The sequence below is a fragment of the Maribacter litopenaei genome (assembly GCF_025244665.1).
GTDB classification, from domain to species: Bacteria; Bacteroidota; Bacteroidia; order Flavobacteriales; family Flavobacteriaceae; genus Maribacter; species Maribacter litopenaei.
The window spans coordinates 345,535-806,907 of record NZ_CP104205.1; the positions used below are offsets into that span (position 1 = coordinate 345,535).

Consider the following 461,373-nt stretch of genomic DNA (forward strand, 5'->3'; position numbering starts at 1 on the left):
AGGATACCCCGCCTTACCCATGGATGTCTCCTTGGCTAGGGCCTTTATTAGTTCCCTAAGTTGGGTGCAGGATACGTTTTTAGGCAATCTTTATGAGTGGGAAACAAAAATATACGCCAATTCAATTTCCCATGTTATGGATGACAGCCAACGACCAAATGTTCCCATCCGTATGGATATGCCTGGATGGAGCGACACCTATGGTTTTTATTCGCAGGCAAGATTACAGAGCCGTGGGCACAAATGGCTTTTTAAGTGGGACGGATTTTACAACAAGTCCTTGGCCGAAATGACGATGTATCCCAATAATCCCAACGAGGCCTCCATGTTCATGCTTACATGGCCCGATGTTCGAACGCTCAACACCGGACTATTTGCAGAAAACACCATGGCCTTTGAAAATAGTGTATTAACGATTGCCGGTAGAATTTCCGCACAGGGTACCAATGTCGCCAATGAGTTTGGTCGAAACAGCTTACGCATTTTTTATCCCTCTATGGAACAAATACAGGCCCGTTTTCTAAAAAGTCTGTCCACTGAATATCGGTATAATTTTAAGAATGTTGAACTTGTGAATGGCGTTTCCTATGGCGATAGGGCACCTTCGGTCTCGGAGGCATTTGGTTTCTATCTGTTCAACAGTTTTGACAACCACGATTATATTGGCGACCCTAACCTTAAAAACGAAGGCGCTTTGGAGTTGACTTCCAAAATCTCACTTCCTTTCAAAAGTGGAAAAATTGGCGCAGAGGGCAACTTTTTTCATACACTAAACTATATTCTTGGGGAAATAGACCCCACCCTCAGCACTATGACTATAGGGGCTGACGGGGTAAAAATCTATAGGAACCTGGAGTACGCTAACTTGTACAACGTAAGCCTAAATGGAGTCCGGGATATGAGCAAAAACCTTAAATATAATGGCTTGGTAAGTTACCACCGGGGTGTTGACCAAGACAGTAGGAACCTACCTTTTATAAGTCCGCTAACCTACTCCACCAGCTTTCGATATTCCTTGCCCAAGTTCTCTGCTTCACTAAGTTTACGAGGTGCGGCGGATCAAGTGAATTTTAATTCAGAATTTGGCGAAGATCGTACTTCCGCCTACAACGTGGTATCCCTTTCCGTGGCCAAAACCTTTTTTATCAGTGATGACCGATTAGATGCACAGGTAGGCGTAGAAAATTTATTTGACACCTATTATTCCACCTATACGGACTGGAACAATATTCCAAGAATGGGCCGCAATATCTATCTGACCCTTTCATATGCCATTAATTAAATAATTGTATACTTTTTTTAAATCACATTTTAAATATCAAATACTATGAAAACCATAAAATTTCTTTTTGTAACCTTGGCTGTGGCCATCTTATTCAATTCCTGTTCAGATGATAATGACGACCCCGTTATCGTGCAAGAAAACCCACTATCTGAAATGAACCGACTTACGACCCTCTCCGCCAATAACCATACAATCGAGTTGTATTCGGAGAATACTGATTTTACTGTGGGTTATAACATGTTCTATTATAGGATAAAGGACGAAAGTACCGATACCTATCTCTCCAATGCCCAAATTACTGTTAATCCTTTGATGCACATGACCTCTATGACCCATTCCTGTCCAAAATCCGCCATTTCCAAAATGGAAGACGATACGGTATATATGGGATATGCCGTGTTTCAAATGCCAGGTAATGCTGATGAGTATTGGGAACTGAATATGGAATACACCTTGGATGGGGAAACCTATGCTATTTCAGAACGGATAGATGTAGGAATGCCTGAAGATGGTTTTAAACGTGTTCATAGCTTCATTGGGGCCGATGATAAAAGATATATTGTAGCCATGATGCCCTTTGAACCTGAAGTGAAGGTTAACGCGTTTTCCGCCATGGTCTTTCAAATGGAGAATATGATGAATTTTCCAATAGTGGAAGGTTATACCTTGGGCATAGATCCCGAATGCCAAGTATGGGCAACCATAGTTCCCCAAACAATGAAAATCTGACTTTTGATTCTTCCACAGGAAAATATAAAGGAAAACTTTCACTTACCATGACCGGTTACTGGAAGATAAACCTACAACTATTCAATAAGCAAGGCGATGTACTAAAGGGTGAACCGGTAACCGACGAAAACGAAGCCAGTTCCCTATATTTTGAGCTAGAGTTTTAATTAATATTGAATCATTTGTAGGTAGGGCGGATTTCTATTTTAGCATAGGAATCCGCCCTATTTTATACCTTATAAGAGAGATGTATTTCTAGGATCGTTGCAGTGTCCATTCAAAAAAAGATATTAATCAAATGCCTAAAAAACTTTTCCCCATTTTTATATCCGCCACCAAATCCTGTACGGTAGTTTTTTTAAGATTTTCAACAAATTTTGTCTTGGTATCCCCAACCAAATGATGAACCGGGCAGGGATGATCGCTATCACAGGAGTGTAAACCTAGCATGCAGGAGGTTAACCTATTATCGCCATCAATAATATTCACTATTTCCGAAGGGAGACCCCCCTGTTTTCTTCGTTTAAATAAAATCCGCCGTTAGATCCCCGTACCGAGGAAATTAAATTGTGTCTCGTAAGTTCCTGCATCAACTTTGAAAGATACGCTTGTGGTATTTGGGTTTCCTTACTGATATCCTTGGCCAGGATTTTATGTTCAAAAGAAGAATTTACAGCCGAGATAAAGTACTGCGGTCAAAGCGTATTTGGCAGAGTTGGAAAGCATATTTATTCGTTTTTTACAAATATAAAGATTAAAAGACTTTTTTATCCTCTTTATGATAAATATCATGTTTAATGGCTTGTCTTACCACTAATTTTGAGTCATAAAACAATAATAAAGTACCTGAAACGGAAATTAAATGGGTAAACAAATACAATCTTTTTCGCCATTAAAGACACCTAACGGGAACTTTCAAGACAACAACCTAAATTTTGAAATATGAACACAAAGACTTTTTCAATCGGATTGGTATTTTCCCTTCTTCTTTTTGCCTGTGGAGGCAAGGAAGAAAAGAAAGAAGGTTTTAGCGTAGATCGTAAAAAAACCACTGAGAAAACCGTGGAATCTACGGAGCCCGCAAGCGAGGTTCCTGCCTCGCAACGAATTACCCTTGACAATAAAGGAGTTGGTCCTATCAAGGACCTTCCTTTAGACCCAAATATAGACCAGGCCATGGTAGATCGAGGAGCGGCTCTTTTCAAGACCAATTGCAATGCCTGCCATAAGGTGGACAAACGCTTCATTGGACCTTCGCCAAAAGGAATCATGGAACGTAGAAGCCCGAATGGATTATGAACATGATTTTAGATCCACAGTTGATGGTCGAAGAAGATCGATGTGCAAAAGATCTTCCGGTAGAATTCAATGGTGCTGCCATGGCAAACCAAAATATGACAGAGGACCAGGCCAGGGATATTTTGGAATTTTTCAGAACATTGAATTAATGAACCAGGATCATGTTACAATTACTTTCACTTTATATACTATGAGACAACTTTAAATACTATAACCAATGAAAACATCCAATTTAAAATCAATGTTGGGTCCCTTTTTAATCGGCCTCCTTTTGTTAGGCTGCAATGAGGCACCTAAGGAAACGAACTCAGGGGATCCCAGTGGTTCAATAGCAACCAGTAAAGAGCAAGGACAGGCATTTATTGAAAACGATGAATCCACCCCAACAGTTCTGAGTATCGCCATCAATTCTCCGGACCATACTACCTTGGTCGCAGCGGTACAGGCGGCGGATTTGGAGAATGCTTTGGTCAATGCGGGTCCCTTAATGGTGTTCGCGCCTACGAATGAAGCTTTCGATGCCCTTCCGGCAGGTACCGTTGAAAACCTATTGAAACCAGAAAACAAGGATGCGCTTGCCAATATTCTGAAACACCATGTTACCCCTGGGAAATATGATAAAGCATTTTTGAAAAATTTCAAGAAACTTGGTCAAGCGAACGACCAAAATACTACGGTAGAGGTCAAAGGTGACGATGTGTATGTTGGTGGAGCCAAAATATTGGCCAGCGTACCCGCAGGGAATGGTATTGTACACGTAGTGGATAAGGTAATACTACCCCCCAATCAATAATATTTATAAATAACCCTTTATAATAACTACAAATGAAAAAGTATAATTTTATTTTAACCATTCCGGCCGCTACCGCATTGATTAGTAGCTGTGGCAACCAAGGGAACAATAACTCGAACGGTGCCTTGGCCTCAAGTGCCGCTGAAAAAGCCTACGTGGCTCCTGGCGAACATGACGAGTTTTATGCCTTCATGTCGGGCGGATATAGTGGAAATATTACTGTATATGGCCTTCCATCTCGGCCGCCTATTTAAAGAGATACCTGTATTCTCTCAGTTCCCCACCTCAGGTTATGGGTATTCTGAAGAGACCAAGCCAATGCTCAATACTTCCTTTGGCTTTGTACCTTGGGACGATGCCCACCACCCTGACATTTCCCGGACCAACGGTGAGTTGGACGGAAGATGGATTTTCATCAACGGTAACAACACACCAAGAATAGCCAGGGTAAGCCTTTCGACCTTTGAGACCGAGGAAATTATAGAATTGCCCAATAGTGCAGGGAACCATAGTTCTTCTTTCATTACGGAGAATACGGAGTATGTGGTTGCTGGAACACGTTTTTCGGTTCCCGTTCCCCAGCGCGATATGCCCATTAACGAGTACAAGGGCAACTTCAAGGGTGCACTTTCCTTTATAAGTATAGCACCTGATACAGGTAGGCTGAATTTAGATTTTCAAATGATGATGCCAGGGTTCAACTATGACCTTTCCCACCCAGGACGGGGCAAATCGCACGGTTGGTTCTTTTTTACTACCTATAATACAGAGGAGGCCAATTCACTTATGGAGGTAAACTCATCCCAAAACGATAAGGATTTCATCGCTGCGGTCAATTGGAAGATGATAGCGGAATACGTTAAGAATGGTGGAGGAACCAAAATGGCCACCGAATATGCCCACAACGTATACGATGAACATACACACAGTGCCACTTCCACAATGAAGAAGGAAGTAATTACCGTAGACCCTACAAAAGTACCCGGGGCCGTCTTCTTCCTGCCCACCCCCAAGTCTCCCCATGGTTGTGACGTAGATCCATCCGGACAGTACATTATTGGAAACGGAAAATTGTCCGCAGACCTTACAATTCATTCCTTTGACAAGATGATTGCTGCCATTGAGGGTAAAAAATTCGATGGTGAAGCTTATGGGATACCGATTTTAAGATTTGAGGATGTGCTGGCTGGAACTGTAAAAAGTGGTGGTCTTGGACCCCTTCATACTGAATTTGACGACAAGGGAAATGCCTATACCACTTTCTTTATTTCATCCGAAGTAGTTAAATGGAAATTAGGCACATGGGAAGTATTGGATAGGCAGCCTACATTCTATTCAGTTGGTCATTTAATGATTCCTGGCGGAAACTCAAGAAAGCCTTTTGGCAAATACGTAGTGGCTATGAACAAAATTACAAAGGACAGATACTTGCCTACAGGTCCGGAAATGGAGCATTCCGCACAAATTTATGATATATCCGGTGATAAGATGGAGCTCATATATGATTTTCCAACCCATGGGGAGCCGCACTATGCCGCAGGCTGTCCTGCAGATTTATTGGCACCTAAGTCCAAGAAAATCTATAGGTTGGATGACAACAAGCATCCATATGCGGTGACCAGTCCGGATCAGGCAAAAGTGGTTCGCGAGGGAAATGAGGTACATGTGTATATGTCTACCATAAGAAGCCATTTTACCCCGGACAATATAGAGGGAATAAAAGTGGGTGACAAGGTATACTTCCATATTACCAACCACGAACAGGACTTCGATGTACCCCATGGCTTTGCAATGATAGGGCAAAATACATCGGAACTATTAATCATGCCAGGACAGACAAAAACATCTGTTTGGGAACCAAAAAAGGTGGGGGTCTCGGCCGTTCTATTGTACGGATTTTTGTTCAGCGCTACACCAAGAAATGCAAGGTTATGTGAGGGTCTCCCCGGCAGATTCAAATGTTCCCTTAACTTATTCCTTAGGAGAATAGTCTATAAAATTTAGTTGGTTGATTGATATAGCGGACGTGAGTATTAACGTACCCGTCCGCTATTCTTTATGCCAATTTTAAGGCACTGTTTTAACTAAAAAATAAAGTACGATGAAAAAAGCAAGCATACTGATGATTATAGGACCATTGTTCCTATTGGGCCTTTATTTTTTTCCCTTATGGAACATAATGTTGGGCGCCCCCCAATATCCAGAGCCTTTAGGTATGGACATCTATATTGACGGAATTAAAGGAACAAATGAATTTGACATTCAGAACATAGACGGTCTCAATCATTACATAGGCATGCGCAAACTTCCAAAACCGAGAGGAAATGTGGGAGTTTAGTACGTTCCCCATTGTAATCGGGGTCATGGTAGCCTTAGGGGTACTTATTGGAGTTTTTGGTTTTTTCAATATACTTACCCACAAATGGTTTATAGGCTGGTTCCTGTTCATGAGCATTTTAGGTGTTCTAGGAATGTACGACTTTAACGCCTGGATGATAGATTATGGTACGAACCTAGACCCAAATGCCATCATGAAATTGGCCAATCCTGATGGTACACCCATGAGCTATAAACCGCCTCTTTTTGGCCACGCCAAAATGCTCAACTTCGATGTCACCTCTCTGCCCGCAACAGGGGCTTGGATGATGTTTATTGGTATGACACTCACTCTGGTGGCGTTTTACCTAGGCTGGAAGAAGGAATCAAAAAACAAAGAAAGCGAAATTAAAAACTATGCTACAACATGAAAATTAACATTATACTCCTACTTACTTTGACATATCTAATCTGGGATGCTCTGGTACTCCCAAAGTATTGGAATATGGAACCGAAGGTTGTCATTATTGTAAAATGACCATAGTGGACAAACAACATGCCGCCCAGTATGTGACCAAAAAAGGTAGAACCTATAGCTTTGATGCTACCGAATGTATGCTGAACCAATTGAAGGAAATAAATGAGGAAACAGTGAACCTTTTCCTGGTGAACGATTATAATGACCCAGGTAGTATGCTAGATGCTTGCAAAGCCACCTATTTAATAAGTAAGAATATACCTAGTCCTATGGGGGAATATCTAAGTGCCTTTGGCACGATCGAGGCTGCACGGGAGATACAGACCGAACAGGGGGGAGAACTATTTACTTGGACAGAAATTAAAAACCGTTTTGATCTTTGATTATGGGCAGCCTTGTAAATTTAAAAGTAATTGATTGTAAGGGGGTTTTAGAAGACAATTATATTGGACGTATTGCCTACATTGCTGACAATGTACCACATGTAGTTCCTTCAACCTATTTTTTTGACAGATATAAGGAACGTATCCTTTGTTTCGCAACTAACGGGCATAGAATCAATGCACTTAGAATGTACAACAAGGTATCCTTTCAAGTGAATCACATTGAATCTTTTAAAAATTGGAAATCAGTACAGGTACACGGTATTTTTGAGGAACTTACAGGTAACGAGGCAAAAGATAGCTTAAAACGTTTTGTTGACGGCGTGCAGGGAACCATAGAAAAGAAAAACGCCGAACGGCCGTCTTTTCTAAGCCATTTTTCAACCAAGTTGCAGGAAGCGGAAATGCCCGTAGTATATTCAATCGTCTTGAACGAGATAACTGGAAAATCCATAACGGACAATTCTTAAATAAAATCAGAAAAATGGAAGAATATTTTCTCATTGATAGAACCATTAAAAACCAACCTTTTTCGAAACTTCAAATACATCGGTTAGTAGCTACGGAAGCTATCGAAATTTTGAGTATTTCTTTAGAAAAGGGCGTTGTTTTCCCGTAACATGTTTCCCCTACCGATGCTCAATTGATTGTACTTGAAGGATGTATAGCCTTTCATATCAAAGGCAAGGAATTTATTATAGGTGAACAGGAGACTATAAGGTTCAAAAAAGAAGAAAAGCACTGGGTAAAGGCCACGAAAAATTCCAAATTTCTGATTATTAGACCTCATTGATTGGGTCTTAACACCAAAGATTGCAGCAAATATTCAACTGTTTATATCCTGAATCATTAAATAACCATAAAACGTCCTACAGCAGTAATAATACAAATTATGAGTGCATATACTAATATCCTATTCATAGTGTTCTGCCTCGTGCTTACCGTACAACGCTCCTTCGCAAATACGATTCCCATTTGCGCCGACTGCGAAATAACTACCATTACAGAAGGTGTCTCGGTAGCAATGGAGTATGATACGTTATTAATAAATAAGGGAGTTTACAAGGAATTCAATATTCTTATAGACAAACCATTGACATTATTGGGCCAAGACTATCCAATTATTGATGGAGAGGACAAGGGAGAGATAATCCGTATAATTTCCGATCATGTTACATTGGATGGTCTTTTCATTATCAATGTTGGCACAAGCTACACGTCAGATTATGCTGCCATACGAGTTGTAAAGAGTGAACATTTCTTGATTCAAAATGTTGTCTTGGAAAAATTGTTCTTCGGTATTTATTTGGAAAAGAGCAGTCAAGGCAGAATCTTCCATAACAAAATCATTGGTGATGCCATAGACGAGTATAATTCGGAAATGGCATTCAACTTTGGCATTCACACAATGTGGAAGTGGACAGAAATATTGTACGGGGCGTTCGAGATGGTATTTATCCGGAATTCTCGGATAACATAACAATCAACAATAATACCAGTACGGACAATTTGAGATATGGTCTTCATTTTATGTTCTCAAACGATGATGTATATACCAACAATACTTTTGAAAACAACGGTGCGGGCGTGGCCGTGATGTTCTCCAAGCGCATAAAAATGTACAAAAACACCTTCCGAAAGAACTGGGGCACGGCATCCTATGGGATGCTATTGAAAGAGATAAACGATGCCGAAATCAAGGATAATATTTTTGAGGAAAATACCATTGGGATTAATATTGAAGGATCTAACCGTATTACTTATACAAAGAATGATTTCGTTTCCAACGGATGGGCCGTAAAAGTATTGGGTGCCTGTTATGCCAACACGTTTTCCCAAAACAATTTTCTGTACAACTCGTTCGACATCTCATACAACAGCAAATTGAACGACAACACCTTTGACCAAAATTATTGGAGCGATTATACGGGCTATGATCTGAATAAAGATGGTATTGGTGATGTGCCCTACCGCCCAGTAAAATTATTCTCCTATATCGTGAATAGAACGCCGGAGACCATTGTACTGCTCCGTAGCCTTTTCATGGACATTATCGATTTTTCTGAAAAGGTATCGCCTATATTCACCCCGGACAATCTTATGGATGCCAACCCATTAATGAAAAGACAATATGATAGAAATTAAGGATTTACATAAGAAATTTGGCAAAAACCAAGTACTTTCAGGTATTGACCTTGAAATCAAGGATGGTGGCATCTTTGCAATACTGGGCCCAAACGGTTCTCGTAAGACGACCTTGATCAAAAGTATATTGGGTATGGTCATTCCAAATAAAGGAAACATTATAGTTGCTGGAAATTCGATTAAAAAGACCTGGAAATATCGAGAAGGCATCGACTACCTTCCCCAAATTGCAAATTTTCCGGGAAACCTTAGGGTTCGAGAGCTTATTCGAATGATAAAGGATTTAAGACGCTCGATCCGCAAACGAGGATGGACTGGTAAAAATGTTCAAACTTGAACCCTTTTTGGATAAAAAACTCTCAACGCTTTCAGGGGGTACCAAACAAAAAGTGAACATTGTTTTGACCTTTATGTTCGATAGTCCGCTCATTATTTTGGACGAACCCACCACGGGGCTCGACCCGGCATCCTTGATACATCTCAAGAGACTGATACAAGAAGAAAAGATAAAGGGAAAGACCATTTTAATCACTTCACACATCATGCAGTTCGTTGCCGAAATAGCCGACACCATTGTGTATATTTTGGAAGGCAAAATTTACTTCAAAGGAAGTGTTGAAGAATTAAAGGCCAAGACCAAACAAACCGATTTAGAACACGCCATTGCGGCCATAACAACTACAACGGACCATGCTTAAAATATTGAAATATAGCTTTTTTGACCTAATTCGTAGTCGATGGAGCTACGTCTATTTTTTATTTTATCTTTTATTGGGATTTGTACTCTTGTTCCTTAACAACGATGTGTCAAAGGCGGTGATCACATTGATGAATATCATCATCGTTTTAGTACCCTTGATAGGCACTATTTTTGGGGTCATGTACTATTATAATTCCAAAGAGTTTACAGAGCTTTTACTGGCCCAACCTATAAAACGATCCTCTATTTTTTTAGGGCAATATCTTGGTGTAGCGGGTTCTTTGGCCCTCAGCCTGATTATGGGTCTTGGAATACCCTTTATCCTATATGGACTCTTTCAAAGTGATGCCATCTTTGATTTTACATTGCTACTGGTTACAGGAGCATTTTTGACCCTTATATTTACAGCACTTTCCTTTAACATAGCCCTTTCAAATGAAAATAAAATCAAGGGCTTCGGCTATGCAGTACTCCTATGGTTGTTCTTGGCAGTGATATACGATGGGCTGTTTTTAATGTCCCTCATTATCTTTAAAGAATATCCCTTGGATACATTTTCTCTCGGCCGCCACCATGATCAACCCGATCGACCTTTCAAGAATTTTAATTTTATTGGAACTTGATATTTCTGCGTTATTAGGATATACGGGAGCAGTGTTCAAAAAATTCTTTGGTACACAAACGGGTTTGATAATTTCTATTGTAATGTTGGTGATTTGGACGGCTATCCCTTTATGGTGGTTAACTTACAAAGCAAAGAGAAAGGATTTTTAATACGATAGACTGGTCTGTACCCTACATTTGAAACATCTCCAAAAACATATCCGGATAGCTTTGACCTATTTTTTGGCGGCAGCGATGCTTGGTGTACTTTTACGATTCTTTTCTTTGGCAAGTTTTGAATTCGATTATAGGTATGTTGTACATGCCCACTCGCATATTGCCTTATTGGGATGGGTTTATATTGCCTTGACCACAATTATTTATAAACTATTTTTGGAAAAGGGGCAAATAACTAAGAAATATAGGCGGCTTTTCGGGTTTACCCAAGTGACAATTATGGGGATGTTACTTACTTTTCCTTTTCAGGGATATGCCCTTTTCTCCATATTGTTTTCCACCCTTTTTCTATTCGCCTCTTATCGATTTCTATTTCTTTTTGAAAAATACGCCAAAATTGATAATGAACACGGACTATCCTTTAAATGTTTAAGGTGGGCACTTTGGTACATGGCCCTTTCAAGCTTGGGACCTTGGGCCTTGGGCGGAATTATGACCAATCTTGGCGTCCAATCCATATGGTATCGCCTAGCCATTTATTTCTATTTGCATTTTCAGTATAATGGATGGATGGTTTTATCCTTGATTGGACTTTTTGTATACGTGCTAGAGCAAAATAAACTGATAATTCCTAAAAGGAAAATCGGATTCTTTTTCCGGGGCCTCAATGCAGGAATTGTACTTACTTATTTTCTTTCCGTTTTGTGGATAATGCCCCCCACTTTTTTTTACATACTGGGAGGTTTAGGAGCATTACTTCAGATAGGTGGCATTTTGGTATTGGTCGATATCAATATGAGCCATTTCATCCAAAAATTTCTATCCCCGTTTCAATGGCTACTACTTAGGATAGTCCTTTTGCTTTTTTCAATAAAAATGTTGCTTCAACTCGTGACGGCGTTTCCTTACTTTGCAAATTTAGCGGCAACGTATCTCGACTTTACGATTGGTTATCTACATTGGACTTTTTTAGGCGTAATTACCGTAGCTATATTTTTTCTTTTGGATTATTTCCGATTGTTGAAAATTGATAAAAGTACTTTCATTGCCTTCTTTACAGGATTTTTTACAATGGAGGTATTGATTTTCTATAAGGGTATTTCAGGATGGTTAGGTCTTCCCGGCTTTGATCTTCATATCTTGTTCTTAGCGGTGGCAAGTTTGGTCATCGCGTTAAGTATTATGATAATGCTCGGAAATTTAGAAGCGCAAAGGTCGATAAGAATCCATAATGTCAATTATTAATCAAAAGATAGGGCCGATTGCGCATAGACTCTTTCTTTTAGCTAAAATATATTTAATTATTAAAAAACTTATTTCTCTTTGAAACATTTTGTTTAAATCTATATGAATAGCCTTACACATTGAACCTTGTATTTTGACCAATTCGTAAATTCATCCTTGAACCCGTTGTAGACTTCTTCGGTTTTCTTGCCCCTACCGCCCAATAGCGAATTAATGGCGTAAACACCCTGCTTAAGCAAACGGTTTTGTTGCATACTGGTTTTTCGTTCGATTACCTGGTTCATATACTTTCGAAGGCCGTTGTCCATATGATGTTGAACCACTTCACGGTGCAAGTTGGGATGGACATTCTCAATTGTCAGCATATATGCGAACTTATCGTATAGCCCCCTTTCCATTAAATTACCTGCCCATAGGTTTTCGAGCTTGTTTCTGCCTTCTTCTACAAGCTTTTTGATTAATGGCCGTTGCCCTTGTAATGTTGTCGCCAAATCGGGAATCGAACCCGGATACTGGCTCGTCCGTTTCGGCAGGATACAACTTGTTTTGTTGTCGGTATAAATCGATTTTACCTCGAACCCTTTTTCTCCCCTTACGAAATAGAACCCTTTGGCATTGAACAGGGCGATATAATCTTTCGCCGATTTCTCGAAAGGTGCGTGCATACGCTCGGCATTTTTTATATACGAACCCAGGGCGACACTCTCGTATTGCTTTTTATAATCGGGATTCATTCTATCATACAGTTTAGGAAAAATCATCGGCAGGAAAATGGCCGATGCCGTCAACTTGGAACTGTTCTCGGAAGACTGTTCCGATAGCATTTCGAGCATCAGATGGTTTTGGCGGACAAAACCTGAAGACACATATTTTTCCATTTCCTTGGGAAAAGTTAGATTGCCCAAATTAACGGGTACGATATACTTGTCCGATTGGGTAAAGGACAATTGGTTGTCATGGTACTTTACGCCCAAAGCTTGGAACAATAGACGGATACTTCCCTTTTCCGTGCCGACATTGAAAATACCTTTCTCCAATACCTTGCCTATAAGTTTGAACTTTTTCTCCAAGGTTTCCTTTTCCTTTTTGGTCTCCTGTTCGTACATCTTTTTTCTGACCATTGGGAATTCATTTTCCATGGCTTTTCTGAACTCCACCCTTTGGTTCCGTGGAATAAAACGCTCCAAGAATTGATACCTTTCCGAGGCCAACAAGTTCGGAACGATATCCTTGAACTGCATATTCCCGATATGTTCCGATAGCAACCCGCTCTGCTTCGGGGATTTCAGATAAGATGTCGTCAATGCCTCTTTTATTGTTTTTTGGACTTCCAATCCGAACTGTTTGCTTTCGATATTGATTTGAGTCGGTTCATTGCCCTGCCCGAAAATTTCCATGCGGTTCTGCATCCGAATATTTTTGCCAAGTTCCCTTGCCTTGAACACATATCGTGATTTGTCATAGATGGTATATCCCTCCATAACATCTTCCTTTATGTCCAGTTTGATGTCGATGTCCTGATATTCCTTTAGCACGGCTTCCAGATCATGCGGACGGATGATTTGGAAAAGGTCGTAAGTGGTCTCTATTTGTTTCAATAGTCGTTTTCGGTACATCGGCAAAAGCTTCGATTTTGAATGTACATCGAATACTTTTTGAAGTTTTGGGCCGCTCAATCCTCTATGCACCTCGGAGCCATTGATGAATCGTGTTTTATACCCATTTTGGTTATTCAGCCCATATGCGACCCCAATCCTTCCCGTTTCACTTTTGGTCTGTCTTACTTCAATATGATACCGTTTTACCAATCGTGCAAGTTCATCAAAACTGCGCACCTTGTACTTTTGGTTAATGCTGTTCAGGACATCCTGTAGATAGTACTTAGTTCCCTTTTCCGCTTCCGTTCCGAACTGTTCTTCCGGTAGTCGGTATATCGGTAACTGGCTTGTCTGTTTTTTGGTCGGTGCAGGTGTAAGTCCGTACTTTTTTTCGAGATGTTGCCGTATCGCCATACTCCTTTTATGGCTATTGAAGATTTCCAACACCTTTCCATCTTCTTTTACAGTAGTGGTTACAATATGTACATGCTCGTGCTTGGTATCGTTGTGACGTACCACTACATAGGGTTGATTCCCAAAGCCCATATTTTTCATATACTCCTCGGAGATTTTATAGAAGGTCCTATCGTCCACATGTTCGCCACGGGGAAGGTTCAAACTGATATGGGCATACCGGTTCTTCGTAGAGTTTCGCTGTCCTTGAAAATACAGCACGCTCGCGAAGAATTTTGGGGATATGCTTTGGGAAAACGTATTTCCATAGCCAAGAATTTGCATACCTTCCTTTCCGAAGACATAGTTCAATGTTCCGGTACAGGTTTGGCCGTAAATAATCTTTGCTATCATGCTGGTTTTTCTACCATCGTAATTTTCAATAGTGTGCAAAGCAATTCGTTCGTTTTTTGTATCTCGTTCTGCAAACTACTGTTCGGACTTCTCAGGTTCTTGTGGTGTGCTATCTTGACCAATTGGTTGATGTTGTTTCCGATTTTGTTGATTTGATAGGCAAGGTTAGAGGTGTCCGGAAGCCTGTCCTTTTCTTCGGATATGCTTTGCAAAACCAATCTTCTCAAAAGTGGACTTACAACGCCCCTTTTAGAAATATCCAGATGATATGATTCGCAAATCAACCTCAATTTATCATATTCCGTATCGTTGAACCGCAGCATTACATTATGGAATCGCTTCTTGTTTCCCAGTCGTTTCCTGCCTCTTTTATTTTGTTCCATTTTAGTTGCGTTTTAAGCAAAACACTTCGCAAGAAGTAGACAATTCTAAGTTACTTAGAATGTACCTCGCTATCCGTTTCACGGATAAATATATATAATCATATTCGATTTCAACTAGTTTATAATCAGTTATTTAACTCCTAAAAACATATGAAACCATATCAATATAAATGGGTACAGGCATGAAATTAAAATGGTCTAATATGGTGTTTAAAAAATGGGAAGAAATACGGAAGTGTTCAAGTTTTTGTGGGTAGGGAGAAAAAAGGTAAAGCGGCTTTTTCGCCGCTTTTGCTTTTACGCATTCCGAGGATGTCGTGCAAAACTGGAACGGAAAGAATTCACGGGCGGACCGGCGAAGCGTGTCCGAACGGAAGGATGGGAGTGGAAGGTTTGTGCGACTTCCGTAGGGCGGAAGTATAAGAAGACTAACTTGATAACATAGAAACTTTGATTATTCTACTATAGCTTTATAGCTATATTCCTATAATCATATGCTCATTTCATCATTTGTCCATATGAAGATTTAAAATTGGGAAAGTTGGCTTCTTTTTTAGTAACTAATTGTTACAGAAGCAAGGTCTATTAAATTGGTTTGTAGATTCAAAGTCCTAAACCTTTGCCCTTTCTACCTTTTTCATTTTTTTCTACCGATTTTTCCTGCCTTTTGTTCTTTGAATGTTTGGCCTCTTCAATAAACTGTTGCATACCCAAATGCATAGGGTTTTCGGGTATTATTTTTTCTTGGTTGTGAAGCAAGGGAACTTTGAGATTTAGTTCCGCTGCAACTCGGTAGCCCAAGTTAAAGGATTTTTTAAACGCTTCATCTACTTTAATATCTTCTTCCATAGTCAAAAAGTTTCTCGGGCGTGTTTTTCGATATATTCCATAATTGATTCCCTATCGTAAAGTATGATTTTCTTTTGGGGCTGGGAGAACCTAATCTTCCCCTCGTCCCTCAGCTTTTGGAGTGTCGTAGTCGACTTGATACGTAAAATGGACATGGCCTCTTCACCATCGATCCATCTGTCGAGCGTATCCTGTCTTTTCGATTCTACATGTTCGATAACCTTAGTGAACAGGGCATAAAAGGCTTCTTCTTGTAGACAGACGACTTGCATAGGTTCTTGAAAAGAAAATTGAATATTTAAGTTACCGTATTTCTTGTTTTAGGAACTTGCAATTCGACCAGTCGTTCAATAATTCGTTGTGAAGCTCGTTTATCAATTGTTTGATGTATTCCAAGGTCTGAAATGGTTTGTTTAACCACCTCTTTTTCAAAACTATGAATGGCCAAATAATTATTGTCTTGATTCTTTAGGTGGAGATTTTTATCAGAAATAGGGAACCTAAAATTTATCTTGCAATTTATACCGCAATTTAATCCGCAGGTTATCCCGCAACTTTATTCAGTATTCGTACTGTCCAAGATTTGTTTAATAGTATCCTTTAGAAAATACCCTCCTGTCTTTTTACTGCCCCTGTATTCAATAAAATCTCCGAGCCTATTAATATCAGATGTTATCGTTCTTTCGGATACATTAAGTACTTCTTGTAGCTCAGTCGATTTAATGCCGGGGTTACTATAGGTTTTGGCAACAAGCGTAATCAAACGGTTTTTTACTCCCCCAGTTAATCCCTCAATTGCTCCCTCAATTGCTCCCTCAATTGCTCCTTCATTAGCTCCACTAGTTCCTCCATTATCTACTCTTCGAACAGGAATAGGAATTATAGTTTTAAAAGTAGCTCCCTCAATAAATTGAGGGTTATCCTTTCCCGAATAGGCTTTAATATACTTGTTCACATTGAGGATTCCCGAACCTAGTTCATCAAAGCGGCCCAATTGCATAAAAAACTTGGCGATGGACGGGTTTTTGGGAAAAGGTGAAAAATCAATCGGTGAGATAACCCCTTCTCCATGCGGATTGTTCGCATTCTCGGTTTCGACCCTATCCCTATAAATAATGAAAGTGGCCGGCTGAGCATTGGTATATTCGCGATGCACAATCATATTCACGATAATTTCCCTGAAAATAATTCCTCGTAAACTTCTTCGTTGTGTGCCTTCTAAAAAGAAAGGATCCGAAAGATGTTTTTCAACGAAATCCATCAATTCGTCGTACGCATCAATTAGATTGGTAGTACAGTACAAACGGTCGTCATAACGCTCAACATTATCTTTGCGTACCAAAGCATCGATTTTATAGTGTGGTAAAATTTGCTGTATGGTTTCGTCTTTACCAAATAGCAAAATGGCTGCCAATGTGTATCCTTCTTTACCAGTGGCATAGTCCTTTTTCCAAAGCCCGGCTTTTTGCAACAAATGTTCGTCCGAGAGTGATAACCACGGATGGTTTTGATTATTCCCCCGAATCAATTTCCTTGCTCGCATGAACAATTCCGAATTAAAATCAGAAAGCTGTACAAATGGATAAATCGTACCCTCAGAATAATGGTTGCGTTTTCTATTATAAATATCCGCTATTAATTGTGGCTCGGGAATCTTAAAATCCCCATCACTACTTCTGTCAAAAATATAGCCTGCGCTTTTGTGCATTTGGGAACTTGCTGGCACCTGGATATGAATTACCGTTTCATCCCCAATTTCATATTCTTGGGGGAATAGTATAAAAGGAGGTTCCAATTTATTGGCATTGTTAGAGAGCGTGATCAAATTACTTTTGAGTTCTTCGACCTTCATTTTATCTACTCCAGTAACAACACCGCTATCATTTACGCCCAAAACAATATCCCCGCCGTCTCTATTGAGCATGGCGCAAATGGACTCAAATAGGTTTTTGGGCAGCTTTGACCGAGATTCCTTGAATTCGGTTCTAGTACCCTCGCCCTGCTCGATAATATGTTTTAGCCGTTCTAGAAGCACTTTGTATTTCAGTTTTGATAGTACAAAACTAGCTATAATTTATTGTTGTGTCTATAGCCGCAGAAGTTAGTGTAGCTGAAATGTAAGGCTGTTTGTGATAAAAATATGCACCTCAGGTGAATTTTTTGATAATTAAAGAATTTCAGTAACCACTAATAGATTACTTAAGCTTAGTTGAGATGCAATTGTCTCTCCATCAATTGATTATTACTAATTTACCAAATTAGATAGATGGAAAAAATATACCCTCTACATGCGTGCAATCTACGTGCAATAGGGTGAAACAAAAAAGCCTCCACATCTGTGAAGGCCTTATTTTACTGGCGGTCCGGACGGGACTCGAACCCGCGACCCCCTGCGTGACAGACACGTCATTTATGGTTTTAATTGATTTTAAAAATAATTAAATGGCTGTTTTTCAGTAAATTAAAAATTATATAAAACCATATAGAACCAAATAACACCTATATTTGTTTATAAATAGTTTATAAATTTACAAACGTATGCTAACCACAAAAGTCCTTCTAAACAAAGTACGCCAAAAACAGGACGGAACCTTTCCGCTGGTGATACGCATCACCTATAATCGTAAATCTATATATCTGCCCTTGGGCTACAACTTGGCTGAAAAAGACTTCGATGCCAAGAATCAACGTATAAGGCCTTCAAGTAAAATAGCTTCGAATATTACGCGGCTGAACAACGGAATACAAGAAAAGCTGAAGAAGATTTACGACACTGTTTCCCGCTTGAAGGAAGATGGTAAAATTGAAAGTTTGTCGATGTCCTCAATCAAAAAAGAAATAGAGGGTAAGTCCGTTGGCAACATGGACTTTTTTCAATTCATCGATTCTCTAATACTAGATTTCAAAAAGGCCGGAAAATATGGTAATGCAGAAATCTATAGGACCCTGAGAAATAGAATAGAAAAATTCCATGGAAAGCGTTCCCTTCCTTTCCGTCAAATCAACTACGCTTTTGTAAAGAAGTTGGAGACGAATCATTACGCTTCCGGAAATACGGCCGGTGGTTTAAGTGTGTATCTCAGAACTCTGAGATCGGTTTACAAAAAAGCTATTAAGCACGGGATAGCCAAGGAAAATCACAATCCCTTTAACGATTATTCGATAAAGAACGGAACTCCTAAAAGACAATTTTTAAACAGGGAGCAATTACAAACTTTAAAGGAAGTATCAATTGAAGAGCCTCACTTGGCCAAGGCGCGAGACCTGTACATGGCTTCTTTCTACTTGCGAGGTATGAATTGGATGGATATGGCCTTGTTGAGAGGGGATAATGTACAAGGCGATTTTGAGCGGATAACATACATAAGGGCCAAAACAAAGAACAAATTGTTCTCCATCAAAATAACCCCTGCCTTAAAGCAAATGCTCCTTGACTATAATAAGGGCAAAATTCAAAAGGATGATTACATTTTTCCTATACTTACCAAGGATGTATCCCAAAATCAAACCCATGAAACCATAAAAAACAAACGAAAAAGGCAGAATATTTATCTAAAGCGTTTGGCGGAAAGACTTGAACTTCCAAAATTCACAATTTATACTGCCCGACACACCTATGCCAACATACTAAAGAGAAGCGGCGCGCCTAGCAATGTGATTCAAGATAGTTTGGGCCATACAACCGAGGCCATGACCCAAAGCTATCTAAGTTCATTTGAAACCAATGTTATTGATGATTATGATGCTAAAATCATGTCTTAAGTTTCATTTTGAATGAAGCTTTTTTTCTCGGTTTGATTAAAATCCCGCTTTTTCTTCTTCTCCCTAACCACAAAAAGTGCCCGATAGGGCACTAAATCCCAAGTCGGAAATTCCATTTTTTTTTAAGATTTCAGTCTCATAATAAGGTGCATTAACTTTGCCAATACAAAGGACCGAGAATAGGACATCTTGACGAAAAAAGGTTTGCTTTCCCGGTATTGTCTTATATAACTGACGTTTTATAGAAGAACCAAGCTAAAAATATTATGAAACGTTATTCTACCCCCACTTCATCTTCTGCAACCGCACCGCATTAAAAATTGCCAATAATGCTACCCCAACATCGGCAAAGACCGCTTCCCACATTGTGGCAAGTCCACCTGCGCCCGGAATAAGCACGATAATTTTTACCCCGAATGCCAAACCGATATTCTGCCAAACAATTTTTCGGGTAGAACGACCGATTTTAACCGCCGTGGCAATCTTGCTTGGTTGGTCGGTCTGTATGATGACATCTGCGGTTTCGATGGCCACATCGCTTCCCAAACCGCCCATTGCGATACCCACATTGCTTGCAGCGAGTACGGGCGCATCATTGATGCCATCACCCATAAAGGCAACTGTGGTGTCAGGTTTTTTTTTCAGTTCTTCAACCTCGGTCAGTTTATCTTCCGGTAGTAGACCTCCTTTTGCCCAATCGATATTCAATTCTTTGGAAACCTTTTGGGTAATGGAATCCTTGTCGCCCGAGAGCATTATGATTTTAGAGATACCCGCCTCTCGTATCTGTTTGATGGCTTGGTGGGCATCTTCCTTCAGTTCATCGGCAATCGTCACGTATCCGGCAAATTTTTTATCGATGGCTACCATTACTATGGATTCGACTATGGTATCGGTTTCAGAGGGAACTTCGATGCCGTTGGAAACCATCAAAGCCTTATTGCCGACCAATACTTGCTTTCCGTTGACCGTACCTTTCAGTCCTTTTCCTGCCACTTCGGAAACTTCGGTCGCTTCAAAATCGGCACCATCGGCCTTATATTCCGTAATTGCCTTTGCAATGGGATGGGTGGATTGTTCTTCCATCGCCATCAGATATTGCATAAATTCCGCTTCTGCAAAAGCGGATTTGTTGACCACTTCCTTAATCTTGAAGACCCCTTTGGTAACTGTACCCGTTTTGTCCATTACCACGGTATTTACCTTGGTAATCGCATCGAGAAAGGACGCACCTTTGAACAAAATCCCGTTGCGGGATGCCGCACCTAATCCGCCAAAATAGCCCAAGGGAATGGATATGACCAAGGCACAGGGACAGGAAATTACCAAGAAAATCAGAGCGCGGTAGAGCCAATCCCTAAACACATAATCGTCCACGAAGAAATAGGGCAAAAACGTCAGTCCGATGGCAAGGAAAACCACGATGGGTGTATAAATTCCGGCGAATTTTCTAATGAACAGCTCCGTTTTAGATTTTCGGGCGGTAGCGTTCTGAACCATATCCAAGATTCGGGCGATGGAACTGTCCTTAAATTCTTTGGTAGTCTTTACTTCAATGACCCCATCCAAGTTGATGCTTCCTGCATAGATTTTTTCGCTCTTGGCAATGGTATCGGGTTTGCTTTCACCGGTAATGGCAGCCGTGTTCAGCGATGCTTTTTCTGAAAGTAAAATGCCGTCCAAAGGAATTTTTTCGCCTACGCGAACCTGAATTCTTTCACCAATCTCGACCGTTTCGGGATTGACCGAAACAAAATCCCCATTTCTATAAACCAATGCTTCATCGGGTCGCGCATCCAAAAGTGCCTTTATATTTCCCTTCGCCCTATTTACCGCAGCGTTCTGGAAGAGTTCGCCCACGGCATAAAATAGCATTACGGCCACACCCTCGGGATATTCGCCTATGGCAAATGCCCCCAAGGTGGCAATGGACATCAAGAAAAATTCCGTAAAGAAATCACCGTTCCTGATACTGTTCCAGCCTTCTTTAATTACAGGAAACCCAACGGGAATGTAAGCTACAGTGTACCAAATAATCCGCACCCAGCCCCTGAAGAATGGGAACGTATCGAAATAATCTATGGCAATGCCCGTAATCAGCATTAAAAAGCTGAAAATGGCGGGCAAGTAGGTCTTAAAATTGGATACCTCTGCGGCACTGCTATGGTTATGTCCGTCATCGTGACTGTGCTCACCTTGATGTTCTTTCGGGTCTAAATCCCGTAAGTTTACTTTTTTCTTTTTCATTGCGTTTTTCGGTATTTATTTAAAATTTTGGCTATGTCTTCGGGCATTTCCATTCTTTTCAATGGTGGCACATCGCTTCCACCGGTATTTCCAATGGGTACGTGGTCGATAAATGATTTCCAACCACCAACCAAAAGTCGCAACACCTGACCCGAACTTCTTTTGTGTTTCGCTGGCGTAACCCGAATTTTAACATTGACCAATGGGTATAGGTATGTTCCAACGGGTAGGATTGACCGAGAATATGGGAACGTTCAAGGTGATGCCAAGCTTGGGATGAATTTCCACTATGTAATGAAGAACGATATAGGTTCAGTTCATCTAAATAAAATGCTCTAAGGCCTATTGGTATGGTGGTATTAAATTTCATTATTTATTATTCATTTTTAAAGTGCAAGGTATGTATCTGACCTATGCAACGGAAGTGCATTATTGTCCGCTGCATTTGTCACAAATACCCTTCAGTACCAAATTGGCATCCTCTGCCACAAAGCCTTCTGGCAGATTGATATGTGGAATCTTATGTTCGGTCAGGCAAACGGTCTCATCGCAATTGTTACAATGGAAATGCAGGTGCAAATCTTGTTCAAGGTTACAATCGCAACCAGGCTCACAAAGTGCATATTTTTGTATGCCTGTACCATCATCTATTTGGTGCACAATTTTCTTTTCTTCAAAGGTGCGCAACGTTCTATATAAAGTCGTACGCTCTGCTTTCGCGAAAGCGGCTTCAATATCTGTCAATGATATGGCTACTTCCTTTTCTGCCAAATATTTATAAATCAATAACCGCATCGCCGTCGGGCGAACGCCATTTTCAGTGAGTCTTTGTTCTATTTTTTTCATTTTATAATTGTCTGTATTAATGTCCGTGTTCTTCCGCTTCGCCCTTTTTTAGTTCCGCCATTAGGTAGTAGGCGTTGTTATAGGCGTATTGTGTGTTCGGTTCTTGTTCGCTCAAAAAATCAATGGCAATCCAATCGCCATCGTGGGTGCCTTTGGTGATTTCAATGGGTTTGAATGACCAATCGTCACCTTCCTTTTCTGCCGAGAATACAAAGAATCTCTCGCCATCGGCTGCTATGGCAGCTTCGGGCATCGCCTTAGTTTGTGTATTTTCCGTTTGGATGCGCCCCTGAATGTACATCCCGGGAATCAGGTTGCCTTCCTTGTTCTCGATTTCAGCGTGTACGTGAATAGCCTTCGGATTTTGTTCAAAGGTCTTTCCTACGGAATAGATTTCGGCAGTCAGTTCCTTTCCGGGAATGGACTGTACATTGAAAACCACTTTTTGCCCTTCTTTCACCTTATGGACATCCTTTTCGAAAACCATCAAATCTGCGTGTACGTGATGGGTGTCCACAATTTCCATAAGGTCGGTCTGTGGTTCTACGTACTGCCCAGTCTTAATTTCTACTTTTTGGACGAATCCTTCAATGGGGCTTCTAAGAGATACACGCTGATAAATTGTACCGTTTCTTACGCCTGGTGCGCTGATACTCAACTGTTGCAGTTGCGCCTCAAGACCTTTTACCATACTTCGGGATGCCTGGTATTCGGCTTCTGCCTTTTGAAAATTGGCACCGCTGCCGACACCTGCATCGTACAGGGTTTTTTGCCGCTCATATTCCTTTTTAAGAAATTGACTATTACTGAAAGCATTGAGGTAATCCGTTTGTTTCTCGATGATATTGGGGTGGGACAGATAGGCGACCGTTTGCCCCTTATTAACCTTATCACCCTCGATAACTTCGATGGATACCACGTTGGCACCTACTACCGTTGTGATGGTGGCCTCGTTCTGAGGTGGGACTTCCAACTGCCCGTTGGCTTGCACATAACCGCTCATATTCCGCATTTGCAGGGTGTCGATTTCCATTTGTAGTGCATCGAACTGTTTAGCTGTGAGCATTACTTCCTCGGCTTCACCCTCGGAATGTTCTTTTTCCATTTCCGGATTGGCATTTTTATTCCCTGCGGTTTCTTTGTTGGAATCGCCACAAGCGGTCAACGCCAAAAGCATCGCCAACAAACCAATAGCTGTGTATTTTGATAGATTCTTCATTTTATTATTTGAAATATTGTAGTGCAAAAACTGATTTTAGATAATTGTCGAGCGCGTCCAGCGCATCCATTTCCGTCTGTATGGCATCCCTAATAATTTGGGTGAATGCGGCATAATCCACGGCACCTTCCTTATAGGCTAATAACGCACCCTGTCGCTGTTCCTCGGCAAGCGGTAAGGCCTTGTCCTTATAGAATCGCCAGGATGCTTCCCATTTTTGATACGCTTGTACAGCTTGTCGATATTCCGATTGCAGTTGGCGTTTGGTAAAGTCCGCATTGGCTTTTGCAATTTCACTTTGGATTTTGGCTGCCTTGGCCTGACTGCGTTCTGTACCGAGAAAACAATGGAAGGGATATTCCTGCCTGATAAGTGTAGAATCCGTTACTGCCATTCACCCGTTGCAATCCGCCCTGAAGGTTGAGATTGGGCAACAAATCGGAACGTTCAGCTTGGTAGCTGGATTGGGCTTCCTCAATCCGCTTTCGCGAAAGTTCCAGTTCTGGATGGGTTTCTATGGTTGATGGAATTCCCAGTACTGCCATTTCATTTTCATCAAGGGTGTCGGGAACAGTATAGAACGTGTCGGAAACCAACCAAAGATTAAGCTTCTGTAGGGCAATGGCATAGTCACTTTCGGCCTGTTGAAGTTTATTGTTGATTTGTAATGCCTGATTGGTTGCCGATGAATATTCCAAACGTGAAATGGCCTCTACCTCGTAATTCAGTTCAATCGCCTTTTCAAATTGCGAGTAGATGGAATCCAGTTCACGATACAGTTCAAATTTCTGCCGTTGCTGATAGGCCTGTGACCAAGCTTTTTTGACTTCCTGTTCCACTTGCAATGCGGTAAAGTCAAGTGCGGTTTCCGCCAAGGCGATACGCTGTTTTTGCAACCGCTTCTTCGCACCGATACCGAACAGGTTGATATTCTGTTGAACCACGCCAACAAGGGTATAAATGCCCTGACCATCAGAAACTTCCTCACCACCGGTAAACACTTGGGTATTCCCTAAATCATAGGCCGTACCTTTTAGGGCGTTCTGCTTTTGAATTTCCAGTTGTTTTGTTTTCAATAGCGGATAGTTTTCTTTGGATATTTCTACCGCTTGTTCCAATGAAACAACAGGTAATGTATCGTTCTGCCGAACTTGTTGCGCTTCCGCTTTCGCGAAAGCAAAAAAGAAACAGACCACCGCAGAAGCGGTTACGATTTTCGGATTGACCTTTATCTTGCGTTCCGAACGTCTTTCTACCCATTGATAGAAAATGGGAAGAATGAATAGAGTCAACAAGGTGGATGTAATCAATCCACCGATAACGACCGTTGCCAACGGTCGCTGAACTTCTGCCCCTGCCGATGCGGAAATTGCCATTGGCAGAAACCCAAGGATATCGGTAAAGGCCGTGAGCATAATGGGGCGTACCCTTCTTTTTGTTCCTTCAACGATTCGCTCTTTTAGGTTTATAACGCCTTCCTCTTTCAGTTCGTTGAATCCGCTAATCATTACCAATCCGTTCAGTACGGCAACCCCAAAAAGCACGATAAAGCCAACCCCTGCGGAAATACTAAAGGGCATATCCCTAAGCCGGAGAGCGAACACGCCACCAATAGTCGCCATCGGTATGGCCGGATAAATCATCAACGTCTGCGGAAAGGATTTTAATGCAAAATATATCAGGATGAATATGAGTAATAGCGCAATAGGAACCACGGTCTGCAATCGGTCGCTGGCCCTTTCCAGATTTTCAAAGGCACCACCATAGCGGATAAAATAACCTGGGGGTAAATCGAGGTTTGCATCCAGCTTGTCCCTTATCTCATTGACCAGCGATTCCACATCGCGACCACGTACATTAACGCCTACATAGGTTCTGCGATTGGTATTGTCCCTGCTTATCTGCATCGGTCCCGGTGTGTATTCGATGGCCGCCAGTTCGTGAAGTGGAATTTGTGAACCGTTCGGTAGATTGATATAGAGATTACGGATATCGTTGATATCGCTTCGGTTCTGCTCATCGAGCCTTACCACCAAATCAAAACGCTTTTCACCTTCAAAAATGACCCCTGCGTACCCACCTGCAAAAGCGGATTGCACCATCATATTGAGTTGGTCGATGCTTACGCCGTATTGGGCCAGTTTGTTTCGATTGTACTTTATCGTCATCTGCGGTAAGCCCGATGTGGCTTCTGCCCGCATATCGCCTATACCTTCAGTACCTGCGATGATTTTGGTAATCTCGTCCGCTTTGGACGCAAGTACATCGATATCCTCACCGTATATCTTAATGGCAATATCCTCACGGATGCCTTCCAATAGTTCATTGAACCGCATTTCGATGGGTTGCGTAAATTCATAATTGACACCAGGGATAATGCTCACCGCATCCTTCATCTTGTCAATAAGTTCATCCTTGGATTCGGCAGAAACCCATTCGTCCTGCGGTTTCAGGATTACGAATACATCGGCAAAGTCCATAGGCATTGGGTCGGTAGGCACTTCCGCAACACCGATACGGCTAACTATTTTTTCCACTTCGGGAAATTCGGCCTTTACGATGCGTTCTATTTTTGTGGTGGTCTCGATGGTCTCGCTCAATGAGCTTCCGGGTTTCAAAATAGCGTGGAAAGCAATATCGCCCTCGTCCAATTGCGGTATGAACTCACCGCCCATTTTAGTGAACGTGAAGATAGCCACGGCAAAGATGGCCACCGCAATACTAACGACCCATTTTCCTTTTTCCAAGGCATTTAACAATAGGGGCTCATACTTGCGTTGTACCCAATGTACAAAACGGTCGCCCCACGATTTCTTTTCCTTTTTTGGCGGTTTCAGGAATAATGCGGACATCATCGGCACATAGGTCAGACATAAAACCATTGCACCAATCATCGCAAAGATGAACGTAAGTGCCATAGGCTGGAACATCTTGCCCTCGACACCTTCCAATGCCAAGATGGGTAGGAAAACGATAAGGATTATCAGCTGTCCGAAGAAGGCTGCGTTCATCATTTTTTTGGATGCATCGGCTGCAATTTCGTCACGGTCTTTCTTATCCAAAGATTTCTTTTTAAGCACATAACTGGCCATAAGAAATACACTCGCTTCCACGATAATGACCGCCCCATCTACGATAATACCAAAGTCGATTGCACCCAAGCTCATCAGGTTCGCCCATACGTCAAAAACATTCATTAGGATAAAGGCAAACAATAGGGATAGGGGAATGGTCGATGCCACAATCAGTCCGCCACGCCAGTTCCCCAAAAGAAAGACGAGTACAAAAATCACGATGAGCGCGCCTTCCGGAAGATTGTTGCGTACCGTGCCCGTTGTCTCACTTATGAGTTTACTTCTATCCAACAAGGGTTCGATGACCACGCCTTCGGGAAGTGATTTCCGGATTTCCGCCATCCTATCCTTAACGCGGACAATGACCTCGTTTGAGTTTACGCCTTTGAGCATCATCACCAGTCCACCGACGACCTCGCCTTCGCCATCCTGCGTTAATGCCCCATAGCGAACGGCGGAACTGAAGCGTACATCGGCCACATCGTTTACGGTGATGGGCACACCATTTTCATTTTTAATAACGATTTTCTTGATGTCATTGAGGTTGCGTACCAAACCTTCACCCCGAATGAAGTTGGCCTGGTGGTTCTTTTCGATGTAGGCACCACCCGTATTCCTATTGTTTGCTTCCAAAGCTTTAAATACATCGGTAATGGTAAGCCCGATAGCCTTCAATTCGTTGGGGTCAACGGCCACTTCATATTGTTTAATCTTTCCACCTATCGCATTGATTTCAACGACGCCAGGCACCATCGCCATTTGTCGTTGTACAATCCAATCCTGCATCGTGCGCAAGTCGGCAAGGGAATACTCGTCCTGAAACTCAGGCTTGACCTTTAAGGTGTATTGGTACACTTCGCCCAAACCAGTTGTAATAGGTCCCATCGATGGCTGGCCCAATTCCTCCGGAATTTGCTCGCGTACCTCAGTCAGTTTTTCGGAAACGAGCTGGCGTGGCAAAAAGGTTCCCATATCATCGTCAAAAACTACCGTTACCACCGATAGCCCGAATCGGGAAATCGAACGGATTTCCTTGACATCGGGAAGGTTGCTCATCGCCACTTCCACGGGATAGGTTACGAACTGTTCGATATCCTCTGTACCCGGATTGGGCGATTGCGTGATGACCTGTACCTGGTTGTTGGTTATATCCGGCACAGCATCTATGGGAACTTGGGTCATACTGTAGATACCGGCACCGATGAGTGCCAGTGTAAGCAGACCGATAATAAATTTGTTATTGATTGAAAAATCAATGATTCTGTTAATCATAGATTTAGGTGTTAATTCAGTTAAAAATGAAATTGTGCTTTCCCTTCGACTGCGCTTTGGACAGGCGCGCAAGGCAAATACACCATTTGAAGTTTCCTAAAGCTGAAAACTTCAAAACTGGATATAGTAATCCTGTAAAACTGAATTAAACCTGCGGGGGCTGAAAGAGAGAGAAAGTAATATCCTTACCGATACTGTCGAAGTGGGAAAAGTTATCCTGTGGAATGGTCGCTTGAAGCGGTTCGAAGTTAGCAATACCAAAGTGTATCGTGTGAACGTGACAGCAGTGGCACTGGCAGAACGGTGAGCAAAGTTCGCAATCGTCACCGTGGTCACCATCAAAATCAACTACTGAAACGGTTTGGGAATCGTCGGCGACATCACCAACATCGCTACAAGGCACCACATTGAGCGCCAAGAAGTAAATCGATAATATGATTGCCAAAACTTTCACGATGCAAAGATAACAGAATTTCGGTGCAACAGGGTTGCAAAGTCCTATTTCAACGAATCAATCACACTACCGCACGTTAACATTGCATCACCATAATAAGGATTACGGATTTCTTCTTCGGTGCTCAACCAAACCGCACCTTTATTGTTGTTTGCCATTGGGCATTTTTGAACGTATAGGGGGTTGTCAATGCTTTCGAGATTCATTGCTATTGCAACCAAATTTTCATTGAGAATGACGAAATGACTACGTTGGTTTTCTAAATTAGAATTACTTGCAATGGCATCCAGCATTTCAATACTTTTGGATAGATGGGTTTTGAGCATTTTGTCCAAATCTTTTTGTGATATCACCTTCATTTTTTCGGAAGATACTTTCGCAAAATCGGAAACTTTTTCTGCATTACTCGCTACCAAAGCATCTTTGAGTTCAAGGTATGACGGCAAAGCCTTCACAAACTGTTCTTGAAAAGAAGTTGAAAGTGACATTTCCATCGCCATCATTTCTTTCTCTTCTTCAGTACTTTGATTCATCATCGATTTCTTCCCCTGCAATTGCGCAGCTGCATCTACGGTAAAAGTGCCATTGGTCACAATCTCATCGCCATTTTTTAAACCGGATGTAACCGTAAACATATCGCCATTGCGATTGCCAAGAGTAACTTCCCGCATTTCAAAAACAGGTTCGTTGGCGTTGGTTTTGATGTACACCAAAGACCGTTCACCCGTCCACATCACAGCACTTGCAGGTATGGTCAGGTTTGATTCCGTATTTACCGTTGTTCCTTCTACTTTGCCAGTTACGAACATTCCGGGTTTTAGCATTCCATCGCTATTTTTGAGATTGGCCCGAACGGTTACGGTGCGGGTTTGGGTATTCAGAACAGGGTCTATAAATGAGACCGTTGCATCAAATTCCTTATTTGGATAAGCATTTGTCGTTACTGAAATTTTCTGCCCTTTTTTAAACTCTGAAATCTGGTTTTCGTAGGCATCAAATTCCGCCCATACAGAGTTTAGGTTACTCACCTTTACAATGGGCTGTCCCTGTTTTACATAGTCGCCTTCGGCAGCCATTTTTTCTGAAACCGTTCCGGATACGGTCGCATAAATCGGAAAGTTCTCTTTGACCTTGCCGGATTCCTCTATGCTATTGATTTGGGCTTCCGAGAGTTTCCAAAGTTTCAGTTTGTTGCGTACCGCCTTGTATAGTGAGGGTTGCGATTCTTTTAGCGAAGCCGCAGTAATCAATTCTTGCTGAGCAGCTATCAGATTAGGTGCATAAATGGTTGCCAACAATTGCCCTTTTTGTACTTCCTGACCTTCAAAATTGACGTTGAGCCGTTCAATTCTACCATCGAAATAACTGGCCTGCACCGCATTTTCTTCCTCGTTCATCTTGATTTTTCCCGAAAGGGAAATCATATTCTCATCATCTACAGAAGCATTTCCCACGATGGATGTTTGGATGTCCGCCAATGCCATCGCATTTTTGGTCATCTTTATTTCGTTCATTGCAAGTCCATCAGCACCTGATTCCGCAGGAATTAAATCCATTCCGCAAATGGGACAATCACCTGGTTCGGGTTGCATAATCTGGGGTGCATCGAGCAGGTCCACATTTGACCTTCCGCTTCTGTGGAATGGTCGTGCTTATCTGTCATAGATTCTTCCGATGAGCCACCGAAAATGAGCCAACCACCAAGCAGTCCGACAACGACTGCAATAGCGATATATATGAAATTCTTGTTCATAGCTATTTATTTTTCGTTCTGTAATCGTTCAATCATTTCTTTCATTTCGGCAATTTCCCTGCGCTGTGCCTTGATGATTTCTTCTGCCAGTTTCTTCACCTCCGGGTCTTTGATGTCCGCTCGTTCACTGGTCAATATAGCGATGGAATGATGCGGTATCATTGCTTTCATCCATAGTACGTCACCTACTGTGGATTTTTGGTCGCGAACCAAAAACAATGCCCCAAAAAACAAGACCAAACTACCTAAAAGAATGGCAATATTCTTTTTCTTGTCGGTGTACATCTTCCGCATAAAAAACCACATAATGACTGCCATTGCTGCTATGCCCGGACAGACCATATAGAAGCGCGTTAGGCTGAACCATACGTGGTCGAGTTCATAGGTGTTGAGATACATTGTGATGTACATTGCTACAAATGAGCAAGCCAGCATCATAAAAAATGTTCTGTATTTTCCTTTGTTTGCGTGTTTTGAATGTTCCATAGTTTTTGAATTTTTGGTGTTATTTGTTTCTCTTTTTTATTTTTCTGATTGTTGGTGAACTGATATACCATAACAAAAACCCGCTCAATACGGTAATCAATCCAAGTAGGGAAAAGGCACGTAGTACGGTTGTATTGAAATCGTCGCGACCTTCATAATCCATCGTATGGGTCATCCATAGAAAGTCGAACCAACGCCAATCCCGATGACGTAGCGTTTGGAATGCGCCATCTTTTTCGGAAACGTAGGCCTTGATGTTTTTAGGTGTTTCATAGCTGATGACATAGGCCGGAAGCGGTCTGCCACGATACTCGCTATGGCTGCCTACTTGCTCGATGCGCTCGATTCCTTTTACTTGAAGTTCCGGCAACATATTCCGTTCAGCGATTTTCAGAGCTTCACTTTCTGAGATTACTTTCTTTACTTTGCCTGTCTTGGCATCAAAGAGCTGTTTGTCATTAATCCAGTAAAAGGGTTTACCACCGATTTCCCGAAGTTCTACCGAGACTATTGCTTCTTCAAGATTCACTTCGGATGGACTTATCAAACTTGTAAAAGCAGATGCCTTTACTGGGTCTTGCCGAAATTGGTCACCGTGTATTTCGTCAATGTCTGTCCAACTAAAATACATCCCACTTATCGTCCACATCAAGAACTGGATGCCCAAGAAGATGCCCAAATAGCGGTGTACCTTTCTAATTTTTATCGCTGTTTTTCTTTTTACCATATAACTTAATCAATGTTTGAACCTTTAAGCCTAAGCGAATTGGCTATGACCGAAACCGAACTGAAACTCATCGCCAAAGCAGCTATCATTGGTGATAGTAAAATCCCAAAAAATGGATAGAGCAATCCCGCAGCAATGGGTATTCCCAAGGTGTTGTATATCATCGCAAAAAACAGATTCTGCTTAATGTTTCGCATTACCACATCGCTTAAATTTCTTGCCTTGACAATACCGTGTAGGTCGCCTTTGACCAAAGTAATGGCAGCACTTTCTATGGCCACATCAGTACCCGTTCCCATTGCGATGCCTACATCGCTTTTTGCCAAAGCAGGTGCATCATTGATACCGTCACCTGCCATCGCCACGACTTTTCCATTTTCTTGTAGTTTTTCAACTTCCTGCAATTTGTTTTCGGGAAGCATTCCCGCTTGAAAATCTGCAAGATTGAGTTCGTTGGCCACTGCCTGAGCTGTATCGTGGTTGTCGCCCGTGAGCATAATCACATCGATTCCCTTGTCCTGTAATTCCTTGATGGCCTTGGCACTCGTTTTCTTAATTTTATCACCAATTACTACATAACCGACAAGGTTTCCATCAATCGCGAGATAGGAAACGGTTTTGCCCTGCTTTTGGAAGAATTGGGCTTTTTCTTCCATTTCTTTGGAAAGCGTCGCCTTTGCATATTCCATCATTTTGGCATTTCCTAAAGCCACCTTTTTACCGTTTACATTACCTTCAACACCTTTACCGGTTACGGCATTGAACCCGTCGGCTTTTAAGAAATCAGCTTTTTGTTCTTTGCCGTATTTGATGGTGGCTTCCGCAAGGGGATGCTCACTTTGATTATTCAGGGAAACAATGTATTGCAGTACTTCGCTATCGCTGAAACCGTTATCAAAAGACCCCATTTTTTCCACCGTGGGTTTTCCTTCGGTAATCGTTCCCGTTTTATCCACGATAAGGGTATCTACCTTATCCATTTTTTCAAGTGCCTCTGCATTCTTGATGAGCACCCCATTTTGTGCACCCTTACCCACACCGACCATCACGGACATCGGTGTTGCCAATCCCAATGCACAGGGACAGGCGATAATCAAAACGGCAATGGCATTGACCAAGGCATACACATAAGCTGGTTCAGTCCCCAAATTGCCCAAATCCCAAAAGTGATTACGGCGATGATGACCACGATGGGCACAAAGTAACCTGAAACGGTATCGGCCAGTTTTTGGATAGGCGCACGGCTACGACTGGCATCATTGACCATTTGGATGATTTGTGAAAGCAAAGTGTCGGAACCTACCTTTTCCGCTTTCATAAGGAAAGACTGGTTGCCGTTGATAGTTCCGCTACTGACTTTATCATCGGTTGACTTGTTGACTGGAATGGGTTCGCCCGTTATCATCGATTCATCGATGGATGTTTCGCCTTCGGTGATAACACCATCAACGGGAATTTTATCGCCCGGTTTTACCCGAAGAATATCGCCCAATTCAATTTGGTCGATGGCCACTTCCTGTTCCTCACCATCCACGACTTTAACTGCCTTATTTGGCGCCAGTTTTAAAAGTTCCTTGACCGCGGAATTTGTCTTGCTATGGGCTCGGGCTTCCAATAGTTGGCCAAGTAAAACTAACGTGAGAATGACCGTGGCCGCTTCAAAATACACGTGTACGGTGCCCGCTTCGGTCTTGAACTGGTCCGGGAAAAAGTCCGGCATCAGCATCCCGAATACACTAAACAACCAAGCTACACCAGCACCGATGCCAATGAGCGTGAACATATTGAGGTTCCACGTTTTTATGCTTCGATAAGCACGCTCGAAGAACATCCAAGTGGCATAGAACACCACGGGTAGGGAAAGTGCAAACTGAATCCAGTTCCAGTATTTCAGTTCCAAAATATCGTATAGCGGATTGTTGCTGACCATTTCGGACATCGCAATGATGAAAATAGGCAGTGTAAAGGCCGTGGCTATCCAGAACTTTTTGAGCAGTTTTTTATAGGTTTTTTCCTCTGCGGACAAATCGGCTTCATCGGTACCAAGTCCATCCCACAAATGGGGCAGCTTCCCGGTTCATCCTTTACAATTTCAGGATGCATTGGGCACGTCCATTGTTCGCTGCGGGAACTGGCGGAAAAGCTTTGCTCTTCCACCAAATCCATTCCACAGACAGGGCAATCGCCTGGCTTGTCATAAGTATTATCGCCTTCACAGTGCATCGGGCAGTAGAACGTTCCGGTTCCCTTGCCTTTTGGTTTTTGCTTTTTCGCTTTCGTACTTCGACTATGCTCAGTATTAACTTTAGCCGAATCATCCTTGTGATGATGTTTGCCGATTTGTGAATGCTATACGAACCACCATCTTGCTTTAGAGCTTCCTGAAATGATTCGATAGGAATATGCGATTCCATTTCAATGACCGCTTCAGATTTTTCCAAATCGACCAATACATCAATTACACCGTCCACTTTAGAGAGCGTTTTCTCGACGTGGGTTCTGCAACCGTTACAGGTCATTCCGTGTATGTGATAGGTGTGTTTCATTACTTTACTAATTTGTGTCTGTTACGGAAAGGGTTACTACGAACCATCATACTACCCTTCCCGCAGCAGGACTTTATTCCAAGCTATCTTTTAGTTTATTCATATAGTCAATTACTGCTGTTTTGTTCGCCTCAGAAAAAATTGCATCCCGATGAATTAGCGTGTAACTATCCAAAGGCATTTCCCCATCCTCGATCTGGTTTATGATAGACCGTAATTTGCTATTTTTCCTTCGGTCGGAAAGGTTGCCCCATTCGTTGAAATTCAGCTCTGCCTTTCCTTCTTTGATATGATGTTCCAAGTACCAAGAAGAGGGTTGTACCTTGCTGTACCAAGGATAATCGGTATTATTGCTATGGCAATCATAGCAGGAAACCTGCAACGATTGTTCTACCGTTGCAGGTACATTGTTCACGAGCATAAAATCGGTTTGTGGTACGGTTTCACTCTGGTTATAGTCCACAGGAAAAAACTGGATGACCACAAAGGCAACCAATGCTATCCACGCTATGATTTTTACTATTTTCACTTAGTTGATTTCACGTTGCACCTTACCACATTTTAGCATTTGGGCACCGAAATAGGGGTTTCTGATTTCTTCATTCATACTTAGCCAAGCACCGCCTTTATTGTTATCGTACATTGGGCAGTACTGCTCATAAATGGTCATTGAAGTTCCCGTTATCGCCACCATATCGGTCATATCCTTGCTAAGCGTTTTAAAATGCTCGCGTTGGTGGGCTATATCGCTCTCGCCAATATGCTCGGCGTGTTCGGTGGCATCCTCAATGATATCGTTTAGTTCGTTCTGCTCGCTGTCCGAGTAGCTCGATGCATCAAAGGATTTGAGCGATTGTGCCAAGGTGTTGCCCAGTTCCTTTGCTTTGGAATTGTCATCGTTGACCAAAGCGTCCTTCAAGTTGAAATAGTCCTTCAATATCGCTTCTGCCTTGGCATCTTGGCTGTTATCCATAGCCATATCTTCCTTTATCATCCATCTTTTCTTGATGTATTTCATTGCTCATTGGCTTGGCGGGTTCGTTCTTATTTCCGTCCTTGCAGGAAACTGTTACCATCACTACGGTAGCAAGTGCCATTGTACCTATCGTTCTCTTTACTGTTTTCATTTTGTGTTTGTTTTAAATTGTTACTTTGTTAAAATCGGGCTAAAAGACCGCCACCCCAGCCATATCGGTTATTGTAATTTGCTTGTATTGAAAAATTTCGGGATAGGATATAAGAGGTTCCCACCAACCATTGCGTTTCGCCCTGATAGGATGTATCGCCTATATCGTTCACCCAACCAAAGTCTGCCCGGTATTCGTATTCCCCTTCAAGGAAAAAGCGTGGAAAAAGCAACAGTTCCCTATCGAGACGTATCCTTGGGCGCAGTTGATGGTCTACACTCACATCTACATTAAATCGGTAAGGCGTAAAGTATTTTACACCAATTAGACCTACTGTATTAAAGGTGTCATACGAGTCGGGTGTAGAAGTTTCGGTATTTACTCCTACATAGAGGCGCACCCAATCATTGAGATACCTATTATAGTTTACTTCGGCTTCAAGGTTTTTGTTATAATCGAACTCTGCTCTTAAACCAAATTCATTCCGAATATTGCTTGACATCAGAAATAGTTCATTAAAGTTTGAGCCTGCACGCAACAATCCCCAAGAATAGTAATGGTCTGTTTCGTCAATCAGTTTTTGAACGGGAAAGTTTTTCATCCTTTCATCCCTTGGGGTATCATAGCTGAATACGCGAGCCATACCGCCCATCATATGGTACAGGATGTGGCAGTGAAAGAACCAATCGCCATACTCCTCGTTATAGAACTCGATAACCACTTTCTGCATCGGTGGCACATTGACGGTGTGTTTCAACGGCGAGCGCTCACCATTTTCATTGATTACCCTAAAATAATGCCCGTGAAGGTGCATCGGGTGGTGCATCATCGTTAGGTTGTTAAGGGTAATGCGGGTTACTTCACCACCCCTGATTTTAATCTTATCCGTTTCTGAAAGTGGCACACCGTTAATACTCCACACATAGCGTTGCATATTTCCGGTCAGGTTTAATAGAATGTCGTTTACGGGCAAATCAGCCTTGTAGGTGGTATTTTCCTTCGCTTTTAAGAAATCATAGTTGAAATAGGTTTTACGGGTATCGTAATCAAAAGAGGAAGTGTCTTTTTGCATCATAGGCATATCGTGCCCCATATGGCCTCCCATCATATGCGAAGGTTCGGTAGATTTCATTGGCATTGAATCTTTTTTCATTCCTGCCATACCGTCCATCTTTTTATCCATCTTCATTTGCTTATGGTCGTCCATCTTCATATTGTCGCCCATTTCGCCTTTATTCATTGACATTTTGTCTTGCATTCCCATATTCATCTGGCCATCTTTCATATCCATTTTCATCCCGTAATTTTCCTTCAAAAACTCGGGTGTTTTTTTCTTTTTGTTACCCACCATTGCAGGGGCGCCCATCTTCATATCCATTTTGGCCATTTGTTTCATCATTGCAACCTTGTCCGGTCTCTCAATTCTTTTTGCTGGATACAGGCTTCCCTGTCCCAAGCGCAACGAGGTGCTACCGAGAACCGTCTTGAGCGGTGGCGGTAACTTCCAAAGTACCTTCAGGGATGGTTACGATAACATCATAGGTTTCGGCAATACCAAAAAGGAAACGGCTTTTAGGTACAGGTTCCACATCAATACCATCGCCCGCAACGACCATAGGGTTGCCACCGCCAAAATCCATCCAGTAATAGGTAGAGGCGGATGCATTGATAAAGCGAAGCCGTACTTTTTCGCCTGTTTTGAATTCGGGATACTCGGCCAATGATTTTCCATTGGTCAGAAATGCCGGATAATAGATGTCGGCTATATCTGCTCCTTCCATACGGTCTCTCCAAAATTTCAGTTGTGCACCAAATGCGCCTTCCTTGATAACCCTGCCCAAAGGAACCGCCGTACCTTTTTTGACCTGATACCACTCGTTACCTCTTTTAAGGTTTCTCAAAACATTCATAGGATTTTCGTTGGTCCAATCAGAGAGTACCACAACCAAATCCTTGTCATATTCCGTAGTTTTTTCTTTTGGGTGAATAATAATAGACCCATAAACACCGCTTTGCTCCTGTAGCATCGTGTGGGAATGGTACCAGTAGGTGCCTGATTGGTTGATTGGGATTCTGTATTGAAAAGTTGTTCCTGGTTTAATAGGTGGCGTGGTCAAATAGGGAACGCCATCGTAAAAATTGGGTAATATCAACCCGTGCCAATGTACAGAGGTTTCCACATCCATTTTATTGGTAACATTGATAATGGCGAGGTCGCCCTCGGTGAATTCCAAGACTGATCCAGGAATACTACCATTGATGGTCATTCCTTTTGCTGTTACACCAGCGAGCGTCATTTCATTTTCTTCAATGGTTAAGTTATACTCCTTGACAGGTCTACCTTCTTCATTTCTGTCCGCACCGTTTGTGCCTACTTGGGCAAATACAGTAGAAGAAAACAGCAATAGGGTGGTGATTTGTAATATTTTCATTTTTAATTTATTAAATAGTTTAAAAGTGCTGATTGCACGTAATACATCTTTATGGATTCGATTTGGTTCATCTGAAATTTCAGTTGCAATTCCTGAATGTCCAGCACATCGTTAAAATCGATGGTTCCCGTTTCATAATTCTTTATTAATATTTCCTCGGCATCGTTAGCCTGCATTAAACTCTTTTCTTGGGTATTGAACTGAATACGGGCTTGATTGCGCTGTGATTTTGCTTTCGCGAAAGCGGTTTCAAGTACATTCAAACGCTCTGTTTTTTGTGATTCGATTTCCAGTTGTCTCAGTTCGTTCTGTTTGGAAACCGATGAATAGCGGTTGTTGAAAATAGGTATGGACAGCGATACCATTGGCATCACGATATCCTTGCCGTTGTCGCTAAAGGTCATATCGGGACGTTCGGAAACGGGTACATAGTCCAATCCAAAACCGATGTTCGGGGCACTTTCCTTTTGGTTCAGCAATTCGGATTGTTCAATGGACTCGTAAAGTCTATCATATTTGAGCAGTTCGGGATTAAGCGCCAATCCTTCATCGCTGTATATCGGGTCTTCCGTTGGGATGGTCATTTCGGGACGATTTCAACGGCAATGCTTTCCTTTCGGTTCAAAAGATTGTTGAAGCTGACCTGTTCCGCCAAATACTCCTCCTGCAAGACCTCTTTTTGTTGTTGCAGTTCGTTCGGCGAATCTGCAACCGTAGAACATCAACTGCGGAAGCCTTGCCCACTTCCACAGAGGTCAATGCCAACCGTTCGTAAGTTTGTAGTAGTTGGATGTTTTCGTCCAGTACATCCTGTTTCGCATTGATGGCATATAGTTGATAGTAGGATTGGGCGACCGAAAGTGCCAGTTTTCGTTTGGCAATGGCAATTTCAACAAACTCGGTTTCCGCCATTGAGCTGGCATAGTTTTCCCGTGCCGTTATCGTACCGAACCACGGCAACATCTGCGAAATCGAAAATCGTGCCCGTTGCGCACCCGTTCGGGTTTCGGGTTCGCTTACAAAGTATCCTGCGCTTACCACAGTATTAGGTAGCGTATTGACTTCGTTCACTTTTTCTTCGGCGATATTGTACCGCAGCTCGTAAGCCTGAATATCCGGATTGTTCGCTTCTGCTTCCTGTATATAAGATTGAAGCTCTTGCGCTTCCGCGTAAAAAGAAACAAGCAATAATCCGATGATGATTTTTACATTTTTCATTTGCTCGCTCGTTTAAGTTGATTTTCTTCCCGCCAGCTATATAGTACGGGCAACAGGAAATATGAGGTTACATCAATGAGCATCCCACCCACAATGGGAATGGCCATTGGAATCATTATATCGCTTCCCTTTCCGGTGGATGTTAGCACTGGCAACAAGGCAAGAACGGTCGTTACGGTCGTCATCAAACAGGGACGGATACGCTTGCCTGCCGCTTCACGGGTAGCTTGACGAATGCCCGGTTTGTCATTCGGTTTTTCCTTATCGAAAGATTGGTCGAGATAGGTTGCCATCACCACACCGTCATCGGTAGCAATACCAAAGAGTGCGATGAATCCGACCCGGACCGCAACGCTCAGGTTGATAGTTTTGATATTGAACAACTCGCGAAGGTTCTCACCGAACAAATTGAAATTGAGAAACCAGTCTTGTCCATAGAGCCAAATCATCACAAAGCCACCTGCAAATGCTACGGCAATGGCGGTAAATACCATCAATGAGGTGGTGACCGATTTAAACTGAAAGTATAGAATGAGAAATATGATAATCAAGCATAGCGGAACCACGATGGACAGGGTTTTCTCTGCACGCAACTGGTTTTCATAGGTGCCCGTAAACTTGTAGCTGATGCCTTTGGGTACGGTCAGTTCGCCGCTGTCTATCTTTTCTTGAATCAAGGCCTGGGCATTTTCCACCACATCCACTTCGGCAAAGCCGTCCAGCTTGTCAAATAAAACATAGCCGACCAAGAAGGTGTCCTCACTTTTGATGACCTGCGGACCTTGCTCATACCGGATGTCCACGAGTTCGCCAAGGGGAACGGGGCTTCCTTTTTCCACGGGAACGTAGATATTCTTTAGGTCGGTCGGATTATCACGCAGCTCTCGTGGGTAGCGTACCCTAACGGCGTAGCGTTCCCTACCTTCGACTGTTTGGGTCAGGGGCATCCCACCTACGGCCACTTGCAGGATTTCCTGTACGTCCATAATCGAAACCCCGTAACGCGCCAACTGTTCCCGTTTGATATCCACCAACAGATAGGGTTTGCCCACGATACGGTCGGCAAATACGGCCTGTTCTTTTACACCTTCGGCCTGTTTCAATATTTCTTCGAGTTCCAAGCCGAAAGCTTCGATTTCCCGTAAGTCCTGCCCCTTGACCTTAATGCCCATTGGCGCGCGCATACCCGTTTGCAGCATCACCAATCGGGTTTCGATAGGCTGTAACTTAGGGGCGGAAGTAATACCGGGCAGTTTAGTGACCCTGACGATTTCGTTCCGGATATCATCCGGGCTCGGATTTCAGGTCGCCAGTTTCGGTAGTACTCGCCATCATCATCGGGAATCAATTCGTTTCTTGTGATGGTAGTTTGCAATTGGGATGCTTCATAACTGGCATCGTTTTCTACTTCGTTGTTCGGATTAATATGGAACCTATCATTTTTCAATACAAAAAGTCCGTCGTCGTTTACCCGATAGCGTTGCCGTTCCCCTGAAGCGTTGCGCATATATTCCGACTTGTACTGAATCACGTTCTCGTACATCGAAAGCGGTGCCGGGTCAAGCGCGGATTCGGTGCGGCCTGCCTTTCCGACCACGGTCTCGATTTCAGGGATGGTGGCCACCGCCATATCCAATTGTTGCAAGACCCGTTTATTTTCGGCTACACCTGAGTGCGGTAGCGAGGTAGGCATCAACAGGAACGAACCCTCGTTGAGCGCTGGCATAAATTCCTTACCCGTGTTGCGCATTATGAAGAAACCGAGAACCAGCAATGTGGTGGGAATTATCAAGAACAGCAATCTGTTTTGCAATGCCCATCTTAAGATGCTATCGTAGTATTTTCTGAGTAGCGAAAAGATGCCCGAACACCAAAACAGCTTACCGCTACAAAAATGAGGTTCATAATCAGGCTGCGGTCGAAGCCGAGCGGTCGCCAGTATTCAGCCAATAGGAATACAACTGCGATTGTGGCAATAGCCGTATTGATGAGATTTTTTTGCTTTACCGCTACGCTCTCCCTTTGGTCGTGAATCTCGCCAGCTCGATTTCGCGAAAGCGTAACACGCATCGATAAAATGGCTACCAAGCCAAAAGCGACAAGTACCAATCCTATCCAATACCCAAAAATCACTGCGGTGATTCCCAAAAGGATTAAAAGCCCATTGATGGCATATTTGAGCCGTTCCCGCATTTCGGTCTTTCTAAAGAAAGTGGCTGCGAATGGCGGTATAAGGAATAGGGCAATAACGAGTGCAGCGGCCAATGCCATTGTTTTGGTAAATGCCAATGGTCGAAAGAGTTTCCCTTCAGCACCAATCATCGTAAACACCGGAAGGAAACTAATTATTGTAGTCATTACAGCAGTAACAATAGCGCCGGAAACTTCGGATGTGGCGTTGTAAACGATTTCGTTTGTTGTATAGGGTTGACCGTTTTTGTTTACCCGCAAGTCTTCATCTTCCGGATGTCGAATCATATTTTCGGCAAGGATGACCCCGACATCTACCATCGTACCAATAGCAATGGCGATACCCGAAAGTGCCACAATGTTCGCATCCACATTAAAGAGCTTCATCGTGATAAAGACCATCAACACCGCCACGGGCAATAATCCGGAAATCAATATGGATGCTCTGAGATTGAAAACCATTATGATAATGACCAAAATGGTAATCAGGATTTCCAAGGTCAGGGCCTCGTTGAGCGTACCCAAGGTTTCTTGAATGAGTTCGGTACGGTCGTAAAAGGGGACAATAGTGACTTGGGAGGTTCTACCGTCGGCCAGTTCTTTTGAAGGAAGCCCCGAGCTTACCTCGTCGATTTGGTCTTTGACATTATTGATGACTTCCAGCGGATTGGCACCGTAACGGGCAACTACCACACCGCCCACGACTTCGGCACCTTCCTTGTCCAAAATGCCGCGACGTGTAGCTGATCCCAAGTGTACCTTGCCTACATCCTTTATCCTGATGGAAGTGAAATTCTCGGAATCGACTACCGCATTTTCTATATCGGCTATGGATTTTACGTACCCCGGACCGCGCACCAGGTATTCGGCCTTGTTCATTTCCAAGGTTTGCGCACCGATGTCCTGATTGCTTTCCCTAACGGCCTTTACAATATCCGCCGGACCGATGTTGTACTGCCGCATCTTTTCGGGGTCAACATCCACTTGGTATTCCTGAACGTATCCGCCAATGGATGCCACTTCACTTACACCGCTTGCAGAAGAGAGCGCATATTTTACGTAGTAATCCTGTATGCTTCGTAGTTCCTGTAAATCCCATCCACCTGTAACGTTTCCCTCTTTGTCACGACCTTCCGGAGTGTACCAAAAAATCTGTCCCAATCCCGTGGCATCCGGGCCCAAGGCGGGATTGACACCATCGGGCAACAGACCGCTGGGTAGCGAATTGAGCTTTTCGAGGATGCGGCTACGCGACCAGTAGAATTCGATGTCCTCTTCAAAAATGATGTAGATACTGGAAAACCCGAACATCGAAGAACTACGAATGGTCTTGACGCCAGGTATTCCGAGAAGGGAAGTGGTGAGCGGGTAGGTAATCTCGGTCCTCGATATCCTGAGGAGAGCGCCCTTGCCACTTGGTGAAAACAATCTGTTGGTTTTCGCCAATATCGGGTATGGCATCTACAGCCACAGGGTCATTGGGCAATATTCCGGTGTCCCAATTAAAGGGTCCGTTCACGATACCCCAACCCACGAAAAGGGCTAGCATCAGTACCGCAACGAGCTTATTTTCTATAAGGAATTTTATGCCTTTGTTCAGCATATAAAATGATAATTAGACAGTTATACAATTGTGGCTTGTTGCAATTCTAAAAGTTGAATACAACAAAACGTGCCCGGAACGGGATAACCGTTGGGCTTAGTGCCGTTCCGATGGGTATCGGAATCGGGCTACTGTCTAAAAATCAAATTAAATAAGTCTCGTAGAGTATCTGAACGTCCCGTTCAATAAAGGGGGGCGAGTAATCCTTGAAGGGAACGATATTTTCATCAAGTCCCTCGAAAAGATTGATATAGGTGTAGAAAAATGTGGCAACGAAGGTTTGTTGCTCAAAAGTAAGTTTGTTGAATGATGTTTTAAGGTCGTCGCTACCTTCCTTCACGATTTTTTGGTCTGAGCAACACGATTTATTGCTCATTGAAGGATTTTCACAACCCGTGGTTGGTTGTGCCTTTTCCATTCCGCAGGTTTCTGCCTTTGTGAAGAAACTAAAATCGACCAAAGAGTCCCCGCAGTAGTGTATATCAACCGTGAATGACATCGTAGTGAACATCACTACAAATGCCATTAAAACAGATAATATTTTATGGAAAACCTTTTTCATCGATGCAAAATTACAAAATTTTAAGATTCTTTTTTTGGTTTAAGGAATTTTTGGGCAATGCAATCGATGAAAAATAGTCAAAAAATGTGAGATGTTTTATAAGATAATAGTTTGTGGGACAAAGAATGAAAACGAAATTTAGAATGAAAGTCCTCTACCTTTGCCTTTGTATTTCGACCAATCCGTAAACTCATCCTTGAACCCGTTATAGACTTCTTCGGTTTTCTTGCCCCTACTGCCCAATAAGGAGCTAACGGCATAAACGCCTTTTCTGAGCAGTCTGTTTTGTTGGATATTCGAATGCCTCGCTGATGCCATTTTCACACTTTCGCGAAGTCCGTTATCCATATGGTGTTGCACTATTTCCCGGTGCAGGTTCGGGTACCCTTTTTCAGCGGTTAGCATAAAGGCGACCTTGTCGTACAGTCCCCTTTCCATCAAATGTCCCGCCCATAGGTTTTCGAGATTGTTCCTTCCATCTGCTATTAGTTCATTAATGATAGGTTGTTGTCCTTTTAATGTTTCGCTTAAATCAGGAATTGAACTCAAATACTGGTTCGTTCTTTTCGGCAAGGGGCAACTTGTTGTATTGTCCGTATAAATGGATTTGATCTCGAACCCTTTCTCTCCATTTACAAAATAGAACCCCTTGGCATTGAACAGGGAGATATAATCCTTCGCCGATTTTTCGAAAGGCGCATGCATACGTTCGGCATTCTTTATATACGAACCCAAAGCGATACTTTCATATTGCTTTTTGTAAACGGTATTCATTTTTCCATATAGTTTCGGAAAAATCATAGGCAAGAATATAGCCGTTGCAGTCAGCTTAGGACTGTTATCGGAAGACTGCTCCGAAAGCATATCCAACATCAAATGGTTTTGACGCACGAATCCCGTGGATACATGTTTTTCCATATGCTCGGGGAAGGACAAGTCTCCCGGAGTAACGGGAACCGTATGCTTGTTCGATTTGGTAAAGGACAATTTGTTGTCATAGTACTTTACGCCCAAAGCTTGGAACAAAAGACGAACACTCCCCTGTTTCGTGCCAACATTGAAAATGTCCTTTTTCAATACCTTGCCGATAAGTTTGAATATGTTCTCTAAGATTTCTTTTTCCTTTTTGGTCTCAATTTCATACAATCTGTCCCTGACCATGGGAAAGATATTTTCTACCGCTTTCCTGAAATCCGTCCTTTGATTTCTTGGGATGTAGCGTTCCAAGAAATTATGAGCTTTGGAGGCCGTCAAGATTGGAACGATATCCCCGAAGTTGGTTTTCAGAATATGTTCCGAAAGCAGTCCTTGCTGTTTCGGGGATTTAAGATAGGATGTTGTAAAAGCGTCTTTTATAAGTTTTTGGATTTCCAATTTGACCTGTTTGCTTTCCATATCGACTTGGGTGGGTTCGTGCCCTTTACCAAAAATGTCTAAACGATTCTGCATCCGAACGTTCTTGCCAAGCTCCCTTGCCCTGAAAACATAGCGCGATCTGTCAAAGATAGTGTACCCCTCGATAACATCTCCTTTTTTGTCCAGTTTGATATCAATGTGCTGATATTCCTTTAGCATGGCTTCCAGGTCATGCGGACGGATGGTCCGGAAAAGGTCGTAAGTGGTCTCTATTTGTTTCAAGAGCCGTTTACGGTACATCGGCAACAGCTTCGATTTGGAATGGATATCGAATACCTTTTGAAGTTTTGGGCCGCTCAAATTTCGGTGTACGGCGGAACCATTGATTAATCGTGTTTTATACCCATTTTGGTTATTCAGCCCATATGCGACCCCTATTCTTCCCGTTTCACTTTTGGTCTGTCTTACTTCAATATGATACCGTTTTACCAATCGTGCAAGTTCATCAAAACTGCGCACCCTGTATTTTTGGTTGATGCTGTTCAGGACATCCTGTAGATAGTACTTCGTTCCTTTTTCGGCTTCCATTCCAAACTGTTTTTCCGGTAATCGGTATATCGGTAGTTGGCTTGTCTGTTTTTTGGTCGGTGCAGGTGTAAGTCCGTACTTTTTTTCGAGGTGTTTCCGTATCGCCATACTTCTTTTGTGGCTATTGTAGATTCCGAGTACTTTTCCGTCTTCCTTTACTGTGGTGGTTACAATATGGACATGCTCGTGCTTGGTATCGTTGTGGCGCACCACTACAAAGGGCTGATTTCCAAAGCCCATATTTTCCATATACTCCTCGGAGATTTTATAGAAGATCCTATCGTCCAAATGTTCGCCATGGGGAAGGTTCAAACTTATATGGGCATACCGGTTCTTGGTGGCGTTGCGCTGTCCCTGAAAATAAAGCACGCTCCCGAAAAATTTTGGCGATATGTTTCGTGAAAATGTGTTTCCGTAGCCGAGTATTCGCATACCTTCCTTTCCGAAAACATAGTTCAATGTTCCGGTACAGGTTTGGCCGTAAATGATCTTTGCTATCATACCGTTTGTTCTGTCATGACAATCTCTAAAAGTGCATGTAGCAATCTGTTCGTCTTTTGTATTTCATTTTGCAGATTACTGTTCGGGTTTCTCAGGTTTTTGTGGTGTGCGATTTTGACTAATTGGTTAATGTTGTTGCCTATTCTGTTGATGTGGTAAGCAAGGTTCGAGGTATCGGGGAGCCTATCTTTTTCTTCGGCCTCCTGCTGCAAAACTAATCTCCTCAGGAGTGGACTTATAACGCCCCTTTGCGAAATATCGAGATTATAGGATTCACAGATTTTTCGCAATCTTTCAAATTCGGAATCGTTGAAACGCAGCATTATGTTATGGAATCTCTTCTTGTTTCCCAATCGTTTCCGACCTCTTTTTTGTTTTTCCATTTTCGTTGCTTTTTAAGCAAAACACTTCGCCGAAGTAGACAATTCTAAGTTACTTAGAATGCACCTCGCTATCCGTTTCACGGATAAATATAAGTAATCAATTATGAATTTAACTATCTATTAATCAATTGTTTAAGTCGTTAATTCATATCGAACCATATCAATATAAATGGGTACAGGCATGAAATTAAAATGGTCTAATATGGTGTTTAAAAAATGGGAAGAATTACGGCAGTGTTCAAGTTTTTTGTGGGTAGGGAGAAAAAAGGGCAAGCGGCATTTTGCCGCTTGTGCTTTTGCGCGGCCGCGAGGGGGTCTTGCAAAACCGGAACGGAAAGACGAGCGAAAGCGGGCGGACGAAGGTCGCCCGCTCGGGAGGATCGGAGTGGAATTTTTGCAAGACTTCCGCAGTGGCTTGGGAATATATGGCTGAATAAAAAAGTTAAAAAGAGTACTACCTCCTTAGTTAAAATCTTTACTCGGTATCTTTGGTCAATCTTAAAATCTAGACCTACGACAAACAAAAAAACTTATAGCCATTGATAAGTATTAGCGACAAAATGTTCATTACAAAAGATATCAATGCAGCTACTATAGCCTATTTTAAAAAGATAGTGCTACGTAAATTATTGATGAGTTTTTCCTTTGAACCACAATCAAATAATGAAGCTATTACCGGCCTCTTCAAAAGCATCAATCATTATGGATTTGACTTGCCCAACGAGTATGAATTAGACCCTTCTCGGAATGTTATGGCAGTTCAAAAATAACCTTGAAAAGGCCGAGCTAACCGCTCTATACTTTTGGGGCTTGAACCAAAAATACATGTACTATTTCAAGAATTTTACAGATGAAAGTGACACCTATTCGGAAAAGAAATTCGACGAGGAATTTGGCAGGTTTCTTGCCTATAAAATCTATGACCCAAATGCTAGTGGATTGGAGGAGGATACTATGGAAGAACTCAAAGTACTCTTATGTTGTAATTTCGCTAGTGAATTTGATTTATCGGTTATAGATGAATTTACATCAGAAGAGATAGTAGAGGTTATTGATATCTACTGTTCATCATCGAATAATTTTGTACCAGTTCTCTAGTTAAGAATTGTACTTACGTGTTAACGGAGTGTTTTTATGTGGAATGTTCATAACTAGGATTAAGCTGTAAGCCCACTTTCTAAAAGTTCTAATTGCTCCCTATGCTTTTCAGGATTAGCTTCTTTTAGCTTTTGTAGATTTTGTAATTTCCATTGTACCGCAGGATAGTCTTCAAAATTGTACGCGTTCCAATTTGGGGTGTTGTTTTCAAAACTCAATAGAAATTCTTTATCAGAATCAGTAAGGTTTTCATGAATGGTTTTAAGAAGTAAATTTCGTGTTGTTTCAAAATCTTCATAGGCAAACACTTCTTCACTCATACCTTCAAATTGATTCGCCATAACTGAACGTTGGTCAAGCAAATTTGGAGCAAGCATTTCATGTAGTGGTCTATTGCTACTTAACAGACCAAAGAGGAATCCTGTTCTGACTTCCTCAGTAAATCCCTCGTTTTCTAAAAGATATTTGACATCGAAAAAATCTCTTGGATGCTGACGATCCAAAGCAGCACAAATTTTGCCTCCATAAAGTTGACCAATAGGGACGATAGCAATTTCACAAAAAGCATCGAATGCTTCCTGCGCCTTTTCACATAAGGTCATTTTAATCGATGGCGTAATAGTCCCGCGCATTGCCTGATTGACTTCGAGTTTTATTTGAGCTTGTATATTGGAAATTTGCAATTTAAGTTCAGCTTGTTTGTGTACAACCTTGGCGTTTGGGACGACCGTTTCAATAGTTGCTTTAATTCTTTCCAAGGCCCCCGTTATATCTTTAAAAGATGTTTCCCTATCCTCAAGCGGAACGTAGGTTAAATCAATATCTACGGACAACCTAGGCATTTCACGAACGAACAGGTTAATGGCCGTTCCTCCATGGAGGGCAAAGCATGTTTCCTGTGCAACTTCCGGAAGTACACTCAATAATAATGAAACTTGTGATTTATAATTCGCCATTTGCAAATTCGGTAGGAACGGTTATTTTATATTTTGAATTGTAAACACCATTTTTTACGACACTTCGTTTACCACTTCCCAAATCTATTTTTTCGAGGTTTATATGTTGAACCCAACTATGACCAGCCTTTTCTGCCGAGATATAGAAAGAGGCGTTTTACCTTTATGGAGGAACAGTTTTCCAATAGATTTTGAACAAGATTGGGTCTTAGATTATTTAACCCTTCCATTAATTGGTAACACTCTAAAAGTTCTTGATTTTTGGGTGTTAAAAATAGGCACTCTAGCATTGCCCTCGCAGCACTGGAAACTTTTATGGTGAATGTTTTTAGCTCCACTTCCGTAAGTCCTATTTCTGCTGGTAGAAAAGAAGAACTATAATAGTCTAGGGTTACGCCCCAATCATGCTTTAAGCACCAAGTGGGCAGCTTTTCGTTTTTTCCACCGAACAGTGTAACCTTTTTTTGGGAAAGTTCTAAATAATGTGATTTTCCGAGTAATGAGAAAGCGGTCTTCCCTGCTGGATGTACAAATAGCCCTGCTTGATTTTGAAGGGCATAGATAGCCCCTTCGTAACCGACATCATCGCCCGAGCGTATCATGGCTCCTGTACCTATTGAAGTAAACCAGTCACTGCTACGATATCTTTTTTGCAGATCAAGGCTATATCCTTGCCCTACTAACCAAGAAGATAGGTAAACGATTCCCGAAGGATTCGCGCCCAATAATTGGTTTATTTTTAATTTACTATCGGTACTCACGGTACCAATTTACGTAATTTTTTAAACTTTATATGGATTTGGTTTATAATTTATTTCCTTTCGGTACTATAAGTACCGAAAAACACAAAATATCAAACTATCCTTAGGTGTCTAAAACCTCTGACTTCGAGTAATGGAAAGCAAAGCATTATGTACGATTTTGGGCGGTTAGTACCTACGTATCAGAGAAAAATTATTGATTAGGAATAAAATATTATGGAAAGCTGGTCTAACTAAAAGCCTAAACCCTTGCCCCTTTTCTTTTTGACACTTTTTTCAACGGTTTTATCCTGTCTTTTATTTTTGGAAAGTTTGGCTTCATCAATAAACTGCTGCATACCCAAGTGCATGGGATTTGAGGGCATAATTTTCTCCTGATTTTCAAGCATAGGGGATTTGAGATTCAACTCCTCTGCCAATCGATAACCCAAGTTAAAGGCATGCTTAAATTTTTCGTCAACTTTGATTTCTTCTTCCATTTTTAAAAAGTTTCTCGGGCGTGTTTCTCGATGTATGCTATAATAGAATCCCTATCGTAAAGGATAATCTTCTTTTGGGGTTGGGAAAACCTAATTTTTCCTTCATCCCTTAGTCTCTGAAGGGTAGTCGTAGATTTTATTCTAAGGATAGACATTGCTTCTTCCCCATCAATCCATTTTTCGGGCTTATCCTGCCTTTTGGATTCAACATGTTCAATGACCTTTTTAAACAAGGCATAAAAAGCTTCCTCTTGTAGACAGACGACTTGCATGGTAATTAACTGGTATGATTATTTATTGTTTCAAGATATGACTTTTTTAGTCTTGATTAAAATCTTGATTATAAAACCCTCGAATGTTTATAAATAGTTTATAAATGGAGAAATAAAAAAGCCCCCACATCCGTGAGGGCTTTATTTTACTGGCGGTCCGGACGGGACTCGAACCCGCGACCCCCTGCGTGACAGGCAGGTATTCTAACCAACTGAACTACCGGACCGTGGCGTTTAGCGTGTGCAAATATACATTGCTTATTCAATTGCACAAACATTTTCTTTTAAAATATTCTCTTCTAGAGAAATTTACTCCGTTCTACCAAAAACGTGTTGAGTATTGTGGTAAAGTCCCTATTAATATCGACTTCCACATATTTAATTCTGTACTGTGCGCACTTCAGTTTAATGTTGGTGTAATATTTACTTATACTTTCCTCATATGCCTCTTTGACGTTGTCTGCATAAAGATCAAGATATTCACCTGTTTCCACATCTAAGAATCTTTTGGGTGTATTGTCAAAATTTAAGTGAAATTCAAGTTCCTTGTCCATTAAATGGAAAAGAACCACTTCGTGTTTGTTGTATTTTAAATGACGAAGTGCCTCAAATAGTTCCTCATCTTCTTTTTCAGTTTGAAGCATGTCCGTGAAAAGAAAAATTAGGCTTCTTCTCTTTATTTTTTCCGCTATCTCGGTGAAGGTAGGTGTAGGTTCTTGTTTCTTTCACTAGATTTTTATCGGCCCCAATTTCATTCAATTTTGCCAATAGCATCCGGAAGTGTCGTTCACTTCCCTTTTCAGGGGCATAATAGTGATAGTCATCTGAAAAAACACTTAGACCTACGGCGTCCCTTTGCTTTTTTAGCACGTTCATGAGGGCCGCAATGGCCAAAATGCCAAAACCTATCTTGTTGAGGTTTCCAATTCCTTGGTTTTTGACATCAGGGTAGAACATGGAGGCCGAATTGTCCAAAATCATATGGCACCTTAAATTGGTCTCTTCCTCGTATCGCTTTGTATACAGTTTATCGGTCTTGGCGTATAATTTCCAATCAATATGCTTGGTACTTTCGCCATTGTTATAAATTTTGTGTTCTGCAAATTCCGCAGAGAAACCATGGAAGGGGCTTTTATGGATGCCACTTATAAAACCTTCCACTACCTGACTGGCCAGTAGCTCAAGATTTGGAAATAATGATGCGTTATTTAATTCTTGTCGAATATCCACAAACTAAAGATAGCATAAAAAAGGTCCAGTTCTAACTGGATCTTTTACCTTAATAAGTAAAGAAAATTGTTTTATAAAAGGGCATCGATAGCATCGGTGTATACCTTTTTTGGGGATACCCCAACTTGTCTACTGGCTATTTCACCATCTTTGAAAACCAATACGGTCGGAATGTTTCTAACACCATATTTTGCCGCAAATTCTTGGTTGGCATCAACGTCCACCTTTCCTACAATGGCTTTACCTTCATATTCGTTGCTTACTTCATCGATGATTGGCCCTACCATTCTACATGGTCGCACCAAGCGGCCCAAAAGTCTACTACTACAGGTTTATCACTTTTTAAAACTACTTCGTCAAAAGTAGCATCTGTTATTTCTAATGCCATGATTAATACTTTTAATTGATTATGCAAAGTTAGTCAAATATTCGGCGCTTTCCTTACGCTTGTGGTATTCGTTTTGGTTATTTCAAAATTGATGTAATCTATTCTTTTGCAACTTCCTCCGGGTAAATAGCAATGTTATGGGTTCTAACGCCTACTGGAGTCGTATTATCCAATTTGGTCAGTTGCACCTGCATATTCTTGGACGGGACCACGGGCATATGGCATTGGATGCAATCATTGCCCATTTGTGCCATTTCAGTTGTTGATATGGAACAGGTTGTGGTATTTTGTTGATGGCATCCGATGCATTTGCTATTAAAATATGCCTTTTGCCCCCTTTGATTCCTGTGCGGGTCATGACAGGTCATACAGTCCATCTGATCGGATTCGGTAAAACACTTGCTGCTGGTCAACAATCCAAATTGGTTACCATGGACATCCAAAGTGGTACTCGGCCGTAACGAATTGTAGTTCTTTGAAAACTTGGACAAGGTATCGCCGGGTAAAAATTTAAAGGGATTTTGAATTTGATTGCTTCTAAGTCCGGAATGGCAAGAAGCACATAGGTCGAGCCGCTGTTGCCTCGATAGTGAACTTAGGCCTATAAGTGTGGTGTCATTATGAATTCCCTTGTTCTTTCTTTGAAAGACCACATGCTTTTCCGCTGGGCCATGGCATTTTTCACAATCTACGCCCAAGACAATTTTGGAAATATCGTATTTATTTGAATTTGGCGATGTCGATGAGCTTTTAGCAAAGGTCACATGGCACTTTAAGCATTGATCGTTTACGGGCCGTAATGGATTTATTCTGTCTGTGTAGTTCGGGCTATTGATCCATTTGTCCGAAGGTACAAAATAGGAGGCCTGCAACTGATATAAACCATCGGGTTGGTTACTCAAATAGGACTGTCCCTTTAACCCCGATCCTATGGTTATGTCCATGCTCCAATCATATGCCTGGCGATCACCGTATTTTATTTGTGCATGCTGAAAAGGTTTTCCATCAATTTCAACCATTTTGATATCTGCATCCATCAGGGATACTGTATTTTCTCCTTCTTTAAAACTACCATGAATATTATCTAGGTTGGTAAAGGACGAAGTGTTGAAATGTGCCGTTTTCAAATGGGTTTCATAAATGTCCCTATGACATTCCATGCAAGTTTCTGAACCCACATAGCCTTCGCCATTGTAGTGGTAGGCGATAACTTGTAAATCTGAGTATTGCTCGGTTGATCTAGAAATGTATTTATATAGTTTTATGGAGACAAAACCAATCACTAGCAAACTTAGAATGACAAATATCTTTTTCTTCAATGGGACAGGTTCTTATAGCTAATTCAGTTTAAAATGCACCTGTTGCTCCTCCAACGTTTGTAAAAGCTCACTTGAAATCTGTACCTTTTGTTTCCTGCTGCTCAAACGTACTTTTATTTGCTCCTGCATTTCATAGACGATAAAGCTTAAAAGGTGATCCCCTTTGTGTGAAACCAGGGTGTCCTTCAGTTGATGGACTTGGGTTTCTTCCAATTCATCTATGTTCAGCTTTATTGTCAATTTTTTTGCAAAGGATTCCATAACATCCTGTAGCAACATAAAACTGTTGAACTGCATTACGGGTTCGCCCTTAATTCCCGTATCCCTATTGACCCAACCTTCCCTCACAAACAATTTAATATACGCGAAGGAATTAAGCATTAAGAAGTGTCTAAATTTTAGATATTCTTCACCAAAAATCCTGAATTCAAAGGAGTCAGTATAATCCTCCATGGTAAAGGAGGCCCATCCCTTGCCGTTTTTAGATATCCTATGTTGTACATCGGTAATGACGCCTGCAAAAGTAAGTTCCCTATTTACATAGTTGGATAGGTCATTGCAATGGGAGAGACTGGCGTTGCAAAAAGCCTTAATTTCTGTTTTAAAGTCGTCAAGAGGGTGACCGAGAGATATAGATACCTACCACGTCTTTCTCCCTTCTTAGTTTTTCCATGGTGCCCCATTCCTCACAAGGGGGCACAATCGGTTCCGGAATGGAAACTTCGCTCGCGTCGCCAAATAAGCTCACTTGGGCCGAGTTTTGATTCTCCTGAAACTTGGAACCGTATTTAATTACTTTTTCCAAGAAGGTGATTCCATCCCCATCATTATGAAAATATTGTGCCCTATGGGAGCTTCCCAAGGAATCGAACCCGCCGGCAAGTGCCAAATTTTCAAAGGCCTTTTTGTTGGCAGCTCTAAGATCGATACGTTTGGCCATATCAAAAACGGAATTGTAAGGTCCGTTTTCCTTTCTTTCTTCAACAATGGCGTCTACAGCTCCCTTTCCTACACCTTTGATGGCACCCATACCAAAACGAACGGCCCCGTCCTTGTTCACTGCAAACTTATAATAGGATTCGTTGACGTCAGGTCCTAGAACATCCAAGCCCATGCGCTTACATTCCTCCATGAAAAAGGTCACCTGCTTAATATCGTTCATGTTGTTGCTGAGTACGGCCGCCATATATTCGGCAGGGTAGTGGGCCTTGCAGTAGGCCGTTTGATAAGCTATCCATGCGTAGCAGGTGGAGTGACTTTTATTGAAGGCATAGGCGGCAAACGCTTCCCAGTCTTTCCATATTTTTTCCAGTTTTTCCTCCGGGTGACCTTTGGCCGAAGCTTGTTGGATAAACTTGGGTTTCATTTTGTCCAACACATATTTTTGCTTTTTCCCCATGGCCTTGCGCAGCACGTCCGCCTCACCTTTTGTGAAATCTGCCAATTTTTGGGATAAAAGCATCACTTGCTCTTGATAAACCGTAATTCCATAGGTCTCAGAAAGATACTCCTCACAAGCCTCCAAGTCGTACACGATTTCCTCGGTTCCATGTTTTCACGGCAATGAAGCTTGGAATGTATTCCATCGGACCTGGGCGGTACAAAGCATTCATGGCGATAAGATCCGCAAAAACTGTGGGTTTTAATGCCCTCATGTGTTTTTGCATCCCGGGGGATTCGTATTGGAACACCCCTATGGTTTCTCCGCGTTGAAAAAGTTCATACGTTTTTTCATCGTCCAAGGGAAAATTCTCCGGGTCCAGTTCAATGCCATGTTTGGCCTTTACAATCTTAACGGTGTCCTTGATTAGGGTCAACGTTTTAAGGCCTAGAAAATCCATTTTTAGTAGTCCGGCACTTTCCACCACGGAATTATCGAACTGGGTACAGTACATATCCGAATCCTTCGCTAAGGCCACCGGTACGAATTTGGTAATATCGTCCGGGGTTATAATAACCCCGCAGGCATGTATTCCTGTATTCCTTACGGAACCTTCCAAAACATACGCCTGGTTCAACGTCTCAGATTCAAGGCCATCACCTTCGGAAATGGCCAATAGTTCGTTTATTTTGACCAGGTCGTCACTGTTAAACTTGCTTCTCAAGATTTTCTCATCGACCCCCATTATCTTTTTGAGCTTGGACATATTGGGAATCAATTTGGCCATACGGTCGCATCACCTAATGGAAGGTCCAAGGCCCTGGCGGTGTCTCGTATAGAGGACTTGGCGGCCATGGTGCCATAGGTGATAATTTGGGCTACTTGATTTGATCCGTATTTATTTATAACGTAATCCATTACACGGCTACGTCCCTCATCATCGAAGTCGATATCGATATCAGGCATGGAAATACGATCCGGATTTAGAAAGCGCTCAAACAGCAAATCATACTGGATCGGATCCAAATTGGTTATCCGGAGACAATAAGCTACTGCGGAACCTGCAGCAGAACCCCGGCCGGGTCCAACCGAAACCCCCATTTCCCTTGCGGCCCTTATGAAATCTTCTACAATCAAAAAGTAACCGGGATACCCTGTTTTTTCAATGACTTTCAACTCAAAATCGAGACGCTCATCAATTTCTGGGTGATTTCACCATACCTCTTTTTGGCACCTTCATAGGTGATGTGCCGTAGGTACTTATTTTCACCACGTTTTCCTCCATCTAATTTATCCTCTTCGAACTGAAACTCTTCGGGGATATTAAAAGCGGGTAACAAGACATCCCTAGCCAAAGTGAATGTTTCTACTTTGTCAACGATTTCCTGAATGTTGATAATGGCCTCGGGAATATCCTTGAAAAGCTCTTTCATTTCATCCGAGGACTTGAAATAGTACTCTTGGTTTGGAAGTCCATATCGATAGCCGCGGCCCCTACCAATAGGGGTCGACTGCTTTTCCCCGTCCTTTACGCATAACAAAATATCATGTGCGTGAGCATTTTCCTTTTTTTCGTAATAGGTGTTGTTGGTGGCCACCAACTTTACCTTATGTTTTTGGGCAAACTGAATCAATACTTGGTTGACGCGATCTTCATCTTCCTGACCATGACGCATAATTTCCATGTATAGGTCATCACCGAAGGTTTTTTTCCACCATAATAAGGCTTCCTCCGCCTGGTTTTCACCTACATTTAAAACTTTACTTGGTACCTCGCCATAAAGGTTCCCCGTTAGGACTATGATGTCTTCCTTGTATTGTTCAATAATTTTTTTGTCGATTCTTGGTACATAATATTTACCGTCCACAAAGGCAATGGAAGACATTTTGGCCAAGTTTAGATATCCATTTTTGTTTTTTGCAAGCATGACAATCTGGTACCCATTATCCTTTTGCGTTTTATTAGTGTGATCTTCACATACCTGAAACTCACAGCCCACAATGGGTGTTATTTCAAGTTCGGGTTCGGGTAGGATATCAAGTGGTTCTTGACCTTCTTCCAAGGTGCCATTTTGGGTGGCCTCATAGCGTTTCTTATGTTCTTCGTTCCTGGCCGTTACCCCGCTATTATGGTTTATGATGCCGTTTACGAAGTGAAAGGCGCCCATCATGTTAGCATGGTCCGTTATGGCCACTGCGGGCATTTTTGCCTTTGCGGTAGCGGCAATGAGATCAGGTACACTGATGGTGGATTGCAAAATGGAGAATTGGGTATGGTTGTGGAGGTGGGCAAAACTAGCAGTCTCCAGGGTAGCCAAGTTCTCTTTGATCTCTTCTTTGGAAATGCCACCGGTATCTTTCTCCCAAAGGGCATCCGCGATTTTTTTGGACGCTTTTTTTAGATTGATGTGCTTGAGACCGATGAGTTGAATTTCCTGGGGGTTGGCCTCGGAGAAATTCTTGAAATAATCGGGTTGAACGTCCAATTGCTCGGCCGTGTATTGTTTTAGCCGAACAAGCTCTAAAAAACATCTTGTGGTAGCCTCAACGTCTGCTGTAGCATTATGGGCTTCCGCAAAAGGCTCCTTGAAGAGAAACTCATGAAGTTCCGTTAGGGTAGGGAGCTTAAATTTTCCCCCACGTCCGCCCGGGATTTGACAGAGTTCCGCTGTATGTTCTGTACAGGTATCCAAAACGGGAAGTTCCTGCAATGGATTTTCAACGCCCTTTCTATGGAACTCTGTCCCCATGATATTGACATCGAAACCAACATTTTGTCCCACGATGAACTTGGTCTTGGACATGGCGATATTGAATTTTTCCAATACCTCGGCCAAAGGAACCCCCTCCTGTTCCGCCAATGCGGTCGAGATACCATGTATTTTCTCGGCATCATAAGGAATATTGAAACCTTCGGGTTTTACCAAATAATCTTGTTGGTCCAACAAGTTGCCCATGGCATCGTGCAATTGCCATGCAATTTGGATACATCGGGGCCAGTTGTCCGTATCGGTAATGGGGGCGTCCCAGCGTTTTGGTAATCCTGTGGTTTCGGTATCGAAGATTAAGTACATACGTATATCCTATAAATTAGCGTCTATACGCTCCGGAACGGAACGTTAAAAAGGAACTTTAAAATTACAGAAAAGAGTTGGTCGAGGAAAAGGGAGTTTTTATAAGTTATGAACGAAAAAAAGCGGACGTTTTAACGTCCGCTTTTTCAGCAAATTTAATATAATGCTTAGGAGACTGCCTCTTCATATATCTTGGCATTGTTCAATGCTTCCTTTATTTCGTTTCTATGCTTTTTCAGCATATTCTCAGTCGAAGGAGCAAGCACCATGTCATCGTCATTTAAGATTTCATTGTACTCTTCCGGACTTGCTTTTTCCCCTCTTTCAACTTCCTCCAATATCCTTTCGGTATCATCGCTGGTGAAAGTAGTAGTGAAATTCATCCAAGTCCTGTGTAGGTCTCCTTTGATGCTTCCGCCTTTATCTCGGCAATTCGCCAAAGGTCTGTATTTCCTTTTTGAGCTCATGGCCAAAATTATAGCGCTGTTGAACTTTATCGGCCAAGAATTTCTTTACGGTTGGATTATTTACCTTATCTTGTGCTAGTTTATAGCCTTTCTCGGCATCATATGTTCTCGGTTAGTAAGTCGTTTAATCTATTTGAAATTTTTTCTGAATACTTCATAATGTCTCTTATCATTTAAATTTACTATCGTTATTGTCTCTCAATAACTACACTAACTAAGATATAAGAATTTCTCGGGAACACAAGTATTTACGGGGGGGTTTGCATAGGTTTAACGTTATTTGCGAGAGTGTCTTAATGTATTTAACATCCTGGAATTGATTTTTTAGCTTTATTCGTTGCCAAATCAAACTAATTAAATTACATTTGCAGCCCTTTTTCAAGGATAAATAGAATTAATAACCAAGGGTCGGGCACCCTACAAATTAATATGATATGCCAGTTAGGATTAGATTACAGAGACACGGTAAAAAAGGTAAACCATTTTATTGGGTGGTTGCCGCTGATTCAAGAGCCAAACGTGATGGAAAATTCTTGGAAAAATTAGGAATCTACAATCCTAATACGAACCCTGCTACGATAGAGCTGGATGTTGATAGTTCTGTTAAATGGTTACAAAACGGTGCGCAACCAACAGATACTGCAAAAGCGATTCTTTCTTACAAAGGAGTTCTTTTAAAGAGACACTTATTAGGAGGTGTTGCCAAAGGTGCTTTGACGGAAGATCAAGTAGAGGAAAAATTCAATGCATGGATTTCTGAAAAGGAGGCTGCCATAGATGCTAAAAAAGGTGGATTGGACAAAGCAAAAGAAGAAGCCAAGGCAAAAGCATTGGCTGCTGAAAAAGAAATAAATGAGAAGAGAGCTGCTGAAGCTGCGGCTGCTGCACTTCCGGAAACTCGGAAGGAGAAAGTGCAGAGGAAGAAGTTGAAGCTGTAGAGGAAGCACCTGAAGTACCGGAAGAGGCTCCTGCCGCTCCTGAGATGAAAGAGGAAGAAGCTCCAAAAGAAGGCGAGTAGTTTTAACGATGCGAAAGGAAGATTGTTTCTACCTAGGCAAAATCGTTTCAAAATATAGTTTTAAGGGTGAAGTCCTAGTTAAGTTGGACACAGACGACCCCGAGATTTACGAAAATATGGAATCAGTATTTGTTTCATTGGGAAACAATCTGGTTCCATTTTTTATTAAACGTTCCCGCCTTCACAAATCCAACTTACTTCGTATCGATTTTGAAGAAGTGAAGGACGAGTCCGATGCGGACAGAATCATGCGCTGTGAACTTTACCTTCCCTTAACTATGTTGCCCAAACTATCGGGAAATAGGTTTTATTATCACGAAGTTATCGGATTTGCTGTATTGGACGATATCCATGGAGATATTGGTGTTATTGAAGGAGTGAACGATGCCACTTCCCAAGCACTTTTTGAAATAAGAAAAGGGGACAAACAATTGTTGGTCCCCATCAATGATGAAATTATTAAAAAAGTAGACCGTCAAGGCAAAAGCATTTACGTTTCTACTCGGAAGGTCCGGTAGACCTTTATCTTTCTTAACTTTCCAGTGCTTCTTTGGCGAATGCCAAGCATTTCTTTACCTCGGCAATGGCATCCGAACCTTCGGGAATATCATATTCCAATTCTATTGTAGCGGGAAAGGAATAGTTGTTGTCCCTCATCATTTGCAAGGCATCCACTAAAGGAGTGTCTCCTTGGCCCCAAACCACATTGCCTTGGCCATGTTCAGGAGTTTGCCTATCCTTTACGTGCATGCTTTTGATGTGATCGTGTTTTTCCTTGATAATATTCAAGGGGGCTTCATTTCCAGCAGCAACAAAATGTCCTAAATCCAAGTTAAGCGCATTGTATTTGGATTGTTCCAAGGCTGTGTCCCAAAAGGTGGGTGTTTGTTGGGTATGGCCGTGGTACGCTACATAGATTCCATGTTTGGCGGCCATTTCCCCTAGTTTTTTGGTATGTTCGTCATCACTGGGATGTTCCAGGGTAACATGGGAGGCCCCTAAAGCTTTGGCCGCCTTGAATCCATAGTTGATTTCGTCGTCTGTATTGTCTTTGCCAAAGGCACTGGGTTTAAAGGCATAAATACTCACCCCGGCATCGTTGTACATCTTTTTCAATTCTTCGAATTTGTCCATGGAAACTTTGGATCTCCATTCTGCAACCTGCGAATTGTATGCGGCCATCTCTTTTTTAAGATTGTCAAACTCCTTTTCTTCTTCGGCTGTTAGTTCCCCATTTCTACTCTTTCGCATGAACCCAAAAAAAGTATACCTATCTACTGGACTTTCCGGTTTTCCAGCAAAGGATTCCGCAGGGTCGCCCATAAGCTCAATTGCACTGATGCCACAATCCAATATATATTTCAGTGTAGCTTCCGCACTTTGGTCTCGGCATACTTCTAAAGGAATAGGTGATCACCCCAATTTGTACACCCTTTATCTTAGAATTTGGCTTGATGGATGTTAAGCTGTTATTGGCAAAAAGGTTTGGACCTAACAAGGTTGTGCCCAAGGCCAAGGCAGAAGAGCTTGCAATAAAATTTCTTCTTGAAACCGTATGTTTTTTCTTGTTCATAATACTAGTGCTTTATATTAAATATTTATTTGACATATCCATAAATTTTCATTTGTCGCATAGACCATGGTATTTCATGGTCTTCCTGAGATCCAAAATTCTCAGTAAGTTTCATACGTACAAATTTTGTCTCAATAGGTTCAAATACCAATGACACATCGGCCTGCTCGCCCTTGCCATTTTTAATTTCCTTCCAAGAATTTCCATCTGTGGATGTTTCCGGAATATAACCACGGGGATAGGTATGCAAAGGAGGGGGAGCATCGGGTCGCCAACCTCTTGATATAGGGGTTGCATTGTAGTGAAGTTCGGAAATATTCATAATCTCCGGAAATTCAATTTGATACCACATGTCCTTTTCCTGGTTACCGCCTGTACTCCATCCTTCAAAGTTGAAAGCACTATTGGGCGATGCCCTACCACCTATGCGAGTAGGGACGGAATGGCTGGCCGTAATTTTCCAACCTTCGTTAGGAATCAGTATCTGAGGCACGGAATGTACTAATTCTTCATAGGTGTATGGTGCATCTTTTCCCGTGGTTTTGTCCCTTACTTTTTTTACATCATCTGCCGTAACTAAGGTTCCTTCGTTGGATAAGTTGGTACGGATATAAGATACAATAGCTGCAATCCATTCGTCAGACTGTTCTTCATTGCCCACCATAATGCCTGCTGGGTAGGTTTTCCCTTCAAGAGGGCCTTCAAGTCCGTGCATGACCGTTTTTATGGCGTATTACGGGTGCGCTTGTACTCGAGCCGAACCACTCAAAGGTGGCGCCATGACCAAGCCGTCGCCCACATGTGTACCCATGCCATCGTTTCCATGACATTGAACACACAATTCGTTGAAAATTACCCGCCCTTTTTCCAATGAATTTTTCTGTGCATCCGTAAGTTGGTTGTTTCCCACCTCCCACCAATTCCTAACTTCTTTAGGTTCCAGTATTTGTGTTCCTATGGTCTGTATTCCTTTTGCTCTATTAGTTTTGAGGAGTGCTGTTAAGGACTGGTCCAAAGAAGGAACCTCTAAAATATGCGCCGTTAAAATAGCCTGCAGGGCCACGTCCACATTATCATCCTTTAGCATTTTTAAATAAGTGTCCCCAAAGGATTTATTGCCCGACTTATAAAGGGTTTCACTCACCCGTAGCGCCTGTACCCGAATACGTGGATTTGGATCGTTCAGGAGTTCTTTAACCATTTCAGGTCTAAGAGAAGAAAGTCCTTCCAAACTCCGGAGGGCATGGGCACGGGCCAACAGATTATCACTTTCGCGTACCATCCTTTCCAGTGCCGGAACTATACTTTTGTCTTGGGACAGTACAATCAATTGCTGCGCCTGGTCACGCCACCAACCATTGGGGTGTTCCGGATGCTTGACAAGTTGTGCGGGCGTTTCATTGAGCATGTTCGGTTGCGTCTTGTCCCGTTCCATGCTATCATGGATAATCCGCCATATACGTCCTAAACCAATGACCTTGTCCAATTGATATTGTTCAATTTTTGCTCGTAGGTAGGTACCTTTTTGTGCCCATTGTCCCTCTTGGATGATGCCATGATACATATCCGTTATATAAAGTGTGCCGTCCGGCGCAGTCGTCATATCTACTGGACGAAACAAGGGATCCAGTGGAACGCAGGAACTCTGATTTTTCATTTTGGAATGCGTTGTGCAAGGTGGTGATGCCTTCGTGGACCACCGGATCAACCTGTCGAACAATCCGGGCTACAGGTTCTCCATAGAACAATTGCCCATATAATTCTTTTGGTAATCTATCGCCCCGATAAATATCGTTTCCAGCTGCTCCGGTAACCCGTTTGGGGCCACCATTGTTTTCACGTACCCGGTCCATTCCTTCTTGGAGGTCACCTATCAAGACAGGGGCGCCCCAAGGTTCCTCAAAGCCTTCGGCATAATTGTCTTCATAATTGAAATTACCGTAATGAACAGGTTGTTGAAATTGTGAAGGAAGTCCACTGGCACCTCCCAGGAACCAAACCTTGCCATCATCGTCATGTGTTACACCCCATTGTGCTCTATTGTACCCCGTATTTTCACGAATAACCCCTGTAGGTGTTTCCCTGACCCGAAAGGCATTATAAGTGCTATATAGCCAATTATCCATGTTGTAGTACATAAAGGCTTGTTGGTGTTCAACGTTGCCTGATCTACCGTAATTTGTAGTGAACAACTCCTTTTTGTCGGCTTTGCCATCACCATTGGTGTCCGAAAACTTGTAAACATTATCCTCATCTGAATTCATGGTCAGTACGGCATCCTTTCCATAGGGCAGTACAAAACGGGGAAAAATAAGACTGTCCACGAAGACCGTTCCTGATTCATAAACCCCGTCATTATCCGTATCCTCCCATCTCGGAGATTCTACTCGTTGGTTCCAAAGTACCGTCAGAATCAGCCGTAAGCATATACGTGCGTAATTCAAGCACAAACATTCTACCATTACCATCAAAAGCGATGGCTCCGGGTTGTTCAATTTGAGGTTCGGTAAGGATGGGTTCTATGTGATATCCTTCCGGCAACAAAAACTTTTTGGCTTCTTCTTCCGGATATAGGGGAAGAACCGGTGATTTGGGTTCCAAATCTGCCCCTTTCCAATCTTCATGCTCCGGGTCAACACCTTCGGGAAGGGAAACAACCGGAAGGGAATCGGACATGGAAGAAATAACATCAGCAATGGCATCCCTTTCTTTCTTCTCGGAAGTACAACTTACACTAAGTAAGGCAAATAGAAGGGGTAAAAAAAAGACAAAACTACAAACGCTTTGTCGATGGCTATTTTTCTTGGTCATTAACATTTTGGCCTGGGTCATTCTTAAACTAAGTTCGGAAATTAACTATATTCATAGCATCTTACAAGCATTTTAACTATGACTTTATTGAAAAAGTGTCAATGAAACAATTAAATTTTATAGGAATAACCTTTTTTATCTTTGTTTTTGTATCATCTTGTCAAGAATCGGGCAAAAATATAGATAAGAACCAAACTAGTGTTTCGCCCAACATTGTTTTAATTTTTACGGATGACCAAGGATATCATGATGTGGGAGTTTTTGGTGCCGACGATATCGATACCCCCAATTTGGATCAAATAGCCAAGGAAGGGCTTAAACTTACTAATTTTTACTCAGCACAAGCGGTATGTTCTGCTTCCGAGCCGGAATTTTAACCGGTTGCTATCCCAATAGAATCGGTATTCATAATGCATTGATGCCCAACAGTGAAATTGGCTTGAATCCTGAGGAGACTACCATAGCTGAAATCCTAAAAGATCAAGGCTATGCCACCGGAATTTTTGGGAAATGGCATTTAGGCGATGCTCCGGAACTGATGCCCAATAACCATGGGTTTGATGAGTATTTTGGTATACCCTATTCCAATGATATGTGGCCTTTACATCCCCAACAAGGGCCTGTATTTAATTTTGGACCACTGTATCTGTATGAAAACACAAAAATTTTGGACACGTTAACAGACCAATTCGACCTGACCAAAAGGATTACAAAGAGGAGCGTGGATTTCATCAACAAGAATAAGGACACTCCCTTTTTTTTGTATGTACCACATCCACAACCACACGTTCCTTTATTCGTTTCCGATACCTTTAAAGGAAAATCGGGGAGGGGTTTGTACGGGGATGTAATCATGGAGTTGGACTGGTCGGTTGGGGAAATTCTAAAAGCCTTGGAGGAAAACGGATTGACCGAAAATACCATGGTGATTTTTACTTCTGATAACGGATCGTGGCTTTCCTATGGTAACCATGCCGGTAGTGCCTATCCACTTAGGGAAGGTAAAGGTACGGCCTGGGAAGGGGGACAGCGGGAACCATTTTTGATCAAGTACCCTAAGAAAATACCTGTAGGAAGAGTGGTCGACGCCCCGGTCATGGCTATCGATATTTTGCCTACCATTGTGGAGGCGACCAAAGCGAAGTTGCCTAAAAAGAAAATCGATGGTAAAAGTGCTTGGGGTTTATTCACTGGAAAGACCGATGATAGCCCTCAAGAAGCTTATTTCTATTACTATCGGGTAAATGAATTGTTCGGTGTACGATATGGAAAATGGAAACTGTATTTTCCACACACGTACAGAACTATGGAGGGTCAGGAACTTGGAAAGGATGGTCTGCCAGGTAATTATAAAATGGTTGATTTGGAAGAAATTGAGCTGTATGATTTGGAGAAAGATGAAAGTGAAACAAGAAATATAGCAAATGAGCATCCGTGAAGTTGTTGAAAAAATAAAAACAATGGCAGACGAAATGCGTGCCGAGCTTGGCGACAGCCTTAAAGGTATTGAGGGTACCGAAAGAAGGGAGCCTGGTAAGGTCAAATAGGTGATTTTCAAGACCATTATAAGCTAAAAAAGGCGACCGAATTTCGGTCGCCTTTTTATTTAGGTTTCATGAATTTTAATTACTCATTGATTCCAATATCTGCTTGTGCAACCAAGGTAGCCAAGTCATCTCGGACTTAAATGTACATTAATGTATCCATCAACATCCAGCACACCTTGATAACTGAAAGGTGTTTCATCATCCAAAATATCCACATGGGTTTTACTTATACCCGTTGTTCCATCTACAGGATTAAAGGTAAAGATGATAGGGCCGGTTTCAGCGGCACTGTTGGCATGAATATGTGCGGGATGCACTCCATCAGCAGGAGTTCCGGTCAGTTCGATAACTGCTAGGGCATCTCCGCTTACCCTTTCAAAAAAGGTGGCGTTTCCACTTATTCCGGGAACATCCACTGTATTCAAAGCATACGTCTTTGAAGTGCCGGTAAGTTCATTTTCACCAATATCCCCTTGCGCTACTAGGGTACCCAAATCATCGGCACTTAAGTGAATATTGATATATCCGTCAATGATAAGTATGTCATCATATCCAAAAGCGGAGTCATCATCCAAAGTAGCTACATTGGTTTTGCTCATCCCCGTAGTTCCGTCAACAGGATTGAAGGTAAACAAAATGTCACCAGATTCTGCTGCACTATTCCCGTGAATATGTCCGGGATGCATTCCACCATCCGGGGTTCCATCCAGCATGATGATTGCCAAAGCCTCTCCATTGAGGCGTTCAGCGAAGGTAGCCGTACCGGAAATAGTTGGTACCGCAACGGAACCTAGTTCATAGGTTTTGGATTCCCCGGTCAATTCATTCTGACCGATATCTCCTTGCGCTACTAAAGTGGCCAAATCGTCGGCACTTAAGTGAATATTTATATAACCATCAACTTCAAGAACTTGGGCATAACCAAAGGCGGTATCATCGTCCAAAGCAGCCACATTGGTCTTACTCATTCCGGTGGCACCGTCCACTGGGTTAAAGGTAAAGGCAATATCCCCACCTTCCGCTGCAGTGTTCATATGTATATGTCCAGGGTGAGTTCCATCTTCCGGAGTATTATTCAACATGATGGTTGCCAAAGCCTCACCATTAACTCTCTCCTCAAATGTGGCCGTACCATCAATACCTTCAACATCTACAGAACCTAATTCATAGGTTTTGGCTTCACCGGTCAATTCGTTCTGTCCTATATCACCTTGTGCTACTAAAGTTGCCAGGTTATCGGCACTTAAATGAATATTGATGTATCCATCATACGTAAGGACATCGTTATAACCAAAATCACTGTCATCGTCCAAGTTGGAAACGTTTGTTTTACTCATCCCTGTAGCACCATCCACTGGATTGAAGGTAAATGCGATATCACCGCCTTCTGCGGCCGTATTCATATGAATATGTCCTGGGTGCATACCATCTGCCGGCGTATTGTTCAATACTATAGTCGCCAAGGCCTCCCCATTAACACGTTCTGAAAATGTTGCCGTACCGCTAATTTCTTCAACAGCCACGCTTCCTAGTTCATAAACCTTGGTGTCGCCGGTCAACTCATTTTGCCCAATATCACCTTGCGCCACTAACGTTCCTAGGTCATCTGCACTAGTGTGTACATTAATATATCCATCAAAATCCAACAATTCTTCATAGGAAATGGCTGTACCATCATCCAGTGTTGAAAAGGTAACGGAACTCATGCCGGTGGAACCGTCTACGGTTCCTAAAGTAATGGCAATATCCCCACCTTCTGCGGCCGTATTAAAATGAATGTGTGCTGGATGCATTCCACCACTCGGCGTATTCTGTAGTTCTAATTCAACGGTAATGGAATTGTCCCCGTTGTCTACGAATTTTGCGGTACCTGTAATATCAGGATTGGAAACGGAGCTTAGTTGATAGGTTTCGGAATCTCCACCATCGATTATTGGAGGTATAAAATCACCATCGTCATCACTACAGGAGGTGAAGAGCATTGCGCCCATGACTATGGGCAGGATAAATCTGATTGTTTTTCTTAGTTTCATAATAATTGTTTTTATGTATGTTTATGTACGGAAGAATTTCCAAGGGGTTTGGTTTTTTTATTTTTTTTGAACCTATGGCCCTTTCCATTTTCAATACATTCCAAAAAACAATTCGTTGAAGGATACTTTTTGCTTTAAAAAATTTAAAATTGACCAAGAACGTTGTGCCATGAAAATTGGAACCGATGGTGTCCTGCTAGGCGCTTGGACAACTGTCGAACACAAACCACAATCTATATTGGATATTGGCGCTGGGACCGGCATTATTTCCTTAATGTTGGCCCAAAGATGCGATGCGCCTACAATCGATGCCATAGAAATCGATGAAAATGCCTACGAACAGTGTGTCGACAATTTTGAGGCTTCACCTTGGGGCGACCGACTCTATTGCTACCATGCGGGATTGGACGAGTTCATGGATGAAATAGAGGATGAATACGACCTGATAGTAAGCAATCCACCATTTTATAGTGAAAAAGTAACAAGTGGAGATACAGCTAGAGACTGGGCACGCCAAAATGAGGCTCTTCCTTTTACAGAATTGATTGATGGCGCTTCTAAATTATTATCCGATGAAGGTCGTTTTTCAGTTATTATTCCATACAAGGAATCCGAAGAGTTCATCAAACTTGCCTACGGAAAAGGATTGTATGCAATGAGAACCTGTAATGTTAAAGGGCATAAGGATGCTCCTTATAAGCGAAGCTTAATCGAGTTTTCAAGAACAAAGGTTGTAGTAAAAAAGGAAGAATTGACAATAGAAAAGGAAAGACATCTGTATACGAATGAATATGTAGCCCTGACCAAAGACTTTTACTTAAAAATGTAACTTTTTGTTTGTCTAATGTTATATTTTTACAAGACCTTTAAATTGTATCTATGAGAAGCGACTTATTTGAAGCACCTGATTATTATCATTTGGACGATTTGTTGTCCGATGAACACAAATTGGTACGTGATGCGGCCAGGCAATGGGTGAAAAGGGATATTTCTCCTATAATTGAAGAGTATGCCCAAAAGGCCGAATTTCCCAAACAAATTATCGGAGGATTAGCAGAAATAGGCGCTTTTGGCCCGTACATTCCTGAAGAATACGGCGGAGCTGGCCTTGACCAAATCAGTTACGGACTAATCATGCAGGAAATTGAACGGGGTGATAGTGGTGTACGCTCTACTGCATCCGTTCAGTCCTCTTTAGTAATGTATCCTATCTATACGTATGGTACCGAAGAACAACGTAAAAAGTACCTTCCAAAATTGGCGAGTGGTGAGATGATGGGCTGTTTCGGTTTAACGGAGCCCAACCACGGCTCCAATCCCGGAGGTATGGAGACCAAGTTCAAGGATATGGGGGATCATTATTTGTTGAATGGGGCGAAACTGTGGATTTCCAATTCACCTTTTGCGGATATCGCCGTTGTTTGGGCTAAAAACGAGGAGGGAAGAATTCACGGATTAATAGTGGAACGTGACATGGAAGGATTTTCTACGCCGGAAACGCATAATAAATGGTCACTAAGGGCTTCGGCTACCGGCGAACTTATTTTTGATAACGTCAAAGTTCCCAAGGAAAATTTATTACCCAATAAATCGGGTTTAGGGGCTCCGTTAGGGTGTCCGGATTCTGCTAGATATGGAATTTCTTGGGGAGCTATCGGTGCTGCCATGGACTGTTATGATACAGCTTTACGATACGCCAAGGAACGTGTTCAATTTGGCAAGCCCATAGCCGCCACTCAGCTCCAACAAAAAAAATTGGCCGAAATGATTACCGAGATTACCAAGGCCCAATTACTGGCTTTCCGATTGGGGCAACTAAAAAATGAGGGTAGGGCCACGACGGCCCGATTTCCATGGCGAAGCGAAACAATGTGGAAATGGCCATCAATATTGCCAGGGAAGCTAGACAAGTATTGGGAGGTATGGGAATCACCGGAGACTACAGCATTATGAGGCATATGATGAATCCGGAGAGCGTGATTACCTATGAGGGTACCCATGATATTCACCTATTGATTACTGGAGCGGATATTACCGGACACCAGGCATTTAAATAAACATAACCAATTGCTTAGGTTAGCTTAACATTGCACCGAATATTGGTTTTACTTTTGTCCTGCATTTGATAAGATTCATGTAATTTTTTGAGTTAGTTAGCTAAAGCCGATGGGAGCATCGGCTTTTCTATTTTATATGTCCCATAATAAGGATTGCTAGGAAACTTTTAAAAAGCTTTTATACCACTTTCCCGATTTTTTCACGGTGCGTTTTTGCGTCTTAAAATCAACATGGATCAATCCAAAACCGGGGCGATAGCCTTCGGCCCATTCAAAATTATCGGTGAGGATTCATACAAAGTACCCATGGACGTTTAAGCCTTCATTTTTAGCTTTTAGTACTTGCTCCAAGTAGTCCTTGAGGAACTTCTTTCTTTTTTTATCCTTGATTTTTCCTTTTGAGAAAGTATCCCGAAAGGCGGCACCGTTCTCCGTGATGATAAGATTCGGCATAGTACAATACTCGTTGTATTTGCGTATCATTTCATAGATACTAGGTGGATATACTTCCCAATCCATCAACGTGGTATTTACCTTTCTTTTAGGTGCTTCAATGATTTTAGCTCTGATATAAGGTATAAAATAACTGTGTTGTACTACCTCCCTCGTATAATTTTGTATGCCGATGAAGTCAAATTCAAAACGACATTTTTCCATATCGCCTGGGAGGATATAAGGCTTTAGTTTTTTTAAGATTGGCAAATCTTTTTTTGGATAGCCAAGACCTATGACAGGCTCTATGAAAAGTCGATTTAAAAGTGCATCAACCCTTTTTGCCGCTTTGATGTTCTTTGGATATTTATTTTTTGGTACGATATAGGAGCACGAATACGTAGTTCCAATTTTAGCATCTCGGAATCCATTTTCGAATCATGCGTCCCCCAACCGCTTGGGACAATTGCGCGTGATGAACGGAAGGAAGAAAATTGCGCATTCCTTTTTTTCCCGGGGCATGGACTCCCAAAAAATAGCCGCCGCCGGTAAACACCATAGGTTCGTTCAGTACCATCCAATGCTTTACTCTGTCGCCAAAAGTTTTGGCACAAACCTCGGCGTATTCCCCAAACCAATCTATGATTTGCCTATTGGTCCAACCTCCTTTCAGCTCAAGGACGTGGGGCAAGTCCCAATGGTACAAGGTAACCCAAGGAGTTATGTCCTGTTCCGGACAATAGTCGATGACCTTGTTATAGAAAGCAATTCCCTCCGGATTTATTTTACCCGTTCCAGTAGGCAAAATCCTACTCCAGGAAATGGAGAACCTAAAATTTGGGATATTTAAGGATTTCATCAGGTCGATATCTTCTTTGTACCTGTGGTAAAAATCACAACTGGTTTTGGCAGTATCATTTCCCCGAATTTTTCCCTTCCTTGAGGTAAAAACATCCCAAATGGAAGGCCCTTTACCATGTTTGTCATGGGCCCCCTCAATCCGGAAAGCGGCCGTGGAGACCCCCCAAATAAAATCCTTGCCAAAATCTGAGGAGTGAATCTTTTTCGTCATTTGGAGACTTATCCCTGCAAGCTTTTTTGAAGTAGTTTTTGAACTATTTCACCGGTAATATTTGGGTAATCTACTTCAATTTTCTTACTGGATGCCACCCAATCCATGACTTTGGGCAGGTGCTTTTCCTTTAGGGATTTAATGACGGGAATGTTCATTTCCTGTAAAGCGGCCGCATTGCACTGTTGTTCGTATTGCCCTTTCATAGGCACCACCAATAGCTTCTTTTGCATGTATATGGCTTCAGCGGGGGTCTCAAAACCGGCACCGCAAAGAACGCCCTTACTTGATGCCATACTTTCCACAAAGGCCTCGTTGGTAATGGGACGTATGCTTAAATTCTTGGTAACCGTTTCTTGGTTGTTGTGCTTGGAAAAAACGTCCCACTTTACATTGGGTATTTGTGAAAGAAAATGAATGATTTTTCCATCGCTGTAAGATGGAAGATAGACTGTATAATGTTCCCCCTCGTAAACCTTTGCATTTCGAATATCGGTCCTGATAATTGGCGTGAAAATATCTTCGTCGTACGATTTAAAATGTAGTCCGAAATGATGGCTGCCGGGCGCATAGTTCTTTAGTATCATTTTACCCAGGCTGTCCTTTTTCTTTGGTTTAGGGGCGTTGTTGGATAGCACGGCCGATTGATGGCTGAAACTAAAGCAAGGTTTTTCGGTCAGTTTGCAGGCCCATGCCGAAACGGGCTCAAAGTCATTGATGATCAAATGGTAGTCCTGGATCGGAATGCTTCGGATTTCCTTTTGCAATCGCAAGGTGTTCGATTTCACGTAGGTCTTCCACATATCCACACCTCCTTTTTTTCCAAAAATGAAGCTCAAACCTTTGCATCGGTATTTAATCGAATAAGGTAGATCAATATCGGCTTGGGTGCCACTGATCAATATATCCAAATCTACTTTTTCTTCAAGCAAGGCTGGGATAACGTCCCTTGCCCTACTTAAATGGCCGTTTCCGGTACCTTGGATGGCATATAATACCCGCATAGTCCCTCTCTTATTTTACTATTATTTGGCCTTGACCAATCCGCTGATCCTGAATTCGTCCAAAAGGCTTTGGAACAGTTCGGCTTTTTCGAGAACGGGGTGTTCCTCATCAGAATCCTCCGTTAGGTTTTTTATACCTAGATCAGCAAAAAAAGAATAAAGATCCCATCGGCCGTTAACATATTCCAAGGCAGTTAGGTTTTCAATCCAATCCCCTGAATTCAAATAGGTTACTTCACCTTTTTCCGTTGTAATTTTTCGTATTTCTCGGTTGATGTATATGGCCACAAACAACAAATTCATAACCATTTTCAATGGCGATTTCAGAGGCTGTGGTTTCAAAGTTATTGATGAACTTAACAGCCGATTTGACACCGTTCTTTATTTTTTTGGACATGGAAATGGGTCACTACCCAATTGTTTGCTCAAAAAATTTATGGCCCTGTTCAATAAGATTAAAAAGTCATACCCTTTGGCTCCAAGTTTGGCCACCCATTTTGAGTGTTGCATGGTCACATCAAATACATCACCGTGAAAGAACCACGCCTTTTTTCCATGAATGGGCAAAACCACTTTATTGACGATACTTAACGAACCCATTTGAAATCCTGTAAATTTCCGAAGCATTTCATCATGGTTGCCCGTGATGTAATGTACTTTGATACCCTTTGCAATCCAACCCATAAGGTACTTGACGACCTTCATGTGCGATTTGGGCCAGTAGCGTTTACTAAACTGCCGAGATATCTATAATATCGCCGTTTAGGATTACTTCCTTAGGAGCAATAGACTTTAGGTATTGTAATAGTTCGTTCGCGTGGCATCCGTAGGTGCCTAAATGCACATCAGATATGACCACGATGTCAACAGGTCTTTTTTTCATCTATGATATAAAATAGGTTGGTATTTTTTTGGATTATAGGAGTGGTAGAGGGACTTTCTTTAAAAGTTGCGGTAAAGAAGGAAGAATCCTGCAGTCTAATTTTCATCCAAAGAATATCTCTGCATACAAAGTTTGATATTAAAACTACATTTTAGGTTACCTACGACTTATCTTTTAGTTAGCTGATTGTTAAGATTTTTAGAGCCGGAAGGGTCAAAAAGGTTATTTGTAAAATAGTACTGAGGTGAGATAAATTGCTAAACCACAGATAAAAGGAAGTTGACAACAAATAGAACCTATCTTACAACAATTAGTTCTAATATGAATAGAAAGCTTTTACATTTACAACGTAATAAAAAAGTAAATAATTTTTCATTTTCATATAGTGTTCTCGTAAAAGAGTCTCGGTTCCAAAAAGCCGGACTCTTTTTAGTTTGCGCCATTCGTAAATGTGGTGCATTAAAAAAGGCCGATAGTTATTCCTACCGGCCTTTTTAATAATTAGATTATTTTCTACCACAGAGGCGTTTTGTAAAGTCCCTGATCGGTTTTGGACTGTAGGTTCTCTACGGCCTTTTCACGGTCGCTGGCGTACGTAACACCAAACCATTCCGCCCCGGATGGAATACACTTAACTTCTGCTTCATTTGCTTGAAGCATTTCTTGAATCATAAAAGGTAAATACAGCTCGCTGGATGCTATTTTGTTCTCATCCTGCAGGAATACCTTTAATTCAGTATTTATCTTATCGAAAATGGAAGGTCTGCAAACCCAAAAGTTCATACTGGCCTGTTCATCACCAGTAAACTCCGGACCTGTGTCCTCATCTACAATTTTGTCGCCCTGTTGAACCAATTTTAATCGCTCATTCACGGAAACCAAGTTGTCTCCTTCAACCTTACAAACACCTCGGGATACGGAGCCATGTTCGGATAGTGTATCTTTAAGGGTATACCCTAGAAGGGCATAGGCTTCGTTATTTGATTTTATAAAATCGGCAGCCTTTTTATAAACGGCCTGTCCGTAATAATCATCTGCATTCAAGACCACAAAAGATCCATTGATGACATTTACGGCTGTCCATACGGCGTGTGCGGTTCCCCAAGGTTTTTGACGGTCACCCTTATAATCTACACCGTCGGGCAAATCCGTAAGCTCTTGGGCTAACACATTTAGTTTTATATGTTTGGGTAATCTTTCCTTTAAATAGTCTTCCAAAAAAGATACATTTTCTTTTTTGGTGATGACCACGATTTGTTCAAAATCGTTTTGTAGTGCATCGTAGATGGCGAACTCCATGAGAAATTCCCCTTCGGGCCCTAAATCATCAAATTGTTTTAGTTTTCCATATCTACTTCCGCTACCTGCGGCCATTAAAAGTAATGTCATGATTTCAAATTTAGGACGCAAAAATAAGGATTGTTTCAAAATAGATGGGAAGAATTGGCTAAACCATTCAGGAAACTCTATAAAGGTAACATTAATGTAACCATAATGAAATAACCATCGACCCACTGATAGCGGGGAAACTGACAATTATCATATTTTTTGGGCGGTGTCAAGAGTAGATTTGTACCATATTCAAACCAACTATGTGCAGTCTTATTCAAAAATATAATATTCCAGGTCCTAGGTATACCAGTTATCCAACGGTACCTTTTTGGGATATCCAATCGTTTTCACGGGAAAAAATGGGAAGCCACGGTAAGGCAAAGTTTTTCCGAGTCGAATTCTAAGGAGGGCATCAGTCTATACATTCATCTTCCCTTTTGTGAGAGCATGTGTACGTTTTGTGGGTGCCATAAACGTATCACCAAAAGGCATGATGTTGAGGTTCCTTACATACGGACCTTGTTGAAGGAATGGTCCCTTTATTTGGAGTTGTTTGATCAAAGACCTATAATCAAGGAGTTGCATTTGGGAGGGGGACTCCAACGTTTTTTAGTCCGAGAGAATCTACAATTGCTTATCAACGGACTTTTTAGAAGGGCCGATAGGGCAGAGGACTACGAATTTAGTTTCGAGGGACACCCAAATAATACGACAAAGGAACACCTTCAGGCCCTGTACGATGTGGGATTTAGACGGGTAAGTTATGGCGTACAGGATTATAATGAGACCGTTCAAAAGGCCATCCATCGGGTACAATCCTTTGAAAATGTGAAGAACGTTACGGAGTGGGCCAGGGAAATTGGGTATACATCCATTGGTCACGATATCATTTTTGGGTTACCGCACCAAACCTTGGAGCACGTACTCGAAACCATTGAAAAAACGAAATCCTTAAAGCCGAGATAGATTGGCGTTTTATAGTTACGCTCATGTGCCTTGGCTCAAGGGAAATGGTCAGCGTGGTTATAAGGATTCCGATTTGCCATCAGCCGAAGAGAAGCGTGAACAATATGAAGCTGGCAAGTTGGAGCTGGCAAAGGCCGGGTATACTGAAATAGGTATGGATCATTTTGCCTTGGACACGGATAGTCTGTATCAATCCATGCAAAGTGGAAAACTGCACCGAAACTTTATGGGTTACACGGCTTCCAAAACAAAATTAATGGTGGGTCTTGGAGCCTCCAGTATTAGCGATAGTTGGTATGGTTTTGCGCAAAACGTCAAGAGTTTGGAGGAATATCAGCACTTGGTGGAAAACAATATTATTCCCATTTTTAGAGGCCATATTTTAACCGATGAGGATAGGATCATAAGGAAGCACATTCTTAACTTAATGTGTCAACTTGAAACTATTTGGTTCAAGGAATCTATGCAGTTCAAGACACTACCTATGGTAATGGACAGGTTGAAGGAGATGCGGGAGGACGGACTTCGGAAATGACCCAATACCAATTACGAATTACCGAAAAAGGTCGGCCGTTTGTACGAAATATATGTATGGCGTTCGATTTGAAATTGCATGAAAAAACACCGGAGACAAGACTGTTCTCCATGACCATTTGATTGTTTAACCTAAATCTTGTAAAAATGAAAAGTATTATTGTTCCCATAGATTTTTCGGAAATATCCGAGTATGCTTTTGAGGTTGCGGCTTCTATTGCAAAAAAGCACGATGCCACTCTGTATGTGTTGCACATGCTAGAATTGAATCAGGCGATGCTGACCTCCACCGAAGGTTTTCACCCGGAACAGACTGTTTTCTTGATAAAGTTGGCAGAAAAGCGATTGAATGAATTCTTGGACAAACCTTACTTGGAAGGTGTAAAGGTAGAGCCGATAATAAAACACTATAAGGTATTTGGTGAGATTAGCGAAGTTGCCGAGGAAAACGATGTGGATTTGATTGTAATGGGCAGTCAGGGTGCGGACGGACTCAAGGAAATGTTTGTAGGATTCAACACGGAAAAGGTGGTTAGAAATTCAGACATACCCGTTTTGGTAATAAAGTCTAAAATATCGGATTTTAATCCGAAGCAGATTGTTTTTGCCTGTGACTTAAAAAGCGAAAACATTCATGCCTTACAAAGGGCCAAGGCAATAGCCGATGCTTTTTCCGCCGAATTAAAATTAGTGTATATAAATACCCCAGGTGACGATTTTTTAAGCACCGCCGAAATACAAAAACGGATAAAATCCTTTTGTGACCTGGTCGGATTTGAACTTCTCATTGCCATCTACAACGACTACAATGTGGAACGAGGCGTACTGAATTTTGGAATGGAGAGCAATGCCGATATGATCGGAGTTCCCACCCATGGTAGAAAGGGACTGTCCCATTTCTTCATGGGCAGCATAGGGGAAGACATTGCTAACCATGCAACATTACCTGTGGTCACCTTTAAGATTTAGTTAGGAGCAAGGAATCACAGTTTTTAGTTGGTTGAAAAGGGTGCGTAGGCACCCTTTTTTTATATCAGCTTCATATTTACGGGATCCCAGTTTACGGGTTGCTGGGTATAGTAGCTGTCATTCGCCAATAGTGCTGCGCCGGCCGCTCTAAGCCCAAAAGTTGGGTCTTGGATTACGGAACCGTTGTTTCTAATAGCGGTAAAGAAATTGTTGAAATGATCATAGTGGCCTCCTTTATAATCACGTTCCGCCTCCCAAGTAGTAGTGCCTGTGCTTAAGGAAGACGTTCTTGGTTCTAAGGTATCCAAGTCATAACCAGCTCTTATCTTTTCCTGCATTTCCTCGGTAAATGAAACCATGGAGTATCCATGGGGTATCATACTTAATTTGGAACGTCTAACGGTGACCGAATTTTGTCCGACTTCCATTTCCCCTTCGGTACCGATTAGTTTAAAGCCTCCCCCGCCTCCGCTGCCGGCAATGAAATTGATTCTAAAGGCCGCATTAAAGGCCGCATGTGTATCGGTTTTAGGATAATCATATAAGGTTATGGAAACATCCGGCACATCCCGTCCATCTTTCCAATAACGGAGTCCGCCGGTTGCAAGGGCACGGTTAGGACCCATGGAACTGATTACGTGGTTTAAGGTAGAAAATGCATGAACGAATAAATCCCCTGCAACTCCGGTCCCATAGTCCCTATAGTTTCGCCATCTAAAAAAGCGTTTGGGCTCAAAAGGAACTTTGGGCGCTTTTCCTAGAAAGGTATCGAAATCAACGGTTTTTGTATCGGCATCGGGAGGGATGGGATATTGCCAGGCACCTTCTGCCGAGTAACGGTCGTTGTACATGTCCAACATGACCAAGTCGCCAATGGCCCCTTCTTCATATAATTGTTTTGCCTTTTCATTCCCAAGGGAGGACATGCCTTGGCTCCCGACCTGACAAATCTTTCCGCTTACTTTTTGTGCGTTGATGATGGCCTGACCTTCCTCAGGTTTTTGTACCATGGGTTTCTCACAGTACACATGTTTTCCTGCATTCAAAGCATCGATAGTGATCTTTTGATGCCAATGGTCCGGGGTGGCAATAATGACGGCATCGATTTCCTTTCGATTCAATATATCCCGATAATCCCTTGTTGTGTAAATGGATGCTCCCCAAAGATCCTTTGCCCTTTCTAATCGGCCTGTGTACAAATCGCACGCAGCAACTAATTGCACGCCATCCACTCTCAAAGCGGTCTGCGTATCATAAATTCCTTGGATTCCCGTGCCGATAAGTGCAAGGTTGATGTGGTCATTGGCCGAAAAGGAATTGGGTGTATGATTTCTGCTCAGTATCAATTTTTCCTCAAAGCCGGAGGCTAATAGAAATGGACTTGATGTTACGGCGGCTGAGGTCAAGGTAGCCTTTTTTAAAAAGGATCTTCGGGCGTTTTTCTTGCTCATAAACTAAACGGGCTTGGTTACTATTTGAATTCGTCGGTTTTAAAAATAGGAATTTTTAAACGATAAATCCGAAGTGAAAACCTTAGGAACTGTTATTTGGCCGCCCGATGTTCAAATATCTTTAGAAAAAGCATTGTATTCATTTTGCGGGCCCTATTCTTCGCTATCCAGGCCGTATCCCCTGAAAATAGCTCGTCTATTGTGGCAAACCACAGGTTTAACCAAATACCAAAGTGTTCCATGGACATGGTGTTTCCCATAAAATTATCGGTCTTTATGTGGGCCTTAATAGGGTCGCCGGTATACTTTCTTTTAAGGAACAATTGGGATTCCCAAAAATCGGTCAAGATTTCCAAATGGGCATCCCAATCAGAAATGATTCCATTGAAAATGGGCCCTAGGGTATCCTCTTTCCGCACTTTTTCATAAAAAGTGTTTACAAGGAGTGTTATATCTTTTCGGGTGTTGATATCCGGATTGCCGCTCATTTTCTTTTATTAAGGCTTTCTAGGAAAAAGGGTTAAATCTGCCCCAAGGTTTCCATCATAAAGGCATAAAGTTCCTGTATTTGTGGTTTGCCTTTTCTTTTGCCCATTCGCCCAAAGGTATAAAGTGCGAACCAAACGGCGACCAATAATACCATAAATCCAATCTGAAGTCCGTAGGGTTTGTTGAGCGATGCACTCACATAGGCCCAAATACCCACAATAATAAACAGGGTGGCGACTACAAAATGCAGAAACATGAAAAAGATTCACAGCGTTGGGTTTGGACCAAAAAAACCATAGATTTTGGATGTTCTATCGTCCAAGGCATCTATTTCAAGATGTAGCTGTGGAGAGCCAAAATGGTTGTTCTCCTCATTGAATTTTATGAAGATGTGATTGTCTAGGCATTTGACAAGAAAAGGGGCTTTTTTGATTTCGAGAAACTTTCGCAATAATACTTCCCTATTCCCTAAAATTTCGAGCTGAAACCGTGGCCTAAGGACAATATCATTGGATAGTTTCTTCATCAGTATTATATCATGGATGACATTCCATTTGTGCCGACGCCATTTCCGTTACCGGTTTTGGGGAAACATAGGGGATTCCCAATCCAAGTCCGCGCAGAATGAAAAGTGTTCCCATAAGAACCACGAAAACGGGTATCAGTCTTTGGATCCGTTTCTTAGCATTTCCTTTCAAAAATGCACTAAAATAAACGGCAGTGGTCATTAGGGGAACAGTACCCAGTCCAAAAAGCATCATGTAAAGGCTGCCCTGTGCCACCTCGCCCATGGCGATGGCCCCGAATAGAGCCATATAGACCAAGCCACAGGGAAGAAAACCGTTTAGGAATCCAATGGTCAAAAAGGTATCTGCCGATTTCTTTTTGAACTCTTGACCCAATCTACTTTTTATTTTTGATATGGCCCTATATACAGGGCGTCCCAATTGAAATCTGTTTAAGGTTTTGCTTGGAATCAGCACCAATAGGATCATAATAATACCAACGGCGATGGAAAGTCTTTGCTGCATTCCAAATACATACAGCCCTTTCCCCAAAAGCCCAAAAATCAACCCAATAATTCCATAGGCCAGTAGCCTACCTATGTGATAAAGGCTGATCTGTCCAAATTTTTTAAGATTGTTTTTACGATGCACAGGTAACATAAAGGCTATGGGGCCACACATGCCTATGCAGTGAAGACTTCCCATAAAACCTAATATGAGTGCAGAAAGGAGCATGAGTTCTAATAAGTAATGTTTTCTTTATGCAAATAATCCGTACCGTTGTAGTTCCAACTAACTTTAATGTCCCAGCGACCATCCAACAAGCGGTTGTCAGGTATGAGCAAATGGTTATTGGACAAACTTATGGGTAAGTTAAAATCCAATTGCTTATTAGATGGTCTGTATAGGGACACTGTGCCTTCAATTTCTTTTGGGTTCACTTTTTCTGGAAACGAATTTCAAGTCCGTCCGGACTTTTTCTCACTTGTAATTTATTGATGTCCTTGGTGGCATTGTTTTGGGCATCGATTTCTTTCTGATAGGCCAATTCCTGCCTGTAATAATCTTCCGTTACAAGGTCATGATTAGCACGATTATCCGTACTCATTCGTACCACAAAGAAGAGGATAAAGCCAATAAAACCTATAAATGCCAATACGATTCCTGTTCCCCAATTAAATTTCATCTGTTTATTTTTATTATTTATAGCTTCTTGGAGCCATAAAGGAGCAGAGGGTAGTTTCTACCAACTCATCTCCACTATATACCCCAACTTTTACTTTTTCCTTATCGCTTTTTACGGCGGCGTTGTTAATTTCTATAAAGAGCGTACCTTCTGCCAAATCCTGTGCGGGTACTTCAAAGTTCTCATTACGGACCAGTTTTACAGTTCCCTTGTGGGACATCAACTTGAAGCTAACGTCCTCCACAGGTTTGGTGGTTTTGTTCACCAACTTGTACGTGTACACATTGCTTATGATGTTTCCTTCCTTGTGCTCGTAGAGTTGGCCTGGCAACCGAAGAATATTCGCTTCCAGATCGTTTCTTAAAAACAGCATCCCTACCAAAACACCAATCAAAATGGTCAATACGGCAGAATACCCTTTTAATCGCGGCGTAAATTTGAACTTCTCCTTCTTGGTGATTTCGTCCTCGCTTGCATACCTAATAAGTCCTTTTGGGAGGTTTACCTTTTCCATGATGGTATCACACTCATCGATACAGGCGGTACAGTTAACACATTCCAGTTGGGTTCCGTTTCTGATATCGATGCCCGTAGGGCACACGTTCACACATTGAAAACAATCAATACAATCCCCATAGCCAAGGGCTTCCCTATCCTCATTTTTACGCCATTTTTTGCGGCCGTTTTCCGCCTCTCCACGTTTGTGGTCGTAGGCGACAACAATCGATTTATTGTCCAACAACACACCTTGCATTCTACCATAAGGGCATGCAATGATACAGACCTGCTCCCTGAACCAAGCAAATACAAAGTAGAATACACCAGTAAAGATCAATAGGGAGACAATAGTACTTAAGTGCTCAAAAGGCCCATCTGTAATATACCTGATCAATCGGTCGCTACCGATCAAATAGGCCAAGAATACATTGGCGATTAAAAATGAAATAACGAAAAAGATGAACCATTTTAGAACTCTTTTTCTAATTTTCTCAGCATCCCACGCTTGTCTGTCCAATTTTAGCTGCGCCCCACGATCCCCATCGATCCAATACTCGATCCTTCTGAAGACCATTTCCATAAATATGGTCTGAGGGCACATCCATCCGCAGAAAATACGTCCGAAGGCAACGGTAAACAGCGCGATAAAAATCACACCAATAATCATGGAAATAACAAACAGATGAAAATCTTGGGGCCAAAAGGGAAACCCAAAAATATTGAAACGACGTTCCAATACATTGAACATTAAAAATTGGTTGCCATTTATTTTTATAAATGGTGCGGCAAACAAAAAGGCCAGCAGAAAATAACTTACATATTTCCGATACTCGTAGAACTTGCCACTTGGTTTTTTTGGAAATACCCAAGCTCTTTTCCCTTCTTCGTTTATCGTTCCAATGGAATCCCTAAAGTTTTCTTGATCTTGTGCCATTACGGTTTAATTTGTCTTGCTTTTTTTAGGGATGGGAATTCTCTTGTTATTTGCTTTTGGTTGTTTAGTTTATTTTGAACCACCACATGCCAAATGTATATGGCATGTGATAATTCAATAGGATGGCGTTACTCTATCACGGTACCCTCCTCGTCAATCGTTTCAATAAATTCTAACGTATCTACTTCAACTTCTATCATGACCGAATCTACGGCGGGTGCTCCTTCTACATCCATGTGTGGGCTTACGATAATATCACCTTCCGGGGCTTTGGGATTGGCCGGAGTGGTTCCCTGAAAGTTAAGCACATAACTGGCTACTTGTGCCATCTCGACAGGCTTTAAACTCTGTTTCCAGGCAATCATACCTTTACCATCCCTTCCACCTTCCGAAATGGTGTTGAAAACTGATTTAATATCGCCTCCCAATATCCAGTTTTGATCGGTTAGGTTAGGATCGATTCCCCCACCACCGTCAGCCATATGACAGGCCACACAATTGGTTTCGAAAACGGTTTTACCAGCGGCAATATCAGATGCATCGGTCAATAGTTCTACGGTATTAACATCCACCAGATCCTTGGCATTTTTCTTGTATTCCGCTATTTCGGCTTCGGCTAAGGTGATCTCCGTAAGGTATTCGGTATCTTGATCGTAATCATGGAAAATATGGAAACGTACTAGGTACACTACGCCAAAAATGATGGTGGCGTAGAACATGTATACCCACCATGGTGGAAGCTTGTTATCCAGCTCGCGAATGCCATCATAGTTGTGGTCCAAGATGATTTCGCCTTCGGCCTCAATAGGTTTGGAACCCAATAGTTTCTTGTACATCTTCTTGCCCCAGGCCCATTCAAAGCCTTGTTCCTTGGAAGCCAAGTAGCGTTCCTTAGCCTCTTCCGATAGCGTCTGAAACATGACGTTCTCAATGGATGCCAGGATAAGCTCTATGCCCACAAGCAAAAGGATTATAAAGCCTAGAAAAAGTGCGACTATGGGTTGGTCTGGAAAGGCTGGTTTATCCCCTGAGTCTATAAAAAACTCCGTCAATCCAAATATGATAAAAAATAGTAGTGGAAGTCTGATCCACCAAGATCCTAGGTTCTTCATAATTCTATATTTTGTTGGTTGTTATTGTCTAGTGGAATCTCGCTCACCTCCTTAACATACTCCTTGGATGCGGTAAAGACCCACCAAAAGAGAACTACGAAGAAGACGAAGAAGATCATCAACGAAATCATTGGGTAGGTGGCCACCCCCTCAATGTTTTCCATATATCCTTTTACAAACTTTAGCATGGCTATTTATTTTCTGATATTAATTCGTTTGTTTCCTTAATTTTTATATCCGTACCCAATCGTTGTAGGTAGGCGATCATGGCAACAATTTCCCTGTCGCGCATTTCTATGAATTCCTCCCCGTTTTCAGCGGCGTATTTTTTATCCGCCTCGTAGGTCGATGCAAAATCGGGATCGCTGTAAAGATTCTTCTCTATTTGTAGGGCCTGTTCGCTCATACTGGCTTCGGCATTGGCAATATCCTCATCGGTATAAGGTACTCCCAAGGTAACCATGGCCTCCATTTTGTCCTGAACCCCACTTCTGTCATGTTTGTTGCGTACCAACCACGAGTAGGAGGGCATTATGGAACCGGAAGAGGTCGTTTGCGGATCGTACATATGGTTCAAGTGCCAGTTATCCGAATACTTTCCACCAACACGTAGCAAGTCCTGACCTGTTCTTTTACTTCCCCATAGGAATGGATGGTCGTATACGAACTCACCTGCCTTGGCATATTCTCCATAGCGTTCTACCTCACTTCTAAAAGGCCTGATCATTTGGGAATGACATCCTACACAACCTTCTCTTATATATAGGTCCCTTCCTTCTAACTCTAAAGGTGTATAGGGTTTTACACTGGTGATGGTAGGAATATTGGACTTCACCATAATGGTAGGTACAATTTGTACAATACCCCCAATGAGAATGGCTACGGTAGCCAAGATGGTCAATTGGATAGGTTTACGCTCCAACCAAGTGTGAAAGGTTTCCCCAACAGTCCGACCTTTTGATACTCGTGTAAGGGCAGCGGCTTCGGCCAACTCGTCCTCCACTTTTTGTCCTGATTTTATGGTTACAACGATATTGTATACCATTACGATGGCACCTACGATGTAAAGGCTACCGCCAATGGCTCGCATCCAATACATGGGGATGATCTCGTTTACGGTTTCCAAGAAGTTACCGTAGACCAAGGTTCCATCCGGATTGAAATCTTTCCACATCAATGCCTGTGTGAAACCGGCGACGTACATAGGTAGGGCATATAATATGATACCCAAGGTTCCGATCCAGAAATGGAAGTTTGCCATTCCTACGGAAGCCAAACGGGTCTTGAACATTTTAGGAACCAACCAATAGATCATACCAAAGGTCAAGAAACCGTTCCAAGCCAAGGCACCTACGTGTACGTGGGCAATAATCCAATCGCTAAAGTGGGCTATGGCGTTTACGTTCTTTAAGGAAAGCATTGAACCTCAAAAGTGGCCATACCATACCCGGTAATCGCAACCACCATAAATTTAAGCGTAGGATCCGTACGCACCTTGTCCCAAGCACCCCTCAAGGTCAAAAGACCATTGATCATACCACCCCAAGAAGGAGCTATCAACATAACTGAAAAGGCTACCCCAAGGTTTTGAGCCCAATCCGGCAATGCGGAGTATAATAAGTGGTGAGGTCCTGCCCGAGATATATATGAATATCAAAGACCAAAAGTGTACGATCGAAAGTCTATAGGAATATACAGGTCTGTTAGCCGCTTTGGGCACAAAATAGTACATCAATCCCAAGAAAGGGGTTGTCAAGAAGAAGGCAACCGCGTTATGGCCATACCACCATTGTACCAAGGCATCCTGAACCCCCGCGTATACGGAGTAGCTCTTTAAGGCGCTTACCGGTAACTCCAAACTATTGAAAATATGCAGTACCGCTACGGTTACAAAAGTGGCCAAATAGAACCAAATGGCAACGTATAAATGGCGTTGTCTTCTTTTGATCATAGTGCCAATCAGGTTGGCCCCAAAGGCTACCCATACAAGGGCAATGGCAATATCTATGGGCCACTCCAATTCTGCATATTCCTTAGAAGTTGAAAAGCCCAACGGCAACGTAATGGCTGCGGCCACAATGATCAATTGCCAGCCCCAAAAGTTGATGTTGCTCAGCACATCGCTGAACATCCGTGCCTTTAGTAACCGTTGGGTCGAGTAATACACACCGGCAAAAATGGCATTACCTACAAAGGCAAAAATGACCGCGTTGGTGTGCAAGGGTCTTAAACGGCCAAAACTTAGCCAAGAAATTCCGTCCGTGACATTCGGAAAAAGGAACATAAAGGCCAATAATAGGCCGACGGACATACCAACAATACCCCAAAGCATCGTGGCATAGATGAACTTTTTTACGATTTTGTTATCGTAATAAAACTGCTGTACTTCCATAGTTGATTAGTTATTTGATTCTATTGATGTATCCATATTGGATTTTTGTAAACTCTTTTTTTGTTTTACCAGTTCGTCCTCGAAGAGCATTCGGACTGATGGCGTATAGGAATCGTCATATTGCCCGTTCTTCACCGAGAAAATAAAAGCTGCAAAAAAGACCATGGCGACGATGATACTAATGGCCAATAACACATATATAACACTCATACCTACCTGAATTTCGGGGTAAAATTACCGTTGTTGGTTCCCTTTAAATATGACATTTATCAGTTTTAAATATTTTCTTCAATTCCATGTTTTCCAGGGGTTTTTATTTCAATTTTCTGCCCTGTAGGTTGGTCATTATCGTTGTAAACCCAACCACGCTGATGGAGCTCAAGGGCATTAAAATTGCCGCGATGACCGGTTCCAATTGCCCGGTAACCGCAAAATAGAGTCCTACCACATTGTAAAGGAGCGACAGTAAAAAGCTGAGTTTTATTATTTTCATGGCCTTTTTTGAGGCGATGATGTATTGATATAATTGCTGGAATTTTGAGGCATCCAAAATACCATCACATGCAGGGGAAAAAACATTGATGTTCTCCGATATAGCAATACCCACTTCCGCTTGGGCGAGGGCACCTGCATCGTTCAATCCGTCACCCACCATAAGGACTTTTTTGCACTGTTCTTGTAAAGAAGTGATAAAGGCTAGTTTGTCCTCCGGTTTTTGGTTGAAATACAACGGAGTCAATTTGGGTAACAGTTTTTCCAAGTTTCGTTTTTCGCCCTCGTTATCCCCCGAAAGAATAGCCAATTGCAGTTGTCCCGCCATTTGTTCAAAGACTTCGGTAACACCTTCCCTATATTGATTGTGGAATACATATTTACCTTTATAGGTATTGTTGCTCGCCACATGCACGGCGGTGTTCAAACTGTCCGAAACCTCTTCCTTGCCTACAAATTCAGAAGAACCAATCTTTATATGTTTGTTCCCCTTACTACCCTCCAGTCCTTTGCCAAGGTGTTCCTCATAATCGTCCAGGGTGTAAATATTATGATCAGACAAAATATCATATAAGGTCCTGCTCAATGGGTGGTTAGAAGCCCTAAGGGTATTTTTTAGAAGGGATTCCTCTTCGGGTGTCAACGGCATGCCTTGGTAGGTGGCCGTACTTTGTTTGGAAGTGGTAATTGTCCCGGTTTTATCAAAAATAGCTGTGTCTACCTGTGCCAATTGTTCAATGGCACTGGTATCCCTTAAGTAGAATTTTTTTTGACCAAAGATGCGAAGCATATTACCCAAGGTAAAGGGCGAGGCCAAGGCTATGGCGCAAGGACACGCTATGATAAGCACCGCTGTAAAAACATTCATCGCCAAGGATGGGTCAAAATATATCCAATACGAAGTGGCCAAAAAAGCAATGGTCAATACCCCAATGGTAAATCGTTTTCCAATGCTATCGGTAATGTTTTGGAATCGGGTGGACTTGTCCGTTTTAAAGACCGAATTGCTCCAAAGCTGGGTAAGGTAACTTTGGGAGACCGATTTTAAGGCCTCGACTTCTATGGGGCCGTTCATTTGTCTTCCCCCTGCGAATACCTTATCTCCAAATTCCCGTTCTACAGGGACCGATTCCCCCGTTACAAAACTGTAATCAATTTGTGCCTTTCCCTTATAGTGAATACCATCAACTGGAATCAGTTCTTCATTTCTGATCAATAGCAGGTCACCTTGTTTAATTTCGTGGACTTGAACGCTTTCCTCGGTGCCATCATCATTTATTTTGGTGACTGCGATGGGAAAGTAGGATTTATAATCCCGTTCAAAAGACAGGAAGGAATAGGTCTTTTGTTGAAAAAATTTCCCAAGCAGTAGGAAGAAGACCAATCCTGTAAGGGAATCAAAAAAACCGCTTCCCCAATCGAACATGATTTCAAGGGTACTTCGTACAAAAAGGACCAAAATCCCCAATGAAATTGGAACGTCAATGTTCAGGATTTTGGAGCGTAGCCCTTTATAGGCCGAAACAAAGTAGTCCGCTCCCGCATAAAAAACGACGGGTAGCGAAAAAGCGAACATCAACCATCTGAAAACTACTTCGTACTGATTCAACCAAAACTCACCACCGGAGGTTTTGCTGGAGCTTAGATCAAAATAATCGGGAAAAGATAGGAACATCACATTGCCAAAAGCAAATCCGGCTACGCCCAACTTATATATAAGGCTTCGGTCAACCTTCTTCTCCTTTCCGTCAATATCTTCTAAGGATATATAAGGTTCATATCCTATCCTTGCCAATAGTAACACTACATCCTTTAAAGAGGTTTTTTGGCTATCATAGGCGATTCTAACTGTTTTCTTTGAGAAGTTTACCTGCGATGAGGATATGAACGGGTTCAGCTTGTTCAGGTTCTCCAAAACCCAAATACAGGAGCTGCAATGAATCAATGGAACATATAGATTTACGATCTGGAGGTTGCCGTCATTGAATTCCGTTAATTTTTCAATGATGCTTTCGGTTTCCGAGAAAGTCATATTTACCTTCAATCGTGGTGGGCGTAGAACCTGCTGAAGCCTGTATGTCGTAATAATAAGAGAGATTGTTTTCCGAAAAAATCTCGTAGACCGTTTTGCATCCGTTGCAACAGAAGCATTTTTCGTCGTATTCGATACTGTCGGAACCGCAATCATCACCACAGTGATAACAGGGTTGTTTTTCCATAATTCATTTGCTAATACCTGATGGCAAAGATGTAAATCCATGCCCTCAAAAGATATGATATTTATCAGGTTTTATGTACCTTCAAGATGTTAAATTTGTAGAGTCAGGTAAATTTTAGTCAAATGGAAAGCAGATGTGAAAATTGTATCATCCGGCAATTTAACTCCTTACGGGCCATGTCCAAAGAGGAACTAAAACGGGTGTCCGATTCAAAAACTACCAAGGTCATTAAAAAAGGCGAACCTATTTTCCAAGAAGGGGAAAAATTGGATGGCGTATTTTGTGTACGTGACGGAGTTTCCAAGCTATCCAAGTTGAGTGCCAATGGTAAAGATCAAATTGTTAAGCTTGCGAGTAAGGGGGAGGTCATTGGGCAACGCTCCGTGGTGGCCGAAGAAAGTGTAAACTTAAGTGCAGTAGCCGTTAGTGACATGGAGGTATGTTTCATACCGAAGGAAGGCATCGTTTCTACTTTACACACCAATCCCAATTTCACACTGGAGGTTTTAAGGCATATGGCACATGATCTTAAAGAGGCCGATGATGTTATTGTAAATATGAGCCAAAAAAATGTAAAACAGCGAATGGCCGAAGCCTTTTTATATTTGAAGAACAATTTTGGAGAGGACGAGGAAGGCTTTCTAAAATTGATACTTTCTAGGGAAGATATTTCTAACGTAGTAGGCACCGCCATCGAATCCTGCATACGTATCATTTCAGAATTCAAGAAAAAGGGATACCTAAAGACTTCGGGAAAAAAGATTGGAATTACAGATGAAAAGGCCCTTACAAACCTAGTCGAGGGATTTTAACACACCTTTTTTAAAAGCTGATAATTGTCATAGTTTCCACCGACAGCGCCCATTACTTTTATCATCGATATTAAGTTGATAAATGGATGAAGAATATTTTAATTCCCACGGACTTTTCGGATAATTCCTGTAATGCCATTAAGTATGCGGTTTCCATGTTTTGGGACCAGGAATGTACCTTTTATTTATTGAATACCTATACACCTGCCATTGCGGGTAGTAGGTTCATGGCAGCTTCTTTTGAAGAAAGTATGCTCACCAATAGTGCGGCCAAGTATTCCCAAAGAGGTCCGGATAGTCTACTTGTGAGAATCACGAATGATTATGATAACAAAAAGCATCAATTTAAGACCATTTCATCCTTTAGTTTATTGGTAGATGAGGTCATCGAAAGTATATCCGCCTATGATATCGATCTCGTTGTTATGGGTACTAAAGGGGCAACTGGAATGGAAGAGGTTTTTATGGGTAGCAATGCAGTAAGGGTCATCAAATCAGTGAAGGATTGCCCGGTATTGGCCATTCCACAAAATTTTGAGTTTCAAAAACCAACTGAAATTGCTTTTGCGACGGACTTTACAAGGTTTTATACCAAGTCTGAACTAAAACCTTTGGTTGAGTTGGCCAATATTTTTGATGCTACGGTACGTATCGTACATGTACAATATGAAATAAGGACACTTTCAGAGCTACAATTGTTCAATTTAGGGATGCTACGAAAGTATCTTGGAGAGGTAGAACATTATGTGCACACGGTGTCCGAACTTAATTCCGTTTCCAAGACACTGGAAGTATTTTCTAAGGAAATGGATATTCATTTGTTGGCCATGCTGAACTATCAGCATAGCTACATGGAGCAATTAATACGGGAGCCTGTGGTAAAAAGGGTGGCTTTCCACACTCAGATACCTCTATTGGTAATTCCGAGTTGGGCATGACATCAAACTTAAAGGAATCCAGTAACAAGGACAACGTATTACTTTCTAATTGATTCGGTTCCCTATCGGATTGTCTTCGTAGAAGTCCTTAAAAGTCTTATCTGTAGTGTAGTTATCCGTTAAAACCTTATACACCATATAAACAACAAGTGCCTGCCCCAACACGGTACAGTAAAATACCCAATTAAAGGGAAGGTTCATCACGGACATTATAGTTACCGTGACTAAGGCCAAGGTTGTAATTACTATCCAAACGTACACTGAATCTTTCATTTTTATCTGTAAGATAATGGTTAAGGGTTGCAGAATGCGTTAAAGGATTTCTAAAAAATGAGTTACTAATTGTGGACCAAAATCTATCGGTTTCCGGAATCGTGTTTTTAAAATCTATTTCCAAAGGATTTTGGTTTGTCTTTGCAAAGTAATACCAAAGTGTTGCCGATAGGGCCGGAGTAATATCCGAGTGGTCCCATAAATTGTTTTCGCCATAGGTAGTACCGAAATTTGCCGTATAGGGTATGCCTTTGGCATTTTCTGAAATGGAACTTTGAATAGATGTCTTTTCAATATTTTCCGGAATCCCTTCCGAAAGATCGAATCGCTGAATGCTATTAAATGCCACAGCCATTTGGGCGGTGCCTTCCAACCAAATCACATCCTTATCTTCGTCAAAGCAATATCCGTAAATCAGTTCTCCACTTAAGGTGGCGGTTTGTTCATTAATGAACTTGTTGGCTTGAAACAGCACATCGTCAGATAGCTCATTGAATATCATTTTACTTAAGGAAAATACATCTAGCGCATAGGCATAATCCGGGTTTTACGGCCAGGCCATTAAAACGCCCAATTCTTGGTCCCATCGATTATTTTGTAGAAAGCTTAAGAGGTTCTTATGGAATTCGTCATACCCTTGTACAGCATGAAAAGCCGTAATCATACCTTCCGTAACATTTGGGATTTCTGTTCCGTCAGGATTATATCCACCTTTTAAAGCTCCGTTCTCCATTTGAAGGGAACGCAACCAGGTTTCCAATTTGAGGGAAAGTGAGTTGTATTTTCCAGATTGATATGTGTTCTCATATTGATTTAAGGCAATCAATAACCAGGCATTATCCCCCATCCATATTCTTTCAGGTTCGGAACCATCAGAATTTCTAAATTGGTAAAAGCCACCAGTTTGTGATAATTCTGTGTCTGAAATGGATTCATAATAATCTAAAATCATTTCGGCATTACCTTTCATGCCCTCTTGCATAAAGAAAATAGCGGCAAGGGCATTATCATACAAGGAAGTAAAGCCGAGATATCTCGGTACTTTCCAATAGGCCGGAAGGCTGTTGCCTGTTCAAAATCCAATTGGTGAACGCTACATCAAAAACTTGGGATTTTTGGATTGTTTTTTCAGATTCCGTTGCTATTTCCTGATCTAAGGAAACCTTTAAGTCTTCATGCAGGGTAGTAACGTCCTCTTTGCTACAAGAGGATAAAATAATAATGAAGAATGAGAACGCGATTAATCGTAGGTTCATGTAGTAGGTCTAAATAGATTTGGACTTACAAATTACGATGCTGAATGGTACAAGCGGAAAACTATCGACCAAGTCAGCCAATTATCGATATTACTCTATTTGGATTTATACTGAACTGATTATCCAGTATTTAATCGATATTTCAGGAATGAATAGCATTTCATTTCAAGGAGAAAAATGGACTTTTTGACCCTTCATAATTTATAAAAGATCCCTTAATATTAATTTTCCTTTATTATCTTTGCCATGTTGTGTTGTGTCCCTAAAGTAATTTTGGGACAATGGTAAGAATAGGATTATACCTGTTTTACACCAATGAAAGGCTTTCCATTTGGGAGGCTTTTTTTGTTTTGGCCTCTTTTAAGGTAGGTCGTGGAGAATGTAATGCACCAAGGATGAAGCTAGTTTTGCCGTTTGGTTATCCAAGTCGAAATCTGGATTTAACTCTGCAATATCCAAGACCCTAAGTTTACCAGAGCCCATGATTGTCTTTAAAGACTCCAATACTACATCCGGGGTGAAACCCATAGGGGAAGGAGCACTTACTCCAGGGGCATAGGCAGAAGAAAATCCATCAAGGTCAATGGTCACATAAATATGGTCTACACTGCTGGTAAAGGCATTGATCCAAGCATTTAATTCATTATGAAATTGGATTCTAAAGGTTTCTCTCATGATATATTGGGCATCCAATTCCCTTGCCGTTTCAAATAAAGTTGGGTCATTGGCATCTTTTCTAACCCCCAGGCATAGGTATTTGAAAGGAGTCCCCTCTTTTTTGCAATCTTGGGCAATTTGATAAAATGGCGTACCCGAATTATTTACTATTTCATTATCACCATCTAAATTGCTTCTTAGGTCAAAATGGGCGTCAAAATTAATAATCCCAATAGTTTCGGACTTTGATACATGTTTTTTTAGCCCATTGTAGGTGCCATATGCCATATCATGTCCACCCCCAAGAATAATGGGAAAGTGATTTTTTTGGAGCAGTTGAAATATAGATTCCGAGAGGTGTTGCTGTGCTGTTTCCATATCTCTATCCGCACAGTTTACGGTACCTGCATCTAGTACGTTTACCTCATTGGGCAGATGGTTGGGGAGCTTGCCCAATTGCTTTCTAATAGCATCTGGGCCATTGACGGCACCTATTCGTCCCTGGTTTCTTTTTACGCCCTCTTCACATGCATATCCTAATATGGAAAAGGATTTTTCCGTAGTATTGATTGAAATATCGCCAATGGGTAGACATAAAATCTTTTCATGCAAATACAGCTGATGGCTAGAAGGTCTGCCGGAGTATATATTCGATAAAGTTTCTGAATAACTTTTCATCTGCTACTTTAAATTCTTCAACCGGATTATAAATACCCTTCTAAAATTCCCTAGTGCTTAATTTTTTGAGTTTTGGTCTTGAATAAGGGTTCAACAATATGGTCTTCTACTAAGTTAGGTAAATTAATATGTAACGAGGGTGTCCGCTCCATTTCCCTTTTTATGGCAAACATAGCTTCTTTGTTCCGAGCCCAGCTTCTACGGGCTATTCCATTGTTAACGTCAAAGAACAACATGCTTTTTAAACGGTTCGATGCTTCCGCTGTCCCATCCAGGACCATTCCAAAGCCTCCATTGATGACTTCGCCCCAACCTACACCGCCACCGTTGTGAATAGATACCCAAGTGGCACCCCTAAAACTGTCACCAATAACATTATGAATGGCCATGTCCGCAGTAAATTTACTTCCATCGTAAATGTTACTGGTTTCCCTATAGGGACTGTCAGTGCCACTCACGTCGTGGTGATCTCTTCCTAGGACAACCGGAGCAGAAATTTCACCGGATTTTATAGCTTGGTTGAATGCCTCGGCAATCGTGGCTCTTCCTTCTGCATCGGCATATAAAATACGGGCCTGTGATCCTACAACCGAGACTATTTTCTTCAGCCTCCTGTATCCATTTGATGTTGTCCTCCATTTGTTGCTGAACTTCTATGGGTGCGGTTGATTTTATCCGTTGCATTACCGCAAGCGCAATTTGATCTGTTTTTCTCAAATCCTCCGGATTTCCTGAAGTACAAACCCATCGAAACGGACCAAAACCATAGTCAAAACACATGGGTCCCAATATATCTTGAACATAAGACGGATATTTAAAATCAATCTGGTTTTCTGCCATTACCTCTGCACCGGCCCTGGAAGCTTCCAACAAAAAGGCGTTTCCATAATCAAAGAAATAGCAACCTCTATCGGTGTGCTTGTTGATGGCATTGGCATGTCTTCTTAGCGACTCCTGGACCTTGTCTTTGAATTGTTGAGGATTGGAACTCATAAGGTCATTGGATTCCTCATAACTAAGTCCTACGGGGTAGTACCCACCTGCCCATGGGTTATGTAAGGATGTTTGATCCGATCCCAAATGCACAAAAATGTTTTCGCTATAAAAGCGCTCCCAAACATCCACTACATTTCCTATATAGGCCAAGGAAACAATTTCTCTTTGCTCGATGGCGGTTTTGGTTCGCTCAACAAGGCTGTCTACATTTTCCAAAAGTTCATCGACCCATCCCTGCTCATATCGTTTTTTGGCCGCTAAAGGGTTAACTTCGGCGCATACGGTTATACATCCTGCAATATTTCCTGCTTTCGGTTGTGCCCCGCTCATACCTCCAAGTCCGGCCGTAAGAAATATTTTTCCTTCGGGTGTTTCTCCGGATTTTAATACTTTCCTAAAGGCGTTCATGACCGTAATCGTGGTACCATGAACAATTCCTTGCGGACCAATATACATATAGGAGCCAGCCGTCATCTGACCGTATTGCGTAACTCCAAGGGCATTAAAACGTTCCCAGTCGTCCGGTTTGGAATAATTTGGAATCATCATACCGTTGGTCACCACCACTCTTGGAGCTTCCTTGGAGGAAGGAAACAAGCCCATGGGATGCCCGAATAGATATTAAGCGTTTGTTCTTCGGTCATGATGGACAGATATTGCATCGTAATGAGATACTGGGCCCAATTCTGAAAAACAGCACCATTCCCTCCGTAAGTGATTAATTCTTCCGGATGTTGTGCCACAGCTGGATCCAAGTTGTTCTGGATCATTAACATAATTGCGGCCGCTGGAGATGTCTTTGCGGGATACTCCGAAATGGGTCGGGCATATATAGCGTAGTCTCGGTTTGAATCGGTACATATAGATACGGCCAAATTCCAAAAGCTCCTGTGCAAATTCTTCAGCAAGTTCTTTATGCCATTCCTGGGGAAAATAACGGAGTGCATTCTTAATGGACAATTTTTTTTCCTCGTTGGATAAAATGTCCTTTCTTCTTGGGGCGTGAGATACATCTAAAGAGCGTCCTTTTTTCTTTGGTAATTCATACGGGATACCCGCCAAAATCTGTGCTTTAAAATCCTTGCTCATTCTTTTAGGCTTTATGCTTGTTGTAAACCAATTCTCCGTTTTTCCATACCATGCAGGGCTTTAAATTCCCTTGGTTGTATAGAATTTCCTGGTAATTATCGGTATGGAAAAGGCTAAAATCCGCCGAAATCCCTTTGCCAGTTTTCCTCAGTCCTCAAGGCCCAAAGCGGCGGCTGCCCTTACGGTAATTCCAGCCAAAACTTCGGCATTGGATAATTTTTCAAAAGCGCCCAATATGGCAGCTTGGGTCAATAAATCTCCCATAGGGGCAGAACCCGGATTGTGGTCGCTTGCAATGGCCAATGTTGCACCTGCGTCCAACAGTTTTCCGGCAGGCGTAAAATTACAACCAAGTCCCAAAGAGGCTCCGGGTAGGGCCGTGGCAATTGTGTTACTATTGGCTAATAGTTGAATTTCGGCATCCGTACTCGCCTCTAAATGATCGGCACTTATGGCCCCGAAATCAACGGCCACTTTGCTGCCTCCAGTGGAAAATTGATCCGCATGTACCGTGATGTCAAAACCCATCTGTTTGGCCGCTTTAAAATAAGGGGCAATTTCCTCCGGCGAAAAGGCACTTTCCTCTATAAAGGCATCGATTCTGTTGGTAAGTCCTTTTTCTTTTAATAATGGAAGAATGATTTCGGATAATTCTTTTAAATAGTCCGCTTTGGAACCCTTGTAGTCCTTGGGATACATATGGGCGGCCGAGACACGTAGAAATAAGGTCCGAGGGTGTTTCTTTGTTCGCTTCCCTTATGGCCTCCAACATTTTAACCTCCTCTTGAATGGACAGGCCATAACCACTTTTTACCTCTAAGGTGGTGATACCGGTCTTAAGATGCCGATTGGCCAATTTTGCCGTCTTTTTTATCAAGGTTTCCTTGTCCGCCTTTCTCGTTTGTGTAACCGTGTCCCAAATACCCCCTCCCGCTTTGGCAATTTCCAAATAGGTTTTTCCGGAATTTCTAAGGGCGTAATCGTTCGCCCTGCTTCCTCCAAAACAAATATGGGTATGCGCATCGATAAATCCAGGGAGACAAACATGGGCCCCGGTCAGTTCATGACACTCGGCGGAAGCATGTTCTTTTTTAAGGGAATCAAAATTTCCCGTGGCTATCACTTTTCCTTCGGAAACTAAGATTCCCGCTTCTTCAATAATCCATAATTGACTATCAGATAAAGGTCCTTTTAGGGGCAACGCCTCCATGGTCAGTAATTGTTTAAAAGGTCCGATTAATTGCAATGCTTCCATGTACTAATAGCTTTCAAATTCAGTTGAATATTTCGTTTTGAGCGAAATGTTTCTATTTTTTTCAACTTTTTCAATGACCGATATGATTGTTTTGTTTTGTATCATTTCAATGCCCTTTTCGATATCATCCGAAAAAACACGATCCTTCTCGGCAAAAGATACTTGTTTTCGCACGGTTTTGTGTATTTCATCCGAGAAAGATTCCTGATTTCAAAGGCTTTCTATATTCAAAGGCCTGAGCGGCCGTCAATAATTCTATAGCCAATATTTTCTCTACATTTTCTATGACCCTAAGCGCTTTTCTCCCGCCGATGGATCCCATACTCACATGATCCTCTTGACCTAAAGAAGTGGGAATACTATCGGCACTGGATGGAAAACACATGCCCTTGTTTTCGCTGGCCAGGGCGGCACTCGTATACTGTAATATCATATAACCGGAGTTGATGCCGGTGTCCTTCATCAATAATTTAGGAATTCCGGGGCTATTCCCCTCCAAGGCCAAATAAATACGTCAGTCCGAGATGTTACCTACCTCTGAGGCGGCCAAGCAGGCATAATCCAAGGCTAAGGCCAAGGGCTGTCCGTGAAAGTTACCACCACTTATTGTGAGTTCCTCATCGATTATTACGGGGTTGTCCGTAACAGAATTCAATTCGGTTTCCAGTAATTCCTTCAAGTGTAACCAAGCATTACGTGATGCCCCATGCACTTGGGGAATACACCTCAGGGAGTAGGGATCCTGTACACGATCACAGTCTATATGATCTTCCATAATTTCCGACCCTTTTAGCAATCGCTTCACCCTTCGGGCAACGTGTATATTCCCTTTAAAGGGTCGTAATTCATGTAATTCTTTATAAAAAGGTTTCACGGAACCTTGTAGGCCTTCAATCATCATGGCACCAATGATATCGGCTTGTGATAAAAGAGAATGGAGTTTTTCCACGACCTTAACGGCATGGGCCGCAATGAATTGGGTGCCGTTAATAAGTGCAAGCCCCTCCTTTGGTCTCTAAGTCTATGGGGTCAAGCCCCGTTTTATCAAACATGTTTTGGGTCTCCATAACCACGCCATCATAAACAACCTTGCCTAAGCCTATGAGTGGTAGGAACAAATGTGACAAGGGAGCCAAATCACCCGACGCCCCTACGGAACCCTGTGAGGGTACCACTGGAATGACATCATTTTCAATATGCCGAGATAATGCGTTTAAGTGTACTAAGGGAAATTCCGAATATCCCTTGGCCAAGGAATGGGCCTTTAAAATCAGCATGATTTTAGCAAGTTCTTTGGAAATGGGTTCGCCCACACCCACGCTATGGCTTTTAAGGATGTTGCTCTGTAAAATTAGAGTCTCCTCTTTGGAAATTTTAGTGGTGCAAAGAGGCCCAAATCCAGTATTGATTCCATAGACTGGCTGTCCTTTTTCCACAATTGCTGAAACAACCTTGGCACTGTTTTCAATTCGCTGTTGGATAGCTTCGGAAAGTACTGTTGTAGTAGCTCCTTTTTCTATATCTAAGACCTTTCCTACAGTAAGCCAGTCTTCTCCAATTTTAAATGATTTTGAGGCCACAATTTACATTTTGAATATTAGTTTTATAAAGATATTGCTTAGGTTTGATAATTGCCAATACCATTTTAGTGAACAGTTAATTACTATGAGTTCTCAGATAGAATTACGCCACCTTACCTACTTTTTGGCGGTAGCCGATGAACTACATTTTAGGAAGGCAGCCGATAAGCTTTTTATTTCACAACCAGGACTGTCCCGTCAAATAAAGCAAATGGAAGAAATTCTTCAAGCCGATTTGTTCGTTAGGGACAAAAAGAAGGTGTCCCTAACCCCAGCAGGACATTATTTAAAAAGTCAGGCCGAAGAAATTTTTGGGCAATTGAAAGAAACCAAACGTCAATTGCAGTTGATAGGAGAGGGAGATACAGGAGAAATCCGAATCGGATTTTTGGGTTCCGCCATGCAGGATGTCATACCAAATCTACTATTAAAATTAAGGGATAAATTCCCAAAGATAAAGACGTCATTGGAGGAATTGTCCAACTTGAAACAAGTGGATGCTGTTTTAAAGGATACATTGGATATAGGTTTTGTAAGATTGGCCAGGATTCCGGCAGAATTGTATATGAGGACTGTTTATGAAGATACATTTTCATTGTATCTCTACCAGAAAGTTACCCCATGTTAACTAGGGAATATAAGGGGATGGGTCGATTCTCAGAAGACAATTTCATTCTGTTTAGTCAGGAGTATAGTCCCTATTACTATGAAACGATTATGAGTATCTGTTCCGATGCGGGTTTTGTACCTAAAGTCTCTCATAAATCGGTACATGCGCAGACCATATTTAAATTGGTGGAAAATAATTTAGGAATTGCCATTGTACCTACAGCATTACAGTACGGGTTTCAAATGCGGGTAAAGTTTATAGAGTTAAAGAATATTGAACAAAGGGCTTTATTGTCTGTGATTTGGAAAAAGGAGCGTAAAAACCCAGTATTGCAAAACTGCATTGATCTTTTATTTCAGAAGTAAAAGAAACAAAAATCAATTTGTGCCTTTTTAAATGCAGTTATTGGTTATTTATTCATGTACTATGAAGCGTATTTTTAAAAGACTAAAATTTAAACTATGATATTTGATTTAATCAAAAAAAGAAGGTCGGTTTTTCCGCCTCAATATATAGACAAGGAGATATCCAAAACCGATTTGGAAAGGATATTAGAAGCCGCTAATTGGGCGCCTACGCATAAAAAAACAGAACCTTGGCGATTTAAGGTACTGCGGGGTGAATCTAAGAAAGCCCTAGGACAATTCTTGTCTAAGAAATATGCGGAAACGGATCCAAGACCCAAACAGATGAAAATTAAAAAATTACAGTTCAATGCCGATCGATCTGCGGCGGTCCTAGCTATTTGTATGCAGCGAGATCTTAAAGAAAGTCTGCCGGAATGGGAGGAAGTGGCAGCGGTTGCCATGGCGGTACAGAATATGTGGCTATGCTGCACGGAATTGGGAATTGGGTGTTACTGGAGCTCCCCTGGAATTATAAAATACATGCACGAATTTTTTGATTTGGCCGAAGGGGAGAAGTGCCTCGGATTCTTGTATATGGGCTATTTTGAGGGTGATATGCCGGAATCTACCCGGGAACCCATTCAGGATAAAACCGTTTGGCTGGATTAGTCAAAATAAGGAAACAGCACTGACCTATATTCCCATGCTGTCACAATAAACAATCCCAAATACACGACGGCAACCACAAATTTCATAAAAGTTCCCGTCAGGAAACCCAAAAAGGAACCAAAAGCAGCTTTTAGTGCAGTTTTGTTATCTGCTTTCGCCGACAGTTCCCCAATAAAGGCCCCAACAAATGGACCTATGATTATGCCACCCGGGATAGGTGCTATCAAGCCTATGATGAGTCCGATCGTAGTGCCGATTACCCCAGCCCTTGTACCACCAAATTTTTTGGTTCCCATAGCGGGTATAATGTAATCCAACCCAAAAACAATCAGCGCAATGGTAAGGGTGGTACCCAAAACCCACCAATTGTTGGGTATGGCTTGGGTGAGGTATAACAATAAAAGTCCGATCCAACTTATAGGTGGCCCGGGAAGTACGGGCAGAAAACTTCCCAAGATTCCTACCAGCATAAAAACAAATCCTATTAATAAAAGTACAATATCCATAATTTATGAATAAGACTGTCTTTTGTCCACTTCGTTACAAAATAATGTAAAATAAAACCTTTACAATCCATCTTTCGTAAGTAGATTTGAAAACCAACTGAATTCCATGAAATCAAATAAAACAAAGCGCAAAAGATATATCCAATTGGTGTGTACACTTATGTGCTCTTTTTATTTGTTGGGTGTCTTTAATGGTTCGGTTTTGGAGATGCTGCACGAGATATCGCACATTGTAGCTCCAAAGACCCACTCCCATACGTTTGTTTTTGGACATGAAATAGTGGATTATTCTTCTTTAAAGGGCATGGCAGGACATTCCCATGAGGCACTTCAGGAACTTAAGGATTTGTTGGAAGCAAACAACCCCAAAAAGGACGACACCAAGAATACCTTTTCGGAGAAATTGGATAAGCATTTATCAGAAAAAGTTACTTTGAAAGTGCCCGCTGAAACTTCGTTTGAATCGCGGACCTCCTGGCATTATCAAGCGAACTATCACTTCAGATATCCAAAGCAGGAGTCCCCACCTCCCCAGTACATTTAGTTTAAAAAGGGTGATGCAGAAATTCGGAATTCATTTTTCGAAAAATTTCTAGTTGCCCAACATTCAAGTTTTTAGGCTAATCAATAAAATGTACTACAATATGAAATATAGTATTGCGGTAGTACTCGTGCTATCTATGGGTATGGCAACCGCACAAAATATAAAAGGGAAACTGGTAAATACATCGGATTCTCCCTTAGAGGACGCAGGAATTTTTAACAAAACCAGTGGACAACATAGTCATACGGATGCCACCGGACATTTCTTGCTGGATAGAACGTCAGTAGGTGATACCTTGTATTTTTCCATGCTTGGGTATGCCACGCAGACCAAAGTAATTCGACAGATAGATTTGGATACGCCGATAACGATAATTCTCGAAGAAAGCAGTATCTCATTAGATCAGATGGTGTTGGTGTCCAAGGTGGATGCACTAAGTAGATTGGTAGACGTAGATGTCAAAACCAATCCTGTAAAATCCTCCCAAGAAATCCTTCGTAAAGTTCCGGGTCTGATTATAGGGCAGCATGCGGGTGGCGGAAAGGCAGAACAGATATTTTTAAGGGGTTTTGATGTAGATCACGGAACCGACGTGGCGCTTAGTGTAGACGGAATGCCCGTAAATATGGTATCCCATGCGCATGGACAAGGGTATGCGGATTTACACTTTGTAATTCCGGAAACTATTGAAAATATCAATTTTGGAAAGGGACCCTACTATGCCGATCAGGGAAACTTCAATACGGCTGGATATGTCAATTTAAGATTGAAAAAAGTCTCGATCAAAGCATGGTTTCTACCGAGGTGGGTCAGTTTGGTACTCGAAGGTTTATGGGCATGTTCAACGTAATGGAAAACCAAAACAGTAGCGCCTATTTGGCTTCTGAACTTTACCTCACGGATGGTCCTTTTGATTCCCCTCAGGACTTTAATCGGATAAATATTTTAGGGAGATATAGATATGCGTTGCCAGGAGAACAGGAATTGGTACTTACCGCTTCACACTTTTCCAGTAAATGGGATGCTTCGGGTCAAATTCCACAGAGGGCCATAGATCAAGGACTTATTGGACGATTTGGAGCCATTGACGATACGGAGGGTGGACAGACCAGTAGAACCAATATCGTATTGAATCACAACAAGAACTTGGGGGTAGGTGAGTCGCTGGAAACCACGGCGTTCATTTCCCATTATGATTTTGAACTTTTCTCTAATTTCACTTTTTTCTTGGAGGACCCTGTGAATGGTGACCAAATACGGCAGTTTGAAGACCGAATGCTGGCGGGAGCCAAAACGGTGTATCAGAATAAAATGGCCAAATTAGGTACTATGGATTTTGAATATAATGCAGGTATCGGTTTTAGATATGATAATGTAAATGATAACCAATTATCTAGCACATTGAATAGGCAAGAACTTTTGGAGCGTCTTGCTTTTGGCGATGTGGATGAGATGAACGGATATGCCTTTGCCGGTGCTACCTTCCGGTCGGGAAAGTTTGCCTTTGAACCTGCATTGCGAATGGATTACTTTAGGTTCGATTATTATAATAAATTATCCACGCTTTATGATAATCGAAGCGAAGAAAAAGTGGCATTTAGTCCAAAGTTCAATACCATATTCAGTCCATCCCAAAACACTCAGATTTTTCTGAAAACAGGAATCGGATTCCACTCAAACGATACCCGTGTAGTGGTGGCGAATGGTGGTGAAGAAATACTGCCGGCGGCATATGGCGTAGATTTAGGTACCATTCTAAAACCAGTGGATAAATTGGTATTTAATGCAACGCTTTGGAGTTTGTTCCTGGATCAGGAGTTCGTCTATGTGGGGGATGCCGCAATCGTGGAACCTAGTGGTAAGACCGGAAGAATGGGTATTGAGGTAGGGGCTAGATACCAACCTTTGGAATGGTTATATGTCTATTCCGATGCCAATTTTACCCATGCCGGAAGTACAGAGGAGCCGGAGGGCGAGGACTATATTCCCCTTGCGCCGGATTTTACCATGTCCGGTGGGTTAACCTTGGGTGGAGGGCAAGGTCTTTCCGGTGGAATCAACTATAGGTATATTGATGATAGACCGGCCAACGAGGATAATTCAATTATAGCTGAGGGCTATTTTGTAACGGATGCTACTGTAAATTATAGCCTAAAGAACTGGACTTTTGGTTTAATTGTAGAAAATCTTTTTGATACGGAGTGGAACGAGACCCAATTTGCTACTGAAAGTAGATTGCGAAATGAAAGTATGCCGTTTGAGGAAATACACTTTACCCCTGGCACACCTTTTTATGTAAGGGGCAAAGTGACCGTAAACTTCTAAATGGAAATCCGTCAGAAAAAACACTGACGGATTTTTTCAATCATTTTTAACTAAAAAATTAGTTTAAACTAAATGTTTAGTTATATTTGTTTTATGTTAAACTAAAAAGATAGTTGAAAAATGAAGCAGTTAACAAAGGCCGAAGAGGAGGTAATGCAAGTATTATGGCAATTAGAGAAGTCAAATGTAGCCGGTGTCATAGCCGAGTTGCCGTGAACCCAAGCCGGCCTACAATACCATCTCCACCATCATACGGATTTTGGAAAGCAAGGGCTTCGTGGATCATGAGAAGGAAGGAAAGGGTTACCTGTACTTTCCAATCGTAAAAAGGTCAGATTACAGCAATCAAAGTATCAACAAATTAGTAGACGGGTATTTTCAGGGTTCCTTTAAAAGTATGGTCTCTTTCTTTGTAAAGAAGAATGATATGAATCTTAAGGAACTGGAAGCCATCCTTAAGGAGATGAAGAAGGAAGAGGGTTCCACCAAATAAAATTAGTCCATTTAATACAATAGAGATGATTCAATATATCTTAGAAATTATCGCCTTTCAATTGACCTTTTTGGTTATCTATGACTTCTTCCTAAAGAAGGAGACGTTCTTTCAATGGAACCGAGTTTATTTATTGACCACCTTCATTGGCTCCATGGCTTTGCCTTGGGTAAAAATCGAGGCCCTAAGAAGCGAGTCCCCTATCTTTAAAGGCTATTCTGAATATTTATGGAGCGTTCAGGAATCGCCCGTTACTATAGTAGAAGCTTCACAAGATTGGTTTTCAATTTCATAGTCCGAAGCAATTTTTGCACTTGGGTGTATGCTTGCCACCATCGTTTTTGCAATAAAATTATGGCGATTATATCGATTAAGGACTATTGGCAGCATGCGCTATTTTCCGGACCATACCCGGATTCTTATTCCAAAAAGTCATATAGCCTTTTCATTCTTTACATCCATTTTCTTAGGCGAGAGTATCAATTCAAAGGAAATAGAATCCATTGTAAAACATGAGTTGGTTCATATTAGGCAGCGCCACACCTTAGACCTCTTGTTTTTTGAGGGTATGCGCATTCTGAGTTGGTTTAACCCCTTGGTTTATATGTATCAAAACCGGTTGACGGAACTGCACGAATACATTGCCGACGCCCAAGTTCCAAAACAAGACCGACAGTCGCATTGTGAGATGCTATTATCTCAATCATTCGAAGTTCAAAATATTTCTTTTATCAATCCATTTTATAAATCATCATTAATCAAAAAACGAATAGTCATGTTACAAAAATCAAAATCTAAAAAAATCTGGCAGTTAAAATATTTGCTACTTGTTCCAATAGTCTTAGGCATGCTGGTTTATTCCTCTTGTGAAAGCGAATCTAATTCCAAGGAAGATACAAATAGCACTTCCTTAAAATCCATGAAGGTTCCCTTCAATGAAATTGATGTGGTGCCTATCTTTCCAGGGTGCGAGAACGTAGATGACCAACGTGCTTGTTTTAACGAAAAAATACAGATGCACATTGGCAAAAACTTTAGCTATCCGAGAGGAAGCTATAAAACAGGGTCTTGAAGGTAGGGTCAATGTTATGTTTACTATCAATGCCGAAGGAAATATTGTAGACATAAAAAAGCGAGGCCCACATCCTCTTTTGGAAGATGAAGTGGAGCGTATCATTTCCCGACTCCCGCAAATGAAACCAGGTTTAAAGGATAGTATCGCAGTGAACATACCTTACTCCATTCCCATAGTCTTTAAGTTAGATGGTACATCGGCTAAATCAATGTCGCAAAAAGGGCTTGATTCGGATTATGTTCCCTTTGGTCAGGTAGATGAGGTGCCCATTTTCCCGGGCTGTGAAGATGTATCTGACACACGAGCCTGTTTCAATGAAAAAATAATGGAACACATCAGCAAGAATTTTAGATATCCTGAAGAGGCTCAAAAAAATGGTATTCAGGGTAGGGTTAGTGCCATGTTCACCATTTCGGATAAGGGTATGGTCCAAAACCTAAAATTAAGGGGGCCTGATAAATTATTAGAGGATGAGGTACAACGCATCTTGGAACGTTTGCCCAAAATGGAGCCAGGTAAAAATGATGGAGAGCAAGTAGCAGTAGCTTATTCAATACCTGTAAATTTTAAGTTACAGGTTGAGGATGGTCAGACATCCAATGAGAAAAAGGTAAAAGACTATTTACAGGTAGCGGGGGCTTTGGCAGTTGAAAGAGGAGCAAGTGTTTTTAAGGGCCAAGTAATGGATCGTGAATCTATGGGAATCCCTGGTGTGGATATTTTGGTCGTTGGAAGTAATGAAGCGGCTATTTCAGATTTTGAAGGTCAGTTTAGTATTCCCGTATTGGAAGGGCAAATTTTAGAATTTCAGTATGAAGGACTACCGCCAAAAAGGGTACTGGTTTTCGGATAAAAAAATGAAGAGAAAGTTCATTTTCATTTTGGCTCTTGTATTTTACCAGGCTGATGCTCAATCCATAAAAATACAATTTGCAGACAGCCTATTTGTAAATGGCAACTATATAAATGCGATTAACGAATATTCCAAACTAGGTTTGGAGAAGGCATCTTTACAGATTGCAAGGGCGTATAATGCCATTGGGAATTTTGAAAAGGCCATCGCTCAATATAAAGCATTGGTCTCGGAAAATTCTACTCTTGGAATTGCCAAATTCGAGCTGGCCAAACTGTATCTAAAGACGAAGAAATATTTCCGAGCAAAAGAATTGTTAGGTATTCTAACGGCCGAATTTCCGAGAGAATCCTGAATATCACTTTTATTTTGGGGAAACTATCCGCGAAAAAGAGGATTTGGATTTGGCAATTCCTTCGTACAAGAAAGCCATCGCTGTGGATAGTACCCATCTAAGAAGTCTATTCCAGTTGTCCAAATTTTATTTGGTAAAGCGCGCAAAGGATTCTGTACTTTATTATACGAATATGGGGCTTAGCTTTTATCCCGAAGACGTTTCATTACTTAATTTCAAGGGGCTAGCTTATTTTAACAATGATAATTTTAGGGATGCCATTCCCTATTTTGAAAAGCTTATTGAGTTGGGAGAACATAAACCCTTTATCTATCAAAAACTTGGTTATGCATATTATAAGACCTGGGAGTTTGAAAAGGCCAAAATGATTTATAAAATGGCAATTGGTATGGAGGTTGACAACCCCGAACTTTATTATGAATTGGGGCATGTGTATTTGAAGGATAGGGTTTTGGACAGTGCCCAAATATTTATCAAGAGAGCCATTGAGGTTAAAAAACCAAATTTAGCGAAGGAGTATGAGACGCTAGCGAGTATTGCCCGTGAACAGAATGATTTAGGGGGTGCAATGAGATTTTACACATTGGCGCATCAAGAAGCCCTTGATGAACCTAGTTTTTTTTATCAAATATGTGCAATGAAGGAAGGATTGAATAAAAATGCCAAGGAAAGTCTCGGATTGTTACCAAAACTTCCTAGGTGAATATAGGGATAAGCATCCTTATTTCTATGAAATCGTATCCAAACGTATTTCTGAACTCAAGACAGAAATACACTTTTCCCAAAACTAAACTGCTCAAAAAATTGTAATTTCCACCGTAGATTAGGTGTCATGCAACGCGTTTGGGTCTTTTTGTTTTTTCTAGGTCCGGTTTCTTGCAATTTCCTTGACTCCAAGGAAAAAAGAACCCAGGATTTGATCAATACGGAACTTAGGGAAATGGATTGGAACTCCGTGGATTCCTACCCCCTGTTTTTGGAGTGTGATGAAACCGCGACCAAGGAGGCCCAAAAGCAATGCTTCGCCCAACAATTGACCACTCATTTTGAAAACACCCTACGAGAATTCGAATTTACCATAGATTCTGACCATAGCGCCATTGTAGATGTTATCTTTGTCATTGATGCGAAGGGAAAAATTAGTGTTGAGGATATTATTAAAGATGCGGCCATACTAAAGCAAATGCCCGAGTTTGATGGTATCATCACACAAAGTCTAAAAAATATTCCTCCTATCGCTCCCGCTCTTAAAAGGGGCATTCCGGTAAAAACAAAATTTAAAATACCGGTACAATTAAATACCAAATAGGGTGTGGCTACAGAAAAAATCATTTTAGGAATAGATCCTGGGACCACCATAATGGGCTTTGGCCTGATTAAAGTGGTTGGCAAAAAAATGCAGTTTATCCAAATGAACGAATTGCAGCTAAAAAAGTATGATGACCCTTACACCAAGCTCAAGCTCATTTTTGAAAGGATCATTGAGTTAATCGATACCTATCACCCTGATGAGATTGCCATTGAAGCACCTTTTTTCGGAAAAAATGTCCAGTCCATGCTTAAATTGGGCAGGGCACAAGGCGTGGCCATGGCGGCAGGTCTTTCCGGACAAATTCCCATAACTGAATATCTCCCCAAAAAAATAAAAATGGCCATCACGGGCAATGGCAATGCCAGTAAGGAACAGGTCGCAAAAATGCTCCAAAGTGTACTCTCCCTAAAAACCTTGCCCAAAAATTTGGACAGTACAGACGGGTTGGCGGCTGCCGTATGTCATTTCTATAATGAAGGTCGGGTTGAAGTGGGCAAATCCTATTCGGGCTGGGAGGCCTTTGTGAAACAAAATGAAGGAAGGGTTAAGAATTGACCTTAGAAACCTAGCATATGTCCGGCATATACATCCATATTCCCTTTTGCAAACAGGCATGCCATTATTGCGATTTCCACTTTTCAACTTCCATGGGGAAAAAGGAAGCCATGATAGCCGCTTTAAAGAAGGAGTTGCAATTTAGGAAAACGGAATTTAAGGATGAAGAAGTGGAAACTATCTATTTTGGTGGGGGCACTCCCTCCGTTTTGGAATTGCAGGAAATCAATGGTATAGTTGAAACCGTATATGAAAACTATAGGGTTATCGATAATCCCGAAATTACTTTGGAAGCAAATCCGGATGATTTATCACTCACAAAAATCGAATCATTGTCCAAAAGTCCTGTAAACCGATTAAGCATAGGAATACAGTCCTTTTTTGATACCGATTTAAAACTGATGAACAGGGCACATTCATCCAAACAAGCATCGGAATCCTTAAAGAACGCTGTCCGTTATTTTGATAATATTTCTATCGACCTTATTTACGGTATGCCTGACATGACCTTGCAGCGTTGGGAAGAAAACATAGATACAGCTCTCTCTTTTGGGGTTTCCCATATCTCCAGCTATGCACTTACGATTGAACCAAAGACCGCATTGGCCAATTTTGTGGAGAAAGGTTTGGTCATACCTGCAAAAGATGAAATGGCTCAGGCACATTTCAACCTATTATATGACAAACTTCTTGATGAAGGTTTCGTTTGCTATGAAATCTCCAATTTTGGTAAACCTGGTTATTTTTCCCAAAATAATTCGGCCTATTGGCAGCAAAAGAAATATTTGGGGATTGGACCATCGGCACATTCCTTTGATGGTCACCGTAGGGGATGGAATATCAGTAACAATCCGAAATACATTAAGGCCCTTGAAAATGGGGAGCTTCCTATGGAAACGGAAATCCTGTCCACAAAGGATCAATACAATGAGTATGTCATGACCGGGCTACGGACGATTTGGGGGGTAAATTTGAGACGAATTCAAAAGGAGTATGGAGTGAAATATAGTGATTACCTCCTGTGGCAATCTCAAAAATATAGGGAACAAGGTCTATTATGGTTGGAAGGGGATGTGCTCTCTACGACCAAAAAAGGTAAGTTTTTAGCGGATGGAATTGCTGCTGATTTGTTTATGATTAACTTGTCCTGATAAAAGGTTTTCAATAGTTATTGATCTTATTGAGTGAAGACAACCATAATCCATAAAAAAAGGACGTATCAAGTAGATTTATCCAAGCCGTTGGATATATCCATCCCCATGACCGGGGATATTTCCAATGTGAATGCCTGGTATGTGGACCATCCGAGAATTGAGCCACACACGGAACATGGTTTTACGGGAAGTGTAAAGTCAGGTGCAAGTACCAATTTTAATGATATTTGGTTCAATCCACATGCGCATGGCACTCATACGGAATGTTATGGACATATTACTCGAGAAGTATACTCTGTGAATGAAAAGTTGAAAAAATACTTCTTTTTGGCAGAGGTTATTACTATTGCACCGGGTAAGCTTGGGGATGACTTTGTGATTTCTAAGCATCAGTTAAGCAATACCATAAAAGGAACGAATCTAGATGCTTTGGTGGTAAGGACCTTGCCCAATACCAAGGAAAAATTGTCAAAACAGTATTCAAATAGTAACCCCCCTTACTTTATGGAGGATGCCATGGCTTTTTTGGTGTCAAAAGGCATAGATCATTTATTGGTGGATCTTCCTTCTGTGGATAAGGAAAAGGATGGTGGAGCGTTAGTCTGCCATAAGAAATTTTGGAATCTGAAAGGAGAAATACGGAAGGAGGCAACCATTACTGAGTTTATTTTTGTGCCCAATGATTTGGAAGATGGTACGTATCTGTTGAACCTACAGATGGCGCCATTCATAAACGATGCTAGCCCTAGCAGACCGGTTTTATTTAAAACTACAGAAGTATGAAGAACCTATTAAAGTTGGAAGAATTTGCCATGTTCGTCCTCGGCATTTTTATGTATGGACTTTTGGGCTATCCCTGGTGGCTCTTTTTTGTATTGATCTTGACTCCGGATCTTGGTATGCTTGGGTATTTAATAAATGAGAAGGCAGGAGCTATTGGGTATAATATTTTTCATCATAAGGGAGTTGCCATATTATTGTATTTCTTTGGGATGTACCTATCTTTTCCGGTTATTGAAATGATAGGGGTCATACTATTTACACATAGTTCAATGGATCGTATTTTTGGATATGGTTTAAAGTATGATAAGGGATTTAAGTATACCCATTTAGGGGAAATAGGAAAAAAGAATGGATAATATACTCGATGTCTTTTTAGGCCTTATATTGGGTGGGATAAGCATGTATTGGTTGTTCTCATTGTTTAGAAAGAAGCAAAGCAAGGAGATAACCACCCATCAATCCACCGTATTGATGGAGAAGATACGAAGTGTATGTAAGCTCATATCAGTGGAAGGAGATTTTGCCGAGGTATACAAGTACGAGAATACAAGAGAGCGATTCATGAGTTTATTGATAAGTAAGAAGAAGGCCCTCATTGTTATTAAGGCAAAAGCCCGGATAGGTTATGACCTAAGTAAAATATTGATGCATGCTGACAACGGCAAAAAGAAAATCATATTATCCAATTTTCCGGAGCCGGAGGTACTTTCCATTGAACCTGACCTGGAATTTTATGATATTAAAAATGGACTATTTAATACGTTTACTCCGGATGATCTGACAAGTCTAAACATCGAAGCAAAAAAACACATTCGAGAAAAAATTCCTGAAAGCGGACTTATGGATACCGCTAAAAAAGAGGCCCTTCAATCCGTTTTGTTAATTGAAAAGATAGTGGAGACCATTGGATGGAAATTGGATTATACCGCGCTTCATATTTCAGAGAAGGATAAAAAATTATTGGACACATAACTCAAGGGAATGAAAACAGCTATTACTTTAGTATTTTTGGTATTTACAACAATTGCCTTTGGCCAAATAAATGAAAACATGAAAGAATTCGATCCTCATTTTAACCATACCGTATTTTTTTGGTTGAAAAACCCGGATAGTCAAGCGGACAAAGATGCTTTTGTAAAGTCCCTATCCAAATTTTTGGACAACTCCGGTTATGCAAAGACCAAGTTTATTGGTACCCCACCAAAGGCGAGCAGGGACGTAGTGGATGGTTCGTTTACCTTTTCCTTAATGGTGTCATTTGAATCTGCCGAAGCGCAACAGGCTTATCAGGATGAGGCTCCACATAAACTTTTCATAGAAGAATCAGAACATCTTTGGGAAAAGGTCATTGTTTACGATTCTACCGGTATATAAACCTTTGCCATGAACATTGAGGTCTTTCGTGAATACTGTCTTTGCAAAAAAGGCGTAACGGAAGAATTTCCGTTTGATGAGAAAACCCTCGTGTTTAAGGTGATGGGTAAAATGTTCGCTTTATGCGGCTTGGAAAGGGTACCCTCTCAAGTAAACCTAAAATGCGAACCTGAACGTGGTGAGGCATTAAGGGAACGATATGACGGTTTGATCATTCCGGGCTACCATATGAGCAAAATCCATTGGAATACCCTTTTTATAGAAAGCTTGCCGCCCAAACTGGTTTTGGAACTTATTGACCACTCCTATGATTTGATTGTTGCCAAGTTTCCCAAGAAGTTACGTTCAGCATATGATTAACTCTAGAAAGTGACTACCGAATTCGAACATATCATCCAAAATATTAAAACCTGTTTTGATGGAAAGCCTTGGTACGGTGTTTCTATCATGAATAAGCTTAAAGAGATACCTTGGAATTTGGTCAACGAACAAAAGTACGGTGCTAAATCCATTGCGGTCTTGGTAAAACATATTATCAATTGGCGCATTTTCGTTTTAAAGAAATTGGAGGGGGATGAAGCCTATGACCTTATCATTGACAGCATAGAGGATTGGACACCGTTATTTATAAAAAATAGAGAGGAATGGGAAGTACTGTTGGAAGAGTTACGACGGACACAATCTGAACTTTTAGAAAAACTGGCATTGGAAGACGAGCAGCTTTTAGAGAAAAGAGTACCAGGTAAGAAGTACACATTCGGATCTATTTTGACCAGTATTTCACAACACGATATTTACCATTTAGGCCAAATTTCAATGTTGGTTTCCATGCATACGAATTGAAACCCTACTTTTGTTGAATTACAAGATGTTTACGGCAGCATGGAGGAACCTCTATCTTTTTATCAAGAAGAAATAGTATTATACCAAGAGCAACTTACAAAAGTGAAATCACAGTTGCTTACTTCCAGTATGATCAGATTGACTGTTTTTTTACTTGCGGCTTGTGGTGTTTACGTTTTTTACGAAAATACTAGAATAGTCTTAGGCCTGGTGGTCGTTGTTTTTGCCATTTTTCTTTTCCTGGTTTCAAGACATACCGATTTACAGTACAAAAGGGACAAGCTTAAAAAGCTAATATCTATAAACGAAACGGAAATCCAGGTTTTAAAAAGAGACTTTAAAGACCTTCCTGACGGATCTGCATTTAAGGATGATACCCATTTTTATAGTCAGGATATCGACCTATTTGGTTTAGGGTCTTTTTATCAGTATTTGAACAGGACCAGTCTATGGGAAGGGAGTCAGATGCTGGCCTCCTTTTTAAAAGGTAATGAAACTCAAAATATTGGAGATAAGCAGGCTGCCTTAAAGGAACTTTCCAGGATACCTAAATGGCGACAAGATTTTTCCGCCACGGCCTCCTTGGCAAAGACGGAAATTACTTCCAAAAAAGTGCTTCAATGGATCAAGAACTATACCCCTTTCATCCCCAGGTTTATGAGGGTTCTTCCATTTCTATTTACTGGATTAAGCATATTGACTTTTACCTTCTTTCTGCTGGATTACCTTGCTGCAACAGTTTTGTTCTATTGGTTGCTTTTGGGTCTAATCATAACGGGCACGTACACTAAAAAATTGACCAAGCTGGTCTCCGGTACGGGTAAAATCCAATCCCTTTTTGAACAATATGATCAATTATTAGAGGGAATAGAAACTCGGAACTTTAAGTCGGAACTACTGAAGGACAAACAATTGGAGATTATTAGTCAGGGAAGAAAAACCTCGGTAGTTTTAAAGGAGTTTTCCAAGTTGTTGGCAGATTTGGACCAAAATAACAATTTGTTGTATTTAATTTTTGGCAATGGGTTATTTCTTAGAGGGTTACATACAGCCTTTAAAATAGAGAAGTGGATAAGTCTTCATGGTGAATTCGTCGAGAAATGGTTCAATTGTATCGCATTCTTCGATTCCTATAATAGTTTGGGGAATTTCGTTTTCAATCATCCCGATTATACCTTTCCAGTCCTGAATGAAAATGAAGTGTGCATCAGATCTAAACAGGCCGGACACCCCTTATTGACCCTCAAAAGAGTGTGCTGAACGATTATGAGATAAAGAAAGAGGATTTTTTCATTATCACTGGGGCCAATATGGCAGGGAAAAGTACCTTTCTTAGAACGGTTTCCTTACAGATAGTGATGGCCAATATCGGTTTGCCCGTATGCGCCAAAGTCATGGAGTACAGCCCTATTAAATTGATAACCAGTATGCGCACCTCGGATTCGCTGACCGATGATGAGTCCTATTTTTTCTCAGAATTGAAAAGACTAAAATTCATTGTGGACGAAATCCAAAAGGATAACTACTTTATTGTTTTGGATGAGATTCTCAAGGGAACCAACAGTACGGATAAGGCTAGGGGGTCGCGTAAATTTGTGGAACGCTTGGTGGCATCAAGCTCTACGGGAATCATTGCCACGCACGATTTAAGTCTCTGTGAAGTGGCAAACGAATTGCCCCAGGTCAAAAACTACTACTTTGACGCAGAGATAGTAGATGATGAGCTTCATTTTGACTATACTTTTAAGGAGGGGATTTGCCAAAATATGAACGCCTCGTTCTTACTACGAAAAATGGAAATAATTCAATAATAGCTCAATTTTCATATATACTGCAATAAGTGAGAATTCGTGATTTTATTAAAGAGGATACATTAATGATGTTGCTTAAAAGTATTTATCTTGCATGGATGCTTTAATTGTGAATAAACCGATCCAAGAGGTCGTTTCTATATTTGGACTAAATAATGCAGATTAATAAAACGAACATCGAGGGATGTTATGAGATGAAACCTGAGATTTTTAAGGATCAAAGGGGATTTTTTTTTGAAAGCTTTAATAAAAAAAGGTTTGAACAGCTAACCGGACTGAAGGTGGCCTTTGTTCAGGATAATCAGGCTTTTTCAACGCATGGTGTTTTGCGGGGCCTTCATTTTCAGAAAGGAGAGAGTGCTCAGGCAAAATTGGTTCGGGTGATTCAGGGCGAAGTATTGGACGTAGTCGTAGATATAAGAAGAGATTCTCCAACTTATGGGAATTTCTTTAAAACCATTTTATCTTCGGAAAACCACAAACAACTTTTTATTCCCGGAGGATGCGCCCATGGATATGTTACTTTGAGCAACTCTGCAACATTCTTTTATAAGTGTGACAATCATTATAATCCGGGTGCGGAATCCGGAATTGCGTACAATGACCCAACGTTGAATATTGATTGGGAAATACCGGATAAAGAACTCATTCTTTCTGAGAAGGATCGTATCTTACCCAAATTCGACGATTTGTTAGATTAATGGATAGCTATGAAACAATCTAAAAGAGTATTGGTTACCGGTGGGTCAGGACAATTGGGAAGTACTTTAAAAAAGGCGATTCAATCAACAACAGAAACTATTGATTTTGTTTTTACCGATTCTAAAGATTTGGACATAAGCAACTTGGAATCAGTGATGGAATACCTAAATAAAGCTGACTTTGATTATTGTATAAATTGTGCAGGTTATACGCAAGTGGATAAAGCAGAGGAAGACGAAGAGAAGGCACTTTTTATCAATGAGCATGGAGTTAAAAACTTAGCCAAAGCCTGTCATAGCTATAATACTATTTTAATCCATATTTCAACGGATTTCGTGTTTGATGGCCGTAAGAGCTCTCCCTATTTAGAAACGGATAGGCCAAGCCCCTTGGGTATTTATGGTCTTTCCAAATATAAGGGAGAACAAGAAGTAGTACGAAATATGGACCGTTATTTTATTATCAGGACTTCTTGGCTTTATTCGGAGTATGGACATAATTTTTTCAAGTCCATGTTAAAGTACGGTAGGGAAAGGGACCAATTGTCAGTAGTATTCGACCAAATTGGTACGCCTACTTCGGCACATGACCTTGTAACAGCAATCTTGAAAATTATTGTTGAGGAAATAGACAACTATGGTATTTATCACTTTAGCAATGAGGGGGTGGCGAGCTGGTATGACTTTGCCCAGGCTATTTTTGATATCAATGGTATCCAGGTCGATTTAAAGCCAATCCGGTCAAAAGAATATCCTACTCCGGCGGAACGACCATCTTATAGTCTGTTGGACAAAAGTAAAATTAAAAAGGTGTTGAAAACGCAAATACCCCATTGGAGAAAGAGTCTTGAAGAGGTTTCCAAGAATATGGGGAGTGTTAAGTAGATTGCCATTATATCATGGAAATTGGATTTAAAATGGATATCCAATGGCAAAATTCAAGGTCATTTTATTCCCTTTGTCCCCAAAGAAGGGGATGTTCCATCGGTCATTTTCTCGGGCGGTAGGGTACTCGGAACGGGGATGCCAAATCTAGCCGAATTACAAAATTTTGAATATCGACCCGAGCGCCAAATCCAAATCCGGCGGCCACTTCACGTAGCCAATCCGATTCGAATTTTCCATCGGTAAATAATGAGTTGGATGCGTTGCTTAGTTGTTGGTCTGCTTCAAGATTTTCATAATTACCAGTCAACCAAACGTTACCCGCATCCACAAAGAATGCTCCCTTTAGATAGGAGACTATAGGAAACCGATATTCCAGGTTTGCTTCCAATTTCAAATTTCCGGACCGGTCGAAATAATCGGTAGTGGCATCTTCTTGTGAGGCATTAAAGTTACCGGGCCCCAGGGAACGGATGTCAAAGGCCCTTACACTATAGGGTCCGCCTGAAAAAAACTGTTTCACAAAGGGTAAGGTTTCGCTATTGCCAAAGGGTACTCCCCATCCTGCATATACACGGGAAACCAAGGTTTGGTCATTCCCCATTCGTAGATAAAACCTAAAATCGGCATCCAATTTGGCATATTGGGCATACTCTGAACCAACTATAGTCCCGGAACCTCCATCTACCAAACTGAATAGATTACCAGCTATATCCAAGTTGGTTGAAAAGAAAATGGGGTAGTCCTTTTCCAAATCAGACACTTCGTCATAGGTGAATCCATACAGCAAACCTGCTATGAACCGTTGGTCAAAACTGCGTCGCAAGAAAGGGTTGTCATCCAATATTTGTTGAAAATCGTCTGTAACGTTTGATAGCCTTGCATAATTTAGGCTAATGGGATCCAATTGATGATATACATACCTGTTCTCTTTCCAAGTATATCCAAAGGATCCATTAATAGAGCTTAACGTGAACAATTGACTACGTCTTAAGTAATCAATACCAGCAGAGATTTTCGTTTTTGGAACGGAATACCTAAAGTTTTTGGGAGAGAATGGAATAGACCTAGGAAAGATCAAGTCGCCTTTCAATCCCCAGGCAATGCTGCTTAAGCTTGAATTATTCCCTGATGAAAGTTGTGATTCATAGGAGAAGTTTGTGGATAGGCTCAAGGTTTCCCCGCCGTGGAACAAGTTTCTATTGCTATAGATGAGTTGTATGCCCGGTCCCGTAAATCCGTTGGATTTTGTAACGGCCTGTACTTCTGCCCTTAGAGATCTTTTGGTCAAAGGGGCAAGAAATATATCTGCTGCCAAGGAACCTCCATCACCGTCGGTCATGGTAGTATCCAACTCTGTATATTGAATGTTGACATACTTGTAACTTCCCAATGAGGAAAGTCGGTCACTTGTTATCTTGGAGGTGTTGGCATCATAAAGGTCCCCTTCCTTAAAAAGGAGATACGTCTCCAATAATTTCGGCCTAAAGTAATATTCGTTCTGTATAAAATCCGTTCCGTTTACCGTAACTGGTTTTTGCCTAGATTTTGGTATGGTATCCCCTTCCACGGAATAATTAGGATACACGGTGATGGAATCAATAGAGTAAGGGATAGCGGCCTTTTTGGGTACGTCTCTCTTAAGTCTTAGAAAAAGATCGAACTTTTTGTTTTTATACTGGTTGGTATCCGCCTCAAAAATCAAAAGGTTGGCCTGACTGTTATAATACCCTCTTTGTTTTAAGCTATTATCCAGTCGTTCCCGTTCAGCTTTTAACAGGTCAAGGTCGAATCGATTGTCCTTTTTTAAGGGGGTTTCTACAATAAGCTTTTCCAACTCTTTATAAATTGGAAGCGAATCCGTATCCAATTGATAGTTTCCGAGCGTGTAGGGTTCTTGAATGGAAATACTATAGTTGACCGAAGCTTTTTTATCCCCTATAATGGCTTCGGAGTTTGATCTACTGTAAAAGAAACCGTTATTGTCCAAACGGTTTAATAAGAGCTCCTCAACTTGTTCCGGATTTATTTCAGAGAAGTATACTGGTTCTTCCCCGAAAGAATTGTTTAGGAATTTATATATAAAACCTGGACGCTCCCTTTGCGCCTTATAATGAAAAAAAAGCGCCGGTTTCATACCTAAAAACTGGGTATTGGGGTTCGGGGTTATTAAAGTTGTTAATTCCCTCTCGATATTTTTAAGGTCCCTAATTTCTCCAATGGTATCCACTTTTAAGTTGGCACCCGTATATAGTTTTTCTCCTTCAGGTATGAATCTCTCTACGCTGCATGCAAGGAATAGATTTACTGCCAAAAGGGTAAGAAATGTGTTTTTTAGGTGCAACGTTTTCAAAGTCTAGTTCTCCTGTTTTTGGTTGTCATTTTCCTTTATATCATCTTCTGTTTTTACCTTGACCGGACTAAAAAGTTGACTAAATTTATTAAACTCCCTATCGAAGATAAATGCGAGTCCGGTCACGATCAATTGCCCATCAATGATATTTTGATATTCTTGTCTTCTAAATCCTTTTAAACGATAGGTTCCCTTTTCGGATAAAAGATATTCAAGCATTACATTGCCGATCACCGGGGTGGAAGTGTCGGAATTGGCGGCACTGCCTTCCACATCCAAGGCGCTTCCTGCCGTAACGATTAGGCGGTCATTGAATAATTTTTTACTTGCATTGACATTAAGTTGGGTTCTGTTCTCGGTAGCCGTTTCCTTGATAATCCTGAAAACTGTCTAAGTCAAAATCGAGTTCAAAACCACTGTTTCCCAATATTTTGTTCGAAATCGTATTCAGTTCGCTGGACAATACCTTATTGACATTGTTTCTTGCCAAGGCAATGGCGCCCCCATTACTTCCATCACTACCGGAGGTAGGATAGAATCGATTCAGGGCCAAGAGTGAGAACACCTGTTTGTTCAATTCAGATTCTTGTTCGTTCAATTGTTGTATGCGCCCGTAGACCGCTCCCCCATAGGAACCCTGTGCATTTTCTCGGCATATCGAGGGCAAAGGAGAGCTCTGGAGTGGTTATTTCCCCACCGACCATCAGATATACTAGAAAAGTGGATGATCTTTGATATTGCCCCGAAATTCCAGTATCCTGACCAAAACTAATGGATGACATTAGGGGTGCAGCCGACGTTTCCAGCTCATAGATGGCGGTAACATCCAATTTTGCATTGTATGGGTCGCCGGACCAGGTGACACTACTCCCCTTATTGATGGTAAACTCCCTGCTAACCAAATTGTACAAACTGGTCCTGTAAAAACCTGAATTGAGTTCCAACCTTCCTGATAATCGAATATCTTGATTGGGGTCAATATTTAGGATTAAACTGGCATTGCCGGAGGCTTGTAATTTATCTTGGGTTTTTTCATCCAGCACAATGGTGAAAACCGCATCGTCTGAAATCTCCAAGGTGGTATTGATATCCATTCCGGCAAATACGGAATTTGCTGTTTCTCCTGAAGTTCTAGTGAGTATAGCATCAGGGTTTTCCCGGTTTACAAATAAGACTACCCCTTCCCTTTCTTGAATTTCGTATTGTGTTTGAGGTACCAAATAGGTAAGGTCTGTAGAATTTCCTATGTTCAGGGAGCCATCAATAATTGGTAGTTCCAAATCTCCTGTAATTTCTAGGTCGGTATCGATTACGGCAGTCCCATATACCAATTCGTTATCTCCTTTTTCCGAATTCAAGGCCGTAAAGTTTTTGGCCTTTACGGTAAGTTCAAAACCTGGATTTAAGAGGTTGTCCGTGGTAATAGCTCCATCCAGTAGTATGCTACCTTGGTTGGAGTCATTTATGCGAAAGGCGTTCAGGGTAAATTCTTTCTCGTTCAAATCCAATTGTTGGCCATTTATTTTTAAATCGGTTTTAAATGCCGATAGTGTAAGACCCACATCGTTAAATTTGATCCTACCTGAGTACTCCGGCTCTGTAAGGGAGCCGTTGACCAATAAACTCCCGGATATATTTCCTGAAGGGTTCGAGAGTTCATCGGTAAAAAAACCTTGTACAATAGCAGTCTCCAATTTTTGTATGTCCAGCTCCAAGTTTAAGTCGGCGCCGTTCTGTGTTGCCGCATAATCCCCCATAAGGCGTACATTGGCACCACCATCTTTTAACACTAAGTCGATGTCATAATCCGATAACGATTTTGAGGAGGCATTTAAGCTGAGGGTACCTAACGGGTTTTGTAGCAATCGGAATTGGTCTATATTGAGTTGCGACACCAAACCTGATGCCCCGTACGGATTTAAAATGACAAAGTTGCCTTCCACGATGCCCTTGGCCAAGGGTTCTTCAGGATTGAAAAGGCTTAAAAAGGTCTGTAGCTGGAAGTTTTCAAATTGGATACCTATATGGTCCGATGACATTTCAGGAATCTGTGTTGATACCTCCAATTTTTGATTGTTTCTCGGAGAGTTTTACGTTTTTAAATTGGGAGTAAGAGTTCGCTAAACGTATGGCATTGTCCTCTCGGAATGTCCCATGGTTTTTTGTTCAAGATGAGATTTTTTGGAGACACATGAAGCCGAACCGTATCACTTTGGAACACAAGTTCTGATGCAACGTGCATCACTGTAGTAGTATCATTGGCCGAACTAAAATCCAAAACCAGTTTCTTGTTTTTAAGACTGCCCTCCAAATACGTCTTTTTTAATAGAACCGGTTGGTAATGAAGTTCAGTAACCCCTGCCATAAATTTAAAATCCTGGGAGTCGCCCTCCAAATCCACACGGAGGCTATCTATCCTGCTCCCTGCATAGGAGACTGCGGGAACGATTACCTGACCCGATATTTCCTTTGTAAAAGAATCGAACTTGGCATCAATGGTAAGGGAATCCAACTCTTGTATACCATCAAAAAACACCTTTGAAATTATGGGGGTAGGTGCAAGGGCCAAGTCCAGGGTGGCTTTTACACTGTCCAACTCCATAGTCGTTAGGGAATCCGAACTGAAGTAGGTTTCAAATTGTTTTTTTAATGCGGTAGTGATTACTGGTAGGGGAGGCGTTTGAAAATAATCCTCCGTTGATAAATCCACTCTTTATTTTCACATCCGTAATAGAATCCTCTACATGGGCATTTATGTTGAGCGGCGTAATTTGATATTGTTGGTTTTCAGTTACCGCAATTCCATTGTCGATGGTGGTTTCAAGGGTGAAATTATTCGAAAGCCCCGTATAGGAACCCTCCATATTGGCGGCTAGTTTAATGTCCTTTCCGGTAAGGCCCAATGCCCTTAGGTCCGCCCCTATTAGATTGGCATTGAAGTTTACGGAATTGGTTGCTGCTTTTAAATCTATATTGGCAGTGGTTTTGAAATTAAGATTTCGATCCTGCATTTCAAGGGTCGCACCTCCTGTTCCATCGCTGATTTCCCCATTTATATGAATATCTTTATACCCATATTCACGAAATTCCACTATCGGGATTTGACCATCAATTTTAGAATTTAGGTTGGAAAGGTTTGTTCCGGAACCGCTGGCGTTTAGATGTAGTGATAGCAATCCCAATCGCGGATTTTTCAAGATTTCGCCAATATGGAGACTATCGGTTTTTATGGTGCCATCAAAACTTTGAGTCGTATCAAAACTTGCATTACCATCTAAATGAACAGATCCTTCAGGGATTGAAAGTTGTAATTGTGTTTCTAAGGATTTTAAAGTGCCTTTCACATTCCCTGTAAGAGCTATGGATTCCGGAATTTCAATTCCCAATTCTTTGTCTGATAGAAACTTGGAAACATCAGTATTTATCGTATTTAGGTTAATATCGTTCAAATTATAACTAAAATCTTTTTCATCTGTGATAGCACTGGCCTCCCCTTGAACGTATACATTTGTATTGGGACTCCAATGTATTTCCGACCGTAATAGGTCAATCTTTTTCAGATTCCCGAGATACTTCTAAGTTTCCTGTGATACTGTACTGCGACAGGGAATCAAGATATTGGTTGTGTTGGAGTTGGGGTAGGAATTTTTGAACGTCCTTGGTAGCAATGGATACATCCGAAATAGTAGCATTTAGTTTGGAATTGGCTGTGTTGACCATCGCCTTCTCTATGTTTTCATATTCCATTTCAAAATTTGCACGGGCGATGCTCTGATTAAGAACAATAGTAAAATCATTTAGAGAGGCCCCATTGTCTGATACCTGCGCATTGAAAGCCAATTGTTTAAGGATCAAACCACTGGCTTCCTTAAAAACTGTTTCATCCACGATCAGTTCAAAATTTTTAGGCTTATAATTGAAATCCCGCGCTAGGAACGTCATCTCCTGAAAGTTGAGATTGTTCGGTTTGAAAGTAGTTTCGTTTGTACGAGCGTATGGTCCGGAAAAATGGGCTTCATTATTCTTTAGGTGAATGTTGTTCGCGGAAAGTTCCATTTCGGGCCACTTAAAGGGAGTATTCTGTGTTTGGGTAGTATCCAAGGACTGAATAAGGGTTAGTGACATGGATGTGTCCTCAAGAATGAAGTCCTCCACTGTGTAGATTGATTCGGAAAGGTTCACATTCGCTTCCGTAATGTTAAAATGGTTTAGTTTTCCGAGAGGTTGCTATACTATCGGGAGAGGAATCAAATTCATACGTTATGTTGTTAAGGAGAAATTGGTCTACATTTATTTTGGGTAAAGGACTCGTGCTAGGTTCGTTGGTTTGGGGAAAGGGATGCGTTTGGTTATAGATTATTTGGGTATTTCCAAGTTCAAAATCCCCTATATCAAAAATCATCGCTTCCAAGTCGAATTGATCAATATCGGTTTCGAGGGTTCCCAATAAAAGATGGACATAGATCCCCAAATAGTCGTCCTCGTAGCCGACTTTCCAGTCGGAAAGAAAAAAATCACCCAAGCTGATTTCCATAGGTTCCGAGGACTGTGTGGTATCGGTCGGCGTCGAAAAAGCATCGATTAAAAAGGAAAAATTGAATTGGTCTATGTCCGAACCTCTTTTTATGTTCACTACCAAACCGTCTGCCTCCCCATCGTCAATGGAAAGTTGGTTTTTGAAAAGTAAAGGGTATAAGGGGAGGTCTAATTTAAGTTCCCTTGCATATACCAAAGTATCACCATGTTCATCTTCTAAATAAATGCCTTCGGTTTTTATGTCCCCTGAAAATGTAATGTAGACTTGATCGACCTCTACCTTGGTGTGGGTCTTGGATGAAACATAGTTGGTTAACTGCGTAACGATTAAATTTTGAGCCCAAGGTGTTCTAATGACCAATACCAAAACAGCGAACAATACCAAAAGGGCGAGAATAGTTTTCCCCACCACCTTCATAATTCGTTTTCGGTTCCATTTTTTGTTTTCCATAGGTCGTAAAGAAAGGAGATAAATAGGCAATTGGATTATGGCCCAATTATAAAGTGTTCACCAAAATCGCCGTAATGATTACTAGCATTAGGGAAACTATAATTACCAAGTTGTATATCCTCCTCTTTCTTTGCTTTCTGTCCTTCAAGGTACCCATACGATGTAAATATAGGTCGGTCTTTTCATACTTTGATGCTGTTATGAAATTAAGAATATCTCTTTTCCCTGAAGAATCAATGTTTTGGATTAAATTTAGTGGTATCAAATTTTAACAGTATGCTTGGGTTAAGAACAGCTATTTATCACGTTGGGGATCTGGCGTTGGCCAAAGAATGGTATGCTAAGGCCTTTACTACCAATCCTTATTTTGATGAGCCTTTTTACGTAGGTTTTAATATTCAAGGATATGAATTGGGTCTATTGCCCGAGGAAATCCCTACAACAGATAAAACCGAAAGTGTAACGGCACTTTGGGGCGTTGAAGATATCCAATCTGAATATGACCGGCTCCTTGCACTTGGTGCGACCACGAATGAAGCTCCAAACAACGTCGGTGGAGAAATAATGGTTGCTACTGTCAAAGACCCTTGGGGAAATATCTTGGGCCTTATCTACAATCCTGAATTTAAGCTGCCCTAGACATCTATAGGTTTTTTACCTGAATCTCATGAAATTTATCTGCCTGTAGACGTAAGAGTTCCTCTGCTTTTTGTTTTTTATAACCGTATAGTTCTTCCTCTCCTTTTAAGTCTTCATAGATTTTTTGGTTGATATCCCCATCGGTGGATACAATGAGTTGACGCTGTGCCACCTTTTGGGCAACCCAGGAAGAGAGGATACTTTCCTGTTCTTCCAATTTTACGTCGTACTCACCTTTGGGAGCCAGCAACTTGGCAATTATGGGAGAGGTTTCAATGGCCGGAAACAAAAGGAAGATGAAAAAGGAAGGAAACCAAGGTAGTTCACCTAAAGCGTTGATTCGAGCCATAAGACCGTCAAAACCATCGATAATAGGTTGGGTATTTTGTACCACTTCTGAATATTCCGTATTCAAATCGGCTATTTGGTTTTCCAAACCGGCAATTTTTTCACCGTTGGTTGTTTTTAACTGTTGTAATTCTGCCAAGGAGGCATCGTGTTTCTCACGTTTTTCCTTGTAGACTTGATCCTTTTCCAAGAAGCCCCGTACCGGCTGTTCCCTCAGCTTCGTTGATATAGATATCATAGAGGGCGTTTGTTTCGGCTTCCTTTGCCGCTATTTCCGATTTTAAACTAGCGATATCCTGGTTCAATTGCTCCACCTTGGGCTTAAACTGTAAGGCAAGCTGTTCCTTGTTGGCCAAGGTCAGTTCATTTTTCTGTTCCAAAAGGACCTGATTGATTTCCTTCTCGAAAATTTTCATTTCAAGTGGTTCAGAGATGACAACCGCGATGATGATAGCCAATACGATCCTCGGTGTAGCCTGTAGCAATTCCTGCGAAAAATTATTCCGCTTTTTTATGGTAGAAACGATAAAACGGTCGAGATTGAAAATTAAAAGCCCCCAAATAAGACCGAAAATTATGGCTGCATAGATACTGTCGAATACAGTAAAGAGTGCGTAACTGCTGGCAATAAAGGCCATAACGGCCGTAAAAAAAACGGTGGCGCCAATACCGGCGTATTTATTCTGCTCCCCTTTGGAACACGTTTTTAAAATTTCGGAATCTGCTCCGGAGCAAAGGATAAAAAATTTTTGTAGCATGTTGATTTGTTTTTTGATTGACCCTCCAATTTCACTTCGACTCTGCTCAGTGTCACCGTTCAAGGCAAACATTGATTAAAGCCTTACCTGTTAGAACGCATTTTACCGAAGTTTGTTACATAAAAAGCCCCTTAGAAGGGGCTTTTAACAGTAATTAGTAAAAATTCTAGTTTTTTAGGTGAATGGGATTTACTGATAACTTCACTAAGGGCTTTTCTCCACTGGATTCCCTGAGGTCGATGTTTATTTTGTGATTGTTTTTAACGACTTCCAATGCTTTTTCTGGGAAATGGGTGTTCCGTTTAGAAAAAAGTCAGCACCGTCCTTTACCCATTTCTCCATACTTTCTATTGGGGATATAGGTTCGGGTGGCGGTGGTGGTGTGTTTGCATCTTCAGCCTTTATATAGGTTGTTGGTGCAGGAGGTTCCGGAAATCTTGTTTGATTTAGATTGATAGGGCCACTGACCACATCATAAGGATCCTGGGTGTCAATAATGCTTTCTATTTCGTTGGAGGCATACTCCGTATCCGAGACGTTTTTGGGTGCTTTTGGTGCATGCGGGGCAGGAGGCGGTGGTGGAAAATTAGGGAAAGGTTCCGCATCCGCCTGTTGTTTTTTAGACATTTTGCCATACAGTTCCTTTAGGCGTTTTATTTCCTTGTTTTTAATGACCATATGGTTTCGGTCCATTTCATTGTACTTTTTGGCCAATGCGTTGTATTCCTTCATTTCCTCACGAGTGGCACTCTGCTGAACTCTTGAGAATTGTTTATCCTTCGGGCCTACAATATTGATGGTGGCAGAACCATAGTCCGTTAGGATTTTATCCACTTTTTGAATTACATTTTTTGGGGTTCTGGTGTCCACTCTAATTATTGAACGCACTATATTCTTGCGTTCATCATATGATAGGTGTTTGTTTATTTTTAAAAGAAATGGTTTTAGATTTTCCAAGGCTACTAACTCATCTCCAATCATTAATTGCCCATTTTTATTAATTAGAATGGTAATATGTGTGGTTGTTTGTTGGTTTGAAGTCGACTTCTTCGGCAAACATTCAGGGAAGGGTTGCGCCTCCTTTTTTTGGGCGTCGCTCATTTTATCGTAAATGGTCTCTAGAACCTTTAAATCAGTGAATGGAATTTTTCGTTCTTCAACGGGAATGGCATTATATTTCATTGCCAGGGTGTTGTATTTTTCAATTTCCTGCCTACCGGCATACTCATTTTCAATAGCAAATGGGGTATTTGCCTTTTCTCGTATAATTTCCTGGTTTGGAGTGACTATTCGGTAAAATCCATATTCAAAAAGGGATTTATATATAAACAAAACTTCACTATTGGAAATATCCCTTGAGGAGGTTAAGTGAATATTCAGAATATTGTTTCTTATTTCCGTATTGATATCAGAGTTGAATTGATTTACGATTTCAACCAAATTATCCTTGTCCACCTTTATTTCTTCTACAAGGTAATTACCATTCCCTAAAATTTCTATGTTCAAGCTTCTTGCGGAATGATTTAGAATTTCTATGGAAGCGTTGTTAGGTATGTAAACTTCTTTGCTGGTGCTAAAGGCAAATAGAAGGAATACGGTTAATGGGAGCAATAGAAAACTCCTTAATACAATTGATTTTTTTGATGTTTTTGTTTTCATGACTGTAAAACGTTTTTTGATGCTTCGACTTCGCTCGGCACGGGTTGATGAATAAACTATAGCGTTCGCTATTTTGATGGATGAATGGTAGTTTTCACATCCCTTTGATAAAAAGGAAAGTAAAAGATGTTGGTATTTAGGTATGCTAGTATCGTTCTTGACGACGGCACTATCCGCCAAAAATTCATGATTTAGCTTTATGGCTGATTTTAGCAGGTATATAAGAGGGTTGAACCAAAAGATTATTTGGGCCAGTTCGACCAAAATAATGTCCAGGCTATGCCATTGCTTTGCATGGGTTTCTTCATGCAATAGCACTTCTTTCGGGATGTTTTGAGTTTCATAGGCCTCTCTGTTCAAAAAGATATAGTTGAAGAATGTGTGTGGAGGTATTTGCTGTAATAGGAGAACCCGCGTAGTAAAATATTCTTTAAGACGTGGGTTTCTACGAATACGCCACCATAGTTGGCCTATATGGAGTATAAATCGAATGCCAAATAACAAAACACCCAAACCATAGATACACCAAAGAATAGTTTCCCAATCCGCTTGCTGTTCAGTAGCCAATATTTGGTTATTGGATATCGCTTCAAATTCTGAAATGTTGGGTGTTTCCAAAGTGGAAGTATTGGAAGAAACTGCAACATATTCGGTAAAAACGATGCTTGGAATAAGAAAAGAAAACGCCAAAGCTGAAAGCAGATAAATTCTCTTAAAATGGTGCATATTCTCCTTTTCTAACAATAGTTTGTAGAAAATCAGGAAAATGACCAAACAGGCAGTCGATTTTGCTAGAAACACGAGCATATTATTTCTTTTTTATTTCGTTGTCTATCAATTTTCTCAATTCTTCCAATTCGGTTTTGCTCAAGTTCGTTTCTTGGGTAAAGAACGAGGCAAACTGACTGGCACTGTCATTAAAGAAGTTCTTGATCAATCCGTTTACGTGTTTGGAAAAATAATCCTTCTTCTTCACCAAGGGATAATATTCACGACTCCTTCCATAACTGTTGTACCCCACAAAACCTTTATCGGTCATACGCTTTAAAAGTGTAGCAACCGTGGTGGTAGCAGGTTTGGGTTCAGGGTAAGCATCGCGTAAGATCTTTCATAAAGGCTTTTTTGAGTTTCCATACGATATTCATAAGTTCTTCCTCGGATTTTGACAACTGCATTTTTCTACAGGTTTAGAATTTGTTCTACAAACATAGAATAAATATTTTAATTCTACAAGTGTAGAAATTAATTTTTATTCCGTCCGACTATTTTACCACATGAAAATGGTATGTTTGCCGATACATTTTTTGGACATGGGTTTATTAGAGGATTTACAAGACCGAAGTGGTAATGTGTGTGAGTTATGCGGTAGTACCGATAATTTAACGATTTACGAAGTACCGCCGGTTTCCACGGGTGGATTTGATGGTAGCGCCTTAGTTTGCAGTACCTGTAAGGGTCAAATTGAACATCCTGAAACCACTGATGTCAATCATTGGCGTTGTCTCAATGATAGTATGTGGAGCGAATACGATGCTGTAAAGGTATTGGCATGGCGAATGCTTTCCCGATTAAAATCCGAGGGGTGGCCTAAAGATTTGTTGGATATGATGTACCTAGAACAGGAAACCCTCGAATGGGCAAAGGCCACGGGAGAGGGCGTTGCCGAAGCGGACAAGATAATCCATAGGGATGCCAACGGAGCTATTTTAGAGAATGGGGATTCCGTTGTGCTGATAAAGGATTTAAAGGTTAAAGGGTCAAGTATGGTAGCCAAACAGGGTACAGCAGTTCGTAGAATTTCCTTGGATCATGAAAACGCCGAATATATAGAGGGCAAAGTAGACGGGCAGCAAATTGTTATCATTACTAAATATGTTAAGAAAGTGTAGCTTATATGCTTATCGATTATAAAGATTTATCATGATTGGCATTTCCATAAAATCTTTATTATAAATTTATTTAGTAAGGTTAAGTAGACCCTACGAACCACATATTTATTTGTCCTTTTCCTTTTGCTTCAATTTTCCCGCGGTATTCAAAAGATAGGTTGGGTTTGTATTTTATCAATTTATATGTATCCTCAGAAATATTTACTTTTCCAACTTCACCATTGCTTTCCATTCTAGAAGCGGTATTAACGGTATCTCCCCAAATATCATACTGAAATTTTTTGACTCCAACTATACCGGCTACCACAGATCCGGTGTGAATGCCTACCCGCATTTCAAATGTCATTTCATTTGAAGCTTTCTTTTCTTTTATTCTTGAGCTCATAAAGGATTGCATCTCAAGTGCGGCCATTATGGTTTTTTCTACGGCATCATCTGATGGAACGGGTAGGCCACCGGCGGCCATATAGGCATCTCCTATGGTCTTAATTTTTTCAATACCATATTTTTCACAAATCAGATCAAAATTTTTAAAACAATAGTTGATCTCACCAACTAGTTCTGATGCTGAAATTTTAGCTGATTGTTCTGTAAATCCTTTAAAATCAGTAAACAAAATTGATACCATCTCAAAATCACGAGCTTTTGCCTCTCCTTTTTCTTTTAACTCTTCAGCAATTTCAGCCGGCAGGATATTCAGCAGTAGATTTTCGGATCGATTCCTTTCTTTTTCTATAATCGCTCTAGACTTTTTTACATAACGCCAACGCGTATAAAAGGCTACTGCAAGTAAAAGAAAAAATAAACCGATGACTATGGCAAAATTTCTGTTTCTGTCCTTTTTACGTACTTCTTGCTGGTGCAGCATTTGTACCTCTAAATCCTTTTCAACTTGAAGTAGACTGTCCGCAAGCATCTGTTTTTTGAACTCCATTTGTTCAAGTTTAACAGCGGTTTGACCCAATTGTAAGCTATCCGAAATAGTTAACATTTTTTCGTGATAGTTCAATGCCAAACTAGGGTTTCCCAAAGTTCTATATAGTTCATACAGGTTAGCATAAGCATATTCCTGATTGCCCAGATCTCCAATTTGAACTGCTTCTAATAGACATTTTTTATTTGCTTCTATGGCTTTTGAGTATTCTTTCTGTTTTAAATAAATATCCGCGATGGCGAATCGAGTCGCAATACCACCTTGAATATCATTTATTTCTTCACTTATATGTAAGCTTTTTTTGAGTGTATCCAGTGCTTTTTTATATTTTTCCTTTAAAAGTAATGCTTCCCCTATTCCCCCTAAAGCCGAGGCGATGCCCAATCGATTGCCAGTTTGTTTTTCTAGTACCAAAGCTTTATCATAATATTCAATAGCCTTGTCAAATTCGTTTTCATTTAAATAAAGGCTTCCAATGTTATTGTAGATTGGAGCATTGGCGCTTTTATTTTTGAGACTGTCATTTATCGAAAGGCTTTGTTGATAGTATCTTAAAGATTTCTCATAGTCACCATTTGCCCTATATATACTTCCAAACTCATTATAAACATCACTTTTTCCTTCCCAGTCGTTGGTTTCTTCATAAATCTTTAAACTTCTTTCGTAGTAGTTAATCGCTTTTACATAATCATCGTTGTCATGATATACATAACCTGTTCTTATCAGAATATCTGCAATCCCTTTTTCATATTGTATCCTTAGAGCAATTTTTAGTCCATTGTTATAGTCATCTAATGCTTTTAGATATTCCCCTACGCGGAAATATGAATACCCTCTTAGATTCAAAGCATTTACGACCCCTCTTTCAAAACCTATTTTTTGGGTAAATTCGAAGAGTTGTCCGGCCCGAATATTGCGCTATCCGGATGTGTTGCGAATGGACCTTGATAAATATAGTCTTCTAGGGCATTGACCCTTACTGTATCAGTCAATTTTTCATTCTGCCAAATATTGAGAAGAGAGTCTATGTCGTTTTGGGGAAAAGCGCAGATGGGCAAGAAAAATAAAACTAAATGCCCATAGACTTTCCCCAAATTTTTCATTAGGCTGAGATTAAGAGGATATAGTAGGTCGCCGCAATAAACAGTAGTGTCAAACTAATAGCCAAGAAAACTATAGCATATTTTACATTTTTGAATTTCCATGCGGCAATTTTTGAAATGATGAAGATTTGTTCTCCCAATTGTTGAAAAAGCTGTTCTTCGTCAAGGCTTATTTCATAAAATGTTTTAGAGAACTGCTTTATATCACCAAATTTGGTAATTACATCACCAAAGAAGAAAAGATTTTTATCATATTTACCTTCAATTTTTGGAGTGAAGCATCGTATACAAAAGTAAATTGATATTGTGGTGGCCAAAAACCGGAGTCCAATTATTAAATAAAAAAGAGTGGCTTTCGAAACATTTATTATCAAGGATTGACTGATTTGAAAGATAAAATTTAGAAGAATGCCATAAAATGAAAGAATTAGGCCTGCTTTAATTTCACTGGATTTTATCATACTGTTCATATGATTCATGCTTCCCCAGTAATGATCTACCAATTCTTCTTTATGTGTTCCTTTTTTATTTTGTTGTAAAGGTGTTTTAGACTTGGCAGGTTTTTGTGCATCATCACTTTCTTCCATCTTCCAATTTTAGGTTTATTTGGTTCGAAGTCTACCCAAAGGTGTTCATCCTAAACAATGGGCTAATCATGAAGATAATGAAAAATTTTCAGCGAAAATATCTTGAGCCAAAATGGGTTATTTCAATTTAGGCATTTCCACCCCTTTCATCCAAAATATTCCAGATTCATAAAACTTTAATCGTGTTTTTATTTCCCTGTCCGATGTATCTCTAGGTGACTTGGAGATATATCGAGCCTTAATCCTGAAAAATCTAAGGTATATTTTTCGCTCTTACTTTTCTCATCTAAGTAAAAGGAAAGAATCTCTTTCTTGGAAATCCATTTTCCTCTTCCATAAGTATGGACAACCGCTGGAATTCCGTCTTCGTTGTTGGAATAGGAATGAAAAATAAATGTTCCATCCTTGTTCAAGTTTAAAGTGTATTCTATGGTATGTTTCTCATTCCCTAGTTTCGGAAATAATCACCCACATACCTATCGTTTTGGCAATAAATAGTAACACCCAAGAGGAATAAAAAGATGGTCAACGTGCTTTTCATATAACAGGGCTATTTTTTCATCTCTGTAAAATAGGTATAGAAATAAGGTATGGTCTCAATTCCTTTTAAGTAGTTCCGGACTCCAAAATGCTCGTTAGGTGAATGTATAGCATCGCTATCCAATCCGAATCCCATCAGGATAGTTTTACTATTCAATTCTTTTTCGAAAAGCGAAACAATGGGGATACTTCCGCCACTGCGTTGAGGTATAGGCTTTTTGCCAAAGGTAGTTTCATAGGCTCGGAAGCTGCTTGGTAGCCATCGGTGTCAATGGGCGTAACATAGCCTTGGCCTCCATGATGCGGTTTCACTTTCACTTTTACCCCTTGAGGGGCAATGGATTCAAAATGGTGTTGGAACAATTCCGTGATTTCCATCCAATCTTGATTAGGCACTAATCGCATGGATATTTTAGCATAGGCCTTACTGGCTATGACGGTTTTGGCACCTTCGCCTGTATATCCGCCCCAAATTCCATTGACGTCCAAGGTGGGTCTAATGGAGTTTCGTTCATTGGTAGTATATCCTTTTTCACCATAGACAGAATCAATATCCAGTGCTTTTTGATACATCTCCAACGAAAAAGGTGCCTTGGCCATTTCGGCTCGTTCTTCATCTGAAAGCTCCTGAACCTTGTCGTAAAAACCCGGAATGGTAATATGATTGTTCTGATCATGTAAACTGGCAATCATCTTGGCCAATATGTTGATGGGATTAGCCACAGCACCCCCGTACAAACCGGAATGCAAATCGCGATTGGGCCCTATGACCTCCACCTCCACGTAGCTTAACCCACGTAGTCCCGTGGTAATGGAAGGCACGTCATTGGCAATCATTCCGGTATCGGAAATAAGGATTATGTCGTTTTTAAGTTTTTCCTTCTTTTGCGCAACGTAGGTGGCGGATTGCTACTCCCTACTTCTTCTTCGCCCTCGATCATGAATTTTACATTGCAAGGCAATTGATCGGTATTCACCATAAATTCCAAGGCCTTTACATGCATAAACATTTGACCTTTGTCATCACAGGCACCTCGGGCGAAAATGGCGCCTTGAGGGTGGAGTTCCGTTTCCTTTATTACTGGTTCAAAAGGTGGGGAGTTCCATAAATCCATGGGGTCCGGAGGTTGTACATCGTAGTGTCCATAAACCAATACGGTGGGTAAATTTGGGTTAATTATCTTCTCTCCGTATACAATAGGGTAGCCGTCGGTTTCATGGATTTCCACCACATCACACCCGGCCTTTTCCAGCGCTTCCTTTACCGCTTCGGCCGTATCCAATACATCCTGTGAGAAGGCGGAGTCGGCACTAATGGAAGGAATTTTTAAAAGTTCAACGAGCTCGTGTAGGAATCTGTTTTTGTGTTCGTCAATGTACTCTTTTACGTTGTGCATGTATGATTTTCTATATTCTTTTTAAAAATACAAAAACCTCGAATTTAAAGATTGTTTATTTAGAGAATTGAAAATTTACTTTATATTTGCATCCCGAATATTTCGACAGCAGTCGGAAGGGAATTGCAGGCGTGGTGGTCAGGATAGTTATCGGGAGGTAGACACGCAACAGAAAAGGTCTTGATTTAAGGACCACAATATATTGAAATGCAGGCGTGGTGGAATTGGTAGACACGCTAGACTTAGGATCTAGTGCCGCAAGGTGTGAGAGTTCGAGTCTCTCCGCCTGTACAGAGAAAACCTCTTGAGAAATCAGGAGGTTTTTTTTGCTGTAAAGCGAAATTGAGGTGGTCAGTAAGGAGAGACGAGAAGCTTGCCCTGAGTGGAGCGAAAGTAGTCTCGGAGTTTATACCGAGCGTAGCCGAGGTGCCTCTAAAAAGGGAAAAGCCGACTTTTAAAAGTTGGCTTCTTAATTAATCAGAAATACTTCAAACTTCGTTCGGTTAATGGTAGATCAATCCTTCTTCGAGTTTTCCCATTTTTCCACGATGGGCTCTAAAATATCATCTTCCACACCCCAAACTTTTCCTTCTTTGGCAAGAGGCATAAATTCGTCAATATACTGTTGGCTAAGGGCCTCGGAATCCCCGTATTGCTTCCGCAGGGCATCCAGTTTTTGGTGAAGGTCTTTCTGTATATCCGCATAGGCAGGGTCATCATAATAATTATGCTGCTCCAACGTATCTTTTTTTCGGTCTATCAATTCCCAATAATCCAAATCAAAATAGTAATGGATCAATTTGTAATCCTTGGTAATTACCGCATAATGTCTGTTCACGTTGTGTTCGGAGGGGTGCTCGTAGTAATGGTAATACACGGCATCCCTGTCCCAATTTTCCATGTCATCGGTCAACACAGGTACCAAACTTTTTCCTTGCATGTCTGCGGGTTGCTCCACTCCGGCAACATCTAGGAAAGTTTGGGCAAAATCCAAGTTTTGTACAAGTTCATCGGAAACACTTCCAGGTTTTACATGGTTTTGCCATGAGACTAGCAAGGGTGTTTTTAGGCTTTCATCGTACACGAATCTTTTATCGAACCAACCATGTTCGCCCAAGTAAAACCCTTGATCCGAGGTATACACGATAATGGTATTTTCCATCATATTGTTGGCTTCCGAGATAATCCAACACCCTGCCTACGTTCTCATCCACAGATTTAATGGTGCCCAAATAATCCTGCATATAGCGCTGATAACGCCATTTAGCAATATCGGTTTCGGTCATGTTGGGATAGTTCTCTATAAATTCATCCGCAATGGCCCTATAATAGGTGTCAAAAGTAGCTTTCGGGTGGAGTCCAACCTGCCTACCGTCATTTCATACCTACGTTTATCAAAACCAATTTGCTCCTCCAATCCCAATTGATCCATAACCTCGGATACAACTTGCTGTCCGCTGCCCAGCCCATATCACCGTCAACCTTCATTTCGGCCACTTTTGCGGCAGGCATACCTTCATGGGAATCGAACAAGGTGGCTGGTTCCGGAAAAGTCTTTGTTGTGAATTCTTCCATATGGCGTTCCGCCATTAACCAGGAACGGTGCGGGGCTTTGTGCAGGTACATGAGCATAAAGGGTTTGTCCGCTTGGCGCTCATTATCCAGCCAATCAAGGGTCATATCGGTTACAATGTCCGTTACGTATCCCTTTACGTTGATCTCCCCTTCGTTTTTGGTGATGAAATCCGGGTTGTAATACGAACCCTGTCCAGGTAAAATCTTGAACTGGTCAAAACCTTTGGGATTGTTTCCAAAATGCAATTTCCCGAACATGGCCGTTTGGTACCCCGCTTTTTGTAGGAGTTGTGGAAAGGTCACATTTGTGGTGTCAAAAGGGGATACATTATCTATTTTGCCGTTTAGGTGGGAGTGTTTTCCAGTAAGGATGGTAGCCCTTGATGGGGCACAGATACTATTGGTAACGCTTGCATTGGTGAAAAGCATACCCATTTTTGCAATCCTGTCTATGTTAGGTGTTTCAATCAAACGATTGTCGTATGCCGAAATGGCCTGATAGGCATGGTCATCCGACATGATAAAGACAATATTTGGTTTTTTGGGTATTTCTTTTTCCGCTTCATTGCATCCAGTAAAAAAGGTTACGCTTAGTAAAAGAACTGTAAACTTGAGGAACTCTTTGGAGGCTTGGTATCTTGGGTTGGTTTTGGCGCTCATGTGAAATACATGTTTTTGATTCGTTTTGGAAGATACTACTTTCTGTATAATTTTAGGGTAACCCGGAAGTTTTTTGCACCTGTCTTGTAAGTATTTTAGAAACCTTACGCCCAATTACTTGTTTGATAATCAAATATCTCCAAGAACAGTACGTTATGTGTTCAAGCGAAGTACAGAGAAGTAGGTTTTGCACGATACAAGTAGTACCGATTCGAATATTTTGTACTTTTACATACAGATGAAGATTGTATTTCACAAAATAGTATCCATTTCAATGGCACTTTTGGTGCTGTTCACCACTACCTCTTTTTCAGTGGGCATGCATTTTTGTGGAGATCATCTCATGGATTTTAGTCTTACCGGGAATGTGGAAGGTTGCATGATGCAACCCAAAGTCTCTCACGAAATGGACGATTGTCCTATGATGGAAATGAAAATGGATTGTTGTGCCGATGTGGAGTTGTCCGTTGCCGGTCAAGATGACTTGCAGCCTACCTTTAATCAATTGACATTTGACCAACAGGTTTTCCTCTCTACTTTCGTTTACGCCTATTTGCAGGTATACGAAAGTATCCATCAGGAAAAAATAACTTTTAAAGACTATTCTCCGCCGTCCTTGATTCGGGATGTTCAAATTCTGGATCAGACCTTCTTAATTTGATTTTAGACGTTTTGATGTAACCTGGTTGCTAATGCTCCCGGGCAGTTTTGTTGTATGGAATACCCAGTACCTCAAAACGAACCTTGTAAAACTGTCTAATTTTCAAATGTTATGCTGAACAAAGGCATCAAGTATCTTATAGAAAACAAACTTATTGCAGTGCTCCTTCCGGTTCTTTTTGTAGGATGGGGTTTGGTGAATGCACCTTTTAATAGAGGAAATTCCGGTTGGTTGTCCGGTTTGCCGGCTTCCCCGGTTGCGGTGGATGCCATCCCGGATATAGGGGAGAACCAACAGATTGTTTTTACCAAATGGGAGGGACGATCCCCACAGGATATCGAGGACCAAATTACCTATCCACTTACGAGCTCTTTGTTGGGAATTCCTGGAGTGAGGACTATCCGTAGTTCTTCTATGTTCGGATTTTCCAGCATCTATATCATTTTTGAGGAAGATGTAGAATTCTACTGGTCTCGCAGTCGCATCTTGGAAAAACTTAACTCGTTGCCCATAGGTCTACTACCGGATGGGGTAAGCCCCACTTTGGGGCCCGATGCCACGGGCTTGGGACAAATATTCCGGTATACCTTGGAAGGAAGGACCAGGAAGGAAACGTCACCGGAGGATGGGATTTACAGGAATTACGTAGCATACAGGATTACTATGTAAAATATGGGTTGGCAGCTGCCGGTGGAGTTTCCGAAGTGGCTTCTATAGGTGGTTTTGTGCAGGAATATCAGGTAGATGTGGATCCTGAGCTTATGCGGCAGTACAACATAGGATTGGCCGAGGTGGTAAAGGCCGTAAAGCAAAGCAATCAAGACCTAGGAGCGCAAACCCTGGAAATGAATCAGGCCGAATATTTAATTCGTGGTTTGGGCTATGTAAAATCCATTGAAGACATTGAAAATGCGGTAGTGACCTCGGAAGATTTTACATCCATAAGGATCAAGGATATTGCGAGGGTAAATTTAGGTCCTGCCAGTCGGCGAGGTATTCTTGATAAGGAGGGCGCCGAAGTCGTTGGAGGTGTTGTTGTGGCCAGGTACGGTGCAAATCCTTTGGAAGTCATTAATCAGGTAAAGGATAAAATTAAAGAAATAAGTGGAGGTTTGCCATCCAAGGTATTGGCCGATGGCCGTACTTCACAATTGACCATCGTACCCTTCTATGATCGAACGGAATTGATTCAGGAAACCTTGGGTACCCTCAACGAGGCGTTAACACTAGAAGTCTTGATCACCATTTTGGTCATCATCGTTATGGTATTCAACCTTCGTGCCTCTATACTTATTTCCGGGCTCTTGCCCGTTGCTATCCTTATGGTGTTCATCACCATGAAACTATTTGATGTGGACGCGAATATTGTGGCACTTTCCGGTATTGCCATTGCTATAGGTACTATGGTGGATGTAGGGGTAATCCTGGCGGAAAATATGATACGACATCTAGAGGATAAGACATTGTGTCTTGACAGAGAAGGCAACCCGTTAACGACCAATGAAATTGTCTACAATGCGACCTCCGAGGTATCCGGGGCTATTCTAACAGCCGTATTGACCACGATTATAAGTTTTATTCCTGTTTTTACCATGATTGGAGCGGAAGGAAAACTGTTTCGCCCTTTGGCCTTTACCAAGACGATGGCCCTGGCCGCATCCTTGGTCATTGCCCTATTCTTGATTCCTCCTTTTGCAGCGCTATTTTTTAGAAAAGGAAAACAGCCTATTGCTCTGAGGAATCTTTGGGATTATGCACTGATTGTGATAGGGGTACTGGCACTCATTTTCGGATTTTGGACAGGTCTCGGCATTGATCGCTTTTGGAGGAGTGGGGCTTTGGTTTCGATTAAACAAAAAGGAAAGTATAGAGATTTCCAGTGGTAATTTCAATGTTTCATTTTCAAAAAAACTGGCCAATATTGGGATATCCGTGTTACTTATCGTAATACTATTGGCCGAATACTGGAGACCTTTAGGCTTTGATAGAAGCATCCTCATAAATTTTGTTTTTGTGGCCCTTATTTGTTTCGGTCTTTTGGGTACTTTCTCGGTATTTAAAAGGTATTACTCCCGTATTCTAAGGTGGGCCTTGGACCATAAGGGGCTTTTTATTGTAATACCTTCCACGATCCTCTTTCTTGGTATTATGATCATGAAAAATACGGGTGAGGAGTTCATGCCTTCCTTAAATGAAGGTACTTTTCTGTTGATGCCAACCTCCCTGCCCCATGCCGGGGTCGCGGAAAATAAGCGTGTGCTACAGCAATTGGATATGGCGGTGGCTGGCATTTCTGAGATTGAAACCGTGGTTGGAAAATCAGGACGAACGGAATCGGCTTTGGACCCAGCTCCTTTGTCCATGTATGAGAATGTGATTCAGTACAAGTCCGAATTCATGAGGAATACGGAGGGTAAAAGACAACGTTACAAAGTGAACAAGGACGGATTGTTTGTACTTAATGATGGAAAATTTCATGTAAATCCCAACAATCCTATAGAAGGTCATGAGCAATATGATACTTCCCAATTGGTCCAATTTGTAGAAAGGGGAGATTTAATTCCTGACGAGAACGGAGCGTACTTTAGGAATTGGCGCCCGAAATAGAGAGTCCGGATGATATTTGGAACGAAATCGTATCCGCCACTCGTTTGCCGGGAGTTACATCGGCACCTAAACTGCAACCTATAGAAACCCGTTTGGTAATGTTGCAGACAGGAATGCGGGCACCAATGGGTATCAAGGTAAAAGGTCAGGATTTACGGGAGATTGAAAAATTTGGACTTCAGCTGGAGGAGCTTCTGAAGGAGGCCGAGGGCGTTAAGGCGCAGTCCGTTTTTGCGACCGTATCATTGGAAAACCCTATTTGCTCATTGACATTAAAAGAGAACAATTGGTACGTTACGGAGTATCGATCGCCGATGTACAAAACATCCTAGAGGTGGCCGTTGGAGGCATGCCCCTTACACAAACAGTGGAAGGCAGGGAACGGTATTCGGTAAGGGTTCGCTATCCAAGGGAATTAAGGGATAATCCGAGAGGATTTGAAGAATATCTATGTGCCCGTTGAAAAGGGAAGTCCCGTACCTCTAGGGGAGCTGGTGGAAATCAAATATGAAAAGGGACCACAGGTAATTAAAAGTGAGGATACCTTTTTAGTGGGGTATGTACTGTTCGACAAGTTGGACGGCTTTGCCGAAGTGGATGTGGTTGAAAATGCCCAGGCTTTGATAGGTAAGAAAATCAAAACCGGGGAATTGACAGTTCCCAAAGGGATTAGCTATCAATTTACGGGGACCTATGAGAACCAGCTAAGGGCAGAAAAAACCTTGTCTATAGTAGTGCCCCTGGCCCTACTCATTATTTTTGTGATCTTGTACTTCCAGTTTAAATCGGTTACCACTTCTTTAATGGTATATACCGGTATCGCCGTAGCCTTTGCCGGAGGGTTTATCATGATATGGCTCTATGGCCAAGAATGGTTCCTCAATTTTAGCCTATTTGGTGAAAACCTTAGGGATTTATTTCATATGAAAACCATCAACTTAAGTGTGGCGGTATGGGTAGGGTTCATCGCCTTGTTTGGAATAGCCACGGATGACGGTGTGGTCATGGCCACCTACTTGACCCAAACGTTTGAAAGGGAAAAAACGGACAGTGTAAAGGGTATCCGTTTGGCAGCATTGCAAGCCGCGAATAAGCGAATTCGGCCCTGTTTGATGACCACGGTCACCACCATTTTGGCCTTATTACCGGTTATGACTTCCTCTCGGAAAGGGAAGCGATATCATGATTCCTATGGCCATACCTATTTTTGGTGGAATGGTGATTGACATAACCTCCTATTTTTTAGTGCCAGTATTGTATAGTTGGCATAAAGAATATCGATTAAAAAAGACAAACAAATGAGAAACCTGAGCCTACTATTATTCTTTTTGTTAGTTGTAGATGGTTCTGCCCAAAGTCTAAGAGATTATTTGGTGGAGGCTATGTCTAACAACCCGTAAATACAAGCATTTGAAATGCGATATAATATATCAAAAGAGAAAATTTCGGCAGCTTATAGTTTGCCAAATACCTCTTTAAGTGCCGGATATTTTTTAAGTGAACCTGAAACACGAACGGGTCCACAGCGGATCCGACTTTCCGTATCCCAAATGTTGCCCTGGTTCGGTACCATAACTGCACGCGAAAATTACGCAAGTTCACTAGCAGATGCGGATTATTTGGATTTGGTTATCGCCAAAAGAAAATTGGCCTTGTCCGTAACACAATCCTACTATACCCTATATCTTTTGGAAGCAAAACAAAAGGTCTTAGAGGAAAATATCCAATTGTTGGATACCTATGAGCAATTGGCCTTGACGTCCGTTGAGGTGGGCAAGGCCTCGGCAGTGGATGTGTTGAGATTGCAAATTCGAAAAAATGAATTACAGCAACAGGTAGAGGTTTTGAAACAAATGTTTTTTGCTGAAAGGGCGAACTTCAATGCATTGAGAAACCAAAAACAAAGCCTTGCCGTGCCAATTGTTTCGCAATTGGATTTACCCGTTGAAGATTCATTATTGAATAATTCACAGATAGATTTGAATCCTGAGCTTTTAAAATATGATAGACTTTATGAATCAGTAATTAAGTCCGAAATGTTGAATCAAAAGCAAAGTGCCCCAAACTTTGGAATAGGATTGGACTATGTAACGGTTTCGGAGCGGCCAGATATGGATTTTGTAGATAATGGAAAGGACATATTGATGCCTATGGTGTCTTTGTCCATACCGCTGTTCAACAATTCTTATAAATCCGTGACAAAACAGAATGAATTTCGTCAATTGGAGTTGGAATCGCAAAAGCAACAACGGCTGAAGGTACTCGAAACGGCTTTGGCAAAAGCGGTTTCACAAAGAAACCAAGCCCGTATCTCCTATAATACTATTAATAGGAATTTGAAACAGGCAAAGGATGCTGAGGACATCCTAATAAAAAACTACGAGACGGGTACTATAGATTTCAATGATGTTTTGGACATTCAGGAATTACAATTAAGGTTCCGAGATACATCGATTGGAAACCATAAAATCATATTATGAACAGAGTGCAATTATTAACTATTTAATACAATAACTATGAAACGAGTAACTATGCCATTTATGGCAACCATTTTAATCTTTTCCCTTTCGTGTAAGGAAGAAAAGAAATCCGTAGAAACATCAAATCCGGAACCGGTGATGGAGGAGCAGGCAAAGGAGATGGCCGTGGCCTCTTTTAATCAGGAAAAGACCAACATGTTGTTTACTGATTACCAAAATTTAAGAAAGGCTTTGGTGGCCACTGCACCGGACGATGCAAAGACAGCTGCAGAGCAAATGAAAATGAACTTGGATACGGAGGAGAAGGAAATCAGTGCTTTGGCAGATGAAATATCAAATGCCTTGGATGTGGAAGCACAACGGGAAGTGTTTTCCCGATTGACGGAAAAAGTAGAACCAAAGTTCAAGGAAACTATTGAAAGCGGGGAAATTTACAAGCAATTTTGTCCCATGGCATTTGAGGGCAAGGGCGCCTATTGGATTTCGGATGCATCGGAGATTAGAAACCCATATTTTGGGGACAAGATGCTCACTTGTGGAAAGGTGACCGAAACTATAAATTAAAAAACCCATGAAGCACACCTATAGCATAACTGGGATGAGCTGTAACGGTTGTAAAAACCATGTTGAAAAGGCTTTGTCCAATGTAGAAGGTGTTTCCAAGGTATCTGTGAATCCGGAAGGTGCGGAAGCTACCATTGAAATGAAGGAACATATTCCGTTGGAACGCTTTAAGAAAGCTCTTAAAGAAGATGGTGGCGGGTATGCCATCCATCCTCAAGGTTATGTTGCAAATAAAACGGAAGAAAAGAAAGCTACAGGTAGCGGAACAGGTACTTTTTATTGCCCTATGCGTTGCGAAGGGGATAAAACCTACGATACCCCTGGAGACTGTCCTGTGTGTGGAATGGATCTGGTAGAGGAACAAAGGGTTCAATCTTCGTCCGAAACGGAGTGGACCTGTCCTATGCACCCTGAAGTGGTGAAAGACGAGCCTGGGTCTTGTCCTATTTGCGGTATGGACCTTATACCCAAAGAGCCCGATATCTCTGCCGAGGAAAAAAACTATCAAAAACTACTGAAAAAGTTTTGGATTGCCCTTGGTTTTACCTTGCCTATATTTTTGATTGCCATGAGCGATATGCTGCCAAGTCAACCCTTGTTCCGTATTATGAATCAAAAATGGTGGAATTGGGATTCAACTGGTGCTATCTGTCCCAGTGGTATTCTATGCTACCTGGATGTTCTTTGAACGCGCCTATAGAAGTATTAAGACTTGGAACCTAAACATGTTCACGCTCATTGGTATTGGCGCTGGAATTGCATGGGTTTTCAGTGTTTTTGGATTGCTGTTCCCCGACTTTTTTCCCGCCCAGTTTAAAACGGAATCAGGAGCCGTTCATGTGTATTTTGAATCCGCTACTGTTATACTGACTCTAGTGCTTATGGGACAAGTATTGGAGGCCCGGGCCCATAGTAAAACAAATTCCGCCGTAAAGGAACTATTAAAGTTGGCCCCAAACAAAGCCGTGCAAATTGTGGAAGGCCAAGAGAAAATGGTGGCCATTGATAGTATTGAAATCGATGATATCTTAAAAGTAAAACCAGGTGAAAAAATTCCTGTGGACGGTATCATTACGGAGGGTGGGACTTCCGTGGATGAATCTATGATAACAGGGGAACCCATACCAGTGGACAAGACCGTAAATGATACCGTAAGCAGTGGAACCATTAATGGCAACCGGACCTTTTTAATGAAGGCCCAAAAAGTTGGATCCGATACCTTGCTATCCCAAATAATTAGCATGGTCAATGATGCTAGTAGAAGCCGTGCCCCCATCCAAAATCTAGCGGATAAAATTTCAAGCTATTTTGTACCTATCGTAGTCCTTGTTTCCGTACTGACGTTTATCGTATGGGCAGTTTGGGATCCCAATCCGGTCTATGTATATGCATTGGTCAATGCCATAGCTGTGCTCATTATCGCATGTCCCTGTGCCCTGGGGCTGGCGACCCCCATGTCCGTTATGGTTGGAGTTGGGAAAGGGGCCCAAAACGGAATACTTATTAAAAATGCAGAGGCCTTGGAAAAAATGGATAAGGTGAACGTTCTTGTCGTTGATAAAACAGGTACGATTACGGAAGGTAAACCGACGGTAGAAAAAGTAGCTTCCTTTGATAAAACTATTTCGGACGGTGAGGTATTGGAATCAATTGCATCACTGAATAGCTCCAGTGAGCATCCTTTGGGGGCAGCAACGGTAAAGTATGCCAAGGAAAAGAATATAGGGTTGAAAAAAGTCGAAAGTTTTAATTCCGTTACCGGAAAAGGAGTAGAAGGATTCGTAGACGGCAGAAAATTAAGTTTGGGCAATGCAAAAATGATGGAGTACGCAGGTCTTGGACTTGAAAGGGAAGCCGCGTTGGAGGCGGAGAAATATCAGGATCAAGGTAAGACAGTTTCATTTTTGGCTATTGAGAATACGTTGGTCGGTTACGTAGTAATCGGTGATAAAATAAAGAGTACTAGTAAAGAGGCAGTTAAAAAGCTTCAGGAAAAGGGTATTGATGTCATCATGATGACAGGCGATAACGAAAATACGGCAAAAGCAGTAGCAAGCGAATTGAATTTGACCGATTTTAAGGCGGGTATGCTTCCGAGAGAACAAATTGGAGGAAGTGAAAGCGCTACAGGCAAAGGGCAAAATTGTTGCGATGGCCGGTGATGGTATAAACGATGCTCCGGCACTCGCTAAGAGTGATGTGGGTATCGCCATGGGAACGGGTACTGACGTGGCTATTGAAAGTGCCATGATGACTTTAGTGAAAGGTGACTTGCATGGAATAGTAAAGGCCTATACTTTAAGTGATGAGGTCATGAGGAACATAAAACAAAATCTTTTCTTTGCGCTAGTTTACAATACTCTAGGAATACCGATAGCGGCGGGTGTACTGTACCCGTTTTTTGGAATTCTTTTGTCTCCAATGATTGCGGCATTGGCAATGAGTTTTAGTTCCGTTTCCGTTATAGCAAATGCACTTAGATTAAGAAGTAAAAAATCGGATTGAATTTATGGTTAAAAGAAAAACTGCCATCAAGATTAGGAAAGCCCATCGGTATTTGGGAATTTTTCTTGGGATACAATTCTTGTTCTCGGATCGTTAGTGGTCTCTATTTCAGTTGGACTGATATAGATGAGATACACGGAGATCATTTTAGAAGGACCCCTTCTGAAATTGTAGCCTTTGAGAACCTCTTTGGCTTGGATGAAATTACCAAGGATATTTCCGTTTCATCCATAGCGCTAAGAAATATTGCAGGCGAACCTTATTACTGGATCAACCATGAATTTTTGTACAATGCCAAAACGGGTGCTTTAAAAAAGGAAATCGACGAAAAGGAGGCTTTGGGAATTGCCGCTGCCAATATGATGCCGGAATTAAAGGTTTCCCATGTAGAGCGATTGAACGAGGTGGGCACGCATAGCGAGTATAGAGGAAGACCCTTACCTGCTTTCGCCATACATTATGATCATGACGAAAATGTGATAGCGTATGTATCCATAAAAGATGGGGCCTTCCAAACACTTCGGCATAGGGATTGGCGTTGGTTCGATTTTCTTTGGATGACACATACCATGGATTATGAGGGAAGGGATGATTTTAATACCCTAGTGCTAAGAGCCTTCTCCCTATTGGGGTTGATAACAGTCCTTAGTGGTTTTTTACTTTGGTTTACAAGTTCTCCAACCGTAAGAAAAATTAGAAAATAGTGCATATTTAGATAACTTAATCAAAATAATCATGAATAAAAATGTGATTTATATTGTAATCGCTCTCATTATAGGAGTTGTAGTGGGAGGGTTCATATTTGGAAGTTTCATGGTGGAAACTGATAGTGGTGATTTAGTACATGAACATTCAGAAGAATCTGGGCAAATGTGGACCTGCTCCATGCACCCTCAGATAATGCAACCGGAACCGGGTGATTGTCCTATATGTGGTATGGATTTGATTCCTGCGAAATCTGATGGAGAGGGTTTTGCCCTAAATGAAATCAAGATGACCGAAAATGCCATGGCCTTGGCCAACATAGGTACCACTGTCATTGGAGAAGGGAATTCCGGCGAAGGACAAAAAATCACATTATCAGGTCAGATTAAGGTCAATGAGGAAGCAGAGGCGGTTCAATCCAGTTATTTTGATGGCCGTTTGGAACAATTGAACATTTCTTATGAAGGGCAAGAAGTAAACAAGGGGGCTCTTTTGGCAACCATTTATGCGCCTAACCTGGTGGCGGCACAACAGGAATTGATAAGCTCCTTATCCTTAAAGGAATCGCAACCGGCGCTTTATGAAGCGGTAAGAAAGAAATTGAAATTATGGAAACTAACCGATAATCAAATAATTGCCATTGAAAAGAGTCAAAAGGTTCAGGAATATTTTCCAATATATGCTACGGTTTCGGAACCGTTGCCGAAAAAATGGTTTCAGAGGGGGACTATGTAAAACAAGGGCAACCCCTTTTGAAATTGGCGAATTTGAATTCGGTTTGGGCAGAATTTGATGTTTATGAAAATCAGATAGCCTCCTTAAAGAAAGGCCAAAAAATTACCATGTTCAGCAATGCATATCCAAATAAGGAATTTGAGGCTGCCATTAGTTTTATTGACCCTATCCTTAACGAGCAATCTCGAACAGTGGCCATGAGGGCCACTATTAAAAATAGCGATGGAATATTAAAACCCGGGATGTTTATGAGGGGTGAGATTCAAAACAATTCCGAGAGTTCATCCATTTTAAACGTTCCATCCGCTGCAGTACTATGGACGGGTGAACGCTCCATAGTATACATAAAAGTGAATCCCAATGCCCCCGTTTTTGAAATGAGGGAGGTTGTGCTTGGTAATAGGATTGGTGATTATTATGAAGTGCTTTCAGGTCTTCAAATTGGCGACGAAGTGGTTACAAATGGTACTTTCACTATCGATGCGGCCGCTCAGTTACAGGGTAAAAGATTCATGATGAATGAAGATACGAAACTTGAAGCCAGCTCAGAAAATATGGTGGATATGAAACTCAAATTCCCAACCTCTTTTCAAAAGGATTTTAAGGATATATTGCCGCTATATTTAGATATTAAGAACGCTTTAGTGGAAAGTAATAAGGATGAAGTCAGCCTAGAGTCGCGGAAATTATTAGTACAATTAAACGCAATTGATATCGATGGTTTGGGCAACATGGAAAAGGAGCATATTAGTAATATAGTTGAAAGGGTCAAAAATATCGCCAGTGCCAAGGACATTGAAAACCAACGTGATAATTTTGTAATCCTTAACGAGAATATTGTTCCTGTGGCCATGAACATGAATGACCTGAGTACCCCTGTTTTTGTTCAAAAATGCCCTATGGCCAATGATAATAAAGGAGCTTTTTGGTTGAGTATGGAAAAGGAAATCCGCAATCCGTATTATGGTGCTGAAATGCTTACCTGCGGAAGCATCGTTGATTCGATTCGATAAATATTTCCAAATTATATCATTTCAATATTAAGAGCAAGTGCCTCCTAAAGGGGTAAAACTCTTCAATTTCATCTATTTTATATTTACTTAGGATGCTCTAGTCCTATCAAATTTTGTAAGGAATAATTAATAATTAATTGAAACTACTACATAATCCTAATGTTTGCTCTTTTGATTTTGAGATATAAAATTGTCTTGATTCCTTGAATGTTTTCTTGTGGTATCAATCAGTTAATTTTTTAGAAATCTGCGGATAATAGTTAAATATTTATTAAATTTTGCGAAATATTTAATAAATAACAGTGTGAATTACACACTTGTCAATAGTTGATTCGATAGGTAATGAATTGCCGGATTCAGTTAAAAAAACTTAAAATTCATGAATTTGATAGTTCTTAAGGGTGTTAATTTGCAAGAGTTTAATTCTGTTAAGGTAGTTTTAAGAAATGAAAAAAAATTAACATAAAATTTGGTTGCCCGGTATATCGGAAATATGCTTGGTTACACTTTGAAAATAATTCATTTTAACTAACAACAATCAATATTAACTTAAACCTAATTTTTTTATGAAGAGTACATTCTTAAAGGGTCTTTTGCTTTTTGGAGCGTTTTTATGCTTTGGACTGGTAAAAGCTCAAACCGTAACGGGTACAGTTTCAGACCGAGACCGATCCATTGCCCGGTGCCAGTGTTTTAATTAAGGGTACTACTACAGGTACCCAAACGGATTTTGACGGTAATTATACATTGGACAACGTAGATGACAACGCTACCTTGGTATTTAGTTACATCGGTTTTAAGACACTTGAAGTTGCCGTGAATGGCCAATCAACTATTGATGTAACCATGGAAGAGGATGCCAGTAAATTGGATGAAGTAGTTGTCACTGGGTATGGATCACAGGCCAAAAAGGATTTGACCGGTTCAGTATCCGTAGTGGATACGGAAGAACTTTTGGCTGTTCCTGCAACTACATTTGCCCAACAACTTCAAGGTAGGGCCGCTGGTGTTAGTATTATCAACGATGCCAGGCCTGGAGGTGAAGCAACGGTGAGAATTCGTGGTTTCGGTACAGTTGGTAACAATGCACCATTATACATCATTGATGGTGTTCCTACACAGGCGCAGGCGAACTTAAACCCAAATGACATAGAATCCCTTCAAATTCTAAAGGATGCCTCTGCTGCATCCATTTATGGTTCAAGGGCGGCAAACGGGGTTATCATTATTACGACCAAAAAAGGGAAAATGGGAAAACCAACAATCTCCTATAACTCATTTTATGGGATAGGTTCTCCTGAAAAGGATCCGAGAGGCTTTAAACGCTCGGGAACTAGGTGAGTATCTTTATTTAGCAGACCTTTACGCCGGAAAAACACCAAGCCATGGACAGTATACATTTGGGCCCAATGGCGAAGTTACCATTCCAGATTATGTGTTTCCTAGTGGTGCCAACGAAGGTGATGCAGGTACCGATCCAAGTTTGTACGCCTTAGAAGAAGGCAATATATATGCCATTACACGTTCCGCTGATACGGATTGGTGGGACGCGGTTACACGTTCTGCACCTGTACAACAACATAATATATCAGCCTCCGGTGCTACGGAAAATGCAAGATATGCATTTACCTTAGGATATTTTGAGCAGGACTATTTGGTGAAATTTGCGAGTTATAATAGGGTTTCTTTGAGGGCAAATACGGAATTCAAGGCTATAGATGGAAAGTTGACGATTGGTGAGAATTTCACTGCCTCATTTGATAATCAGAAGGGTAACTTCCAAAATGACCAAGAACAAAATGCAGTTTCCGCAGCTTACAAGCACCATCCACTGCTTCCAATTTACGATATTGCTGGAAATTTTGCAGGTAGTAGGGGAGCCAATTTAGGAAACAATTTTAACCCTTATGCCGTTTTGGCAAGAGATCAGGATGATAGAACATACAGGTTGCGTCTTTTGGGGAATGTATTTGCCAATTACGCCATTACTCCAAATCTAAGTATTCGTTCCAGTTTTGGTGCAGACGTAAGAGCACAAAGAAATAGGGATTTGGGCAGGCCCCAACCTGAATATGTAGAAGGAAACTTTATCAATAGTTCAACCGCAAGGGAGGAATATGAGTATCAATGGACATGGACCAATAGTTTGGAATACACAAAAACCTTCAATGAGGTTCATAATTTCAAAGCCTTTGTGGGTGTTGAGAGTATACAGCAATTTGAGGAAAGATTTGGTGCTTCAAGGCAGCGTTTTGCTTTTGAAACGACAAATATCCTGAGTTATTTGGACTTAGGAAACGCCACTACATCCACTAATTATGGGTTTGTTGAACAAGATTATTCCTTATGATCCCAATTTGGAAGATTGGATTACGATTATGATGGTAAATATCTAGCGCAGGTAACTTTGAGAAATGACTCATCTTCTAGATTTCAATCGGCTTCTCGAAGTGCTGTATTCCCGGCATTTAGTTTAGGATGGAGGGTTTCTGATGAAAAGTTTATGGACAATGTGGGATGGATTGATGACTTTAAGATTAGGTATGGCTGGGGTCAAACAGGTAATCAACAGATCGGTGATTACAATGCCTTTACTACTTATCAATCCAATATAGGAACTGGCGGTTATCCAATAGACGGTAACCCCTCTTCGCCGGCTATTGGTTTTCAAACACAAGCATTTGGTAACCCAAACGCAAAATGGGAAACAACTACAACTAACAACATTGGTTTTGACCTTAATATGTTGCAAAACAGGTTGACTTTCTCTTTAGATGCATACAGTAGGGTTACAACCGATATGTTGTTCCAAATTCCTCCAACATATACTGCAGGACAGGCGGAAGCCCCAAGATTCAATGTAGGTGGTATTACCAATAAGGGGGTGGAATTTAATTTAGGGTTTAGTGATCGAAAAGGCGATTTCGGATATAGTGTGAATACAAACTTCACACATTACACAAACAATGTGGACAAACTTGATGATAACCCATCCACTCGTTTCCTAGGCGGATCCGGAAGGGTTCCGTCATTGACAGTTACCCAAGCAGGTTCACCCCTTTCCTCTTTCTTCGGTTTTAAGACCGTTGGAATTTTTCAATCCCAAGCGGAAGCAGATGCTTGGCCGGAGTATGGGTCTTATAATGCTCCTGGTAAGTTAAAGGTGGCTGATATAAATGGTGATGGTGTAATCAATGATGATGACAGGACGGTCATTGGTAACCCTCATCCAGATTTTGTATATGGTATAAACATAGACCTTACCTATAAAAATTTGGCTTTGAACATTTTTGGTAATGGCTCCCAAGGAAATGACATTTACAACTATGTAAGGTATTTTGCAGATTTTAACACTTTTCAGGGTAATCGCTCAAGAAGAGCCTTGTACGGTGCTTGGCAACCTACAAACCCTCAAGCAGACCCAAGTACATGGGTAGCTGCAAATCCAGGTGCTACCGTGCCTATTATGGACGCCAACGACCAGGTAAGTAGCCGTCCATCATCCTACTTTGTTGAAGATGGTAGTTATTTTAGAATTAAGAATGTTCAGCTTACGTATAATTTTGGTGAAAACTTATTGGATGCTATTCCTGGAATTTCAAGAGCTTCGGTTTATATCCAGGGTCAGAACTTGGCTACATGGACAAAATATTCAGGGTTGAATCCTGAAATCCAAACACCAAATAGTATAGATATAGGTTACGATGGAGGGTTCATGCCCGTTGCAAGAACTTTTCTTTTGGGACTTAATGTAACTTTAAATTAAAAAAATTATGTTAGATACAAGTATTATGAAAAAGAGGAATTTTATACTAGGGATCTTGCTCGCCATGTTGATTTTGGTGATTGGCTGTAGTGATGATTATTTGAATAGGGAGCCAGAAGGCCGTTTTAGCGAAAGTGATGTAGCCACTGCGGACGGTGTTGAAGGCCTTCTTATAGCGGCTTATACAATGGTCCTGGAGGCGGACTTACTGGTCAAACTTGGCATAATGACATTCATAGCTGGGTATTCAATATAGCGTCTGATGATGCTCTAAAGGGAACGGATGCAGGTGATCAACCTGAACAGTCGTTTATAGAAGCTTACGATTTTCAGGCATTTAATGTACACATACGCGATAAATGGAGGGGATTATACAAAGGTGTTGCGGCTGCCAATAATGTAATTAATACGTTGGCTCTCGTTGAGGAAGGTATACCTGACGCCGGAAGGGAACAAATCATTGCGGAAGCACGATTTTTGAGAGGTCTTTTTCATTTTGAAGCTAGAAAAATGTGGCGCTCACCTGTCTATATTAGTGATGAGAATTTTGTTCTCAATGATTTGGAGAGTACCAAAATTCCAAATGACCGTGAAATATGGCCATTTATTGAGGCAGACTTTGAAGCTGCAGCGTCTGTGTTACCTGCTGAGCAAGGTCAAGTTGGTAGACCAACAAGTTGGGCTGCGAAGGCATTTTTGGGAAAAGCAAAAATGTATCAAGGATGGGATGCAAATGGTTCTGCTAATACTTCAAAATTGCAAGAAGCGAAAACTATCTTTGATGACATAATTAACAATGGACCTTTTCAGTTAATGGAGAAATTCGAAGACAATTTTTTGGTTGCCACTCGTAACAATGCGGAATCAATTTTTGAAGTTCAATATGCCATCAACAGTGCTACAGGTGATGCAGCTAATAGGGGTATTGGTTTGGCTCATCCCTATACAGACCCTTGGGGTTGTTGTGGATTTTACCAAGCATCGCAAAACTTGGTGAATGCTTATCAAACTGAAAATGGACTACCTTTATTGGATACATTCGATGACACGGATGTTTCCGCGGATACCAATCCTGACGGTTCTTCAGTCGTTACGACTACGTTAGATCCAAGATTGGACCATACGGTAGGTAGACCTGGAATACTTTACAAGGGATTCAAAATTTATCAGACTGATTTTGTAAGAGACCTATCTTATGCAGGATCGTTTTTCTCTATGAAACACGTAGCAGAGCCTGAGTTCTTTGGTCAAGGAGGTTGGGGTAACTTATCCGCCAATAACTACAGGATTATGAGGTTGGATATGATTTACCTATGGCTTGCAGAGGCAGAAGTAGAATTAGGTAATTTAGAAAGGGCTAGAGAGCTTGTTAACATAATTAGGACTAGGGCGGCCAATCCGGATGGTTTTGTTCCAAGTGCGATACAAGGAGCCGAGCGGAATGACTTTACTATTGAAGAAGGAGTTCCTGCGGCGAATTATGATATAGCTACCTATGATACCCCTTGGACAGATCAGGATGTAGCAAGAAAAGCTGTGCGCTTTGAGTCTCGTTTGGAGTTTGCGTTAGAAGGACATAGGTTTTTTGACCTTCAACGCTGGGGAATATCAGCGGAAGTGTTGAATGCTTACATCGCAAGCGAGTCGGAACATCGTTCATATCTACAAGGCCGTTCCTTTACAGAAGGTAAGCACGAGTTCTTTCCAATACCTTTGGAGGCCATAGATCGTTCTGCTTTGGATGGACAGCCAACATTGACCCAAGACCCGGCCTATTAATAACCATTTATTATAATTAAATAAAGCCTGGAAGATTATTCTTCCGGGCTTTTCTTTTTGTAGTTTAATCTAGATATCTGTTTTGATGATAGAATTAACAACGAATAGCCTGCTTGCTTTAAGAAAAATCCTTTTTCTTTTGGATAATTTGAAGACTCAGGTCAAATTGTTTTCAAATTCTTGTAAAGTTTGATATGGGTGTATTGATTGCATTTCTAGTTAGAATGGCACTATCAATTAAGAATTTAAGATATTCTTGTAAAATTCATGAATTTTACAAGATTTGATCTTTATTACTAAGTAAACGACTGATTTTTAACGTAACTTGTTTGAGTAGTAAGGGCTACAAAATTGTTAGAGTTAGTTTATTTAATTTCAAAAAAAAGGTAGTATAGGTTCCCATACTACCTTTTTCTATTATTATAATCATAGAAATATCTTTACGATTCTTCATTCAATTGCTTAATGAAATAGGAAGGAAGTATTCCTTGTCTTTTTTTAAAGGCGGCATTAAAAGTGTTTAAATTGTTATAACCTATGGAGGATGCTATATAACTTAGTTTTCTATTCCGGAAATCTTCATCCTGTACTAATCTTGTCAATAGATAATTTATTCTGAGCTCGTTTATATAATTATTGAAATTAGAGCCCTTTTCAATATTTATGACTTGGGAGAGGTATTTTGGGTTGGTCTTTAGCTTTTCTGCCAATTGATGTAGATTACAATTGGAGTCAATAAAAAAATGTTCCTTTTCAAGTTTTTTCAACCGCTCAAGAATAATGTCCTTTACGTTTTCGTCAAGCACAGTGTTCGTTTTGTCATCAATTTTTGCGTCGGATTTTTTAATGATGGTAGTATGGCTATTTGTATTTAATTGTGCTTCTAAATTTTCAATAGTCCTTCTATAAATGACCCTATTTTTTTCTTTGATTTTTACATAAGTAATCCCTATAAACAATCCGATGACCAAAAAGGATACAAGAGCAGTAATGATGGCAGTGAGCTTAGCTTTTTGTGACTCGTTTTCCAATTCCAGCGCTTGTTGTTTTTGACCAGCCTCCTTAATCTTTCTTCTGGTCTCAAGAATAATGATGCGTTGCTCCTTTTCATTATTAAAAAGTGAATCTTTAATAACATCATATAGGATCTTATTTTCGCTTACTTTATCAGGTCTATCCATCCTTTTGTAAAGATCCATTAGGATAAGGCTATTAGATTTTATAACATCAAAAGCATTGATGTTTTCTGCTGCGTCTATACTCTTTTCGTACGTAAAAATGGCGCTTGCGGTATCTTGGGATTTTAGATATAGTTCCGCCTGAATCATGAGTGCCCTGGGTAACCTAAACCGGTAGTTGTTGGCGTTTACCATCGTAATAGCTTGGTCCAAATAGTTTTGAGCAAGTTTGTAATCCCCATTGGACATATAAATGTCCGCCATGTTCATGTATACTATGCTTTGTATATAACTTCCTGGGGAATATAGTTCTTTCTCAATTTTCAAATAGAAATCATAAGCTTTTAGAGCGGCCTCCCTATCTCCAAGCTTTGCGGACATTCGTGCTATTTCATCCACTTTCTGAAAAATGTAGTGGGTGTCTTTCTGTTTTATAATGTAATCCAAACCTTTTAAGCAATGCTCCAAGGCTTTCTGATAGTTCTCCAAGCGAAGATAATAATGGGACAAGGCGGCATGGGCCTTTGATAAAATAAATTCATTCCCCGTGTTTTCCGCAATATCCAAAAGTTTAAGACCCGTTTCCAAAGCCCTGTCGTATTCTCCTTTTTCCGTATGGATGTCCGACTTTAAAGTTTCGAATTCTGCATAGGTTTCTGGATACTTTCTATAACTTATAGCTTGTTCCAAACCTTTAATTACTTCCATGGAACGATTAAAATCACCTTGAATAAAGAATAAGTAGGCCATGTTGTATTTGGCCTTGTATATTCCATTTTGATAATTTAATTCCTGGGATACCGTCAATGCCTCTTTGTTGAAGCTTTTGGCTATTTCAATGTTGCGATATTTATAGAGATGGCAGAGTTGAAGTAGGATGTCTGCCTTTTCTTTTCCAACGGCGTTATCCTTCATTGCGGTTAGCGTATTGATTTCCTCGTATTTATTTTGGTTTTTTGTTTCAGAAACCAACTTTTCAATACGATTAAAATAATCGCTTATACTATCATTTTTTTGTTTTTGGGAAAAAACGAATGAGTGAATCGTTATAAAAACAGTAACGAGTATTTTGGAGCTTTTGTTCAAACCGTCATTATCAACCTTAAGAGCATCCTAAATTATAAAATATACTGGTCAAATGCTATATATTGATTCGTATTGAATGAGGTATTTAAGTGTCCACTTATGCATCTATTTAATTATCAGAAAATTGATTTAGCTTAAATTGGTTGAGGAAGCCAAGATTTTAATTTGGGACATTCTATGTTTTAAATAAAAAAACCCTCCAACAAGGAGGGTTTTTTTGTAAATCGTACATTTTAATCTATAATCGAAATTTTAGATAGTTTATATTAAGCCAAACAAGGCCAATAAAGATCCCACGGCAACTACGGCCAAAAAGGCGTTCATTGCGATAATTAGAATTGACAAGTAAGCGTCAACCCCGGTTTTAAATGATAAATTGTTCATGACATTACCTACTTTAAAGTTATTTATAATAAGTTACGGACAAATGACTTTTTAATTGTACGCAATGTTGTCTAGCAGGCTTTTGGAGTGGTGTAGGGCCCAAATTTTGTAGTTGGTTTATCCCTAAATTCTGCATTACATCGGCAAAACAATACTTTTGGCCGATGTTTTTTAAGTTAAAAAGGGTATGTCCGATCAGGACACACCCTTAGTCTATTAAATTCTATAAATTTCGATTTTAAATAAGACCTATCCAGTCTAAAATCAAGGCAATGGGTATGGCGACCAATATACCTATAAGACAGGCAATCATAAATTTTAAAAAACCATTGAGGAGTTTTACTCCAAAAGATAGTTCCTGTTCCATAATCCTAAATAGTGTTGTTTATTACAATATACCGATTTTAGATCAAAGATTCCGGAAAACAGTAGTTTAATTCGATTAAGGGAGTAAAATATCCCGTTAAAAACGAAAATTCTAAAGGCTATTTTTTTTACTAAATGGATTTGCCATGGCAATTCTAGGTTTCAATGTGTCCAAGGCTTTGTTGTTGCTTTTGGGTCTGTTCCTTTTATCAATAGGGGGTTCCAATAAACTTGAATCGATTTTGATAGAGTCAATATTTTCCTGGGGTGTTCCATTTTTATTTCCTCTGCCATTTACTAAGGAATCCCAACAGGAAGAAAGGGAAATAGCAAGTAATAAAATATAAAGGAATTTGGCGAATTTCATCCTCAATGAGACATTGATTACTTTAATAATGTACGTACCCCTTCCATGATTTGGATGCTTGCCCCTGTGTTATTTAAGATATATTGGGAATTAATGGCCCCTATTCTTTTGCACTCGTTAACGTTTGCAAACAAACGATTGGTTACCTCTTTAAACTCTTCTTGGTTTTTAATTGGAAGTATTCCTCCTAGCCGAACCAAATCCTCGGCCTCCAAAAATCCCTGATAATTATGGTCCTATAATTACTGGTATCCCAAAAACTGCCGGTTCCAAGGTGTTATGAAGACCTGTGGCAAATCCACCACCAACGTAAGCAAGGGTCGCATAGCTATATATTTTAGTCAGTATGCCAATAGTGTCCAAGATCAAAACCTGGGTATCCTCTAACGGTTTAGTGGCGAGTTTGGTAAACAATTGGGTCTTTTTACCAATAGAATGGAAAAGACTATTAATATGGTTCTCTTTTATATTATGGGGTGCAATAATGAACTTTCGGTCATCAGGTGCATTATTGATGTACTCTATAAGTATACTTTCGTCCTCCGGCCAAGTACTGCCGGCAACCAAACAATCATCTCCTTTGCAGAAACTTTCGAGAATGTCCACAGAGTTGTCTCTTTGAAGTATTTCTGATACCCGATCCAATCGGGTATCGCCAGCAACATTCACATTATTGATTCCAATATTGTTAAGCAATTGCATTGATGTCTTGTCTTGAACATATATGTGTGAAAACCTACCCAAGACCTTGCGCATAAAACCGCCGTAATTTTTAAAGTAAATTTTGTCCGGCTTGAATCGCGCTGAAATCAGAAGCGTTGGGATTCTTCTTTTCTTCAATGCGTATAAATAATTTGGCCAGATCTCGTATTTTATAAAAATGGCCAGTGCAGGTCTTGCAGCATCCAAGAAAGAGGTTACTTTGGTTGGAATATCCACTGGAAGGTATGATGTTATATCTGCGGGTGAAGAGTTCTTTTTAACCTCATATCCTGAGGGTGAAAAAAAGGTCAATAGAATTTTATAATTTGGATATTCCAATTTCAATTTTTCCGAATAGGCAATCCCTGTTCATATTCTCCCAAGGATGCTGCATGTATCCAAATGACCTTATCATTATTAGAAATATTGTTTTTTAGGGTCTCTAGAATATTCCTTCGGCCTCGAACGAATTTAGAAATCTTAGGGTTGGCAAGACCAACCAATTTTAGGATTTGCCAGGATAATGAAACTACAAAGGAATAGAGATGGCGCAAATTGATTTGTTTTGGACTAAATTACGGTTCTTTCAAGAAAATCATTGTGGCACGTTTCGTATTTTTGCACTACTTCATTTAATTCAATGAAATGAAAAAAATACAAATGGTAGATCTTGGTGGTCAGTACCAGGAAATAAAGGAACAGGTCAATAAGTCTATTTCCCAAATATTGGAATCCGCTTCCTTTATTAATGATCGGAAGTGCATGCCTTTCAAAATGAACTAGAGGATTATCTCGGTTGTGAAAAACGTAATTCCTTGTGCCAATGGAACTGATGCGTTGCAAATTGCCATGATGGGACTTGGTTTAAAACCTGGGGACGAAGTTATTACGGCCGATTTTACCTTTGCGGCAACAGTAGAGGTTATTGCTTTATTGCAACTTACTCCGGTTTTGGTGGATGTAGATTTAGATACTTTTAATATCGATGTAAAGGCTGTTGAAAATGCCATAACCCCAAAAACAAAAGCAATTGTCCCCGTTCACCTATTTGGTCAATGCGCCAATATGGATGCAATCATGGCATTGGCTGAAAAGCATAATTTGTTTGTAATCGAAGACAATGCCCAAGCCATTGGAGCTAAATATTTGTCGGCTGATGGAACAAAGAAAATGGCGGGCACCATTGGACATGTGGGAGCCACTTCCTTTTTCCCATCAAAAAATTTGGGATGCTATGGAGATGGGGGAGCTATTTTCACTAATGATGATGATTTGGCCCATATCATTAGGGGTATGGTAAACCATGGTATGTACGAGCGGTATCACCATGATGTTGTTGGGGTAAATTCCAGGTTAGACTCCATACAGGCAGCCGTACTTCGAGCAAAGCTTCCAAAATTGGATGGGTATTGTAATGCACGTAGAACAGCCGCTAAGAAGTACAATTCAGCATTAAAAAATCAAGAAAATATTGTGCTTCCAAAAACGGTGAATTCATGTGAAGGTATTTGCGATACCTGTGATTGCCATGTGTTTCATCAATACACCTTGCGGATTACGAACGGAAAGCGGGATGGTTTGGTCAAGTTTTTAGGTGAAAACAATATTCCATGTGGAATCTATTATCCTATTCCATTGCACAGGCAGAAGGCATACTTGGATGAGCGCTATAACGAAGCCGATTTTAAAGTGACCAATCAATTGGTAGAAGAAGTAATTTCTTTGCCTATGCACACAGAACTTGATGATGAACAAATAACCTTCATTACTGATAAGGTTATCGAGTTTATGAAAGAATAAGCAATAGATAAAGTACTTTTCGTCCTGATAAAATAAGATGATGCAAATACTTGTAACTGGCGGACTTGGTTTTATAGGTTCCCATACGGTTGTAGAACTTCAAGCAAAAGGATTTGAGGTCGTAGTAATAGATGATTGCTCCAATGCAGATGAAAAAGTGCTGGATGGTATTGAAAAAATATCCGGCAAAAAACCAATTTTCGAAAAATTGGATTTAAAGGATAGGGGCAAAGTGGAGGACTTTTTTCATAGATATCCCGATGTGGAGGGCGTTATCCATTTTGCGGCTTCCAAAGCTGTTGGTGAAAGTGTGGAAAAGCCTTTGCTGTACTATGAGAATAACATCGGGACCTTAGTCTACATTCTTAAGGAGTTAAGCAAAAAAAATAAGGCAAGTTTCATTTTCAGTTCTTCTTGTACTGTATATGGGCAGGCGGATAAAATGCCAATTACCGAAGATGCTCCGGTAAAAGAGGCGGAGTCCCCATATGGTAACACAAAGCAAATTGGTGAGGAAATTATAAGTGATACTTGTAAAGTGACCCCCAATTTAAATGCAATAGCTTTAAGGTATTTTAATCCTATGGGGGCACATCCCAGTGCCGAGATTGGTGAATTGCCCATTGGTGTGCCACAGAACTTGGTTCCTTTTATTACCCGGACCGGTGTTGGTCTGAGAAAGGAATTGTCCGTATTTGGAGATGACTACCCAACTGAGGATGGTACCTGTATTCGGGATTATATTTATGTTGTGGACTTGGCAAAGGCCCATGTGGTGGCCTTGGAACGATTATTGGCTTCCAAGAATCCAAAAAATTATGAGGTTTTTAATGTAGGTACGGGAAAAGGTAGTTCCGTTTTGGAAGTCATTGGCAGTTTTGAGAAGGTTTACGGAAAAAAATTGAATTACAGAATAGTTGGCAGAAGACAAGGAGATATTACAACCGCCTATGCGGATACCACGAAGGCGAATAATGAGTTAGGTTGGAAATCAATATACTCTTTGGACGACGCCATGGAATCTGCATGGAAATGGGAACAAAAAATTAGAAATTGATTTCCTAGATTTGGGAAGCACTATAAGGGGAAATATAGCTATATTTCCCCTTATTTAATACATATAAGTATCGTATGAAAAATCCGCTGTTATCTTTAATGTTATTGGTCATGGGCATCATAAGTGCACAGGACACCTATCTGCAATGTGGCAAAATTCCGGATGTGGAATCGGGCAAGATTCTTAATGAACAGACCATCGTGGTATCCGACGGAAAAATTAAAAGCATCCAAAACGGGTTTGTCTCAGGGTCGGACTCCGACAAAATAGTGGATTTAAAGTCAAAGACCATCTTACCTGGATTTATAGATATGCATGTTCATATTGAGGGTGAATCGAGTCCATCCAGATATTTGGAGCGGTTTACAAAAAATGAAGCGGATGTTGCCTTCCAATCCACCATTTATGCAAAGAAAACCTTGATGGCCGGATTTACTACCGTTCGTGATTTAGGCGGGTCCGGCGTTAATATCGCTCTAAGAAACGCAATCAACAAAGGTACTATTGTAGGGCCGAGAATTTTCACCGCGGGCAAATCCATTGCTACTACAGGCGGACATGCGGATCCAACAAACGGTACCAGGGATGACCTTATGGGGGATCCTGGGCCAAAGGAAGGAGTGGTCAATTCTCCTGAAGACGGCAAAAAGGCGGTGCGCCAACGTTATAAAAATGGAGCTGATGTAATTAAGATAACCGCTACGGGAGGTGTATTGAGCGTTGCTAAAAATGGGCAAAACCCTCAATTTACGATTGAGGAAATCAAGGCGATCACAGAAACGGCCAAAGATTATGGGATGTTAACTGCTGCCCATGCACATGGTGATGAGGGTATGCAACGGGCCATAAAGGGAGGTATAAAGACCATTGAGCATGGTACACTAATGTCCGAAGAGACCATGGATTTGATGATACAATATAATACTTACCTTGTCCCCACGATTTCAGCTGGTCAGGAAGCAGCCAGATTGGCGAAGATACCAGGATATTTTCCACCTGTGGTCGCCAAAAAGGCTTTGGAAATTGGTCCTATTCAGAGAAAACCTTTGCTAAGGCCTACAAAAAAGGGGTTCCAATTGCTTTTGGTACCGACTCCGGTGTTTCGCCACATGGGGAAAACGGCAAGGAATTCGGGTATATGCATCGAGCGGGAATGCCAATCCTACAAACTTTACAAGCAGCCACTATTACTAACGCCAACCTCTTGGGTATAGATAATTTAGGTCAAATTAAGGAAGGCTTTATCGCCGATATTGTGGCGGTCGATGAAAATCCATTACAGAATGTTGATACCTTGGAAAAGGTAGTTTTTGTAATGAAAGAAGGCCAAATCTTTAAATCTGAATAATAGTTTGCTAATTTAAGTGAAGGGTACTGATATATTGAGCTTGTTGCTCAAGTCAAAAGAGGAAAATCTTTTTGTCAACTTGCTAAAGCAGTTGGAAAAAGACTTCCATTTGGCCAACATTTCCTTTAAACTGCCCGATGATATTTCGCCTGAAAATTTGGCTGTTTTCGTCAAGGAGAAATTGTATGTATTGCTTATGGAGCGATTTGATGAATATTTAAATCTTCTCTATGTTATTGATGTTTCGGAAAATGTACTCAAGAAAATAGAAGTCGTGGATGCCGTAGATGTGGCGGAGAAAGTATCTTTTTTGGTATTAAAGAGGGAATATGATAAAGTACATCTTAAAAGGAAGTACGGACGTAATTCTTAAAAATAAACCCTTATAAATGGGAGCAGGGCATTCGCGTAAATGCTCTCATTTTCCCGGTACAATAAATTGTATCTAAGTCCGACGGTAACATTGTATGAGCTGTAACCAGCTCCAATAAAAAGTGCTGGAGACCAATAGTTGTCCTCGATATAATTTGGTATGGCCTCATATGTTCTATTAATCCGAAGTTGCTCAAATTCTGCGGATAGCTGTAGTTCAGGTATGGGGTTGTAAAGGGATATGATACTTCCTCCATAGGCCAAAAGTTTATCATCATTGAATTTGGCATAATTGAAATTAAGACTGGCCCCTGCAGAAAATTCATTGGTAAAGGGGTAAATGGCACTTGGGGAAACCGAGGCATTGAAACCTCCATTGAAAAATCCCAATCCCAAACTTCCACCAAATCGAACACGATTCAAAAAATTGGAATTATTGTCAAAGTATTGGGCAAAGGTCATATGGGTCAAAAGGGAAATAAAACAGGTAAAAATGATTTTTTTTATCATCCTTTTTTAAAATTTGTTTTAAACATTAAATTTTTTCAATATTACTAAGCAACATTCCGTTAGATATAGTAAATGTTGTATTTTTGTACAAATTTCTTCTAAAGATACAGAAAGTAATTCATGGATAAATATTCCTTTTTGAATGCTGTTCATACCTCCTATTTTTCCGAGTTATATGATAAGTATTTAATAAATCCGGATAGTATTGAGCCAAGCTGGCGAGCCTTTTTTCAGGGATTTGATTTTGGTATAGAGAGTTCGCTGGACGAACTGGATATCGACCCTGAAAACCGAAGTACTGTAACCATTAATGGCAACCAAGTTGAAATGCCGAGAATCCTTGCAGAAGGAGTTCCAAGTAATCAGGTTGATAGATGGATATAGAAGCAGGGGTCATCTTTTTACGAAAACAAACCCGGTTAGGGAAAGAAGGCAATATGAGCCTACGCTGTCCATTGAGAATTTTGGTCTCATGGAAGCCGATTTAGATACGGTCTTTAATGCCGGCGATATTATCGGAATAGGTCCCAGCACTTTGCGAGAAATTATCAACCATTTGACCAGCATCTATTGCGATTCGATAGGTGTTGAGTATATGTATATTAGAAAACCCGAAAGAATCAAATGGATACAGAACTGGATCAATGTCAATGACAATCACCCTAATTTCAATCCGGAAAGGAAAAAGCATATTCTAAAGAAATTGAATCAGGCTGTTTCCTTTGAGGGATTTTTACATACCAAATATGTAGGGCAGAAACGGTTTTCGCTAGAAGGTAACGAATCTTTGATTCCAGCTTTGGATGTCATTGTGGAACGTGCTGCGGAAATGGGGGTTAAACAGTTTGTGATGGGCATGGCCCACAGGGGTCGATTGAATGTGTTGACCAACATTTTTGGAAAATCCGCTAAGGATATTTTTAGTGAGTTCGACGGAAAGGATTACGAGCAAGAGATTTTTGATGGTGACGTTAAATACCATTTGGGCTGGATCTCGGATAGAATGTCCGATAACGGCAATCAGATTCGGATGAACATTGCCCCAAACCCATCCCATTTGGAAACAGTGGGTGCGGTGGTAGAAGGTATTGCCAGGGCAAAACAAGATGCCCATTATCAGGACGATTTTTCTAAAGTACTTCCCATCGTGGTGCATGGAGATGCCGCCATTGCCGGGCAAGGTTTGGTATATGAAGTGGTTCAAATGGCCAGTTTGGATGGTTATAGGACTGGGGGTACAATCCATATCGTTGTAAATAACCGGATAGGATTTACGACGAATTATTTGGACGCCGAAGTTCTACCTACTGTACGGATGTTGGTAAAGTTACCTTGAGTCCAGTGTTACACGTAAACGCGGATGATGCGGAAGCAGTGGTTCATGCGGCCTTATTCGCACTGGAATATAGGATGCAGTTTGATCAAGATGTATTTATAGACCTGTTAGGCTATAGAAAGTATGGTCACAATGAGGGTGATGAGCCACGATTTACACAACCGAAATTGTACAAGGCCATCGCTAAGCATATGAATCCGCGGGATATTTATGCTGAACGTTTAATAAAGGAAGGTGTCATAAACGACGGTTACGTGGCCGAGCTAGAAAAACAGTACAAAGATAGCTTGGAGGTAAAACTTGAGGACTCAAGAAAAGAGGACAAGACGGTCATTACTCCTTTTATGGCAGATGAGTGGAAAGGCTTTGAAAATGTACGGGAATGGGAAATGATGGATCCCATCGATACTACATTCGATAAGGATAAACTAACCGAAATAGCCAAAGTTATTACTGAACTGCCGAAAGGTAAGAAGTTCTTGCGCAAGGTAGAAAAGCTGGTAAAGGATCGTCATAAAATGTTCTTTGAAGACGATTCATTGGATTGGGCAATGGGTGAACTTTTGGCTTATGGAACTTTACTTCAGGAAGGTTTTGGTGTTCGTATGTCCGGTCAGGATGTCGAAAGGGGAACTTTCTCGCATAGGCATGCCGTTATGAAAGTCGAGGAAAGCGAGGAAGAGGTTCTATTGCTCAATAATATTTCCAAGGAACAGGGAAGGTTTCAAATTTATAATTCATTGCTTTCGGAATATGGTGTAGTGGGATTTGATTATGGATATGCGATGGCCAGCCCCAATACATTGACAATTTGGGAAGCTCAATTTGGGGACTTTAGCAATGGTGCCCAAATTATGATCGACCAATATATTTCTGCTGCAGAGGATAAATGGAAGCTTCAGAATGGTCTCGGTAATGTTGTTGCCGCATGGTTATGAGGGGCAAGGGGCCGAGCATTCCTCGGCGAGGATGGAAAGGTATCTTCAATTATGTGCAAGAGACAATATGTACATCGCCGATGTGACTACCCCGGCCCGGATATTTCACATCTTAAGAAGGCAGATGAAGGCGAATTTTAGAAAACCGCTTATTATCTTTACCCCAAAGAGTTTATTGAGGCACCCAAAAGCAGTTTCAACTGTTGAAGAATTGGCCAATGGAAGTTTTAAGGAAGTTATTGACGATGTCACCGCAGATGTCAAAAAAGTAAAAACCCTGGTTTTCTGTACTGGTAAGTTTTATTATGACCTGCTTGCCGTAAAAGAGGAGTTAAATAGAGAAGATGTTGCACTGGTTAGATTGGAACAATTGTTTCCTTTGCCGGACAAAAAAATGAAAGATATCATTGCCAAATATAAAAATGCGGACGATATTGTTTGGGCGCAGGAAGAGCCAAGAAACATGGGGGCATGGAGCCACTTAATGATGCACTTTAGTGATGTAAATAAATTCAGGGTTGCATCTCGAAGATTTTACGCGGCCCCTGCGGCGGGTAGTGCGGTAAGGTCAAAAGCCGAGACACCAGCAAGTAATCGATTATGTCTTTGATAAGACCAAGGATAACATGTCCAAACCAAAATAATAGGATTTAAGAATAGCAAATTATAGAAAGAATGATTTTAGAAATGAAAGTTCCCTCACCAGGGGAGTCCATAACTGAAGTTGAGATAGCCGAGTGGTTGGTCGAGGATGGCGATTACGTGGAGAAGGACCAGGCTATTGCTGAGGTAGATTCAGATAAGGCTACGTTGGAGTTACCAGCAGAGGCCAGCGGAACCATTACGTTGAAGGCAGAGGTAGGCGATGCCGTGGCCGTTGGAGCTGTGGTTTGTCTTATAGACACGGGAGCTGAAAAACCCGATGGGGCCAGTAAGGCCGCAAGTACCGCCACTGGAGGGGATGAGGGTTCCTCAAGTAATGCAGAAAAAGATTTAGACAAACAAAAGGCAAACAAGGATAAAAAGGAGGACAGTGAAAAGGCTCCACAACCTGCACAAGCAAAAGAAACATATGCTTCGGTGTTGCTTCTCCCGCTGCTAAGAAAATTCTAAACGAAAAAGGAATTGATGCTTCAGGAGTTTCGGGCACAGGTAGAGACGGTAGAATTACCAAGTCAGATGCCATGAACGCCAAACCTTCCATGGGCTCGCCTGTGACTGGAGGGAATCGCGGGGAAACCAGGTCTAAACTGTCAATGCTAAGAAGAAAGGTGGCAGAAAGATTGGTATCCGCTAAAAATGAAACGGCTATGTTGACCACCTTTAACGAGGTTGATATGACCCCTATTTTTGAGTTGCGAAATAAATATAAGGATGACTTTAAAGAGAGACACGGTGTTAGTCTTGGCTTTATGTCCTTCTTTACAAGGGCCGTCGTGAGAGCTTTGCAGATGTATCCTGCCGTGAATTCCATGATTGATGGTAAGGAAATGATATCCTATGATTTTTGTGATATCAGTATAGCTGTTTCGGGCCCAAAGGGATTGATGGTTCCTGTTATTAGAAATGCGGAAAATCTTACGTTTAGAGGAATTGAAGCTGAGGTGAAACGATTGGCAATAAGGGCACGGGAAGGTGAAATTACTGTGGATGAGATGACTGGTGGAACCTTTACCATTACCAACGGTGGCGTGTTCGGTTCTATGTTGTCCACTCCTATTATTAACCCGCCACAAAGTGCTATTTTGGGAATGCATAATATTGTAGAACGTCCTATTGCAAGGGATGGAGCCATTGCCATTGCGCCTATCATGTATGTTGCTCTTTCATATGATCATCGTATCATAGATGGCAAGGAATCGGTTGGATTTTTGGTTGCAGTAAAGGAAGCTTTGGAAAGTCCGGAGGAATTGTTAATGGACAATGATGTGAAAAAGGCATTGGAAATGTAAAATCACATATTCCTTAAGTATTTGAAAAAGCATCGAAATTCGGTGCTTTTTTCATTATATCATTTTTTGACTTTTAGATAAAGGGCTTTCTTTTTGTAATCAATAATGGCCTTGCCCTTGTCGAGCACATCTGCTCCGATAATTCCATCAACAGGTTCGGCGTCGTGGGTTATTAGTGCCGTATTTACATGGACAAGGTCGAAGAGTACAATTTTCAATTTTTTATGGTGCCATTTACCAATTTCTATTGAATTCTTCTTGGAAGTCGATGTTTCCATGTCTGTGGCACCGGCTCCGGCAGCTTTTATTTTTGATTCTTTTGATTTTAATTTGAAATAGGCGATTCTATCAGAGCCAATGCAGGTATTGGAAGCCCCGGTATCAAGAATAAACCTACCGGCATTACCGTTTATTTTGGCCGAAAGTTCCGGATGATGGGTCTTGGTCATGGTTAAGGGTATTTTGTGGTATCCCTTTTTCTTTAAATACTTCTTGAGTGAGCTCATTGAAAGATTTTTATTCCTAAACATGAAATAGTATGCCTGTGTTAGACATTAAAGAATCAAAGATAAGCCTATTTTTGCGCTATGATTATAACTGATACACATACTCATTTGTATAGCGAAGCATTTGATGCGGATCGGGATAGCATAATTCAAAGGGCCATAGATCAAGGGGTTACCCGATTTTTTGTTCCTGCAATCGACTCTACCTATACTGGCAGGATGCTCAAATTGAAGGATAGCTACCCGGAGAATGTATTTTTAATGGCCGGGCTTCATCCTACTCATGTGAAGAAAGATTTTGAGGGGGAAATAAAGCACGTGGAACAATTGGTAAAAGAACATCAATATTGTGCGATTGGGGAAATAGGAATCGATTTATATTGGGACAAAAGCCTTTTAGAAGAACAAAAGGAAGCTTTTGGAAAACAGATAAAATTGGCAAAAAAACTTCATCTTCCAATAGTAATACATTGCAGGGATGCTTTTGATGAAGTTTTTGAGGTGTTGGAGAGCGAAAATGGTAGTGGTTTAAGAGGGATTTTTCATTGCTTTACTGGAAATTTGGAGCAAGCCCATAGGGCATTGTCTTACAATATGAAATTAGGTATAGGAGGCGTGGTAACTTTCAAAAACGGGAAAATCGACACTTTTTTAAGTCAAATTGACCTAAGTAATATTGTTTTGGAAACTGATGCTCCTTACTTGGCCCCAATGCCCTATAGGGGAAAGCGAAATGAAAGCGCATATGTTATGAATGTATTAAAAAAGGTAGCTTTATTGTACGACATGGATGAGGAAGAAGTGGCAAAAGTGACCACAGAAAACTCAATGGAAGTATTCGGAATCTAATTTCTAAAGGGTAGGTTTGGACAAGAGAAAAATTTTATTGTTGTATACAGGGGGCACCATCGGTATGGTCAAAGACTACAAAACTGGAGCATTAAAATCCTTTGATTTCAATAAGCTTTTGAAGCACGTTCCGGAACTTAATCAGCTGGATTGTTCCATAGATTCGATTTCTTTTGATAATCCCTTGGATTCTTCCAACATGAATCCAAAGGAGTGGGTCAGGATAGTATCTATTATCGAGGAGCATTACACCAACTACGATGGATTTGTAGTCCTTCACGGCAGCGATACGATGAGCTATACCGCTTCCGCTCTTAGCTTTTTGTTGGAAAATCTGGATAAACCCGTTATTCTTACAGGTTCCCAACTGCCAATCGGAGATTTAAGGACAGACGCAAAGGAGAACCTTATTACCTCCATCCAGATTGCTGCTTTGCAAAATAAAGGCACTTCGGTCATTAAGGAAGTAGGATTATATTTTGAGTACAAACTGTATAGGGGGAATAGAACAACAAAAATAAATGCCGAGAATTTCAGGGCTTTTGCATCTCTCAATTATCCTCATTTAGCGGAATCGGGTGTTCATTTAAATGTTTTTCCCGAATACCTCCTCATAAAGAAGAACAATAAAAAATTGGTCGTCCATAAAAAAATGGATGAGAATGTTGCTTTGGTAAAATTATTTCCAGGTATGAACCCTTCAGTTCTAGAAAATGTTTTAAAAACAGACGGTTTAAAAGCCCTTATTTTGGAAACCTATGGATCTGGTAATGGGCCAACGGCTGATTGGTTTATAACTTCATTAAAAAAATCGATTGAAAATGGGTTGCATGTAATTAACGTCACGCAATGCTCCGGTGGTAGTGTGCTTATGGGTAAATATGAAACTAGCTCGGCCTTAAAGGATATGCAAGTTGTTAATGGTAAGGATATTACCACAGAGGCTGCTATTTCTAAGGCAATGTATATGTTGGGGAGCGGTGTGTCCAGTAAACACTTTAAGACTGTTTTTGAGACTTCCTTGCGCGGAGAAATGCGCTAAAATTAACGGGTATTATTTTATTGTCTAATATTTTTTTTGTTATTTGCCCCACCTTAAAAAAGGCTAAATTTAGAGAGGTGGCCGAGTGGTCGAAGGCGCACGCCTGGAAAGTGTGTATACACCAAAAGTGTATCGAGGGTTCGAATCCCTTCCTCTCTGCAAGTAAGTTTTACTTTTTTTATATTGATTTTTTTTTATCTTTAACCCTATTAACTAACTAATTTAAGTTTGAAAAAATGAAAAAATTATTTCCAAGCCTAGCTGTTGCTGGGGCGTTTGTAGCAGGTACAAATATGGTAAGTGCAAAAGTGGCGGCTGTAGCTTTGCTAGTTCAAGATGCGGCTCCTGAAGACGATAGAGGATTTACTCAAGTATTGAAAGAGCAGTTCATCCAAGGAGGGGCGGGCTTTATGGGAATTGTACTTTTGTGTTTGATTCTTGGTTTGGCCGTAGCAATTGAAAGAATTATTTACTTGAATATGGCTAGCACAAATACCGCTAAACTAAAACAACAAGTTGAAGATGCTTTGGCCTCAGGAGGTGTTGAAGCCGCTAAAGAGGTTTGTAGAAACACAAAAGGTCCTGTTGCCTCTATATATTACCAAGGTTTGGATAGGGCTGGAGAAAGTGTTGAGTCTGCTGAAAAAGCTGTTGTTGCCTATGGTGGTGTTCAAATGGGTCAATTGGAGAAAAACGTTTCTTGGTTGTCATTGTTTATCGCTATTGCACCGATGCTTGGTTTCATGGGTACGGTAATTGGTATGATTCAGGCCTTCCAAAAGATTGCTGCAGTGGGTAACTTAAGTGCTTCACTTATCGCAGGTGATATTCAGGTGGCGTTATTGACTACGGTATTTGGTCTTATTACGGCTATCATACTTCAAATCTTTTACAACTACATTATTGCAAAAATCGACAGTATTGTAAATGATATGGAGGATTCATCGATCACGTTGATCGACATGTTGGTAGACCACAAAAAATAAGTTCCACTTTAAATACCTAAAAATATTATGCAAAAAATAATAAAAATAGCATTGATTGTCATAGGCTTGCTAAGCGCGGTGCTTTGGTATATGTTGCCAAGTAGCGATATGCCTGCAGCCGAGGCAGCTCAAAGCGGTGCAATGAATGGAATGTTCATTATCACGTATATCCTTTTAGGAATTGCCGTGGTGGCCGCGTTATTATTCACGTTAAAGAATTTGTTTTCTAACCCTCAAGGTCTTAAAAAAACCCTGTTTGTTGTTGTTGGATTGGCTATAGTCGTTGGGATATCATACGTACTTTCAAGTGGTACGGACGTTGCACCGGAATATATGGCTATGTCCAGTGAATCAACAGTCAAGAAGATAGGAATGGGATTGAACGTATTTTTCATTTTAACGGTAGTTGCCGTTGTCTTGATGATAGTTCCTGGGGTTAAGAAACTATTCGGTAAATAAAAAAACTAATTATGGCTAGAAGAGCAGGAGCACCGAAGTAAATGCAGGTTCCATGGCGGACATAGCGTTTCTACTGCTCATCTTTTTCTTGGTAACGACTACTATAGAAACGGATGCAGGTTTGGATCGTATGTTGCCTCCAATTGAACCGCCAGATCAAGATGTTGTAATTAAGCAAAAGAATATCTTTCAGGTCAATATTAATAAAAATGGTCAATTGTTGGCTGACGATGAGTTGATCGAGATATCAAATTTAAGAGAGAAGGCAATGGCATTCTTGGATAACGGAGGTGCGCCACAAGGAAGTCCAGATTACTGTAGCTATTGCAAGGGAGCGAGGGATGCATCCTCTTCAGATAGTCCTGCAAAGGCGATTATCTCCTTAAAGAATGATAGGGAAACAAAGTATGCTACTTACATAACAGTTCAAAATGAATTGGTGGGAGCATATAATGACTTGAGGGATAGAGAGGCCCAAAGACTTTACGGGAAGAAATTTGTGGATATGGAAGCGGAATACCTTAACCCTGAAACTTCTGATGAAGTAAAGGATGAGCTTAAAGAAAAAGTTCAAAGGATTCAGGAATTATTTCCACAGAAATTATCTGAAGCTGAGACTACTACCAATTAATAAAGAAGAAAAATAAAACACTATGTCTAAATTTGCAAAGAAAAAGGATGGAGAAGTGCCAGCAGTATCAACTGCATCACTCCCTGACATTGTATTTATGCTTTTGTTCTTCTTTATGACGGTAACTGTTATGAAGGATAGTACACTTAAGGTGGAAAATGTATTGCCTAACGCCAATGAAGTTAAAAAACTTGAAAAAAAGGACAGGGTAATATATATCTATGTTGGTAAGCCAACACGGGAATATGAAAAGGTGTATGGAACTGAGCCGCAAATACAATTAAATGATAAGTTTGCCAAGCCATCTGAGGTTGGTGACTATATTTTAATGGAAAGGGCTAAAAAGCCACAGGAATTACAGAACGTATTAACTACTGCTTTAAAAGTCGATAAGAACGCCAGTATGGGACTTATTTCGGATATTAAGCAAGAGTTGCGTAAGGTAAACGCATTGAAAGTAAACTATACTACATATGAAGGTGACGCATTTAGAAACCTTCAATAAATTGTAATTTTTCAAACTTTTTAAAGCGCTTCAAAATTATTTGAAGCGCTTTTTATTTGATTAATTTAGAGTTATGAGGTCAATTGTATTTGTGCTTTCTTTTGTATGTTTTTTTGACTGTATTGCTCAAGAAATTATATCCGAGGATAGGTCGGTTAAATCGCGTTATTTTGAAGATCAGTTTTATCTTGGAATTACCTATAATTTTATAAGGAACAAACCGGATGACTTAAAGCAAAGAAACTTGTCCTACGGATTAATGGGGGGAATAATAAAGGATATTCCCATAAATAGGAGTGGTACAAAGGCCTTGGGTATTGGATTGGGTTTTGCATTAAATACCTATTATTCCAATTTGGTGGTTAGGGAACTTCCTAGTGGATTTTCTTACGACATTGGGAGTATCGGTCCAAGTTTCAAAAGAAGCAAGGTAGAGACCCACGGGATTGAAATTCCTTTAGAGTTTAGATGGAGAAATTCAACACCTTCCGATTATAGATTTTGGAGAATATATGCGGGAATGAAATTTTCCTATGTTGTTGGTGCTAGGTCTAAACTGGTTACATCTGATTATAAGGACGGATTTTTTAATACAGACATTGATAATTTCCAATATGGTCTCTACATTTAATATCGGCTATAATACCTTTAATGTCCATATATACTATTCCCTTACCGATATATTTAGCGATAAGGCCATTTTGAATAATGAAACTATAGGTTTTAAGCCGTTGAGGGTTGGATTAATATTCTATATCCTATAGCCAAAATTTAACGGTGAGGAGCTGGGATAGTAGTCCGATAAAAAGACCTATAATAATCTCAAGTTTTGAGTGAGCCTTTAGATACAACCTTGCCGAAACAATTATGCCGGTAATAAGGGTCAACAGCCCAATGGCTATCACAATATTTATCTCAAAATGTATGCTAAGATTTATGAGGTACATTAAGACTCCAGCAATACCAACGGCATGCAAACTTGTTTTAAAATTAAAATAGAGAAGGAACAGGCATGCAAAAGCAGCCCCTATAAGCCCCACAAAGTAAAAATAAAGTTCAGGGATATAGTTGTTTGGGATTACCTTGATGAGTATTAATCCGAGTAGGATAATGTGAATAAGCAAAGGATATTTTCTTTCAGAGACCGAGTTTAAAAAAACCGTGTTCGCAACGCCCAAGTTTTTTAGTATTAAGAAGGCAATTATGGGGATAATGACAGTAAGAATAAAAATAGGAAGGATATTTCCACTTTGTAATTCTAGAGGACTGTACTTTGGTGTCGTTAAGAAATATGCAACCGTCCCAGCAATAGGTATTAAAATGGGATGGAAAATATAGGATATTGTCTGAAAGAATAACCTCATTAGATTTCCTTTCTCAATCTCGCCACTGGAATATCCATTTGTTCACGATATTTTGCCACGGTTCTTCGGGCAATAGGATATCCCTTTTCCTTTAAAATGGCAGCAAGCTTATCATCCGTTAGCGGTTTTCTTTTTTCTTCATTCTTGATGACCGTTTCCAAAATCTTTTTGATTTCCTTAGTGGATACATCTTCCCCTTGATCGTTTTTCATGGATTCGGAAAAGTATTCCTTTATTAATTTTGTGCCATAAGGAGTATCCACATATTTGCTATTGGCCACCCTTGAAACGGTACTTACGTCCATGTCGATTTCATCTGCAATATCCTTTAAAATCATGGGTCGCAAGTTGCGCTCGTCCCCTGTTAAAAAATATTCCTTTTGATATTGCATGATGGCGTTCATAGTAATAAACAACGTCTGTTGGCGCTGTCTTATAGCATCTATAAACCACTTTGCGGCATCCAGCTTCTGCTTAATAAAGAGAACTGTGTCCTTTTGGGATTTGGTTTTGTCCTTGGACTCCTTGTAACCTTTTAACATATTGCTGTACTCCTTGGATACATGCAACTCAGGGGCATTGCGACCGTTGAGGCTCAGTTCCAACTCCCCCTCCACAATCCTAATGGAAAAATCCGGCACTACATGTTCAATAATTCTATTGTTGCCGGAGTAAGAACCACCTGGTTTGGGGTTCAATTTTTCTATTTCGGAAATGGCGTCCTTCAATTCTTCTTCAGTTACATTATGCTTCTGAATGAGCTTTTTATAATGTTTTTTTGTGAACTGTTCGAACGACTTTTTTAGAATGGATATAGCCAATTCTATGCTTGGGGTAATTTCCTTTCGCTCTAATTGAATGATAAGACACTCCTCCAAAGATCTTGCGGCAACCCCGGGTGGATCTAATTCTTGAACGATGGACAAAACCTTTTTTATAGTTTCCTCATCAGTGTAAACATTCTGCGTAAAGGCCAAATCATCCAAAATATCGGAAATGGGTCTTCTTATATAGCCACTTTCATCCACACTGCCGACCAAAAATTCCGCAATTGCCCATTCCTCGTCATTAAGATATACCGTGTTTAGCTGATTTATTAGATATTGATTAAAAGTGGTTCCGGCAGCATAAGGGACACTTTTCTCATCATCGTCCGCACTATAGTTATTGGCTTGTGTTCTATAATCCGGTACTTCATCGTCGCTTAAATAATCATCAATATTGATATCGTCAGCGGCAATGGTCTCGCTATCGGATTCATTGTCATATATATCCTCGTAGTCTTCCGAAGTGTTATCTAAGTCTTCCTTACCACTTTCCAATGCAGGGTTTTCCTCAAGCTCCTGTTTTAAACGTTGTTCAAACGCTTGCGTAGGAAGCTGAATCAACTTCATCAACTGAATCTGTTGAGGAGACAACTTACGGGAAAGTTTAAATTGTAAGTGCTGTTTTAACATCCTTTCGTACTACTTCTATAAAAATAACGAAATACCCTTAAAATTCGGCATTTTGAGGGGTTCTAGGAAAAGGGATTACATCCCTAATGTTACCCATTCCAGTGGCGAACAAAACAAGACGTTCAAAACCCAAACCAAATCCACTGTGAACTGCTGTGCCGAATTTACGTAAATCCAAGTACCACCAAAGTTCTTCTTCAGGAATATCCAAGGCTGCCATTTTCTCCTTGAGAACATCCAAGCGCTCCTCTCTTTGAGAACCTCCAACAATTTCACCTATTCCAGGGAAAAGAATATCCATGGCCCTAACGGTCTTTCCATCTTCATTTAAACGCATATAAAAGGCCTTTATTTTTGCCGGATAATCAAATAGGATTACCGGACAATTAAAATGCTTTTCCACCAAATATCGTTCATGTTCGCTTTGTAGGTCGGCACCCCATTCATCAATCAGATATTGGAATTTTTTCTTTTTGTTCGGTTTGCTATTTCTCAGAATATCTATGGCCTCAGTGTAAGACACACGTTTGAAGTTGTTGTCCGTAATGAATTTCAATTTTTCAATTAAAGCCATTTCACTTCTTTCTGCTTGTGGTTTGGTTTTCTCCTCATCAAGAAGACGATTTTCAAGAAATAGTAGGTCTTCCTCGCAGTTCTCAAGAATGTACTTAAGTACATTTTTAATGAAGTCTTCGGCCAGATCCATGTTTGCATCCAAATCATAGAAAGCCATTTCAGGTTCGATCATCCAAAACTCGGCCAAATGTCTTGAGGTGTTCGAATTTTCGGCTCTAAATGTAGGGCCAAAAGTATACACCTTGCCCAGGGCCATGGCGTATGCCTCAGCCTCCAATTGCCCTGAAACCGTTAAATTGGTTTCCTTTCCAAAAAAATCCTCCTTAAAATTAACTTCACCGTCCTCTTTTAAGGGCGGGTTCTTTTCGTCCAAGGTGGTAACCCGAAACATTTCACCTGCACCTTCGGCATCAGAACCGGTAATAATAGGGGCGTGAAAATAATAAAATCCATTATCCCTTAAATACTGGTGAATGGCAAATGCCAGTGCAGAACGAACTCGCATCACCGCTGAAAAAGTATTTGTCCTCACCCTTAAATGTGCCTTTTCCCGTAGAAACTCCAAAGAGTGCTTTTTGGGCTGAATGGGATATACCTCAGGGTCTGCCCCCCCGTGAACAAAAATATCACTTACCTGTATTTCTACGCTCTGCCCTTTTCCTTGGCTTTCTACCAAAGTTCCCGTTATTCTTAGGGCGGCTCCTGTATTTATCTGTCTTAAAATGGCATCATCGAACTTCTCAAAATCTACCACACATTGGATGTTATTAAGGGAGGAACCATCATTTAGGGCAATAAATCTATTGCTTCTAAAAGTTCGTACCCATCCGTTTACAGTTACTTCCTGTAATAATTTTTTTCCTGTAAATAGTTCTTTGATGCTTACTGAGCGCATTATAAATCGATTGAAAATTAAAAAGTCAAAGATAGGTTTTTGGCCTAAAAGAATAAATGAATCTCTAGTGGTTTTAAGCGATACTTAATCGTTTTCCTCGTCTTGGGGAAGGATGTCTATTTGAGGTTCCTTCAATGTTTTCTTATTGGCGATACTTTTCTCCAGCGATAGCAATAAAGAAGGTAATAAAATCAAATTGGCCAACATGGCAAATAACAATGTTGCCGAAACAAGGGCACCTAAAGCCACAGTACCACCAAAATTTGAGATAATAAACACCGAAAATCCAAAAAATAGAACGATGGACGTGTAGAACATACTAACCCCGGTTTCCCTCAATGCTGCATACACCGATTTCTTAATTTGCCATTTTTTGGATTCCAATTCTTGTCGATACTTCGCAAGGAAATGGATGGTGTCGTCCACAGAAATACCGAAGGCTATGCTGAAAACCAATATTGTGGAAGGTTTTATTGGTACTCCAATGAATCCCATAATACCGGCAGTTATAATTAAGGGCAATAAATTGGGTATTAGGGAAATTACGATCATTCTAAAAGACCTGAATAAATATGCCATAAACAGGGCAATCAATCCAATGGCCAAAGCTAGAGACATAACCAAATTTTTGACAAGGTATTTTGTCCCTTTTAGAAATAATAAGGCACTCCCTGTCATGTATACTGAGTATCGCTCCTCGGGAAAGATTTTATTTATATTTTCCAATAAACGTTCCTCAATGCGTTCCATGCGACTTGTTTCAACATCGCGCATATACGTGGTCATTCTTGCGACTTGACCGGTACTGTCTACGAAACTTTCTAGCAGGTTACTTTCATCCGATGACTTTCGCGCAACATCCATGATGAAAGTGTTTTCTTGGCTTGTGGGTAACTGGTAGTATTTTGGGATACCGTTATAAAAAGCCTGTTTTGAATATTTAACCAAATTCACTACCGATAGGGAAGGGGATAATTCGGGTATTTCCTCAATTACATCTCCCAATTGGTCCATTCTTTTCAAAGTGGCCGGTTTCATGACGCCTTTAGGGTTTTTTGTGTCCACTACTATTTCCACTGGCATTATTCCGTCAAACTCGTTCTCAAAAAAACGAATATCCTTAAAAAATTCTGCCTTCTTCGGCATATCTTCTATGGGACTTCCGGATATATCAATTTGATAAATACCGATAATACTGACTACCAAGAGGCCTATGGAAACGATATAAACAGTAATTCTTTTGTTTCGTACAATATTCTCCATCCAACTCACAAAGGCATCTATCCATTTTTTGTTCAGGTGTTTTAAGTGTCTTGTTTTTGGGAGTGACAGAAAACTGTAAATGATTGGTATGATCATTAGTGATAGGATAAAAATCCCTATAATATTGATAGAGGCCACGATACCGAACTCTTTAAGCAGCTTGCTATCCGTAATTATAAAAGTGGCAAAACCAGATGCGGTTGTAATATTGGTCATCAATGTGGCATTTCCAATCTTGGAAATTACACGTTGAAGGGATAAAGCTTGGTTCCCATGTTTTTTGACCTCTTGCTGATATTTGTTGATGAGAAATATACAGTTTGGAATACCTATTACGATAATCAAGGGTGGTATTAATGCGGTAAGCACCGTAATTTCATATTGCAGCAGTCCAAGAACTCCAAAAGCCCACATTACCCCAATAATAACTACGCACATAGATATAAAAGTGGCTCTGAAACTTCTAAAGAAAAAGAAGAATATTAAGGAAGTTACACCTAAGGCCGCAAGAATGAATTTTCCAATTTCATCGATGATGTTTTGCGAGTTCATGGTTCGTACGTAGGGCATCCCGAAATGTGCACGTCTAGATGGGTGTCTTCCTCAAACCTCTCTATTAAATGACCAAGGTCCTTCAATATGAAATCTTTTCGTACACTGGTATTTACGATATCCTTGTCCAAATACATTACCGTTCTAATGGTGCCAGATTCTTTGTTGTAAATCAGATTTTCGTAGAAAGGAAGCTCGTTGAATAGGTGTCTCGGTGATACTATCTACCTGCGACTTAGATTCCGGAGTTTCTTTGATTAGTGGTCGCATCACAAATTTTTGCTCCGGGGTATCCTTAACAAGTTCTTGCAAATTATCAGTAGAAAGTACAAAGTCAACCTCCGGGAAAGCGCCAAGTTGTTTGCTCAATTTGTTCCAACGGTTAAAATTTTCCGGAGTAAACAGTGCAGAATCTCTAATGGCAAATACTACTGCGTTACCTTCCTCCCCAAACTGGCTTAAAAATTCTTGGTACTCTAGATTAACAGGATGGTCGTCCGGTAAAAGATTGGCCTGTGAATTGGAAAAGCGCATATTTTCCCATTGCATGGCAAGGAATATGGTAATTCCCGCAACCACACATAAAATAAGTATTCTGTTCCTTAGTATTATTCCGGCCGTTTTGGGCCAAAATCCTTTGGTAAGTTTAGCAACCATACTTGTTTTTAGGAGATTGCAAAGGTAACTAATGTGGTTAATTGTACCTAAAAAGTAGTTGAAGAATATATAGGACAAAAAAAGAGCAGTCTTATTGGACTGCTCAATATATTTTTGAAAAAAATTAATTTAGACCTTCATTATCTCAGCTTCCTTGGCGCTAAGGAAATCATCTATTTTCTTTACATATTTGTCCGTAAGATCTTGTACGTCTGCGGTGGCATTGCTCTCTAAATCTTCTGATACCTCTAAATCCTTGATTTCTTTATTGGCATCCTGTCCGGCACTTCTAACACCTACCTTGGCGTGTTCAGCCTCCGCTTTGGCCTGTTTGGTCAATTGGACTCTACGTTCCTCCGTCAATGGTGGTACGTTGATAATGATCAAATCGCCATTATTCATTGGATTAAAACCTAGGTTGGCATTCATGATGGCCTTTTCAATTTCGGGGAGCATTCCTTTTTCCCAAGGCTGAACGGAAATAGTTCTACCATCGGGAGTATTGATATTCGCTACTTGGGAAAGTGGTGTTTGGGATCCATAATACTCCACGAGTACGGATGAGAGCATGGCAGGACTGGCCTTGCCGGCCCTAATTTTAATAAATACCCTTTCTAAATGTGAAACAGCAGCGTCCATACTTTCTTTGGCGGAGTCTAAAACAAATTGTATTTCTTCGTTCATATCAAAATTTTGTATTCAAAAGCATTTATTATACCAAAATCACATGTTTACGGTAGTTCCTACCGCTTCGCCATCCACAATCTTTAAAAGATTCCCTTTTTTGTTCATATCAAAAACAACGATAGGAAGTTCGTTTTCCTGGCTTAAGGTGAATGCCGTGGTATCCATAACCTTAAGACCTTTTTGAAGAACATCCTTAAAGGAAATGGTTTCAAATTTGGTGGCATTTTTATCTTTTTCCGGATCGGAGGTGTAAATTCCATCTACCCTAGTTCCCTTAAGGATTACATCGGCCTCTATTTCAATGGCCCTTAAAACTGCAGCTGAGTCCGTTGTAAAGTATGGGTTTCCCGTTCCTCCGCCAAAAATCACGACCCTTCCTTTTTCCAAATGGCGCATGGCTCTTCTTCGGATAAAAGGTTCCGCCACTTCATTGATTTTAATGGCAGATTGTAATCGGGTTTGAACATCCTTCATTTCAAGGGCACTTTGTAGTGCCAATCCATTAATTACAGTGGCCAACATACCCATATGGTCGCCTTGAACCCTGTCCATGCCTGTGGCAGCACCGGATAAACCTCTAAAAATGTTGCCCCCACCAATTACAATAGCAACTTCGATACCTTTATCTACGACCTTTTTAATCTCTTCGGCATATTCATCCAACCTTTTAGGGTCTATCCCGTACTGTTTTTCGCCCATTAGGGCTTCACCGCTAAGTTTTAAAAGTATCCTTTTGTATCGCATCGTTTGATTTATTTCAAGGCAAAAATAATGAAAAATTTCAATGGTGAACAAAGCCAAATCCGTAGGGCCAAAACATAATTATTTACTAATTCATACTACTTTCATCTGTATTTTTGATATCCTTGCAGGATGCATATTTTAAAACTGGATTTGTAATTTTCCTTAATGAGACTTAACATGAAAAAGACATTTTTATATTTAATGACCGCTGTGCTTCTATATGGTTGCGGGGCTGGGAAAGGTTTGATTTCTATAGATAATGCGCCGATTCAAGTTGCCATGGATTTGGTCAATGTTACTAACGATCAGGTTAAAGTGAATATGAATCCAGGGGCCTTCACCGTAGACCAAATATCGTTTAGAATTCCTAAGACTGTTCCCGGTACGTATAGTAGTGATGATTATGGAAAATATATAGACGGGTTTGTGGCTTACGACTACTCCGGCAATCCCATGGAAGTTTCTAAGTTGGATGTTAATTCGTGGAGTATTTCCAATGCAACCAAATTGGACAGAATCTCTTATCTAGTTAACGACACTTATGATACGGAGAATGAGGTAGGTGATGCTGTATTTTCACCTGCCGGAACGAATATCAAGGAGGGGTCTAACTACATGCTCAATCTTCATGGGTTTGTCGGATATTTTGATGGATATAAGGAAATACCGTATCGTTTGACGATTGAAAAACCAGCGGGGTTTGAAGGGGCTACCTCATTATCCCGAATAAATTTGGAGGAGGTAGACAACGTTGATGTATTTATGGCAAATAGATATTTTGAGATTATAGACAACCCTATATTTTATACCAAGCCGGATAAGGAAACTTTTAAGGTGGGTGGCATTGAGGTCACTTTAAGTGTGTTTTCTCCCAATGGCGCATATCATGCAAGTGATTTAAGAGAGCGAATGGAAAAAATGATGGGGGCTCAAAAGGCATTTTTAGGGGATGTAGATGCCACACAGAAATATAATATTTTATTGTATTTATCCACCATGGAGGATACCGATGCTAGGGGATTTGGGGCTTTGGAACACCATACATCTACAGTGGTTGTTTTACCGGAGGCGATGCCCAAGGAAAGACTGGAACAGGCCATGGTAGATGTGGTCTCCCATGAGTTTTTTCATATTGTAACACCTTTGACCGTTCATTCCAATGAGATACATTACTTTGACTATAATGATCCGAAAATGTCCGAACACTTGTGGATGTATGAGGGTACCACAGAATATTTTGCCAATTTGTTTCAGGTGCATGAAGGCTTGATTGACGAAGCGGAGTTTTACGAGCGCATAAGAAAGAAGATAAATAACGCTAAAGCATATGATGACAATATGTCCTTTACTGCAATGAGTAAAAACATATTGGAGGCGCCTTATGAGAGCAATTATGCCAATGTATATGAAAAGGGAGCCTTGATTAACATGGTGCTGGATATTTTGATTAGGGAAAAAAGCGATGGAGAAAAGGGGGTTCTTTGGTTAATGAAGGAACTTTCGAAAAAGTATGGAGTGGATTCTCCTTTTGAGGACGACCAATTGATTGATGAAATTGTTGCTCTTACTTATCCTGAGGTGCGGGATTTTTTTAATGAACATGTTATTGGCGATAATCCAATAGATTACAACATATATCTTGAGAAAATGGGTTTGACCATGAATAAGGTTGAAGAGCAAACTGGGTATTTTTTACAAGGTGAGGTTCCTTTTATTGATGTAGATCAATCCAATGACAATGCGATATTTGTAAGAAGGGGTATTAACTTGAATTCCTTTTTAACCGGGTTGGGTGTACAAGGTGGTGATATTATCAAAAGCATCAATGGTACGGCCATTACTTTGGATACAATGCGGCCCATTATTGGTCAAAGTTTTGGTTGGAGTCTAGAAACAAACATTAAAATGGAGTTGGAAAGGGATGGCGAGGTCATTGCTGTTGAAGGCCCGGTAGGAACTCCTACTGTCATTGTTAATAAAATTGTACCAATGGAAGAAGCCTCTTTTGAAGTAAAGGAACTTAGAAATGATTGGCTGAAAAATTAATAAGATGGTTAATGGGAATAAAAAATGCCGGGTGTTGTCCCCGGCATTTTTTATTTACTTATAGTTCAACCTTGGATTTAACCTAAAGCAACCCTTTTAAATCCTGTTACTTCAAGGTTTGCGTCCACAGATTTAACATACTGTGCAACACTTTGTTTGTTGTCCTTGATGAAATCTTGGTTTACCAAAGTATTGTCCTTAAAGAACCTGTTCAACTTACCTTTAGCAATATTATCCAACATAGCTTCCGGCTTACCTTCTTGACGAAGCTGATCTTTGGCTATTTCAATTTCTTTGTCTATGATAGACTGGTCAACACCTTCTTGGTTCAATGCTACTGGATTCATTGCAGCAGCCTGCATGGCCACATCTTTTGCAGCAACATCAGCACCTTCAACCGCAGCGGAAAGACCTGTTAAAACGGCAATTTTGTTGCCGGCATGGATATAGGAACCTACGAAAGGGGCGCTTAATTTTTCAAACCCTCCTATTTCGATTTTTTCACCAATAACACCAGTTTGCTCAGTCAATTTATCCTGTACTGTCATTCCTTTAAAGTCCGCAGCTAACAAAGCATCTTTGGTGTCATAGTTCAATGCCAATTCTGCCAATTCATTGGCCAATGTCACAAAAGAGTCGTTTTTCGCCACGAAGTCGGTTTCACAATTTAAGGAAATGATAACGCCATTTGTATTGTCATCATTTACTTTGGCTATTGCGGCACCTTCGGAGGAATCCCTATCGGCTCTTTTCGCTGCAACTTTTTGCCCCTTCTTGCGAAGAATTTCGATTGCTTTTTCGAAATCACCATCGGCTTCAACCAAGGCATTTTTGCAATCCATCATCCCGGCTCCGGTAGTCTGTCTTAATTTATTTACTTCTGCGGCTGTAATCTTTGCCATTTTGTATGTTTTTTGTTCCCTGGGTAGGGAGGTTTAAATATCAATTAATCTAAAAGGTATTCTTATTCAACACCGCCTTTAACGCTGTCCTGCCATTCTTTAAGCTCGTCCCATTTGCCATCAGCGGCCATTTGGGCTTGCTTAGGCCAAGAGGTTGGGTCTAGGTGGGCCATTCTTGAACTTGCCTCAGTTAAAATCTCTTTCATTTCATCGGCATCTGCTTTAGCAACTTTTGCAAAAGTGTCCAATCCAGCATTGGAAAGTGCTTCAGCTGCTTTTGATCCTACGCCCTCAATTTTGGTAAGATCATCAGCTTCGGCCTTTTTGTCCTCTTTCACTGCTTCCTTGGTAGCTTCAACGTCAACGGTAACATTAGGAACTTTATCAACTACTGGAGTTGGTTTTGTATCAACTTTGTCCGGAGTAGGCTCCAAATTTTCCTTTGGTGCCTTATCTTTCTTCTTAGGACTTTTTTCTTTCTTACCTTCTGAACCTTCCGCTTTTTCTGATTTACGCTCTGCAAGACCTTCAGCAACGGCTTCAGTTACCTGTGCCATTATGATTTCAATGGATTTTGAGGCGTCATCGTTTGATGGAATTACAAAATCAACGTCTCTTGGGTCGGAGTTGGTATCGACCATAGCAAAAATTGGAATATTCAATTTTTGAGCTTCCTTAACGGCAATGTGCTCCCTCATTGTATCAACGATAAATAGGGCACCTGGTAAACGAGTCATTTCAGAAATAGAACCTAAGTTCTTCTCCAATTTTGCTCTTAAACGATCAACTTGTAAGCGCTCTTTTTTGGATAGGGTGTTGAATGTACCATCTTTCTTCATCCTGTCAATGGAAGCCATTTTTTTAACGGCTTTACGGATGGTTACAAAGTTTGTCAACATGCCACCTGGCCATCTTTCAGTAATGTAAGGCATATTTACATTGGCTGCCTTCTCGGCTACGATATCCTTTGCTTGCTTTTTGGTAGCAACAAAAAGAATTTTTCTTCCCGATGCAGCAATTTTAGCCAAAGCTTCATTAGCCTCGTCTAATTTTGCAACTGTTTTGTAAAGATTGATTACGTGAATACCATTGCGCTCCATGTAGATGTAGGGAGCCATGTTTGGATTCCACTTTCCGGTTAGGTGGCCAAAATGCACACCTGCTTCTAATAATTGTTTTACTTCGACTTTCGCCATTTTAAATTTAGTTTACGTTCTTTTGAAATAGCAATGATAAAGTGGTATCCTAATCAAGGAAGCCTTCATCATTTAGATGCTAAACTAATCTACCTTTATCTTAAAAGTGAATAAAGGATTTTTAAGTGTCCGGAATGTCGGACTTTCAATGAACTTGTTAATAAATATACCGGACTTGTACCGGCATGCAATAAATATAAGTAAGCATCCGTCGAAGGACGGATGCTTTGAAAATTCGTTTGATTAACGCTTGGAGAACTGGAACTTCTTACGGGCCTTCTTCTGACCGAATTTCTTACGTTCAACCATTCTAGGATCCCTTGTCAACAAGCCTTCGGTTTAAGGGTAGCCCTATTTTCGCTATCTACTTCGCACATGGCCCTAGATATAGCAAGTCTTATGGCTTCTGCCTGTCCTGTGATACCACCACCGTAAACATTTACCCTAACATCATAATTATCAGTAGTATCGGTAAGTGTAAAAGGTTGTTTTACTTTATACTGCAAGGTGGCAGTAGGGAAATAATCGTTTAATTCTTTGTTGTTAACAGTAATAGCTCCATTTCCTTGGGAAAGGTAAACTCCGGCAACAGCAGTTTTTCTTCTTCCTATTTTGTGAATTACTTCCATTATTTAATGTCTTTTAAATTTACTGCAGTAGGCTTTTGAGCTTCTTGGCCATGTTCGGATCCAGCATACACCTTAAGATTTCTAAAAAGGTCGGCACCCAATTTATTTTTTGGAAGCATTCCCTTAACCGCTTTCTCAATGATCGAAGCAGGGTTTTTATCCAATAATTCTTTGGCACTGGTAAAACGTTGTCCACCTGGATAGCCAGTGTACCTCTGATACGTTTTGTCTGCCCATTTGTTGCCGCTTAAGCTAATTTTTTCAGCATTGATGACTACAACATTGTCACCGCAATCAACATGTGGAGTAAAACTTGGTTTATGCTTTCCTCTCAATAAATTAGCCACTTTAGAAGATAAACGGCCTAACGTTTCTCCTTCGGCATCTACCAACAACCATGCTTTGTTCACCGTCGCTTTGTTGGCGGATATGGTTTTATAACTTAATGTATCCACTGCTACTGTTTTTAACTATTATTCTATTCAATCCCGTGAAATGGGCTGCAAATGTACAACTATAAAGTTGAATTGCAAACAGTTGTTTCTGATTATTTTTAGATTTTTTTTTCATTTCAATTCTTGGGCAAAAATATGGGAATAAGTGTAAAGTTGAAAGAATGTTAAAAAAAGGATAAAAGAGGGACTATCATGTAACACCCTCTATATTTTTAGGTCATTCAATCAAATCAACGACCAATCATGATAATCCGTTTAATATGGATGTCAATACTCCTTTTGACATCAATCACCCTTTATTCCCGAATGATTCCACACAAATTGAAAAGCGAACCTATACCACGAAAATGTTGCCTCAGGGTGATGGTTTGGAAATAGACGGGCTATTGAATGAAAAGGCGTGGGATGTAGTGCCATGGGATGGTAATTTTACGGTTTTCGACCCAAATAATGGTGAAACCCCCAGTCAGCCTACAAAATTTAAGATTACATACGATTCAAAATTCCTCTATGTAGGTGTTCGGTGTTATGATAGTATACCCTCTAAAATTGAACGGCGATTGGCCGAAGGGACAATTTTGCTGGTGATTGGATAGAAATAAACATTGATAGTTATAATGATAAACGTACTGGCTTTTCCTTTAATGTTTCCGCTGCGGGCGTAAAAGGGGATGAGTTCATCTCCCAAAACGGAAATAATTGGGATTCCAGTTGGAACCCTATTTGGTACACCGCTACCAATATTGACGATGAAGGTTGAACCGCTGAAATGAAGATTCCGTTCAGTCAGCTGAAATTTGGAAAACAAGAAGAGCAGGTTTGGGGACTTCAACTAAATAGAAGGTTTTTTAGGGCTGAGGAAAGGTCGCTTTGGCAACCTATGTTAAGGGGCGCCCCAGGGTGGGTCAGTGAATTTGGAACATTAAGGGGGTTATTGAATATTCAGCCCCAAAAACAATTGGAAATTCAGCCTTTTGTGGTGAACCAACTGGATACCTATCCATCTGAGGCCGGTAATCCTTTTAGGGATGGAAGTGATTTTAGGTTCAATGGTGGATTGGATGCCAAGATTGGTATTACCAATGACTTGACTTTGGACCTTACCGTAAACCCTGATTTTGGACAGGTGGATGCCGATCCTGGTGCCATTGCATTGGACGGATTCCAAATTTTCTTTGAGGAAAGGCGGCCCTTCTTTATAGAGAACAAGAATATTTTCGATTATGAATTTGCTGACGGTAATGACAATTTATTCTATAGCAGAAGAATAGGTAGGAGCCCTCAGGGTTTTGTAGTGGATGCCGATGCGGAATTTATTGACCAGCCCAAGAACTCAACCATTCGGGAGCTGCCAAATTTTTCGGAAAAACCAAGGACGGATGGTCTCTTGGTCTTTTAGAAAGTGTTACGGGAAATATGTACGCAGAGGTCTTGGACACTTTGGGTAATAATAGCAGAGAGCTTGTGGAACCATTGACCAACTATTTGGTGGGTAGGGTACAAAAGGATTTTAACGAAAGGAACTCCTATGTGGGAGGGATCTTTACGGCAACCAATAGAAATTTGCCGAGATAATTTATCCTTTTTAAGAAAGGACGCATATTCCGGTGGTCTTGACTTCAGACATAATTGGAAGGACAGGAGATACTACATTGAGGGAAATTTTGTGGGTAGTCATATTAATGGAAGTGAGGAAGCCATAGAAAATACCCAAAGAAGCATTACGCATCTCTTTCAGCGAGTGGATGCCGATCATGTTGCAGTAGATACTAGCAGAACTTCCCTTACGGGAACAGGTGGAAAGTTGGAAGCGGGGAAAGCCGGAGGAGGCAATTGGAGGTATAATGGTGGAGTCATTTGGCGTTCCCCTGAATTGGAATTGAACGATGTGGGTTTTCTGCGTCAGGCCGATGAGATAAAACAGTATGCCAGACTAAGAAGGTTGTTCTTGAAACCAACGGGTCTTTACAGAACGGCACAATTGGGATTGGAACAGTTTTCTACCTACGACTTCCAAGGCAATTACAATAGGATACAATACGAATTTCAAGGCTTCATTAATTACAAGAATAATTGGTGGACCGAAGCAGGGGCGGCTCATAAACCTAGGATATTCTCTAATACCGTCTTGAGGGGAGGTCCTAGATGGCAGTGATTCGAAGAAAATTTTTGGTATTTGTTCTTTGGTTCGGACAGGAGAAAGAAATTCAATTTTACCTTGGGCTATGTCAACAGTCAGGCAGCTGAGGATAATTTTTCGCTCATAAGGTATGTCTTCCGCTGTAATTACCAACCTTTTGATGCGTTTAGTCTCTCGGTAGTGTCTGAATACGAGGAGAGTCCCAATAAGACGCAATATGTGACCGAAACCTCGTTTAATGGTACTCCAAGATACATTACCGCTAATATCGATCAGCGAACATTCAATACGGCCATTCGTTTTAATTATAGCTTAAACCCCAACCTTTCCATACAATATTACGGGGAGCCATTTATTTCAAGGGGCACCTACACCGACTTCAATTATGTAAACAATTCGATTGCCGAAAAACTTGAGGATAGGGTTACCTTATTTTCGGAAAATCAAATTTCAAGATCGAATGCGTCGGGTTCCTACTTAATAGATGAAAATCTCAATGGTAATACCGATTATGAAATTGCCGATCCCGATTTTTCATTTGTCCAGTTTCGATCCAATTTGGTAATGCGATGGGAGTACATTCCCGGATCCGAAATCTTTTTGGTTTGGTCTCAGGGCGTTGTCGGTTTTGGAGACCCTACGGAAACCTTGGGAAGAAATCCGGATAACCAGATTCGGGACAGAAGAAGGATAATACCTTTCTCATAAAAGCCACATATCGCTTTATCCTATAAATACTGTTTAGGCGAAAAAGCATTTATGGTATAGGGAAATATAATTCCAAAAGAGGCGTTTTATATCTGAAAGATAAATGTGCTTAAAAATGAAAAAGAATATTTTCCCAATCTTACTTATGGCTTCCTTGATGTTTTCCTGTAGTTCTGATAAAGGAAGTGGTTCAGAAATTGACGCTACCGTAAATATAGTAGGGACTTGGGATGCCACCGAGCTGCGTATTGATGAAGCTACCGCCAGTGACAATGCCATTTTTGCCGAGAGAAGCCCTTGCATACTTAACAGACCAAAACTGTATTATTATAACCCTACAATTTAATGCCGACTTAACAGCGACGGCCACAAATTCAACGGAATACCTAGAAATTGATACAACATCAGGTTTCAATATTCCCTGTCCTACAACTTTTGAAACAGAGTCAAGTACATACACATATGAAAATAATATAGTAAGTTTTGTAAACGTGAATGATGAGGTTGTAGAAGTAGATGTGACCATTGATGGGGATATAATGTTGGTCGATGCGGCAGACCTCCAAATACCGGAGTTCAATGAGAGTGGACAGTTGGTCTTTCAGCGTAGATAAAAAAATCTCATTAATAGTAAAACCTTCAATGCATAATTGAAGGTTTTTTTGTTCATGGATGTAATACTTTTAATTAAATGATTTTTTAACATTATAAATATTCATACTATAGTTTTTTACGGCTATTTTTAAAAATGGCTCTAAAAGAAAGGGTGAATTATTTAAGTCAAACTTATAAACCTAATTTTTTGCTCGCTTTAGTCGTGCAGATACTTTTTATTGGTTGCTCCGATCCCATTGAGCCGAATTTGAATTTAGGGAGGGGCTAATTTATATTGATGCCTTGGCCTCTACGGAAGAGGGCACTTCATATGCTATTATTAGCCGGACAAAAAATCTTTTTGGAATAAATCAGGCTGTTGAGGTTACTGGAGCCATGGTTTATTTTTTAAATCAGAATACAAATACAAGAATAGTATTAAGTGAGTTGGAAGGTGCGTATTTTCCACCTTCAGACTTTAAGGTACGCGAAAATGAATTATGGTCGTTGGAAGTCATTCTTGATGATGGTAGAATATATCTATCGGAACCGGAAAAAGTACCGGTGCCAATTCCTAATACCTCCTATAAAGTTCTCTACAAAAAACAACTTCTGTACTCGGAAGCTTACAAAGGATTTGTTCCTGGGCATGAAATTGCAGCAACTTTCAATGACCCATCAGGTGAAAACAATTTCTATTATTGGAGGTTTAAATCTTTTGAAAAACTCATTAACTGTAGAGTATGTAATGATTATCAGGTTTTAAGGGATGGTAATTGTATTGTTGTAAACCAAGGAGCGGATGATTCTCCCTTAAAATACTACTACACTTATGAATGTGAAGAAGATTGCTGGAGAATACGATATAGTCAAAATATTAAATTGTTTTCAGATGAATTTGTTAATGGTCAAAAAGTGATGCAATTGCCAGTAGGGGATATTCTATTATATACGAATGATAACATTTTGGTACAGATGCAACAATTCTCTATTTCCCAAAAAGCGTATGGGTATTTTAAAACCCTTAAAGATTTGGTGGATAATAATGGTGGATTTAATGCACCCCTTCCAGCAGCATTGGTTGGAAACCTTTTCAATGAGGAGAACTCTGAGGAATTTGTTCGGGAAGGTTTACTGTCGCATCGAGTAGGGTAACCCCTATTTTAATTGAAAGAATATTTATTGAGGAATCTCAACTAGAACAACGAATAATTACCAATCCGGAAGGAAATGAAGTGCCACCATTAATGGTGACTATGGCACCATGTATTTCGGGAAGGTACAGAACCTCTAATTTGCCAGTAGGTTGGCCGGAATAAATAATTTATGATTCGAAATATTTACAAACAATTTATTTTTTATCGTTTTAAGTCGCTTTTATGGGCCTTTGTCCTATTTGTTTTTCAGGGATGCATTGACCCAGTATCACCTGAATATGACTATGAAGATGGTTTGATTTTTATCGAAGGTTTTGCAAGTTCCACTTCAGGTGCCTCCTATGTAGCCATTAACGAATCTGTTACCGAGTTTGGCATTAGAGGATTAAAGTTTGTTACAGGGGCATCTGTCAATTTGGAAAACCTTAATAACGGCACATCTGTAAATTTCACGGAATCGGAAGATGCTTATTTAGCCCCACAGGATTTTAGGGTGGCCCCTGGTGAACGTTGGAAACTTACAGTGATAATGCCAAATGGGACTGTATATGAATCCGAGCCCGAAATTGTTTTAACCCCGGTTCCAATAAACGATGTCGAAATAAAATTTGATAGTGAATTAGAATTTAGGTCATCACTTAACAAATTTGTGTCCGGTCATAGAATATCGGTCAGTTTTGATGATCCCTCCGAAGCGGAGAATAATTATTATTGGAGCTATCGCTCTTTTGAAAACCTTGATTACTGTATTAGATGTCAAGAGGGTATTTACAGGGATGGTGAATGTATTCCTTATGATTTATCTCGGTCAGCAATTAAGGTATTTCGATTATATATGCGAGACGGATTGCTGGAAAATTAGATATCCCGAGAAAGTAAACATTTTTGATGACAAGTTTTCTAATGGCAAGACAGTCTCTGGTTTGGAAGTTGGAACCTTACCCTTGTATACGAAAGAAGATATGGTAGTAGAGGTACAACAATTCTCGTTAACTCCGGCAGCTTACCAATATTATAAAGTCTTAAAGGATATTGTGGATAATGCATCAGGATTCAATGCTCCACCACCGGCTGCCTTAATCGGAAATTTGTACAACGTGAATGATCCAGATGAATTTGTTTTAGGAAGATTTACCGCCGCTGCCTCGTCTACGATCAATGTTTTTGTAGAAAGGCGATTTATTGATGGGGCTCCTACGGAGACAAGGCAACCACCAAACATAAACACAGAACCAACAATTGGGTCTCCTTTTCCCCCACCACCCACACAATTGGCTCCCTGTGAAGAATCAAGATATAGAACTTCCATTGAACCAATGGGATGGCAATAAAAGCATACAAATGAGAAACCGGACCCAACATTTTTTAGTAGTTATACTACTTCTTATAGGTATTACATCAAAAGCACAGGATGCTACTTTATCCTTTATCGTTTTAAATGAAGAAACGAATCTCCCATTGGAAAATGCCCAAATCTCAATTAACCCATGTGCCTGTGGTGGTGTTACCAATGAGGCTGGCAGATTTTCAATAGACCTCCCAAGAGGGGATTATAATGTGTCTATAAACTACATTGGATTTACAAAGGAGGTTTTAACCGTTCAATTGAACCAGAGTAAGGTTGTTACAGTAAAATTATGGCCACAGGAGGAACAACTGTCTGAAGTTGTTGTAAGGGCAAAGCGAATTTTGGATAATTTGGAGACTCCACAAATGGGTGCACTGGAATTAAATGCCCAAGAACTAAAAAAAATTCCGGCTGCTGTTGGTGAGTTTGACGTATTGCGAGGAATGACATTGTTGGCAGGTGTAAACAATGCCGGGGAGCTTAGTAACGGGCTTTCAGTTAGAGGCGGTTCATTGGACCAAAACCTGTTACTTTTTGACTATGCCCCTGTCTTTAATCCTACCCATCTTTTTGGATTGTTCTCTGTATTCACACCTGAGGCGGTTTCCTCGGTTGACCTATACCGTGCGAATATTCCTTCTAGATATGGCGGAAGAACCACTTCGGTATTGGATGTTAAGGTAAAGAACCCGTACACAAATAAGTTTAAATTAAGTGGCGGGGTAGGTATTATATCCAGCAGGCTGGCTATAGAAACCCCTATAATTCAAGACAAACTCATGGTGAGCATAGGTGGTAGGGCGGGCTTTACAGATTTCCTGTTGCCTTTATTCTCTGAACGCTTAAAAAATACAAAGGCAAATTTTCAAGATGCAACTTTAAAATTACTGTATTTGCCTACGGAAAATGATCAAGTGTCATTTACAGGTTTTTATACAAAGGATTTTTACCAATTAGATCTGATAACTAAAATTCAAAACATAAATGCAGAAAGTAATCAATATGATTTTAGGACGTTGAACGGAACCTTAAACTGGACACATAGCTTTAGTAACGATATGATTATTAGGAGTTTACTTATTTCGAGTGATTATAACCCTAAAACTATTTTTCCGAGCAGGAAAGCGATAATGAAATAGAGTTTGATTCTGGAATCAATTATTTAAGTTTTGTTTCGGAACTATCCAATACTATAAACGATAAAGTCGACTATTACGGGGGAGTTCAAGTCAATAAATATACCATTCAACCGGGTAACTTAGATCCCGGCAACGGTAATAGTATTTTACCAGTGGATTTAGCACAAGAAAACAGTTATGTTTTTTCCGGATACGGAAATTTGAATTGGTTATTGGGTGAGAGGTTTAAGTTTTCCGCAGGATTGCGTTTTAATCATTTTGTATTTGTCGGGCCTTATACACAGGCTTTTTTCGATGATATCACCGGGGAAATTGTAGGATCCACTTTTTTTGAAAAGGGAGCTGGTGTTAAGACCTATAATAATTTGGAACCGCGATTAGGGCTCAATTTTAAAATTGGTGAGGTAACCTCCCTTAAGGCCAGCTATGCTAGGTTGAATCAATATTTACAGAATGTCTACAATTCAACAACCCCACTGCCCACTTCGCGGTGGAAAACCTCCGACCCCAATATAGTCCCCCAAAGTAGTGATGCTTATGGTTTTGGTATTTATACCGGGGTGGCGGACAATACAATTGAACTTGGACTCGAAGGTTACTACAGGACTTCGGACAATAATCTTACTTATAAACCTGGAGCCAATTTCTTTCTACAGGAGTATTTGGAAAGGGACATTGTACAGGCGGAAGGAAAGGCTTACGGGGTTGAATTAAGTTTTAGAAAGCCAAAAGGTAAATTTAATGGATGGTTCAATTATACTTGGTCTAGAAGCCTATTAAAGTCTGAGAATGAAAAATTGGCCGATCGAATCAACAACAATGATTGGTTTGCTTCCGATTTTGATCGTCCACATGTGTTTAATGGGACCGTGAATTTTGAGGGAGATCCTTACAACACATGGAGTTTCAATTTTACAGCGCAAACGGGAAGACCCTATACGGTTGCTAATAGCGTATTCAAAATAGAGGATCTTGATGTTCCCATATTTTTAGAAAGGAATAATGCCGGATTACGCCCCTATCATAGATTGGATTTTTCATGGAAAGTGTCTTATGGTAAAAACCCTAATAGAAAATGGAAAGGGGATTGGATTTTTACAATTTACAATGTTTATGGTAGGAAAAATCCATATAACGTTTATTATACCCAAAGGCAGGGAGCAGAAGATGGAAATATCTTTTTAAATAGTCCTCCGGGTTCTTATGAACTTTCAGTGTTAAATAGTCCCTTACTTGCGCTAACCTACAATTTCGTTTTTGACTAGTTACTGCTTCACAAATTTCTTTTGAATTTTTTGTTCAGGTGAGTGAATGTAGAGAAGGTAGATGCCAGGTTCTAAATTCGCTATGGGAATATTCAGGGCATTATTTCTTATTTCCCACTGATAGTTCATTAGTGGGTTTCCGTAACTGTCCGATATCACAATGGTAGCTTTTTTTGAATTATGGAGTCCTAGCACGTTTATGACGTTGGTTGCGGGGTTGGGAAAGACTTTTATTTGCTCAGACGATGATTTTACGTCTGTCGCTGTTCCTTGTTGGGAAAACAGGAAGGCGCTAAATAAAAAACTTAAAAGCACAACGATTCGCTTCATTGATCCAATCTTTACCACGAGATAATAAATCAACGTTTTCAAAATTCGCTTTAGTGTCCTTTTAAGATAGTTTAACTATTTAATGTGCAGGGAATCCAAAAAGGCGGTTCTAGATATAAAGGGGTGTTATTTTGACCAAATCCCCAATTATTAGGTAACAGTTAGGGTAATATCGCATAGAAATTGGCGAAAATTCTTGTTTTGGTGACCACAAATGATATGCAATTTTGTACCGTATAATTTTTAATATACGGTGTTATGAAGCATAGAAAAATATACCCAACAATTTGGCAATCCATTCCATTCTCACTGGATACCATGGAACAGTGGGACGATAAAGGAAATAGAATAGAAGATTTAGTCTTGGTAAATGATATGGCTATACAAAGAAGTGTGTCCGAAATGATATTGAACGTTGCTCAAATATCGATTGTGGACGATAGCGGTATGGAACATTTCATGACCAAGTTTAAAGGAAACGAGGCCCTAAACCTAAAGGGTTTACATACTGGATTGTTCTTAAAGACCAAAGATGCAATTGATTTAAAGCCTGGTAATTACAAATCATTCAGGTTCCATCTAATGGGCCAAGGCAATTATTTTTTCAATAAGGAAAGAAATATGGAGGCTGTTTATGGTTTTTCGTTTTTGGAATTTAATATCCAAAATGGATTGATTGTAACCGGTAAGGAATCCAAACAGGTCATTCTCCGTTTCGATTTTGTCCCTTGTTCTTTTAGGAGTTATTTTAAACCCATTTTGAGCCTATTCAAAAAGTCTAAAACCGTTACCTATAAGTGGGCCAATAGCTTAGGTCAGTAAACCAAAACGATGTAAAAAGGCACCCGATCAGGGTGCCTTTCTTTTTTGAAATATTTCTTGAACTTAATGCGCGACCAGCCAGTTTTCCCCCATGCCCAGTTCCACATCCAAGGGAACAGCCAGTTTGTAGGCATTTTCCATTTCAGACTTTATTATTCCCTTAAGTTCTTCCAGTTCGGGTTTGTAAATGTCAAAAACCAATTCATCATGTACCTGTAACAGCATTTTGGATGTATATCCTCCTTCGGTCAATTTCTTGTGGATATTGATCATGGCAATTTTAATGATATCGGCTGCGCTACCTTGAATGGGCGCGTTCACTGCGTTCCGTTCGGCGGCACCTCTAACCACGGCATTGCTTCCATTGATATCCTTTAAATAGCGCCTACGGCCCAATACAGTCTGCACATATCCATTTTCACGGGCAAAATCTACCTGTTCGCTTATATAGTTTCTGAGCTTTGGATACGTTTTGTAATAGGTGTCTATAAGTTCTTTTGCTTCCGAACGCGATAAATCGGTCTGATTACTGAGTCCAAAGGCCGAAACCCCATATATAATACCAAAGTTAACGGTCTTGGCATTGCTTCGTTGCTCCCTTGTGACTTCTTCTATGGGAACATTGAAAACCTTGGAGGCCGTTGACGCATGGATATCCTCACCATTTTTAAAGGCTTCTATCATAGTATTCTCTTCACTCAAGGCCGCAATGATCCGTAATTCTATTTGAGAATAATCAGCTGCCAACAATGTGTAGTCATCGTTTCTTGGGACAAATGCTTTCCGTACCTGTCTTCCTCTTTCCGTTCTAATTGGAATGTTTTGCAGGTTGGGGTTGTTACTACTTAGGCGGCCAGTGGCAGCTACGGTCTGCATAAAGTCCGTATGCACCCTTCCTGTAGAAGGTTCTACCTGTTACGGAAGAGCGTCCACGTAGGTGCTTTTTAGCTTGGTGAGACCTCTGTAATCAAGAACGTTCGGATTATTTCATGGTCTTGGCCAAGTAGGAAAGCACATCCTCTGCCGTGGAATATTGTCCGGTTTTAGTTTTCTTAGGTTTGTCTACGAGCTTCATTTTGTCAAAAAGGATTTCTCCCAATTGTTTCGGCGATCCAATATTGAATTCTTCCCCGGCAGCCTGATAGATTTTTTGTTCCAAGTTGGCGATATCGTTCTCCAAATCCTTGGAGAGGGACTTTAAAAATTCAATATCCAAATTGATGCCTTCCAGTTCCATATCCGCTAAAACCTTCAATAAGGGTATTTCGATATCCGCGAAAAGATCGTCCGTTTTTGCTTCCGCCAACTCAGGCCTAAAATGTTGTGCAAGTTGAAAGGTGATATCAGCATCCTCCACCGCATATTCCGTTTGTTTATCCGGAGGTACTTCCCGCATGGAGAGTTGGTTTTTTCCTTTTTTGCCGATGAGCTCTGTAATGGAAATGGGGGTGTAGTTCAAATAGGTTTCGGAGAGTACGTCCATATTATGCCTCATATCCGGGTTGATGAGGTAATGGGCCAACATGGTATCGAAGAATTTTCCCTGAACCTTTATGTTGTATTTGTCCAACACCTTGATATCATACTTTAAATTTTGGCCTATTTTTTCAATGTCCTTGGACTCAAAAAATGGTCGTAATTCCTCTATCAGCTCTTTCGCCTTTTCCCGCTCCTCAGGAAATGGAATATAAAATCCTTTGGTCGATTCCCAAGAAAAGGCAATGCCCACCAATTCTGCCTCTAAGGGGTTGATGGAGGTGGTTTCGGTATCAAAACAAACCGAGGATTGCTTCATTAAGTTCTGAAGGAACAATTTCATTGCCATACCCGGGGCCACACTCTGATACGCGTGGGGTACATCTGCTATAGTATTCCTACTGGAGGTATTTTTTATGGTGGCTGGGGATGCTCCGTCCCCACCAAAGAGTGAGAATTGCCCACTCCCTGCGGAAGCGGCTATTTTTTGGGCAGTTTCCGTACTTGTAACCTGCGTTTCCGTAGTCTCCTCCTCACCAGAAAATATTTTTATGAACTGCTCCTTAAGCCGCCTAAACTCTAATTCCTCAAATATTTTTTGAACCGCTTCACTGTCCGGAACGGAAAGTTCATAGTCTTCTGCATTGAAGGTAACGTCACAATCAGTGCAGATGGTCGCCAGTTTTTTAGAAAGCCGTCCAAGCTCCGCATTTTCAATAATCTTCTCCTTCATCTTTCCTTTCAATTGGTCCGTATTTTCCAAAAGACCTTCCAAGGAACCGAATTGTTCAATGAATTTTTTGGCCGTTTTGTCACCTACACCGGGAAATCCAGGAATATTGTCACTGGCATCGCCCATCATGCCCAAGTAATCGATTACCTGGTCCGGGCGTTCCACCCCAAATCTTTTTTGAACTTCAGGAATACCCCGGATCTCAATACCATTGCCCATTCTGGCGGGGCGGTACATAAAAATGTTCTCCGATACCAATTGACCGAAATCCTTATCCGGGGTTACCATAAATACTTTGTAGCCTTCTTTTTCCGCCTGTTTGGAGAGTGTTCCAATAATGTCGTCCGCTTCCCATCCTTCCGGAATTACGGAAGGTATGTGCATGGCTTTCAAAATATCTTGGATATATGGAATCGCAATACGAATAGCATCGGGGGTTTCATCCCTATTGGCTTTGTATTCGGGAAGAGCTCCGTTCTTTCCACACTTCCGCCTTTATCAAAACATACGGCCAAATGATCTGGTTTTTCTCGCTTAATCACGTCGAACAAAGAATTCATAAAACCCATGATGGCGGAGGTGTCCATCCCTTTGGAATTGATTCGTGGGTTTTTAATGAGGGCATAGTATCCTCTAAAAATCAATGCATAGGCGTCCAGTAAAAACAGTTTTTTTTGTTCTGACATTTTTAAGAATTAAAGGTGAGAGGTTAAAAGTACAAAGTTTGTTTTGAAAGAATGCGACCACCATTCATTGGATCCTAGGATTTTAAATAACTACCTGAAGGATTGTTAACATGCCCCTCAGTCGTATAGGTCCTGAAAGTAAAACCTGGGTGTATGCAATAGGCACCCGTTTCACCTTGTTTGTTGATGGCGATAAACCCAATTTGGAAATCCTGCTTATCCTTGTTTTTGGCGATGATGCGCTTAACACCTTCCTCACAGGCTTCTTGGGGAGATTTGCCCTGGCGCATTAGTTCCACAATCAAAAAACTACCCACGGTGCGAACCACTTCTTCCCCAACTCCCGTAGCCGTGGCACCACCAACCTCATTGTCCACAAAGAGACCCGCGCCAATTATAGGGGAGTCCCCAACACGACCGGCCATTTTATAGGCCATTCCACTTGTGGTACAGGCACCGGCGATGTCCCCATTTTTGTCTATGGCCAACATGCCAATAGTATCATGGTTTTCTATATTGATAATGGGTTTATATTGGGATGTTTTTTTCCACTCCTCCCATTCCTTTTTTGATTGCTTCGTCAATAAATTTTGTTTTTCAAAACCTTGTTCATAGGCAAATTGTTCCGCTCCTTTGCCAACCAACATAACGTGGGGTGTTTCTTCCATTACTTTTCTAGCTACTGAAATGGGATTGGCTATATTTTGAATGGCAAGTACCGCTCCGCAATTGGCATCTTTGTCCATGATGCAGGCGTCCAGCGTCACATTTCCATCTCGATCCGGTCTACCTCCATTCCCAACGGTCCGGTTGTCCAGATTGTTTTCTTCAACCATGACCCCTTGATGAACGGCGTCCAAAGAATTTCCGCCTTTATTCATGACTTCCCAGGCCTTCGCCGTCGCATTTCCAAAATCCCAAGTGCAGATAGCTATTGGAATACTTCCTTTTGAAGGCTCTATAGGTTTTTTTCGGGTTTCCGATGATGCTATTATGGGAACAGTTAATATACCGGCAGTGAGAGCACTGGAATTTTTTAGAAACTTTCTTCTTTGCATTGCTTTGGTTCTTTACTTTTAAGAAATTAAATATAAGAAGATGCTAGTAGAAGTCTGTGCTAATTCTGTGGAATCTGCCATCAACGCGGAACGGGCGGGAGCCGATAGAATTGAGTTGTGTGCCGAGTTGGCCGTAGGAGGAATTACACCTTCCTATGGACTGATGAAAAAGATTAAGGAACAGGTTTCTATTCCGGTTCATGTGTTAATACGGCCTAGGAGTGGAGATTTCACTTATTCCAATGTTGAGTTCGAGGTTATGTTAAAGGATATTGAAATGTGCAAGAAATTGGGAATGGAAGGAGTGGTCTCAGGAATATTACATACCGATTTTGCATTGGATGAGAATAGGACGGCCGCATTGATAGATGCATCCAAGGGGATGAAGTTTACCTTTCACAGGGCCTTTGATTGGGTAAGAGATCCTAAAAAGACCATGAAGGTTTTGGATACCTTAAAGGTCGATTATGTTTTGACTTCAGGGCAAAAAAAATCGGCTCATGAGGGACTACCACTTTTAAAGGAGTTAAAGAAGCTTTTTCCGAGTGTTTCGATCATGCCGGGTTCGGGTATTAATGAGGGGAATGTCTCGTCATTCTTGGAAGTAGGATTCGAGGCAGTACATCTATCCGGAACAAAATTTCATCAAACGTTGGCCTCCCCACCACCTATATCCATGAATTCAATATCCTTTCTGAACGATGACAAACTGGGTGTTTCAAATTTTGAAACAATTAAATCCGTGGTGGATAAGGTTAAATAAAATCAAAATAAACCCCTTTCCTGTCCATCATAAAATATATTTGTAAAAAAAAGCATGCTACGCTGGATAATATTTGTTCTCATATATTTAGGTCTGAGTTTTTACATCGTTCAGGCGTTACGATCGCTTTTTAGGCAACCATGGGTGTATCTCATATACATTCCGGTTTCCATGGCTGTTTTGATCAACTTTATATATCAATTTACGGCAGGGGAGGAGGCAGGCCGCGTTTTAAGCAGGCCAAAAAGTTATGCCTTTGGTTTTTTGTTGACCATGTTATCGTTTAAGCTTGTCATTATTCTTTTCTTGTTTTCTGAGGATATTTTTAGACTACTTTCAGGTACTTACCAAAAGCTCTTTGGGGCTTCCAAGGAGTTTAGCCTTCCCGAAAGAAGAAGGTTTTTGGCAATGATTGCAATGGGTATAGCGGCCTTGCCATTCGGTGCCTTGTTATATGGGATGTACAAGGGCAAGTACAATTTTAAGGTACTTAAATATACCCTAGAATATGAGGATTTGCCCGATAGTTTTGACGGCTACCAAATCACCCAAATATCGGATATCCATAGTGGTAGTTTTGATGACCGTAAAAAAATTGAATACGGTGTAGACCTTATCAATAGGCAAAAAAGCGATGTATTACTTTTTACTGGGGATATGGTGAACAACAAGACCGAGGAAATGCTGCCATGGGCAGAGTTGTTCAGTACGTTGGAGGCCAAGGACGGTAAGTTCTCTGTGTTGGGCAATCATGACTATGGGGATTACATTCCTTGGGAGACCGAAGAGTTGAAACAACAAAATTTACAGGATTTAAAGGATCTACAGAGAAATATTGGATTTGACCTACTGTTGAACGAACATAGATATCTTCAAAAGGGGAAGGACCGCATAGCCTTGGTTGGGGTAGAGAATTGGGGAAAGGGAGGTTTTAAAAAAGCTGGCGACCTTAAAAAAGCGTCCTCTGAGATACATCCGGATGACTTCACCATTTTGATGAGCCATGATCCGTCCCATTGGTCAGAGGAAGTGCTTCATGATGACAAACATTACCACTTGACCTTAAGTGGACATACGCACGGGATGCAATTTGGTATTGAAATACCAGGATGGATAAAATGGAGCCCCGTAAAGTGGCGATATCCACATTGGGCAGGTATTTACAAAGAGTTAGGCCAATTTATTAATGTAAACAGGGGTTTCGGTTTTTTGGGCTATCCAGGTAGGGTAGGCATATGGCCGGAAATAACGGTCATCACTTTAAAAAAGAAGTCATTAACATGATTTTAACTCAGAGCATTGTGTACAATACATTTGGCTAGCGTTGTATTTTAACATTTTTTATTACATTTGGCTACTAACGTAAAGCCGATTCTATGTCTAAATTTGGTGAACTTATAGACTTGAATGTACCAGTTCTCTTGGATTTCTATGCCGAATGGAACGAACAATCTACCTCCATGCATCCGGTTATGCGCGATGTAGCCGCTGCCCTAGGTGATAAGGGTAAGGTTATTAAAATTGACGTGGACAAGAATAAGGAACTTTCCCAGGCCTTACGTGTAAAGGGCCTTCCCACACTTATGATTTATAAAAAGGGCGAAATGGTTTGGCGCCAAAGCGGTGAGCAGGATGCCAAAACCCTAATTGGTATACTGAACGAATACGTTTAGTACTATTTTTATTCTCTCAAAAATTTTCTCAATCTTCTACTCTATTGGATTGCCAATAGTATCCTGAAGCAAATCCGTAGTAGTATTATCTGTGCTGATCGTATCGCTCATCGGTAGGGTGTCAATTATCATATCAGGGTTACTTCTAAATTCCCCTTCCGGCATTTCAAGACTATCCTCATCCTTATAGAAATGTTGAAATTTATCAATATACTCATTGAAAATCAACGTTTCCTTTTCGGCAAAATCCTTTTCGTCATTGGCAATCACCGTATCAATGTTTCTTCGATATGCTTCCATATCGGCGATGATATCGTCAATATTGCTATACTGTTCGTCCAGGCTGGTAGAAGCATAATACTCCAATCGCTCTTGATATTTTTTCTTTAAAACACCGAATAGATCTCCGGCCTTCATAGTTTCTCCCACTTTATAATAACCATCTATAAACGGTTCTACCAAGGAGTAATAACCGAATATCTCAACGGGCATATTGGTCAAGGATATCTCGATAATTTCCTTCGCCCTATCCATTTTGTTCTCTTTAATAAGGGCCTCCATCAACCGGGCCAGATTTCCCCTATAACTTACACTCTGTATCCTTGTCTGTGTGTCATGATAGATGCTCTCGTCACCTGCGTTGCCCCAATTCCACTTTTTAACGATATCGTACATGAGGTCTGTGTCAATTCTTCCCATTTCAAAAGAATTGGGTCTTTCTGTTCTTATGGGGATCAATTTATAGGCAAGACCATCCAATTGCAGGTAGTCCTTCATCCAAAGATATTCCGCATCATCAAAACTACCTCCGAGAAAAATAAAGGGGACGCTTCCAATCATTATTGGCAAGGATGTCCAACATCATCATGCTTTTTTTGGTAATCGCATTAGGTAAATTAATATCAATGTAGTCCACAATCAAAGCGGAATCCTTTGGCTTGACCAATCCACTTTCCGAACATTCTTTTTGTTCACCGGTACCCTAATTTTGTTGGTAGGATAATAGACCATATTCAATATATTTTCTGAATAATTGCTAATATCGGCGCCATTTTGCTCTAGAAGATATTTGTACTTTGTTCTAGGTTTATCACTATCGATCCAATTGATAAAGTCCTGAATGGGCCATCTGTTTTCGGTAATCCCTTGATGGTACAATACATCCCTTGTACCAAATCTATATTTGTCATGTTCTATTTGTGAAGGGATAGGGTCGCTATCATAGGCCTTTCGTTTCATTTGGTCTATGTACCAATCCGTTTCGAACAGGCTGGTGCATACAATACGGACATCTGTACGGTACTTTTCTATTTCTTGGGCGTACCACAACGGAAAGGTGTCATTGTCCCCTATGGTGAACAGAATAGCACCGGCATCTTCTTGGCAAGAGTCCAAATAGGACGTGGCAGAGGAGTTGGCCGTAAATCTATTGGAACGATCATGGTCGTCCCAGTTTTGAAACGCCATCACTGTTGGTACTGCAAATAAACAAACAACCACCACTGCAGGAGCCAAGACCTTTGGGGTAATTAAATCTTTAAACCCATCATACAGTCCATACACACCTAGTCCTATCCAAATGGCAAAAACATAAAAGGAACCTACTAAAGAATAGTCGCGCTCCCTAGGTTGAAAAATATATGGGTTGGTATAAAATTGAATGGCAATCCCAGTAAAAAGGAAAAATACCATTAATACCCAAAATTGTTTGGGGTCTTTAGAAACTTGAAATACCAGTCCTATAATTCCCAATAAAAGTGGCAAAAAGAAATACGTATTCCTACCTGGGTTGTTCAAGATATCACTGGGTAGGTTATCTTGACTTCCAAGCCTTGCGCTGTCAATAAAATTGATGCCACTTAACCAATTTCCGTTTTCGTTATATCTGCCTTGAACATCGTTCTGTTTCCCCACAAAATTCCACATGAAATAGCGCATATACATGTAATTGAACTGGAATTCAAACATGTATTTAATATTGTCCCAAACAGATGGTGGTTCTACTTCAATAAATTCGCTAAACCTTTTAATGAAACCTATATATTGATCCGCGTCTATTTCACCGTTCGCAAATCCTGTTTTTACCTGATTAATGGCTTCTGCAAGGTCCGCGTTATATTCGGTCATTTTAAAATCCAAGGGGCCAAAATATCTCATGTAATTTTCGGCATGCTGTGAACTCCACATCCTGGGCAAAATGCCTTCATGCTTTGGATTGGGACCTTGTTCGGAGTTTTTATACTTGTTTACAATGATATATTTGCCCAAAGTATAGTCCTTTTCATATTTGGGTTTACCATCCCTGTCTTCTCCGGCAGGAGCAAACATATCTGAATAATAGGAGCCATATACAGGGCTGTCCACACCTGGGTATTGTTCCCGGTTATAATATGCCAATAGCGCACGCGCATCTTCCGGATTGTTTTCGTTGATTATCACCTGGGCGTTGGCTCGTATGGGCAGCATCAACCAAGATGAGAAGCCCGGAAAAAGGAACATTAAGCAAAGCACAATCGTGTTTGCAACCTTGTAATTGTTTTTTCGAGTGTAGTTGAGTCCAAAATAAAAGGCAGCAATAAAAAGTAGGCCTATAATAATAGAACCGGAATTAAAGGGTAGGCCGATGGTATTAATAAAGAAGACCTCTCCCCAGCCAAACAACATAAGTACATAGGTGAGGGAAAATTTATAGACCAACATTAAAATGGCAATCACTATGATATTTGCCAAAAGGAAATTTTTTACTGTCGTCTTTTTATAGGTCTTAAAATAGTATAACAGCCCTATCGATGGAATGGCCAAAAACCCCATAAACTGAATTCCGAAAGTGAGGCCAACCACAAAGGATATTAAAACAATCCAACGGTCTCCCCGGGGGTCGTCCAAGTTGTCTGTCCATTTTAGACCTAGCCAAAGCAGTAAGGCCATTATAAGGCTAGCCATGGAATATACTTCTGTCTCTACAGCATTGAACCAAAAGCTGTCCGAATAGGTAAAGGCCAAAGAACCAATTAAACCACTACCTAGAATGGCAATGGCTTTACTATTTGTAAGTGAACCATCCTTATCCAATAATTTTTGGGTGATGTTCGTAATGGTCCAAAACATAAAAAGAATGGTAAAGGCACTGGATACCCCGAAAACCAAATTCACCATCATAGCCACTTGGCTAGGTTCTAAGGCAAACATGGCAAAAAAGGCCCCGATCATTTGCAATAAGGGTGCTCCAGGAGGGTGACCAACCTGTAATTTCGCTGAAGTCGCAATGTATTCCCCGGCATCCCAAAAACTGTTGGTAGGTTCAACAGTGATAAAGTAGGTGATAAATGCAATGAAAAAGACGGCCCACCCAAGAAGGGTGTCCCATTTTTTGAAGTTCTTTGAAAACATGGAACCTTGGTTAAAGCTATCCGGCGAATTTACTAATTAATATAGATACCTACCCATTATTTTTATAAACCTTTAACAGGCAAGTAAATAGGTGTTTTTACTTTTTTGGTCTAAAAAATGTTTGCTCAAATCAAACTTTGTTTTAAATTTGCACGCTCTTATAGGTATTGGCCCATGGTGTAATGGTAACACTCCGGTTTTTGGTACCGTCATTCTAGGTTCGAGTCCTAGTGGGCCAACTAATAAGATTATTAAATCCTAACATCATTCGATGTTGGGATTTTTTGTTTGTATTTTATTTTGTCGGGAAATTTGCGATACACATGGTAAAACTAATGATGCTCAAGTTCAAGTTTTATAAGGCGTATGTATACTTGTTTGGTAAATCTCAACAAGGGAGTTTCTGTTAAAATCCGTGGGAAATCTTGATAGCGGATTTAGGTAGATTATGAGGGATTTTAAGTTAGGAATATTCGATTTCTAATTCTTGATAACTTACTTTCTCAACAATACTTGCTCTTTGTCCAGCTTCCCCTTTATACAGATCCTTGCTAACTGGCCACGTTTCCAGTTCCTCATCAACCAAATCATCGGAAATGACTTCGTTTATTTGGTCTTCAGAAAGTGTGGAGTCCAACCAAACCTCAATATCCATTTCTTGGAGAATTACCGGTCTACGATTTTTTTTATTGTGTATTTTGGCAAATAAAGGAGTAGCTACCTTTGTTAGAATGGAATACGTGATAATACCATCGTCAGTAACCGTATAAATACCGGCCAAACTTAAAGGATTATCATCTTTTCTTTTGAAGTAGAATGGGATTTTAAAATTGTTTTTAGCAGTATGGGGTTCAAAAAACCCTTGTACAGGAACTATGCATTTTTTAAAGCCTCTATAGTTGGCAGATGAAAATAATTTTTCTGACCTAGCATTTAAACCTGAACCATATTTTACCGTTTCCTTGTAGTATTCGTTCAAATCGGTTTTGGATTTATAGAGTGGAACCAAGCCCCATGTTGCCCATATAAGCTTGCGAGGGTTTTCTTCTGTGATAATTAATGAATTGTGATGGGCGAAACCATTGTTAAAGTATCTCTTGTACTCTTCTTCAGGTTCCGTGTAAACATATTTATGATCAACCCTGTAATATCTTTCAACAATTATTGGGTCTCCAAACTCTTGGGTAGAAAAACACATAGTCCAGTATATTATATAATTTTCTAAATGATTTCAATCGGTGCTCCTTAAATCTACAATATGTCCATTGAATAAACTTTCAATCAATGTAAATGGGCCTACTATTTTGTAAATCGCATACGAGCAAATGGATTTTACATTGAAAGCAGAAAATCCGCACTTTCCTTTAGTGCCGTTTTAGGATCCTTTACTAAATCCTGTTCCACAAAAAAATGTTCTACCCCATTTTCCATTGCTACGGGTAAAATACTTTCAAAGTCAATGATTCCCTTTCCTGCGGATGTCATATTCGGAAAAAGTTCCGTCCACTGTTGAGGATTGCCACCATCTCCTGCAAAGGTCTTTAATTGGGCCATATCCTTAACGTGCATGCATCGGTAGCGTCCGGAATATTTATTTAAGTAATGCTTCGGGTCTGCTTTTCCGGCTATCGTCCAAAATATATCCATTTCCAAAAATACCAGTTCCGGGTCAGTCCCATCCAGTATGATTTCCAAAGGTATTTTTCCATCAACAGGAGACAGGCCGTATCCATGATTATGGTATGTAAATTTTACGCCGACTTTTTTGGCGTTTTCACCTATTTCATTGAAAATATCCGCCAGTCTCTTGTAATCGTCCATGTTTGTGCGTCTTTCTTCCGGGATGGCAGGAAGCACCACAAATTCAGCGCCCAATTTGTTGGCAGCTTCTCCCAATTGTGGCATCCTATTTTCCAAGGTGCCCAAATCCGTATGCATAGAAGGAGCTAAGATGCCATATGATTCCAATATCGTTTTTATTTCTTCAGGTTTTCGGCCAAAATAGCCACTGGCACTAAATCCCAATAAGGGTTCCAATGATTTCCATCTTTCTTGGGCTGCTGGCTCACTGAAGGGGTATGGGCCATACAGTTCCACTTCCTTGTATCCCATGTTTGAAAGAAGTGCAATGGTGCCCTCAAAATCATCTTCAAGTAGTTTGGGCAATGACCATAGTTGGGCTCCAATATTATTCAGGGTAGGGGTGGTTCCAAAGGAATTTGCAAAAATATTCCTGGGAATAAATGCACTGGTCATGGATAAAAGGCCAAGCTGGCCCAAAAATGTTTTTCTTTTCATTTTTAGTCTGATAAGGTATAGTATTAAAAGTATAAAATTTCGGGTTAACGTACTTCATATAAATGTTTGGTGCCTTATGGGAACTAAGACCTTTTTCAAAAGCAATGCTCCTTCCCTTTTGCCGATGTAATCATATTTTGGGCGGATAAGTAGATTCGCACAAACTATATTTTGTACTTTGCCCATTGATTGGGTCAAGAATTAAATGGAAGTAGATAGTATTTTTTCGTGACGCTATTTAGTTTTGTCCCACTCTTAAAACTGAATGTTATGAAGTTGACCGCAAAAAGTTTAAAGATTATCTTGGTTGTAGTGCTACTTGGTTTTGGTGTGGGCATATATCTTCAGGATCAACAACATCAAAAGAGCACCCAACATGCATGGAAGGCCAATAGATACAATCTTTCAAGATTTGATAAGATTACCGAATACAATAAAAAAATGAACGCTGCCAACTGGAAGATAATGAGGGACAGTATCCAAAGTCAGCTAGATACCTTAATGATTTTAAGGTTTAGAAGAGAGGTGGATAGTATAAACGATTTGAACATTCCGGAAGAAAAGGCACAGACCGCAGGTTTTTTCGGGGTATCTCATTAAGTGCCTTTTTTAGGGTGCATCATCTTCCAATTCGTTGTCCACATCCATTTTTTTAGGAGTTCCTTGCTCCTCGATGTTATTCGCAATGCCATGGGAAGCGTTTCTTAATAAGTCTTCGGCCCTGTTTCTTTCTGCGTATTCCTCGTCTATTTCATCTAAAAGGGTTCCCATTTTACGTTTATCTTTAATCATGGCCCAGGTCATAATTAAGCTAGTGGCTATGATTACGAATAACAAAATACCTGATTCAAAATCGGGAACTTTGGCTTGGTTGGGTATCGCATAAAATAATAAAACGGTAATGAGTCCGCGTGGTGCAATATAAAGTTGAGGTTGAATATCAGCACCCATAAAAATTCTGAGGATGGCAAACCTGATAAGGTAGATAGAGGCGATTATGGCAAGACTTGTAAGCATAACGGTAATGCTTAGCAAAGAACTTAGGACTATGGTAATACCAAATATGACAAAGAAAAAGGTTCTTACTACAAAGGCTGTTTCCAGGGTAATGATATGTAATTCGTGGTAGATTTGTTTCATTTTTGCCTCTTCTAGGAACACCTTTATTTTGCCAGGGAAAAAGAGGTGAATGTTCTTTACCATCAAGCCAAATATTAGGATGATAAGTAAAGACGATAAATGGAGTTTTTTACCAATGGCATACAAAAGCAAAAGCACGGAGATTAGTAGGAATAACTTTGCCTGACTTTTTATACGTTGAAAAATTAGAATGATGGCATAACTGGCGATGAGGGCGATAAGAATCGTTACCGCTAAATTGATGGTAAAACCTGTAAAGCGCGTAATCTTCAGAAGGATTAATTCCTGCAATGAGAAAATAGAACATCATAATTCCCATAATATCGGAAAAGGTGCTTTCATAGACATGGAATTCCTTCTTCTCCTCTGAAAGCCCTCCCACACTTGGGATGATGATGGCACTGGACAAAATGGATAATGGGGTAGCGTAAATAAGTGCTTTTTGCATATCCATGCCGGGAATAAATTGATGTAAAATAAGTGCGGCGGCATACGCGGAACCAACCAAACCTATTAGCGCTATGGCCATAGACTTTAAAATAGGAACGAGTTTTTCTCTTTTTAGTTCTAATTCTAAAGAGGCTTCTAGTACGATCATTATTAGACCCACGGTACCTAGGATCTCAAGTGATGACGTAAAGTCTCGGAATTGTAGGAATTAGGAATCCAAGACCAATTTTTATAAGGATTCCTAATGTAATAAGCATTAGTACCGCCGGAATATTGGTTTTTTTGGCAATGCTGTTAAACCAAAAGGACAGTATTACAACTATAGCTGCTTCAATAATGACATTGTAGGACGAGAAAATTTCCATGCAATTGGTATGGTTGGTTAAGGGTAAATTTAGTTTATTTTTTAAGTTGAGAGGTTTCGCATAAAATTTTGTCAGCATAAACTTTTTATAATTTTTCAAATTATTCAATTGTAAAAGAAGATGTTATTGCGGGGAACAAAGATTGTTGTATATTTGCATCACTGAAAGAATAAGGAGTATTCATGAGGGGACATTAGTCCCCTCTTTTATTACTTGGTTTTTTATGCTAAAGGAAAAGGTAAGGGTATTGCTGGAAAAAGGATTGGAAGAAGACCCTTCGCTATTTTTGATTGATTTTACAGTATCTGCGGACAATAAAATAAAGGTTATCATTGACGGTGACCAAGGGGTTTCGGTCAATGATTGTATCAAAATAAGCAGGGCCATTGAGCATAATCTGGATAGGGAAGAGGAGGACTTCGCCCTTGAGGTGGCTTCGGCCGGGGCAACTGCCCCTTTGGTGATGCCCGAGACAATATAAAAAGAATATTGGAAGAAAATTGGAAGTCGAGACATCCAATTCTTCATATGAAGGCAAGCTGACCCAGGCTAACGAAGAGTATATCGTGTTGGAATGGAAGGCTAGGGAACCCAAACCTGTTGGTAAGGGAAAAGTTACGGTTCAGAAGAGAGAGGAGATACCCTTTTCTGATATTAAAAAAGCAAAAGTTGTATTAAAATTTTAATTGTAATTACCAATGGAAAATATTGCGTTAATTGAATCTTTCTCGGAGTTTAAGGATGACAAGTTCATAGACAGGGTAACGCTCATGGCTATTTTGGAGGATGTTTTTAGAAACGCCCTAAAAAAGAAGTTTGGGTCAGATGATAATTTTGATATTATCATAAATCCGGACAAGGGAGATTTGGAGATTTGGCGTAACCGTGTGGTGGTGGAAGATGGAGAGGTTGAAGACCCCAATGAGGAAATATCCCTTACGGAGGCTCGTAAGATAGAGCCCGATTTTGAGGTGGGTGAGGATGTATCGGAAGAGGTGAAGTTGATCAATCTTGGTAGGCGTGCTATTTTGGCACTTCGTCAAAATTTGATTGCCAAGATCCATGAGCATGATAACACTACAATTTATAAGCAATTTAAAGATCTTGAGGGAGAAATTTATACTGCCGAAGTACACCATATACGTCATAAGGCGGTTATTTTGTTGGACGATGAAGGCAATGAAATTATCCTTCCCAAGGACAGGCAAATTCCATCTGACTTTTTTAGAAAGGGAGATAATGTTAGGGGTATTATAGAAAGTGTGGAGCTTAAAGGCGCCAAACCAACGATTATCATGTCCGAAGCTCCCCTTTGTTTTTGGAGCAATTATTTTTTCAAGAAATCCCGAAGTTTTTGACGGTTTGATTACTATTAAAAAGGCGATCCGAATTCCAGGTGAAAAAGGCGAAGGTGGCAGTAGATTCATACGACGATAGAATTGATCCTGTCGGGGCATGTGTGGGTATGAAAGGGTCTAGGATCCATGGAATAGTTAGGGAATTGGGTAATGAGAACATTGATGTAATCAATTGGACGTCCAACCCTCAATTGTTGGTGACCAGGGCGTTAAGTCCGGCAAGGGTCTCTTCCGTTAAATTGGACGATGAGAAAATGACTGCGCAGGTCTATCTTAAGCCGGAGGAGGTATCCAAGGCAATTGGTAGGGGAGGTCACAATATTCGCTTGGCGGGTCAATTGACAGGTTATGAAATCGATGTGTTTCGGGAAGGTGTTGAGGAAGATGTTGAATTAACGGAATTCTCAGATGAAATCGATGCATGGATCATTGAAGAGTTTAAAAAAATAGGATTGGATACCGCAAGAAGTGTATTGGATCAGGATGTGGACGATCTAGTAAAGCGTACAGATTTAGAGGAAGAAACAATTATCGAAGTTGTGCGTATCCTAAAAGAAGAATTAGAAGATTAGCTATATATTAGCGGTTAAATAAAAAGAACGGGAATCAGTATTTATGGCAGATAATCCAAAAATAAGACTTAATAAAGTTCTTCGAGAGCTTAATATCTCCTTGGACAGGGCAGTAGATTACTTGAACAGCAAAGGACATGATGTGGACGCAAGGCCGACCACAAAAATATCCGATGAGGTGTATCAGGTGCTGCTGGACGAGTTCCGGACCGATAAGAGCAAAAAAGTTGCTTCTAAAGAGGTGGGAGAGGAAAAGCGAAAGGAAAAGGAGGCCATACGAGTTCAATTAGAGCAGGAACAGGAAGAGCGAAGATTGGCTCGTGAAAAAAGGAACGCTGCCCAAGAAGAGAAAAAACTTGTGGGGAAAGTCGAACTTGCAGGGCCAAAAACAGTCGGTAAAATTGACCTGAATCCCAAGAAAAAAGAGGAAACACCGCAAGTTAAGGAAGAGGAAAAGCCTAAGGAAAAAGAGCCGGTTGCAGAAGAGCCTAAAGTAGAGGAGAAAACGCAAACTGATACTCCAGTCGTTCAAAAAAGTAAGGAGGAAGCTCCTGAGGCCAAATCAGATGCTCCGGAGACTTTGGAGACCCAATACAAGAAATTATCGGGACCAAAAATTACCGGTGATAAAATTGACCTTTCCAAGTTTCAAAAACCTAAAAAGAAGAAAGAGGAAAAAAGCAATTCCGACAGTTCCGACCGTAAGAAACGAAGAAAGCGTATTGTAAGTAAAAATACTTCCGGCCCAGGACAGTCCTCAAAGGGCGGTAATTCCAACGACCGTAAGGGCAATAGACGATTTTCAGCCCCTAAGGTAGAGCCCACCGAGGAAGACGTTCAGAAGCAGGTACGTGAGACCCTGGAAAAATTACAGGGTAAATCCAAGAAAGGGAAAGGGGCCAAATATAGAAGGGACAAAAGAGATCAGCACCGTCAGCAGACCGAGAAAGACCTTGAACAACAGGAGCTGGAAAGCAAGATCCTTAAGGTTACCGAGTTTGTAACCGCAAGTGAGGTCGCTACGATGATGGATGTATCCACTACAGAGATTATTTCAGCCTGTATGTCCCTTGGTATAATGGTAACCATGAACCAACGTTTGGATGCGGAAACCTTATCCATTGTTGCTGAAGAATTTGGTTATGAAGTGGAATTCGTAACGGCGGATATTGAGGAGAGTATCGTAGAAGAGGAGGATGCACCTGAAGATTTGAAACCAAGGGCACCCATTGTCACCGTAATGGGACATGTGCACCATGGTAAAACATCTTTACTGGACTACATTAGGGAAGAAAATGTAATTGCGGGTGAAAGTGGTGGTATTACCCAACATATCGGTGCATACGCGGTAACCTTGGATAATGGTCAAAAAATTTCTTTTCTGGATACTCCAGGTCACGAGGCATTTACGGCGATGCGTGCGAGAGGTGCCCAAGTAACGGATATTGCCATTATTGTAATTGCGGCGGATGATGATATAATGCCACAAACCAAGGAGGCGATTAGTCATGCCCAGGCGGCCGGTGTACCTATAGTATTTGCAATAAATAAAGTGGATAAGCCAACGGCAAATCCTGATAAAATTAAGGAAGGGCTTGCACAGATGAACTTGTTGGTGGAAGATTGGGGTGGTAAAATCCAATCTCATGATATTTCTGCCAAGACTGGACAAGGTGTGCAGGAACTTTTGGAAAAAGTGTTGTTGGAGGCCGAATTACTGGAGTTGAAGGCCAATCCTAACAAATTGGCTTCCGGTACTGTTGTAGAGGCATTTTTGGACAAAGGAAAGGGGTACGTGTCCACGATTTTGGTGCAGGCAGGGTCCTGAATATTGGAGATTATGTCTTGGCAGGTACCACGAGTGGAAAGGTGAAGGCCATGCAAGATGAGCGAGGCAAAAACGTGACCAAAGTAGGCCCATCCCAACCGATATCCATATTAGGTCTTGATGGAGCTCCACAAGCAGGTGACAAATTCCATGTACTGGAAGATGAAAGGGAGGCCAAACAAATTGCTGCCCGAAGATCTCAATTGCAGCGCGAACAATCTGTTAGAACCCAGCGTCATATTACCTTGGATGAAATTGGTAGACGTATTGCCTTGGGTGAATTCAAGGAATTGAACATCATTCTTAAAGGTGATGTGGACGGTTCCGTAGAGGCATTAACGGATTCGTTCCGGAAATTATCCACCGACGAAATTCAGGTGAATATTATTTACAAAGCAGTAGATCCAATAACGGAGTCAGACGTATTGTTGGCATCGGCATCTGATGCCATCATTATTGGATTTAACGTACGCCCAATGGGTAACGCCAAGACCATGGCTGAAAATGAGGAAATTGATATTCGTATGTATTCCATCATCTATGATGCCATAAATGATCTTAAGGATGCCATGGAGGGAATGCTTTCTCCTGAAATGAAGGAAGAGATTACCGGTACTGCTGAAATTAGGGAGACCTTTAAAATATCCAAAATTGGTACTATCGCGGGTTGTATGGTGACCAGTGGTAAAATTTACAGGAATTCCAATATACGTCTCATCCGAGATGGAGTTGTTATCTATACTGGAGAATTGGCATCATTAAAGCGATTTAAGGATGATGTTAAGGAAGTTTCAAAAGGGTATGATTGCGGACTTCAGATTAAGAACTACAATGATATCAATGTAGATGACATAGTGGAAGCTTTCCAAGAGGTAGCGGTTAAGAAGAAGTTGAAATAGTAAATTATTTAAGAAATTTAAGAAATAAAAAAATCGGCCTTTTAGGTCGATTTTTTTGGTTTTAGAAGCATCGCATTCGGATACTTTTTCCTTACCTCGTTAAACTTTCGTTCCGCCTCCAATTTCGATTTAAACCTACCCACTCGTATGCGATAGGTAGGGGAGTCAAAATCTATTTGGGAAGGTAATTCCGGGAAGTCAATTTCCACGTTGCTTTTTATTTCTTGGGCCTTTTCATTATTACTAACAAAACCTACCTGTATCCGGTAATAATCATTTTTATCCAAAGACTTCTTGTATAAATCCAAAAGTTGGGTTATTTGAGCGTCTTGGTCTATGGATATGGTACCCTCTTGGGCGCTTAAATAATTTGTTATAAAAATAAGGGTCGCTATAAAAAAAAGTTTTTTCATGGATATAAAAACAGGTGATTTAATTCCTTCTGCAAAGGTAATTTTTTAAGGTATAATCGGTTAGCGTTTTCAATTATTTAGAACAACTATAAATTAGAAATTATAAATACATTAACATTTTTTCAAATAAAGTCTATGTCGTATTTTTGCCATCGATTAAGGCATTTTTTACCGTTCATCGTAGAAAAACGGGCTAAAATCGTGCCAAGATTCCGATTGAAATATTCTATTTATGAAAAAGGTACCATACCGCAATCAGTTTTCCAAAGTCTTTGTTTTCAGTTTAGTAGCTACCCTGCTTTTTTCAGTTTCATTGGCGGCACAAGACGCTGTTGCGGAGTCCGGTGATGCTGCTGCTTCGGTGGTGATGCCACTGCAGGTAAGGCTTTGTTTAATCAGAATTGTGCAGCTTGTCATGCATTGAACCGAAAAATGACCGGTCCTGCTTTGGCGAATGTTGAAAGCCGTTTGGAGGAAGAGGAAGGATTGGATAGGGAGTGGTTATATGCATGGATAAAGAACAGTCCTGGTGTTATTAAGTCCGGTGACGCTTATGCAAACCGTATTTACAATGAATATAATCAGGCGGCCATGACTGCCTTTCCTACCTTGTCTAACCAAGACATTGATAATATTTTAGCCTATACGGCGGCTCCTCCGCCGGCTCCGGCTACCGCAGCTACCGGTGAATCTGCCGCTGTTGCAGAGGGTGGTGCATCCGGAGGAATTTCCAATGAATTGATATTGGGGGCGTTGGCCCTTGTTTTTGCCTTATTGGTGGTAATGTTGTTTTTGGTGAACAACACCTTACGAAGGATAGCGGAGGCGAATGGTATTTCTATTGAAAAGGAAAGGGCGCAAAAGAGGGTTCCCATTTGGAAGGCATTTGCCCGGAACCAGTTTTTGGTATTGGTAACAGTAATATTCCTTTTGTTGGGTAGTTCCTATTTTGCATATGGCTGGATGATGCAGGTGGGTGTGGATCAAGGGTATGCTCCTATACAACCAATTCATTATTCCCACAAAATACATGCTGGCGATAATAAGATTGAGTGTAAGTACTGCCACTCTTCTGCTAGGGTTTCGAAACATTCCGGTATTCCTGCTATGAATGTGTGTATGAATTGTCATAAATCAATCTACGAGTACAAAGGGAATCCCGAGGACCTTCTCAAGAAGATTTGGCCAATGGGTATACCAACGAATTCTATACCAATGAGATTAAGAAGCTTTATAAGGCCGTAGGTTGGGATGAGCAAAATCAGAAATATACTGGTGAAACACAGCCTATAGAATGGGTTAGGATTCATAACCTGCCTGACTTTGCCTATTTTAATCACTCGCAACACGTTTCAGTAGCAGGGGTGCAGTGTCAAACCTGTCATGGTCCGGTTGAGGAAATGGAGGTTATGTATCAGTATTCTCCTTTGACTATGGGATGGTGTATTAACTGTCACCGAGAAACGAATGTCAAAGTTGAGGGCAACGAATATTACGAAAAAATTCACGCAGAGCTTTCCAAGAAATATGGCGTTGAGAATTTAACGGCGGCCCAAATGGGTGGTTTGGAATGTGGAAAGTGTCACTATTAATTTATATAAGAAGCTAATTACAGATATTACGTATGGCATCAAACAAAAAATATTGGAAAAGCGAAGCGGAGTTAAATCCTAACGATTCCATTGTTGAGGCGCTAAGACAAAATGAATTTGTAGAGCAGATTCCTGTGGATGACTTTTTGGGAGATAAGCAGAATTTATCCTCGACTAGTACCAATAGAAGGGATTTTCTAAAATACATTGGTTTTAGTACGGCTGCGGCTTCTTTGGCAGCTTGTGAAGGATCTGTTATAAAGTCCATTCCTTATGTGGTTCAGCCTGAAAATATTGTGCCAGGTGTGGCCAATTATTATGCTACCACCATTGCGAACGGTTTTGATTTTGCCAGTGTGCTAATCAAGACTCGTGAAGGCCGTCCTATCAAAGTAGAAAACAATACTTTGGCAAAAGTGGGCGGGGCTGCTAATGCCAGGGTTCAGGCATCTGTTCTTTCGTTATATGATAGTACTAGGCTTCAAGGGCCAATGTCCCCTGAAGGGCCAATTGAATGGGATGTCTTGAATGCATCCGTAAAGGCTAAGATGGGAAGCCTTAAGGGCTCCTCAAAAAAAATTGTGTTGCTTACTCAGACTTATGCAAGTCCATCTACGGATAGATTGATTTCCGAATTGATGGCTTCCAATGAGAATGTTGAGCATGTAACCTATGATGCCATTTCCGAAGATGCGGCTTTATCCGCTTTCGAACAGGCATACGGTGAACGTGCCTTGGCCGATTACGATTTTGAAAAGGCCGATTTGATTGTTTCCATAGGTGCAGATTTTCCGGCGGATTGGCAAGGTGGTGGATATAGCGCTGGTTATTCCAAAGGAAGGGTTCCTAAGAACGGAAAGATGTCCGAGACATGTACAATTGGAAGCAAATATGTCTCTGACAGGGGCGAATGCAGATAAAAGATTTCCGCTGACACCTACTGCTCAGAAGGTGGTACTTGCCAAAATATATGGTAAGCTAAATGGGACTTCTGTTGGTGGAAATACTTCAGAACATGATGCCCTTGTGGATCAGATAGTGGCCGAAATTAAAAAGGCAGGTTCCAATGCTGTTGTTGTAACTGGTTTGGATGATGTGAATGCCCAGTCCGTGGTTTTGGCCATCAATAAAATGTTGGGTAGTAAGGCTTTTGACCCTGCAGCACCGAGATATACCGGAAAGGGAAGTGTTAAGATGTTGGAAACTCTGATTTCCGATATGAAGGCAGGTAGAATTGGAGCTTTGATTATGGATGGGGTGAACCCACTGTATTCCTTGCCAAATGCGTCCGATTTTAAGGAAGGTCTTGAGAAAACGGATCTTTCCGTTTTGTTTTCTACAAATTGGAACGAGACCGCTGAAGTCGTACAATATACCGCTGCTTCAAATCATTATTTGGAGTCTTGGGGTGATGCCGAGATTAAAAAGGGACACTATAGTTTAATGCAGCCTACCATCAAAGAATTGTTCGATACAAAGCAGTTCCGAGACGGCTTTGTTAAGTTGGATGGGTAGTGAAAGTTCCTATTACGACTATATTAAAGAGACTTGGAATGCTGGTATCCTAAACGGTGAAAGTTGGAATCAGGCGTTACAGGATGGTGTTTTCCAAGCACAGGCTATGACCGTAGATGTCGAAGGAGAGGTCGTTCCTGATGCAGACGAATCCGAAATGGAGCAAGCGAGTGTGCCGATAGCTTCCGCAGTTAGAAGTTTGGCTAATGCCACTAGCGGAGGTATGGAATTGACGTTATACTCTAAAGTTGGAATGGGGGACGGTCAACAGGCCAGTAACCCTTGGTTGCAAGAGTTTCCAGATCCTATAACAAGGGTTTCTTGGGATAACTATGTGACCATTTCCAAAGCGGATGCCGAATCCCTAGGCGTTAAAAACGTGAACGTAGCTAATGGAGGAATGGATGGTAACTACGTTAACTTAACGGTTAATGGGGTAACTATACAAAATGTACCCGTGGTTGTGCAGCCAGGACAGGCTAAAGGTTCTTTGGGGCTTTCTTTTGGTTATGGTAAAACCGTGGGAATGAAAGAGGAGATGCAAACAGGTGTCAATGCTTTCCTATTGTACGAAGGTTTTAACGCCAATCAGATTGTGACCGTAGAAAAGGCTGGAGGGAACCATGAGTTTGCCTGTGTACAGCTTCATAAAACCTTAATGGGTAGAGGCGATATTATAAAAGAAACTTCTTTGGAGATATTCAATACCAAAGACCATGCGGAATGGAACCATGTTCCTCAAGTTTCCTTGAACCACCAAGAGGTTCCAGCAACTTCTGTGGATTTATGGGAGAGCTTTGATCGCTCGGTGGGGCATCATTTTAATCTTTCCATTGACTTGAACGCCTGTACGGGTTGTGGCGCGTGTGTTATAGCATGTCATGCAGAAAATAACGTTCCGGTTGTAGGTAAGAGAGAGGTAAGGGTTTCAAGGGATATGCACTGGTTGCGTATTGACAGGTATTATTCCTCCGAAGAAAGCTTTGAGGCGGACAATACTAAAAAAGAAGAGTTGGACGGTCTTTGGGGAGATAACGGTTCTCTTGGAGGTTTTGGAGAAATGGAACATCCATCCGATAATCCTCAGGTAGTCTTTCAACCTGTGATGTGTCAGCACTGTAACCATGCTCCATGTGAAACGGTATGTCCAGTAGCTGCTACCTCACATGGTAGACAGGGTCAGAACCAAATGGCATACAACAGATGTGTAGGGACAAGATATTGTGCAAACAACTGTCCTTACAAGGTTAGAAGATTTAACTGGTTCTTATACAACAATAACGAGGAATTCGATTTCCACATGAACAATGATTTGGGTAAAATGGTATTGAACCCGGATGTAAATGTCCGTTCAAGAGGTGTGATCGAAAAATGTTCCATGTGTATACAAAAGACACAAAAAACAATTTTGGATGCCAAGCGCGATGGTAGGATTGTGGAGGATGGAGAGTTCCAAACAGCTTGTTCCGCTGCCTGTGGTAATGGTGCAATGGTCTTTGGAGATGTAAATGATGAAGGCAGCAAGGTATCGGAATTAAAGGAAAGCAACCGTATGTACCATTTATTGGAGCATGTGGGTACAAAACCAAACGTATTCTATCACGTAAAAGTTAGAAATACCAACGAAGCATAACAATACTAGAAAGTAATTATAATAGAAGTCTATGGCGTCGCATTACGAAGCACCTATACGAAAACCCCTAGTACTTGGAGACAAGGGCTACCACGATGTAACTGTGGATATTGCCGGTCCAATCGAGGGAAGGGCCAATAAGCATTGGTGGATTGTTTTTTCCATTGCCTTGGTGGCATTTCTTTGGGGAGTAGGTTGTATTATTTATACTATTTCAACAGGTATAGGAACCTGGGGATTGAACAAGACAGTAAACTGGGCTTGGGATATTACCAACTTTGTTTGGTGGGTAGGTATCGGTCATGCCGGAACCTTGATTTCTGCGGTGTTATTACTGTTCCGTCAAAAATGGAGAATGGCTATCAACCGTTCGGCAGAGGCCATGACTATTTTCTCAGTTATTCAGGCAGGTCTTTTTCCTATTATCCATATGGGTAGGCCATGGTTGGCGTACTGGGTACTTCCTATTCCTAACCAATTTGGTTCATTGTGGGTAAACTTTAACTCGCCCTTGCTTTGGGACGTATTTGCGATTTCTACCTATCTATCGGTTTCCTTGGTGTTCTGGTGGACTGGTTTGTTGCCTGATTTTGCCATGTTGCGTGATAGGGCCATTTTACCTTTTCAGAAAAAGATATACAGTTTATTGAGTTTTGGTTGGAGCGGACGCGCCAAGGATTGGCAACGCTTTGAGGAAGTTTCCTTAGTGTTGGCAGGTTTGGCAACTCCTTTGGTACTTTCCGTACACACCATCGTATCCTTTGACTTTGCCACATCCGTTATTCCAGGTTGGCATACGACTATATTTCCACCTTACTTTGTTGCCGGAGCTATTTTTTCCCGGTTTCGCCATGGTAAACACTTTGTTGATTATCATGAGAAAGGTGTGTAGTTTGGAGGCTTATATCACCGTTCAGCACATAGAATTGATGAACATTGTAATTATGATTACTGGTTCTATCGTTGGCTGTGCCTATATTACGGAGTTGTTCATGGCTTGGTATTCCGGTGTGGAATACGAACAATATGCATTCTTAAACAGGGCTACCGATCCTTACTGGTGGGCTTATTGGGCGATGATGACCTGTAACGTGTTCTCGCCACAGTTTATGTGGTTCAAGAAATTGAGAACAAGTATTATGTTCTCTTTCTTTATCTCAATCGTGGTAAATATTGGAATGTGGTTTGAGCGTTTCGTAATTATCGTTACATCCTTGCATAGGGACTATTTACCATCATCCTGGACCATGTTCTCACCTACTTTTGTGGATATAGGTATTTTCATTGGAACCATCGGATTCTTCTTTGTATTGTTCCTATTGTATTCGAGAACATTCCCGGTAATTGCGCAGGCTGAGGTTAAGTCTATCCTTAAATCCTCCGGGGAGAGATATAAGAAACTTAGAGACGCTGGTAAACCATTGTATCAAATTTCAAATGACAGAGTGGTTGTTAAAGAAGAACCTGTTATTACTGATGATGTTTTAATGGGTGAGGTAGAACCAAAGGAAGGTGACAAGGTTGGTGTAACGGAGCTGTTGAGTTCTATTGGTACATTTGACGCTACCAAGGAATCTCCGAGACGATCTTAAAAAGGTGAAAGGTATTGATCCTCAAATGGAGGCCACCTTGAATGAAATAGGTATTTATACGTTTGCACAGGTTGCAAGGATGACGGAAAAGGAATATGACTTGTTAGATTCAATTACGGGTTCCTTCCCAGGAAGGGCACAACGTGATGATTGGGCCGGGCAAGCAAAAATTTTAAATAACAAAAAGTAGGCTATGGCATCTAAAGTTTTACAAGCATTTTACAATGATGATGACGTGCTAATGCATGCTGTCAAAAAGGTTAAGGCTGCCAAACATCATATAGAGGAAGTTTACTGTCCTTTTCCAGTTCATGGCCTTGATAAGGCTATGGGATTGGCACCAACTAGAATCGCCATAACTTCCTTCTTATATGGATGTGTAGGTCTAACGGTGGCTATTGTTATGATGAACTTCATCATGATCAAGGATTGGCCGCAGGATATCGGTGGAAAGCCGAGTTTTAGCTATATCGAGAACATGCCTGCATTCGTGCCTATTATGTTCGAGCTAACCGTGTTCTTTGCAGCGCATTTAATGGTAATAACTTTTTATTTGCGTAGTAGGTTATGGCCTTTTAAAAAAGCTGAAAATCCTGATGTAAGAAGTACAGATGACCATTTTATAATGGAAATTGAAGTTCATGGTAATGAACAGGAATTGAAGGATTTACTTGCAGGAACTGGCGCGGTGGAAATTAATATATCAGAAAAAAACAGTCATTGAATATGAACAGTTTTCTAAAAATATCGGTCATAATATGTTTATTGGTTGTGGTTGCGGCCTGTCAAGATAAGAGAGAACCTAATTACCAATATATGCCCAATATGTATGAACCAGTAGGGTATGAAGCGTATAGTGAGGTGGACATACTGCCTTCTAATCAGGAAGCAATGGTTCCTCCAGCCAATACCATTAATAGAGGTTGGTTGCCTTACGATTTTGAGAATACCCCGGAGGGAAAGGAATTGGCTAGGTTAAATACAAGTCCATTGGATTCCTTATCCAAAGAAGCAAATTTGGCGGCTGGTGCGGAGTTGTATACTATTTACTGTGCCATTTGTCATGGTGACAAGGGAGACGGGCAAGGAACTTTGGTAAAAAGGGAAAAAATTCTTGGGGTGCCAAGTTATAATGACGCCGCAAGAAATATTACTGTAGGTACGGCTTATCATGCACAGATTTATGGCCTTAATTCTATGGGGTCTTATGCATCCCAAATGAACACTACCGAAATGTGGCAAGTGGCCGAATACGTAATGAAGCTGAAACAAGATTTAACCAAATAATAGGTGAACAATACTATGTATACGTTTTCAAATAGACTTAAAATAGGTTCCATCATATTAATGGCCGTCGGGTTATTAGGTATAATAGGTGGTTTTGTTATGGCTCCTGGTACTGTCGAGGAAGCAAAAGCGATAGTGGCCAGTCATGATGATGGTCACGGAGGTGGACATGAAGCTACTGCTTCTCACGACACTGAAATGGCTCATGCTGCGTCAACTGATCATGAAAGTGGTCATGATGCTTCTCATGACGAACATTTGTTAAGTCAACTAAAAAATAGGCCTTGGGCAGCGTTGTACGTGGCAGCGTTCTTCTTTATGATGATTGCTTTGGGAGTTTTGGCTTTTTACGCAATACAAAGAGCGGCGCAAGCTGGCTGGTCTCCATTATTGTTCAGGGTCATGGAAGGGATTACGGCCTATTTGGTTCCTGGAGGTATTATTGTTTTTGTAATCTTGGTGCTTTCTGTACTTCATATGAACCACTTGTTTGTATGGATGGATGCTGAAGTGGTGGCGCACGATGAATTACTTCAGGGAAAATCGGGTTACTTAAATCCTACATTCTTTTTGATTAGAGCTGCCATCTTTTTAGGGGGTTGGATTGCTTATAGGGAATACTCCGGAAGATTGTCCCTTAAACAGGATGAATCTACGGATGATTCAAGTTTTAAATTGAATTTTAGGATTTCAGCCGCTTTTTTGGTATTCTATCTTATATCTGAATCCATCATGTCATGGGACTGGATTATGAGTGTGGAGCCACATTGGTTTAGTACGTTGTTCGGTTGGTATATTTTCGCCAGTATGTTTGTGTCGGGAATTACTGTTATAGCTATGGTGACTATCTATTTGAAATCTAAAGGATATTTACCAGATGTAAATGATAGCCATATCCATGATTTGGCAAAATTTATGTTCGGTATCAGTATTTTTTGAATCTACCTTTGGTTTTCCCAGTTCATGCTAATCTGGTATTCAAACATTCCGGAGGAAGTTACTTATTACGTAACTAGGATCGAGGATTATAAATTACCTTTCTTTGGTATGGTGGCCATGAATTTCTTGTTCCCACTATTGCTTTTAATGAATAGTGATTATAAGCGTATCAATTGGTTCGTTGTTATGTCGGGTATCGTTATTTTGGCCGGACACTATATGGACATCTTTAATGCCATCATGCCATCTACTGTTGGAGATCAATGGTTCATTGGTATTCCAGAAATTGGGGCTATATTGTTTTTTGCAGGGTTGTTTATATTACGGGTGTTTAGAGCGCTTACCACAGTACCTCTGCAGCCTAAAAGGAATCCGTTTATTGAAGAAAGTAGACACTTTCATTATTAGTGAGTTTTAAAGTATAATATCAATACATACAATGACTACATTATTGACTTTAGCTGTTTTAGTTCTCGTGGCAATTGCTATTTGGCAAATGACCAAGATATTTGAGTTATCACAGCTTAGAACAGATAATTCTGAGGTTGCAAATGATAAGGATAACAAATACAACGGTTATCTAATGTTTGCCTTTCTTGTCTTTATTTACGGGATTACTATTTTCAGTTTTGCAAAATATGGTAAAGTGCTTTTGCCTGAAGCGGCGTCGGAGCATGGATCTGATTATGACATGTTGATGTTGATATCCATGGTAATCATATTTATTGTTCAGATAATTACTCAGGCTCTTTTGCATTATTTCGCATTTAAATACAGAGGTGAAAAAGGAAAAAGGGCATTGTTTTATGCGGATAATAACCGATTGGAATTCATATGGACTATCATTCCAGTTATCGTTTTGGCCGGATTGATTCTTTACGGTCTGTATACCTGGACAAACATTACAGATGTAAATGATGAGGACGATCCGCTGGTAATTGAACTTTATGCACAACAGTTTAACTGGACAGCAAGGTACGCTGGTGATGATAACACACTAGGTAGTGCGAACGTTCGTATGATTGATATTGACAGGGCCAACGTATTAGGTTTGGATGAATCTGATACGTATGCGGAGGACGATGTCATCGTTAAGGAATTGCACTTGCCAGTAGGTAGAAAGGTGAACTTTAAAATGAGGTCACAAGATGTTCTGCATTCAGCCTATATGCCGCACTTTAGGGCACAAATGAACTGTGTTCCTGGTATGATAACAGAGTTTTCCTTTACTCCCATATATACGACAGAAGAGATGCGTCAGAACCCGGATATCGTGGAGAAGGTACAAAGGACCAATAAGGTTAGGGCAGAGAAGTCCGCCGCAACGGGCGAGATTATAGACCCATGGGAATTTGATTATGTACTTTTATGCAATAAAATTTGTGGTAAATCACACTACAATATGCAGATGAAGATCATCGTAGAGACCGAAGAGGAGTACAATGCCTGGATGGCAAGTCAGCAGACCTTTAAGTCGACCATGATGGCCAGCGCCCAATAAAATTAGGATATAATAATATTATAAAGAAAGAATTCGATTATGTCAGCAACAGCACATGCACACGTAGATGATCACGCACATGATGATCATGGACATCATCATAAGGAAACCTTCGTAACCAAATATATCTTTAGCCAAGATCATAAAATGATTGCTAAACAGTATTTCATTACTGGAATACTTATTATGGGCTTTATAGGGATAGCAATGTCCCTTTTGTTCAGGATGCAATTGGCTTGGCCAGGGGAATCCAATGTCTTCTTTGAGGCACTTTTAGGTAAGTGGGCTCCGGAGGGTGTAATGGATGCAGACGTATATTTGGCATTGGTTACCATGCACGGTACAATTATGGTGTTTTTCGTTTTGACTGCTGGTCTAAGTGGAACATTTAGTAATTTATTGATTCCTTTACAGATTGGTGCAAGGGATATGGCTTCCGGTTTCTTGAACATGATTTCCTATTGGTTGTTTTTTGTCTCTTCGGTTATCATGGTTATTTCCCTTTTTGTGGAGGCAGGACCGGCAGCAGCGGGTTGGACTATTTATCCTCCGTTGAGTGCATTACCAATGGCACAACCTGGTTCGGGCATGGGTATGACACTCGGTTGGTATCTATGGCTATATTCATCGCCTCATCCTTATTGGGTTCTCTGAACTATATCGTAACGGTGTTGAACTTACGAACTAAAGGTATGACCATGACAAGATTGCCTTTGACCATTTGGGCATTCTTGGTTACCGCAGTTATCGGTGTAATATCCTTCCCTGTATTACTTTCTGCCGCACTTTTATTGATAATGGACAGAAGTTTTGGTACCTCTTTCTTTTTATCGGATATTTTTATCCAAGGAGAAGTGTTGCATTATCAAGGAGGTTCACCTGTTCTTTTTGAGCATTTGTTCTGGTTTTTAGGTCACCCTGAAGTATATATTGTAATTCTACCTGCGATGGGAATCGTTTCTGAGGTAATGGCTGTGAATGCCGAGAAAACCGATTTTTGGTTACAGGGCGATGATCGCTTCTATTTTGGCGATTGCTTTCCTTTCTACGATTGTTTGGGGTCACCATATGTTTATTTCAGGTATGAACCCATTCCTGGGGTCTGTGTTTACATTTACAACATTGTTGATTGCAATTCCATCTGCGGTTAAGGCGTTCAACTGGATTACTACGCTTTGGAAAGGTAATTTACAGATGAATCCAGGAATGCTGTTCTCCATTGGTATGGTTTCCACCTTCATTACAGGAGGTCTAACAGGAATTATTCTTGGTGATAGCACATTGGATATCAATGTACACGATACCTACTTTGTAGTGGCGCACTTCCATTTGGTTATGGGTATTTCTGCACTGTATGGAATGTTCGCTGGTGTTTATCATTGGTTCCCAAAAATGTTTCAGGGTAGAATGTTGAATAAGAATTTAGGTTTTGCCCATTTCTCGGATTACCGCTATTGGTTCGTATGGAATCTTTTTCCCAATGCATTTTGTTGGAATGGCAGGTGTTCCAAGGAGATACTATGAGAACACGGCTTTCCCGATGTTCGATGAACTAACCGACGTTCAAGTCTTAATGACGGTATTTGCAATTATCACTGCAGCGGCCCAATTGTTTTTCGTGTTCAACTTTGTAAGAAGTATTTTCTACGGAAAGCGTGGCTCACAAAACCCATGGAACGCCACAACTTTGGAATGGACAACCCCTACCGAGCATATTCACGGAAACTGGCCTGGAGCTATACCGAAGTCCATAGATGGGCCTATGATTATAGCAAGGTTGATGAAAATGATGAATACATCATTCCAGGACAGGATTATGTACAGCAGCACGTGCCACTATTTGACGGTGAGGAAGAGTTGCAACATTAAACCATATAATACTATTAAATGCCTAACCAATGAGTTAGGCATTTTTTTTGCTACAAGTTTTAGGGTTTACCTATTTTTAATTTGTAATATCTTTATAAAGAAAAGAGTATAACGGTACTTAAATGAATTTCATGAGAAAGCTACTTATTATGGGTGTGGCCTTAGTATTTGGGATACATGCCAATGGGCAAAGAAAACCAAAGATTAAAGGAAACAAAGAAGTCGTAGAGGTTCGGGAAAGCCTCCCGGCATTCAACGCTATTCAGTTGGATGATGATTTGGAAGTAGTACTTCAAAAATCGAATAGTGAAGGATACTCTCCGGAAATAGATAACAATTTAATAGACGTATTAAAATTTAAGGTGGAGGATAGCACTCTGTTCATTTCTTCATTTTATAATATCACTTCAAAAAGAAAACTTGATATCACAGTATACTATACAGAATTGAGCCGTATTACCATGAATAACGGGGAGATTAGTATGAAGGATGTGATATCCGGGGATCGATTGGATATTTTAACCAGGGAGACTTCTCGATTGGAGCTGAACGCAACCGCCGATATTATTAATATAAACATGGAAGGTATCAGTTCCGGTGACTTTAATGTGGCCAGTGATTCCCTTGTAATGAATTTAAAGGATCGTATCGATGTCAAAGTATATTCCACTGGTGCTTCCAATAATCTATTTATGTACGAGAATGCATCGGCCAGTTTGGAGGGTGCTGCTGAAAACCTTATGGTAAAATTATATGGTAAAAGCAGTCTTAAAGGGGAACGATTGGAAGCAAAACAGGCCATTGTTGTTTTAGAAGATTCCCGAGATGCCCGAGTGAATGTACTTGAGGATTTTCAGCTCTCCTCAAGAGGGTCCTCTAAAACCAGTTTATATGGTAATCCTAAAATTACCATTTTGGATTTTTTGGATACCTCCCAGCTGGACAAGGAAAATAATTAATTGGCTATAGGTGCTGTAACAAGATGTTCCGGTATGCCAAAACCGTCCACAAGTACATTTATGTGGGGTCTAAGCTCCGTACACAATCGCTCCACACGTTGTCTAATCGCTTTGGATTTTGTACTTCCAATATAGCCTTGCTCCAGGTACCAAGAAGCATCCTTCCTAATTTCGTAGAGGGCATATAGAGTTCCCAATTTTTGAAAAAGGTCCTATTCCTGTCATCCTTAATGCTCTCAGTAAATTTAAAGTATGTCCGGTAGGCCAATTCTACACTGTAGGCTTTTCCCAACGCTAATAAATGGGTCTGTACTTTCAAAAAAGCTTGATAAGAAGGTACTCCTTTCTTAATATAATCCCGAATGCGCATAGCCAAGGTATAGGTCAGTCTACGCGTTCTGTAATCAAAGGCATGTTTATGGAATTTAGGGTTGTACAAATGTTCCTTGTCAACCTTATTGGAATAGATTGGATTTACCGTAGCTAGTTTATCTGACAATTGCTGACTCAACAACTTAAGAACCGAGGAGAATCCTGCACTATTAAATTCTGATTTAAAATCGGATAGGACGCCCTTGGCGGCTAATTGCAATAACACGTTGTTGTCACCTTCAAAAGTTGTGAAAATATCCACATCACCCTTTAGATCGGCGATACGGTTTTCCAAAAGATAGCCCTTTCCGCCGCAGGCCTCACGACACTCCTGAATGGTACTATTGGCATACCAAGTAATGATGGATTTGAGTCCTGCTACCTGTGTCTCCACCTTTCGCTTGTCGGTCTGACTGTCATCACAATATACCTCCATCATTTTATCAAGAGTAGCATGGTAGACAAAGGCACTTGCAACTAATGGGGTCAAACGCAATTGATGAGAAGGATAGTCCATCAATAAGTCTTCCTGTATTTTGACATTGTCATTAAACTGCCTTCTTTTTAAAGCGTGCTTTATGGCTATGGTCAGCGCCATTTTTGCTCCGCCCGGACCCGCTCTCGCAACACAAATTCGACCACCTACCAGTGTTCCCAACATGGTAAAAAACCGTTTGTTGGGGTTTTTGATATCGGAATAATACGAACCATCGTCCTTTATACTCCCATATTTATTCAACAAGTTTTCACGAGGTACTTTTACTTGATTAAACCATATCTTTCCATTGTCCACACCATTAAGTCCTAGCTTGTATCCGTTGTCCTCGACCTGGATTCCGGGAAGAAGTTCATGGTATTCATTTCTCAGCGGGACAAGAATGGCATGTACCCCTTCATTTTTGCCATCAACGATGAGCTGGGCAAAAACAGAAGCTATAGTAGAGTGCAAGGCGTTTCCTATATATTCTTTGTTATCGTTTTCACCGGGTGTATGAATGATAAGGCTATCATCTTCCTTTCTATATGTGGCCGTGGTTTTGATACCTCTCACATTGGAGCCATGCCCCGTTTCCGTCATGGCAAAACAGCCTAAAAGTTTTGCCTTTCCAGCATCGGTTAGATAGGTATCGTGATGGGTTTTTGTACCTAATTTTTGAATACTTCCACCAAAAAGTCCGAACTGAACCCCAAATTTTATGGTTAGACTGCCGTCTACATACATTAAATTCTCAAAAATGGTGGCGTATCCTTCCATATCCCCACTGCCACCATAGTTACTGGGATAGGCCATGGCGCCATATCCATTATCAGCCAAAAATTTGACTTGCTCTAAAACTACCTTCCTGAAATCTTCCTTGTTGCGATGAACCTCCCAGTTAAAAATGGGGTGCTTCAAAAGCCTTTGGAACGAATCAATAACGGAAATATGTCTTCCTTTAAGGATAGTTGATAGCTCCTTAGAGTTATAAGTATTGGCACTGGCCATATGTTCAACTTCAACCTCGAACAAGTGATTATAGTGATTGGGTTGTATTCCTAAATTAACCTCTATATTTTTTAACTGCTCATTAAAGGGACAGGTGTTATGATAATGGCAGACCACTTTTTGACTGAAGGCAGTTAGCGGATAGGTTTCTCCTTCAAGCAATTTAGAACCTGAATTTGAAATGGTTTGTTTCCAATTTTTAAACTCTTCGTTCTTAGGAGGATTTTCTACTTGTAGCCACGAGTGTAGCAAGACTTTTTCGGTATCCGATAAGGTGGAATCCTTTTCAATTGCTTTTTCAACAACATTGACCTCTGATGCAGAAACAAGATCGTCTGACCGAGATAACATAAAAAAATGGAATGTACTGTAGGATTCCGGGTGTGTATATTTTCTTTTCCATAATTTGAAAATACAAATTAATACATGAAATTCTAAGGAATAAAGCCGGCAGAGGTTGAAAATAAATTACGGTCGTTTGCCTATCTTTGTTAGCGTATGAATGAATACCTAGACCCATCCAAAAACAGTTTTTCCGATGCGGAGCTTGATATTGAAAGGGCTTTGCGCCCCGTCAGCTTTGAAGACTTTACCGGTCAGGAGCAAGTTTTGGAAAATTTAAAGGTTTTTGTGGAGGCAGCTAATCGTAGGGGAGAAGCTTTGGATCATACGTTGTTTCACGATCACTCCAGGATTGGGAAAAACCACACTGGCGAATATTTTGGCCAATGAATTGGGTGTTGGGATAAAAATAACCTCCGGATACAGTGTTGGACAAACCTGGTGATTTGGCAGGTCTATTGACAAACTTGGATGAAAGGGATGTGCTTTTTATTGATGAAATACATCGATTGAGTCCTATTGTGGAGGAATATTTATATTCTGCAATGGAGGATTATAAAATAGACATCATGATAGAAACGGGCCCTAATGCCCGTTCGGTTCAGATAAACTTAAATCCGTTTACCTTAATTGGCGCCACGACCCGATCAGGTCTCTTGACCGCTCCCATGCGGGCCGGATTCGGTATACAAAGCCGGCTACAATATTATGATACGGAATTGCTTTCTACGATTGTTCAAAGAAGTGCGGATATACTAAAAGTTCCGATTTCCAATGAGGCGGCCATAGAAATTGCTGGCAGAAGTAGGGGAACACCTAGAATCTGCAATGCTTTATTGAGGAGGGTAAGGGATTTTGCCCGAGATAAAGGGGAACGGAAAGATAGATATCGAAATTTCAAAATTTGGATTAAAGGCTCTGAACGTTGATGCTCATGGGCTAGATGAAATGGACAATAAAATATTGATCACTATCATTGATAAATTTAAAGGAGGGCCGGTAGGAATTACCACGTTGGCCACAGCGGTATCGGAAAGTGCAGAAACCATTGAAGAGGTTTACGAACCTTTTCTGATACAACAAGGTTTTATTATGCGTACACCCAGGGGCCGTGAGGTAACCGAGTTGGCCTATAAGCACTTGGGAAGGATAAAAGGGGGCATACAACCTGGTTTGTTCTAAATTTTCGTTTTTATTTTTATCTTGTTGCAAACCTAATTAATCGGTTTGCCATAGATGCGCTTCTTTCAGTATATCCTTTTTCTTTGCTTTCTTAATTCAGGATTAATCTTTTCACAAGATAACGTCTACGTCTTGGATACGTTATATCCAGTGCATGATTTGGATCCAATCTTAAAAGTATATCCTGATACCAACAATGATTTTTCCCCTGAAAGAATACTTTCCGATACTACACTCACTTTCCTAAAAGGGGACGAATTACCACGTCTTTTAAATGTAGGTACAACTTACTGGGGAAAACTTAACCTAAAAGCAGAAGAAAAGTTAATTGGGTGGACCCTACATTTTGAGGATAAAATGATCGATTCACCAGCATGGACTAAAAGTAATGGAACCGTTGATGTCTATGGGTATGTAGATAAGGAATTAATATTCCATCAAAAAACGGGTGCCGAATATTCAAAAGAAGAAAAGGCATATAAGGGCAATTGGATTATGAATGCAATTACTTTAGATTCATTACCCGTCAAAAAGGTCGTAGAAATTATAATTAAGGTCAAAGGAAATGCCATGGGATATCCTGCCTATTTTAATTTGACTGCCGAAGCCCGGATCAACCCTATTACCACCAGTTTAATCAATACCATAGTAGTTTCAATATTTTTTTACTTGGTGTTACGTTCATCATATTGTTATATCATTTATTGCAGTATATCTACTTACGGGAACCTATTTTTCTTTGGTTCTGTATTTGGTTGGTCTTCTGTACGTTAACCCAGGCAATGACCGTAGGGTTTATTATTGGTGGTTTGGCGAAGTTCCGCTATATAACGTGGTTGCTAATAGCAAATGGGATTTTTTATTCCTTTTGGTTTTTCGGAAGGGCGTTTATTGATTCCAAAAGCAAATTTCCAAAATTGGATAAAGTGATGCTAGGCCTTGCATTGTTCATCTTGGCGGAGATACTTTTAATGACTATTTACGTTCTATTATTGAACCCTCAAACATCCTTCACAGGGGTAGGTTTTCATTATGTAGTTTTAAACATTTACGCTATTGCTAGCTTGATAGTATCAATTATTATAGCACTTAAAAATGATGCGTTTGCTAGGTATTTTGGAATTGGTTCCATAGTTGCCAGTATTGCTCTGGTCATCGGAACACTTTGGTCAATGGGTTTGATGAATCCACCGTTTAGACTTGATCCTTATGCCACTGGTATTTTTCTACAAATTGTCATATACTCATTTGGTATTGCGTATAGGCGTCAAACTATAGCCAAGAGAAGCGAATTTGAAAAAGTGGAAGCTGAAAAATCTCGCTCTGAAGTACTTCGTATGAAGGATTTGGATGAGTTAAAAACGCGATTTTTCACTAATATCAGTCATGAGTTTAGAACGCCCCTCACTTTGATTCAGGATCCTATTGAGAATGCAAGAAGAGTACAAAAGAAAAATGGGCAAGAAGGCGTGACATTAAGCGAAAAGGAATTTAATATCGTATTTAGAAATTCCTCCCGCTTACAATCCTTGGTCAATGAACTTTTGGAACTTTCCAAATTGGAAAGTGGAAAGACAATGCTTTCCCTAACTAAAAATGACATGGTGCCATTTATAAAATTGATGGTTTTTTCATTCGAAAGCATGGCCGAACGTTCCGGTATTGACTTTGAGGTGAAGTTGAACTCAGATTCGGAAATTGCCTATTTTGATTCGGACAAGTTGGAGAAAATAATCAACAATCTGTTGTCCAATGCATTTAAGTATACTAGTAAAGGGGGAAAGGTTGCCGTCAATGTTGATTTTAATAACGGTAATCTTCACCTGTCTGTTTCAGATACTGGTAATGGAATCTCAAAAGAGGACCTTGCCAATGTTTTTGATCGGTTTTATAGAGTGGAAGGCTCTGAGGCTAATGGTTCCGGAATAGGGCTTGCATTGACAAAGGAGTTGGTCGAATTGCATAAGGGTGAAATAAAGGTAGAAAGCTCTTTAGGTAAAGGGACCACATTTTACTTAAAAATACCCATTACTTTGGAAGGTCTCCCCAATTCGTCCATGATAGTCGAGGCTCAAGAATTAATGGATTCTGATGAAGGGCATTTTGAAACTTTTACCACGGTTAGTGAAAATGGTAGTAATCGTTCTAAAAGGGATTTGCCGATTGCATTGATCGTAGAAGATAATGAAGATTTAAGAAGTTACGTGGGCGGCATTTTGGAGGATCAATATGAAATTTTACTTGCTAATGATGGGGAGGAAGGAGAGAAGATTGCCATGTCTGAAATACCGGATATTATCATAAGTGATGTGATGATGCCCAAAAAGGATGGATTTGCAATGTGCGATGCCTTGAAGACGAATAGCAAGACCAGCCATATCCCCATTATATTATTAACGGCCAAGGCTGGTCAGGACAATAAAATGCAGGGACTTTATCAGGGGGCTGATGCCTATTTGACCAAGCCTTTTGCCTCCGAGGAACTTTTAGTCCGAATAAAAAATCTTATAGGTTTAAGAGAAAAGCTTTGGATTAGGGTGAAGGAGACAGATGGTCTGCTGGTGGACGACCTTTCCTTAAATTCAATGGAGGATGAATTTCTTAGAAGGGTTTTTAAGGTTATCAACGAGCATCCGGAAGATTCTTCTTTTTCAGTGGAACTTCTTGCCAGTTCCGTGGGATTTAGTCGTGCCCAATTACATCGCAAATTAAAAGCTTTGACAAATAAATCTGCCAATCAACTTATATCCGGAATTCGTTTGAATACCGCTTATAAACTTCTACAGAACTCTACTGGTAATGTTTCTGAAATAGCCTATAGTGTTGGTTTTTCCAATCTCTCTTATTTTGCGAAAAGCTTCAAGGAAAAGTTTGGAATCTCTCCAAGCGAAGTGGCAGTCATTAAAAATCAGTAATTTTTAAGTTATTGATATTCAGTGCTTTTATTTGAGTGAAACAAATCTGTTAAGATATGCGACATCATTGTCAAACACTTCTGTAGCTTCTTTTGACCTTAGCGATACTGTTCCCCAAAGGACAAATAATATTTCATTTAAATCGTATCGTTATGAAGACATTAAAAAGCACAATTAAAAGTTTCGGAAGTCTGTTATTACTCTTGGTAGTCACTTCCTGTTCAAAAGAAGAGGCTACTGCGGAAACCGAGCTTGAAATGGTATCGGTAAAAGCAAAGAAGGAAACATTGGAATCCCAATTGAAAAAAGTTGAAAAGGCAACCATGCGCTTTCACAGCTTTGAACAGGCGAAAAAGGCAGGCTATGCCGATCCTTATGCATTTAATCCATCTATCTATGTTCCCAACATGGGCTTCCATTATATCAATGTAGGACTGATCGATGGAGAATTTGATATGGAAAAACCAGAAATTCTCCTGTACGTGCCCAATGAACAAGGTCAGCTAAAATTGGTAGGTGTCGAGTACGCGGTTCCAAAGGCTATTTCTCCTACACCACGAGAAGGTTTTATGGGAGACACGGATCACTGGGATGACAATCCCAATGTGGCGGGAGGTTCATGGACACTTCACGCCTGGGTTATTGAAGAGAACCCTAATGGAGTATTTGCAGAATTTAACCCTAATGTGCCTGTAAGTGACCCTTCCGATAAGTAGGAATAAACGGATTCAACAACCAAAAAAGAAAGAAGATGAAAAATAAAGCAATTGCGATTATGACCTTTTCGGTATTGATATTGGCCTCGTGCAACCAGCCTAAGGAAAAGAAGGTCGAAGTGGTAGAGGAAGCAAACTCTATAACGTTGAATTTAGCAGAGCGAGGCGAATATCTGGTGAACATTATTGGCTGCGCCGATTGCCATACTCCCAAGAAAATGTCCGAAATGGGTCCTGTACCGGATATGGACCGCTACATGATGGGGTTTGACAGTTCAGGCGCCTTACCGCCAATTCCTGAAAATGTGCCACTAGGCCCTTGGGCCCTGTTCGCAGGGGATTTAACGGCTGCTGTTGGATCATGGGGAACAACTTATGCCGGTAATCTTACCCCTCATGAAACAGGTATTGGAAGCTGGACATTAAAACAATTCAAAAAGGCCATCAAAGGGGGAAAGTATAAGGGGTTGGACGATTCCCGACCTATTATGCCGCCAATGCCCGTTGAGGCCTACAGAAGTATGAAAGATGAGGATGTTGAGGCGATTTTCGCCTATCTTAAATCTTTAAAACCTATTGAAAATGTTGTGCCGGCCTATACACCGCCTACTTCCTGATTAGGTATTTTAAATTAAAATTAATGTACCTTCGGAATATGAACCGAGGTATATTATCACAGCAAATAAAAACCGAAGCCAAGCGCCTCGGTTTTTTGTCTTGTGGTATTTCCAAGGCAGATTTTCTTGAACAGGAAGCACCACGATTGGAGAAGTGGTTGGGCAACAACATGCATGGGGAAATGGGCTATATGGAAAACCATTTTGACAAACGTCCGGATCCTAGGTTGCTGGTAGACGGGGCAAAATCAGTGATATCCTTGTTATTAAACTATTTCCCAAAGGAAATCCAAACGGAAAACTCCTATAAAATTTCCAAATATGCCTATGGACAGGATTATCATCATGTGATCAAAAGGAAACTTGGGCAATTGTATGATTATATATCCGAAGAAATAGGTGAGGTAGGTGGTCGTGCTTTCGTTGATTCCGCTCCGGTTTTGGACAAAGCGTGGGCGGCAAAGAGTGGACTTGGGTGGATTGGGAAGAACAGCAATCTATTGACCAAAGAAGTAGGCTCCTTCTATTTTGTAGCGGAACTAATCATTGATCTGGAACTGGAATATGATATACCTGTTACCGATCATTGTGGTACCTGTACTGCGTGTATAGATGCCTGTCCCACCCAAGCTATTATAGAACCCTATGTCGTGGACGGTAGTAAATGTATTTCCTACCTAACGATAGAACTCAAAAATGAAATTCCAACCGAGTTTCAAGGTAAAATGGACAATTGGATGTTCGGGTGTGATGTCTGTCAGGATGTATGTCCATGGAATCGGTTTTCGAAACCTCATAAGGAACCTTTGTTCGATCCAAATCCGGAGTTGTTATGTATGACCAAAAGGGAATGGGAAGAAATTACCGATGACGTTTTTAAAAAAATATTTCAAAAATCGGCGGTGAAGCGTACCAAATTTTCCGGGTTGAAAAGAAATATAGAATTTTTAAAGAACAATTCAGAACAACTATAACGTTATAGTTTTCCAATGATCCTATTTCTTTTCTCTTTTATATCTACTTTTCGTTAATTATACTATATTGCTAGGTAACTTTTTATAGGAATTCTTAAAAAAGAAGTATTGTTTTTTGACTATACTGTAATTGAAGTTTCTAAAACCAAATAACCAAGTAGTATGCAACTAACGAAACCAAGTCTCAGTTTACGGCAGATATTTAACATGAACGTTGGATTTTTGGGCATTCAGTACAGCTTTGGACTTCAACAAACAGCTATCAATCCCATATTTCTATATTTAGGGGCACCTGAGGAAATGTTACCAATTTTAAATATTGCAGGGCCCATCACCGGATTGGTGGTTCAGCCTATAATCGGTGCTATGTCCGATAAGACTTGGTCTCCAAGGTGGGGTAGAAGGAAGCCTTATTTTTTAATAGGGGCTCTTATAGGTAGTATCTGTCTGTTTATGTTTCCATCAAGTCCGGTACTATGGTTTGCCGTAGGGCTTTTATGGATTTTGGATGTGGGCAATAATATGGCCATGGAACCTTACAGGGCCTTTGTGGGGGACAAACTTCCGGAAAAGCAGTTCAGTCTTGGATATCAAATGCAAAGTTTGTTCGTTGGGGCCGGTATTTTGTTGGCTAATGGTTCTATTGTACTTTTTCAATATTTATTTGGTAATGAATCTGTAGAAGTTGCTGGGTCCATTCCTACTTGGTTGTATTATTCATTCTATATTGGCGGTATCCTCTCTATTACTACAATACTATGGTCCGTATTGAAAACCCCGTAAATTCCTCCATCGGAAGAAGAACTTGAAGAAATAAATGAGGCAAGGAAAAAGCCCTTAGGTACCCGAATAGCCAAACCTTTTGGTGAGATAAAGGAGGCGGTCAAGAATATGCCCACCTTTTTATGGAAGCTTGGAGCCGTATATTTATTTCAATGGTACGCACTGTTTGTCTATTGGCAGTATATAACACCTTTGTTTAAAAGCACCTTGGGATATTCTACATCGGAAGCGGCTTCACAGTCGGCCCGGATGAGTCTTACCTACAACATAGTTACTATGGTAGTTGCCCTGGGATTGGTGCCTCTAACACTTCGGTTTGGTGGTAAAAGAATCTATTCCTATAGTTTGGTTGGGACTGCTATCGCCTTGTTTTCCATACCCTTTATACAGGATCCCCTACTCGTTTTGGTGCCAATGGTACTTTTCGGAATAGGATGGGCAGCTATGATGGGAATACCGTATACCATGGTTTCTAAAGTGGTTCCTCAGGAAAGAAGAGGTGTATACATGGGTATTTTGAACATGATGATCGTAATACCTATGGGGATAGAGACCCTGACTTTCGGCCCTATTTACAAATATCTTCCGGGAGGGAATGCGGTAAATGCCATGTTGTTTGCAGGTGGATTTTTTGTTATTGCGGCTATTCTTGCCATGCGATTGAATGTGGGAAAGGCAAAAACTGTTATTGATTTATAGTAAATCATTCAATTTCGTACCCTTTTATTTTGTGGCTTTTATTTCTTGATTTAAAACCTACGACTTTTTATAGGGTTTTCAGGAATACCGTTACATTTGTGGTTTAAAATCCCAATACATGAGCAAGGAAAAACAACGAAGGGAAGCACTGGTATATCATGCCAAACCGCAACCTGGTAAGATTAAAATTGTTCCCACAAAACCATATAGTACACAACGAGATCTTGCCCTTGCCTATTCCCCAGGAGTGGCGGAACCTTGTCTCGAAATAGCCAAGAACAAGGAAAATGTATACAAATACACCTCAAAGGGAAATCTTGTGGCCATTATTTCCAACGGAACCGCTGTTTTGGGTTTGGGAAACATAGGGCCTGAAGCATCCAAACCAGTGATGGAGGGTAAGGGACTCCTTTTTAAAATTTTTGCCGATATAGACGGAATTGATATAGAAGTGGATACAGAGGATGTGGACAAATTTATCGAGACCGTAAAGATGATCGCCCCAACGTTTGGAGGTATCAATCTAGAGGATATTAAGGCACCGGAAGCTTTTGAGATTGAACGAAGGCTAAAGGAGGAATTAGATATCCCGGTGATGCACGATGACCAGCATGGAACGGCTATAATTTCTGCAGCGGCATTTTTGAACGCTTTGGAACTGGCTAAGAAGAAAATCGAAGATGTCACCATTGTGGTAAGTGGAGCAGGGGCCGCAGCTGTTTCTTGTACTAAACTTTATAAGGCTTTTGGAGCAAAGGCTGAGAATATCGTCATGCTGGATAGCAAAGGAGTCATTAGAAATGATGCCGAAAACCTTTCCGAGGCAAAAAAGGAATTTGCTACTGATAGAAAGATAGATACTTTAGAGGAGGCCATGGAGGGTGCCGATGTTTTTATCGGACTTTCTATTGCCGATATCGTAACTCCGGAAATGTTGGATTCCATGGCGGACAATCCCATTGTATTTGCCATGGCCAATCCGAATCCCGAAATTAACTATGACCTAGCGATAAAAACCGGAAAGGACATCATTATGGCAACGGGCCGTTCCGATCATCCGAATCAGGTAAATAATGTTCTAGGTTTCCCCTTTATTTTTAGAGGGGCTTTGGATGTTAGGGCCACTGGTATAAATGAGGCCATGAAAATGGCAGCCGTTAAGGCATTGGCAGATTTGACCAAACAACCCGTTCCGGAACAGGTAAACATTGCCTACGGGGAAACCAGGCTTACCTTTGGAAGGGATTACATTATCCCGAAACCTTTTGATCAACGATTGATATATGAAATACCACCAGCAGTAGCGAAAGCAGCAATGGATAGTGGTGTTGCCAAAGCTCCAATCGAGGACTGGGAAAAGTATAAGGAGGAGTTGATGCTTCGCTCCGGAAATGACAATAAAGTTGTTAGACTCCTTCATGGTAGGGCAAGATCCAATCCTAAAAGAATTGTTTTCGCAGAGGCGGATCATTTGGATGTGCTTAAAGCTGCTCAAATTGTATATGAGGAAGGTATTGCCGAGCCTATTTTGTTGGGTAGCAAAGAAATCATATTGGAATTGAAAAAAGAGCTAGAATTTGATGCCGATATTCCAATAATTGATCCACTTTCAGATGAGTTCGATGAGCGTCATATTAGATATGCTACTAAATACTGGGAGAGTAGAAAAAGAAAAGGTACAACTCTGTACAGTGCTAAAATAAAGATGAAGGAGCGTAACTATTTTGGTGCTATGATGGTATTGGAAGGTGATGCGGATGGAATGATTTCCGGCTACTCTAGGGCATATCCAACGGTGGTAAAACCAATTACGGAGGTCATTGGACGAGCTACTGGGGTAAAAAAGGTAGCCACTGTTAACATTATGATTACTGAGAGAGGTCCATTGTTCTTAGCAGATACCTCAATCAATATCGATCCTAACGCAGAGGAAATTGCAGATATAACGCAAATGACCGCCAATGTAGCCAATACTTTTGGATTTGACCCAGTCATAGCCCTGCTGAGCTATGCCAATTTTGGATCTTCTACCCATCAAAATGCCGTAAAAGTTAGGGAAGCGGTTCGTCTTTTGCATGAGAACAGTCCGAGAACTAATGGTAGATGGGGAAATACAAATGGACTTTGCTTTAAATAAGGAACTTCATGAAAGTAAATTTCCGTTCTCCAAGTTGGCAGGCAGAAAAGTGAACACCTTGGTTTTTCCAAATTTGGAATCGGCGAACATTACCTATAAGCTCCTTAAGGAATTAAATAAAGCTGATTCAATTGGGCCTATCATGGTGGGATTAAGAAAATCGGTTCATATAATGCAATTAGGAGCCAGTGTGGAAGAAATCGTAAATATGACGGCCGTGGCGGTCATCGATGCCCAGGAGCGCGAGAAAAGAAGAAATATCAAAAAAGGAAATTGAAAATAGGATAGTTTTAAGTTTTCTCGTTTAGAAACAAACAACCATCAACCAAATTACATGATCCACCATTTAAAGGGCAAATTGATAGAAAAAAACCCAACACATCTCATCATTGAATGTAATGGAGTAGGGTACTTTGTGAATATATCCCTACACACCTTTTCCAAACTTCCTGATAATGAATTGGTGAACATCTATACCCACTTGCAGGTCAAGGAGGATTCACATACCCTGTTTGGTTTTTCGGAAAGATCGGAGCGGGAAATTTTCAGGTTGCTTATATCTGTTTACGGGATTGGTTCAAGTACAGCCAGGACGATGTTATCATCCATGTCCCCGGCCGAGATTAGGGACGCGATAGCCAATGGAAACGTACCAGCCATTCAAGCAATAAAAGGGATTGGTGCCAAGACCGCGCAACGGGTCATTTTAGACCTACGTGACAAGATTTTAAAAGTCTACGATATAGACGAAGTTTCCTTAACTCAAAACAATACAAATAAAGATGAAGCGTTATCTGCTTTAGAGGTATTGGGTTTTGCTAGAAGACAGGCTGAAAAGGTAGTAGACAAGGTGATTTCCCAAGACCCCTCTTTAAGCGTGGAGAACATTATAAAACTGGCGCTGAAAAATTTGTAGCAAGTTTGAAACAAGGGGCATTAAAAAAACTTAAAATTTCTTTTAAGTATACTTTCCTATTCATTGTTTTTTTTGGCTGCTTGGAATACTCCAGCGCCCAGGAAACGGATGAACAGGAGATAGATTCGGTAAAGACAGGTTATGATCTAGGAAGGATCGTTCGGAAAATCCGGATAGTATTGTTTCCAAATATATTTATGACCCCAATCCTGACTGATATATCTATAATGAGAGTATCGGAGATTTTAATATAGGCTACCCCATCATTCTTACTCCTGACGAGTACTATGAACTCGTTCGCAAAGAAGGAATCAAAAGTTATTTCAAGGAAAAATCAGATGCCTATTCCGGTAAAAAGACCGGGAGTGAAGAAGCCCGAAAAAACCTACTGCCCAACTTTTATATCAACAATGATTTTTTTCAATCGGTTTTTGGCGGAAACACCATAGAAGTAATTCCTCAAGGTTCCGTGGCGATGGATTTGGGGGTTATTTGGCAAAAGAACGATAATCCTTCCCTATCACCCCGTAACAGGACCAACTTGTCCTTTGACTTTGATCAGCGTATTAGTCTAAGTATGTTGGGGAAAATTGGTGAGCGCTTACAGGTAAACGCCAATTATGATACTGAAGCTACTTTTGATTTTCAGAATATTGTAAAGTTGGACTATACCCCAACGGAAGACGATATTTTGAGAAAAATAGAGGTAGGTAACGTAAACATGCCCTTAAACAGCTCTTTGATTCAAGGTGCACAGAGCCTCTTTGGAGTCAAGACACAATTGCAGTTTGGCAAAACTACGGTGACCGCTGTTTTTTCTGAGCAACGATCCCGGAACAATACGGTTGTAGCACAGGGTGGAGGAACCATCAATGAATTTTCGCTTACTGCCCTTGACTACGACGAGGATAGGCACTTCTTTTTGGCCCAGTATTTTAGGGACAACTATGACAGGGCCTTGGAAAAGTATCCTTACATCCAAAGTCAGGTTCAGATTACCCGTTTGGAGGTATGGGTCACCAACAGGAGTCAACAGACTTTAAATGTTCGTAATGTGGTGGCATTACAGGATTTGGGAGAGCCAAATCCGGATAAGACCGAGAATAGGTAGAAATAATGGCTTTGCTGGAACTTTCTTTTCGAACCCAAGTGATGCAAGACCTCGAAACAATGCCAATAGTTATGACCCTAACTTAATAATCACTGGAACAGGCGCCCTAAATGATAATATAAGGGAAATAGCTACTGTTGAGGGTGGGTTTAATCAAGCAAGTTTTTACGGCTATAATCCAGATCAAGGGTTTGATTACGCAATTTTGGAAAATGCCCGAAAATTGGAGCAGGGTCGTGATTATGATTTCAACTCCCAGTTGGGATATATATCCCTCAACCAGCGGTTGAGCAATGATGAGGTTTTGGCGGTGGCCTATCAATATACTTTCGACGGTAACGTATATCAAGTGGGTGAATTTGCCAATGGAGGAGTGGATGCTACGACGATTTCAGGTGGAGCCGCTCCAGTTATAGAGAATAATACCTTGGTATTAAAGCTCTTAAAAAGTAACATTACAAACGTCAACGATCCTATTTGGGATTTGATGATGAAGAACATCTATGCTACAGGGGCATTTAGATTAAGCGAGGACGACTTCAAGATGAATATTCTATATTCCGACCCTACGCCTAGAAACTATATTACCCCGGTAAATGAGGGGCCTGGAAGTGGTTGGCCGGAAGGACTGCAGGATCGTATCCTATTGGACGTTTTTAATTTAGACCGATTGAATGTCTATAATGACGTGCAACCTGGTGGGGATGGTTTCTTTGATTTTTATCCCGGGATTACGGTGGATATGCAAGGAGGACGTATCATTTTTACCAAAGTAGAACCTTTTGGGGAATTTCTTTTTGAAACTTTGGACAACGGCACCGGTGATTATGACATAACCTCTTCCTACAATCAAAATCAGGCAAAATATGTCTTCAAGGATATGTACGAATCCACCAAAGCGGCCGCATTACAAGATCCTGAGAAAAACAAATTCCTTTTAAAAGGACGTTATAAATCAGAAGGAAACAACGGTATACCCATTGGAGCCTTTAATGTGCCTAGGGGTTCTGTAACCGTAACCGCGGGAGGCAGGCAATTACAGGAAGGAATTGATTATACCGTGAACTATCAAGCCGGAACCGTACAGATTTTAGATCCAAGTTTGGAAGCTTCCAACACTCCTATTAACATATCAGTAGAGAATAACGCCGTTTTTGGACAACAAACAAGAAGGTTCACCGGGGTAAACCTTGAACATCAGTTCAATAAAAATTTTGTGTTAGGGGGAACTTTACTGAATTTGAATGAACGTCCATTGACCCAAAAATCCAATTATGGAATAGAGCCGGTAAACAATACCATATTTGGTCTGAACGGAAACTTTTCTACAGAGGTGCCCTGGTTGACGAGAATGGTCAATAAGCTTCCCAATATAGATACTGACGTACCCTCCAATCTTTCGGTTCGTGCAGAGGTTGCTTGGTTAAAACCGAATTCGCCAAAAAATGCCGATTTTCAAGGAGAGACCACAACCTATTTGGATGATTTTGAAGGGGCCCAGGCCCTTATTGACATTCGAGGGTCCTTAGGATGGACCTTGGCAAGTACCCCTTTGGAGTTTGCTCCTGGCGGACAGTTGGTAGGAACATCGCCGGAAGACCCTGCCAACCTTGAAAACGGATTTGGACGTGCTAAAATGGCATGGTATACTATAGATCCTATCTTTTATACCAACCAAAGGCCAACGGCCATTAGTGACAACGATATTTCTACAAATCCCACTAGGAGGGTTTTTATAGACGAGGTTTTTCCACAAGTGGATATCGCCCAAGGTCAGACTACGGTTCAGGGAACTTTGGATATTGCCTATTATCCTAACCTAAAAGGACCTTACAATAACAATCCTGATTTTCAGAATACGCAGCCAAATCAAAAGTGGGGCGGTATCATGCGTTCGTTGAGCAGTACCAATTTTGAACAGGCCAATGTGGAATTTGTGCAGTTACGGGTATTGGATCCTTATGTTGATGGTGAGGCAATTAGCCCGGGTGAGTTGGTCTTGAACTTGGGAAATATATCGGAAGATATATTACGTGATGGCAAAAAACAATATGAAAATGGGTTGCCAGGAGTGGATAGTAATGAATTTGTGGCACCTACTAGTTGGGGTGAAGTACCCGCAACACAATCCCTAGTATATGCCTTTGATGCCAGTGAAACCAATAGGGCTTTACAGGATATTGGTTTTGATGGTTTGAATGATGAAGCTGAAGCCGCCATTTACGATGCTAACCCAGGACTCGACCCCGCTCGGATAACTACCAATATTATTTAAATCGTGAAGGGGGCATTTTAGAACGATATTTGGATTTCAATAATCCCGATGGGAACTCGCCCGTGCAGGTCACCAATACAAATAGGGGTTCCACCACGTTGCCCGATGTAGAGGATGTGGATAGGGACTTGACAATGAATACGGTAAATAGCTACTACGAATATCGTATTCAAATTAAACCTGGAACTACCATCAATGATAAATATGTAACCGATATTAAGGAGGGTATTACTCCCGAATTGCCAAACGGAACGCAACTGAGTAGAAGGTGGATACAGTATAAGATACCTCTTAGCGATTTTACCGATGCCGTTGGTGGAATCACCGATTTTAGGTCTATAAGTTTCATGCGTATGTATATGACTGGTTTTTCAGGATCAACCGTGCTACGTTTCGCTACATTGGATTTGGTAAGAGGGGATTGGAGAACGTACGTAAAAACCTTACAAGATCCTGATATTGATGATAATCCAGCAGATGATGGAACTACGTTGGATGTAAACACCGTAAATATTGAAGAGAACAGTGGAAGGATTCCTATTCCTTATGTGTTGCCTCCAGGTGTGGCCAGGGAGCAGTTGAACAATAACAATACCATAATTAGACAGAACGAGCAATCCTTGTCCTTGGTAGTAGAGGGGCTTGAGTCTCGGGATTCCCGTGGGGTTTTCAAAAATTTGAATGTGGATATTCGTCAGTACAAAAAACTGAAAATGTTCATGCATGCGGAGAAGATTGTGGATAGTGATTATGCGGACAGTTCCACGCCTTTGGTCGGTTTCTTGCGTATCGGTACGGACTTTACGCAGAACTACTACCAAATTGAATTGCCGTTACAGTTTACACCTTTTAATGCAGCATCGGAAAGTGAGATTTGGCCGGACATAAACGAAATGGATATTTCCCTAAGCGATTTGAACAAGGTGAAATCGGCATGGATTCAGGGCGGCGATTTAAGCGAGGTGCGATTTTTTGAAGTAGAAAACGGTGAAGTGATATCGGTCAATGAGTTTGATGATAGAACCGCGGGAAGGCTCCGAATTGGTATCAAAGGAAATCCGTCCTTGGGTAGCATCAGGAGTATGATGGTCGGTATAAAAAACCAGGATATCCTGCCCGCAAGAGGCGAGGTTTGGTTCAATGAACTACGTTTGGCCGGGTTGGATAATAACGGTGGCTGGGCCGCTATCGCAGCGGTAGATGCCAATATCGCGGATTTTGCAAACGTGACCGCTACAGGTAGTAAAAGTACCTCCGGTTTTGGTTCCATTGACCAAATGCCAAATGAAAGGGCTCGGGAGGACGCTACAAGTTATGATGTGGTTACCAATGTCAACGTGGGTCAGTTATTGCCCAAGAAATGGGGCATACAATTACCTTTTAATTATGGAATATCGGAGCAGTTGATTACTCCGGAGTTTGACCCGGTATATGATGATTTAAAGTTGAACGATTTGATAGATGCCGCACCTGATCAGCAAGCAGCGGATGAAATTCGGGAGCAAGCAGAGGATTATACCAAAAGGACCAGTATAAACTTTATAGGGGTGAGAAAAGATCGTGGTGAAGAGGCTGATGCAAATTTCTACGACGTGGAAAATTTCACCTTTAATTATTCCTATAATGAAACCCAGCATCGGGATTTTGAAATAGCGGAACTTCGAGATCAATCGGTCAATACGGGTTTTGTATATAATCATAGTTTTGATCCGGTGGAAGTTGCTCCCTTTGCTAAAAAGGATTCTCTATTTACGGGTAAATACTGGAAATGGTTAAAGGACTTGAACTTGAATCTATTACCGGCAAGTGTATCGGTCAATTCCAATATCAACAGGCAATTCAATGCGCAGCGATTTAGGGATGTGCGGGAAGAAGGTGTAGACCGATTGCCACTTCCGAATTACAACAAAGAAATTATTTGTTCAATTGGCAATATGCCGTGAATTATAACTTGACCAAGTCCTTGCGATTTAACATGACGGCATCCAACAATAATATCGTCCGTAATTATTTTGAGGAGGACGGGAACCCAAGATCTGATATCGATAAGACCTTGGAACTTTGGGACGGATTTTTTGATTTGGGCGAGCCCAATAGACATTCCCAACAGATACAATTGAACTACGAACTGCCTTTTGCGAAAATTCCGGCCTTGGATTTTATAAACGCACAATACAGTTATACCAGTAACTTCGATTGGCAACGAGGGGGGGATGCCCTTGCCGAGGTCGCACAAGAAGCTTTAGGGGACCCCAATGCCCGGATTAACACGGTTCAGAATGCCAATACCCACGCCTTGACCGCCTCATTGACCATGCAAAAGTTTTATGATCTCATAGGTTTAAAAAAGAGGGAGGCACCAACAGCCCAAAGAGGTGGAGGTTCTCGTGCCAATATTTTGAATCAAGGACAGGGAGACGAGGAAAAGGTAAAACCCAAGACAAGTGGACTTTTTAATACGGTTGTGGATGTGGTGACCATGGTTAAACGATTGAATATAAATTACAATGAAAACAGTGGAACCGTTCTTCCTGGGTATACCCAGTCCATTGGATTTATAGGTACCACCGGACCTACGCTGGGCTTTGTATTGGGAAGTCAGTCCGATGTTCGCTTCGAGGCTGCAAGAAATGGTTGGTTAACAGCTTTCCCTGATTTCAACGAGCAATTTATAAGAAGAACGAACAAGCAATTGAACATTACGGCTACGGCACAGCCTACCAAAGATATTACTATCGATTTGGTGGCCGATAGACAATACTCTAGCAGTATACAGGAAAACTATGATTTGGAGGCCCTCTTGGACAATAAAACCGGACTTCAGAACCAATTGGGAAGTTTTAGTATTTCCACTATGATGATCGGTACGGCCTTTGGAAAAAGTGACGAGTTTGATTCGGCAACTTTTGAACAGTTCAAAGAAAACAGGATTACCATTGCCAACAGATTGGTTTCCGATCGTGGGGAAACACCGGGTACTTTGGATGAGGATGGCTTTCCGCAACGGTATGGAAAGACTCAACAAGAAGTGTTGTTGCCGGCCTTCTTTGCGGCCTATACCGGTCAGGATGTCAATAGGGTAAACCTGGATGTGTTTAGACAGATTCCCATCCCTAATTGGAATATTAAGTATACTGGCCTAATGCAGAACAAATGGTTCAAGAAAAAATTCAAGCGTTTTTCGTTGAGCCATGGATATAGGGCTTCATACAGTATCAATTCTTTTCAGACCAATTTAGAAAAAGAGCAATTGAGAAATGATGGTTTGCCCTTGGTTGATTCCGAAAATCAGGATGTACTGCCAGATCTAATCTTGAACAACGTGGTACTTACAGATCAGTTCAATCCTTTGGTACGGCTGGATTTTGAAATGCAGAATTCCGTTAGCGTCTTAGCGGAGGTACGAACTGATAGAGCCCTATCTTTAAGTTTTGATAATAATTTAATGACGGAAATAAACGGCAAGGAATATACAGTCGGCTTGGGATACAGGATAAAAGATGTACAGTTTGTGACCAATATAGGGGGTAACAAGACCCGATTGAAAGGGGATTTGAATTTGAAAGCAGACGTAAGTCTTAGGGATAACATTACCATTATAAGAAATTTGGACATCAACAACAACCAGATTACTTCGGGGCAGAATCTATTGTCCATAAAGTTTGGGGCGGACTATGCACTTAGCAAACAATTGAACGTGCTGTTCTTTTACGATCATAACTTCTCCCAATTTGCCGTATCCACGGCCTTCCCTCAGACCACTGTAAATGCTGGGTTTACGCTGAGATACAATTTTGGCAACTAAGCAAAACTAACTTTTTAAAGAAGTAAAATTATTTTTTGAATTCCTTTAGGGAATAATTTACATTTGTCCCCTATCAAAAATTAGGACTATGAACATACCAGCTGAATTAAAGTATACCAAAGACCATGAATGGGTGAAGATTGAAGGCGACGTTGCCACTGTAGGCATCACGGATTTTGCCCAAGGAGAATTGGGAGATATTGTTTATGTAGAAGTGGATACACTGGATGAGACTTTGGATAAGGAGGCCATTTTTGGAACCGTTGAGGCGGTAAAAACCGTTTCCGACCTTTTTTCCCCATTATCCGGAGAAATAATTGAATTCAATACAGCCTTGGAAGATGAGCCCGAAATGGTAAACAAAGATCCTTATGGTACCGGGTGGATGGTAAAAATTAAATTATCCGATAGTTCTGAAATTGATTCACTTTTGAGTGATGTGGACTACAAGGATTTGATTGGTGCTTAAAAAGCTCTTTTTTAAAATACTATATATAAGCTGGATGGTGTTCGTCACTTTTTCCAGCTTATTTTCTTTTGAAGGAATGCAAATGGGCTCCTTCGCCCATAGGATTCCTCATCTAGATAAAATGGTCCATTTTATTTTTTACCTGGTAATGGTGGTCACTGGTTTTTTTGCCCTAAAAGATTATTTTGCACATCGGTATAGATTGAGTAAGATACTTTTGGCCATTGTTATATTTTCAATAATATACGGCATGATTATTGAGGTTTTACAGAATACTGTTACCTTGAACAGACAAGGGGATTTCCTAGATGCTTTGGCCAATTCTCTTGGGGCTTTTGTAGGGATGTTCTTAACGAGAAGCCTTATTTATAAGGACAGGTCGTTAAAATGAAAATTTTAATTGCATGTTTACGGATTAATTAATTAAATTAGCAAACACTAAAATGATGATTTATGGAACCTAAAAAGAATCCAAAAGCGGATTTGACCAAAAATAGCAGCTTATACTTTGTTGTAGGTCTCTTCGCTGTTATGCTGCTCACTTATTTGGCATTTGAATGGAAAACGTATGATGAAGTGAATAACTATGACATCTCCATGAATGTGGATGATTTATTAGACGAAGAAGTTCCTATGACGGAGCAAATTAAAACTCCACCGCCACCACCGCCACCGGCTGCACCGGAAATCATCGAAGTGGTAGAGGATGAGGAAGAAGTGGAAGAGACCGTTATCGAGTCTACCGAGACTAGTCAGGAAGAGGAAATTATAGAAGTAGAGGATGTAGTTGTAGAGGAGGAAGTTGAAGATGTGGACGTCCCTTTTGCTGTTATCGAAGATGTACCTGTATTCCCTGGATGTGAAAAGGAAAGCGATAAAAGGGCATGTTTCAATTCCATGATACAGAAACATATTAGTAAAGAATTCCGTTATCCGAGAGATTGCCCAGGAAATGGGTGTTCAAGGTAGGGTAAGTGTTATGTTTGTTATCCAAAAGGATGGTAGCATTGGAAATATTAGAATGCGTGGTCAGGATAAAAACCTTGAAAAGGAAGCTGAAAGAATCATTAGTAAATTACCTAAAATGACTCCTGGTAAACAAAGAGGTAGAGCGGTTCGTGTACCTTTTAGTATTCCGATTAACTTTAGGTTGCAATAATCTTACTTTTATAAATATTTGAAAGGTCTGAACAAATTGTTTGAATCTTTTTTGTTTTTCAGGATTTTTGAATACAATGTTCTCTATTTAGTACGAATCTAAGTTATGTTTAAATCCTTTCAATGGGTTGCAGAAATATGATTGTCAGATTATCTTTGCGTTCCAATTTTTCGAGAAAGGATGAAGACCGCTGTCGGTATGGCAAAAGACAACACATTTCCATTGATTTTTGCTGATTTTAAGGAGATTACCAAAGTAAGGCTGGCAGTCAGTGTAGTCTTTTCCTCTATCGCAGGCTATTTTTTAGGTGCTTACGAAATAAGTGCAACGGCCATTTTGCTATTGGCTTTTGGAGGATATTGTATGGTAGGGGCGAGTAATGCCTTTAACCAAGTAATCGAAAGGGATTTGGACGCTTTGATGAAACGCACCGAGAAACCGACCTATACCTGCAGGTAGAATGACCGTTTCCATGGCAATGTCCATTGCCATAGTCCTCACCTTATTGGGTGTTATTAGTCTATATCTTCTTAACCCGAAAACAGCCATGTTCGGGGCTATTTCCATATTCTTGTATACAAGCGTATACACTCCTTTAAAGACAAAAACGCCATTATCGGTTTTTGTAGGAGCTTTTCCAGGGGCCATTCCATTCATGTTGGGATGGGTGGCAGCGACCAATGATTTTGGTATTGAGTCAGGGACCTTGTTTATGATTCAGTTTTTTTGGCAATTCCCACATTTTTGGGCATTGGGTTGGATGCTGCATGAAGATTACCAAAAAGGTGGTTTTAAGATGCTCCCAACTGGCAAAAAAGACTCAGGTACCGCCCTTCAGATTATTATGTATACCATTTGGATGATAATTATTTCCATAATTCCAGCGTTTGGGATTACAGGAAGGCTGGTACTTTCAACTCCCGCAGCAATACTAATTTTTATGTTGGGAGGGGTAATGTTATTTTTTGCTTTTAAGCTCTATGTAAAAAGGGATACGGTCACGGCGAGAAAGTTAATGCTGGCCAGTGTAAGTTATATTACACTCATGCAAATTATATATGTAATAGATAAATTTATTTAGCCTAGTATGGATTTAACCAAGGGGACGGAAAAGGAGAAAAGCGATAGATCAAAGAAGATGATTCTTTGGTTTGGAATGGTAAGCTTGTTAATGGGTTTTGCCGGATGAACCAGTGCATATATTGTGAGTAGTTCCCGTGAGGACTGGGTAAGTAGCTTGGAATTACCTACTTCCTTTTACATAAGTACGGTCATAATTATTGCTAGTAGTTTTACCTACATTTTGGCAAAAAAGTCGGTCAAGGAAGGTAATGGTAAGATGGGCACTACCTGGTTATTGGTAACATTGGCCCTTGGTATTGCTTTTGTACTAATGCAGTTTAATGGGTTTTCCCAAATGGTAGCTAGGGGATACTATTTTACAGGGCCTACAAGTAATATAAAGTTGTCCTATGTGTTTTTAATTGCCATGGTACATATAGTGCACGTAGTGGCTGGATTGATTTCCCTGTTAGTGGTTTTATACAATCAATACAAGGAGAAATATACTAAGAAAGAATACCTTGGGATAACATTGGGTGCGACCTTTTGGCACTTTTTGGACTTGCTTTGGATATACCTTTTGTTATTTATGACATTTGTTAAATAATAATTTGAAACAAAAATAGTTTTGACCCAAATTCAGCTTTTATATAGTTGAAAAAAATGTAAATTTGCTAAAGTTTTATTAAAACGATACATAAATCTATGGATACGACGGTTACAACGGAGATTAAAGAAAGTACATGGGGGGGAGGTAATAGGCCTTTAGGTGCTAGCTACGGTAAGTTAATGATGTGGTTTTTCTTGGTTTCGGATGCACTTACTTTTTCAGGTTTTTTGGCGGCTTATGGTTTTTCTCGCTTCAAGTTCATGGAAACTTGGCCCATAGCAGATGAGGTGTTTACCCACGTTCCTTTCTTTCATGGTAACTATCCTATGATTTATGTTGCCTTTATGACCTTTATCCTGATTATGTCTTCCGTAACAATGGTTTTGGCGGTGGATGCTGGTCATAAAATGAAAAAGAATGCGGTAATCCGGTATATGTTCGCTACGATAATTGGTGGAGCCATATTTGTAGGTTCGCAGGCTTGGGAATGGGCAACTTTCATTAGCGGGGATTATGGTGCTGTAGAAACTAATGGAGGTAGAATTCTTCAATTTGTGGATGCTGAGACTGGAGATAGAGTGGCTTTGGCGGATTTTGCCAAATCAATTCCAAGTGAACGTGTTGAACATGTAGAGAGTAACGGTATTTGGTATTATGGTGAGGGTACCCGAACTAGTTTTACAGTAGACGAAGTAATTGAAGGATTCAAAGCAAACCCTGGATTGGCTATTAAGACGGAGACTATTAATGAAGAGGGGGAGAAAGTAGTATTAAGTAGACAAGAATCCCTTGCTAAATTGGCAGATGCTTCCCAAGTAGTAGAGGGTGCCAATCTTATACATAATGAATACGGTAGTCGTCTTTTTGCAGATTTCTTTTTCTTTATTACCGGGTTTCACGGATTCCACGTTTTTTCCGGGGTAATTATTAACCTAATTATATTTTTCAACGTTATTCTTGGAACCTATGAAAGAAGAGGACACTACGAAATGGTTGAAAAGGTAGGTCTATACTGGCACTTTGTAGATTTGGTATGGGTATTCGTATTTACGTTCTTCTATTTGGTATAAATAATTTTAGGAAAAAGTTTAGATAAGAATTATGGCACACGAACATAAATTGGAAATTTTTAGAGGATTATGGAAGTTTAAATCCAATACCCAAAAGATTTGGGGTGTATTGGCCTTTCTAACCTTTGTTACGGCAATCGAAGTAGTTTTGGGTATTTACAAACCTGCGGCACTCACAGATACCTATGTGTTGGGTATGAAATTATTAAATTGGATTTTTATCATACTTACCTTGGTTAAGGCTTACTATATTTCATGGGACTTTATGCACTTAAGAGATGAGAAAAGTGCAATGAGAAGGGCGATAGTTTGGACACCTATATTCTTGGTCTTGTATTTAGTCTTTATTCTTTTGGTTGAAGCCAATTATATTTTTGAAATATATAAGGATGGCTTTATAAAATGGAATTTCTAGGCGTTGTAAAATACCATAATTAACAAAATTCAAAGACGGTTAACGAACCGTCTTTTTTATTTTTGTATCGTTTTTATTAGGGATACCCGTAACGATATATTCTAGGAATTTGAAAAATTAGGACTTCTGTCATATGAAAAAAAACTTCGTACTGGTTGTTTTGTTCGTTTTGCCAATTGTGGCTTACTTGTTCTTTGCTTCAGGAGTTACAAATTTTGGAAGGTTGCCAACACTTAAGGAGGGTGTAATGGAAATCCCCCTAAATGAAGATAATACCATGTTTTCAAACAAGATTACGGTATTGGGATTTCTTGGCTGGGATGTGAATGGAAGAAAAGGCAATGCATTTAACTTGAATCAAAAGATTTATAAAAGATTTCATGAGTTTGATGACTTCCAATTTTTGATGGTAGTTCCAAAAGGAACGGAAGCTGCAGTATCGGATTTAAAAAAAGAACTTTCCAGCCTTGATGAAACGGACGAATGGAATTTTACTTTTTTGAATGAGGAAACTATCTTAAAGTTATTTGAAAGCCTGGGAACAAATTTAAGCTTGGAAAAGGATTTAAGTACTCCATACGTATTTATCGTGGATAAAAACTTAAAGCTAAGGGGTAGGCCCGATGACGAAGAAGAAGGTATCAAATACGGCTACAACACAGCTTCGGTAGCGGACTTAAACAATAAAATGGTGGATGACGTAAAAATAATCCTTGCCGAATATAGAATGGCTAGAAAAGAAAACAATCTGAATAAAAACAGACAATGAACAAAAAGTATACGTACGTTTGGGTTTCTTTGATTATACTCATATTCGGTATAATTTTTATACCTAGAATTGTGGAGCGCTTAAAAATGGGCGATGTAATTGAAAACGACCGAATGAATACTACTTCGGCCGAGGGGAGTTTAAGTTATGTGCTACTTAATGGTGAAAAGCGTCGAGTTCCTTCCTTTCAATTTATAGATCAGGATAGCTTAATAATCACCGATAAGGATTATTTGGGGAAAGTATTTGTTGTTGAATTTTTCTTTACGAGATGTCCAAGTATTTGTCCCATTATGACCAAAAATTTGGTCTCTTTACAGAATGAATTCGAGAACAAAAATTTTGGAATAGCTTCATTTAGTATTACCCCTGATTTTGATACCCCACAGATCCTAAAGGAATATGCTGAAAAATATGGTATTACGAGTATAGACTGGCATTTAATGACAGGAAACAAAGAGGAAGTTTATGATTTAGCGAATAGTGGATTCAATATTTTTGCGGCGGAAATGCCGAAGCCCCTGGAGGCTTTGAACATTCGGGTTTGTTTGCATTGGTAGATAAAGAAGGATATATAAGGTCAAGAAAGGACTCCTTTGGCAATCCTATTGTTTATTACAGGGGCGCTATAACGAGGGAAATGGGGGAGAATAGTGAAGGGGAAAAGGAACAAATAAGTATTTTAAAAGAAGACATCAAAAAATTATTGGGAGAGTAATATGGAAAATACTGTAGTTAAGGAAAAGAAGTTTAACAGGGTTATTACTATGATATCAATTGTAATACCCGTTGTCGTAGCATTGTTGTTCGGTATTAAGATTCCTAATGTTGCGCCGCTTTCCTTTTTGCCACCTATATATGCGGCCATAAATGGTTTAACGGCCGTTTTGTTGATTATCGCAGTTTGGGCCATAAAAAATGGTAAGCGACCCCTTCATCAAAAATTAATGATGACCAATATTGGGCTTTCCCTTCTTTTTTTGGTAATGTATATTCTTTACCATATGACCTCTGATTCCACACCTTATGGGGGAGACGGTGTTATATCGTACATTTATTATTTTATTTTAATAACCCATATAGTGTTATCCATCGCTTTAATTCCATTGGTATTGCGAACTTATGCAAAGGCATATTTGGGAAATTTTGAGGAGCATAGAAATTTGGCCAAATATACTTTTCCTATCTGGCTGTATGTTGCAATAACCGGAGTGGTGGTCTATCTAATGATATCTCCTTATTATGCGTAAAATATTAAAAGATAGCCTAGTGGTTAAACTAATGGGATTACCGTCTTTTTTCAAGTCCAGCAATAAAACATTATTTTTTGTTTTAATTATAGGTTTTATAATGGTTCCATCATTGGGCGAGGCACAATGCGCTATGTGCAGGGCGGTATTGGAAAGTGAGGCATCGGGGAATACCGCTGAAGGTGTCAATAACGGTATTGTTTATCTTATGGCCATACCTTATGTTTTGGTGGCGGGAATTTTCTACTTTATCTATCGCAAAATGCGTTCTTAACTGAATTTTAAGGATTTAACATTTTTTTTAGTTTGATTGTGTAACATTGTGTGCATTCGCTAGTCTAATGTATAGTAATACTAGTATTACGTTCATCAATCAAAACCAATCAACATGTTCGATTTAGAACGATGGCAAGAGATTTTCGAGACCATCAGAAAGAACAAATTGCGAACTTTCCTTACCGGACTTTCCGTTGCTTCGGGTATTTTTATTCTTGTAATTTTATTGGGTTTCGGGCAAGGTATGCAAAATGGCATTGCCAACGAATTTGAGCAGGATGCCGCTACCAGTGTATGGGTTTGGCCTGGGGTTACAACTAAAGAGTATAAAGGTTTAAATACGGGTAGAAGAATTCAGCTTAGGAATGAGAACTATGCCTTCGCATCTGCCCTATTGGAAGATGATATAGAAAACAAATCCCCAGAATGTTCGTAAGGAACGCCCAGGTGAATTATGGTAAGGAATCCTTGGCTTACGGAATTCAGGGAGTGTCTGCACAATTTCAGTTTATTGAAAATGAATTTATTTCTCAGGGTAGATTTATTAATCATTTGGATGAAGCCAATAAGGCAAAGGTGGCCATCATTGGAAATATGATCAAGAGGGAGGTTTTTAAGGATACCCTCAACCCAGTAGGACAATTTTTGGATATTTCCGGTATTCCTTTTAAAATCATTGGAGTTTACGGGGACGTTGGGGGGGAACGTGAGGAACAACGAATTTTTATTCCAATCTCTACGGCCCAACAAGTATTCAATGGTGCGACCATATCAATAATATGGCATTCACATTGCCACCAGTTGAAAATTTTGAGGAAGCGGTGGCGCAATCCATTCAATTTAAGAATGAACTACAAACCTATCTACAACAGGCACATACGGTGGCCCCTGAAGATACAAGTGCTATTCAGATTTGGAATCCCATGGAAGAGGCCAAAAGGTTTTACAGCCTAATGGGCGGTATAAAATTTTTCTTCTCGGTTCGTAGGTATTTGCACCATCATCGCGGGGGTTGTGGGGGTAAGCAACATAATGTTGATTGTGGTTAAGGAGCGACCCGGGAGATAGGTATAAGGAAGGCATTAGGCGCAAAACCCTGGGCTGTGGTAGGTATGATTTTGCACGAATCAATTTTTGTAACGGCCATAGCGGGGTTTACTGGATTGATATTTAGTATGGGGCTACTGGAGCTGGTAGGCCCTCATGTAGAGGTAGATTATGTAATGAACCCTTCGGTAGATTTTAACGTGGCGCTTATCACTGTTTTTGTTCTAATCGCTGCTGGTGCCATCGCAGGTTTTTTTCCGGCTTGGAGGGCCGCAAATATTCATGTAATAGATGCATTGCGAGATGAATAATGAAAAAAACATAAGGCCTAAAACTAAAAACTATGTTTAGTAGCGATCGTTGGAAGGAAATCATTGAGGTATTGTCCAAAAATGTTTTTAGGACATTGGCTACTGCCTTTGGCGTCGGTTGGGGAATCTTCATTCTAATTATATTATTGGCAGCTGGCAAAGGTCTCGGAAAATGGTATTAGGGCAGACTTTGGCGATATCGCGACCAATACGATGTTTATGTGATCCGTAAATACGACCAAACCCTACAAGGGACTTCCTAAAGGAAGGACTTACAGTTTTAAATTGGAGGATGTTGAGGCGATTAACGATAGGGTTCCCAATCTTAGATTTATCTCACCTAGAAATCAATTAGGTGGATTTGGTGGAGGTAATAATGTGGTAAGAGGATTAAATACTGGGGCTTTTAATGTATATGGAGACTATCCGGAAATTATTAAGCAAGAGCCGATGACTATCACCAAAGGGAGGTTCATTAATCAGAATGATATAGAAGCGAAGAGAAAGGTGGCCATAATTGGTGATGGAGTCCAAAATGAACTTTATGATAAAGGGGAGGAAATTTTAGGGACTTACATCAAAATCCAAGGGGTGAATTTCATGGTCGTAGGGAGTTACAAAAAGAAAAATAATAATGGTGAGGAGGGCCGAAGGAAATTTTCATACCCTTTACCGCCTTTTCACAAGCTTTTAATATGGGGAATGATGTGGGTTGGATGGCGATTACTGCACAGGATGGCAATTCTATTTCCAATTTAAAGGAAACTATTATTAGTGTAGTAAAAGAAAATAGAAAGATTCATCCAGGAGGATGATCGTGCCGTGGGTTATTTTGATTTGTACGAACAATTCAATCGTGTAGAAAGTCTTTTTGGGGCCTTGAAATGGGTAGCCTACTTTGTAGGGATTTTGGTGTTATTGTCCGGTATCATTGGCGTGAGCAATATAATGCTCATTGTAATTAAGGAACGCACCAAGGAAATAGGAATACGCAGGGCGTTGGGAGAAAATCCATGATCCATTAAAAAGCAAATATTAATGGAATCCATATTCTTGACCATCATGTCAGGGATGACGGGTATAATTTTTGGAGCGGCCTTCATTTATGGTATTAATGCCTTGCTGGATTCCGTAGGCCCAGTGGATATGTTCGTAAATCCAAGCGTGAGTGTGGGTGTAGTGGTTACGGCTTTACTAATCCTGATTATATCAGGACTGTTGGCCGGTTTTATTCCTGCCCAAAGTGCAATTAAAGTTCGCCCAATTGAGGCTTTAAGAACTGAATAATTAAAATGAATGAAAAATTAAAACTGGTATTGGGAAATTTGGCGGTTATATTATTTGTAATCATAAAACTTTCCTCTAATCATCAATCATAAATTTTTAAACCAATCAGAAAAATGAAAAAGTCGGTAACAATCATTATCCTACTAGTAATAGCTGTAGCCTTTGGAGGTTCCATGTACTATTTATATCAAAAAAATGCCGAAGACCCGGTAGTATATCAAACCGAGAAACCCACAAAGGAGACCATCATCAGAAAGACAATGGCCACTGGGAGTATTTTGCCACTTGAGGAGGTCCTTATTAAACCAAATATTTCGGAGTTATTGAAGAAATTTATGTGGAGGGTGGCGACTATGTAAAATCAGGAGATTTAATCTGCAAGATAAAGGTGGTACCCAACCTGAACGCTTTGAACGATGCGCGTAACAGTATCGATGAAGCCAAAATAGGGTTGGATGATCAAATGCGTAATTTACAAAGACAGAAAAGTCTATTTGAAAGAGGAGTTATTTCTCAAGTAGATTTAGAGAGGGCACAAGTGTCATACGATCAGGCCAAACAATCATATGCAGCCGCAAATAAGCGATATGATATTGTAAAAACTGGTACTACCAAGGGATATGGAAATGCCGCCAATACCCAAATAAGGGCAACTGTCAGTGGAATGGTTTTGGAAGTACCCGTCGAAGTGGGCAATCAGGTTATCGAAAGTAATAATTTCAATGAAGGAACTACGATTGCCGCCATTGCCGATGTTGAAAAAATGATTTTTGAAGGCAAGGTAGACGAGTCAGAAGTAGGAAAAATAAAAGAGAATCTACCTTTGGAAATAACCGTTGGCGCCATTGAGGATCAAGTGTTTGATGCAATATTGGATTATATTGCTCCCAAAGGAAAAGAGGAGAATGGAGCTATTCAATTTGAGATAAAGGGTACCTTAAAAAGGCAGGATAGTGTATTTATAAGGGCAGGACTAAGTGCCAATGCGTCTATTATATTGGCTAGAGCAGACAGCGTATTGGCCATTAAGGAAGCCTTGGTACAGTTTGACGACAAGACCAAACAGCCATTTGTTGAAATTGCCACTGGTGAGCAACAGTTTGAAAGACGTGATATTGAATTGGGCATCAGTGATGGGATTCATGTGGAAATAAAATCGGGAATAGCCCAAGATGAAAGTATCAAGGTCCGGAACGAGGTAAAACCGGATGAACTTGCCCAAAATTAAAATGGAAATAAATTTTCTGTTTTTTCTTGTAACAAAATCAAAGAACATAAGTCTAACCAGTAGACGTTAAAATGCTAACGATCTAAAACCATAACCAGCATGATTGAAATAAAAAATCTTCATAAGTCCTATAAAATGGGCAAAAACTCCTTACATGTTCTTAAGGGAATAAATTTTTCCGTAGAAGAAGGGGAATTGGTTGCCATTATGGGATCCTCGGGGTCAGGAAAATCTACCTTATTGAATATTCGGGTATGTTGGATGAATTGGACGAAGGAACATATACACTGGACGGTGTGCCAATCAAAAATCTAAATGAAACAAAGGCTGCCCAATACAGAAATAAATTTCTAGGGTTCATCTTTCAGTCCTTCAACTTAATAAATTATAAGAGTGCTGCAGAGAATGTGGCGTTGCCTCTATACTATCAGCGTGTAGGACGAAAGGAACGCCAGGAAAAGGCCTTAAAATATTTAGAGCAAGTCGGTCTTAAGCAATGGGCAACACACTTACCAAGTGAGCTTTACGGTGGTCAAAAACAAAGAGTTGCCATAGCAAGGGCCATGGCAGCGGAACCAAAGGTATTATTGGCCGATGAGCCAACGGGAGCCCTTGATAGTAAGACTTCTTATGAAGTAATGGATTTGATTCAAAAAATCAATGATCAGGGAAATACCATATTAGTGGTAACACATGAAGAGGATATAGCCCATATGTGCAAACGTATTGTGCATCTAAAGGATGGGGTCATCGTTGAGGACAAAAAGGTAGAACAAGTTAGAGCCGAACAATATGTTTAATAGGGACAACTGGAAGGAAATATTCGAGACCATTCAGAAAAACAAGTTAAGGACTTTCCTTTCCTGGTTTTACTGTGGCCTTGGGGATTCTCATATTTGTTGTTCTTTATGGTTTTGGTAACGGGCTTATAAATACCTTCAACGAATTTTTTGAGGATGATGCCACGAACACCTTTTTTGTGTTTCCAGGAAGGACCTCAAAACCTTACAAGGGATATAAATCCAATAGACAGATTGAATTCGATAATTCTGACATAGCCGATATAGAAGAATCATTTCCTCTGTTTGTGGAATACATATCACCTAGGGTAGACCGAAGCGGTATGGTCAAGTACAAAAATGAATCTAACAACTACACGACCAGGGGAGTGAGTGAGTCTTATCAATTTGCGGAGAAGACTTTGATCATGAAAGGTAGGTATTTGAACCAAGAGGATATAAAGGATAAGGCCAAATATGCCGTTATAGGGAGGTTGGTGGAGCAAGATTTGTTCAATAACGAAAATGCACTGGGCAAGTATATCGATATCACAGGTAGTGCTTTCAAGGTAATTGGGGTTTTTCAGGATGAAGCAGGGGATGATGAGGAACGAAGAATTTACATCCCTTACACCACAAGGCAGTTGATAGAGAAGAATACGGATAAAATAAATCAGATTGTAATTGGATTCAAACCGGAAATAGGATATGCGGGCGCCATGACCTTCGAAAGAAAACTAGGAGAATTTTTAAGGGAGAAAAAATTCATTGATCCAAACGATCAACGAGGTTTCTTTATTAGGAATGTGGCAGATCAACTGAAGCAGAACCAACAATTTGCAGGGGTATTGCAAATAATTGTAGCATTTGTAGCATTCGGAACCATCATTGCCGGGATTATTGGAATCAGTAACATTATGGTATTTGTGGTAAAGGAACGCACTAAGGAAATAGGCATTCGTAAGGCCTTGGGAGCAACGCCAAAATCAGTAATTAGTACCATTTTATTGGAGTCTGTTTTCATTACAACTATATCGGGCATTGTAGGGATGATTCGGGAGTTGCCATGTTAAGTTCTTTAGGAGATACCTTGAAGGATTATTTCATTACAAATCCATTTATCAATATGGGAACCGCCATTTTTGCGACTATCGTACTAATTTTCTTTGGAGGTTTGGCTGGATATATACCCGCTAGAAGAGCGGCAAGAATTAAACCAATTGTGGCATTAAGGGACGAATAATATGAAGTTTATTTTCGACAGGAATACGTGGCAAGAAATATTCGGTTCTATAAGTAAGAACAAGACCAGGACCATCATTACCATTATTGGGGTCTTATGGGGAATATTTATTTATATAGCCTTGTCCGGAGCTGCCAAAGGAATGGACAATGGTTTTGAGAAAGTATTTGAAAGTGTTTCCATGAACAGTATGTTCGTATGGGGGCAGAGTACAAGTATGCCTTATGAAGGATTTAAAACTGGTCGTCCAATGCAGCTGAAATTGGGGGATGCTTCTAAATTGGAGAATAGGATACCTGAAATCAATTATATAGCACCTAGGATTAATCTGGGAATTTTGGATCAGACCCCGTATTTACGATCCGTGGTCAAAAATCGGGAACCTATCCGGTAAACGGGGACTATCCTATTTATACAAAGATAGCTACAAAACAAATTTTTGATGGTGGCAGGTTTATAAATGATGAGGACATTGCACAGGCGTGAAAAGTGTGCGTAATAGGGGAACGAAATGTTCAGGAACTTTTTGATAAGGATGAGGAGCCCATCGGTCAGTACATTAGAATCGGAGACGTGTATTTTCAGGTTGTGGGAATACATAAACTATCGCAAGGGGTAAGCTTTGATAACGATACGGCTATCTTTATTCCTTTCACGACCTTTAGAAAACTTTATAATACAGGGGAAAACGTGGATTATTTCTGTATTGCCGCCTACGATGATGTGGATGTTGTTCAGGTAGAAAAGGATGTTAAGGCTTTACTTAGAAATATTCATCGTGTAAACCCTGAAGATGAAAGAGCATTTGGATCCTTTAATTTAGGGGAGGCGTTTGCACGGGTTTCCGGGTTTGCCAAGGGTATGACTTTTTTGAGTCTCGGTCGTTGGACTTGCAACGATTCTTGCAGGGGTCATAGGTATTGGAAATATATTATTGATATCTGTAAAGGAACGTACCAAGGAATTAGGCGTGAGACGTGCCTTGGGTGCCACACCGGCCGAGGTTAGAAATCAAATCATTTTGGAATCCGTTTTCCTTACGATGATTGCAGGCGTTATGGGCATCATACTAGGGGCGGGTGTATTGTCCATCATAAACAACCTTACGAAAGATTTAGATTTTCCATATACAAATCCAACCGTTCCGATTCCTTATGTGTTGGGAGCATTATTGATAATGGTAATCCTTGGAACCTTGATTGGATTGATACCGGCACAAAGGGCGGTAAGTATAAAACCAATAGATGCATTAAGAGAAGAATAACAACCATTTAAATAAACACTTAAAAATGAACAAAATCGTAAAATATATTTTAATAGGAGTTTTAGTGCTAGGAGCACTTTGGGCCGCTGTTTTCTTTATTAAATCGAACAGTAAATCTGCTATTACATATGATACCAGTCAACCTTTTATTTCCAGTATTGAGAAAAAAACGGTAGCTACCGGTAAGGTTATTCCGGAGGATGAAATTGAGATAAAGCCTCAAATTTCTCGGAATAATCGAAAAAATTTACTTGGAAGAAGGTGCCAAAGTAAAGGCTGGTGATTTGATTGCCGTAATTAAAGTGGTTCCTAACGAGCAATCTGTTTATCAGGCCCGTGGCCGAGTCAACAATGCCAAGGTAGCTTTAGGAAATGCAGAACTAGATTATAATAGGAATAAAGAACTGTTTGATAAGGGCGTTGTTTCCGCACAGGACTTTCAAAATATTGAATTGGCGTATAACCAGGCTAAACTGGAGCTTGAAAATGCACAAAACGATTATCAAATCATTCTTCGAGGTTCTGCAGGTGGTTCTTCCAGTGCCAATACTAATATTCGTGCCACGGTTGATGGTACCATTTTGGAAATTCCCGTAGAAGAGGGGGATCAAGTTATCCGAGAGTAACAACTTCAATGATGGTACTACGATTGCATCCATAGCGGATTTGGGTAAAATGATTTTTGAAGGAAAGGTCGATGAAGGAGAAGTTGGAAAATTGAAAGTGGGAACGCCTTTAAAGATAAGTTTGGGAGCAGTAGAGGATGTGGAATTGGATGCTAAGCTAAAGTTTATTGCACCAAAGGGTATCGAAGAAACTGGGGCCGTACAATTTAAAATAGAAGGGGATGTTGAAGAGAAGGACGACGTTTTTATCAGGGCAGGGTATAGTGCCAATGCTTCTATAGTATTGGAGAAAAAGGATAGTATTTTGGTAATTCCGGAAGCTGTATTGCAATTTGACAAGGAAACCGATAAACCATACGTAGAAGTTGCAGTAGGTTCTGAGCAAGAACAAAAGTTTGAAAGAAGGGATATTGAAACCGGTATTTCAGATGGAGTAAATGTGGAGGTAGTATCCGGATTGACCAAAGAGGACAAGGTAAAACATTGGAATAAAACAGAGCCTATAAAGAAGGGTGAAGAAGAGACCGAAACAGAATAATCATCATCAATCAAAATAAATAATCAAAAAATGAAGTATACGATAACCATAATGCTACTACTTCTAGTAGTGGGAGCTTCCACGGCGCAAAATAAAAAGTGATCTTGGAGGAATGTGTAATCTATGCAGTGGAAAATAACTTATCTGTCGAGCAATTTGAATTGGACTTGGAAAATTCAAGAATTGACAGGAAAGATGCATTGGGCAATTTGCTTCCCGATTTAAATGGACAGATCAGTACATCGGGCAATACAGGGTTAATTTTGGATCCTACGACCAATAGCTTGGTCACAGGAACCATTTTCTCTGCTAGTAGCAATATCACATCTACACTAACACTGTTCGATGGTCTTAGAAATATAAATAGGATTAATAGGGCAAAATTAAACGCCATCGCGAATGAATATAGATTGGAAGATTTGAAGGACGATATTCGCTTAAATGTGGCACAAGCCTATTTGCAAATACTCTCAAACAAAGAAGCGCTAAAAGTTTCCAGGGCACAGTACGCAGTTACAGAGCAGGATTTAAAGCGAACCAAGGAATTGGTAGAGTCTCGGTGTCGTTCCAAGAGGAGATCTTTTGGAATTGGAAGCAACGGCCGCGAATCAAGAACAACAAATCGTAAATAACGAGGGATTGGTTCTGATATCAAGAATTAATCCGGCCCAGCTTCTTCAAATAACTGATTATGAAAATTTTGAGATTGCTGATGAGTCTTTTGAAATACCACCTTCGGATATTCTAAGTAATTCAGCAAAATCAATTTTTGCAAAGGCTTTGGAATTTAGAAATGATATTAAGTTTTCTCAATCCATGAAAGACCTTGCGGAGAAGGATCTTGAAATTGCAAAAGGAGCCTATTTTCCAACGGTAGGGGCTTTCTTTAATTATAATACTCGTTATTCAGATCAAAATAGAGACCCTTTAACCGGTGAGTTTATAGGTTTTAAAGACCAACTTTGGATCAATGATGGTATATCCTATGGTGCACAGATGAACATTCCTATATTTAATGGCTGGAGCACACGTAATAATGTAAAGCGTTCTGAAATAAGTTTAGAAAAAGCAAAAGTGCAATTGGAGCAGGATAAATTGGCTCGGAATCTACCGTTAATCAAGCATATGTTGATGTTACAACTTTTCGGAAGTCATATGAAGCGGCCGAAAAAACATTAGAAGCTAGAACCTTGGCCTATGAATATGCTAAGGAACGATATGATGTTGGCTTAATGAACTCCTTTGATTTTGGACAGGCGCAAGCGAGGGTAGATGATGCAGCAGCTAATGTTATTAGATCAAAATATGAATATATCTTTAGATTGAAATTTCTAGAATTCTTTTTTGGTATTCCTATTTCACTAGATTGATACTTATAAGTCTAAAAAACCTGCAATTTAAATTGCAGGTTTTTTTATGCCCAATGGCTACCTTTGAATTATGGCTTTGATTTTAAATTTGGAAACTTCAACAACCAACTGTTCCGTTTGTTTGTCTGTAGACGGAGAGGTCGTTTCAATAAGGGAGAACAACACTCCAAATTATTCTCATTCGGAACAATTACATGTGTTCATTGAGGAATGTATAGAAGAATCTAGATATGAAATGAGTGATTTGAATGCAGTAGCTGTAAGTATGGGCCCAGGTTCTTATACTGGTTTGAGAATAGGTGTTTCTGCTGCCAAGGGTCTTTGTTTTGCCCTGGATATTCCACTTATTGCTATTGCCACCTTGAAAAGCTTGGCAAGTCAGTTAAATGTATCTCCAGGAGAATATATTATCCCAGTGTTGGATGCACGTAGGATGGAAGTATATTCAGCGGTTTTTGATGCTTCGATTAATCAGATAAGGGAAACTCAAGCAGAAGTAATCAATAAGGAATCTTTTCAGAATTACCTAAAAGGGGATAAGGTGAACTTTATAGGTTCGGAGCGGATAAAATAAAGGGTATCTTACCTAACCTTAACGCGAAATTCTTCATTGAGGCCGTACCTTCTTCTAAAGAAATGGCCAAACTAACCTATGAAAAGTATGAAAAGGGTGAATTTGAAGATATTGCGTATTTTGAACCCTATTATTTGAAAGATTTTATGGTGACGAAGAAAAGTACCTAGCTATCCTTTTCCGAAGGATTCTTATCTAATAATTGAGAGTTATAGTATTTTATCAGGGTGAGTGCGTCCTCCTCTTCTTTTAAGTCAAGATTATTGATATTTATAAATTCTTTTAGAGATTTGTCCTTAGTTCCCAAATATTTCAAAATATTTCTTTTGGACAATTTTATGGATTCTGCAGGTAGGCCTTCTGCTTTAATATAATGACTTGAGACATCCCTAAAGGTTGGAGGGGAATAGCTATCATATCCATGGTCAGGATTTTCAGCTTGTACGAAGATTTTCTTGGGTTTCCAAAGGAGCTGCACCTCCCCATCGTTTAAAGGATTAAAATACCCTATTTTGGATTTTCCCTCATCTATGTATTCCATAACAACATAAGTTTTTCCATCTAACTTCGCCATTATGTTTCTTTGGCGCAACATAGCCCTAGTCTTGCCATTTTCATCTATGATTTCCATGACATCATTATAAGCATCATATCTCATAAGGGCCTCCCTTGCTTCCTTACCATAAACAATAGTGACTCCTTTTTTATAAAGCTCATTAATATATTGTGTCCCCTCGATTTCAACTTCATTATAGGAAATCCCCAACTGTGAATCTGTTGTTACACCGCTAGACCTTCCATAACCTGCCACTTGGCTGAAGGAGATGTATCCCATTAGAAAAAAACCAAAAACAATATTTTTCATAAAACTTACTTTTGTAACCTTAATTTAGTGAATAAAATGCTGAAATACAAATAACTATGCCTGTCCATAAAAACGAACAGGCATAAAAGTTTTTAATGGTTTAGGACTAGTTGCTTTCTTGATGTATGACTCTTTGAGGGAATGGGATTTCTATTCCTTCTGCATCAAATCTACTTTTGGTTTCTTCCATCACATGGAAATGTGCTTTCCGTAATACATCATTATTTGCCCGTAATCTTAAGGTTAGGTTTACTGAACTGTCGGCCAATTCACCAACATATACTTCGGGCGCCGGGTCTTTTAAAATGTTTTCGTTCTCTGCACAAATAGCAAGCAAGATATCCTTTGCCTTTTTAATATTGGAGCCATAACCAATACCTACATCTATTTTATCCCTTCTTGTGTCCTCTGCGTTGTAGTTAATAATGTTGTTGTTGGATAGTTGTCCATTGGGTATAATGGCAATTTGGTTTCCAAAGGTTTTAAGCTTCGTAGTGAAGATGGAAATTTCCTTTACCGTACCATCAACCCCTTGTGCCGAGATAAAATCCCCCACTTTAAAAGGTTTAAACAGCAGGATAAGGACACCGCCAGCAAAATTGGATAAAGATCCTTGAAGTGCAAGACCGATGGCCAAACCGGCGGCACCTATGATGGCGACCAAGGAGGAAGATTGCACTCCTAACTGTGTTATAATAAGTACAAAAAGAAGAATTTTGAGCGCGATGGAAATTAAGCTTTGAAGAAAGGACTCCAAGGATTGGTCGTAGTCCTTTTTTTCAAAAAACTTACGAATCATTTTATTGATAAACCGAATCACATACATACCCACAAACAGCAGTAAGATGGCTGCCACCAAATTTGGCAAAGCGTTCCGGAACCATTTTATGGCGTTATCTATATGTTCCTGATAGTTGGTAAATTTTTCCATATTCGTTATTTGTTTTTTCCGAGCTCAACTTATAGAATAGACATATGTAAATCAAGAATATTTCATTAAACTAATGTTAACATGCTTCCATTTATTGCAGACGAGTCAAAGCTTCTTTGGAATGTGTTAAAGGAAGTTGACAGGCACCATGTTCGCAAATAAAAATAAGAGTCTGCTGAGGGTGGTATCTATTTTTTAATAATGAAAGTCCGCCTTGTTTTTGTGTGCCTGCAAAAACCGCATTTGGTAGATAGTGTTTCTGTAAATCCATTACTTTTTCTTTGAAATGTTCACCCACAACAGCCACTTCATAAAACTGCAATTCCTGACACAAAAACAAATCTAGCCAATTGGCTTGGCTTTGGATATTTTTGGAAAAGTTTTGTTCGACATTTTTTAGCATTCTTTGATAGATGTGATCGTATTCTTTCTCCGGATAAAACTTGGATAGTTTAAAAAGATTATGTGCCATGATAGAATTGGAGGACGGTATTACATTATCCTCTACCTCTATGGTTCTTCTTATCAAAAATTGGTCTTTTTTAGAGGTAAAATAAAAAAGTCCGTTCTCAAGATTCAGAAAATTTGCCAAACAATATTCCATCAACTCTAGTGCAATTTCCAACCAACTTTCATCGCAAGATATTTGATATAATCCTATAAATGCATCGATCACGGAGGCATAATCCTCAAGATATCCATTAATGGTGCTTTTACCGTTTTTATAATTATGAAACAAGCTTCCGTCTTTCTGTCTTAAATGTTGAAGGATAAAACCGGCATTCTCTATTGCTAAATTTAGATAAGAATCGTTTTGTAGATGCTTATAAGCATCTACAAGCCCTTTAAGCATCAATCCATTCCACGAGGTGAGTATCTTATCGTCCAGCCTAGGTCTGTTTCTATAGTTCCTGGTTTTCTTTAATACCTTGAAACAATGGTTTATTTTGGTTTTGAGTTGTTCTTTTGTTATATCATGTTTTTCTAATATTTCGACTTCATTGGTGTCTCTTATTAGCACATAGTTTTCTTCTTCCCAATGGCCATAGCTATTTATATTAAAATAATCCTCAAAAACTGAGTAATCAGCTCCAAGAATACTTATGAGATCCTGCTTTTTCCAAACATAAAATGCACCTTCCTCCAATTCTCCTTTTTCGTTCAAGCTATCAGCATCCAACGAAGAATAAAAGGCTTTATCTTCTGTCATAAGTTCATTTGTGATGAACGCTATGTTCTTTTCCACTATTTCTTTGTACAATTCATCGCCGGATGCCGCATAGGCTTTTGAGTAAAGGCTTATCAGTTGGCCATTATCATATAGCATTTTTTCAAAATGTGGTACATGCCATTTGGTATCCACCGCATATCTTGAAAAGCCGCCTCCCACATGGTCAAAAATTCCGCCGAAGGCCATTCTTTTGAGGGTTGTGTGGACATATTCTAATATGTTGTCATCATTAAGGGATGTTGCATAATGTAATAAGAAGTTGAGGTTGACTGGCATTGGGAATTTAGGGGCTCTTTTATATCCACCCAAATAGAAATCAAAATAATTTGACCATTTATGAACATCTTTCTTAAGGGTATCAAGGTCATAGTTATTTTTATCTGTGTTGTTTATAATACTATTGATGTGTATTATTCCTTGGGCCATATTATCCGCATACTCCAGGACCCGTTCAGGAGAAGTTTTGTAAAGTTGGAATAAGTCTCCCAGTACTTTTATCCAATCCTGTTTTTTTACATAAGTTGCCCCCCAAAAAGGTCTGCCATCCGGGAGGGCCACAATATTCAAAGGCCAACCACCGCTACCCGTCATCATTTGAAGGGCATCCATGTATATTTGGTCTATATCGGGCCGTTCTTCACGATCGATTTTGATATTCACAAAATTAGTGTTCATTACCGATGCTACTTCCTCGTCTTCAAAACACTCATGTTCCATTACATGGCACCAGTGGCAGGCCGCATATCCTATACTTATTAGTAATAATTTACCTTCACTCTTTGCCTGATCCAAAGCAGTTTGGCTCCAAGCTTCCCAATTGACTGGGTTGTGTGCGTGCTGTAAAAGGTAGGGGCTTGTTTCCTTGATGAGATTATTGGTGTGTTTTGGAGCCATAACGAATTTCTAAAATGATTTTAGCTTGAGGTAAAGGTTCAAAGTTAGGGGTTAAAAACATAAAAAAAGCGCCACTCGGGCGCTCTTTATTATTGACGTAAAGGAAAATATTATTGGACTTCGAAGGTAATCTTAACATTTACCCTGTACATAACCATTTTTCCATCTTCCACGGTGGCACTTTGCTCGTTGATGTACACCGAACGAATATTCTTTACGGATTTAGAGGCTTGGGCCACTGCATTTTTTGCGGCATCCTCCCAACTTTTGTCGGAATTTGCCAATACTTCTATAACTTTTAATACTGCCATAATTAGTGTTTTTTAATGTTTCCTTTAAATTAAGGATTCTAACCAAGAATCACGACTGATAACAATTTTTTTTTAACCATTTAGCGCAACAACTTCATTCACCCGGTCACCCATCATGTTCTTTAACATGGTCTCAATACCGTTCTTTAAGGTAAAAGTCGATGATGGACACCCGCTACAGGCGCCCTGCAGTATTACATTTACTTTACGGCTCTCGGGCTCATAAGATTTAAATAAAATATTACCTCCATCACTGGCAACCGCAGGCTTGACATACTCTTCTAAAATATCGATGATTTCCAATGAGGTATCATCTAGTTGTTCTTCGGACAATGTTTCGGAGGCTTCGGTTGTTTGGTTTCCTTGAATGGGTTCCGCATTCGTAGTTACAATATCCCTGCCTTCCGCTATAAAGTTTCTAATAAGCTCTCTAAGTTCCATGGTAATGTCTTCCCATTCGGCTACCTCGTATTTGGTAACCGATACGTAGTTGTCATCAATAAAGACCTGTTTCACAAAGGGAAATTGAAACAACTGCGTGGCCAAGGGGGAGTCTTTGGCTTCATCTATATTCTTGAACTCGAACATAGAACCTACAATCTTTTTACTAGCTACAAATTTCATAGTAGCCGGATTGGGTGTAACTTCTGCATAAACAGTCACCGCAATGGGCTTGTCGGTATCCTCTTCAATAACTACGGGTTCATCTGCATTTAAATATTCTACCAACTGCTGGGCAACCTCATCCTTTACATCGTCCCATTCTACAATATCATAGCGTTCCATTCCAATAAAGTTGCCGGAAATATATACCGTTTTTATAAAGGGTAGGTAAAAAAGTTGTTGTGCCAATGGAGAATTTTTGGCCTCGTCTATATTTTTGAATTCATAGTTTTGCCGCTTGACCAACATGTGGTTGGATTCAAATTTCAATATGGCTGGATTCTTAGTTTTTACGACGGTTATATTGTACTCTTTCATGTGTTCCAATTTTTTTCAAAAATACAAAGGAATTCTAAGTTTATACCAACATAATAATGTAGTGTTTGTACCGTTATCCTTTATATTTAGTGTCATATACACTTTTACCCCAAATTCTTGACATGAGATGTAAGTTGTTTCTGTTGTTCTCCTTCCTATTATTTGGTTTAAAATCCAATGGTCAAGAAGGGATTCCCGTATATTTTGATTATTTGGCGGATAACTATTATCTGGTTTTTCCATCTATGGCGGGTTTTACGGAATGCGGCCAAATCAGGGCCACTGCGAGACAGCAATGGTTTGATGTGGATGACGCCCCAAACTTACAGACCATCAACGGACATTTTAGATTGGGAGACTCGCCCAGCGGAGTAGGGGCCATTATTTTTAACGATGCCAATGGGTATCATTCGCAAACCGGTTTCAAAGGTACTTACGCCCATCATTTGCGTATGGGTGGTGACGATGTCCGGGTATTGAACCAGCTTTCCTTTGGTTTGAGTGCAACGGTGCTTCAAAGTAATTTGGATGAAACGGAATTTCGTTCCGTAGCTTTTGACCCTGCTATTTCAGGAATTAAACTCAATGAGACCTATTTTAATGTGGATTTTGGAATGTCTTATGCATACCAGGAGTTTTATACGCATTTTGCTGTCTTAAATGCTCTTTCTTCGAGGAGAAACCTATACCGGGTAAATAGAACTGATGACCCTGATAACTTGACGGTTCCCAGGGTAGATAACCTGAGGAGATATCTCATTTCAGCTGGATATGTTTTTGGCAGAAGCGAATGGCAATTTGAGCCATCCGTTCTTTTTCAAATGACGGATTTTACCAAGGAAAAAACTGTGGACATTAATGCGAAGCTTTATAAGGATGTCGATTTTGGTCGGATTTGGGGCGGTGTTTCCTATCGAAGGAGTTTTGACGGTGCACAATTTCAAACGGCAACAAGTTTTGGAGAACAACGACTTCAATTGATCACTCCAATAGTCGGGGCAAATTTCAATAAATTTATGATCTCCTATAATTACTCGTACCAGATGGGCGATATACGTTTTGATAATGGGGGCTTTCACCAGATAACCTTAGGTTTCGATTTTTGCAAGCCCGAAAAAAGGTACGATTGTTACTGTCCAGCTGCTAACTAAAAAGGGCCTTTTACCTTCGTAAAAGACCCGAATAAATCCGATCTTCGTTTAAGCTAATCCCAAGTATAGTTCTTTTGGGCCGCTTGTTTCTTGATAGCATTGAGCATAGCACTTTCCAGTTCCCCTTGTGTAAAATCCTGCTCATTTTCGCTGATATAACGTTCCCTTTTACTGTTCAGTTCGGCAATTTCGGCCTGTATACGTTCCCTTTCCTTGCGTTTTTCATCGACGTAGGTTATTATTTCTTCATCCGATTTTCCCTTTAGTTCTTCGGGCAAGCTTTTTCGATCCAGTTCCTTTAATTCAAAATCTGCATCGGCCGATGCATCCACCAAATCCCATGATTTGTTATTGTAAAGTCGGGAGCTTTTGCTAATGGCTCGTTTGATTGCCACACCGTAACCCACACTCATGGCATTTTCATCCTGTGAAGCTTGGTTTTCCTCGTATTCGCTTGCCCTGGCACCGTATGAAATATAGGTTTTGTTCAACCTTGAATTCAATTTGATGATGATGTCGTCATACGGTGTGTTGATATGCACCACTTCCCTATTATGGTCTATGGCCATATATTCACCACCTGTAAGTTGAGCTCCCTTTTTCCATTCCGTTTCAATGCCCTGTTCGTAGTTTCCACAGAATATGGTGTTTACGATAACATCATGCTCTTTGGCATTGGTTAGGGCATCCTTGTAGTGGAGCCTTCCCTGGGTAAAGGGTTCGTTACCAGCAATGAAAATCATTCTCAGGTTATCAGGGTCGTTGCCCCATTCCAATTGTTTCAAGGAGGTTTGGATTACCTCGCCGCAATACTCTTCGCCTCCATTGGTGGTCAATGAGAATAGTTTTTTTGAAATCTCGTCCAGGTCACTGCTAAAATTCAGAACTTGCTGTATGTAACCTTCCCTATAGGAAAGCGCATCATTGCCATATTGGTACATCGCGATTTCAAGTTCCGGTCCGGTTTCGTTTCCGCACTTGGCCCTTGTGAATTCGTTGACGATGTCCCATAATTGGGATTTCGCCTGATTTATCAATCCGTCCATACTGTTACTGGTATCCAATAACAGGGCAATTTTAACCGTTCGTTTATTTGATTTATTGGAAGGTTCGACCCTCTCCGCCAAGAGAATTTGTTTTTCCTTTTTCGATTCGTTTTTACATCCATAGCTTGCCGTCATGGATAGTACCGTAAAAACTAGGGCCATTATTTTTTGATATTTTTTCATACGTTTTGAATTAAATTAAAATCTTGATTTTTAAACAGTTAATTTTGGATAGGTACTAACTTACTATGTCAAATCCCTCAATGAGGGTTTCCTCGTTTTATTGATTTGATTACGCTGTAAACCTAGAATGAAACTTTTTGGATACATAACCGTTTTTAGGGAACGTGCCTTTTGGATGAGGTAACAAAACCTTTCTTTTGGTTAAGTGGGAAATAAGGACTGAAATTCATGGAACTACTTAAAATCCACATTTTTTAGTGTGCTAGGAATCATCTAAGTTTACAGTCATGTGATTAGTAAAAAAATAGATGCGGGCATCCCTTTTACATATAATGATTCCATTTCTTTTCGTGAGCGTTTTGGGCTTGGCCCAAAACAACGGAACCCCAAAATTTGTGCTCAAGGGCTTGGTGGAATCCCAAAATTTCCATGAACCCATTCAGGGTGTATCCGTATCCACAAGCTCCGGGCAGTTTACGTATACCAATGGTGCCGGGGAATTCAGGATTTCCGTTTCCATTGGTGAGCGGTTGATTTTGGAACACCCCAGCTTTGAGACTGTTAGGCATCAAGTGACCAGCAGGGATGATATCAAACTACAGGTAGTTGAAGAAAGTAAAAAGGATAATGCCTTAAGCCGATCCTCAATGTCCGAGAAATAGGATCCTGAGCAACCAGTCCTTTTTGGATTCAGCGGAATACTATAAAAAAACAGATATCGCCGGAAGCATCGATTTTGTGGCCCAAAGCTTGGAGGTTTTGGGCACCGATGGCGATAAGGACCAACTGGCAAAATCCCTGACCAAATTGGGGGAAATCTATTTACATCACAAACAATATGATTTGGCCATCGATAATTTTGAGGATGCCTTAAAGGCCAATAAAACCATAGCCACGTCCTTGATGTTGGCCAGGACCTATGAAATCACGGATCAATTTGATGCGGCCGAAAAAGTGTTGAAACCGCTTGAGAAACTCAAGAATATGGTGCCCTACCAGCGAGTTGAACTTTATGAGATCTTTGGGGATATCAAGAAAGGAACCGGTGATATTCAATTGGCCGTCGACTATTACAACGAGGGTTTGAAGGTGGCCTCCCGAACCAAATCACCCCCAAGATGACAGATTTGAATTCCAAAATTGCCGATGCCTATGCGCAGGATAATCAAGTTAGGGAGGCTGAGGTGTATTATGGAAACTCGGTGGAACTTGCTACAAAGATGGAACCAAAAAGGGTACTACAGGAGCGTGAAAAAGTAGCGGATTTTTACAATAAGCGGAGCGAGTATACAGAGGAAATTGCCATAAGAAAAAATAGTTTGGAGGCCTTGGGCAAACTGAACATTCCGGAGGAAGATGGAGCTGCCAATTTGGGAGATACCATCACAAGCCAGCGAATAAATTATAAGATTGCGAACGCCTACATTGCCCAAGACAAATATGAAGAGGCGATACCTTATTTACAGAAGAGTATCGTTCAGGCGGATTCGGATAACGATTTGGTCGTGCAAAAGGATGCCACGAGAAAACTATCCGAAGTATATGAATTCAAAGGCGAGTACAACCGTGCCCTGGAAACCTATCAGGACTATGTGGCCCTTGTGGATACCTTGTACATTAGGAAGGAACAGGAAATTTCCAGGGCGGCACGTTTCAATAGGGAAATTGCCGTTACCCGAGTAGGATTACCGGCTTGGAACAGGAGCGGGAACTGTCACAAAGTAAATATGAATTGGCCTTGACCGAACAGGAATTGGCCGAGGAAAGTTACAAGCGGCAACGATACATTATTTACTCCCTGATATTCGGACTATTGCTTACCGGCTTGGCGGCGTTCTTTTTTTACAGGAGCAACCAACAACAAAAGTTTGCCAACAATCTACTGGCCTTGAAATCCCTACGTTCCCGGATGAATCCGCATTTTATTTTCAACGCCTTGAATTCCGTCAACAATTATATTTCCAAGAGCGATGAGCGGAGTGCAAACAGATACTTGAGCGACTTTTCAAGGCTGATGCGATCCGTGCTGGAAAATTCTGAGGAAGACTTTATTCCGTTATCCAAGGAATTGGAGCTTTTGGAAGTCTATATAAAACTGGAACATTCGCGTTTTCCGGACAAATTCGACTATGTAATACAGGTCGATCAGGATTTAGACGTTTCGACATTTCAGATTCCGCCCATGTTATTGCAGCCATACATTGAGAATGCCATTTGGCATGGGTTGAGGTACAAGGAAGACAAGGGACGATTGGAAGTGAAGGTTCGGGCTAAAAATGAAGATGAACTGGAGATTTTGGTAACTGACGACGGTATTGGAAGAAAAAAATCGGCCGAACTTAAAACGGTCAACCAGCGGAAACAAAAGTCAAAAGGAATGGGGAACATAAAACAGCGGATTGCCATTTTAAACGATATGTATGGCGATAAAGTTTCGGTTTCCATTTCCAATTTAAAATCAAACGGTGAGGGCACCCAAGTACTGTTTATATTAAAGAAAGACAAATGACCTTAAACGCAATATTAGTAGAGGACGAGGCCAATAGTAGGGAAATCCTTAGCAACTATATAAATAAATATTGTCCGGATGTCAACGTGGTAGGGATGGCCGCCTCCATAAAAGAAGGTTTGGAACTGATCGAAAACAATGATTTGGACCTGGTCTTTCTCGGATGTTGAAATGCCCTTTGGTAATGCGTTTGACTTGTTGGATCAAGTTCCGAATCGCAGTTTTGAAACCGTATTTGTAACGGCCTATGACCACTATGCCAAGGATGCCTTGAACCACCATGCGGCCTATTACCTGACCAAGCCCATAAATATTGATGAATTGGTGAAGGCAGTAGATTATGTCAAGGAAGTAAAGATTAAGGAAAATCATTTACAGGAAAAGGTATTAAATACCAATACAAAAAGCATACAAGGTAAATTGACGCTGCCCCAACAGGATGGTTTTCAAGTACTCAATGTGGAAGAAATCCTATATTGTAAGGCGGACGATAACTACACGGAAATCTATTTGGAAAACAAGAAAATCTTGGTGAGCAAAACGCTCAAATATTTTGAGGATGCTCCGGCCGAGTTTCATTTTGTAAGAATCCACAAGTCCTACTTGGTCAATGTAAATGAAATTGTGAAATACAGAAAGGGCAAGGGGGGAAGTGTAGTAATTACTGGTGGAAAAGAATTATTGGTTTCGGCATCAAAAAAGAAAGATTTGTTATCGTATTTTGACTGATAAAAAGTGAGTCTATGATAAAAGAGGTTAATGGGAATCATCCAAAGATTGGGGAAGATTGTTTTGTAGCTGAGAACGCGACAATAGTTGGTGATGTCCAAATAGGAAATCAATGTAGTGTTTGGTTTAACGCTGTCATAAGGGGGGATGTGCATTATATTAAAATTGGAAACAAGGTAAATGTTCAGGATGGGGCAATTATCCATTGTACCTACAAAAAATCACCTACCAATATTGGCAACAATGTTTCTATTGGTCATAATGCCATTGTACATGGCTGTACCCTAAAGGACAATGTTTTGATTGGAATGGGAAGCATAGTTATGGATGATTGCATTATTGAAAGTAACAGTATCATTGCCGCGGGGGCTGTTGTGACCAAGGGAACCCATGTGCCTTCGGGAAGTGTTTTTGCAGGCACACCGGCAAAAAAAATAAAGGATATTAGTCCTGAACTAAGTAAAGGAGAAATCAATAGAATAGCAGAAGCCTATATTATGTATTCCGGTTGGTTTAAGCAAAATGATTGACTTGATTGAACAACAGAACAATCCTTTCCGCGATTATCCTTATTTTTGCCGAACCTAAATTTAAAACGATGAACGCATATATTTTTCCCGGACAGGGGGCTCAGTTTGTGGGTATGGGGTTGGATTTGTATGAAAAATATCCCTTGGCCAAGACATTGTTTGATCAAGCTAACGATATTCTAGGTTTACCTATAACGGAGACCATGTTCCGGGGAACCGCCGAAGGGTTGAAAGAAACCAAAATTACACAACCTGCCATTTTTTTGCATTCCGTTATTTTAAGCAAGGTGATGGGCAATAGTTTTAAGCCCGATATGGTAGCTGGGCATTCACTTGGAGAATTTAGTGCCCTGGTAGCCAATGGTACCTTGAGTTTTGAGGATGGACTACAATTGGTATCAAAGCGGGCTTTGGCCATGCAAAGGGCATGTGAGTTACAACCTAGTACTATGGCTGCCGTATTGGGTCCGGATGACGAAATGGTTGAAAGAATTTGTTCTGAAACTCCTGGTATAGTTGTCGCGGCAAATTATAACTGCCCAGGACAATTGGTGATTTCCGGTGAAGTAGAAGCCATAAATTTGGCTTGTGAAAAATTAAAGGAGGCCGGGGCGAGAAGAGCCCTTGTATTGCCTGTAGGTGGGGCATTTCATTCACCATTAATGGAACCTGCTAGGGAAGAATTGGCTAGTGCTATTGAAAACACCCACTTTGCCGCTCCAACTTGTCCCATTTATCAAAATGTAACGACTACTGCTGTAAACAATGCAGACGAGATCAAAAAAATCTAATTTCCCAATTAACGGCACCCGTAAAATGGACACAGAGCGTACAACAGATGATTTCCGACGGTGCATCCATTTTTACCGAAATCGATCCAGGAAAGGTATTGCAAGGATTGGTTAAGAAAATTGATGCATCCGTAGAAACACAATCCCCGAATTACAGTAGAACTAAAAATTTCTTGTAAAGAGGTAGTTTATCAATGAAATCTCTTTTTTGTCTGTTAATTAACGCTTTAAGAGCATTTTTTTGGTATTATTGATGTCTGTTTTGTTGATGTGTATTGGACATTTGGAACAATCTCCAATACTTTAAAAGAAATGCTATGAAATTGAAAAAAGCCATTAAACTTTTAAGGTTTGGCAATATATCTTTCCTACAAAGGACTCTTGGTCTTTTTTTGTTTTTTTGTGTATTTAGTTTAATTGGAAGTAGTTTATATGGACAAACAGTTTCCATAAGTGCTACGCAGCCCAATGCAAACGAGGATGGTCCAGTGGATGGTCAGTTTACAATAAATGTAACGGGCGGCGGCATTGGTAATAGCTATATTATCGGATTGGGTCTAGGTGGAGGAAGCACGGCAACATCTCGGGGTGATTTTAATCCTATCCCTACTCAAGTCGGTATAACCACTAATATAATTGGTTCTGGATTTGCGATTGTAGATTTGGAAGTGATTGATGACAATTTTGTGGAAGGTTCGGAGAGTGTAATTGTGAATATAGTGAGCAGTCCTGGTCTAGCGGTTGGAACTGGTAGCGCTACTGTAAACATTGCTGATAATGATGTTGCTGGGATTTTGGTGAATCCCACTACTGGAACTACCACAGAGGCCGGTGGCACCGCAACATTTACTTTTACGCTAACGAGCCAACCCACGGCAAGTGTTACCATCCCAATCAGTAATTATGATCCAACTGAGAATTCGGGACCCGCGAGTGTTGTCATACCTCCCGCACAGTGGAATACTGGGGTTGATTTAACAGTAACTGGTGTGGATGATGCAATTGCAGATGGAAATATTATTACGACCATCAATACGGGTAACGTAACTTCTCCCGATCCCAATTATGAAGCCTTGGGTGGAGCGGACGTGCCTCAGTTAACGGTAACCAATCAGGATAATGATACGGCCCTATTGACTATTGAGGATGTTTCTAGAGACTGAGGGGCTGTCCATGCAATTCACTGTAACTTTGAACCTGGCCGTCCCCAACCCCTTTACGGTAGATGTGGACTTTGTGGACGGTACTGCACAAGGAGGTGGTGCCCCTTTAGCAATACCCGAAGATTATAACAATACTCAGCAAACCTTAAATTTTAACGGTACTGCCGGTGAAACTAGGCAATTCAACGTTTCATCATTAAATGACAATGTATTAGAGGCAGATGAAACATTTACTGTGGAATTGAACGCTTCAACAGGCCTTGTAGATGATTCTGATACTGCATTAGGCACCATTCTAAATGACGATGTAGGACAAGTTACGGTCATTGCCGATAGGCCAACAACCGATGAAGATGGCGGAGGTGGAGGTAATAGAGGACGATACATAGTATCTTTAAGTGCACCAAATACTACTGGTGGAGACATTACGGTTACCTATTCTTTAGGAGGTAGTGCAAGTGCTTCCGGTGGCGGCCAGGATTATAATGTCAGTGGAACCGCAGGTGAGGTTACTTTCGGTAACAACCAGGACACACAGAATATTTTAGTTACCCCAATTGACGATAATACTGTCGAAGGTGATGAAACAGTGGTTTTGGCATTGACCGGTGTCAGCAACGGTGCTTACGAGGTTGGTGTACCAAATTCAGATACGGTTACGATCATAGATGACGACACTTTCACCGCCTCCATTGCTGCGACAGATAACAACGCGGCCGAAACAAATACAGGTACCGATGGAGGATTATTTACCATTAGTTTAAATCAGGTGAATAACTCGGAGCAGGTGTAGTGGTTAACTATACAGTTGGAGGAAGTGCCACTGCGGGGACAGATTATTCTGCCATAACGAACAGTGTAACCATTCCTAACAATCAACAATCGGCGACTGTGGCCATAACGCCAATTAACGACGCGGTTCAAGAAGGGACTGAGACAGTCGTTTTAACACTTCAACCAAGTGCCGCTTATGATTTGGGAACCACAACGGCTACGGTGAACATAGCGGATAATGATCAAGCAACTTTGACTATTTCGGATGTTACAGCCAACGAGAATGATCCCTCGGGTGAAATGGTTTTTGAGGTGGAACTGGATATTGCGGTAACTGGAGGAACTACTGTTTTTTATACCGTCACAAGTGGCACCGCCACGGGCGGAGGTGTTGATTACACGGGGTCGGTAGGTAATCTAACCTTTACAGGTACTGCTGGAGAAATAGAAACCATTACCGTTGCTTTGGTGGATGACGAAATTTTGGAGGAAAGTGAAACCTTTACGGTGCAATTAGCTTTGCCATCTAATGGTGTACAACGTGCGAACGGGGGTACCGCTACTGGAACTATTAACGATGACGATAATTGTGTTGCGGCACCTGAATTGGATACCACAAAAGAGACCACTTTCTGTGGTGTTGAATCCACTACGGGACCTACCCCCATTTTTCAGAATACCACGATTACAAGTTTAAATGATTACACCAGTACTACACCTCCAGCAGGACGAGCAGGTCAGACGATTCTCACATGGAGTACTTCGTCGAACCCTCTGAACGAGGGTGGTTATCTTTTACCTTCGCAAGTAGCCAACCCAACCTTGCAGGGTTCTTATTACGGTTTCTTCCTAGATGATAATGGTACGGCTACTAATTTTGATGATGACTGCGCCAGTGGAACGATTGAAGTGGAACTTACCCTGAATATTATCCCGGAGATTTTGGAAGTTACCAATGGGGAAGCATGTGGAACTGGAACCGTGCAGCTATCTGCGGTTGCAACGGGTGGCGCCCTTTTAAATTGGTATGACGCCATAGATGCCGATACGCCTTTAGGTGCCGGTGATACATTTATAACGCCAAGTATTAGCGAAACCTCGAGTTTTTATGTGGAAGCGGTTTCTAATGGATGTGCTTCTGAAAGGGTAGAAGTGATTGCAACCATAGGCATTGAACCTACCACGGGTACAGTTACCAATGGAGGTGCGTGCAGTGTCGCTGCCTTTGGTAATACAGTTGTTGATCTGGATAGCAGATTGGTAGGCGCAAGTACGGGTACATGGGCTACTAATGGAAATATGCTGACCATAAACGCTGACAACGAAGTTGATTTTGTAGGGTTTCCTAGTGGACAATACACCTTTACCTATACTACCAATGTGGCTACCGCTCCATGTACCGATATTTCGGTAGATGTGGTGATTACGGTAAGCGACTGTAATGTGGATGATGATAATGATGGATTGCTGACTGGTGAGGAATTTGCACTTGATTTAGATCCGAATAACCCGTGACACGGATGGAGATGGTATCTTGGATGGGGAAGAAGTAGGCCCGGATGTTCAAAACCCTTTGGATGAGGATGGCGATGGTATAATAGATGCATTGGATTCCAATACAGAGGATACCGATGGCGACGATGTGAATGACCAACAGGACCCGGCCAATGAGAATGCCTGTATTCCCGACAACTCAAGTATAGACTGCCCAGTAGATCCGGAAATTACAAAAGAGGCTGATCGGACAAATGCGGCTCCAGGGGATGAGGTCGTTTTTACGGTTACAGTAAGAAACCTAACGAACAAGCCTGTGAACGAGGCCGAGATTGGGGATTTTATCGAATCCGGGTTCGACTATGTTTCTCACACGGCATCTCTTGGTATTTATGATAATCAATTGGGCAGATGGGAATTGGAAAACATACCTGCCTTGGAATCTGAAACATTAGAGATTAGGGTGATAGTTCTCGAAGATGGAACTTATACGAACACGGCAGAATTACTTAGTTCCTTGCCTTTGGATGATAATTCTGAAAATGATACGGCCACGGTCACTATTGAAACGCAAGTGTATGAAGGCATAGAGTTGGCTGTAGAAAAGTCGGTTAATAATGAAACTCCTTTGGTAGGAGAGGAGATTACATTTACTATAACTGTTACCAATCTGAGCGATTCCCCGGATTTTTCAGGCCCCATAACCAATATTATCGTGAGGGATAGTATTGAGTCCGGCAAAGAGGCCTTTTTTGAATATTTATCTGATAATTCAGGAGGAAATTATGATAATACAACTGGTCTTTGGGTAATTCCTTCATTATCAGTAGGTGATGAAAACGCGGCGGAGCTACAGATTACAGGTAGGGTTACCGCAGTGGGTAGTTTCAGGAATACGGCCATCATTGACCGTTCTTCGCCAAGGGACAGTAAGGATGCCACCAACAATCAAAGTACGATAGAGGTTACTATAAATGAACGGACATCTGCAGATCCCGGTTTCCTATTCAATCAGTTTTCACCCAATGGCGATGGCACGAACGATGTTCTTCGGTTAAATCTTGAGGACCCAATAACAAATATTGGTATGGGTATTGAATATAGCATCTCCATTGTTGACAGATATGGAAATACCGTTTTTGATGGAGCGGATACGGTGCAATATGGTACCCAATCGGTTGCCGATGTATGGGATGGCACCTTCAAAGGAAAGGAAGTTCCCAAAGGGACTTATTTTTATGTCCTTGATTATATTTTGATTGATCCACAAAGCCCTGTTTCAAACCGGAGCAGAAGTACGGACAAAGGATGGATCCAATTAATTAGATAAACGATAATGGAATACTTAACAAACAGATTGAAATATAGCGTTTTCCTTGGAGTAATCGTTTGCACGTTTTTTGTTTCTAACGCGGTTTTTGGTCAAAAAGAGCCCCAGTACACTCAATATATGTACAATATTGGAAGCTTTAACCCTGCCTATGTAGGCACTGTGGAAACTCCTGAAATTGCCGCTTTGTATAGGGCACAATGGATTGATATCCCTGGAGCGCCAAGAACTATACGTCCGGGTACCAACCTTCCTTTGGGTAATGAAACCATGGGGTTGGGTTTCAATGTTGTTAACGACCAAATAGGCCCAGTTACCCAAACCTATGCGGATCTTTCCTATTCCTATCAAGTAAATCTGTCGGAAGAAACCAAATTGTCCTTCGGTATGGATGCGGGTGGCTCTTTTTTAAATGTGGATTTTTCCAAAGGTACTTTTGAGAATCCAGGGGAACCTTTAAATCAAGAACAAGTAAATAGATTCTATCCCACGATAGGTGCGGGATTATTTATGTATGCCGATCAGTGGTATTTGGGAGCATCGGTACCAAATTTCTTAACTGAGGGTATTTATAATGACGATGTGGCCTCCATTGTGGAAGATAAGCTACAGTTCAACTTTATCGGGGGTTATGTTTTTGACCTTTCGGACGGACTCAAGTTTAAACCGGCCTTTCACGGTCAATACGTTGTCCGGGGCTCCAGTAAACATCAATATTTCCACCAACTTTTTGATAAACGATGTTTTGACCGTGGGGGCTTCGTATCGAGTGGACAATGCTTTTAGTGGTTTGGCAGGATTTCAGATTTCAAACGGGACCTTTTTGGGCTATGCATACGATTACAATACCAATCCTTTAGGTGAATTTAACAGCGGATTCCACGAGGTAATACTTAAGTTTTATCTTGGTAGGGGTTCAGGTGGTTCCAGGGAAAAGGATTCCAAAACCACCAAGGGCAAACCTAAACAGATAGATTCCCCAAGATTTTTCTAAAACAGAGGACATGAAGGCTAGATTTTATATTTTATTATTCATGATTGTTTTGCCGGGCTTATTGTTAGCACAGGGCAAAAGTTCTAAAGGGGATAACTATTTCTATGGGTATCAATATCAGAAAGCCATAGCGGAGTACCAAAAAGAACAGCAAAAAGCTCCTCTCAGCAATTCACAATTATTGAATTTGGCCGATTCCTACTTTAAAGTCGGTAATTACAAAAATGCTTCTGAGTTATATCAAGAAGTCAATAAGAGAGATACTATTATGACGGTCAATCAGTTTAATCAATTATTGCAGAGCTTGTCCAAGACCTCTAGCAATGAAAGGGTGCAAACTTTTCTACGTTCTAAATCTCTACTATTGGCCAATGAATTGATGGACAATGCCGAGTTTAACTTTGAAATACTTGGGAAGGGTACTATTGAAGCCAATAGTGTAAATCTCATCAACCTACCTATAAATTCTCCACAAACCGATTTTTCACCTGCTTTTTACAAGAGTAAATTGTTGTTCAGTAGCAGTAGACCTTTAAAGTCAAAAAGTTTGTACGAACCTTCCGGAGAGTCTTATTTGGATATATATGAGGTCGCCATAAGTGACAATGGTAAAACTGGTATGGTTAACCTGTTCGATAAGGTGCCTGATTCTAAATTTCATAAATCCACACCCTTCTATTCTGAAGTAAACAATAGAGTATTTTATATTTTATCCAATTCTGAGGATGGGGAGCTTACCTATGACCACAATGGGAGAAATTCCCTTGCCATGGGTATGTTGTATAATTCAGGACAATTTAGATTTCTATTAAAGAATTTAAGTACCTCTTTTTACTATCCGTTTTTTGATGACAATACGGATCGTCTCTATTTTGCGGCGAACTTTGATGATAGTTATGGAGGCACAGACCTTTATTATGTTTCTACCAATAACGGTCAGGTCATGTCCGCACCGGTTAATTTGGGCCCTAGAATTAATTCTCCGGGGAATGAAATTGCACCTTTTATTTTTGATGGCAGTTTGTATTTTTCGTCCGATGTGTTTTATGGACTTGGAGGAATGGATGTGTATAAATCACGAATCCAAAGTCGTGATTTGTATGGAATTCCTGTAAATCTTGGAGAAGGCATTAATTCTAAGGAAGATGACTTTGGCTTTATTATCAAACAGGAGAATGACGATTACGTAGGTTATTTGGCCTCCAATAGACCTGGCGGAAAGGGTGGCGACGATATCTATGCGTTTAGGATGGAAAGTCTACCTGGTCTAAAGACCTTTTCATTAAGGGGAAGCGTGGTTGATGCCTCCACAAGTTTAGGTATTGGTAAGGCGCAAATCAGACTTTTGGATGGACAGGGAAATCTTCTTAAGGAACTCTATAGTGCCGAAAATGGTAATTTTTCGGTAGAAATACCTTGGCATGAAGAAATAGTGGTCCAGTCAGGTAAGGGAGAGTTCTCAGCGTTTTCAAAATCCTATTCCGGCAAGGAATTGGAAGAGGTTCAAAAGAATCCATATACCATAGAATTACTACAATTGGAAGATTTGGTGGAAGAATCAGAAGGTAAACGGGTTATTAAACTAAAAAAGTTTTATTTCCCAAAAGGTAATAGCAACCTGACTTCCGAGATTTCCATGGAATTGGATAAAGTGGTAGAAGCTGTACAAAACTTTCCTGAAGTGAAGTTACGAATAGAGACCCATACGGATAGTAGAGGTAGCAATGCCAGTAACCGAGAGATTATCGCAGCAAAGGTCGGATGTCATTCGGGATTATTTGGTGAAAAAGGGAGTGTCTGCCGAAACTATTTTGGAATCTGTGGGATATGGCGAAGAGAACATTAAGAACAACTGCACCAATGGGGTGTATTGTTTGGACTTCCTTCATAAACAGAACGAAAGGACTTTGATCGAAGTGGTAAGTAACTAAAGGTTAACTTGTCAAGACACAATCCTCACATCCTTTTATTTTACCGTAGTAGGTACCTCGGTATTTATGCAAAGTCCTAAAGGGAACTCCAAACGCATATTTTTTGATGTAGGTTACATTTGTATATAGTACTCCCATCTTTTGGGTGTATCTCCTTTCCGATTTTGTTCTCCTTTTTATGGAAATTAGCTTCATGGTTTCTTTTGCATTTGTCCGATACAAAGGTCTTAAAATCAATGGCCAATTGCAAATATGCTTGGGAACTCCTATTATTAAAGGCCTCTTGGTGCTTTAAAAAATCACGATCCGTAAATAGTAAAGGGAGAAGAGAGAAAGAAAAAGGATTCCCAAATAAGTAAGCAATCTTAAAGATTTACCTGGTCTAAGATTTGGGATGATATCTTCGCTCATTACGTTTTTTAAATTCATATACCCAATGATGGGTGCTACAACAAAGGATACAAAAGTGGCTAGCGCCACCAAATTCCCCATATTCGCTGAAAATACCGAAATCACAATATAATTTATCAAAGCTAAGGCAAGGACCGTTATCGCAAAATTTAGTTTGGTTTGACGAGTGGTTCGTTTAGGAAACAATAGGTCCAAAATATCCAAACTGACTCGGCTTACCGCATCATGGGCTGTCATACAGGTACTGAACATGGTAGCAAAAGCCGAGACTGCTATAAATATATAAGCCCAAGGGCCGATATGGGTAGTGAACAATTGCACGACCTGATCCGCAAATTTTACTGAATTGTCACTTAATACCGTATTGGTGCCATACAGAGTAAACCAACCAATGAGCATGAAGAAAATGGCGAGAAGCCCTGTGAAAAAGTATCCAATATTAAATTCCTGCAACGATTCTTTCAGACTAGGTTTATCTTGGGTTTTCCATTTTTCAATACTCCAAAGACTCACCCAGCTGGAAGCCTCTACAGTTGTAGGCATCCATCCCATAAGCCCTATTAAAAATAAAATCCCTACTTCGTTAAAAATGGGAGTGGGTTCAAAACCATCATTTGGGGTAGTCCTTCCATTGAATAAAACCAATGCCGTGGTAACTATAAGTGCGATAAACAAAATGCTTACCACAAACTTTAGACTTATTTCCAGGAACTTATACTTACCAACAATCAATAGGGTACTTATAAAGATGAAGAGGCCAAGGGCAACTGTACCTATGGAAATACCTTGAATTTTAAAGAGATTTATGAAAAGGCCTGCCGTTACAGTATACAGAGCCGCCAATATCGTAAAGGTGGAAAAGAGCGTAATAAAGGCATAGAACCATAAATAGCCTTTTCCTCTGTTCAAATACCCTTCTATAAGGGTCTTGTTGGTTACACTTGTATAACGTACGCCAAATTCAAAAAATGGATATTTAAGTATATTGGCCAAGACTATGGGAATCACCATGATCCACCCATACTGGGCTCCAGCTTTTGTAGAAAGTACCAAATGGGAGGTGCCTATGGCCATACTGGCAAATAGCAAACCCGGCCCTAGGTTTTTGATTAAAATTCTAAATGCACCCATTGGTAAATTGAACCCTAAATTATTCGAAGACTAATGTAATCATTCAATTTTAATTTTGTCACCGGAAAATTTTGGTCCGGTGTTTATGACCAAATCAATAAAAACCTTTACACGGGCAAAGTACTCTCTTAGTTGAACTTTCAAACCAGATTCTAGGGAAATGTCCTCAGCATTATACCCAATGGCATTTAAATCGTTCTTATGGGCAAGATATATGGCTCTTTCATTGTGGAATTTCTGTGAAACCACAGTAACTTCATTAAGACCAAAAACCTCTTTTGCCCTGACCATGGAATCCAAGGTTCGGAAACCTGCATAGTCTAGGAATATTTTTTCCGAAGGTATTCCTGCATCCACTAGGTCGTTCTTAATGGTAGTAGGTTCATTATAATATACACTGCCGTTATCACCACTAACCAAAATAAATTCGATTTTTTTGGCCTTAAACAGCGCAACAATGGCATTAATTCTATTTTCGTAATACGGATTGGAACCACCACCTTTGATATTCTTGGCAGTACCCAATATCATGCCCACTTTGTTATTTGGAATATCAGTTAGTGAATTGTAAGTTTTGTCGGTTGCAAACGAATTTATAACTGCATTGCAAATTACCAATGATATCAAAACCAGGCTAAAAAGTACAATCAGTAATTGAATAAATTTCTTGCGCACCACCATTTAATTATTTGAAAATCCAATAGAATTCTCAATACATCAAAAATAATCAAACTTTTAATGCTTCTAATATGGCCTGCTTTTCAAATTTGAATCTTTTGAAGTGAAATTGAAGGAAAAGTATATATTGCCAAGTAATTGTTGTTGAATGACCTTTCAGTTATGAAAATCAATGCGTGAAAATCTTTTTTCAAATATGAGTAAAAGTATACTTTTTCTGTTTTTAGTTGTTTCGAGTTATTGCATGACCATAAATGCCCAACAGGGTTATAAATTATGGATGGATTATTCCAATTCTGCCGGAGGAACCAAGGATGATTTAAAATATTTGGCAAACTCGGTTTTTATAGAAGAAGGAAGTGATATTCTTCAATCGGCAAAAAATGAGATCAATATGGGTCTATCTCGGATTATTGAACCAAAAATTGAATTTTTCGGATGCCATGATGAAGGATAATTCCTTGGTTGTTGCAAAGGTTTCCAGTTTAAATGAGGGATGGTCGTTGAAATTGGGTCTTGATTCGGAAAAGCTTGGTAAGGAAGGTTTCTATATTAAGACCATTGATGGTTCAGTTTTGGTTACCGCAAATACGGACATTGGGTTATTATATGGTGTTTTTAGGCTATTGCAGTCCATTCAGGCTGGGCACGATTTAAAGGATTTTCAAATGCTTGATACGCCTACTGTAGACTTGCGGATGTTGAACCATTGGGACAATTTGGATAGGACTGTAGAACGCGGTTATGCCGGTTTCTCATTATGGAACTGGCAAAAGTTACCGGAGTATATCGACCAGCGATATATTGACTATGCGAGGGCCAATGCCTCTATCGGAATAAACGGTACATCGCTAACTAATGTCAACGCCAATGCCTTAGTGCTAACTCCAATGTATTTAGAAAAAGCAGCTGCTTTGGCCAATGTTTTCAGAAAATATGGTATCAAGGTATATCTTACTGCTAGGTTTTCTGCTCCCATGGAAATCGGTGGACTCGAAACTGCAGACCCTTTGAATGCCGATGTGCAAAATTGGTGGATTCAAAAGACAAGGGAAATTTACAAATGGATTCCGGATTTTGGTGGTTTTTTGGTAAAGGCCAATTCAGAAGGTCAACCGGGCCCCCGTAATTACGGTAGAACCCATGTAGATGGTGCCAATATGTTGGCAAAAGCCGTGGAGCCTTACGGAGGTGTGGTGATTTGGAGGGCCTTTGTGTATTCCGAAGAGGATGAAACGGATAGAGCGAAACAGGCATATTCCGAATTTGTTCCCTATGATGGGAAGTTCATGGACAATGTGTTGGTTCAAGTTAAAAACGATCCGATAGATTTTCAGCCTCGGGAACCCTTTCATCCCATGTTTGGTGCCATGCCTGAAACACCTTTGATGATGGAGTTTCAGATTACCCAGGAATATTTAGGCTTTAGTTCTCATTTGGTTTTTTTGCCAAAATTATTTGAAGAGGTTTTGCAATCGGACACCTATGTGCAAGGGAAGGGCTCCACCGTCGCTAAAGTTGTGGATGGTTCCCTGCATGATAAAAGCATTTCCGGTATGGCTGGAGTTTCCAATATAGGAAATGATTTAAATTGGACCGGCCATCCCTTTGCCCAGGCAAATTGGTTCGGTTTTGGCCGCTTGGCTTGGAACCCGGAGGCCAAAGCCTCGGATATTGCGGAGGAATGGATTAAACTCACATACTCCCAAAATCAGGAATTAATCGACTTGTTAAAACCGATGCTATTAGACTCCAGGGAAGCCGTGGTTAATTATATGAACCCCTTGGGACTGCACCATCTGTTTGACACCGGCCATCATTACGGATCGGGGCCATGGGTTAATAATCCGGGTAGGCCGGATTGGAACCCAACCTATTATCATAATGCAGATGCCAACGGTATTGGATTCGATAGAACTACAACGGGCAGTAATGCCCTAGAACAGTACTCCAAGGAGTTGGCCGAGACATTCGGGAACTTACGAACATGTCCAGAAGAATATTTGTTGTGGTTTCATCATTTACCTTGGGACTATACTCTTAACAATGGAAATACACTTTGGGATGGACTCGCATTGAAATATCAGGAAGGAGTGGAACAGGTTTCTGAAATGATTGCTACTTGGGAAAACGCTCGTAATATTATAGCGGATAATCAATACAAAGAGGTTAAAATGTTATTGGATATTCAATTAAAGGAGGCAAAGTGGTGGCGCGATGCCTCCTTATTATATTTTCAAACATTTTCCGGTAAGGAATTGCCGGATGGAGTACCGAAACCCAAGAAAGACCTGGAGTACTATAAATCCCTAAAATTTCCGTTTGCGCCGGGTATTCGGCCTCAGTGGGATTAAAGAAAGTAAATATTAATTATTGCCGTAAGCATTGTCCAAAAACTCATACCGGGCATCAGTCTTCGCGTCAATCAATTTACTCTCCGTATCTATGACCATTACGGGTGGAGTATCATCCTTTCCAGTGGCAGCATCCCACTGGGGCAGACCTTCGCCATTGGGGTTGCCGGTTTTTATAAAGTTCGCAAAGTAATTCTGCATATCGGCGGAAACCTTAAAATCATCGGCGGTGCATGCATAGTCATCCACCAAATGCAAGTTGCCCATACAATACTCAATTTCACAGGCATGGGGTGCACCCACTGGTTTTGGTGCCGGTGGGGCATCCTCACCTCTTTCTACGGTACCGCCTGCCAAACCACTGGCTCTAGTATTGTCAACCAACGGTGGTCTAAGTTTGCTATATAGATAACGATACACCGGTTGGTCGCTATTTTTTCTGTGTAAATCGAACCATTTCCATGTACTATAGGATATAAAACGATCGGAAGCCAAAGCTGTGGCCGAAAGCTCTATCTCTTTTTCTGAATCGGAGGGATAAAGCTCCAATACCTTTTCAAAATCCTTTGGATAGGCCTCCTTTACTTTGTTCGTATAATTTTCAGTAGTGTACGATCCTTGGGTAAAGGCCATACCTGGTATCTCTGCAGAATTCCAACCCAGCAATAGTGGAACCATGGCTTGTTCTTTATTTTCAAAGATTTGCGGGAGGGTTTTAGGAAGAAAATAACCATCAAGCACCGCTGGAAAGCCAAATCTTTGGGATTCATTATAAAGCTCGTATACTTCTCGGGTACTCAAGCTGCGTAATTCCGCCAAGGTAGGATATCCAATTTTTTTAGCAAACTCAAGTCCAGTTTTTTCAGCTTCTTCCAGTGATACAGGACCCATGGTGGGATGTATACTTGCGCCACTCTCACCTATAGCCCCATGAATTAAATTTTTAGAAAGGGGAGAGGCCATTTGTTGGCTTACTCCTATAGATCCTGCGGATTCCCCCGCAATGGTCACATGATTAGGGTCTCCACCAAATGCTGCTATGTTTTTTTGCACCCATTTGAGGGCTGCATTCCGGTCTAAAAGACCATAGTTTCCCGAGGCTTTGTAATCGGCTTCCGCACTAAGTTACGGATGGGCAAGAAAACCAAAAATATTGAGACGGTAATTAGTAGTAACCACGACAATACCTTTCTTAGCCATGCTTTCACCATCATAGCGAGGTTCTGATGCATCTCCAGCTACGTTGCCACCACCATAAAAATAGACCAATACCGGTAAGTTTTTAGTATCTCTTTTGGCAGGAGTCCACACATTTAAATAGAGACAATCTTCGCTTACCCCGTTGGAACGGGATTTCATATCCCCAAAGACCATGGTCTGCATCGGCCTAGAGACCAAAAGCTTTTGTTTCCTTAACACCTTCCCAGTTTTGAACAGGTTGAGGCGCTTTCCATCGTAGGTCTCCAACAGGAGGTTGGGCGAAGGGGATACCGAAATAGCGTTGTATTCCGGAATGGGTATCATAATTTCCCTCAATGATTCCGTTTTCTATCGATACTTGAACTGGGAATGAGTTTGTTTCTTGGGCCATAAGTGAATTTATAGACGCAAACACTACGAAAAGTGATAAGATATGTTTTTGCATGATTCTAATTTTTCTATTGTCTCAGTATGATACAATAATACATCGTTTTTTTGAGAACTCTATGACATTCATAATAAATAATAATCAAAAATGCTTATGTGGCAATGTTTTTATATATAAAATGATAAAACAGAAAGAAGTGCTTATTCTTTCCCTTTTAAATGTCCAATTTTTTAACTTCTTAGATAGTTCTTTGTGTCCTCTTACTGAGTATTAAAAATAAAATGCCACAACAAATCCAAGCAGGTAGGGTTACAAAAGATAGGAAGATATCAAACTGAACGGAGACAAAATAAAATACCGCAAAACTTATGGCCCATGCCAGTAACACCGATTTATTAAACTGCAAATTGGCTTTTTCCGCATAATCCTGGACAATTCCCATTTTCTTATGAAAGAAGTGCTCAAAGACGATGATGGCTCCAACCGGCGCTAAGACAAACCCGTAAAACGCTACAAAATCCAATAGTTTCATGGCGAATGCAGGAAATAAGCCAGCTAGCGTCGCAACCGTACCGGCCAATATAGTCACCCAAAATGTAGATGTCTTGGGCATTATTGCCTGAAATGCCAATCCGGCCCGGTAAATGGTAGGGTTGGCCGTCGTCCATCCGGCAAGTACTACGGCTATGATTCCAAATACCCCAATGGCATTGTATGCCAAGGGACCTGGTGCGACGGAAGGTGCTTCGCCCATATTCAGTAAGTTTTGTGCTTACGGAGTCCTAATGTAGACCGCATAAAGAAGTGCTGCGGCAATCCAAGCCATATAATGACCAACGTACATACCAGCAGCCGAGGTCCATCCTGAACTTGCCTTTTTTGCATAGCGGAAAACGGAAAGGTCGGACATACCTATGTGCATGGCTGCATTCGCAAACCAGGACCAAAAGAATACATGCCGAGAAAGTATATTTGATTTGGCCGGGAAATGGGTCACCGCCATCGCCCCATATATTCCAAAAATCAGAAAAACTTTGTACACCCAATTGCTGAAGTGCAACAAAACCACACACTAAAAATGCGAGGACAATTACGGGTGACATCCAGTTTGCGGCTCTTGAAACCATTTCGTATCCTTTGGAAGCGATTAAGGAGATAACGGCCCCAATAATCAATACGATAACAATCCAGGTGATACCATTTGGCATTGTGTCTGTAAGTTTTGGCATTTCCATATCAAAGGGGATGCCGACGGCAGTAGCGGAAACTGTAATCATAGACCCGGCCAAAAAGCAGAAAAGAATTCCGTTGGCCAAATTGTAGGCAATGACCAGTTTTTTTCCACAGATTTTTTCTAGCTGATAGTAGAGGGTCAATCTTCTTTTAACTGCTATTTCCGAAGTAAGGAATCGCCAACTCAACACGGCCATTAGGTTGCCCAATAACAAACCAATGATCAGGTCAAAGGCACTAACTCCAGTAGTGAGAAATAGTGGGCCAATTACAAATTCGGTTCCTGCGGCGTGCTCCCCAGCATACATGCCCAAGAAACTTTTCCAGCTTTTTAATTTGGATTGAGGTACGGGTTCCCTTTCAAATTCACCGCCAGCGATTTCCTCAATTTCTTCCTCAATGTTGAACTGACTCATAAAGTATTGTTTAAGTTGGTTATTGTTTAATGAGATGGTTGGGTAAATCCTCAACCTTTTCACAGCATAACTGATCCATTACCTGTTGAAATTGGGTTTTGAGCATGCCTATGGTATGATCTCCACCTTTTGGACCCAGTGCACCTACGCCGTACATAAAGGAACGTCCCATGAAGGTGAATTTAGCACCACTGGCCATGACACGTGCGATATCCGATCCTGAACGTAGGCCGCTATCCAGCATGATTTCTATTTGGTTACCATATTTGTCGGCAACGCCCTGTAGGGTACCAATGGTGGATTGTGCGGCATCCAATTGCCTTCCACCATGATTGGAAAGGATGATTCCATCAAAGCCCATTTTAATGGCATCTTGGGTATCCTGCTCCGAGGCCACACCTTTCAATACCAATTTGCCCTTCCATTTGTCCCGTATGGGTTTTATTTTTTCGGCATTGAGTCGACCGGAAAAGGTCTTGTCCATAAAAGCCCCTAATTGTTTTAAATTCAGCCCTTCCGGCGTATATGGTTTTAAGTTTTCGAATGTGGGTTGTCCGTATTTTAAGGTATTGAATGCCCAAGTAGGTTTTCCCAAAATTTGTAGGATATTGGCGATGGACATTTTTGGAGGTAGGGCAAGTCCGTTCTTAAAATCACGGGGCCTGAACCCAAATGTGGGAACATCACAGAGTAATACCAAAACTGGGCAACCTGCCGCTTGTGCCCTATTAATGATATCGTCCCTTATGGCATCATCTACGGGGTTGTATAACTGAAACCAGGCATTACCTTCGGTCAACTCACTCGCTCTTTCAATGTTCATCGTAGTTACCGTACTTAAAATGAAGGGAATGTTGTGTTTGAAAGCTGCTTTTGCCAAAATGGCTGGTGAGTTGGGCCACATCAAACCCTGTAATCCCACTGGAGCAATCCCAAAAGGTGCGTCGAATTCCATTCCCAACACCTTGGTCTTGGTGGAGCTGGTACCATAATTTTGTAAATATCCGGGTTCTAACTGCACCTCCCGGATATCGTTGGTATTTCTTGCCAAACTTACATCCTCGTTACAGCCTCCGTCCAAATATTCAAAGGCAAACCTAGGGATCCTAAATTTAGCTTTGTTTCTTAAATCGTCTACCGAGGGATAATTTGAGTCAAAATTTTTGGCCATTGCTTTTTATTTGGTAATAAAAGGTACGTGTTTTTTTAACGAGTAATTATTCTTTAAAAACTTGGAATTTAATTTCACATCAGAAATGGCGATGGCTGCTCCCAAAGCTGATCCTAAGGAGGAATCCGTTGTTCTGAGTTTCATATCTTTTAAGGCATCGGATAACAACTGAATATAAATTTCATTATCACTGAATCCACCATCGATATATAGTCTTTTGATACTCATAGCCCCTTGGGCCATTTTTATACTTTTCACTTGCAGTTCCACCAATTCCATCATCAATTGGTGGTAGGCCTCTTCAAAAGTATCATAGTTAAGTACGGTTCTAGTAGGCATTTCAGGACTGTTTAAAGCCTTCCATGAAAACCTGTGCTGAAAATCCTTTTTTAACTTCAGATATAATTCCATATCAAATGCAACCGAGGTGTGATAATCTTCGGAAACTTGGTAATGCTCCGATAGGATTTTAATCTGATGACTATACTCGTTTCCTAAAAACAATCGGGTGGATTTCACTGGCTTTCCATTGATCCGCATATAATTGATGCAATCCTGCTTTACTTCAGTTTTAGATAATACGCCATTTTCAAATGGGTTTAAGGTAATACTCCATGTGCCTGTAGAAACCAATACAAACTTCTTCTCTATACTACGAACATAAGGGAGCAAAGCTGCAGAACTATCATGGATGCCTACACCAATTTTAATTCGTTTTCCATTATAGTTCATATTGATACTGGTCTCCGTGGAAACGATAGGAGGGAATATTTTATGAAGACCTTCTGCATAAACCCAAGAGTGATAGTCTTTTTTAGAATAATCCCATAAAGCTGTATGGCAACCAATACTGGTATATTCGCTTAGTGGAATTCCGGTAAAAACGTAACTGATATACTGAGGAAGATGTAGAGAGTATCTAATTTTTTTAAAAAGGTCCGGTTTTTTGGTTTTCAGCCAATACAATTGCATCCCGGAATTCAGCATCCCTGAATTTGTGGATCCGGTAATGGCTGCAAATTCATCTTCTGGACTGTATTTTTCAAAAAACGATTCAATAATCTCGTTTTCCAAGGGTTTGGTGTAATTATACAAAGGGGTAAGCACTTCCCCATTTTCGTCCAAATGCACCAAACTGGCGCCATAGGTTGAGAAATTTATGGCGATTACATTGAACTTCCCTTCGTTAAGTATGCTGTCAAAAACATTTTTTAGCCATTTTTGAAGTGCAGGTAAGTTTTCCGTAGGATGACCGTCCTCATCTTCTATGGTATCGAACGAAGTATATTCCCGGTACACCTCCTGAAAATTGGCGTCGAAAAGGAAAAACTTTTTATTGGTCTTACCAATGTCAAATATGGCCGTTACGTTCTGCATAACTTAAAGTCCCGATGCTACCGAATGAAGACCTCTTTCTTTTATCAATGTTTCCCTTACTTTTAGGTTTCGATAGGTCTGAATAGGTGAGAGGGCTCCTCCTCGTGCCAATCGGGCTTTTTCCAATAAGGGTCTTACATCGATCCGATAGGCAGATTGTATAATTTCTTGGCAAAGTGCCACATCATGCGCTGCTTGGGCTTCCCTTAATTTATTCTGATCGATAAGCATTGCTTTGGCATATGCTTCCTGAATGGCTTCCAATGATTGTATCAAGTCCTCTAGCGGATCTTTGATATTATGGCTTGCATCGATCATCCAAGCCGGATAGGGATTTTGGGGATTGTGCTGCATTCCTTGAACCAGTTCATTGAAGATAAGGAAAAGGGCATAAGGCTTAATGGAGCCTACGGTAAGATCATCATCCCCATATTTACTATCGTTAAAGTGAAAACCTCCCAATTTTCCCTTGAGCATGAGCGTCGCAACGATCTGTTCAATATTGGTATTGGGCAGGTGATGCCCCAAATCCACCAAGGTATACGCCCTATCGCCACAAGCATTGGCCAACATAAACGAAGTACCCCAGTCCTGAATTACTGTGCTGTAGAAGTTGGGCTCATAAGGTTTGTATTCAATGAAAAGGCTCCAATCTTCGGGCATGGAATTGTAAATCTTTTTTAAGCTATCCTCCGTATGTTGAAGTGCGGATTGAAAGTTGCCCTGTCCCGGGAAATTGATACCATCAGCTAACCAAACCGTTAGGCTTTTGGAACCTAGTTTCTCCCCAATTTTGATGACATCTATATTATGTTGTACTGCTTGGTCCCTTGCCGCATCGCTCGTATTACTTAATGAACCATATCTGTAACTTTCCTTGGCATCTTTTTGATCTTGAAAAGTGTTTGAATTTACAGCATCGAAGATAAGGTCGTGTTGGGCTGCTTTTTGTTTGATGGCTTCATAGTCTGTTGGTATGTCCCAAGGAATATGAAGCGAGATGGCCCCAGCGGTTTGCGTCAACGAGTGGATGACTCCTACATCGTCCATCTTTTGTTCCAAAGTACCTGGCTCTCCACCATAGGAAAAACGGCCAAAGCGCGTTCCTCCTGCACCCAAGGCCCAGCTGGGAATGGCCACTTGGAAGTTGGCCAGTTTATTTACAAGATCATCTACATTAATTTCTGATTTTGCCAAAGAATTGGCCAAAAAATCAAATTTATCTTGATGGTCTTGAAGTGATTTTTGATTATCCGATGCTATATCTGATTTGTTTACTATCATACCTTTCATTAAATAGAGAAATTCCACAAGCATTATGCTTGTGGAGATTTCCCTCAACTTAAAATTAACACGATTATCTTACAAATGCATTGGCCATACCCCCATCAACATTGATAATGTTTCCAGTGGATTTGTCCAATATGCCGACTAGGGCAAAAACCCCATTGGCAATGTCCTCCGGGTAGATAATTTCATTGAGTAGGTTTCTTTTGGCATAATGTGCGGGAAGTTCGTCTACTGTAATACCATAGGCCTTGGCGCGTCCTTGCGCCCATTCACCTTCCCATATTTTGCTACCAACAATTACACCATCCGGATTCACGACATTTACCCTAATCTTATCGGAGGCCAATTCTGCCGCCAGTAATCTAGACATGTGTTGTTGTGCTGCTTTGGCGGTTCCATATCCAACATTGTTGGGGCCTGAAACCAATCCATTTTTACTTGCTATATTGATGATATCCCCACCTAGTCCTTGCTGTCTCATGATGGCTACCCCTTGTTTGGCCAATTCAAATTGACCTTTCACCAATACATTTTGAAGGAGGTCCCAATCTTTTTCGGTCGTTTCGGTCAAGGGTTTTGAAATTGCCAAGCCAGCGCTATGAATAACGATGTCTATTCCTCCAAACTCCAAACAGGCTTTTTTATAGGCATCTTCAATGGATTCCGTTTTGGTTACATCGCACACCGCATAACTAGCGACATCTCTTGGATACGTTTCTACAGCTTCCTGTAAACGATCTTCGGCAATATCACTTAGAATTACATTGGCGCCTTCTTGGGCCAATTTATCGGCGATTGCCTTGCCTATTCCTCCACCCGCACCGGTAACTAGAGCTACTTTTCTTGAAAGTGGCTTTTCCTTGGGCATACGCTGTAATTTAGCCTCTTCCAACAACCAATACTCAATGTCAAATGCTTCCTGTCTTGGTAGTGATGTATATTCCGTTATTGCCTCTGCACCTCGCATGACGTTAATGGCGTTTACATAAAATTCATTGGCGACCCTAGTAGTCTGCTTGTTTTTGGCAAAACTGAACATGCCCACTCCCGGGTAAATGATTATGACCGGATTAGGGTCCCGCATGGCCGGACTATTAGGCCGTTTGCAATTTTCGTAGTACTCCTTGTATTCCTCACGATATTTTTCGAAGGCAGGTTCCAATTTTTTCAATAATGCATCGGAATCGTTCGTGTCTTCGTTCACATCCAAATCCAGCACCAAAGGTTGGATTTTCGTTCTCAAGAAATGATCGGGGCAGGAGGTACCCATGGGTGCCAATCGTTCCAAGTCGTTACTATTGATGTATTCTAGAACAACATCACTATCGTTAAAGTGACCAATCATTCTAGCTTCGGAAGAACAAAGTCCTCTTAATAAAGGCATTAATTGTGCTGCTTTTTCTTTTCGTTCTTTTTCGGGTAATGAGGTTACTTTTTGTCCGCCGAAAACACTTCCATTTTCCTTGATTTTCTTTTCGATAAATTCAGAGGCCATTTCTATTACTTCCAAGCTATTCATGTAACATTCGTAGGAAGTATCGCCCCAAGTGAACAATCCATGGCTACCCAATACAATACCACGAATGCCTGGGTTATCGTTCAAACATTTTTCCAACTGAAGACCCAGGTCAAAACCAGGTCGTTGCCATGGTACCCATCCCATGGTATCTCCCCAAATTTCTTTCGTAACTTTTTCGCTATCCTTTGCGGCCGCCACAGCAATGAGGGCATCCGGGTGCAAGTGATCTATGTGTTTAAAGGGGAGTAGCCCATGCAAGGGGGTGTCAATAGAAGGTGCCCTGCTATCCAAATCATAAATACAATGATTGAAGAGTCCAACCATGCGGTCTTCATCATCCAGTCCGCCATATACGTTTTTAAGATTGCGCAGTCTTTCGGTATATAAACCTGCAATTCCAGCTCTTGTTAAGGTGCCGATATCACCACCTGAACCTTTGATCCACATGACTTCAACATCTTCATTGGTTAAGGGGTCTTTTTCTATCGTTTTGCAACTTGTATTACCACCTCCGTAATTGGTAATTCGTAGATCGGCACCCAAAATATTGGATCTATAAAGGAACAATTCCACTTGATTGTCTCCCAATGCAGCTGCTTTTTCTTCATCCCATAGGTAGTCTACATATTTAAACTTTTTCGTACTTGTAATCATTGGATGTGTTTTTATATGAATAGCTTATTTTTTATTAAGAATTTTAATTTCAACAGGGCCCAATAGGCCTGAGGTCGGTAAAGGTTCATCACCTTGATAAAAGGGCATGGTTGTAAAGGTTATTCTTTCCTCCGGTTTCTTTTTGGCATCGCCGATCAAACGGTTGACCCAAGTGTTCGTTACTTTTATTTCCAATTTATTTTCTCCTGACTTTAAGGCTTCATTGGCATTGAAAACAAAAGGTGTTTTCCAAACGGCACCCAAGTTTTGCCCATTTAGAGTCACTTCCGCTATATTTTTTACGTCCCCTAGGTCAATCTGATAATTACCCCCCTCTTGGATTTCTGACAGGTCAAACGAATTCGTGTAGGTGGCAGTCCCGGAAAAATAGTTAATGGTTTCATCCGGGTTCTCTGTCCAGCTTAGTAAACTTTCAAAAGTGACATTTGAGGGTGCACCCCTATTTTCCTGAAATGAAACTTCCCAAGGACCTTCAATGGTAGCAATTGTTTGTTTGGCCATCTCTCGGCACTGCAAATGATTCCGTTTCTGCTTCTTCTATAAATAGAATAAAGAATGCATCCCAGGAATCAAAGGAAAGGTCTAGACTAGTTCTGCCATCTCTTATGGAATAGGAAACATCTGAAATTTCACCGGTTTGAGGGTTCCATTTTTGTGGTTTTTTACCTTGTACTCGAAAGGATACATTGGCCGTAGTAGCATCCACACTTCTATTATTTAACCAATAAATATGGTCATCTCCTTTCTTGCGATGTCTAAAAAGGATTTTATGCTCGGTTCCCGTAACGTCAACATCTTTGGCCACATCAAGGCTAATGTCTTCACCCACATTTGGTTTTGCCCAAATCTCATCCGCCAACGAAGCAAATGCTTCAGAATCGTCAGTTAAACTTGGCGAATCCAACGGTTTGGCACCTTTAATCCTAACACCTGCGTCTGCTAGTTCCTTTACTTTTTGAAGGGTTGATAAAGTCATTCTTTGTGTTCCTTCGTCTAATTGCAGGAGTTCATAGGTCACTCCGCTTTTGGCCTCTAAGGTTCCATTTTCAGCTGAGATGGCTTCCTTTAGAATGGTTGCACTGGTAAAGTCGAATTCATGTCCCTTTGGAATATCAGGGAGGCTCTCTGTACTGATAAGGGTAACGTTATCATTTTCACCGTAGAGATAAAGAATATCGGCTACGTTTTGTCCTTGCTGCAATAAATAGGAACTGCGGGATAAGTAATCGACCCAAGATTTTGCACCCGCTCCCGACCAAGTTTCCTGACGCCCAAAATATTGTCCAAAAGGGCCCAGTGAAAATCCGGGCATTTTGTCGTCCAAAGGCTGATGTACAGAGGTGTGGATAACATATCGGTTGAGTCCGGACGCTAATTCCAAATCAGCCGTACGTTTGAGTTTTTCTCGGATGCCATGAAAACGCATTTTGTATGGACGTCATGGATTCTGCAGCTACATAAGGTTTACCATAAATATTTGCTACAGATGCCGCTTCCCTTATATCCGCCTCGCTGCGTACTTCCTCATCCGGTCCTGGTGCTAGACCCCCGGGGGTCACATGGCACTCATTGGAATGTCGGCATTTCGTTTTACGTCCATACCGTCAGCCAAATAAATTCTACCACCTTCGTGCGATTCGGTATAGCGTTTCATACCTCTTTTGTGTAGCTCTTCACCAATGATGTCATAGTGATAATCAGAAATCATTTCCCCGATGGTTTTTCTAAAGTCCCATAAGAACTTCTCGGATTGGTACAGGTCACCCACAATATGACCTGTCAATACTGGAATGTATGGAGTCATTGTATACCCCCTACGATGTTCAAATTCGGCCATCATATTGTGGGTCAATTCATATGGCCCGCTTCGTAACTGTCCGAGAATAATATATCCCAATCCATTTTCACCCATTTTTCCACCAGTGGCGTCCTTATACATATCCAAATAGGTGTTGATGTATCGTCTCACTGCGTCCGGGTCTAGTTTGTCCACTTCCAGTCCGGTAGCCTCAGGAGAAGCAGGGTGGTTTTCCCTTCCCGTTAGGCTATACCCTAGACGAATGATTTTCCAAGTTCCTTGGGGTACTTCCCATTGTAAGTTCCCATCCGAATCCATTTTTTCTGTTAAGTCCACAACCTGATTGGGGTCTACACCGAGACATTTTAGTGTCTTGTAATAACGGTTTTTCCCTCCAAGCGGCAAAACCGGCTTTTTGTTCAAATAGCGGTAATCGGGGCGTAGAAAATAAATTGAATTCTGCAACTTGTATCCCGTCCGGTTCACTCGGTGCCGGAGCACCGAATAAAGCTCCTATACCCGATGGGGCAGAGGGTAGGGTCTCAATGGCAAATCGCCAATATTTTGATGTGGTTTCGGGAAACTTCCGGTTGTCTGAGGTACCAAGGTTCCGGGTATATCGGTCACTTTTGTAAAATTCTGTCCGTCGTTACTAACCCAAAGGCTGCGATTGTTTGGACTTCCTTGAAATTGTTCCAATTCACTGTGATAGGCTCCAGTTACCGAGTAGGCACTAAAAGCTATCGGTGAATCAAACTCATACTGAATCCACATGTTTTCGCCAACACTGGATGGGGGCAAATAGGTGCTACTGTCCAAGTCGCCGTCGGTCAATTCCGAGAGATTGAATATCCCTCTTGAAGAGGTCACTTTTGGATTTAAGTTCTTTAAGTTTTTGGGAGTTTCATCCATTTTAAATGCGACGATTGCTGCATCTTCATAGAATTCCGGAAGCTCCCGCAATTCTTCCTTCATCCTTATTCCTTCTCCGGCTTGTACATTTTGAAAGGCCCCAGTTTGCTTCGGAGGAGCAGGTAGGGCTCCATTGAATGTTTGGTTACCCTCCAACACCAATTCCGACCATACGTATTTCTTCATACCATCTTTGGGCTCTACCCATGAATCACCGGTAACGCTCCATCCCGGAGAACCTGCAATGGCCATTTCCAAATTAAGGCTGTCGGCTAAGTCCGTGGTAAACTTGAAAGCATCTTTCCAGTCAGGTTCCATAAAAACCAACTTCTTTTCCACTACAATAGGGGTAAATAAATTGGCATCAAAATTCTGAAATCCACCTATGCCCGTGCGAGACATCCACTCTAAATCCTTTCGAATACCCTCCTTGGTTACGTTGCCGTTCATCCAATGCCACCAAACCCTAGGTTTGGCCTCATTAGGTGGATTTTGAAAGTTCTTGACCAAAACGTCTTCATCGAACTTTTCAAGTGTTGCATTCTCGGTACAGGATACTATAAATAATCCGATCATGAAACTAATAAGAATATGGGTTTTTGAGGTCATTTTTAGGTATGTGTTACAGAGTTGCAAGGTTACTTATTTAATCATTGATTTCTGTTCTGCACTGTTCTGTTGTAAACATTTCAATGGTCTACAAAGACTTCCTTAAAATAACATAAAAGGGATTCTCTTTTTGCTGTTTTTGTTTATTGATGACCAATTTGGCGGCCTCCTTTCCCAATTGTTCAAAATTGGTTGAGATTACCGTAATGCCATCCGGAAGAATTTCCTTTAAGGGAGTATCATTGTAAGAAATAATACCCACTTCTTTACCGAGGACAAAATGGGTTTCCTTTATTTTTTTTATGAGAATTACCAAGTCATTTTCCATAAGATTTATATAGGCGGTATCTTTTTCTATAATCTCGTTCTCTATTTCCTCTACAATCTGAAAATCGTAGGCATATTGACCACAGAATTTTATAAACCCGTTTTTTATTTCGATGGGGTGGTAGGTTCTTTTACGTAGTAACAATTTAATCTGTTTGTATTTTTTTAGTTGGGGATTCAATTCTGCCAAAGCTTCATAGATATTCTTTTCAAAATCCTGATAGATACAACCCACCGAGGCACCTAATTGATCTACTCTTTTATCCAGGATGAGCAGCTTCTCTTTTGGAATTTGGGTCTTGATAAAATTGATGAGGTCCTCACCACCTTCCTCAAAATGGCATATAATCGCATAATGGGTATAGTCCCTGGCTTTACTGGCCTCAATAAGATTTTTAAACTGCCTATAATTATTGTCGTAAATGAAGAAGTCAATGGTAGCATTGTCGCCCAACTCTTTGGCAAAGGCGTCGTAGATAATTTTTTTGTGCGCACTTAATTTGTTGAACAGAAGAAACACTTTGGCCTTTAGAACCAAATCATCCTTCTTTATGTAATAGCCTTTACCAGGAACCGATTCTATCAATTCCATTTTTTTTAGGTAATCGTAGGCCCTTACTATGGTATCCCTCGATATATCAAACTCTATCAATAGCTCATTTACAGAGGGTAGTTTATCATTTTTTTTGATGTCGCCGTTTTCAATGGCCGAGAAAAGAGAATTGATAATCTGCTTGTACTTTGGAACTTTGGAATCTTCAATAATGTCGATAAGATGCAACATAGGGGTACAATTGTTTTTCGAAGATACTAAATTAAGAAAGTGATAATTTTTTAACTTTTATACAATGAAGCTAACAGTACATAACGGTTATTGTCAAATAAAAAAATATATTCGAATGGTGGCTCTGTAAAAAGAGTGGCCAAGTAATTTAAAGTACTTAAAATGAGATATAACATGCTTAAAAGAACACTATTTCCTATTGTCCTATTGTTAACTTGTGTTTTTACGAACGCCCAAACTCCTACCAAAGAGCTCACAGTGGAATATTTACCCACCCCCTTGGGTATCGATGTAGAGATTCCTCGGTTTGGGTGGCAAATGGAAACGAAACAAAACGAAATTGGTCAATTTCAAAAGGGATATCAGATACAGGTACGTTCAGAAGGCGGTGAGTTGGTGCGGGATAGTAGAAGAGTCAATAGCGATAGTTCGCTGGCAATACCTTACGAAGGACAAAAATTACAACCAAGGACCGAGATATACATGGAACCTCTCAATATGGGATCAGGATGATAACGTTTCTACCAATGCTTCATGGTTCGAAACTGGCTTGATGGATCCTGATCCAAATTCCAGTGAGTGGAACAATGCCCAGTGGATCGGGGGAGGGGACGAAGATTTGGTACTGTACTCCCATTATTTGTCCGTCTTTAAGTTGGAATATGGGATGCAGTTGAATCAAAAATCCAAAAGTACCAAAGCCTCTTTTGTGTTTGGGGCCAATGATCGGCGTCTAATGGACAAGGACAAGAATATTCAAGGGGTAGCTTCGGGAAAGGACGAGAGTTATATTCGTTTTGAATTGGATATTTCTGAAGTGGACGGTTCTGAATCCGGCTTGGCAAAATTCAATGTATATCGTGTAGGATATGCTCCTGAAGATAGTGATGAAATGCCATTTCGCAGTTATGATATTCCATTAAACTTGATCAATCAGGAAAACAAGTATCAAAACCATACTTTTCATATGGCTTGTAATTTTGGCCTGTTTGAGGTTTTTTTGGACGGATGGGAGCCTGCTAATAAAATTTCGGGCAATGACGATACCAATCCACCACCTAGGGGTCGGGTTGGTTTTAATCTAAATCCTGTCGGAAAGGGGAATGACTATATTAGTTTTCCAATGGTGGCGGATATCGGCTTTTATGTAGGAGAAGGTCAACAGGCCTATTTTTCAAATCTCCAAATTAAAAACTTTAGGACGCCATCAAACGCATTGTTTTCAGAGGGTTTAGCGGATACCGATTCGTACAACGGTATTTTTAAAGGAAGCTATGGAAAATAATACCGATCTCGTTTTAAAGCCAAATGGCTTATCCATTTCGGGAGAAAAGGAAGGAAATTTGATTGTGGCCGACCCAAGCAGAAATTCCGCGCCTATGCTTAGAACCACCTTCGATATAGCGGATAAAAAAGTAGCCAAGGCAAGATTGTATGTGACGGCAAGAGGCATTTATGAAATATACCTAAACGGTGAACGGGTAGGAAATGACTATTTCAATCCCGGGTTGACACAATACAATAAGACCCACATGTATCAGACCTATGATGTGACCGAAAGGGTAGGTAAGGAAAATGCTTTAGGTGCTTGGTTGAGCGAAGGTTGGTGGAGTGGAAATATTACCTATAGCGGGGAGCATTGGAACTTTTTTGGGGATAGGCAATCGCTTCTAGCCCAATTGATCATTACCTATGAGGATGGAACTGAAAAGATGGTCACCAGCAATACCGATTGGAAACTATTTACAGACGGGCCAATTCAATATGGTAGTTTTTTCCAAGGGGAGGTATATGACGCGACCAAGGAAGCTGTCGTCGAAGGCTGGTCTACAACCGGTTTTGATGATGCATCATGGAAACCTGTAAAGGAGGTTTCGTTGGAAGGCACCACCTATCCAGATGATGGTTTAACATATGAAAACCTTGAAATAATTGGCCAAATTGGGGAAAATGCTTCTATAGTAAAAGAATTGGAACCCGTGTCTATGGAAGAAGTAAGGCCTGGGGTGTATGTATATGACATGAACCAAAATATGGTCGGTTTTCCGGAAATTAAACTTCCACCGGGACAGGCCGGCGACACCATAACCCTGCGGTATGCTGAGGTCAAGTATCCTAATTTAAGGGAATATGATCCCAATGTGGGTATGGTCATGTTGGAGAATATTAGGGCAGCCCTCACCCAGGATATATATATTCGAAAAGGGGGAGAGGAAACCATAAGGCCTCGGTTTACGTTTCATGGCTTTCGGTTTTTAGAGATTACCGGGGTCGATGCTCCCGTTCCGATGGAGAATATTAAAGGATTGGTCATCAGTTCTATAGATAGGCTTTCTTCTAAATATGAAACCTCTAATGAATTGGTGAACAAACTGCGGGAAAATATCACATGGTCTTACGGGGAAATTTCTTGTCCATTCCCACGGATACCCCAGCTAGAAATGAGCGTATGGGCTGGAGCGGTGATATCAACGTATTTTCAAAAGCATCTACCTACTTGGCGGACGTGGAGCCTTTTTTGGATAGGCATATGCTCGCCATGCGAGATGTGCAACGCGAGGATGGACGCTTTACCGATGTAGCTCCGGTTGGGGGCGGATTTGGCGGGACCGCTTTGGGGAAGCGCCGGTATTATTGTGGCTTGGGAAGTGTATCAACAATATGGTGATTTGGCTTTATTGGCCGAACATTATGATGCCATGAAACGCTATGAGGCATTTTTAAGTTCAAAAATTAATTCTGAGACCGGAGTTATCAATGAAGGACCCTTGGGTGATTGGCTGAGTCCGGAAGGATTCAAGAACGAGGATACGGCTTTTTGGACAGCCTACCATCTTAGGGATTTGGAAATATTGACAAAAACCGCCAAGTTGCTCGGCAAAAAAGCCGATGCCGAAATCTACCAAATGAAATATGAAGAACGTAAGAAATTCTTCAACGACACTTATGTTGATAGTGAAACTGGCAAATCATTGCATCTTGGAAACCAAAGCATGCGTTTTGGCCCTCCTTTGCCTGAGGATAAGCGAAAAAAGGCGGGCGATTTTGTGGACACCCAGGCATCCTATGCGATTCCTTTGGATATGGGTGTTTTGAGTGAAGAAAATAAGGGGAAGTCAATTTCTAACTTGGTGACCACGATTCAAAGAATTAATGAGGACGAGCTTGGAATAGTCCGTCCGGAATATTCCTTAATGACCGGTTTTATTGGGACTGCGTCGCTAATCCATGCGTTATCGAAAAATGGAAAGAATGAGATGGCATATAGGTTATTGCAGCAGACCACATATCCATCATGGCTGTATTCCGTAAAGAACGGAGCAACAACCATATGGGAGCGATTAAATTCCTATACAGTGGAAAACGGATTTAGCGGCAACAACAGCATGAACTCATTTAACCATTATTCCTTTGGGGCAGTAGCCGCATGGATGTATAATTATTCCTTAGGAATCCAGCGTGACGAGGATAACCCTGGATTTAAACATTTTATCTTACAACCTGTACCTGATCCAGATAAGGAAATGACATATGCCAAAGGTTATTATGATAGTATATACGGACGCATCGAAAGCGCTTGGGAATGGACTGAAAGTGGGTGGAATTATACTGCAACCGTTCCCGCCAATACCAGTGCTACATTGTATTTGGATACTGATTCCATTAAGAAAGTTTTGGTTAATGGCAAGAAGCTTAAAAAAGCGAAGGGTATCAAAATTATGTCAAAGGGTGAGACTAGTCAGGTACAATTGGAATTGGTATCGGGCAGATATATGTTTGAAATAAGAGAGTAGTAGATTAAGGAATCCTTTCAATTATTGTCTCATTTTGTTACAATAATGTTTTGTTTTCTGTTTGTTTTGTTCGTTATTTGATACTTTGGGATTTTTAAACCATTTAAATTGAAGAGTGCGGCAAAAAATCAGGATTTTATTCAGAATATATCATATGATTCGGTCATTTTCGGATTTAATGGTAGTCAGCTGAAAATCCTTATTTTAGAGTACCATAATACAGAATATTTTGCCCTTCCTGGAGGATTTGTCAAAATGGATGAAAGCCTGGATGACGCGGTCAAGAAAGGGGTCAGTCAACGGACTGGATTAGAGGATATTTATCTAGAGCAGTTCTATACTTTCGGAAGCCTTGAAAGGTCTGATCCTGGCGTAATGGATAAAATTCTTACCGAAAACAACCTGGATATGGAGAAATATGGTTGGATGCTAGGAAGATTCTTGTCCATAGGGTACTATGCCCTCATTAATTATGAAGAGGTGAGCTTAAAACCGGATGAACTTTCGGATAGTATCAATTGGTATTCCATTGACGAACTACCTCCATTAATGATGAATCATAAGGAGATGGTAAAAAAGGCGCTTGAAGTATTGCGGAATAATTTGGATAGAAAAATAGTGGGGATGAATCTACTGCCCCATAAATTCACCATGAAGCAACTGCAGCAGGTGTATGAGGCGATATTAGGCGAGAAATTGCGACGTACCACCTTTCAAAGGAAGATGCTCTCCATGGAAATATTGGTAAGACACGAGAAACTATTTCAGGGAAAGGCCCACAAGGCACCCTACCTATATAGCTTTAAATAAATTTTTGAACTTTAAACTTGAACAATAATTAATAAAAACAACATGAGCATGAAAAAAATAATCTATAACATATTTGTCTTGGTTGCATTCGGTCCGGTTTTCTCTTGTAAGGGAAAAGCCGATAAAGCAAACGAAGAAATGGAAACTACCGAGACAACGGTCGAGGAAGTTGAGGATTTTGGTGGATTGGCATTGTATACGGTACGCGATAATATGGGTACTGATGCCAAGGCAACCTTACAGGCCGTAGCGGACGCAGGGTATAAAAACATAGAGGCCGCAAGTTACGCCGACGGTAAATTCTATGATATGACCCCTGCGGATTTTAAGGCCTATTTATCCGAAGTGGGACTAACCCCGGTAAGTACTCACCAGGGTACTGTGACTATGGATAATGCCGATCAAATGATGGCGGATGTAAAAGCTGCCGGTTTTGAGTATTTCGTGGTGCCTGTTCCTCCTATGGGAATGTTTACCTTTAATATGGAAGATAGAACCATGGGTATGAAAGGTACGGCGCAGGAGTTGGCCGATATTTTGGATACCCTTGGTGAAAAAGCGAATGCGGCCGGTCTAAAGTTATTGTACCATAACCACGATTTCGAGTTCAAAAAGGGAGACAACGATGTGGTAATGATAGATTACCTATTGGAAAATTGTAACCCGTAATATGTAAACTTTCAAATGGACCTATATTGGGTTACCAAAGCAGGTGCCGACCCTGTAGCATATTTTGAAAAATATCCAGGTCGTTTCAAGCTTTGGCACGTGAAGGATATGGACGATCAGGGAAGGTTTGCTCCCGTGGGAGAGGGAACTATCGATTTTGGTAGAATCTTAGCGAAAAAAGAGCTTTCAGGGATGCAATACTACATGGTAGAGCAAGATATGACCTTTGACGGTCTTAAGCCTTTGGAGGCTATTAAAATCAGCCATGAGGGTTTAAAGAAGTTCGGATTTGAATAATCACCGAACATGAAACGCAAAACATTCATTAAAACCACCGCGGCTTTTGCCGCGGTTACCGCAATTAATCCTTTGGCTTCCTGTAAAATGGAAAAGGCCAAAATGTCCGAAGATTTACCTTTGGAACCTATTCGTAAAAACTGGGCCGGGAACTATACCTATAAAGCAGAAAAACTTCATGTTCCAAAAACGGCTGAGGAAGTTCAAAAACTAGTGAAGCAATTGGGCGCCCAAAAAGCCTTGGAGTCCAAACACTGTTTCAACAATATTGCAGATAGCCCCTTGAACCAAATTTCGACAGAAAACCTCAAAGGAGTTACGGAATTGGATGAGGAAAACATGACGGTTACCGTAGGTGCTGGGGCCAAGTATGGGGATTTTGCCCCGGAACTTCATGACAAAGGATATGCCCTGCATAATCGGCTTCCTTACCACACATTTCAGTTGCTGGAGCCTGTGCCACGGCTACCCATGGTTCGGGTGTGAAAAATGGAAATCTTGCCACAGGTGTCGCTGGCCTAGAATTGGTCGATGCTAAAGGAGACCTAGTTTCCCTAAAAAGAGGGGATGAAGCCTTTGATGGGGCAATAGTTAATCTTGGCGCATTGGGAATCATTACCAAAATGACTTTGGATATCCAAAAGACTTTTGACGTTCGGCAAGACGTTTTTCAAGACCTTCCGTTAGAATCCCTGAAGGAAAATTTTGATGCGATTTTGTCCGGAGGATACAGTGTTAGCTTATTTACGGACTGGCAAGATCAGAAAATTAGTCAAGTCTCGGGTCAAAAGAAGAACGGATGAAGAAGTAAAGGATTTGGGGGGTGATTATTTCGGAGCGAAAGCTGCAACTAGAAATTTACATCCCATTACCGAATTGTCCGCAGAGAATTGTACCGACCAACTGGGGGTTCCCGATTCATGGTACGATCGCTTGCCCCACTTTAAAATGGGTTTTACCCCAAGTAGCGGGGAGGAATTACAATCAGAATTTTTTGTTCCCATGGATAAGGCTCGGAAGCGATATTGGCCCTTGAAAAGAAGAGGGATTTGATTTCCCCACAGCTTTTCATTACAGAAATACGAACCATTGCTGCCGATAATTATTGGATGAGTCCCTGCTACCAACAAGATTGTGTGGCAATACATTTTACATGGAAACAGAACCCCAAAGAAGTAGGGGAACTCATAAAAATGATTGAAGCGGAATTGAATGCTTTTAATTACAAGCCACACTGGGGTAAACTTTTTACGATATCCCAAGAAGGTTTGGCAAAAAGATACACCAAGTTCAATGACTTCTTGGCACTTGCCAAACAGCACGATCCAGAAGGTAAATTCAAAAATGACTATTTAAACACGAACATTTATACTAGTTAACCCTCTGATTTAATAAGGGTAAATGTTTCATAAAAAACTATAGAAATGAAAAAACGAATACTGAATTTTTTTGTAATATTCTTTATATGTTCACTTGTTATGACTGCCCAAGAAGTGACCACTGGGAAGGATGTGGCCGTGACCAATACTGAAAATGGTAAGGTACGTGGATATATCGAGAATGGGATTTTTACCTACAAAGGTATTCCCTATGCCAAGGCGGAGCGCTTTGAGGCATCGGTGAAGCCGATTCCTGGGAAGGAGTTCGTAGTTCCACTATGTATGGTCCCGTTGCTCCATTAATGACACCTACCACTTCGGTCCAGGATGAATCGGAGTTTGTATTTGACCATGATTGGGGGTATACCAGTGAGGACTGCCTAAGTTTGAATGTTTGGACACCCAGTATATCCGATACTAAAAAAAGACCCGTAATGTTTTGGATTCATGGGGGTGGTTTTACGGCTGGATCTAGTCATGAACTTCCTTCATATGACGGTGAAAATCTTAGTAAAAAAGGGGATGTTGTGGTCGTTTCCATCAATCACAGATTAAATGTCTTGGGCTTTTTGGATTTATCGGCCTATGGGGAAAAGTATAAACATTCTGCCAACAATAGCATATTGGATATGGTTATGGCTTTGGAGTGGGTCAAGACAAACATCGAGAATTTTGGCGGGGATCCTAACAATGTTACCATATTTGGTCAATCTGCGGGGGCGGCGCTAAGGTGAACACTTTGATGGCCATGCCCAAGGCCAATGGACTTTTTCATAAGGCAATCAATCAAAGTGGTGCTACTAGAAGTGGCATTACGGAAAAGGAGGATACCCAAGCTATCGCCGCAGAAACCGTTTCCATTTTAGGTTTGGATGCCTCGAATATCGATAGTATTCAGAAGATTCCATTTCAGGTATTAGCAGATGCAGGCGCCAAAGCACTACAAAATGTCGCACAAAAATTGAGGGATTCCGGCAAGCCTATGATTGGTTTTGGTCTTAATTGGGGATCCAGTAGGGATGGAGTGGATTTACCTTATCAGGTACATTCGGATGAGGCATTGGAATTATCAAAGAATATACCTCTATTGATTGGTACTGTTAAGAATGAATTTGCTCCTTTCGCCAATATGAGATTCTTGAACGCTTCCAAGGAAGAAATCATGACCCATATTAAGGAAACGTACAAGGATAAAGCGGATGATTATATCGCGGCGGTAAAAAAGGCCTATCCGAACGATACTGATCCTAAAGATCTGTTGGACGTTGATACTAGATTCCGCCCAGGAGCTGTGGCACAAGCAAATACTAAATCAAGCTTGGAAGGCGGGGCAGATGTGTATATGTATCTCTTCACCTGGCAGTCACCTGTATTTGATGGAAAATACAAATCCCTACATTGTATGGAACTCCCCTTCGTTTTTGATACTGTGGACAAGGCCAACCAAATGACCGGTGGTGGCGCTGAGGCCCATGCATTGGCTGCTAAAATGAGCCAGGCTTGGATCAACTTTGCAAAAACAGGAAATCCAAATTCTGAGAATTTGCGGAATGGCCGGCCTATACTGAAGAGAATACAGCAACCATGCACTTTGATGTGACCTGTGAGTTAAAGCCACAGTTGGATAAGGAACTTTTTGAATTGACATCCAGCCGATAAAAATCCAATAAGCGTTTATAATGAAACTATTTTGTAAAACTTATGTTGTTTTTTATAGCAGTTTAGCTTTGCTTACCTCAAGTTGTGAAACGGCTCCCAAGTTCAGCGAGGAAGTCAAAGGAGACCATACAATCGTAAGAAATACCGATGGTGCTACTTTGGGCTATCATCCGGAATCTGGTATAAAACTGTTGACCGTAGATGGATTTGCCTTTAAGGACTTGAATAAAAATGGTACGTTGGACTCCTACGAGGATTGGCGCTTACCTGTAGAGGAAAGAGCAAAGGATTTGGCCTCAAAAATGACTATTGAACAAATTGCTGGACTGATGTTGTACTCGGGTCATCAATCCATTCCGGCAAGACCCCAGGGCTATTTCTCCGGTACCTACAATGGAGAACCTTACACGGAAGGAAAAACGGATCCATCCGACTTAACAGATCAACAGAAAAAGTTCCTTGAAGCCGATAATCTGCGTCACGTATTGATAACCACTGTGCAATCTCCTGAGGTTGCCGCTCAATGGAACAATAAATTACAAGCGTTTTGTGAAAGTATTGGTTTGGGAATACCTGCCAATAATAGCTCCGATCCAAGGCACGGAACTGTCGCTCGTATGGAGTACGATGCCGCTTCCGGCGGTGATATATCCATGTGGCCAAGTTCTTTGGGAATGGCTGCCACCTTTAATCCGATTTGGTTCGGCAGTTTGGTGAAATTGCTTCCAAGGAATATCGGGCATTGGGAATCACTACGGCCCTATCACCGCAAATCGATATTGCCACGGAACCTAGATGGGCACGTTTTAATGGTACTTTTGGGGAAAGTTCCAAGTTGGCGGCGGATATGGCACGTGCATACACGGATGGATTTCAATCGTCAGCAGATGGGGACTGGGGTACTGAAAGTGTTAATGCCATGGTAAAACATTGGCCTGGGGGAGGGGCCGGTGAAGCGGGACGCGATGCGCACTATGGTGCCGGTAAATATGCCGTTTATCCAGGCAATAATTTTGATGAGCACATGATTCCTTTTCTAGAAGGCGCCTTTAAACTTGAAGGTGGGACTAATATGGCTTCTGCCGTAATGCCCTACTACACGATATCCTGGAATCAGGATTCCAAGAATGGTGAAAATGTGGGAAATTCTTATAACGAATACATCATTAAGGATCTACTTCGTGGAAAATATGGATATGACGGTGTCGTGTGTACCGATTGGAGTGTTACACATGAGCATACCGTTATGGATAATTTTATCGATGGAAAGCCTTGGGGGCTTGAGAACCTGTCCGAAGCTGAACTCCATTACAAGGCTTTGATGGCTGGTGTGGACCAGTTTGGGGGGAACAATGACGCCCAACCGATTTTAGATGCATATGAGATGGGCAAGGAAGAACATGGGGAAGAAAAGATGCATGAAAGAATGGAAAAATCCGCTGTTCGCCTTTTAAATAATATTTTTAGTGTGGGTGTTTTTGAGAATCCGTATGTGGTACCTTCCGAAACAAGGGAAGTCGTTGGTCAACCAGCATTCATGAAAGCGGGCTTTGAAGCACAGATTCAATCCATTGTCATGTTGAAAAATACAAACAATGTCCTCCCCCTAATGGAAAGGCAGAAAGTATATGTACCCCAACGTTATGTTGCTGCAAGTCGAAACTTTTTGGGTATGGAAATTCCTGCATCAACCGACTATCCAGTGAATATGGAATTGGTCAAAAAATATTTTGAGGTAGTTGATAATCCGGATGACGCCGATATTGGATTAGTATTTATAGAAAGTCCTTCTTCCGGAATCGGGTATGATAGGATCGATGTTGAAAAAGGTGGCAATGGGTACTTTCCTATAAGTCTTCAATATGGTGATTATACCGCTACCGAAGCACGAGCGGAAAGTATTGCCGGAGGTGATCCCTTGGAGGACTTTACCAATAGAAGCTACAAGAACAAATCGGTTTCAACCAATAATGCAACGGATGCCGAATTGGTAGCTAAAACGAAATCACTCATGAAAGGAAAACCTGTGTTGACTGTGGTACATACGACGAACCCAATGGTATTTTCAGAAATAGAAAAACAATCCGATGCAATATTGGTGGGTTTTGGGGTACAGGATACAAGCACTTCGGAAATCATATCCGGCAAAGCGGAACCATCTGCCTTATTGCCTTTCCGGATGCCGAGAGAACATGGCCACTGTGGAAACCCAATTTGAGGACGTACCCATGGATATGGTACCTTACACAGATGCGGAGGAGAATGTTTATGATTTTGCCTTTGGATTAAATTGGAACGGTGTCATACAGGATGAGCGTGTCTCGAATTACAAATAAAAACTCTATTACTAAAGTTGCAGACTCTCTTAAAAGCAAAGACCCGGACAATCGTCCGGGTCTTTGCTTTTATTTGAAAGGCTAATGTATTAAACCATTAAAAGCACCACCGTCAATAAAAATCCCGCGACGGCAAAATAGATTCCTTTTTTATAAATGGGCGCTTTTGGGTTGATCATAAAAAATGCAGATACTGAAAAGAACAGTAGCCCTATGCCAAATAAGATGGCTAGCCAAAATAAGGGATTCCCTTGATGCATCTTATGCAGGTTGTTCATTTTTTCGATGACTATGGGTTGGCGTTTTTCGGTATAGGATACATCGCCAGTAGCCTTATTGTAAGAACCGTTTTCAAAATAGACCATATCGCCCTCTGTTTTGTCGACTTTAAAGAAGCGCATACGAAGTTCCTCTCCAAGTTTTTCATCGTTCAAGCCAGCAGGGATGGTTTTGGTAATGGTTACATCCTTTTTCAGGAAATCTGTATTACGAAAGGTAAGTACTATACCGCTAATGGCATATACTGCCATAATACCTGCTAAGAAAAAGCCTAGGTATCTATGAAATTCCCTGAAGGTGTTCTCTGATTTTCTGCTCATAATAATATCTATTGTTTAGTGTGTTATTAATTTTTAGGATTTTAGCGTCACCTTAAAAAGTGCTTAAAATAGTGTGTAATTTTTAATGAATGAATAAGTTCGTTCGATTTCAATTTTAGATGCCTAAAATAACAAAAGGTTTAATGGGGAGGGTTGTATTTTATAGGAATTTGACGGGTTTGGAGAAAAATGGCAAGCTTACAGCTTCAATGGGATCCTCACATTTTCCCAATTATATTTGAAATTAATTGAATCCTCAATTTTTTGGCACTATAAAAAGTAAAAACCCTTGAAAATCAAATGATTAATAAGGGTTTTTGTACTCGAGGCGGGACTTGAACCCGCACGGGCAAATGCCCACAGGATTTTAAGTCCGGCGTGTCTACCAATTCCACCACTCGAGCATATTTGTTGCCGTTTGTTGGCAACAGGTAGTACAGTATGTTAAGAACACAGTCCATATCTCAATATTTCGGAGTGTCTATCTCCCGATAACTATCGGGACCACCACTCGAGCAGGACTTATTATTAAACAAAAAACTCCGCCTAGTTGGCTAAGCGTAGCCGTAGCCGTGCGGAGTAAAAAGAGCGAAAAACGGGATTCGAACCCGCGACCTCCACCTTGGCAAGGTGGCGCTCTACCAACTGAGCTATTTTCGCAGATTTTAAAGAACGTACATCTCCTAAAAGATGCGGATGCAAATTTAATACAATTCTATAAATGTCAAAGTAAAAAAAGCAAAAGAATCCCTTTTCTTAAGAGGTGGCTTTCTTCTTTTTTGATAATAAGCGTTTTATCTCGTTCAACTTCATTAAGGCCTCTACAGGTGTCAGGGTGTCGATATCCAAATGAAGGATTTCTTCCTTGATTTCTTCTAACAACGGATCGTCCAAATTAAAGAAGCTCAATTGCATGTCATCTTGTGACGAAGAAATTTTTTCTGTAAGCTCTTCATTGGAATGCGATTTTTCCAATTTCTTTAGGATTTTGTTCGCTTTTGCAATGACCTGCTGTGGCATACCCGCCATCTTGGCTACATGAATACCAAAACTATGCTCACTTCCGCCGGGTGTCAATTTTCTGAGGAACAGGACATTATCCTTTAGCTCCTTGACGGAGACATTAAAATTCTTAATACGATCAAAGGTTGCGGCCATCTCGTTCAACTCATGGTAGTGGGTGGCGAACAAGGTCTTGGCCCTAGCCGGGTGTTCGTGCAGGTATTCCGAAATAGCCCAGGCGATAGAAATACCATCGTATGTACTGGTACCCCTTCCAATTTCGTCTAATAGGATCAAACTTCTTTCGGAGAGGTTGTTTAGAATAGAGGCGGTCTCGTTCATTTCAACCATGAATGTGGACTCTCCCATGGAAATGTTATCACTGGCACCAACACGGGTAAAAATTTTATCAACATAACCGATCTGTGCCGATTCCGCAGGTACAAAGCTTCCCATTTGGGCCAAGAGCACGATAAGGGCCGTTTGCCTTAATATGGCAGACTTACCGCTCATATTGGGCCCAGTTATCATAATAATCTGTTGGCTGTTACGGTCCAGTGAAACATCATTGGCAATATAGGCCTCCCCCAAGGGCAGTTGTTTCTCTATTACCGGATGTCTTCCATTTTTTATGAAAATGTCTGTAGAATCGTTGAGTTCAGGGGCTACGTATTTGTTTTCCTTAGCCAATTGGGTAAAACCACAAAGACAGTCGAGCTGCGCAATTAGGTGGGCATTGTTTTGAACGGGTTGAATATATTCCTGCATCCATAGAATTAATTGTGTAAACAATTGCTGCTCTAAGGAGGTGATGCGTTCCTCCGCTCCTAAAATCTTGGATTCGTATTCCTTAAGTTCTTCTGTTATGTAGCGTTCTGCATTGACCAGGGTCTGCTTTCGAATCCAAGCTTCGGGATCTTATCTTTATGGGTGTTTCGTACTTCTATGTAGTATCCAAATACGTTGTTAGAAGCTATTTTTAAAGAAGAAATGCCAGTGGCTTGGGTTTCACGTTCCAGCATCTCAGTCCAAATAATCCTTGCCACTGGTGGCCAAACCCCGAAGTTCATCCAGCTCTTCGGAAAAGCCTTCGGCAATGACATTGCCTTTCAGTAGGTTCACCGGAGCCTCTTCATTAAGCATTTCCTTTATTTTATTACGTAAAAGGTCGCAAGACTGTAGTTTATCACCAATGAGGGCCGAGCGTCATTTTGGGCATTGGAGGTAATCTGTTTGATCGGGATAATCGCCTCCGGACTATTTTTTAACTGCACAACCTCCTTGGGGTTTACCTTTCCTGTAGAAATCTTGGAAATCAGCCGTTCCAAATCGCCCATGTGTTTAATGTTGGCCTGTAACTTGTCCAGTTCAAGCTCATTTTCGAACAGGTGTTTTACTACCTGATGGCGTCCTCTAATTTTTTGGACATTTTTTAAGGGCAGGGCCAACCAGCGTTTTATCATACGCCCACCCATAGGGGATAGGATCCTATCAATAACATCCAGAAGCGTTACGGCATTTTCGTTTGTGGAATGGTACAGTTCCAAATTTTTGATAGTGAAACGGTCCATCCAAATATATTCGTCTTCCGCAATGCGCTGCAGGGTATTAAGATGTTGTAGTTGCCTATGTTGGGTTTCAGATAGATAATGCAAAATTACACCGAAGCAATGATACCATACTGCAAATGGTCAACCCCAAATCCTTTTAGGGATTTGGTCTTAAAATGGTTAGTGAGGTTTTCCATAGCGTAATCCTCCTGGTACACCCAATCTTCCATATAAAAGGTATGGAATTGGTTCCCAAAAGTTTCTGCGAATTCCTTTCTGTGTGATTTTGCAACTAGAACTTCATTGGGAGAGAAATTCTGTAATAGCTTATCCACCTGTTCCTCACTTCCCTCTGAAGTCAAAAATTCGCCCGTGGAGATATCTGCAAAGGCAATTCCTATTTTTTTACGACCAAAATGTATTGCACACAAAAAATTATTGCTTTTGGCGTTCAAGATATCATCGTTTAGGGCAACCCCAGGGGTAACCAACTCCGTAACCCCTCTTTTCACAATGGTCTTGGTCTGTTTGGGGTCTTCCAACTGATCACAAATAGCCACCCGTTGACCTGCTTTCACCAATTTTGGGAGATAGGTATTCAATGAATGATGTGGAAAACCGGCAAGTTCAGTTCTATCGCCACCATTGTTTCTATGGGTAAGGATAATACCCGAATTTTGGAAGCTTTGACTGCATCTTCGCCAAAAGTCTCGTAAAAGTCGCCCACGCGAAATAGCAACAAAGCATCAGGATATTTTGTCTTGATGGTATTGTATTGTTTCATCAACGGTGTCACCTTTTTCGTATTTCCTTTCGCTGCCACGTGTTCTCTACCTATTTTTGTTGCTTCGTCACGAATATATGGTATTCCACAGGCGATTTGAATTTTTGTTGATATTTAAGGTCGATAGTTGAAAAGTATCCCAATGAGGAAATTAAAGAACGAGGAACTAGATAGATTGGACGTAGAAGAGTTTAAAAAATCCGATAAGATTCCTGTGTGCATTATATTGGATAACATACGCAGTCTGAACAATATCGGGTCGGTTTTTAGGACTTCCGATGCCTTTTTGGTGAAGAAGATTTACCTCTGCGGAATTACGGCAAAACCACCCCATAAAGATATTCATAAAACCGCCCTGGGCGCCACCGAAAGTGTGGAATGGGAATATGTGGAGGATATCTTGGGCCTAATGACAGGACTTTCTTCCCAAGGATATATGAATCTCGCGATAGAGCAGGCTGAAGGTGCCCAAATGCTTCAAGAATTCAGTCCCCAAAAAACGGGAAAGTATGCTCTGGTTTTTGGTAACGAAGTAAAGGGGGTACAACAAAAAGTGGTCGATATTTGTGATTCGGTATTGGAAATACCACAGTTTGGTACCAAACATTCCTTGAATATATCTGTTAGTGTTGGGGTGGTCGTTTGGGACTTTTGGTCCAAGCTACAAAAATAAAAGCCCGGAGTTTCCGGGCTTTTGGTATAGTTTGAGTTAGTTAGTTTCTCAAAAGAGCCTACCAAGAAAGTAAATTCATTTCTTTTGTGCAAGAAAATTGCCAAAATTGTGTTAACTCCGTTGGAGAAGGGCAAAGTCGGAAATGGTGTTTAAGATAGTGTTGTAATCACGCTCGTTGTTTACAAAATCCAACTCTGATACATCTATAATCAATTGATTTTGTTGGGGATATGTTTTTAAAAAATCCAAATACCCACGATTGATATTTTCAAGATAGATCGCATCAATGCCCTGCTCGTAGTCCCTCCCCCTCATTTTTATCTGCTCTAAAAGGCGTGCGGTGGTCTGATACAGATAGACGTAGATTTTGGGCTTTTTGACCTCTTTATACATAAAATTGAAAATCTTTCGATAGAGTTCAAACTCATCTTTTTGCAAGGTCACTTTGGCAAAAATCAGGGATTTAAATATATCGTAATCGCTGATCATAAAATTTTTAAAGAGATCAAACTGATTGGTGTCATCCATGTATTGCTGGTAACGGTCAGCTAAGAAGGACATTTCCAATGGAAAGGCATACCTGGTTTGATCTTTATAAAAATTGGGTAGGAATGGATTTTCGGCAAAACGCTCCAAGATCAATTTAGCATTGTAGTCTTCAGATATTTTAGTAGCCAAACTTGTTTTTCCTGCTCCTATATTGCCTTCAATGGCCGGAAATTGTACATCGGAAAATAACTCAACCCTACTTTTGAAAAGTTTTATGGGGAGTTTGGTAATGTCACTTTTATCCCGGGTTTCCTGTAATAAATTCCGAGTATCCTTATTCACAATTGGGTGATAAAATTGGGGGGCGATATCGGCCAAAGGTTTCAGAACAAATTTACGTTCTATCATTTTGGGGTGAGGTAGGGTTAGGTGTGCAGTGTCCATAACTTCATAACCATAATAAATAACATCAATGTCAATGGATCTACTTTGATAACCTATTTCAGTACCTCGTTTCCTTCCTAAGGATTGTTCAATGACCAATAGTCTCTCTAAAGCTTCATGCGGGGTAAACTTGGTTTTAACTTCAAGACACGCATTGTAAAAATCATCCGACTCAAAACCCCATGAGGGTGCATTGTAAACGCTCGACACAGCAGTTACTTCACCAATACGCTCACCGATAAGGAAGATTGCTTTCTGTAGGTTGTTTCGTTTTTGGCCTAGGTTACTGCCAATCGATAAATAAAGGGTTTGGGTTTCTATCATAATCTGAGGGCAAAATAACTAAAACAAATTCACATTGGTTATCTTTGCAGGCTAATAAAAATTGCTTTTGCATGAAGTTTTTGAGAAACCTATTGGCGGCAATTCTAGGTACTTTAATCGCCTTTGGAATTGTCTTTGTCATGTTCTTTGTGTTGATTACACTTTTGGGAAGTGGGGAAGATGCGGTGAACGTAAAGAGAAACTCCGTTTTGGAGATTCAATTGCAGCGACCCATTGCGGACTACACTGGTAGCAGCGAAATCAATCCGTTCTCTGGTTTGTTTGAGGAATCCCAGGGATTGGATGAAATCCTTCAAGCAATTACCGTGGCCAAGGACGATGATCGAATAAAGGGGATAAGCATCAACAATAATTTTTTGTTGGCCGGATTGGCGCAGACCCAAACATTACGAAAAGTATTGAATGACTTCAAGGAGACTGGTAAGTTTATTTATGCCTATGGAGATTTTTATTCCCGAAGGATTATTATTTGGCCAGTGTGGCAGACTCTATTTTTTTGAATCCAGTAGGTGTTCTTGACTTTAGAGGACTTTCTTCTGAAGTTCTTTATTATAAGGATTTACAGGAAAAGACGGGGGTAAAGATGGAGGTAATTCGGCACGGAAAATATAAAAGTGCCGTGGAGCCCTATCTCGGAAAATGAAATGAGCGAGGCCAACAGGACCCAAATAAAGGAATTGATACAATCTCTTTGGGACTCAATGCTCGAAGATATCTCGATGGATAGGAATATCAGTGTAGTCGAACTTAATACAATTGCGGACACTTTAGGGGGAAGATTGCCCAAATATGCAAAAGAGAGCCATTTGATTGATGACGTTCTTTTTTATGATGAATACGAAAGTGTAATTGCCAATGCGCTATCAGAGAATGAAAATGAGGATATCAATTATATCACGTTGGATGACTACACATTGTATTCCTCCAAAAAAGAATTGAAATCCGGGAACGATAAAATAGCGGTCATTTTTGCTCAAGGGGAGATATTTTATGGTGAGGGAGGACCCGATGTCATAGGCCAAGGAATTATTAACAAAGCCCTTATAAAGGCGCGGGAAGATGAAAAAGTGAAAGCCATAGTACTGAGGGTGAATTCACCTGGGGGTAGCGCCCTAACTTCCGATATTATTTGGAGGGAAGTGGAATTGGCCAAAGCCGTGAAGCCCGTAGTAGTCTCAATGGGAAATGTAGCCGCTTCCGGTGGTTACTACATCGCAGCAGGTGCAGATAAGATTTTTGCGGAGCCAACTACTATTACGGGATCGATTGGCGTTTTTGGAACGATTCCGAATATCCATGGATTGGCCGAGGACATAGGTGTTAATGCGGAACAAGTGGGTACCAATAAGAACTCGGTGGAATACTCCTTATTTGAACCAATGGGAGAGGCCTTTAGGATGCAGGTACAAGAGAGTATCGAGGATACCTATGAAACATTTTTGACACGGGTTTCCAACGGTAGAAATATGTCCATGGCCCAAGCCGATAGTATTGCCCAAGGTAGGGTTTGGAGCGGAGTGGATGCCAAACGATTGGGGCTGGTGGACGAGTTGGGCACGCTTGAGGATGCTATAGCTGAAGCCGCCAAACTGGCGGAGATCGAAAGTTTCGGGATACGTAAATATCCAAAATATAAGTCGGGCTTTGAACGTTTTATGGAGGATATATCGGGTGCGGGAGCAAAAGCAAAGGAGAATTTGATCAAAGAAGAAATAGGGGAGACCCCTTATCAAATCTTAAAGGATATAAAATCCTTTATGAACCGTAAAGGAGTTCAGGCTAGAATGCCCTTCACATTGAATATCGATTAAGATGATCTTGAAGGATAAATTGCTGGCTCGAAGGATATACCTATACCTAGGGGCCCTTTTTATTACTTCATTGGTGGTGTCCAATCTCATATTCCAAAAGTTCTTCTTTTGGAAACCGTTTGGGGACGTTACTGTTTTTGGAGCTCCCTTATTTGAGATATCAGTGGGAATACTTCCTTATCCTGTTACCTTTTTGATTACGGACTTGATTTCTGAAATTTTTGGTAAAAAGAAAGCCAATCAAATTGTGGTAGCGGGTATTTTTGCTTCGTTTTTTTCTTTACTGATCGTGTATACGGCCAATTCAGTTCCCGCTACGGTCGCAGTCCCCATAGGAGATGATTTGTTTACCTCGGTTTTCGGCAATACCATTATTGCCGTTTTTGCCTCTATGATGGCCTATCTTTTGGCCCAGTTCGTGGATATACAGATTTATCACTTTTGGAAAAACCTCACCAAGGGCAAATATTTATGGTTGCGAAATAATTTTTCTACATTTTCCTCACAATTTATAGATACGTTCACCGTAGTACTACTTTTATGTTCTTTTGGTGAAATACCATGGGAGCGTTTTACTGGTCTTGTTATTAGCGGGTTTATTTTTAAGATAATTATAGCAGTTTTAGACACTCCTTTCCTCTATTTCTTCGTATATATACTGAGGAAACGCTTTAAGCTTGGTCTCAACCAAGAAATTGATCTGGATGTATAATATTTAATACAGTTTCCTGTTTTTATTGAAATAAATGTGTACCGGTATATAATACCCTGTTTTTGGGATGTGTACCGTTCCCAATCATGTGAAACCAAAGCATATTTAAAAATAACGGTCATAGCATGATTTTTTAAATTTTATATGATTTAAAATGAAGAAGAAAATTTTTAAGATTATAGCCGTAGTGGTATTGTTAATTGTCGGTTTGCTTATTGCCATACCTTTTTTTCTGGAGGCTAAAATTGGTGATATCATTAGAAACAATGTAAACAACTCGGTAAATGCCACCTTGGATTTTTCCGATGCCAATTTAAGCCTGATACGCAGCTTTCCCAATGCCGAGGTGAGCTTAAAGGACGTCAGTTTGGTAAATAAGGTCCCTTTTGAGGGAGATACACTATTTGCCTCAAATGAAGTCTCACTTTCTATGGGTGTCATGCAACTCCTAAAATCTAGCGGAGATCCAATTTCTATTTCAAAATTGATTATAGAGAATGCTAAGTTGCATATAAAAGTTGACGAAAATGAGAATGTAAATTACGATATCGCCAAGGAATCCCAAGTAGGTGATGATAATAGTGCATCCAACACTGAAGGTTTTACTTTTAATATGGAAACCTACGAGATAAATAATTCAACTATTGTCTATGATGATTTTGCTACGGGCATTCATTTACAAGTGAATGAAATGAACCATAAAGGAACGGGAGATCTGTCCTTGGCAAACTCAGAGTTGGATACGCATACCGATGCCTTGGTGACCTTTGAAATGGATAGTGTCAACTATCTAAACAAAAATAAGGTGCAGTTAGATGCATTAATCGGCATCGATTTGAACGAAAACAAATATTCATTTTTAAAGAACGAAGCTCCGGTAAATCAACTTCCGTTGGTTTTCGAAGGCTTCGTAAAAGTAAACGAGGATAATCAAGAATTGGATATCAGTTTTAAGACACCCTCATCGGATTTTAAAAATTTCTTGGCGGTCATCCCGTAAACGTATTCCAAGAACATTTCAAATGTCACTACCACGGGAGATTTTGTGGTGGAAGGCAATTTTAATGGGGTAGTGGATGAGGAGCATATTCCAAAATTCAACATTAAGATCAATTCTGACAATGCTTCATTTAAGTATCCGGACTTGCCTAAAACAGTAAAAAACATATTTATTGATGTGGTAATCAATAACACCACAGGAATTACGGAAGACACTTACGTAGATATAAATAGGGCATCTTTTATGATCGATGAAGATCGATTTAATATGACTTCAAAAATATCCGATTTAATGGGCAATACCAAGGTCAATGCACACCTGGATGGTAAAATGAATCTTGCCAATCTCGAAAAGGCGTATCCCGTACCTGCCGGACTTAGCTTGAAAGGCTTATTAAATGCCGATATTACTACGGCTTTCGATATGGCGACTATTGAAAGAAAGCAGTACGAGAACACTAAGACGGAAGGTCAGATGACCTTGACCGATTTTGAATATAAATCAGAGGAAATACCTAATCCGGTAGTTTTAAGTGCCACATCGATCTCATTCAATCCCAAATCAGTGACCTTACGAGAAATGAAAGGGTCAACAGGAAAAACCGATTTTCAAATAACTGGTACTATAAACAATTTCCTAGGGTACTTATTCAACAATGAAAATGTGGAAGGGAACTTTAATCCGGTTTCCGACACCTTTGCTTTGAACGACTTTATGATTGCGGACACTATCGGGGAATCTGAAAATAGTAGCTCCCAACCTCAAGAATCGGAAGAAAAAATTAAAATCCCCTCTTTCCTCGATGCCAATTTTTATGCAAGGGCCAATACTGTCATTTATGATAATATTACGCTTAAGGACGTTTCGGAAACCTTAGAATTAAGGATGAAAGGGCAACTTTGAGCAATATGACGTCATCATTATTCGATGGAAAAGTAGCTTTGAATGGGGAGGTTTCCACCAAGGAAGAAACGCCCACTTTTGCAATGAAATTGGGCTTGGACCAATTGGAATTAAAAGAAAGTTTTGAGGCATTGGAATTATTTCAGGCATTGGCGCCGGTCGCGAGAATACTCAAGGGAAAATTTAGTTCAGATATTACACTTTCAGGTAATTTGACGGAAGATTTTACGCCCGATCTTTTATCATTAACTGGAAATATACTCGCGGATGTATTGACCCGGGAAATAAGTTCAGATCAAGCCCCGGTGCTTTCTGCTTTGGATACCAAACTGGATTTCATCAATTTGGATAAACTGAGTTTAAGGGAGCTAAAGACTAAGTTGTCGTTTCAAGGTGGTCTAGTATCAGTAAAGCCTTTTAGCATTAACTATCAGGATATTGAAATCAGTGTTGATGGTAGTCACACCTTTGATCAAAAAATGAACTACAAGGCGACCTTACAAGTTCCTGCCAAGTATTTGGGCAAGGATATTAACAATCTAATTGCCGGAATTGATGACCGTTCCCTCGATAGTCTTACCATTCCGGTAACCGCCAATATTGGTGGATTTTATTCAAGTCCGGAAGTAACTACGGACTTGACTTCCGGCATCAAAAATTTGACCAGCCAATTAATTGAAATCGAAAAACAGAAATTGGTAAATAAAGGAAAGGATAAAGCGAAGGACTTGATCGGAGATATTTTGTCCAATTCTTCAAAAAAGGATTCTACGAATAGTCAGGATGGGAAAACAGGGGCCAAGGAAGTGCTGGGTGGATTGCTTGGGGGTTCAAAAGTGGCAGACTCTACAAGGGTGAAAACTGATACGGTAACCACATCACCCAAAAAAGAGGAAGCCGTTAAAGAGGCTGCCAAGGATGTATTAAAAGGTCTTTTCGGCAAGAAAAAGACAGAAACGGAAACAAAAAAAGATTCCGTTAATTGATGGTAAGACCAATATAATAGCCTTCACTTCCCCTTATGTTGAACACGGTATTGTCCTCAAATATAAGATACTGACCTTTTATGCCTTTAAGGATTCCTTGATAAGCTGGGGTTTTGTCAAGGCTCAGACTATTGACCTTCTTGGGAAATTGTAATACGGGGAATTCTAAATTGGTTTCCGTATTGTTTTCAATAAAATAGGGTTTTGCTTCCTCTGGTATGTAAGACTTCAATTTGTTGCGCCAAGCGACCAGATCTTGATCTTCGATATCATTGGTCAGCATTTTACGCCAATTTGTTTTGTCGGATACATGCTCTTTAAGGGCAACTTCCGTGATTCCGGCCAAATACCTGTTTGGGACTTCAACTATTTCGATTGCCTCGTGGGCTCCTTGATCAATCCAACGTGTTGGAATGCGGGTCTTTCGGGTTACCCCCACTTTTACGTTGCTAGAATTCGCCAAATAAACGATGTGGGGCTGTAATTGCACTTTTTTCTCGTATTCCAAATCCCGGTCTTCCTGATCCAAATGTGCCTTGCTCAATTCGGGCGCATAATCCACTCTCCTGCAGCGGGAATATCAAAAAAACAGGATTTGCAAAACCCTTGGCGATAAATGGGTCGGTCATTTCCACAGTTGATGCACTGGTGTTTTATAAATTCTATCTGCAGTTGGTTGTCCAGTACTTGGTTCATATTTAGAAAGTCCGATTCAAAAACCAAATAGTATTGTATGGGACTGCCCAACTCAGTTTGCATTTTTTTTAGAACACCTTCGTACTGCATACTAATTTTCTATTAAAATTTCAATTTGAAAATGATAGGGATATACCCTATTTTTAAGCGTTAAAGATACCCAAAAATGTCCATTCCGCTGTTCAATTCCATAGCTTCTTGGCTGCTAAAAAAGCGCTATCACCAGATTGAACTTTTTTTAAAATATCCTGAAGAAGTCCAGGAAGAGGTATTATTGAATCTGTTGGAATTTGCCGAGGACACTGAGATGGGTAGGCATTACGACTTTGATTCCATACATGATTACAAAACCTATAAGGAACGTCTTCCTGTAGCATCGTATGAAGAGATTGAGCCCAATATAGAAAGAACACGTAGAGGAGAGCAGAATCTATTTTGGCCTACGACGATAAAGCTATTCGCAAAGAGCAGTGGAACTACTAATGCCAAAAGTAAGTTTATTCCTGTTAGCTCAGAGGCCTTGGAGGATTGTCATTATAAATGCGGAAAGGATTTACTGTGCCTATATCTTAATAACAATGAAAATTCCCAATTGTTCACGGGTAAGAGTTTACGATTGGGAGGGAGTAAGGAATTGTATGAAGACAATGGTTCGTTTTTTGGAGATTTGTCCGCCATCTTAATTGACAATATGCCTTTATGGGCGGAATTTAGTAGTACCCCTAGCAACAAGGTTTCTTTGATGAGTGAATGGGAAACCAAGCTAGGTGCGATTATTAAGGAAAGTGTACAGGAAAACGTAACCAGTTTGGCAGGTGTGCCTTCTTGGATGTTGGTATTGTTGAATAATGTATTGCAAGAGACCGGTAAGGAACATTTATTTGAAGTATGGGAAAATCTTGAGGTGTATTTCCATGGTGGTGTCAGTTTTAGTCCGTACAAGGAACAATATAAGAGTCTCCTGCCTAGAAAGAATTTTCGATATTATGAAATCTACAATGCATCAGAAGGTTTTTTTGCCATTCAGGATAGGAATAATGCCGAAGATCTTCTTTTAATGCTAGACTACGGGATTTTTTATGAATTCATTCCCATGGATATTTATGGAACGGAACAACAGGATTGTATTCCACTCACGGGATGTGGAGTTAGAAAAGAATTACGCCATCGTGATTACTACAAATTCCGGTTTATGGCGATACAAGATAGGGGACACCGTTCGTTTTACCTCAAAGAACCCATATAGAATAAGGGTCACTGGTAGAACCAAGCATCACATCAACGTATTTGGTGAGGAATTGATTATTGAAAATGCCGAAGAGGCACTTAAATTGGTGTGTCTAAAGACCAATACGGAAATAAAGGATTATACTGCCGGTCCCGTTTTTATGAAAGGTAAAAAGAAAGGCTCCCATGAATGGATAATAGAATTTAGGAAATCCCCGGAGGATTTGAATTATTTTACCGAGCTGCTGGATAATGCCTTAAAATCACTGAATTCCGATTATGAAGCCAAGCGTTACAACAACATAACACTTGAGATGCCCAAGGTTCATATGGCCCGTGAAAATCTTTTTTATGATTGGTTGAAGATCAATGACAAATTGGGAGGGCAGCATAAAATTCCAAGGCTTTCCAATAGAAGGGACTATATTGAAAAGTTACTACGAATGAGCAGTAGTTAGAAGAAAAAAATTAATTTTCTTACATGACTGGAATTTTTAATTTTCTAATGATTGCTGGTGCTGTACAGGGATTTATATTTAATGTGGCGACTTTTTTGTCCCGCAAAAAAATAGAGAGACCCGTCCTGTTTTTAAACCTTTTCGTTTTCTTTTTATCGCTGAATAATTTGCAGTCTTGGTTTCTTGAGAAACACTTTGTAGATTCCAAGTTTGAACTTGCCAACTTTACCTTGCCATGGTATGTTCTAATAGTTCCCATGTTTTATGCCTTTTTGGTACACTACTTGGAAATTGAAAAAGAAATCACCTCGTTTGTAAGAATATCAATAGGGGTTTTTGGTATTGAGTTGTTGACCAGGGCCGTCATCATAGTAATGGTGAATAACTCGGTTTGGCCTCCATTCCTTCCGGAACTATACAATAATATTGAAGATGTAGTTACACTTTCTTACTCCCTCTTCTTGTTTTTTAAATCCGCCCAAATAGTTTTTGGAAAGAGTTATGACATTTCCCCCGTAATAGATTTTGATGATTTATACTGGTTAAAATGGTTTTTTTATTTAGGTATGGGCGTTTTTTTACTTTGGATATTGGCCATTTTTTTCAATATAACGGAATTGGTAAAAAAGCCTTATAGCTATTATCCTCTGCGTTTAGCTTCATCCATATTGATATACTGGGTGGGATATCAGGCCTTTTTCAGATATGTAGTTTTAAAGGATAGGATCATACTTAGAAAAGAAGTACGTAAAAAGAGTAGAACTGAGCATTCCGTCAAAGTTAGGGTTGATAGGGGAGCCATTACATTTGCGGAGATAGAACGCATTATATTAAGAGAGCAGGAGTACCTGGACCCCTATTTAAGTTTGGAAAAACTTTCAGAGAAAGTAAACAAAAGTGTCAGCACAGTTTCAAAACTTATGAATACTTACACAAATGGTAATTTTACGGATTACATTAATAAATATAGGGTAGAAGAAGCCAAGGCCCTACTTTCCAATCCCAAATTTTCTTATTACACTGTAGCTTCCATAGGTTTGGAATGTGGCTTCAATTCTAAATCCACCTTCTATCCGGCATTTAAAAAATTTACTGATTTAACACCTACGGAATTCCGTAATAATATGGGCCGTTAGTTTAAGATCGTCCCATTTTTTCTTGTCTCGGATAATTTAGGACAGTTGAAAAACATGGTTTTCTAGTTTAGCATAAACTTTAAAGGAAAACTATGAAAACTTGGGTCAATCTTATTTTTATTTTGGTGGTAACATCGGTTCTAGCACAAAACAATCTCGTTTATATGGAATTGGGTGGAAATGGAGGCATTTTTTCACTCAATTATGAACGAAGCTTTCCCAGGGCAGGAGGGATAGCTCTCAGAGCGGGTTTGGGAATTTCATTTTTTGAATTTGAGAAAGAATCGGTTAACTATGAATCTACAACACAATGTTTGTTTTGTGGCATATTCACAGATTTGCCTAGAACTTCTTTTAGTCTTCCTATGTCCGTACACTACCCTATTGACCTAAAAAATGGTAATTACTTGGAGGTGGGCCTTGGTAGCACATGGCAATTGTCCAAAAAATCCCTACTTGTTCAATATGGTTCCTTATTTTTTAGACGACATTTTGGTGAAAATAGAAAATGGATATGGAAGGTCGGCCTAACTCCAATTTTAGGGGTTATCGGTGAAAATGTGGATAAAAGTTCCGAACCTACTTTATGGTATGGCATATCGATAGGAAGAAGATTTTGATGAGTGAAGGAAATGTTGGCCCTTATGGTTTAGATCCTTAAGGATTGAGAATACATGGCACAAAGCAAAATAGCCACAATAGTTTTCCTTAACATGTAGGGTATTCAAGTATTTTGTTTGACTGCTTATGTCGAATAATTCATTCAATTAAACAAATAAATTATAGAATCGTCCGTTAATTGTACAACTTGAGGCTATTGTTCCCAAACTATTAATTTACAAAACTATAATTATGGCTGAAAAACTTGTGATTGTCTCCGATATGTGGGGCACTAAAAAGGGCCTTTGGATTACATCGTACCTAGGTTATTTGCAACAATATTTTGATATAACTTTTTACGATAGCCAACAACTGGCAAATCTTGATTTACCAATACAGACCGAACAAAACATCCATGAAGCATTTTTAGATGGTGGGATTGATACGGCAGTTGCCCACCTTTTGAAAAAGGAAAAATCGCCTTGCTATTACCTTGCTTTTAGCACAGGTGGTACTATTGTCTCGGAATGCTGCAAAAATGGGTTTGCCTGTTAAGTCGCTCTTATCCATTTCTTCAACAAGAATTAGATTTCAGGACGAGAAACCTTTAGTACCTTTTCAACTGATATATGGGGAGAGGGATGCCAATAGACCGGATGATATTTGGGCCAATAAAATAGATGTTGAAATGGATGTCATTCCAAATTATGGGCATACCTTGTATACCGATGAAAAAATAATTAGGAAGGTTTGTTTGGCCTTGTTAAAAGAAGTCACTTCAATAAATATCCCGAGAAAAAATTGAAAAGAAAAAGGCGGTCTAAGAAACCGCCTTTAATTTTTTAACTGTTTCGTAAGACAGTTTTTGTTCCGCATAAGGTTTGGTAACCTTAAACTCTGTCTCATCCGTACTTGGCATTTCAAACATGGCATCCGTAAAAATTGCTTCACATAGAGAACGAAGTCCTCTTGCGCCAAGTTTGTATTCAATTGCTTTTGCCACAATATAATCAAGGGCCTGTTCTGTTATCGTAAACGTAATATTGTCCATAGCAAACAGCTTTTCGTACTGTTTTATAATGGCATTTTTGGGTTCTGTTAATATGGCCCTTAGAGTTTTATCATCTAATGGGTTCATGTGCGTTAGCACTGGTAGCCTTCCAATTATCTCGGGAATCAAACCAAACTCTTTAAGGTCTTTCGGAATTATATACTGAAGAATATTGCTTTCGTCAAGATTCTCCTCCGCTTTTGAGGCACTATATCCAACTGCTTGTAAATTGAGACGCTTAGTTATCGCTCTTTCTATGCCATCAAAGGCTCCTCCTGCGATAAACAGAATGTTTTCTGTGTTTACTTCGATAAACTTTTGGTCCGGATGTTTTCGTCCTCCTTTAGGAGGTACATTAACCGTGGTTCCTTCCAATAACTTCAAAAGTCCTTGTTGAACCCCTTCACCGAGATACGTCCCTTGTAATGGATGGATTGTCACTTTTTCTCGGCAATCTTGTCTATTTCATCAATAAAAACGATACCTCGTTCCGCTTTTTCCAAATTGTAGTCGGCGGCTTGTAGTAATCTGGTTAATATACTTTCTACATCTTCCCCAACATAGCCAGCTTCTGTTAAGACAGTGGCATCAACAATGGCCAAGGGAACGTTGAGCATTTTTGCAATGGTTTTTGCCATTAAGGTTTTTCCAGTACCTGTTTGGCCTACCATTATAATATTACTTTTTTGAATTTCTATATCGTCTTCTTTAGACGAGGGTTGTAGCAATCTTTTATAGTGGTTGTAGACCGCTACGGACATGACCTTTTTTGTTCGCTCTTGACCGATAATAAAGGTGTCCGAGAAATTCTTTTATTTCCTGAGGCTTTTTAAGTGTGAGCTCAGACGAAAGGTCGTTGGTTTTTGTTTGTCCGGTTTCCTCAGCTACGATACCATGAGCTTGCTCTATACATCTATCACAAATATGGGCATCTAAGCCGGCAATCAATAAATTGGTTTCACGGCTTTTTCCTTCCACAAAACGAACACTCTAAATTTTCCTTTGCCATATTAAAGATAATCTGACCAAAAGTTTAACGTATACTATAGACTTTTGGTTCATAAAAAAATAAAATTCTTGGTAATTGGACGAAATTATTCTTTATCCCTTACTAAAATCTCGTCAATCATACCATATTCCAAAGCGACATCAGCTTTCATCCAATAATCGCGATCACTGTCTTCTTGGATTTTTTCAATAGGCTGCCCGGAGTGTTTTGCAATAATTTGGTAAAGCTCCTCCTTTAGTTTAAGGATTTCCCTAGCGGTGATTTCAATATCACTAGCCTGTCCTTGGGCTCCCCCCATAGGTTGGTGGATCATAACTCGGGAATGTGTCAATCCGCTACGCTTGCCCTTTTCCCCCGCACAAAGCAATACCGCTCCCATAGAAGCTGCCATACCGGTACAGATGGTGGCTACGTCCGGTTTTATAAATTGCATAGTGTCGTAAATTCCCAAACCGGCATAGACACTACCTCCCGGGGAATTAATGTAGATCTGTATATCTTTAGAGGCATCGGCACTTTCTAGGAACAATAATTGCGCTTGTACAATATTGGCCACTTGGTCGTTGATTCCTGTTCCTAAAAAGATGATTCTATCCATCATTAGTCGGGAGAAAACATCCATGGCAATGGCGTTAAGTTGTCTTTCCTCGATTATATTGGGAGTCATATTTACAGGGTACATACTACTCATTATTTTATCATAGTACATGCTGTTGATACCCTGGTCTTTTATGGCGTATTTTTTGAACTCTTTTCCGTAATCCATAAATTTTTAATCGATTTTTTTAGTGGTAAAAAAAGGTGCCGAAAAATAAATTTCCGGCACCGTAAAGATACTTAATTTATTGTTTGGATTTATCCGTAAACTTCTTTCACAAAGTTTTCATAGGTAACCTCTTTAGTCTTAAGGTTTCCTTTTTCCTTATATAGGTTCAATAACTTTTGGCTCATAAGCTGTTCGGACAAGCGCTTAACTTCATCCTGGTTGCCCAATACCCTAGCGGCTATATTGTCCAATTCCTCCTCCTTTGGATTCAATTGGCCAAATTGTGCCATTTGAGATTTGATAAAACCTTTGGCAAATTCCTTCAATTCATCAAATTGAACTTGTAGGTCATTGTCCTTTATTATTTTGCCTTCTATCAATTGGTATCGTAACCCTTTTTCCGACTTTTCATATTCTTCACTTGCCTCTTCGGGAGTCAACTCCTTATCACCGGTCATTTGAATCCATTTGGTCAAAAAACCTGTAGGAAGTTCAAATTTGGTATTTTCTATGAAGTACTCTGTTACATCGTTGAGCAGTTTTTGATCGGCCTGTTGTTCAAATTGCTTTTCTGAATCTTCGGCAATTCGCTCTCTAAGCTCCTTTTCGGATGTGACGGAATCCTTCCCAAAAAGTTTATCAAAAAGTTCCTGATTCAGTTCGGCTGGCTCTCTCTCATTAATTTCGGTTATGGTAAAAGTAACTTCTGTATCCAAGTTATCCGCTTTATCCCTTGCAATGCCCAGTGCACTTGAAAGAAAATAATCCTCTTTAAAAAGTCCCTTTGTCTTTAGTGTTACTTTATCACCAACCTTTTTTCCAACCAAATTGTCAATGGCCTTTTTATTTTTAAGCTTATCCATTTCCAATTGGGTCCGGTTGTCTATTCCCTCAGCTTCATTTTCGAACTTACCGTAAACTTCATTACTTTTGCCAACCTCTTCTTTGCTTACAAGTTTACCGTATTGTTTTTGAATACGCTCTACTTGCTCGTTAATCATTTTTTTATCGGCTACAATTTTGTAGTGTGTAATGGCTTTCTTTGTTTTTAGTGGAACTTCAAATTCCGGCGCTAGGCCTAATTCAAATTCGAAATCCAACTCTTCCTGTTCCCAGTCAAAGTCATCTTTTTGTTTAGGTAAAGGATTGCCAAGAACATCCAATTTTTCCTCAGTGAGGTACTTGTTAAGATTGTCTTGAAGCAATTTGTTCACTTCGTCCACCAATACGGCTTTTCCATATTGTTTTTTGATTAGTCCCATTGGAACTTGACCTTTTCTGAAACCTGGAATATTAGCTTGTTTCTTGTAGTTTTTTAGGATGGTGTCTACCTTGTCTTGATAGTCTTCCTTGGTGATAGCAACCTTTACAACAGCGTTCAAGTCGTCTATCTGTTCTTTTGTAATGTTCATTCCTTCAGTATCTTCTTAATTACTTAAATAAAACGGGAGGCAAAATTACTCTATTTTATTATGTTGACCAAGTTTTTAAAGGTCTGAATTTCAAATAATAACTGCTATTTGTCTTCTTTTAACAGGGAAAATAAAACCGATTGTAAAAAGGAAAGTAAAAGACTGAATAGGAGGGCCCACCAAAGTCCGTCTACATTAAATCCTTCTATTAAATTATCGGCCAAAAGAATGATTAGGGCGTTGATAATTAATAGGAACAGTCCGAAAGTAATGATGGTGACTGGTAAGGTTAGTATCACCAATATGGGTTTTACCAAAAAGTTTAAAAGACTCAGGACTATAGCTACTATTATGGCAGTTACATATGAGTCTACCGATACGTGCGGAAGAAAATTGGCCAAAAGAATAACGGCCAAAGCGCTGAGTAGAATGCGTAGAATTAGTTTCATAGTGTCTTGGTTTAGTTTATTCTAAAGATAAAAAATATTACAATAGCCTTATCTCGTGTTTAAACAAGAAACTCCACTACTATTTTAAAAAGCGAAATGATTTTTCAAAAAATTGATCGGGATTTTCCGCATGCAACCAATGCCCTGCATTATCGATAACCTCTATTTGGGCTTTTGGAAAATGTCTTTTTATTTGTGGTGTGTCAGAATCCGAGACATATTCAGACCTGCTTCCTTTTAAGAAAAGGGTAGATCCGCTAAAACTTTCCGAACTGGAGATATTCTCTCCTATTTCCTCCATTTTTTCACTAAGGATAGCCAGGTTCATTCTCAATCCAAATGTATTGTCCTTGGTTCTGTAAAGGTTTTTCAATAAAAATTGGCGGACTCCAAAATTTTTCAGGTGTTTTTTAAGTTGGTTGTCCGCATCACTCCTAGTATTTATAAGTTCAAAATTCAATTGGTTAAGGGCGTTTATAATGTCTTGATGATGAGGTGGGTAAAACCTTGGTGCAATATCAGCTACCAATAGCTTTTCTACTCTTTGTGGGTACGTGCAAGCAAATTGCATAACCGTTTTCCCACCCATTGAATGCCCGATCAAGGCAGTCTTTTCAATATTTTTGTCGTTGAGGTAATTGAGGAGGTCTTGGGCCAAGAGGTCGTAATTAAAATCCTCTGACCAAAAACTCCTTCCATGGTTTCTCTGATCTATCAAATGGACTTCGAAACCATTTTCGGCGTATCTGCTTCCTAAGGTTTTCCAATTATCGGACATGCCCAGGAAACCATGCAAAATACAGAGAGGTTTGCCGGTTCCAATTAAATTGGAGTACAAAATACGACTCATTTTAACTTGTTTAAATACATATTCACTACATTTTCCAAGCCTAAATAAATGGATTCGCAAATTAGGGCATGACCAATGGAGACTTCTAAAAGTCCGGGTATATTTTGGCTAAAATATTGAATGTTATCTAAGCTAAGGTCATGACCTGCATTAATTCCTATGTTCAACTCGTTTGCCTTTTTCGCAGCCATTATAAATGGTTGAATAGCCTTCTCCCTGTCAATTGTATAGCCTGTTGCGTAACTTTCGGTATATAGTTCAATTCTGTCGGTTCCCGTAGCTTTTGCCTCTTTTACCATTTTCGGGTCAGGATCTACGAAGATTGAGGTTCTAATACCGGCATTTTTGAACTTGGAAATCACATCTTTCAAGAAACCTTGATGTTTTAGCGTGTCCCATCCCGCATTGGAAGTAATAGCATCTTCAGCATCCGGAACCAAGGTTACCTGATCAGGTTTTACTTCCAAAACAAGTTTGATAAATTTAGGGTTTGGGTTTCCTTCAATATTGAATTCGGTAGTAACTATTTTTTTTAAGTCCCTTGTATCCTGATATCGGATATGGCGTTCATCCGGTCTTGGGTGGACAGTTATTCCTTGGGCTCCAAATCTTTCTATATCGGCAGCCACCTTCAACAAATCCGGCACATTACCTCCCCTTGCATTACGCAAAGTGGCAATTTTATTCACGTTGACACTTAGTTTCGTCATATTGTCGATAATATATTAAAAGAATCTCAAAAATACGAATAAGGCACGCCTTTTGATATTATTAATTGTTATTTTGCGTTATAAATTCGGCTATGAATATTCAACAACATATAATTTCCAATATTCCAGTCTTTGATGTCCAAACCACCTGTGGTGATCTTTTGGAGTTTTTCAAGGAAAACACATTTTCCCATATCGCAGTGATGGAGAAGGACAGATTTTTAGGGGTGTTTTCTGAAAATGATATGGATGTGGTTTCAAGTGATTCCAAAATCAATGATTACCGCTATGACTTGGAGACCTTTTTTGTGAGGAAAGAAACTAGTTGGTTGGATGTTTTGGAGGTTTTTGCGAGAAATGAGGCCAATTTGGTTCCTATATTGGACGAAGTGGAAAGAGTGGTTGGTTATTATGATTTGACCGATATAGTCTCCGAATTCATAGACACTCCTTTTTTTACTGATCCGGGAAATATCTTGGTAGTCGCGACTGGGGTTAAAGACTATTCATTTAGTGAAATTTCCCGGATAGTGGAAAGTAACAATGCTCGGCTCATTGGGGGGTTTATTACCGATATGCAAAATGATGTTGTGCAAGTTACATTAAAGATAAGTACGGCCAATTTTGACAAGGTCCTACAGACCTTTAGGCGATATAATTATCATATAATTTTTGGAAACAGTGACGATCAATTTTTGGAAGATTTGAAAAATAGGTCGGATTATTTGGATAAGTACCTAAACGTTTAGTATGAAGGTAGCTGTTTACGGTCAAACATACCAGGACAATGCCGTTGAATACTTAGAAGAGCTTTTGGACGAGCTGGCATTGGATGGCTCTTCCGAAGTTTTTGTCGAAGATGAGTTTTATCAGCTCTATAAAAGCAAAATGGGTACAGGTAGTTTTTCAACCTTCACTTCCATACAAGGCTTGGATTCTTCTTTCGACATGTTTGTAAGTTTTGGTGGGGATGGGACCATTCTTAGGGCCACTACCTTCGTGAAGAATCTTGGAATACCAATAGTTGGCGTAAACACAGGTAGATTGGGCTTTCTTTCCACATTTAAAAAGGAAGATGTTAGAAAGGTAGTGCAGGAATTTTTGAAGGGCGATTATACAATTGTGGAAAGGAGCCTTGTGCAAATACATGCGGATGCACTGGATGTTGAGTTCGGTGAGTTAAATTTTGCCCTAAATGAAATAACCGTAAGTAGAAAGGATACCACCTCCATGATTACCGTGGAGACCTATCTTAATAATGAATATCTGACCTCCTATTGGGCGGATGGGCTCATTATTTCAACTCCTACAGGTTCTACAGGTTATTCCCTAAGTTGCGGAGGTCCGGTAATTGTACCGACAGCCAAATCTTTGGTTTTGACACCAATTGCTCCCCATAACTTAAATGCCAGGCCATTGGTGATATCGGATGACACGGAAATACGATTAAGGGTTTCAGGCAGGGAGGAGAACCATTTGGTTTCCTTGGATTCGAGAATCGCATCCCTTGAAAATGGGCATGAAATTACTATCACAAAGGCTCCTTTTACCATAAAGATGATAGAATACACTTCAGAAAGTTTCTTAAAGACGCTACGGAATAAATTATTGTGGGGCGAAGACAGAAGAAATTGAACTTTCCTTTGAACAATATTTACTATATAAAAGTGTTTACCTTTTGGGGATGATTTCTTGGGTTTATACCAGATATTGTAACTGAACAAGCTTATAAACAATTCTAAATATGATACGCAGCATATTTTTGCTTTCATTTTTTTGTTTTTCTATTGGTGTAAGTGCCCAAATGTACGAGGTAGGGATATTTGCCGGTGGGGCAAATATGATTGGCGATGTTGGAAAAACAAATTATATTTTGCCCTCCAATGTAGCATTTGGCGGATTGTTCAAGTGGAACATAAGCAAAAGGTATGCTTGGAGAGGCAGTCTTACCTATGGAAAATTTACTGCGGACGACAATAAATCCAGCGATACTTCAAGACAACAAAGAGGATATGTTGTTGATAATGCAGTATTGGAAGGTTCGGTAGGGCTTGAATTTAATTTTGTGGATTATAACCTTCACAAGCTAGGTCCTGCATTTACACCATACCTTTATACCGGAGTCACCTATTTTAGATATGATTACGGCTATTTTAATGGTGGGGTTTTACAGGATATTTCACAATCCGACGGCTCATTTGCCATACCTATGACTGTTGGATTTAAGTATCGTATCAACCAGTTTCTTATTTTTGGGGCGGAAATTGGAGCTAGATATACTTTTACGGATAATCTAGATGCCAGTAATCCAAAAGGTTCTAATTTTGAAGAGTTTAGTTTTGGAAATATTTTAAGCGACGATTGGTATGTATTTTCCGGGGTAACATTAACCTATACTTTCGGAAGAAAACCATGTCAGGATTGCTTTCAATAAAAAACGATGGAAAGTAAGATAGAGGATATTGACACTCAGAATTTGCCACGTCACATGGCCATCATTATGGATGGAAACGGAAGGTGGGCAAAGGAGCGGGGAAAATTAAGGGTCTTTGGACATGAAAATGGCGTGAAGACCGTAAGGTCTACAGTGGAAAACTGTGTTAAGTTGGGAATAGAATTCCTTACTTTGTATACCTTTTCGACCGAGAATTGGAATAGGCCTAAAATAGAGGTGGATACGTTAATGCGTCTTTTGGTTTCCTCACTAAGAAAGGAATTGGCCACTTTTTCTGAAAACAACATCAAATTAAATACCATTGGCAACATTTCGGCATTGCCGGATAAGGCCCGTTGTGAACTTTTGGAGGTAATGAAAAAGACCGAGCATCATACAGGTATGACGCTGACACTGGCCTTAAGTTACGGTTCTAGGGAGGAGCTGCAATCCGCCATAAAATCGATAGCAGCCAAAGTTAAAAATAATATAATTTCGCCGTGAAAATATTGACGAAACCATTATAAATGACCATCTTTACACGCGAAATTTGCCGGACGTAGACTTGCTAATCCGTACCAGTGGAGAACATCGGATCAGCAATTTTTTATTATGGCAGATCGCTTATGCCGAATTATATTTTATTGATGTATTTTGGCCCGATTTTAATGAGCATCATTTGGTAGAGGCCATAAAAAATTACGCGTAACAGAGAACGAAGATTTGGAAAAACTAGCGAACAACTCATTTAGCGATATGACTAGGTTCATATCCTTGAACCACTTACTAACCATCCTACTCCTTTTTGTTTTAACCAATGCCTTTTCACAAGATTTATCTTATGAAAATGGTAAATCCTATATTTTAGGCGGGTTAGAGGTTACCGGACTGGAAAGTTATAATGAACAGACCGTTAAAACCTATACCGGACTTAGGGTGGGTCAGCCAATAACAGTTCCAGGTGAACAAATAAGTGAGGTCATAAATAAACTATGGGGGTTGGAGCTATTTACTTCAATTGACTTCTATATTTCTAATATTGAAGATAATACTATTTTTCTTGAACTTAATATTATTGAACGCCCTACATTAACCGATGTAACATTTAATGGGGTAAAACCAAGAAAGGTAGACGAACTTAGGAACGATACAGACCTAAAAAAGGGTAAAAAGATTACGGAAAGCCTCATTTCCAACACTAAGAATTATCTCACCAATAAATACAAGAAGCAGGGGTATTTAAATACTCGGGTAAATATAATTACCGCTGTTGATACTTCTGAGACCAATGCCAGGAGAATGGTAGTAAACGTTAACAAAGGTGATAAGGTAAAAATTAAGGATATCATATTTGAAGGTAATGAACAACTTTCCGATAAAAAATTGAGAAAAGCCTTAAAAAGTACCAAACGTAAGCGATTTGGTAGATTCGGAAAAAGTCCAAGTACATTCAGGATGATTATGAAGAAGACCTGGATCTGTTGATAGATAAATATGCGGAGAACGGTTTCAGGGATGCCAGGATACTATCCGATACGATTGAGAAAGTGGACGAAAATAATATTCTTCTAAAAATTAAGGTTGAGGAAGGTAATAAATATTATTTTGGGGATATTGATTTCGTGGGTAATTCTGTGTACACAGACCGTCAATTGCACCAGGTATTAGGAATAAAAAAAGGTTCAACTTATAACGGGGTATTGCTAAGGGAACGCATAGCGGACAATTCCACACCGAGCCGAATGATGTCACAAGTTTGTATCAAAATAATGGATATTTATTCTCGACCATTAACCCAGTTGAGGTCTCCGCTGCTAATGATACCATTAATTTTGAAATTCGAATTATTGAGGGAAAAGAGACCTTTTTGGATCATGTGACTGTTTCGGAAATGATAAAACCAATGACCATGTCATTTTTAGGGAATTACGTACACGCCCAGGCCGAAGTATAATAAGTCCGATATTATCAGGAGCATCAGGGAATTGGGCCAGCTTGGTTTTTTTGATGCGGAGCAAATAAAACCGAGATGTTTTAAATGCCAATCCCAATGAGGGAACGGTAGATTTGGCCTGGAGTCTTGTGGAGTCCGGTTCTAGTCAAATTGAATTGCAAGGTGGTTATGGTGGTGGTGGTTTCATAGGTACTTTGGGACTATCCTTTAACAATTTCTCTATACAAAACCTATTTAAAGGGGAAGCCTATAGACCTGTTCCTATGGGAGATGGACAAACTTTTGCCTTGCGATTGCAGGCAAGCCGTACTTTTAGGGTATATAGTTTAAACTTTTCTGAGCCTTGGATGGGCGGTAAAAAGCCGGTAAGGTTCAATTTAAGTGTTTCCGAACCCAGCAGTTTGCGGCTTCATTTGGTTCTCGTGGGATTGACGTAGATAAAGATAGACAGTTTTCTATAACAGGAGTAAGTTTGGGATTAGCAAAAAGGGTACAATGGCGGATGATTTCTTCACCATTTCCCACTCTTTAGGATACCAATTGTATGACTTTAGAAATTATAATATAGGACTTTTTAATTTTGGTAATGGTAAGGCAAACTCATTGGCCTATACCTTAGGAATTTCTAGAAATGCTACTTTAGGTGGTAGAATATTCCCTAGGGGAGGTTCCAATTTTGAAATAACGGCTAAGTTTACACCACCCTATTCCCTTTTTAGCGATAAAGATTATGGGGCTTTAAAAGACCGCAGTACTGAACTTACGGAGAAGCAATTTAGCCAAGGAGGTCTTACTGCCGCTGAAACGACGGAGTTACAGGATATAGACCAAGAAAGATTCCGGTTATTAGAGTACTATAAGGTTAAATTTAAGGGTGATTGGTATACTACTTTGGCAGGAAGTGCGGATAAGACATTGGTATTACGTACTAATGCGGAATTCGGTTTCTTAGGAAATTATAATAGTGATACAGGAGATGTTCCATTTGAACGTTTTTTTGTAGGTGGTGACGGTTTAGGTAATTTTACTTTAGATGGACGGGATGTAGTGCAATTACGTGGATACGAAAACCAGTCTTTAACTCCATTGGATCCTTTAACTGGACGTCAAGAAGGTGGGTTGATTTACAATAAATTTTCGATGGAGCTTAGATATCCATTGACATTGAAACCTTCGGCTTCCATTTATGGGCTTACCTTTTTAGAGGCAGGTAACTCTTTCAACAATTTTCAGCAGTTTAATCCGTTTCAATTAAAACGATCGGCCGGTGTGGGGCTACGCATCTTTATGCCTGCGTTTGGTTTATTGGGAATAGATTTTGGTTATGGGTTTGATGAGGACTTAAGACCACAATCCATAGGCAATGGTCCAAGCGGATGGCAGACGCACTTCATTATTGGTCAACAGTTCTAGATTTAAATTGAAATTTAAGTATCTGTCGTTAAGCTAATCCTTTCATTTTAAAAGTTTTAGTAATTTTGGCACGATATTTTCTATTAGATTAAACGATATCAAAAATGAAGTCAAAAACAAAAGTTCTTTTATTTCTTGTGACCGTTTTAACGGGACTTAATTCCATAGCCCAAAGAGGGGTTAGGATAGCCTACGTGGATATGGAATATATTCGGAAAATGTGGAAGAGTATAGGGACGCAAGTGAGCAACTCGATACCAAGATCCAGAAATGGAAGGTGGAAATCGAGCAGAAGCAAAGTGTTGTGGAACAGATGAAGAAGGACTTAATGGCCGAAAAAGTGCTACTGACTCTGAACTCATTGAGGAACGTGAGGAGGAGATTCAAATCCTTGAAAAGGAGATGATTGAGTATCAACAGGATAGGTTTGGTGCACAGGGAGATTTGGTACTTCAAAAACGTAGGTTGATACAGCCAATTCAAGATCAAGTGTTTAATGAAGTCCAAAAATTGGGTGCCAATAAAAAATATGATTTTATTTTTGATAAATCTGCGGATGTCGTAATGTTGTACTCCGAAAAAAGACACGATATTAGTGACTTGGTCTTAGGGGAATTGCAAGAACAAGAAAAATTAGCAAAACTAAAGAAGGGACGGATACCGAAGCAGATTTGAGGCCTTTGAAAGGGATGATGAAATAGTGGAGGAGGAGGAAGTTTCAGAAGCTTTGCAGGAGCGTATAGATAGAGCGGCAGAGGCTCAGGCGGCAAGGGAGAAAACTGCTGCCGAAAAGAGGGAGGAACAGCTGAAATTGCGTGAAGAGCGAAAGAAGGCTTATGAGGAAAGAAGAAAAAAATTGTTAGAAGAACGGGAAGCTAAGAAAAAAGAGAAGGAAGAAGAAAGAAATAAGGATAATCAGGAAGGAAATTCCGATAATAACTAGAAATCATTAACCATTAATTAATACTCAAATAAGAATTAAATTTTAACTCATGAAACAAGTAAAGAAAATTGCGGTTGCCTTAATGTTGTTCGTGGCGGCGACCAGTTTTGTAAATGCGCAAAGTAAAGTTGCACATATTGATGTAACCCAATTGCTTTCCGCCATGCCGGAAATGAAGGCAGCAGAAGCCGAGCTTAAAAAACTTCAGGAAACATATGGTGCCGATATTCAAGCTTCAATGACTGAGTTGCGTAATAAGTATACCCAATATCAAAATGAGGCAACTTCAAAATCCAAGGAGGAGAATGAAAAGAGAGCAGTAGAGCTTCAGGGTATGGAGAAAACTGTTGGAGAGTTCCAACAAAACGCGCAACAGGAAATTCAAAAGAAACAAGCGGAGTTGTTCGCACCTATATCCGAAAAGGCAAAAGCGGCCATAGAAAGGGTTGCCGCGGCCCAAGGTTTTGACTATGTTATTGATGCACAAGCAGGTAGTGGATTAATCGTTGCAAATGGAAAGGACCTATTGGCCGATGTAAAAAAGGAATTAGGGATTTAAAATACCCATAAACGAAAAAAAGCCATTCCTTATGGAATGGCTTTTTTTATGAAATTATTTTTGATTTTATGTTTCTCCAGCGTAGTTGACGAATAAATTTACCTTCTTCCTCGCTAACCACAAATGCTTCTTTTTGTTTGATTGACTCAATATAACCAATAAAATTGTCTAAAAAAGCCATAGGTCTTTTTGTTTTGACGGCCATTTTTAAAGAAGCTATCAGAGTTATCCAAAAACCATATCTCATGGTATGCATAGCTTTTCCTTGTAACAGCCTTGCTTTTTTATTGTATGCTTTGCCAGTGGGTCTTAAATGTTTTACATGTAAGCCTTTTTCCGTATAGATTTCGTATCCGTGAAATTGTGCCAATAATTCATCAACTGTATCCCATCCCATAGCATTTTTTAGGCCACCTATGGCTTCAAAACAAGATTTGGAATACGCTTTAAATGCTCCTCGTACATGATTTTTGTCCATTGGGTGGTTTAGCTTCCAAGCTCCCTTTTCGTCCTGCTCATAGGCAAATCCACCAGCTATTCCGATTTTGTGTGAGTCATTAAAAATTCTTGAAATGGCTTCGAAATAATTGACAGGTAAAACAATGTCGGCATCGAGCTTTACAATAAAATCAAAATCGGTATCCAATATCGCCAGTCCTTTATTGAAGGCCTCTATTACCTTGCTTCCAGGCATATGTTTTGGTGATGAGGTAGTATTCAGTATTTCAATATAAGGTACGGTTTCGGCAAATTCGGTGATAATTTTCTCCGTATTGTCCGTAGAATTGTCATTAACGACCACTACTTTTTTGGGTAGTAAGCTTTGCAGTATAATACTCTCCGAGTTAAGGAAATGAACTCCTGCTCATTGTGGGCCGGTATGATGATATAATAATTCAATGATCAAATTATTGGCTATTTTTTCTAGTCGCGTATACAATGTAGTAACGCGGCGTAAACGTTCTAAAAAGAGGCCTTAAACCAATTTTTTTGACTGGGTGCGTCCATTTTTTAGTTTCTTGAATTTCCCAGCCTGATTTCTCCAAAAGCCAATCGAACTGCCAGTCCTCAAATTCGTGATAATGTCGATCCCGGACATCCGTTTTACTTCTGTAAGCGGGTGAAAACCAAAGTCGCAAGGGAACACTTGCTACCAATTTATTGGCTTTTATTTTCGAAAGGACGTTCAATGGTGCCAATAAGTGTTCAAATATTTCAAAGGCGGTAACAACTTGCGCATCTGAGTTGATAATTGAACTAAAATCAAAATCCAAATCTTCGCCCTTTGTGTTTTCCACTTTGAACCCTTCCCTAATCATGATTTCCGAAAAGGGGTTTTCAACCCCAAGGTCAGAATAAACTCATCGTTTTTGATGTGTTTTTTCAAGAACTGTAAGGTATTTCTAAACCTTTTGTTGGGAAAGCTGTTTTCGTACATTTTAAATTAATAATTCAGCCCAATGTAAACGGCAGTGCTGGCTACATCAACAAAGTTATTCAAAATACTTTTAGCTTCTCATTCCGCATCTGCATAGGCTTCAATAGGAGCACAGGTACAAATTAGATTTCTGTCTCCATAGGCATCATCCACTCGGCGTACGGCGGGCCAAAACTTGTTTTCTGCCACATACGGTAGTGGAAACGCTGCCTTTTGCCTTGAATAGGGGAAAACCCAAACATCGCTCGTTACCATTTGCAAGGTATGTGGTGCATTTTTCAGAACGTTGTTCGGATTATCCATTTCTGCAGCATCAATCTCTTCACGTATGGAAAGCATGGCCTCACAAAAACGATTTAACTCCTCCAAACTTTCACTCTCTGTGGGTTCAATCATGAGGGTTCCTGCAACTGGGAAGGAAACTGTAGGTGCATGAAATCCATAATCCATAAGTCTTTTGGCAATATCTGTAACCTCGATTCCTTTTTGTTTAAATGGCCTGCAATCAATGATCATTTCATGAGCGGCTCGTCCTTTTTCTCCAGTGTAGAGAACATCAAACTTACCATTCAATCTGTGTTTTATATAGTTGGCATTGAGTATGGCGATTTTGGTTGATTTTGTCAATCCTTCCATACCTAACATTTTGATATATCCATAGGAGATAAGACATACCAAGGAACTTCCCCAAGGAGCTGCCGAGATGGCGGAAATAGCTTCTTTACCCCCTGTTTTTATTACCGGGTTGCCAGGTAGAAATGGAGCCAATTGTGATGCTACACATATTGGGCCTACACCAGGACCTCCTCCGCCATGTGGGATTGCGAAGGTTTTGTGAAGGTTTAAGTGGCAAACATCAGCACCAATGGTAGCTGGATTTGTCAATCCCACTTGGGCATTCATATTTGCACCGTCCATGTATACTTGGCCTCCATGGTCATGTATTAGTTTAGTTATTTTTCTAATGGAGGATTCGAAAACTCCATGGGTAGAGGGATAGGTAACCATTAAGGCGGAAAGATTATTCGAATGAAGTTTCACTTTTTCTTCCAAATCATCAACATCAATGTTTCCCTTGTCATCTGTTTTGGTCACTACCACTTTCATTCCTGCCATAACGGCCGATGCTGGATTGGTTCCGTGGGCGGAGGCAGGAATCAAGCAAATATTTCTATGCCCTTCGCCATTAGCCTCGTGATAGGCCCTTATTACCATTAAACCTGCATATTCACCTTGAGCCCCTGAATTTGGTTGTAAGGAAGTATCCGAAAAACCTGTAATAGTTGTAAGATCCTTGGCCAATTCCCTCAGCACAATTTGATAGCCTTCTGCCTGCTCCACGGGTACAAAAGGATGAATATTTCCCCAGCTGGCATTACTCAAAGGTAACATTTCGGAGGCGGCGTTCAATTTCATGGTGCAGCTTCCTAAGGATATCATGCTATGGTTCAAGGACAAATCCTTTCTCTCCAATTTTTTTATGTAGCGCATCAGTTCCGTCTCGGAATGATAACTGTTGAATACCCTATTTTCTAGGAAGGGGGTAGCTCTTTGAATATTTTGGGGAATTGATGATTCACCTATTAACTCAGTAATCTCGGCGACTTCTTTTTGCTTAGCCTCAGAAAAAATGCCAATGATTTGGTTTAGGTCTTTAATGGAGGTTGCTTCGTTTACGGCAATAACTACGGAATCTGAATTAGGATATAAAAAGTTAACCATTTCACGCTCCGCAATAGGACGGATAACGTCTTCGTTGGCCTTAACATGAATAGTATCAAAATAAGCACTGTTACTTTGATAATACCCCAGCTTTTCCAAGGCATCAGTGAGTGTACTTGCTGTAGAATTTACTTTTTTGGCAATGTACTTAAGTCCTTTTGGACCATGGTACACTGCATACATTCCGGCCATAACGGCTAAAAGCACTTGGGCCGTGCAAATATTGGAGGTTGCCTTGTCCCTTTTAATATGTTGCTCCCTTGTTTGTAGGGCCATCCTCAAAGCCGGCTTGTCGTCCTTATCTTTGGTGACTCCTATAATTCTTCCGGGGATATTTCTTTTATATTCTTCTTTGGTCGCAAAAAAAGCCGCATGTGGACCTCCATACCCCAATGGGATACCAAATCTTTGGGAGGTTCCAACAACCACATCAACTCCTAACTCTCCTGGGGGTGTTAAAAGAACCAAACTTAAAATATCCGCCGCTACGGCAACTTTAATATCCTTTTCCTTGGCCTTTAAAACAAATTGCGTATAATCATAAGCCTGACCAAATTTGCCAGGATATTGTAACAAAGCACCGAAATAGTCCCCCTCAAATTCAAAATCTTCATGATTGCCAATAACCAACTTTATTCCCAAAGGGTTGGCCCGTGTTTCAAGTAAAGACATTGTCTGTGGCAATACCTCCTCCGAAACAAAAAACTTTACAATCTCATTTTTCTTCTGATCTCTAGTTCTAACTTCAAAAAGCATGGTCATTGCTTCGGCAGCCGCTGTACTTTCGTCCAGTAAGGAGGCATTGGCAAGTTCCATTCCGGTTAAGTTGGAAATTACCGTTTGAAAATTTAACAAGGCTTCTAACCTGCCCTGAGCGATTTCAGCTTGGTACGGGGTATAGGCAGTATACCAACCCGGATTTTCTAAAATATTTCTTTTGATTACTGACGGAGTTAAGCTTTCGTGGTATCCCAAGCCTATATAGGTACGAAAAACCTTGTTTTTCTTTGAAAGTTCCTCTAGGTGAGCCAAAAATTTGTGCTCGCTCATAGGGGGTGGGAGGTCTAACGTTTTTTTAAGCCTAATATCATCGGGAATGGTCTCATAAATCAGCTGATCTAAACTGTCAACCGAGATAGTCTTTAACATATTGTCAAGGTCTTCTTCTCGTATACCAATATGGCGGGATGCAAACACGTCAGTCTTCATGATTTGAATAAATTAGTCGTGCAAAATTAGTCATTAATTAAATCAAAAAAGACCTTTGAAATACCTTCCTTGAAGAAAGTTTTTAACTAAAAACATTGTTTATAAACAGTTTGGGTACATTTGTTTCATGGGGTATCTACGGCGTCTTTTTGATTTCTACATCAATGCAAGTATCCATGTTGCGTTTGCTGTTTTTGCTCTTGCCCAGATTACGATAAAAACTTTTGGACTTCAAGAAGTTGGGCATTTGGCATGGTTCCTTTTTTTGGAACCATAGCATGTTACAATTTTATAAAATATGGGGTAGAAGCGGAGAAGTATATCATAGTGGCAAATCCCTACCAGAAAAACATACAAATAGTAAGTCTTTTGGCTGCTATCATAGCATGCTACCTATCATATTATCTCGCTGTAGATATATGGGTGGGCATTATGGCTTTAGTGTTTTTAACTGTTGTTTATGCCATACCAGTGCTGCCAAATGCAAGAAACCTTAGAAGTTTAGGGGGGCTTAAAATATTTATAGTAGCACTAGTATGGGCGGGTACAACGGTTATACTCCCAGCATTGGGTTCATTTGTGTCTCTTTCTTGGGATATTTGGGTAGAAGCTATCCAAAGATTTTTATTCGTATTGGTGTTGTTGGTTCCATTTGAAATACGAGATCTCAAATATGATAGCCTGGAACTAAAAACGATCCCACAAAGGTTTGGGGTGAGAAACACAAAAATATTTGGAGTTATACTCGTGGTCATTTTTTATGTAGTAACTTTTCTAAAGGACGACTTAAATGTAACAGAAGTTCTGGTAAAGGCCTTCCTTTTTTTTGGTCTACTAATATTAATGTTTTCTTTTGGTAAAAATCAGGGCAAATATTTTGCCTCTTTCCGGGTTGAAAGTATCCCTATAGCTTGGTATATTATCCTGGTCCTTTCCCAATAAATGTCCTAGCTGTATCTTTTGATGCTTTCCTTCATGTTCAATTTTTCCTTTTCTGAAAGGGTATGAAGTTTTGCCTTATCACAAAGTGAGGTCAATTTTGTATTCTGTTTGGTATATGCCGCACAGATTTTACAAAAGACAATATGAAATTTTAGTTTGAGCCTTTCCGCAAAGGTAGCTTCGTTATACTGCGCCCTTGTACAAATATCCGCCGCTTTTTCACAAGAGATCATGCGTTGAACCATTTTTGATTTAAACATTCCATTAAGGCCGTTCTCGGCTCTATGTATCATTACCCAAAGGTTAGACGGGTTAATCCCCATTTCATTACAAATTTCTTCTGTGCTGATACCTTGAATGGTTTTCATTTTGAAAACTTGGGATTGTTTTTGGGGCAATTTGTCTATGCAAATCTGTAAGGCCAGTCCCAATTCTTCATTTTCTATGGAATCACTTCCGGAATTCCCATTAGGGTCTGCTACTTTTTCTTCTAACCAATCGCCTTCGTTTTCATCATGCCCGCGTAAATTCATACGGACTTCAGCCCTTCCTTTTTTGGAATTTGATTTCCGATAGTAATCTATCACCTTACGTTTTAGGATAGCTATCAGCCAGGTACGCTCGGCTGCCTCGCCTTTGTAGTTTTTTGCCGACTTAAGACCGGCCAAAAATGTTTCGGAAACCAAATCCTTGGCAGTCTCTACATCACTTACTTTTCCAATGGCATAGTTGAATAGGTAATCGGCATACTGGTCTACCCAGGAATTCGGATTTAATTGGTTTTCTGCCATTGTTGAGTGTTGTAGCAAAAATAAAAGAATTTTCCTTTTACACTTGCAATTTTAATAAATGCATATTTTATATTTTTACAAGTGGTCGTGCCACTTAAAATGAAAATATGATGAAATATAAACTGATTTTATTCCTTTGCCTTATTTTAAATTTGTCTTGTGCCCAAACACAGACCCCTTCCTCAAAACCCATAACCAGTGTGACCACTGATGAGTTAAAAAATGTGGTTTTATTGGACGTTAGAACTCCTGAGGAGTACCAACAGGGCCATTTGGAAAATTCCTTAAACGTGAACTGGTACGATTCTGATTTTGTCCAACAAGTTGAGGGAATAGACAAAGACGATACCATTTACGTGTATTGTAAGTTGGGGGGCAGGAGTGCCAAGGCCCAGGAAAAATTAAAATCCCTAGGTTACAAAAACGTTGTAAATTTAGAAGGCGGGTATGACGCATGGTCAAGTAAAAAGCAATAATATTTTATACTCCTAGTGTATATTTTATTTTACAGGGAGCTAAAGCCCTTACTTATACCTTAGTTATTTTATTAGAGTTAGGACAAAAGACCTGCCCTCTCTAATAGCGCCTCCACTTTAGGTTCCGCTCCCCTAAAGCGTTTATATAGTTCCATTGGGTTTTCCGTGCCACCTTTTGAAAGTACATTTTGCCTGAATTTATTGGCCACCTTTTTATTGAAAATCCCTTCTTCCTTAAAATAGGCAAAGGCATCGGCATCCAAAACTTCCGCCCATTTATAGCTGTAATATCCTGAGGAATACCCCCCTTGGAAAATATGTGAGAAAGATGTGCTCATACAGGTATTGGGAGAATCGGGGTAAAGCTTAGTGCCTTCAAATGCATCGTCCTCATGTTTTTTAACATCGGTAATGTCCGTGGGGTCAATACCGTGCCAAGACATATCTAAAAGTCCAAAACTTAATTGCCTCAGCGTTTGCATACCTTCTTGAAAGGTCGCGGATTCCTTTATTTTAGTGATAAGTTCCATAGGTATTACTTCACCGGTTTCGTAATGCTTGGCAAAAAGCTCCAAAGCTTCTTTTTCATAGCACCAATTTTCCATGACCTGACTGGGGAGCTCAACGAAGTCCCAATATACCGAAGTTCCGAGAAAGGCTTGGATATTTAGTATCCGCCAACATTCCATGAAGCCCATGGCCAAATTCATGGAACAGCGTAGTTACCTCATTGAATGTTAATAAGGATGGTTTACTTTTTGTGGACGGGGTAAAATTGCACACATTACTGATATGTGGACGCACATTTTCTCCGTTTCTTTTCCATTGTGATTTGTAAGAGGTCATCCATGCACCACCCCGTTTTCCTGACCTTGGGTGGAAATCGGCATAGAAAAGGGATATAAAATCCCCATTTCCATCAAATACCCGATATGTTTTTACATCCTCATGGTATTTGTCAATATCAAAAACTTCTTCAAAAGTAAGGTCGAACAACTTTTCGGCGACCTGGAAAACCCCGGAAATAACATTTTCCAGTTTGAAATAGGGTTTTAATTTTTCGTCGTCTAAATTGAACAATTTTTGTTTCAGCTTTTCAGAGTAATAACTACCGTCCCATTTTTCAAGCATCGCAATACCTTCAACATCTTTGGCGAAATCGGCCAATTGCTTAAACTCTCTCTCGGCAGCAGGTTTTGCCTTTTCCAAAATCTCCTTTAGAAAGGCATGGACCTTTGCTGGGCTTTCGGCCATACGTTCCTCCAGTACAAAGTGGGCATGTGTTTTATATCCAAGCAATTGAGCTCTTTCAAAACGTAGTTTGGCAATCTCTAATACGTTATTTTGATTATCCAGTTCGTCGTTATGAAATGCCTTGCTACCAAATGCAATGGAAAGTTCTTTTCTTAATTCCCTGTTTTTGGCATATTTCATAAAAGGTATATAACTCGGGTAATCCAATGTTACCATCCAGCCTGAATCTTTTCCTTTTGCCAATGCGAGTTGGGCCGCAGCTTCTTTTTCTCCTTCCGGTAGCCCTTCCAAATCTTTCTCATCCGTGAGATACATCTGATACTTGTTGGTCTCTGCTAGTACATTTTCGCCAAACTTTAAAGTAAGTTTGGAAAGCTTAGAGTCAATTTCCCTAAGCCTCTTTTTCTTATCCTCCGGGAGATTTGCGCCGTTTCGGCTAAAATTCTTGTACTTTTTTTCCAATAAGGTTTTTTGTTCCACATCCAAGTCCAAGAAATCCATCTTTTGATATACCTCTTTGATTCTTTTGAATAACTCTTCATTAAGGGTAATGTCGTTTCCAAACTCAGATAATAGTGGTGATACCTCTTGGGCAATTTTTTGTATCTCATCATTGGTCTCGGCCGAATTGAGATTGAAAAAAACACTGGAAATCCTATCTAATTGTTGCCCTGAGAATTCAAGGGCCTCGATGGTGTTTTCAAATGTGGGTACTTCCGGGTTTGAAGTGATGGTATCTATTTCTTCTCGTGCATCTTCTATGGCCTGTAGAAAGGCGGGTTTAAAATGTTCGTTTTTTATTTTTGAAAAGGGTGCAGCGTCAAAAGATTCTAATAGAGGATTCATTCTTGGTTATTACGATTTTTCCAGTTTCAGATATTGATTGTGTAGAAGCGATATTTTTTCTAACTTTTATTTACCGACTTCGCCCCGTCGATTACTTTCTGTTTTAGACCTTCTTTGTATAGTATGATTTTGTCCGAACACATTTGTCCGCGCTACCAATAATTTGAGCGGCAAGAATACCGGCATTTTTGGCACCATTGAGTGCTACCGTTGCCACAGGAACGCCGCCTGGCATTTGAAGAATGGATAAAACGGAATCCCACCCATCAATGGAATTACTGCTTTTTACAGGTACTCCAATAACCGGTAAGGGAGACATGGATGCGACCATCCCTGGAAGGTGAGCAGCGCCACCAGCCCCGGCAATTATAACGGAATACCCATTTTTGTGGGCATTTTTACTGAAATCGAACAGTTTTTCACGGTGTTCTATGGGCAGACACAATATCCACGTCCACTTCAATATCAAAACCTTTTAGAATGTCTATGGCGTCTTGCATTACCGGCAGGTCGCTGGTACTACCCATCACTACGGCTACTTTGCTCATGATCTATGTACTGATTACTTTAATTGTTTCCTTTACTTCCTGTGCTGTTCTTCTCGGCTTGATTTATATCCTCGTTCACAATGGTCACATGGCCCATTTTTCGGAATGGCCTTGTTTGTTTTTTTCCGTAAATATGTGGCGTTACACCTTCAAGCTTTAAAATCTCCTCCATGTTTTCGTACACAACATCTCCTGTATGGCCTTCAGCGCCTACCAAATTTACCATGATGCCGGCCACCTTACTTTCAGTATCACCCAACGGAAGATTAAGTATGCAACGAATGTGTTGCTCGAATTGATTGGTGTAGCTTGCCTCAATGCTGTAGTGGCCACTGTTATGAGGTCTAGGCGCTACCTCGTTCACTAAAATTTGGTCGTCCTTGGTTAGGAACATCTCCACGGCCAACAATCCAGTCAAACCAATTTTTTCGGCAACCTTAAGTGCCAAGTCTCCGGCCTTAGTAGCGACCTGGTCTTCGATTCTTGCCGGACAGATGACATACTCCACCTGGTTAGCTTCTGGATGAAACTCCATTTCCACTACAGGATAGGTTTTTATATCCCCATTGGCATTTCTTGAAACAATGACTGCCAATTCATTTTTGAAAGCAACCATGGTTTCGGCAATGCATTCCCCTTTGGGTAGGTCTTTCAAATCGGCAAGCTCCCGAACCACTTTTACCCCTTGACCATCATAGCCAAATTGTGCGGCCTTCCAAACAAAAGGAAGTTTCAATCCGCCATTTTGGATACTATCCTCAATTTCGCTCAAATAGGCAAAACGTTGAAATTCAGCCGTTGGGATTCCATGGTCGACGTAAAAAAGTTTTTGCTTGGCCTTATTTTGAATAATCCGAAGGGCTTTTGGTTGGGGAAAGACCTTTAGTCCCTCCTTTTCCAATCGCTCCAAAGCGTCTAGATTCACATTTTCAATTTCTATAGTAAGAACATCCAAGCCTTGTCCAAAATCATAGACTGTGTCGTAATCCAGTAAATCACCCTGAACAAACTGGTTGCATGAAATCTTACAGGGAGCCTCTCGGAGAAGCATCCAAAACTTTGGTCCATACATCCCATTTACGGGTTTCATAGAGCATCATTTTGCCCAATTGGCCACCACCAAGGATTCCTAGTTTAAAATCTGAAGAAAAATAATTCATAAGTAGTACAAAAATACGCTTAAATCTTAGAATCCTAATCCCCTATATTCAAAAACACGGGGCAAAACCCTATATTTGCCAACCTTACTAATTTTTAAAAATTGATACGGTTACACGACAAATTTTTCAAACCTTTTCTTAGTGAAAAGCAAATTCGGAGGCCATTCAGCGCATGGCACAGGAAATTGCCGTGGACTACAAGGACGATAGCCCCATTTTCGTGGGAGTTCTAAACGGGGCCTTTATGTTTGTTTCAGATTTTTTAAAGGCCTATCCTCATCCTTGCGAAGTGTCGTTCGTAAAATTAAGTTCTTACCAAGGTCTTACATCTACGGGTATCGTTGAGACGTTATTGGATGTGCCTGAAAACATTGAGGGGCGCAGTATCATTATTTTGGAGGATATCATCGATACAGGACGTACTTTGCAGAAACTTGTCCATTTGTTTGGAACTACCAAGGTGAAGGAATTCAAGATTGCAAGCCTTTTTTACAAAGCAGAAGTCTATAACGGCGAATATACTATCGACTATGTGGGGCTTGAGATTCCGGATAAGTTTATTGTGGGGTACGGACTGGATTACAAGGAATTAGGAAGGAATTTAAGGCAAGTATATCAATTAAACCAAAAACATATGATTAATCTTGTACTCTTTGGAAAACCAGGGGCAGGGAAGGGCACACAAGCTCAATTTTTAAAAGAAAAGTATAACCTTAAGCATATATCTACGGGAGACGTATTCCGATTCAATATTAAAAATGGAACGGAATTAGGTACTTTGGCCAAATCCTATATTGATAAGGGTGATTTGGTGCCGGACGAGGTTACTATTAAAATGTTAGAGGACGAAGTGGATAAAAATCCGAGATGCGGACGGATTCATATTCGATGGCTTTCCAAGGACAACGGCTCAGGCAGAGGCATTGGACAATTTTTTGGAATCCAAGGACATGAAAATTGACGCGACCATAGCACTAGAAGCCAATGACGATATTCTAATTGAACGACTCTTAGAAAGAGGCAAGGTGAGTGGCAGATCGGATGATCAGGATGTTACCAAAATCAAAAATAGGTTTGAGGAATACAATTCCAAAACGGCCCCATTGAAAGAGTATTATGAGGAGCAGCACAAATTTCATAGTGTGAACGGAATTGGAACCATTGATGAGATTACACAGCGTTTGACTGAAGTCATTGATTCGTTATAGGATTATCCTTTTTTTCCGATTTCTTGGATAATCGAGGTTAAAAAATGTGCACACGATATGGCAGAGGAGGTAATAAGGCCTAAAGATGCCCTGAAAAGCTGTTTTTTTATTGGTTGTGGCTCCATGCTGGCCGTCATACTTATTGCCATAGCCTATTTGGTCTATCTCCATTATTTTTATGACCCTTTGTCATAAAATAACAGGTATTCTCTTCCCTCTTTATTGTGTAGCTTTGTAGCGCATTTAATTTTACCATATTCAATATGACCGAAGGTAATTTTGTAGATTATGTAAAAGTACATTTGGCCTCAGGAAACGGTGGCAAAGGTTCCATGCACCTTCATCGCGAAAAATATATCGCTAAAGGAGGTCCGGATGGAGGAGATGGTGGCAGAGGTGGTCATGTTATTGTTAGGGGAAACCAAAACCTTTGGACTCCGGTAAATTTTAAGTTCAAAAAGCACTTTAAAGCGGGCCACGGCGAGCATGGGGGTAAAAGCCGAAGTACTGGAGCCGATGGAGCCGATGTTTATTTGGAGGTGCCCTTGGGAACCGTTGTCAAGAACCCTGATACTGATGAGGTACTTTTCGAAATTACCGAACATGGCGAGGAAAAAATAGTACTGGAAGGAGGTATGGGAGGTCTAGGGAACTGGCATTTTAAAACATCTACGAACCGAGACACCTAGATATGCCCAACCTGGAATTCCCGGACAGGAAGGGTATTTTCTTTTGGAGCTGAAAATTTTGGCCGATGTAGGATTGGTCGGTTTTCCCAACGCCGGAAAATCTACACTGCTTTCTGTAATTACTTCCGCCAAACCTAAAATTGCAGATTACGAATTCACCACCTTAAAGCCCAATCCGGGTATCGTTGAATACCGTGATTTTCAAAGCTTTGTAATGGCGGATATTCCAGGAATCATAGAAGGTGCAGCGGAAGGTAAGGGCCTGGGGCATTATTTCCTAAGACATATTGAACGAAACGCTACTTTATTATTTCTGATTCCTGCGGATAGTAAGGACATCAGTCAAGAATATGCCATTTTATTGGATGAATTAAGAAGATATAATCCGGAGCTATTGCACAAGGAACGGCTCATCGCCATTTCCAAATGCGATATGTTGGATGATGAACTAATGGATGAAATGAAAAAGGAGCTGGATGTCGATTTCAAGGGGACATCATATATGTTTATCTCCTCTGTGGCACAAATGGGAATTATGGAATTAAAGGACAAACTTTGGCAAATGCTAAACGATTAAAATCCTTATCTGATGAAACGGTATCTAAAAAATATTGTTGAGTTAAATGATAATCCCAAGAGTAGATTCTTTGCCTACTTTATCCAGATTTTAATTTTTGTTTCCATTGTTTCTTTTTCTTTTGAGACCGTACCGGATTTACAGCCACAAACTCGGAGATGGCTCCGTGGCATTGAGATTTTTTGTGTCATGGTATTTACCTTGGAATATTTGTTGCGCATCTATGTAGCCGATAAAAAGGCAAAATTTATCTTTAGTTTCTACGGCATTATTGACTTTTTGGCGATTCTTCCTTTTTACCTTGCATTAGGCATCGATTTAAGATCTTTAAGGGCTTTACGGTTCCTTCGCTTGTTCAGGATGCTCAAATTAATGCGCTATAACAGGGCAATTAAGCACTTTACGCGGGCTATAGTAATGGCTAAGGAAGAGATTTTACTATTTCTGTTTGTCACACTGATTTTGATATACTTCTCGGCGGTAGGAATCTATTATTTCGAGAACCAAGCACAACCGTGAACATTTTTCTTCTGTTTTTGATAGTCTATGGTGGGCCATTATAACACTCACCACGGTGGGATATGGAGATGTGTATCCCATAACGGTTGGAGGTAGGATCTTTACCTTTTTTATTTTGATGATTGGTTTGGGTATCGTAGCGATTCCAACAGGAATAATTTCATCGGCGCTCACAAAAAGTGTGGACAGGAAAGAGGAGGACTGAATTTTTACTATCTTAAAGTAAAATATTCAGGATGAAATATGTGTTTACACTGCTACTTGCCTTACTGTTTGTTTCCTGTAGTACAATAAAGGTACATTATGATTATGAGCGGGAAACCGATTTTTCCTCCTATACTACCTATAATTATTTGGTGGATATGCGGACCGGTATTCCCGAACTGGACGAAAAACGATTCTTTAGGGCCATGGATATTACGCTTCAGACAAAGGGATTGAAGTTTTCCGAAGAACCAGATATTCTAATTGATATAAAAAGCTCTATTTACGAGACCCAATCTGGTAATACGGTAGGCGTTGGGCTTGGCGGAGGTAGCCGAGGTCTAGGTGGCGGTGTGTCGGTAGGTATACCCGTAGGTAGCCCCAAGCTCACTAGAGAGCTCGAAATCAACTTCATTGATGCCAAAAAGGATGTATTGGTTTGGCAGGCCATTAGCAAACAACCCTATAGAGAGGGAGATCCACCGCACCTAAAAGAGGAAAGGATGCAAGAATTGGTTTCAAAAATATTTGAAAAGTATCCGCCAAAAACCGGAAAATAACTTTTTTAAAGGACTCGCATAAATACCCTCATTTTACCTTCAAAGCCCCATAATATGGGGTGTTCAACATTTTTTTTTGTGTTAGAATACAATGTAATCATTAGATATTCAAATGGTTACAATTTAGCAAGACGAAACTTCCGTTCGGTGATGTCTTTCTACCGTTCATCATAAACCTTTTAATTTCTTCCCAAAGGTCACTAGTTTTACATCGTATTATTAACAATTAAAAAACAACATCATGAAAACAACCGACAAAACTAAATTATCTGTATTAGCTATTGGGACCTTAACAGTATTGGTTTCCCTAATTGGAGCTTTAAAAGATTTAAACCTAATGAACTACTTTTTTCCATTGTATGCAGGATTAACCCTGGTTGGAGTATCTCTTTTGAACAAGGAAAATAAAAAGGACATACCGAGCAATGAAATTGCTGAGTAGGGTGAAGTATTTCATAAAACTAATTCATTAATCTTAAAAACAAAAAGCATGATTGCAATTGTAAAATTTATTATGGTATTGGTAATTCAAGTCTTATTTTAGTTTCAGCCCAAAAGGCTGAAACTATTTTTTCATTCCCCCTATATTTACCTTTAAAATACCAAGATGGCTTCCTTCATAAAAAAACATAGATGGGCAATTTCCTTCAGGTTGGTCCAATTTCTCTCATGGGGTGGATTGGTCTTTATAGCCTATGCCTTTTCGCCGGATGCGGACGGTTACAAAGCAACATTTACGTTTAAGTATGGTCTTTTGTCGACTTTTTTTATAGGTATTTTTTCTACTAGTCTGCTAAGATATTATTTAAAGCGAATCATAAATTTTGACTCTTTTGAATCCGGCCAAATAATAAAAATTATTACAGGGATTTCAGTAGCGGCCTTTATGTACTTTGGGCTATCCTATGGTGCGGGATATTATATGGGCAAATTTGGTGAAGAGCATGTAAAGGTGCCGAAATGTACAAGGATCTGGGTATTGGATTATTGTTAATCAATTCCTTTATAACCATTTTTGGATGAATCATATTTTATCTATCAGTAAAAATTGCCGCTAAATTAAACGCCAATAGGGTAGAGCGTGCAGAACTCAATGCTACTTTACGGCAGGCCCAATTGAACACTTTGAAAGGACAAATCAACCCTCATTTCATGTTCAATAGTTTGAACAATATTCGTGGATTAATGCTGGAGGATGTGGAAAAATCGAGGGATATGCTGACAAAGCTTTCGGAGATGCTTCGATACTCCCTTACCAAAAACAATGTCAATGCTATAAATCTAGAAGAAGAGCTAGAAATGGTAGAAAACTATATAGCACTTTCCAAAATTCAATTTGAGGACAGGCTACAATTTTTAAAGGTAGTTCAGGATGAAACGTTGGAGATTAAAATTCCTCCAATGATTATTCAATTGTTGGTGGAGAACGCTACTAAACATGGTATTTCCAAATTAAAAGCTGGTGGAACCATTAAACTTGTAACTTTTATAGAAGGGCAGAATTTGATTATAAGTGTTATAAATACTGGGAGTTTACAAATTGCAGAGGGGTTCACACAGTTGGGCCTTCAAAATATAAAACAAAGATTACGGCTTCTATATGGAAATCAGGCCAATTTTAATATTGAGGAAATTAATGATGAAGTTATAGCAACTATTAATATACCATTGTCATGAATCAAATAAAAGCTGTTATAGTAGAGGATTCCCGTTTGGCTAGAAATGAGTTGAAAGAACTGATCAAAGGCTATTTGCAAATTGAAATTATTGGTGAAGCAGAAAATGTAGATGATGGTTATAACCTTATTGAGGAACATTCACCGGATTTACTTTTTTTGGATATCAACATGCCCGAAAAGGACGGGTTCGAACTCTTGGAAATGTTGGACGAAGTACCTATTACCATATTTACCACCGCCTTTGATGAATATGCCATTAAGTCCTTTGAATATAATGCCTTGGACTATTTATTAAAACCTATCAATGAAAAAAGGTTTGCAAAGGCGATAGAAAAGGTGGAGGAAAAACTTAATGAGCGTAGAGAGGTCTCTTCGGAAAACACGCAAAGGTTGACCGGAAACAGTCAGATTTTTATAAAGGATGGGGAAAAATGTTGGCTTATAAAAGTGGGAGACATTTCGCATTTTGAAATCGTGGGAAATTATACAAGGGTCTTTTTCCAGGACGAGAAACCCATGTTGTACAAGTCCTTGAACCAAGTGGAAGAGAAGCTCCCGGAAAAATATTTTTTTAGGGCTAATCGGCAGCAAATCATCAATACCAATTTTATTGCAAATGTAGTACCCTGGTTCAATGGGAAGTTAAAATTGACGATGGCAAATGGTGAGGAAGTTGAAGTCTCAAGAAGGCAATCGTATCTTTTTAAAGACAGAATGAGCCTTTAATTTCTGCGAACCTTCACAACGTATGTGGCAATTTTTTCACCATTAAATACAATATGGGCGTCATAAAGTCCGGTCCGATTAAAGACATATTCCATTCGAATTTTTCCGGGTTCCAAAAGGTTAATTTTTGGCTTTACTTCCAAATCCCTTCCTCCATTGTTTATGATTAGACCTAACTCTCCAGGTGCTATATCTAAAGTCGTTTTTAATCCGAACGTTACCATTTTATTGCGACGAGAATCTATATGCATTTTCTCTGCGGATTTCGGCATTATACTATTTGAAAATGCCTCTTTATAAATCACTGGGGCTTTCATAAAATCACTTAGGGCTGGCAACCCTTCCAATAGGGACAATTCCGGTTCCAACGGGTAGTGGTTCTTTGCGAATAATTCAGGATTTGGTAGGAAGTAGACATCATCATAATCGGGTTCGAATCGAGGTCCTTCGACGTCGAGCATGATCCTTCCTGCGGACCATGTGGCATCGCACAGATACCATTTTCCATCCAGTTTTACCGTATTCCATGAATGGTTGGGCGGGTCGTTTTCATTTAAAATCAAGGTGGGTGTCCGGCCATATCCGTTAACGATTTCGCTCTCAAATCCTGCTAGGTTAGCCATTTCCTTGATGAGGTAGGCGTACCCAGTACAAGCTGTCCTCTTTTCTGAAACTAATTTTTCAAATACCTTGGGAGTAAAGCTTTGGTTCCATTCCAAAAAAGCTTCCCTGTCTTTCTGTATTTTCCTCCTTTTTTTTCGGGTTTTCAGGTAGGACTGGTAATCGTTCTCAATGTTCGTACCGACCCACGAAAAAATCGCCCTAAATTTTTGAATATCAGTGGTTATGGTCCTTGGTCAGCTTATGGGTCAAAATAGGTAAGTTCTTGAGGCTTTTTCCTTTGTGCGAAAATGCTATGCTATCGGCCTTGGAAAAGTTGGATTCACTTAAATTGTGAAACTGTCCATAACCGATAGCATAGTAAAAAAGAACTAAAAATAATCCCAAACGCATTACTTAAAGAGTGCAATGAACTTTTGGAAAATATTTCTTTTAGATTTATAGGCTTCTCCTACCACAACATCGCCCATCAATTCAATATCCGTTGAATCGAACATAATCTCGATTTCTATGGTATCAGTCTCGCTAGCCTTGATTTTGTGCTCTTTAGTGTCGTATCCAATGTAACTGAAAATCAGTACGTCGTTAACCTCCAATTTTTGTGGAAACTCGAATTTTCCATCATAGTCGGTAGTTGTACCTATTGAGGTTCCTTTCAGAATCACGTTGACCCCAGGTAAAGGTAGGTTGGACTCATCCAAAACGGTGCCTCGAACGGTATAGCTATCAGCTAGAGGAACATTTGTGTTGTGTATGTTTTGGTCAATAACCATTTCCAAATTCGGAGTTGCTTCGACAATTTCTTGGGATTGGACAGGAGGGGTCGCACAAAGCGCCAAAAGAGAAAAACTAGCAATGCCAAAACTTTTAAAGAAGATATTCGTATTCATAATGGTATCAGGTTCAAATTCGTAGTTCTTGAGTTGGGAGGTCTTAAATCGTCCACAGGTGCTGACATTTTCGTTCTTGAAATACTGTACGATTTCAAAATCTGATAGTCCTGTAAAATCGATGACTTCCTTTTGACAACTGTTGCAATATCCTCCTTGCTCGGTCTTTCTAAAATTAGCAAAATTTTCTGAACAAGGTTGTTTGACGGAGATTTGTAATGACTTTTTCATACTAAATTAGTTTTAAGGTTTACCCCTAAACTATGCTCATTACAAAGGATATAAAACAACCCTTTAGGCAAACCTGCTTTTGATCGAGGGAAATATCAAAATCATTCTACTTTAACCCGAATTCCTTCACTATGACTTGTAAATTCAGGAGCGTACATACTCCGGATGGTCGTAATGCCATTGCTAAAATTTCCTGTATTATTTACTCTAAGGTCGTATTCAAAAACATACACACCTTTGGGCATGAAGTCAAAGAAAAAGTTCGTACTGGCATCTTTGGTGCTTTCGTAATACCCCAAACCGTCTTGCCATTTGAATCGGGATAGCACATTTACCGGCTCAAACCCGGCGGCACGCATATCCTTTAGGTGAATAAACTCCATATCCCGGTCCGATTTCAGTTCGATCCGTACCCGAACCAAATCGCCCACATTCAGTTGGTTACCTTCCTTGATTTCGGTCAGAAGTTCCCCATTGTTCGTATTCTTTTTTAGGAAGAGTTTTTTCCTCACTTCCAAGGCCTTGCCAGCCTCTTTTCCTGCTGGGGTGATTCGGTCCAAATCCTCAAAATATTGCCAATATAAAGCGCCCCAAGCGATACCTTCTCCCTGCTTCTTAATGTTTACCGTAGCCATTTCGGGGTTGATTTCTTGTGAATTCCAAGAGGTTTTATAATATCCGGTGCCAGCTTCTACCCGAACGCTTTCTAGCTTTTTTGGGTCAATGGTTTCAGATCCTATTTTCACATCAACGGCATCGGTGACGGACAGCCAATCGCTCCCTTGTAATAAGAGTGCATAGACCGCATTGCTCGTTGCCTTTGTCGTTTCCCATTGATTGGTCTGTTTGTTTTTCAACAGCCAAACTTTTAGCTTGTCTATGATTTTGGTGTCGTTCCCGATTTCAGAAAAAGCCTCGATTAATAAGGAATGTGTTTCAATGGGTGCCTGATGCCAATACCAAGAGGGCGTGTTTTCCTTCCAGTACATGCCCAATTCCTTGGACTTCACACTGTTTTCCTCCAAGGCACGAAGGATTTTTTGGGCCGATGCTTCATCTCCGGCCCGATACAATGTCAACGCAATCAAACCTTTGAAATATAAATTTCTATTGGTCCAGTATGTGCGGGCCGGACCCAAATAGTATTCCATGATTTCCGATACTTTTTTTGAGGTTTTTATGTCCTTAAAAAAGCTGCGCATGTACAGGAAATGTAGTTGATTTGGACTTAAATGGTCTTGGAAAGATCTTTGGAATACTTTTTCATGCGTTCGTATTCGGTAACAAATTCGGCATCCAAATAAGAAATGGCAGATTTCAACATTGAACTTGCATTTGAATTTGAGTTTGAGCTTGAACCGGTGAGTTTCTCCAAATGCCCAAAACCAATGGCGATATGTTGGGTAATAAACCTATTTTCCCTACCACCATTAAACCAGGGCCAGCCACCCGAATGCAATTGGGCCTCTTCAAGCTTCCGTAGGGCCATTTCCTGTTCGTTTCTCATTTTGTTCAGGTTGAACAAAAGTCCGATACGTTTCTTCTGCTCGGTTTCAGATTGTGCATCCCTGAGCCATGGCGTTTCCTGGATCAAAAGCGACTTGAGTTCCTGATTTTTCTCCAAGTTGCTCAAAAGGGCATCGGAGTTGGCCCATTGGTCGAACACCTGTTTGATTCGCGGATTGGCATTTGCGATATGGCTGGCCAAGGTATTCGCATAGTATTTGGAAAAAGTCTGTTCGTTGCATTCGTAGGGATATTCCATAAGGTAGGGTAAGGCCTGTACGGCATACCAAGCTGGGTTGGAAGTTATTTCCAAAGTCAATTTCTGGTGCTCGAGCGTTTTTGAGGAAACATTTTTCAGCTTCTCCAAAACAAAGGTTTTGTTCTCATTGCTTCGCACCCACATGGGCAGGGTTTCCGTAACCAACATCCTGTTGGTAAGGACGGGTAGGGCACCTTGCTCACCATCACTATACGTACCCGACTTTGCTACGATTTTGTATTGTACGCCCTGAACGCCTTTGGGTATGGTCAAGGTCCAGGAAATTTGGGTGTTTCCCTTGGCCCCCACACTAAAGGGTTTTTGTTTTTCTATATTTCTGAGTGCCGCATCTATGGGCTTTCCGGTGAGGATATCTGTGAGTTCCAATTGACCCATCCCTTCCAAGGAATTTTCGGATAGGTTAGTGATTTTTGTGCTCAGGGTAATAGTATCGCCCTCTCGTAGAAAACGTGGGGGATTGGGGAGTACCATCAAGTCCTTTTGGGTTACGGTGGATAGGGTTTTGGTCGCCGATTTTAAATCCTTCGTATAGGCCAATAATTGGAGGTTCCAGCGGGTCAAGGCTTCGGGCGTGGTAAAATTGAAGGAAACACTCCCTTCGGCATTCGTAGTCAATTGCGGAAAGAAAAAGGCCGTTTCTTGAAGGTTTTCACGGATTATGACATCCCTAGAATCAGGATTGTTGTCGTTTTCCTCCCTAGGTTTTGAGTTTTCGGCGTTACTACCAGTTACAATTACACTTTCTTCTAAAGCCTCCCCCTCAAAACTAGCATCGGCCTCCAAAGCATCGTTCATCGCCATAGGGGCTTCCGATTTACTTTGCATTCTAATATCGGAAGCACGTTCTCTATATAGGTATAATTGAGGTCTTTCAAATGATAACCCAAACCACTCCAATTGGTCGAATTGTAAATCCGTATATTCCTTATAAAACCCGTTTGGATTGAAATAATCTCTAAAATTTTCGTTACCAAAGCTCAAATAGGCATTAACATAGGAACGTGAATAGTATGTGGGTCTATACAACGGATTAAAGTACCAATCATGGGAAACGAACTGGTCCAAGGAGGCATCGTACATACTCGCCAGTAATTCGGCCGTAACCTTTTCGCCCTTAGGTCCTTTTATTTTAAAACTCCAGGTTTCATCGGTTCCGGGGGATATTTTGTCCCGAAACGTACCGGTCTCAATTTGCAGCTCCATGTCCGGGTAGGGCACGGGTATCAGAACAGTTCCCGAATGGAAGGAATTGTAGGCCGTAAAACTGTAGCCAACGGCAAAACCTCCCAAATCATCTTCCGTTACCGGAACGCTGATGGATTCACAATCTTTTTTCACGGTTAGGATATTGGTCTTTATGCGCTCACCGTCCTTTTCCACCCAATAGGTAATGTTCACATCCTTTACGTTGCTATAAAAGGTGATCTCTGCCATGTCACCATTTTCATAGGTCCGCTGGTTGGTTTCTACGTGGAATAGTTGATTGTCCGGAAGCGACTTTGCCTTAGGATCCATCAATTTTGCAGTCGTTTTGGCGGTGACCTGCTGACCGAAAGCATCAGTACTTTCCACTTCAATGAGGTAACTGCCGGTTTCCCATTTTTTAAGATTCGGTAGTTCGATGGATTCACTTTTTCCGGTATCAAATTCGGTTTCAAAGACCAACTTGTCCTTCTCCCAAGATTCGACCGAATGTTCCTGCCCATAGGCTTCATGGGGAAAAAGTTTCTTAAAATCAGATTGGCTCCAATAATGATAATCCGGTGCTTCCCATGGTCTGAGCCTGAGCACATATTCGGGAGCTTTCAATTTGTACATTTTCAGAAATCCCTTGGCGGATACTTTTTGTCCGTTGAGGTTTTGGGTAGTGACTATGATCGTATTTTCGGCATTTGCCTTGATCAGTGACTCGTTCAAAAGAATGTTGGCCGTCATGGCGTGATAGCCTACGTTGACCGTGGTGGTAGCCGTTCTCGTTTCGCCATTGACATCGGTTACATCGGCAGTGATTACATAGGAAAATACAGGAAGATTTTCTTTGGATGCCTTGAGGTCCGGTAGGGCCTTAAAATCGATGTTGAAATTTCCTTCATTGTCCGTTAAAAGCTCGCCATGGGCTATTTCTTGAGTTTCTCCCCAATGGCTAGGTCCTCTTCGCCACGAAAACCAAATGGGGTAATTGACACTTCGCGTTACCCGATAACCAACCTTGGCATCGGTGATGTTGCTACCCGCAAAGGATTTAGCATTGCCTTTTAAGGTAACGGAAGCGTTTACTTTAAATACCTCGGTGATGGGTTCAAAACCGACCTCAAATTTGGGTCTTTTGTATTCTTCGACCGAAAAATAACTGTATTCCCGTACCAGTCCGGTAGGTCCGGTGACGGATAAATAATACTGTCCCGTAAGTCCCATATCTCGGTATGTTGAAGGTACCTTGAAAGGAGCCGAATTCATTCGTTTGCACTTCCAATTCCGATGCCTTTTGGCCATTGGCGTCGAATAATTCAACCGTTACCTTTTGCTCGGTTACCAGGGAAGATTTATTTTCACTTTGCTTAATCAGCACCCCTTTGAAATAGAGCGGTTGGCCCGGTCTATAAATGCTTCGATCCTTGAACAAAAAGCTTTTAAGAGACCACATCCGATCCGTTGTTTTGCCTATTTTTTTTCCGGATGTAGGTACTTCCAAATTGCGCCTGATCGTCCTTGTACCTCACTATTTTATGCTCAACGGACATACTTTTGCCGCCCAAAGGGATGCGAACAAATCCGTTTTTATCGGTAGTATAACTTTTGCTATTGGATAAAATCAGGTTGCTCCGGAGGTAAAAGGTCACTTTTGCACTGGCTCTAGCGGCCCCGTTATTTCGATCCACCACTTGAAAAAGGTGTTCTTTATCCGTAGTGGTCTGCAGCAATGCCAAATTGGTAACCTGAACCTCGCTGTAGGCAAAACTGTTAACCTCGTCCTCTTTGGGAAGGGCCAGAATGAGATAACGGCCGTTAGGAAGTTCCGGCATGGGAATTTCTATGCTGTGTTGCTGATAGTCGCCCTCGTCTATCAGGTTGACCGACCATTCCTTTAATGGCTCCAGTTTTTGTATGAATTCCAGTTTTTCGGTTTCCGGATACAGGTTGTTGAGGTCTTCCCACTGCTTGGCAGAAATGGGATAGGCACGCAGATCCAAAGACGTTCTATTTTTGTAATTGACCAATAACTTGGCGGGCTTCGCAACGGGAATATATTTCTCCGTTTGCAGTTGCAGGGATGGTGCCAGGATCTGTGATTTGAGATATGTACATTGTTGTGCTCCCCTGGAATCCGGGTGTTGGCTTATGACCTGATCACAAAGGGCGATGGCCTCCTTTAATTTCCATCGGTATTGAGTTTCATCCGGGGTAAACCTATCGCCCTGGGTTTTGTATAGTTTGGCCAGTTCGTAGGTGTATAGTCCCGATGATTCATGATGCCGAATATTTTCGGCACTTTCTATAAGTACTTTCTCCGAACGTCATTCTTATCCGGGAAAACTGCATTGGCATGGATAAAATTTAACCGTTCGATATCGACCAGGGTCAGGGCTTCCAACGTGGTGTCCGAAAAGTGAAAGGAAACCAGTTCCTGAAATAGTTTAAGGGCCTTTGACTGCAAGGAAGTGGCATCCTGATTGGGGATATCCAGTTGTGTGAAAGAATAGGCATCACACAGGTAGTCCGGAGCATCGATTTCAAATTTATCGGCAGGTCTGCTTATGCTGTTTTCATCGGATTTGTAAAAAATAAGCGCGTCATGGGCCGAAGGTCGTACAATGTCGGTCTATATACTTCCGAACCTTCTTCGGTCTCGATCAATTCCTTAAATTCCTTGGGGTCGGTTTTTTGGAGTGCATTTGAATCCAACAAAGCGTTTTGAAAGTGCAAATCTATTTCCTTGAACAAGGTGTTTAGGTCCCACGTCCTAAAATCGACCGAATCGACCTTGGTTTCGGTGGCCGTTCTATTGTAGAATTGATAGCGGTTTTGCTTAAAATACTGCCAATAGAGATTGGCGAGATAGCTTTCCAAGATGTTTTTTGTGGGAAAGGATGCCTTTTCAATTTCAGTTTTAAACTTGTTTATAACGGAGAGTTGGGCATCCTCTTCCAAAATGAGTGCATATTTTGAGGAGAATAAAAGGGCCTTTATTCGTTGGACTTCGTTTCGATCACTCTCCGCTTTTTGATAGATTTTTTGGACCAAATCATAGGCACTTCGGGTAAGTTGGTCTTTTTCCAACTTCAGCACCTGGTTCCAAAGTTCTTTATAGGGCATATTAGCCTCTTGACCATTTATAAGCTGTGAGAACAGAAGTATACTTAGGATTATAGAAAATTTCTTCATCATACTAAAATTACACAACAAAAGTGTGCCAAACAGTTACTGCTATCAATGAAAAATGAGCATACGATCCTTTTGGGTTCGTAAACAACCTATTTATGCTTTGTAACTGACAAAAAACTACAGTGATTTTAAGAGCCCACCGTCAATGGGGATATTCGTTCCACTGATGAAGGCTGCTTTGTCGGAAGCTAAAAAAGTAGCTAAATAGCCATATTCTAAGGGGTCGCCAATACGTTGCAGTGGAACTTTTTGTTCCATTTCGGTACGCACCTGACTTTCAGGAATATCCATTTGTTCCGCTTTTTTGGCATTAAGCTGCGCTATACGATCCGTATCAAAATAACCCGTAAGTAAGTTGTTAACGGTAATCCGGTACTTGCCAACATCCGAGGCAAGGGTCTTGGCCCATGTAACTACAGCAGCGCGGATCGAATTGGATAGTGCCAAATAGGGTAGTGGTTCCTTCACAGATACCGAGGCAACATTAATGATGCGGCCCCACTTATTTTTTATCATTCCTTTAAGGGCAAGTTCCGTGGTAAGTACGACAGTCTTAAAGAGTAGATCGAAGGCTTCCTGGTAATCTGAACCTTCTTTTCCAATGCAGTGCCTGCAGTGGGTCCTTGGGTATTGTTCACTAAAATATCTACAAAATTGTTATCGAAATAGTCTTCGATTATTTTTTGGAACGATGTAAAGTCAGAGAAATCGACTTTCAAGTATTGGTGTGCTTGACCTTTATCAGTTGGTAAATGGGCAACTATTTCCTTCAGCTTATTCTCGCTTCGGGACATTAGGGTCACACTGGCCCCACTTTCCGCCAATTGCATGGCAATGGCCTTGCCAATGCCTCCGCTACTTCCGCCGATCAATGCTTTTTTTCCTTGAAGTGATATGTTCATTCTTAGTTAATAGTTATAAGTTAAAAGTCTATAGTTATAAGGAAAATCAATTTGAACATCACGTCCTAGATTCTATATCAGTAAATTATATCATTTTTGAACTTGATATTTGAATTTGAACTTGAATTTAGTTCCCCATTTGGGGGCAAGGGGGTTTATTTATATTCCTCCCTTACCGGACAAAATACATCCATGAGCTTGCATGGTGTCAATGCCTTCCCACTATGCTTTTTGTTCGATCCTATAATTACAATATCACCCGCGTTATAAATGTTGGTTTTACCATCCAATGTAAACTCAAAAGTACCTTCCAAAACGTGCATGACCTGTTCGTGCATATGGGAATGTTCCGGAACTTCGGCATTTTTATCTACAGTCCAATAAGCGATACTCATAGTTTCCGCATGCACCATTTTTCCATGATAGCCGGGCATGATTTCTTTAGATGCTATGCTTTCCAGGTTTAAGCTCATTTTTTATTATGATTTTACTTCTAAGGTAAAAAAGAATATTACAGGATCTAAAATGATTTGTGCTGCTACCGTCAATATGTATCTTTACCCCATATTTTAGGATAATGAAGATACACTTTATTGCCATAGGCGGAAGTGCAATGCATAACTTAGCCTTAGCTTTAGCTGATAAGGGTTACCAAATTACTGGTAGCGACGATGTTATTTTTGAACCTTCTAGATCCCGATTGGAGTCCAAGGAACTTCTACCAAGTCAATTCGGTTGGTTTCCGGAGAAGATTCATGAAGGTTTGGATGCCGTTGTTACGGGTATGCACGCCAAAGCCGACAACCCTGAATTAGTACGGGCTCAAGAGCTCGGTTTGACCATATACTCATATCCTGAATTTCTATACGAGCAATCCAAAAACAAAACGAGGGTTGTAATAGGCGGTAGCCATGGCAAAACGACCATTACATCCATGATCTTGCACGTGCTAAACTATCATCAGATTCCCGTAGATTATATGGTAGGAGCCCAATTGGAGGGTTTTGATAGAATGGTACACTTAACGGAAGAGAACGACTTTATGATTCTAGAAGGCGATGAATATTTATCATCACCCATAGACAGAAGACCAAAATTTCACCTATATAGACCTAATATTGCCTTGCTTAGTGGAATCGCATGGGACCATATCAACGTATTCCCCACTTTTGAAAACTACGTAGATCAGTTTCGGATTTTTGTAGATAGTATTGTAGAGGGAGGAAGTATTACATACAATGAAGAGGATGCTGAAGTGAGAAGGGTAGTGGAAGCTTCTGAAAACCAAATTAGAAAACTACCTTACCACACTCCGGAATATGAGGTAGTAGACGGGGAAACTATGTTGTCCACCTCGGAAGGACCCATGCCCATATCTGTATTTGGTAAGCACAATCTAAGTAATCTTGCCGGGGCCAAATGGATCTGTCAGAATATGGGAGTGGACGAAGATGATTTTTATGAAGCGATAGCTTCTTTTAAGGGAGCCTCTAAACGCTTGGAAAAAATAGCAGAAAGTAAGTCTTGTGTTGCCTTCAAGGATTTTGCACACTCCCCCAGCAAAGTAATGGCCACAACAAAAGCTGTGAAGGAACAATATCCAAATAGAAAGCTTGTTGCCTGTCCGGAATTGCATACCTACAGCAGTTTTAATCCGGAGTTTTTAAAGGAATATAAGGGGACACTGGATGCTGCCGATGAAGCTGTTATTTTCTTCCTACCGAATCCGTGGCCATTAAGAAATTAAAGGAAGTCACTACCGAACAAATTATGGATGCTTTTGTTCGAAATGATTTAAAGGTTTTTACTGAAGCGGATTCCTTTCATCAGTTTATTAAAAATAAAGATTATCGGGATTCTACGCTCTTGTTGATGAGTTCCGGAAATTATGGTGGTCTCGGATTTGGGAGAATTGAAAAACAGTATAGAAGACTGATGATTAGCTATTTACTGTTAATTTGTCAGTTAATTGTTATTGGTATGTCTATTGCTCAGGAAAATGAATGTGGAAAAAGTATCGGACATCCATTTTTTACAGGGCAAGAGTATTCATTAGGAAAATCTTTCATACTTTTTTGGTAGCCTTTATGATAGGTATTTCGAATGTAATCAATCAGGAAGACCGAACAATATTGGATACCGAGACATCATATTGAGCAAAAAAAGGAGCAGGCAGAAGAAGAGAATTAGACTCGTAAATGAATAAAACTTCTAATAAAGTTTGATAAAGGCTTGAACTTTTTAGTTCTGTATATTTGAGATATGGAAGAAAAAACCATTTCCTTTTCCATTAAAAATTGATCCGAAGACGATAAGCCAAGGGAAAAGCTAATTAATAAAGGTCGGTCAGCACTTTCCGATGCGGAATTGATAGCTATACTAATTGGTTCTGGTAGTAAGGATGAGAGCGCCGTTGAACTTTCCAAAAGAATCTTGGCTTCCGTGGATAACAATTTGAACGAGCTAGGAAGACTTTCCATTCAACAATTAATGAAGTTCAAGGGAATAGGGGAGGCCAAAGCAATTAGTATTGCCGCAGCTTTGGAAGTGGGTAGAAGGCGTAGGGGGGAAGATTCCAAGAAGATTGAAAAAATTGGCAGTAGTAATGACGTCTTTGAAGTATTGCAACCTGTAATGGGAGATCTCCAGCATGAGGAATTTTGGATTCTTTATTTGAACAACTCCAATAAAGTATTACACAAAGCTCAGTTAAGCAAGGGTGGTATCACAGGGACTTTGGTGGATGTACGTCTTATCATGAGGCAGTGTTTGGAGTTGGGGGCGGTTGCATTGATTTTGGCACATAACCATCCTTCGGGAACGTTAAGGCCAAGTCAGGCCGATAAAGAAATAACCCAAAAAATTAAAAGTGCCTCGGAGTCTTTGGATATTCGTGTGTTGGACCATCTTATCATAACCCAAAAGGAATACTTTAGTTTCGCGGATAATCAGTTGTTGTAAATGTTATTAATCTATACCCATAAAATTACACCTCGCTTAACATACACCATGAAGCAGGTATTTACCAAAATTTTGGGTATAGAAATTGGTTTTACCACCAAGGTGGAGGATTTCATAAAACACAAAAACGAAAAAATAACCTATACCAAACAGCCTTTACAAAACGAATTTTTTGTCCGAAGCCATGACCTTCTTTTTGAACAGGGTGTAAGTGACGTGGAGATTAACGTAATGAGTTGGGACAATGTTCCTTGTTTTTTCTTTGCGGGGGAAAGAAGCAACGTACCATTCGATATTTTTGCCGCGTCTTTTTATCTTATCAGTAGGTATGAGGAATACTTGCCACATGTAAAGGATTCACATGGTCGTTTTCCCTCCAAAGGTAGTTTGGCTTATGAGCACAAATTTTTGGAACGCCCAGTAGTTGATATATGGGCCATGAAATTGTTCGTGATTTTAAAGGAAAAGTTTCCGAGCTTGGTGCAAGGTCCGTTAAAATACAAGTTTTTGTCATTGGTCGACGTCACCACCTCCCACTGCTATGCCAACAGGGGTATTATTCGAGGGGCTGCCGGTTTTTTATTGGATTTAGGAACTTTTAGGTTTAAAAGACTTATAGAAAGAATAGCGGTTGGTCTAAATATCAAAAAAGACCCTTTTGATAATTTTTCCACCTTGATCGACTGGCATAGAGAACTGAAAATAAAAAGTATCTTCTTCTTCCAGTTTGCCAATTATTCAAAATACGATAAAAATGTATCTACAAATAGTAATAATTTTAGGTCATTGATCAAGTATATCGGTGATTATTCCACTGTAGCCTTGGCGGCATCCTACAGTTCCTTCAACAATGTGGAGTTGTTGAAGAATGAGAAACAGAATTTGGAAAATGTTGTGAATAGACCGGTAAATTATTCAAGGATGCGATATAATCGAGTAGACGTGCCCGAAACCTATCGAAATCTTATAGCTGCAGAATTTTCAGATGATTTCACTATGGGTTATAGTCACCAAATTGGATTTAGGGCTGGGACATGTACACCTTTCCAGTTCTATGATATACCTTTGGAAGTGCAACAACCAATAAAGGTTTTTCCTTTCGTGCTCCACGATTATGCACTCCGCGAAATAAGCAAGAAACGGGAATTGGAAAAGAGAATGGACGCTATTTACAATGAAATAAAATTGGTAAAGGGTACCTTTATCTCCGTATTTTCCAACGAATTATTGGGTTCTGACCATACGTTTGATTGGAAGGAAGTATATCATCAATTACTAACAAAGTACCATGTTTAAGAATGTGGTCACCGACATATTTTTTGATTTGGACCATACACTTTGGGACTTTGAAAAAAACTCATCATTGACCTTTGAGAAAATACTTTCAGAACATAATATTGATATTTCGCTACGTGATTTTTTGAACGTCTATGTCCCCACGAATTTGGCTTACTGGAAATTATATCGGGAAGAGAAAATCACTAAGGATGCGCTTCGATATCAACGTTTAAAAACGGTTTTCGACCAATTGGGGAAGGACATTTCAGATGGGGTGATTCATAGTTTGTCCAATGAATACATCAATCATTTATCTTCCTACAACCATCTGTTTCCGAGATACCGTTGAGGTATTGAATTATCTTAGACCTAGGTATCGCCTTCATATTATAACGAACGGATTTCAGGAAATACAGGAAAAGAAGTTATTGAATTCTCGGTATTCATCATTATTTTGAACATATTGTAGATTCTGAAATGGCAGGGGTAAAGAAGCCCAATCCCATAATTTTTGAACTAGCTTTGGACAAGGCAAAGGTCCATCCACAGAAATCTTTGATGATCGGTGACAATTTGGAAGCGGACATTCTTGGTGCGAAGTCTGTTGGTTTCCATACCTTACATTTTAATGCACATGGGAATCCGGAACACGAACATGCCCCCATTATCAAACAACTTAAGGAAATAAAAACCTATTTATAGAGTTATAACTTTTATAAATAGGGTGTAGATTTTCTCGTCCCGTAATTATTTCCAAAGGATGCTTTTGTTAAGAAACGCAGTTTTTCTTTGTATAGCCGTAACGTTCCTATTATCCTGTTCTGATAAGCAGGACTTTTCTCAATACGATGATCTGACAATCACCCCGACTCTAGAGACCAGTATTTTCTATATAAAAACACAGGAATCGATTATCAACAGGGTTACGGGTCTAAGTTTCTTTTCCCAGGATTTTAATTTTGATGCTTTTGAGGAAGATCTTTTTGCCGAAAGGGTACTAGAGGGTTCAATAACCTACGAACTAGAAAATACGACGAGCAAGGAAATTGAAATTACCATAGAATTCCTGGACGCAAACGGTGATGTCCTTGATAGCGAATTTTTCCGGATGGAAGCCGCGCCAACGGCCCTTTTAACCCGAGTAGTTGCCTATGGTGGCATTAATAAAAGTTTGGATATTTTAAGGAATACCTCCCAGATCAGGCTAAGTGCCGTAAATCTTGGGGATAATACCAGTACCTCTAGTTTGCCGGATCCGGCAGTTGTACTTCGTTCCAGTGCTAAATTCATGGTCAGGGTAAAATGAACCGATTAGTATCCATTACCCTTTTTACAGTATTGGTGTGCAATTTTCTAAGTGCACAGAATAAGCAGATATTGTACGATTTTAATGAAATACCGCAATCCTTGATGGTAAATCCCGGGGTGGAAAGCGATTTTAAGTGGTATTTCGGCGTTCCCTTTATCTCTGGTATTTCAGGTTATTTGGGGATCAATGGTGTTTCAGTTAACGATATTTTTGCCGAGGATGGATTGGACATCAATGACAAGGTACGTGATAGAATGGTGAATGGCATGGTTCCACGGAATGAATTCAGCGGTAATGTGCAAATGGAGCTTTTAAACATTGGTTTTAGGAGTTCAAATCCCAATATTTTCTATTCTGGTGGAGCCTACTTGGAATTTGACAATATTACGTATTGGCCACGGGATTATGCCCAATTAATTTTCGACGGCAATGCGGATCAACTGGATAGAAAATTTGACCTTGGAGATTTAAAAACAAGAGGGTCATTGGTAACCGTCTATCATTTGGGAATTAATAAGAAGGTGGACAAAAACCTGACCATAGGTGCTAGGGGGAAGATATATTCGGGCATAATGGATTACAATTCCACAAGAAATAGCGGATACTTGTTAAATACAGAAGGACAAAATAATATTCTAAACACAACCCTAAGTGCTGACCTTGAATTACGAACATCAGGTTTTGGTCAATTGGACGATGCCTCTGAAAATGGAACTGTATCCAACACATTAGTGAAAAGGGCACTATTCGGAGGTGACCTTGGACTAGGATTGGATTTGGGATTTTCGTATCGTGTAAATGAACAAACCGTATTTACTGCCAGTGTACTTGATTTAGGCTTCATTTATCATGGGGGAGATACGCAAAACTACAGTTTAGCAGGGACTGCTAATTCTGAAGGTATTCAAATAAACGTACTGCGCGAGCTTTCCAATTTAAACCGCGACTACTGGCAGGATTTGGTTGACGAAATTGAGGAACTGATTCCCTTTCAGGAGACGAATAACGGCTATCTGACCTTTAGGCCTACAAAGGTTAACGCCTCGTTGCGTTACGATTTTGGAAAACCTTTGGGGTCATCCGAAGATTGTGACTGTACAACTGATCCTTCAGGCTCTAATGAGCCTAGAATGGCGTATAGGAATTCGGTCGGTGGACATTTGTTTTTGATTAACAGGCCTCGTGATTCGCAAGCTGCCATTACAGGCTTCTATATGCGAAGGTTTGGGAATATAATGGCACTAAAGGCAACCTATACCGCAGATAAGTTCAGTTTCACGAACATAGGGTTCGGCCTTAATCTACAGGCTGATCCGGTAAATCTATATGCCATAGCAGATAATCTCCTTTCCTACAGGAACATTGCGGCAAGCAATTATGCATCTTTTCAATTAGGATTAAATATTATATCTTGGGGGAATAAGTAAGACCAAGCATTTTGGCATACTTTTTTCATTTACATAGGTAAATCTAAATCCACTATTTTGAGAGCATTATTGTTATTCCTTACGATTTTAGTCAGTAACCTGATAGTTGCACAAGCGAACTTGAACGATTATAAATATATCATAGTTCCAAAACAATTTGATGTCTTTAAGGAAGTGAACCAATATCAAACAAGCACTTTGGTTAAGTACTTGCTTTCCGAAAGGGGATTTAGCGTATTCTACGATGACTCACTACCCGCCGACTTAGTATCAAATAGATGTCTTGGATTGTGGGCATCCCTTTTGGATGATTCATCCATGTTTACCACTAAAACCTCCCTGGTTCTAAAAGACTGTAATGGGGCAGAGGTTTTTGCCACAGGAGAAGGTAAAAGCAAGATTAAGGAGTTTAAAGGGGCATACAATGCAGCTATCAAAGATGCCATGAAAAGTTTTAATGGAGTTGTTTATGCGTATTCCGGCAAGAATGATGGGGATAATTCGTTGACATTGAATTTTAAGAATGACGTCAAGAGTTTAAAAAACAAACAAATTGCAGAAAAATTAGAACCCAAAGGAATCAATACAGATAAGGTGCAACGCAAAGCACCTAAGAACCAAAACCCAATGGTGATCCAAGAAGCCACCATAGAGAATCAATCCTATGAAAATTTGGAACCCGTGCCGTCCAACGTTGGTGCAAATAATGAAGGTGTTGAAACTGAAAATATGGAGATGCTGTACGCCCAAGAAATTCCCAACGGATATCAACTTGTGGACAATACCCCAAAAGTTAGGATGAAACTTTTCAAAAGTTCCACTGAAAACATGTACATGGCCCAATCAGGCGATAAAAGTGGAATGGTATATCAAAAAGATGGTCAATGGATTTTTGAATACTACGAGGGTGAGAATTTAGTCCAAAAACCGTTGAACATTAAGTTCTAAAAGTCATACTTGTCCTTCCAACGTTTTTTTAGAAAGTCGCTTAACGCGTTTTCCCTTTGATTTTTTCCAGGTGTGTAGAATACAGTACCCGATAATTCATCGGGCAAAAACTCTTCGTTTATGAAATTGTTTTCGTAATCATGGGCGTATTTGTATTCCTCGCCATACCCTAAATCCTTCATCAGTTTGGTGGGTGCATTTCTTAAATGTAGGGGAACAGAAAGGTTTCCTGTTTGGCGCACTGTCTGTTGTGCCTTACCAATGGCCATATAACTAGCATTGCTTTTTGGTGAGGTGGCTAAATAAACGGCACATTGACTTAAGATGATTCTCGCTTCCGGATATCCAATGGTGGTTACCGCCTGAAAGGTAGTGTTTGCAATAACCAATGCAGTTGGATTGGCCAATCCAATATCCTCAGAAGCGGAAATAAGCATTCTTCCGGCTATGAATTTTACGTCTTCACCTCCCTCTATCATTCGTGCCAACCAATAGACCGCTCCATTCGGGTCACTACCCCGTATCGATTTTATAAAGGCTGAAATAATATCATAGTGCTGTTCACCTGTCTTGTCGTACAAAACTGTGTTTTTACGGGCCTTGGACATAACCAAATCGTCCGTAATCACAATTTCTTCAGAAGGTTCAGAATTAATGACGAGTTCAAAGACATTCAATAATTTTCTACCATCTCCACGAGATAATCTTAAAAGGGCCTCTGTTTCCTTAAGTTTTATATTTTTTATTTTTAAAATGGGGTCGTTTTTCATGGCCCGTTTTAAAAGAAGTTCCAAATCCTCCTTTCCAAAAGGACTTAGAACATATACTTGACACCTTGATAGTAGGGCCGGGATGACTTCAAAACTTGGATTCTCAGTGGTAGCCCCTATGAGGGTAACCCAGCCTTTTTCAACAGCGGCCAAAAGTGAATCCTGCTGAGACTTACTAAAGCGATGGATTTCATCTATAAAAAGGATTGGGTTCTTTGAAGTGAATAGTCCTCCGGATTGTTTGGCTTTATCAATGACTTCCCTAATGTCCTTTACACCACTATTGATGGCGCTAAGCACATAAAATGGTCTTTCACTCTCTTTGGCAATAATATTTGCCAAGGTGGTTTTTCCCGTTCCTGGAGGACCCCATAGGATTAAGGAGGGAATAACCCCTTTTTTAATTTGATGGGTTAGAGACCCATTCACGCCCACTAAATGATTTTGACTAATATATTCTTCAAGATTTTGTGGGCGTACCCTTTCCGCTAAAGGCTCGTTCATAGGATAAAAATAGGATAAAGTTGAAAAAACTCATTTAGTATTTTTGAGATATCAAATGACAATTTAACCGATTCTGATTTTTGGCGAACTAATTGTTATGCTTTTTACATGTCCGATTCAGAACATTTTAAATTAACCAATGCTGTCATAATAGCCCCCTTAATTGGAGTTGTGTCCATATGGTCTGTGTATTGGCTCGAATTATTAAATAAGACAAATTTTAACGAATACGGCGTTTATCCAAGAAGTTTGATGGGTTTCAGAGGTATTATTTTTAGTCCATTTATACATGGGTCTTTGGAGCACCTTTACAATAATACTATTCCTTTGGCAATTTTGTTGGCAGCTCTTTTTTATTTCTATAGAGGTATAGCCACCAAAGTAGTCTTTTTGGGGATTGTTCTCTCCGGTTTGATTACATGGGGTATTGGAAGACCTTCCTTTCATATTGGTGCGAGTGGACTTATATATGTATTGGCAAGCTTTATTTTTTTTAAGGGGATATTCACTAAGCACTTTCGTTTGGTGGCTCTTTCCCTAATCGTTGTATTTATATATGGGAGTTTGTTATGGTATATTTTTCCCGTTAAGGAAGGCATTTCATGGGAAGGCCATTTAGCAGGGTTTGTAACAGGATTGACTTTTGCCTTACTATTTGAAGCTAAAGTTCCAAAACCAAAAAAGTATGATTGGGAGCGTGAGGATTATAACGAGGAGGACGACCCCTTTCTAAAACATTTTGACGCCGATGGGAATTTTATTGAGTCCGTAGAAAAAAATGAAACTGAAGAAACAATACGAATTAAGTATCATTATAAGGAGAATGATACAGACGATTCTTCAGTCAATGACTAATTGGATATTCTTTGCCGAACGGCCTCATATAAAAATACGGCACAAGCTACGGAGACGTTCAAAGATTCAATTTCCCCCAGTAGTGGGAGTTTTACGCAATAATCAGAAGCTTTTAGAATAGAAGGAGAAATTCCCTGGTCTTCCGCTCCCATCACTATAGCTACAGGTTCCTTAAAGGAAACGTCATAAATGGAATCGTTTGTTTTTTCGGTGGCGGATATAATTTTTATTCCGGAAGCCTGTAGAAAGAAAATAGCATCCTTGATATGGTCTACTTTGGCAATGGGTACTTTAAAGGCCGCACCTGCCGAGGTCTTTACTGTATCGGCGGTAACCGGGGCCGCACCTTTTTTTGAATGATGATACCGTCTACACCCGTACATTCCGCTGTTCTTATGATAGCTCCAAAATTACGTACATCCGATAACTGATCTAAAAGCAAAAACAGGGCAGGAGAGTTGCTTTTACTTGACCTTTCGACCAATTCTTCCAAAGTATAAAATTTGATAGGAGATATGTTGGCGACAGCACCTTGATGGTTGTTCCTAGTAAGTCTGTTCAGCTTTTCTACCGGAACATAGACCATATTGATATCATTCCTTCTCAATAGACTTTCCAGTTCCCTCATTAAATCACCTTTCAACCCTTTTTGAAGAAATACCTTATCTATTTCCTCACCTGAGTTGACAGCTTCGATAATGGCCCTAATGCCATAAACTTGGGTAGATTTTTCCATTGAACAAAAGTAGGCAAATTTGATGCTTCCCGCTATCGAAATATATACTTGAAATGACTCACTATAAGTCTAAAGCCAAAATTGCCGGGTCATCCTTCGCATAGTGATATGCCCTCCAAAAGAAACCTTGTCGAGAAAATTTCCAAACAATTTTTCCCGTATTAGTTACTTCCCGGATGCCATAATCTCCTTCGGTTATCAACGTATTTCCACTAGGCAGCCTAATGGCACCGGATACCTTTGGTGAGTATAGTTCTGCATCAGTAAAGCTCCAAAGAATTTCAGGAAATGTGAGGCTAGGTATGGTCTGTTGATTAAGTTCCTCAGGCAACTGTAATTCATATACTGTCGACCTGCCTAAATCACCGCCATTTGTAAATATTAACATTTTTGAGGGCTCAAAAAGATTTGGGAAGTGATTGTTTGTAAATAGACGTTCAGAAGTATTGTCATTTTGTGTTGAAGGGTTACCAAATCTATAAACTAAATCACCCCCACGACCAAAATTACCTCCTAAATGTCCGAGATGCTTCCTCTTTGGTCGTTGAATGGTCAAGAACCCATACTTCACTATAAAAATTTACACTCAAATATATCAAATCGTTTAAGGTGTCGTATCCGATTCCATTAATATGCATGATGTTTCCATCATCTGTGTTTGTATAATTTAAATTAATCAGTTGTCTGTTTTCTTCGACGATACCGTAGTTGAGTTTTGTTTCGTCAAAATCCTGTATTAAATGGTCCTTAGCGTGCCACTCCCATACTATCTGGTCAGTATTAGGGTCAATTTCCAAAACTGATTCAGGAAAGAGATCTGTATCCAATTGAGATCCATTGGCAATAGCATCCTCCTTCGACATTCTCTCCCAGGCAATTGCCAAAACATTCCCGTTCGGTAGCAGTTCAACATCATGATGGGTCCTATGCTCATTATTTGAATAGGTATAGTCCCATAAAATATCTCCGTTTTTTGCTATGAATTGGATTTTGCCTCCAAAACCACCAAACAAAATTTCCGGATTATCTGCTTGTAACGATGCCAAGAGGGTACCGTCCTCAAGTAATAGCACGTCATTTCCAATTTTTCTATCTCCCAAGGGCCATTCATAAACAATATCTGCATTCTTATCCATTAGATAAACCCTATTGCTCATGGCATCGTTGACCAGGATGTAGTGGTCTTCTACTAGAGATTTATCAAAATAGGTAGCAGTCCCCATTTCTCCTTCAACAACTTCTGTAGTTATTTGAGGGGCCTCCTCTTGTTCCTCGGTAAGTTCTTCTGAAGGTACATCTTCAGTAATTATTTCTTCATTGCTACAAGAAAGAATTGTAAGAAATAAAATGAGGTATACAATTAGATTATTAAGGTTATGATACATTTTTTCCATAGTTTTTTTGCGGTTAATTTAATGGATTGTCCGGGATTTTTAAATAGGGTTTAGATTTTCTTTTTTCCATATTTACCGATTTTCCCTTCCAAATTTAGTTTTGTCACCTTTAAAGTTAATTTTCCAAATTTTCCCTTGCTTGGACTCGGAGATATAGAGAGACCCATTTTTATCCTGAGAGAGCCCCATAGGTCTATATTTTGCATCTTCCACTGTTCTAACGGTATCCACTCCAGTAAATCCATCTGCAAAAATTTCCAACTCTCCAATTGGCTTTCCATTTTTAAAGGGAACGAAACCTACTATATAACCAGCTTGTGGATATGGCCCGCGGTTCATAGAACCATGAAATGCAATAAAGGCACCTTGGTGATATCTTTACGGAAATTGATTTCCTTCATAAAAGAGCAGATCATTGGGAGCCCAATGTGCTGGTAGTCCCATAATAGGATCCTTAAAACCTTCAGCTTTTTTTTGGCCATCGCCCCCATATTCAGGAGCTACTAATTTTTCTTTTTTAAATGGATCATAGTAGCTGTAGGGCCAACCAAAATTATCTCCGTTCTCTATCTGCATGAACTCTTCAGCTGGCAAAACCGCTTGATCCCATTTGCTATAGTATTGAGGGGCGTGGTTGTGTAAATAGTCTCGCCCATGCTGAACTCCATATAGCTTGTCATCTGCATTGTTCCAGGAAATGGCGACCATACTTCTAATTCCGGTAGCGAACATTTCACCATCCTGTTGAATCTGTCCTGGCTTTGATTCGTCAAACTTCCGAGATGCTTCCTAATACCTCTAGACCTGGGCAGGGGTACATTCCTTTTATTTGACCTTTTGAGTTAGGATCTTCACATGCATTTGTGGGTGCACTAAATGTTACGAACATGTTTCCTTTTTTGTCAAATGCTAGGGATTTGGCGTTATGCCATCGTTGTGGAAAAACATCCGTTAATATAACTTCAGGTTTTCCTTGGGGAATTAAGCTAGAATCCGATAGTTTTTGTCTGTATATTACTTGTTCCGAACTAAAATAGAGATATCCGTTATGGATTCGCATTTCTGTTGCAAACGTACCATCGTTTGGATAGTCCCCAAACCTTTGCATAATATCTGCGGTTCCATCCCCGGTAGTGTCACGTAGGGCCATATTTCCATTCGGCCTTTAGGTTCTCTCAGCTTGGCGTAGACATCTCCATTATCATTTACTGCGATATGCCTAGAGGGGCCAATACTGTCAACGAATACCACTCCGGAAAAACCATCAGGTAAGTATAGGCCACCATTTTCTGAATTATGTATATGCTTAATTTCTGTAGTATTTTCCTCGGTATCTAGGGGTGTATTTTTATTGATGCTTTTAGAATCATCCTTGCAGGAGAATAGTGTTGTTACCAAAAGAACGAATATCGTGCAGTGCTTCATTATATCTAACTAGTTACGATTCCTGTTTAAATATACTAAATAAGTGGTGTGGAGATTCTGAAATGGAAACATTCAATCTAGGTTTGGAATCCATTAATAAAAAAGATCCATCTTTTCGAGGATGGATCTTTTTGTTAGTATGATTGCGATAAGATTTTTAATCTACACAATAGTTCAATGCTTGAGGATCTGGAACAGGGGATGGAGTAACATCCGCTTTTAGGTTACCTTCTGCAGAATAAACCTGGAAGCTAACTTCTGAATCCCAAGCACCGAAACATAAGATATGGTCAAATCTTGAGTTCCAGTTGGAACAGTAAATGTAGTACTACCTGCTGCTCCATCGTCTAGAGTGAATGAGGCGATATTTGTCCCATCTACTGAAATCTCTAAAGAAGCACCGTTCCAACCATCACCGTAAGAATCTTGCCCATCTATGGTCCATTCACCTGCACTTGGTGGTATTGGAGGACAAACAAGCGGTACAGTGTAAATAAATGGAGATCTAAAATAAGAACCACCAGATACCGTACTGTTTAAGTTATTACTTGAAAATGATCTACCATCCGTCAAGTTAAGAACGTATCTAATCGTAAAACTATCTCCACCAGTATAATCCCCAGCTGCAACACCTGCTGCTGAAGCCAACTCACCTAAAGTCAACACTACGTTGATAGAAGGTAAACCTACTGCATTTGGTGAAAATTCTGAAGCTGGAATTGTTTTTACCAAAGCCTCAGAAGTAGATAATGCATCGTCTACAGCGCTGTTAAATGTGGTGTAGATTTGCACATCCTGCAATAGTCCACCTTCAGCATTATCTTCTACTTCGAAGGTAACGGAGTATTGAGATGAAGGATCGGAGAAACTGAATTCCTGGGCAGCTATTTCCAATGCTGGAGTAGTAGCTCTAAATACCGCTCCTCTTGTCACTTCAGCAAATACATCATCAATGGTCTTATTGCTGGATTCACAGGCAATAAAACCTGCAGATACCAACGATAACATGAATATGTTTTTAATATATCTTTTCATAATTCTATTTTTTTAGTTTGATAAAGGAAAGCCGCTATCAGGATTGTTGTCCCAGAAGACTTTTGTTGTTACACTAGGTTTCTGCGATACACTACTGTTGTTGTTGGCATATACGGCAGGAAAAAGGAAAGATCTAATGAACGATCCTGGGTCCGGCTCCAAGTTTGGCTGAAGATCACTAGGATATCCAGTTCTTCTATAGAAATTGTAAGCATCGATACCATTACCGTATAACGCTACCCAAAACTCCTTCGCCAATAGATTCAACTTTTCATCTCCAACAGCAAGATCATATTCTGCCTCAACTTCAGCAAGGTAATCTGCTACATCGTCCTCGGAGGGTGCAAGCGATAAATCTGCGCCAGCGTCCAAAGGTCCAAAGGCCATTGTTTTATCAATTGATTTTTCAATTCCAGCTAACATTAAATCTCTGGCTCCTGTAACATCACCGGCTACGTAAGCCATCTCAGCTCTTAGGAAATCGACTGTTTGAGCTAGGAAAATTGGAGTAATTCCAGCTCCACCACCACCAGATCCTAAATCAACTCCTTCAAGGCTACTATCATCGAATTCACCACCGGCAGGATAAACCCCGTAAGTAGTTCTCAACTGACCATCCGGAGGTGTACCATCGTCATCACCATGATCTCTACCCCAGTATCCATTTGGTAAATAGCAGAAAGTAAATCCACCGGAAACATAATGGGCAGGAGCAGGCTCAACACTACAGGATAGTGTTTGCTGGTTAGGACCATCTGAATCAACAGCTCCCGGAGTTGTTTCGGACTGTCTATAGTAATAGTAACGTATTCTTGGATCACTATCATCATAAATGTTTACAGCATTATCCTTCTTGGAATTATCCATATAGTTCATCAACCAGTTAGACATATAAGTTGCTGCACCTTGAGGGGTGTAGTCACTAATGTATTTTGGATGTCTAGAATCCGGATTCACCACGTTTGTACCCCAAGTAAATTGAAAATCTTCATCTACAGAGGAAATATAGTTTCCACCAGCCACAATAGAGTTAAAAGCAGCTGTAGCTCCAGCGTCTACCAATCTACTTTGAGCGTAGATTTTCAACTTTAGAGAATTGGCCAATTTTACCCAGTTGTCCCAATCACCACTATAGTAATAATCGTTTTACTGGATCAGTGGCATTATCATCCGTTGTAAAATTGCCTATGGCACTATCTAAAAGAGCTAAGGCTGCGGCATAAATGGAAGCTCCACTATCAGCAGAAGGGTTTAGGTTCTCAATCCCTCCAATTGCGTCGGAGTAAGGAACATCCCCATAAAAATCAACCAAGGTTACCGCTGTAAAGGCTTGCATTACCTGTCCCATACCAATGTGTCTTTTAAAATTGGCTTCAGCAGCCAACTCGTTCATTGCACTGATATCAGTTAACATGGAAGAGTAAGCAAATCGCCACTCCGCATCTTGGGATGCCGGAGAATACGCTTGTTGGTACAAACGAGTTCCCATATACTCGATTCGAGTAACTTCGGCACCGTTTTGGCCCATGGCTTCATTAAATCTTGCAAATTCTTCTTGTACCCTGTTTAAATAAAAGTCTCGGGGTAGCCTGTTCCGGACTCACAGCGTTAGGATCCGAAATTAAGTCAAGTTCAGTAGTCTCGCACGAAAGGATAAGTCCTGCGGAGAATACAGATAGAACTAAGTTTTTAATATTTATTTTCATGTTTCTTTTTTTTAAAATGTTGCTTTAATAGACATACCATATCTTCACGGAACCTGGGCTATTGATAAAGTCAAATCCAAGAGCGTTACCAACACCAACACCAAGGTTTTCAGGATCAAAGTTAGTTCCTTCAGGTACGTTGAGTCCTTTGAACCAAAGGTTTTGTCCGCTTAGAGTGAAGCTTAAGGAACCAAATGGGGTTCTGTCCAAAGCCTTACTTGGTACGGAGTAGCCTAAACTAACTTCTCTTAATCTAATAGTACTACCATCATAAACCTGAAGTTCGCTAGGTCCAAAAGCAACATTGCTAAAGTAGTAATCAGAGTTGTTTATTTGTATATCGTTTACTGAACCGTCCGCCTTAACACCTGGAAGGATGAAGGTAGAAACACGATCTTCAGTATCGGTTGTTAAACCACGACCAACAAGGGCAGAAATGGTATTTGCGTAAACATCACCACCATGTCTATATGAAATATCGAAGTTGAAAGTAAAGTTTTTAACCCTAAAACCATTGCTTACGTTCAATCTCCAATCCGCGTTAGGATCACCAATTTCGAACAATCCGTTTTCCTCAACGTAGCTACCGGTACTGGCCACAACTTTATTTCCGTTGTCGTCCCTTAAAACCCTGCTACCTAATATGACACCAAATGGTCTATTTGGTACTGCGAAGTTAGATAGGTCTGAGAATAGGCCACCGATGTTAATATTATCGGTATCCTGTCCTAAATCGATAACTGTAGATTCATCCGCTGTAAAGTTGGCGTTGATATCCCAATTGAAACCACCGTCATTTTCACTTCTAAATAAGGAAAGACCAAAATCAGCCTCAATACCTTTTACTTGAACCTCACCAATGTTAGTTACCGTTTCAGTATAACCGGTTGATGGATCCAATGGCTGTCTTGAGATAAGGTCCGTAGTGGTCTTTTTATAGACCGATACATCCAAGGAAACCCTATTTTGAATAAATCCGGATTCAATACCGAATTCTAATTCGGCCAAAAGTTCCGGTTTCAAACCTGGGTTTGCCAATTCATCATCAACGCGAATAGATGATATTAAGGTACCGTCCTTTAAAAACTCTCTAGTGTTAAGAGTAGCGGTCGATGCTACTGGATATCCACCAAAGAAACCTGCTGAAGTACCGTAACCAGCTCTTAACTTCAAGAAGTTCAATCCATTTTGAGACTGTAAGCCATCTATTAAAGAAGTTGGAAGTATGGATAAACTTGCAGAAGGATAGAAAATGGAGTTTTCAATAAAGTTGGAAACCCAATCATTCCTAGCAGCTAAAGTTAAATAAGCAAAGTTGTCATATCCAAATTCAGTTTGGGCATAAACCCCCATGATATTTTGTACTTCATCGTATTGTCTTGGCTGTGAAGTCGCAAAGTTATAATGTCTAAATACATCGAATATGGATTGCTGATCACTAACTACACCTTGTCTTGAGAATTCGGTTCTTCTTGACGTAGCACCTAGGTTCAGGTTTAAATCCAATTTGTCCGTAAGTTGCCACATTCCATTTAATTGAAGTGTGTGATCCCAAATAGTGTTCTTGTTATCATAGGTTTCATATCTTCCTTGCAAATATCCTTCGGCTCCACCTTTGTTCTGTCCTATCTCGTTTCTTTCAGTATAGAAATCCAAACCGATTCCTCCAGAACACGTTCATGTTATCACTAATCTTGTAATTGAACTGGCTACTACCAAAAACCCTGTTCGTTAGCTGATTCGCAAAAGCATTTTCAGCGGTCCATCTTGGGTTTTGGATACCGTTGTTTGCTCGGTAATATGTACTACGGCCATCAATTGGACTTTGAAAAGGTAGTCCCATTAAGTCAACACTCCTAGGAGTAAAGAATAAATGACCAAATACGGAAGCACCATCACCGAAAGCACCGTTACCAGTACTAGCTGCAATAGGAGGGGACTTAACATCACTTTTGGTGAAATTCATAGTACCATTAACAGTGAAGTTATTGCTTAACTCGGCCCTACCACCAACACTAATGGAAGTTCTTTGTAGTTTATTTCCAGGAGTAAACCCTTCATCCCTTAAATTACTAACGCTGGCATTGTAAGATACTTTTCCATCTTCAGATGCACCGAAGCATTTATCGAGTTATTTGTGACCGTACCTGTTCTAAAGAAGTTTTTAACACCGTCGTAAGGCTTGTATTCATAAGTGGCCCCAATATATTCGGGAAAAGCAGCCCTTACCCCTGCGTTCACACCATATGGGTGTCTAATTAATATTGTACCATCATCAGTAGTACCTCTCCAAACGGATCCAAAGCTATTTGGAGTCCGGAATATTGAAGTCCGGACTCCAGTTACTAAAGAATTCACCGTACGCTTGGTCAAAACCATTACCGTACTGGTCCTGATAATCCGGAAGTGTAGATATTTGATTATAGAATAAGGATGATGTTACGGAAATTTCAGATTTCTTTCTACCTGTTCCAGCAGAGCCAGCTTTTGTAGTAATCAAGATAACACCGTTTCTACCAGCCGTACCATATAAGTTGGCAGCAGCCAAACCTTTCAATACGTTTACATTAGCAATGTTGTTTGAGTCCAAATCCAAAAATCTACTGGAACCCACGTTACCATCAATGGCATCACCCTGGGCGTTAGTATCACCACTAAAAGGAACACCATCCACGATGAATAAAGGTTGGTTCGATCCTGAAATTGAAGTAAAACCACGGATGATAATGTTAGTTGCGGAACCGGAGACACCACTTGCGGCATTAATTAAAACCCCGGAGGCTTTACCATTCAACACCCTACCTACATCACCTTCGGCTTTTTGCTCTAATTGATCTGAGTCCACCGAGGCTACTGCATATCCTAGAGATTTTTTCTCCCTTTTGATACCTTGTGCAGTTACAACAACTTCTTCCAATGCCTGTGCGTCTTCTTCCATCTGCACATTAATGGTGTTACTTGCTCCTACAGTTTGGGTTACTGCTTTTTGCCCGATGTACGTAAACAATAATGTTTGTCCTACCGACGCGTTAATAGAATAGTTACCGTCAAAATCTGACTGCGTACCAGTAGTTGTCCCTTGAACAACAATATTTACGCCTGGCAGCGGAAGTCCACTTTGGTCGGTAACTGTCCCAGTGACCGTTTTTTCTTGTGCAAAAGAGATATGCACAATTAACGCCAATAACAGCGTCAATAATCCATTTAGTTTTGTTCTCATTTTTTAATTATTTGAATTAGCTAGCAGCAAAAATCACAAAATGGCGTTAATAATCCAAGTGAATTTTAATAAAACTTTAAGAACGTGAAGGATTATTAGGAGTTATAGATTAAACACTATTCGGATTTTACATTATGTAATATAACATCCTAAAAATTGAGAATATCATAATATTTTTAAGTTCGATGAATGGTATTTTTTGATGATTTAGTGTGAGACAATGGTTGGTTTTGGATTAATTTCTTCTATCGGGCCGGTTCGATTTTTTGGAGCATATTGAGGGCTTAAATTGGATGTTTGAAAAAACTTTGAAAATAATTGGATCGGGGTTTGATTTATAGTGAAATATCACTACATTTGCCGACCCTTAAACAAAGGGTAAATTTTTATACATATTTATATAGTATGCCAACAATTTCACAATTAGTACGAACAGGAAGGGCCACAATTACCAAGAAGAGTAAATCGGCTGCTTTGGATTCGTGTCCTCAAAGAAGGGGTGTATGTACTCGTGTATATACAACAACTCCTAAGAAACCAAACTCTGCAATGAGAAAAGTTGCAAGGGTTAGGTTGACGAACGGGAAAGAGGTAAATGCCTATATTCCTGGTGAGGGTCACAATTTGCAAGAGCACTCGATAGTATTGGTAAGAGGCGGAAGAGTTAAGGACTTGCCAGGGGTTAGATATCATATCGTTCGTGGGGCATTGGACACAGCTGGTGTGGCCGGTAGAACACAACGTAGGTCTAAATACGGTGCTAAACGTCCTAAGAAGTAAATAACACTTTTTAAAAAGAAGTAATGAGAAAAAGACAGGCAAAGAAAAGACCACTTTTACCAGATCCAAGGTTTAATGATCAATTGGTAACCGGATTTGTCAATATGATGATGTGGGACGGTAAAAAATCTGTAGCATTTAGTGTTTTCTATGATGCTATAGATATCGTGGAGTCAAAAAAGACCGATGAAGAAAAATCGGCTGCGGAGCTTTGGAAGGATGCATTAAGTAATGTAATGCCTCATGTAGAGGTTAGGAGTCGTAGAGTTGGTGGTGCAACCTTTCAAATACCAATGCAGATTCGCCCGAGATAGGAAGATTTCCACTGCGATGAAGTGGTTGATAAGTTATGCGAGAAAGCGTAATGAAAAAGGTATGTCCCAAAAGTTAGCAGCTGAGATTTTGGCTGCTGCCAAGGAAGAAGGCGCTGCAGTGAAGAAAAGAGTAGATACACATAAGATGGCGGAGGCTAATAAGGCATTCTCTCACTTTAGATTCTAATCAACATGGCAAGAGATTTAAAATTAACAAGAAATATAGGAATTGCCGCGCATATTGATGCCGGTAAAACGACTACCACTGAACGTATACTTTTTTATACAGGTGTTAGCCATAAGATAGGTGAGGTGCATGATGGTGCTGCGACCATGGACTGGATGGAGCAAGAGCAGGAGCGTGGTATTACCATTACTTCGGCTGCTACCACTTGTGAATGGGTTTTCCCTCGAGTTAATGGCGAACCTACTGAAGATGCGAACAGCTACCACTTTAATATTATAGATACCCCAGGTCACGTTGACTTTACCGTTGAGGTAAACAGATCTTTACGTGTTCTAGATGGTTTGGTGTTTTTGTTTAGTGCGGTTGACGGTGTAGAGCCTCAATCCGAGACTAACTGGAGGCTAGCCGATAATTATAAAGTTCCTAGAATCGGGTTTGTGAATAAAATGGATCGTCAAGGTTCGAACTTTCTTGCAGTGTGCAATCAGGTGAAGGAAATGCTAGGTTCGAATGCCGTGCCTATCGTTTTGCCTATTGGTGAGGAAGCGGATTTCAAAGGTATTGTGGATTTGGCCAAAAACCGAGCAATCGTTTGGCACGAAGATAACTTTGGTTCTACTTTCGATGTAATCGATATTCCCGAGGATATGCAAGCTGAGGTAAAGGAGTACAGAGCTGCCTTGATTGAAGCTGTTGCGGAATATGATGAGGAATTGATGGAGAAATTCTTCGAGGATGAGGATTCCATTACGGAAGAAGAAGTTCACGCTGCTTTAAGAGCTGCGGTTATGGACAGGGCCATCATTCCAATGATTTGTGGTTCTTCCTTTAAAAATAAAGGTGTTCAGTTCCTATTGGATGCTGTTTGTAGATACCTTCCTTCTCCTTTGGATAAGGATGCAATAGAAGGTACTAATCCTGATACAGGTGAAACTATTACCCGTAAGCCTGATGTAAAGGAGCCATTTTCGGCTTTGGCTTTTAAAATTGCCACAGATCCTTTTGTAGGTCGATTGGCCTTTTTTAGAACATACTCTGGTAGATTGGAAGCAGGTTCGTATATATTGAATAACAGATCCGGTAAAAAAGAGCGTATTTCACGTATTTACCAAATGCATTCCAATAAGCAAAATGCAATCGATTTTATCGAGGCTGGAGATATTGGGGCTGCTGTAGGTTTTAAGGATATTAAGACCGGTGATACGATGTCCGATGAGAAGCATCCGATTGTTTTGGAAAGTATGAACTTCCCAGATCCGGTAATTGGTATTGCTGTAGAGCCAAAAACAAAGGCAGATGTTGATAAATTGGGTATGGCTTTGGCAAAATTGGCCGAAGAAGATCCAACATTCCAGGTAAAAACGGACGAGGCTTCCGGTCAGACTATTATTTCCGGTATGGGTGAGCTTCACTTGGATATTATTGTAGACCGTTTAAGAAGGGAATTCAAGGTAGAGGTAAACCAAGGACAACCGCAGGTTGAATATAAGGAGGCCATCACCAAGTCTGCTGATCATAGAGAAGTTTACAAGAAACAATCTGGTGGACGTGGTAAGTTTGCCGATATTGTATTTACAATGGAACCAGTTACTGACGAAGAAAAAACTGGTTTGGAATTCGTAAACGAAGTTAAAGGTGGTAACGTTCCTAAGGAATATATACCAGCTGTTGAGAAGGGCTTCAAAGAAGCTATGAAAAATGGTCCATTGGCCGGCTTCGAGATGGATAGTATGAAAGTTACCCTAAAGGATGGTTCCTTTCACCCTGTGGATTCTGATTCATTGTCTTTCGAATTGGCTGCCAAAATGGGCTACAAGGCTGCTGCTAAGGCTGCAAGGGCTGTATTGATGGAGCCAATCATGAAATTGGAAGTTATTACTCCTGAAGAAAACATGGGTGATATTGTTGGTGATTTGAACAGGAGAAGAGGTCAGGTTAGCAACATGTCAGATCGCGCAGGGGCTAAGGTTGTTAAGGCTACAGTTCCGTTATCAGAAATGTTCGGTTATGTAACATCATTGAGAACGCTTTCTTACGGTAGGGCAACTTCTACAATGGAGTTCTCTCACTACGCGGAAACACCTTCCAATATATCTGAAGAGGTTATCAAGGCGGCAAAAGGTATAACAGCATAATTAAAGGAAATGAGTCAGAAAATTAGAATAAAACTAAAATCTTACGATCACAATTTGGTGGATAAATCTGCTGAGAAAATCGTAAAAACGGTAAAGACTACCGGTGCTGTTGTAACGGGACCAATTCCTTTACCAACACATAAGAAAATATTTACCGTGTTGCGTTCGCCTCACGTAAATAAGAAGTCTAGAGAGCAATTTCAACTTAGTTCTTACAAGAGACTGTTGGATATTTATAGCTCTTCATCAAAAACCATCGATGCGCTTATGAAGTTAGAACTTCCAAGTGGTGTTGAGGTTGAGATTAAAGTATAATGCCACACTGAGCTGAGTTAGTCAGTGTAACATGTCCTGAGCTGCGTGCGAAGGAAAAACGGAGAAAAAATAATTTCAGGGTTGAATTATTTTTGACCCTATTTTTTTGAATAGTTTTTAATAATAAGTAATTAATAATTTAAGTATGTCCGGGTTAATAGGAAAGAAAGTAGGCATGACCAGCATTTTTGACGAGAATGGAAAGAATATTCCATGTACCGTTATAGAGGCGGGGCCATGTGTAGTTACCCAAGTCAGAACCGAAGAGGTAGACGGGTATAATGCCCTTCAACTTGGTTTCGATGACAAGGCAGAAAAGCGTGCTAACAAGGCCGAATCTGGTCACTTTAAAAAGGCAGGTGCTTCTCCCAAGAAAAAAGTCGTTGAGTTCCAAGGTTTTGAAGGAGAGTATAAACTGGGAGACACTTTAGGTGTTGACTTGTTTGTAGAAGGAGAATTTGTGGATGTCATTGGTACATCTAAAGGTAAAGGATTTCAGGGTGTGGTTAAAAGACACGGTTTTGGAGGTGTCGGTCAATCAACTCACGGTCAGCACAACAGACTTAGGGCTCCTGGTTCTATTGGTGCAGCCTCTTATCCCGCCGAGTTTTCAAAGGAATGAAAATGGCTGGTAGAATGGGTGGTGAAAAAGTCACAGTTCAGAACCTAAGGGTGTTGAAAGTAGTTCCGAGAGAAAAACCTTTTAGTATTAAAAGGATGTGTCCCTGGTCATAAAAAATGGGTACGTAACTATTCAAAGATGGCAGTAATGAAGGTAGCAGTTTTAGATATTAAAGGAAAAGATACTGGAAGAAAAGCTGAGCTTTCTGATAGTGTATTTGGAATCGAGCCTAACGAGCATGCGGTTTATCTCGGATGTAAAACAATATTTGGCACACCAAAGACAAGGTACTCACAAGGCAAAGGAACGTGGTGAAATTGCAGGTAGTACTAGAAAGATTAAAAAGCAAAAGGGTACAGGTACCGCTAGAGCTGGTAGTATTAAATCTCCGGTCTTTAGAGGTGGTGGTAGAATATTTGGGCCACGGCCTAAGGATTACACTCAAAAACTTAATAAAAACCTTAAGCGTTTAGCAAGAAAATCGGCATTGAGCATTAAGTCGAAGGACAATGCGATAATGGTGGTTGAGGACTTTGATTTTGATACTCCAAAGACGAAGGATTTTGTAAATGTTTTAAAGTCATTGGGACTAGAAAACAAAAAGTCTTTAATAGTGTTGGGCGATTCAAATAAAGGCGTATATTTGTCTTCTCGTAATTTCAAGGGTTCTGATGTTATAACTAACTCAGAATTAAGCACTTATAAAATACTTAACGCATCAAATGTAGTATTGTTGGAGGGCTCTCTAGAAGGAATCGAATCGAATTTAAATAATAAGTAGTATCATGAGTGTGTTGATAAAACCAATTATAACGGAAAAAATGACTGCGGATAGCGAGTTGAACAACCGTTACGGTTTCCTAGTTGATCCGAAGGCCAACAAGATTCAGATTAAGGATGCTGTTGAGGCTACTTATGGTGTTTCGGTTAAGAAAGTTAGAACAATGAATTATGGGCCAACAAGAAAGACCAGATATACAAAAACTGGTATTCAGCATGGTAAGACAAACGCTACAAAAAAGGCGATTGTTGATGTTGTGGAAGGTGATATAATTGATTTTTACAGTAATCTATAAAGACAAGAAATGTCAGTTAGAAAATTAAAACCAATCACTCCTGGGCAGCGTTTTAGAGTAGTAAACGGGTTTGACGCCATTACTACTGATAAGCCGGAGAAAAGCTTGCTTGCTCCGTTAAAAAAGTCGGGAGGTAGAAACAGTCAAGGAAAGATGACCATACGCCAAAAAGGTGGTGGGCATAAAAGAAGGTATCGTGTAATCGATTTTAAAAGGGATAAGCAAGATGTTGCCGCTACCGTAAAATCGATTGAGTACGATCCAAACAGAACAGCATTTATTGCTCTTTTGGAATATGCTGATGGTGAAAAGAGATATGTTGTTGCTCAAAATGGGCTGAAAGTAGACCAGCAGGTTGCTGCCGGTGCCGGTTCAGCACCGAAATTGGAAACGCACTACCACTTAGTGAGATTCCATTGGGTACAATTATTTCATGTATTGAATTGCGTCCTGGTCAGGGTGCTGTGATGGCAAGAAGTGCAGGTACTTTTGCACAGTTGATGGCAAAGGATGGAAAATTTGTGACCGTGAAAATGCCTTCCGGAGAAACAAGATTGGTTTTGTCTTCTTGTATGGCGACCATAGGTGCGGTTTCTAATTCAGATCATCAGTTGTTGGTTTCCGGTAAAGCTGGTAGAAGTAGATGGTTGGGCAGAAGACCAAGGACTAGACCTGTGGCTATGAACCCTGTGGATCACCCAATGGGTGGTGGTGAAGGAAGGGCTTCCGGTGGTCATCCAAGATCTAGAAACGGCGTTCCTGCAAAAGGTTATAGAACTCGTTCTAAAACCAAGAGTACCAATAAGTATATAATAGAACGTAGAAAGAAATAAAAAGTAGAAAGAAATGGCACGTTCACTAAAAAAAGGACCTTACGTTCATTACAGTTTAGATAAGAAGATTCAGGATAGTGTTTCTTCCGGCAAGAAGTCCGTTATTAAAACATGGTCTAGAGCATCAATGATTACTCCAGATTTTGTAGGTCTTACAATTGCTGTACATAATGGTAAACAATTTGTACCTGTTTTCGTAACCGAGAACATGGTTGGACATAAATTAGGAGAATTTTCACCTACAAGATCTTTTAGGGGTCATGCTGGTGCAAAGAATAAAGGTAAGAAGTAAGCTATGGGAGTTCGTAAAAAAGAAATGGCCGAAAGAATTAAGGCTGAAAAGCAGAAAGTGGCTTTCGCTAAATTGAACAATTGTCCTACTTCGCCACGAAAAATGAGGCTTGTAGCTGATTTGGTTCGTGGGGAGAAGGTTGAAAGGGCGCTTGCTATATTGAGGTTTAATCCTAAGGAGGCTTCTAGGAAGTTGGAAAAGCTTTTGCTTTCGGCTTTGGCAAATTGGCAAGCTAAGAATGAGGATGCCAGTTTGGAGGATGCTGATTTGGTTGTTGCGGAAATTCGTGTGGATAGTGGGGCAATGCTAAAAAGGTTGCGTCCAGCTCCACAAGGTAGGGCACATAGGATAAGAAAACGTTCAAACCATGTTACCTTGGTTTTGGGGTCTAACAATAATACAGAAAGCTAGAATGGGACAGAAAACAAATCCAATAGGAAATCGTCTTGGAATTATCAGGGGATGGGAATCTAACTGGTACGGAGGAAATGATTATGGAGATAAATTGGCCGAGGACGATAAAATACGAAAGTATATCCATGCCAGGCTTTCCAAAGCAAGTGTTTCTCGTGTTATCATTGAAAGAACACTTAAGTTGATTACTGTTACCGTTACTACTGCCAGGACCTGGTATTATTATTGGTAAAGGGGGTCAAGAAGTTGACAAATTAAAGGAGGAGCTTAAGAAGATTACCAATAAAGAGGTTCAGATCAATATTTACGAGATCAAGAGGCCTGAGTTGGATGCCAATCTTGTAGCAGCTAGTATTGCTCGTCAAATCGAAAGTAGAATTTCTTTCAGAAGAGCTATAAAAATGGCGATTGCGGCCGCTATGAGAATGAACGCAGAGGGAATTAAGGTTCAGATTTCAGGAAGGTTGAACGGTGCTGAAATGGCTCGTTCGGAATCTTACAAAGAGGGAAGAATTCCATTGTCCACTTTTAGGGCCGATATAGACTATGCACTTCAAGAGGCTCAAACCACTTATGGAAAGTTAGGTATAAAGGTTTGGATCATGAAGGGAGAAGTTTATGGAAAAAGAGAGCTTTCCCCATTAACTGGAATGCAAAAAGGACAGTCTTCCAAACCTGGAAAGCAAGAAGGTGCCGAGAAAGCCCCGTCGTAGAAAGTAATAATTAAAGAAGTAGAGAAAAATGTTACAACCAAAAAGAACGAAGTTCCGAAAAATGCAGAAAGGCCGGATGAAAGGCATTGCCGGTAGAGGGCATCAACTTTCAAATGGTATGTTCGGAATAAAATCTATGGACTCTTCTTTTTTGACTTCCCGTCAAATTGAAGCTGCTCGTATCGCTGCTACAAGATATATGAAAAGGGAAGGTCAATTATGGATAAAAATATTCCCGGACAAACCTATCACCAAAAAGCCTTTGGAGGTACGTATGGGTAAAGGTAAAGGTGCTCCGGAATACTTTGTTGCGGTCGTTAAGCCGGGACGTGTAATGTTTGAAATTGCCGGAGTGTCTATAGACATTGCCAAGGAAGCATTAAGACTAGCAGCTCAAAAACTTCCTGTAAGAACAAAATTCATTGTTGCAAGAGATTATACAGTTGACAATTAATCGTAGGAAATCATGAAAAATCAAGAAATTAAAGAATTGTCTGTTGAAGGACTTACGGAAAAACTGGCAGAGTATAAAAAGCAACATGCAGACTTAAAAATGGCTCATTTTGTGACTCCATTGGAAAACCCACTTCAAATTAGAAAGGTGAGAAGAACTGTTGCAAGATTGGCTACTGAATTAACTAAAAGGGAAAACCAATAATTGGTTCTGCTTTATGGAAAAAAGAAACTTAAGAAAGGAAAGAATCGGGGTAGTAACCAGTGACAAAATGGAAAAGTCCATTGTTGTGTCAGAGGTTAAGAGAGTTAAGCACCCTATGTACGGTAAGTTCGTTTTGAAAACAAAGAAATATGTTGCTCATGACGAAAAGAACGATTGTAATATTGGGGATACCGTAAAGATTATGGAGACACGTCCTATGAGCAAGACCAAGTGTTGGAGGTTAGTAGAAATCTTAGAAAGAGCTAAATAAGTTATGTTACAGCAAGAATCTAGATTAAAGGTAGCAGATAATACCGGAGCTAAGGAAGTTTTAACTATCCGAGTTCTTGGTGGTACAAAGAGGAGATATGCCTCTATTGGTGATAAGATAGTAGTTACCGTTAAGGAAGCTACTCCGAACGGGGGTATCAAAAAAGGTGCGGTTTCTACAGCTGTGGTTGTTAGGATCAAGAAAGAGGTCAGAAGACCGAGACGGTTCTTACATACGATTTGATGACAACGCTTGTGTGTTATTGAACCCTGCCGGAGAAATGCGAGGTACTCGTGTTTTTAGTCCCGTTGCTAGAGAGCTAAGGGATAAGCAGTTTATGAAAATTGTTTCATTGGCCCCTGAGGTACTATAATTAGATGATCAAGATGAAGAAGTTAAAGATAAAAACAGGAGATACGGTAAGGGTTATTTACGGTGATCATAAAGGATCAGAGGGAAAAGTATTATCCGTAAGTCTTGAAAAGAATAAGGCCATTGTAGAGGGAGTAAACGTGGTTTCTAAACATGAGAAGCCCAGTGCGCAGAACCCGCAAGGTGGTATCGTGAAAAAGGAGGCATTAATCCATATTTCCAATCTATCGTTGATTGACTCAAAATCTGGTGAAACAACAAGAGTGGGTTACGAGGTAAGGGATGGAAAGAAAGTTAGGGTTTCCAAGAAATCAAATGAAGTAATATAGTTATGGCTTACGTTGCAAGATTAAAGAAAGAATATAAAGATCGCATCATAGCGGCCTTGACCGAAGAATTTGGTTACAAAAACGTAATGCAAGTTCCAAAATTGGAAAAAATTGTTGTGAGCAGAGGTGTTGGTGCAGCCGTGGCCGATAAAAAGCTTATTGACCATGCTGTGGACGAAATGACTATGATCACAGGTCAAAAGGCAGTTGCAACAATGTCAAAAAAGGACGTTGCGGCATTTAAATTGAGAAAGGGAATGCCAATTGGTGCCAAGGTTACATTGCGTGGTGATCGTATGTATGAATTTTTGGACAGATTGGTTACTTCCGCGCTTCCTAGGGTTCGAGATTTTCAAGGTATCAAGGCTACTGGTTTTGATGGGCGTGGAAATTATAACTTAGGAATTACAGAACAAATTATCTTCCCTGAAATAAATATTGATAAAATCAACAGGATTAATGGGATGGATGTGACATTTGTTACCTCTGCCGAAACGGACAAGGAAGCAAAATCATTACTAACAGAATTAGGATTACCTTTTAAAAAGAACTAGAATGGCTAAAGAATCAATGAAGGCCCGCGAGAGAAAAAGGGCAAAGACTGTAGCTAAATATGCTGAAAAGCGCAAAGCTTTAAAAGAAGCTGGCGATTATGAGGCACTACAGAAATTGCCAAAAAATGCCTCTCCCGTACGTATGCACAATAGATGTAAACTTACTGGAAGACCAAAAGGTTACATGAGGACTTTTGGAATCTCAAGGGTTATGTTCAGAGAAATGGCAAACCAAGGTTTGATACCTGGAGTTAAAAAAGCCAGCTGGTAGAATAATAGGATTAATAACTGGTTTCAGGTTTAGCGCAGTGCTAAAAACCGTCACCGAATTATATATAAATGGTAACAGATACTATAGCAGATTATCTAACAAGGGTTAGAAACGCGAGTAGGGCAGGACATAGAGTCGTGGAAATCCCTGCGTCCAATTTGAAAAAGGAAATTACTAAAATATTATTCGACCAAGGATATATTTTAAGCTACAAGTTCGAGGATGATAAGGTTCAGGGTACTATAAAAATTGCTTTGAAGTATGATAAGTTGACTAAAGAGCCTGTAATAAAGAAGATAGAGCGTATTAGTAAGCCAGGTTTGAGAAAGTATGCCTCTAACGATAACCTCCCTAGGATCCTAAATGGATTGGGAATTGCAATTGTTTCTACTTCTCACGGTGTAATGACAAGTAAACAAGCAAAGGCGGAAAACGTTGGTGGCGAGGTTTTATGCTACGTATATTAATTGAAAAGAGTTAGAAGATGTCTAGAATAGGAAATAATCCGATAGCGATACCGGAAGGAGTAACCATAGAGGTCAAAGAAAACGAAATTACCGTAAAGGGTAAATTAGGAGAATTGACTCAGGATTTCTCCGGGGTAGATGTGAAAGTAGAAGATGGACAAGCTTTTGTGACAAGGCCGTCTGACTCCAAGGAGCATAAAGCTAAGCACGGTTTGTACAGAGCTTTGATTTTGAACATGGTTAAGGGTGTATCTCAAGGGTGGATCAAAGAATTGGAGTTGGTAGGTGTAGGTTACCGAGCCAGTAATCAGGGTCAAAAACTTGATTTGGCACTAGGTTTTTCCCACAATATTGTTTTTGATCTAGCACCGGAGGTGAAAGTCGAAACGATTTCAGAAAAAGGTAAAAACCCAATAGTAAAACTAACCTCTCACGATAAGCAGTTGGTTGGTCATATAGCGGCAAAAATTAGATCTTTCCGCAAGCCTGAGCCTTATAAAGGAAAAGGTGTCAAATTTGTGGGTGAACAATTAAGAAGAAAAGCAGGTAAATCGGCTTAATAAAAGTATTATGGGATTATCAAAAACACAAAGAAAGTATAGAATTCGAAGGAGAATCCGTAAGGTTTCCAATGGAACTGCCGAAAGGCCAAGATTATCTGTCTTTAGAAGTAACAGCGAAATCTATGCACAATTGATAGACGATGATAAAGGTGTTACTTTAGCTGCTGCTTCATCAAGGGATAAGGATATAGCATCTGCAAAAGGAAACAAAACTGAAATTGCTGCACTTGTAGGCAAATCTATTGCTGAAAAGTCAAAAGCTGCAGGTATTGAGAAGGTTGCATTCGATAGAGGTGGAAATCTTTACCATGGTCGAGTAAAGTCTTTGGCAGAAGGTGCAAGGGAAGCAGGTTTAAAATTCTAAATAAGAGGTATGTTCCAAAAGTATAAAAACGTAGAAACAGTTAAACCAGGTGGTTTAGATCTTAAAGATAGATTGGTAGGCGTTCAACGTGTTACAAAAGTTACTAAAGGTGGTAGAGCATTTGGTTTTTCTGCTATTGTGGTTGTTGGTGATGAAAATGGTGTTGTAGGACACGGTCTTGGAAAGTCTAAAGAAGTGGCTACAGCAATTGCAAAAGCCATTGAAGACGGTAAAAAGAATTTGATTCGTATTCCTTTGAACAAGGGTACATTGCCTCACGAACAGAAAGGTAAATACGGTGGTGCACGAGTATACATACAACCGGCCTCACACGGTACCGGTGTAATCGCTGGTGGAGCCGTAAGAGCGGTATTGGAAGCGGTAGGTGTACACGATGTATTATCTAAATCCCAAGGGTCTTCTAATCCTCACAACGTTGTAAAGGCAACATTTGATGCTTTGCTACAATTAAGGGATGCCAAGACAATTTCAGAGCAAAGAGGAATTTCCTTGGAGAAGGTGTTTAAAGGTTAAGACAATTTATTATGGCAAAGATAAAAGTAAAACAAGTTAAGAGCGGTATCAAAAAACCTCAGAATCAAAAAAGGACTTTGGAGGCTCTTGGACTAAAAAGAATAGGCCAGGTTGTTGAGCACGATGCTACTCCTAATATTCTTGGAATGATAAATAAAGTTAAACATTTGGTTTCTACTGAAGAAGCTTAAATATAGATCTAATGAACTTAAGTAATCTAAAACCTGCAGAAGGTTCCGTAAATAGAGATGGTAAACGTTTAGGTAGAGGACAAGGCTCGGTAAAGGGGGTACTGCTGCAAGAGGGCACAAGGGTGCTAAATCTAGATCTGGTTACTCTAAGAAAATCGGATTCGAGGGTGGTCAAATGCCATTACAGAGACGTGTCCCTAAATTTGGTTTTACCAATATCAATAGAAAGGAATACAAAGGAATCAATCTTGGTAAGTTACAAGAGCTTGTTGATTCCAAAGTTATTAAGGATACTGTTTCTTTCGAAAATTTGGTTGAAAACGGTGTAGTTGATAAAAACGATATGGTTAAAATTTTAGGTGGTGGTGAGTTAAAAACAGCGCTTAAAGTATCGGTACATAAATTTACTGCTTCTGCAAAGGCTGCAATTGAAGCTGCGGGTGGTGAAGCAATAAGTTTATAAGTAGCAACGGGAACATGAAGAAATTTATTGATACAATATCCAATATTTGGAAGATAGAGGAACTAAGGAATAGGATAGTGATTACCCTTGGGCTTCTTTTGGTATATAGATTTGGATGCCAAATAGTTCTTCCAGGTATTGATTCTACACAATTGGGCGGTCTTGCAGACGGTACTGATAAGGGTATTTTTGGTCTTTTGAACGCTTTTACGGGAGGGGCTTTTGCCAATGCTTCCGTATTTGCATTAGGTATCATGCCTTACATATCTGCCTCCATTGTGGTCCAATTAATGGGTATTGCCATTCCGTACCTACAAAAATTACAAAAGGAAGGGGAAAGTGGTAGAAAGACCATCAATCAAATTACCCGTTGGTTGACAATAGGTATTTGTATTGTACAGGCTCCTGCCTATTTGTATGGTCTAGGTGCCTTTGGTGTGCCGAGACAGTGCATTTGTACTTGGTAAAGGATTGGATTTTATGATTCCAGCTGTAATCATATTGGTTTCGGGCTGCGTATTTGCCATGTGGTTGGGCGAGAAAATTACAGATAAAGGTATTGGTAACGGTATTTCGTTGTTGATAATGATTGGAATTATAGCAACAATGCCTCAGTCATTTGTTCAAGAATTTGTATCGAGAACAACCAATAATAATGGTGGTTTAATGTTCATTCTTATAGAGGTTATTGTTTGGTTCCTTGTAATTTTGGCAAGTGTGTTGTTGGTTATGGCTACACGTCAAATTCCGGTTCAGTATGCAAGAAGAACTGCTTCGGAGGATACGAAAAGAACGTTATGGGTTCTAGACAGTACATACCACTAAAATTGAATGCTTCAGGTGTAATGCCTATTATTTTTGCTCAAGCGATAATGTTCGTTCCTGGAATGATAGGTGGTGCTTTTGATGACACATCCTTTGGACAGTGGATGCAAGTACAGTTTAGTGATATTTTTGGATGGGCTTACAACCTTCTGTTCGCCTTCTTAATTATAATATTCACCTACTTCTATACTGCTATTACTGTTCCAACGAACAAAATGGCTGATGATTTAAAAAGGAGTGGTGGTTTTATCCCTGGAATTAGGCCTGGGAAGGAAACTGGAGATTATTTGGATAAAATTATGTCATTAATTACGTTACCTGGATCTATATTTTTAGCTTTGCTGGCCGTTTTACCGGCAATAGTGGTAAAATTATTGGATGTACAGGCCGGTTGGGCATTGTTTTATGGAGGTACATCCCTATTGATTATGGTCGGTGTGGCAATTGATACTGTACAACAGGTAAATTCTTACCTATTGAATAGACATTATGACGGATTAATGAAAACCGGAAAAAATAGAAAAGTAGCATAGTTTATGGCTAAACAGGCAGCGATAGAACAAGATGGATCCATTATAGAGGCATTGTCTAATGCAATGTTTCGTGTAGAATTGGAAAATGGACATGTGGTTACAGCGCATATTTCAGGTAAGATGCGCATGCATTATATAAAATTATTACCTGGAGATAAGGTTAAATTGGAAATGAGTCCGTACGACCTTACCAAAGCAAGAATTACTTATAGATACTAAGATAGCAAGATGAAAGTAAGAGCATCAGTAAAAAAGAGAAGTGCCGACTGCAAGATTGTTCGCAGAAAAGGCAGATTGTACGTAATCAACAAAAAGAATCCTAGATTTAAACAAAGACAAGGGTAGTTATGGCAAGAATCGCGGGTATTGATATACCAAAACAAAAAAGGGGCGTAATCGCCTTGACCTATATTTACGGAATAGGAAAGAGCAGGGCCAAGGAAATTTTAGAGAAAGCCCAAGTTAGTGAGGATACAAAAGTTTCTGACTGGAACGACGATGAAATAGGTCGTATTAGGGATGCGGTTTCTTCCTATACTATTGAAGGTGAGTTGCGTTCAGAAATTCAATTGAACATTAAACGATTAATGGACATTGGATGCTATAGAGGTATACGTCATAGAGCTGGCTTGCCATTAAGAGGTCAACGTACAAAAAACAACTCTAGGACAAGAAAAGGAAAGAGAAAAACAGTTGCTAACAAGAAGAAAGCTACTAAATAATAGATAGTTATGGCAAAGGCAAATACTAAGGTAACCAAAAAGCGTAAAGTTATTGTTGATTCTGTGGGTGAGGCTCATGTAAATGCTTCATTCAATAATATCATCATTTCTTTGACCAATAAGAAAGGTGATGTGATCTCTTGGTCGTCAGCAGGTAAACTAGGTTTTAGAGGTTCCAAGAAAAATACCCCTTATGCAGCTCAGGTAGCAGCGGAAGATTGTGCAAAGGTTGCCCATGAAGCAGGTTTGCGTAAAGTGAAGGTTTATGTCAAGGAACTGGAAATGGTAGAGAATCAGCTATCCGATCTATACACAATTCAGGAATTGAAGTTACTGAGATTATCGATGTTACTCCAATGCCACATAATGGATGTAGGCCTCCAAAAAGAAGAAGAGTTTAATCAAGTTTATATAAATTTCACCGAAGGTGTAATTACGATTATCGAAGGATAAGCCTTAATTCATAATCCCACCTTCATAACTTTAGAAAATGGCAAGATACACAGGATCTAAATCAAAAATCGCCCGTAAATTTGGTGAGGCGATATTCGGAGACGATAAGTCTTTTGAAAAGAAAAATTACCCTCCAGGACAACACGGAAGCAACAGACGTAGAGGAAAACAGTCTGAGTATTCCGTTCAGTTGATGGAAAAGCAAAAAGCTAAATACACGTACGGTATACTTGAGAAGCAGTTCAGAAACCTTTTCGCTACTGCTAAAAGAAAAGAAGGTGTTACCGGTGAAATTCTTTTACAATTATGCGAAAGCCGTCTCGGATAACGTAGTATTTAGAATGGGAATTTCCCCATCCGAAGTGGAGCTAGACAATTGGTTTCACACAGACATATAACTGTAAACGGGGATATCGTAAATATCCCTTCCTATACATTAAAAGCAGGTGACGTTGTTGGCGTTAGGGAAAAATCCAAATCTCTACAGAGTATTCAGGATTCCTTAGCCGCAAATAGTAGTGTTTATGAATGGATGACTTGGAATAGTGAGAAGAAGGAAGGAACATTCGTTTCAGTTCCTGAAAGACTACAGATTCCTGAAAACATCAAAGAACAATTAATCGTCGAGCTTTACTCTAAATAAAAACAACACTGATCCAATTATGGCATTATTTAATTTTCAGAAACCCGATAAAGTAATAATGATCGATTCCTCAGACTTCGAAGGAAAGTTCGAATTTCGTCCTTTGGAGCCTGGTTATGGATTAACTGTTGGGAATGCACTTAGAAGGGTGTTGCTTTCTTCCTTGGAAGGCCATGCCATTACATCCGTAAGGATAGATAAAGTAGAACACGAGTTCTCTGTGATTTCGGGTGTTGTAGAAGATGTGACCGAAATTATCCTAAACTTGAAACAAGTTCGTTTCAAAAAACAAATCGAGGATTCGGAAGCTGAAGTCGTATCTATTTCAGTAAGTGGAAAAGAACAATTGACTGCTGGAGATTTCCAAAAGTTCATTTCAGGTTATCAAGTGCTGAATCCGGACTTGGTTATCTGTAATATGGATCCCAAGATCAGCATCAATATGGAAATTACCATTGACAAAGGTAGAGGATACGTTCCTGCAGAGGAAAATAAGAAATCCGGTGCTCCAATTGGTACTATAGCAGTGGATTCTATCTTTACCCCAATTAAGAACGTAAAATATAGCATCGAGAACTATCGTGTTGAGCAAAAAACGGATTACGAAAAATTGGTTTTCGAAATTGTATCCGATGGCTCTATTCATCCAAAGGATGCCTTGACAGAGGCCGCTAAGGTGTTGATCCATCATTTTATGTTGTTCTCCGATGAGAGAATTACATTGGAAGCGGATGAAATCGCGCAAACTGAGACCTATGATGAGGAGTCATTGCACATGAGGCAATTATTGAAGACCAAATTGGTAGATATGGATCTTTCCGTACGTGCCTTGAACTGCTTAAAGGCGGCCGAGGTTGATACATTGGGGGATTTGGTCTCTTTCAATAAAAACGATTTGATGAAGTTTAGAAACTTCGGAAAAAAATCCCTTACCGAGCTCGAGGAGTTGGTAATCAACAAAGGCCTAAGCTTTGGAATGGATTTATCAAAATACAAATTAGATAAGGATTAATTAATCATATTTTGCTCCTCGTTCAACCGAGTTTGGTAGCAAGATGATAATACTATAATAATGAGACACGGTAAAAAAGTTAACCATTTAGGAAGAAAATCGGCGCATAGAAAGGCTATGTTGGCAAATATGGCTTGTTCTTTAATCGAGCACAAGAGAATCAATACTACAGTTGCCAAGGCGAAGGCTTTAAAGCAATTTGTGGAGCCTTTGATCACAAGATCTAAGGCAGAGAACAATCAGTCTGCGGAAAAGGGTACTCACAACAGACGTATCGCTTTTAAAAACCTTAGGGATAAATACGCTGTAAACGAGTTGTTCAGCGTAGTATCTGAAAAAGTTGCTGACAGACCAGGTGGTTACACAAGAATCATCAAATTAGGAAATAGATTGGGTGACAACGCTGATATGGCGATGATAGAGTTGGTTGATTTCAATGAACTTTATAATGCTGGTAAGCCTAAGAAAAAATCTACAAGAAGAAGTAGAAGAGGGGGTAAGACTTCTAATGCGGAAGCTACAAAAGTAGAGGAGGCCGAAGTTAAGGAACCAGTAGCCGATGAGGCAGATCCAGAAGTGGAAGCCAAACCGGAAGCTGAATCACAACCTGAAAACGAGGTTAAAAAAGAAGATGATTCAAAAGAGTAAAATGTCAATAAATATTGATAATTATAAAAGGATAAGCCTTATAGCTTATCCTTTTTTTATGTTTTTTTGTGAACGAATAAATAGTAAAGTAACAGCATGAAGTATCAAGCCAAAAAGAAAGCTTTAATATTATTAGCCGACGGGACCATTTTCTATGGAAAATCAGTTGGGGACAAAGATGGAACTGCCTTTGGGGAGGTCTGTTTTAATACCGGGATGACCGGATATCAAGAAATTTTCACGGATCCATCCTACTTTGGTCAATTGATGGTCACAACCAATGCGCATATAGGTAACTATGGGACCAATTCTGAAGAAGTGGAGTCCAAAACGGTAAAGATTGCCGGTTTAATATGTCGAAATTTTAGTTACGAATATTCACGCCCAATAGCCGATGCAAGTTTGGAGGATTTTTTGGATAAAAACAACCTTTTTGCGATTTCTGATGTTGATACTAGAGCCTTGGTAAGTTACATTAGGGATAACGGGGCAATGAACGCCGTAATTTCTACGGAGGTAGATAATATTCCGGAATTGAAAAGGCGACTGGAAAAAGTTCCTAGTATGGAAGGACTGGAGTTGGCATCCAAGGTGTCTACTAAAGAACCTTATTTTTATGGCGATAGTACGGCTCCCGTAAAAATTGCTGCATTAGATATTGGAATAAAGAAAAATATACTTAGAAATTTAGAAAGACGTGGGGCTTATATAAAGGTTTTCCCGTTCAATGCTACATTTTCTGAAATGTCAGATTGGAATCCGGATGCCTTCTTTATATCCAATGGGCCAGGAGACCCTGAACCTTTGAAAGAAGCCATTGAGGTTGCTAAGCAAATAATTAAAACTGATAAACCTCTTTTTGGAATATGTTTAGGGCATCAGGTCATTGCTTTGGCTAACGGTGTATCCACCTATAAAATGCATAATGGACACAGGGGTATCAATCATCCCATTTTAAATTTGCTTACTGGAAAGGGTGAAATCACTTCCCGAATCATGGTTTTGCGGTTAATAGGGAAGAAGCGGAGGCTAATAAGGATTTGGAAATTACGCACGTACACCTTAATGATCAAACGGTGGCGGGTACTCGAATGAAAGATAAGGACGTCTTTTCGGTACAATATCATCCAGAAGCCAGTCCTGGACCGCATGATGCGGATTACCTTTTCGATGATTTTTTTCAAATTATTGAGAAAACATCAAAACAATCCACAGAAGTTTAAAAAATCGTTATATTATTTTGAATTGGAAGAGTCAATTTAGCAATGTGTAGTTAACGTTCGTATCTTTGCCAATCACTTTTTAAATCAGTTTATAAAAGAAAATATCACATGAGTATCATACTAAGCGTTCACGCAAGACAAATTTTAGATTCTAGAGGAAACCCAACAGTAGAGGTAGATGTAATTACTGAAAATGGGGTAATGGGAAGGGCTGCGGTACCTTCCGGAGCTTCTACCGGGGAACATGAGGCAGTTGAACTTCGTGACGGAGGAAAAACCTTTATGGGTAAAGGTGTTATGAAGGCTGTTGAGAATGTAAACACGGTTATTGCGGAAGAGATATTGGGAATGTCAGTGTTTGAGCAAAACCTATTGGACCAAACAATGATCGATTTAGATGGTACTCCCAATAAATCCAAATTGGGCGCTAATGCCATTTTGGGAGTATCCTTGGCCGCTGCGAAGGCTGCCGCCAATGAACTGGGTATGTCTCTTTATAGGTATGTTGGTGGTGTTAGTGCAAATACCTTACCTGTACCTATGATGAATATCATCAACGGAGGTTCCCACTCTGATGCTCCTATTGCTTTTCAGGAGTTCATGATTATGCCGGTTAAGGCAAAGAGTTTCTCCCATGCTATGCAAATGGGTACAGAAATTTTCCACAATCTTAAAAAGGTATTACATGACAGAGGTTTGAGTACTGCTGTAGGTGATGAAGGTGGGTTTGCGCCTAATCTTGCCGGTGGAACAGAGGACGCTTTGGATACTATAGCCAAGGCGGTAGAGAAGGCCGGTTATAAGTTAGGTGATGATGTCATGATTGCTTTGGATTGTGCATCGGCTGAATTCTATGTAGATGGAAAATATGATTATACGAAATTTGAAGGGGATAAAGGGGTAGTAAGAACCTCTGAAGAACAGGCACAATACTTGGCCGAGTTAACGGCAAAATACCCGATTATTTCCATTGAGGATGGTATGGACGAAAATGACTGGGACGGATGGAAAGCCTTAACAGAGAAAATAGGGGACAAGGTGCAATTGGTAGGTGATGACTTATTCGTAACCAATGTAGAACGATTATCAACAGGAATAGAAAAGGGAATTGCCAACTCAATCCTAATTAAGGTAAATCAAATTGGAACCTTAACAGAAACAATTGCTGCGGTAAATATGGCCAAGAATGCAGGGTACACTTCTGTAATGTCCCATAGGTCCGGTGAGACGGAAGATAATACGATTGCTGATTTGGCGGTAGCTTTGAATACCGGGCAAATTAAGACGGGTTCTGCCTCAAGGTCTGACCGTATGGCGAAGTATAACCAACTATTACGAATAGAAGAAGAATTGGGCAGTATGGCCTATTATCCTCAAGAAAAGGCGTTCAAGATTAAGTAAACTAAAATATAGTTAAAAAAGGCTTTCTTTTGGAAAGCCTTTTTTTTGCACGCTTAAAAACTTTAATTATCTTTTGAGAATAATAGATTTAATCCCCTACATTTTTGAAGTATGAATAATTTTCTATTTGTTTCAGCAGAAAATGACGCAATTCCCAATTGCAAAGCTGGTGGTATGGGAGATGTGGTAAGAGATGTTCCTAGAGAAATTGCCAGGCGTGGGGATTATGCCCATATTGTGGTTCCCTCTTATAACAGATTACATCAAAATGGTGTCTTCAAGGCAAATCTTGAATTTAGTCTTAGGGGAACAATTTATAAGGCGGAATTGTACGAAGTATCTCCAAAAAAAGTATTGGATAATATTTCTCACTATGTTATTCATCATCCTGAAATTCAAGAAGGTGGCATTGCCCATATTTATCATGATGATCCAACGGAACCTTTTTTTAATGACTTCGTAAAGTTTATGATATTCTGTACAGGCGTGGCAGAGGCAATTAAAATTGGTGCTTTTGGTGAGCTTGACGTGGTACATATGCATGATTGGCATTCCAGTGCGGTTCTCTTCTTAAAAAAATATCATCCAGCTTATCGGGATCTAAAAAAGATGCGATATGTTTATAGTATACATAATTTGGCAATCCAAGGAATTCGGCCATTTTACAACAACTATGCGTCGGTAAACAATTGGTTCCCTGAAATAGAATTAGATCATAAAGCCTTAATGGATCCTAGGTATCCTGACTGTATCAATCTAATGGCCGTTGGGATTCGATTGGCGGATGCGGTCCATACTGTATCCCCATCATATAAGGAAGATGTAATGTTGCCAAGTAGGCCCCCTGAATTCATAGGAGGGGAAGGCTTGGAGAAAGACCTTCAGAAGGCGAACAATGAAGGTAGGCTTTTCGGAATTTTGAACGCTTCCAATTACAATAATATTAGAACCGCGGAAAAAGGGAATTTATATAGAAATACGGTAAAGGCACTGTTTAGATGGTTACAGGATGAATCCAAAAAGTATAAGGCCGATTTTTTGGCACATACAGGGGAAAAAATAATGCAGTACGTAGGGAACAGGCCAAAGTTTATTGTGTCCAGTGTAGCTCGATTGACAGAACAAAAATTTTATTTCCTCCGGCGCTCGCCGGAGGCATTTGAAGAAATTCTGAAAAGGTTGGAGAAGGTGGAAGGTATTTTTATGCTATTAGGAACCGGTAATCCGGATTATGAGGATTTGTTCAGAAAAATGAGTTACAAGCATAAAAATTTCATTTTCACGAATGGGCAATCCGAAGACCTGATCGATTCCATGTACTTGGAAACGGACCTCTATTTTATGCCAAGTTTATTTGAACCCTGTGGAATAAGCCAAATGCTTGCTATGAGAAACGGAAATCCTTGTCTTGTTCACCACACAGGAGGTTTAAAGGATACCGTTGCACATATGAAAACAGGTTTTGCCTTTGAAGGAAAGACCTACGACCAACAAATTAGGAATATGGTCAAGGTTTTTGATGAAGCCTTGAATGTCCGGGAGAACGACAAACCCTTATGGAAGCGAATTAAAGCAAATGCAAAAAAAATGCGTTTTACATGGGAGGATTCCGTGGATGCTTATTACAAAGACCTCTATTTGTTATAGGTTTTTCTGTACGACGAACTTATTGTTAATTTTAGCCCAAAGAGGTGGTCGGAATTGTTAAAATACCCCTGTTTTCTTAACTTTACCACTAATCGATTAATACGTAAAATTTAAAAATGTCAGATAAAGCTACTCTAGAATATAATGGTAAAAAGTATGAGTTTCCTGTTGTTGAAGGAACAGAAAATGAACTTGCCATTGATATCAAATCCTTAAGATCCTCTACCGGAGGGATTATTACTATAGATCCGGGGTACAAGAACACGGGTTCTTGTGAAAGTGCCATCACTTTTTTGGATGGTGAAAAAGGTATTTTGAGATATCGAGGATATTCTATTGAGGAGCTTGCGGAGAAAGCTGACTTTTTGGAAGTCGCTTACCTATTGATTTTTGGTGAATTGCCAAATAAGGAGGAGTTGGCAAAATTCCACAAGGATATCACGGACGAATCTCATGTGGATGAGGAAATGAAAAAAATATTGGACGGATTTCCAAAGTCCGCTCATCCAATGGGTGTATTGTCTTCTTTGACCAGTGCTTTGATTGCCTTTAATCCTTCCACGGTGGATGTAAGTTCTGAAAAGGACATGTATCGTTCAATTGTTAGGATTTTGGCCAAATTCCCAGTATTGGTTGCTTGGATCCTTCGTAAGAAAAAGGGTCTGCCTTTAGATTATGGTGATGACACATTGGATTATGTGGAGAATATCCATAAGATGATGTTCAAACGTCCCAATCAAGAATATAAAAAGAACAAGGTAGTTATAGACGCTTTGGATAAATTATTGATTTTGCATGCAGATCATGAGCAAAACTGCTCCACTTCTACCGTGCGTATCGTAGGTTCTTCACACGCTGGGTTGTTCGCCTCTCTTTCCGCAGGTATTTCTGCGCTTTGGGGACCCCTTCATGGTGGGGCCAATCAGGCAGTACTGGAAATGTTGGAGGCTATAGAGGCCGATGGTGGAGATACCAAAAAATATATGGCCAAAGCCAAAGATAAAGACGATCCTTTTAGGTTAATGGGCTTTGGGCATAGGGTTTATAAAAATTTTGATCCGAGGGCCAAGATTATCAAAAAAGCGGCCGATGAGGTATTGGGAGATTTAGGGATAGATGATCCTATTTTGGATATAGCCAAAGGGTTGGAAAAGGAAGCTTTGGAAGATCCATACTTTGTTGATAGAAAATTGTATCCAAATGTGGACTTCTACTCGGGAATCATATATAGGGCACTTGGTATACCTACTGAAATGTTTACGGTAATGTTTGCATTGGGAAGACTTCCCGGCTGGATAGCGCAATGGAGAGAGATGAGATTAAGAGGAGAGCCCATAGGAAGGCCTCGGCAGGTATATATCGGAGAAAATCTTAGACCTTTTGTGGAATTAAAATCCCGATAACCAAAATACAATTAAAGATATTGAACGCCCTTTTAAAGTTTTAAGAGGGCGTTTTTAGTCTTACCTTAGCGTTCAAAATTAATAATATGCTTAGGCTAAATGTTAATGATGAAGTATCCCGTTTGAAAGCTGTTGTGTTAGGAACAGCGAAGAGCTGCGGGCCAATTCCTAAACCGAGAAGAGGCATACGATCCAAAGTCTTTGGAACATATCCTGGCAGGAACCTATCCGAAGGAGGAAGACATGGTCAAAGAAATGGAAGCTTTTTCAAATGTCTTAAAAAAGTATGGTGTGGCCGTTTTTAGACCAGTAGTCCTTGAGGATTGTAACCAAATATTTTCCAGGGACATTGCCTTCGTAATCGAGAACAAACTAATTATTTCGAATATATTACCGGAAAGGGAGAAAGAAGTAGATGCCATTCTTCATGTACTAGATAAGATTGAGGATGAGAATATTTTGCATCCCCCTGAAAAAGTCCATGTAGAAGGTGGCGATGTTATGCCTTGGAACGATTATATTTTCGTTGGCACCTACTCGGGGATGACTATGCAACTCATATTACTGCAAGGACCAACTCTCATGCAGTAGAATATCTATGTGACCAATTTCCAAATAAGAATATTAAGTCCTTCGAATTGAGAAAATCCAAAAATGCAAGGGAGAATGCACTGCATTTGGATTGCTGTTTTCAACCTTTAGGAAATGGAAAGGCCATTCTCCACAAAAATGGGTTCTTAGTTGAAAAAGAATACCAATGGTTGGTTGATTTTTTTGGAAACGAAAATATTTTTGAAATTACTGCTGATGAAATGTACTATATGTTCAGCAATGTCTTTTCAATCTCACCTGAGGTGGTCGTTTCTGAAAGGAATTTTAAAAGACTTAACAACTGGCTAAGGAATCAAGGTTTTACCGTGGAAGAAGTTCCTTATGCCGAAATCTCCAAACAGGAGGGACTCCTACGTTGTAGTACCTTACCATTAATCAGGGAATAATTTATGATGCAGATTACAAATACTATTTTGATGATTCGTCCGGTGAACTTTCGTATGAACGAGCAGACAGCCGTAAACAACTATTTTATGGAGGATTTGGACGAAAAGAACAATCAAATCAATCAAAAGGCCCAAGGTGAATTTGATGCTTTTGTAGACACGTTAAAGTCCTCGGGCGTGAATGTCATTGTGGTCAATGATACTGAGGAACCCGACACTCCGGATAGTATTTTCCCGAATAATTGGATATCCTTTCATGAGAATGGCACTGTAGGAGTATATCCAATGTTTGCAGAGAACAGAAGAAATGAAAGGCGTGAGGATATTTTGGAAATTTTAGAGGAACAAGGATATCTAATCAGCAATATCATGGATTATACTGCTGCCGAAGAAGAGGGTATCTTTTTGGAGGGTACGGGTAGTGTCATATTGGACCGTGTCAATGGAAAAGCATATTGTGCCTTGTCAGAAAGGGCGGATGAAGAACTGTTCATAGAATTTTGCGAGGATTTTGACTGCATGCCTGTTATTTTCACTGCGAATCAATCCGTGGATGGAAAGCGTTTGCCTATTTATCACACCAATGTAATGATGGCCCTTGGAGAAGATTTTGCCATTATATGCTTGGACAGTATCGATGATAAGAAGGAACGTAAAAATGTAATGGACAACCTTCGAAATGACAAAAAGGAAATAATTGACATAACCGAACAACAGATGCATAATTTTGCCGGGAACATGTTGGAAGTTTTGGGACGGAACGGTCAGCGATTACTGGTTATGAGTTCTGCGGCATTTAACAGTTTGGACGATTCCCAGGTCACTGCAATTGAAAAAAGATGCAAAATAGTCCACAGCCCGTTGGATACTATTGAGGCTTGTGGTGGCGGTAGTGCGCGTTGTATGATGGCCGAGGTATTTCTGCCCAAAAAATAACTGGGACCTATACTTATTTTAATAGTGATTTATTGAAACAAGTATTTTAGTTTTTTGGCCAGTCTAATTGGTAGACGATAGGGTGCATACCGAAGGGGGATTTCCGGCCAAAAGCTTTTTTTAATGATTCCTTTTTGATGTGAAAAGGTATCAAAGGAATATTTTCCGTGATATCTTCCTATTCCCGAAGCACCTATCCCCCCAAAAGGAAGCTTACTGTTTGTGATATGTAGTAAGGTATCATTAATGACCCCACCTCCAAAACTATATTCCTTAATAATCAGTTCCCTGAACTTTTTGTCCTTACTAAATACATATAGTGCCAGTGGCCTCTCATAATTTGATAGGTGTCTTTCAATGTCTTCTATGGAATCATAAGAGATTATGGGAAGCAAAGGCCCAAAAATTTCACCTTCCATAATTTTGCTATTCAAATCTGGTTCGTTCACTAAAGTGGGGGATAGGTATCGGGTTTGGTCATTAAAATCGCCCCCAAATAGGAGTTGCTCTCCTAATAACATTTGCTTTAGGTCTTTGTAATGTGATTCAGTGGCAATACGTGCCAAATCGGGAGAATCCTCCATGGACTTTCCATATAGTTCACCTATGCCATTAATGATTTCTTGGACCAATTTATCCTTTATCTCTTTATGGGCCAAGATGTAATCCGGGGCAATACAGGTTTGCCCACAGTTTAGAAACTTGCCCCATGCAATACGCTTTGCGGTAACTTTAAGGGAGGCCGTATTATCCACAATACAGGGATTCTTACCTCCCAATTCTAGGGTTACAGGTGTGAGGTGTTCCGCGGCCTTTTGATAAATGATTTTTCCCACTTTGGTGCTTCCCGTGAAAAATATGTAATCCCATTTTAATGATAATAATTCTTGTGAGGTTTCTTTACCACCTTCTATCACAGCCACATATTCCTCCGGAAACACTTCGGAAATGATTTCATATATAATTTTTGAAGTATTACTTGTAAATTCAGAAGGTTTTAGGATAGCGGTATTACCGGCCGCCAAAGCCCCGATAAGTGGAGAAATAGTTAGTAGAAAAGGATAATTCCAAGGTGCAATAATGAGCGTATTTCCATACGGTTGGGGGTAAAGCCAATCCGAGGAAGGAAAATTGGCCCATATTGAGGACATCCTTTTTGGCTTACTCCGGATATCTATATTTTTTAAAGCCTCGTCCAATTCGTAGAGTATGAATTGGGTTTCTGTTGCTAGCGATTCGAACTTCGGTTTTTTAAAGTCAGCATATAACGCATCACAAATTTGATCTTCATATTCTAGCACAGCTTTTTTGAGTTTTTTTAAATAGGACTTTCTGAGCCTTACATTCCTTGTAGCTCCGGAACCAAAAAAGTCCTTTTGCTTTTTAACCAATGATGCAATCATATATCAATTCTATTTTGCAATATTTCGTATCATTCCTCCAAAAATAAAATAATGAAAGGGTATAAGGCTGTACCAGTACAAGCGCCCTTTTAATCCTCTCGGCCTAAAGGTCGCGGTCTGATGCAATATATTGTCCTTGTCAATTTTAAATTCGAGCCAAGCTTCCCCGGGCAATTTCATTTCCGCGAACAGTAGTAATCTTCTCTTCTTTTTGTCTGCAAGGAGAACTCGCCAAAAATCCAAAGAATCACCCGGGTATATTCTATCCGGGTGTGTTCGCCCCCTACGTAGGCCCACACCTCCTATGAGTTTGTCCAAGAAGCCCCTAATTTTCCAAAGTGTATTACCGTAATACCAACCATGGTCACCCCCAATTTTCCGAGATATTTTCTATGGTTTTTTTCGAATCGGCGACTTTAATAGTTTGATGGTCTTTCAGGATACCGTATTTGGGAACTTGGATGTATTTCTCCGGACTTCGGTTGAAACGCCCACTCACCATACTATCCTTCCAACTACTTATAACCAAGTTTTGCTCAATTTTTTTAAAGGCCATTTTAATGGCCTCTTTGTAACTATGTGTTTTAATTTGAAGTAAATCGGCCAGTTTGTTATCCTTTGCCACAACTTCAATTTTCATGCTGTCCACAAGGTTCAATGCAAGCTTATAGGAGGTTGAGGTAACAAAATACAACCAATAGGATGATAACTTTGGGGTCATCACAGGTACTGTAAATATCCAATTTTTAAAGCCTCTTACTTGAGCATATTGATGCAGCATTTGCTTATACGTAAGTACATCCGATCCTGCAATGTCAAAAGATTCGTTAAAGGTTTTTTCATTGCCCAAAACACCGATGAGAAATGAAATCACATCTCGTATGGCAATAGGATGTGTTTTGGTCAAGACCCATTTTGGAGTTATCATAATAGGTAGTTTTTCGCAAAGGTCCCGAATGATTTCAAAGGAAGAACTTCCGGAACCTACGATAATTCCTGCCCGAAGTACAGTTAGTGAAAACGCTCCTTTTGATAATATATCCTCCACATTTTTTCTTGAACTTAAATGCTTGGATAGTTTTTCATCGTTCACAATACCACTGAGATAAATGACCTGTTGAATGTTGGTAGCATTTGCATAGGAATTAAAATTTCTTGCCGTGGTGGCTTCCTTTTCGTCAAAATTGGTGGTGGACGAACTCATGGAGTGAATCAAAAAATAAGCAGCGTCCAAGTCTTTAGGAAGTAATTCTCGATTGGGATCTTCCAAAAAATCAATTTCAACAATGGCTATTTGCTCTTTTAGTTCCTCGTCAATGGAAAATCTGCTGGAATCCCTTACTGCACAGACTACTTCATGACCATCTGCAATCAATTGGGGTAATAAGCGCATTCCTATGTAGCCATTGGCACCAGTGAGTAGAATTTTCATAGCATAACTTTCAATTTTATTAAACCAAAAAACCGTGAAAAATCATAAATCCTCCAAGGATGTAGGGGTATTATCTGCCTTATATCCCAACAACTTTTTAAAAAACTTCTGTACCGCTTTGGTGTCCGAGGCTACTTTGATATAATATTGGTCCCTGTACAATGAGTAAACAGAGGATTCTCCTTTGTATAGGGTCAGTTTGTAATAAGGCACTATAAGGGCAAACGTTTCCAATAGTGACCGGAACCTAACAATAACACCGTTAGGTCTTAGTTCGATGTTGCATGTGTCCCTATTATTGTCCAAAATGAGCAAATTTTTTATTTCAACGCTTGCGTCTGTGATGATGAGTTTTGGGGAACCAATGCCGCCCATATCCCATCTTTCTTTCAACGTAAAAGGCTTGCCCACTTCTTGGTCGATCCTTTGCGAAACCGACTTGTTGTTGTAGGATACATTCAATATCACAGGATTATTTTTTTGTAGATTCTTTTCTAATTTGAACTTAGTTATTAAAGTTAAAGAAAAGAAGGGTAATGACTATGGATTGACCGTAAAAGGGCAAAAAATGCTTAGTTTTGCAGCCTTAATTCCTAGCAGATGAACATAGAACAAATTCTCGATGCCAAAGTAAAAGAAGCTGTCATGGCTTCATATGGAGTAGAATTGACATCCGTTGAATTTCAGCCCACAAGAAAGGATTTTGAAGGAGATGTTACCGTAGTGGTTTTTCCTATGCTAAGACAGGTAAAGGGAAACCCTGTACAGATTGGAGAACAGATAGGTACCTATTTGGAAAAGGAAGTAGACGAAGTTGCCGGGTTTAATGTGGTGAAGGGTTTTTTGAATATTATCATAGCGGATAGTTATTACCTCAACTTTTTTAAAGAGGTAAAAGAAGATGCTCATTTCGGTCTCGGTTCCAACATCGAAAGAGGCCATCATGGTGGAATATTCTTCTCCCAATACTAACAAGCCCTTGCATTTAGGTCATATTCGAAACAATCTTTTGGGATATTCCGTTGCAGAAATTTTAAAAGCCTCCGGAAAAAAGGTATATAAGACGCAGATTATAAACGACCGCGGTATCCACATCTGTAAGAGTATGCTAGCTTGGCAGCGATTTGGAAATGGTGAAACCCCTGAGAGTATAGGGGTTAAGGGTGATAAGCTAGTAGGTAATTACTATGTGGCTTTTGATAAGGCTTATAAAGATGAAATAGCTCAACTTGTGGGTAAGGGCATAGATAAAAAAGTCGCGGAAAAGGAAGCCCCTATTTTATTGGAAGCCCAAAAAATGCTTCAAAAATGGGAGTCAGGTGATGAAGAAGTGGTAGGACTTTGGAAAAAGATGAACGGTTGGGTCTATGAGGGTTTTGAAACTACCTACAAGAACTTAGGTGTAGATTTTGACATTTATTATTACGAGAGCGACACCTATTTGCTAGGAAAGGACGTGGTGGCCGAAGGTTTGGATAAAGGCGTTTTCTATAAGAAGGAGGATGGTAGTGTATGGATAGATTTGACCGAGGAGGGGCTTGACGAAAAAATCGTACTGCGTTCCGATGGAACGGCCGTTTATATGACCCAGGATATTGGTACGGCCATACAAAGGGTAAAGGATTACCCGAGATATCAATGGAATGGTGTATACCGTTGGGAATGAACAGGACTATCATTTTAAAGTGTTGTTTTTGATTCTGAAAAAGCTTGGCTTTTCCTGGGCGGAGAAGTTATACCATTTGAGCTATGGAATGGTCGATTTACCTAGCGGTAAGATGAAGAGTAGGGAAGGAACGGTTGTGGATGCAGATGATTTGATGGCGGATATGACTAAAACGGCTCGGGATATTTCCGAAGAACTTGGAAAACTGGAAGGCTATTCGGCATCGGAACGCGAGGAACTTTATAAAATGATAGGGCTAGGGGCCTTAAAATATTATATACTCAAGGTTGACCCAAAGAAACGGATTTTATTCGATCCGGAGGAGTCAGTCGATTTTCAGGGTAATACAGGTCCCTTTATTCAGTATACCTACGCGCGTATCCAGTCCATTTTAAGAAAGGCCGAAGAGACTAATGTGAATATAAGTTCTGCAGCTCAAGTTTCGGAATTACACTTAAAAGAAAAGGAGTTGTTGAAACAAATACAGTTGTTTCCCGAAACCATACAATTGGCGGCAGAAAATTATAGTCCGGCCTTGATTGCCAATTACACGTATGACTTAGTCAAGGAATTCAACTCTTTTTACCAGCAGGTATCCATTCTTGGAGAGGCGGAAGAACGAAAGAAGGTGTTTAGGGTTCAATTATCAAAAAAGATAGGTGACACTATTAAGACAGCTTTCAGAATGCTGGGCATCGAAGTTCCGGAAAGGATGTAGATAGGAATTCAAAATAATAAGATGGAAATCATAATAGAAATTCTCACAATTTTTTTAGTGATTTCCTTTTTGGTGTATCTACTGTATGTTATCTATTACACGCTCGATTTATTCTTCCTGAATCCGTTTGAAAGAATTCCATTGCTCACCGAAATTGAGAAAAAAACTATAGCAACCAACTTACCTTTTTATCTCACATTAAACAAGCGTCTGAAGAAACGTTTTGAAAAAAGGGTAACCCGTTTTAGACAAAGAAAGAAAATTATATTTCATGAGGAGGTACAAAACAAAGAAGAGATAACGTTGTTGCTTTCAGCAACTGGCGTTATGCTTACCCTTGGCATGGCCGACTTCCTAATACTGTCCATTAAAAGAATCCTTATTTATCCATCGTCTTATTATTCAAGAATTTCCAAGCAACATCATCATGGGGAATATCATCCGCGCCTCAAAACGTTGGTGTTATCCGCTGAGCATCTAAGGGAAGGCTTCAGGATTCCCAATGATAGTTTAAATCCGGCCGTACACGAATTTGCCCATGCACTAAGCTTCAATGTAGCCAATAAGTTGAATATAAGGTCTTTCCTGTTTATGATTGGTATGGGCAGCATAAAGAGACTTCTTAAACAGCCCGAGTTCATATCTCAATGGCAAGAAAATCAATATTTTAGGGAATATGGAAGAACAAATTCCCATGAATTTTTTGCCGTAGCGGTGGAAAGTTTTGTAGAAACTCCGGAGGCATTTAAAAGCCATTTTCCCGAACTATACAAAACTCTTCAGTTCATGCTGAACATGCGGTTTTATAGATTGCCGGATGGTATCAAAAACTAATACGAAAACTTGCATTGGGTGTAACACCCAGCGAAATACGACGTACTGTTTCAATTTCACCACTATCGTTAAGGCGGTAGTAGGTGTTCAATTCATTCTTTCTATTGGTAAAGTTTAGGATCGAGGCTCCCAATGAGGCCTTTACCCTGCTACTTAAGTTAAAGTCATAGTTCGCAGAGGCATCCGCCCTAAAATATTCGGGTAGCCGACTGCTATTTGGTGGATCATAGTTAATTTCATTGGGTACAACGGTGGCGTCAATAGGGTTCGTTGCATCTGGTTGCGTATAGGGTTTGCCGGACCTATAATTTAAACCCATACCTATTTTGAAATTGTTGTAATTATAATTTCCTGCCAACGTAAAGGAATGTTCCAGTTCTAGATTATTCGGAAAATTAGGCGGTACAATACTATTAAAAGTATAGTTGTTATCATTGTAGGCATAACTGAACCAAGCGCTATAGTCATTGGTTTTTTTATTGACCAAAAATTCAAGCCCTTTTACCGAGATATTCCCCAATTTCTCCATTGAACTGATTTTGATTTTGGAATCCTTGGGTATACACATTTATACCGGTAACATTTTTGTAAAAGGCTTCAATACCCACATACAATCTATTTTCATCATAATTAATGCCAAGTGATCCCTGCTTGCTTTGAACTACGGGCAACACATTTTCGTCTGCTAAGGTCCACCTCCTTTTTTCCAGTCCTAGAAAGTTCTGCTCCAAGTCTATAATTTGATTGGTATACTGACTTTTAAATTCCCCCAAGGCCTCTAGCTTAAAATTTGGTACAAATTCATAGGCTACACTCAACCTAGGCTCAATCAAAATTTTCTCAAACGTGTTGATATTTGCTATATAGTTAAGTCTACCGCCCATTTGGGCAAACAAATTTTTGTCTTCGGCCTCGTAGCGTAATTCAGAATATATGCTGTTAGACCTGATGACACCTTTTACACTACTTTCAAAAAAGGGCTGGTTGAGTCTTGTTATATTTTCGATACCGGTTTCGGTAAATTGGTAACCGTTTATCCAGTTTAAGGTAGGGTTCAATTTGTAATTGGTATTCAATTTCGCACTGGATTCCTTAACCAGATTGTTTTGATACAATTGCCGGGAGGCACTCTCCGTAATACTAAAGGCCGTTAGCCTATATTGGGTATAGTAGACGTTAGCATGTGTGGAGAAATTATCCGTCCATTCACTTTCGAGGCTTCCGCCGAAAGAAATGTTTATTTGATCCAAAGAGCTTTCGGTAGTTTCGTTATCATCTCTATTCACTGTTATATTGTCCAGATCATTGTTGATATGTATCAGGCTCACCCTAATTTTGTGATACGGGTCTATGTCGTACAACAATTTGCCCGTAAAGTCGTAAAAATAAAAGTCATTGTCCGTTCGCACTTCGCTATCTTGAAATGCCTTTTCCGAAAAAGTGGTATACGTGGGTGTTTGTAAAAAATCAGTTAAGGACTCTCCTACCGGAGAATTGAACAGCCAAGTTTTCGGCCGGAGGAATTTGGCCATATACATCCCCGCTTATAAGATTGAAGCCCGCCCCGCCATAAACAGATTCTTCAATGTTATTTCGTGTGCGCATATCCATTAAACCACTAACACCATCTCCATACATTGCGCTGGTTCCATTTTTTATGACAGTGATTTTATCCGTCAGATAAGGGTTAAAGGCCGAAATAAGACCAAAAAAGTGACCGGACTGGTACATTTTAATCCCGTCCCATAAAATTAGGTTTTGGTCGTTGGTTCCTCCACGAATATTAATGTCGGAAACGGTTTCGTCCACACTCTTTATTCCTGGGAGGGATTGGATCGATTGTAAAATGTCCGGCTCTATCAAACCAGGAAGTATCCCGAATTCTGCGGTATTCATTTGAATGCTTCCGTCCGAAAATTTTGCAAGACCATCGGTAAGGAATTTATATACCACCACTTCTTCCAGTTCCTGGTAACTAAGGGCCAAAGTGAGGGTAGCGCAAGGGGTCCGGTTGGTCAATTTTTCCGCTGAAATAATATAGGGTTTGAACCCTAAATGGCTGATTTGGATAATGGCCGTTCTAGGAACGTTATCAAACATAAAATGGCCGTCCATATCGGTAATTTTGGCCTCGTCAGAATCCAATATTCTCACGGTAGCACCAGGTATGGAATTGCTTTCAAAGTTGTCCAGTACGGTACCACATATGGAAATAGTGTTTCTGAATGTTACCGAGTAATAGCGGTCACTAAGTTTTTCAATTTGAAATGGCGTTTGCCTTTTGATATGTTCAATGATAGCTTGTAGTTCATCGGAATCTGGTTTTACGATCTGTAAACCCTCCAAATCGTTATCAGCAAAGGAAAACTTTACGTTGTATTGGTTTTCCAATTCCTGGAGCAAACCAATCACTGAAATTTTTGGTTGGGATGTAACTTGTGTATGCCCATTATTCACAGGGAATAACAGAAAAGGTATAAAAAGATAAACCGTAAGCGATTTAAGGGGCGCTTTCCTCATAGAATAGCACTTTGCTGCCCTCTAATTTATAATTAATTTGAAGAGGTATGCTTATGCTTTTCAAAGCCAAATCTAAATTGGTATTGCTAAAAGTCCCGGTAAAGAGCTGATTTTCATCAATACCTTCAAGTGTAACCTCCAGTTATATTGACGTTGAAGTTCGGCCAAAACGTATTTTAGAGGTAAACTCTTAAAACTACTTTCTTTGTTCACCCAAGAAGGTTGTCCATTTATTTCGACCTGAGACCTTTTCAATTGGCCATTAACTGCAATGGCAGAATTTCCGGCAGGGAGTTTGAATTCTTCATTATTGAAAATTACACTTACCAAGCCTTCATAACAAGTAACTTCAAAGAAACCGTTCCTGTTCTCCACATTGAACTGGGTTCCCAAAACGCTAATGGTGCCTTGTGAGGTAGTAACCGTAAATTTTTTGCCTTTGGCTACCTTAAAATACGCCTCTCCTTCTAGTTTGATAGCCCTATTCGAATCCCAGTTTTTTTCATTGTAAGAAAGAGTGGATTCTGCATTCAGAAGTATTTCAGAGTTATCTCGGAAGGGTAATTTCCCTATTCTCCGCCAAATCTGTAGAAATGGTTTCGTCAAGTGAATTTATGTAAAAATAAGCACCTGTAATCAGCACTGCAATCACAGCAGCTATCCTTAGGAAGGACTTGAAAGGGGACAGTGTAATTACTTTAGGTGTCTCTTGAACCCTTTGGGTTTGCAATCTTTCCCAAGCCTCATTCATATCAAACTCTGGTGATTCCAATCCCTCCGAAGCATTCGCTATCTTTTGATAGGAAGCAAACTCCTTGGATTTTTTGAACTCTTCCAGTTCAGATGCTGTTAGCTCGTTATTAAGCCATTTTGCCAAGTAATTTTCCTGCATAACTTTTAGCTTTATATCTCCTTAACAACTAACTAAACAAAAACCCTACTTCTTTGATTGATAGTTGTTGGTTTTTATTTTTCAACAACTGCAAATGGCCAACAAACAACTTCTAAATCCCATCAATTTTTTCCCTTAGTGTTTTTAATGCCAAATGCATTCTTTTTTCAATCGCCTTCACACTTACACCTTCCATCTCCGCTATTTCAGCATATTTTTTTCCATCGATTCTATTTAAAAGGAAGGTAGAACGTTGATTGTCCGGTAGGTCATTCAAAGCTTGGTCCAATTTTGCCTTGAATTCATTTCCCTCCATAATAAATTCAGGAGACTCATTAGTGGTTTTGAGCGTTTTATCCGCATATTTAAGACGCACCTTTTCAGCTTTTATTACATTCAAGTATAGATTGTTGGCTACCGTATATAGATAGGACTTGGCTTTCTCCGGGGTAACCTTGGCGCAATTCTCCCATAGTTTTACAAATGCCTCTTGTACAGCATCGTGAGCCTTCTCCTCATTACCGAACTTATAATATATATAGTTGAAAATCGTTTTGGAATTAGCATTGAACAAAGCACTGTACGTACTTTCATTGCATACATCTTGATGGTCGTTTGCTTTCAATACCCTGTTTTTTTCAAAGATATTTTAAAAAAAATAAAAAAGCAGGTAGGGTTTTTCAAATGTCGGTTGTTTTAATGCTGAATAAACATACAATACCAAATCGTTATGAAAAAGTTTTTGAGTTACGCAGCTTACCTAGGCTTGTTTTTTATGGCACTGAGTTATACCTCTTGTCAGGATGAATTTGAGGAAATAAATACTGGAGAGGATCAGGCGGCCATTACGGCCAGTTCTTCTACCGGGGTTTTAATACAGAATACCGCCACTCGTGACGGTTCATTTGATAACATAGTAGATGGTACCAGTTGTTATGATGTGAAGTTTCCATATACCGTTGAGGCAAATGGTTTGGAATTGACAATTAACTCTAGGGAGGATTTAAAATTGATCGAAGAAATTTTTGATGAAGTGGATGATGATGAAGATTTCTTGGAAATCCTTTTTCCTATAACAATAACCTCGGGTGACTTTACTGAAATCACTATTAATGGTTTTGAGGATTTAAGGGCCTTAGCAGAACAGTGCAAAGAAGGTGGAGAAGATGACGATATAGAATGTATAGACTTTGTCTACCCTATGACAATGTACACATTTGATATCAATCTAGAACAGACTGGCGAGGTTATCGTGGAAAGTGATATGGATTTGAGACTTTTCTTCAAAGGTTTGGAAGACAACCAATTGGTAAGTTTTGATTTCCCCATTACTTTAGAGCTATATGACGGTTCCAAAGTGGAAGTCAATAGCAATGAAGAATTGGCGATGAACATTAGAAATGCCAAAGATGCCTGTGATGAGGATGATGATAATGATTACAACGATGACGACTTTACAGAGGAAGATTTAGATGCTTTCCTAGTATCCTGTCCATGGTATGTTTTAGAAGTAATTAGGGACGACGTGAGTGAAATTGCCCAATATGCAAATTACTATTTTGACTTTAAGGAGGATGGAACAGTATTAGTTGGTAACGGATCAGGTTTTGCCGCTAATGGAACATGGACTTCGAGAATGGGCGATAATGGGGCTATGGTGACATTGAGTTTAGAGACCTTGACTGGTTTTAATATGGAATGGACAATCTACAAGACAGAGGAAGGTGTCATTAAATTCTATAATGGAGAAGGGAACCGTATTTGGATGAAAAGGGTTTGTGAAGGAGATGGTTTTGACTTTAATCCAGATACTCTTAGAAATATCCTTAAAGAATGTGAGTGGATTATTAAGAGTGTCAAAAATCAAGGTGAGGAGATAGACCGACTTTTGGGCTATGAGTTCAAATTTATGGCCGAGGGCGTAGTTACCTTGAGCAATGGTGTAAATACATCAGAGGGTACCTGGGAAATTGGTTTCAATGCAGAGCAAAAATTGGTCATAGCCATTACGATGGGAGAGGAGCCCGGAGTAAGTTTTGAATGGCCCGTGCGTGAATTAACGCAAAGCCGATTAAAATTTGAAGTAGAGGAGATAGGTTATGAGTTGATTTTGCAAAGAGTTTGTGATGACAATATTGCCGATGGCGATGTCATGGAGATCAGAAACTTCATGATGGGTGGTGATTGGACAGTGGCCTCATATATTGAAGGAGATAATGACCAAACAGCTTTGTTTGGCGGTTACAGCACTGCTTTCATGGTAGATCATCAAATGGAGTTAAAAGAAGGAGGTATGACCTATGCGACCGGATTATGGAGAGTTCTTAGAAATAAAGTCGGTCAACTTAAGGTGTATCTAAATTATGGTGACAATATGCCAATGAATGAATTAACGGATGATTGGGACTTTGTATCTGTAACCGAAGGTAGATTGGAACTTAAGGATATTAGCGGTGATGGTACCGTAACCATATTGGTTCTTGAAAAATAGAAAATTCAATGGCCTACGGAATAAAGATTTCCGTAGGCCTATTTTAATCAAAAACAGTTTATAAAATGAGGAGATTCAAATTTTTAAGAGTGTCATTTATCGCGATTGCGGGTTTAATATTTGCTACTGCATGTGAGTCTTCAGATGATTCTGATGATATGAACGGCATCGCCAATCTTGAGGAAGTAAAGTCAACGGTAACCTCCGGAACCTGGCAGGTAGCCCTATTCGAGGAGGATGGAATAGCCCAAACTTCCAATTTTTCAGGATATGGCTTTGTCTTTGAGGCAACAGGAGAATTGATTGCGGATAACGGAGAGACTTCCGTTTCAGGTGCGTGAACCATTACTTCGGAATCCAACAGTAGTGATGATGATAGTAGCTCCAGTGAAGATGTTGACTTCAATATTTTTTTCGCTTCTCCAGCAAACTTTACAGAAATTTCGGAAGACTGGGAGATAGTTTCCTACTCTAGTAGTAGAATAGAATTGAAGCACGTGAGCGGTGGAGATGGAAGTATTGATCGTTTGGTCTTTGAAAAACTGTAGTAAGATTTATAAAAAACATCCGGAAATACACCACCGACAGTAAAGAGTTGGGCCTCGTTGGTGGTGTTGATGGAGGTTTATTCGGGAGATTAATGACATGAGGATTAACAAAAAGTTGATGTAAGTTTCAATTTTAAATTGTCGGATTACATAAGACCTATTTGTGCAAATGCTATGTAGCAGACGAAAATGTAATACCTTTTTTGCCCCACATCCCAACACTAAGAGCATCTAATATATGGATGCTCTTTTTGTTTACAGATTTTAGTAGTGTTTATGCCTCTTTAGCAATGATATTCTTAAATTTGCATTCCCCTTAAAAACGGATTAGGATGTTTGATAATTTAAGCGAAAAGTTAGATAAGGCGCTTCATGTACTCAAAGGGCATGGGCAAATAACGGAAATCAATGTGGCGGAGACGACCAAAGAGGTGCGAAGGGCCCTTTTGGATGCGGATGTTAATTTTAAGATAGCCAAGGAATTTACCAATAGGGTCAAGGAAAAGGCCTTAGGTCAAAACGTATTGAATACGTTGCAGCCGGGCCAGTTAATGGTGAAGATCGTTAAGGATGAGCTGACGGAATTAATGGGGGGCGATTCAGAGGGAATCAATCTATCCGGAAACCCATCGGTGATATTAATGTCCGGTTTACAAGGTTCGGGTAAAACCACTTTTTCCGGTAAATTGGCCAATTTTCTAAAGAAGAAAAAATCCAAGAATCCTTTATTGGTGGCATGTGATGTATACCGCCCCGCTGCCATCGATCAGTTACACGTGGTAGGGGAACAAATTGGTGTTCCTGTATATTCGGACAGGGAAAATAATGATCCTGTGGCCATTGCCAAGGCAGGTATTGCCAAAGCCAAGGCAGAAGGGCATAATGTGGTCATTATCGATACCGCGGGCCGTTTGGCCGTGGATGAGAAGATGATGAACGAAATTTCTGATATCCATAAGGCTATCAATCCTCAGGAGACATTGTTCGTAGTGGATTCCATGACCGGTCAGGATGCCGTGAATACAGCCAAGGCCTTTAATGATGTTTTGAATTTTGATGGTGTTATCCTTACAAAGTTGGACGGTGATACACGTGGCGGTGCCGCAATATCTATAAAATCGGTCGTTAATAAGCCCATCAAATTTATTGGTACGGGTGAAAAAATGGAGGCTATCGATATTTTCTATCCTTCTCGAATGGCCGATCGTATTTTGGGTATGGGTGATGTTGTTTCCTTGGTGGAAAGGGCCCAAGAGCAATTTGATGAAGAAGAGGCCGGAAAGATTCAGAAAAAAATTGCCAAGAATAAATTTGGATTCGATGATTTCCTCGGTCAAATACAGCAGATCAAAAAAATGGGAAATATGAAGGACCTTATGGGAATGATTCCCGGGGCCGGTAAGGCCCTTAAAGGCTTGGATATCGACGATGACGCCTTTAAGCACATTGAGGCCATTATTTATTCCATGACTCCCGATGAACGCTCAAATCCCTCGAAACTGGATGCGAGTAGGAAGAAGAGAATTGCGAAGGGCAGTGGCAGGGAGGTACAGGAAGTAAACCAGTTGTTGAAGCAATTTGACCAAATGAGTAAGATGATGAAGATGATGCAAGGTGGTGGAGGTAAAAAAATGATGCAGATGATGAGCGGTCTTGGTCGTTAATAAATACAATATCAATTTAATTTAGTAGAAGGGCAACATGGAAATTCCGGACGGAAAAAAAATTTCAAATCAAATAAAGGATGAAATAGCCGCTGAGGTGGCAAAAATGAGGGAAAGAGGAGAAAAGGTGCCTCATTTGGCAGCGGTCATCGTTGGAAGCGACGGCGCCAGCCTTACTTATGTAGGAAGCAAAGTACGAGCTTGCGAGCGCATAGGTTTTGAATCGACACTGGTAAAATTGCCCAGCACTACTTCCGAACAGGAACTTTTGAAAAAGATACATGAATTGAACGAGGATAAGGATATAGATGGTTTCATCGTTCAGTTGCCATTGCCCGAACAAATCGATACACAAAAGGTGATTATGGCCGTACATCCGGATAAGGATGTGGATGGTTTCCACCCAATGAATTTTGGAAAAATGGCCTTGGACATGAGTACCTTTATACCTGCTACCCCGTTTGGGATTTTGGAGCTGTTGGAGCGTTATCAGGTAGACACTAAGGGGAAGCATACGGTCGTTATCGGTAGAAGCCATATCGTGGGTAGGCCCATGAGTATTTTGATGGGACGAAAGGGTTGGCCAGGTAATTCTACAGTGACCTTAACGCATAGTCATACCAAAAATATTACCCGGATAATTTCTCAAGCGGATATAGTCATTTCCGCTCTTGGTGTCCCAAATTTCCTAAAGGCTGAAATGGTCAAGGATGATGCAGTGGTCATCGATGTTGGTATCACTAGGGTTCCTGACGAAACCAAGGAAAAGGGATATTACATTACAGGTGATGTAGACTACGAAAACGTAAGTAAAAAGGCATCTTTTATAACACCTGTCCCAGGAGGTGTTGATCCCATGACAATTGCCATGTTGTTAAAAAATACGTTATTGGCAAGAGAAAGACATAGAAGCCGCGAATAAAAAGAATTATGAATCTAATTCAACCCTGCAAATGAAATTGTGGGGTTTTTAGTTTTGTAATCCTTCGGTATTAGCTAGCCCTGTTTGGGTAGAATCGTTCGGTCTAAGAATGTCGAGGTCGTTGCTATCGTCATATTCGCAGCTGCATATGATTATAACGCCCGGAAAAGTAAAGGTAATGGCAACAAGTTTTTTCATAGTAATCAAGTATTGATTTTATACTTATAGTCGTTCATTATCAAAAGGTTATAGGTATTGACAGAACGAAAAAAATAGGAAATTGGTATAATTTAGCTATCAGTAATATTTTCTGCATGAAATGGAGATACAACGGTTAAAATAAAGCAAACCAGACTTTTGGATTGTTATTTAAATGAAGTACCTTTTTATTCAAAAACCGACCCATATGACCAAATATCTTTTTCTTTTTCCCCTTTCATTTATTCTTCTTTTTTCATGTAAAGAAATAAAGCATTCTTCTTATAACGTAAGCGTTGACTTTTCCGAAGAGTTCGGTTCTGAGGCTAAGGATGGAAGGTTGCTCTTAATGTTTTCTACTGATGACAGTAAGGAACCTCGATTTCAAATAAATGATGGCCTTAGTACCCAAATCATTTTTGGGAAAAACGTAGATAGTATGTTACCAGGAGAACCTATCACGTTTGATGAGTCTGTTTTTGGGTATCCCTATTCAAGCATGGCCGAAATACCGCCCGGTGAATATGATGTGCAGGCTTTATTGCACGTGTATGAAACATTTAATTTGTCGACCGGCCATACGGTGAAGCTACCTATGGATAATGGTGAGGGGCAGCAATGGCATAGCTCACCAGGAAATTTGTACAGTAAGCCTTTTAAAATTCGGGTTGGGAGCAATGGAATAGATAATGTTACTGTTGAGATGGATCAAGTAATACCACCCATTGAAGAACCTGGGGATACCGAATGGATAAAACACATTAAAATGAAGTCCGAAAAGCTATCTGAGTTCTATGGACGGGATATCTATTTGGGTGCTCACGTATTATTACCAAAGGGGTTTAATGAACACCCTGAAGCAAAATACCCTCTAATGGTTTTTCATGGACACTTCCCGTCAGATTTTGGAGGATTCAGAACCACACATCCGGACCCCAATTTGGAACCGGATTATTCGGCAAGATTCGATTTGGAAGGCTATAATAAAATCCAACAGCAAGAGGCCTATGACTTTTATAAAAGATGGAACGAACCTGATTTTCCTAGATTTTTGATTATTGAAATTCAACATCCAACACCTTATTACGATGATTCATATGCCGTGAATTCCGCAAGTCAAGGATCTTATGGCGATGCTATTACCTATGAACTCATTCCATATATAGAAAAGGAGTTTAGGGGAATGGGCGAAGGATGGTCACGCTTCTTGTACGGTGGTTCTACTGGAGGTTGGGAGGCCTTGGCGGTTCAGGTAAAATATCCAGAGGAATACAATGGTTGTTTTGCAGCATGTCCGGACCCGATTGATTTTCGGGCATATTGTCTTACGAATATCTATGAAGATGAGAACGCCTATTACTATGATGCTGCCCATAAAAAATTGGAAGTTCCTTCGCATAGGGATTATTTGGGGAATATCCAATCTACTTTAAGACGGGGGAATCATTTGGAATTGGTGCTGGGGGATAAGTCCGGATCCGGGCAACAATGGGATATTTGGGAAGCTACGTATTCACCTCAAGGAGAGGATGGCTATCCAGTAAGAATCGGGATAAAATGACTGGGGATATTGACCATGAGGTGGCCGAATATTGGAAGGAAAATTATGATTTGCGCTACATCATGGAGCGAGATTGGGACAAATTGGGGGAAAACCTCAAAGGAAAAATACACATCTATTGTGGCGATATGGACAACTACTACCTGAACAATGCCGTGTATTTGATGGAGGACTTTTTGGAAAGCACTACCGATCCTTATTATGAAGGGGAGGTGCTATACGGAGACCGTGCAGAGCATTGCTGGAACGGAGATCCGGAGCTTCCTAATGCGATTAGCAGGTTGCGATACAACTCCATGTACGTACCAAAAATTATGAAACGAATTGAGGAAAGTGCTCCCAAAGGGGCAGATTTGACAAGCTGGCGTTATGAATAGGACAAATAAGGTAGCATGGTTCGTATTTGGCTTTTTGGCCATTGGTGTTGGGCTATACCCATTGATGTATGTATTTGCACAGGAGGAAATAGGATTGTTGCTGTCCAAAAGCCAGGAATTATTGGCCAATGTAATTTGGAATATTGGATTCTTCGGTCATATTCTTTTTGGTGGTCCGGCCCTCATGGTGGGTTGGGTACAGTTTAGCAAACGCTTCCGAAATTCCAATCGGCCAGGCATAGGCTCATTGGGAAAATATATGTTTTTTCCGTACTTATAAGTGGTGTCTGTGGTGGCTTTATAGCTTTTTATGCAACGGGTGGCCCAATAGCAATGACTGGCTTCTTTTTGCTTGCCTTATTTTGGTTGTATTTTACGATTACGGCATATAGGGCAGCGCGTACGAGAGACTTTGAAAAACACAAGGTTTTTATGATTTACAGTTATGCCGCTTGTTTTGGTGCTGTGACGCTTCGTATCCGGCTTCCTTTGTTGACGTTGCTTATAGGTTCTTTTGAGCCCGCCTATCGTATTGTGGCTTGGTTGGCATGGGTGCCTAATCTTGTTTTTGCCTATTATTGGGTGAGGCGTAAAGGACTTCAGATAGGATAAAAATTCTTGAATTTTAAGTTCTTGGTCATATTGTTCCTTAATATTTAAATATCTTCCTACTGAATTCTACTTTATGTGAACTAATACCTGAATTCCAAGAAAATGAGAAATAAGCTTTTTACATGGTCATTACTTTGCTTGCTATTATTAGTAGGGCCTTTTGCCAATAGTCAAGCTAAAAAATCAGATAACATGTCCGGTAATCCTATTTTTGAAGGTTGGTATGCTGATCCAGAAGGGGTTGTCTTTGATGATGAATATTGGATATACCCAACCTTTTCTGATGATTACGACAAACAATTACACTTTGATGCCTTTTCTTCCAATGACCTGATCGAATGGAAAAGGCATGAAAATATATTGGACACTACAAAGATTAAATGGTTGCGGCAGGCATTATGGGCCCCTTCCATTATTGAAAAGGAAAAAAAGTATTATTTGTTCTTTGGTGCCAATGATATTCAAAGACCGGGGAGGTCCTCATACGATCCCAATAATGACATAAATCATTACGGTGGTATTGGTGTTGCTGTTGCCGATAACCCAGGAGGCCCGTTTGAGGACTATTTAAGAAAACCCTTGATTTCCGATTTTTATAACGATGCACAACCTATTGATCAGTTTGTTTTTAAGGATGTGGACGGTACCTATTATTTTTTCTATGGAGGCTGGAGCCATTGTAACCTTGGAAAGTTGAATGATGATTTTACTGGTTTTGTACCTTGGGAGGATGGAAGTATTTTTAGGGAAATCACTCCGGAGGGATATGTGGAAGGTCCCTTTATGTTTCTGAGGAAGGGTATTTATTATTTTATGTGGTCGGAAGGTAATTGGACGGACGGTAGCTATCGGGTGGTTTATGCCATGGCCGACAAAGCTACGGATCCTTATAAGAGGATAGGTACCGTATTGCAATCGGATGAAGAAGTAGCAACGGGAGCCGGTCATCATTCCGTGATAAATGTGCCGTGGATCGATGAATGGATTATGGTGTATCACCGTAGACCAATTCCCAATGAGGATAGGGACCATAGGGTGACCTGCTTGGATAAAATGGAGTTCAATGAGGATGGCACTATTAAGCCTGTCAAAATTACTTTTGAAGGAGTTGAAAAAAGAACAATAGGTGGTAATTAAAAAATAATACATGAAATATAGAAGGTTTGGAAGGACAGATTGGAAGGTAAGTGAAATAGGATATGGTATGTGGGGTATGGCAGGTTGGACTGCTTCTGATGATGAGCAATCTGCTAAATCCCTTGATTTGGCGGTTGAAAACGGTGTTAATTTTTTTGATACTGCTTGGGGCTATGGTGAAGGACACAGTGAGGAACTTACGGGCGACCTTGTAAAAAGACATCCGTCCAAAAAATTATATACGGCTAGCAAGATTCCTCCCAAGAATTTTCAGTGGCCGGCCAAACCGGAATATGCTTTTGAAGATTCCTATCCGGTAGATCATATTATGGAATATACCCATAAGACCTTAAAAAATTTAGGTTTGGAACAAATTGATTTGATGCAGTTTCATACGTGGGACGATACCTGGAGTGAAAGAGAGGAGTGGCAAAGGGCTATAGAGGATTTAAAAAAATCCGGTAAAGTAGCGGCCATGGGAATTAGTATGAATCGTTGGGAACCTGAAAATGGAATGAAGGCATTGAAAACCGGATTGCTGGATGCCGTACAGGTTATCTACAATATCTTTGATCAGGCACCGGAAGACGAGTTATTCCCTTTGTGTGAAAAAATGGATATTGCCGTAATAGCCAGGGTTCCCTTTGATGAAGGTACCTTAACGGGAAATTTAACGAAGGAAACTACATTCCCGTAAGGGGATTGGAGAGGCACCTATTTTGTCCCGGAAAATCTTAATTCTTCCGTAGAACATGCAGATGCCTTAAGACCCCTAATACCCGAAGGTATGACCATGGCGGAGACGGCCCTTCGTTTTATTTTGGAAAATAAACATGTAGGAACAACCATTCCTGGAATGCGAAAACAACGTAATGTATTGGCGAATACCGCAACAAGCGATGGCAAGCCTATGTCCAAAGAACTTTATAAGGAACTTAAGAAACACCGTTGGGATAGGGTGCCTACCTCTTGGTCACAGTAGACTATTTAGCAAATAATTGCCCCATGTCCTTAAACGCTTTAAATTCCAAAGCGTTACCGGCAGGATCCAAAAAGAACATGGTGGCCTGTTCGCCCACGAGTCCCTTGAAACGGATATAAGGCTCAATGACAAATTTTACGCCTTTTTGTTTTAGTTCTTCGGAAAAGCTCTCAAAGGTTTCCCAGGGCAGCACGACCCCATAATGAGGTACAGGGACATCGTGACCGTCCACTGGATTATGGTGAAGTGCTTCCGTTTCGGATTTAGGTTTGTAGTGGATGACCAATTGGTGTCCGAAGAGGTTAAAGTCGACCCAATGGTCGCTACTTCTTCCTTCTTCGCAATTCAAGACTTCTCCATAGAATTTTCTACATTCCGCTAAGTTGTGTACCGGAATGGCAATGTGAAAGGGTGAAACTTTACTCATTATTCAGTTATTACGTAAAGCCGAAATTAACTCTTTTTTGTTCATTTTGGAACGTCCTTCCAAACCAATTTCCTGGGCTTTTTCATAGAGCTCCTTTTTGGTCCTTTCTTCGTAATTGGAAGCCTTTCGACCTTTTTTGCCGAATCTGGAGTGTTTGCAATTCGTGCGGCCTTCTCCTTGCTATACCCTTTTTCAACCAGTGCCTCGTACTGTTCCTCGTTCATAACACTGGGCCTTTTGTTTTCTTTTGCCATTTTTATTTTAAAACTAACCAAAAGAAGTATAGAAGGACAGTCGAAACTTTAATAGGGTTCTTTAATCTTGTAAAAAAGCAATGATTTTCTTGTTGACCTCTTCTTGATGCATAGAATGGCCCGGACCTTCCGTACTTATAAAGGTACTTTCTTTCCATACGGAGTGAACCCGTTCCGATGCATGGTAGGGGGTTATTTTGTCCCATCGGTCGTGTAATAAAAGTCCTTTTTTAGTATTTGACGATGCGAACTTGGAGGATGAAAATTCTTTTATGGTAAAACCGAAACGCTCGTTGATATAGATTTCAAGGGCATCAATCACACGATTCGAAAGGCCCAACATATTTTTGAAATGCTCGATGATTTCATGGAATTCAGAGGGAGAGCCAATGGTTACTATTTTTTCAATTGTATCATTTGGATTTTTGAATTCATTATATAGAATTGTCATTCCCCCTACTGAGTGTCCTATAAGGTGGTCCGGTACATATGTATGTATCATTACCTCTAAAATTTCTGCATATAGGGGTACGTAGAGATATTTGCCTGATGAATAGCCATGTGCAGGAGCATCAAAAGCAATTACATTAAAATCGGCTGCCGTCAATTTTTCAAGTAGCTTGTGCCATCTCCAAGTATTACTTTCCCAACCATGGATTAAAAGAACGGTATCTTTTGTGCCATGCCATTTATAGGTTTGTATTGAGTGACCTGATACGTCTATCCGTTCATGTTTAACGGGATCTAAATAATCTTTTTGATGGGGCAATACCCTACCTTTTCTCACTTTAGTAAAAATCGTAAACGCTTTCTCGGCAGCTTTTTTCGGACTTATATAAGCAAATACATTTAAAAGAGCACCGTATAATTTGGGAATGAACTTTTTAAACAAGGCGTTCATGGGTCGTTTTGTTATGTTTTACTGTTGAAAGCTATAGTTGGTATATGATTAATCCCAACCTACCATCATGTATTTTATTTTTGCCGCATCTCGGAATTTGAACTGCCTCAATATTTGTATTTGCCTTATAACGCAGATTTTCAGGTAACTCAGCTTTGTCTATAGTAAAATAAATATCGCTGTCCTTTAAAAGTATTATCACGTTATTAATGGAGGTGATAATCTTCTTTATTTCATACTTCTCCTGAATATCCTTGAAAGTGCTTTCAATGTTTATTCCCTTATCAGTTTTGAATCGTTTATCGTTGATCAAAACATTTTGAATGGTAGGTATACTATCCGTATTGGGTGTTAGGGTTAACAATAATGGTCCTCCTTTTTCGTATATTTTAATTTTACTGGACCCACTTCCAAAATTTGATTGAATGGTATCCCTAACAATGGAGTCTTTTGCATAAATAAGATCTAAATCTCGCGCAAGACTGGATTTGTCCAATTTACCCACATAATTTGTTGTAATACTAAATGTAAGGTCTTCTTCTGTATTACATTGGGTAATGATGATAAAGGAAAAAAGGATGATGATTTTTTTGATTGATTTCATGTGTTAATAGATACTGTTTTAAGGAACATACTTTGACTTCGCCCAGTAAAGGGCTGCAAATCGTTTTGACATCTCAGAATATAGTAGCAAACGCATAGCTCATTTCATAAAAATTATCGGATGACTTTTTTTAATACGCCAAGTACACCTCTTATAAAGGTAGCACTGGTCAACACTTTAATCACTGGATTTTGTCTCGGTACTTCGTCTACTACTGCTAGATGCTCTTCTTGTAGTTTGACCTCTTTCCTTTTCCTTTTGGGCCAGTTCCTCCGCCTTTTCAATTTTTTCGTTTAAAATTTCATAGGCGCTCTCGCGATCGATTATTTCGCTGTATTTTTTTACCAGTTTGGAATTATCAATAAGGTCTTTTAATTCATTTTCCGACAATATATCCATACGGCTCATTGGAGCCCGTAATAAGGTGGCAGCCAAAGGCGTTGGTCTTCCTTTTTCATCCAAGGCGGATATTAAAGCTTCTCCAATTCCTAAAGAGGTAAGAACTTCCTTGGTATCATAATATTCGGAAATGGGATAGTTCTCTGCTGTTAGCTTAATGGCTTTACGGTCCCTGGCCGTAAAGGCCCTGAGCGCATGTTGTACCTTCAAACCTAATTGTGCCAATACTTCGTTAGGTACGTCCGTTGGGTTTTGAGTGACAAAATATAACCCGATTCCCTTAGAACGTATCAATTTTACGATACTCTCTATCTGATCTAGAAGAGCTTTTGATGCTTCGTTGAAGATGAGATGGGCCTCGTCTATGAACAAAATGAGCTCCGGTCTTTCACTATCCCCCATTTCAGGGAAGGTGTCATAAATTTCCGCCAATAAACTGAGCATAAAGGTGGAGAACAATTTAGGTCTATCCTGAATATCCGTAAGCCTAATTATGTTGATATATCCCCGACCATTTTCATCGATTCGGGTAAGGTCATTGACTTCAAAGGATTTTTCACCAAAAAACAGGTCTGCTCCCTGTTGTTCCAACTCGATTATTTTCCTCAGGATGGTTCCAGTGGAGCTGGTTGAAATTCGCCCATATTCCTCCGTAAATTCCGCCTTGCCCTCGCCCGTAGCATATTGCAATACTTTTTTAAAGTCCTTGAGATCTAATAGCGGCAATTTATTGTCGTCACAGTATTTGAAGATTACCGCAACAATACCTTCCTGGGTTTCGGAAAGATCCAGAATTCTCGAAAGTAGTATCGGTCCAAATTCAGAAACCGTGGCCCTAAGTTTTACACCGCCCTGTTCCGAAAGTGAAAGAATCTCAACTGGAAAACTCTTTGATTCGAACGGAATTCCAATTTTGGCATGGCGCTCGTCAATTTTTGGGTGACCAGGACTTGGTTGGGCCAGTCCGCTCAAATCACCTTTAAGATCCATAAGAAGTACCGGAATACCTTTATCCGATAGATTTTCTGCCAGCACTTGCAATGTTTTTGTTTTACCCGTTCCCGTTGCACCGGCAATCAACCCATGTCGGTTCAATGTTTTCAAGGGTACCTTTACCAAGGCGTTGGTCATTGCTTCCCCGTTTAACATTGCGGCACCCATCGTTATATAGTCGCCTTTGGTAGCATATCCGTTTTCAATATGTTCAAAAAATTCCTCTTTGGACGCCATACTCAAAAATTTTGCTAAAAATAGCGGATTTTTGAGCAAAAGAAAAAGGGAATGTATGCCTTGATGCAAAAAGGTGCCACGGCCTCCCTTTCTGTCCCTTGTTTTTTGGACGCAATGTGTATCTTAGGGCTTGTAAAATTTGTTTTTTCTAACCAAAAGATTTGTTCAATAGTACTATTTTAGGGAGGTTCATGGGGAATTTTCCTTGGATTACAGATACATCATTTAAATAGGGATAATGTCATTTTTTATACCAAAAGGTCACTTTTTAACGCTTTTGGGCCTTAGTTTCGCCTTTTTTTCTTGTAAGAGCAATGGTGAAAAGGATATGGCCGATACAGGAGACCGAGTGGACACCTACCGTCAGGATGAACTATCCGTACAGGAAGGCATGCAGTTGTTCAATACACATTGTGCCAGTTGCCATGATTTTAATTCAAATAACATTGGCCCAAGTTTGGCCGGTGTAACCGGTAAGGTAGATAAGGCTTGGCTTATCGATTTTATAAAAAACCCTAAGAATAAAATAGTGGCCGGGGACGTAAGGGCAGTTCGGCTATATGAAACCTATGGTACGTACATGCCGGCTTTTGAGCATTTTTCCCAGGATGATTTGGAGGGCCTATTAGGTTTTCTACATAAGTATTCCGAGGCGGAAAAAAAGAGTAAAAGGAAAAGATCCGGGGCCATTACGGACCCCATTCCTGAAAAAATAACCCAGTCCAATCTCCTGCTGGTTTTAGAAGAGGTGCTTCAAGTGCCCGCCAGTGCAGACCATCATCCTAAGGCTCGTATCAATAAATTTGTTGCCTTGCCCACACCTGAAGGGGAACGACAGTTTATAGCTGATTTGAACGGTACATTATACGAGGCCAAGGAATCTACGGTCACTAGCTATCCGGATATGGCCGTGGAACTGCCAAATTTCATCAATGTCCCCGGTTTTGGTACGGGTCTTGGCAGTTTTGATTTTCACCCCAATTTTGATGAAAACGGACTACTGTATACAACCCATACTGAACCGGCCCATACGCGTAAGGCCGATTTCCCGCTGCCTGATAGCCTAAAGGTTGGATTACAATGGATACTTACCGAATGGAAGGTCGAAGACCCCTTATCCTCAAGGTTCAAGGGGTCAAAAAGGGAACTGTTACGGGTGGACATGATGGGTACTTCGCATGGATTTCAAGAGGTTTCCTTCAATTCCATGGCAAAAAAGGAGGATACCGATTATGGATACCTATACCTTGGTGTTGGTGATGGCGGGGCCATATATGCCGATCAGCCTCAATTAGTAGGCCAAAAGGACCGAGATATGGGGAACGGTAATCCGAATAGACCCTTTGGGAAGTAATAGCGATAATGGTAAATACGGAATTCCTTCGGATAATCCCTTTGTAGGGAATGGGGAAGGTATTCCAGAAATATGGGCCTATGGTTTCAGAAACCCCCATCGGATTTCGTGGGATGCCAAAGATCCTCTTCGAATGTATGTCTCCAATATAGGCCGGCATAGTTTAGAAGAAGTGAACCTTGTGGAAAAAGGACGAAATTATGGTTGGCCTAACAGGGAGGGTACCTTTTTATTTGATTCCAGTGCCAATACAGAGGTCGTCTATCCGCTACCCAAAGATGACGGGGGCTATGTCTATCCCATCATAGAATATGACCACGATGAGGGCAATGCGGTTTCAGGAGGCTATGTTTATTATGGTACGTTGGATAAACTCCAGGGCAAGTACCTTTTTGGCGATATTCCACGGGGCACCATTTTCATTGCGGATGTGGGTAATGTATCCATTGGCAACCAGGCATCCATCCAAAAAATGGAATTTCTACTGAACTCAAAAGCCACTACCTTTAATGCCTTGTTGGGTGGTGCACGTGTAGATCTAAGATGGGGTATGGACAGTGCTGGCGAACTCTATCTTTTTACCAAATATGATGGCAAGGTCTATAAGGTAGTAGACTGTACCGCCAAAGATGTGCCTTCAACCTAAAATTGCTTCCCTGGGCTGAAAACTTTGCCCAAGTCTTTTCCTATCTTTGCCGAATGAAACCCTCTCTGAGGGATTTTTTATGGCAATCTAAATAGTTCCAATATTGGAATTCACTGATTGTCAAAATAGTAATAAAAAATTAAACACGTGGGAACAAAGGATACCATGGCATTGGTGAATCAGGGGTTGCTACTACCCTTAATGGAGGAGTTCTATACCATTCAGGGAGAGGGATTTCACAAAGGAACGGCAGCTTATTTCATAAGGGTCGGTGGATGTGATGTTGGATGCCATTGGTGTGATGTGAAGGAAAGTTGGAATGCCGAAACGCATCCACCAACGGATATTGACAAAATAGTGGAAAATGCGGCCAAATATTCAGATACCATTGTAGTTACCGGTGGTGAGCCCTTAACTTGGGACATGGGTCCATTGACGGATAAATTAAAGGCTCGAAATCTTAAAACTCACATTGAAACTTCAGGGGCATACCCCTTGACCGGCAATTGGGATTGGATATGCCTTTCACCCAAAAAAAATAAACTTCCCGTTGGACAAATTTATGATGAAGCCGATGAACTAAAGGTCATTGTATATAACAAGCACGACTTAATCTTTGCAGAAGAGCAAGCCTCCTTGACGAACAAAGAATGTATTCTTTATTTGCAACCGGAGTGGAGCGTTCGGGATAAAGTAGTCCCTATGATTGTAGAGTATGTAATGAAAAACCCCAAATGGAAGGTTTCCTTACAGACCCATAAATACCTAAATATTCCCTAAGATTTTTGGTGCTATCTCGGCGCCGTTGCCTTGTATGTCCTCGATACAAGCGGTACCTAAACCAGGAATTTCAACAGCTTTGCCTGTTTTTGAAGGTTGTAGAAGACTCATGACCGTGGCGCCCGTAAGAACGCAAGCCGGACTTTGATTTGCCGCATAAGCACCCTTTTTTAGATCCAAACTAGACTTGCCGGAAAGTGTGAATTGTAGTTCCGCACGCATTAGACATCCCTCTACATTACAATGATTTTCGGCGGCACTATCTTCGTGGTCGGTTAGGGCCGTTGTTCCTAAATTTACTAGGCCAAAAAGGTGGCCAAATTCGTGGTTCAAAGTAGCGGCTTCCACATCGGCATTGCTTACGGCAATACTTTGGCTGGCCAATTTACGAATGGTAGCTTCATGGATAATCATGGAAGTGTTTCTATAAACGGCCCCTAGGGTAACCAATCCCTCATCCGTATCATCGTCTTCCGATGGCGCATCTGAAAAATAGATATAAACGGCTAAAGTGGAACCATTGCTATAGGCGATCCTATTATCGGTTTCCAAATCTGCAATTTCCTGTAACGTCAGGCTTTCTTCATCGGGGGAATCTAATTCCTTGTAAATGAATTCAATATCGTCCTTAAAAGTGTGTAGTCTTAAAAAGTCGGTGAAGTCGGAAATAGCCGTAGCAGTAGGTCTAAAACCGGACACGTAGGCTATTTCTATTTGGATTTTTGTATAAAGTTCATTGGAGAGTATATCGTTGGCTGAATCTCCTGTACCTTTTAGATTAAGCGTCTTGTCAATAACAACTTCTCGGCTCGGTATTATTATCCTTTGAACACGAAAAGATAAAGACCAAAACGAGCAAATACTGAATTATTCTAAATTTTCCCATAAACAACTTTTTCAATAGCAGAACGATAAAGATACTATACTAGTATTAGATAAAGGTTAAACGGGCCAAATAGTCGTCATTTTCACCTTGTTTTAGCAATTCACATTCCAGCCCATTGTAATTTGCGGCCCTTCTAAGGGTATTGAAATCTACGTACAACCAATCAAAAGGTTCACTTTCTTCATTATTATATTCCATAGTGAAAGTGACCTCCCCATAATAATCCATATCCTGGGGAATCCAATAGCCTCCATCTTCATCATCGGACTCGTACATGTATAGAATATCGCTGGAATCCAACAAAACCTGACCATTTGGGCGTAATAACATTTTCATCTGATTCAAATATTTGTCCAAGTTTTTCAACTTTCCGGCTATCCCGATTCCGTTCATCAATAAAAGCAATGTGTCATACTTTTGGTCCTTGATTTTTAAAAATTCCGAGTGGATTGTTTTCATTACTCCTCTCTGCTGACACACCGAAATGGCACCGGGAGATGCATCTAAACCAGTCACGTCAAATTCATTTTCCTGTAAGTATAGACTATGGCTTCCTGCGCCGCAGCCTACATCCAGAATGCTCCCGCTAGAGTGTTGCAAAGCAATTTGTTCTAAAAGTGGCATTTTGTCAAAGCCTCGGTACATGTAGGGGATTGGCAATATATCGTCCTCTCCTAAGGACGAATGGATGATAATATCTTCCGTGTACTTTAGGTTGTGGTAATCCAACAGGGCCTTGCCCAAAATATCTTTTGACAAATCGCAAATTTTTTGTCCCACAAAAATCTTGTTTTAAAAAGTACTTACCTAGTTTTGGAATGAAAATTTAAATGATGGATAAAGTACTAAGGCAACTTCCACAATGGGCTTCCGATAAAAAGGCCGAGAACAAGAAATTCTTTGCTAAATTAAGGAAGAAACCACCTAAGGATTTGGATTATATCATGCAGGAATTGCACGAGTCCGAATTTGAACGAACGGATTGTCTTACCTGTGCCAATTGCTGTAAGACAACTGGCCCATTATTTACCAATACCGATATTGAACGCATTGCCAAACATTTTAGGATGAAACCGCAACAGTTTATCGATGCCTATTTACGAATCGATGAAGAAAATGACTATGTGCTTCAACAAGTTCCCTGTACTTTCTTGGATACCGATAATTACTGTGCTATCTATTCTGTGCGGCCCAAAGCCTGTAGGGAGTTTCCCCATACGGACCGAAAAAAGTTCCAACAGATAAGTCACCTGACCTTAAAAAATGTGGCTATTTGTCCGGCTGCCTACAATATTGTAGAGGAAATGAAAAGGAATATTCAATTGTAATCACTTAAAAATAAATTGGGTTGATTTTGTATATTTAGAAACATGGAGCAATTGATTCAATACTTTGAAACGATTCCCTCCTTGCACCGTTCCCTGATACTGGTGGGAGGTATTACTTTTTTTTGGGTACTGGAAGGTATCGTTCCATTATTTACGGTTCGGTATAAAAAATGGCGACATGCTGTTCCGAATTTCTTTTTTACCCTTACGACCATCATCATAAATTTTTTCTTGGCTTTTTTGCTATTGAAAACATCGGATTGGACGATTGCCAATGATTTTGGCATTATCAATTGGTTACCTACCATGCCACTATGGTTGTATGTGTTGCTTGGTGTGATGCTTTTGGATTTTTTCGGGGCGTATTTGGCCCATTGGGTAGAGCATAAAGTGAAACCTTTGTGGATGATCCATTTGGTGCATCATTCCGACCATCATGTGGATACTACGACAGCAAATAGGCACCATCCTTTGGAGTCCTTGGTACGTTATCTATTTACGCTATTGGGAGTATTTGTTGTTGGGGCTCCCATCGGTATTATTATGTTATACCGGAGCCTATCCGTGGTTCTTTCCCAGTTCAACCATGCGAATATTAAACTGCCCACAAAATTGGATAAATATTTAAGCTATCTGATTGTATCTCCGAGATATGCACAAAGTTCACCATCACTATGTATTGCCCTACACCGATAGCAATTACGGAAATATTTTTGCCCTATGGGATCGATTGTTCGGAACATATATGCATTTGGAAAGGGGCTCAATTGTGTACGGTGTGGACACCTTCCCCGATGAAAAGGAAAATTCCAGTGTTTCCGGATTGTTAAAGCAACCGTTTCACAAATATCGTAGGCCTACTAATAAAAGTGATTTTGAATAATTTGATATTTAATCATACATCAAATACTTTCTCCGTATTTCCTTGAATTTTTCCAGGTCAGGTTGCCAAGAGGACTTAATTTCCGCTTCCGTAAGGCCTTCCTCTATCTGTTTTTGAAGCTCGGGGTACCGGCATGCTTTGTAAATCCTGAAGAATTAAAGAACCTACTTTTGTCGGCTGTATTATTATAGGCATCCAATATCCATTGCAAGGAAACTTCATTGATTCTTGGAGTACTGGAAAGGTCTTTACCGTAGCATATGTTACCCTCTTCCTTGGGGTATTTACTACCAAAATTGGGTTGAGGGACATAGGAAAAACTATAGGCGGTGGAATCCATAAAGGAAGCCCCATACCGTTGAAACTGAAATTCCGTACCACGCCCGGCATTGACGTTGGTACCTTCAAAAAGCCCGAGACTAGGATACAGGTTGATGGAAGTATCATTGGGTAAATTGGGGGAGGGACGTATCGGGATTTGGTATATGTGCTCGTGGATCCAGTTTTCCAGTGGAATAACGGTTAGGTCACATTTTTTACCACCTTCCAACCAGCCTTCTTCATTGATCATTTTTGCGTATTCGCCAATACTCATGCCATACACCAAGGGAATTTCATTCATGCCCAAAAAACCGGAATGTTCTTTTTGCATGGTGGATCCGTCCACATAGTGTGCGTTTGGATTGGGTCAGTCCAAAACCAAAACGGGAATATTGCTTTCGGCGCAGGCTTCCATGATTAATTGTAATGTAGCGATATAGGTATAAAATCGAGTGCCAACATCCTGTATATCGAACAAAACCATATCAAGACCTGCCAACTGTTCCTCCGAAGGTTTTCTGTTTTTTCCATAAAGGGAAACGATGGGGAGTCCTGTTTCCTGATCCATGCCATCCGCTACCTTTTCTCCGGCATCGGCCTTTCCTCGAAACCCATGTTCCGGGGAAAATACTTTTTTAATGTCAACCCTGCATTTTAATAATGAATCCACCAAGTGGGTGTATCCGTCTTCCTTAAAAAGGATCGATGTTTGGTTCGCGACGATTCCAACCGATTTTCCTGTCAACAAGGGAAGATATTCTTCGGTTCTATTAGCGGCTACCACTATGGGTTCTGTGGCTTTTATAGTTGTTTTCTTATCATCTTTTTCAGCTGTTTGCACACTTTTACTACTGGAGTTTCCACAGGAAATGCAGATCAAAAAAGATAAAAAAAGGGTATTTTTGAATCGGTATAAAAACAACTTCATTTGAACTTAGAATTTTTTATTGCCAAACGGCTTATTACGGGTAAGGAACATAAAATTAGTATTTCCGCACCAATAATAAAAATTGCCATAGCTGCCATTGCCATTGGGGTTATAATGATGTTGATCGCCATTGCCACAGGGGTTGGGCTAAAATATAAGATTCGGGAAAAAGTAACGGCTTTTAATGGTCACATCCAGATTTCCAATTATGACAACAATCGCTCCGAGGTTTCCGTAGCTCCCGTATCAACAAAACAAGATTTCTATCCTAGGTTCAATGATGTAGATGGGATTTTTCATGTACAGGCAGTGGCTACCAAAGGGGGTATTATCCGAACCGAGGAAACGTTTGAAGGCATCATTGCCAAAGGAGTAGGATCGGATTATTACTGGAGCCCGATTCAGGAATTTTTAATAGAAGGAAGCTTACCAGATTATACTGGCGACTTGAATTCAGATGTGCTTATTTCAAAAATTACCGCCAATCGCTTGAAGTTGGGAGTGGGGGACTCCTTCTTTACCTTTTTTTTGAGAGACGATGATACCAATAAAATGCCCAACCAGCGTAAGTTCACCATCACTGGTATTTATGACAGCGGATTTGAAGAAATTGATAATCGCTATATTTTTATTGATATCCGCCACATCCAGCAAATGAATAAGTGGGCAGATGATGAGGTGGGCAATTTTGAGGTGTTATTGAATAGTTTTGATGATATCGATGAAAAGAATAATGAGATCTATAACAAGACCGTATCTTATTTAAATACCACAACTTTAAGGGACAAGTACTATAAAATCTTTGAGTGGATAGGCCTGTTCGACTTCAATATAGGACTGATTATTGGCATTATGATCATAGTTGGGGGAATCAACATGATTACGGCTCTTTTGGTTTTGATTTTGGAGCGTACACATATGATCGGAATACTGAAGGCCTTGGGGACTACAAATTGGAGTATACGTAAAGTATTTTTGTACAATGCGGCTTATTTGATAGGGATTGGATTATTCGGGGGAATTTGGTAGGGTTAGGTTTTATATGGGTGCAAGATAAATACCGTCTCTTCAAGTTTCCTAATCCGGAGGAATATTATATCGAATACATTCCGGTTCATATCAATTTAATGACTATAATTATATTGAACGTAGGTGTCCTTTTCCTATGTCTATTGATGCTTTTGATTCCTTCGTACATTATTACCAAGATTACCCCTGTGAAGGCTATTCGTTTCGAATAAATGGTCGATTTTTAGATACAATTGAATTTCATATGCTTATTACTATTGTTTTTAAATGGTCACATGTAACATCATAGTATCATTTCACGGTGAGCCTTAAGATTGGTCTTTGATGTTTCATTTTGCAACGGTTTTAGGTACATTTGGATGAAACCAAATGTTATGATTCGAAAAATCCTTTTAGTCGCTCTCTTTTTCCCGATTGCCCAAAATGTAGCCGGACAAAAGTTATCCCGAACCGAGAAAAAAATAATCAAAAGTATCGAGGTCAATAATGCCGATGCTATCGGCTTTTTAAAAAAGGTGGTGAATATTAATAGTGGCACCCTGAATCGGGAGGTGTGAAGCGAGTCGGGGCCGAATTCAATACCGCCTTTTCGGAAATCGGTTTTGAAACCAATTGGATTCCAATGCCGCCCGAGATGAACCGAGCAGGGCATCTATTTGCGGAGACTAAGGGCGCCAAAGGGAAAAAATTATTGCTGATTGGTCACCTGGATACGGTTTTTGAGGAGGACAGTCCTTTCCAAACCTTTACTATGGTTACTGATAGTACGGCCCATGCTCCTGGAGGAAATGATATGAAAGGGGGGAATGTCATTATTTTATATGCATTGAAAGCGTTGAAGGATAATAACCTGCTCAAGGATGCACAAATTATCGTTGCCCTTACGGGCGACGAAGAAAGCGCTGGAAACCCATTGGATATAAGTAGGAAAGACCTCATAGATGCGGCAAAAAGAAGCGATATAGCACTTGGTTTTGAAACATCTACCGGCTTTAACTACGCTACAGTGGCCCGCAGGGGCTCTTCTGAATGGAAAGTGGAAGTGGAAGGGAAACGGGCCCATTCTTCCGGTGTATTTAGTGAAAACACTGGTGCTGGGGCCATTTTTGAAATGTCACGAATTTTGAATGATTTCTATAACGAGGTAAGAGGCGAGGACCTTTTAACATTTAACCCAGGGACGTTGTTGGGAGGCACTTTTGTCACATTTGACGATATGGCCAGTAAAGGGACGGTTTTTGGAAAAACGAACGTGGTGGCCCAAAGGGCTGAGGTTAGAGGAGGACTCCGCTTTATTTCAGAGGAACAAAAGGAACGAGCACGTGATAAAATGCGTGCTGTGGTAGCCAATAACCTTCCCGTGACCTCCGCGAAAATTTCATTTTCCGACATGTACCCGGCTATGTCGCCTACAGAGGGTAATAATGCCCTTTTGCAAAAATTGAATCAAGTCAGCCTCGATTTAAATCAGGGCGAGGTAGTCGCCTATGATCCCGGAAGAAGAGGCGCTGCCGATACCTCCTTTGTGGCGGAATATGTGGATTGTCTCGATGGTTTGGGAACCATGGGTTCGGGTGCCCATACTCCCGAAGAAACCGTGAATTTGAATACTATTGAAGCATTGACCAAAAGAACTGCAATTTTGATCTACCGATTAATAAACGAATAGAATGACGATACTTTCATTAGAAAATCAAAAAGTGCGTATTGACGAGGGTGAACTGGTAGGCTATTCTGTGGGTGGCTACGAATTGATCCATCAAAAAGGGAGTCCAGGTTGGCGAAATTCCGATACCGAAATGTTTCCTATCATTGATCCGACAAATGAGGCCGATTTCAAAGTAAATACTCCCAAAGGTGAGGCCGTCCAAGATCAACATGGATTGCTTCGGGAACTGAAATATGAACTGCTTGACAACACTGAAACGAAGGCGGTTTTTGAAAAGCGCTATTTGGCGAATACTAAGGTGAAAAATTCCAAATACCCGGATAAATCAACTGAACCTGAACTATTCCGCCCTATGACTTCAATTTTGTTAAGTCGTACTATTTGAACGAAAATGGTCCGGAAATACGATTTGAAATCAACGGTGAGGACGGAATGCCTTTTATGTTGGGATATCATCCAGCCTTCAATCTTGCAACTGAGAATCCACTCATTAAAACCCAAGAAAAGGAGATTTCCATTCCCCAAGTTATGGCGGTAGGAAGCAGGGCCCTTCAAGTACCTAAAGAATCTTCGATTATACTCAAGGACCAATTGGAACTGACCATCAAAACCGAAGGTTTTGAACACTTTATGCTGTGGACGGAAGTCCCCAATATGGTCTGTATAGAACCCATCACCTTTTACCCCTATGCCGTGGAGCAAGCTAATTTGGATTTTGGGTTTTTGTATCTTGAGGGAGGGAGGATCAAGCGTTTTAAGGTGTTTATATATCCTAGTTAGCAAACATATGAAGCAATTACTTGCATTTTTTACAATCTTGCTTTTACTACCCTTTAGTAAAAGACCTTCTGCGGATTTGGAAAAATTTGAAGAAATATTAGATCCTGAAAAAAGTGAAATCTTAACAAAACTCACCGAAGATTTTGAAAACAATTTTTTAGCTAAAAGATACCCCGACATGGACATATCAGATAGCTATTGGAATTTTATGATTGACATTACTCAACAAAATTTTCCCGAAAAAAAAGAATTGATTTCGGAAGAGAATGAAAAGATGTTCATTTCAAGTGGATTATTTAAAGAAATATATCTATCCCCCGATTCGGTGTGGATTAGGGATAAAGAAGTAATTACTCAATGGACTTACATTGATGATGGTGGTAAAATAAAAAGTTATAAGACATCAAACTATGTAAGTCCAAAAGACTCAGTTAAAATTGACTCAATTATTGAATTAGAAAAAAAACTAGTGAAATTTAACTTCCAAGGAAACTACTTTAAAGCAATTAAGGTTGCAAAAAGCAAAAGCCCTTTCATTGATCTATATTACAACTATGCAGAGGCAATAGGTAGTTTTGTACCTGTTCACCTAATATTACAAGGAATAAAAGATTATAATTTGGATTATACTGATCCAGTTGAAAGAAGAGTTCTTGTTCTAACTTTAATAAATTAAAACCCCCGCTCCCGCGAGTTTTCAACTCGTGCCACGACAGATAAAAGAAAACAAATAACCAATTTGTAAACTTAGGAAGACCTAACATATGAACAAAAAAGTATTTTTATTGATTGGTGGAATTGTCTCGCTTCTAGTTTTTGTTGGCTCCCTAGCCGAAACTGAACCTGAATCTTGGTTTGGTTTTTCCATAAATATCTCGGCTTGTAAGAGCATTTTGGCTATTTAACACGCTACTTATTTTCAACGGTTACAGAACACTAAAGCAGGCTGAAAAGAAGTAAGGCCCCTGTTCTTCTTATTTTTATAATATTTATTAAATCAACAAAGTAAGTAAACCTTATATCTGATTATGGCATATAGTGAATACATAGTTGAGAGGGTCAGAAATCGTTTAAAAGGAGCCGGAATTTTGGAGGAAAAGAAAATGATGGGGGGTTACCTTTTTATGGTCAACGGCAAAATGTGCATCGGTGTGGATAGGGATAAAAAAACCGGCCAAGACCGATTGATGGTACGGGTGGGAAAGCTGAATTATGAGGAACTGCTGGAGAAGGAAGGGAGCCGAAAGATGGATTTTACGGGTAGACCCATGCGGGGTTTTCTTTTTATTTATCCGGAGGGTTTTGATGCGGAAGAAGATTTGGACTTACGGGCAGGGAAGGCTTTGGAGTTTAACAAATTGTTGACCTGAGCCGTGAAAGGCTAATTGATTAACTTTGGATGGTGAAGCGTTTTCTACCATTTTTGCAATGGGCAACTACCTATAAAAGGGCCTATTTTACAAAAGACCTAATTGCGGGTCTTACCGTAGGAATCGTATTGGTTCCGCAAGGTATGGCTTACGCCATGATTGCCGGACTCCCTCCTGTTTATGGCCTGTATACGGCTTTGATTCCAGTATTGGCCTATGTGCTACTCGGGACCTCAAGAAAAGTAGCCATGGGTCCCGTAGCTATGGATTCCCTTTTGGTAGCGGCTGCTTTGGGCACTTTCGCCATCACAAATGTGGCAGATTACATTGCCCTTGCCGTAGTACTGGTATTGATAGTTGGGGCTACCCAATTTTTATTGGGGATATTTAGAATGGGCTTTTTGGTCAATTTTTTGTCCAAACCCGTAATCAGTGGATTTACTTCGGCCGCAGCCATTATCATTATGGTAAGCCAATTAAAACATTTGTTGGGAATTAGTGTTCCCAATAGCAATCATTTTCATGAAATAGTAAACTTGACATTTCAACAAATGGGGCATACCAATCTGTTTGATTTGGGGCTTGGTATGGTAGGCATCCTAATTATTTTGGGGTTTAGGAAATGGAAAAAAAGTTTTCCGGCAGTTCTGTTGGTAGTGGTACTTGGTATTTTGGCTGTCTATTATTTAGGTTTGGATGCGTATGGAATGAAATTGGTAGGTGAGGTTCCCAGTGGACTACCTTCTTTTACTCTTCCCAAAATAACCTTTGAAAACATCCAAAGTCTATGGCCCATGGGGATCGCTTTGGCCTTGGTAGGGTACCTGGAGACGATATCGATTGGCAAGGCCATGGAAGAAAAGAGTGGGGAAGAGACCATTGACCCAAATCAGGAATTGATTGCCCTAGGGACCTCCAATATTTTAGGGTCTTTTTTTCAGGGATATGCCTCAACGGCCAGTTTTTCAAGGTCTGCCATAAATCAAGAGTCGGGGGCCAAAACAAATTTAGCTGGATTGTTTAGTGTTATTCTTGTCGTGTTGACGTTACTATTTTTCACCCCAATTTTCCAATACCTTCCCAATACCGTTCCGCAAGTATTATTATGGTCTCCGTTTTTGGGTTAATAGATTTGGAATATGCCAAGTTTTTATGGGTAGACCGAAAGGATGAATTTGCTGTGCTATTGATTACTTTTACTGGTCACTCTTTTTATAGGGATAACCCAGGGGATAGTAGTAGGCGTACTTTTATCTCTTCTATTGATGGTATACCGGACATCGAAGCCTCATTTTGCGGAATTGGGCAATGTAAAGGGTTCCGATTATTACAAGAATATTAAACGATTTGACGATGAGGTTATTATCAGAAAGGACTTGTTGATCATTCGGTTTGATTCTCAGCTTTATTTTGGTAATTCAGCCTATTTTAAGAGAGAATTACTAAAACAGATTAAGGGCAAGGGACCGGATTTAAAAGCGGTTATTCTGAATGCCGAAGCCATTACGTATATCGACGCGACAGCCGCGGATGTTCTCTCGAAACTCATCCATGAAATCCATGAAATGGGCTTGCAATTTTACATAGCTGGGGCTATTGGACCTATGAGGGATATTATTTTTACTACCAATATTATTAATGAGCTCCAAAAGGAGTTTTTGTTCGTGAAGACCAAGGAAGCGGTCGATTATTTTGACAATGCCCATCAATTATCCTCACTAGGAGCCGAGTGGCCTATGAGAATAAAAGAACTGGAAAGTAATTCTCTTTAGAATTGCATTTATGATGTAAATCATAAAATTCAATAATTGTCCTCTTTATTTTTATCCATGAATTAAAAGGGCGGGTAAGCTCTTCAGGAAAAGTCCTGAGTCTATAGTAATCATTTATAAAGAGAAAAGGATATGAAAACAATAATACCCTTGGTGGATTGGAGCAATGGCATCATTATGATCGGAGTTTTTGCAGTTGTCGTGGTGGCACTTGTTTTGGTAATGCTCAGTCTAATGAATAGCGGTAAGGGCAAACAGTCCTAGATTCATTGCTTTGATTGACCACATATTTTTGTACTTTTAAATGAACGGGAATAAAAGGGTTCTATTCGTGTTTGTAGGTTAGACCCTAAATATTCCATTTATTTATAGTATGCTGAAAAGTTTTATTAAACGCATAGGAGTGATGAATTTTATCATGCTCCTCGTCGTTCTTTCCATTATAATCGTCTCCGAGGTCATGTTCTTACGTGGCCAAAAACTAGAGGCGATATTCATAGCATTTTGGGCACCGACTATTTTAGGATTTATGAACTATCTAAAGTATAGGAAGTAGTGGAGGTAGTTTTGGTTTATTCTATCATTGTTGGGCTTGTTTTTGTTCTTTGGTTGTATTTTGTAATACGGATGTATCATAAATTGAAGGACTGATCGTATTCAAAGGTTTCAGTTCCCCTAAAACTTACAATTCTTTTGGGATTTTTTCGAACGAAAGATTCTACGATGCGTTGCGTTTCCAAGGTATTTCGTTGCTTGTTCACATACGTTTCAAAATCATCCGAAGTTAGAAGGGGCGTATCCTTGGAAACGTAACCATAGCCCGAATAAAGATTCTCATGGACTAAAACAAACCCATACTCTTCCGGATTTCTGCCTTTTAGTTTGATGGCATAATCGGATTTTGTCTCTTTTAATGAACGCACGGAGTTGGTAACCCGCCCATTGTATTCTTCCAAATGTGCAATATCCGAGCAGATTCCAATACAGTTCTTTATCCTGAAATGCGAACAGGTATCCACATTGTCCTGCAGGTGACAGTACTTGGGGCATAGTTCAAAGTTTTCGCACAATGCTTCCGTGAAAGGCCCGGCATTCAGAAATACTGTATAAAACCAATAGTGGATTGGGCGCCATGTTGATTTTGTTATAGGCCAAATGCAGGATTCCGTTTCGGTCTTCATAACTGAAAATAGCATACTGTTGTATCTTTCGTTTTTGCGCTCTATTGAATTTGGGATAGTGTTTTTTTATTTCCGCCGATTCTAGCAAAAGGGCAATCAGTTCATTTCCAGTTTCTTCAAAGTCCAAGTAAGCAGTTTCTGCACATAGAGAAATCTCCTTTGTTGATTTATCATAGAAGTGCCCTAGAACCCTTTTTTTTATATTGATGGCCTTACCTATATAAATGATATGCCCTTTGGAATCCTTAAAGTAATAGATGCCTGGGGTTGAAGGTAATTTTTCAAACTCGGTTCCGGGCAAAGAGGGTGGTAATGTAGCTTCTTGGGATCGAGCGTTTAAAAAGGATTTAAAGACTTTTTCTGCCCCTTGGGTTCTCAGCAACTTGTGGAATAAGAGCATGGTGGCGTGGGCATCACCACGGGCCCGGTGTCTATCGGAGAGTGGAATGCCAACGGCAGAACATAATTTTCCAAGACTGTAGGAATGATAACCGGGAAGCAATTTCCGGGATAATCGTACGGTACACAATTTCTTTCCTGGAAAATTCCAAACCAATCTGCTGCAGCTCATTTTTAATGATATTGTAATCAAAGTTTACACTATGCGCTACGAAAATGGCCTCCGAGGTAATTTCCAATATTTTTGGGGCTATCTCCTCGAGTTTTGGGGCATTTCGCACCATGTCGTTATCTATTCCCGTAAGCCCAGTGATAAAGAACGGTATATCACATTCGGATTCACCAATGTAGTATACTCATTCACCACCTCATGCCCATCAAATTTAAAAATGGATATTTCGGTAATTTTATTACCCTTGATTCCGTTACCAGTGGTTTCTATGTCTACAATGCAGTACAAAATAAAAAATGGAAAAAGCCACTTTAAAGTTAGTTCAAATTAATGAATGACTGCAAGGGTTACTTGAAAACCCTATACCGATTTTTCCAAATGTACGATGATGGACTTGCTAATGGGTGTATTGCTTTTATCCGCATAGTGGTTGTGGGGAACCACCATATTTGCTTCGGAAAATAGGCCCCAAGGTTGCCTTGTGGTATGTTGTACGGAACAATCAAGAATTTATTAGCGCGCCGCTCGACCGAATCGTAGTTGCTGACTATATCTGTAATGTCCAAGGTTTTGTAGCCAAACTTCTCCATATCGTTAGGATTCATAAAAAGCACGCGGCGTTCATTTTTTATACCCCTATATCGGTCGTTTAGACCATAAATGGTTGTGTTGAACTGGTCATGGGAACGTATGGTCATCAATAGAAACTCATTGGGTTTTAAATGGTGGTCGGCCAATTTGCAGATACTGAATTTGGCTTTTCCGTTTTTCAATTTACTGAAATCCAGTTCTCTAACATTATTGGGTAAATAATAGCCTGTTCCTTTAGAAGCCTTTTGGACAGATTCGAATCCCTTCAAAGTCTCGGGACATTTTTTTTCTGATACTATCATAATTGGTACCCAAACCAGCCCAATCTACAGGATGGCCATCATTAAAATAGGCATTTGCAATTCCCCCTATAATTTCAGGCTCACTTTTTAAATGCTCTGATTTTGGTTTTAGTACACCTTTGGTTCTATGTACCTGGCCCATGCTGTTTTCCACGGTTAGGAAGCGGTCCTTACCTTCAAAATGGTCCTTTTCAGACCTGCCCAAGGTAGGAAGAATTAGTGCCGTTTTTCCAGTAACTAAATGACTTCGATTTAGTTTGGTACTAATTTGTACCGTGAGTTCACAATTTTGAATGGCTTCCGCGGCATATTGGGTATCGGAGACGGCAGATACAAAATTTCCCCCTAATCCTATAAAAATCTTGGACCTTCCCTCGTGCATAGCTTCCAAGGCTTTTACCGTATCCAATCCTTCCTTGTCCGGAGGTATAAAACCGAAGACGCGTTCTATGGTTTTGTTCAATTCTGTTGAAACATGGTGCATAATTCCAACCGTCCTATCACCTTGAACATTACTATGCCCTCTAACGGGACAGGTTCCAGCCCCAGGCTTTCCTAGACTTCCCTTCAGTAATAATAAATTGACACATTCTTTTATGTTATCGACACCATTTTTGTGTTGGGTGAGACCCATGGCCCAACAAATGATGATCTTATTTTTCTTGGCTAAAATAGAGACGGCTCGGTCAATAGCTTTTTCAGGGACACCACATCGTTCCAAAAGCTCGCTTTCGGAATAGTGGTCTAAATCTTTTAATAGGTCTTCAATTCCTTGGGTATACGTTTCAATAAAGGCATGGTCGAATACCTTTTCACCACTTTTATCCAAATGGGCCAACTTTTTCAGAATCAATTTCAATAAGGCTACATCTTCATTGATTTTTACCTGAAGATGGATATCCGTTAAAGAGGTGCCTTGAGTAATTCCTGATAGGGACTGTAGGTCCTTGAACTTGATCAAACCCGCTTCTTCCAAAGGATTAATACTGATGATTTTTCCACAGTTCATTTTGCATTTTTCTAAAGCGGATAGCATGCGAGGGTGGTTGGTACCTGGATTTTGTCCAATGACCATGATGACTTCAGCCATGTCAAAATCCTCCAACTTTACGGATCCTTTTCCAATTCCCAATGTCTCGGACAAGGCAACACCGCTACTTTCGTGGCACATGTTGGAGCAATCGGGCATGTTATTGGTGCCAAAGGCACGAACAAAAAGTCCGTACAGAAAGGCCGCTTCATTGCTAGATCGCCCGGAGGTATAAAAAATAGCTTCGTCAGGAGATTTTAGTGTTTTAAGATGATTGGCAATCATTGAAAACGCTGTTTCCCAGCGAATGGGCTCATAGTGTACGGAATTTTCTTTCAATAACATTGGTTGTGTCAACCTTCCGCTTTTACCAATCTTAAAGTTCGACCATGTGGAAATTTCCTCCACGCTGTATTTTTTGAAAAAATCGGCATCCACCTTTTCGTAGGTCGCCTCTTCTGCCAAAGCTTTTGCCCCGTTTTCACAATATTCCCCGAGTTTCGAAGGTTTTTCAGGGTCCGGCCATGCGCAGCCCGCACAGTCGAATCCCTCTTTTTGATTCATTTTGGAAAGGGTTCCTAAAGCTTCCAAAGCCCCCATTTCTTTAAATGTATGTTGTAATGCAACTTTGATACCCGGGAATCCTGCGGCAAAATCTTTAGCATGGGTAAGTTCTATCCCAGTGAATTGTGCATCGCCTACAAGTGAAATATTTCGTTTGATCGGGGAGGACATAAATTAAATGTTTCCCACTAAGGTATTATAAAGAAGAGAAAGAAAAGGTCACCAATAGAACAGTCTTTGAATTAGTTGGAATCGTTTCCTTCCTCTATTTCAGCAAGTCTAACATCGTTTTGTTGGTCGATTAATGTGGAACTGTCTTTAATAACAAATTCAGATACCAAGTCGGTTTCCTTATTACAGGAGGTTGAAACTACCAAAAGAAAAAAAGAAAACAATACTAGGGCAGGGAACTTAGAAAGGCGTATTTTCATTTAATATGCTGACTATAAATGAGTAATTGGTTCTTTGGTCGGCCAAAAATATATTTTGAATTGATTTTGACGATTAAAAGAGCAATTTTTTCGATGAAATGCACACAAAAAGTTATCAGTACTAATTGTTAATAACTTTTGGATCCGACAAGAAAGTGGGTTTCTTAAGTTTAATGGGGTAAATGAATTAAGAAAAACATGAAGGTTAGAATATCAATTATACTCATATTGTTGTCTTTCGGCAGCCAACAATTAAAATCGCAACAGGAGAACACAAACGTTGTTCTGATAACGATGGACGGCTTTCGATGGCAAGAACTTTTTACAGGAGCTGATTCTCTCTTGGTGGCAAATACGAATTTCGTACATGATACCACCGAATTGAAGGGGCAATTTTGGAAAGAATCTCCAGAAGATAGGAGAGCGGTATTAATGCCATTTATTTGGAGTGAGGTTGTGACCATGGGACAAATTCATGGAAACCGTAAACTGGGTAGTAAGGTGGACTTGACAAATTCCATGTGGTTTTCCTATCCAGGCTATAATGAGATTTTAACCGGAAGGGCGGATGATGAGCGGATTACAAGTAATGATAAGATTCCCAATCCAAATAAAACGATTCTAGAATTGGCGAATTCAGATGCAAGGTACAGGGAGAAAGTGGCCGCATTTGGTAGCTGGGATGTTTTCCCCTTTATCGTAAACGAGGAGCGATCTGGGGTTACGGTCAATGCGGGATTTGATTTGGCCGATGGTGAGAATCTTTCAAAAAAAGAACTGTTCTTGAATGAGTTGCAACCAAAAGTGCCGAGTCCTTGGGGTTCTGTTAGGTTGGACGCTTTTACTCATTATTTTGCCTTGGAGGAAATGAAAAAGAATCGCCCCAAATTGGTGTATATCGCCTATGGGGAAACGGACGACTTTGCCCATGATGGGGATTATGGCGCGTATTTGAAATCTGCCCATATTACAGATATGTTCATTAAGGAATTGTGGGAATTCGCGCAATCGGATTCGGTTTACCGCGACAATACACTTTTTTTGATTACTACGACCACGGTCGTGGTACGTTTCCCTTAGATACATGGAAAGGACATGGATCCGATGTCAAAGGAGCAGGAAGTGTTTGGTTTATAGCCTTTGGAAAGGGTGTGGAATCAAAAGGGGAGATTAAAGTGAATGAACAGTTATTTAGTAACCAAATTGCGCCAATCATTATGCGACCTTGAGTTTGCCTATCGATACAACACATATGAAAGGGGAGATATTGGAGCTATCCAAGCTTTAAGTGCTAGACTACAGATTAACTTGAATTTCTCTAACCTTTATGGATTGTTCCCGCAATAGGTTCTCGAAGATGATAACCGTTCTTTCTTGATATTCTTCAGGAATTCTACCACCGATCATCCAATTTTTTTTGATGAATCTTTTATCGTCCAGTTTGAACTCACTGCAAAGACAGGTAAGTGCCGCTTCGCGGGTAGTGTCGTTCATGTTACTGAACATGGTTTTGATATTTTTTATCATCGGTATAGATGGTCGGTTACCAAATATAAATAATTATTAAAACCGTAGCCCTTTTTTTAATCAACAGGTTTTTAACATTGCTGCTATATTAGCTAAACCTAAATGCTTGATTTAAAATAGATAAGGTTCCTCTAGCTTTGTTTAGGCAGATTTCTTCTGTCACCGTTTTATTTTAACTTAATTTGTGTGCTCGAACACAATTTTGTATCATTGCCAAGGTTCAAGCGTTTTTTTGAAGAAAGAGGGTCGTGTTTTGAGCTTGACAATTTGGAAAAAATCAAATCATTTGATTAGTGGGAACTAAGGAAATTAAAATAGTGGCGCCTGGAAGGACCTGTCTCTTTGGAGATCATCAAGATTACCTTGGACTGCCCGTAATTGCCTGTGCCATAGATAGGCATATTCTTCTGAATGCGATTCCCAATGATTTGGAGGTTTTTAGAATCCGAATGAAGGATATCGATGCCGTGAGAAATATTCCAATTTCTGAAAATTTCGAGCATTTGGAACCTCGTGATTATTTCGGTTCTGCCCTTAGGGTCTTAAAAAGAGAGGGTTGTGTACCAAGTAGGGGTTATGATATAGATATTTCCGGGAATATTCCTATTAATTCGGAAATTCCAGTTCATCGGCAGTGCTTTTGGCCTGGATACAGTTTCTGATAGCCGCCTTCGGTATCAACCGTCCTGTAAGTCAAGAATATTTGGCAGAACTTGGATATAGGGCCGAAATCCTTGAGCATAAGGAACCTGGTGGAATGATGAACCACTTTAGTATTTCCATGGGGGGGTTGGTATATATCCAAACAAAGCCACCTTTTAAATGCAGTCATATCGGTTCTCAATTGGAAGGTATGGTTACTGGGGTTTCAGGTGTTCCAAAGGAAACAGTAGGGCTTCGGGAAGGGTAAAGGGAAATGCCATGAAAGCTATTGAAATCATTTCAGCACATCATAAGGATTTCGATATAGCAAACATATCCGTTTCAGATATGAAAAGCTATAATCCTTTATTGCCCCTGGAATTGGTTCCTTATTTTGAAGCGGCAGTCGAAAACCATCAGATTACCCAAAGGGCTTTGGGCGAATTTCAAAAACCCGTTTTAGACCTATCGGAAATAGGCAGGTTAATGACGGCACATCATATCCTATTAAGGGATAAATTAAAAATAACCGTGCCTAAAATCGATACCATGATCGGGGCTGTCTTAAATCAAGGTGCTTATGGTGCTAAAATTGTTGGCTCCGGTGGCGGGGGAAGTATTGTTGTACTCACAAAACCGGGAACTGAAACTCAAATCATAAACGCTCTTTTGTCCGTTGGGGCGAAGGAAGCATATCCTATAAGGGTCGACTCCGGGCTAAGAACCCAAAATACGGCCAATACTAATTTTTAAATTATTATCAAGATGAACTCAAAATCCAGTAAGAAATTTTATTAAATCAACCTCCATGGCTGCCACGGGAGCGGCCCTTTGGCCTCAAATCTCTATGGGAATGAATTTTCAGGCACAAAAGCTCCGTGTGGGTATGATAGGGGTAGGTCTAAGAGGAACCAATCACCTCAGCAACTTGTTGATGCGTGATGATGTCTTGGTAACAGCCATCTGTGACATAGATCAAGCCCGCATAAAAATTGCGTTGGATATGATTTCTGAAAATGGGGATGCCAAACCCCAGGTTTTTGGAAAAGATGATTTGGACTACAGAAATCTTTTGGAGCTTAAAGAAGTAGATGCGGTAATCATTGCGACCCCTTGGCTATGGCACACCCGTATGGCCAAGGATGCCATGCAAGCAGGCAAGTATGCGGGGTTGGAAGTATCTGCAGCAAATACCATGGAAGAGTGTTGGGATTTGGTGAATACCCATGAGCGTACCGGAACCCATATGATGATCTTGGAGAACGTGAACTATAGAAGAGATATTCTTGCGGTATTGAATATGGTTCGTCAGAATATTTTTGGGGAATTGGTACATTTTAGATGTGGCTATCAGCATGATTTAAGGGGGGTGAAGTTCAATGATGGAAAAGAACCCTATGGTAAGGGAGTGGAATTTGGGGAAAAAGGCATTTCAGAGGCTAGATGGCGTACACAACACTCCTTGTTGAGAAATGCCGATGTATATCCCACCCACGGAGTAGGGCCCATTGCTGCCATGTGCGATATCAATCGGGGAAATAGGTTCGTATCGCTTACATCCCACGCAACCAAGGGTATTGGGTTGCATAATTATATAGTGGCAAAAGGGGGCGAAGATCATCCAAATGCCAAATTAAAATGGAAGCAGGGGGATGTGATAACTACCACAATAGATACTTCCAATGGGGAGACCATTATTGTTACACATGATTGCAACCTTCCAAGACCTTATTCATTAGGTTTTAGGGTACAAGGCGCGAACGGCCTCTCGGGAAGTGGATGGCAACCGTATTTATATTGAAGGTCAATCGGAGCCCCACCGATGGGACGTTGCGGATGAATGGCTTAAAAAATATGATCACCCACTTTGGGTAAAATATGGGGAATATGCCAGTGGTGCCGGTCACGGTGGTATGGATTTCTTTGTGATAAACGCTTTCGTTGAATCTGCTAAGGCAAATATAGCCCCGCCTATGGATGCCTATGATGCTGCGGCTTGGAGCGCTATTACCCCATTATCCGAACAGTCCATTGCCAATAATGGGGAACCTCAGGATTTTCCGAGACTTTACCCGGGGCAATTGGGTAAAAAGGAAACCTTATAATTGGATTAAGGATACATATTAATCAGTAATCCTTTGAAAATCTTGTTTTCAGATTCTAAGAATTTCCAAAACTTTTCTATTCTTTAAAGTTGACATGGAAAAAAGAAACTACACCATAAAGGATATTGCGGCCCTAGCCGATGTGTCAAGGGGCACGGTAGATCGTGTAGTCAACAAAAGAGGCAAAGTTTCGGAAAAGGCCAGGAAAAAAGTGGAGGAGGTTCTTGATAAAATTGATTACCGTCCTAATTTGATTGCCAGGTCTTTGAAGAATCATAGGATCTACACCATTTGGATTTTAATGCCGAGATGATAGCAAAGATTTATACTGGCAACAGATGAATCATGGTATAAGGGAGGCTTATGAAGGATTGGAATCCTTTGGAATGGCCATTAAACCTGTACAAATGGGAAATACTCCTGAGGAGTATTATAGAAATTTCAATGCTGTTTTGGAAAACAATCCGGATGCCTTGGTTATCGTACCCTTTTTTACGGAGACCTGTATTGACCTGTATAGAAAGTTGGAGGGAATGGAAATTCCTTTTGTACTGTTGAATTCACCGATCAATAGTGTGAATTATAGTTCTTTTATCGGTCAGGATTATGTACAGAGTGGGCGGACCGCTGCCTACCTAATGGATATATTGACAAAGGAAATAAGGGATGAACGAAAATTGTTGATACTAAACATGGATGTTCAGACCGAGAATAAGACCCATGTGGAGGAAAAGGAAATGGGATTCTTAGACTATTTTAAAGAAAATCACCAATCTACTAAAGTGGAAATTTTAAGTTTAGAAGATGTATTTGATACAGACCTTTTAAATTCAAAAATAAGCCAAGTAGATGGATTGTTTATCACCAATTCGAAGACCCATATTGCAGCACCCGTGATACGTAACCACCCTTCAGTAAAAATTATAGGATACGACATGATACCTGAAAATATTGAGCTATTAAATGAAGGTGCAATTGATATTCTTTTAAATCAGAATCCCGAGACTTCAAGGGTATCATGGTATATCGATTATCTCTGAATATTTATTGTACCAACGGGATATGCCTAAAAATAAATTACTGCCTATTGATGTTCTAACGAGGGAAAATATTTCAGGATACCTATAAAAGGTATTAAATACCTTTTCAAAGGGTTAGGAAGCCTTCTTAATCTCTACCTCGTTGAGCAAGAAACCAATATTTTCAATATTTGCAACGTGATAACTGATCAAACGATTTAAGGACATCATATAGCTTAGCTGCTTTGAATCTTTTTTATATCCGTTTTGGGTAATAATCTCATGTAAATTTTCAGTTATTTCATTTACAATGGAGTCTGTCGTATTTCCTGGATTCACGTTGATATGGCGAAGTGTTTCGGCGATTTCAACTTCGTTTTTACAACTTAGCTTTAAGTAGTCCTCAAGAATGACTTTTCTCCGTTCACTTAGAAAACTGATATCGCTGTCGTTAAAGTAATTGTTCACCTGTTTGGAAATAGCATATAGGTTGCTAAGTTCCTTTCCTAATAATTCTTCTTTATTCATGATTTTGTCATTTGCTTTGAAACAATTTACAGGAACTACCTGATCTTTAGTAATGCAAAAGACAATTTTAATAACGCTGAACCTTCACAGACCCTACCACTTGGTCTAAGCTTCGAGCACATCGACCCGTTTTACGGTACTACCCTTTTTACGTAGGAGTTTAATGTCTTCCAAGATAAGGTAGAGACAGGGTACGATGACCAAGATGATCGTAGTGGCAAAAACAATCCCGAAACCTAGGGAAATGGCCATAGGTATCAAGTAAAAAGCCTGACTGGAAGTTTCTAAAATTATGGGTGCCAATCCTCCAAAGGTCGTCATCGTTGTAAGGATAATGGGTCTAAACCTACGTAGCCCGGCTTCATGAATGGCTTCGTAGATGGAGTCCCCAGCCAATCGACGTTTATTGGCATAATCGATCATAATGAGCGAGTCGTTTACAACCACCCCGGAAAGGGCAATTACCCCCATAAGACTTACCAAAGAAAGGTCGTACCCCAATAAGATGTGTCCAATTACGGCTCCGACAATTCCAAATGGAATGGCCGTCATCACAATCAAGGGCTGCGTATAACTGCTAAAGGCGATGGCGAGTAAGGCATAAATCAGTAACATGGCTATGGAAAAACCTGCCTTTAAAGTGTTGGTGCTTTCCCTCATATCTGCCTGACTACCTTCAAAGATCATGTGGTTCCTGGAAAATCACTTCTCAATTGTGGCAGCACTTCCTCTTGCATGGAAGCCAATACCCTGCTTACTGAATTAGCGGGTTCCACATCCATACCTACATTTACCACCCTTCTTCCATCTCTTCGATTGATACTTGTAAATGCTTCCCGTTGCTCAACTTCTACTACATCCATTAGGGGTACTTCAATTCCGTCAGAGGTGCGAATAAGAAAGTCTTCTAGGTTTTTTATGTCCTTACGCTCTTCCAGGGGAAGCTTTACTCGAACCTCTATTTCGTTCATGCCCCTTAGTTGGCGCATAGCCAAGGCCCCAAAGAAACCGTCCCTAACCTGTCTTCCAATTTCATCGGAAGTTAGGCCCGATTTCTTCCTTGTGGAAGCAGCTTAAAATCATACTGTAATTTCCCCTTATTATAATTGTCGGTAACATCGCGCGTATTGGAAAAAGCTTTCATCCGCTCAACAAAAGTGGCACTTGCACGTTCCAAAACATCAATATCGGAATGGCTTAAGTCGACACTAATTGCCTGTCCGGCACCCCCTGGGCCACGCTCCGCCTCAAAGGTGATTTGATCCACACCTTGAATGTCACCGATATTATCCCGCCAAAGGGCAATCATTTCCCCGGCCGTGATATCACGCTGATCCGGTGGTAACATCACGATTTCTACATCAATGAAGTTTTGCCCCCTTACATTTGTCTTTATTCCCTCCGCCACTTCATAAAGGTTATGTTCCTCGAACATCCGTTGCGTAGCATCTGAAATCTCTTTGGCCACCTTGGCAGCCTGGTCCGGGGTAGTGCCAACAGGTAGTCTTACCCCACATTCAATTTCGTCCGCAGCGACCTCCGGCATCATGATCATTCCCATGTGACCGCTATACCCATATCCGCCAACAATCAATAAAAGGGTTACTGCTGCACATAAGGTAATATATCTATATTGAAGGCATTTGTCTAGAATGGGACGATATCTATTCTCGATAAAATTGTCAAAACCTGTGGCAAAGGAACGTTGCCACCCCTCTAATTTTCGGACCCATTTATTTTTAGTTTCTTCTTTTTTCAAGTGGGCCAAATGGGAGGGAAGGATAAATAGGGCCTCTATCAAGGAAACCGAAAGGATAACGATAACTACTGCGGGCAGCGGCTGCCGGAATTTACCCGTTTCCCCGGGCATAAAGAGTAAGGGTACAAAAGCAATAATGGTGGTTACGATGCTGAAAGTTACCGGTAAGGAAACATCCTTGGTTCCCGCGATGGCCGCCTTCATAGGGCTCAGACCCTTTTGACGGTACTCGTATACGTTTTCACCCACTACGATGGCATCATCCACAACAATTCCTAAAACCACCAAAAAACCGAACATGGATATCATATTGACACTTATGCCTATCAGTGGAAGTAATATCATCCCCCCTATAAAGGATACCGTCATACCCATCATGACCCAAAAGGCCAATCGATATTCAAGGAAAAGGGTAAGAATAACCAATACGATAAGAATGGCCAACACCCCATTTTCCGTTAATAGCGAAAGGCGCTCTTCATAGTCAGCGGCTCGGTTACTATCAGTTCTGTATTTAATGCCAGGAGGTAATTGAAAATCATCTAAAATACCTTGGACTTCTTCCGCAATCTTTAGGGGGGATTGATCTCCGATTCTAAAAATTCGAAGTTCCACATAATTTTCTTGATTGAATTGCCCATGAAAGCCTACTTCTTCAAAACCGTCCGTGATAGTGGCAATATCCTTCAATAGCAAATTGGCGCCATCATTGGAGGAGACTATGGTAATGTTTCCGTATTCATCGGCCCATTGTTTTCGCTCCTGCATCCTTAATAATATTTCACCACTTTGGGTTTGTACGGCCCCTGCCGGAACATCGTTACTGCTTTGTCTTATGATGTTCGCAATTTGACCGAGAGTGAGATTGTATTTTTGAAGGTTGCGTCTCGGGAATCTCAATGCGAGTTTCGTATTCAGGTACATTTCCCAATTCTACCTGGGTAATTTCAGGATTATTTAATAGGATAGTCCTTAACCTTTCTGCCAATTGTCTTAGTGTCCAAATATCGGCACTACCAAACAACCCAATTTGAATTACGTCCCTTTGCCTGTTTTGGAGCGTCACTTCGGGTTCCTCGATATCATCGGGGAAGGTACGTATACGGTTGATGGCCTGATCGATATCCTGAAAGGCCTTCATTCTTTCGGTTCCCGCTACTAGCTCTATGGTAACTTGTCCTGAACCTTCTCTAGCTTCGGATACAATTTCCTTAATTCCATTGACTCCACGTACGGCTTCCTCAACGGGTTGCAATATACCCTGTTCCACTTCAGCTGGGGAGGCACCTGGGTAGGCTACGGAAACCTCAACAAAATCTAATTGAAATTCAGGAAAAACCTCTTTTTGAATAGTATACATGGTGAAGATACCTCCTCCCAACAATAATAACATCAGTAGATTGGTGGCGATGGAGTTGCGAGCCATATAGGCAATGGCACCTTCTTTTCTTGGACTCTCTTTTTTAATTTCTTCCTTTTCTTCCATGGTTTTTTATTCTGTCGATTCCTGGATATTCTCACCTTGTGTACGTAATCCGATGCCGTTGCTAACCGTACTTAAATCGGTGCTGACTACTTTGTCACCCGATTCCAACCCATTTGATATATAGGCATATTGATCATCTGTTAGAGCAACGTTCACCTCGCGAATTTCCAATTTATTATCCTTCATCACCCACACAGTTTGGCCGGTACGCACAAGCCCTTTGTCTAGTTCGACCACATTTTCTATAGGATTTGCATTGATGTATACTTCCACGAAAGAGCCTATAATCAACATAGGTTTATCAGCGGAGCTTGATTTTTGACCAAGGGGATCTTCCACACGCACCAATACCCTCGCCAATCGTGTTTGTCCGTCCAAAGCACCAATTTGGCGGTCGAGATAACCTTGTCTGTACGTGCCATCTCGGCCAAGTGGTTGAATTTTCTATGCGTACAGGTGAACCCATATCCGTACTGTTTTTCGGAAATTTCAGCCATTGTAGTTTGGCTACTGGGACTGTGGCATTCACCCAGTAATAATCCGTACCTACAATTCTTCCCAAATTATCTCCCTGTGATACTTGAGATCCCGTTGATACGTTTTGGGTAAGAATATGAGCATCAAAAGGTGCCCTTATGGTAGTTCTCTCAAGATTCAATTGTGCTTGTTTTAAGGACGCTTTGGATGCTTCTATAGTCGCCTTAACGGCATTAAGCTGGGGTTTTCTGAGCACTAGTTGACGTTCTTCTTCAGATAAAGGATTGCTGCCAAACAACGAGTCATCCACAATAAGTTGAAGGTCTTGGGAGGCAATTTGTTGCCGACCCATTTCAGTATCCAACGTAGTTTGCGATTGCATGAGTTCACTTCTCCTCAGTTCTAGAGTATTCTCATAATCAGAAGGGTCTATCTGAAGTAAAACTTGGTTCTTCTTAACGTATCCACCAGGTGTAAATGCGGGGTCCCTTCTGATGATTTGACCTGATACTAGCGGACTC

General features: G+C 40.4%; 387 protein-coding genes, 6 tRNA genes and 114 pseudogenes (2 of these 507 cut by a window edge). 291 read left to right on the forward strand and 216 right to left on the reverse strand.

The window, feature by feature from the left end; genetic code table 11:
* The 3 genes in view from NYZ99_RS01870 to NYZ99_RS01880 are tightly spaced (at most 45 nt apart) and all read left to right on the forward strand, a layout consistent with a single transcriptional unit that may run on beyond the window.
* Positions 1 to 1,282, forward strand: partial view of a TonB-dependent receptor plug domain-containing protein gene (locus NYZ99_RS01870; RefSeq protein ID WP_260573224.1) — the 3' portion only. Its footprint begins 725 nt before the window's first position; 1,282 of the gene's 2,007 nt are visible here — the last part of the coding sequence; its start codon lies off the left edge, out of view; its stop codon occupies positions 1,280 to 1,282.
* A gap of 45 nt (positions 1,283 to 1,327) precedes the next feature.
* Complete coding sequence (locus NYZ99_RS01875) at positions 1,328 to 2,014, forward strand: hypothetical protein (RefSeq protein WP_260573225.1); 687 nt, start codon at positions 1,328 to 1,330, stop codon at positions 2,012 to 2,014.
* Entirely contained in the window at positions 1,978 to 2,181 is a 204-nt protein-coding gene (locus NYZ99_RS01880; protein ID WP_260573226.1) for a hypothetical protein, read from the forward strand. Before NYZ99_RS01875 ends, NYZ99_RS01880 begins: the two co-directional genes overlap by 37 nt.
* 127 nt (positions 2,182 to 2,308) lie before the next feature.
* Here NYZ99_RS01880 and NYZ99_RS01885 read toward each other — a convergent pair whose 3' ends face one another.
* Together NYZ99_RS01885 and NYZ99_RS01890 are read right to left on the reverse strand one after the other, a co-directional pair.
* Positions 2,309 to 2,464 carry a hypothetical protein gene (locus tag NYZ99_RS01885; RefSeq protein WP_260573227.1) on the reverse strand — a complete coding sequence of 52 codons (156 nt, stop codon included), beginning with the start codon at positions 2,462 to 2,464 and terminating at the stop codon, positions 2,309 to 2,311.
* A 38-nt stretch (positions 2,465 to 2,502) separates the two neighbouring features.
* Entirely contained in the window at positions 2,503 to 2,697 is a 195-nt protein-coding gene (locus NYZ99_RS01890; RefSeq protein WP_338039480.1) for an Rrf2 family transcriptional regulator, read from the reverse strand.
* A gap of 259 nt (positions 2,698 to 2,956) precedes the next feature.
* On the opposite strand from NYZ99_RS01890, the gene NYZ99_RS01895 reads away from it, so the two are divergent.
* The 11 genes and pseudogenes from NYZ99_RS01895 to NYZ99_RS01940 all read left to right on the forward strand — a co-directional run bounded on the left by NYZ99_RS01895 (position 2,957) and on the right by NYZ99_RS01940 (position 12,153).
* Positions 2,957 to 3,313, forward strand: a complete 357-nt coding sequence (locus NYZ99_RS01895) for a c-type cytochrome (protein WP_338039238.1) — start codon at positions 2,957 to 2,959, stop codon at positions 3,311 to 3,313.
* 2 nt (positions 3,314 to 3,315) lie between these two features.
* Positions 3,316 to 3,462: a hypothetical protein gene (locus NYZ99_RS21010; RefSeq protein WP_338039239.1), complete on the forward strand. Its 147-nt coding sequence runs from the start codon at positions 3,316 to 3,318 to the stop codon at positions 3,460 to 3,462.
* Between the two features lie 68 nt (positions 3,463 to 3,530).
* Positions 3,531 to 4,106 (forward strand): fasciclin domain-containing protein, encoded by a 576-nt coding sequence (locus tag NYZ99_RS01900; protein ID WP_138256400.1) that lies wholly within the window; start codon positions 3,531 to 3,533, stop codon positions 4,104 to 4,106.
* Positions 4,107 to 4,138: 32 nt separating this feature from the next.
* Positions 4,139 to 6,096 (forward strand): annotated as a pseudogene (gene nosZ / locus NYZ99_RS01905) (Sec-dependent nitrous-oxide reductase).
* 111 nt (positions 6,097 to 6,207) lie between these two features.
* Positions 6,208 to 6,853, forward strand: a pseudogene (locus NYZ99_RS01910) (hypothetical protein).
* A gap of 67 nt (positions 6,854 to 6,920) precedes the next feature.
* Positions 6,921 to 7,283: a nitrous oxide reductase accessory protein NosL gene (locus NYZ99_RS01915; protein ID WP_260573228.1), complete on the forward strand. Its 363-nt coding sequence runs from the start codon at positions 6,921 to 6,923 to the stop codon at positions 7,281 to 7,283.
* A 2-nt stretch (positions 7,284 to 7,285) separates the two neighbouring features.
* Positions 7,286 to 7,753 (forward strand): pyridoxamine 5'-phosphate oxidase family protein, encoded by a 468-nt coding sequence (locus NYZ99_RS01920; RefSeq protein WP_260573229.1) that lies wholly within the window; start codon positions 7,286 to 7,288, stop codon positions 7,751 to 7,753.
* Between the two features lie 422 nt (positions 7,754 to 8,175).
* A pseudogene (locus NYZ99_RS01925) lies at positions 8,176 to 9,428 on the forward strand (nitrous oxide reductase family maturation protein NosD).
* Positions 9,415 to 10,126, forward strand: a pseudogene (locus NYZ99_RS01930) (ABC transporter ATP-binding protein). Before NYZ99_RS01925 ends, NYZ99_RS01930 begins: the two co-directional pseudogenes overlap by 14 nt.
* Positions 10,119 to 10,902, forward strand: a pseudogene (locus NYZ99_RS01935) (ABC transporter permease). Before NYZ99_RS01930 ends, NYZ99_RS01935 begins: the two co-directional pseudogenes overlap by 8 nt.
* Before the next feature lie 60 nt (positions 10,903 to 10,962).
* Entirely contained in the window at positions 10,963 to 12,153 is a 1,191-nt protein-coding gene (locus NYZ99_RS01940) for a hypothetical protein (RefSeq protein ID WP_260573230.1), read from the forward strand.
* 98 nt (positions 12,154 to 12,251) lie between these two features.
* Here the strand turns inward: NYZ99_RS01940 and NYZ99_RS01945 are convergent, their stop codons facing one another.
* The 5 genes from NYZ99_RS01945 to NYZ99_RS01965 all read right to left on the reverse strand — a co-directional run bounded on the left by NYZ99_RS01945 (position 12,252) and on the right by NYZ99_RS01965 (position 17,825).
* Positions 12,252 to 14,558 carry a relaxase/mobilization nuclease domain-containing protein gene (locus tag NYZ99_RS01945; protein ID WP_260573231.1) on the reverse strand — a complete coding sequence of 769 codons (2,307 nt, stop codon included), beginning with the start codon at positions 14,556 to 14,558 and terminating at the stop codon, positions 12,252 to 12,254.
* Positions 14,555 to 14,941 (reverse strand): plasmid mobilization relaxosome protein MobC, encoded by a 387-nt coding sequence (locus NYZ99_RS01950; RefSeq protein WP_260573233.1) that lies wholly within the window; start codon positions 14,939 to 14,941, stop codon positions 14,555 to 14,557. Before NYZ99_RS01950 ends, NYZ99_RS01945 begins: the two co-directional genes overlap by 4 nt.
* 603 nt (positions 14,942 to 15,544) lie before the next feature.
* Positions 15,545 to 15,790: a hypothetical protein gene (locus NYZ99_RS01955; RefSeq protein ID WP_260573234.1), complete on the reverse strand. Its 246-nt coding sequence runs from the start codon at positions 15,788 to 15,790 to the stop codon at positions 15,545 to 15,547.
* 2 nt (positions 15,791 to 15,792) lie between these two features.
* Complete coding sequence (locus NYZ99_RS01960; protein ID WP_149273064.1) at positions 15,793 to 16,062, reverse strand: helix-turn-helix domain-containing protein; 270 nt, start codon at positions 16,060 to 16,062, stop codon at positions 15,793 to 15,795.
* Positions 16,063 to 16,346: 284 nt separating this feature from the next.
* Positions 16,347 to 17,825 (reverse strand): AlbA family DNA-binding domain-containing protein, encoded by a 1,479-nt coding sequence (locus tag NYZ99_RS01965; protein ID WP_260573236.1) that lies wholly within the window; start codon positions 17,823 to 17,825, stop codon positions 16,347 to 16,349.
* 503 nt (positions 17,826 to 18,328) lie between these two features.
* On the opposite strand from NYZ99_RS01965, the gene NYZ99_RS01970 reads away from it, so the two are divergent.
* Positions 18,329 to 19,552 (forward strand): site-specific integrase, encoded by a 1,224-nt coding sequence (locus tag NYZ99_RS01970; protein WP_138257810.1) that lies wholly within the window; start codon positions 18,329 to 18,331, stop codon positions 19,550 to 19,552.
* Between the two features lie 279 nt (positions 19,553 to 19,831).
* Here NYZ99_RS01970 and NYZ99_RS01975 read toward each other — a convergent pair whose 3' ends face one another.
* The 18 genes and pseudogenes from NYZ99_RS01975 to NYZ99_RS02055 form a co-directional block, all read right to left on the reverse strand.
* Positions 19,832 to 21,799 carry a heavy metal translocating P-type ATPase gene (locus NYZ99_RS01975; RefSeq protein ID WP_260573237.1) on the reverse strand — a complete coding sequence of 656 codons (1,968 nt, stop codon included), beginning with the start codon at positions 21,797 to 21,799 and terminating at the stop codon, positions 19,832 to 19,834.
* A pseudogene (locus tag NYZ99_RS01980) lies at positions 21,796 to 22,169 on the reverse strand (DUF3703 domain-containing protein). Before NYZ99_RS01980 ends, NYZ99_RS01975 begins: the two are co-directional and overlap by 4 nt.
* Before the next feature lie 59 nt (positions 22,170 to 22,228).
* On the reverse strand, positions 22,229 to 22,645 hold the full coding sequence (locus NYZ99_RS01985) for a Fur family transcriptional regulator (protein WP_138257807.1): 417 nt from the start codon (positions 22,643 to 22,645) through the stop codon (positions 22,229 to 22,231).
* Positions 22,646 to 22,661: 16 nt separating this feature from the next.
* A complete protein-coding gene (locus NYZ99_RS01990; RefSeq protein ID WP_260573239.1) occupies positions 22,662 to 23,864 on the reverse strand; it encodes an efflux RND transporter periplasmic adaptor subunit in 1,203 nt (400 codons plus the stop codon).
* A 4-nt stretch (positions 23,865 to 23,868) separates the two neighbouring features.
* Positions 23,869 to 28,210: pseudogene (locus NYZ99_RS01995) on the reverse strand (CusA/CzcA family heavy metal efflux RND transporter).
* 145 nt (positions 28,211 to 28,355) lie between these two features.
* The gene (locus NYZ99_RS21020; RefSeq protein WP_338039241.1) at positions 28,356 to 28,664 is read right to left on the reverse strand and encodes a DUF6660 family protein; all 309 of its coding nucleotides are present in this window, start codon (positions 28,662 to 28,664) and stop codon (positions 28,356 to 28,358) included.
* A gap of 44 nt (positions 28,665 to 28,708) precedes the next feature.
* Positions 28,709 to 30,417: pseudogene (locus NYZ99_RS02000) on the reverse strand (efflux RND transporter periplasmic adaptor subunit).
* A 6-nt stretch (positions 30,418 to 30,423) separates the two neighbouring features.
* Positions 30,424 to 30,903, reverse strand: coding sequence for a DUF305 domain-containing protein (locus tag NYZ99_RS02005; protein ID WP_260573240.1), 480 nt, complete (start codon positions 30,901 to 30,903; stop codon positions 30,424 to 30,426).
* A 19-nt stretch (positions 30,904 to 30,922) separates the two neighbouring features.
* Complete coding sequence (locus tag NYZ99_RS02010) at positions 30,923 to 31,630, reverse strand: PepSY domain-containing protein (RefSeq protein WP_138257801.1); 708 nt, start codon at positions 31,628 to 31,630, stop codon at positions 30,923 to 30,925.
* Between the two features lie 5 nt (positions 31,631 to 31,635).
* A pseudogene (locus tag NYZ99_RS02015) lies at positions 31,636 to 34,176 on the reverse strand (heavy metal translocating P-type ATPase).
* Between the two features lie 73 nt (positions 34,177 to 34,249).
* Entirely contained in the window at positions 34,250 to 34,705 is a 456-nt protein-coding gene (locus NYZ99_RS02020) for a heme-binding domain-containing protein (RefSeq protein ID WP_138257799.1), read from the reverse strand.
* Positions 34,706 to 35,303, reverse strand: a pseudogene (locus tag NYZ99_RS02025) (DUF3347 domain-containing protein).
* A gap of 28 nt (positions 35,304 to 35,331) precedes the next feature.
* A pseudogene (locus NYZ99_RS02030) lies at positions 35,332 to 37,735 on the reverse strand (multicopper oxidase domain-containing protein).
* A 2-nt stretch (positions 37,736 to 37,737) separates the two neighbouring features.
* Positions 37,738 to 38,953: pseudogene (locus NYZ99_RS02035) on the reverse strand (TolC family protein).
* Positions 38,950 to 42,746: pseudogene (locus tag NYZ99_RS02040) on the reverse strand (efflux RND transporter permease subunit). Before NYZ99_RS02040 ends, NYZ99_RS02035 begins: the two co-directional pseudogenes overlap by 4 nt.
* A gap of 142 nt (positions 42,747 to 42,888) precedes the next feature.
* Positions 42,889 to 43,308, reverse strand: coding sequence for an HYC_CC_PP family protein (locus tag NYZ99_RS02045; protein ID WP_138257795.1), 420 nt, complete (start codon positions 43,306 to 43,308; stop codon positions 42,889 to 42,891).
* A gap of 138 nt (positions 43,309 to 43,446) precedes the next feature.
* Positions 43,447 to 45,753 carry a relaxase/mobilization nuclease domain-containing protein gene (locus NYZ99_RS02050; RefSeq protein ID WP_260573244.1) on the reverse strand — a complete coding sequence of 769 codons (2,307 nt, stop codon included), beginning with the start codon at positions 45,751 to 45,753 and terminating at the stop codon, positions 43,447 to 43,449.
* Positions 45,750 to 46,136 (reverse strand): hypothetical protein, encoded by a 387-nt coding sequence (locus tag NYZ99_RS02055; protein ID WP_260573246.1) that lies wholly within the window; start codon positions 46,134 to 46,136, stop codon positions 45,750 to 45,752. The genes NYZ99_RS02050 and NYZ99_RS02055 overlap by 4 nt, the downstream gene beginning before the upstream one ends.
* Before the next feature lie 539 nt (positions 46,137 to 46,675).
* On the opposite strand from NYZ99_RS02055, the gene NYZ99_RS02060 reads away from it, so the two are divergent.
* The gene (locus NYZ99_RS02060) at positions 46,676 to 46,906 is read left to right on the forward strand and encodes a 5'-nucleotidase (protein ID WP_260573247.1); all 231 of its coding nucleotides are present in this window, start codon (positions 46,676 to 46,678) and stop codon (positions 46,904 to 46,906) included.
* On the forward strand, positions 46,884 to 47,234 hold the full coding sequence (locus tag NYZ99_RS02065; RefSeq protein ID WP_260573248.1) for a hypothetical protein: 351 nt from the start codon (positions 46,884 to 46,886) through the stop codon (positions 47,232 to 47,234). Before NYZ99_RS02060 ends, NYZ99_RS02065 begins: the two co-directional genes overlap by 23 nt.
* 59 nt (positions 47,235 to 47,293) lie before the next feature.
* Here the strand turns inward: NYZ99_RS02065 and NYZ99_RS02070 are convergent, their stop codons facing one another.
* The 15 genes and pseudogenes from NYZ99_RS02070 to NYZ99_RS02115 all read right to left on the reverse strand — a co-directional run bounded on the left by NYZ99_RS02070 (position 47,294) and on the right by NYZ99_RS02115 (position 57,561).
* On the reverse strand, positions 47,294 to 48,190 hold the full coding sequence (locus NYZ99_RS02070) for a nucleotidyl transferase AbiEii/AbiGii toxin family protein (RefSeq protein WP_260573250.1): 897 nt from the start codon (positions 48,188 to 48,190) through the stop codon (positions 47,294 to 47,296).
* Positions 48,177 to 48,272: a type IV toxin-antitoxin system AbiEi family antitoxin domain-containing protein gene (locus NYZ99_RS22700; protein ID WP_420845170.1), complete on the reverse strand. Its 96-nt coding sequence runs from the start codon at positions 48,270 to 48,272 to the stop codon at positions 48,177 to 48,179. The genes NYZ99_RS02070 and NYZ99_RS22700 overlap by 14 nt, the downstream gene beginning before the upstream one ends.
* A gap of 34 nt (positions 48,273 to 48,306) precedes the next feature.
* Entirely contained in the window at positions 48,307 to 48,951 is a 645-nt protein-coding gene (locus tag NYZ99_RS02075; RefSeq protein ID WP_260573251.1) for a type IV toxin-antitoxin system AbiEi family antitoxin, read from the reverse strand.
* Positions 48,952 to 49,184: 233 nt separating this feature from the next.
* Positions 49,185 to 49,430 (reverse strand): hypothetical protein, encoded by a 246-nt coding sequence (locus tag NYZ99_RS02080; protein ID WP_260573253.1) that lies wholly within the window; start codon positions 49,428 to 49,430, stop codon positions 49,185 to 49,187.
* A gap of 2 nt (positions 49,431 to 49,432) precedes the next feature.
* Positions 49,433 to 49,702: a helix-turn-helix domain-containing protein gene (locus NYZ99_RS02085; RefSeq protein ID WP_094996317.1), complete on the reverse strand. Its 270-nt coding sequence runs from the start codon at positions 49,700 to 49,702 to the stop codon at positions 49,433 to 49,435.
* 150 nt (positions 49,703 to 49,852) lie between these two features.
* Positions 49,853 to 49,929, reverse strand: a tRNA-Asp gene (locus NYZ99_RS02090).
* Positions 49,930 to 50,001: 72 nt separating this feature from the next.
* A pseudogene (locus NYZ99_RS02095) lies at positions 50,002 to 50,932 on the reverse strand (DUF58 domain-containing protein).
* 71 nt (positions 50,933 to 51,003) lie between these two features.
* Positions 51,004 to 51,320 (reverse strand): annotated as a pseudogene (gene trxA, locus NYZ99_RS02100) (thioredoxin).
* A 98-nt stretch (positions 51,321 to 51,418) separates the two neighbouring features.
* The gene (locus NYZ99_RS02105; protein WP_260573255.1) at positions 51,419 to 52,639 is read right to left on the reverse strand and encodes a cytochrome c3 family protein; all 1,221 of its coding nucleotides are present in this window, start codon (positions 52,637 to 52,639) and stop codon (positions 51,419 to 51,421) included.
* An 18-nt stretch (positions 52,640 to 52,657) separates the two neighbouring features.
* Positions 52,658 to 53,092: a hypothetical protein gene (locus tag NYZ99_RS22705; protein WP_420845171.1), complete on the reverse strand. Its 435-nt coding sequence runs from the start codon at positions 53,090 to 53,092 to the stop codon at positions 52,658 to 52,660.
* A 157-nt stretch (positions 53,093 to 53,249) separates the two neighbouring features.
* Positions 53,250 to 54,173, reverse strand: coding sequence for a helix-hairpin-helix domain-containing protein (locus tag NYZ99_RS22710; protein WP_420845172.1), 924 nt, complete (start codon positions 54,171 to 54,173; stop codon positions 53,250 to 53,252).
* Positions 54,151 to 54,786 carry a hypothetical protein gene (locus NYZ99_RS22715; protein WP_420845173.1) on the reverse strand — a complete coding sequence of 212 codons (636 nt, stop codon included), beginning with the start codon at positions 54,784 to 54,786 and terminating at the stop codon, positions 54,151 to 54,153. Before NYZ99_RS22715 ends, NYZ99_RS22710 begins: the two co-directional genes overlap by 23 nt.
* 8 nt (positions 54,787 to 54,794) lie before the next feature.
* Positions 54,795 to 55,196 (reverse strand): hypothetical protein, encoded by a 402-nt coding sequence (locus NYZ99_RS22720; RefSeq protein ID WP_420845174.1) that lies wholly within the window; start codon positions 55,194 to 55,196, stop codon positions 54,795 to 54,797.
* A complete protein-coding gene (locus tag NYZ99_RS22725) occupies positions 55,193 to 57,094 on the reverse strand; it encodes a DNA polymerase III subunit alpha (RefSeq protein ID WP_420845175.1) in 1,902 nt (633 codons plus the stop codon). The genes NYZ99_RS22720 and NYZ99_RS22725 overlap by 4 nt, the downstream gene beginning before the upstream one ends.
* Positions 57,095 to 57,261: 167 nt before the next feature.
* Positions 57,262 to 57,561, reverse strand: a complete 300-nt coding sequence (locus NYZ99_RS02115) for a PA2169 family four-helix-bundle protein (RefSeq protein WP_338039242.1) — start codon at positions 57,559 to 57,561, stop codon at positions 57,262 to 57,264.
* Between the two features lie 434 nt (positions 57,562 to 57,995).
* Between NYZ99_RS02115 and NYZ99_RS02120 the strand changes: the two genes are divergently transcribed.
* Positions 57,996 to 58,499 (forward strand): 30S ribosomal protein S16, encoded by a 504-nt coding sequence (locus tag NYZ99_RS02120; protein WP_338039243.1) that lies wholly within the window; start codon positions 57,996 to 57,998, stop codon positions 58,497 to 58,499.
* A gap of 88 nt (positions 58,500 to 58,587) precedes the next feature.
* Positions 58,588 to 59,114: pseudogene (gene rimM / locus NYZ99_RS02125) on the forward strand (ribosome maturation factor RimM).
* Here the strand turns inward: rimM and NYZ99_RS02130 are convergent.
* The 6 genes from NYZ99_RS02130 to NYZ99_RS02155 are packed head-to-tail and all read right to left on the reverse strand — an operon-like array spanning position 59,111 to position 62,984.
* Entirely contained in the window at positions 59,111 to 59,932 is an 822-nt protein-coding gene (locus NYZ99_RS02130) for a sugar phosphate isomerase/epimerase family protein (RefSeq protein ID WP_260573256.1), read from the reverse strand. The pseudogene rimM and the gene NYZ99_RS02130 sit on opposite strands and share 4 nt — an antisense overlap.
* Complete coding sequence (locus tag NYZ99_RS02135) at positions 59,907 to 60,152, reverse strand: hypothetical protein (protein ID WP_260573257.1); 246 nt, start codon at positions 60,150 to 60,152, stop codon at positions 59,907 to 59,909. Before NYZ99_RS02135 ends, NYZ99_RS02130 begins: the two co-directional genes overlap by 26 nt.
* Positions 60,153 to 60,177: 25 nt before the next feature.
* Positions 60,178 to 60,867 (reverse strand): discoidin domain-containing protein, encoded by a 690-nt coding sequence (locus NYZ99_RS02140; RefSeq protein ID WP_260573259.1) that lies wholly within the window; start codon positions 60,865 to 60,867, stop codon positions 60,178 to 60,180.
* Positions 60,868 to 60,885: 18 nt separating this feature from the next.
* Positions 60,886 to 61,716 carry a c-type cytochrome gene (locus NYZ99_RS02145; RefSeq protein WP_260573260.1) on the reverse strand — a complete coding sequence of 277 codons (831 nt, stop codon included), beginning with the start codon at positions 61,714 to 61,716 and terminating at the stop codon, positions 60,886 to 60,888.
* The gene (locus NYZ99_RS02150; RefSeq protein ID WP_260573262.1) at positions 61,649 to 62,596 is read right to left on the reverse strand and encodes a DUF7133 domain-containing protein; all 948 of its coding nucleotides are present in this window, start codon (positions 62,594 to 62,596) and stop codon (positions 61,649 to 61,651) included. The genes NYZ99_RS02145 and NYZ99_RS02150 overlap by 68 nt, the downstream gene beginning before the upstream one ends.
* Positions 62,508 to 62,984, reverse strand: coding sequence for a DUF7133 domain-containing protein (locus NYZ99_RS02155; RefSeq protein WP_260573263.1), 477 nt, complete (start codon positions 62,982 to 62,984; stop codon positions 62,508 to 62,510). The genes NYZ99_RS02150 and NYZ99_RS02155 overlap by 89 nt, the downstream gene beginning before the upstream one ends.
* Positions 62,985 to 63,064: 80 nt before the next feature.
* Between NYZ99_RS02155 and NYZ99_RS02160 the strand changes: the two are divergent.
* The 3 genes and pseudogenes from NYZ99_RS02160 to NYZ99_RS02170 form a co-directional block, all read left to right on the forward strand.
* A pseudogene (locus NYZ99_RS02160) lies at positions 63,065 to 64,218 on the forward strand (sulfatase family protein); the annotation flags it as partial.
* Complete coding sequence (locus tag NYZ99_RS21025) at positions 64,213 to 64,401, forward strand: hypothetical protein (protein WP_338039482.1); 189 nt, start codon at positions 64,213 to 64,215, stop codon at positions 64,399 to 64,401. The pseudogene NYZ99_RS02160 and the gene NYZ99_RS21025, both read left to right, overlap by 6 nt.
* Complete coding sequence (locus tag NYZ99_RS02170; RefSeq protein ID WP_260573264.1) at positions 64,388 to 64,510, forward strand: hypothetical protein; 123 nt, start codon at positions 64,388 to 64,390, stop codon at positions 64,508 to 64,510. The genes NYZ99_RS21025 and NYZ99_RS02170 overlap by 14 nt, the downstream gene beginning before the upstream one ends.
* A gap of 125 nt (positions 64,511 to 64,635) precedes the next feature.
* On the opposite strand, the gene NYZ99_RS02175 is transcribed toward NYZ99_RS02170, so the two are convergent.
* Positions 64,636 to 66,543: a CHRD domain-containing protein gene (locus NYZ99_RS02175; protein WP_260573265.1), complete on the reverse strand. Its 1,908-nt coding sequence runs from the start codon at positions 66,541 to 66,543 to the stop codon at positions 64,636 to 64,638.
* Positions 66,544 to 66,658: 115 nt separating this feature from the next.
* On the opposite strand from NYZ99_RS02175, the gene NYZ99_RS02180 reads away from it, so the two are divergent.
* Together NYZ99_RS02180 and NYZ99_RS02185 are read left to right on the forward strand one after the other, a co-directional pair.
* On the forward strand, positions 66,659 to 67,372 hold the full coding sequence (locus tag NYZ99_RS02180) for a tRNA1(Val) (adenine(37)-N6)-methyltransferase (RefSeq protein WP_260573266.1): 714 nt from the start codon (positions 66,659 to 66,661) through the stop codon (positions 67,370 to 67,372).
* A 50-nt stretch (positions 67,373 to 67,422) separates the two neighbouring features.
* A pseudogene (locus NYZ99_RS02185) lies at positions 67,423 to 68,600 on the forward strand (acyl-CoA dehydrogenase family protein).
* 156 nt (positions 68,601 to 68,756) lie between these two features.
* Here NYZ99_RS02185 and NYZ99_RS02190 read toward each other — a convergent pair.
* The 6 genes and pseudogenes from NYZ99_RS02190 to NYZ99_RS02205 form a co-directional block, all read right to left on the reverse strand.
* Positions 68,757 to 70,104: pseudogene (locus tag NYZ99_RS02190) on the reverse strand (GH1 family beta-glucosidase).
* Positions 70,105 to 70,112: 8 nt separating this feature from the next.
* A complete protein-coding gene (locus NYZ99_RS02195; protein ID WP_260573267.1) occupies positions 70,113 to 71,108 on the reverse strand; it encodes a glycosyltransferase family protein in 996 nt (331 codons plus the stop codon).
* Positions 71,109 to 71,129: 21 nt separating this feature from the next.
* Positions 71,130 to 71,411, reverse strand: a complete 282-nt coding sequence (locus NYZ99_RS21030) for a hypothetical protein (protein WP_338039244.1) — start codon at positions 71,409 to 71,411, stop codon at positions 71,130 to 71,132.
* A gap of 78 nt (positions 71,412 to 71,489) precedes the next feature.
* Positions 71,490 to 71,813 carry a hypothetical protein gene (locus NYZ99_RS21035; RefSeq protein WP_338039245.1) on the reverse strand — a complete coding sequence of 108 codons (324 nt, stop codon included), beginning with the start codon at positions 71,811 to 71,813 and terminating at the stop codon, positions 71,490 to 71,492.
* 25 nt (positions 71,814 to 71,838) lie between these two features.
* Positions 71,839 to 71,991: a hypothetical protein gene (locus NYZ99_RS21040; RefSeq protein WP_338039246.1), complete on the reverse strand. Its 153-nt coding sequence runs from the start codon at positions 71,989 to 71,991 to the stop codon at positions 71,839 to 71,841.
* Between the two features lie 513 nt (positions 71,992 to 72,504).
* Positions 72,505 to 73,380 (reverse strand): nucleotidyltransferase family protein, encoded by an 876-nt coding sequence (locus NYZ99_RS02205; RefSeq protein ID WP_260573268.1) that lies wholly within the window; start codon positions 73,378 to 73,380, stop codon positions 72,505 to 72,507.
* Between the two features lie 203 nt (positions 73,381 to 73,583).
* Between NYZ99_RS02205 and hemN the strand changes: the two are divergent.
* Positions 73,584 to 74,946 (forward strand): annotated as a pseudogene (gene hemN, locus NYZ99_RS02210) (oxygen-independent coproporphyrinogen III oxidase).
* Between the two features lie 24 nt (positions 74,947 to 74,970).
* A complete protein-coding gene (locus tag NYZ99_RS02215) occupies positions 74,971 to 75,792 on the forward strand; it encodes a universal stress protein (RefSeq protein ID WP_260573269.1) in 822 nt (273 codons plus the stop codon).
* Positions 75,793 to 75,851: 59 nt separating this feature from the next.
* On the opposite strand, the gene NYZ99_RS02220 is transcribed toward NYZ99_RS02215, so the two are convergent.
* From NYZ99_RS02220 to NYZ99_RS02275, 13 genes and pseudogenes are all read right to left on the reverse strand, one after another.
* The gene (locus NYZ99_RS02220; protein ID WP_260573270.1) at positions 75,852 to 77,243 is read right to left on the reverse strand and encodes a Gfo/Idh/MocA family protein; all 1,392 of its coding nucleotides are present in this window, start codon (positions 77,241 to 77,243) and stop codon (positions 75,852 to 75,854) included.
* 92 nt (positions 77,244 to 77,335) lie between these two features.
* On the reverse strand, positions 77,336 to 77,731 hold the full coding sequence (locus NYZ99_RS02225) for a group III truncated hemoglobin (protein ID WP_260573271.1): 396 nt from the start codon (positions 77,729 to 77,731) through the stop codon (positions 77,336 to 77,338).
* 32 nt (positions 77,732 to 77,763) lie between these two features.
* Entirely contained in the window at positions 77,764 to 77,988 is a 225-nt protein-coding gene (locus NYZ99_RS02230) for a hypothetical protein (RefSeq protein ID WP_260573272.1), read from the reverse strand.
* Between the two features lie 9 nt (positions 77,989 to 77,997).
* Positions 77,998 to 78,258 carry a hypothetical protein gene (locus NYZ99_RS02235; RefSeq protein ID WP_260573273.1) on the reverse strand — a complete coding sequence of 87 codons (261 nt, stop codon included), beginning with the start codon at positions 78,256 to 78,258 and terminating at the stop codon, positions 77,998 to 78,000.
* 10 nt (positions 78,259 to 78,268) lie between these two features.
* The gene (locus NYZ99_RS02240; RefSeq protein ID WP_260573275.1) at positions 78,269 to 78,973 is read right to left on the reverse strand and encodes a sulfite exporter TauE/SafE family protein; all 705 of its coding nucleotides are present in this window, start codon (positions 78,971 to 78,973) and stop codon (positions 78,269 to 78,271) included.
* 5 nt (positions 78,974 to 78,978) lie between these two features.
* A complete protein-coding gene (locus tag NYZ99_RS21045) occupies positions 78,979 to 79,179 on the reverse strand; it encodes a FixH family protein (RefSeq protein ID WP_338039247.1) in 201 nt (66 codons plus the stop codon).
* Positions 79,176 to 79,424 carry a FixH family protein gene (locus NYZ99_RS21050; RefSeq protein WP_338039248.1) on the reverse strand — a complete coding sequence of 83 codons (249 nt, stop codon included), beginning with the start codon at positions 79,422 to 79,424 and terminating at the stop codon, positions 79,176 to 79,178. The genes NYZ99_RS21045 and NYZ99_RS21050 overlap by 4 nt, the downstream gene beginning before the upstream one ends.
* A gap of 13 nt (positions 79,425 to 79,437) precedes the next feature.
* A complete protein-coding gene (ccoG, locus tag NYZ99_RS02250) occupies positions 79,438 to 80,856 on the reverse strand; it encodes a cytochrome c oxidase accessory protein CcoG (protein ID WP_260573278.1) in 1,419 nt (472 codons plus the stop codon).
* Between the two features lie 128 nt (positions 80,857 to 80,984).
* A complete protein-coding gene (locus NYZ99_RS02255) occupies positions 80,985 to 81,968 on the reverse strand; it encodes a cbb3-type cytochrome c oxidase N-terminal domain-containing protein (RefSeq protein ID WP_260573280.1) in 984 nt (327 codons plus the stop codon).
* Positions 81,965 to 82,156 (reverse strand): CcoQ/FixQ family Cbb3-type cytochrome c oxidase assembly chaperone, encoded by a 192-nt coding sequence (locus tag NYZ99_RS02260; protein WP_260573282.1) that lies wholly within the window; start codon positions 82,154 to 82,156, stop codon positions 81,965 to 81,967. The genes NYZ99_RS02255 and NYZ99_RS02260 overlap by 4 nt, the downstream gene beginning before the upstream one ends.
* A 2-nt stretch (positions 82,157 to 82,158) precedes the next feature.
* Positions 82,159 to 84,360: pseudogene (gene ccoN, locus NYZ99_RS02265) on the reverse strand (cytochrome-c oxidase, cbb3-type subunit I).
* Between the two features lie 6 nt (positions 84,361 to 84,366).
* Positions 84,367 to 84,570, reverse strand: a complete 204-nt coding sequence (ccoS, locus tag NYZ99_RS02270) for a cbb3-type cytochrome oxidase assembly protein CcoS (RefSeq protein ID WP_260573288.1) — start codon at positions 84,568 to 84,570, stop codon at positions 84,367 to 84,369.
* A gap of 103 nt (positions 84,571 to 84,673) precedes the next feature.
* A pseudogene (locus NYZ99_RS02275) lies at positions 84,674 to 87,071 on the reverse strand (heavy metal translocating P-type ATPase).
* 122 nt (positions 87,072 to 87,193) lie between these two features.
* On the opposite strand from NYZ99_RS02275, the gene NYZ99_RS02280 reads away from it, so the two are divergent.
* The gene (locus tag NYZ99_RS02280) at positions 87,194 to 87,883 is read left to right on the forward strand and encodes a Crp/Fnr family transcriptional regulator (protein WP_260573289.1); all 690 of its coding nucleotides are present in this window, start codon (positions 87,194 to 87,196) and stop codon (positions 87,881 to 87,883) included.
* 86 nt (positions 87,884 to 87,969) lie between these two features.
* On the forward strand, positions 87,970 to 88,821 hold the full coding sequence (locus NYZ99_RS02285) for a universal stress protein (protein WP_260573291.1): 852 nt from the start codon (positions 87,970 to 87,972) through the stop codon (positions 88,819 to 88,821).
* A 184-nt stretch (positions 88,822 to 89,005) separates the two neighbouring features.
* On the opposite strand, the gene NYZ99_RS02295 is transcribed toward NYZ99_RS02285, so the two are convergent.
* The 9 genes and pseudogenes from NYZ99_RS02295 to hutH form a co-directional block, all read right to left on the reverse strand.
* Positions 89,006 to 89,596, reverse strand: coding sequence for a hypothetical protein (locus NYZ99_RS02295; RefSeq protein ID WP_260573293.1), 591 nt, complete (start codon positions 89,594 to 89,596; stop codon positions 89,006 to 89,008).
* A gap of 45 nt (positions 89,597 to 89,641) precedes the next feature.
* Positions 89,642 to 90,109, reverse strand: a complete 468-nt coding sequence (locus tag NYZ99_RS02300; RefSeq protein ID WP_260573294.1) for a hypothetical protein — start codon at positions 90,107 to 90,109, stop codon at positions 89,642 to 89,644.
* Positions 90,102 to 90,350 (reverse strand): hypothetical protein, encoded by a 249-nt coding sequence (locus NYZ99_RS02305; protein ID WP_260573295.1) that lies wholly within the window; start codon positions 90,348 to 90,350, stop codon positions 90,102 to 90,104. The genes NYZ99_RS02300 and NYZ99_RS02305 overlap by 8 nt, the downstream gene beginning before the upstream one ends.
* A gap of 360 nt (positions 90,351 to 90,710) precedes the next feature.
* Complete coding sequence (gene hutG, locus NYZ99_RS02310; protein WP_260573296.1) at positions 90,711 to 91,685, reverse strand: formimidoylglutamase; 975 nt, start codon at positions 91,683 to 91,685, stop codon at positions 90,711 to 90,713.
* Between the two features lie 50 nt (positions 91,686 to 91,735).
* Positions 91,736 to 92,293, reverse strand: a complete 558-nt coding sequence (locus tag NYZ99_RS22730) for a hypothetical protein (RefSeq protein ID WP_420845243.1) — start codon at positions 92,291 to 92,293, stop codon at positions 91,736 to 91,738.
* Complete coding sequence (locus NYZ99_RS22735) at positions 92,184 to 93,155, reverse strand: hypothetical protein (protein ID WP_420845244.1); 972 nt, start codon at positions 93,153 to 93,155, stop codon at positions 92,184 to 92,186. Before NYZ99_RS22735 ends, NYZ99_RS22730 begins: the two co-directional genes overlap by 110 nt.
* A gap of 39 nt (positions 93,156 to 93,194) precedes the next feature.
* Positions 93,195 to 93,694 (reverse strand): annotated as a pseudogene (locus NYZ99_RS22740) (urocanate hydratase); the annotation flags it as partial.
* An 80-nt stretch (positions 93,695 to 93,774) separates the two neighbouring features.
* Positions 93,775 to 95,025: pseudogene (hutI, locus tag NYZ99_RS02320) on the reverse strand (imidazolonepropionase).
* A gap of 3 nt (positions 95,026 to 95,028) precedes the next feature.
* A pseudogene (gene hutH, locus NYZ99_RS02325) lies at positions 95,029 to 96,608 on the reverse strand (histidine ammonia-lyase).
* 82 nt (positions 96,609 to 96,690) lie between these two features.
* On the opposite strand from hutH, the gene NYZ99_RS21055 reads away from it, so the two are divergent.
* The 3 genes from NYZ99_RS21055 (at position 96,691) to NYZ99_RS02335 (ending at position 98,231) form a co-directional block, all read left to right on the forward strand.
* Complete coding sequence (locus NYZ99_RS21055) at positions 96,691 to 97,233, forward strand: LysR family transcriptional regulator (RefSeq protein ID WP_338039249.1); 543 nt, start codon at positions 96,691 to 96,693, stop codon at positions 97,231 to 97,233.
* Positions 97,227 to 97,580 carry a LysR substrate-binding domain-containing protein gene (locus NYZ99_RS21060; protein WP_338039250.1) on the forward strand — a complete coding sequence of 118 codons (354 nt, stop codon included), beginning with the start codon at positions 97,227 to 97,229 and terminating at the stop codon, positions 97,578 to 97,580. The genes NYZ99_RS21055 and NYZ99_RS21060 overlap by 7 nt, the downstream gene beginning before the upstream one ends.
* 96 nt (positions 97,581 to 97,676) lie before the next feature.
* The gene (locus tag NYZ99_RS02335) at positions 97,677 to 98,231 is read left to right on the forward strand and encodes a nitroreductase family protein (RefSeq protein ID WP_260573297.1); all 555 of its coding nucleotides are present in this window, start codon (positions 97,677 to 97,679) and stop codon (positions 98,229 to 98,231) included.
* On the opposite strand, the gene NYZ99_RS02340 is transcribed toward NYZ99_RS02335, so the two are convergent.
* A complete protein-coding gene (locus NYZ99_RS02340) occupies positions 98,228 to 98,737 on the reverse strand; it encodes a DUF456 domain-containing protein (RefSeq protein ID WP_260573299.1) in 510 nt (169 codons plus the stop codon). The two genes, NYZ99_RS02335 and NYZ99_RS02340, sit on opposite strands and share 4 nt — an antisense overlap.
* A gap of 106 nt (positions 98,738 to 98,843) precedes the next feature.
* Between NYZ99_RS02340 and NYZ99_RS02345 the strand changes: the two genes are divergently transcribed.
* The 21 genes and pseudogenes from NYZ99_RS02345 (at position 98,844) to rfbD (ending at position 113,800) form a co-directional block, all read left to right on the forward strand.
* Entirely contained in the window at positions 98,844 to 99,281 is a 438-nt protein-coding gene (locus NYZ99_RS02345; protein WP_260573300.1) for a hypothetical protein, read from the forward strand.
* 100 nt (positions 99,282 to 99,381) lie between these two features.
* A pseudogene (locus NYZ99_RS02350) lies at positions 99,382 to 101,606 on the forward strand (TonB-dependent receptor).
* Between the two features lie 120 nt (positions 101,607 to 101,726).
* Positions 101,727 to 102,099 (forward strand): annotated as a pseudogene (locus NYZ99_RS02355) (BlaI/MecI/CopY family transcriptional regulator).
* Positions 102,100 to 102,124: 25 nt separating this feature from the next.
* Complete coding sequence (locus NYZ99_RS02360; protein ID WP_260573302.1) at positions 102,125 to 102,394, forward strand: hypothetical protein; 270 nt, start codon at positions 102,125 to 102,127, stop codon at positions 102,392 to 102,394.
* 27 nt (positions 102,395 to 102,421) lie between these two features.
* Positions 102,422 to 103,171: a M56 family metallopeptidase gene (locus NYZ99_RS02365; protein ID WP_260573303.1), complete on the forward strand. Its 750-nt coding sequence runs from the start codon at positions 102,422 to 102,424 to the stop codon at positions 103,169 to 103,171.
* Positions 103,122 to 104,027, forward strand: coding sequence for a TonB family protein (locus NYZ99_RS02370; RefSeq protein ID WP_260573305.1), 906 nt, complete (start codon positions 103,122 to 103,124; stop codon positions 104,025 to 104,027). The genes NYZ99_RS02365 and NYZ99_RS02370 overlap by 50 nt, the downstream gene beginning before the upstream one ends.
* Before the next feature lie 4 nt (positions 104,028 to 104,031).
* Positions 104,032 to 104,382, forward strand: a complete 351-nt coding sequence (locus tag NYZ99_RS02375) for a tetratricopeptide repeat protein (RefSeq protein ID WP_260573307.1) — start codon at positions 104,032 to 104,034, stop codon at positions 104,380 to 104,382.
* A gap of 43 nt (positions 104,383 to 104,425) precedes the next feature.
* Entirely contained in the window at positions 104,426 to 105,085 is a 660-nt protein-coding gene (locus NYZ99_RS02380) for a tetratricopeptide repeat protein (protein ID WP_260573309.1), read from the forward strand.
* Positions 105,086 to 105,214: 129 nt separating this feature from the next.
* Complete coding sequence (locus NYZ99_RS02385; protein WP_260573310.1) at positions 105,215 to 105,691, forward strand: hypothetical protein; 477 nt, start codon at positions 105,215 to 105,217, stop codon at positions 105,689 to 105,691.
* A 3-nt stretch (positions 105,692 to 105,694) separates the two neighbouring features.
* On the forward strand, positions 105,695 to 106,249 hold the full coding sequence (gene ruvC / locus NYZ99_RS02390) for a crossover junction endodeoxyribonuclease RuvC (RefSeq protein ID WP_260573311.1): 555 nt from the start codon (positions 105,695 to 105,697) through the stop codon (positions 106,247 to 106,249).
* A 17-nt stretch (positions 106,250 to 106,266) separates the two neighbouring features.
* Complete coding sequence (gene hemW / locus NYZ99_RS02395) at positions 106,267 to 107,400, forward strand: radical SAM family heme chaperone HemW (protein ID WP_260573312.1); 1,134 nt, start codon at positions 106,267 to 106,269, stop codon at positions 107,398 to 107,400.
* Between the two features lie 33 nt (positions 107,401 to 107,433).
* Positions 107,434 to 108,186 carry a cyclase family protein gene (locus NYZ99_RS02400; protein WP_260573315.1) on the forward strand — a complete coding sequence of 251 codons (753 nt, stop codon included), beginning with the start codon at positions 107,434 to 107,436 and terminating at the stop codon, positions 108,184 to 108,186.
* Complete coding sequence (locus NYZ99_RS02405; RefSeq protein ID WP_260573316.1) at positions 108,183 to 108,542, forward strand: DUF4260 domain-containing protein; 360 nt, start codon at positions 108,183 to 108,185, stop codon at positions 108,540 to 108,542. Before NYZ99_RS02400 ends, NYZ99_RS02405 begins: the two co-directional genes overlap by 4 nt.
* Positions 108,535 to 109,158, forward strand: a complete 624-nt coding sequence (locus NYZ99_RS02410) for a DUF4230 domain-containing protein (RefSeq protein ID WP_260573319.1) — start codon at positions 108,535 to 108,537, stop codon at positions 109,156 to 109,158. Before NYZ99_RS02405 ends, NYZ99_RS02410 begins: the two co-directional genes overlap by 8 nt.
* A gap of 9 nt (positions 109,159 to 109,167) precedes the next feature.
* On the forward strand, positions 109,168 to 109,560 hold the full coding sequence (locus NYZ99_RS02415; RefSeq protein WP_260573320.1) for a Dabb family protein: 393 nt from the start codon (positions 109,168 to 109,170) through the stop codon (positions 109,558 to 109,560).
* 9 nt (positions 109,561 to 109,569) lie between these two features.
* A complete protein-coding gene (locus NYZ99_RS02420; RefSeq protein ID WP_260573322.1) occupies positions 109,570 to 109,920 on the forward strand; it encodes an MmcQ/YjbR family DNA-binding protein in 351 nt (116 codons plus the stop codon).
* Positions 109,921 to 109,929: 9 nt separating this feature from the next.
* Positions 109,930 to 110,403, forward strand: coding sequence for a DinB family protein (locus NYZ99_RS02425; RefSeq protein WP_260573324.1), 474 nt, complete (start codon positions 109,930 to 109,932; stop codon positions 110,401 to 110,403).
* Positions 110,404 to 110,442: 39 nt separating this feature from the next.
* Positions 110,443 to 111,663 carry a hypothetical protein gene (locus NYZ99_RS02430; RefSeq protein ID WP_338039251.1) on the forward strand — a complete coding sequence of 407 codons (1,221 nt, stop codon included), beginning with the start codon at positions 110,443 to 110,445 and terminating at the stop codon, positions 111,661 to 111,663.
* Complete coding sequence (locus NYZ99_RS21065) at positions 111,657 to 112,214, forward strand: MutS-related protein (protein ID WP_338039252.1); 558 nt, start codon at positions 111,657 to 111,659, stop codon at positions 112,212 to 112,214. Before NYZ99_RS02430 ends, NYZ99_RS21065 begins: the two co-directional genes overlap by 7 nt.
* Positions 112,215 to 112,369: 155 nt before the next feature.
* Positions 112,370 to 112,915 (forward strand): dTDP-4-dehydrorhamnose 3,5-epimerase, encoded by a 546-nt coding sequence (gene rfbC / locus NYZ99_RS02435; RefSeq protein ID WP_260573325.1) that lies wholly within the window; start codon positions 112,370 to 112,372, stop codon positions 112,913 to 112,915.
* A 9-nt stretch (positions 112,916 to 112,924) separates the two neighbouring features.
* Positions 112,925 to 113,800, forward strand: a complete 876-nt coding sequence (rfbD, locus tag NYZ99_RS02440) for a dTDP-4-dehydrorhamnose reductase (RefSeq protein WP_260573326.1) — start codon at positions 112,925 to 112,927, stop codon at positions 113,798 to 113,800.
* Between the two features lie 103 nt (positions 113,801 to 113,903).
* On the opposite strand, the gene tamL is transcribed toward rfbD, so the two are convergent.
* The 8 genes from tamL to NYZ99_RS02480 all read right to left on the reverse strand — a co-directional run bounded on the left by tamL (position 113,904) and on the right by NYZ99_RS02480 (position 121,107).
* Positions 113,904 to 116,153 (reverse strand): translocation and assembly module lipoprotein TamL, encoded by a 2,250-nt coding sequence (tamL, locus tag NYZ99_RS02445; RefSeq protein ID WP_338039253.1) that lies wholly within the window; start codon positions 116,151 to 116,153, stop codon positions 113,904 to 113,906.
* Positions 116,154 to 116,156: 3 nt separating this feature from the next.
* On the reverse strand, positions 116,157 to 116,531 hold the full coding sequence (locus tag NYZ99_RS02450; protein ID WP_338039483.1) for a translocation/assembly module TamB domain-containing protein: 375 nt from the start codon (positions 116,529 to 116,531) through the stop codon (positions 116,157 to 116,159).
* Entirely contained in the window at positions 116,491 to 116,751 is a 261-nt protein-coding gene (locus NYZ99_RS02455) for a translocation/assembly module TamB domain-containing protein (protein WP_260573327.1), read from the reverse strand. Before NYZ99_RS02455 ends, NYZ99_RS02450 begins: the two co-directional genes overlap by 41 nt.
* A complete protein-coding gene (locus NYZ99_RS02460; protein ID WP_260573328.1) occupies positions 116,732 to 118,219 on the reverse strand; it encodes a translocation/assembly module TamB domain-containing protein in 1,488 nt (495 codons plus the stop codon). Before NYZ99_RS02460 ends, NYZ99_RS02455 begins: the two co-directional genes overlap by 20 nt.
* Before the next feature lie 32 nt (positions 118,220 to 118,251).
* Positions 118,252 to 118,863, reverse strand: a complete 612-nt coding sequence (locus NYZ99_RS02465; RefSeq protein WP_260573330.1) for a hypothetical protein — start codon at positions 118,861 to 118,863, stop codon at positions 118,252 to 118,254.
* A complete protein-coding gene (locus NYZ99_RS02470; RefSeq protein WP_260573334.1) occupies positions 118,787 to 119,602 on the reverse strand; it encodes an AsmA family protein in 816 nt (271 codons plus the stop codon). Before NYZ99_RS02470 ends, NYZ99_RS02465 begins: the two co-directional genes overlap by 77 nt.
* 97 nt (positions 119,603 to 119,699) lie before the next feature.
* Positions 119,700 to 120,308, reverse strand: a complete 609-nt coding sequence (locus NYZ99_RS02475; protein WP_260573335.1) for a hypothetical protein — start codon at positions 120,306 to 120,308, stop codon at positions 119,700 to 119,702.
* Positions 120,309 to 120,351: 43 nt separating this feature from the next.
* Entirely contained in the window at positions 120,352 to 121,107 is a 756-nt protein-coding gene (locus NYZ99_RS02480; RefSeq protein WP_260573337.1) for a DUF748 domain-containing protein, read from the reverse strand.
* A gap of 309 nt (positions 121,108 to 121,416) precedes the next feature.
* Between NYZ99_RS02480 and NYZ99_RS02485 the strand changes: the two genes are divergently transcribed.
* Positions 121,417 to 121,779 carry a VOC family protein gene (locus tag NYZ99_RS02485; protein ID WP_260573338.1) on the forward strand — a complete coding sequence of 121 codons (363 nt, stop codon included), beginning with the start codon at positions 121,417 to 121,419 and terminating at the stop codon, positions 121,777 to 121,779.
* 4 nt (positions 121,780 to 121,783) lie between these two features.
* On the opposite strand, the pseudogene NYZ99_RS02490 reads toward NYZ99_RS02485, so the two are convergent.
* The 3 genes and pseudogenes from NYZ99_RS02490 to NYZ99_RS02500 form a co-directional block, all read right to left on the reverse strand.
* Positions 121,784 to 122,885: pseudogene (locus NYZ99_RS02490) on the reverse strand (DUF4407 domain-containing protein).
* Between the two features lie 243 nt (positions 122,886 to 123,128).
* Positions 123,129 to 125,351: a M56 family metallopeptidase gene (locus NYZ99_RS02495; RefSeq protein WP_260573340.1), complete on the reverse strand. Its 2,223-nt coding sequence runs from the start codon at positions 125,349 to 125,351 to the stop codon at positions 123,129 to 123,131.
* 1 nt (position 125,352) lies between these two features.
* Positions 125,353 to 125,719: pseudogene (locus tag NYZ99_RS02500) on the reverse strand (BlaI/MecI/CopY family transcriptional regulator).
* Positions 125,720 to 125,854: 135 nt separating this feature from the next.
* Between NYZ99_RS02500 and NYZ99_RS02505 the strand changes: the two are divergent.
* Positions 125,855 to 126,433, forward strand: a complete 579-nt coding sequence (locus NYZ99_RS02505; protein WP_260573344.1) for a PhnA domain-containing protein — start codon at positions 125,855 to 125,857, stop codon at positions 126,431 to 126,433.
* Between the two features lie 79 nt (positions 126,434 to 126,512).
* Here the strand turns inward: NYZ99_RS02505 and NYZ99_RS02510 are convergent, their stop codons facing one another.
* The 3 genes and pseudogenes from NYZ99_RS02510 to NYZ99_RS02520 form a co-directional block, all read right to left on the reverse strand.
* Positions 126,513 to 128,213, reverse strand: coding sequence for an adenylate/guanylate cyclase domain-containing protein (locus tag NYZ99_RS02510; RefSeq protein WP_260573345.1), 1,701 nt, complete (start codon positions 128,211 to 128,213; stop codon positions 126,513 to 126,515).
* A gap of 256 nt (positions 128,214 to 128,469) precedes the next feature.
* Positions 128,470 to 129,057 (reverse strand): Pycsar system effector family protein, encoded by a 588-nt coding sequence (locus NYZ99_RS02515; RefSeq protein ID WP_260573346.1) that lies wholly within the window; start codon positions 129,055 to 129,057, stop codon positions 128,470 to 128,472.
* A 550-nt stretch (positions 129,058 to 129,607) separates the two neighbouring features.
* Positions 129,608 to 130,994: pseudogene (locus NYZ99_RS02520) on the reverse strand (dipeptidase).
* Positions 130,995 to 131,203: 209 nt separating this feature from the next.
* On the opposite strand from NYZ99_RS02520, the gene NYZ99_RS02525 reads away from it, so the two are divergent.
* Positions 131,204 to 131,285 (forward strand) — tRNA-Leu (locus NYZ99_RS02525).
* Positions 131,286 to 131,508: 223 nt separating this feature from the next.
* Here NYZ99_RS02525 and NYZ99_RS02530 read toward each other — a convergent pair.
* The 3 genes from NYZ99_RS02530 to NYZ99_RS02540 form a co-directional block, all read right to left on the reverse strand.
* Complete coding sequence (locus NYZ99_RS02530) at positions 131,509 to 132,138, reverse strand: sulfatase/phosphatase domain-containing protein (RefSeq protein WP_260573347.1); 630 nt, start codon at positions 132,136 to 132,138, stop codon at positions 131,509 to 131,511.
* The gene (locus NYZ99_RS02535; RefSeq protein WP_260573349.1) at positions 132,086 to 132,280 is read right to left on the reverse strand and encodes a hypothetical protein; all 195 of its coding nucleotides are present in this window, start codon (positions 132,278 to 132,280) and stop codon (positions 132,086 to 132,088) included. Before NYZ99_RS02535 ends, NYZ99_RS02530 begins: the two co-directional genes overlap by 53 nt.
* An 88-nt stretch (positions 132,281 to 132,368) precedes the next feature.
* Complete coding sequence (locus NYZ99_RS02540; RefSeq protein ID WP_260573354.1) at positions 132,369 to 133,229, reverse strand: sulfatase-like hydrolase/transferase; 861 nt, start codon at positions 133,227 to 133,229, stop codon at positions 132,369 to 132,371.
* A gap of 238 nt (positions 133,230 to 133,467) precedes the next feature.
* On the opposite strand from NYZ99_RS02540, the gene NYZ99_RS02545 reads away from it, so the two are divergent.
* From NYZ99_RS02545 to NYZ99_RS02595, 12 genes and pseudogenes are all read left to right on the forward strand, one after another.
* Positions 133,468 to 133,890, forward strand: a complete 423-nt coding sequence (locus NYZ99_RS02545) for an HYC_CC_PP family protein (protein ID WP_260573358.1) — start codon at positions 133,468 to 133,470, stop codon at positions 133,888 to 133,890.
* Positions 133,891 to 134,001: 111 nt separating this feature from the next.
* Positions 134,002 to 137,799: pseudogene (locus tag NYZ99_RS02550) on the forward strand (efflux RND transporter permease subunit).
* Positions 137,796 to 139,011 (forward strand): annotated as a pseudogene (locus NYZ99_RS02555) (TolC family protein). The pseudogenes NYZ99_RS02550 and NYZ99_RS02555 overlap by 4 nt, the downstream one beginning before the upstream one ends.
* A 2-nt stretch (positions 139,012 to 139,013) precedes the next feature.
* The gene (locus tag NYZ99_RS02560; RefSeq protein ID WP_260573359.1) at positions 139,014 to 139,541 is read left to right on the forward strand and encodes a DUF3347 domain-containing protein; all 528 of its coding nucleotides are present in this window, start codon (positions 139,014 to 139,016) and stop codon (positions 139,539 to 139,541) included.
* 7 nt (positions 139,542 to 139,548) lie between these two features.
* A pseudogene (locus NYZ99_RS02565) lies at positions 139,549 to 142,046 on the forward strand (heavy metal translocating P-type ATPase).
* Between the two features lie 4 nt (positions 142,047 to 142,050).
* A pseudogene (locus NYZ99_RS02570) lies at positions 142,051 to 142,750 on the forward strand (hypothetical protein).
* A gap of 31 nt (positions 142,751 to 142,781) precedes the next feature.
* Entirely contained in the window at positions 142,782 to 143,486 is a 705-nt protein-coding gene (locus NYZ99_RS23145; RefSeq protein WP_476738690.1) for a heavy metal-binding domain-containing protein, read from the forward strand.
* Positions 143,462 to 144,499 carry an efflux RND transporter periplasmic adaptor subunit gene (locus NYZ99_RS02575; protein WP_476738691.1) on the forward strand — a complete coding sequence of 346 codons (1,038 nt, stop codon included), beginning with the start codon at positions 143,462 to 143,464 and terminating at the stop codon, positions 144,497 to 144,499. The genes NYZ99_RS23145 and NYZ99_RS02575 overlap by 25 nt, the downstream gene beginning before the upstream one ends.
* 675 nt (positions 144,500 to 145,174) lie before the next feature.
* Complete coding sequence (locus NYZ99_RS02580) at positions 145,175 to 145,840, forward strand: TonB-dependent receptor plug domain-containing protein (RefSeq protein ID WP_260573364.1); 666 nt, start codon at positions 145,175 to 145,177, stop codon at positions 145,838 to 145,840.
* 94 nt (positions 145,841 to 145,934) lie between these two features.
* The gene (locus NYZ99_RS02585) at positions 145,935 to 146,849 is read left to right on the forward strand and encodes a TonB-dependent receptor (protein ID WP_260573365.1); all 915 of its coding nucleotides are present in this window, start codon (positions 145,935 to 145,937) and stop codon (positions 146,847 to 146,849) included.
* A gap of 15 nt (positions 146,850 to 146,864) precedes the next feature.
* Positions 146,865 to 148,265, forward strand: a complete 1,401-nt coding sequence (locus NYZ99_RS02590) for a TonB-dependent receptor (RefSeq protein WP_260573366.1) — start codon at positions 146,865 to 146,867, stop codon at positions 148,263 to 148,265.
* A 348-nt stretch (positions 148,266 to 148,613) separates the two neighbouring features.
* Positions 148,614 to 150,044, forward strand: a complete 1,431-nt coding sequence (locus NYZ99_RS02595) for a RagB/SusD family nutrient uptake outer membrane protein (RefSeq protein ID WP_260575318.1) — start codon at positions 148,614 to 148,616, stop codon at positions 150,042 to 150,044.
* A 440-nt stretch (positions 150,045 to 150,484) separates the two neighbouring features.
* On the opposite strand, the gene NYZ99_RS02600 is transcribed toward NYZ99_RS02595, so the two are convergent.
* Together NYZ99_RS02600 and NYZ99_RS02605 are read right to left on the reverse strand one after the other, a co-directional pair.
* Positions 150,485 to 152,308, reverse strand: a complete 1,824-nt coding sequence (locus NYZ99_RS02600; RefSeq protein WP_260573368.1) for a helix-turn-helix domain-containing protein — start codon at positions 152,306 to 152,308, stop codon at positions 150,485 to 150,487.
* A 622-nt stretch (positions 152,309 to 152,930) separates the two neighbouring features.
* Positions 152,931 to 153,059: a hypothetical protein gene (locus NYZ99_RS02605; RefSeq protein ID WP_260573369.1), complete on the reverse strand. Its 129-nt coding sequence runs from the start codon at positions 153,057 to 153,059 to the stop codon at positions 152,931 to 152,933.
* A gap of 145 nt (positions 153,060 to 153,204) precedes the next feature.
* Between NYZ99_RS02605 and NYZ99_RS02610 the strand changes: the two genes are divergently transcribed.
* Entirely contained in the window at positions 153,205 to 153,405 is a 201-nt protein-coding gene (locus NYZ99_RS02610) for a hypothetical protein (protein ID WP_260573371.1), read from the forward strand.
* A 37-nt stretch (positions 153,406 to 153,442) separates the two neighbouring features.
* On the opposite strand, the gene NYZ99_RS21070 is transcribed toward NYZ99_RS02610, so the two are convergent.
* The 3 genes from NYZ99_RS21070 to NYZ99_RS21075 are packed head-to-tail and all read right to left on the reverse strand — an operon-like array spanning position 153,443 to position 154,681.
* Positions 153,443 to 153,640: a hypothetical protein gene (locus NYZ99_RS21070; protein WP_338039254.1), complete on the reverse strand. Its 198-nt coding sequence runs from the start codon at positions 153,638 to 153,640 to the stop codon at positions 153,443 to 153,445.
* A gap of 13 nt (positions 153,641 to 153,653) precedes the next feature.
* Entirely contained in the window at positions 153,654 to 154,466 is an 813-nt protein-coding gene (locus NYZ99_RS02615; protein WP_338039255.1) for a 3-deoxy-D-manno-octulosonic acid transferase, read from the reverse strand.
* A gap of 2 nt (positions 154,467 to 154,468) precedes the next feature.
* Positions 154,469 to 154,681: a hypothetical protein gene (locus NYZ99_RS21075; RefSeq protein ID WP_338039256.1), complete on the reverse strand. Its 213-nt coding sequence runs from the start codon at positions 154,679 to 154,681 to the stop codon at positions 154,469 to 154,471.
* 91 nt (positions 154,682 to 154,772) lie between these two features.
* Between NYZ99_RS21075 and NYZ99_RS02620 the strand changes: the two are divergent.
* The 4 genes and pseudogenes from NYZ99_RS02620 (at position 154,773) to NYZ99_RS02635 (ending at position 158,705) form a co-directional block, all read left to right on the forward strand.
* Positions 154,773 to 155,927, forward strand: a pseudogene (locus NYZ99_RS02620) (DegT/DnrJ/EryC1/StrS family aminotransferase).
* A 37-nt stretch (positions 155,928 to 155,964) separates the two neighbouring features.
* The gene (gene galE / locus NYZ99_RS02625; RefSeq protein ID WP_260573379.1) at positions 155,965 to 156,984 is read left to right on the forward strand and encodes a UDP-glucose 4-epimerase GalE; all 1,020 of its coding nucleotides are present in this window, start codon (positions 155,965 to 155,967) and stop codon (positions 156,982 to 156,984) included.
* 74 nt (positions 156,985 to 157,058) lie between these two features.
* A pseudogene (locus tag NYZ99_RS02630) lies at positions 157,059 to 158,332 on the forward strand (metal-dependent hydrolase family protein).
* Positions 158,333 to 158,375: 43 nt separating this feature from the next.
* Positions 158,376 to 158,705, forward strand: a complete 330-nt coding sequence (locus NYZ99_RS02635; protein ID WP_260573385.1) for a hypothetical protein — start codon at positions 158,376 to 158,378, stop codon at positions 158,703 to 158,705.
* On the opposite strand, the gene NYZ99_RS02640 is transcribed toward NYZ99_RS02635, so the two are convergent.
* The gene (locus tag NYZ99_RS02640; RefSeq protein WP_260573387.1) at positions 158,702 to 159,214 is read right to left on the reverse strand and encodes an alpha-ketoglutarate decarboxylase; all 513 of its coding nucleotides are present in this window, start codon (positions 159,212 to 159,214) and stop codon (positions 158,702 to 158,704) included. The two genes, NYZ99_RS02635 and NYZ99_RS02640, sit on opposite strands and share 4 nt — an antisense overlap.
* A gap of 120 nt (positions 159,215 to 159,334) precedes the next feature.
* Here NYZ99_RS02640 and NYZ99_RS02645 point away from each other — a divergent pair.
* Both NYZ99_RS02645 and odhB read left to right on the forward strand, forming a co-directional pair.
* Positions 159,335 to 162,132: pseudogene (locus NYZ99_RS02645) on the forward strand (2-oxoglutarate dehydrogenase E1 component).
* A gap of 31 nt (positions 162,133 to 162,163) precedes the next feature.
* Positions 162,164 to 163,440: pseudogene (odhB, locus tag NYZ99_RS02650) on the forward strand (2-oxoglutarate dehydrogenase complex dihydrolipoyllysine-residue succinyltransferase).
* 59 nt (positions 163,441 to 163,499) lie between these two features.
* Here the strand turns inward: odhB and NYZ99_RS02655 are convergent.
* The gene (locus NYZ99_RS02655) at positions 163,500 to 163,946 is read right to left on the reverse strand and encodes a retropepsin-like aspartic protease family protein (protein ID WP_260573388.1); all 447 of its coding nucleotides are present in this window, start codon (positions 163,944 to 163,946) and stop codon (positions 163,500 to 163,502) included.
* A gap of 81 nt (positions 163,947 to 164,027) precedes the next feature.
* On the opposite strand from NYZ99_RS02655, the gene NYZ99_RS02660 reads away from it, so the two are divergent.
* From NYZ99_RS02660 to NYZ99_RS02695, 8 genes are all read left to right on the forward strand, one after another.
* On the forward strand, positions 164,028 to 164,795 hold the full coding sequence (locus tag NYZ99_RS02660) for a TatD family hydrolase (protein WP_260573393.1): 768 nt from the start codon (positions 164,028 to 164,030) through the stop codon (positions 164,793 to 164,795).
* A 64-nt stretch (positions 164,796 to 164,859) separates the two neighbouring features.
* Positions 164,860 to 165,837, forward strand: coding sequence for an asparaginase (locus NYZ99_RS02665; protein ID WP_420845245.1), 978 nt, complete (start codon positions 164,860 to 164,862; stop codon positions 165,835 to 165,837).
* 71 nt (positions 165,838 to 165,908) lie between these two features.
* A tRNA-Ser gene (locus NYZ99_RS02670) sits at positions 165,909 to 165,996 on the forward strand.
* A 77-nt stretch (positions 165,997 to 166,073) separates the two neighbouring features.
* Positions 166,074 to 166,823, forward strand: coding sequence for a MotA/TolQ/ExbB proton channel family protein (locus tag NYZ99_RS02675; protein WP_260573397.1), 750 nt, complete (start codon positions 166,074 to 166,076; stop codon positions 166,821 to 166,823).
* 27 nt (positions 166,824 to 166,850) lie between these two features.
* A complete protein-coding gene (locus NYZ99_RS02680; RefSeq protein ID WP_260573398.1) occupies positions 166,851 to 167,282 on the forward strand; it encodes a hypothetical protein in 432 nt (143 codons plus the stop codon).
* A gap of 52 nt (positions 167,283 to 167,334) precedes the next feature.
* Entirely contained in the window at positions 167,335 to 167,913 is a 579-nt protein-coding gene (locus NYZ99_RS02685; protein ID WP_260573400.1) for an ExbD/TolR family protein, read from the forward strand.
* A gap of 22 nt (positions 167,914 to 167,935) precedes the next feature.
* Positions 167,936 to 168,418, forward strand: coding sequence for an ExbD/TolR family protein (locus tag NYZ99_RS02690; RefSeq protein ID WP_260573401.1), 483 nt, complete (start codon positions 167,936 to 167,938; stop codon positions 168,416 to 168,418).
* 73 nt (positions 168,419 to 168,491) lie between these two features.
* On the forward strand, positions 168,492 to 169,049 hold the full coding sequence (locus NYZ99_RS02695) for a porin family protein (RefSeq protein WP_260573403.1): 558 nt from the start codon (positions 168,492 to 168,494) through the stop codon (positions 169,047 to 169,049).
* Positions 169,050 to 169,176: 127 nt separating this feature from the next.
* Here the strand turns inward: NYZ99_RS02695 and NYZ99_RS02700 are convergent, their stop codons facing one another.
* The 6 genes and pseudogenes from NYZ99_RS02700 to pyrH form a co-directional block, all read right to left on the reverse strand.
* On the reverse strand, positions 169,177 to 169,782 hold the full coding sequence (locus NYZ99_RS02700; protein ID WP_260573405.1) for a hypothetical protein: 606 nt from the start codon (positions 169,780 to 169,782) through the stop codon (positions 169,177 to 169,179).
* On the reverse strand, positions 169,782 to 171,239 hold the full coding sequence (gene rpoN, locus NYZ99_RS02705) for an RNA polymerase factor sigma-54 (RefSeq protein ID WP_260573406.1): 1,458 nt from the start codon (positions 171,237 to 171,239) through the stop codon (positions 169,782 to 169,784). The genes NYZ99_RS02700 and rpoN overlap by 1 nt, the downstream gene beginning before the upstream one ends.
* Positions 171,240 to 171,276: 37 nt before the next feature.
* Positions 171,277 to 172,710, reverse strand: a complete 1,434-nt coding sequence (gene asnS / locus NYZ99_RS02710) for an asparagine--tRNA ligase (RefSeq protein WP_260573413.1) — start codon at positions 172,708 to 172,710, stop codon at positions 171,277 to 171,279.
* An 84-nt stretch (positions 172,711 to 172,794) separates the two neighbouring features.
* Positions 172,795 to 175,182 (reverse strand): annotated as a pseudogene (locus tag NYZ99_RS02715) (efflux RND transporter permease subunit).
* Positions 175,183 to 175,311: 129 nt separating this feature from the next.
* On the reverse strand, positions 175,312 to 175,866 hold the full coding sequence (gene frr / locus NYZ99_RS02720) for a ribosome recycling factor (RefSeq protein WP_260573414.1): 555 nt from the start codon (positions 175,864 to 175,866) through the stop codon (positions 175,312 to 175,314).
* A gap of 39 nt (positions 175,867 to 175,905) precedes the next feature.
* On the reverse strand, positions 175,906 to 176,613 hold the full coding sequence (gene pyrH / locus NYZ99_RS02725) for a UMP kinase (protein WP_260573415.1): 708 nt from the start codon (positions 176,611 to 176,613) through the stop codon (positions 175,906 to 175,908).
* 177 nt (positions 176,614 to 176,790) lie between these two features.
* Between pyrH and NYZ99_RS02730 the strand changes: the two genes are divergently transcribed.
* Positions 176,791 to 178,659 (forward strand): M61 family metallopeptidase, encoded by a 1,869-nt coding sequence (locus NYZ99_RS02730; RefSeq protein WP_260573416.1) that lies wholly within the window; start codon positions 176,791 to 176,793, stop codon positions 178,657 to 178,659.
* A 77-nt stretch (positions 178,660 to 178,736) separates the two neighbouring features.
* On the opposite strand, the gene tsf is transcribed toward NYZ99_RS02730, so the two are convergent.
* The 4 genes and pseudogenes from tsf to rplM form a co-directional block, all read right to left on the reverse strand.
* Positions 178,737 to 179,561 (reverse strand): translation elongation factor Ts, encoded by an 825-nt coding sequence (tsf, locus tag NYZ99_RS02735; protein WP_260573417.1) that lies wholly within the window; start codon positions 179,559 to 179,561, stop codon positions 178,737 to 178,739.
* A gap of 62 nt (positions 179,562 to 179,623) precedes the next feature.
* On the reverse strand, positions 179,624 to 180,757 hold the full coding sequence (rpsB, locus tag NYZ99_RS02740; protein ID WP_260573422.1) for a 30S ribosomal protein S2: 1,134 nt from the start codon (positions 180,755 to 180,757) through the stop codon (positions 179,624 to 179,626).
* Positions 180,758 to 181,000: 243 nt separating this feature from the next.
* Positions 181,001 to 181,386 (reverse strand): annotated as a pseudogene (gene rpsI / locus NYZ99_RS02745) (30S ribosomal protein S9).
* Positions 181,386 to 181,841, reverse strand: a complete 456-nt coding sequence (rplM, locus tag NYZ99_RS02750) for a 50S ribosomal protein L13 (protein ID WP_260573423.1) — start codon at positions 181,839 to 181,841, stop codon at positions 181,386 to 181,388. The pseudogene rpsI and the gene rplM overlap by 1 nt, the downstream one beginning before the upstream one ends.
* Positions 181,842 to 182,101: 260 nt before the next feature.
* Here rplM and NYZ99_RS21080 point away from each other — a divergent pair, with 260 nt between their 5' ends.
* The 10 genes and pseudogenes from NYZ99_RS21080 to NYZ99_RS02785 all read left to right on the forward strand — a co-directional run bounded on the left by NYZ99_RS21080 (position 182,102) and on the right by NYZ99_RS02785 (position 190,192).
* Positions 182,102 to 182,437 carry a DOMON domain-containing protein gene (locus NYZ99_RS21080; protein ID WP_338039257.1) on the forward strand — a complete coding sequence of 112 codons (336 nt, stop codon included), beginning with the start codon at positions 182,102 to 182,104 and terminating at the stop codon, positions 182,435 to 182,437.
* Between the two features lie 173 nt (positions 182,438 to 182,610).
* Positions 182,611 to 183,240, forward strand: a complete 630-nt coding sequence (locus NYZ99_RS21085) for a DUF5916 domain-containing protein (RefSeq protein ID WP_338039258.1) — start codon at positions 182,611 to 182,613, stop codon at positions 183,238 to 183,240.
* Positions 183,241 to 183,245: 5 nt separating this feature from the next.
* Positions 183,246 to 183,416 (forward strand): annotated as a pseudogene (locus NYZ99_RS21090) (hypothetical protein); the annotation flags it as partial.
* Positions 183,370 to 184,689, forward strand: a pseudogene (locus NYZ99_RS21095) (DUF5916 domain-containing protein). The pseudogenes NYZ99_RS21090 and NYZ99_RS21095, both read left to right, overlap by 47 nt.
* Before the next feature lie 251 nt (positions 184,690 to 184,940).
* A complete protein-coding gene (locus NYZ99_RS02760; RefSeq protein ID WP_260573428.1) occupies positions 184,941 to 185,303 on the forward strand; it encodes a hypothetical protein in 363 nt (120 codons plus the stop codon).
* Positions 185,304 to 185,586: 283 nt separating this feature from the next.
* Positions 185,587 to 186,438 carry a DUF4249 domain-containing protein gene (locus tag NYZ99_RS02765; protein ID WP_420845176.1) on the forward strand — a complete coding sequence of 284 codons (852 nt, stop codon included), beginning with the start codon at positions 185,587 to 185,589 and terminating at the stop codon, positions 186,436 to 186,438.
* Between the two features lie 171 nt (positions 186,439 to 186,609).
* A complete protein-coding gene (locus NYZ99_RS02770) occupies positions 186,610 to 187,302 on the forward strand; it encodes a DUF4249 domain-containing protein (protein ID WP_260573429.1) in 693 nt (230 codons plus the stop codon).
* A complete protein-coding gene (locus NYZ99_RS02775) occupies positions 187,235 to 187,771 on the forward strand; it encodes a DUF4249 domain-containing protein (protein ID WP_260573430.1) in 537 nt (178 codons plus the stop codon). Before NYZ99_RS02770 ends, NYZ99_RS02775 begins: the two co-directional genes overlap by 68 nt.
* Positions 187,722 to 188,927 (forward strand): TonB-dependent receptor, encoded by a 1,206-nt coding sequence (locus NYZ99_RS02780; protein WP_260573431.1) that lies wholly within the window; start codon positions 187,722 to 187,724, stop codon positions 188,925 to 188,927. The genes NYZ99_RS02775 and NYZ99_RS02780 overlap by 50 nt, the downstream gene beginning before the upstream one ends.
* 53 nt (positions 188,928 to 188,980) lie before the next feature.
* Complete coding sequence (locus NYZ99_RS02785) at positions 188,981 to 190,192, forward strand: TonB-dependent receptor plug domain-containing protein (protein ID WP_260575320.1); 1,212 nt, start codon at positions 188,981 to 188,983, stop codon at positions 190,190 to 190,192.
* Here NYZ99_RS02785 and NYZ99_RS02790 read toward each other — a convergent pair whose 3' ends face one another.
* Positions 190,193 to 190,522, reverse strand: coding sequence for a T9SS type A sorting domain-containing protein (locus NYZ99_RS02790; protein WP_260573432.1), 330 nt, complete (start codon positions 190,520 to 190,522; stop codon positions 190,193 to 190,195).
* A gap of 258 nt (positions 190,523 to 190,780) precedes the next feature.
* Between NYZ99_RS02790 and NYZ99_RS02795 the strand changes: the two genes are divergently transcribed.
* Positions 190,781 to 191,344: a hypothetical protein gene (locus NYZ99_RS02795; RefSeq protein ID WP_260573433.1), complete on the forward strand. Its 564-nt coding sequence runs from the start codon at positions 190,781 to 190,783 to the stop codon at positions 191,342 to 191,344.
* Between the two features lie 63 nt (positions 191,345 to 191,407).
* Here NYZ99_RS02795 and polA read toward each other — a convergent pair.
* Together polA and NYZ99_RS02805 are read right to left on the reverse strand one after the other, a co-directional pair.
* Positions 191,408 to 194,239 (reverse strand): annotated as a pseudogene (polA, locus tag NYZ99_RS02800) (DNA polymerase I).
* A 74-nt stretch (positions 194,240 to 194,313) separates the two neighbouring features.
* On the reverse strand, positions 194,314 to 195,297 hold the full coding sequence (locus NYZ99_RS02805; RefSeq protein ID WP_260573434.1) for an isoaspartyl peptidase/L-asparaginase family protein: 984 nt from the start codon (positions 195,295 to 195,297) through the stop codon (positions 194,314 to 194,316).
* 40 nt (positions 195,298 to 195,337) lie between these two features.
* On the opposite strand from NYZ99_RS02805, the gene NYZ99_RS02810 reads away from it, so the two are divergent.
* The 3 genes from NYZ99_RS02810 (at position 195,338) to NYZ99_RS02820 (ending at position 197,733) form a co-directional block, all read left to right on the forward strand.
* Positions 195,338 to 196,060 carry a copper homeostasis protein CutC gene (locus tag NYZ99_RS02810; RefSeq protein ID WP_260573435.1) on the forward strand — a complete coding sequence of 241 codons (723 nt, stop codon included), beginning with the start codon at positions 195,338 to 195,340 and terminating at the stop codon, positions 196,058 to 196,060.
* A 54-nt stretch (positions 196,061 to 196,114) separates the two neighbouring features.
* Entirely contained in the window at positions 196,115 to 197,344 is a 1,230-nt protein-coding gene (locus NYZ99_RS02815; protein ID WP_260573436.1) for a metallophosphoesterase, read from the forward strand.
* A 92-nt stretch (positions 197,345 to 197,436) separates the two neighbouring features.
* Positions 197,437 to 197,733 carry a thioredoxin family protein gene (locus NYZ99_RS02820; RefSeq protein WP_094996132.1) on the forward strand — a complete coding sequence of 99 codons (297 nt, stop codon included), beginning with the start codon at positions 197,437 to 197,439 and terminating at the stop codon, positions 197,731 to 197,733.
* A gap of 36 nt (positions 197,734 to 197,769) precedes the next feature.
* Here NYZ99_RS02820 and NYZ99_RS02825 read toward each other — a convergent pair.
* A pseudogene (locus tag NYZ99_RS02825) lies at positions 197,770 to 201,123 on the reverse strand (glycosyltransferase family 117 protein).
* Positions 201,124 to 201,291: 168 nt separating this feature from the next.
* Between NYZ99_RS02825 and NYZ99_RS02830 the strand changes: the two are divergent.
* Positions 201,292 to 201,362: transfer RNA gene (locus NYZ99_RS02830), tRNA-Gln, on the forward strand.
* Between the two features lie 224 nt (positions 201,363 to 201,586).
* Here the strand turns inward: NYZ99_RS02830 and NYZ99_RS02835 are convergent.
* Both NYZ99_RS02835 and NYZ99_RS02840 read right to left on the reverse strand, forming a co-directional pair.
* Positions 201,587 to 202,321, reverse strand: coding sequence for an SOS response-associated peptidase (locus NYZ99_RS02835; RefSeq protein ID WP_260573437.1), 735 nt, complete (start codon positions 202,319 to 202,321; stop codon positions 201,587 to 201,589).
* A 134-nt stretch (positions 202,322 to 202,455) separates the two neighbouring features.
* The gene (locus tag NYZ99_RS02840) at positions 202,456 to 203,421 is read right to left on the reverse strand and encodes a sugar phosphate isomerase/epimerase family protein (RefSeq protein WP_260573438.1); all 966 of its coding nucleotides are present in this window, start codon (positions 203,419 to 203,421) and stop codon (positions 202,456 to 202,458) included.
* Positions 203,422 to 203,691: 270 nt separating this feature from the next.
* Between NYZ99_RS02840 and NYZ99_RS02845 the strand changes: the two genes are divergently transcribed.
* Positions 203,692 to 204,021 (forward strand): hypothetical protein, encoded by a 330-nt coding sequence (locus NYZ99_RS02845; protein WP_260573439.1) that lies wholly within the window; start codon positions 203,692 to 203,694, stop codon positions 204,019 to 204,021.
* 9 nt (positions 204,022 to 204,030) lie between these two features.
* On the opposite strand, the gene NYZ99_RS02850 is transcribed toward NYZ99_RS02845, so the two are convergent.
* The 3 genes from NYZ99_RS02850 to NYZ99_RS02860 are packed head-to-tail and all read right to left on the reverse strand — an operon-like array spanning position 204,031 to position 205,376.
* Positions 204,031 to 204,624 (reverse strand): cation:proton antiporter, encoded by a 594-nt coding sequence (locus tag NYZ99_RS02850; RefSeq protein WP_260573440.1) that lies wholly within the window; start codon positions 204,622 to 204,624, stop codon positions 204,031 to 204,033.
* 46 nt (positions 204,625 to 204,670) lie between these two features.
* A complete protein-coding gene (locus tag NYZ99_RS02855) occupies positions 204,671 to 205,159 on the reverse strand; it encodes a cation:proton antiporter domain-containing protein (protein ID WP_260573441.1) in 489 nt (162 codons plus the stop codon).
* 25 nt (positions 205,160 to 205,184) lie between these two features.
* Entirely contained in the window at positions 205,185 to 205,376 is a 192-nt protein-coding gene (locus tag NYZ99_RS02860) for a hypothetical protein (protein WP_260573442.1), read from the reverse strand.
* Between the two features lie 223 nt (positions 205,377 to 205,599).
* On the opposite strand from NYZ99_RS02860, the pseudogene rimP reads away from it, so the two are divergent.
* From rimP to infB, 3 pseudogenes are all read left to right on the forward strand, one after another.
* Positions 205,600 to 206,062: pseudogene (gene rimP, locus NYZ99_RS02865) on the forward strand (ribosome assembly cofactor RimP).
* A gap of 12 nt (positions 206,063 to 206,074) precedes the next feature.
* Positions 206,075 to 207,306, forward strand: a pseudogene (gene nusA, locus NYZ99_RS02870) (transcription termination factor NusA).
* A gap of 43 nt (positions 207,307 to 207,349) precedes the next feature.
* A pseudogene (infB, locus tag NYZ99_RS02875) lies at positions 207,350 to 210,033 on the forward strand (translation initiation factor IF-2).
* A 41-nt stretch (positions 210,034 to 210,074) separates the two neighbouring features.
* Here the strand turns inward: infB and NYZ99_RS02880 are convergent.
* Positions 210,075 to 210,446, reverse strand: coding sequence for an SPOR domain-containing protein (locus tag NYZ99_RS02880; protein WP_260573443.1), 372 nt, complete (start codon positions 210,444 to 210,446; stop codon positions 210,075 to 210,077).
* A 232-nt stretch (positions 210,447 to 210,678) separates the two neighbouring features.
* On the opposite strand from NYZ99_RS02880, the pseudogene NYZ99_RS02885 reads away from it, so the two are divergent.
* The 11 genes and pseudogenes from NYZ99_RS02885 (at position 210,679) to NYZ99_RS02935 (ending at position 223,333) form a co-directional block, all read left to right on the forward strand.
* Positions 210,679 to 212,038 (forward strand): annotated as a pseudogene (locus NYZ99_RS02885) (c-type cytochrome).
* Between the two features lie 32 nt (positions 212,039 to 212,070).
* Positions 212,071 to 215,186 (forward strand): annotated as a pseudogene (locus tag NYZ99_RS02890) (TAT-variant-translocated molybdopterin oxidoreductase).
* A 31-nt stretch (positions 215,187 to 215,217) separates the two neighbouring features.
* Positions 215,218 to 216,968 (forward strand): annotated as a pseudogene (gene nrfD / locus NYZ99_RS02895) (NrfD/PsrC family molybdoenzyme membrane anchor subunit).
* Positions 216,969 to 216,971: 3 nt separating this feature from the next.
* Positions 216,972 to 217,502, forward strand: coding sequence for a DUF3341 domain-containing protein (locus NYZ99_RS02900; protein ID WP_260573444.1), 531 nt, complete (start codon positions 216,972 to 216,974; stop codon positions 217,500 to 217,502).
* Between the two features lie 2 nt (positions 217,503 to 217,504).
* A complete protein-coding gene (locus tag NYZ99_RS02905) occupies positions 217,505 to 218,065 on the forward strand; it encodes a c-type cytochrome (protein WP_260573445.1) in 561 nt (186 codons plus the stop codon).
* A gap of 15 nt (positions 218,066 to 218,080) precedes the next feature.
* Positions 218,081 to 219,412 (forward strand): annotated as a pseudogene (locus NYZ99_RS02910) (quinol:cytochrome C oxidoreductase).
* A gap of 31 nt (positions 219,413 to 219,443) precedes the next feature.
* Positions 219,444 to 220,505, forward strand: a complete 1,062-nt coding sequence (locus tag NYZ99_RS02915; protein ID WP_260573446.1) for a cytochrome c oxidase subunit II — start codon at positions 219,444 to 219,446, stop codon at positions 220,503 to 220,505.
* 207 nt (positions 220,506 to 220,712) lie between these two features.
* Positions 220,713 to 221,656 (forward strand): annotated as a pseudogene (locus NYZ99_RS02920) (cytochrome c oxidase subunit I).
* Entirely contained in the window at positions 221,538 to 222,029 is a 492-nt protein-coding gene (locus tag NYZ99_RS02925; protein WP_260575321.1) for a cbb3-type cytochrome c oxidase subunit I, read from the forward strand. The pseudogene NYZ99_RS02920 and the gene NYZ99_RS02925 overlap by 119 nt, the downstream one beginning before the upstream one ends.
* A 147-nt stretch (positions 222,030 to 222,176) precedes the next feature.
* Positions 222,177 to 222,374, forward strand: a complete 198-nt coding sequence (locus NYZ99_RS02930; RefSeq protein ID WP_260573447.1) for a hypothetical protein — start codon at positions 222,177 to 222,179, stop codon at positions 222,372 to 222,374.
* A gap of 131 nt (positions 222,375 to 222,505) precedes the next feature.
* Positions 222,506 to 223,333 (forward strand): GIN domain-containing protein, encoded by an 828-nt coding sequence (locus tag NYZ99_RS02935; RefSeq protein WP_260573448.1) that lies wholly within the window; start codon positions 222,506 to 222,508, stop codon positions 223,331 to 223,333.
* On the opposite strand, the gene NYZ99_RS02940 is transcribed toward NYZ99_RS02935, so the two are convergent.
* Together NYZ99_RS02940 and NYZ99_RS02945 are read right to left on the reverse strand one after the other, a co-directional pair.
* On the reverse strand, positions 223,330 to 223,530 hold the full coding sequence (locus NYZ99_RS02940; protein ID WP_260573449.1) for an acyl-CoA dehydrogenase: 201 nt from the start codon (positions 223,528 to 223,530) through the stop codon (positions 223,330 to 223,332). The genes NYZ99_RS02935 and NYZ99_RS02940 overlap by 4 nt on opposite strands.
* Positions 223,531 to 223,961: 431 nt before the next feature.
* A pseudogene (locus tag NYZ99_RS02945) lies at positions 223,962 to 225,542 on the reverse strand (acyl-CoA dehydrogenase family protein); the annotation flags it as partial.
* Positions 225,543 to 225,689: 147 nt separating this feature from the next.
* Here NYZ99_RS02945 and ruvB point away from each other — a divergent pair.
* The 33 genes and pseudogenes from ruvB to tsaB all read left to right on the forward strand — a co-directional run bounded on the left by ruvB (position 225,690) and on the right by tsaB (position 261,010).
* Positions 225,690 to 226,715 (forward strand): annotated as a pseudogene (gene ruvB, locus NYZ99_RS02950) (Holliday junction branch migration DNA helicase RuvB).
* A gap of 132 nt (positions 226,716 to 226,847) precedes the next feature.
* Positions 226,848 to 227,489, forward strand: coding sequence for a hypothetical protein (locus tag NYZ99_RS02955; RefSeq protein ID WP_260573450.1), 642 nt, complete (start codon positions 226,848 to 226,850; stop codon positions 227,487 to 227,489).
* A complete protein-coding gene (locus NYZ99_RS02960) occupies positions 227,420 to 229,630 on the forward strand; it encodes a hybrid sensor histidine kinase/response regulator transcription factor (protein WP_260573451.1) in 2,211 nt (736 codons plus the stop codon). The genes NYZ99_RS02955 and NYZ99_RS02960 overlap by 70 nt, the downstream gene beginning before the upstream one ends.
* A gap of 152 nt (positions 229,631 to 229,782) precedes the next feature.
* Complete coding sequence (locus tag NYZ99_RS02965; RefSeq protein WP_260573452.1) at positions 229,783 to 230,346, forward strand: hypothetical protein; 564 nt, start codon at positions 229,783 to 229,785, stop codon at positions 230,344 to 230,346.
* Between the two features lie 35 nt (positions 230,347 to 230,381).
* A complete protein-coding gene (locus NYZ99_RS02970; RefSeq protein WP_260573453.1) occupies positions 230,382 to 230,963 on the forward strand; it encodes a cytochrome c in 582 nt (193 codons plus the stop codon).
* 38 nt (positions 230,964 to 231,001) lie between these two features.
* Positions 231,002 to 231,937 carry a tRNA epoxyqueuosine(34) reductase QueG gene (queG, locus tag NYZ99_RS02975; protein ID WP_260573454.1) on the forward strand — a complete coding sequence of 312 codons (936 nt, stop codon included), beginning with the start codon at positions 231,002 to 231,004 and terminating at the stop codon, positions 231,935 to 231,937.
* Between the two features lie 162 nt (positions 231,938 to 232,099).
* Positions 232,100 to 233,419 (forward strand): annotated as a pseudogene (locus NYZ99_RS02980) (MFS transporter).
* Between the two features lie 118 nt (positions 233,420 to 233,537).
* Positions 233,538 to 235,833 (forward strand): annotated as a pseudogene (locus NYZ99_RS02985) (NADP-dependent malic enzyme).
* Between the two features lie 57 nt (positions 235,834 to 235,890).
* The gene (gene ruvA / locus NYZ99_RS02990; protein WP_260573455.1) at positions 235,891 to 236,472 is read left to right on the forward strand and encodes a Holliday junction branch migration protein RuvA; all 582 of its coding nucleotides are present in this window, start codon (positions 235,891 to 235,893) and stop codon (positions 236,470 to 236,472) included.
* Positions 236,473 to 236,477: 5 nt separating this feature from the next.
* Positions 236,478 to 243,663, forward strand: a pseudogene (gene sov, locus NYZ99_RS23150) (T9SS outer membrane translocon Sov/SprA).
* Between the two features lie 88 nt (positions 243,664 to 243,751).
* On the forward strand, positions 243,752 to 244,132 hold the full coding sequence (gene gcvH, locus NYZ99_RS03000) for a glycine cleavage system protein GcvH (RefSeq protein ID WP_260573456.1): 381 nt from the start codon (positions 243,752 to 243,754) through the stop codon (positions 244,130 to 244,132).
* An 82-nt stretch (positions 244,133 to 244,214) separates the two neighbouring features.
* Positions 244,215 to 244,523, forward strand: coding sequence for a VanZ family protein (locus tag NYZ99_RS03005; RefSeq protein ID WP_420845247.1), 309 nt, complete (start codon positions 244,215 to 244,217; stop codon positions 244,521 to 244,523).
* Between the two features lie 62 nt (positions 244,524 to 244,585).
* Positions 244,586 to 245,291: pseudogene (locus tag NYZ99_RS03010) on the forward strand (energy transducer TonB).
* A gap of 180 nt (positions 245,292 to 245,471) precedes the next feature.
* Positions 245,472 to 246,372, forward strand: a pseudogene (gene cyoE, locus NYZ99_RS03015) (heme o synthase).
* A gap of 123 nt (positions 246,373 to 246,495) precedes the next feature.
* Positions 246,496 to 246,960, forward strand: a complete 465-nt coding sequence (locus NYZ99_RS03020; protein WP_338039259.1) for a cytochrome c oxidase subunit 3 — start codon at positions 246,496 to 246,498, stop codon at positions 246,958 to 246,960.
* A 98-nt stretch (positions 246,961 to 247,058) separates the two neighbouring features.
* Positions 247,059 to 248,033 (forward strand): cytochrome c oxidase subunit 3, encoded by a 975-nt coding sequence (locus NYZ99_RS03025; protein ID WP_260573458.1) that lies wholly within the window; start codon positions 247,059 to 247,061, stop codon positions 248,031 to 248,033.
* Positions 248,034 to 248,064: 31 nt separating this feature from the next.
* Positions 248,065 to 248,448 carry a cytochrome C oxidase subunit IV family protein gene (locus NYZ99_RS03030; protein WP_260573459.1) on the forward strand — a complete coding sequence of 128 codons (384 nt, stop codon included), beginning with the start codon at positions 248,065 to 248,067 and terminating at the stop codon, positions 248,446 to 248,448.
* A 133-nt stretch (positions 248,449 to 248,581) separates the two neighbouring features.
* The gene (locus tag NYZ99_RS03035) at positions 248,582 to 249,217 is read left to right on the forward strand and encodes a hypothetical protein (protein WP_260573460.1); all 636 of its coding nucleotides are present in this window, start codon (positions 248,582 to 248,584) and stop codon (positions 249,215 to 249,217) included.
* Positions 249,214 to 249,935: pseudogene (locus NYZ99_RS03040) on the forward strand (SCO family protein). The gene NYZ99_RS03035 and the pseudogene NYZ99_RS03040 overlap by 4 nt, the downstream one beginning before the upstream one ends.
* A 1-nt stretch (position 249,936) precedes the next feature.
* Positions 249,937 to 250,467 carry a DUF420 domain-containing protein gene (locus NYZ99_RS03045; protein ID WP_260573461.1) on the forward strand — a complete coding sequence of 177 codons (531 nt, stop codon included), beginning with the start codon at positions 249,937 to 249,939 and terminating at the stop codon, positions 250,465 to 250,467.
* A gap of 100 nt (positions 250,468 to 250,567) precedes the next feature.
* The gene (locus NYZ99_RS03050; protein WP_338039260.1) at positions 250,568 to 250,741 is read left to right on the forward strand and encodes a hypothetical protein; all 174 of its coding nucleotides are present in this window, start codon (positions 250,568 to 250,570) and stop codon (positions 250,739 to 250,741) included.
* A 114-nt stretch (positions 250,742 to 250,855) separates the two neighbouring features.
* Positions 250,856 to 252,101, forward strand: a pseudogene (locus NYZ99_RS03055) (ABC transporter permease).
* Between the two features lie 32 nt (positions 252,102 to 252,133).
* Positions 252,134 to 253,388, forward strand: a pseudogene (locus tag NYZ99_RS03060) (ABC transporter permease).
* A 113-nt stretch (positions 253,389 to 253,501) separates the two neighbouring features.
* Positions 253,502 to 254,616 (forward strand): annotated as a pseudogene (locus NYZ99_RS03065) (efflux RND transporter periplasmic adaptor subunit).
* A gap of 207 nt (positions 254,617 to 254,823) precedes the next feature.
* Positions 254,824 to 255,416: pseudogene (locus tag NYZ99_RS03070) on the forward strand (ABC transporter ATP-binding protein).
* A gap of 80 nt (positions 255,417 to 255,496) precedes the next feature.
* The gene (locus NYZ99_RS03075; protein WP_260573462.1) at positions 255,497 to 256,468 is read left to right on the forward strand and encodes an ABC transporter permease; all 972 of its coding nucleotides are present in this window, start codon (positions 255,497 to 255,499) and stop codon (positions 256,466 to 256,468) included.
* Positions 256,462 to 256,638, forward strand: coding sequence for a hypothetical protein (locus NYZ99_RS03080; RefSeq protein WP_260573463.1), 177 nt, complete (start codon positions 256,462 to 256,464; stop codon positions 256,636 to 256,638). Before NYZ99_RS03075 ends, NYZ99_RS03080 begins: the two co-directional genes overlap by 7 nt.
* 1 nt (position 256,639) lies before the next feature.
* Positions 256,640 to 257,032, forward strand: coding sequence for an ABC transporter permease (locus tag NYZ99_RS21100; protein ID WP_338039261.1), 393 nt, complete (start codon positions 256,640 to 256,642; stop codon positions 257,030 to 257,032).
* A 95-nt stretch (positions 257,033 to 257,127) separates the two neighbouring features.
* The gene (locus tag NYZ99_RS21105; protein ID WP_338039262.1) at positions 257,128 to 257,646 is read left to right on the forward strand and encodes an ABC transporter permease; all 519 of its coding nucleotides are present in this window, start codon (positions 257,128 to 257,130) and stop codon (positions 257,644 to 257,646) included.
* Positions 257,573 to 257,902 carry an ABC transporter permease gene (locus NYZ99_RS21110; RefSeq protein ID WP_338039263.1) on the forward strand — a complete coding sequence of 110 codons (330 nt, stop codon included), beginning with the start codon at positions 257,573 to 257,575 and terminating at the stop codon, positions 257,900 to 257,902. The genes NYZ99_RS21105 and NYZ99_RS21110 overlap by 74 nt, the downstream gene beginning before the upstream one ends.
* A 25-nt stretch (positions 257,903 to 257,927) precedes the next feature.
* Positions 257,928 to 259,066 (forward strand): annotated as a pseudogene (locus tag NYZ99_RS03090) (efflux RND transporter periplasmic adaptor subunit).
* Between the two features lie 30 nt (positions 259,067 to 259,096).
* Positions 259,097 to 260,436: pseudogene (locus NYZ99_RS22765) on the forward strand (TolC family protein).
* Positions 260,437 to 260,506: 70 nt separating this feature from the next.
* Positions 260,507 to 261,010 (forward strand): tRNA (adenosine(37)-N6)-threonylcarbamoyltransferase complex dimerization subunit type 1 TsaB, encoded by a 504-nt coding sequence (gene tsaB, locus NYZ99_RS03100; protein ID WP_338039266.1) that lies wholly within the window; start codon positions 260,507 to 260,509, stop codon positions 261,008 to 261,010.
* A 166-nt stretch (positions 261,011 to 261,176) separates the two neighbouring features.
* Here the strand turns inward: tsaB and NYZ99_RS03105 are convergent, their stop codons facing one another.
* The 5 genes from NYZ99_RS03105 to NYZ99_RS03125 all read right to left on the reverse strand — a co-directional run bounded on the left by NYZ99_RS03105 (position 261,177) and on the right by NYZ99_RS03125 (position 266,223).
* Positions 261,177 to 261,875 (reverse strand): hypothetical protein, encoded by a 699-nt coding sequence (locus NYZ99_RS03105; protein WP_260573464.1) that lies wholly within the window; start codon positions 261,873 to 261,875, stop codon positions 261,177 to 261,179.
* A gap of 106 nt (positions 261,876 to 261,981) precedes the next feature.
* Positions 261,982 to 262,806, reverse strand: coding sequence for a mechanosensitive ion channel family protein (locus NYZ99_RS03110; protein ID WP_260573465.1), 825 nt, complete (start codon positions 262,804 to 262,806; stop codon positions 261,982 to 261,984).
* Positions 262,807 to 262,897: 91 nt separating this feature from the next.
* Positions 262,898 to 264,931, reverse strand: a complete 2,034-nt coding sequence (locus tag NYZ99_RS03115; protein WP_260573466.1) for a thioredoxin domain-containing protein — start codon at positions 264,929 to 264,931, stop codon at positions 262,898 to 262,900.
* Between the two features lie 110 nt (positions 264,932 to 265,041).
* A complete protein-coding gene (locus tag NYZ99_RS03120; RefSeq protein WP_260573467.1) occupies positions 265,042 to 265,242 on the reverse strand; it encodes a dodecin family protein in 201 nt (66 codons plus the stop codon).
* Positions 265,243 to 265,314: 72 nt separating this feature from the next.
* Entirely contained in the window at positions 265,315 to 266,223 is a 909-nt protein-coding gene (locus NYZ99_RS03125; protein ID WP_260573468.1) for a NifU family protein, read from the reverse strand.
* A gap of 122 nt (positions 266,224 to 266,345) precedes the next feature.
* Between NYZ99_RS03125 and NYZ99_RS03130 the strand changes: the two genes are divergently transcribed.
* Positions 266,346 to 267,374 (forward strand): PorP/SprF family type IX secretion system membrane protein, encoded by a 1,029-nt coding sequence (locus tag NYZ99_RS03130; RefSeq protein WP_260573469.1) that lies wholly within the window; start codon positions 266,346 to 266,348, stop codon positions 267,372 to 267,374.
* A gap of 53 nt (positions 267,375 to 267,427) precedes the next feature.
* Here the strand turns inward: NYZ99_RS03130 and NYZ99_RS03135 are convergent, their stop codons facing one another.
* Entirely contained in the window at positions 267,428 to 268,603 is a 1,176-nt protein-coding gene (locus NYZ99_RS03135; RefSeq protein ID WP_260573470.1) for a vWA domain-containing protein, read from the reverse strand.
* Between the two features lie 332 nt (positions 268,604 to 268,935).
* On the opposite strand from NYZ99_RS03135, the gene NYZ99_RS03140 reads away from it, so the two are divergent.
* The 14 genes and pseudogenes from NYZ99_RS03140 (at position 268,936) to NYZ99_RS21130 (ending at position 280,848) form a co-directional block, all read left to right on the forward strand.
* Positions 268,936 to 269,265, forward strand: a complete 330-nt coding sequence (locus NYZ99_RS03140; RefSeq protein ID WP_260573471.1) for a hypothetical protein — start codon at positions 268,936 to 268,938, stop codon at positions 269,263 to 269,265.
* 22 nt (positions 269,266 to 269,287) lie between these two features.
* Positions 269,288 to 269,725 (forward strand): tetratricopeptide repeat protein, encoded by a 438-nt coding sequence (locus NYZ99_RS03145; protein WP_260573472.1) that lies wholly within the window; start codon positions 269,288 to 269,290, stop codon positions 269,723 to 269,725.
* A complete protein-coding gene (locus NYZ99_RS03150; protein WP_260573473.1) occupies positions 269,722 to 270,345 on the forward strand; it encodes a tetratricopeptide repeat protein in 624 nt (207 codons plus the stop codon). Before NYZ99_RS03145 ends, NYZ99_RS03150 begins: the two co-directional genes overlap by 4 nt.
* On the forward strand, positions 270,297 to 271,112 hold the full coding sequence (locus NYZ99_RS03155; RefSeq protein ID WP_260573474.1) for a sensor histidine kinase: 816 nt from the start codon (positions 270,297 to 270,299) through the stop codon (positions 271,110 to 271,112). Before NYZ99_RS03150 ends, NYZ99_RS03155 begins: the two co-directional genes overlap by 49 nt.
* A pseudogene (locus NYZ99_RS03160) lies at positions 271,109 to 271,841 on the forward strand (LytR/AlgR family response regulator transcription factor). Before NYZ99_RS03155 ends, NYZ99_RS03160 begins: the two are co-directional and overlap by 4 nt.
* A gap of 14 nt (positions 271,842 to 271,855) precedes the next feature.
* A complete protein-coding gene (locus NYZ99_RS03165; RefSeq protein WP_260573475.1) occupies positions 271,856 to 272,371 on the forward strand; it encodes a gamma carbonic anhydrase family protein in 516 nt (171 codons plus the stop codon).
* 68 nt (positions 272,372 to 272,439) lie between these two features.
* Positions 272,440 to 273,341, forward strand: a pseudogene (fabD, locus tag NYZ99_RS03170) (ACP S-malonyltransferase).
* Positions 273,342 to 273,479: 138 nt separating this feature from the next.
* Positions 273,480 to 274,325: a hypothetical protein gene (locus tag NYZ99_RS03175; RefSeq protein ID WP_260573476.1), complete on the forward strand. Its 846-nt coding sequence runs from the start codon at positions 273,480 to 273,482 to the stop codon at positions 274,323 to 274,325.
* Positions 274,309 to 275,118 carry a Calx-beta domain-containing protein gene (locus NYZ99_RS03180; RefSeq protein WP_260573477.1) on the forward strand — a complete coding sequence of 270 codons (810 nt, stop codon included), beginning with the start codon at positions 274,309 to 274,311 and terminating at the stop codon, positions 275,116 to 275,118. The genes NYZ99_RS03175 and NYZ99_RS03180 overlap by 17 nt, the downstream gene beginning before the upstream one ends.
* Positions 275,118 to 276,614 carry an immunoglobulin domain-containing protein gene (locus tag NYZ99_RS03185; protein WP_260573478.1) on the forward strand — a complete coding sequence of 499 codons (1,497 nt, stop codon included), beginning with the start codon at positions 275,118 to 275,120 and terminating at the stop codon, positions 276,612 to 276,614. The genes NYZ99_RS03180 and NYZ99_RS03185 overlap by 1 nt, the downstream gene beginning before the upstream one ends.
* Positions 276,615 to 276,633: 19 nt before the next feature.
* Positions 276,634 to 277,923: a T9SS type B sorting domain-containing protein gene (locus tag NYZ99_RS03190; protein WP_260573479.1), complete on the forward strand. Its 1,290-nt coding sequence runs from the start codon at positions 276,634 to 276,636 to the stop codon at positions 277,921 to 277,923.
* Between the two features lie 6 nt (positions 277,924 to 277,929).
* Positions 277,930 to 278,917, forward strand: a pseudogene (locus NYZ99_RS03195) (PorP/SprF family type IX secretion system membrane protein).
* Positions 278,918 to 278,927: 10 nt separating this feature from the next.
* Positions 278,928 to 280,763, forward strand: a complete 1,836-nt coding sequence (locus NYZ99_RS03200) for an OmpA family protein (RefSeq protein ID WP_260573480.1) — start codon at positions 278,928 to 278,930, stop codon at positions 280,761 to 280,763.
* Complete coding sequence (locus NYZ99_RS21130; RefSeq protein WP_338039267.1) at positions 280,711 to 280,848, forward strand: hypothetical protein; 138 nt, start codon at positions 280,711 to 280,713, stop codon at positions 280,846 to 280,848. The genes NYZ99_RS03200 and NYZ99_RS21130 overlap by 53 nt, the downstream gene beginning before the upstream one ends.
* Positions 280,849 to 281,139: 291 nt before the next feature.
* Here NYZ99_RS21130 and NYZ99_RS03210 read toward each other — a convergent pair whose 3' ends face one another.
* Positions 281,140 to 282,390 carry an NRAMP family divalent metal transporter gene (locus tag NYZ99_RS03210; RefSeq protein ID WP_260573482.1) on the reverse strand — a complete coding sequence of 417 codons (1,251 nt, stop codon included), beginning with the start codon at positions 282,388 to 282,390 and terminating at the stop codon, positions 281,140 to 281,142.
* A gap of 39 nt (positions 282,391 to 282,429) precedes the next feature.
* Complete coding sequence (locus NYZ99_RS03215; RefSeq protein WP_260573483.1) at positions 282,430 to 283,071, reverse strand: SanA/YdcF family protein; 642 nt, start codon at positions 283,069 to 283,071, stop codon at positions 282,430 to 282,432.
* A gap of 193 nt (positions 283,072 to 283,264) precedes the next feature.
* Between NYZ99_RS03215 and NYZ99_RS21135 the strand changes: the two genes are divergently transcribed.
* Both NYZ99_RS21135 and NYZ99_RS03220 read left to right on the forward strand, forming a co-directional pair.
* Positions 283,265 to 283,525: a hypothetical protein gene (locus tag NYZ99_RS21135; protein WP_338039268.1), complete on the forward strand. Its 261-nt coding sequence runs from the start codon at positions 283,265 to 283,267 to the stop codon at positions 283,523 to 283,525.
* Complete coding sequence (locus NYZ99_RS03220; protein ID WP_338039269.1) at positions 283,452 to 285,422, forward strand: alpha-glucuronidase family glycosyl hydrolase; 1,971 nt, start codon at positions 283,452 to 283,454, stop codon at positions 285,420 to 285,422. The genes NYZ99_RS21135 and NYZ99_RS03220 overlap by 74 nt, the downstream gene beginning before the upstream one ends.
* A gap of 12 nt (positions 285,423 to 285,434) precedes the next feature.
* Here the strand turns inward: NYZ99_RS03220 and NYZ99_RS03225 are convergent.
* The 13 genes and pseudogenes from NYZ99_RS03225 to NYZ99_RS03285 form a co-directional block, all read right to left on the reverse strand.
* A pseudogene (locus NYZ99_RS03225) lies at positions 285,435 to 286,805 on the reverse strand (carboxylesterase/lipase family protein).
* Between the two features lie 4 nt (positions 286,806 to 286,809).
* On the reverse strand, positions 286,810 to 287,067 hold the full coding sequence (locus tag NYZ99_RS03230) for a carboxylesterase family protein (protein WP_338039270.1): 258 nt from the start codon (positions 287,065 to 287,067) through the stop codon (positions 286,810 to 286,812).
* Between the two features lie 181 nt (positions 287,068 to 287,248).
* Positions 287,249 to 288,659 (reverse strand): annotated as a pseudogene (locus NYZ99_RS03235) (purine-cytosine permease family protein).
* A gap of 19 nt (positions 288,660 to 288,678) precedes the next feature.
* A complete protein-coding gene (locus NYZ99_RS03240; RefSeq protein WP_260573484.1) occupies positions 288,679 to 289,830 on the reverse strand; it encodes an alpha-hydroxy acid oxidase in 1,152 nt (383 codons plus the stop codon).
* 6 nt (positions 289,831 to 289,836) lie between these two features.
* Complete coding sequence (locus tag NYZ99_RS03245) at positions 289,837 to 291,207, reverse strand: FGGY-family carbohydrate kinase (RefSeq protein WP_260573485.1); 1,371 nt, start codon at positions 291,205 to 291,207, stop codon at positions 289,837 to 289,839.
* Between the two features lie 3 nt (positions 291,208 to 291,210).
* Positions 291,211 to 292,491: a sugar isomerase gene (locus tag NYZ99_RS03250; protein WP_260573486.1), complete on the reverse strand. Its 1,281-nt coding sequence runs from the start codon at positions 292,489 to 292,491 to the stop codon at positions 291,211 to 291,213.
* A gap of 73 nt (positions 292,492 to 292,564) precedes the next feature.
* Positions 292,565 to 294,670 carry a bifunctional aldolase/short-chain dehydrogenase gene (locus tag NYZ99_RS03255; RefSeq protein ID WP_260573487.1) on the reverse strand — a complete coding sequence of 702 codons (2,106 nt, stop codon included), beginning with the start codon at positions 294,668 to 294,670 and terminating at the stop codon, positions 292,565 to 292,567.
* Between the two features lie 24 nt (positions 294,671 to 294,694).
* Positions 294,695 to 295,192 carry a glycosylhydrolase-like jelly roll fold domain-containing protein gene (locus NYZ99_RS03260; protein WP_260573488.1) on the reverse strand — a complete coding sequence of 166 codons (498 nt, stop codon included), beginning with the start codon at positions 295,190 to 295,192 and terminating at the stop codon, positions 294,695 to 294,697.
* On the reverse strand, positions 295,164 to 296,072 hold the full coding sequence (locus NYZ99_RS03265) for a glycosyl hydrolase (protein ID WP_260573489.1): 909 nt from the start codon (positions 296,070 to 296,072) through the stop codon (positions 295,164 to 295,166). The genes NYZ99_RS03260 and NYZ99_RS03265 overlap by 29 nt, the downstream gene beginning before the upstream one ends.
* 1 nt (position 296,073) lies before the next feature.
* Positions 296,074 to 296,250 carry a glycosyl hydrolase gene (locus NYZ99_RS03270; RefSeq protein ID WP_260573490.1) on the reverse strand — a complete coding sequence of 59 codons (177 nt, stop codon included), beginning with the start codon at positions 296,248 to 296,250 and terminating at the stop codon, positions 296,074 to 296,076.
* Positions 296,247 to 296,912: a glycosyl hydrolase gene (locus tag NYZ99_RS03275; RefSeq protein ID WP_260573491.1), complete on the reverse strand. Its 666-nt coding sequence runs from the start codon at positions 296,910 to 296,912 to the stop codon at positions 296,247 to 296,249. Before NYZ99_RS03275 ends, NYZ99_RS03270 begins: the two co-directional genes overlap by 4 nt.
* Positions 296,913 to 297,002: 90 nt before the next feature.
* Complete coding sequence (locus NYZ99_RS03280) at positions 297,003 to 298,010, reverse strand: glycosyl hydrolase (protein ID WP_260573494.1); 1,008 nt, start codon at positions 298,008 to 298,010, stop codon at positions 297,003 to 297,005.
* An 88-nt stretch (positions 298,011 to 298,098) separates the two neighbouring features.
* Positions 298,099 to 299,121, reverse strand: a complete 1,023-nt coding sequence (locus NYZ99_RS03285; protein ID WP_260573497.1) for a GntR family transcriptional regulator — start codon at positions 299,119 to 299,121, stop codon at positions 298,099 to 298,101.
* A 162-nt stretch (positions 299,122 to 299,283) separates the two neighbouring features.
* Here NYZ99_RS03285 and NYZ99_RS03290 point away from each other — a divergent pair, with 162 nt between their 5' ends.
* From NYZ99_RS03290 to NYZ99_RS21145, 16 genes and pseudogenes are all read left to right on the forward strand, one after another.
* The gene (locus NYZ99_RS03290; RefSeq protein ID WP_260573499.1) at positions 299,284 to 299,634 is read left to right on the forward strand and encodes a glycoside hydrolase family 78 protein; all 351 of its coding nucleotides are present in this window, start codon (positions 299,284 to 299,286) and stop codon (positions 299,632 to 299,634) included.
* Between the two features lie 40 nt (positions 299,635 to 299,674).
* A complete protein-coding gene (locus tag NYZ99_RS03295; protein WP_260573501.1) occupies positions 299,675 to 300,406 on the forward strand; it encodes a hypothetical protein in 732 nt (243 codons plus the stop codon).
* Positions 300,407 to 300,500: 94 nt separating this feature from the next.
* Positions 300,501 to 301,376 (forward strand): annotated as a pseudogene (locus NYZ99_RS03300) (family 78 glycoside hydrolase catalytic domain); the annotation flags it as partial.
* A gap of 194 nt (positions 301,377 to 301,570) precedes the next feature.
* Complete coding sequence (locus NYZ99_RS03305) at positions 301,571 to 301,789, forward strand: alpha-L-rhamnosidase-related protein (RefSeq protein ID WP_260573503.1); 219 nt, start codon at positions 301,571 to 301,573, stop codon at positions 301,787 to 301,789.
* Positions 301,710 to 302,915: an alpha-L-rhamnosidase-related protein gene (locus NYZ99_RS03310; protein WP_260573505.1), complete on the forward strand. Its 1,206-nt coding sequence runs from the start codon at positions 301,710 to 301,712 to the stop codon at positions 302,913 to 302,915. Before NYZ99_RS03305 ends, NYZ99_RS03310 begins: the two co-directional genes overlap by 80 nt.
* Positions 302,916 to 303,023: 108 nt before the next feature.
* Positions 303,024 to 303,725, forward strand: coding sequence for an NUDIX hydrolase (locus NYZ99_RS03315; protein ID WP_260573507.1), 702 nt, complete (start codon positions 303,024 to 303,026; stop codon positions 303,723 to 303,725).
* Positions 303,726 to 303,863: 138 nt separating this feature from the next.
* A pseudogene (locus NYZ99_RS03320) lies at positions 303,864 to 304,691 on the forward strand (sugar phosphate isomerase/epimerase family protein).
* A 9-nt stretch (positions 304,692 to 304,700) separates the two neighbouring features.
* On the forward strand, positions 304,701 to 305,177 hold the full coding sequence (locus NYZ99_RS03325) for an FAD-binding protein (protein ID WP_260573510.1): 477 nt from the start codon (positions 304,701 to 304,703) through the stop codon (positions 305,175 to 305,177).
* Positions 305,174 to 305,494 (forward strand): hypothetical protein, encoded by a 321-nt coding sequence (locus NYZ99_RS03330; RefSeq protein ID WP_260573511.1) that lies wholly within the window; start codon positions 305,174 to 305,176, stop codon positions 305,492 to 305,494. The genes NYZ99_RS03325 and NYZ99_RS03330 overlap by 4 nt, the downstream gene beginning before the upstream one ends.
* 13 nt (positions 305,495 to 305,507) lie before the next feature.
* Positions 305,508 to 305,744, forward strand: coding sequence for a hypothetical protein (locus tag NYZ99_RS03335; RefSeq protein ID WP_260573513.1), 237 nt, complete (start codon positions 305,508 to 305,510; stop codon positions 305,742 to 305,744).
* On the forward strand, positions 305,741 to 306,070 hold the full coding sequence (locus tag NYZ99_RS03340; RefSeq protein ID WP_260573514.1) for a D-arabinono-1,4-lactone oxidase: 330 nt from the start codon (positions 305,741 to 305,743) through the stop codon (positions 306,068 to 306,070). The genes NYZ99_RS03335 and NYZ99_RS03340 overlap by 4 nt, the downstream gene beginning before the upstream one ends.
* 45 nt (positions 306,071 to 306,115) lie before the next feature.
* Positions 306,116 to 306,373 carry a hypothetical protein gene (locus tag NYZ99_RS03345; RefSeq protein WP_260573515.1) on the forward strand — a complete coding sequence of 86 codons (258 nt, stop codon included), beginning with the start codon at positions 306,116 to 306,118 and terminating at the stop codon, positions 306,371 to 306,373.
* The gene (locus NYZ99_RS03350; RefSeq protein WP_260573516.1) at positions 306,349 to 306,804 is read left to right on the forward strand and encodes a carboxylesterase family protein; all 456 of its coding nucleotides are present in this window, start codon (positions 306,349 to 306,351) and stop codon (positions 306,802 to 306,804) included. The genes NYZ99_RS03345 and NYZ99_RS03350 overlap by 25 nt, the downstream gene beginning before the upstream one ends.
* Positions 306,801 to 307,670: a carboxylesterase family protein gene (locus NYZ99_RS03355; RefSeq protein ID WP_260573517.1), complete on the forward strand. Its 870-nt coding sequence runs from the start codon at positions 306,801 to 306,803 to the stop codon at positions 307,668 to 307,670. Before NYZ99_RS03350 ends, NYZ99_RS03355 begins: the two co-directional genes overlap by 4 nt.
* Positions 307,671 to 308,471: 801 nt before the next feature.
* Positions 308,472 to 309,947 (forward strand): glycoside hydrolase family 3 N-terminal domain-containing protein, encoded by a 1,476-nt coding sequence (locus tag NYZ99_RS21140; RefSeq protein ID WP_338039271.1) that lies wholly within the window; start codon positions 308,472 to 308,474, stop codon positions 309,945 to 309,947.
* Positions 309,922 to 310,065, forward strand: coding sequence for a hypothetical protein (locus NYZ99_RS21145; RefSeq protein WP_338039272.1), 144 nt, complete (start codon positions 309,922 to 309,924; stop codon positions 310,063 to 310,065). Before NYZ99_RS21140 ends, NYZ99_RS21145 begins: the two co-directional genes overlap by 26 nt.
* Positions 310,066 to 310,154: 89 nt before the next feature.
* Here NYZ99_RS21145 and NYZ99_RS03365 read toward each other — a convergent pair whose 3' ends face one another.
* The 4 genes and pseudogenes from NYZ99_RS03365 to mutS form a co-directional block, all read right to left on the reverse strand.
* The gene (locus NYZ99_RS03365; RefSeq protein WP_260573518.1) at positions 310,155 to 310,664 is read right to left on the reverse strand and encodes a PepSY-associated TM helix domain-containing protein; all 510 of its coding nucleotides are present in this window, start codon (positions 310,662 to 310,664) and stop codon (positions 310,155 to 310,157) included.
* A gap of 320 nt (positions 310,665 to 310,984) precedes the next feature.
* A tRNA-Leu gene (locus tag NYZ99_RS03370) sits at positions 310,985 to 311,068 on the reverse strand.
* Between the two features lie 183 nt (positions 311,069 to 311,251).
* Positions 311,252 to 311,324: transfer RNA gene (locus NYZ99_RS03375), tRNA-Gly, on the reverse strand.
* Positions 311,325 to 311,420: 96 nt separating this feature from the next.
* A pseudogene (gene mutS, locus NYZ99_RS03380) lies at positions 311,421 to 314,039 on the reverse strand (DNA mismatch repair protein MutS).
* A 103-nt stretch (positions 314,040 to 314,142) separates the two neighbouring features.
* Here mutS and NYZ99_RS03385 point away from each other — a divergent pair.
* Complete coding sequence (locus NYZ99_RS03385) at positions 314,143 to 314,673, forward strand: RNA methyltransferase (RefSeq protein WP_260573521.1); 531 nt, start codon at positions 314,143 to 314,145, stop codon at positions 314,671 to 314,673.
* Positions 314,674 to 314,784: 111 nt separating this feature from the next.
* Here NYZ99_RS03385 and folK read toward each other — a convergent pair whose 3' ends face one another.
* Entirely contained in the window at positions 314,785 to 315,930 is a 1,146-nt protein-coding gene (gene folK, locus NYZ99_RS03390; RefSeq protein ID WP_260573522.1) for a 2-amino-4-hydroxy-6-hydroxymethyldihydropteridine diphosphokinase, read from the reverse strand.
* A 71-nt stretch (positions 315,931 to 316,001) separates the two neighbouring features.
* On the opposite strand from folK, the gene NYZ99_RS21150 reads away from it, so the two are divergent.
* The 7 genes from NYZ99_RS21150 to NYZ99_RS21170 all read left to right on the forward strand — a co-directional run bounded on the left by NYZ99_RS21150 (position 316,002) and on the right by NYZ99_RS21170 (position 321,363).
* On the forward strand, positions 316,002 to 316,451 hold the full coding sequence (locus NYZ99_RS21150) for a Clp protease/crotonase-like domain-containing protein (RefSeq protein ID WP_338039273.1): 450 nt from the start codon (positions 316,002 to 316,004) through the stop codon (positions 316,449 to 316,451).
* Positions 316,448 to 316,594 (forward strand): S49 family peptidase, encoded by a 147-nt coding sequence (locus NYZ99_RS21155; RefSeq protein WP_338039274.1) that lies wholly within the window; start codon positions 316,448 to 316,450, stop codon positions 316,592 to 316,594. The genes NYZ99_RS21150 and NYZ99_RS21155 overlap by 4 nt, the downstream gene beginning before the upstream one ends.
* Before the next feature lies 1 nt (position 316,595).
* Positions 316,596 to 317,762 carry a signal peptide peptidase SppA gene (sppA, locus tag NYZ99_RS03395; RefSeq protein ID WP_338039275.1) on the forward strand — a complete coding sequence of 389 codons (1,167 nt, stop codon included), beginning with the start codon at positions 316,596 to 316,598 and terminating at the stop codon, positions 317,760 to 317,762.
* 1 nt (position 317,763) lies between these two features.
* Entirely contained in the window at positions 317,764 to 318,474 is a 711-nt protein-coding gene (locus NYZ99_RS03400; RefSeq protein WP_260573523.1) for a queuosine precursor transporter, read from the forward strand.
* Positions 318,475 to 318,628: 154 nt separating this feature from the next.
* Complete coding sequence (locus NYZ99_RS21160) at positions 318,629 to 319,474, forward strand: AsmA family protein (protein ID WP_338039276.1); 846 nt, start codon at positions 318,629 to 318,631, stop codon at positions 319,472 to 319,474.
* A gap of 48 nt (positions 319,475 to 319,522) precedes the next feature.
* Entirely contained in the window at positions 319,523 to 320,377 is an 855-nt protein-coding gene (locus NYZ99_RS21165) for a translocation/assembly module TamB domain-containing protein (RefSeq protein ID WP_338039277.1), read from the forward strand.
* A 5-nt stretch (positions 320,378 to 320,382) separates the two neighbouring features.
* Entirely contained in the window at positions 320,383 to 321,363 is a 981-nt protein-coding gene (locus tag NYZ99_RS21170; protein ID WP_338039278.1) for an AsmA-like C-terminal region-containing protein, read from the forward strand.
* Here the strand turns inward: NYZ99_RS21170 and NYZ99_RS03410 are convergent.
* Positions 321,356 to 322,149, reverse strand: a pseudogene (locus NYZ99_RS03410) (DUF2797 domain-containing protein). The gene NYZ99_RS21170 and the pseudogene NYZ99_RS03410 overlap by 8 nt on opposite strands.
* A gap of 76 nt (positions 322,150 to 322,225) precedes the next feature.
* Between NYZ99_RS03410 and NYZ99_RS03415 the strand changes: the two are divergent.
* From NYZ99_RS03415 to NYZ99_RS03435, 5 genes and pseudogenes are all read left to right on the forward strand, one after another.
* Positions 322,226 to 323,744: pseudogene (locus tag NYZ99_RS03415) on the forward strand (GH3 auxin-responsive promoter family protein).
* A 23-nt stretch (positions 323,745 to 323,767) separates the two neighbouring features.
* Entirely contained in the window at positions 323,768 to 324,880 is a 1,113-nt protein-coding gene (locus tag NYZ99_RS03420; protein WP_260573525.1) for a helix-turn-helix domain-containing protein, read from the forward strand.
* Between the two features lie 92 nt (positions 324,881 to 324,972).
* Positions 324,973 to 325,500 carry a hypothetical protein gene (locus tag NYZ99_RS03425; protein ID WP_260573529.1) on the forward strand — a complete coding sequence of 176 codons (528 nt, stop codon included), beginning with the start codon at positions 324,973 to 324,975 and terminating at the stop codon, positions 325,498 to 325,500.
* A 232-nt stretch (positions 325,501 to 325,732) separates the two neighbouring features.
* Positions 325,733 to 326,035, forward strand: coding sequence for a hypothetical protein (locus tag NYZ99_RS03430; protein WP_260573530.1), 303 nt, complete (start codon positions 325,733 to 325,735; stop codon positions 326,033 to 326,035).
* Positions 326,019 to 326,285: a hypothetical protein gene (locus tag NYZ99_RS03435; protein WP_260573531.1), complete on the forward strand. Its 267-nt coding sequence runs from the start codon at positions 326,019 to 326,021 to the stop codon at positions 326,283 to 326,285. The genes NYZ99_RS03430 and NYZ99_RS03435 overlap by 17 nt, the downstream gene beginning before the upstream one ends.
* A gap of 15 nt (positions 326,286 to 326,300) precedes the next feature.
* Here NYZ99_RS03435 and clpX read toward each other — a convergent pair.
* The 6 genes and pseudogenes from clpX to NYZ99_RS03465 form a co-directional block, all read right to left on the reverse strand.
* Positions 326,301 to 327,540 (reverse strand): annotated as a pseudogene (clpX, locus tag NYZ99_RS03440) (ATP-dependent Clp protease ATP-binding subunit ClpX).
* 85 nt (positions 327,541 to 327,625) lie between these two features.
* Positions 327,626 to 328,306: an ATP-dependent Clp endopeptidase proteolytic subunit ClpP gene (gene clpP, locus NYZ99_RS03445; RefSeq protein WP_260573532.1), complete on the reverse strand. Its 681-nt coding sequence runs from the start codon at positions 328,304 to 328,306 to the stop codon at positions 327,626 to 327,628.
* A gap of 89 nt (positions 328,307 to 328,395) precedes the next feature.
* Positions 328,396 to 329,718, reverse strand: coding sequence for a trigger factor (tig, locus tag NYZ99_RS03450; protein ID WP_260573533.1), 1,323 nt, complete (start codon positions 329,716 to 329,718; stop codon positions 328,396 to 328,398).
* Positions 329,719 to 329,822: 104 nt separating this feature from the next.
* Positions 329,823 to 330,167, reverse strand: coding sequence for a phage holin family protein (locus tag NYZ99_RS03455; RefSeq protein ID WP_260573535.1), 345 nt, complete (start codon positions 330,165 to 330,167; stop codon positions 329,823 to 329,825).
* Positions 330,168 to 330,246: 79 nt separating this feature from the next.
* Entirely contained in the window at positions 330,247 to 331,017 is a 771-nt protein-coding gene (locus NYZ99_RS03460) for an alpha/beta fold hydrolase (RefSeq protein WP_260573537.1), read from the reverse strand.
* Positions 331,014 to 331,727 carry a pyridoxine 5'-phosphate synthase gene (locus tag NYZ99_RS03465; RefSeq protein ID WP_260573539.1) on the reverse strand — a complete coding sequence of 238 codons (714 nt, stop codon included), beginning with the start codon at positions 331,725 to 331,727 and terminating at the stop codon, positions 331,014 to 331,016. The genes NYZ99_RS03460 and NYZ99_RS03465 overlap by 4 nt, the downstream gene beginning before the upstream one ends.
* 92 nt (positions 331,728 to 331,819) lie before the next feature.
* On the opposite strand from NYZ99_RS03465, the gene NYZ99_RS03470 reads away from it, so the two are divergent.
* The 8 genes and pseudogenes from NYZ99_RS03470 (at position 331,820) to NYZ99_RS03500 (ending at position 339,030) form a co-directional block, all read left to right on the forward strand.
* Positions 331,820 to 332,476, forward strand: a complete 657-nt coding sequence (locus NYZ99_RS03470) for a CBS domain-containing protein (protein ID WP_260573540.1) — start codon at positions 331,820 to 331,822, stop codon at positions 332,474 to 332,476.
* 1 nt (position 332,477) lies between these two features.
* Positions 332,478 to 333,362 carry an NAD kinase gene (locus NYZ99_RS03475; RefSeq protein ID WP_260573542.1) on the forward strand — a complete coding sequence of 295 codons (885 nt, stop codon included), beginning with the start codon at positions 332,478 to 332,480 and terminating at the stop codon, positions 333,360 to 333,362.
* A 109-nt stretch (positions 333,363 to 333,471) separates the two neighbouring features.
* Complete coding sequence (gene porG / locus NYZ99_RS03480) at positions 333,472 to 334,161, forward strand: type IX secretion system protein PorG (RefSeq protein WP_260573543.1); 690 nt, start codon at positions 333,472 to 333,474, stop codon at positions 334,159 to 334,161.
* Between the two features lie 6 nt (positions 334,162 to 334,167).
* A pseudogene (locus tag NYZ99_RS03485) lies at positions 334,168 to 334,913 on the forward strand (isoprenyl transferase).
* 4 nt (positions 334,914 to 334,917) lie between these two features.
* Positions 334,918 to 337,528 (forward strand): annotated as a pseudogene (locus NYZ99_RS03490) (BamA/OMP85 family outer membrane protein).
* Positions 337,529 to 337,798: 270 nt separating this feature from the next.
* Positions 337,799 to 338,203 (forward strand): OmpH/Skp family outer membrane protein, encoded by a 405-nt coding sequence (locus NYZ99_RS21175; RefSeq protein ID WP_338039279.1) that lies wholly within the window; start codon positions 337,799 to 337,801, stop codon positions 338,201 to 338,203.
* A gap of 25 nt (positions 338,204 to 338,228) precedes the next feature.
* Positions 338,229 to 338,471, forward strand: coding sequence for a hypothetical protein (locus tag NYZ99_RS21180; protein ID WP_338039280.1), 243 nt, complete (start codon positions 338,229 to 338,231; stop codon positions 338,469 to 338,471).
* 49 nt (positions 338,472 to 338,520) lie between these two features.
* A complete protein-coding gene (locus NYZ99_RS03500) occupies positions 338,521 to 339,030 on the forward strand; it encodes an OmpH/Skp family outer membrane protein (protein ID WP_260573544.1) in 510 nt (169 codons plus the stop codon).
* A 46-nt stretch (positions 339,031 to 339,076) separates the two neighbouring features.
* Here the strand turns inward: NYZ99_RS03500 and NYZ99_RS03505 are convergent, their stop codons facing one another.
* From NYZ99_RS03505 to gcvP, 3 genes and pseudogenes are all read right to left on the reverse strand, one after another.
* Complete coding sequence (locus NYZ99_RS03505) at positions 339,077 to 339,832, reverse strand: glycosyltransferase family 2 protein (protein WP_338039281.1); 756 nt, start codon at positions 339,830 to 339,832, stop codon at positions 339,077 to 339,079.
* Between the two features lie 106 nt (positions 339,833 to 339,938).
* Positions 339,939 to 340,468, reverse strand: a pseudogene (locus NYZ99_RS03510) (methyltransferase).
* Positions 340,469 to 340,546: 78 nt separating this feature from the next.
* Complete coding sequence (gene gcvP, locus NYZ99_RS03515) at positions 340,547 to 343,399, reverse strand: aminomethyl-transferring glycine dehydrogenase (protein ID WP_260573547.1); 2,853 nt, start codon at positions 343,397 to 343,399, stop codon at positions 340,547 to 340,549.
* 252 nt (positions 343,400 to 343,651) lie between these two features.
* Here gcvP and NYZ99_RS03520 point away from each other — a divergent pair, with 252 nt between their 5' ends.
* Entirely contained in the window at positions 343,652 to 344,341 is a 690-nt protein-coding gene (locus NYZ99_RS03520) for a UbiA prenyltransferase family protein (protein ID WP_260573549.1), read from the forward strand.
* Positions 344,342 to 344,346: 5 nt separating this feature from the next.
* Here NYZ99_RS03520 and NYZ99_RS03525 read toward each other — a convergent pair whose 3' ends face one another.
* Together NYZ99_RS03525 and NYZ99_RS03530 are read right to left on the reverse strand one after the other, a co-directional pair.
* Positions 344,347 to 344,574: a hypothetical protein gene (locus NYZ99_RS03525; RefSeq protein WP_260573550.1), complete on the reverse strand. Its 228-nt coding sequence runs from the start codon at positions 344,572 to 344,574 to the stop codon at positions 344,347 to 344,349.
* A pseudogene (locus tag NYZ99_RS03530) lies at positions 344,571 to 345,132 on the reverse strand (sigma-70 family RNA polymerase sigma factor). Before NYZ99_RS03530 ends, NYZ99_RS03525 begins: the two are co-directional and overlap by 4 nt.
* A gap of 107 nt (positions 345,133 to 345,239) precedes the next feature.
* Here NYZ99_RS03530 and NYZ99_RS03535 point away from each other — a divergent pair.
* A complete protein-coding gene (locus NYZ99_RS03535; protein WP_260573551.1) occupies positions 345,240 to 345,608 on the forward strand; it encodes a rhodanese-like domain-containing protein in 369 nt (122 codons plus the stop codon).
* Between the two features lie 77 nt (positions 345,609 to 345,685).
* Here the strand turns inward: NYZ99_RS03535 and NYZ99_RS03540 are convergent.
* The 3 pseudogenes from NYZ99_RS03540 to NYZ99_RS03550 all read right to left on the reverse strand — a co-directional run bounded on the left by NYZ99_RS03540 (position 345,686) and on the right by NYZ99_RS03550 (position 349,416).
* A pseudogene (locus NYZ99_RS03540) lies at positions 345,686 to 347,708 on the reverse strand (M3 family metallopeptidase).
* Positions 347,709 to 347,767: 59 nt separating this feature from the next.
* Positions 347,768 to 348,256, reverse strand: a pseudogene (gene purE, locus NYZ99_RS03545) (5-(carboxyamino)imidazole ribonucleotide mutase).
* 3 nt (positions 348,257 to 348,259) lie between these two features.
* Positions 348,260 to 349,416: pseudogene (locus NYZ99_RS03550) on the reverse strand (5-(carboxyamino)imidazole ribonucleotide synthase).
* A gap of 101 nt (positions 349,417 to 349,517) precedes the next feature.
* On the opposite strand from NYZ99_RS03550, the pseudogene NYZ99_RS03555 reads away from it, so the two are divergent.
* The 10 genes and pseudogenes from NYZ99_RS03555 (at position 349,518) to NYZ99_RS03600 (ending at position 355,578) form a co-directional block, all read left to right on the forward strand.
* A pseudogene (locus NYZ99_RS03555) lies at positions 349,518 to 350,624 on the forward strand (adenylate kinase).
* Between the two features lie 57 nt (positions 350,625 to 350,681).
* Positions 350,682 to 350,819, forward strand: coding sequence for a hypothetical protein (locus NYZ99_RS03560; RefSeq protein ID WP_260573552.1), 138 nt, complete (start codon positions 350,682 to 350,684; stop codon positions 350,817 to 350,819).
* A 68-nt stretch (positions 350,820 to 350,887) separates the two neighbouring features.
* A pseudogene (gene obgE, locus NYZ99_RS03565) lies at positions 350,888 to 351,890 on the forward strand (GTPase ObgE).
* Positions 351,891 to 351,902: 12 nt separating this feature from the next.
* Positions 351,903 to 352,409 (forward strand): ion transporter, encoded by a 507-nt coding sequence (locus tag NYZ99_RS03570; protein ID WP_260573553.1) that lies wholly within the window; start codon positions 351,903 to 351,905, stop codon positions 352,407 to 352,409.
* Positions 352,410 to 352,449: 40 nt separating this feature from the next.
* Positions 352,450 to 352,614: a potassium channel family protein gene (locus NYZ99_RS03575; RefSeq protein ID WP_260575324.1), complete on the forward strand. Its 165-nt coding sequence runs from the start codon at positions 352,450 to 352,452 to the stop codon at positions 352,612 to 352,614.
* A gap of 31 nt (positions 352,615 to 352,645) precedes the next feature.
* Positions 352,646 to 353,173: a DUF4136 domain-containing protein gene (locus NYZ99_RS03580; RefSeq protein ID WP_260573554.1), complete on the forward strand. Its 528-nt coding sequence runs from the start codon at positions 352,646 to 352,648 to the stop codon at positions 353,171 to 353,173.
* A 241-nt stretch (positions 353,174 to 353,414) separates the two neighbouring features.
* Entirely contained in the window at positions 353,415 to 353,615 is a 201-nt protein-coding gene (locus NYZ99_RS03585) for a hypothetical protein (protein ID WP_260573556.1), read from the forward strand.
* A 165-nt stretch (positions 353,616 to 353,780) separates the two neighbouring features.
* Positions 353,781 to 354,167: a hypothetical protein gene (locus NYZ99_RS03590; RefSeq protein ID WP_260573559.1), complete on the forward strand. Its 387-nt coding sequence runs from the start codon at positions 353,781 to 353,783 to the stop codon at positions 354,165 to 354,167.
* A 158-nt stretch (positions 354,168 to 354,325) separates the two neighbouring features.
* Complete coding sequence (locus NYZ99_RS03595) at positions 354,326 to 354,850, forward strand: sensor histidine kinase (protein WP_260573561.1); 525 nt, start codon at positions 354,326 to 354,328, stop codon at positions 354,848 to 354,850.
* Positions 354,847 to 355,578 carry a LytR/AlgR family response regulator transcription factor gene (locus tag NYZ99_RS03600; RefSeq protein ID WP_260573563.1) on the forward strand — a complete coding sequence of 244 codons (732 nt, stop codon included), beginning with the start codon at positions 354,847 to 354,849 and terminating at the stop codon, positions 355,576 to 355,578. Before NYZ99_RS03595 ends, NYZ99_RS03600 begins: the two co-directional genes overlap by 4 nt.
* Here the strand turns inward: NYZ99_RS03600 and NYZ99_RS03605 are convergent.
* From NYZ99_RS03605 to NYZ99_RS03625, 6 genes and pseudogenes are all read right to left on the reverse strand, one after another.
* Positions 355,575 to 356,426, reverse strand: coding sequence for a transglutaminase domain-containing protein (locus tag NYZ99_RS03605; RefSeq protein ID WP_338039485.1), 852 nt, complete (start codon positions 356,424 to 356,426; stop codon positions 355,575 to 355,577). The genes NYZ99_RS03600 and NYZ99_RS03605 overlap by 4 nt on opposite strands.
* Positions 356,427 to 356,591: 165 nt before the next feature.
* On the reverse strand, positions 356,592 to 357,320 hold the full coding sequence (locus tag NYZ99_RS03610; RefSeq protein ID WP_260573567.1) for a carboxypeptidase-like regulatory domain-containing protein: 729 nt from the start codon (positions 357,318 to 357,320) through the stop codon (positions 356,592 to 356,594).
* Positions 357,321 to 357,421: 101 nt separating this feature from the next.
* A pseudogene (locus NYZ99_RS23155) lies at positions 357,422 to 363,489 on the reverse strand (alpha-2-macroglobulin family protein).
* Positions 363,490 to 363,606: 117 nt separating this feature from the next.
* The gene (locus NYZ99_RS21215) at positions 363,607 to 364,092 is read right to left on the reverse strand and encodes an SDR family oxidoreductase (RefSeq protein WP_338039486.1); all 486 of its coding nucleotides are present in this window, start codon (positions 364,090 to 364,092) and stop codon (positions 363,607 to 363,609) included.
* Positions 364,002 to 364,391, reverse strand: a complete 390-nt coding sequence (locus tag NYZ99_RS21220; RefSeq protein ID WP_338039287.1) for an SDR family NAD(P)-dependent oxidoreductase — start codon at positions 364,389 to 364,391, stop codon at positions 364,002 to 364,004. Before NYZ99_RS21220 ends, NYZ99_RS21215 begins: the two co-directional genes overlap by 91 nt.
* A 155-nt stretch (positions 364,392 to 364,546) precedes the next feature.
* Positions 364,547 to 364,864, reverse strand: coding sequence for a cupin domain-containing protein (locus tag NYZ99_RS03625; protein WP_260573568.1), 318 nt, complete (start codon positions 364,862 to 364,864; stop codon positions 364,547 to 364,549).
* Between the two features lie 104 nt (positions 364,865 to 364,968).
* Between NYZ99_RS03625 and NYZ99_RS03630 the strand changes: the two are divergent.
* The 7 genes and pseudogenes from NYZ99_RS03630 to NYZ99_RS03660 all read left to right on the forward strand — a co-directional run.
* A pseudogene (locus NYZ99_RS03630) lies at positions 364,969 to 366,308 on the forward strand (UDP-N-acetylmuramate--L-alanine ligase); the annotation flags it as partial.
* 345 nt (positions 366,309 to 366,653) lie between these two features.
* Positions 366,654 to 367,352, forward strand: a pseudogene (gene radC, locus NYZ99_RS03635) (RadC family protein).
* Positions 367,353 to 368,648: a polysaccharide deacetylase family protein gene (locus NYZ99_RS03640; RefSeq protein ID WP_476738692.1), complete on the forward strand. Its 1,296-nt coding sequence runs from the start codon at positions 367,353 to 367,355 to the stop codon at positions 368,646 to 368,648. It begins immediately after the preceding pseudogene.
* Positions 368,641 to 369,332 (forward strand): annotated as a pseudogene (locus NYZ99_RS22770) (YjjG family noncanonical pyrimidine nucleotidase). Before NYZ99_RS03640 ends, NYZ99_RS22770 begins: the two are co-directional and overlap by 8 nt.
* A 64-nt stretch (positions 369,333 to 369,396) precedes the next feature.
* Complete coding sequence (locus NYZ99_RS03650) at positions 369,397 to 369,936, forward strand: hypothetical protein (RefSeq protein WP_420845180.1); 540 nt, start codon at positions 369,397 to 369,399, stop codon at positions 369,934 to 369,936.
* Positions 369,933 to 371,366 (forward strand): DUF5723 family protein, encoded by a 1,434-nt coding sequence (locus NYZ99_RS03655; protein ID WP_260573572.1) that lies wholly within the window; start codon positions 369,933 to 369,935, stop codon positions 371,364 to 371,366. The genes NYZ99_RS03650 and NYZ99_RS03655 overlap by 4 nt, the downstream gene beginning before the upstream one ends.
* A gap of 57 nt (positions 371,367 to 371,423) precedes the next feature.
* Positions 371,424 to 372,314, forward strand: a complete 891-nt coding sequence (locus NYZ99_RS03660; RefSeq protein ID WP_260573574.1) for a hypothetical protein — start codon at positions 371,424 to 371,426, stop codon at positions 372,312 to 372,314.
* Here NYZ99_RS03660 and NYZ99_RS03665 read toward each other — a convergent pair.
* Positions 372,311 to 373,588 carry a replication-associated recombination protein A gene (locus NYZ99_RS03665; protein WP_260573576.1) on the reverse strand — a complete coding sequence of 426 codons (1,278 nt, stop codon included), beginning with the start codon at positions 373,586 to 373,588 and terminating at the stop codon, positions 372,311 to 372,313. The genes NYZ99_RS03660 and NYZ99_RS03665 overlap by 4 nt on opposite strands.
* A 108-nt stretch (positions 373,589 to 373,696) precedes the next feature.
* Between NYZ99_RS03665 and NYZ99_RS03670 the strand changes: the two genes are divergently transcribed.
* A complete protein-coding gene (locus tag NYZ99_RS03670; protein ID WP_260573577.1) occupies positions 373,697 to 374,443 on the forward strand; it encodes a rhomboid family intramembrane serine protease in 747 nt (248 codons plus the stop codon).
* On the opposite strand, the pseudogene rlmB reads toward NYZ99_RS03670, so the two are convergent.
* The 14 genes and pseudogenes from rlmB to NYZ99_RS21250 all read right to left on the reverse strand — a co-directional run bounded on the left by rlmB (position 374,440) and on the right by NYZ99_RS21250 (position 383,959).
* Positions 374,440 to 375,179 (reverse strand): annotated as a pseudogene (rlmB, locus tag NYZ99_RS03675) (23S rRNA (guanosine(2251)-2'-O)-methyltransferase RlmB). The gene NYZ99_RS03670 and the pseudogene rlmB overlap by 4 nt on opposite strands.
* Positions 375,180 to 375,240: 61 nt before the next feature.
* Entirely contained in the window at positions 375,241 to 375,750 is a 510-nt protein-coding gene (locus NYZ99_RS03680) for a hypothetical protein (protein ID WP_260575332.1), read from the reverse strand.
* Entirely contained in the window at positions 375,686 to 376,573 is an 888-nt protein-coding gene (locus NYZ99_RS03685; RefSeq protein WP_260573578.1) for an aryl-sulfate sulfotransferase, read from the reverse strand. Before NYZ99_RS03685 ends, NYZ99_RS03680 begins: the two co-directional genes overlap by 65 nt.
* 72 nt (positions 376,574 to 376,645) lie before the next feature.
* Positions 376,646 to 376,912, reverse strand: coding sequence for a hypothetical protein (locus NYZ99_RS03690; RefSeq protein WP_260573579.1), 267 nt, complete (start codon positions 376,910 to 376,912; stop codon positions 376,646 to 376,648).
* A gap of 39 nt (positions 376,913 to 376,951) precedes the next feature.
* Positions 376,952 to 377,305: a PQQ-dependent sugar dehydrogenase gene (locus NYZ99_RS03695; protein ID WP_260573581.1), complete on the reverse strand. Its 354-nt coding sequence runs from the start codon at positions 377,303 to 377,305 to the stop codon at positions 376,952 to 376,954.
* A gap of 37 nt (positions 377,306 to 377,342) precedes the next feature.
* The gene (locus NYZ99_RS03700) at positions 377,343 to 377,723 is read right to left on the reverse strand and encodes a hypothetical protein (RefSeq protein WP_260573585.1); all 381 of its coding nucleotides are present in this window, start codon (positions 377,721 to 377,723) and stop codon (positions 377,343 to 377,345) included.
* A gap of 494 nt (positions 377,724 to 378,217) precedes the next feature.
* Entirely contained in the window at positions 378,218 to 379,033 is an 816-nt protein-coding gene (locus NYZ99_RS03705; protein WP_260573586.1) for a hypothetical protein, read from the reverse strand.
* Between the two features lie 12 nt (positions 379,034 to 379,045).
* Complete coding sequence (locus NYZ99_RS03710; RefSeq protein ID WP_260573588.1) at positions 379,046 to 380,119, reverse strand: SusD/RagB family nutrient-binding outer membrane lipoprotein; 1,074 nt, start codon at positions 380,117 to 380,119, stop codon at positions 379,046 to 379,048.
* Positions 380,120 to 380,162: 43 nt separating this feature from the next.
* The gene (locus NYZ99_RS03715; RefSeq protein ID WP_260573590.1) at positions 380,163 to 380,561 is read right to left on the reverse strand and encodes a SusD/RagB family nutrient-binding outer membrane lipoprotein; all 399 of its coding nucleotides are present in this window, start codon (positions 380,559 to 380,561) and stop codon (positions 380,163 to 380,165) included.
* A 7-nt stretch (positions 380,562 to 380,568) separates the two neighbouring features.
* Positions 380,569 to 380,739, reverse strand: a complete 171-nt coding sequence (locus NYZ99_RS03720; RefSeq protein WP_260573592.1) for a hypothetical protein — start codon at positions 380,737 to 380,739, stop codon at positions 380,569 to 380,571.
* 24 nt (positions 380,740 to 380,763) lie between these two features.
* Positions 380,764 to 382,395 carry a SusC/RagA family TonB-linked outer membrane protein gene (locus NYZ99_RS21235; protein ID WP_338039290.1) on the reverse strand — a complete coding sequence of 544 codons (1,632 nt, stop codon included), beginning with the start codon at positions 382,393 to 382,395 and terminating at the stop codon, positions 380,764 to 380,766.
* Positions 382,379 to 382,705 (reverse strand): hypothetical protein, encoded by a 327-nt coding sequence (locus NYZ99_RS21240; protein ID WP_338039291.1) that lies wholly within the window; start codon positions 382,703 to 382,705, stop codon positions 382,379 to 382,381. Before NYZ99_RS21240 ends, NYZ99_RS21235 begins: the two co-directional genes overlap by 17 nt.
* Positions 382,706 to 382,803: 98 nt before the next feature.
* On the reverse strand, positions 382,804 to 383,097 hold the full coding sequence (locus NYZ99_RS21245) for a hypothetical protein (RefSeq protein ID WP_338039292.1): 294 nt from the start codon (positions 383,095 to 383,097) through the stop codon (positions 382,804 to 382,806).
* The gene (locus NYZ99_RS21250) at positions 383,045 to 383,959 is read right to left on the reverse strand and encodes a carboxypeptidase-like regulatory domain-containing protein (protein ID WP_338039293.1); all 915 of its coding nucleotides are present in this window, start codon (positions 383,957 to 383,959) and stop codon (positions 383,045 to 383,047) included. Before NYZ99_RS21250 ends, NYZ99_RS21245 begins: the two co-directional genes overlap by 53 nt.
* A gap of 405 nt (positions 383,960 to 384,364) precedes the next feature.
* Between NYZ99_RS21250 and rpsL the strand changes: the two genes are divergently transcribed.
* From rpsL to ctlX, 38 genes and pseudogenes are all read left to right on the forward strand, one after another.
* Positions 384,365 to 384,739 (forward strand): 30S ribosomal protein S12, encoded by a 375-nt coding sequence (gene rpsL, locus NYZ99_RS03730; protein ID WP_027078345.1) that lies wholly within the window; start codon positions 384,365 to 384,367, stop codon positions 384,737 to 384,739.
* A 23-nt stretch (positions 384,740 to 384,762) separates the two neighbouring features.
* A pseudogene (gene rpsG, locus NYZ99_RS03735) lies at positions 384,763 to 385,240 on the forward strand (30S ribosomal protein S7).
* 5 nt (positions 385,241 to 385,245) lie between these two features.
* The gene (gene fusA, locus NYZ99_RS03740) at positions 385,246 to 387,375 is read left to right on the forward strand and encodes an elongation factor G (RefSeq protein WP_260573599.1); all 2,130 of its coding nucleotides are present in this window, start codon (positions 385,246 to 385,248) and stop codon (positions 387,373 to 387,375) included.
* A 9-nt stretch (positions 387,376 to 387,384) separates the two neighbouring features.
* Positions 387,385 to 387,690: a 30S ribosomal protein S10 gene (gene rpsJ, locus NYZ99_RS03745; protein WP_007094989.1), complete on the forward strand. Its 306-nt coding sequence runs from the start codon at positions 387,385 to 387,387 to the stop codon at positions 387,688 to 387,690.
* 145 nt (positions 387,691 to 387,835) lie between these two features.
* Positions 387,836 to 388,460 (forward strand): annotated as a pseudogene (rplC, locus tag NYZ99_RS03750) (50S ribosomal protein L3).
* A pseudogene (gene rplD / locus NYZ99_RS03755) lies at positions 388,460 to 389,093 on the forward strand (50S ribosomal protein L4). The pseudogenes rplC and rplD overlap by 1 nt, the downstream one beginning before the upstream one ends.
* Before the next feature lie 4 nt (positions 389,094 to 389,097).
* Positions 389,098 to 389,388, forward strand: coding sequence for a 50S ribosomal protein L23 (gene rplW / locus NYZ99_RS03760; RefSeq protein ID WP_260573605.1), 291 nt, complete (start codon positions 389,098 to 389,100; stop codon positions 389,386 to 389,388).
* Between the two features lie 9 nt (positions 389,389 to 389,397).
* Positions 389,398 to 390,221 (forward strand): annotated as a pseudogene (gene rplB, locus NYZ99_RS03765) (50S ribosomal protein L2).
* 13 nt (positions 390,222 to 390,234) lie between these two features.
* Positions 390,235 to 390,513, forward strand: a complete 279-nt coding sequence (gene rpsS, locus NYZ99_RS03770) for a 30S ribosomal protein S19 (RefSeq protein ID WP_260573610.1) — start codon at positions 390,235 to 390,237, stop codon at positions 390,511 to 390,513.
* A gap of 3 nt (positions 390,514 to 390,516) precedes the next feature.
* Positions 390,517 to 390,924, forward strand: coding sequence for a 50S ribosomal protein L22 (gene rplV, locus NYZ99_RS03775; protein ID WP_260573612.1), 408 nt, complete (start codon positions 390,517 to 390,519; stop codon positions 390,922 to 390,924).
* Between the two features lies 1 nt (position 390,925).
* Positions 390,926 to 391,647: pseudogene (rpsC, locus tag NYZ99_RS03780) on the forward strand (30S ribosomal protein S3).
* A gap of 21 nt (positions 391,648 to 391,668) precedes the next feature.
* Entirely contained in the window at positions 391,669 to 392,094 is a 426-nt protein-coding gene (gene rplP, locus NYZ99_RS03785; RefSeq protein WP_138259117.1) for a 50S ribosomal protein L16, read from the forward strand.
* A 12-nt stretch (positions 392,095 to 392,106) separates the two neighbouring features.
* The gene (rpmC, locus tag NYZ99_RS03790) at positions 392,107 to 392,298 is read left to right on the forward strand and encodes a 50S ribosomal protein L29 (RefSeq protein ID WP_094996004.1); all 192 of its coding nucleotides are present in this window, start codon (positions 392,107 to 392,109) and stop codon (positions 392,296 to 392,298) included.
* 13 nt (positions 392,299 to 392,311) lie between these two features.
* On the forward strand, positions 392,312 to 392,569 hold the full coding sequence (rpsQ, locus tag NYZ99_RS03795) for a 30S ribosomal protein S17 (protein WP_094996003.1): 258 nt from the start codon (positions 392,312 to 392,314) through the stop codon (positions 392,567 to 392,569).
* 3 nt (positions 392,570 to 392,572) lie between these two features.
* Positions 392,573 to 392,942: pseudogene (gene rplN / locus NYZ99_RS03800) on the forward strand (50S ribosomal protein L14).
* A gap of 13 nt (positions 392,943 to 392,955) precedes the next feature.
* Positions 392,956 to 393,270, forward strand: a complete 315-nt coding sequence (rplX, locus tag NYZ99_RS03805) for a 50S ribosomal protein L24 (RefSeq protein ID WP_260573613.1) — start codon at positions 392,956 to 392,958, stop codon at positions 393,268 to 393,270.
* Between the two features lie 2 nt (positions 393,271 to 393,272).
* Positions 393,273 to 393,824: a 50S ribosomal protein L5 gene (gene rplE, locus NYZ99_RS03810; protein ID WP_260573616.1), complete on the forward strand. Its 552-nt coding sequence runs from the start codon at positions 393,273 to 393,275 to the stop codon at positions 393,822 to 393,824.
* Position 393,825: 1 nt separating this feature from the next.
* Positions 393,826 to 394,095, forward strand: coding sequence for a 30S ribosomal protein S14 (gene rpsN / locus NYZ99_RS03815; RefSeq protein WP_099546261.1), 270 nt, complete (start codon positions 393,826 to 393,828; stop codon positions 394,093 to 394,095).
* 68 nt (positions 394,096 to 394,163) lie between these two features.
* Entirely contained in the window at positions 394,164 to 394,562 is a 399-nt protein-coding gene (gene rpsH / locus NYZ99_RS03820; protein WP_260573618.1) for a 30S ribosomal protein S8, read from the forward strand.
* Positions 394,563 to 394,579: 17 nt separating this feature from the next.
* Positions 394,580 to 395,122 (forward strand): 50S ribosomal protein L6, encoded by a 543-nt coding sequence (rplF, locus tag NYZ99_RS03825; protein WP_260573619.1) that lies wholly within the window; start codon positions 394,580 to 394,582, stop codon positions 395,120 to 395,122.
* Between the two features lie 10 nt (positions 395,123 to 395,132).
* Positions 395,133 to 395,489, forward strand: a complete 357-nt coding sequence (gene rplR, locus NYZ99_RS03830; protein ID WP_260573620.1) for a 50S ribosomal protein L18 — start codon at positions 395,133 to 395,135, stop codon at positions 395,487 to 395,489.
* A 9-nt stretch (positions 395,490 to 395,498) separates the two neighbouring features.
* Positions 395,499 to 396,023: a 30S ribosomal protein S5 gene (gene rpsE / locus NYZ99_RS03835; protein WP_099546257.1), complete on the forward strand. Its 525-nt coding sequence runs from the start codon at positions 395,499 to 395,501 to the stop codon at positions 396,021 to 396,023.
* A gap of 11 nt (positions 396,024 to 396,034) precedes the next feature.
* Complete coding sequence (gene rpmD, locus NYZ99_RS03840; RefSeq protein ID WP_211015764.1) at positions 396,035 to 396,214, forward strand: 50S ribosomal protein L30; 180 nt, start codon at positions 396,035 to 396,037, stop codon at positions 396,212 to 396,214.
* Between the two features lie 11 nt (positions 396,215 to 396,225).
* A pseudogene (gene rplO / locus NYZ99_RS03845) lies at positions 396,226 to 396,677 on the forward strand (50S ribosomal protein L15).
* 14 nt (positions 396,678 to 396,691) lie between these two features.
* Positions 396,692 to 398,035, forward strand: a pseudogene (gene secY, locus NYZ99_RS03850) (preprotein translocase subunit SecY).
* A 3-nt stretch (positions 398,036 to 398,038) separates the two neighbouring features.
* Positions 398,039 to 398,254, forward strand: a complete 216-nt coding sequence (gene infA / locus NYZ99_RS03855; protein WP_013305172.1) for a translation initiation factor IF-1 — start codon at positions 398,039 to 398,041, stop codon at positions 398,252 to 398,254.
* A 9-nt stretch (positions 398,255 to 398,263) separates the two neighbouring features.
* Positions 398,264 to 398,380 carry a type B 50S ribosomal protein L36 gene (gene ykgO, locus NYZ99_RS03860; RefSeq protein WP_013305171.1) on the forward strand — a complete coding sequence of 39 codons (117 nt, stop codon included), beginning with the start codon at positions 398,264 to 398,266 and terminating at the stop codon, positions 398,378 to 398,380.
* Between the two features lie 2 nt (positions 398,381 to 398,382).
* Positions 398,383 to 398,757, forward strand: coding sequence for a 30S ribosomal protein S13 (gene rpsM / locus NYZ99_RS03865; protein WP_260573631.1), 375 nt, complete (start codon positions 398,383 to 398,385; stop codon positions 398,755 to 398,757).
* Between the two features lie 9 nt (positions 398,758 to 398,766).
* Positions 398,767 to 399,158 (forward strand): annotated as a pseudogene (gene rpsK / locus NYZ99_RS03870) (30S ribosomal protein S11).
* 89 nt (positions 399,159 to 399,247) lie between these two features.
* Positions 399,248 to 399,853 (forward strand): annotated as a pseudogene (gene rpsD, locus NYZ99_RS03875) (30S ribosomal protein S4).
* 19 nt (positions 399,854 to 399,872) lie between these two features.
* Positions 399,873 to 400,865 (forward strand): DNA-directed RNA polymerase subunit alpha, encoded by a 993-nt coding sequence (locus NYZ99_RS03880; RefSeq protein WP_125221120.1) that lies wholly within the window; start codon positions 399,873 to 399,875, stop codon positions 400,863 to 400,865.
* A gap of 60 nt (positions 400,866 to 400,925) precedes the next feature.
* The gene (gene rplQ / locus NYZ99_RS03885) at positions 400,926 to 401,513 is read left to right on the forward strand and encodes a 50S ribosomal protein L17 (RefSeq protein ID WP_260573632.1); all 588 of its coding nucleotides are present in this window, start codon (positions 400,926 to 400,928) and stop codon (positions 401,511 to 401,513) included.
* 96 nt (positions 401,514 to 401,609) lie between these two features.
* A pseudogene (carA, locus tag NYZ99_RS03890) lies at positions 401,610 to 402,736 on the forward strand (glutamine-hydrolyzing carbamoyl-phosphate synthase small subunit).
* Positions 402,737 to 402,844: 108 nt separating this feature from the next.
* Positions 402,845 to 404,137 carry a phosphopyruvate hydratase gene (gene eno, locus NYZ99_RS03895; protein ID WP_260573633.1) on the forward strand — a complete coding sequence of 431 codons (1,293 nt, stop codon included), beginning with the start codon at positions 402,845 to 402,847 and terminating at the stop codon, positions 404,135 to 404,137.
* Positions 404,138 to 404,248: 111 nt separating this feature from the next.
* Complete coding sequence (locus NYZ99_RS03900; RefSeq protein ID WP_260573634.1) at positions 404,249 to 405,784, forward strand: glycogen synthase; 1,536 nt, start codon at positions 404,249 to 404,251, stop codon at positions 405,782 to 405,784.
* A gap of 116 nt (positions 405,785 to 405,900) precedes the next feature.
* The gene (locus tag NYZ99_RS03905; protein ID WP_260573635.1) at positions 405,901 to 407,187 is read left to right on the forward strand and encodes a citrate synthase; all 1,287 of its coding nucleotides are present in this window, start codon (positions 405,901 to 405,903) and stop codon (positions 407,185 to 407,187) included.
* Positions 407,188 to 407,273: 86 nt separating this feature from the next.
* Positions 407,274 to 408,185, forward strand: a pseudogene (locus NYZ99_RS03910) (dimethylarginine dimethylaminohydrolase family protein).
* Positions 408,186 to 408,188: 3 nt separating this feature from the next.
* A complete protein-coding gene (gene ctlX / locus NYZ99_RS03915; protein ID WP_260573637.1) occupies positions 408,189 to 409,121 on the forward strand; it encodes a citrulline utilization hydrolase CtlX in 933 nt (310 codons plus the stop codon).
* A 29-nt stretch (positions 409,122 to 409,150) separates the two neighbouring features.
* Here the strand turns inward: ctlX and NYZ99_RS03920 are convergent, their stop codons facing one another.
* The 3 genes and pseudogenes from NYZ99_RS03920 to NYZ99_RS03930 all read right to left on the reverse strand — a co-directional run bounded on the left by NYZ99_RS03920 (position 409,151) and on the right by NYZ99_RS03930 (position 412,424).
* Positions 409,151 to 410,524, reverse strand: a complete 1,374-nt coding sequence (locus NYZ99_RS03920) for an aldehyde dehydrogenase (protein ID WP_260573640.1) — start codon at positions 410,522 to 410,524, stop codon at positions 409,151 to 409,153.
* 9 nt (positions 410,525 to 410,533) lie between these two features.
* Positions 410,534 to 411,956 (reverse strand): annotated as a pseudogene (locus NYZ99_RS03925) (SDR family oxidoreductase).
* A 42-nt stretch (positions 411,957 to 411,998) separates the two neighbouring features.
* Positions 411,999 to 412,424, reverse strand: coding sequence for a hypothetical protein (locus NYZ99_RS03930; RefSeq protein WP_260573641.1), 426 nt, complete (start codon positions 412,422 to 412,424; stop codon positions 411,999 to 412,001).
* Between the two features lie 132 nt (positions 412,425 to 412,556).
* Between NYZ99_RS03930 and argS the strand changes: the two are divergent.
* Both argS and NYZ99_RS03940 read left to right on the forward strand, forming a co-directional pair.
* Positions 412,557 to 414,340 (forward strand): annotated as a pseudogene (gene argS / locus NYZ99_RS03935) (arginine--tRNA ligase).
* Between the two features lie 21 nt (positions 414,341 to 414,361).
* Positions 414,362 to 415,174 carry a zinc-dependent peptidase gene (locus tag NYZ99_RS03940; protein WP_260573642.1) on the forward strand — a complete coding sequence of 271 codons (813 nt, stop codon included), beginning with the start codon at positions 414,362 to 414,364 and terminating at the stop codon, positions 415,172 to 415,174.
* On the opposite strand, the gene NYZ99_RS03945 is transcribed toward NYZ99_RS03940, so the two are convergent.
* The 6 genes from NYZ99_RS03945 to NYZ99_RS03970 form a co-directional block, all read right to left on the reverse strand.
* Positions 415,164 to 415,703 carry a hypothetical protein gene (locus NYZ99_RS03945; RefSeq protein ID WP_260573643.1) on the reverse strand — a complete coding sequence of 180 codons (540 nt, stop codon included), beginning with the start codon at positions 415,701 to 415,703 and terminating at the stop codon, positions 415,164 to 415,166. The genes NYZ99_RS03940 and NYZ99_RS03945 overlap by 11 nt on opposite strands.
* Positions 415,666 to 416,706, reverse strand: a complete 1,041-nt coding sequence (locus NYZ99_RS03950; protein WP_260573649.1) for a TonB-dependent receptor — start codon at positions 416,704 to 416,706, stop codon at positions 415,666 to 415,668. Before NYZ99_RS03950 ends, NYZ99_RS03945 begins: the two co-directional genes overlap by 38 nt.
* Positions 416,642 to 417,586, reverse strand: coding sequence for a TonB-dependent receptor (locus NYZ99_RS03955; RefSeq protein ID WP_260573651.1), 945 nt, complete (start codon positions 417,584 to 417,586; stop codon positions 416,642 to 416,644). The genes NYZ99_RS03950 and NYZ99_RS03955 overlap by 65 nt, the downstream gene beginning before the upstream one ends.
* A 180-nt stretch (positions 417,587 to 417,766) precedes the next feature.
* The gene (locus tag NYZ99_RS03960) at positions 417,767 to 418,300 is read right to left on the reverse strand and encodes a FecR family protein (protein ID WP_260573655.1); all 534 of its coding nucleotides are present in this window, start codon (positions 418,298 to 418,300) and stop codon (positions 417,767 to 417,769) included.
* Entirely contained in the window at positions 418,242 to 418,586 is a 345-nt protein-coding gene (locus NYZ99_RS03965) for a hypothetical protein (RefSeq protein ID WP_260573658.1), read from the reverse strand. Before NYZ99_RS03965 ends, NYZ99_RS03960 begins: the two co-directional genes overlap by 59 nt.
* A gap of 112 nt (positions 418,587 to 418,698) precedes the next feature.
* Positions 418,699 to 419,211 (reverse strand): RNA polymerase sigma factor, encoded by a 513-nt coding sequence (locus NYZ99_RS03970; RefSeq protein ID WP_260573659.1) that lies wholly within the window; start codon positions 419,209 to 419,211, stop codon positions 418,699 to 418,701.
* A 105-nt stretch (positions 419,212 to 419,316) separates the two neighbouring features.
* Here NYZ99_RS03970 and NYZ99_RS03975 point away from each other — a divergent pair, with 105 nt between their 5' ends.
* The 4 genes from NYZ99_RS03975 (at position 419,317) to NYZ99_RS03990 (ending at position 424,211) form a co-directional block, all read left to right on the forward strand.
* Entirely contained in the window at positions 419,317 to 421,077 is a 1,761-nt protein-coding gene (locus NYZ99_RS03975; RefSeq protein WP_260573661.1) for a hypothetical protein, read from the forward strand.
* 89 nt (positions 421,078 to 421,166) lie between these two features.
* Positions 421,167 to 421,418 (forward strand): hypothetical protein, encoded by a 252-nt coding sequence (locus NYZ99_RS03980; protein ID WP_260573663.1) that lies wholly within the window; start codon positions 421,167 to 421,169, stop codon positions 421,416 to 421,418.
* A gap of 539 nt (positions 421,419 to 421,957) precedes the next feature.
* Positions 421,958 to 423,289, forward strand: coding sequence for a signal recognition particle protein (gene ffh, locus NYZ99_RS03985; protein WP_260573664.1), 1,332 nt, complete (start codon positions 421,958 to 421,960; stop codon positions 423,287 to 423,289).
* 37 nt (positions 423,290 to 423,326) lie between these two features.
* Positions 423,327 to 424,211, forward strand: coding sequence for a bifunctional 5,10-methylenetetrahydrofolate dehydrogenase/5,10-methenyltetrahydrofolate cyclohydrolase (locus tag NYZ99_RS03990; protein WP_260573667.1), 885 nt, complete (start codon positions 423,327 to 423,329; stop codon positions 424,209 to 424,211).
* 48 nt (positions 424,212 to 424,259) lie between these two features.
* Here the strand turns inward: NYZ99_RS03990 and NYZ99_RS03995 are convergent, their stop codons facing one another.
* On the reverse strand, positions 424,260 to 424,409 hold the full coding sequence (locus NYZ99_RS03995; RefSeq protein WP_260573670.1) for a hypothetical protein: 150 nt from the start codon (positions 424,407 to 424,409) through the stop codon (positions 424,260 to 424,262).
* A gap of 208 nt (positions 424,410 to 424,617) precedes the next feature.
* Between NYZ99_RS03995 and NYZ99_RS04000 the strand changes: the two genes are divergently transcribed.
* The 6 genes and pseudogenes from NYZ99_RS04000 to NYZ99_RS04025 all read left to right on the forward strand — a co-directional run bounded on the left by NYZ99_RS04000 (position 424,618) and on the right by NYZ99_RS04025 (position 429,078).
* A complete protein-coding gene (locus NYZ99_RS04000) occupies positions 424,618 to 425,970 on the forward strand; it encodes an alpha/beta hydrolase-fold protein (RefSeq protein ID WP_260573672.1) in 1,353 nt (450 codons plus the stop codon).
* Positions 425,967 to 426,347 (forward strand): hypothetical protein, encoded by a 381-nt coding sequence (locus NYZ99_RS04005; RefSeq protein WP_260573675.1) that lies wholly within the window; start codon positions 425,967 to 425,969, stop codon positions 426,345 to 426,347. The genes NYZ99_RS04000 and NYZ99_RS04005 overlap by 4 nt, the downstream gene beginning before the upstream one ends.
* Positions 426,340 to 426,627, forward strand: coding sequence for a hypothetical protein (locus NYZ99_RS04010; protein WP_260573677.1), 288 nt, complete (start codon positions 426,340 to 426,342; stop codon positions 426,625 to 426,627). The genes NYZ99_RS04005 and NYZ99_RS04010 overlap by 8 nt, the downstream gene beginning before the upstream one ends.
* Positions 426,624 to 426,959 (forward strand): DUF2306 domain-containing protein, encoded by a 336-nt coding sequence (locus NYZ99_RS04015; RefSeq protein WP_260575325.1) that lies wholly within the window; start codon positions 426,624 to 426,626, stop codon positions 426,957 to 426,959. The genes NYZ99_RS04010 and NYZ99_RS04015 overlap by 4 nt, the downstream gene beginning before the upstream one ends.
* A gap of 102 nt (positions 426,960 to 427,061) precedes the next feature.
* Complete coding sequence (locus NYZ99_RS04020; RefSeq protein WP_260573679.1) at positions 427,062 to 428,096, forward strand: glycoside hydrolase family 43 protein; 1,035 nt, start codon at positions 427,062 to 427,064, stop codon at positions 428,094 to 428,096.
* A 76-nt stretch (positions 428,097 to 428,172) separates the two neighbouring features.
* Positions 428,173 to 429,078: pseudogene (locus NYZ99_RS04025) on the forward strand (aldo/keto reductase).
* A 1-nt stretch (position 429,079) separates the two neighbouring features.
* Here the strand turns inward: NYZ99_RS04025 and NYZ99_RS04030 are convergent.
* The 5 genes and pseudogenes from NYZ99_RS04030 to NYZ99_RS04050 all read right to left on the reverse strand — a co-directional run bounded on the left by NYZ99_RS04030 (position 429,080) and on the right by NYZ99_RS04050 (position 432,893).
* Positions 429,080 to 429,505: a VOC family protein gene (locus NYZ99_RS04030; protein WP_260573681.1), complete on the reverse strand. Its 426-nt coding sequence runs from the start codon at positions 429,503 to 429,505 to the stop codon at positions 429,080 to 429,082.
* Positions 429,506 to 429,508: 3 nt separating this feature from the next.
* Positions 429,509 to 429,759, reverse strand: a pseudogene (locus tag NYZ99_RS04035) (DUF7218 family protein).
* Between the two features lie 61 nt (positions 429,760 to 429,820).
* Positions 429,821 to 430,660 carry an alpha/beta fold hydrolase gene (locus NYZ99_RS04040; RefSeq protein WP_260573683.1) on the reverse strand — a complete coding sequence of 280 codons (840 nt, stop codon included), beginning with the start codon at positions 430,658 to 430,660 and terminating at the stop codon, positions 429,821 to 429,823.
* A 31-nt stretch (positions 430,661 to 430,691) separates the two neighbouring features.
* Positions 430,692 to 431,264, reverse strand: a complete 573-nt coding sequence (locus NYZ99_RS04045) for a hypothetical protein (protein WP_260573686.1) — start codon at positions 431,262 to 431,264, stop codon at positions 430,692 to 430,694.
* A 113-nt stretch (positions 431,265 to 431,377) separates the two neighbouring features.
* A pseudogene (locus NYZ99_RS04050) lies at positions 431,378 to 432,893 on the reverse strand (helicase HerA-like domain-containing protein).
* A gap of 238 nt (positions 432,894 to 433,131) precedes the next feature.
* Here NYZ99_RS04050 and NYZ99_RS04055 point away from each other — a divergent pair.
* The 3 genes from NYZ99_RS04055 to NYZ99_RS04065 all read left to right on the forward strand — a co-directional run bounded on the left by NYZ99_RS04055 (position 433,132) and on the right by NYZ99_RS04065 (position 435,673).
* Positions 433,132 to 434,247, forward strand: a complete 1,116-nt coding sequence (locus tag NYZ99_RS04055) for a c-type cytochrome (RefSeq protein WP_260573689.1) — start codon at positions 433,132 to 433,134, stop codon at positions 434,245 to 434,247.
* The gene (locus NYZ99_RS04060) at positions 434,237 to 434,893 is read left to right on the forward strand and encodes a PQQ-dependent sugar dehydrogenase (RefSeq protein ID WP_260573691.1); all 657 of its coding nucleotides are present in this window, start codon (positions 434,237 to 434,239) and stop codon (positions 434,891 to 434,893) included. The genes NYZ99_RS04055 and NYZ99_RS04060 overlap by 11 nt, the downstream gene beginning before the upstream one ends.
* 165 nt (positions 434,894 to 435,058) lie before the next feature.
* Positions 435,059 to 435,673, forward strand: coding sequence for a 7-carboxy-7-deazaguanine synthase QueE (locus NYZ99_RS04065; protein ID WP_420845248.1), 615 nt, complete (start codon positions 435,059 to 435,061; stop codon positions 435,671 to 435,673).
* On the opposite strand, the gene NYZ99_RS04070 is transcribed toward NYZ99_RS04065, so the two are convergent.
* On the reverse strand, positions 435,659 to 436,372 hold the full coding sequence (locus NYZ99_RS04070; protein ID WP_260573696.1) for a hypothetical protein: 714 nt from the start codon (positions 436,370 to 436,372) through the stop codon (positions 435,659 to 435,661). The genes NYZ99_RS04065 and NYZ99_RS04070 overlap by 15 nt on opposite strands.
* A 232-nt stretch (positions 436,373 to 436,604) precedes the next feature.
* The gene (locus NYZ99_RS04075; protein ID WP_260573698.1) at positions 436,605 to 437,318 is read right to left on the reverse strand and encodes a class I SAM-dependent methyltransferase; all 714 of its coding nucleotides are present in this window, start codon (positions 437,316 to 437,318) and stop codon (positions 436,605 to 436,607) included.
* 74 nt (positions 437,319 to 437,392) lie between these two features.
* On the opposite strand from NYZ99_RS04075, the gene NYZ99_RS04080 reads away from it, so the two are divergent.
* A complete protein-coding gene (locus NYZ99_RS04080) occupies positions 437,393 to 437,887 on the forward strand; it encodes a YkgJ family cysteine cluster protein (protein WP_260575326.1) in 495 nt (164 codons plus the stop codon).
* Between the two features lie 42 nt (positions 437,888 to 437,929).
* Positions 437,930 to 438,770, forward strand: a pseudogene (locus NYZ99_RS04085) (sterol desaturase family protein).
* A gap of 8 nt (positions 438,771 to 438,778) precedes the next feature.
* On the opposite strand, the pseudogene NYZ99_RS04090 reads toward NYZ99_RS04085, so the two are convergent.
* Positions 438,779 to 440,019: pseudogene (locus tag NYZ99_RS04090) on the reverse strand (exo-beta-N-acetylmuramidase NamZ family protein).
* On the opposite strand from NYZ99_RS04090, the pseudogene NYZ99_RS04095 reads away from it, so the two are divergent.
* The 9 genes and pseudogenes from NYZ99_RS04095 (at position 440,020) to NYZ99_RS04130 (ending at position 446,903) form a co-directional block, all read left to right on the forward strand.
* Positions 440,020 to 441,260: pseudogene (locus tag NYZ99_RS04095) on the forward strand (ABC transporter permease). It begins immediately after the preceding pseudogene.
* A gap of 162 nt (positions 441,261 to 441,422) precedes the next feature.
* Positions 441,423 to 442,717 (forward strand): annotated as a pseudogene (locus NYZ99_RS04100) (M20/M25/M40 family metallo-hydrolase).
* A 1-nt stretch (position 442,718) separates the two neighbouring features.
* Positions 442,719 to 443,102, forward strand: a complete 384-nt coding sequence (locus NYZ99_RS21255) for a hypothetical protein (RefSeq protein WP_338039295.1) — start codon at positions 442,719 to 442,721, stop codon at positions 443,100 to 443,102.
* Positions 443,099 to 443,497, forward strand: a complete 399-nt coding sequence (locus tag NYZ99_RS21260) for an aldose epimerase family protein (protein ID WP_338039296.1) — start codon at positions 443,099 to 443,101, stop codon at positions 443,495 to 443,497. Before NYZ99_RS21255 ends, NYZ99_RS21260 begins: the two co-directional genes overlap by 4 nt.
* A gap of 7 nt (positions 443,498 to 443,504) precedes the next feature.
* Positions 443,505 to 444,173, forward strand: coding sequence for a hypothetical protein (locus NYZ99_RS04110; protein ID WP_260573699.1), 669 nt, complete (start codon positions 443,505 to 443,507; stop codon positions 444,171 to 444,173).
* 352 nt (positions 444,174 to 444,525) lie between these two features.
* Positions 444,526 to 444,867, forward strand: coding sequence for a TfoX/Sxy family protein (locus tag NYZ99_RS04115; RefSeq protein WP_260573709.1), 342 nt, complete (start codon positions 444,526 to 444,528; stop codon positions 444,865 to 444,867).
* 29 nt (positions 444,868 to 444,896) lie between these two features.
* Positions 444,897 to 445,994, forward strand: a complete 1,098-nt coding sequence (locus NYZ99_RS04120) for a SulP family inorganic anion transporter (RefSeq protein WP_260573710.1) — start codon at positions 444,897 to 444,899, stop codon at positions 445,992 to 445,994.
* A gap of 138 nt (positions 445,995 to 446,132) precedes the next feature.
* A complete protein-coding gene (locus NYZ99_RS04125) occupies positions 446,133 to 446,639 on the forward strand; it encodes a sodium-independent anion transporter (protein ID WP_260573712.1) in 507 nt (168 codons plus the stop codon).
* 132 nt (positions 446,640 to 446,771) lie between these two features.
* Positions 446,772 to 446,903, forward strand: a complete 132-nt coding sequence (locus NYZ99_RS04130) for a hypothetical protein (RefSeq protein ID WP_260573714.1) — start codon at positions 446,772 to 446,774, stop codon at positions 446,901 to 446,903.
* Positions 446,904 to 447,271: 368 nt separating this feature from the next.
* On the opposite strand, the gene NYZ99_RS21265 is transcribed toward NYZ99_RS04130, so the two are convergent.
* The 6 genes and pseudogenes from NYZ99_RS21265 to NYZ99_RS04140 all read right to left on the reverse strand — a co-directional run bounded on the left by NYZ99_RS21265 (position 447,272) and on the right by NYZ99_RS04140 (position 451,049).
* Positions 447,272 to 447,709: a hypothetical protein gene (locus NYZ99_RS21265; RefSeq protein ID WP_338039297.1), complete on the reverse strand. Its 438-nt coding sequence runs from the start codon at positions 447,707 to 447,709 to the stop codon at positions 447,272 to 447,274.
* Positions 447,693 to 448,391, reverse strand: a complete 699-nt coding sequence (locus NYZ99_RS21270) for a hypothetical protein (protein WP_338039490.1) — start codon at positions 448,389 to 448,391, stop codon at positions 447,693 to 447,695. The genes NYZ99_RS21265 and NYZ99_RS21270 overlap by 17 nt, the downstream gene beginning before the upstream one ends.
* 40 nt (positions 448,392 to 448,431) lie before the next feature.
* Positions 448,432 to 448,503, reverse strand: a pseudogene (locus NYZ99_RS21275) (hypothetical protein); the annotation flags it as partial.
* Positions 448,504 to 448,511: 8 nt separating this feature from the next.
* Complete coding sequence (locus NYZ99_RS21280; protein ID WP_338039298.1) at positions 448,512 to 448,679, reverse strand: exonuclease domain-containing protein; 168 nt, start codon at positions 448,677 to 448,679, stop codon at positions 448,512 to 448,514.
* Positions 448,680 to 448,738: 59 nt separating this feature from the next.
* A complete protein-coding gene (locus NYZ99_RS21285; protein ID WP_338039299.1) occupies positions 448,739 to 449,251 on the reverse strand; it encodes a molybdopterin dinucleotide binding domain-containing protein in 513 nt (170 codons plus the stop codon).
* On the reverse strand, positions 449,217 to 451,049 hold the full coding sequence (locus NYZ99_RS04140) for an FdhF/YdeP family oxidoreductase (RefSeq protein ID WP_338039300.1): 1,833 nt from the start codon (positions 451,047 to 451,049) through the stop codon (positions 449,217 to 449,219). Before NYZ99_RS04140 ends, NYZ99_RS21285 begins: the two co-directional genes overlap by 35 nt.
* Before the next feature lie 458 nt (positions 451,050 to 451,507).
* Here NYZ99_RS04140 and NYZ99_RS04145 point away from each other — a divergent pair, with 458 nt between their 5' ends.
* A complete protein-coding gene (locus NYZ99_RS04145; protein WP_260573716.1) occupies positions 451,508 to 452,389 on the forward strand; it encodes a phosphoglyceromutase in 882 nt (293 codons plus the stop codon).
* A 216-nt stretch (positions 452,390 to 452,605) separates the two neighbouring features.
* On the opposite strand, the gene NYZ99_RS04150 is transcribed toward NYZ99_RS04145, so the two are convergent.
* Positions 452,606 to 452,815, reverse strand: a complete 210-nt coding sequence (locus NYZ99_RS04150) for a hypothetical protein (protein ID WP_260573718.1) — start codon at positions 452,813 to 452,815, stop codon at positions 452,606 to 452,608.
* A 314-nt stretch (positions 452,816 to 453,129) separates the two neighbouring features.
* Between NYZ99_RS04150 and NYZ99_RS04155 the strand changes: the two genes are divergently transcribed.
* From NYZ99_RS04155 to NYZ99_RS04180, 6 genes and pseudogenes are all read left to right on the forward strand, one after another.
* On the forward strand, positions 453,130 to 453,498 hold the full coding sequence (locus NYZ99_RS04155) for a galactokinase family protein (RefSeq protein WP_260573720.1): 369 nt from the start codon (positions 453,130 to 453,132) through the stop codon (positions 453,496 to 453,498).
* Positions 453,477 to 453,746: a hypothetical protein gene (locus tag NYZ99_RS04160; RefSeq protein WP_260573721.1), complete on the forward strand. Its 270-nt coding sequence runs from the start codon at positions 453,477 to 453,479 to the stop codon at positions 453,744 to 453,746. The genes NYZ99_RS04155 and NYZ99_RS04160 overlap by 22 nt, the downstream gene beginning before the upstream one ends.
* 11 nt (positions 453,747 to 453,757) lie before the next feature.
* Positions 453,758 to 454,231 carry a hypothetical protein gene (locus NYZ99_RS04165; protein WP_260573729.1) on the forward strand — a complete coding sequence of 158 codons (474 nt, stop codon included), beginning with the start codon at positions 453,758 to 453,760 and terminating at the stop codon, positions 454,229 to 454,231.
* Positions 454,232 to 454,286: 55 nt separating this feature from the next.
* Positions 454,287 to 455,605 (forward strand): annotated as a pseudogene (locus NYZ99_RS04170) (Gfo/Idh/MocA family protein).
* Between the two features lie 72 nt (positions 455,606 to 455,677).
* Positions 455,678 to 455,896 (forward strand): LacI family DNA-binding transcriptional regulator, encoded by a 219-nt coding sequence (locus NYZ99_RS04175; protein ID WP_260573731.1) that lies wholly within the window; start codon positions 455,678 to 455,680, stop codon positions 455,894 to 455,896.
* 25 nt (positions 455,897 to 455,921) lie between these two features.
* Positions 455,922 to 456,623, forward strand: coding sequence for a substrate-binding domain-containing protein (locus NYZ99_RS04180; protein ID WP_420845181.1), 702 nt, complete (start codon positions 455,922 to 455,924; stop codon positions 456,621 to 456,623).
* Between the two features lie 114 nt (positions 456,624 to 456,737).
* Here NYZ99_RS04180 and NYZ99_RS04185 read toward each other — a convergent pair whose 3' ends face one another.
* The 7 genes from NYZ99_RS04185 to NYZ99_RS04215 all read right to left on the reverse strand — a co-directional run.
* Complete coding sequence (locus NYZ99_RS04185; protein ID WP_260573734.1) at positions 456,738 to 457,130, reverse strand: hypothetical protein; 393 nt, start codon at positions 457,128 to 457,130, stop codon at positions 456,738 to 456,740.
* 105 nt (positions 457,131 to 457,235) lie between these two features.
* Positions 457,236 to 457,817 (reverse strand): efflux RND transporter permease subunit, encoded by a 582-nt coding sequence (locus tag NYZ99_RS04190; protein ID WP_260573740.1) that lies wholly within the window; start codon positions 457,815 to 457,817, stop codon positions 457,236 to 457,238.
* Positions 457,814 to 458,161: an efflux RND transporter permease subunit gene (locus tag NYZ99_RS04195; protein WP_260575327.1), complete on the reverse strand. Its 348-nt coding sequence runs from the start codon at positions 458,159 to 458,161 to the stop codon at positions 457,814 to 457,816. Before NYZ99_RS04195 ends, NYZ99_RS04190 begins: the two co-directional genes overlap by 4 nt.
* Positions 458,162 to 458,172: 11 nt before the next feature.
* Positions 458,173 to 459,789 (reverse strand): efflux RND transporter permease subunit, encoded by a 1,617-nt coding sequence (locus NYZ99_RS04200; protein WP_260573743.1) that lies wholly within the window; start codon positions 459,787 to 459,789, stop codon positions 458,173 to 458,175.
* Positions 459,710 to 460,375 (reverse strand): efflux RND transporter permease subunit, encoded by a 666-nt coding sequence (locus NYZ99_RS04205; protein WP_260573745.1) that lies wholly within the window; start codon positions 460,373 to 460,375, stop codon positions 459,710 to 459,712. Before NYZ99_RS04205 ends, NYZ99_RS04200 begins: the two co-directional genes overlap by 80 nt.
* 6 nt (positions 460,376 to 460,381) lie before the next feature.
* Positions 460,382 to 460,753, reverse strand: coding sequence for a permuted SH3 domain-containing protein (locus NYZ99_RS04210; protein WP_260575333.1), 372 nt, complete (start codon positions 460,751 to 460,753; stop codon positions 460,382 to 460,384).
* Positions 460,677 to 461,373, reverse strand: the 3' portion of a protein-coding gene (locus NYZ99_RS04215) for an efflux RND transporter periplasmic adaptor subunit (protein ID WP_260573747.1). It continues 215 nt past the right edge of the window; the window shows 697 of its 912 coding nt (coding positions 216-912); its start codon lies beyond the right edge, outside the window; the stop codon is at positions 460,677 to 460,679. The genes NYZ99_RS04210 and NYZ99_RS04215 overlap by 77 nt, the downstream gene beginning before the upstream one ends.

Bases quoted from the DNA above. Each gene is read 5' to 3' on its own strand.
- NYZ99_RS04020 (WP_260573679.1), top strand. From the start codon at position 427,062: ATGAGAAATAAGCTTTTTACATGGTCATTACTTTGCTTGCTATTATTA.
- NYZ99_RS03050 (WP_338039260.1), top strand. From the start codon at position 250,568: ATGGTTCCATCATTGGGCGAGGCACAATGCGCTATGTGCAGGGCGGTA.
- rpsH (WP_260573618.1), top strand. From the start codon at position 394,164: ATGGTAACAGATACTATAGCAGATTATCTAACAAGGGTTAGAAACGCG.
- NYZ99_RS02805 (WP_260573434.1), bottom strand. From the start codon at position 195,297: ATGCAAAGAAGAAAGTTTCTAAAAAATTCCAGTGCTCTCACTGCCGGT.
- NYZ99_RS04185 (WP_260573734.1), bottom strand. From the start codon at position 457,130: ATGAATAAAGAAGAATTATTAGGAAAGGAACTTAGCAACCTATATGCT.
- NYZ99_RS03430 (WP_260573530.1), top strand. From the start codon at position 325,733: ATGGCTGAAAAACTTGTGATTGTCTCCGATATGTGGGGCACTAAAAAG.
- NYZ99_RS04150 (WP_260573718.1), bottom strand. From the start codon at position 452,815: ATGTTCAGTAACATGAACGACACTACCCGCGAAGCGGCACTTACCTGT.
- NYZ99_RS02305 (WP_260573295.1), bottom strand. From the start codon at position 90,350: ATGAACCTACGATTAATCGCGTTCTCATTCTTCATTATTATTTTATCC.
- NYZ99_RS03665 (WP_260573576.1), bottom strand. From the start codon at position 373,588: ATGAACGAGCCTTTAGCGGAAAGGGTACGCCCACAAAATCTTGAAGAA.
- pyrH (WP_260573415.1), bottom strand. From the start codon at position 176,613: ATGCGATACAAAAGGATACTTTTAAAACTTAGCGGTGAAGCCCTAATG.
- NYZ99_RS01900 (WP_138256400.1), top strand. From the start codon at position 3,531: ATGAAAACATCCAATTTAAAATCAATGTTGGGTCCCTTTTTAATCGGC.
- NYZ99_RS02065 (WP_260573248.1), top strand. From the start codon at position 46,884: ATGTTATGGCAGTTCAAAAATAACCTTGAAAAGGCCGAGCTAACCGCT.
- NYZ99_RS02070 (WP_260573250.1), bottom strand. From the start codon at position 48,190: ATGGCGAATTATAAATCACAAGTTTCATTATTATTGAGTGTACTTCCG.
- NYZ99_RS02220 (WP_260573270.1), bottom strand. From the start codon at position 77,243: ATGAGCAAGAAAAACGCCCGAAGATCCTTTTTAAAAAAGGCTACCTTG.
- NYZ99_RS02685 (WP_260573400.1), top strand. From the start codon at position 167,335: ATGGCGGACATAGCGTTTCTACTGCTCATCTTTTTCTTGGTAACGACT.
- NYZ99_RS03210 (WP_260573482.1), bottom strand. From the start codon at position 282,390: ATGGGTGCATTTAGAATTTTAATCAAAAACCTAGGGCCGGGTTTGCTA.
- rpoN (WP_260573406.1), bottom strand. From the start codon at position 171,239: ATGTTAAAACAGCACTTACAATTTAAACTTTCCCGTAAGTTGTCTCCT.
- NYZ99_RS03460 (WP_260573537.1), bottom strand. From the start codon at position 331,017: ATGAGTCGTATTTTGTACTCCAATTTAATTGGAACCGGCAAACCTCTC.
- NYZ99_RS02335 (WP_260573297.1), top strand. From the start codon at position 97,677: ATGATATTTGATTTAATCAAAAAAAGAAGGTCGGTTTTTCCGCCTCAA.
- NYZ99_RS02845 (WP_260573439.1), top strand. From the start codon at position 203,692: ATGAAGTTGACCGCAAAAAGTTTAAAGATTATCTTGGTTGTAGTGCTA.
- NYZ99_RS21160 (WP_338039276.1), top strand. From the start codon at position 318,629: ATGAAGAAGAAAATTTTTAAGATTATAGCCGTAGTGGTATTGTTAATT.
- NYZ99_RS04010 (WP_260573677.1), top strand. From the start codon at position 426,340: ATGAATAGGACAAATAAGGTAGCATGGTTCGTATTTGGCTTTTTGGCC.
- NYZ99_RS03350 (WP_260573516.1), top strand. From the start codon at position 306,349: ATGTATGGTCCCGTTGCTCCATTAATGACACCTACCACTTCGGTCCAG.
- NYZ99_RS04065 (WP_420845248.1), top strand. From the start codon at position 435,059: ATGGCATTGGTGAATCAGGGGTTGCTACTACCCTTAATGGAGGAGTTC.
- NYZ99_RS03280 (WP_260573494.1), bottom strand. From the start codon at position 298,010: ATGACCTCAAAAACCCATATTCTTATTAGTTTCATGATCGGATTATTT.
- NYZ99_RS21100 (WP_338039261.1), top strand. From the start codon at position 256,640: ATGAAGTTTATTTTCGACAGGAATACGTGGCAAGAAATATTCGGTTCT.
- NYZ99_RS02340 (WP_260573299.1), bottom strand. From the start codon at position 98,737: ATGGATATTGTACTTTTATTAATAGGATTTGTTTTTATGCTGGTAGGA.
- NYZ99_RS03975 (WP_260573661.1), top strand. From the start codon at position 419,317: ATGAAAAAGTTTTTGAGTTACGCAGCTTACCTAGGCTTGTTTTTTATG.
- NYZ99_RS03215 (WP_260573483.1), bottom strand. From the start codon at position 283,071: ATGGTGGTGCGCAAGAAATTTATTCAATTACTGATTGTACTTTTTAGC.
- NYZ99_RS21080 (WP_338039257.1), top strand. From the start codon at position 182,102: ATGGATGTCAATACTCCTTTTGACATCAATCACCCTTTATTCCCGAAT.
- porG (WP_260573543.1), top strand. From the start codon at position 333,472: ATGATACGCAGCATATTTTTGCTTTCATTTTTTTGTTTTTCTATTGGT.
- NYZ99_RS02115 (WP_338039242.1), bottom strand. From the start codon at position 57,561: ATGAGCTCAAAAAGGAAATACAGACCTTTGGCGAATTGCCGAGATAAA.
- NYZ99_RS02540 (WP_260573354.1), bottom strand. From the start codon at position 133,229: ATGAGCGCCAAAACCAACCCAAGATACCAAGCCTCCAAAGAGTTCCTC.
- NYZ99_RS03245 (WP_260573485.1), bottom strand. From the start codon at position 291,207: ATGCAGAACGTAACGGCCATATTTGACATTGGTAAGACCAATAAAAAG.
- galE (WP_260573379.1), top strand. From the start codon at position 155,965: ATGATGCAAATACTTGTAACTGGCGGACTTGGTTTTATAGGTTCCCAT.
- NYZ99_RS02935 (WP_260573448.1), top strand. From the start codon at position 222,506: ATGAGAAAGCTACTTATTATGGGTGTGGCCTTAGTATTTGGGATACAT.
- NYZ99_RS03465 (WP_260573539.1), bottom strand. From the start codon at position 331,727: ATGACGAAACTAAGTGTCAACGTGAATAAAATTGCCACTTTGCGTAAT.
- NYZ99_RS02145 (WP_260573260.1), bottom strand. From the start codon at position 61,716: ATGTATCATGGCATCATCCAAGAGGGACAATGGGCACAAAAAGGTACC.
- NYZ99_RS02905 (WP_260573445.1), top strand. From the start codon at position 217,505: ATGAACAGTTTTCTAAAAATATCGGTCATAATATGTTTATTGGTTGTG.
- NYZ99_RS03990 (WP_260573667.1), top strand. From the start codon at position 423,327: ATGGAAATTCCGGACGGAAAAAAAATTTCAAATCAAATAAAGGATGAA.
- NYZ99_RS21270 (WP_338039490.1), bottom strand. From the start codon at position 448,391: ATGAGCTGCAGCAGATTGGTTTGGAATTTTCCAGGAAAGAAATTGTGT.
- NYZ99_RS03995 (WP_260573670.1), bottom strand. From the start codon at position 424,409: ATGAAAAAACTTGTTGCCATTACCTTTACTTTTCCGGGCGTTATAATC.
- NYZ99_RS03425 (WP_260573529.1), top strand. From the start codon at position 324,973: ATGAAAACTTGGGTCAATCTTATTTTTATTTTGGTGGTAACATCGGTT.
- NYZ99_RS03880 (WP_125221120.1), top strand. From the start codon at position 399,873: ATGGCATTATTTAATTTTCAGAAACCCGATAAAGTAATAATGATCGAT.
- NYZ99_RS21050 (WP_338039248.1), bottom strand. From the start codon at position 79,424: ATGAAATTTAATTGGGGAACAGGAATCGTATTGGCATTTATAGGTTTT.
- NYZ99_RS02365 (WP_260573303.1), top strand. From the start codon at position 102,422: ATGCTTGCCACCATCGTTTTTGCAATAAAATTATGGCGATTATATCGA.
- tsf (WP_260573417.1), bottom strand. From the start codon at position 179,561: ATGGCAAAGATTACAGCCGCAGAAGTAAATAAATTAAGACAGACTACC.
- NYZ99_RS02045 (WP_138257795.1), bottom strand. From the start codon at position 43,308: ATGAAAAAGGTTTTCCATAAAATATTATCTGTTTTAATGGCATTTGTA.
- rpsL (WP_027078345.1), top strand. From the start codon at position 384,365: ATGCCAACAATTTCACAATTAGTACGAACAGGAAGGGCCACAATTACC.
- NYZ99_RS02675 (WP_260573397.1), top strand. From the start codon at position 166,074: ATGAAAAAATTATTTCCAAGCCTAGCTGTTGCTGGGGCGTTTGTAGCA.
- NYZ99_RS04145 (WP_260573716.1), top strand. From the start codon at position 451,508: ATGAAGGTTAGAATATCAATTATACTCATATTGTTGTCTTTCGGCAGC.
- NYZ99_RS03580 (WP_260573554.1), top strand. From the start codon at position 352,646: ATGAAATATGTGTTTACACTGCTACTTGCCTTACTGTTTGTTTCCTGT.
- NYZ99_RS03230 (WP_338039270.1), bottom strand. From the start codon at position 287,067: ATGCAAAAACATATCTTATCACTTTTCGTAGTGTTTGCGTCTATAAAT.
- NYZ99_RS03945 (WP_260573643.1), bottom strand. From the start codon at position 415,703: ATGGAGAAATTGGGGAATATCTCGGTAAAAGGGCTTGAATTTTTGGTC.
- NYZ99_RS04030 (WP_260573681.1), bottom strand. From the start codon at position 429,505: ATGAGTAAAGTTTCACCCTTTCACATTGCCATTCCGGTACACAACTTA.
- NYZ99_RS02235 (WP_260573273.1), bottom strand. From the start codon at position 78,258: ATGAAGAAACTATCCAATGATATTGTCCTTAGGCCACGGTTTCAGCTC.
- NYZ99_RS01990 (WP_260573239.1), bottom strand. From the start codon at position 23,864: ATGAAGAATCTATCAAAATACACAGCTATTGGTTTGTTGGCGATGCTT.
- NYZ99_RS03685 (WP_260573578.1), bottom strand. From the start codon at position 376,573: ATGGAAAAAATGTATCATAACCTTAATAATCTAATTGTATACCTCATT.
- NYZ99_RS02295 (WP_260573293.1), bottom strand. From the start codon at position 89,596: ATGATATTCAATGAGCTATCTGACGATGTGCTGTTTCAAGCCAACAAG.
- NYZ99_RS04110 (WP_260573699.1), top strand. From the start codon at position 443,505: ATGAAGCAATTACTTGCATTTTTTACAATCTTGCTTTTACTACCCTTT.
- ffh (WP_260573664.1), top strand. From the start codon at position 421,958: ATGTTTGATAATTTAAGCGAAAAGTTAGATAAGGCGCTTCATGTACTC.
- NYZ99_RS21250 (WP_338039293.1), bottom strand. From the start codon at position 383,959: ATGAGAACAAAACTAAATGGATTATTGACGCTGTTATTGGCGTTAATT.
- NYZ99_RS03435 (WP_260573531.1), top strand. From the start codon at position 326,019: ATGGGTTTGCCTGTTAAGTCGCTCTTATCCATTTCTTCAACAAGAATT.
- rpsE (WP_099546257.1), top strand. From the start codon at position 395,499: ATGTTCCAAAAGTATAAAAACGTAGAAACAGTTAAACCAGGTGGTTTA.
- NYZ99_RS01955 (WP_260573234.1), bottom strand. From the start codon at position 15,790: ATGGAAGAAGATATTAAAGTAGATGAAGCGTTTAAAAAATCCTTTAAC.
- rpmD (WP_211015764.1), top strand. From the start codon at position 396,035: ATGGCAAAGATAAAAGTAAAACAAGTTAAGAGCGGTATCAAAAAACCT.
- NYZ99_RS21035 (WP_338039245.1), bottom strand. From the start codon at position 71,813: ATGAAGGTCGTCAAGTACCTTATGGGTTGGATTGCAAAGGGTATCAAA.
- NYZ99_RS03520 (WP_260573549.1), top strand. From the start codon at position 343,652: ATGGTTCCTTTTTTTGGAACCATAGCATGTTACAATTTTATAAAATAT.
- NYZ99_RS02775 (WP_260573430.1), top strand. From the start codon at position 187,235: ATGATTTATCTCGGTCAGCAATTAAGGTATTTCGATTATATATGCGAG.
- NYZ99_RS02255 (WP_260573280.1), bottom strand. From the start codon at position 81,968: ATGAAGAACCTAGGATCTTGGTGGATCAGACTTCCACTACTATTTTTT.
- NYZ99_RS01945 (WP_260573231.1), bottom strand. From the start codon at position 14,558: ATGATAGCAAAGATTATTTACGGCCAAACCTGTACCGGAACATTGAAC.
- NYZ99_RS02610 (WP_260573371.1), top strand. From the start codon at position 153,205: ATGGCAATTCTAGGTTTCAATGTGTCCAAGGCTTTGTTGTTGCTTTTG.
- NYZ99_RS04120 (WP_260573710.1), top strand. From the start codon at position 444,897: ATGGTGAAGCGTTTTCTACCATTTTTGCAATGGGCAACTACCTATAAA.
- NYZ99_RS03365 (WP_260573518.1), bottom strand. From the start codon at position 310,664: ATGAGCAGAAAATCAGAGAACACCTTCAGGGAATTTCATAGATACCTA.
- NYZ99_RS03595 (WP_260573561.1), top strand. From the start codon at position 354,326: ATGTTCAATAGTTTGAACAATATTCGTGGATTAATGCTGGAGGATGTG.
- NYZ99_RS21220 (WP_338039287.1), bottom strand. From the start codon at position 364,391: ATGAACATATCACTTCAAGGAAAAAAAGCATTGATCGGCGGAAGTAGC.
- NYZ99_RS03720 (WP_260573592.1), bottom strand. From the start codon at position 380,739: ATGAAAATAAATATTAAAAACTTAGTTCTATCTGTATTCTCCGCAGGA.
- rplP (WP_138259117.1), top strand. From the start codon at position 391,669: ATGTTACAACCAAAAAGAACGAAGTTCCGAAAAATGCAGAAAGGCCGG.
- NYZ99_RS02545 (WP_260573358.1), top strand. From the start codon at position 133,468: ATGAAGATTGTATTTCACAAAATAGTATCCATTTCAATGGCACTTTTG.
- NYZ99_RS02790 (WP_260573432.1), bottom strand. From the start codon at position 190,522: ATGAAGCGAATCGTTGTGCTTTTAAGTTTTTTATTTAGCGCCTTCCTG.
- NYZ99_RS04180 (WP_420845181.1), top strand. From the start codon at position 455,922: ATGAATCATGGTATAAGGGAGGCTTATGAAGGATTGGAATCCTTTGGA.
- rpsS (WP_260573610.1), top strand. From the start codon at position 390,235: ATGGCACGTTCACTAAAAAAAGGACCTTACGTTCATTACAGTTTAGAT.
- NYZ99_RS04045 (WP_260573686.1), bottom strand. From the start codon at position 431,264: ATGAAATCAATCAAAAAAATCATCATCCTTTTTTCCTTTATCATCATT.
- NYZ99_RS01885 (WP_260573227.1), bottom strand. From the start codon at position 2,464: ATGCTAGGTTTACACTCCTGTGATAGCGATCATCCCTGCCCGGTTCAT.
- NYZ99_RS02515 (WP_260573346.1), bottom strand. From the start codon at position 129,057: ATGGAAGAAAGTGATGATGCACAAAAACCTGCCAAGTCTAAAACACCT.
- NYZ99_RS21175 (WP_338039279.1), top strand. From the start codon at position 337,799: ATGGAAGGTGGAAATCGAGCAGAAGCAAAGTGTTGTGGAACAGATGAA.
- NYZ99_RS03305 (WP_260573503.1), top strand. From the start codon at position 301,571: ATGGGCTGGAGCGGTGATATCAACGTATTTTCAAAAGCATCTACCTAC.
- NYZ99_RS02155 (WP_260573263.1), bottom strand. From the start codon at position 62,984: ATGACCCAGGCCAAAATGTTAATGACCAAGAAAAATAGCCATCGACAA.
- NYZ99_RS03290 (WP_260573499.1), top strand. From the start codon at position 299,284: ATGAGATATAACATGCTTAAAAGAACACTATTTCCTATTGTCCTATTG.
- ykgO (WP_013305171.1), top strand. From the start codon at position 398,264: ATGAAAGTAAGAGCATCAGTAAAAAAGAGAAGTGCCGACTGCAAGATT.
- NYZ99_RS03715 (WP_260573590.1), bottom strand. From the start codon at position 380,561: ATGGGCCAAAACGGTGCCGAAGTTACTCGAATCGAGTATATGGGAACT.
- NYZ99_RS02665 (WP_420845245.1), top strand. From the start codon at position 164,860: ATGGTCAAAGACTACAAAACTGGAGCATTAAAATCCTTTGATTTCAAT.
- NYZ99_RS04080 (WP_260575326.1), top strand. From the start codon at position 437,393: ATGGATAAAGTACTAAGGCAACTTCCACAATGGGCTTCCGATAAAAAG.
- rpmC (WP_094996004.1), top strand. From the start codon at position 392,107: ATGAAAAATCAAGAAATTAAAGAATTGTCTGTTGAAGGACTTACGGAA.
- NYZ99_RS02240 (WP_260573275.1), bottom strand. From the start codon at position 78,973: ATGCTCCTTTCTGCACTCATATTAGGTTTTATGGGAAGTCTTCACTGC.
- NYZ99_RS22735 (WP_420845244.1), bottom strand. From the start codon at position 93,155: ATGACGGCTGGCTCCTATATGTATATTGGTCCGCAAGGAATTGTTCAT.
- NYZ99_RS01985 (WP_138257807.1), bottom strand. From the start codon at position 22,645: ATGAAAAAAATAGAACAAAGACTCACTGAAAATGGCGTTCGCCCGACG.
- fusA (WP_260573599.1), top strand. From the start codon at position 385,246: ATGGCAAGAGATTTAAAATTAACAAGAAATATAGGAATTGCCGCGCAT.
- NYZ99_RS02135 (WP_260573257.1), bottom strand. From the start codon at position 60,152: ATGAACAAGAAAAAACATACGGTTTCAAGAAGAAATTTTATTGCAAGC.
- NYZ99_RS01960 (WP_149273064.1), bottom strand. From the start codon at position 16,062: ATGCAAGTCGTCTGTCTACAAGAAGAAGCCTTTTATGCCCTGTTCACT.
- NYZ99_RS02505 (WP_260573344.1), top strand. From the start codon at position 125,855: ATGGGTTTATTAGAGGATTTACAAGACCGAAGTGGTAATGTGTGTGAG.
- NYZ99_RS01975 (WP_260573237.1), bottom strand. From the start codon at position 21,799: ATGAAAAAGAAAAAAGTAAACTTACGGGATTTAGACCCGAAAGAACAT.
- NYZ99_RS03900 (WP_260573634.1), top strand. From the start codon at position 404,249: ATGAATAATTTTCTATTTGTTTCAGCAGAAAATGACGCAATTCCCAAT.
- NYZ99_RS02495 (WP_260573340.1), bottom strand. From the start codon at position 125,351: ATGCTCGTGTTTCTAGCAAAATCGACTGCCTGTTTGGTCATTTTCCTG.
- NYZ99_RS03105 (WP_260573464.1), bottom strand. From the start codon at position 261,875: ATGAAAAATATTGTTTTTGGTTTTTTTCTAATGGGATACATCTCCTTC.
- NYZ99_RS22715 (WP_420845173.1), bottom strand. From the start codon at position 54,786: ATGTCCAAGCTCAAAAAGATAATGGGGGTCGATGAGAAAATCTTGAGA.
- NYZ99_RS02700 (WP_260573405.1), bottom strand. From the start codon at position 169,782: ATGAGGTTATTCTTTCAGACAATATCCTATATTTTCCATCCCATTTTA.
- NYZ99_RS02050 (WP_260573244.1), bottom strand. From the start codon at position 45,753: ATGATAGCAAAGATCATTTACGGCCAAACCTGTACCGGAACATTGAAC.
- asnS (WP_260573413.1), bottom strand. From the start codon at position 172,710: ATGCGCTCAGTAAGCATCAAAGAACTATTTACAGGAAAAAAATTATTA.
- NYZ99_RS02840 (WP_260573438.1), bottom strand. From the start codon at position 203,421: ATGAAAAGAAAAACATTTTTGGGCCAGCTTGGCCTTTTATCCATGACC.
- NYZ99_RS02655 (WP_260573388.1), bottom strand. From the start codon at position 163,946: ATGAGCTCACTCAAGAAGTATTTAAAGAAAAAGGGATACCACAAAATA.
- NYZ99_RS02360 (WP_260573302.1), top strand. From the start codon at position 102,125: ATGATTCAATATATCTTAGAAATTATCGCCTTTCAATTGACCTTTTTG.
- NYZ99_RS03325 (WP_260573510.1), top strand. From the start codon at position 304,701: ATGAAACGCAAAACATTCATTAAAACCACCGCGGCTTTTGCCGCGGTT.
- NYZ99_RS02760 (WP_260573428.1), top strand. From the start codon at position 184,941: ATGAAGCTACCGCCAGTGACAATGCCATTTTTGCCGAGAGAAGCCCTT.
- NYZ99_RS04115 (WP_260573709.1), top strand. From the start codon at position 444,526: ATGGCATATAGTGAATACATAGTTGAGAGGGTCAGAAATCGTTTAAAA.
- NYZ99_RS03250 (WP_260573486.1), bottom strand. From the start codon at position 292,491: ATGATAGTAAACAAATCAGATATAGCATCGGATAATCAAAAATCACTT.
- NYZ99_RS21055 (WP_338039249.1), top strand. From the start codon at position 96,691: ATGAGTTCTCAGATAGAATTACGCCACCTTACCTACTTTTTGGCGGTA.
- NYZ99_RS03165 (WP_260573475.1), top strand. From the start codon at position 271,856: ATGATAAAAGAGGTTAATGGGAATCATCCAAAGATTGGGGAAGATTGT.
- NYZ99_RS02215 (WP_260573269.1), top strand. From the start codon at position 74,971: ATGAAAAGTATTATTGTTCCCATAGATTTTTCGGAAATATCCGAGTAT.
- NYZ99_RS04125 (WP_260573712.1), top strand. From the start codon at position 446,133: ATGGTATACCGGACATCGAAGCCTCATTTTGCGGAATTGGGCAATGTA.
- NYZ99_RS02640 (WP_260573387.1), bottom strand. From the start codon at position 159,214: ATGATAAAAAAAATCATTTTTACCTGTTTTATTTCCCTTTTGACCCAT.
- NYZ99_RS21085 (WP_338039258.1), top strand. From the start codon at position 182,611: ATGAAGATTCCGTTCAGTCAGCTGAAATTTGGAAAACAAGAAGAGCAG.
- folK (WP_260573522.1), bottom strand. From the start codon at position 315,930: ATGATAGAAACCCAAACCCTTTATTTATCGATTGGCAGTAACCTAGGC.
- rfbD (WP_260573326.1), top strand. From the start codon at position 112,925: ATGAAACAATCTAAAAGAGTATTGGTTACCGGTGGGTCAGGACAATTG.
- NYZ99_RS21240 (WP_338039291.1), bottom strand. From the start codon at position 382,705: ATGAATTTCACCAAAAGTGATGTTAAGTCCCCTCCTATTGCAGCTAGT.
- NYZ99_RS03220 (WP_338039269.1), top strand. From the start codon at position 283,452: ATGAGATCAATATGGGTCTATCTCGGATTATTGAACCAAAAATTGAAT.
- rplQ (WP_260573632.1), top strand. From the start codon at position 400,926: ATGAGACACGGTAAAAAAGTTAACCATTTAGGAAGAAAATCGGCGCAT.
- NYZ99_RS02680 (WP_260573398.1), top strand. From the start codon at position 166,851: ATGCAAAAAATAATAAAAATAGCATTGATTGTCATAGGCTTGCTAAGC.
- NYZ99_RS02965 (WP_260573452.1), top strand. From the start codon at position 229,783: ATGAAGACATTAAAAAGCACAATTAAAAGTTTCGGAAGTCTGTTATTA.
- hemW (WP_260573312.1), top strand. From the start codon at position 106,267: ATGTCCGGCATATACATCCATATTCCCTTTTGCAAACAGGCATGCCAT.
- NYZ99_RS03260 (WP_260573488.1), bottom strand. From the start codon at position 295,192: ATGGCCAAACAAACAATTGCTACCATTGAAGGTCCTTGGGAAGTTTCA.
- NYZ99_RS02930 (WP_260573447.1), top strand. From the start codon at position 222,177: ATGGAACGCCACAACTTTGGAATGGACAACCCCTACCGAGCATATTCA.
- NYZ99_RS02730 (WP_260573416.1), top strand. From the start codon at position 176,791: ATGAAAAAGACATTTTTATATTTAATGACCGCTGTGCTTCTATATGGT.
- NYZ99_RS04190 (WP_260573740.1), bottom strand. From the start codon at position 457,817: ATGATCTTTGAAGGTAGTCAGGCAGATATGAGGGAAAGCACCAACACT.
- NYZ99_RS04130 (WP_260573714.1), top strand. From the start codon at position 446,772: ATGAAAACAATAATACCCTTGGTGGATTGGAGCAATGGCATCATTATG.
- NYZ99_RS03705 (WP_260573586.1), bottom strand. From the start codon at position 379,033: ATGAAAAGATATATTAAAAACATATTCATGTTATCGTTGGTATCTGCA.
- NYZ99_RS03385 (WP_260573521.1), top strand. From the start codon at position 314,143: ATGAGGAAATTAAAGAACGAGGAACTAGATAGATTGGACGTAGAAGAG.
- NYZ99_RS03920 (WP_260573640.1), bottom strand. From the start codon at position 410,524: ATGATTGCATCATTGGTTAAAAAGCAAAAGGACTTTTTTGGTTCCGGA.
- NYZ99_RS21030 (WP_338039244.1), bottom strand. From the start codon at position 71,411: ATGAATTTGTTGTTTGTGGCCATATACATCAACCGAGAAATACGAAAA.
- NYZ99_RS03135 (WP_260573470.1), bottom strand. From the start codon at position 268,603: ATGAAAAAATATCAAAAAATAATGGCCCTAGTTTTTACGGTACTATCC.
- frr (WP_260573414.1), bottom strand. From the start codon at position 175,866: ATGAACGAAGAAATACAATTTGTTTTAGACTCCGCCAAAGAAAGTATG.
- NYZ99_RS02695 (WP_260573403.1), top strand. From the start codon at position 168,492: ATGAGGTCAATTGTATTTGTGCTTTCTTTTGTATGTTTTTTTGACTGT.
- NYZ99_RS03400 (WP_260573523.1), top strand. From the start codon at position 317,764: ATGATCTTGAAGGATAAATTGCTGGCTCGAAGGATATACCTATACCTA.
- rfbC (WP_260573325.1), top strand. From the start codon at position 112,370: ATGCAGATTAATAAAACGAACATCGAGGGATGTTATGAGATGAAACCT.
- NYZ99_RS21010 (WP_338039239.1), top strand. From the start codon at position 3,316: ATGATTTTAGATCCACAGTTGATGGTCGAAGAAGATCGATGTGCAAAA.
- NYZ99_RS03905 (WP_260573635.1), top strand. From the start codon at position 405,901: ATGTCAGATAAAGCTACTCTAGAATATAATGGTAAAAAGTATGAGTTT.
- NYZ99_RS03590 (WP_260573559.1), top strand. From the start codon at position 353,781: ATGGCTTCCTTCATAAAAAAACATAGATGGGCAATTTCCTTCAGGTTG.
- NYZ99_RS03420 (WP_260573525.1), top strand. From the start codon at position 323,768: ATGACTGGAATTTTTAATTTTCTAATGATTGCTGGTGCTGTACAGGGA.
- NYZ99_RS02535 (WP_260573349.1), bottom strand. From the start codon at position 132,280: ATGACCGAAACCGATATTGCTAAATGGCGTTATCAGCGCTATATGCAG.
- NYZ99_RS02175 (WP_260573265.1), bottom strand. From the start codon at position 66,543: ATGAAACTAAGAAAAACAATCAGATTTATCCTGCCCATAGTCATGGGC.
- NYZ99_RS01880 (WP_260573226.1), top strand. From the start codon at position 1,978: ATGGGCAACCATAGTTCCCCAAACAATGAAAATCTGACTTTTGATTCT.
- hutG (WP_260573296.1), bottom strand. From the start codon at position 91,685: ATGAAAAGTTATTCAGAAACTTTATCGAATATATACTCCGGCAGACCT.
- NYZ99_RS04055 (WP_260573689.1), top strand. From the start codon at position 433,132: ATGTCATTTTTTATACCAAAAGGTCACTTTTTAACGCTTTTGGGCCTT.
- NYZ99_RS03700 (WP_260573585.1), bottom strand. From the start codon at position 377,723: ATGGCCCTACGTGACACTACCGGGGATGGAACCGCAGATATTATGCAA.
- NYZ99_RS03025 (WP_260573458.1), top strand. From the start codon at position 247,059: ATGGATACGACGGTTACAACGGAGATTAAAGAAAGTACATGGGGGGGA.
- NYZ99_RS03125 (WP_260573468.1), bottom strand. From the start codon at position 266,223: ATGAAAGAGTACAATATAACCGTCGTAAAAACTAAGAATCCAGCCATA.
- NYZ99_RS02375 (WP_260573307.1), top strand. From the start codon at position 104,032: ATGAAGAGAAAGTTCATTTTCATTTTGGCTCTTGTATTTTACCAGGCT.
- NYZ99_RS21255 (WP_338039295.1), top strand. From the start codon at position 442,719: ATGACGATACTTTCATTAGAAAATCAAAAAGTGCGTATTGACGAGGGT.
- NYZ99_RS03130 (WP_260573469.1), top strand. From the start codon at position 266,346: ATGAGATGTAAGTTGTTTCTGTTGTTCTCCTTCCTATTATTTGGTTTA.
- NYZ99_RS02195 (WP_260573267.1), bottom strand. From the start codon at position 71,108: ATGCGGGTATTATATGCCATCCAAGGTACCGGAAACGGCCATTTAAGT.
- NYZ99_RS21135 (WP_338039268.1), top strand. From the start codon at position 283,265: ATGAGTAAAAGTATACTTTTTCTGTTTTTAGTTGTTTCGAGTTATTGC.
- NYZ99_RS02415 (WP_260573320.1), top strand. From the start codon at position 109,168: ATGAAAACAGCTATTACTTTAGTATTTTTGGTATTTACAACAATTGCC.
- NYZ99_RS03080 (WP_260573463.1), top strand. From the start codon at position 256,462: ATGTTAAGTTCTTTAGGAGATACCTTGAAGGATTATTTCATTACAAAT.
- NYZ99_RS21145 (WP_338039272.1), top strand. From the start codon at position 309,922: ATGGCCACTGTGGAAACCCAATTTGAGGACGTACCCATGGATATGGTA.
- NYZ99_RS03670 (WP_260573577.1), top strand. From the start codon at position 373,697: ATGTCCGATTCAGAACATTTTAAATTAACCAATGCTGTCATAATAGCC.
- NYZ99_RS04000 (WP_260573672.1), top strand. From the start codon at position 424,618: ATGACCAAATATCTTTTTCTTTTTCCCCTTTCATTTATTCTTCTTTTT.
- NYZ99_RS03120 (WP_260573467.1), bottom strand. From the start codon at position 265,242: ATGGCAGTATTAAAAGTTATAGAAGTATTGGCAAATTCCGACAAAAGT.
- gcvP (WP_260573547.1), bottom strand. From the start codon at position 343,399: ATGAAGACTGACGTGTTTGCATCCCGCCATATTGGTATACGAGAAGAA.
- NYZ99_RS03500 (WP_260573544.1), top strand. From the start codon at position 338,521: ATGAAACAAGTAAAGAAAATTGCGGTTGCCTTAATGTTGTTCGTGGCG.
- ccoG (WP_260573278.1), bottom strand. From the start codon at position 80,856: ATGGCACAAGATCAAGAAAACTTTAGGGATTCCATTGGAACGATAAAC.
- NYZ99_RS03175 (WP_260573476.1), top strand. From the start codon at position 273,480: ATGAAATTGAAAAAAGCCATTAAACTTTTAAGGTTTGGCAATATATCT.
- NYZ99_RS03475 (WP_260573542.1), top strand. From the start codon at position 332,478: ATGAAGGTAGCTGTTTACGGTCAAACATACCAGGACAATGCCGTTGAA.
- tig (WP_260573533.1), bottom strand. From the start codon at position 329,718: ATGAACATTACAAAAGAACAGATAGACGACTTGAACGCTGTTGTAAAG.
- NYZ99_RS02770 (WP_260573429.1), top strand. From the start codon at position 186,610: ATGATTCGAAATATTTACAAACAATTTATTTTTTATCGTTTTAAGTCG.
- queG (WP_260573454.1), top strand. From the start codon at position 231,002: ATGAACCGAGGTATATTATCACAGCAAATAAAAACCGAAGCCAAGCGC.
- NYZ99_RS01950 (WP_260573233.1), bottom strand. From the start codon at position 14,941: ATGGAACAAAATAAAAGAGGCAGGAAACGACTGGGAAACAAGAAGCGA.
- NYZ99_RS02225 (WP_260573271.1), bottom strand. From the start codon at position 77,731: ATGAGCGGCAATCCGGATATCAACACCCGAAAAGATATAACACTCCTT.
- rplF (WP_260573619.1), top strand. From the start codon at position 394,580: ATGTCTAGAATAGGAAATAATCCGATAGCGATACCGGAAGGAGTAACC.
- NYZ99_RS04140 (WP_338039300.1), bottom strand. From the start codon at position 451,049: ATGTCCTCCCCGATCAAACGAAATATTTCACTTGTAGGCGATGCACAA.
- NYZ99_RS21170 (WP_338039278.1), top strand. From the start codon at position 320,383: ATGACGTCATCATTATTCGATGGAAAAGTAGCTTTGAATGGGGAGGTT.
- NYZ99_RS02485 (WP_260573338.1), top strand. From the start codon at position 121,417: ATGCTTGGGTTAAGAACAGCTATTTATCACGTTGGGGATCTGGCGTTG.
- NYZ99_RS02970 (WP_260573453.1), top strand. From the start codon at position 230,382: ATGAAAAATAAAGCAATTGCGATTATGACCTTTTCGGTATTGATATTG.
- NYZ99_RS02260 (WP_260573282.1), bottom strand. From the start codon at position 82,156: ATGCTAAAGTTTGTAAAAGGATATATGGAAAACATTGAGGGGGTGGCC.
- NYZ99_RS02085 (WP_094996317.1), bottom strand. From the start codon at position 49,702: ATGCAAGTCGTCTGTCTACAAGAGGAAGCTTTTTATGCCTTGTTTAAA.
- NYZ99_RS02900 (WP_260573444.1), top strand. From the start codon at position 216,972: ATGGCATCTAAAGTTTTACAAGCATTTTACAATGATGATGACGTGCTA.
- NYZ99_RS03600 (WP_260573563.1), top strand. From the start codon at position 354,847: ATGAATCAAATAAAAGCTGTTATAGTAGAGGATTCCCGTTTGGCTAGA.
- NYZ99_RS02835 (WP_260573437.1), bottom strand. From the start codon at position 202,321: ATGTGTTTTTCTACCCAAGAGTTTGGAGACCCAATAATTGTTGAAAGA.
- NYZ99_RS03610 (WP_260573567.1), bottom strand. From the start codon at position 357,320: ATGAAAAAGTCATTACAAATCTCCGTCAAACAACCTTGTTCAGAAAAT.
- NYZ99_RS03115 (WP_260573466.1), bottom strand. From the start codon at position 264,931: ATGGCTCCAAAACACACCAATAATCTCATCAAGGAAACAAGCCCCTAC.
- NYZ99_RS03200 (WP_260573480.1), top strand. From the start codon at position 278,928: ATGAAGGCTAGATTTTATATTTTATTATTCATGATTGTTTTGCCGGGC.
- NYZ99_RS03690 (WP_260573579.1), bottom strand. From the start codon at position 376,912: ATGAACCGCGGGCCATATCCACAAGCTGGTTATATAGTAGGTTTCGTT.
- sppA (WP_338039275.1), top strand. From the start codon at position 316,596: ATGAGCGAGGCCAACAGGACCCAAATAAAGGAATTGATACAATCTCTT.
- NYZ99_RS03695 (WP_260573581.1), bottom strand. From the start codon at position 377,305: ATGTTCGCTACCGGAATTAGAAGTATGGTCGCCATTTCCTGGAACAAT.
- NYZ99_RS21060 (WP_338039250.1), top strand. From the start codon at position 97,227: ATGTTAACTAGGGAATATAAGGGGATGGGTCGATTCTCAGAAGACAAT.
- NYZ99_RS02560 (WP_260573359.1), top strand. From the start codon at position 139,014: ATGAAACGAGTAACTATGCCATTTATGGCAACCATTTTAATCTTTTCC.
- NYZ99_RS03150 (WP_260573473.1), top strand. From the start codon at position 269,722: ATGACAGATTTGAATTCCAAAATTGCCGATGCCTATGCGCAGGATAAT.
- NYZ99_RS03640 (WP_476738692.1), top strand. From the start codon at position 367,353: ATGTTATTAATCTATACCCATAAAATTACACCTCGCTTAACATACACC.
- rplE (WP_260573616.1), top strand. From the start codon at position 393,273: ATGGCTTACGTTGCAAGATTAAAGAAAGAATATAAAGATCGCATCATA.
- NYZ99_RS02480 (WP_260573337.1), bottom strand. From the start codon at position 121,107: ATGAAGGTGGTGGGGAAAACTATTCTCGCCCTTTTGGTATTGTTCGCT.
- NYZ99_RS03285 (WP_260573497.1), bottom strand. From the start codon at position 299,121: ATGTTGCATCTTATCGACATTATTGAAGATTCCAAAGTTCCAAAGTAC.
- NYZ99_RS03240 (WP_260573484.1), bottom strand. From the start codon at position 289,830: ATGGCCAAAAATTTTGACTCAAATTATCCCTCGGTAGACGATTTAAGA.
- NYZ99_RS21040 (WP_338039246.1), bottom strand. From the start codon at position 71,991: ATGAAAAAAAGACCTGTTGACATCGTGGTCATATCTGATGTGCATTTA.
- ruvA (WP_260573455.1), top strand. From the start codon at position 235,891: ATGATCCACCATTTAAAGGGCAAATTGATAGAAAAAAACCCAACACAT.
- NYZ99_RS04165 (WP_260573729.1), top strand. From the start codon at position 453,758: ATGAAAGCTATTGAAATCATTTCAGCACATCATAAGGATTTCGATATA.
- NYZ99_RS03455 (WP_260573535.1), bottom strand. From the start codon at position 330,167: ATGAAACTAATTCTACGCATTCTACTCAGCGCTTTGGCCGTTATTCTT.
- infA (WP_013305172.1), top strand. From the start codon at position 398,039: ATGGCTAAACAGGCAGCGATAGAACAAGATGGATCCATTATAGAGGCA.
- NYZ99_RS02660 (WP_260573393.1), top strand. From the start codon at position 164,028: ATGATTATAACTGATACACATACTCATTTGTATAGCGAAGCATTTGAT.
- rpsM (WP_260573631.1), top strand. From the start codon at position 398,383: ATGGCAAGAATCGCGGGTATTGATATACCAAAACAAAAAAGGGGCGTA.
- rpsB (WP_260573422.1), bottom strand. From the start codon at position 180,757: ATGGCGAAAGTCGAAGTAAAACAATTATTAGAAGCAGGTGTGCATTTT.
- NYZ99_RS02405 (WP_260573316.1), top strand. From the start codon at position 108,183: ATGAAGAACCTATTAAAGTTGGAAGAATTTGCCATGTTCGTCCTCGGC.
- NYZ99_RS04040 (WP_260573683.1), bottom strand. From the start codon at position 430,660: ATGAACGCCTTGTTTAAAAAGTTCATTCCCAAATTATACGGTGCTCTT.
- NYZ99_RS22725 (WP_420845175.1), bottom strand. From the start codon at position 57,094: ATGTACTTAATCTTCGATACCGAAACCACAGGATTACCAAAACGCTGG.
- NYZ99_RS03110 (WP_260573465.1), bottom strand. From the start codon at position 262,806: ATGGAAAAATTTACCAACTATCAGGAACATATAGATAACGCCATAAAA.
- rpsJ (WP_007094989.1), top strand. From the start codon at position 387,385: ATGAGTCAGAAAATTAGAATAAAACTAAAATCTTACGATCACAATTTG.
- eno (WP_260573633.1), top strand. From the start codon at position 402,845: ATGAGTATCATACTAAGCGTTCACGCAAGACAAATTTTAGATTCTAGA.
- NYZ99_RS03585 (WP_260573556.1), top strand. From the start codon at position 353,415: ATGAAAACAACCGACAAAACTAAATTATCTGTATTAGCTATTGGGACC.
- NYZ99_RS21150 (WP_338039273.1), top strand. From the start codon at position 316,002: ATGAAGTTTTTGAGAAACCTATTGGCGGCAATTCTAGGTACTTTAATC.
- ctlX (WP_260573637.1), top strand. From the start codon at position 408,189: ATGATGCAGATTACAAATACTATTTTGATGATTCGTCCGGTGAACTTT.
- NYZ99_RS01970 (WP_138257810.1), top strand. From the start codon at position 18,329: ATGCTAACCACAAAAGTCCTTCTAAACAAAGTACGCCAAAAACAGGAC.
- ccoS (WP_260573288.1), bottom strand. From the start codon at position 84,570: ATGAGTGTTATATATGTGTTATTGGCCATTAGTATCATCGTCGCCATG.
- NYZ99_RS02810 (WP_260573435.1), top strand. From the start codon at position 195,338: ATGCTAGTAGAAGTCTGTGCTAATTCTGTGGAATCTGCCATCAACGCG.
- NYZ99_RS02385 (WP_260573310.1), top strand. From the start codon at position 105,215: ATGCAACGCGTTTGGGTCTTTTTGTTTTTTCTAGGTCCGGTTTCTTGC.
- NYZ99_RS02205 (WP_260573268.1), bottom strand. From the start codon at position 73,380: ATGACATTACTTTTAATGGCCGCAGGTAGCGGAAGTAGATATGGAAAA.
- NYZ99_RS03570 (WP_260573553.1), top strand. From the start codon at position 351,903: ATGAAACGGTATCTAAAAAATATTGTTGAGTTAAATGATAATCCCAAG.
- NYZ99_RS04175 (WP_260573731.1), top strand. From the start codon at position 455,678: ATGGAAAAAAGAAACTACACCATAAAGGATATTGCGGCCCTAGCCGAT.
- rpsQ (WP_094996003.1), top strand. From the start codon at position 392,312: ATGGAAAAAAGAAACTTAAGAAAGGAAAGAATCGGGGTAGTAACCAGT.
- NYZ99_RS02820 (WP_094996132.1), top strand. From the start codon at position 197,437: ATGTCTAAATTTGGTGAACTTATAGACTTGAATGTACCAGTTCTCTTG.
- NYZ99_RS23145 (WP_476738690.1), top strand. From the start codon at position 142,782: ATGAATAAAAATGTGATTTATATTGTAATCGCTCTCATTATAGGAGTT.
- NYZ99_RS02010 (WP_138257801.1), bottom strand. From the start codon at position 31,630: ATGGTAAAAAGAAAAACAGCGATAAAAATTAGAAAGGTACACCGCTAT.
- NYZ99_RS02420 (WP_260573322.1), top strand. From the start codon at position 109,570: ATGAACATTGAGGTCTTTCGTGAATACTGTCTTTGCAAAAAAGGCGTA.
- NYZ99_RS03560 (WP_260573552.1), top strand. From the start codon at position 350,682: ATGGCAGAGGAGGTAATAAGGCCTAAAGATGCCCTGAAAAGCTGTTTT.
- NYZ99_RS03470 (WP_260573540.1), top strand. From the start codon at position 331,820: ATGAATATTCAACAACATATAATTTCCAATATTCCAGTCTTTGATGTC.
- NYZ99_RS03140 (WP_260573471.1), top strand. From the start codon at position 268,936: ATGATTCCATTTCTTTTCGTGAGCGTTTTGGGCTTGGCCCAAAACAAC.
- NYZ99_RS03950 (WP_260573649.1), bottom strand. From the start codon at position 416,706: ATGGCCAAATTCCTCCGGCCGAAAACTTGGCTGTTCAATTCTCCGGTA.
- NYZ99_RS02855 (WP_260573441.1), bottom strand. From the start codon at position 205,159: ATGATCGTACTAGAAGCCTCTTTAGAATTAGAACTAAAAAGAGAAAAA.
- NYZ99_RS01895 (WP_338039238.1), top strand. From the start codon at position 2,957: ATGAACACAAAGACTTTTTCAATCGGATTGGTATTTTCCCTTCTTCTT.
- NYZ99_RS03030 (WP_260573459.1), top strand. From the start codon at position 248,065: ATGGCACACGAACATAAATTGGAAATTTTTAGAGGATTATGGAAGTTT.
- NYZ99_RS02170 (WP_260573264.1), top strand. From the start codon at position 64,388: ATGAGCATCCGTGAAGTTGTTGAAAAAATAAAAACAATGGCAGACGAA.
- tsaB (WP_338039266.1), top strand. From the start codon at position 260,507: ATGGCTTTGATTTTAAATTTGGAAACTTCAACAACCAACTGTTCCGTT.
- NYZ99_RS03655 (WP_260573572.1), top strand. From the start codon at position 369,933: ATGAACCGATTAGTATCCATTACCCTTTTTACAGTATTGGTGTGCAAT.
- NYZ99_RS03345 (WP_260573515.1), top strand. From the start codon at position 306,116: ATGAAAAAACGAATACTGAATTTTTTTGTAATATTCTTTATATGTTCA.
- NYZ99_RS02055 (WP_260573246.1), bottom strand. From the start codon at position 46,136: ATGGAAAAACAAAAAAGAGGTCGGAAACGATTGGGAAACAAGAAGAGA.
- gcvH (WP_260573456.1), top strand. From the start codon at position 243,752: ATGAACATACCAGCTGAATTAAAGTATACCAAAGACCATGAATGGGTG.
- NYZ99_RS02005 (WP_260573240.1), bottom strand. From the start codon at position 30,903: ATGGAACATTCAAAACACGCAAACAAAGGAAAATACAGAACATTTTTT.
- NYZ99_RS02850 (WP_260573440.1), bottom strand. From the start codon at position 204,624: ATGGTAAAGAACATTCACCTCTTTTTCCCTGGCAAAATAAAGGTGTTC.
- NYZ99_RS22705 (WP_420845171.1), bottom strand. From the start codon at position 53,092: ATGGAGGATTATACTGACTCCTTTGAATTCAGGATTTTTGGTGAAGAA.
- NYZ99_RS03525 (WP_260573550.1), bottom strand. From the start codon at position 344,574: ATGATCTCTTGTGAAAAAGCGGCGGATATTTGTACAAGGGCGCAGTAT.
- NYZ99_RS02860 (WP_260573442.1), bottom strand. From the start codon at position 205,376: ATGGAAATTTTCTCGTCCTACAATGTCATTATTGAAGCAGCTATAGTT.
- NYZ99_RS03005 (WP_420845247.1), top strand. From the start codon at position 244,215: ATGGGCTCCTTCGCCCATAGGATTCCTCATCTAGATAAAATGGTCCAT.
- NYZ99_RS03255 (WP_260573487.1), bottom strand. From the start codon at position 294,670: ATGATTACAAGTACGAAAAAGTTTAAATATGTAGACTACCTATGGGAT.
- NYZ99_RS02140 (WP_260573259.1), bottom strand. From the start codon at position 60,867: ATGCACGGACTTGAAGGCCCTCTTGAAGGGAAAACCTACCCAGCAGGC.
- NYZ99_RS02795 (WP_260573433.1), top strand. From the start codon at position 190,781: ATGAAGCATAGAAAAATATACCCAACAATTTGGCAATCCATTCCATTC.
- NYZ99_RS02120 (WP_338039243.1), top strand. From the start codon at position 57,996: ATGCCAGTTAGGATTAGATTACAGAGACACGGTAAAAAAGGTAAACCA.
- NYZ99_RS02915 (WP_260573446.1), top strand. From the start codon at position 219,444: ATGACTACATTATTGACTTTAGCTGTTTTAGTTCTCGTGGCAATTGCT.
- NYZ99_RS02430 (WP_338039251.1), top strand. From the start codon at position 110,443: ATGGAGGAACCTCTATCTTTTTATCAAGAAGAAATAGTATTATACCAA.
- NYZ99_RS04205 (WP_260573745.1), bottom strand. From the start codon at position 460,375: ATGGAAGAAAAGGAAGAAATTAAAAAAGAGAGTCCAAGAAAAGAAGGT.
- rplW (WP_260573605.1), top strand. From the start codon at position 389,098: ATGAGTGTGTTGATAAAACCAATTATAACGGAAAAAATGACTGCGGAT.
- NYZ99_RS01875 (WP_260573225.1), top strand. From the start codon at position 1,328: ATGAAAACCATAAAATTTCTTTTTGTAACCTTGGCTGTGGCCATCTTA.
- NYZ99_RS02575 (WP_476738691.1), top strand. From the start codon at position 143,462: ATGGTTTCAGAGGGGGACTATGTAAAACAAGGGCAACCCCTTTTGAAA.
- NYZ99_RS03625 (WP_260573568.1), bottom strand. From the start codon at position 364,864: ATGAGCTTAAACCTGGAAAGCATAGCATCTAAAGAAATCATGCCCGGC.
- NYZ99_RS02605 (WP_260573369.1), bottom strand. From the start codon at position 153,059: ATGGAACAGGAACTATCTTTTGGAGTAAAACTCCTCAATGGTTTTTTA.
- NYZ99_RS03295 (WP_260573501.1), top strand. From the start codon at position 299,675: ATGGATCCTGATCCAAATTCCAGTGAGTGGAACAATGCCCAGTGGATC.
- NYZ99_RS02230 (WP_260573272.1), bottom strand. From the start codon at position 77,988: ATGTTTCTGCATTTTGTAGTCGCCACCCTGTTTATTATTGTGGGTATT.
- NYZ99_RS03180 (WP_260573477.1), top strand. From the start codon at position 274,309: ATGTTTCTAGAGACTGAGGGGCTGTCCATGCAATTCACTGTAACTTTG.
- NYZ99_RS02410 (WP_260573319.1), top strand. From the start codon at position 108,535: ATGGATAATATACTCGATGTCTTTTTAGGCCTTATATTGGGTGGGATA.
- rplX (WP_260573613.1), top strand. From the start codon at position 392,956: ATGAAGAAGTTAAAGATAAAAACAGGAGATACGGTAAGGGTTATTTAC.
- NYZ99_RS03965 (WP_260573658.1), bottom strand. From the start codon at position 418,586: ATGCAGGAAAATTACTTGGCAAAATGGCTTAATAACGAGCTAACAGCA.
- NYZ99_RS02815 (WP_260573436.1), top strand. From the start codon at position 196,115: ATGCTACGCTGGATAATATTTGTTCTCATATATTTAGGTCTGAGTTTT.
- NYZ99_RS03035 (WP_260573460.1), top strand. From the start codon at position 248,582: ATGAAAAAAAACTTCGTACTGGTTGTTTTGTTCGTTTTGCCAATTGTG.
- clpP (WP_260573532.1), bottom strand. From the start codon at position 328,306: ATGGATTACGGAAAAGAGTTCAAAAAATACGCCATAAAAGACCAGGGT.
- NYZ99_RS02345 (WP_260573300.1), top strand. From the start codon at position 98,844: ATGAAATCAAATAAAACAAAGCGCAAAAGATATATCCAATTGGTGTGT.
- rplV (WP_260573612.1), top strand. From the start codon at position 390,517: ATGGGAGTTCGTAAAAAAGAAATGGCCGAAAGAATTAAGGCTGAAAAG.
- NYZ99_RS02285 (WP_260573291.1), top strand. From the start codon at position 87,970: ATGAAGAATATTTTAATTCCCACGGACTTTTCGGATAATTCCTGTAAT.
- NYZ99_RS04005 (WP_260573675.1), top strand. From the start codon at position 425,967: ATGACTGGGGATATTGACCATGAGGTGGCCGAATATTGGAAGGAAAAT.
- NYZ99_RS03940 (WP_260573642.1), top strand. From the start codon at position 414,362: ATGGAAATCATAATAGAAATTCTCACAATTTTTTTAGTGATTTCCTTT.
- NYZ99_RS03535 (WP_260573551.1), top strand. From the start codon at position 345,240: ATGATGAAATATAAACTGATTTTATTCCTTTGCCTTATTTTAAATTTG.
- NYZ99_RS01920 (WP_260573229.1), top strand. From the start codon at position 7,286: ATGGGCAGCCTTGTAAATTTAAAAGTAATTGATTGTAAGGGGGTTTTA.
- NYZ99_RS02080 (WP_260573253.1), bottom strand. From the start codon at position 49,430: ATGGAAGAAGAAATCAAAGTTGACGAAAAATTTAAGCATGCCTTTAAC.
- NYZ99_RS02690 (WP_260573401.1), top strand. From the start codon at position 167,936: ATGTCTAAATTTGCAAAGAAAAAGGATGGAGAAGTGCCAGCAGTATCA.
- rpsN (WP_099546261.1), top strand. From the start codon at position 393,826: ATGGCTAAAGAATCAATGAAGGCCCGCGAGAGAAAAAGGGCAAAGACT.
- NYZ99_RS02280 (WP_260573289.1), top strand. From the start codon at position 87,194: ATGGAAAGCAGATGTGAAAATTGTATCATCCGGCAATTTAACTCCTTA.
- NYZ99_RS02880 (WP_260573443.1), bottom strand. From the start codon at position 210,446: ATGAAAAAACTTTTTTTTATAGCGACCCTTATTTTTATAACAAATTAT.
- rplR (WP_260573620.1), top strand. From the start codon at position 395,133: ATGGGATTATCAAAAACACAAAGAAAGTATAGAATTCGAAGGAGAATC.
- NYZ99_RS03045 (WP_260573461.1), top strand. From the start codon at position 249,937: ATGGAAAATACTGTAGTTAAGGAAAAGAAGTTTAACAGGGTTATTACT.